This is a genomic window from Paenibacillus filicis (assembly GCF_038070315.1).
Taxonomy (GTDB): Bacteria; Bacillota; Bacilli; order Paenibacillales; family NBRC-103111; genus Paenibacillus_G; species Paenibacillus_G filicis.
Genome location: NZ_JBBPCC010000002.1, coordinates 115,343 through 559,468, shown reverse-complemented (window position 1 = coordinate 559,468; position 444,126 = coordinate 115,343). Strand labels below are relative to the sequence as shown.

Annotated in this window: 389 protein-coding genes, 1 tRNA gene, 4 pseudogenes, 2 riboswitches and 1 other annotated feature (1 of these 397 running past the window's edge); of the genes and pseudogenes, 328 read left to right on the top strand and 66 right to left on the bottom strand. The window is 54.2% G+C overall.

Annotated elements, in window-relative coordinates; translation table 11 throughout:
• The first annotated feature begins 6 nt into the window (after positions 1 to 6).
• The 18 genes from WMW72_RS06340 to spo0A all read left to right on the top strand — a co-directional run bounded on the left by WMW72_RS06340 (position 7) and on the right by spo0A (position 15,974).
• The gene (locus WMW72_RS06340; protein WP_341414600.1) at positions 7 to 90 is read left to right on the top strand and encodes an IS3 family transposase; all 84 of its coding nucleotides are present in this window, start codon (positions 7 to 9) and stop codon (positions 88 to 90) included.
• Between the two features lie 189 nt (positions 91 to 279).
• The gene (gene accB, locus WMW72_RS06335; protein ID WP_341414573.1) at positions 280 to 771 is read left to right on the top strand and encodes an acetyl-CoA carboxylase biotin carboxyl carrier protein; all 492 of its coding nucleotides are present in this window, start codon (positions 280 to 282) and stop codon (positions 769 to 771) included.
• Between the two features lie 17 nt (positions 772 to 788).
• Positions 789 to 2,147, top strand: a complete 1,359-nt coding sequence (gene accC, locus WMW72_RS06330) for an acetyl-CoA carboxylase biotin carboxylase subunit (RefSeq protein WP_341414572.1) — start codon at positions 789 to 791, stop codon at positions 2,145 to 2,147.
• Positions 2,148 to 2,342: 195 nt separating this feature from the next.
• Positions 2,343 to 2,756 carry an Asp23/Gls24 family envelope stress response protein gene (locus tag WMW72_RS06325; protein ID WP_341414571.1) on the top strand — a complete coding sequence of 138 codons (414 nt, stop codon included), beginning with the start codon at positions 2,343 to 2,345 and terminating at the stop codon, positions 2,754 to 2,756.
• A 76-nt stretch (positions 2,757 to 2,832) separates the two neighbouring features.
• Positions 2,833 to 3,393 (top strand): alkaline shock response membrane anchor protein AmaP, encoded by a 561-nt coding sequence (amaP, locus tag WMW72_RS06320; protein WP_341414570.1) that lies wholly within the window; start codon positions 2,833 to 2,835, stop codon positions 3,391 to 3,393.
• A 16-nt stretch (positions 3,394 to 3,409) separates the two neighbouring features.
• Positions 3,410 to 3,649, top strand: coding sequence for a DUF2273 domain-containing protein (locus tag WMW72_RS06315; RefSeq protein WP_341414569.1), 240 nt, complete (start codon positions 3,410 to 3,412; stop codon positions 3,647 to 3,649).
• Positions 3,650 to 3,728: 79 nt separating this feature from the next.
• Positions 3,729 to 4,187 carry a transcription antitermination factor NusB gene (gene nusB, locus WMW72_RS06310; RefSeq protein ID WP_341414568.1) on the top strand — a complete coding sequence of 153 codons (459 nt, stop codon included), beginning with the start codon at positions 3,729 to 3,731 and terminating at the stop codon, positions 4,185 to 4,187.
• Between the two features lie 66 nt (positions 4,188 to 4,253).
• Entirely contained in the window at positions 4,254 to 5,120 is an 867-nt protein-coding gene (folD, locus tag WMW72_RS06305) for a bifunctional methylenetetrahydrofolate dehydrogenase/methenyltetrahydrofolate cyclohydrolase FolD (RefSeq protein ID WP_341414567.1), read from the top strand.
• Positions 5,121 to 5,124: 4 nt separating this feature from the next.
• Complete coding sequence (gene xseA / locus WMW72_RS06300; RefSeq protein ID WP_341414566.1) at positions 5,125 to 6,480, top strand: exodeoxyribonuclease VII large subunit; 1,356 nt, start codon at positions 5,125 to 5,127, stop codon at positions 6,478 to 6,480.
• Positions 6,477 to 6,737, top strand: a complete 261-nt coding sequence (xseB, locus tag WMW72_RS06295; protein WP_341414565.1) for an exodeoxyribonuclease VII small subunit — start codon at positions 6,477 to 6,479, stop codon at positions 6,735 to 6,737. Before xseA ends, xseB begins: the two co-directional genes overlap by 4 nt.
• Positions 6,734 to 7,639, top strand: a complete 906-nt coding sequence (locus tag WMW72_RS06290) for a polyprenyl synthetase family protein (protein ID WP_341414564.1) — start codon at positions 6,734 to 6,736, stop codon at positions 7,637 to 7,639. The genes xseB and WMW72_RS06290 overlap by 4 nt, the downstream gene beginning before the upstream one ends.
• A gap of 153 nt (positions 7,640 to 7,792) precedes the next feature.
• Positions 7,793 to 9,679 (top strand): 1-deoxy-D-xylulose-5-phosphate synthase, encoded by a 1,887-nt coding sequence (gene dxs / locus WMW72_RS06285; RefSeq protein WP_341414563.1) that lies wholly within the window; start codon positions 7,793 to 7,795, stop codon positions 9,677 to 9,679.
• Between the two features lie 28 nt (positions 9,680 to 9,707).
• Positions 9,708 to 10,568 (top strand): TlyA family RNA methyltransferase, encoded by an 861-nt coding sequence (locus WMW72_RS06280; protein WP_341414562.1) that lies wholly within the window; start codon positions 9,708 to 9,710, stop codon positions 10,566 to 10,568.
• Positions 10,569 to 10,582: 14 nt separating this feature from the next.
• Positions 10,583 to 11,128 carry a hypothetical protein gene (locus WMW72_RS06275; protein ID WP_341414561.1) on the top strand — a complete coding sequence of 182 codons (546 nt, stop codon included), beginning with the start codon at positions 10,583 to 10,585 and terminating at the stop codon, positions 11,126 to 11,128.
• A gap of 37 nt (positions 11,129 to 11,165) precedes the next feature.
• Positions 11,166 to 11,615 carry a transcriptional regulator AhrC/ArgR gene (gene ahrC / locus WMW72_RS06270; RefSeq protein ID WP_341414559.1) on the top strand — a complete coding sequence of 150 codons (450 nt, stop codon included), beginning with the start codon at positions 11,166 to 11,168 and terminating at the stop codon, positions 11,613 to 11,615.
• 17 nt (positions 11,616 to 11,632) lie between these two features.
• On the top strand, positions 11,633 to 13,333 hold the full coding sequence (gene recN, locus WMW72_RS06265) for a DNA repair protein RecN (protein ID WP_341414558.1): 1,701 nt from the start codon (positions 11,633 to 11,635) through the stop codon (positions 13,331 to 13,333).
• Positions 13,334 to 13,549: 216 nt separating this feature from the next.
• Positions 13,550 to 14,896, top strand: a complete 1,347-nt coding sequence (spoIVB, locus tag WMW72_RS06260; RefSeq protein WP_341414599.1) for a SpoIVB peptidase — start codon at positions 13,550 to 13,552, stop codon at positions 14,894 to 14,896.
• A 271-nt stretch (positions 14,897 to 15,167) separates the two neighbouring features.
• Complete coding sequence (gene spo0A / locus WMW72_RS06255) at positions 15,168 to 15,974, top strand: sporulation transcription factor Spo0A (protein WP_341414556.1); 807 nt, start codon at positions 15,168 to 15,170, stop codon at positions 15,972 to 15,974.
• Positions 15,975 to 16,177: 203 nt separating this feature from the next.
• On the opposite strand, the gene WMW72_RS06250 is transcribed toward spo0A, so the two are convergent.
• The 6 genes from WMW72_RS06250 to WMW72_RS06225 form a co-directional block, all read right to left on the bottom strand.
• Positions 16,178 to 16,636, bottom strand: a complete 459-nt coding sequence (locus WMW72_RS06250) for a hypothetical protein (protein ID WP_341414555.1) — start codon at positions 16,634 to 16,636, stop codon at positions 16,178 to 16,180.
• 216 nt (positions 16,637 to 16,852) lie between these two features.
• Positions 16,853 to 17,986 carry a GerAB/ArcD/ProY family transporter gene (locus WMW72_RS06245; RefSeq protein WP_341414554.1) on the bottom strand — a complete coding sequence of 378 codons (1,134 nt, stop codon included), beginning with the start codon at positions 17,984 to 17,986 and terminating at the stop codon, positions 16,853 to 16,855.
• Between the two features lie 30 nt (positions 17,987 to 18,016).
• On the bottom strand, positions 18,017 to 18,220 hold the full coding sequence (locus WMW72_RS06240; protein WP_341414553.1) for a hypothetical protein: 204 nt from the start codon (positions 18,218 to 18,220) through the stop codon (positions 18,017 to 18,019).
• Between the two features lie 16 nt (positions 18,221 to 18,236).
• Positions 18,237 to 19,433, bottom strand: coding sequence for a Ger(x)C family spore germination protein (locus WMW72_RS06235; RefSeq protein WP_341414552.1), 1,197 nt, complete (start codon positions 19,431 to 19,433; stop codon positions 18,237 to 18,239).
• Positions 19,426 to 20,994: a spore germination protein gene (locus WMW72_RS06230; protein WP_341414550.1), complete on the bottom strand. Its 1,569-nt coding sequence runs from the start codon at positions 20,992 to 20,994 to the stop codon at positions 19,426 to 19,428. The genes WMW72_RS06235 and WMW72_RS06230 overlap by 8 nt, the downstream gene beginning before the upstream one ends.
• Positions 20,995 to 21,164: 170 nt before the next feature.
• Positions 21,165 to 21,491, bottom strand: a complete 327-nt coding sequence (locus tag WMW72_RS06225) for a hypothetical protein (RefSeq protein WP_341414549.1) — start codon at positions 21,489 to 21,491, stop codon at positions 21,165 to 21,167.
• A 196-nt stretch (positions 21,492 to 21,687) separates the two neighbouring features.
• On the opposite strand from WMW72_RS06225, the gene WMW72_RS06220 reads away from it, so the two are divergent.
• From WMW72_RS06220 to WMW72_RS06205, 4 genes are read left to right on the top strand one after another with little or no spacing between them, the layout of a single operon-like run.
• Positions 21,688 to 22,044 (top strand): carboxymuconolactone decarboxylase family protein, encoded by a 357-nt coding sequence (locus WMW72_RS06220; protein WP_341414548.1) that lies wholly within the window; start codon positions 21,688 to 21,690, stop codon positions 22,042 to 22,044.
• Positions 22,045 to 22,073: 29 nt separating this feature from the next.
• A complete protein-coding gene (gene steA / locus WMW72_RS06215; protein WP_341414547.1) occupies positions 22,074 to 23,171 on the top strand; it encodes a putative cytokinetic ring protein SteA in 1,098 nt (365 codons plus the stop codon).
• 24 nt (positions 23,172 to 23,195) lie between these two features.
• Positions 23,196 to 23,912: a glycosyltransferase family 2 protein gene (locus WMW72_RS06210; RefSeq protein WP_341414546.1), complete on the top strand. Its 717-nt coding sequence runs from the start codon at positions 23,196 to 23,198 to the stop codon at positions 23,910 to 23,912.
• A complete protein-coding gene (locus tag WMW72_RS06205; RefSeq protein WP_341414545.1) occupies positions 23,888 to 24,814 on the top strand; it encodes a hypothetical protein in 927 nt (308 codons plus the stop codon). Before WMW72_RS06210 ends, WMW72_RS06205 begins: the two co-directional genes overlap by 25 nt.
• Positions 24,815 to 24,918: 104 nt before the next feature.
• On the opposite strand, the gene WMW72_RS06200 is transcribed toward WMW72_RS06205, so the two are convergent.
• A complete protein-coding gene (locus tag WMW72_RS06200) occupies positions 24,919 to 25,188 on the bottom strand; it encodes a DUF2627 family protein (RefSeq protein WP_341414544.1) in 270 nt (89 codons plus the stop codon).
• A gap of 164 nt (positions 25,189 to 25,352) precedes the next feature.
• On the opposite strand from WMW72_RS06200, the gene lpdA reads away from it, so the two are divergent.
• From lpdA to WMW72_RS06180, 4 genes are all read left to right on the top strand, one after another.
• The gene (gene lpdA / locus WMW72_RS06195; RefSeq protein ID WP_341414543.1) at positions 25,353 to 26,774 is read left to right on the top strand and encodes a dihydrolipoyl dehydrogenase; all 1,422 of its coding nucleotides are present in this window, start codon (positions 25,353 to 25,355) and stop codon (positions 26,772 to 26,774) included.
• A 185-nt stretch (positions 26,775 to 26,959) separates the two neighbouring features.
• Entirely contained in the window at positions 26,960 to 27,973 is a 1,014-nt protein-coding gene (locus WMW72_RS06190; protein WP_341414542.1) for a thiamine pyrophosphate-dependent dehydrogenase E1 component subunit alpha, read from the top strand.
• Positions 27,973 to 28,956, top strand: coding sequence for an alpha-ketoacid dehydrogenase subunit beta (locus tag WMW72_RS06185; protein WP_341414541.1), 984 nt, complete (start codon positions 27,973 to 27,975; stop codon positions 28,954 to 28,956). The genes WMW72_RS06190 and WMW72_RS06185 overlap by 1 nt, the downstream gene beginning before the upstream one ends.
• Before the next feature lie 95 nt (positions 28,957 to 29,051).
• Positions 29,052 to 30,431 (top strand): dihydrolipoamide acetyltransferase family protein, encoded by a 1,380-nt coding sequence (locus WMW72_RS06180; protein ID WP_341414540.1) that lies wholly within the window; start codon positions 29,052 to 29,054, stop codon positions 30,429 to 30,431.
• 106 nt (positions 30,432 to 30,537) lie between these two features.
• On the opposite strand, the gene prli42 is transcribed toward WMW72_RS06180, so the two are convergent.
• Entirely contained in the window at positions 30,538 to 30,633 is a 96-nt protein-coding gene (gene prli42 / locus WMW72_RS06175) for a stressosome-associated protein Prli42 (protein WP_341414539.1), read from the bottom strand.
• A gap of 70 nt (positions 30,634 to 30,703) precedes the next feature.
• Between prli42 and WMW72_RS06170 the strand changes: the two genes are divergently transcribed.
• A complete protein-coding gene (locus tag WMW72_RS06170) occupies positions 30,704 to 31,846 on the top strand; it encodes a M20/M25/M40 family metallo-hydrolase (protein ID WP_341414538.1) in 1,143 nt (380 codons plus the stop codon).
• 280 nt (positions 31,847 to 32,126) lie between these two features.
• Positions 32,127 to 33,443 (top strand): DUF3866 family protein, encoded by a 1,317-nt coding sequence (locus WMW72_RS06165; protein ID WP_341414537.1) that lies wholly within the window; start codon positions 32,127 to 32,129, stop codon positions 33,441 to 33,443.
• On the opposite strand, the gene mciZ is transcribed toward WMW72_RS06165, so the two are convergent.
• Complete coding sequence (gene mciZ, locus WMW72_RS06160) at positions 33,407 to 33,628, bottom strand: Z-ring formation inhibitor MciZ (RefSeq protein ID WP_341414536.1); 222 nt, start codon at positions 33,626 to 33,628, stop codon at positions 33,407 to 33,409. The two genes, WMW72_RS06165 and mciZ, sit on opposite strands and share 37 nt — an antisense overlap.
• A 146-nt stretch (positions 33,629 to 33,774) precedes the next feature.
• On the opposite strand from mciZ, the gene WMW72_RS06155 reads away from it, so the two are divergent.
• The 26 genes and pseudogenes from WMW72_RS06155 (at position 33,775) to sigF (ending at position 55,949) form a co-directional block, all read left to right on the top strand.
• Positions 33,775 to 34,344, top strand: coding sequence for an NUDIX hydrolase (locus WMW72_RS06155; RefSeq protein ID WP_341414598.1), 570 nt, complete (start codon positions 33,775 to 33,777; stop codon positions 34,342 to 34,344).
• A gap of 1 nt (position 34,345) precedes the next feature.
• Positions 34,346 to 35,533, top strand: a complete 1,188-nt coding sequence (locus WMW72_RS06150; protein WP_341414535.1) for an endonuclease Q family protein — start codon at positions 34,346 to 34,348, stop codon at positions 35,531 to 35,533.
• Positions 35,534 to 35,603: 70 nt separating this feature from the next.
• The gene (spoIIM, locus tag WMW72_RS06145; RefSeq protein WP_341414534.1) at positions 35,604 to 36,251 is read left to right on the top strand and encodes a stage II sporulation protein M; all 648 of its coding nucleotides are present in this window, start codon (positions 35,604 to 35,606) and stop codon (positions 36,249 to 36,251) included.
• 117 nt (positions 36,252 to 36,368) lie between these two features.
• Positions 36,369 to 36,821 (top strand): ferric iron uptake transcriptional regulator, encoded by a 453-nt coding sequence (gene fur, locus WMW72_RS06140; RefSeq protein WP_341414533.1) that lies wholly within the window; start codon positions 36,369 to 36,371, stop codon positions 36,819 to 36,821.
• A 124-nt stretch (positions 36,822 to 36,945) separates the two neighbouring features.
• Complete coding sequence (ald, locus tag WMW72_RS06135; RefSeq protein WP_341414532.1) at positions 36,946 to 38,070, top strand: alanine dehydrogenase; 1,125 nt, start codon at positions 36,946 to 36,948, stop codon at positions 38,068 to 38,070.
• 210 nt (positions 38,071 to 38,280) lie between these two features.
• Positions 38,281 to 38,523 (top strand): DUF4227 family protein, encoded by a 243-nt coding sequence (locus tag WMW72_RS06130; protein WP_341414531.1) that lies wholly within the window; start codon positions 38,281 to 38,283, stop codon positions 38,521 to 38,523.
• A 134-nt stretch (positions 38,524 to 38,657) separates the two neighbouring features.
• Complete coding sequence (gene xerD, locus WMW72_RS06125) at positions 38,658 to 39,557, top strand: site-specific tyrosine recombinase XerD (protein WP_341414530.1); 900 nt, start codon at positions 38,658 to 38,660, stop codon at positions 39,555 to 39,557.
• Between the two features lie 122 nt (positions 39,558 to 39,679).
• Complete coding sequence (gene deoB, locus WMW72_RS06120) at positions 39,680 to 40,855, top strand: phosphopentomutase (RefSeq protein WP_341414529.1); 1,176 nt, start codon at positions 39,680 to 39,682, stop codon at positions 40,853 to 40,855.
• Positions 40,856 to 40,894: 39 nt separating this feature from the next.
• Complete coding sequence (locus WMW72_RS06115) at positions 40,895 to 41,722, top strand: purine-nucleoside phosphorylase (protein ID WP_341414528.1); 828 nt, start codon at positions 40,895 to 40,897, stop codon at positions 41,720 to 41,722.
• A 53-nt stretch (positions 41,723 to 41,775) separates the two neighbouring features.
• Positions 41,776 to 42,627, top strand: a complete 852-nt coding sequence (locus WMW72_RS06110; protein ID WP_341414597.1) for a purine-nucleoside phosphorylase — start codon at positions 41,776 to 41,778, stop codon at positions 42,625 to 42,627.
• 476 nt (positions 42,628 to 43,103) lie between these two features.
• Positions 43,104 to 43,355, top strand: coding sequence for a hypothetical protein (locus WMW72_RS06105; protein WP_341414527.1), 252 nt, complete (start codon positions 43,104 to 43,106; stop codon positions 43,353 to 43,355).
• Positions 43,356 to 43,558: 203 nt separating this feature from the next.
• Positions 43,559 to 43,720 carry a hypothetical protein gene (locus WMW72_RS06100; protein ID WP_341414526.1) on the top strand — a complete coding sequence of 54 codons (162 nt, stop codon included), beginning with the start codon at positions 43,559 to 43,561 and terminating at the stop codon, positions 43,718 to 43,720.
• A gap of 50 nt (positions 43,721 to 43,770) precedes the next feature.
• Positions 43,771 to 44,189 (top strand): annotated as a pseudogene (locus WMW72_RS35520) (contact-dependent growth inhibition system immunity protein).
• A gap of 333 nt (positions 44,190 to 44,522) precedes the next feature.
• A complete protein-coding gene (locus WMW72_RS06090) occupies positions 44,523 to 44,954 on the top strand; it encodes a GyrI-like domain-containing protein (RefSeq protein ID WP_341414524.1) in 432 nt (143 codons plus the stop codon).
• 72 nt (positions 44,955 to 45,026) lie between these two features.
• Positions 45,027 to 45,410, top strand: coding sequence for a VOC family protein (locus WMW72_RS06085; protein ID WP_341414523.1), 384 nt, complete (start codon positions 45,027 to 45,029; stop codon positions 45,408 to 45,410).
• A 178-nt stretch (positions 45,411 to 45,588) separates the two neighbouring features.
• Positions 45,589 to 46,374: an acyltransferase family protein gene (locus WMW72_RS06080; RefSeq protein ID WP_341414522.1), complete on the top strand. Its 786-nt coding sequence runs from the start codon at positions 45,589 to 45,591 to the stop codon at positions 46,372 to 46,374.
• A 166-nt stretch (positions 46,375 to 46,540) separates the two neighbouring features.
• Complete coding sequence (locus WMW72_RS06075; RefSeq protein WP_341414521.1) at positions 46,541 to 47,695, top strand: acyltransferase family protein; 1,155 nt, start codon at positions 46,541 to 46,543, stop codon at positions 47,693 to 47,695.
• A 397-nt stretch (positions 47,696 to 48,092) separates the two neighbouring features.
• Positions 48,093 to 48,503 (top strand): flagellar protein, encoded by a 411-nt coding sequence (locus WMW72_RS06070; protein WP_341414520.1) that lies wholly within the window; start codon positions 48,093 to 48,095, stop codon positions 48,501 to 48,503.
• Positions 48,504 to 48,725: 222 nt separating this feature from the next.
• On the top strand, positions 48,726 to 49,103 hold the full coding sequence (locus WMW72_RS06065) for a cupredoxin domain-containing protein (RefSeq protein WP_341414519.1): 378 nt from the start codon (positions 48,726 to 48,728) through the stop codon (positions 49,101 to 49,103).
• A 122-nt stretch (positions 49,104 to 49,225) separates the two neighbouring features.
• Positions 49,226 to 50,557, top strand: a complete 1,332-nt coding sequence (locus WMW72_RS06060; RefSeq protein WP_341414518.1) for a pyrimidine-nucleoside phosphorylase — start codon at positions 49,226 to 49,228, stop codon at positions 50,555 to 50,557.
• Positions 50,558 to 50,675: 118 nt separating this feature from the next.
• A complete protein-coding gene (locus WMW72_RS06055) occupies positions 50,676 to 51,197 on the top strand; it encodes an RNA polymerase sigma factor (protein WP_341414517.1) in 522 nt (173 codons plus the stop codon).
• Positions 51,190 to 52,851, top strand: coding sequence for a DUF4179 domain-containing protein (locus WMW72_RS06050; RefSeq protein WP_341414516.1), 1,662 nt, complete (start codon positions 51,190 to 51,192; stop codon positions 52,849 to 52,851). Before WMW72_RS06055 ends, WMW72_RS06050 begins: the two co-directional genes overlap by 8 nt.
• A gap of 191 nt (positions 52,852 to 53,042) precedes the next feature.
• Entirely contained in the window at positions 53,043 to 54,179 is a 1,137-nt protein-coding gene (locus WMW72_RS06045; RefSeq protein WP_341414596.1) for a D-alanyl-D-alanine carboxypeptidase family protein, read from the top strand.
• Between the two features lie 206 nt (positions 54,180 to 54,385).
• On the top strand, positions 54,386 to 54,739 hold the full coding sequence (gene spoIIAA / locus WMW72_RS06040; protein WP_341414515.1) for an anti-sigma F factor antagonist: 354 nt from the start codon (positions 54,386 to 54,388) through the stop codon (positions 54,737 to 54,739).
• Positions 54,736 to 55,182 (top strand): anti-sigma F factor, encoded by a 447-nt coding sequence (gene spoIIAB / locus WMW72_RS06035; protein ID WP_341414514.1) that lies wholly within the window; start codon positions 54,736 to 54,738, stop codon positions 55,180 to 55,182. The genes spoIIAA and spoIIAB overlap by 4 nt, the downstream gene beginning before the upstream one ends.
• 11 nt (positions 55,183 to 55,193) lie before the next feature.
• Positions 55,194 to 55,949: an RNA polymerase sporulation sigma factor SigF gene (gene sigF / locus WMW72_RS06030; protein ID WP_341414513.1), complete on the top strand. Its 756-nt coding sequence runs from the start codon at positions 55,194 to 55,196 to the stop codon at positions 55,947 to 55,949.
• A 72-nt stretch (positions 55,950 to 56,021) separates the two neighbouring features.
• Here the strand turns inward: sigF and WMW72_RS06025 are convergent, their stop codons facing one another.
• Positions 56,022 to 56,234, bottom strand: a complete 213-nt coding sequence (locus WMW72_RS06025; RefSeq protein WP_341414512.1) for a DUF378 domain-containing protein — start codon at positions 56,232 to 56,234, stop codon at positions 56,022 to 56,024.
• A gap of 183 nt (positions 56,235 to 56,417) precedes the next feature.
• On the opposite strand from WMW72_RS06025, the gene WMW72_RS06020 reads away from it, so the two are divergent.
• From WMW72_RS06020 to WMW72_RS06000, 5 genes are all read left to right on the top strand, one after another.
• Entirely contained in the window at positions 56,418 to 57,074 is a 657-nt protein-coding gene (locus tag WMW72_RS06020; RefSeq protein ID WP_341414511.1) for a stage V sporulation protein AA, read from the top strand.
• Positions 57,074 to 57,496 carry a stage V sporulation protein AB gene (locus tag WMW72_RS06015; RefSeq protein WP_423227519.1) on the top strand — a complete coding sequence of 141 codons (423 nt, stop codon included), beginning with the start codon at positions 57,074 to 57,076 and terminating at the stop codon, positions 57,494 to 57,496. Before WMW72_RS06020 ends, WMW72_RS06015 begins: the two co-directional genes overlap by 1 nt.
• Before the next feature lie 74 nt (positions 57,497 to 57,570).
• Entirely contained in the window at positions 57,571 to 59,706 is a 2,136-nt protein-coding gene (locus WMW72_RS06010) for a spore germination protein (RefSeq protein WP_341414509.1), read from the top strand.
• A gap of 149 nt (positions 59,707 to 59,855) precedes the next feature.
• The gene (gene lysA, locus WMW72_RS06005) at positions 59,856 to 61,187 is read left to right on the top strand and encodes a diaminopimelate decarboxylase (RefSeq protein ID WP_341414508.1); all 1,332 of its coding nucleotides are present in this window, start codon (positions 59,856 to 59,858) and stop codon (positions 61,185 to 61,187) included.
• A 245-nt stretch (positions 61,188 to 61,432) separates the two neighbouring features.
• Positions 61,433 to 61,870: a peptidylprolyl isomerase gene (locus tag WMW72_RS06000; protein ID WP_341414506.1), complete on the top strand. Its 438-nt coding sequence runs from the start codon at positions 61,433 to 61,435 to the stop codon at positions 61,868 to 61,870.
• Between the two features lie 255 nt (positions 61,871 to 62,125).
• Here the strand turns inward: WMW72_RS06000 and WMW72_RS05995 are convergent, their stop codons facing one another.
• The 4 genes from WMW72_RS05995 to WMW72_RS35515 form a co-directional block, all read right to left on the bottom strand.
• Positions 62,126 to 62,446, bottom strand: a complete 321-nt coding sequence (locus WMW72_RS05995) for a hypothetical protein (protein WP_341414505.1) — start codon at positions 62,444 to 62,446, stop codon at positions 62,126 to 62,128.
• Between the two features lie 141 nt (positions 62,447 to 62,587).
• Positions 62,588 to 63,094 carry a hypothetical protein gene (locus WMW72_RS05990; protein WP_341414504.1) on the bottom strand — a complete coding sequence of 169 codons (507 nt, stop codon included), beginning with the start codon at positions 63,092 to 63,094 and terminating at the stop codon, positions 62,588 to 62,590.
• Positions 63,095 to 63,161: 67 nt separating this feature from the next.
• On the bottom strand, positions 63,162 to 63,284 hold the full coding sequence (locus tag WMW72_RS05985; protein WP_341414503.1) for a hypothetical protein: 123 nt from the start codon (positions 63,282 to 63,284) through the stop codon (positions 63,162 to 63,164).
• Between the two features lie 687 nt (positions 63,285 to 63,971).
• Positions 63,972 to 64,505 carry an accessory gene regulator B family protein gene (locus WMW72_RS35515; protein WP_423227516.1) on the bottom strand — a complete coding sequence of 178 codons (534 nt, stop codon included), beginning with the start codon at positions 64,503 to 64,505 and terminating at the stop codon, positions 63,972 to 63,974.
• A gap of 155 nt (positions 64,506 to 64,660) precedes the next feature.
• Here WMW72_RS35515 and WMW72_RS05980 point away from each other — a divergent pair, with 155 nt between their 5' ends.
• Positions 64,661 to 65,095 (top strand): Rrf2 family transcriptional regulator, encoded by a 435-nt coding sequence (locus WMW72_RS05980; protein ID WP_341414502.1) that lies wholly within the window; start codon positions 64,661 to 64,663, stop codon positions 65,093 to 65,095.
• Between the two features lie 46 nt (positions 65,096 to 65,141).
• Here the strand turns inward: WMW72_RS05980 and WMW72_RS05975 are convergent, their stop codons facing one another.
• On the bottom strand, positions 65,142 to 65,504 hold the full coding sequence (locus tag WMW72_RS05975; RefSeq protein ID WP_341414500.1) for a VOC family protein: 363 nt from the start codon (positions 65,502 to 65,504) through the stop codon (positions 65,142 to 65,144).
• 277 nt (positions 65,505 to 65,781) lie between these two features.
• Positions 65,782 to 65,957: riboswitch (FMN riboswitch) on the top strand.
• 400 nt (positions 65,958 to 66,357) lie between these two features.
• On the opposite strand from WMW72_RS05975, the gene ribD reads away from it, so the two are divergent.
• The 19 genes from ribD (at position 66,358) to WMW72_RS05880 (ending at position 84,371) form a co-directional block, all read left to right on the top strand.
• The gene (ribD, locus tag WMW72_RS05970) at positions 66,358 to 67,488 is read left to right on the top strand and encodes a bifunctional diaminohydroxyphosphoribosylaminopyrimidine deaminase/5-amino-6-(5-phosphoribosylamino)uracil reductase RibD (RefSeq protein WP_341414595.1); all 1,131 of its coding nucleotides are present in this window, start codon (positions 66,358 to 66,360) and stop codon (positions 67,486 to 67,488) included.
• Between the two features lie 3 nt (positions 67,489 to 67,491).
• Positions 67,492 to 68,157 carry a riboflavin synthase gene (ribE, locus tag WMW72_RS05965; protein ID WP_341414499.1) on the top strand — a complete coding sequence of 222 codons (666 nt, stop codon included), beginning with the start codon at positions 67,492 to 67,494 and terminating at the stop codon, positions 68,155 to 68,157.
• A 50-nt stretch (positions 68,158 to 68,207) separates the two neighbouring features.
• Positions 68,208 to 69,422: a bifunctional 3,4-dihydroxy-2-butanone-4-phosphate synthase/GTP cyclohydrolase II gene (locus WMW72_RS05960; protein WP_341414498.1), complete on the top strand. Its 1,215-nt coding sequence runs from the start codon at positions 68,208 to 68,210 to the stop codon at positions 69,420 to 69,422.
• 51 nt (positions 69,423 to 69,473) lie between these two features.
• Positions 69,474 to 69,944, top strand: a complete 471-nt coding sequence (gene ribH / locus WMW72_RS05955) for a 6,7-dimethyl-8-ribityllumazine synthase (protein WP_341414497.1) — start codon at positions 69,474 to 69,476, stop codon at positions 69,942 to 69,944.
• 68 nt (positions 69,945 to 70,012) lie between these two features.
• Positions 70,013 to 70,798, top strand: coding sequence for a segregation and condensation protein A (locus WMW72_RS05950; RefSeq protein ID WP_341414496.1), 786 nt, complete (start codon positions 70,013 to 70,015; stop codon positions 70,796 to 70,798).
• A complete protein-coding gene (gene scpB / locus WMW72_RS05945) occupies positions 70,767 to 71,381 on the top strand; it encodes an SMC-Scp complex subunit ScpB (RefSeq protein ID WP_341414495.1) in 615 nt (204 codons plus the stop codon). Before WMW72_RS05950 ends, scpB begins: the two co-directional genes overlap by 32 nt.
• Positions 71,382 to 71,523: 142 nt before the next feature.
• Positions 71,524 to 72,213, top strand: a complete 690-nt coding sequence (locus tag WMW72_RS05940) for a DUF2953 domain-containing protein (RefSeq protein ID WP_341414494.1) — start codon at positions 71,524 to 71,526, stop codon at positions 72,211 to 72,213.
• A gap of 83 nt (positions 72,214 to 72,296) precedes the next feature.
• Positions 72,297 to 72,809, top strand: a complete 513-nt coding sequence (ytfJ, locus tag WMW72_RS05935; RefSeq protein ID WP_341414493.1) for a GerW family sporulation protein — start codon at positions 72,297 to 72,299, stop codon at positions 72,807 to 72,809.
• A 179-nt stretch (positions 72,810 to 72,988) separates the two neighbouring features.
• Positions 72,989 to 74,077: an HD-GYP domain-containing protein gene (locus WMW72_RS05930; protein ID WP_341414492.1), complete on the top strand. Its 1,089-nt coding sequence runs from the start codon at positions 72,989 to 72,991 to the stop codon at positions 74,075 to 74,077.
• A gap of 276 nt (positions 74,078 to 74,353) precedes the next feature.
• Positions 74,354 to 75,529, top strand: coding sequence for a D-alanyl-D-alanine carboxypeptidase family protein (locus tag WMW72_RS05925; protein ID WP_341414491.1), 1,176 nt, complete (start codon positions 74,354 to 74,356; stop codon positions 75,527 to 75,529).
• 22 nt (positions 75,530 to 75,551) lie between these two features.
• A complete protein-coding gene (locus WMW72_RS05920) occupies positions 75,552 to 76,151 on the top strand; it encodes a nucleoside recognition domain-containing protein (protein WP_341414490.1) in 600 nt (199 codons plus the stop codon).
• 7 nt (positions 76,152 to 76,158) lie between these two features.
• Positions 76,159 to 76,695: a spore maturation protein gene (locus tag WMW72_RS05915; protein WP_341414489.1), complete on the top strand. Its 537-nt coding sequence runs from the start codon at positions 76,159 to 76,161 to the stop codon at positions 76,693 to 76,695.
• 109 nt (positions 76,696 to 76,804) lie between these two features.
• A complete protein-coding gene (locus tag WMW72_RS05910) occupies positions 76,805 to 77,125 on the top strand; it encodes a hypothetical protein (RefSeq protein WP_341414488.1) in 321 nt (106 codons plus the stop codon).
• A gap of 20 nt (positions 77,126 to 77,145) precedes the next feature.
• Positions 77,146 to 77,916, top strand: coding sequence for a pseudouridine synthase (locus WMW72_RS05905; RefSeq protein WP_341414487.1), 771 nt, complete (start codon positions 77,146 to 77,148; stop codon positions 77,914 to 77,916).
• 139 nt (positions 77,917 to 78,055) lie between these two features.
• Positions 78,056 to 78,589: a thiol-disulfide oxidoreductase ResA gene (gene resA / locus WMW72_RS05900; protein WP_341414486.1), complete on the top strand. Its 534-nt coding sequence runs from the start codon at positions 78,056 to 78,058 to the stop codon at positions 78,587 to 78,589.
• 250 nt (positions 78,590 to 78,839) lie between these two features.
• Positions 78,840 to 80,513, top strand: a complete 1,674-nt coding sequence (gene resB, locus WMW72_RS05895; RefSeq protein ID WP_341414485.1) for a cytochrome c biogenesis protein ResB — start codon at positions 78,840 to 78,842, stop codon at positions 80,511 to 80,513.
• Positions 80,510 to 81,757: a cytochrome c biogenesis protein CcsA gene (gene ccsA, locus WMW72_RS05890; protein ID WP_341414484.1), complete on the top strand. Its 1,248-nt coding sequence runs from the start codon at positions 80,510 to 80,512 to the stop codon at positions 81,755 to 81,757. The genes resB and ccsA overlap by 4 nt, the downstream gene beginning before the upstream one ends.
• A gap of 45 nt (positions 81,758 to 81,802) precedes the next feature.
• Positions 81,803 to 82,519: a response regulator transcription factor gene (locus WMW72_RS05885; protein WP_341414483.1), complete on the top strand. Its 717-nt coding sequence runs from the start codon at positions 81,803 to 81,805 to the stop codon at positions 82,517 to 82,519.
• The gene (locus tag WMW72_RS05880) at positions 82,503 to 84,371 is read left to right on the top strand and encodes an ATP-binding protein (RefSeq protein ID WP_341414482.1); all 1,869 of its coding nucleotides are present in this window, start codon (positions 82,503 to 82,505) and stop codon (positions 84,369 to 84,371) included. Before WMW72_RS05885 ends, WMW72_RS05880 begins: the two co-directional genes overlap by 17 nt.
• Before the next feature lie 102 nt (positions 84,372 to 84,473).
• On the opposite strand, the gene serA is transcribed toward WMW72_RS05880, so the two are convergent.
• Entirely contained in the window at positions 84,474 to 86,057 is a 1,584-nt protein-coding gene (serA, locus tag WMW72_RS05875; RefSeq protein ID WP_341414481.1) for a phosphoglycerate dehydrogenase, read from the bottom strand.
• Positions 86,058 to 86,126: 69 nt separating this feature from the next.
• Positions 86,127 to 86,364: a binding site (T-box leader), on the bottom strand.
• Between the two features lie 839 nt (positions 86,365 to 87,203).
• Here serA and WMW72_RS05870 point away from each other — a divergent pair.
• A complete protein-coding gene (locus tag WMW72_RS05870; protein WP_341414480.1) occupies positions 87,204 to 87,527 on the top strand; it encodes a rhodanese-like domain-containing protein in 324 nt (107 codons plus the stop codon).
• Between the two features lie 61 nt (positions 87,528 to 87,588).
• On the opposite strand, the gene WMW72_RS05865 is transcribed toward WMW72_RS05870, so the two are convergent.
• On the bottom strand, positions 87,589 to 88,500 hold the full coding sequence (locus tag WMW72_RS05865; protein ID WP_341414479.1) for a hypothetical protein: 912 nt from the start codon (positions 88,498 to 88,500) through the stop codon (positions 87,589 to 87,591).
• A gap of 67 nt (positions 88,501 to 88,567) precedes the next feature.
• Here WMW72_RS05865 and WMW72_RS05860 point away from each other — a divergent pair, with 67 nt between their 5' ends.
• Together WMW72_RS05860 and WMW72_RS05855 are read left to right on the top strand one after the other, a co-directional pair.
• Entirely contained in the window at positions 88,568 to 89,161 is a 594-nt protein-coding gene (locus WMW72_RS05860) for a CPBP family glutamic-type intramembrane protease (protein WP_341414478.1), read from the top strand.
• Positions 89,162 to 89,389, top strand: a complete 228-nt coding sequence (locus WMW72_RS05855; protein WP_341414477.1) for a hypothetical protein — start codon at positions 89,162 to 89,164, stop codon at positions 89,387 to 89,389.
• Here the strand turns inward: WMW72_RS05855 and WMW72_RS05850 are convergent.
• Complete coding sequence (locus WMW72_RS05850; protein ID WP_341414475.1) at positions 89,346 to 90,236, bottom strand: polysaccharide deacetylase family protein; 891 nt, start codon at positions 90,234 to 90,236, stop codon at positions 89,346 to 89,348. The two genes, WMW72_RS05855 and WMW72_RS05850, sit on opposite strands and share 44 nt — an antisense overlap.
• Positions 90,237 to 90,400: 164 nt before the next feature.
• Between WMW72_RS05850 and WMW72_RS05845 the strand changes: the two genes are divergently transcribed.
• The 50 genes from WMW72_RS05845 to WMW72_RS05600 all read left to right on the top strand — a co-directional run bounded on the left by WMW72_RS05845 (position 90,401) and on the right by WMW72_RS05600 (position 137,202).
• Positions 90,401 to 90,769, top strand: a complete 369-nt coding sequence (locus WMW72_RS05845) for a hypothetical protein (protein ID WP_341414474.1) — start codon at positions 90,401 to 90,403, stop codon at positions 90,767 to 90,769.
• 310 nt (positions 90,770 to 91,079) lie between these two features.
• On the top strand, positions 91,080 to 91,685 hold the full coding sequence (locus WMW72_RS05840) for a genetic competence negative regulator (protein ID WP_341414473.1): 606 nt from the start codon (positions 91,080 to 91,082) through the stop codon (positions 91,683 to 91,685).
• Positions 91,686 to 91,796: 111 nt separating this feature from the next.
• Positions 91,797 to 93,338, top strand: a complete 1,542-nt coding sequence (locus tag WMW72_RS05835; protein WP_341414472.1) for a DnaB-like helicase C-terminal domain-containing protein — start codon at positions 91,797 to 91,799, stop codon at positions 93,336 to 93,338.
• A gap of 86 nt (positions 93,339 to 93,424) precedes the next feature.
• Positions 93,425 to 94,117, top strand: a complete 693-nt coding sequence (gene prsW, locus WMW72_RS05830; RefSeq protein WP_341414594.1) for a glutamic-type intramembrane protease PrsW — start codon at positions 93,425 to 93,427, stop codon at positions 94,115 to 94,117.
• An 82-nt stretch (positions 94,118 to 94,199) separates the two neighbouring features.
• Positions 94,200 to 94,337, top strand: coding sequence for a hypothetical protein (locus tag WMW72_RS05825; protein ID WP_341414601.1), 138 nt, complete (start codon positions 94,200 to 94,202; stop codon positions 94,335 to 94,337).
• 192 nt (positions 94,338 to 94,529) lie between these two features.
• The gene (gene ypeB, locus WMW72_RS05820) at positions 94,530 to 95,888 is read left to right on the top strand and encodes a germination protein YpeB (protein ID WP_341414471.1); all 1,359 of its coding nucleotides are present in this window, start codon (positions 94,530 to 94,532) and stop codon (positions 95,886 to 95,888) included.
• Positions 95,889 to 96,107: 219 nt separating this feature from the next.
• Positions 96,108 to 96,761 (top strand): flagellar brake protein, encoded by a 654-nt coding sequence (locus WMW72_RS05815; protein ID WP_341414470.1) that lies wholly within the window; start codon positions 96,108 to 96,110, stop codon positions 96,759 to 96,761.
• 133 nt (positions 96,762 to 96,894) lie between these two features.
• Positions 96,895 to 97,044 carry a hypothetical protein gene (locus WMW72_RS05810; protein ID WP_341414469.1) on the top strand — a complete coding sequence of 50 codons (150 nt, stop codon included), beginning with the start codon at positions 96,895 to 96,897 and terminating at the stop codon, positions 97,042 to 97,044.
• Between the two features lie 156 nt (positions 97,045 to 97,200).
• The gene (gene cmk, locus WMW72_RS05805; protein ID WP_341414468.1) at positions 97,201 to 97,881 is read left to right on the top strand and encodes a (d)CMP kinase; all 681 of its coding nucleotides are present in this window, start codon (positions 97,201 to 97,203) and stop codon (positions 97,879 to 97,881) included.
• Positions 97,882 to 97,884: 3 nt separating this feature from the next.
• Positions 97,885 to 98,469 carry a lysophospholipid acyltransferase family protein gene (locus tag WMW72_RS05800; RefSeq protein ID WP_341414467.1) on the top strand — a complete coding sequence of 195 codons (585 nt, stop codon included), beginning with the start codon at positions 97,885 to 97,887 and terminating at the stop codon, positions 98,467 to 98,469.
• Positions 98,470 to 98,561: 92 nt separating this feature from the next.
• Entirely contained in the window at positions 98,562 to 99,794 is a 1,233-nt protein-coding gene (gene rpsA, locus WMW72_RS05795; protein ID WP_341414466.1) for a 30S ribosomal protein S1, read from the top strand.
• A 46-nt stretch (positions 99,795 to 99,840) separates the two neighbouring features.
• Positions 99,841 to 100,908, top strand: coding sequence for a type 2 isopentenyl-diphosphate Delta-isomerase (fni, locus tag WMW72_RS05790; RefSeq protein ID WP_341414593.1), 1,068 nt, complete (start codon positions 99,841 to 99,843; stop codon positions 100,906 to 100,908).
• A gap of 69 nt (positions 100,909 to 100,977) precedes the next feature.
• On the top strand, positions 100,978 to 101,601 hold the full coding sequence (locus WMW72_RS05785; RefSeq protein WP_423227515.1) for a YphA family membrane protein: 624 nt from the start codon (positions 100,978 to 100,980) through the stop codon (positions 101,599 to 101,601).
• Between the two features lie 36 nt (positions 101,602 to 101,637).
• Positions 101,638 to 102,555 (top strand): YIEGIA family protein, encoded by a 918-nt coding sequence (locus WMW72_RS05780; protein WP_341414463.1) that lies wholly within the window; start codon positions 101,638 to 101,640, stop codon positions 102,553 to 102,555.
• Between the two features lies 1 nt (position 102,556).
• Positions 102,557 to 102,745: a capping complex subunit for YIEGIA gene (locus tag WMW72_RS05775; RefSeq protein WP_341414462.1), complete on the top strand. Its 189-nt coding sequence runs from the start codon at positions 102,557 to 102,559 to the stop codon at positions 102,743 to 102,745.
• A gap of 161 nt (positions 102,746 to 102,906) precedes the next feature.
• Positions 102,907 to 104,229: a ribosome biogenesis GTPase Der gene (gene der / locus WMW72_RS05770; RefSeq protein ID WP_341414592.1), complete on the top strand. Its 1,323-nt coding sequence runs from the start codon at positions 102,907 to 102,909 to the stop codon at positions 104,227 to 104,229.
• 14 nt (positions 104,230 to 104,243) lie between these two features.
• Positions 104,244 to 104,843: a glycerol-3-phosphate 1-O-acyltransferase PlsY gene (gene plsY, locus WMW72_RS05765; protein ID WP_341414461.1), complete on the top strand. Its 600-nt coding sequence runs from the start codon at positions 104,244 to 104,246 to the stop codon at positions 104,841 to 104,843.
• 31 nt (positions 104,844 to 104,874) lie between these two features.
• Complete coding sequence (locus tag WMW72_RS05760) at positions 104,875 to 105,924, top strand: NAD(P)H-dependent glycerol-3-phosphate dehydrogenase (protein ID WP_341414460.1); 1,050 nt, start codon at positions 104,875 to 104,877, stop codon at positions 105,922 to 105,924.
• Positions 105,925 to 106,048: 124 nt separating this feature from the next.
• Positions 106,049 to 106,312 (top strand): stage VI sporulation protein F, encoded by a 264-nt coding sequence (locus tag WMW72_RS05755; protein WP_341414591.1) that lies wholly within the window; start codon positions 106,049 to 106,051, stop codon positions 106,310 to 106,312.
• Positions 106,313 to 106,362: 50 nt separating this feature from the next.
• Positions 106,363 to 106,611 (top strand): hypothetical protein, encoded by a 249-nt coding sequence (locus WMW72_RS05750; RefSeq protein WP_423227514.1) that lies wholly within the window; start codon positions 106,363 to 106,365, stop codon positions 106,609 to 106,611.
• Between the two features lie 21 nt (positions 106,612 to 106,632).
• Positions 106,633 to 106,926 (top strand): 2Fe-2S iron-sulfur cluster-binding protein, encoded by a 294-nt coding sequence (locus WMW72_RS05745; RefSeq protein WP_341414458.1) that lies wholly within the window; start codon positions 106,633 to 106,635, stop codon positions 106,924 to 106,926.
• A gap of 59 nt (positions 106,927 to 106,985) precedes the next feature.
• The gene (locus WMW72_RS05740; RefSeq protein ID WP_341414457.1) at positions 106,986 to 107,591 is read left to right on the top strand and encodes a nucleotidyltransferase domain-containing protein; all 606 of its coding nucleotides are present in this window, start codon (positions 106,986 to 106,988) and stop codon (positions 107,589 to 107,591) included.
• Positions 107,592 to 107,605: 14 nt separating this feature from the next.
• Positions 107,606 to 107,959, top strand: a complete 354-nt coding sequence (locus WMW72_RS05735; protein WP_341414456.1) for a 2Fe-2S iron-sulfur cluster-binding protein — start codon at positions 107,606 to 107,608, stop codon at positions 107,957 to 107,959.
• Entirely contained in the window at positions 107,956 to 108,678 is a 723-nt protein-coding gene (locus WMW72_RS05730; RefSeq protein ID WP_341414455.1) for a hypothetical protein, read from the top strand. The genes WMW72_RS05735 and WMW72_RS05730 overlap by 4 nt, the downstream gene beginning before the upstream one ends.
• A gap of 276 nt (positions 108,679 to 108,954) precedes the next feature.
• Positions 108,955 to 110,433: a stage IV sporulation protein A gene (spoIVA, locus tag WMW72_RS05725; protein WP_341414454.1), complete on the top strand. Its 1,479-nt coding sequence runs from the start codon at positions 108,955 to 108,957 to the stop codon at positions 110,431 to 110,433.
• 191 nt (positions 110,434 to 110,624) lie between these two features.
• Positions 110,625 to 110,897: an HU family DNA-binding protein gene (locus WMW72_RS05720; RefSeq protein ID WP_072327675.1), complete on the top strand. Its 273-nt coding sequence runs from the start codon at positions 110,625 to 110,627 to the stop codon at positions 110,895 to 110,897.
• 307 nt (positions 110,898 to 111,204) lie between these two features.
• A tRNA-Pro gene (locus WMW72_RS05715) sits at positions 111,205 to 111,278 on the top strand.
• A 138-nt stretch (positions 111,279 to 111,416) separates the two neighbouring features.
• Positions 111,417 to 111,638, top strand: coding sequence for a trp RNA-binding attenuation protein MtrB (mtrB, locus tag WMW72_RS05710; protein ID WP_341414453.1), 222 nt, complete (start codon positions 111,417 to 111,419; stop codon positions 111,636 to 111,638).
• A 170-nt stretch (positions 111,639 to 111,808) separates the two neighbouring features.
• Positions 111,809 to 112,339 (top strand): hypothetical protein, encoded by a 531-nt coding sequence (locus WMW72_RS05705; protein WP_341414452.1) that lies wholly within the window; start codon positions 111,809 to 111,811, stop codon positions 112,337 to 112,339.
• Between the two features lie 101 nt (positions 112,340 to 112,440).
• A complete protein-coding gene (locus WMW72_RS05700; RefSeq protein WP_341414451.1) occupies positions 112,441 to 113,319 on the top strand; it encodes a heptaprenyl diphosphate synthase component 1 in 879 nt (292 codons plus the stop codon).
• Between the two features lie 10 nt (positions 113,320 to 113,329).
• A complete protein-coding gene (locus WMW72_RS05695) occupies positions 113,330 to 114,064 on the top strand; it encodes a demethylmenaquinone methyltransferase (protein ID WP_341414590.1) in 735 nt (244 codons plus the stop codon).
• A gap of 5 nt (positions 114,065 to 114,069) precedes the next feature.
• Positions 114,070 to 114,942 (top strand): UbiA-like polyprenyltransferase, encoded by an 873-nt coding sequence (locus tag WMW72_RS05690; protein WP_341414450.1) that lies wholly within the window; start codon positions 114,070 to 114,072, stop codon positions 114,940 to 114,942.
• Complete coding sequence (locus WMW72_RS05685; protein ID WP_341414449.1) at positions 114,939 to 115,571, top strand: UbiX family flavin prenyltransferase; 633 nt, start codon at positions 114,939 to 114,941, stop codon at positions 115,569 to 115,571. Before WMW72_RS05690 ends, WMW72_RS05685 begins: the two co-directional genes overlap by 4 nt.
• Positions 115,531 to 116,394 (top strand): menaquinone biosynthesis protein, encoded by an 864-nt coding sequence (locus WMW72_RS05680; protein ID WP_341414448.1) that lies wholly within the window; start codon positions 115,531 to 115,533, stop codon positions 116,392 to 116,394. Before WMW72_RS05685 ends, WMW72_RS05680 begins: the two co-directional genes overlap by 41 nt.
• Complete coding sequence (locus WMW72_RS05675; RefSeq protein WP_341414447.1) at positions 116,391 to 117,365, top strand: polyprenyl synthetase family protein; 975 nt, start codon at positions 116,391 to 116,393, stop codon at positions 117,363 to 117,365. The genes WMW72_RS05680 and WMW72_RS05675 overlap by 4 nt, the downstream gene beginning before the upstream one ends.
• A gap of 56 nt (positions 117,366 to 117,421) precedes the next feature.
• Positions 117,422 to 117,865 (top strand): nucleoside-diphosphate kinase, encoded by a 444-nt coding sequence (ndk, locus tag WMW72_RS05670; RefSeq protein WP_341414446.1) that lies wholly within the window; start codon positions 117,422 to 117,424, stop codon positions 117,863 to 117,865.
• 29 nt (positions 117,866 to 117,894) lie between these two features.
• Positions 117,895 to 118,671 carry a CheR family methyltransferase gene (locus WMW72_RS05665; protein WP_341414445.1) on the top strand — a complete coding sequence of 259 codons (777 nt, stop codon included), beginning with the start codon at positions 117,895 to 117,897 and terminating at the stop codon, positions 118,669 to 118,671.
• Positions 118,672 to 118,760: 89 nt separating this feature from the next.
• Entirely contained in the window at positions 118,761 to 118,925 is a 165-nt protein-coding gene (locus tag WMW72_RS05660; RefSeq protein WP_341414444.1) for a hypothetical protein, read from the top strand.
• 222 nt (positions 118,926 to 119,147) lie between these two features.
• On the top strand, positions 119,148 to 120,311 hold the full coding sequence (aroC, locus tag WMW72_RS05655; RefSeq protein WP_341414443.1) for a chorismate synthase: 1,164 nt from the start codon (positions 119,148 to 119,150) through the stop codon (positions 120,309 to 120,311).
• 21 nt (positions 120,312 to 120,332) lie between these two features.
• A complete protein-coding gene (gene aroB / locus WMW72_RS05650; protein WP_341414442.1) occupies positions 120,333 to 121,430 on the top strand; it encodes a 3-dehydroquinate synthase in 1,098 nt (365 codons plus the stop codon).
• 3 nt (positions 121,431 to 121,433) lie between these two features.
• On the top strand, positions 121,434 to 121,811 hold the full coding sequence (gene aroH, locus WMW72_RS05645; RefSeq protein ID WP_341414441.1) for a chorismate mutase: 378 nt from the start codon (positions 121,434 to 121,436) through the stop codon (positions 121,809 to 121,811).
• Between the two features lie 329 nt (positions 121,812 to 122,140).
• Complete coding sequence (gene trpE / locus WMW72_RS05640; protein WP_341414440.1) at positions 122,141 to 123,682, top strand: anthranilate synthase component I; 1,542 nt, start codon at positions 122,141 to 122,143, stop codon at positions 123,680 to 123,682.
• A 37-nt stretch (positions 123,683 to 123,719) separates the two neighbouring features.
• Positions 123,720 to 124,766: an anthranilate phosphoribosyltransferase gene (gene trpD, locus WMW72_RS05635; protein WP_341414439.1), complete on the top strand. Its 1,047-nt coding sequence runs from the start codon at positions 123,720 to 123,722 to the stop codon at positions 124,764 to 124,766.
• Complete coding sequence (trpC, locus tag WMW72_RS05630) at positions 124,756 to 125,571, top strand: indole-3-glycerol phosphate synthase TrpC (RefSeq protein WP_341414438.1); 816 nt, start codon at positions 124,756 to 124,758, stop codon at positions 125,569 to 125,571. Before trpD ends, trpC begins: the two co-directional genes overlap by 11 nt.
• Position 125,572: 1 nt before the next feature.
• Positions 125,573 to 126,343: a phosphoribosylanthranilate isomerase gene (locus WMW72_RS05625; protein WP_341414437.1), complete on the top strand. Its 771-nt coding sequence runs from the start codon at positions 125,573 to 125,575 to the stop codon at positions 126,341 to 126,343.
• Positions 126,336 to 127,541, top strand: coding sequence for a tryptophan synthase subunit beta (gene trpB, locus WMW72_RS05620; RefSeq protein ID WP_341414436.1), 1,206 nt, complete (start codon positions 126,336 to 126,338; stop codon positions 127,539 to 127,541). The genes WMW72_RS05625 and trpB overlap by 8 nt, the downstream gene beginning before the upstream one ends.
• Positions 127,528 to 128,337: a tryptophan synthase subunit alpha gene (trpA, locus tag WMW72_RS05615; RefSeq protein ID WP_341414435.1), complete on the top strand. Its 810-nt coding sequence runs from the start codon at positions 127,528 to 127,530 to the stop codon at positions 128,335 to 128,337. Before trpB ends, trpA begins: the two co-directional genes overlap by 14 nt.
• Positions 128,338 to 128,552: 215 nt before the next feature.
• Positions 128,553 to 129,653: a histidinol-phosphate transaminase gene (hisC, locus tag WMW72_RS05610; protein ID WP_341414434.1), complete on the top strand. Its 1,101-nt coding sequence runs from the start codon at positions 128,553 to 128,555 to the stop codon at positions 129,651 to 129,653.
• Positions 129,650 to 130,738 (top strand): prephenate dehydrogenase, encoded by a 1,089-nt coding sequence (locus WMW72_RS05605; protein ID WP_341414433.1) that lies wholly within the window; start codon positions 129,650 to 129,652, stop codon positions 130,736 to 130,738. Before hisC ends, WMW72_RS05605 begins: the two co-directional genes overlap by 4 nt.
• 218 nt (positions 130,739 to 130,956) lie before the next feature.
• Positions 130,957 to 137,202, top strand: a complete 6,246-nt coding sequence (locus WMW72_RS05600) for a glycoside hydrolase family 3 C-terminal domain-containing protein (protein WP_341414432.1) — start codon at positions 130,957 to 130,959, stop codon at positions 137,200 to 137,202.
• A 227-nt stretch (positions 137,203 to 137,429) separates the two neighbouring features.
• Here the strand turns inward: WMW72_RS05600 and WMW72_RS05595 are convergent.
• Positions 137,430 to 137,603 (bottom strand): annotated as a pseudogene (locus tag WMW72_RS05595) (LysR substrate-binding domain-containing protein); the annotation flags it as partial.
• A 74-nt stretch (positions 137,604 to 137,677) separates the two neighbouring features.
• Here WMW72_RS05595 and WMW72_RS05590 point away from each other — a divergent pair.
• From WMW72_RS05590 to WMW72_RS05530, 13 genes are all read left to right on the top strand, one after another.
• Entirely contained in the window at positions 137,678 to 137,968 is a 291-nt protein-coding gene (locus WMW72_RS05590) for an S-layer homology domain-containing protein (protein ID WP_341414431.1), read from the top strand.
• A gap of 295 nt (positions 137,969 to 138,263) precedes the next feature.
• Positions 138,264 to 138,857, top strand: coding sequence for an RNA polymerase sigma factor (locus WMW72_RS05585; protein WP_341414430.1), 594 nt, complete (start codon positions 138,264 to 138,266; stop codon positions 138,855 to 138,857).
• Entirely contained in the window at positions 138,854 to 139,480 is a 627-nt protein-coding gene (locus tag WMW72_RS05580; RefSeq protein WP_341414429.1) for an anti-sigma factor family protein, read from the top strand. Before WMW72_RS05585 ends, WMW72_RS05580 begins: the two co-directional genes overlap by 4 nt.
• Before the next feature lie 121 nt (positions 139,481 to 139,601).
• Positions 139,602 to 140,201: a histidine phosphatase family protein gene (locus WMW72_RS05575; protein WP_341414428.1), complete on the top strand. Its 600-nt coding sequence runs from the start codon at positions 139,602 to 139,604 to the stop codon at positions 140,199 to 140,201.
• Positions 140,202 to 140,365: 164 nt separating this feature from the next.
• Positions 140,366 to 141,493 carry a hypothetical protein gene (locus WMW72_RS05570; protein WP_341414427.1) on the top strand — a complete coding sequence of 376 codons (1,128 nt, stop codon included), beginning with the start codon at positions 140,366 to 140,368 and terminating at the stop codon, positions 141,491 to 141,493.
• Positions 141,494 to 141,541: 48 nt separating this feature from the next.
• The gene (locus WMW72_RS05565) at positions 141,542 to 142,054 is read left to right on the top strand and encodes a gamma carbonic anhydrase family protein (protein ID WP_341414426.1); all 513 of its coding nucleotides are present in this window, start codon (positions 141,542 to 141,544) and stop codon (positions 142,052 to 142,054) included.
• A 55-nt stretch (positions 142,055 to 142,109) separates the two neighbouring features.
• Entirely contained in the window at positions 142,110 to 142,301 is a 192-nt protein-coding gene (locus WMW72_RS05560; RefSeq protein WP_341414425.1) for an IDEAL domain-containing protein, read from the top strand.
• Between the two features lie 127 nt (positions 142,302 to 142,428).
• Positions 142,429 to 142,887, top strand: a complete 459-nt coding sequence (locus WMW72_RS05555) for a DUF2487 family protein (RefSeq protein ID WP_341414424.1) — start codon at positions 142,429 to 142,431, stop codon at positions 142,885 to 142,887.
• Between the two features lie 240 nt (positions 142,888 to 143,127).
• On the top strand, positions 143,128 to 143,673 hold the full coding sequence (locus WMW72_RS05550) for a QcrA and Rieske domain-containing protein (RefSeq protein WP_341414423.1): 546 nt from the start codon (positions 143,128 to 143,130) through the stop codon (positions 143,671 to 143,673).
• 19 nt (positions 143,674 to 143,692) lie between these two features.
• Positions 143,693 to 144,364: a menaquinol-cytochrome c reductase cytochrome b subunit gene (gene qcrB, locus WMW72_RS05545; protein WP_072327644.1), complete on the top strand. Its 672-nt coding sequence runs from the start codon at positions 143,693 to 143,695 to the stop codon at positions 144,362 to 144,364.
• Positions 144,365 to 144,429: 65 nt separating this feature from the next.
• On the top strand, positions 144,430 to 145,311 hold the full coding sequence (locus WMW72_RS05540; RefSeq protein WP_341414422.1) for a c-type cytochrome: 882 nt from the start codon (positions 144,430 to 144,432) through the stop codon (positions 145,309 to 145,311).
• Between the two features lie 77 nt (positions 145,312 to 145,388).
• On the top strand, positions 145,389 to 146,057 hold the full coding sequence (locus WMW72_RS05535) for a DUF1405 domain-containing protein (RefSeq protein ID WP_341414421.1): 669 nt from the start codon (positions 145,389 to 145,391) through the stop codon (positions 146,055 to 146,057).
• Between the two features lie 65 nt (positions 146,058 to 146,122).
• A complete protein-coding gene (locus WMW72_RS05530) occupies positions 146,123 to 147,016 on the top strand; it encodes a sporulation protein YpjB (RefSeq protein WP_341414420.1) in 894 nt (297 codons plus the stop codon).
• A gap of 3 nt (positions 147,017 to 147,019) precedes the next feature.
• Here WMW72_RS05530 and WMW72_RS05525 read toward each other — a convergent pair whose 3' ends face one another.
• Entirely contained in the window at positions 147,020 to 147,868 is an 849-nt protein-coding gene (locus WMW72_RS05525) for a YitT family protein (RefSeq protein WP_341414589.1), read from the bottom strand.
• A 209-nt stretch (positions 147,869 to 148,077) separates the two neighbouring features.
• On the opposite strand from WMW72_RS05525, the gene WMW72_RS05520 reads away from it, so the two are divergent.
• From WMW72_RS05520 to WMW72_RS05455, 14 genes are all read left to right on the top strand, one after another.
• On the top strand, positions 148,078 to 148,416 hold the full coding sequence (locus tag WMW72_RS05520) for a nucleotide pyrophosphohydrolase (protein WP_341414419.1): 339 nt from the start codon (positions 148,078 to 148,080) through the stop codon (positions 148,414 to 148,416).
• Positions 148,417 to 148,509: 93 nt separating this feature from the next.
• Positions 148,510 to 149,082: a tetratricopeptide repeat protein gene (locus WMW72_RS05515; protein ID WP_341414418.1), complete on the top strand. Its 573-nt coding sequence runs from the start codon at positions 148,510 to 148,512 to the stop codon at positions 149,080 to 149,082.
• A complete protein-coding gene (dapB, locus tag WMW72_RS05510) occupies positions 149,063 to 149,869 on the top strand; it encodes a 4-hydroxy-tetrahydrodipicolinate reductase (RefSeq protein WP_341414417.1) in 807 nt (268 codons plus the stop codon). The genes WMW72_RS05515 and dapB overlap by 20 nt, the downstream gene beginning before the upstream one ends.
• A 112-nt stretch (positions 149,870 to 149,981) precedes the next feature.
• Positions 149,982 to 150,407, top strand: a complete 426-nt coding sequence (mgsA, locus tag WMW72_RS05505) for a methylglyoxal synthase (protein WP_341414416.1) — start codon at positions 149,982 to 149,984, stop codon at positions 150,405 to 150,407.
• Entirely contained in the window at positions 150,404 to 151,099 is a 696-nt protein-coding gene (gene bshB1 / locus WMW72_RS05500; RefSeq protein ID WP_341414415.1) for a bacillithiol biosynthesis deacetylase BshB1, read from the top strand. Before mgsA ends, bshB1 begins: the two co-directional genes overlap by 4 nt.
• Before the next feature lie 32 nt (positions 151,100 to 151,131).
• Complete coding sequence (gene bshA, locus WMW72_RS05495) at positions 151,132 to 152,298, top strand: N-acetyl-alpha-D-glucosaminyl L-malate synthase BshA (protein WP_341414414.1); 1,167 nt, start codon at positions 151,132 to 151,134, stop codon at positions 152,296 to 152,298.
• The gene (locus WMW72_RS05490; RefSeq protein WP_341414413.1) at positions 152,292 to 153,761 is read left to right on the top strand and encodes a CCA tRNA nucleotidyltransferase; all 1,470 of its coding nucleotides are present in this window, start codon (positions 152,292 to 152,294) and stop codon (positions 153,759 to 153,761) included. The genes bshA and WMW72_RS05490 overlap by 7 nt, the downstream gene beginning before the upstream one ends.
• Positions 153,758 to 154,729, top strand: coding sequence for a biotin--[acetyl-CoA-carboxylase] ligase (locus WMW72_RS05485; protein ID WP_341414412.1), 972 nt, complete (start codon positions 153,758 to 153,760; stop codon positions 154,727 to 154,729). The genes WMW72_RS05490 and WMW72_RS05485 overlap by 4 nt, the downstream gene beginning before the upstream one ends.
• A 346-nt stretch (positions 154,730 to 155,075) precedes the next feature.
• Complete coding sequence (gene panB / locus WMW72_RS05480; protein WP_341414411.1) at positions 155,076 to 155,930, top strand: 3-methyl-2-oxobutanoate hydroxymethyltransferase; 855 nt, start codon at positions 155,076 to 155,078, stop codon at positions 155,928 to 155,930.
• A gap of 2 nt (positions 155,931 to 155,932) precedes the next feature.
• Positions 155,933 to 156,796 (top strand): pantoate--beta-alanine ligase, encoded by an 864-nt coding sequence (panC, locus tag WMW72_RS05475; RefSeq protein WP_341414410.1) that lies wholly within the window; start codon positions 155,933 to 155,935, stop codon positions 156,794 to 156,796.
• Between the two features lie 19 nt (positions 156,797 to 156,815).
• Positions 156,816 to 157,199 (top strand): aspartate 1-decarboxylase, encoded by a 384-nt coding sequence (gene panD / locus WMW72_RS05470; protein WP_341414409.1) that lies wholly within the window; start codon positions 156,816 to 156,818, stop codon positions 157,197 to 157,199.
• A 73-nt stretch (positions 157,200 to 157,272) separates the two neighbouring features.
• On the top strand, positions 157,273 to 157,929 hold the full coding sequence (locus WMW72_RS05465; protein ID WP_341414408.1) for a tetratricopeptide repeat protein: 657 nt from the start codon (positions 157,273 to 157,275) through the stop codon (positions 157,927 to 157,929).
• Between the two features lie 101 nt (positions 157,930 to 158,030).
• Complete coding sequence (gene dinG / locus WMW72_RS05460) at positions 158,031 to 160,895, top strand: ATP-dependent DNA helicase DinG (protein WP_341414407.1); 2,865 nt, start codon at positions 158,031 to 158,033, stop codon at positions 160,893 to 160,895.
• A complete protein-coding gene (locus tag WMW72_RS05455) occupies positions 160,892 to 161,512 on the top strand; it encodes a redox-sensing transcriptional repressor Rex (RefSeq protein ID WP_341414406.1) in 621 nt (206 codons plus the stop codon). The genes dinG and WMW72_RS05455 overlap by 4 nt, the downstream gene beginning before the upstream one ends.
• Positions 161,513 to 161,660: 148 nt before the next feature.
• Here WMW72_RS05455 and WMW72_RS05450 read toward each other — a convergent pair whose 3' ends face one another.
• Complete coding sequence (locus WMW72_RS05450; protein ID WP_341414405.1) at positions 161,661 to 162,662, bottom strand: inorganic phosphate transporter; 1,002 nt, start codon at positions 162,660 to 162,662, stop codon at positions 161,661 to 161,663.
• A gap of 57 nt (positions 162,663 to 162,719) precedes the next feature.
• On the bottom strand, positions 162,720 to 163,340 hold the full coding sequence (locus WMW72_RS05445; protein WP_341414404.1) for a DUF47 domain-containing protein: 621 nt from the start codon (positions 163,338 to 163,340) through the stop codon (positions 162,720 to 162,722).
• Positions 163,341 to 163,610: 270 nt separating this feature from the next.
• Between WMW72_RS05445 and WMW72_RS05440 the strand changes: the two genes are divergently transcribed.
• From WMW72_RS05440 to gyrA, 19 genes are all read left to right on the top strand, one after another.
• Positions 163,611 to 164,909 (top strand): amidohydrolase, encoded by a 1,299-nt coding sequence (locus WMW72_RS05440; RefSeq protein WP_341414403.1) that lies wholly within the window; start codon positions 163,611 to 163,613, stop codon positions 164,907 to 164,909.
• Between the two features lie 10 nt (positions 164,910 to 164,919).
• The gene (locus WMW72_RS05435; RefSeq protein ID WP_341414402.1) at positions 164,920 to 165,429 is read left to right on the top strand and encodes a cell wall elongation regulator TseB-like domain-containing protein; all 510 of its coding nucleotides are present in this window, start codon (positions 164,920 to 164,922) and stop codon (positions 165,427 to 165,429) included.
• 193 nt (positions 165,430 to 165,622) lie between these two features.
• Positions 165,623 to 166,162 carry a hypothetical protein gene (locus WMW72_RS05430; RefSeq protein ID WP_341414401.1) on the top strand — a complete coding sequence of 180 codons (540 nt, stop codon included), beginning with the start codon at positions 165,623 to 165,625 and terminating at the stop codon, positions 166,160 to 166,162.
• Positions 166,155 to 167,654 (top strand): AAA family ATPase, encoded by a 1,500-nt coding sequence (locus tag WMW72_RS05425; RefSeq protein ID WP_341414400.1) that lies wholly within the window; start codon positions 166,155 to 166,157, stop codon positions 167,652 to 167,654. Before WMW72_RS05430 ends, WMW72_RS05425 begins: the two co-directional genes overlap by 8 nt.
• 183 nt (positions 167,655 to 167,837) lie before the next feature.
• Positions 167,838 to 169,466, top strand: a complete 1,629-nt coding sequence (locus WMW72_RS05420; RefSeq protein WP_341414399.1) for an N-acetylmuramoyl-L-alanine amidase family protein — start codon at positions 167,838 to 167,840, stop codon at positions 169,464 to 169,466.
• Positions 169,467 to 169,478: 12 nt separating this feature from the next.
• Positions 169,479 to 170,060, top strand: coding sequence for a GerMN domain-containing protein (locus WMW72_RS05415; RefSeq protein ID WP_341414398.1), 582 nt, complete (start codon positions 169,479 to 169,481; stop codon positions 170,058 to 170,060).
• Positions 170,061 to 170,203: 143 nt separating this feature from the next.
• Positions 170,204 to 172,978: an S-layer homology domain-containing protein gene (locus WMW72_RS05410; protein WP_341414397.1), complete on the top strand. Its 2,775-nt coding sequence runs from the start codon at positions 170,204 to 170,206 to the stop codon at positions 172,976 to 172,978.
• 189 nt (positions 172,979 to 173,167) lie between these two features.
• On the top strand, positions 173,168 to 173,887 hold the full coding sequence (gene nth, locus WMW72_RS05405) for an endonuclease III (protein ID WP_341414396.1): 720 nt from the start codon (positions 173,168 to 173,170) through the stop codon (positions 173,885 to 173,887).
• Position 173,888: 1 nt separating this feature from the next.
• Entirely contained in the window at positions 173,889 to 174,161 is a 273-nt protein-coding gene (locus tag WMW72_RS05400; protein WP_341414395.1) for an NAD/NADP transhydrogenase alpha subunit, read from the top strand.
• A gap of 72 nt (positions 174,162 to 174,233) precedes the next feature.
• Positions 174,234 to 177,926: a dynamin family protein gene (locus WMW72_RS05395; protein WP_341414394.1), complete on the top strand. Its 3,693-nt coding sequence runs from the start codon at positions 174,234 to 174,236 to the stop codon at positions 177,924 to 177,926.
• A gap of 735 nt (positions 177,927 to 178,661) precedes the next feature.
• On the top strand, positions 178,662 to 180,548 hold the full coding sequence (locus WMW72_RS05390) for an ABC transporter ATP-binding protein (protein ID WP_341414393.1): 1,887 nt from the start codon (positions 178,662 to 178,664) through the stop codon (positions 180,546 to 180,548).
• The gene (locus WMW72_RS05385; protein WP_341414392.1) at positions 180,545 to 182,389 is read left to right on the top strand and encodes an ABC transporter ATP-binding protein; all 1,845 of its coding nucleotides are present in this window, start codon (positions 180,545 to 180,547) and stop codon (positions 182,387 to 182,389) included. The genes WMW72_RS05390 and WMW72_RS05385 overlap by 4 nt, the downstream gene beginning before the upstream one ends.
• Before the next feature lie 190 nt (positions 182,390 to 182,579).
• A complete protein-coding gene (locus WMW72_RS05380; protein WP_341414588.1) occupies positions 182,580 to 184,040 on the top strand; it encodes a peptidoglycan DD-metalloendopeptidase family protein in 1,461 nt (486 codons plus the stop codon).
• A gap of 1 nt (position 184,041) precedes the next feature.
• Entirely contained in the window at positions 184,042 to 184,335 is a 294-nt protein-coding gene (locus tag WMW72_RS05375) for a hypothetical protein (protein WP_341414391.1), read from the top strand.
• 290 nt (positions 184,336 to 184,625) lie between these two features.
• Positions 184,626 to 185,606, top strand: coding sequence for a GDSL-type esterase/lipase family protein (locus tag WMW72_RS05370; RefSeq protein WP_341414390.1), 981 nt, complete (start codon positions 184,626 to 184,628; stop codon positions 185,604 to 185,606).
• Positions 185,607 to 185,632: 26 nt separating this feature from the next.
• Positions 185,633 to 186,610 (top strand): ABC transporter ATP-binding protein, encoded by a 978-nt coding sequence (locus WMW72_RS05365; protein ID WP_341414389.1) that lies wholly within the window; start codon positions 185,633 to 185,635, stop codon positions 186,608 to 186,610.
• Complete coding sequence (locus tag WMW72_RS05360) at positions 186,603 to 187,595, top strand: ABC transporter permease (RefSeq protein WP_341414388.1); 993 nt, start codon at positions 186,603 to 186,605, stop codon at positions 187,593 to 187,595. The genes WMW72_RS05365 and WMW72_RS05360 overlap by 8 nt, the downstream gene beginning before the upstream one ends.
• Positions 187,596 to 187,660: 65 nt before the next feature.
• Positions 187,661 to 189,634 carry a DNA topoisomerase IV subunit B gene (gene parE / locus WMW72_RS05355; protein WP_341414387.1) on the top strand — a complete coding sequence of 658 codons (1,974 nt, stop codon included), beginning with the start codon at positions 187,661 to 187,663 and terminating at the stop codon, positions 189,632 to 189,634.
• Positions 189,635 to 189,648: 14 nt separating this feature from the next.
• Positions 189,649 to 192,087, top strand: coding sequence for a DNA gyrase subunit A (gene gyrA, locus WMW72_RS05350; RefSeq protein ID WP_341414386.1), 2,439 nt, complete (start codon positions 189,649 to 189,651; stop codon positions 192,085 to 192,087).
• On the opposite strand, the gene WMW72_RS05345 is transcribed toward gyrA, so the two are convergent.
• Entirely contained in the window at positions 192,084 to 192,251 is a 168-nt protein-coding gene (locus WMW72_RS05345) for a hypothetical protein (protein ID WP_341414385.1), read from the bottom strand. The two genes, gyrA and WMW72_RS05345, sit on opposite strands and share 4 nt — an antisense overlap.
• A 196-nt stretch (positions 192,252 to 192,447) precedes the next feature.
• Here WMW72_RS05345 and WMW72_RS05340 point away from each other — a divergent pair, with 196 nt between their 5' ends.
• Entirely contained in the window at positions 192,448 to 192,861 is a 414-nt protein-coding gene (locus tag WMW72_RS05340; RefSeq protein ID WP_341414384.1) for a MarR family winged helix-turn-helix transcriptional regulator, read from the top strand.
• Positions 192,862 to 192,940: 79 nt separating this feature from the next.
• On the opposite strand, the gene WMW72_RS05335 is transcribed toward WMW72_RS05340, so the two are convergent.
• The 3 genes from WMW72_RS05335 to WMW72_RS05325 form a co-directional block, all read right to left on the bottom strand.
• Positions 192,941 to 193,636, bottom strand: a complete 696-nt coding sequence (locus WMW72_RS05335) for an RluA family pseudouridine synthase (protein WP_341414383.1) — start codon at positions 193,634 to 193,636, stop codon at positions 192,941 to 192,943.
• Between the two features lie 3 nt (positions 193,637 to 193,639).
• Positions 193,640 to 194,503 carry a class I SAM-dependent methyltransferase gene (locus tag WMW72_RS05330; RefSeq protein ID WP_341414587.1) on the bottom strand — a complete coding sequence of 288 codons (864 nt, stop codon included), beginning with the start codon at positions 194,501 to 194,503 and terminating at the stop codon, positions 193,640 to 193,642.
• A gap of 223 nt (positions 194,504 to 194,726) precedes the next feature.
• Entirely contained in the window at positions 194,727 to 195,869 is a 1,143-nt protein-coding gene (locus WMW72_RS05325) for a peptidylprolyl isomerase (protein ID WP_341414382.1), read from the bottom strand.
• Between the two features lie 212 nt (positions 195,870 to 196,081).
• Here WMW72_RS05325 and glgB point away from each other — a divergent pair, with 212 nt between their 5' ends.
• The 5 genes from glgB (at position 196,082) to WMW72_RS05300 (ending at position 203,634) form a co-directional block, all read left to right on the top strand.
• Complete coding sequence (gene glgB, locus WMW72_RS05320; protein ID WP_341414586.1) at positions 196,082 to 198,025, top strand: 1,4-alpha-glucan branching protein GlgB; 1,944 nt, start codon at positions 196,082 to 196,084, stop codon at positions 198,023 to 198,025.
• A complete protein-coding gene (locus tag WMW72_RS05315) occupies positions 198,018 to 199,187 on the top strand; it encodes a glucose-1-phosphate adenylyltransferase (RefSeq protein ID WP_341414381.1) in 1,170 nt (389 codons plus the stop codon). The genes glgB and WMW72_RS05315 overlap by 8 nt, the downstream gene beginning before the upstream one ends.
• A gap of 7 nt (positions 199,188 to 199,194) precedes the next feature.
• Positions 199,195 to 200,304: a glucose-1-phosphate adenylyltransferase subunit GlgD gene (gene glgD / locus WMW72_RS05310; RefSeq protein WP_341414380.1), complete on the top strand. Its 1,110-nt coding sequence runs from the start codon at positions 199,195 to 199,197 to the stop codon at positions 200,302 to 200,304.
• A gap of 54 nt (positions 200,305 to 200,358) precedes the next feature.
• On the top strand, positions 200,359 to 201,795 hold the full coding sequence (glgA, locus tag WMW72_RS05305) for a glycogen synthase GlgA (protein ID WP_341414379.1): 1,437 nt from the start codon (positions 200,359 to 200,361) through the stop codon (positions 201,793 to 201,795).
• 258 nt (positions 201,796 to 202,053) lie between these two features.
• On the top strand, positions 202,054 to 203,634 hold the full coding sequence (locus tag WMW72_RS05300; RefSeq protein WP_341414378.1) for an ATP-binding protein: 1,581 nt from the start codon (positions 202,054 to 202,056) through the stop codon (positions 203,632 to 203,634).
• Here WMW72_RS05300 and WMW72_RS05295 read toward each other — a convergent pair.
• Entirely contained in the window at positions 203,597 to 203,848 is a 252-nt protein-coding gene (locus WMW72_RS05295; RefSeq protein ID WP_341414377.1) for a hypothetical protein, read from the bottom strand. The genes WMW72_RS05300 and WMW72_RS05295 overlap by 38 nt on opposite strands.
• A 296-nt stretch (positions 203,849 to 204,144) precedes the next feature.
• On the opposite strand from WMW72_RS05295, the gene WMW72_RS05290 reads away from it, so the two are divergent.
• The 8 genes from WMW72_RS05290 (at position 204,145) to WMW72_RS05255 (ending at position 223,547) form a co-directional block, all read left to right on the top strand.
• Positions 204,145 to 206,550 carry an AraC family transcriptional regulator gene (locus WMW72_RS05290; protein WP_341414376.1) on the top strand — a complete coding sequence of 802 codons (2,406 nt, stop codon included), beginning with the start codon at positions 204,145 to 204,147 and terminating at the stop codon, positions 206,548 to 206,550.
• A 251-nt stretch (positions 206,551 to 206,801) separates the two neighbouring features.
• Positions 206,802 to 207,779, top strand: a complete 978-nt coding sequence (locus WMW72_RS05285) for an ABC transporter permease (protein ID WP_341414375.1) — start codon at positions 206,802 to 206,804, stop codon at positions 207,777 to 207,779.
• A gap of 65 nt (positions 207,780 to 207,844) precedes the next feature.
• On the top strand, positions 207,845 to 208,714 hold the full coding sequence (locus WMW72_RS05280) for a carbohydrate ABC transporter permease (RefSeq protein ID WP_341414374.1): 870 nt from the start codon (positions 207,845 to 207,847) through the stop codon (positions 208,712 to 208,714).
• A gap of 60 nt (positions 208,715 to 208,774) precedes the next feature.
• Complete coding sequence (locus WMW72_RS05275) at positions 208,775 to 210,412, top strand: extracellular solute-binding protein (protein WP_341414585.1); 1,638 nt, start codon at positions 208,775 to 208,777, stop codon at positions 210,410 to 210,412.
• Positions 210,413 to 211,001: 589 nt separating this feature from the next.
• Complete coding sequence (locus WMW72_RS05270) at positions 211,002 to 215,771, top strand: Ig-like domain-containing protein (RefSeq protein WP_341414373.1); 4,770 nt, start codon at positions 211,002 to 211,004, stop codon at positions 215,769 to 215,771.
• 185 nt (positions 215,772 to 215,956) lie between these two features.
• Positions 215,957 to 217,051: a glycoside hydrolase family 88 protein gene (locus tag WMW72_RS05265; protein ID WP_341414372.1), complete on the top strand. Its 1,095-nt coding sequence runs from the start codon at positions 215,957 to 215,959 to the stop codon at positions 217,049 to 217,051.
• Positions 217,052 to 223,219 carry a sugar-binding protein gene (locus WMW72_RS05260; protein ID WP_341414371.1) on the top strand — a complete coding sequence of 2,056 codons (6,168 nt, stop codon included), beginning with the start codon at positions 217,052 to 217,054 and terminating at the stop codon, positions 223,217 to 223,219.
• A 79-nt stretch (positions 223,220 to 223,298) separates the two neighbouring features.
• Complete coding sequence (locus tag WMW72_RS05255; protein WP_341414370.1) at positions 223,299 to 223,547, top strand: helix-hairpin-helix domain-containing protein; 249 nt, start codon at positions 223,299 to 223,301, stop codon at positions 223,545 to 223,547.
• A 135-nt stretch (positions 223,548 to 223,682) separates the two neighbouring features.
• Here the strand turns inward: WMW72_RS05255 and WMW72_RS05250 are convergent, their stop codons facing one another.
• Entirely contained in the window at positions 223,683 to 223,862 is a 180-nt protein-coding gene (locus WMW72_RS05250) for a DUF3973 domain-containing protein (protein WP_341414369.1), read from the bottom strand.
• A 584-nt stretch (positions 223,863 to 224,446) separates the two neighbouring features.
• Between WMW72_RS05250 and fur (WMW72_RS05245) the strand changes: the two genes are divergently transcribed.
• From fur (WMW72_RS05245) to WMW72_RS05190, 12 genes are all read left to right on the top strand, one after another.
• The gene (gene fur, locus WMW72_RS05245; RefSeq protein WP_341414368.1) at positions 224,447 to 224,929 is read left to right on the top strand and encodes a ferric iron uptake transcriptional regulator; all 483 of its coding nucleotides are present in this window, start codon (positions 224,447 to 224,449) and stop codon (positions 224,927 to 224,929) included.
• 106 nt (positions 224,930 to 225,035) lie between these two features.
• Positions 225,036 to 228,380, top strand: a complete 3,345-nt coding sequence (locus WMW72_RS05240) for a DEAD/DEAH box helicase (protein WP_341414367.1) — start codon at positions 225,036 to 225,038, stop codon at positions 228,378 to 228,380.
• A gap of 99 nt (positions 228,381 to 228,479) precedes the next feature.
• Positions 228,480 to 229,493, top strand: coding sequence for an Rpn family recombination-promoting nuclease/putative transposase (locus WMW72_RS05235; RefSeq protein WP_341414366.1), 1,014 nt, complete (start codon positions 228,480 to 228,482; stop codon positions 229,491 to 229,493).
• A 118-nt stretch (positions 229,494 to 229,611) separates the two neighbouring features.
• Entirely contained in the window at positions 229,612 to 229,968 is a 357-nt protein-coding gene (locus tag WMW72_RS05230) for a (2Fe-2S) ferredoxin domain-containing protein (RefSeq protein WP_341414365.1), read from the top strand.
• Between the two features lie 197 nt (positions 229,969 to 230,165).
• Positions 230,166 to 231,593 (top strand): S8 family peptidase, encoded by a 1,428-nt coding sequence (locus WMW72_RS05225; RefSeq protein ID WP_341414364.1) that lies wholly within the window; start codon positions 230,166 to 230,168, stop codon positions 231,591 to 231,593.
• A 243-nt stretch (positions 231,594 to 231,836) separates the two neighbouring features.
• A complete protein-coding gene (locus WMW72_RS05220; RefSeq protein WP_341414363.1) occupies positions 231,837 to 233,465 on the top strand; it encodes an AraC family transcriptional regulator in 1,629 nt (542 codons plus the stop codon).
• 160 nt (positions 233,466 to 233,625) lie between these two features.
• Positions 233,626 to 234,645, top strand: coding sequence for an ABC transporter substrate-binding protein (locus WMW72_RS05215; RefSeq protein ID WP_341414362.1), 1,020 nt, complete (start codon positions 233,626 to 233,628; stop codon positions 234,643 to 234,645).
• Between the two features lie 15 nt (positions 234,646 to 234,660).
• On the top strand, positions 234,661 to 235,680 hold the full coding sequence (locus tag WMW72_RS05210; protein ID WP_341414361.1) for a FecCD family ABC transporter permease: 1,020 nt from the start codon (positions 234,661 to 234,663) through the stop codon (positions 235,678 to 235,680).
• Complete coding sequence (locus tag WMW72_RS05205) at positions 235,681 to 236,658, top strand: FecCD family ABC transporter permease (RefSeq protein ID WP_341414360.1); 978 nt, start codon at positions 235,681 to 235,683, stop codon at positions 236,656 to 236,658.
• A gap of 115 nt (positions 236,659 to 236,773) precedes the next feature.
• Complete coding sequence (locus tag WMW72_RS05200) at positions 236,774 to 238,489, top strand: M3 family oligoendopeptidase (RefSeq protein WP_341414359.1); 1,716 nt, start codon at positions 236,774 to 236,776, stop codon at positions 238,487 to 238,489.
• A gap of 9 nt (positions 238,490 to 238,498) precedes the next feature.
• Positions 238,499 to 238,747, top strand: a complete 249-nt coding sequence (locus WMW72_RS05195; protein WP_341414584.1) for an immunoglobulin-like domain-containing protein — start codon at positions 238,499 to 238,501, stop codon at positions 238,745 to 238,747.
• A 100-nt stretch (positions 238,748 to 238,847) separates the two neighbouring features.
• Positions 238,848 to 239,972 carry a polysaccharide deacetylase family protein gene (locus tag WMW72_RS05190; protein ID WP_341414358.1) on the top strand — a complete coding sequence of 375 codons (1,125 nt, stop codon included), beginning with the start codon at positions 238,848 to 238,850 and terminating at the stop codon, positions 239,970 to 239,972.
• Between the two features lie 92 nt (positions 239,973 to 240,064).
• On the opposite strand, the gene WMW72_RS05185 is transcribed toward WMW72_RS05190, so the two are convergent.
• On the bottom strand, positions 240,065 to 240,223 hold the full coding sequence (locus WMW72_RS05185) for a DUF1540 domain-containing protein (RefSeq protein WP_341414357.1): 159 nt from the start codon (positions 240,221 to 240,223) through the stop codon (positions 240,065 to 240,067).
• A 221-nt stretch (positions 240,224 to 240,444) separates the two neighbouring features.
• Entirely contained in the window at positions 240,445 to 241,368 is a 924-nt protein-coding gene (locus tag WMW72_RS05180; protein ID WP_341414356.1) for a DMT family transporter, read from the bottom strand.
• Between the two features lie 97 nt (positions 241,369 to 241,465).
• On the opposite strand from WMW72_RS05180, the gene WMW72_RS05175 reads away from it, so the two are divergent.
• Positions 241,466 to 242,368, top strand: a complete 903-nt coding sequence (locus WMW72_RS05175; RefSeq protein ID WP_341414355.1) for a LysR family transcriptional regulator — start codon at positions 241,466 to 241,468, stop codon at positions 242,366 to 242,368.
• A gap of 78 nt (positions 242,369 to 242,446) precedes the next feature.
• On the opposite strand, the gene WMW72_RS05170 is transcribed toward WMW72_RS05175, so the two are convergent.
• The gene (locus tag WMW72_RS05170; protein ID WP_341414354.1) at positions 242,447 to 243,394 is read right to left on the bottom strand and encodes a diacylglycerol kinase catalytic domain-containing protein; all 948 of its coding nucleotides are present in this window, start codon (positions 243,392 to 243,394) and stop codon (positions 242,447 to 242,449) included.
• Positions 243,391 to 244,443 (bottom strand): SPFH domain-containing protein, encoded by a 1,053-nt coding sequence (locus WMW72_RS05165; protein WP_341414353.1) that lies wholly within the window; start codon positions 244,441 to 244,443, stop codon positions 243,391 to 243,393. Before WMW72_RS05165 ends, WMW72_RS05170 begins: the two co-directional genes overlap by 4 nt.
• A 154-nt stretch (positions 244,444 to 244,597) precedes the next feature.
• Between WMW72_RS05165 and WMW72_RS05160 the strand changes: the two genes are divergently transcribed.
• The 3 genes from WMW72_RS05160 (at position 244,598) to WMW72_RS05150 (ending at position 246,939) form a co-directional block, all read left to right on the top strand.
• On the top strand, positions 244,598 to 244,957 hold the full coding sequence (locus WMW72_RS05160) for a phasin family protein (protein WP_341414352.1): 360 nt from the start codon (positions 244,598 to 244,600) through the stop codon (positions 244,955 to 244,957).
• A 30-nt stretch (positions 244,958 to 244,987) separates the two neighbouring features.
• Complete coding sequence (locus WMW72_RS05155) at positions 244,988 to 246,661, top strand: ABC1 kinase family protein (protein WP_341414351.1); 1,674 nt, start codon at positions 244,988 to 244,990, stop codon at positions 246,659 to 246,661.
• Between the two features lie 125 nt (positions 246,662 to 246,786).
• Entirely contained in the window at positions 246,787 to 246,939 is a 153-nt protein-coding gene (locus WMW72_RS05150) for a hypothetical protein (RefSeq protein WP_341414350.1), read from the top strand.
• 550 nt (positions 246,940 to 247,489) lie between these two features.
• On the opposite strand, the gene WMW72_RS05145 is transcribed toward WMW72_RS05150, so the two are convergent.
• Entirely contained in the window at positions 247,490 to 248,314 is an 825-nt protein-coding gene (locus WMW72_RS05145; RefSeq protein WP_341414349.1) for an SDR family oxidoreductase, read from the bottom strand.
• Between the two features lie 142 nt (positions 248,315 to 248,456).
• Positions 248,457 to 249,215: an SDR family oxidoreductase gene (locus WMW72_RS05140; protein WP_341414348.1), complete on the bottom strand. Its 759-nt coding sequence runs from the start codon at positions 249,213 to 249,215 to the stop codon at positions 248,457 to 248,459.
• Between the two features lie 188 nt (positions 249,216 to 249,403).
• Between WMW72_RS05140 and WMW72_RS05135 the strand changes: the two genes are divergently transcribed.
• The 5 genes from WMW72_RS05135 to WMW72_RS05115 all read left to right on the top strand — a co-directional run bounded on the left by WMW72_RS05135 (position 249,404) and on the right by WMW72_RS05115 (position 252,185).
• Positions 249,404 to 250,045, top strand: coding sequence for a TetR/AcrR family transcriptional regulator (locus WMW72_RS05135; protein WP_341414347.1), 642 nt, complete (start codon positions 249,404 to 249,406; stop codon positions 250,043 to 250,045).
• 759 nt (positions 250,046 to 250,804) lie between these two features.
• Positions 250,805 to 251,080 (top strand): hypothetical protein, encoded by a 276-nt coding sequence (locus WMW72_RS05130; RefSeq protein ID WP_341414346.1) that lies wholly within the window; start codon positions 250,805 to 250,807, stop codon positions 251,078 to 251,080.
• Positions 251,081 to 251,112: 32 nt separating this feature from the next.
• Positions 251,113 to 251,298 carry a hypothetical protein gene (locus WMW72_RS05125; RefSeq protein WP_341414345.1) on the top strand — a complete coding sequence of 62 codons (186 nt, stop codon included), beginning with the start codon at positions 251,113 to 251,115 and terminating at the stop codon, positions 251,296 to 251,298.
• Between the two features lie 40 nt (positions 251,299 to 251,338).
• Complete coding sequence (locus WMW72_RS05120) at positions 251,339 to 251,701, top strand: DUF1304 domain-containing protein (protein WP_341414344.1); 363 nt, start codon at positions 251,339 to 251,341, stop codon at positions 251,699 to 251,701.
• Positions 251,702 to 251,735: 34 nt separating this feature from the next.
• A complete protein-coding gene (locus WMW72_RS05115; protein WP_341414343.1) occupies positions 251,736 to 252,185 on the top strand; it encodes a macro domain-containing protein in 450 nt (149 codons plus the stop codon).
• 109 nt (positions 252,186 to 252,294) lie between these two features.
• Here WMW72_RS05115 and WMW72_RS05110 read toward each other — a convergent pair whose 3' ends face one another.
• Positions 252,295 to 252,699 (bottom strand): CBS domain-containing protein, encoded by a 405-nt coding sequence (locus WMW72_RS05110; RefSeq protein ID WP_341414342.1) that lies wholly within the window; start codon positions 252,697 to 252,699, stop codon positions 252,295 to 252,297.
• Between the two features lie 211 nt (positions 252,700 to 252,910).
• Here WMW72_RS05110 and WMW72_RS05105 point away from each other — a divergent pair, with 211 nt between their 5' ends.
• The 4 genes from WMW72_RS05105 (at position 252,911) to WMW72_RS05090 (ending at position 258,068) form a co-directional block, all read left to right on the top strand.
• Positions 252,911 to 254,392 (top strand): amidase family protein, encoded by a 1,482-nt coding sequence (locus WMW72_RS05105; RefSeq protein WP_341414341.1) that lies wholly within the window; start codon positions 252,911 to 252,913, stop codon positions 254,390 to 254,392.
• Positions 254,393 to 254,592: 200 nt separating this feature from the next.
• The gene (locus WMW72_RS05100; RefSeq protein ID WP_341414340.1) at positions 254,593 to 255,174 is read left to right on the top strand and encodes a YhcN/YlaJ family sporulation lipoprotein; all 582 of its coding nucleotides are present in this window, start codon (positions 254,593 to 254,595) and stop codon (positions 255,172 to 255,174) included.
• 155 nt (positions 255,175 to 255,329) lie between these two features.
• Positions 255,330 to 256,994, top strand: coding sequence for a helix-turn-helix domain-containing protein (locus tag WMW72_RS05095; protein ID WP_341414339.1), 1,665 nt, complete (start codon positions 255,330 to 255,332; stop codon positions 256,992 to 256,994).
• Between the two features lie 117 nt (positions 256,995 to 257,111).
• A complete protein-coding gene (locus WMW72_RS05090; RefSeq protein ID WP_341414338.1) occupies positions 257,112 to 258,068 on the top strand; it encodes an ABC transporter substrate-binding protein in 957 nt (318 codons plus the stop codon).
• Positions 258,069 to 258,139: 71 nt separating this feature from the next.
• On the opposite strand, the gene WMW72_RS05085 is transcribed toward WMW72_RS05090, so the two are convergent.
• Entirely contained in the window at positions 258,140 to 259,477 is a 1,338-nt protein-coding gene (locus WMW72_RS05085; RefSeq protein ID WP_341414337.1) for a glycoside hydrolase family 30 protein, read from the bottom strand.
• A gap of 129 nt (positions 259,478 to 259,606) precedes the next feature.
• Between WMW72_RS05085 and WMW72_RS05080 the strand changes: the two genes are divergently transcribed.
• Positions 259,607 to 260,413: a helix-turn-helix transcriptional regulator gene (locus tag WMW72_RS05080; protein ID WP_341414336.1), complete on the top strand. Its 807-nt coding sequence runs from the start codon at positions 259,607 to 259,609 to the stop codon at positions 260,411 to 260,413.
• A gap of 106 nt (positions 260,414 to 260,519) precedes the next feature.
• On the opposite strand, the gene WMW72_RS05075 is transcribed toward WMW72_RS05080, so the two are convergent.
• Complete coding sequence (locus WMW72_RS05075) at positions 260,520 to 261,503, bottom strand: ABC transporter substrate-binding protein (RefSeq protein ID WP_341414335.1); 984 nt, start codon at positions 261,501 to 261,503, stop codon at positions 260,520 to 260,522.
• A 225-nt stretch (positions 261,504 to 261,728) separates the two neighbouring features.
• On the opposite strand from WMW72_RS05075, the gene WMW72_RS05070 reads away from it, so the two are divergent.
• Positions 261,729 to 262,295, top strand: coding sequence for a TetR/AcrR family transcriptional regulator (locus tag WMW72_RS05070; RefSeq protein WP_341414334.1), 567 nt, complete (start codon positions 261,729 to 261,731; stop codon positions 262,293 to 262,295).
• A 118-nt stretch (positions 262,296 to 262,413) separates the two neighbouring features.
• On the opposite strand, the gene WMW72_RS05065 is transcribed toward WMW72_RS05070, so the two are convergent.
• Entirely contained in the window at positions 262,414 to 264,921 is a 2,508-nt protein-coding gene (locus WMW72_RS05065) for a cellulase family glycosylhydrolase (RefSeq protein ID WP_341414333.1), read from the bottom strand.
• Between the two features lie 560 nt (positions 264,922 to 265,481).
• Here WMW72_RS05065 and WMW72_RS05060 point away from each other — a divergent pair.
• The gene (locus tag WMW72_RS05060) at positions 265,482 to 265,763 is read left to right on the top strand and encodes a DUF2277 domain-containing protein (RefSeq protein ID WP_341414332.1); all 282 of its coding nucleotides are present in this window, start codon (positions 265,482 to 265,484) and stop codon (positions 265,761 to 265,763) included.
• A gap of 47 nt (positions 265,764 to 265,810) precedes the next feature.
• A complete protein-coding gene (locus tag WMW72_RS05055; RefSeq protein ID WP_341414331.1) occupies positions 265,811 to 266,227 on the top strand; it encodes a DUF2203 domain-containing protein in 417 nt (138 codons plus the stop codon).
• 159 nt (positions 266,228 to 266,386) lie between these two features.
• Here WMW72_RS05055 and WMW72_RS05050 read toward each other — a convergent pair whose 3' ends face one another.
• The 6 genes from WMW72_RS05050 to WMW72_RS05025 form a co-directional block, all read right to left on the bottom strand.
• Positions 266,387 to 267,565, bottom strand: a complete 1,179-nt coding sequence (locus WMW72_RS05050) for a DUF418 domain-containing protein (protein ID WP_341414330.1) — start codon at positions 267,563 to 267,565, stop codon at positions 266,387 to 266,389.
• Positions 267,562 to 269,478, bottom strand: a complete 1,917-nt coding sequence (locus tag WMW72_RS05045; RefSeq protein ID WP_341414329.1) for an ABC transporter permease — start codon at positions 269,476 to 269,478, stop codon at positions 267,562 to 267,564. The genes WMW72_RS05050 and WMW72_RS05045 overlap by 4 nt, the downstream gene beginning before the upstream one ends.
• Positions 269,453 to 270,238 (bottom strand): ABC transporter ATP-binding protein, encoded by a 786-nt coding sequence (locus WMW72_RS05040; protein WP_341414328.1) that lies wholly within the window; start codon positions 270,236 to 270,238, stop codon positions 269,453 to 269,455. Before WMW72_RS05040 ends, WMW72_RS05045 begins: the two co-directional genes overlap by 26 nt.
• 130 nt (positions 270,239 to 270,368) lie before the next feature.
• On the bottom strand, positions 270,369 to 271,439 hold the full coding sequence (locus tag WMW72_RS05035) for a sensor histidine kinase (RefSeq protein ID WP_341414327.1): 1,071 nt from the start codon (positions 271,437 to 271,439) through the stop codon (positions 270,369 to 270,371).
• The gene (locus tag WMW72_RS05030) at positions 271,436 to 272,146 is read right to left on the bottom strand and encodes a response regulator (protein ID WP_341414326.1); all 711 of its coding nucleotides are present in this window, start codon (positions 272,144 to 272,146) and stop codon (positions 271,436 to 271,438) included. Before WMW72_RS05030 ends, WMW72_RS05035 begins: the two co-directional genes overlap by 4 nt.
• 180 nt (positions 272,147 to 272,326) lie before the next feature.
• Positions 272,327 to 272,992 (bottom strand): stalk domain-containing protein, encoded by a 666-nt coding sequence (locus tag WMW72_RS05025; protein WP_341414325.1) that lies wholly within the window; start codon positions 272,990 to 272,992, stop codon positions 272,327 to 272,329.
• Positions 272,993 to 273,295: 303 nt separating this feature from the next.
• Between WMW72_RS05025 and WMW72_RS05020 the strand changes: the two genes are divergently transcribed.
• Positions 273,296 to 275,149, top strand: coding sequence for an assimilatory sulfite reductase (NADPH) flavoprotein subunit (locus WMW72_RS05020; RefSeq protein WP_341414324.1), 1,854 nt, complete (start codon positions 273,296 to 273,298; stop codon positions 275,147 to 275,149).
• A 37-nt stretch (positions 275,150 to 275,186) separates the two neighbouring features.
• Positions 275,187 to 276,908, top strand: coding sequence for an assimilatory sulfite reductase (NADPH) hemoprotein subunit (gene cysI / locus WMW72_RS05015; protein WP_341414323.1), 1,722 nt, complete (start codon positions 275,187 to 275,189; stop codon positions 276,906 to 276,908).
• Positions 276,909 to 277,018: 110 nt separating this feature from the next.
• On the opposite strand, the gene WMW72_RS05010 is transcribed toward cysI, so the two are convergent.
• Both WMW72_RS05010 and WMW72_RS05005 read right to left on the bottom strand, forming a co-directional pair.
• Entirely contained in the window at positions 277,019 to 278,644 is a 1,626-nt protein-coding gene (locus tag WMW72_RS05010) for a response regulator (protein ID WP_341414322.1), read from the bottom strand.
• On the bottom strand, positions 278,641 to 280,440 hold the full coding sequence (locus tag WMW72_RS05005; RefSeq protein ID WP_341414321.1) for a cache domain-containing sensor histidine kinase: 1,800 nt from the start codon (positions 280,438 to 280,440) through the stop codon (positions 278,641 to 278,643). The genes WMW72_RS05010 and WMW72_RS05005 overlap by 4 nt, the downstream gene beginning before the upstream one ends.
• 255 nt (positions 280,441 to 280,695) lie before the next feature.
• Between WMW72_RS05005 and WMW72_RS05000 the strand changes: the two genes are divergently transcribed.
• The 5 genes from WMW72_RS05000 (at position 280,696) to ybaK (ending at position 287,205) form a co-directional block, all read left to right on the top strand.
• Positions 280,696 to 282,243 (top strand): extracellular solute-binding protein, encoded by a 1,548-nt coding sequence (locus WMW72_RS05000; RefSeq protein ID WP_341414320.1) that lies wholly within the window; start codon positions 280,696 to 280,698, stop codon positions 282,241 to 282,243.
• Between the two features lie 84 nt (positions 282,244 to 282,327).
• Positions 282,328 to 283,236 (top strand): ABC transporter permease, encoded by a 909-nt coding sequence (locus tag WMW72_RS04995; protein ID WP_341414319.1) that lies wholly within the window; start codon positions 282,328 to 282,330, stop codon positions 283,234 to 283,236.
• An 18-nt stretch (positions 283,237 to 283,254) separates the two neighbouring features.
• Positions 283,255 to 284,124, top strand: a complete 870-nt coding sequence (locus tag WMW72_RS04990) for a carbohydrate ABC transporter permease (RefSeq protein WP_341414318.1) — start codon at positions 283,255 to 283,257, stop codon at positions 284,122 to 284,124.
• A gap of 57 nt (positions 284,125 to 284,181) precedes the next feature.
• Complete coding sequence (locus WMW72_RS04985; RefSeq protein WP_341414317.1) at positions 284,182 to 286,386, top strand: alginate lyase family protein; 2,205 nt, start codon at positions 284,182 to 284,184, stop codon at positions 286,384 to 286,386.
• Positions 286,387 to 286,401: 15 nt separating this feature from the next.
• A complete protein-coding gene (ybaK, locus tag WMW72_RS04980) occupies positions 286,402 to 287,205 on the top strand; it encodes a Cys-tRNA(Pro) deacylase (RefSeq protein ID WP_341414316.1) in 804 nt (267 codons plus the stop codon).
• Here the strand turns inward: ybaK and WMW72_RS04975 are convergent.
• A complete protein-coding gene (locus WMW72_RS04975) occupies positions 287,116 to 287,400 on the bottom strand; it encodes a hypothetical protein (RefSeq protein WP_341414315.1) in 285 nt (94 codons plus the stop codon). The genes ybaK and WMW72_RS04975 overlap by 90 nt on opposite strands.
• 351 nt (positions 287,401 to 287,751) lie before the next feature.
• On the opposite strand from WMW72_RS04975, the gene WMW72_RS04970 reads away from it, so the two are divergent.
• Together WMW72_RS04970 and WMW72_RS04965 are read left to right on the top strand one after the other, a co-directional pair.
• Positions 287,752 to 287,919 (top strand): hypothetical protein, encoded by a 168-nt coding sequence (locus WMW72_RS04970; protein ID WP_341414314.1) that lies wholly within the window; start codon positions 287,752 to 287,754, stop codon positions 287,917 to 287,919.
• A gap of 328 nt (positions 287,920 to 288,247) precedes the next feature.
• Positions 288,248 to 288,946, top strand: coding sequence for a DUF7002 family protein (locus WMW72_RS04965; RefSeq protein ID WP_341414313.1), 699 nt, complete (start codon positions 288,248 to 288,250; stop codon positions 288,944 to 288,946).
• A 140-nt stretch (positions 288,947 to 289,086) separates the two neighbouring features.
• Here WMW72_RS04965 and WMW72_RS04960 read toward each other — a convergent pair whose 3' ends face one another.
• Together WMW72_RS04960 and WMW72_RS04955 are read right to left on the bottom strand one after the other, a co-directional pair.
• Positions 289,087 to 290,019, bottom strand: coding sequence for an ABC transporter substrate-binding protein (locus WMW72_RS04960; protein WP_341414312.1), 933 nt, complete (start codon positions 290,017 to 290,019; stop codon positions 289,087 to 289,089).
• Positions 290,020 to 290,185: 166 nt separating this feature from the next.
• Positions 290,186 to 291,814 (bottom strand): helix-turn-helix domain-containing protein, encoded by a 1,629-nt coding sequence (locus WMW72_RS04955; protein ID WP_341414311.1) that lies wholly within the window; start codon positions 291,812 to 291,814, stop codon positions 290,186 to 290,188.
• Positions 291,815 to 291,963: 149 nt separating this feature from the next.
• Between WMW72_RS04955 and WMW72_RS04950 the strand changes: the two genes are divergently transcribed.
• The gene (locus tag WMW72_RS04950) at positions 291,964 to 292,242 is read left to right on the top strand and encodes a hypothetical protein (RefSeq protein WP_341414310.1); all 279 of its coding nucleotides are present in this window, start codon (positions 291,964 to 291,966) and stop codon (positions 292,240 to 292,242) included.
• A 206-nt stretch (positions 292,243 to 292,448) separates the two neighbouring features.
• On the opposite strand, the gene WMW72_RS04945 is transcribed toward WMW72_RS04950, so the two are convergent.
• Genes WMW72_RS04945 through WMW72_RS04935 form a run of 3 tightly spaced genes read right to left on the bottom strand, consistent with a single transcriptional unit; the run spans position 292,449 to position 295,608 of the window.
• Complete coding sequence (locus WMW72_RS04945; RefSeq protein WP_341414309.1) at positions 292,449 to 293,384, bottom strand: ferrochelatase; 936 nt, start codon at positions 293,382 to 293,384, stop codon at positions 292,449 to 292,451.
• A gap of 51 nt (positions 293,385 to 293,435) precedes the next feature.
• A complete protein-coding gene (locus WMW72_RS04940; RefSeq protein WP_341414308.1) occupies positions 293,436 to 294,464 on the bottom strand; it encodes an ABC transporter substrate-binding protein in 1,029 nt (342 codons plus the stop codon).
• A gap of 49 nt (positions 294,465 to 294,513) precedes the next feature.
• Entirely contained in the window at positions 294,514 to 295,608 is a 1,095-nt protein-coding gene (locus WMW72_RS04935) for a FecCD family ABC transporter permease (RefSeq protein WP_341414307.1), read from the bottom strand.
• A 459-nt stretch (positions 295,609 to 296,067) separates the two neighbouring features.
• On the opposite strand from WMW72_RS04935, the gene WMW72_RS04930 reads away from it, so the two are divergent.
• The 10 genes from WMW72_RS04930 (at position 296,068) to WMW72_RS04885 (ending at position 307,354) form a co-directional block, all read left to right on the top strand.
• A complete protein-coding gene (locus tag WMW72_RS04930; protein ID WP_341414306.1) occupies positions 296,068 to 296,748 on the top strand; it encodes a helix-turn-helix transcriptional regulator in 681 nt (226 codons plus the stop codon).
• Positions 296,717 to 297,454 carry a J domain-containing protein gene (locus WMW72_RS04925; protein WP_341414305.1) on the top strand — a complete coding sequence of 246 codons (738 nt, stop codon included), beginning with the start codon at positions 296,717 to 296,719 and terminating at the stop codon, positions 297,452 to 297,454. Before WMW72_RS04930 ends, WMW72_RS04925 begins: the two co-directional genes overlap by 32 nt.
• A gap of 207 nt (positions 297,455 to 297,661) precedes the next feature.
• Positions 297,662 to 299,113 (top strand): PTS mannitol transporter subunit IIBC, encoded by a 1,452-nt coding sequence (locus tag WMW72_RS04920; protein WP_341414304.1) that lies wholly within the window; start codon positions 297,662 to 297,664, stop codon positions 299,111 to 299,113.
• Between the two features lie 69 nt (positions 299,114 to 299,182).
• Positions 299,183 to 301,258 (top strand): BglG family transcription antiterminator, encoded by a 2,076-nt coding sequence (locus WMW72_RS04915; protein ID WP_341414303.1) that lies wholly within the window; start codon positions 299,183 to 299,185, stop codon positions 301,256 to 301,258.
• The gene (locus WMW72_RS04910) at positions 301,255 to 301,689 is read left to right on the top strand and encodes a PTS mannitol transporter subunit IIA (protein WP_341414302.1); all 435 of its coding nucleotides are present in this window, start codon (positions 301,255 to 301,257) and stop codon (positions 301,687 to 301,689) included. Before WMW72_RS04915 ends, WMW72_RS04910 begins: the two co-directional genes overlap by 4 nt.
• Complete coding sequence (locus tag WMW72_RS04905) at positions 301,686 to 302,846, top strand: mannitol-1-phosphate 5-dehydrogenase (RefSeq protein ID WP_341414301.1); 1,161 nt, start codon at positions 301,686 to 301,688, stop codon at positions 302,844 to 302,846. Before WMW72_RS04910 ends, WMW72_RS04905 begins: the two co-directional genes overlap by 4 nt.
• 14 nt (positions 302,847 to 302,860) lie before the next feature.
• Positions 302,861 to 304,606, top strand: coding sequence for a phosphoenolpyruvate--protein phosphotransferase (gene ptsP / locus WMW72_RS04900; protein ID WP_341414300.1), 1,746 nt, complete (start codon positions 302,861 to 302,863; stop codon positions 304,604 to 304,606).
• Positions 304,587 to 304,847, top strand: a complete 261-nt coding sequence (locus tag WMW72_RS04895) for an HPr family phosphocarrier protein (RefSeq protein ID WP_341414299.1) — start codon at positions 304,587 to 304,589, stop codon at positions 304,845 to 304,847. The genes ptsP and WMW72_RS04895 overlap by 20 nt, the downstream gene beginning before the upstream one ends.
• 376 nt (positions 304,848 to 305,223) lie before the next feature.
• Entirely contained in the window at positions 305,224 to 306,681 is a 1,458-nt protein-coding gene (locus WMW72_RS04890) for a DHA2 family efflux MFS transporter permease subunit (RefSeq protein ID WP_341414298.1), read from the top strand.
• Between the two features lie 127 nt (positions 306,682 to 306,808).
• Positions 306,809 to 307,354, top strand: a complete 546-nt coding sequence (locus tag WMW72_RS04885) for a MarR family transcriptional regulator (protein ID WP_341414297.1) — start codon at positions 306,809 to 306,811, stop codon at positions 307,352 to 307,354.
• Between the two features lie 83 nt (positions 307,355 to 307,437).
• On the opposite strand, the pseudogene WMW72_RS04880 reads toward WMW72_RS04885, so the two are convergent.
• Positions 307,438 to 308,763: pseudogene (locus WMW72_RS04880) on the bottom strand (family 8 glycosyl hydrolase).
• Positions 308,764 to 309,159: 396 nt separating this feature from the next.
• Positions 309,160 to 309,327, top strand: a riboswitch (M-box (ykoK) riboswitch).
• Between the two features lie 226 nt (positions 309,328 to 309,553).
• Between WMW72_RS04880 and WMW72_RS04875 the strand changes: the two are divergent.
• From WMW72_RS04875 to WMW72_RS04705, 35 genes are all read left to right on the top strand, one after another.
• Positions 309,554 to 310,258, top strand: a complete 705-nt coding sequence (locus WMW72_RS04875; RefSeq protein WP_341414296.1) for a response regulator transcription factor — start codon at positions 309,554 to 309,556, stop codon at positions 310,256 to 310,258.
• 4 nt (positions 310,259 to 310,262) lie between these two features.
• Positions 310,263 to 311,645 (top strand): sensor histidine kinase, encoded by a 1,383-nt coding sequence (locus tag WMW72_RS04870; protein WP_341414295.1) that lies wholly within the window; start codon positions 310,263 to 310,265, stop codon positions 311,643 to 311,645.
• Between the two features lie 96 nt (positions 311,646 to 311,741).
• On the top strand, positions 311,742 to 312,302 hold the full coding sequence (locus WMW72_RS04865) for a hypothetical protein (protein ID WP_341414294.1): 561 nt from the start codon (positions 311,742 to 311,744) through the stop codon (positions 312,300 to 312,302).
• 5 nt (positions 312,303 to 312,307) lie between these two features.
• Positions 312,308 to 313,462, top strand: a complete 1,155-nt coding sequence (gene ftsW, locus WMW72_RS04860) for a putative lipid II flippase FtsW (RefSeq protein ID WP_341414293.1) — start codon at positions 312,308 to 312,310, stop codon at positions 313,460 to 313,462.
• A gap of 41 nt (positions 313,463 to 313,503) precedes the next feature.
• Positions 313,504 to 314,577: an FtsW/RodA/SpoVE family cell cycle protein gene (locus WMW72_RS04855; protein WP_341414292.1), complete on the top strand. Its 1,074-nt coding sequence runs from the start codon at positions 313,504 to 313,506 to the stop codon at positions 314,575 to 314,577.
• A gap of 29 nt (positions 314,578 to 314,606) precedes the next feature.
• A complete protein-coding gene (locus WMW72_RS04850; RefSeq protein ID WP_341414291.1) occupies positions 314,607 to 315,308 on the top strand; it encodes a phosphatase PAP2 family protein in 702 nt (233 codons plus the stop codon).
• Between the two features lie 432 nt (positions 315,309 to 315,740).
• Positions 315,741 to 316,127 carry an RDD family protein gene (locus tag WMW72_RS04845; RefSeq protein WP_341414290.1) on the top strand — a complete coding sequence of 129 codons (387 nt, stop codon included), beginning with the start codon at positions 315,741 to 315,743 and terminating at the stop codon, positions 316,125 to 316,127.
• A 30-nt stretch (positions 316,128 to 316,157) separates the two neighbouring features.
• Entirely contained in the window at positions 316,158 to 317,081 is a 924-nt protein-coding gene (locus WMW72_RS04840; protein WP_341414289.1) for an ABC transporter ATP-binding protein, read from the top strand.
• Positions 317,081 to 317,845 carry an ABC transporter permease gene (locus tag WMW72_RS04835; RefSeq protein WP_341414288.1) on the top strand — a complete coding sequence of 255 codons (765 nt, stop codon included), beginning with the start codon at positions 317,081 to 317,083 and terminating at the stop codon, positions 317,843 to 317,845. Before WMW72_RS04840 ends, WMW72_RS04835 begins: the two co-directional genes overlap by 1 nt.
• A gap of 34 nt (positions 317,846 to 317,879) precedes the next feature.
• Positions 317,880 to 318,584 carry a response regulator transcription factor gene (locus WMW72_RS04830; RefSeq protein WP_341414287.1) on the top strand — a complete coding sequence of 235 codons (705 nt, stop codon included), beginning with the start codon at positions 317,880 to 317,882 and terminating at the stop codon, positions 318,582 to 318,584.
• Positions 318,562 to 319,992, top strand: coding sequence for a sensor histidine kinase (locus WMW72_RS04825; protein ID WP_341414286.1), 1,431 nt, complete (start codon positions 318,562 to 318,564; stop codon positions 319,990 to 319,992). The genes WMW72_RS04830 and WMW72_RS04825 overlap by 23 nt, the downstream gene beginning before the upstream one ends.
• A 210-nt stretch (positions 319,993 to 320,202) precedes the next feature.
• Positions 320,203 to 320,868, top strand: a complete 666-nt coding sequence (locus WMW72_RS04820) for an MBL fold metallo-hydrolase (protein ID WP_341414285.1) — start codon at positions 320,203 to 320,205, stop codon at positions 320,866 to 320,868.
• Complete coding sequence (locus tag WMW72_RS04815; RefSeq protein ID WP_341414284.1) at positions 320,869 to 320,991, top strand: hypothetical protein; 123 nt, start codon at positions 320,869 to 320,871, stop codon at positions 320,989 to 320,991.
• Positions 320,992 to 321,135: 144 nt separating this feature from the next.
• Positions 321,136 to 322,092, top strand: a complete 957-nt coding sequence (locus tag WMW72_RS04810) for a class I SAM-dependent methyltransferase (protein ID WP_341414283.1) — start codon at positions 321,136 to 321,138, stop codon at positions 322,090 to 322,092.
• A gap of 282 nt (positions 322,093 to 322,374) precedes the next feature.
• The gene (locus WMW72_RS04805) at positions 322,375 to 323,721 is read left to right on the top strand and encodes an LLM class flavin-dependent oxidoreductase (RefSeq protein ID WP_341414282.1); all 1,347 of its coding nucleotides are present in this window, start codon (positions 322,375 to 322,377) and stop codon (positions 323,719 to 323,721) included.
• An 87-nt stretch (positions 323,722 to 323,808) separates the two neighbouring features.
• Positions 323,809 to 324,327, top strand: coding sequence for a GNAT family N-acetyltransferase (locus tag WMW72_RS04800; protein ID WP_341414583.1), 519 nt, complete (start codon positions 323,809 to 323,811; stop codon positions 324,325 to 324,327).
• Between the two features lie 262 nt (positions 324,328 to 324,589).
• Entirely contained in the window at positions 324,590 to 326,434 is a 1,845-nt protein-coding gene (locus WMW72_RS04795; RefSeq protein ID WP_341414281.1) for a sensor histidine kinase, read from the top strand.
• Complete coding sequence (locus WMW72_RS04790) at positions 326,412 to 327,983, top strand: response regulator (RefSeq protein WP_341414280.1); 1,572 nt, start codon at positions 326,412 to 326,414, stop codon at positions 327,981 to 327,983. Before WMW72_RS04795 ends, WMW72_RS04790 begins: the two co-directional genes overlap by 23 nt.
• A 98-nt stretch (positions 327,984 to 328,081) precedes the next feature.
• Positions 328,082 to 329,422 carry an ABC transporter substrate-binding protein gene (locus WMW72_RS04785; protein ID WP_341414279.1) on the top strand — a complete coding sequence of 447 codons (1,341 nt, stop codon included), beginning with the start codon at positions 328,082 to 328,084 and terminating at the stop codon, positions 329,420 to 329,422.
• Positions 329,423 to 329,589: 167 nt separating this feature from the next.
• Entirely contained in the window at positions 329,590 to 330,492 is a 903-nt protein-coding gene (locus tag WMW72_RS04780; protein ID WP_341414278.1) for a carbohydrate ABC transporter permease, read from the top strand.
• Positions 330,493 to 330,520: 28 nt separating this feature from the next.
• Positions 330,521 to 331,411, top strand: coding sequence for a carbohydrate ABC transporter permease (locus WMW72_RS04775; protein WP_341414277.1), 891 nt, complete (start codon positions 330,521 to 330,523; stop codon positions 331,409 to 331,411).
• 54 nt (positions 331,412 to 331,465) lie between these two features.
• Positions 331,466 to 332,821, top strand: coding sequence for an FAD-dependent oxidoreductase (locus WMW72_RS04770; protein ID WP_341414276.1), 1,356 nt, complete (start codon positions 331,466 to 331,468; stop codon positions 332,819 to 332,821).
• An 89-nt stretch (positions 332,822 to 332,910) separates the two neighbouring features.
• Complete coding sequence (locus WMW72_RS04765; protein WP_341414275.1) at positions 332,911 to 335,940, top strand: golvesin C-terminal-like domain-containing protein; 3,030 nt, start codon at positions 332,911 to 332,913, stop codon at positions 335,938 to 335,940.
• A 331-nt stretch (positions 335,941 to 336,271) separates the two neighbouring features.
• Positions 336,272 to 340,795: an amino acid adenylation domain-containing protein gene (locus WMW72_RS04760; protein ID WP_341414274.1), complete on the top strand. Its 4,524-nt coding sequence runs from the start codon at positions 336,272 to 336,274 to the stop codon at positions 340,793 to 340,795.
• A gap of 74 nt (positions 340,796 to 340,869) precedes the next feature.
• The gene (locus WMW72_RS04755; RefSeq protein WP_341414582.1) at positions 340,870 to 344,013 is read left to right on the top strand and encodes a cyclic peptide export ABC transporter; all 3,144 of its coding nucleotides are present in this window, start codon (positions 340,870 to 340,872) and stop codon (positions 344,011 to 344,013) included.
• Positions 344,014 to 344,044: 31 nt separating this feature from the next.
• Positions 344,045 to 345,070: an aspartate--ammonia ligase gene (gene asnA / locus WMW72_RS04750; RefSeq protein WP_341414273.1), complete on the top strand. Its 1,026-nt coding sequence runs from the start codon at positions 344,045 to 344,047 to the stop codon at positions 345,068 to 345,070.
• Positions 345,067 to 345,801 carry a thioesterase II family protein gene (locus WMW72_RS04745; RefSeq protein ID WP_341414272.1) on the top strand — a complete coding sequence of 245 codons (735 nt, stop codon included), beginning with the start codon at positions 345,067 to 345,069 and terminating at the stop codon, positions 345,799 to 345,801. Before asnA ends, WMW72_RS04745 begins: the two co-directional genes overlap by 4 nt.
• Positions 345,798 to 349,616, top strand: coding sequence for an amino acid adenylation domain-containing protein (locus WMW72_RS04740; RefSeq protein ID WP_341414271.1), 3,819 nt, complete (start codon positions 345,798 to 345,800; stop codon positions 349,614 to 349,616). Before WMW72_RS04745 ends, WMW72_RS04740 begins: the two co-directional genes overlap by 4 nt.
• Entirely contained in the window at positions 349,609 to 350,922 is a 1,314-nt protein-coding gene (fabD, locus tag WMW72_RS04735) for an ACP S-malonyltransferase (RefSeq protein WP_341414270.1), read from the top strand. Before WMW72_RS04740 ends, fabD begins: the two co-directional genes overlap by 8 nt.
• On the top strand, positions 350,915 to 355,825 hold the full coding sequence (locus WMW72_RS04730) for an SDR family NAD(P)-dependent oxidoreductase (RefSeq protein WP_341414269.1): 4,911 nt from the start codon (positions 350,915 to 350,917) through the stop codon (positions 355,823 to 355,825). The genes fabD and WMW72_RS04730 overlap by 8 nt, the downstream gene beginning before the upstream one ends.
• A gap of 1 nt (position 355,826) precedes the next feature.
• The gene (locus WMW72_RS04725; RefSeq protein WP_341414268.1) at positions 355,827 to 358,589 is read left to right on the top strand and encodes a type I polyketide synthase; all 2,763 of its coding nucleotides are present in this window, start codon (positions 355,827 to 355,829) and stop codon (positions 358,587 to 358,589) included.
• 17 nt (positions 358,590 to 358,606) lie between these two features.
• On the top strand, positions 358,607 to 361,780 hold the full coding sequence (locus tag WMW72_RS04720) for an amino acid adenylation domain-containing protein (protein ID WP_341414267.1): 3,174 nt from the start codon (positions 358,607 to 358,609) through the stop codon (positions 361,778 to 361,780).
• Between the two features lie 19 nt (positions 361,781 to 361,799).
• Positions 361,800 to 365,288 (top strand): SDR family oxidoreductase, encoded by a 3,489-nt coding sequence (locus tag WMW72_RS04715; RefSeq protein ID WP_341414266.1) that lies wholly within the window; start codon positions 361,800 to 361,802, stop codon positions 365,286 to 365,288.
• A gap of 153 nt (positions 365,289 to 365,441) precedes the next feature.
• Positions 365,442 to 366,527 (top strand): cysteine peptidase family C39 domain-containing protein, encoded by a 1,086-nt coding sequence (locus WMW72_RS04710; protein ID WP_341414265.1) that lies wholly within the window; start codon positions 365,442 to 365,444, stop codon positions 366,525 to 366,527.
• Positions 366,528 to 366,706: 179 nt separating this feature from the next.
• Positions 366,707 to 367,624, top strand: a complete 918-nt coding sequence (locus WMW72_RS04705) for a PadR family transcriptional regulator (protein WP_341414264.1) — start codon at positions 366,707 to 366,709, stop codon at positions 367,622 to 367,624.
• A 151-nt stretch (positions 367,625 to 367,775) separates the two neighbouring features.
• Here WMW72_RS04705 and WMW72_RS04700 read toward each other — a convergent pair whose 3' ends face one another.
• A complete protein-coding gene (locus tag WMW72_RS04700; protein WP_341414263.1) occupies positions 367,776 to 368,576 on the bottom strand; it encodes a hypothetical protein in 801 nt (266 codons plus the stop codon).
• A 161-nt stretch (positions 368,577 to 368,737) separates the two neighbouring features.
• Between WMW72_RS04700 and WMW72_RS04695 the strand changes: the two genes are divergently transcribed.
• From WMW72_RS04695 to WMW72_RS04655, 9 genes are all read left to right on the top strand, one after another.
• Positions 368,738 to 369,478 carry a response regulator transcription factor gene (locus WMW72_RS04695; RefSeq protein WP_341414262.1) on the top strand — a complete coding sequence of 247 codons (741 nt, stop codon included), beginning with the start codon at positions 368,738 to 368,740 and terminating at the stop codon, positions 369,476 to 369,478.
• Entirely contained in the window at positions 369,456 to 370,835 is a 1,380-nt protein-coding gene (locus WMW72_RS04690) for a sensor histidine kinase (RefSeq protein WP_341414261.1), read from the top strand. Before WMW72_RS04695 ends, WMW72_RS04690 begins: the two co-directional genes overlap by 23 nt.
• A gap of 404 nt (positions 370,836 to 371,239) precedes the next feature.
• A complete protein-coding gene (locus tag WMW72_RS04685) occupies positions 371,240 to 372,148 on the top strand; it encodes an ABC transporter permease (protein ID WP_341414260.1) in 909 nt (302 codons plus the stop codon).
• Between the two features lie 69 nt (positions 372,149 to 372,217).
• Positions 372,218 to 373,048, top strand: coding sequence for a carbohydrate ABC transporter permease (locus tag WMW72_RS04680; RefSeq protein WP_341414581.1), 831 nt, complete (start codon positions 372,218 to 372,220; stop codon positions 373,046 to 373,048).
• A 17-nt stretch (positions 373,049 to 373,065) separates the two neighbouring features.
• Entirely contained in the window at positions 373,066 to 374,664 is a 1,599-nt protein-coding gene (locus WMW72_RS04675) for a type 2 periplasmic-binding domain-containing protein (protein ID WP_341414259.1), read from the top strand.
• 18 nt (positions 374,665 to 374,682) lie between these two features.
• Complete coding sequence (locus WMW72_RS04670) at positions 374,683 to 375,756, top strand: sialidase family protein (protein WP_341414258.1); 1,074 nt, start codon at positions 374,683 to 374,685, stop codon at positions 375,754 to 375,756.
• A 29-nt stretch (positions 375,757 to 375,785) separates the two neighbouring features.
• Positions 375,786 to 378,131, top strand: a complete 2,346-nt coding sequence (locus WMW72_RS04665) for a helix-turn-helix domain-containing protein (protein WP_341414257.1) — start codon at positions 375,786 to 375,788, stop codon at positions 378,129 to 378,131.
• A gap of 88 nt (positions 378,132 to 378,219) precedes the next feature.
• Entirely contained in the window at positions 378,220 to 381,204 is a 2,985-nt protein-coding gene (locus WMW72_RS04660; protein WP_341414256.1) for an S-layer homology domain-containing protein, read from the top strand.
• A 20-nt stretch (positions 381,205 to 381,224) separates the two neighbouring features.
• The gene (locus WMW72_RS04655) at positions 381,225 to 381,857 is read left to right on the top strand and encodes a bifunctional 4-hydroxy-2-oxoglutarate aldolase/2-dehydro-3-deoxy-phosphogluconate aldolase (protein WP_341414255.1); all 633 of its coding nucleotides are present in this window, start codon (positions 381,225 to 381,227) and stop codon (positions 381,855 to 381,857) included.
• Between the two features lie 204 nt (positions 381,858 to 382,061).
• Here WMW72_RS04655 and WMW72_RS04650 read toward each other — a convergent pair whose 3' ends face one another.
• The 5 genes and pseudogenes from WMW72_RS04650 to WMW72_RS04630 all read right to left on the bottom strand — a co-directional run bounded on the left by WMW72_RS04650 (position 382,062) and on the right by WMW72_RS04630 (position 387,749).
• Positions 382,062 to 383,153 carry a GerAB/ArcD/ProY family transporter gene (locus WMW72_RS04650; protein ID WP_341414254.1) on the bottom strand — a complete coding sequence of 364 codons (1,092 nt, stop codon included), beginning with the start codon at positions 383,151 to 383,153 and terminating at the stop codon, positions 382,062 to 382,064.
• A gap of 22 nt (positions 383,154 to 383,175) precedes the next feature.
• A complete protein-coding gene (locus WMW72_RS04645) occupies positions 383,176 to 384,372 on the bottom strand; it encodes a Ger(x)C family spore germination protein (protein WP_341414253.1) in 1,197 nt (398 codons plus the stop codon).
• A 13-nt stretch (positions 384,373 to 384,385) separates the two neighbouring features.
• Positions 384,386 to 385,954 carry a spore germination protein gene (locus tag WMW72_RS04640; protein WP_341414252.1) on the bottom strand — a complete coding sequence of 523 codons (1,569 nt, stop codon included), beginning with the start codon at positions 385,952 to 385,954 and terminating at the stop codon, positions 384,386 to 384,388.
• Positions 385,955 to 386,157: 203 nt separating this feature from the next.
• Positions 386,158 to 386,866 (bottom strand): annotated as a pseudogene (locus WMW72_RS04635) (carbohydrate ABC transporter permease); the annotation flags it as partial.
• A gap of 163 nt (positions 386,867 to 387,029) precedes the next feature.
• Positions 387,030 to 387,749 (bottom strand): DUF6199 family natural product biosynthesis protein, encoded by a 720-nt coding sequence (locus tag WMW72_RS04630; protein ID WP_341414251.1) that lies wholly within the window; start codon positions 387,747 to 387,749, stop codon positions 387,030 to 387,032.
• 148 nt (positions 387,750 to 387,897) lie between these two features.
• Between WMW72_RS04630 and WMW72_RS04625 the strand changes: the two genes are divergently transcribed.
• The 6 genes from WMW72_RS04625 to WMW72_RS04600 all read left to right on the top strand — a co-directional run bounded on the left by WMW72_RS04625 (position 387,898) and on the right by WMW72_RS04600 (position 392,615).
• Positions 387,898 to 388,542: a TetR/AcrR family transcriptional regulator gene (locus WMW72_RS04625; RefSeq protein WP_341414250.1), complete on the top strand. Its 645-nt coding sequence runs from the start codon at positions 387,898 to 387,900 to the stop codon at positions 388,540 to 388,542.
• A 107-nt stretch (positions 388,543 to 388,649) separates the two neighbouring features.
• A complete protein-coding gene (locus WMW72_RS04620) occupies positions 388,650 to 389,930 on the top strand; it encodes an MFS transporter (protein ID WP_341414249.1) in 1,281 nt (426 codons plus the stop codon).
• Positions 389,931 to 390,056: 126 nt separating this feature from the next.
• Positions 390,057 to 390,530, top strand: coding sequence for a small multi-drug export protein (locus WMW72_RS04615; RefSeq protein WP_341414248.1), 474 nt, complete (start codon positions 390,057 to 390,059; stop codon positions 390,528 to 390,530).
• Positions 390,531 to 390,544: 14 nt separating this feature from the next.
• Complete coding sequence (locus WMW72_RS04610) at positions 390,545 to 391,294, top strand: hypothetical protein (RefSeq protein ID WP_341414247.1); 750 nt, start codon at positions 390,545 to 390,547, stop codon at positions 391,292 to 391,294.
• A 121-nt stretch (positions 391,295 to 391,415) separates the two neighbouring features.
• Positions 391,416 to 391,715, top strand: coding sequence for a GntR family transcriptional regulator (locus WMW72_RS04605; RefSeq protein ID WP_423227513.1), 300 nt, complete (start codon positions 391,416 to 391,418; stop codon positions 391,713 to 391,715).
• 3 nt (positions 391,716 to 391,718) lie between these two features.
• Positions 391,719 to 392,615: an ATP-binding cassette domain-containing protein gene (locus tag WMW72_RS04600; RefSeq protein WP_341414246.1), complete on the top strand. Its 897-nt coding sequence runs from the start codon at positions 391,719 to 391,721 to the stop codon at positions 392,613 to 392,615.
• 109 nt (positions 392,616 to 392,724) lie between these two features.
• On the opposite strand, the gene WMW72_RS04595 is transcribed toward WMW72_RS04600, so the two are convergent.
• From WMW72_RS04595 to WMW72_RS04580, 4 genes are read right to left on the bottom strand one after another with little or no spacing between them, the layout of a single operon-like run.
• Complete coding sequence (locus WMW72_RS04595) at positions 392,725 to 393,834, bottom strand: GerAB/ArcD/ProY family transporter (RefSeq protein WP_341414245.1); 1,110 nt, start codon at positions 393,832 to 393,834, stop codon at positions 392,725 to 392,727.
• 20 nt (positions 393,835 to 393,854) lie between these two features.
• Positions 393,855 to 394,097, bottom strand: a complete 243-nt coding sequence (locus tag WMW72_RS04590; RefSeq protein ID WP_341414244.1) for a hypothetical protein — start codon at positions 394,095 to 394,097, stop codon at positions 393,855 to 393,857.
• 2 nt (positions 394,098 to 394,099) lie between these two features.
• Complete coding sequence (locus WMW72_RS04585) at positions 394,100 to 395,269, bottom strand: Ger(x)C family spore germination protein (protein ID WP_341414243.1); 1,170 nt, start codon at positions 395,267 to 395,269, stop codon at positions 394,100 to 394,102.
• Complete coding sequence (locus WMW72_RS04580; RefSeq protein ID WP_341414242.1) at positions 395,266 to 396,849, bottom strand: spore germination protein; 1,584 nt, start codon at positions 396,847 to 396,849, stop codon at positions 395,266 to 395,268. Before WMW72_RS04580 ends, WMW72_RS04585 begins: the two co-directional genes overlap by 4 nt.
• A gap of 220 nt (positions 396,850 to 397,069) precedes the next feature.
• Between WMW72_RS04580 and WMW72_RS04575 the strand changes: the two genes are divergently transcribed.
• Together WMW72_RS04575 and WMW72_RS04570 are read left to right on the top strand one after the other, a co-directional pair.
• Positions 397,070 to 398,095: an NADH:flavin oxidoreductase/NADH oxidase gene (locus WMW72_RS04575; protein WP_341414241.1), complete on the top strand. Its 1,026-nt coding sequence runs from the start codon at positions 397,070 to 397,072 to the stop codon at positions 398,093 to 398,095.
• A gap of 119 nt (positions 398,096 to 398,214) precedes the next feature.
• Positions 398,215 to 398,649 carry a MarR family winged helix-turn-helix transcriptional regulator gene (locus WMW72_RS04570; RefSeq protein ID WP_341414240.1) on the top strand — a complete coding sequence of 145 codons (435 nt, stop codon included), beginning with the start codon at positions 398,215 to 398,217 and terminating at the stop codon, positions 398,647 to 398,649.
• Positions 398,650 to 398,758: 109 nt separating this feature from the next.
• Here WMW72_RS04570 and WMW72_RS04565 read toward each other — a convergent pair whose 3' ends face one another.
• Positions 398,759 to 399,550: a VOC family protein gene (locus tag WMW72_RS04565; protein ID WP_341414239.1), complete on the bottom strand. Its 792-nt coding sequence runs from the start codon at positions 399,548 to 399,550 to the stop codon at positions 398,759 to 398,761.
• A 244-nt stretch (positions 399,551 to 399,794) separates the two neighbouring features.
• On the opposite strand from WMW72_RS04565, the gene WMW72_RS04560 reads away from it, so the two are divergent.
• The 13 genes from WMW72_RS04560 to WMW72_RS04500 all read left to right on the top strand — a co-directional run bounded on the left by WMW72_RS04560 (position 399,795) and on the right by WMW72_RS04500 (position 414,890).
• Positions 399,795 to 400,571 carry a FadR/GntR family transcriptional regulator gene (locus WMW72_RS04560; protein WP_341414238.1) on the top strand — a complete coding sequence of 259 codons (777 nt, stop codon included), beginning with the start codon at positions 399,795 to 399,797 and terminating at the stop codon, positions 400,569 to 400,571.
• Positions 400,568 to 402,613 (top strand): hydantoinase/oxoprolinase family protein, encoded by a 2,046-nt coding sequence (locus tag WMW72_RS04555; RefSeq protein WP_341414237.1) that lies wholly within the window; start codon positions 400,568 to 400,570, stop codon positions 402,611 to 402,613. Before WMW72_RS04560 ends, WMW72_RS04555 begins: the two co-directional genes overlap by 4 nt.
• 4 nt (positions 402,614 to 402,617) lie before the next feature.
• Complete coding sequence (locus WMW72_RS04550; RefSeq protein WP_341414236.1) at positions 402,618 to 404,594, top strand: hydantoinase B/oxoprolinase family protein; 1,977 nt, start codon at positions 402,618 to 402,620, stop codon at positions 404,592 to 404,594.
• Positions 404,595 to 404,623: 29 nt separating this feature from the next.
• The gene (locus tag WMW72_RS04545; RefSeq protein WP_341414235.1) at positions 404,624 to 405,766 is read left to right on the top strand and encodes an ABC transporter substrate-binding protein; all 1,143 of its coding nucleotides are present in this window, start codon (positions 404,624 to 404,626) and stop codon (positions 405,764 to 405,766) included.
• A gap of 120 nt (positions 405,767 to 405,886) precedes the next feature.
• Complete coding sequence (locus WMW72_RS04540) at positions 405,887 to 407,023, top strand: ABC transporter ATP-binding protein (protein WP_341414234.1); 1,137 nt, start codon at positions 405,887 to 405,889, stop codon at positions 407,021 to 407,023.
• Positions 407,020 to 407,940 carry an ABC transporter permease gene (locus WMW72_RS04535; RefSeq protein WP_341414233.1) on the top strand — a complete coding sequence of 307 codons (921 nt, stop codon included), beginning with the start codon at positions 407,020 to 407,022 and terminating at the stop codon, positions 407,938 to 407,940. The genes WMW72_RS04540 and WMW72_RS04535 overlap by 4 nt, the downstream gene beginning before the upstream one ends.
• Positions 407,930 to 408,748, top strand: a complete 819-nt coding sequence (locus WMW72_RS04530) for an ABC transporter permease (protein ID WP_341414232.1) — start codon at positions 407,930 to 407,932, stop codon at positions 408,746 to 408,748. The genes WMW72_RS04535 and WMW72_RS04530 overlap by 11 nt, the downstream gene beginning before the upstream one ends.
• 74 nt (positions 408,749 to 408,822) lie before the next feature.
• Complete coding sequence (locus WMW72_RS04525; RefSeq protein ID WP_341414231.1) at positions 408,823 to 410,055, top strand: M24 family metallopeptidase; 1,233 nt, start codon at positions 408,823 to 408,825, stop codon at positions 410,053 to 410,055.
• Between the two features lie 195 nt (positions 410,056 to 410,250).
• Positions 410,251 to 411,441, top strand: coding sequence for an MFS transporter (locus tag WMW72_RS04520; protein ID WP_341414230.1), 1,191 nt, complete (start codon positions 410,251 to 410,253; stop codon positions 411,439 to 411,441).
• A gap of 256 nt (positions 411,442 to 411,697) precedes the next feature.
• Positions 411,698 to 412,696 carry a right-handed parallel beta-helix repeat-containing protein gene (locus tag WMW72_RS04515; RefSeq protein WP_341414229.1) on the top strand — a complete coding sequence of 333 codons (999 nt, stop codon included), beginning with the start codon at positions 411,698 to 411,700 and terminating at the stop codon, positions 412,694 to 412,696.
• Positions 412,697 to 412,883: 187 nt separating this feature from the next.
• Positions 412,884 to 413,231 carry a VOC family protein gene (locus WMW72_RS04510; RefSeq protein ID WP_341414228.1) on the top strand — a complete coding sequence of 116 codons (348 nt, stop codon included), beginning with the start codon at positions 412,884 to 412,886 and terminating at the stop codon, positions 413,229 to 413,231.
• Positions 413,232 to 413,584: 353 nt separating this feature from the next.
• The gene (locus WMW72_RS04505; protein WP_341414227.1) at positions 413,585 to 414,388 is read left to right on the top strand and encodes an HAD family hydrolase; all 804 of its coding nucleotides are present in this window, start codon (positions 413,585 to 413,587) and stop codon (positions 414,386 to 414,388) included.
• A gap of 91 nt (positions 414,389 to 414,479) precedes the next feature.
• Positions 414,480 to 414,890: a GNAT family N-acetyltransferase gene (locus WMW72_RS04500; protein WP_341414226.1), complete on the top strand. Its 411-nt coding sequence runs from the start codon at positions 414,480 to 414,482 to the stop codon at positions 414,888 to 414,890.
• 113 nt (positions 414,891 to 415,003) lie between these two features.
• Here the strand turns inward: WMW72_RS04500 and WMW72_RS04495 are convergent, their stop codons facing one another.
• On the bottom strand, positions 415,004 to 415,915 hold the full coding sequence (locus tag WMW72_RS04495) for a helix-turn-helix domain-containing protein (RefSeq protein WP_341414225.1): 912 nt from the start codon (positions 415,913 to 415,915) through the stop codon (positions 415,004 to 415,006).
• A gap of 261 nt (positions 415,916 to 416,176) precedes the next feature.
• On the opposite strand from WMW72_RS04495, the gene WMW72_RS04490 reads away from it, so the two are divergent.
• The 6 genes from WMW72_RS04490 to WMW72_RS04465 all read left to right on the top strand — a co-directional run bounded on the left by WMW72_RS04490 (position 416,177) and on the right by WMW72_RS04465 (position 423,693).
• On the top strand, positions 416,177 to 417,136 hold the full coding sequence (locus WMW72_RS04490) for a carbohydrate ABC transporter permease (protein ID WP_341414224.1): 960 nt from the start codon (positions 416,177 to 416,179) through the stop codon (positions 417,134 to 417,136).
• The gene (locus tag WMW72_RS04485; RefSeq protein WP_341414223.1) at positions 417,133 to 417,978 is read left to right on the top strand and encodes a carbohydrate ABC transporter permease; all 846 of its coding nucleotides are present in this window, start codon (positions 417,133 to 417,135) and stop codon (positions 417,976 to 417,978) included. The genes WMW72_RS04490 and WMW72_RS04485 overlap by 4 nt, the downstream gene beginning before the upstream one ends.
• A gap of 95 nt (positions 417,979 to 418,073) precedes the next feature.
• The gene (locus WMW72_RS04480; protein WP_341414222.1) at positions 418,074 to 419,831 is read left to right on the top strand and encodes a cache domain-containing sensor histidine kinase; all 1,758 of its coding nucleotides are present in this window, start codon (positions 418,074 to 418,076) and stop codon (positions 419,829 to 419,831) included.
• A complete protein-coding gene (locus WMW72_RS04475) occupies positions 419,809 to 421,413 on the top strand; it encodes a response regulator transcription factor (RefSeq protein ID WP_341414221.1) in 1,605 nt (534 codons plus the stop codon). Before WMW72_RS04480 ends, WMW72_RS04475 begins: the two co-directional genes overlap by 23 nt.
• 129 nt (positions 421,414 to 421,542) lie before the next feature.
• Complete coding sequence (locus tag WMW72_RS04470) at positions 421,543 to 422,841, top strand: ABC transporter substrate-binding protein (RefSeq protein WP_341414220.1); 1,299 nt, start codon at positions 421,543 to 421,545, stop codon at positions 422,839 to 422,841.
• A 24-nt stretch (positions 422,842 to 422,865) separates the two neighbouring features.
• Positions 422,866 to 423,693: a sugar phosphate isomerase/epimerase family protein gene (locus WMW72_RS04465; RefSeq protein WP_341414219.1), complete on the top strand. Its 828-nt coding sequence runs from the start codon at positions 422,866 to 422,868 to the stop codon at positions 423,691 to 423,693.
• Positions 423,694 to 423,755: 62 nt separating this feature from the next.
• Here WMW72_RS04465 and WMW72_RS04460 read toward each other — a convergent pair whose 3' ends face one another.
• Positions 423,756 to 424,199 carry an aminoacyl-tRNA deacylase gene (locus WMW72_RS04460; protein WP_341414218.1) on the bottom strand — a complete coding sequence of 148 codons (444 nt, stop codon included), beginning with the start codon at positions 424,197 to 424,199 and terminating at the stop codon, positions 423,756 to 423,758.
• Positions 424,200 to 424,478: 279 nt separating this feature from the next.
• Between WMW72_RS04460 and WMW72_RS04455 the strand changes: the two genes are divergently transcribed.
• The 16 genes from WMW72_RS04455 to WMW72_RS04380 all read left to right on the top strand — a co-directional run.
• A complete protein-coding gene (locus tag WMW72_RS04455; RefSeq protein ID WP_341414217.1) occupies positions 424,479 to 424,847 on the top strand; it encodes a shikimate kinase in 369 nt (122 codons plus the stop codon).
• Positions 424,848 to 425,207: 360 nt separating this feature from the next.
• Complete coding sequence (locus tag WMW72_RS04450; protein ID WP_341414216.1) at positions 425,208 to 426,605, top strand: glycoside hydrolase family 30 protein; 1,398 nt, start codon at positions 425,208 to 425,210, stop codon at positions 426,603 to 426,605.
• A 104-nt stretch (positions 426,606 to 426,709) separates the two neighbouring features.
• Positions 426,710 to 429,049: a helix-turn-helix domain-containing protein gene (locus WMW72_RS04445; RefSeq protein WP_341414215.1), complete on the top strand. Its 2,340-nt coding sequence runs from the start codon at positions 426,710 to 426,712 to the stop codon at positions 429,047 to 429,049.
• A 206-nt stretch (positions 429,050 to 429,255) separates the two neighbouring features.
• Positions 429,256 to 430,194, top strand: coding sequence for an ABC transporter permease (locus tag WMW72_RS04440; protein ID WP_341414214.1), 939 nt, complete (start codon positions 429,256 to 429,258; stop codon positions 430,192 to 430,194).
• Between the two features lie 14 nt (positions 430,195 to 430,208).
• On the top strand, positions 430,209 to 431,093 hold the full coding sequence (locus tag WMW72_RS04435; protein ID WP_341414213.1) for a carbohydrate ABC transporter permease: 885 nt from the start codon (positions 430,209 to 430,211) through the stop codon (positions 431,091 to 431,093).
• 30 nt (positions 431,094 to 431,123) lie between these two features.
• The gene (locus WMW72_RS04430) at positions 431,124 to 432,656 is read left to right on the top strand and encodes an ABC transporter substrate-binding protein (protein ID WP_341414212.1); all 1,533 of its coding nucleotides are present in this window, start codon (positions 431,124 to 431,126) and stop codon (positions 432,654 to 432,656) included.
• A 49-nt stretch (positions 432,657 to 432,705) separates the two neighbouring features.
• Positions 432,706 to 434,973 carry a carbohydrate-binding protein gene (locus WMW72_RS04425; RefSeq protein WP_341414211.1) on the top strand — a complete coding sequence of 756 codons (2,268 nt, stop codon included), beginning with the start codon at positions 432,706 to 432,708 and terminating at the stop codon, positions 434,971 to 434,973.
• A 172-nt stretch (positions 434,974 to 435,145) separates the two neighbouring features.
• Positions 435,146 to 435,826 (top strand): PspA/IM30 family protein, encoded by a 681-nt coding sequence (locus WMW72_RS04420; RefSeq protein WP_341414210.1) that lies wholly within the window; start codon positions 435,146 to 435,148, stop codon positions 435,824 to 435,826.
• A gap of 26 nt (positions 435,827 to 435,852) precedes the next feature.
• Positions 435,853 to 436,884, top strand: coding sequence for a TFIIB-type zinc ribbon-containing protein (locus WMW72_RS04415; RefSeq protein WP_341414209.1), 1,032 nt, complete (start codon positions 435,853 to 435,855; stop codon positions 436,882 to 436,884).
• Positions 436,885 to 436,910: 26 nt separating this feature from the next.
• Positions 436,911 to 437,684: a TPM domain-containing protein gene (locus WMW72_RS04410; RefSeq protein WP_423227518.1), complete on the top strand. Its 774-nt coding sequence runs from the start codon at positions 436,911 to 436,913 to the stop codon at positions 437,682 to 437,684.
• 19 nt (positions 437,685 to 437,703) lie between these two features.
• Positions 437,704 to 438,681, top strand: coding sequence for an SPFH domain-containing protein (locus WMW72_RS04405; RefSeq protein ID WP_341414207.1), 978 nt, complete (start codon positions 437,704 to 437,706; stop codon positions 438,679 to 438,681).
• A gap of 135 nt (positions 438,682 to 438,816) precedes the next feature.
• Positions 438,817 to 440,364, top strand: a complete 1,548-nt coding sequence (locus WMW72_RS04400; protein WP_341414206.1) for a spore germination protein — start codon at positions 438,817 to 438,819, stop codon at positions 440,362 to 440,364.
• A 15-nt stretch (positions 440,365 to 440,379) separates the two neighbouring features.
• Positions 440,380 to 441,579, top strand: coding sequence for a Ger(x)C family spore germination protein (locus tag WMW72_RS04395; RefSeq protein WP_341414205.1), 1,200 nt, complete (start codon positions 440,380 to 440,382; stop codon positions 441,577 to 441,579).
• Positions 441,580 to 441,615: 36 nt separating this feature from the next.
• Complete coding sequence (locus WMW72_RS04390; protein ID WP_341414204.1) at positions 441,616 to 442,734, top strand: GerAB/ArcD/ProY family transporter; 1,119 nt, start codon at positions 441,616 to 441,618, stop codon at positions 442,732 to 442,734.
• A gap of 200 nt (positions 442,735 to 442,934) precedes the next feature.
• Positions 442,935 to 443,294 carry a phage holin family protein gene (locus WMW72_RS04385; RefSeq protein ID WP_341414203.1) on the top strand — a complete coding sequence of 120 codons (360 nt, stop codon included), beginning with the start codon at positions 442,935 to 442,937 and terminating at the stop codon, positions 443,292 to 443,294.
• Between the two features lie 154 nt (positions 443,295 to 443,448).
• Positions 443,449 to 444,126 carry the 5' portion of an aspartate/glutamate racemase family protein gene (locus tag WMW72_RS04380; RefSeq protein WP_341414202.1) on the top strand. The gene runs 15 nt beyond the window's last position, so the window shows 678 of its 693 coding nt (coding positions 1–678); it begins with the start codon at positions 443,449 to 443,451; its stop codon lies off the right edge, out of view.

Here is a 444,126-nt window from a genome sequence, read left to right as displayed (position 1 = left end):
GAATTTATTCATTTTTATAACCACAACAGAGCACAACGAAAATTAAACAAGCTGACGCCGGTTGAATACCGACGCCAGCTTGCAGCCTAGGGCTTTTTTCAATGTCCATTAGATGGGGTCTTGACCACCCGCCGCAAGCGGGCTCTTTTTCACATGCAGCAGCCCCAGGGGACGGCGAAACAGGCTGGAAGCGGGATGCGACTCTGCAAGAAACTCTTCCCTTCAAACTAGATTGTGATATAATAACAACGTCAGAAAGCCCAAAGGAGTGGATTTCCTGTGTTTAAGCTGAGCGAAATCAAAGAATTGGTCAAGTTGGTGGACCAAAGCTCATTGCAAGAACTTGAGATTGAAAGCGAAGGCACGCGCCTCTCTATTCGTAAACCCAATAAAACCGAACAGGTGGTCGTCGCCGCCGCACCGAGCGCGCACCAGTTTGCACCTGCCATCGCACAAGCCCCCGCGCCTGTAGCGGCTGTACAAGCCCCTGCGGCCCAAGCGCCAGCGGCAACAGCGGCGTCTGATGCAGGTCTACATACAATCGTATCCCCGATGGTCGGTACCTTCTATTCAGCTCCTTCGCCTGGAGCGGCTGACTTTGTATCCAAAGGCAGCGTCGTGAAAGAAAAAACGGTTGTTTGCATTATCGAGGCGATGAAGCTGATGAATGAAATCGAAGCCGAAGTGAAGGGCGAGATCGTCCAAGTGCTGGCAGAGAACGGACAACTCGTCGAATACGGACAGCCGTTGTTTCTGGTGAAGCCGGAGTAAGTGGGAGGAGAAACCCTTTGAAGTTTCAGAAAATACTGATCGCGAACCGTGGAGAAATCGCGGTTCGCATTATCCGCGCATGCCGGGAGCTCGGCATCACATCGGTGGCCGTCTATTCCGAGGCTGACCGTGACGCGCTGCACGTCCGTCTGGCGGACGAGGCCTATTGCATCGGGCCGACGCTGTCCAAGGACAGCTATTTGAATTATACCAACCTCATGAGCGTCGCAACACTGACGGAGACCGACGCGATCCATCCGGGCTACGGCTTCCTGGCGGAGAATGCGGACTTCGCGGAAATTTGCGAAAGCTGCAATGTTACGTTCATCGGTCCCTCTCCGGAAGCAATCAGCAAGATGGGCGACAAGTCCGTCGCCAAGCAGACGATGAAGGAAGCGGGCGTGCCCGTCATCCCAGGCTCCGACGGTCTCGTCGAGCATATGGAGGATGCGATCCGCCTCGGTCGCGAGATCGGCTATCCTATCATTATCAAAGCAACAGCCGGCGGCGGAGGCAAGGGCATCCGGATTGCCGAAGACGAGGACATGCTCGTTCAGCAGATTACAACGGCCCAGCAGGAGGCCCAGAAGGCTTTCGGCAACGCCGGGGTTTACCTGGAGAAATACCTGACTGGCATGAAGCACGTAGAGATTCAGATTCTGGCGGACAAGCATGGCAATGTCGTGCACTTGGGCGAGCGTGACTGCTCCGTTCAGCGGCGCAGACAGAAGCTCGTCGAGGAAGCACCTTGCCCGGTGCTGACGCCTGACATTCGCAGCCGGATGGGTGAAGCTGCCGTTCGTGCCGCACAGGCTGTGAACTATTCCGGTGCGGGTACGCTCGAATTTTTGCTCGGTCAAGACGGGCAGTTTTACTTCATGGAGATGAACACAAGGATTCAGGTGGAGCATCCGGTTACCGAGATGATCACCGGAGTCGATATCATAAAGGAAATGATCCGCGTGGCGGAAGGCGAGCCGCTTTCCTTCACCCAGGACGATGTGAAAATCAACGGCTGGGCCATCGAATGCCGGATCAATGCCGAGGACTCCGAGCGCAACTTCATGCCTTCGGCCGGGCAGATCAAGTTTTACCTGCCTCCGGGCGGCTTCGGCGTACGGGTGGACAGTGCGGCGTATCCGGGCTACACGATTTCCCCGCATTATGATTCGATGATCGCCAAGCTGATCGTCTGGGGACATGACCGGGACGAAGCGGTAGAGCGGATGAAGCGGGCATTGTCGGAATTTGCCGTTGAAGGCATTCATACGACGATTCCTTTTCACTTGAAGCTGCTCGAGCACAAGAAGTTTTTGAGCGGGGATTTTGACATCAAATTCCTCGAGGAGCATGATGTGAACGATCCAGAATCCTGATCAGGAATAGATCTCACGTTCACTTCGTTGTCATATTTTTGTCCAAATGGTATAGTATACAATAAAGACAAGGTTTGGGCTGATGCCAGAACCAGTCACCAGTTTCGGGCAAAATAGCCGGACTAGCGATAGCACGCTAACCATTCCAGCTCACGAAGTCGTTTTGCTCCGCAAAAATTTGAAGGAGGACCTACCATGAGCTTACTTGCTGCCGATTATGAGAAGACCGATATGGGAACAATTCAGATTGCGCCTGAGGTCATAGAGATTATCGCCGGCATGGCGACCATCGAGGTGCCGGGAGTAGCCGGCATGAGCGGGGGATTTGCCGGTGGTATCGCCGAGCTGCTGGGCCGCAAGAACTTGTCCAAGGGCGTGAAGGTCGAGGTTGGCCAGCGCGAAGCGGCTATCGACGTATCCGTCGTGATCGAGTTCGGGACCCGAATACCGGAGGTTGCAAGCGGCGTTCAGCAGAACGTGAAGCATGCCATCGAATCGATGACAGGACTTAGCGTCATCCAGGTGAACGTACACATCCATGATGTGATCTTCAAAGGCGCGGAGAAGCCGGCAGAAGAGCCGGAAGTCCCCTCCCAGCGCGTGAAATAAACCGACTATAGTCAGGAGGAGCCCCCTTACGTTCACGTCTGGGGGTTCCTCTATATTGCGGAAGGAGTCCAAGCCCGTGGCCAAAGTTCTCGATAAATTTCTACTGTTCCTCTTTAGCCTCGTCGTTCTCATAGCAGCTCTCGTTGCCCTGTTCGCGGCGTTTGGATGGATTTCCCTCGAAACCACGATGCTGTTTACCGAGCATGTATACCGTAATTTCGACATCGCGATTCCGTTTATTGCTATTGCTGCGGTCACCGGCCTGCTGGCCTTGCGTTTTCTGTACGTATCGGTACGTCGTGGGAAATCCTCCGTGCCGTCGATTGATCAGCGCACGGAGTTCGGAGATATCCGGATTTCGCTGGATACGGTCGAGAATCTGGCGCTCAAGGCGGCTTCCCGCTCCCGTGGCGTCCGCGACCTGCGCGCACGCGTGAAGGTGAACCAGTCGGGGCTGGAGATCGTGATTCGGGCGATTGTAGACGGAGAGTCTCCAATCCCGGGATTGACGGAAGAGATGCAAGCCAATGTGAAAGGGCATATCGAGGATATTACCGGCATTCCTGTTGCGTTCGTGTCTGTATTTATTGCGAACATTCAACAATCTGCCCCGACGTTCAAAAGCCGCGTAGAGTAGGAAGGGGTGCCCGAGAATGTGGAGGCAAACATGGGATCGGCTTCTGGAGAAGCACAGAAGCGCGACGCTCTGCACCCTCGCCGCAGGCGTGCTTGGCATCATTTATTTGTTCTTCGGCTTCTTTCATATGTTAATCTTTGCCTTGATCGTATATACTGGTTATTATATAGGGAATAAGATGGACCGGAATGAGCCGGTGTTTCCCGCAGAAGACGTTTGGCGCCGGCTTATGGACAAATGGAGAATGTTCCGCTAAAATCCTTGGGAGACGCCCAAGGATTTTTTGTCGGGCCAACGTGAAGCCGGATTTGAACCAACAGGAGGATTTTCATTCAATGAGACGAAGACTGGCAAGGGAGCTTGCCCTGCAAAGCTTGTACCAAATGGCAATGAACGAAGTCACGACGACGGATGCAATCGGGCATGTCGTCGAAGAAGCGAGAGGCGAGGATGAGGCCCAGCTGACGCGTGAGAAGGACCAGATTTCCGAGCTGGACGTGAAGGAATTGGTCGATGGAACGCTGCGCCACAAATCGCAGATCGATCATCTGCTGGTGGATTACTTGAAGGGCTGGCAGATGGACAGGCTCTCCAAGGTTGACCGCGAAATTTTGCGTCTGGCCACTTATGAGATGATCTATTGCGACGACGTGCCGCCGAAGGTTGTCGTGAACGAAGCGATCGAGATGTCGAAAAATTTCGGAACGGATGAGTCCGGAAAATTCGTTAACGGTGTGCTAGGGAAGATGATCAAGGATCTGGAGTCGCTGCGCGGACAAGCTCCGCAGGAATAAGCCCAGGCTCTAGTCAGGAAAAGCGAAACGATCCATAGGGATACGACGAAAGGGGAACGTAAGCGAATGTCTGCACATGTCATCAATGGGAAGGAACTTGTCGGCGCCTACCGTGCCGAAATCAAGCAGCAGGTTGAGCGTCTGGCTGCTCAGGGGGTCAAGCCCGGTCTGGCGGTCGTGATCGTAGGGGATGACCCGGCGTCGCATGTATACGTGCGCAATAAAAACAAAGCCTGCGAGGAAGCAGGCATTCATTCGGAAGTGTACAAGCTGGCGGAGGAAACGCAGGAGAGCGAACTGCTGGCGCTGATCGCCAAGCTGAACGCCGACGAAGCGATCCACGGTATTCTCGTCCAATCGCCGCTGCCTGGACATATTAACGAGGAGCGCGTCGTGGAAGCCATCGCGGTCGAAAAGGATGTCGACTGCTTCCATCCGATGAATGTCGGCAATCTGATGATCGGCAAGCCTGGGCCTTCTCCTTGTACGCCTGCGGGCGTCATCGAAATCCTGAAGAAGGTCGGCGTGGAGATTGCTGGCAAGCATGCGGTCGTGATCGGACGCAGCAATATCGTTGGCAAGCCGATGGGTATTCTGCTACTGAGAGAGAATGCGACCGTGACGGTATGTCATTCGCGGACCAAGGACCTGGCGGTTATCACGAGCCAAGCGGATATTCTCGTCGCAGCTATCGGCAAGCCGAAGGTGATCAAGCGCGAGCATGTGAAGCCAGGAGCCGTGGTGATCGATGTCGGGGTGAACCGGCTTGACACCGGCAAGCTGTCCGGCGATGTGGATTTCGACGACGTGGTCGACACGGCCGGTATTATTACGCCGGTACCGGGCGTCGTAGGACCGATGACGATTACAATTCTGCTGCGCAATACGCTGGAAGCGGCCGAACGGGCGGCAGGCGTCCGCGCTTCGTCCTAAGGCTATGAGCCAGAAGCAAATTCTCTCGGTCAAAGAGCTGAACCGCTTCATCAAGCTGAAGCTGGAGAACGAGGACGCGCTCCAGAACGTCTGGGTGCGCGGAGAGATTTCAAATTTTACCCATCATTCGAGCGGACATATGTATTTCACGTTAAAGGATGCGGACAGCCGGTTAAAAAGCATCATGTTCGCCTCTCATAATCAACGGCTGGCGTTTATTCCGCGGGAGGGCACCAAGGTGCTCGCCTGCGGCAATATCTCCGTATACGAGCGGGACGGGCAGTACCAGTTCTATGCGACGCAGATGCAGCCGGATGGTATAGGCAGTCTCTACCTGGCCTTCGAGCAGCTCAAGAGAAAGCTGGAGAGCGAGGGCTTGTTTGCGCCTGAGCGGAAAAGAGCAATCCCGGCCTTTCCCCGCAGCATTGGTGTGATCACATCGCCGACGGGAGCAGCGGTCCGGGATATCATCATCACGCTGCAGCGCCGATACCCTTCCGTGCCGGTCCTGCTTTATCCGGTGCTGGTCCAAGGCAAGCAGGCGGGGCCTTCCATCGTGAAGGCGATCGAAGAGATGAACCGTTTGAACGAGGTCGACGTATTAATCGTTGGCCGAGGCGGCGGCTCGCTCGAGGAGCTGTGGGCGTTCAACGAGGAAGCGGTTGCTAGAGCGATCCATCGCTCTCTGCTGCCGGTTATTTCGGCGGTCGGTCATGAAACGGATTTCACCATTGCGGATTTCGTCGCGGACCTGCGGGCGGCGACGCCGACAGCGGCTGCCGAGCTGGCGGTTCCCCATCATCTGGAGCTGGCACAGCGGGTTGCCCACCTGAAGCAGCGGCTGTATGGAGGGCTGACCTCCAGGCTCGATCAGAGCCGGGAGAGGCTGAAGCGCTCGGAGCGCTCCCCGTATCTGACGAACCCCCGCAGACAGCTGATGCTGCAGCCTGCAGAGCGGTTAGACCGCGTACGGGAGCAGCTCGTATACAAGATGCGGGAGCGGCTGGGCAGGTCGCAGGAAAAGCTGATGAGGAAGGACCGCCAGCTTGCCGCCTTCAATCCGAAAGAGCAGATTGTCTACTCCCGCAAGCGGCTGGATGGGGCAAGCCGACTGCTGCGTCAATCGATGCAGGCCGCGCTCAAGGGCAAGCAGCGCGATTGGCTCTCGTCTGTTCGCCAGCTGGATGCATTAAGCCCGCTCAAGGTCATGCAGCGGGGCTATAGTCTTGTTTACGATGAGAAAGAGAAGCAGTTGATCAAGTCCGTTCAGCAGGTGCAGCTCGGCGATGTGCTGAAGCTTCAGCTGTCCGACGGCAAGGTTGACTGTCATGTCTGGTCAATGGAGGAGAAACCAAAATGACGAGTCAGGAACAAAGTACACCCAGCTTCGAGCAGGCTATCGAACAGCTGGAACGGATCGTAGCCAGGCTGGAAAGCGGCGATGTCCCGCTGGAGCAGGCCATTGAGCTGTTCCAGGACGGCATGAAGCTGTCACAGCTATGCGGGCAGAAGCTGGAGCAGGTGGAACGCAAGATCGAGGTGCTGCTGGAGCAGGAAGGCAGTCTGGTGAAGAAGCCGTTCCAGCCGGCAGAGGCGGATAAAGGAGAATGGAAATGAATTCAGGTGCCGGCATCGTAGATTACATCAAGGGACAGGCTGCATGGATCGAACGCGAGCTGGAGCGGTCCATCCCGGCCGAGTGGAGCATGCCGTCTGCCCTGCGCGAGGCCATGCTCTACTCGCTCATGGCCGGAGGCAAGCGGCTGAGGCCGATTCTGGTTCTCGCTTCAGCAGAGGCGCTGGGCGGTAACAGCGAGGACGCGCTTCCCGTCGCGCTCGCGGTCGAGATGATTCATACGTATTCGCTGATCCATGATGACCTGCCTGCGATGGATAATGACGATTTCCGCCGGGGTAAGCCGACCAGTCACAAGGTATTCGGCGAGGCGATGGCCATTCTGGCCGGTGATGCGTTGCTGACCCATGCGTTCTATTCGGTCGTTCAGTCTGCCCGCCAGCGGGACGTAGCCGGCGATATCATCGCCGATATTGTCGAGGAGCTGGCCCGTCTGTCCGGGGCTCCCGGCATGGTAGGGGGACAAGCTGCCGATATGCAAGGGGAGCAGGGCGTGACGAAGCTGGAGGAGCTGGAGTATATCCACCTTCACAAGACCAGTGACCTGGTTGTTTTCTCCGTCAAGGCAGGAGGCCGCATCGCCGGCGCAAGCCGCGAGCAGCTCGCCGCGCTGGAGCGTTTCGGCACATGCCTGGGACTCGCCTTCCAGATTCAGGACGATATTCTGGATCTGACCGGGGATGAAGTCAAGCTGGGCAAGCCGGTGCAGAGCGATGTGAAGCAGCAGAAGGTAACGTATCCGTACTTCATCGGCCTGGAAGCTTCGCAAGCCAAGGTGGAGGAACTGACCCGGGAGGCTCGCGAAGCCATCGAGACGGCTGGATTTCCGGCACCGGAGAGGCTGCTGGAGCTGGCCGATTACTTGATGAAGCGGGACCATTAAGCCTGCTGGATAGCGGGTGGACAAGCGATTTGATACACAATATCGGGCCAAGCAGACGTAGTTTCGTTTGAGTGGGCCGATATGCCGTGATATAATAGCCATGATACATAGCTCGACACTACCATTCTAATGCGGAAAGCGAGGGGAACAAGCATGCTGCTCGAACACATTCAACAGCCTGAAGATTTGAAGCGTCTGACGCTCGAACAGCTCGAACCGTTGGCAGCTGAAATCCGCCAGTTTCTGGTCGAGAATCTGTCGGTGACCGGCGGCCACCTCGCGCCGAACCTTGGTGTTGTCGAATTAACGTTAGCTCTGCATTACTTGTTTGATAGTCCCCAGGATAAGTTTATATTCGATGTCGGACATCAATCCTATGTGCACAAAATGTTGACAGGGCGTATGGGGAAATTCAATACGCTTCGTAAATATAAAGGGCTTTGCGGGTTCGTCAAGCGGTCGGAAAGCGAGCATGACGTGTGGGAGGCCGGACATAGCAGCACATCATTGTCTGCGGCGATGGGTATGGCTGTCGCGCGCGATCTGAGCGGAGGCTCGAATCGCGTTATCGCCCTGATCGGCGACGGTGCTTTGACGGGCGGGATGGCGCTGGAAGCGCTCAACCATATCGGTCACGAGCAGCGCAAGCTGATGGTTGTGCTCAACGATAATGAGATGTCGATTGCGCCGAATGTTGGCGCGCTCAGCAATTATCTGGCCCGTATCCGGTCGGACCGTCACTATGTGAAGGCCAAGGAAGAAGTCGAGCATCTGATCAAGAAGATCCCGGCCATCGGCGGGACACTGGCCAAGACGGCGGAGCGTGTGAAAGATTCCTTCAAGTATCTCGTCGTGCCCGGCGTCTGGTTCGAGGAGCTAGGGTTTACTTATTTCGGTCCGGTCGACGGGCATAATATTCAGCTGCTGATGGAAACACTCCGCCAGGCGGACAAAGTGAACGGACCTGTCGTGGTGCATGTCATCACACGCAAAGGCAAGGGATACTCTCACGCGGAGGCGGATTCCCATAAATGGCATGGGGCCAGCGCCTACAAGATCGAGTCCGGCCAGATGCTGAAGTCCGTCGGTCCTCCGATGTACACGGAAGTGTTCGGCAGTACGCTGATCGAGCTAGCCAAGCAAGATAAGCGCATCGTCGCCGTGACGCCGGCCATGCCGGGAGGCTCTGGATTGACGGGCTTCGCCAAGGCTTATCCGGACCGCATGTTCGACGTCGGCATCGCCGAGCAGCACGCGGCCACGTTCTGTGCGGGGTTGGCAGCGGAAGGGCTCAAGCCTATTTACGCCGTGTATTCGACCTTCATGCAGCGGGCCTACGATCAGATCGTACATGATATTTGCCGCGCGAACCTTAATGTGACGTTTGCCATCGACCGGGCAGGCTTTGTCGGTCCTGACGGTGAAACCCATCATGGCGTATTCGATATCGCCTACCTGCGCAGCATCCCTAACATCGTCGTGATGATGCCGAAGGATGAGAACGAGCTGCGTCACATGATGAAGACTGCGCTCGACTATAATGAGGGACCGATCGCTTATCGTTATCCGCGGATCAACGGACTTGGGGTACCGCTCGATGAGACGCTTGAGGCAATCCCGATCGGAACTTGGGAAGTGGTACGGCCAGGCGCCGATGCGGCTATTCTGGCGGTCGGGCCCATGATCCCGGTAGCGCTAGAAGCTGCGGAGGCATTGGCCAAGGAAGGCGTTCAGGTGCGGGTGGTCAACGCCCGCTTTATCAAGCCTATGGACGAAGCGATGCTGGTCCAGCTTGCCAAAGAAGACATCCCGGTCGTTACGCTGGAAGAAGGGGCGGCGATGGGCGGCTTCGGAAGCGGCGTGCTGGAGTTTTACTCACTGCAAAGTATTTATGGAATGAGAATCAAGGTGATCGGCGTACCTGATTATTTCGTCGAGCACGGCTCGGTGAAGGAGCAGTACGAAGAGGTCGGGTTGACGGCGGAGCGCGTCATCACGGACATTAACGCACTGGTGCCGCGCCGCAGACAACGGGCTTGATGCAAGCCGCCATACAGAGGAGCCAGACATGAATCCGGATAAAACAGCAAAAGAACGGCTGGACGTACTTCTGGTCGAACAAGGTTTCTTCGAAACCAGAGAGAAGGCCAAGGCCGCCATTATGGCAAATCTGGTTTCGGTCGGAGGCGAGCCTGTCGATAAGGCCGGTACCAAGATTCCGGTGACGGCTGCGATTACCGTCAAGGGCGCACTTCATCCTTATGTCAGCCGGGGCGGACTTAAGCTGGAGAAAGCCTTGAAGACCTTTGCCTTGGATTTACAAGGGGTTACGATGATCGATATCGGCGCTTCCACAGGAGGCTTCACGGACTGCGCGCTGCAGAACGGGGCTTCCCAGGTATACGCCGTCGATGTCGGCTACAACCAACTGGACTGGTCGCTGCGCAAGGACCCGCGTGTGCATGTCATGGAGCGGACGAACTTCCGCTTCATGCAGCCGGGCGATCTCAAGGGCCCTGCGCCGACCTTTGCCTCCATTGATGTTTCCTTCATCTCGCTGAAGCTGATTCTCCCTCCGCTGTTCCAGCTGCTGGCCGCGGGCGGGTCCGTCGTCGCTCTAATCAAGCCGCAGTTCGAGGCGGGACGTGAGAAGGTGCCGAAGACCGGCGTCGTGAAGGAGCCTGCGGTTCATCGCGAGGTGCTGGAGACCGTGCTTTCCTTTGCCCAGGAGACAGGCTTCCGTCTAGGCGGTCTAACCTTCTCCCCGATCAAGGGCGGAGAGGGCAATATTGAATTTTTGGCTTACCTGCTCAAGCCGGACGAACATTCCGGTGAGGGTGAACTGAATATCGAACGAGCGAGGCTGGATTCGCTGATCCGTGAGATCGTTCAGGAGTCGCAAGGCATGCAGAACTCATCCGTGGGCTAGTTACGTCCGCAGCGGTGAGTTTTTTGCTGCAGGTGGAGGAAATCTTGTCAGTGTTCCCGAATATTACTGACGAGGTGATGCCCATGCAAAGCGGAGACGGGTTAATCGTACTGCTGCTAGTCGTTGCACTCGGAACATGGATTTACCTGGCCGTACAAGGAAAAATGCGCAAGACGGTGGAGAATGCTCCCCCCCTCGACTGGCTGCTTCAGAATGAAGAAGTGCCTGAGGATGAAGCGACGCGCCTGCTCGGCGAGCATGGCTATCGGGTGGTGGCGGGCAAACGCCGCATCCCGGTGACCATCGAGGCGAATGGTGCGGAGAAGCTGCACAGCCGGTTGTTCATCGATTATATGGCTGAGCAGGACGGCAGCTATTACGCCGTGAAGCTGGCCAAGGAACGTAAGCCGCTGGAACATACCGGGAGTTCGCTGCGCGATCGCCTGCTGGTGTATCAGCTTCTGGACGAGCATACGGACGGGGTGCTGTATGTAAGACTGGCCGAGAGGCAGGTCGTGCTATACCGCTTCAGTCTGCAGGAATCGGATAGCGAAGAATAGATGGACCTATCTTCAAACGAATCACTAGGAGGAGCTTATGAAAGGCCAACGCCATGTGAAAATTAGGGAAATCATTACGAATAACGAAATTGAAACGCAGGATGATTTGGTGGAGCAGCTCGGTCTTGCGGGTTTCCACGTGACTCAAGCAACCATCTCGCGGGATATTAAGGAAATGCATCTGATCAAAGTGCCGCTCGACGACGGACGGTACAAATACTCCATGCCGGCGGATCAGCGCTACAATCCGCTGCAGCGGCTGCGCCGCGCGTTGAATGATCACTTTGTACATATTGATTACTCGGAAAACCTGGTTGTGCTCAAAAGCTTGCCGGGAACAGCCAATGCGATCGGCGCGCTGATCGACAGCCTCGAATGGAATGAAATTATGGGCACCATCTGCGGGGACGATACGATCCTGATTATTTGCCGGACGAAGGAACATAGCGTTCATGTGGTTAATCAAGTGATGGGGATGTTAAGCTGACATAAAGAGGTGCGCGTATGCTGTTGGAATTATCGATTCGTCATTTGGCGGTCATTGAGCATGTCGAGCTTCATTGTAAATCAGGCTTTCATGTATTGACGGGCGAGACGGGTGCCGGTAAGTCGATTATCATCGATGCGCTTGGCCTGATCGCGGGAGGGCGGAGCTCGTCGGATCTGGTTCGCTATGGCAGCGATAAAGCCTCGATCGAGGCTTCTTTTCTAGTGGCCTCCGATCATCCGGTCTGGGCCGCTTTGTCGCGGCTGGGCATTGAAGGCGAGCCGGACGAGGCGCTGATTATCAGGCGCGAGATTTCATCCCAGGGCAAAAGCACAAGCCGTGTCAATGGCCAGCTCGTCAATCTGGCGATGCTGAAGGAAATCGGCGAGTGTCTGGTCAATATCCATGGCCAGCACGAGCATCAGTCTCTGTTTCATTCTGAAGGGCATATTCGCTTCCTTGATGCGTTCGGCGAGCCTGTCATCGGACAGGTCAAGCGCGAATATCAAAGCGCTTTCGCTGCTTACCAAGGCATCCGCAAGCAGGTTCGCGAGCTTCAGGAAACGAGCCAGCAGGCCTTGCAGATGGCCGATCTGTACAAGTTCCAGGTCGAGGAGATCCGTTCGGTGAAGCTGAAGGCCGGCGAGGACGAGACGCTCCAGGAGGAGCGGAGAAAGCTATCCAATGCAGAGCGGTTGTATCAAAGCGCAGCCGACGCCTATGAGCTGCTGTACGGCAATGGCAAGGGGCTGGATGTAATCGGGCGGGCTGTGCATAAGCTGCAGGATATCGCGTCCTACGATACGTCCAAGCTGCAGCCGCTGGCCGAGCAAGTACAATCCGCCTTCTACCAATTGGAGGATGCCGCGTATCAAATCCGCGATTACCGCGATGGCATCGAGTTTAATCCTTCGCGTCTGGATTTTATTGAGCAAAGGCTGGATACAATCTCCTCACTTCGGAGAAAATATGGAGACAGCGTGAAAGATATTATCGCATACGCCGATAAGATTGAGGCTGAGCTCAGTCTCATTGAACATAAGGATGAACGGCTGCAGGAGCTTCAGCGGGAGGAAAGCATCGCTTTCGAGCGGATGTCCCGGCTTGCATCGGATCTGACGCTCAAGCGGATGGCTGTGGCAGAGCGACTCGCTGCCGAGATTGTAACGGAGCTCCGAGAGCTGCATATGGAGCGTACGCAGTTCAAGGTGCAGGTGGAATCCGAAGGGGAACCGAAGTTTACCGTGGATGGGGCGGATCAGGTTGAGTTTCTGATCTCCGCCAATCCCGGCGAGCCTCTGCGGTCCTTAAGCAAAATCGCATCAGGGGGGGAAATCTCCCGGATCATGCTGGCGATGAAGTCCATCTTCGCACGCGTAGACCGCATACCTGTGCTGGTCTTCGATGAAGTCGATACGGGAGTCAGCGGCCGTGCCGCGCAGGCGATCGCAGAGCGGATGTCCAGGCTGTCGCGGGACTGCCAGGTATTCTCCATTACTCACCTGCCTCAGGTGGCTTGCATGGCCGATGTGCATTATCTGATCCGCAAGACGACGGACAACGACCGGACCTTTACCAATATCGATGATTTGCATGGTGCCGAACGGGTTCATGAACTGGCCCGAATGCTGGGCGGTGTTGAGGTAACGGACAAGACGCTGGAGCATGCCGGGGAGATGATTAACTTGGCTGAGGCCAAGAAACTGAAGATGGCATAGCCTCTATTCTGGTCGAAATGGGCTTTCCGGCCTGATTTTTGACGGTTGTGGGAGCATTTTGGAGTTATAAAAGCAGGGGCAGGGGGTTACCTTAAGGGTACACAAACGGCGGCGCTGCACAAGAGATTCCGCGGCGCAGGTGTGACGCCAAGCGCTTTTCTTTCCTCAGAAGAGCAGGGCGCCGCTAAGCAAAGGAAGCAAGGGAGCGTGAGCGAATTGAGTTCCAACCAGAGAAAAAGATTGATTGGATTAGTGCTCGTCCTCTTCGTTTGTTTGGGTAGCTTAACGACCCCTTTCCGCAGCTTTGCCTCATTCCCCGAGGAGCTCCGATTGTTCACCGGCCAGCAGACCCATCTCAAGCTCGCTGTACCGGTCAGTGCCCAGATCACGGTCAATCATCCGGAAATCCTGAAAGTAAATGGTTCGACCGAGCACTCCTTCCGAGTCGATCTTCATCATCCGATCTCATTGGAATCGTATCAGGCAGGTAAAGCCGAGATGAAATTGAAGCTGTTCGGCGCCATCCCCTTCAAGACGGTCAAGGTCAATGTGGTGCCCGATCTCAAGGTTGTTCCAGGCGGGCAAACTATCGGCGTGAAGTTGAAGTCCGCCGGTATCATGGTCGTTGGCCATCACCTGGTGGCCGTATCGGATGAGAAGAAATCCTCGCCGGGCGAGGAGGCCAAGGTGCTGCTTGGTGATCTCATCGTCAAAATGAACGGCAAACCGATTCAGGATGTCAGCAAGGTCGCCGAGGTTGTGAAGGAAGCGGGAGAGGCCAAGAAGCCGATCAGCCTGACCATTGTCCGTAATCATGAAACGCTGGAAATCGCCATTGTCCCCGCTTATGATATTGTAGATAAAGCTTACCGGCTAGGTCTGTACATTCGTGACTCCGCAGCAGGGGTAGGGACCTTGACCTTCTACGCTCCCGATCAGGGAGTCTACGGGGCACTGGGACATGTCATTACCGATATGGATACCCAATCTCCGATTGTCGTCGGAGGCGGAGACATCGTCCATTCGAATGTCACATCGATCTCGAAAAGCCAGAATGGCGAACCGGGAGAGAAACGGGCGCAGTTTTCCAGAGAAAGCAAATCCATCGGCAATATCGAGAAAAACACGCAATTCGGCATCTTCGGTAAGATGGGAGATTCTCCCGATCACGGCTTCAGCGATAAAGCTCTGCCCGTGGCATTTGCCGAGGAAGTGAAGGAAGGTCCGGCCCATATCTATACGGTGGTTAACGGACAGAAGGTCGAGAAATTCGCCATCGATATTATTCATGTTGCGAAGCAGGAGTATCCGCAAACCAAGGGCATGGTCATCAAGATTACCGATCCCAAGCTGATCGATAAGACGGGCGGCATCGTGCAGGGCATGAGCGGCAGTCCGATCATCCAGAACGGCAAAGTCGTCGGGGCGGTCACTCATGTATTCGTGAACGATCCTACAAGCGGCTATGGCTGCTTTATCGAGTGGATGCTGCAGGATGCGGGCATCATGCTCCGGCCAAGCGGAACAGAAAGCAATCCTGCTGAAGAGAGGAAGGCCGGCTAAACGGCCTTCCTTTCTTCAAGCAAAATGGAAATGAGTCAGCTGCGCAACAATAAACGCCCAGCAGCCGTTATATAGGGGATGCTTGACTGATTCACACACCATTTGTCGATTCATGTATATTCATGAATCAAATTTTCCATTATAATAGAAAACTGAAAAAAAATCCAGAAAAATAATATTCGACAGAAGGAATTTCAAAGGGGATGTCGAAATCATAAATAAGGTAAATAATGCTAAAGTTAATTGCCGCAAATGAAGGGAGAGCTTGCCGTTGCAAACCATTGAAGTTCTTTTAGCAGATGATAACCGTGAATTCACGAACTTGTTGTCCGAATTCATCGATGAGCAAGAAGATATGCGCGTTACCGGTGTGGCCTACAACGGAAATGATGTACTTCGACTGATCGAGCAAAGCGGCCGGGTTCCCGATGTGTTAATTCTCGATATTATCATGCCTCATCTGGACGGACTCGGTGTGCTCGAAAAATTGCGTGAAATGGATTTGAGTCCTCAGCCCAAAATTATTATGCTGACGGCTTTCGGCCAGGAAAACATTACGCAGAAGGCTGTGCAGCTCGGTGCTTCTTACTATATACTCAAGCCTTTCGATATGGAAATCCTAACCAATCGTATTCGCCAGCTCGTTAACACTTCACAATCGTCCATGCCGATGCTGAATTCGCAAATTTCCATGAAAGCGAATGTCGTGCAGCTTCCCAAGGGCAAGAACCTCGATGCGAATATCACAACGATCATCCATGAGATCGGCGTTCCCGCGCATATCAAGGGTTATCAATACTTGCGCGAAGCCATCACGATGGTTTACAACAATATCGAGATTTTGGGCGCCATTACGAAAACACTCTATCCGGCTATCGCCGAAAAATACAAAACCACTCCGAGTCGTGTGGAGCGAGCCATCCGTCACGCAATCGAAGTGGCTTGGACACGCGGCAACATTGACAGCATCAGTCATTTATTCGGGTATACGATTAATATCAGTAAATCCAAACCTACTAACTCGGAATTTATTGCGATGGTGGCTGACAAGCTGAGAATTGAGCATAAGGTGTCTTGAAAGCGAGAAGAATAAGGTGTAGCTTTGGGAGCGGCATCCAGATAGACACAAAAGCCAACTAATAGCTTTGATAAGTTATTGGTTAACCGACAAATACCTCTTATTCATTGGGTTGCATTCAACCCATTGAATAAGAGGCATTTGTTATTTATGACAGAAAATAGGGATGAAATGTGATCTAGTGCTTAAGATGTTTTTTAAAATTACTCCAATTTAATAATAAAACCTTTGTCTCCTTTTTGATTTTGTTGCTCATGAGTAATAAGTATGACCCACGTAAAGGTTTCGTCAAATACATAAAAATCTTGTGGAAAAGCACTTGTATTATTAATTAGAAATTTTTTTGGACAACAAAATAACTCATTTCGTCCTAAATCCATAATTTCCTTATAAATATAGTGGTCCCAGAACAACAGTACATTGTCGGTATTGATATGATCCAGAACACTCCCCAATTCACTTACAGAGAATGTAGAAACTTTTCCTTGATGCTTAAAACAGCACCACAGATAATATCCCAATTCGCCATTTACATTATTGATGTATTTTTCATAATAATCCGTTTTGGTATCTATAAATGTATTAATAAATTGATTTTTTAAGTTGTCTTTTTTATGTTCTGTAACTTTCTGAAGTTGATTTAGTAATATTTCTTTATCCATAGCTGCTCCTTCTTTGACAATGAAGAAGGCATAGATAATCCATGCCCTCTTCTTCGCTATTTATGTTAATTATATTCTTTGGAGTCGGGATATGGAATTTATATGTAGCATTCGATAAGGGAGGACTTCCTTACGGCTATGAGAAGCGCCTCCATTACGGATTGCCTTGACCGTAAACGGTGTTTTTTTTGTTTAAGCTAGATCAGTCCTCGGGCATTAAGGCTTATTCGGCCGCGAGCCTGCCATACTGCTCGGCTTCCGCCGTGCAAAGACCGTCAACGCCGTCAAGAACAGCAGAGGCAAAGCCACACAGAACACAATATCGAACCAAGGATAATAGTAGATCAAGATTTGGTTATATTCCGTAATACTTGGCGTACTGATAATCGTGCATACCGTCAAAATCATGCCGAGCGGTATCGTCATCATCCCGCTTTCCTTAAGGCGGAGCAGTTGAGAAATGCCGGTCGTCAGGCCATAGTACAACATGGTCGTTTTGAAGAAAACGGAGATAATCCAGAGGAAAGTGAGTACCATCTCGAGTCGCTCCAAAAACTTGCCGATCGTAATTTTTTGCGCCAGCACGAAGGTCGGGTAATACTTGGTGACCATGAGATTAGGGCCGAGAACCAGCACACACATGATGATTAAGATGAAGAGGATGAGTCCGCCGATCGCATAGCCTGTCACAATCGGCTTCGTCAGCTTGGTGCCAGATTTGACATATGGCGTCAGCATGAGCAGGATGACCATCTCCGTGAAGCCCTGCACGTATGCACGGAGCACCCCCTGGGCGATAGGTCCCATCCCCTCCACCATAAATGGCTTCAGATTGGAAGTCTCAACCTGTGGCAGTAGAAAAATCACCAGGAACAGAAATAAAGCAAGAAAAACCGGAAACAGCAGCTCTCCCATTCGGGCGAAAGCCTCGATTCCGTACCGGTAGGCGACGATCACCACGAAAACAAAGAGTACGAGCACCGCATTGAGCGGTGTTTCCGGCATCATCTGCGTCGTCAAAAACTGGCCGACTTCACTAATCAGAGTAATGGAGCAATAGAAAACCTCCATGAGAAAGAGGGCGGCGATGACTGTGCCCATGACAAAACCAAGCTTGCTTTGGGCCGTCTCCACGAAGCTTTTTCTCCCCATCCTGCTGGCGATGAACGCATACAGCCATCCCGTCCCGACGCCGAGCAAGCCGGCGATCAGCATCGAGATCCAGGCATCCTGTTTGGCGAAGGAAGCAATAACGGTGGGCAGTACCAAGATCGAATCGCCGATGACTCCGAGTATGATCAGTATCGTGAACTGTCGTACTGATATTTGACCATTGGCGCTTGTCCGCATCGCTTCCCTCTTTCTCCGGTCAATCCGGCTTTACGACTTGGAGCCCAGCTTCAACAGCTGAAGCGGATTGGGTAGATGAACTTCCAGTACCAACGCGATGTATAAAGCCGTCCCCGTCAGCAGCAGCACGAGGAAAACGACAATCTCCCGCCTTCGTTTTCGGCGGAGCAGGCCCGGCATTTCCAGTCCGAAGGCCGCCGCCGCCAAAGCGAGCACCCCGATCACAGATGCCATGCTCCGCCTCCTTTGCTTAGAATTTCACGGTCGAATTGCCGGTCGTTCCGGTTTGGCGAATAAAGGTTTGGATCTTGTAGTTGACTTTTGTTTGGGGGAAATGCTTCTCGTCCCAATTTTCTTTCACTTTCTCCCAGTAGTCGGGATGATCCTTGGATAATTTATTTCCGAATCCCAGGATATCGGATTTCATCGATTTGGCTCGTTTGACAGCTGCCTCCGCATTGCCGTGAACAATCTCGGCCGTCTGGGCCTCCAGCTCTTTGATCGTGCTGGGACGCAGCAGATCGATGTGAGAGCAAGTCCGTTCATTGACGCTTCCTTCGGAGCGGATGTTGATCGTTACTTCCGCCGTATCTCCGACCACCTTCGTATCCAGCTTGGAATGGGAGGAGGTAATTTCGATAGCCGTATAGGAGGAAGGGGAGCATGGAATAGCGATCGTCGTGCTTTGCAGCTTATTCCAAATGTCCGTATATCCTTTGCTTTCGGCCTCATTGAGCCAGCCGATCAGCTTGTCCTTCTTAAACGCCGCTATGCCGTTGTAACGGTAGCGGCTGCGGGCCAAAAAGGTCTCGACATTCGTTTTTTGCTCCGCTTCCTCCACACTGCCGAGCAATCTGATTCCCGTCAACGCCAGATTGTTACCCTCGCTAGATAGCTTATTCAGCACATCGTCCATGGTAATGGAGACGGTAGGAGCCCAATTCTTCTCCGATGTTTCCAGGGAATGCAGCATGCTGTAGGTCGGCAGCTTCTCCAGCGGCGTATAGATCTTCAGAATGTTTTCCGACCTGGTGCCCCGTGCGATCACGACGTTAAAATCCATACGGTGCTCATTGTCACGGAGAGCGTTATCGATGAACTGATGGAGCCCGCGCTTCGCGAGCTCCTCGCTGACGACATAGAGCTGCAGATGTCCCATGTATACCTTCCGTGGGGCCTCAGCCGTCAAGGAGCGGGCTGCTTCCTGCATCGTTCTGCCCCGGCCTTGGTACAAGGTCGTAGGGGGGCGATCACCGCTTTTTTTCTGCGCGGAGATTTCACTGGGATTGACAACCTGGAAGGAAACGAGATATTGTCCGTCCTGCCAATCGAACCCGATTCCCAGCACGATCAGCAGATCGTTCAGCTCGCGCCTGCTCCAGCAGCCGGTAAGTGTAAGCAGACAGAGTGCCACAATCGCTGTTTTCACCAGCTTGCCTTTAAGCACGATTATGCCCCCTTTTCTTGCCACTTCCCATGGAGGAGTCTGGACGCTTAAACAGCATCCAACGCGGCAGCCTGAGCAAGGAGTCCTGCATGTCCGTTGCCTTGAATGGAGAAATGGGCGACATATAGGCTTCTCCAAATGACCGCAGTGCGCACAGATGAAGCAGCAGCACGAAGATCCCCATGAAGATCCCGAGCAGGCCGAAGCTGGCGGCTGCCATCATAAAGGCAAAGCGAAGGATACGGATCGGAATCGACATGCTGTAAGCGGGTACGGTAAAAGTCGAAATCGCCGTAATGGCAACCACGATCACCATGGCGGCGGAGACAATGCCGGCTTCGACGGCCGCTTGCCCGATGACGAGTGTCCCGACGACGGAAACCGCTTGTCCGATCGCCTTCGGCATCCGAAGCCCCGCTTCTCGTAAAATCTCGAAGGTTACTTCCATCACAAAGGCTTCAACAAAGGCTGGAAATGGAACGCCCTCGCGCTGCGCCGCTAGACTGATCAGAAGCGAGGTCGGAAGCATTTCACGGTGAAAGGTCGTAATGGCAATATAGAGGGACGGAAACAGCAAGGAAATGAAGAAACTGATAAACCGGAGGATCCGAAGCAGACTGGAATACACCGATCGCTGGTAATAATCCTCGGCAGATTGAAAGAAGGTCACCATCTGGGTAGGGACTAGCAGTGCGTTAGGCGTGCCGTCAACCAAAATTACGACCTTCCCCTCCAGCAGCTGTGAGGCGACGCTATCGGGAAGCTCCGTATTGTAGACGGTCGGGAACAGTGAATATTTACCGTCTTCGATCATTTCCTCAATATAGCTGCTATCGAGCACGCTATCGATCTTAATGGACTTGAGCCGTTCACGGACCATGTCGATCACGGACGGCTTGGCAATTTCGTGAATATACATCATCGTCACATCGGTTTTGGTCATGGACCCGATCGCATAGGTTTCGAGCCATAGCCGAGGATCTTTAATCCGTCTGCGAACCAGGGAGGTGCTGGTGCGGAGAGTCTCGTTGAAGCTCTCCCGAGGCCCGCGAATTGAAGTCTGGTTGGTAGACTCGCTGATATCCCGGCCTTTCCACTGGCGGATGTCGGCGCAATACGCGAGTTCACTGTCATCCAGCACGATGACGGCCTCTCCGGCCAGCAAGCAGCTGTATAACGAGCTGAACTCCGACACTTCCCGAATTGATCCGATTCCGATCAGCAGCTCTTTGGCCAGCAAGGCCGGACAGTCGGTCTCCGGGGCGGAAGACTCGTATCGGCTCAGACTGATCCCTCTCAGATTACCGATCAGGATATCCATGATGTACTGATTGACGATGGCCGTATCCACGATGCCGTCAATATAGATCACCGCCGCGGCAGCTTTCTCCGTATGCTCGTAATTGACCTGCCGAATCACCACGTCGTCGCTTTCACCCATATCGCGGAGAATGCGCTCCGCATTGGCCCTAATCTCCCGATGAACCGGAATATTCACATAATCGGGCATGAACTGAGACTCGCCCTTATGCTGCAGGTAGGCGGATGACTTTCGACGCATAAGCAAACCCTTCTCTCCGTGTTTTCCTATTATGACCCACACAAAAAAAGCCTATTCATAGAGGATAGAGGGGAGTAGGTTGAGAGCGTAAGAGTTGGTTTGACGATGTCCACCTACAAAAAATAACCTAGCGAAAGTCGCTAGGTTATTTTCTTGTAGGAAGAAGGGGGTTAATTTCGGAGCTTGATGCCTGCCGCTGCGGCTTCCGCCTCTGCGGTTTCTTCATCTTCCCGGTATGAGGCATGAGCCCACTCGATCCACCCTTCTGGAAGTCTGTTGCTTATATAGGATCTGAACTCAACGCTTGCGCAGGCCATGTCGTAAATTAATTTTTCATAGGTTTGCAGCATTCCATCGAAATCCAGACCGACATCATCCATGAGTAGTTCTTTCATAGCTCGTTCATTGTCCTGGAATTCCCTGTAGATCAAGCCATCATAAATTTCCGTAATCAGACCGTTCTGAACACGAACAATTTTTTGACATATTTTTTGCATTGAATCTACTCCTTGCACTGGAATAGAACCTATTATACCATACAAATTTACGTGAAAGTTGTAGAATTTTGTAAGTGCTTACTTGAAATTTTAATTTTATTTACTTGCATACGCGTCCACAGGCCTGGGTATTTTAACAAAAGCTGGACGATGATTGGATCCTATCTCGTTAACCATCAATGGAAGGAGTTTTGCTATGCAATCAACGGAATTGGACCGGAAGGTCGACGCCTATAAGCTCGGGGTCGGCCACATGAAAGAGCTTATGCCGACCATGGTGGAAGCATACCATCAATTTACGGGAAGCTGTATGGAGGCGGGGGTTCTGGACGCGAAGCAGAAACAGCTGATTGCACTTGGAATCAGTCTGTATGCCAATAATGAGGTGTGCACGTATTATCATGTCCAGGAGGCGTCTGCGCAAGGAGCGACGAAGCAGGAAATTCTGGAAGCCTCCGCCGTCGCGGCAGCTGTAGGCAGCGGACATATCCTGTCACAGGGAGCAACCCGGGTACAGCAGGCGCTGGATGCTTTTGCCGCAGGTATGCAGTAGCCTTTCCCTTAAAGAGGCAGGTGCTTGTTATGAAGTCAGTTCTCGACGATCAGCCGATCTGGATTCGGGGAAGAATCCAGGCGGACCGAAGTACCAAACGGTTGATACACCGGCTGAAGGCCGGGTCCATCGCCGTCATCGCCCATGATAATCTGGATGATCTGGCGGTAGAAGGGCTGATTGCAGCCAGAGCGGCGGCAGTTGTAAATGCCGGAGTGACGATGACCGGGGAGTTCCCGACGGCCGCGCCGCTGAAATTGCTGGATGCCGGAATACCGCTTGTCGAGACGGTCCCCGAAGCGTTCGGGCTCTTGGACGGGGGAGGGATGGCCAGAGTGTCGGGGCAGGGCATCGATCTTGGGACGAGCTGGGTGCCCTGCAGAAGATTTACCCGGGGCAACTGGCAGGCTAAGAACCGTCTGGCCATCGATGGGGAGGCTACGAGGCTTTCACGGTTTATAGAGAATACGCTGGATTATGCAAGTTCGGAGAAGGAGATTTGGCTGAAGCCTGTCCAGGTGGATCGCCTGGTTTTCCATACGAATTTAGCAGGCAGGTCTGTTGTGATTGTAGCCAGAGGACCCGGGTACCGGGATGACTTGCAGGCGCTGAAGCCCTATATAAAGCGGCAGCGTCCTGTGCTGATCGGTGTAGACGGAGGGGCGGACGCCTTGCTGGAGACGGGGTGGATGCCCGATCTTATTGTCGGAGACATGGACAGTGTATCCGACAGGGCGCTCGCTTGCGGAGCCCGGTTGATCGTACATGGCTATCGCAACGGCCAGGCGCCAGGGCTTGCCCGTCTGCAAGCGCTTGACGTTGCGGCAGAGACCGAAGTGCTGTATGCGGGCGGAACGAGTGAAGATGCCGCGCTGCTGCTGGCCTATGACGGAGGGTGTGAGTCGATCGTTGGGGTGGGGTTGCATTCTCACATGCAGGATTATCTGGAGAAAGGAAGACCGGGGATGGGCAGCTCCTGGCTTGTCAGGATGAAGGTCGGAAGCAGGCTGGTAGACGCCAGAGGAATCAGCAGGCTGCTTTCGGGCCCGCATCCGGCCGGGCCCGGGAAATCAGGCTGGCCAGGACGGGCCATAGCAGTATGGAAGGCGCTTCGTTACTTTCATTAAGCGAGCGAGGGAAGGGAAAGCAAAATGACAAAAGCCACGGTTTCGATTATTATACCGGCCTGGAATGAAGCTCAGCGGCTGCCGGTTACCCTGAAGGCGATCCGTAAGGAGATGTCCCGCAGCAGGGCTCTGCCGGATTTTGCTGCACTGGCGTATGAAGTGATCGTGGTGGATGATGGGTCCTGGGACCAGACAGCAGAATCGGCTGTTTCCTGGGCAGACAAGGTCGTCAGGCATTCTCGGAGAATGGGCAAGGGAGCTGCGCTGGAGTCCGGCTGGCGAGTGGCCGCCGGAGATACGCTGCTCTTCCTCGATGCCGATCTCGGACTGTCGGCCAAACATTACCCGCATCTGCTGGCTCCCGTTCTTAGGAGAGAGGCGGATATGGTCATTGCAAGATGGTCGTCCTCGCCGGGATCGGGCGGCTTCGGTTTTGTTCGGGGCTTGGCAGCCCGAGGGGTGCGGCTGCTGACAGGCTGTGAACCAGTGTCTCCGTTATCCGGACAACGGGCAGTTCGCAGAGATGCCTTGCAGGCGCTGAAGCGGCATTATGGAGGATTCGGGGTCGAGGTAGGGATGCTGGTCGATCTGCTTAAGCTGGGCTTTTCCGTCATGGAAACGGAGGTCCCGTTCATGCATAGAGAGACGAAGCGCAACTGGTCAGGCTGGCTGCACCGGGGAAGGCAGTTCTGGTCGGTCGGACGTGTGCTGTGGCAATGCTGGAGAAAGCCGGTATGCTGAGCTTGACCGCCGGTGCGGGAGGCGGGATCTGGATGTTCACGTCTATACTCGCCGTGTCCGGAGCTCTTACCGAGCTGTGGGCTGTACCGGTATTCCTCCGTTTCGCCCGTCAGCATGACTTGACCGATGTGAACTACAAGGGCGAGCCCGTTCCGACGGCAGCGGGCCTGGTGCTGTGGGGGCTGATGGTTGCAGGTTATGCAGCCGGGCGTAGCCTGCTCTCTGCACAGGAATTGGGTCAGGCTGCGGATTTCGTGGTGGCGGCCTCAGCTGTCGCTGCGGCAGGCCTGCTGGACGACTTGATCGGCCAACGGCATATCAAGGGTCTGACCGCACATCTCGGCGGATGGCTCCGCTCCCGCAGTCTGACAACAGGCCTATGCAAGATTGCCGCTGCGGGTGGCGGAGCGCTGCTGCTTCTGCTGCCCCAAGCGGTAGGCGGCTCCCGGCCGCTACTGCTGATCCCCATGCAGGCGCTGCTAATCATGCTGGCGACCAATGCGGTCAACCTGCTGGATGTGCGCCCGGGACGGGCAGGCAAATCGTTCCTGTTGCTGATCCTCGCTTCTGCCGTGGCCTATGCCGCCAAGGGAGGGGCTGGGATTCAGGAGAACGGGCTATGGCTCGCAGGCCTATGGCCTGTCACCATCGGGGCCGGTGTACTGCTGCTCCCCGATCTGCGCCGCCGGCTAATGCTCGGAGATACCGGAGCCAACCTGCTCGGCTTCACGGCAGGGACCGCCGTCACCCTGGCAGCGTCCCCGTTGTACCAAGGGCTCTTCTGTCTCGTCTTGCTGCTGCTTCATCTGTACACGCTGCGTTACTCGCTGACGGCGGTCATTGAGCGCAACCGGCTGCTGAACTGGCTGGACGAGTTCGGACGCCCGAGAGAACGGGCTTGACTAAAGTGGCAGCAAGCGGGTATCAGACCGCAAGACCCAAAAGGCACTCCCAGCCGGAGCGCCTCTTTGTCTTGGATTCCATGTTCGACGGCAGCTCCTGATGTTCAGGCCTTCCTTTTTTTGGGTTTCTTGCGGAAGCGTGGAGCGACATAATTGCGCTTGCGGTCGCGGAAAAACGTCCAGCCCCCGATAAACGCTACGCCCAGTCCGAATAGGACGAATCCGAGCAGCAGCTTCCCCCAGAGGATGCTTCCGCCGGCTGTCTCGAATTGGGCGAACCAGGCGTCCTTCATGGACAAGAACCCGTAGGTGGCCATCAGGCCGGGAATCACGAGCAGCAGCATCGCGATGAATCGTTGTATGACGGGTTTCATGAGCAGCTCCTTCAGAACGGCGAATGCTAGTTTTGCTTCTTACGTTATCATATTCCGGGCAGGAATTCATGCCATTTCACAAAATGGACTATATTTCCGCGGGTCAATAGGGTTACAATATAGGAATCATCAAAATTAGGAAGTAGAAGCAGGGAGGGTTCGCGTTGTCACAAACATTTGATACGATCGTACTGGGGGGCGGAATTGGCGGATATTCAGCCGCTATCCGGGCTTCCCAGCTTGGCAGGACCGTTGCTATTGTGGAGCAGGACAAGCTAGGAGGAACATGTCTACATCGCGGATGTATTCCGAGCAAGGCTTTGCTGCGCAGCGCGGAGCTGTTCGCCGTGATGAAAGAAAGCGAGCGGTTCGGCATCGAGACGGATTCCGTCCGCGTCGATTACAAGAAGGTCTCAACCCGCAAACAGGCTATCGTCGAGCAATTGTATCAAGGTGTACAATACTTGATGAAGAAAAATAAAATTACTGTATTCCACGGCAAGGGCAGAATTATCGGTCCCTCTATCTTTTCCCCGCGCAGCGGAACCGTATCGGTCGAGCAGGAGGACGGCGAGATTCTGAGTCTTGTGCCAGACAAGCTGATCATTGCGACAGGCTCGCGTCCGCGGTCTCTACCGGGACTTGAGACAGATGGCATCACAGTATTGAACAGCGACGAAGCGCTCCGGATGGAGCAATTGCCCGAGTCGGCCATCATTATCGGCGGCGGGGTGATCGGCGTCGAGTGGGCTTCTTTGTTGAACGATTTCGGCGTTCAGGTTACGATCGTGGAATTCGCTCAGCGTCTGCTGCCTGCCGAGGACGAGGAAGTGTCCCGTGAACTGGAGCGTCTGCTGAAGAAGCGCGGAGTAACGATCCGTACCGGTGCCGCCGTTCAGACGGATTCGGTTGTACGGGAATCGGGCAGTATCCGGCTTACGGTGAAACGGCGGGAGGAGCTCGAGGAGCTGACTGCGCAGGTTGCGCTCGTCTGCGTCGGCCGGCAAGCCAATATCGAGGACATTGGTCTGCACGCCACGGATGTCAAGGTGGAGGCCGGATTCATTAAGGTCAATACGAACATGCAGACGGCCGAGTCACATATTTATGCCGTCGGCGACTGCATCGGAGGCTTGCAGCTCGCTCATGCGGCCGCTCATGAAGGGATTGCGGCAGCGGAGCATGGCAGCGGACAGACGCCCCATCATACAGAGGCCCATCAGGTACCGCGGTGCGTCTACTCGAGGCCGGAGATTGCAAGCATCGGCTTCACCGAAGGACAAGCCAAGGATCAAGGGCGCAAGGTGAAGACGGCCAAGCTGTCCTTTCAAGGATTGGGCAAAGCCCAGGTGCTGGGGGAAACGGACGGCTTCGTGAAGGTAGTCGCCGATGAAGAGAGCGGGGACATCCTGGGCGTGCATATGATCGGTGCGCATGTGACCGATTATATCTCCGAAGCGGCTCTGGCTCAGCTCCTGCAAGCCACTCCATGGGAGGTCGGACAAACGATCCACCCGCATCCGACGTTGTCGGAGCTTCTGGGGGAAGCGATGCTGGCGGTCGACGGCAAATCGATCAATTTTTAAATAAAATCCGCGGCATGACCCCAAGTAAAAATTGTGTTCATAACCGAATCCGATTATAATATACATATAGCGTCAAGTATTAGCACCAGGTAATAAGAATAGCTGCTATATACAGTGCTTGACGCTGTAGAAGATTCGGCTCTGCTGATTAGAGCAATCGACATCATCAAGGAGGCGGTTGCCCCATGTCCATCGGACAAAGACTCAAGCATCAACAGCTCGGGCTGACAGATCAACAAGTCATCGAGATGTATACATACATGCTGAAGGCGCGCATGTTCGACGAGCGTTGTTTCCTGTTGCAGCGGTCCGGCAAGATTGCATTTCACGTTTCGGGTATCGGCCAGGAGACGGCACAAGTTGCAGCAGCCTTCGCGCTGGAGAAGGGGAAGGATTATTTCCTTCCCTACTACCGCGACTACGGCTTCGTCCTCAGCGTAGGGATGACGCTGCGCGAGCTGCTGCTGTCCGTATTCCTCAAGGCTGAGGACCCGAACAGCGGCGGCCGTCAGCTTCCCGGCCACTTCGGCGCCAAGCGACTGAACATCGTGACGGGCTCCAGCCCGGTTACGACGCAGGTGCCGCATGCTGTCGGATTCGCACTCGGTGCGAAGATGAAGCGGAAGGACTTTGTATCGTTCGTGACCTTCGGCGACGGGTCCAGTAACCAGGGAGATTTTCATGAGGGCTGCAACTTTGCGGGCGTCCACAAGCTGCCGGTTATTTTCATGTGCGAGAACAACCAGTATGCCATCTCGGTTCCGTTGTCCAAGCAGACGGCCGGAAGTATTGCCGAGCGGGCGCTGGGTTATGGCTTCCCCGGCGTCAAGGTAGATGGACGGGATGCGCTGGAGGTGTACCGCGTAGTGAAGGAAGCCAGAGAGCGCGCGCTGCGCGGCGAGGGTCCTACGCTGATTGAGGCTGTCATGTACCGTGTGCCTCCGCACTCGACGTCCGACAACGATCTGTTGTACCGGACCAAGGAGGAAGTGGAAGAGAACCGGGGACTCGACGGAATTCCCCGCTTCCGCAGCTACCTCATCGATAACGGCATCTGGTCGGAGGAGCAGGATGCCGAGCTCGCCGCACAGATCAAGCAGGAATTGACGGAAGCGACGGATTACGCGGAGAAAGCGCCGCATCCTGCACCCGAGGATACGCTGCTTCATGTATACGGTGATCAGGGAGGTCTGGCGTAATGGCGGTTATTACGTATCTCGAAGCAATTCGGACGGCAATGAAGGAAGAGATGGAGCGCGATGAGCATGTGTTCGTGCTGGGTGAGGATGTCGGCAAGAAGGGCGGCGTGCTGAATGCGACCAAGGGACTGTATGACCAGTTCGGCGAGGAGCGGGTGATGGACACTCCGTTGGCGGAATCCGCGATAGCGGGTGTCGCGATCGGCGCAGCCATGTACGGGATGCGGCCGGTAGCTGAGATGCAGTATGCAGATTTCATGTTCCCGGCAACCAATCAGATCATCAGCGAGGCTGCCTTGATCCGGTACCGCTCCAACAACGACTGGAACTGTCCGATCGTAATCCGGGCACCGTACGGAGCTACCGGGGGCGGAGCTTTGTATCATTCCCAATGCCCGGAAGGCGTGTTTTTCGGGATTCCAGGCTTGAAGATTGTCGCTCCCTCGAATCCCTATGATGCGAAGGGGCTGCTGAAGGCAGCGATTCGCGATGAAGATCCGGTCTTATACTTTGAACATAAAAAATGTTACCTCAGCATCACCGGCGAAGTGCCGGACGAGGATTATATCGTACCGATCGGTAAAGCCGAGGTGAAGCGTGAAGGTACAGATATTACGGTGATCTCCTATGGCATTACCGTACAGTATGCCCTGCAGGCAGCCGAGCAGCTGACAGCCGAGGGGATCAGCGCGCATATTCTCGATCTGCGGACGATTCAGCCGCTGGACAAGGAAGCCGTGCTCGAGGCCGCAGCCAAGACGGGCAAGGTGCTTGTCGTCCATGAAGCCAATAAAACAGGAGGCGTGGGCGGGGAGATTTCCGCTCTGATCGCGGAGGAGATGCTGTTCGATCTCGACGCTCCGATCATGCGTCTATGCGGACCGGATACGCCAGCGGTTGGGATGAACCCGGTTATGGAGAAGTTTTACCTGCTGAACACCGACAAAATCAAGGAAGCGATGCGCAAGCTCGCTTTATTCTAGATCAATAGCATTGCGGCTAGAGGGCCGCTTATAGGGCGGCTTGGCTTTGTACCTAACAAAGCCTGAGCCGCCGATGCTTTGGGAGGAGAAGTCAAATGGGTGACAGAACGATAGGGACTGAGGTCAAGGTTCCGCATTTGGCCGAAAGTCTGGTCTCGGCGACCATCGGCAAGTGGCTGAAGAAGCCGGGAGATTATATCGAGCAGTACGATGTGCTGTGCGAGCTTATTACTGAGAAAATCACGGTAGAAATGCCGTCTCCGATAGAAGGGACACTGGTTGAACTGCTCGTCCCGGATGGAGCGACGGCAGCAGTCGGCGAGGCCATCTGCATCATCCAGGAACGCGGAACGGCCGCAGGCCAGGAACCGCAAGATGCAAGCCTGCAGCAGGGAGCGGGCGGCTATGCGCAGGCGCCTGCAGCGGTTGCTGCCACCGGCGGAGCTGCGATGAGCGGACGCTACTCGCCGGCGGTGCTGAAGCTGGCCGCCGAGCACCGCATCGATCTCGAGCAGGTGCCGGGCACCGGTCTGGGCGGGCGGATTACCCGCAAGGACGTGGAGGCTTACGCGGCAAGCGGCGGGACGCGACCTAGCGCGCCGGCGCAAGCGCCGTCCGCATCTGTGGCGGATACCAACCGGGCTGTGGCGCAGGCCGCTGCGGACGAGGGCGTCTTTATCCCGAATCCGCCGAAGATGCCGGTCCGCTCCAGCGGTCTGCATCTATCGGAAAGCCCTCCGCTGCCTAACATCGAGGTTGAGGGCCAGCAGTTCGGACGCGGCGAATATCTCGTGGACGTAACGCCGATCCGCAACGCCATCGCAAGCAAGATGAAGCAAAGTAAATCGGAGATCCCGCATGCCTGGACGATGATTGAGGTAGACGTCACGAATCTGGTTATGCTGCGTAACAAGCTCAAGGGCGAGTTCATGCGCGAGGAAGGCATCAACCTGACTTATCTAGCGTTCCTGCTGAAGGCGGTCGTGAATGCGATCAAGGATTATCCGATCATGAATTCCGTCTGGGCGACCGACAAAATTATCGTGAAGCGGGACATTAACATCTCGCTGGCGGTCGGCACGGAGGATTTCCTCGTGACACCGGTGATCAAGAAGGCCGATCAGCTCAATATTGCGGGACTTGCGCGGGAAATCGACGGCTTGACGAAGCGGGCGCGGACCGGCAAGCTGACGCTGGACGAGATGCAGGGGGGCACCTTCACGGTGAACAATACCGGCTCGTTCGGATCGATCCTGTCTTATCCGGTCATTAACTATCCGCAGGCGGCTATTCTGTCCTTCGAATCGATCGTGAAGCGGCCAGTCGTCATCCAGGATATGATCGCGGTCCGCTCGATGGTCAATCTCTGCCTGTCGCTGGACCACCGGATTCTGGACGGTATCGTGTGCGGCCGTTTCCTGCAGCGGGTGAAGGAGAACCTCGAGAGCTTCAACCAGGAGACCAAGCTGTACTAAGCGTTTAACAGAGGTAAGCTGCAGTCGATCCGCTTGCTGTCACTTCAGGGAGGCGGATCGGTGCGGCCAATTCTGACGGCAAAAAAAGAAGCCACCCGGGGGCGGCTTACAGAAGACTGCTGACGGTCAGGAGCACGGTTGACAACACCATGACGATAAGGGTAACATAAACGACGATTTTAAAAATGACTTTGTTCTGCAAGTGATTCAGCTCCTTTTCTGGGCATACTCATAACACTATATTAACTCAATTCGTACATAGGAGGAAAGTCATGATCCAGCAAAATCGATTAGTCGCTGAATTTTTGGAACTGGTACAGATCGATAGCGAGACCAAATACGAACAGGAAATTAGCAAGGTGTTGAAGCAAAAATTCACCTCCTACGGTTTAACAGTCGAAGAGGATGATTCAGCGGCCAAGACAGGACACGGCTCCAACAACCTGTTCTTTACCTTACCAGCTACGTCCAAATCAGGCAAGCCGCTGCCCAAGCTGTTCTTCACCTCGCACATGGATACGGTAACACCGGGCAAGGGGATCAAGCCTCAGATCGGAGAGGATGGCTACATCCGAAGCGACGGGACGACTATTCTAGGCAGCGACGACAAGGCAGGACTTGCCGCGATGCTAGAAGCGATCCGGGTGCTTCAGGAGACCGGCACGGAGTATGGACAGATTCAATTCGCCATCACGGCGGGCGAGGAATCGGGCCTCAAGGGATCGCGGGCGATGGATGCGTCCAAGCTGGATGCAGACTTCGGCTACGCGCTTGATTCGAACGGAACGATCGGGGATATCGCGGTCGCAGCTCCGACCCAATCCAAAATTAACATTACGTTCTGGGGCCGCTCGGCACATGCCGGTGTCAATCCGGAGGATGGCGTGAGCGCGATTACGGTGGCTAGCAAGGCCATCTCGCGTATGAAGCTCGGCCGTATCGACAAGGAAACGACCGCCAACATCGGCCGGTTCGAGGGCGGTGTCGAGGGTGCTACGAACATCGTAGTCGAACGGGTTAAGCTGGAAGCGGAAGCCCGCAGTCTGACGCAAAAACGGATGGATGAGCAGGTGGAGAGCATGCGCGAGGCTTGCCAAAGCGCGGCGGATGAAATGGGAGCCAAGCTGGATTTCCAAAGCGAAATCATCTACCCGGCCTATATGTACGATGAAACGGCGCCGGTCGTCAAGCTGGCGATGAAGGCGCTGGAGAGTGTCGGCTGCACGCCTCGGACCTTCCATTCCGGCGGGGGCAGTGACGCCAATGTGTTCAACGGCTTCGGCATTCCGACCGTTAACCTGGCCGTCGGATACCTGGACATTCATACAACGAAAGAACGCATTGCCATCTCCGATCTGGTGAAGACAACGGAAGCTGTCGTCGCCATCGTCAAGCAGGTTGCCCAAGAGGCTTAATACAAGTCTTTAGTCCTGCCAGGGATAATCCGGATGTCGTCCGCATACCTCTAGAGAGAAGCGGACGGCATGCGGGTGAAGTTAGACGGAGGGTCGCCGCATACTTAGGTATGGGGCGTTTTTTTGTTTTTCGGCCTGCAGGAGAAATAGTTGCAGCAACGCACCTATACGGAGGCTTTCGCATCGGAAAGCTAGCAGGACCGAGCTTACATATCAAAGGCAGGGTGTCATGAATAGCAGATTGGACGAAGACGAAAGCCGGAGCAGAGGGGGCCTAGCGATGGCAATTCACAGACAGTGGGGGATCGTCGTGCAGCTTGCGGGCAGCACGGGCGGCATGCAGGAGGTCCTCGTACAGCTCTCAGAGGGTGAAGAGCAGGGTCAGGCGCTTGCTTGGCATGATCTGTCCAGCCTCCCGCCTCTGATGCTGCAGGACCGCGTGCTGCTGAATACGACGGCTGTCCGGCTTGGTCTCGGTACGGGAGGGTATCACTTCGTGCTGGCTGTATGGCCCGCCCATGCTCTGGATGAATTTGACGCAGTCATGAGGGTGGCGTCCATGCCGGGCCCCGGGCATGTCATGAAGCTGCGCTATACGGCGGTTCAACGGGCTGTTCTGGCTGCGGAGGAAGCGGATAGTCCTCATCACGAGGCTCTGCGGGAAGCCGGGTCGCTGGAAGGCATGCCGGTGCTGATCGGGGAGCTGCACAGCATGCTGCCGGTTGCTGCTGCCTGGCTGCAGCATGTGCAGACGGTGGGCAGTGCCGAGCATGAGCGTTCGCGAGTGACTCGAGAAGGTGCGACGTGCAAAGATCAACTGAAAGCAGACCGTGCCGCCGGAGATGAACATGCAAAAAAAGCACTCCCCTGCCATGCGGAAGGCTTGTATAAGGGAGCCGAGAGCTCAGCTCTGCCTCTGCGGCTGATCTACGTGATGAGCGACGGAGGAGCCCTGCCGCTCGGCATTAGCCGCCACGTCGCCCGATTGCGCGAGCTTGGCTGGCTTCATGGCAGCGTGACGTTCGGTCACGCTTATGGCGGAGAGCTGGAAGCGGTGAATAAATACACCGCTCTCTTGGCGGCTCGGCATGCGCTGGGCGCCGAGCTGATCCTAGCTGCGATGGGTCCGGGCATGGCCGGCACCGGCACGGTGTATGGCTTCAGCGGGATGGAAGCCGCTGAGCTGATCAATGCTGTGCATGCGCTGGGCGGCGTGCCGGTGCTGGTGCCGCGGATCGGCTTCGCCGACGCGCGGGAACGTCACCGCGGGATCAGCGCGCACACGCTTGCTGTCCTGGGCCCGGCTGCGCTGGCGCGTGCCGTCGTGCCGCTGCCGCTGCTGGAGGGCAGCGAAGCCCTCTGCATGCTGCAGGCTCAGGCCGCTGAGGCGGGGCTTGGGCTGCGGCATGATGTGCGCTGGCTAAAGCCACCCGATATGGGTGATATTGAGCAGGCGTTGTCCGCATATGGGAAGCCCATCACGACGATGGGCCGGGATCTGCATGAGGAGCCTGCTTTCTTCCAGGCTGTATGTACGGCGGTCTCGCTTGTGGTTGACCGTTATCTTACCCGGCGCGCAAGACCCAGGGACGAATAAAGCCTGGCCCAGCGTTTGACGGATTTTTGCCTGCGTGTCCGGGTCGGCTTGATCATATGGTCCATCAGGTAATCAGTCAGCCTCGTTTGCGAGTCAGCCTGCCCTGCCATCTTCTGCAAGTAGCGGCGGATTTCCCATCCCTTTCCCACTAAGCGTAACTGACGATCGGCTGCATAAACCTTCATTTGGCGTCACCCGGCTTTCATAGTTTTATAGTACAAGCTATGCAAGGTTCCCGGCGATTATGACTGGCTGCTTTTGACCCCGATGGTCGTCTTGGGGTACAGTGGAGGTATAGCAACTATTACCCTTGCCCGGAAGAGAGGAATCTATCTTGTCATCCCAGTCCCACAAAAAATTCGAAGAAGTGACTTTGTCCACTCAGCCTATATTTGAAGGAAAAATCATCAGCCTGCAAGTGGATACGGTCCGGCTGCCTGACGGAGGCGAAGCGACCCGTGAAATCGTCAAGCATCCCGGGGCAGTCGCTGTGCTCGCGTTAACGGTGGATCATAAGATGATCGTCGTGGAGCAGTACCGCAAGCCGCTGGAGAAAAGCCAGATCGAAATTCCCGCAGGTAAGCTGGATAGCGGCGAGGACCCGCTAGAGGCCGCCCGCCGGGAGCTTCAGGAGGAGACCGGCTATACGGCCGGCTCGATTCGTCACGTGGCGTCATTCTATACATCGCCGGGCTTTGCCGACGAGCTGCTTCATCTGTATGTGGCCGAGGAACTGAACGGAGGAGAAGCTAGGCCCGACGAGGACGAGTTCCTGGAAGTGTGGGGCATCACGCTGGACGAAGCCAAGGCCCTGATCCGTGAGCAGCGGATCAGCGATGCGAAGACGATCTTAGCTGTGTATGCCTGGAATCTATACGGGCTGACCGGGTCCTTCGAATAAGATGAGCCTGCATGCCTACTATGCTGATCTGCATATTCATATCGGACGTACAGAGGCGGGAGAAGCCGTCAAGATCAGCTCTGCAAACAATCTGACCTTCTATAATATCGCCCGTGAAGCCTCTCAGCGCAAAGGCATGGATATCGTCGGCATCATCGACTGCCATTCTCCAGGTGTACAGCGCGAGATGCTTCACTATCTCGATACCGGAGAGATGGAGGAGCTGGCAGGGGGCGGTATCCGCTACGGCCAGACGACCGTGCTGCTCGGCTGCGAGCTGGAAGTGCGGGATCCAGGCTTACGCCCCGCCCATCTGATCGCTTATCTGCCCGGCCTGGACGATATGCGTGCGTTCACAGATTGGCTGCGCAAGCATATGAAGAATGTGCAGCTCAGCTCGCAGCGGCTCTACGTGACGGCTCGCGAGCTGCAGCAGGAGGTGCTTGCTCGGGGAGGGCTGCTCATCCCCGCCCATATTTTTACCCCACACAAGAGCATCTACGGCAGCAGCTGTGCGCGTATGTCCGAGATGCTCGACCTAGAGGGCATCGCAGCAGTCGAGCTCGGGCTTAGCGCAGATTCCGAGATGGCCGGTCTGATCTCAGAGCTGGACCGCTATACCTTCCTAACCAATTCCGATGCCCATTCGCTGCCCAAGATCGGCAGGGAGTACAATAAGCTTCAGCTGGCTGAGCCAACCTTTGCAGAGCTCCAGCGCGCACTGGCAGGAGAGGACGGCCGGAAGGTGCTGGCCAACTATGGGCTGAATCCCCGGCTCGGCAAGTACCACCGCACCTATTGTGCGGCATGCGAGTCGATCTTGGATGAGCAGGACGCTTCCGTCGTCGAGCGCTGTCTGTATTGCGGCAGCCCCAAGATTGTCCGCGGGGTCATGGACCGCATCCTGTCTATTGCTGACCGCGAGCAGCCTGTTGTCCCCGCGAGCAGGCCACCTTATGTGTACCAGGTGCCCCTGGAGTTTATCCCCGGACTCGGGCCGAAGCTGCTGAACCGTCTGCTGGACCGCTTCGGCACCGAGATGGACCTGCTGCACGGTGCACCCTTCGAGGCGCTCACTGAGGCCGCGGGAGAGACCATTGCCGGGTATCTGCTGGCTGCCCGCCAAGGCACACTGGAACTGCAGACGGGCGGCGGCGGGAAATACGGCAAGGTGGACCGGAACGTCTGAGCCACGAGAAGTCATAACTTCTCTCTTGTCCGCATAGGTTGTACTAACCGGACAAGGGGGGCTTGGCAGCATGGCGCATAACCGATCGCTTGAGCAGTACTGGAAGGAACATCTGCCGCTGTATGTGTTCATCGGCGTCATTTTCGTAACGGGAGTCGTGTTCGGCGCGGTGATGGTAGGTGCACTGTCGCTGGAGCAGAAGCAGGAGATTACCCGGTATTTAAGCAATTTCTTCTCCATCGTAGATCAGGGGGCGCTTTCGGGTGATGTATCTGCCTCATTCCGTGATACGCTGGCTCTCCATATGAAGTGGGTGCTGATCATTTGGCTGCTTGGCATATCGGTGATTGGACTTCCGCTTATTTTGATTCTCGATTTTCTGAAGGGTGTGCTCATCGGATTTTCAGTGGGATACATGGTCGGTACGATGTCGTGGAAGGGACTGCTGTTCTCGCTCGTCTCGATCGTGCCGCAGAATCTGATCGTCATTCCTGTGTTTATCATCTGCAGTGTCACAGCCGTCTCCTTTACGCTGCATTTGGTGAAAAACCGGTTTATCCAAAAAAAAGGCGAGCTCTTCGAGCCGCTGATGCGCTTATCCGGCGTAACGCTGGCCTCCGGCGTGCTGCTGGTCGGAGTGGCTCTATTCGAAGCTTATATGTCGCCTGCGATGATGAAGTGGGTGACTCCGATGCTCGTGACGCTTGGAGCGGCGTAAAACGTTTGACTTTCTTCCATTTTCTCTCCTATAATGGTACCATGACGTTACTTTTCGCGAATCCGCGCCATGAACAGGCAGCCTAAGCGGATTGATGGCAGCCGTAGGGGGAGGAGCATGGAATCTCGCATTGAAAAAATCAAACAACAACTGCAGTCGCAGGGTTACAAGCTTACACCCCAACGCGAAGCAACTGTACGTGTTCTTTTGGAGAACGAAGAAGATCATTTGAGTGCTGAGGATGTCTTTATGCTGGTCAAGGACAAAGCGCCCGAGATCGGACTTGCTACCGTATACCGGACCTTGGAACTGCTAAGTGAGCTGCATGTGGTGGAGAAGATGAATTTCGGCGACGGCGTTGCCCGTTACGATCTTCGCAGTGACAACAGTCACCACCATCATCATCACTTGATCTGCGTGCAGTGCGGGACTGTAGATGAGATCATGGAGGATTGGCTCGGCGAGCTCGAAGAGCGGCTTGAGCGCGAGTACGGGTTCCACGTGTTGGATCACCGGCTGGACTTCCAGGGCATCTGCCACCGTTGCAGGGAAAAAAACAACAAATCGTAAATGAGGAAACCTTCGGCTTTGCCACTTGGCGAGTAGGAGGTTTTTTGCATTCCTTCTCATGAATTCAGGCGATTCGGCTAAACCTAAAGCAAATAAACAGTTTACGTGCAGGAGGCGAACCTTGATGATTATTGGAGTGCCCAAGGAAATCAAAAACAATGAAAACCGGATTGCTCTAACGCCCGGAGGTACTGCGATGCTGACGGCTGCCGGGCATGAGATTCTGATCGAGAAGGGAGCCGGCGCAGGGAGCGGCTTCTTGGATGATGAATACGCTAAGGAAGGTGCCACCTTGATCGACGATGCAGCAGAGGTCTGGGCTAGAGCCGAGATGGTCATGAAGGTAAAGGAGCCGCTGGAAGCCGAGTACGTCTACTTCCGCGAAGGGCTTACGCTGTTCACCTACCTGCACCTCGCAGCGGAAACGAAGCTAACTGAGGCGCTCGTCCGCAGCCGGGTGACCTCAATCGCCTATGAGACGATCCAGCTTCCCAGCGGCGGCTTGCCGCTGCTAACGCCGATGAGCGAGGTAGCCGGACGCATGTCCGTACAGGTCGGGGCACAATTCCTGGAGCAATTTTATGGCGGGCGGGGGATTTTGCTTGGGGGCGTTCCCGGCGTTCCGCCGGCGGATGTGATTATTCTGGGCGGGGGCATCGTAGGTACCAATGCAGCCAAGATCGCACTCGGGATGGGCGCCAATGTGGTAGTGATCGAACGGAATGCCGAACGGCTCCGCTATCTGGACGATGTGTTCCACGGACGGCTCCGCACGCTGATGTCCAACCCCTACAACATCGCCAATGCGGTGCAGAAGGCAGATTTGCTGATCGGTGCCGTCCTGATTCCCGGAGCTAAGGCCCCCAAGCTTGTGACCGAGGGTATGGTTAAGACCATGAAGCCTGGGGCCGTGATCGTAGATGTAGCGGTAGATCAAGGAGGCTCGATTGAGACGGTAGACCGGGTCACAACCCATAGCGAGCCGACCTATCAAAAGTATGGGGTTATTCATTATGCGGTTGCCAATATGCCTGGTGCGGTGCCCCGCACTTCGACGCTGGCCCTGACGAATGTGACCATTACGTACGCTATGGAGCTGGCGGGCAAGGGAGTGACGCGTGCGCTGTACGGCAACCTTCCGCTCAAGCTTGGTGTCAATACTTACCAGGGCCATGTCACCCATGCAGCTGTGGCCGAAGCCGTAGGGCTTCCATACACGGGGCTTGATTCCCTGCTGCCGATTAGCTAGAGACAGCAAGACAGACAACTTGTCAACATATTTGGCGTGCCCGGCTCATAGTCTACTCTTAGGAGCGAAGCCCTGTTTTCTTGAAGAAACAGCGGCTCTGGTTCCCCGAATCAGGGGCAGGTAATGCTGGTGAGGGTCACCCTGCTTCTCCTTGTCCGAGAAGAGGAAGTGGGACCCCGGCAAGAACCTCCCGGGAGGAGTGAGACTGCAATGATCATCCATATCCGTGCCGGAAAATGGCTGGCCCGCCTCCGGTTTGTGCTGCTGTTCGCCGTGTGTACATTTGCGCTGTATCACCTGCTGATCGTTGTTGCATCGTTTCTGGAGCCTGTACAGCGGCATAAGGTGCCGAACGGAAGGGCTGTCAAGGTGTTCCAGAGTGAATCGGCCATCGTGGCCAATCCGCAGGGCATGGGGGACCGGCTAAGGCTGTTTTACTGGATCGGCGAATAACCGCCGTTACATGACTTTTCCATGATGGTTTCCGAATAATTCCCGAATCGGGAGTCTGTTCGGCAGGAATACGGCCCCTTGATGTGGAACTATGACAAAGGCCGCTTTTGTCACAACTTAAAGGGGATTCGTTCATGAGAGAGGACTTGCAGGCATTTAAAACATTTTTGACTGAGGAGCGCGGATTGTCTCCCAATACGCTCGATTCGTACGAGCGCGATATCCTGCAGTATCTGGACTATCTGGAGCAATCGGGTGTGGTCGCCTGGAGCGAGACGGGCAAAGCCAGCATTACCGGCTATTTACTCAGTCTCAAGCAGAAGGGCCGTGCTACCGCCACGGTGACCCGCACAGTGATTTCGATCCGGCGTTTTTATCAATTCATGGTTCGCGTGCGGCGGATTGACCACGATCCGTCTATACATATGGAAACCCCCAAGCTGGAGAAACGGATTCCGCAGGTGTTGTCCGTACAGGAGGTTGGCAAGCTGCTGGATGCGCCACTGGCCTCATCAACAGGCGGCTTCCGGGATAAGGTGATGCTGGAGATGCTCTATGCCACGGGAATTCGGGTATCCGAGCTGATCTCGCTCGATGTGGAGAGCGTGAATCCGGGCCTTGGCTTTATACGCTGTATGGGCAAGGGCAAGGAGCGGGTCGTGCCGCTCGGGCAGATTGCTTCCGGGCTGGCTCAGACTTATATAGACTCCGTACGCCCTGGTCTTCTGAAGCAGGACAAGCAGGAGAACGCTTTGTTCCTCAGCCATCTGGGCACCCGGATGACCCGGCAGGGGTTCTGGAAAATCATGAAGCGCTACGCCCGCGAGGCGGGGATCAATCAGGAGATCACGCCGCATACGCTGCGCCATTCCTTCGCGGCGCATCTGATCGAGAACGGAGCGGACCTGCGCTCCGTACAGGAAATGCTCGGTCATGCGGATATTTCGTCGACCCAGATCTACACGCAGCTGACCCGAAGCAAGATGAAGGATGTATACGATCGGTCGCATCCGCGCGCCCGGATTGAATCTTGACGCTACTTGCCCGTTCCCGGACCAGGGGGAACGGGTTTCTTGTCGGTCATTGCGCTTTGCAAAAGCGCCCCTGTTTTGCGATAATAGCCGTAGGCTTGAGAGAAGGTTAGGAGGTCCAACCCATGAACTACAAACGAATCAGTCTGATCGTACTTGACAGCGTAGGCATCGGAGAGCTTCCGGACGCCCCGCGCTTCGGCGATGCCGGAGCACATACGCTGGGACATATTGCGGAGCGTGTACCCGCACTCCATCTGCCGCATCTGCAGCAGCTGGGCCTGGGCAATATTGCCCAGCTTACCGGGATTGCTCCGGCGGATAAGCCTGAGGGCTACTTCGGCAAGATGGCCGAGGTGTCGGTAGGCAAGGATACGATGACCGGCCATTGGGAGATCATGGGCCTGAAGGTCGACATTCCGTTCAACGTATTTCCCGATGGCTTCCCGCCTGAGCTAATCGAGCGCTTCGAGCAAGAGACTGGCCGCAAGGTTATCGGCAATAAGCCGGCCTCCGGCACGGAAATTCTCGATGAGCTGGGCGAGGAGCAGATGAAGACCGGTGCTTGGATCGTATACACATCGGCCGACAGCGTGTTCCAGCTAGCTGCTCATGAAGAGATCATTCCGCTGGACGAGCTGTATCGTGCGTGTGAAATCGCCCGTCGGCTGACGCTGGAGGATCCGTATGCCGTCGGCCGTGTCATTGCCCGTCCTTATGTGGGACAGCCGGGAGCATTCAAGCGGACCCCAAACCGCCACGATTATGCGGTGAAACCGCCGGCTGAGACGGTGATGAACAAGCTGAAGAACACTGGCCTCGACAGCATCGCGATCGGCAAGATCAACGATATTTTTGACGGAGAGGGCGTCACCCATAGTACGCCGACCAAGAGCAATCTGGATGGCATCGAGCGCACGATTGAGGCGCTGAAGCAGCCTTTCAAGGGCATGGTGTTCACCAACCTGGTCGATTTCGATTCCTTATACGGGCATCGCCGCGATCCGGCTGGTTACGCATCTGCGTTGAACGAGTTCGACGAATGGCTCCCCCGGATCATGGCCGAGATCGGCGACGACGATCTGCTGATTCTGACGGCGGATCATGGTAATGACCCGATTCATCACGGCACGGATCATACCCGCGAATATGTGCCGCTGCTGGTGTATAGTCCGTCTTTGAAGCAGCCTGGCTCGCTCGGGATTCGCGGCACGTTCGCGGATATCGGGGCTACGGTGGCTGAGAATTTCGGCGTAGCATCTACGGGGAACGGACAGAGCTTTTTGGCGCAGCTGCGCTAAGGGATTAACGCTTTATAGTAGGAAGGGAGACGAGAACAGATGGAACAAGCATCCGTATTGGCAAACATTAAGAAAGCCGCAGCCTTTATCAAAGGGAAATACCCCGCAAAACCGGAAATCGCCTTGATCCTGGGCTCCGGTCTCGGTATTCTGGCCGATCTCGTGGAGAATGCGGTCACGATTCCTTATGAAGACATTCCGAACTTCCCAGTGTCCACGGTAGAAGGACATGCAGGAGAGCTATTGCTCGGAACGGTCGGTGGCCGCCATGTGCTGCTGATGAAGGGCCGCTTCCATATATACGAGGGCTACGGTGTGGATACGGTATCGTTCCCGGTCCGCGTAATGAAAGAACTCGGTGTTGAGAAGCTGCTGGTGACCAATGCCGCAGGTGGCGTCAATACCGAGTATAAACCGGGCGATCTGATGGTCATCCGTGATCATATTAACTTCACGTTCCGTAACCCGCTGATCGGGCCTAACCTGAGCGAGCTGGGTGTTCGCTTCCCGGATATGTCCGAAGCGTACAGCCGTCGTTTGCGCGAGGTCGCGCACCGCGTGGCTGCAGAGCAGGGCTTGACCCTGCAGGAGGGTGTATATATCGGGCTGCTCGGTCCATCGTATGAGACACCAGCTGAAATCCGCATGGTACGTACCCTCGGCGCCGATGCTGTTGGTATGTCGACGGTATCCGAGGTGCTGGTGGCGCGTCATGCCGGTATCGAGGTGCTGGGCTTCTCCTGCATCAGCAATATGGCGGCAGGCATCCTGGATCAACCGCTCTCGCATGAAGAAGTCATGGAAACCACGGATCGGGTCAAACAGACCTTCTTGAAGCTGATCCTCGGCATTATTCCTCAGATGTAATCTGGAGGAAATCCACAGATCATTAGATTGAGAAGGGAGCTACATAGATGAGCCTGGAACTTAATTACGTTCAACATATTCAAGAAGCCGCTCAATGGATTAGTGACCAGATCGGCCGGCGCCCGCTGCAAATCGGGCTGGTGCTTGGTTCGGGACTGGGGGATTTGGCACATCAAGTCGAGAACCCGATTACGATCCCTTATGACCGGGTACCGCATTTCCCGGTATCGACGGTGGAAGGGCATGCCGGGCAATTCGTTATTGGCGAGCTGGAAGGCAAGTCTGTCATCGTGATGCAAGGGCGCTTTCATTATTACGAAGGCTATTCGATGAAAAAAGTCGTTTTCCCGATCTATGTGATGAAGCAGTTAGGCGTACAGGCGCTGGTCATCACGAACGCAGCGGGAGGCATGAACCGGAGCTTTGCCGCTGGCGATCTGATGCTGATCGAGGATCACCTCAACATGACGGGCGACAACCCGCTCATCGGTCTCCATCATCCGGAGCTGGGCGTTCGCTTCCCGGACATGTCGCAGGCCTATACGCGCAGCTACCGCGAGCTCGCCAAGTCCATCGCCGACCAGATGAGCGCAGAGCGCGGCGAATCCGTCCGCGTGCAGTCCGGCGTCTATGCCGGCATCACGGGGCCGAATTACTTGCCGCCAGCTGAGCTGACAATGCTCGCCAAGCTGGGCGGCGACGCCATCGGCATGTCCACCGTCGGCGAAGTGGTCGCCGCGAGCCACGCCGGTCTCAAGGTGCTCGGCATGTCGTGTATCACCGACATGGCGATCGGCGAGGAGCTCGAACCGCTGACGCATGAGCAGGTTGTAGCTGTTGCTAACCGCACCAAGCCGGTGTTTATCGAGCTGGTGAAGCGGTTCGTGGGGCAGGTTGAGGTGTAGAGTAAAGGCGTTGTAGCTAAAAATGGATCATCCATCACGACTACTTTCCAGGTTTATATAAACCGATGGGAAGTGGTCTTTTTGTTGTTAAAATTCGCAATTAAGGATTTTGGGGGAATATCAGAATGATTCTCAAACACAGTCCAAGGGAATCTTTAAAGTTCTAGGAGAGTTTCAAGAGCAGTGTGCCAAGCAGGAACTAATCAATGTTGAAGATGTAAATAATGTGAAATCATTCTTGAGTGCTGCGAAAATGAGCGAAATAATAATCTTACCAGCATAAATACTAAATTGCGCGTATTGCAAAGTTTTAAATTTCATTGCAAAGAGTGGGATGATTCAGGAGCAAAAACATTCTAAAAAGCACAAGAGCAGTGACTAGAATAATATCTCGAAAGATAAAATAAGTTTTAATGTAATTGGAAATGCATGGATGTTACAATTGGAGAGAAACTCGTTCAGGGAGGTTGTTTGAAATGGGTCGTATGGAGATAAAGACAATTTCAGAATACAATTATCGAAAAGGTCAAAAGAATGGGTACATCATCATCACTGACAAACCATTAAAGAGAGCAATCATTCATAGGACTACTTGCCCAAACCTAGAAGAAAGATATTTGAAGCAAAAGGTAATTGATAATAATAATAAATACGGCAACTATTTTTGGATCACAAATACCATTGAAGCAGATGAGTTACATGCTGAATGGTGTTTACATTGTAAGTAAAATAGCTGTTCGTATTATTGCGAAATATTGATAAAGTACAAAGGAGATTGGAAATATGGCTAACAAAGATAGATACGTTACAACATAGGCAGAAAAGAGATAAACTATTAGGTATCTCTGGTGATACGAATGTGAAACGGATAAAAATTTATATGCATGGTGGGATTAAGAGAGCAATTTTAATGAGAAATAGGTGATGTCATATGAAAATTTGCATTGACACAATAGAAAGAGAAGTTGATGAAGGATTCATTGTAAGATTTCATTCTATATATGGTAATGGTATTGCCGCTTATGTTGGAGAAAGGCCAATAGCGAATATGGAATACTTTGTGGAAATTGATGTTGAAGGTGTGGGCTTTTAAGATTGGGATAAAACTCTGGATTCTATAGAGAGATCAAGGAGCAAATCTGTGTGGGAAATCCTTTAGTAAATTTCGATACTACAAAGTCATTGCAGGAATTAGATGGTGGAGACTGGGGTAAACCTACATATACCTCGGATCTTGTTAAAAGAGTTCATCACCTTAGAATTGTACCTCTAAAGGATTTCACTAATGAAGACTTAAGATTAATGATTGGTCAAAATGTAGCCTAGAATTTCTTGTTCCCATTGCCCTTGAACGTTTAGTCGAAAATGAGTTTGTATCAGGGGAAAGGTATACAGGTGATTTGCTTTGTGCCATGTTAAACATAGGACAAGAGTTTTGGAAGGAAAAAGTTGATTTACATGGGGAGTTTAATTCGATCATTATTGGTGTAATTCATTGTCTTGAATTATTAAAACCATTGCTTGAACAGTACATTCCACCGAAAAGTGAGCAACCTAAATAAAATAGAAGTTCTAAGTTAGGCTACGCAAATTAATAGAATTCACAATGGGCTACAATTTAACTATGATTCTTGTGAAGACGCAGGCTGGCTGGCATTAATCACTTAAAGCTTTAGATCGTGATGATCTAATTAGAATAAAATTCAAGGAAATCCAATGGAATCATGATGGTGAAATTGTCACATACCATATAGCTAAAGAGCCTATTTGAAGTTAAATCAATGGTTCGTGAATAACATCATTCATTGCATTATATAGAATTAGTAATAATGATATATGATCCATTGGATAGTATCGGTCTAATTTCCAAGACACTATAACTCTGGAGGGGTTTTATGGTAAAATTTAGCGAAACTGTAGAAGCTCAAATTTGTAGGATTCATGCTGTTTCACTTATTGGTATTCAAGGGAAGAGCATGGATGAGGAAAAAGAGTTGTTCAGTCGGCTTAATGATAGAGTTGAAGAAATTGAGGCTAAAAAAAGTACCAATTGTCTATTAGTATCTGGAAGAGAGCCAACTCCTTTCGTAGCGGTGGAGGTGTCAGACACAGCAAATGTCCCAGAGGGAATGGTCGCTGTTACCATCCCTGAAGGAGAGTATGTAAAGTTTAAATTTAATAAAGAACATGTTGGTCTATTCTGGGCTAACGTATGTACTGATGAGAATCAGGCGAAGTATAAGCTTGACCTTTCTAAACCTAGATTTGAACTTTTTACTCCAGACATGCCTACAGATCTAATTGAGTGGTACCTCCCTGTCCGTTGAGTTGCTTAACTCTAAGTGTTCGAAACATCTGTCTATGAGATATAAATCCGAGGAAAGTGGTGAAGAATTCAAATGCATGTATTCAATATCTTAAATCGTATTTACCTCGAAGATGAAAGCTTGGATCGTGTAATTCCGTTTTACGAGCGTCTCATAGGTGAAAAATGCCGATTGCGGTTTACTCACTCTCAGTTAGGATTGGAGTTAGGACAAGTTGGAACTATTTTGCTAATTGCGGGGTCGAGAGAAAATCTTCAACCTGTTAGATCAACTCAGTTGACATTTTTGGTTGATTCCATCCATGATTTTAGAGATGCTCTCATTAAAGAGGGAGCACAAATTCTTAAAGAAGTGACTAAGGTTCCAACTGGCTTTAACATGGGCGTGAGACATCCAGATGGAACCATTGTTGAATACGTTGAATATATTCAGGTGAAGAACGCCGATAAACAGTAGTTTGATTAGAAAAATAGAGCCTATTTTGCAATTGGGAGCCTGATAGAAAGAGATATTTCCACCTTTTTCTCATAAAGGAAATTTTATATACTTTGCCTATTAAATATTCATCTCTTATGCTATATTTGATACGAAATGTATCAAATATTGTAGAAAGGAGTTGAAAACATGAAGCGTGTTGAATGAATTCAATTGGAGCACAACCTTCTCATGGAGCTTATTGGCGGATCATATGATTTTGCTGTCTGATTTTGATACCGGTGCTTATGATCAAGTGATTTGGTCGCTTATCCATGAAATGCGGATTTCACTCCTCTTTCCTTTTATTATGCTGGCGGTCATCCGTTACAATTGGAAATGGGTTGGGCTGGTTAGTCTTCTCGTCTCGGCACTTGTCTTAGTTCACTGGACCTGGTACAGTGTGACGCTGCACTACGTGTTCATGTTCGTAATCGGCGCGCTGCTGGCCAAGCACAGAGAATTCATCCTGCAACAATATGCCAAAACCTCCCGACTGACAAAGGGAGGATTTCTTGTAGCTGCTGTCCTGCTGTTCGGGTATTTTAAGCTTCCATCCTGGGTACTACCGTTTGGCAACCCGAGCTTAATCAAGTTTGCAACGGATTGGGGCAATTCATTGGGCGCGGCGATGCTGCTAATCGCGGCATTATCCGGCGGCTGGTTTTCTAAGCTTTTGCTGCTAAAACCTGTGCATTTCGTAGGAAAAGTATCGTACAGCATTTATTTGTATCATGTACTGGCTTTATTCGCATCGATCAACCTGCTGTACGGTGTTCTACCCCTTTGGCTGATTCTTGTTATTGCCTTTGTAGCTACGATAGGAGTTTCGACCTTATCGTATTACTGGATTGAGTTACCTTCGATCGCATGGGGGAAACAGATCGCTAGGAAGACACAGATATTTCTTGCCTCGAGAACGTCCCCACAAACCAAGGATGTATGATTTATACTACAGATGGATTCTCAAAACGTTAGCACGAGATTAATGCTATGTTCCAATTAAGGACTAACCTCATCATGTGAGACTATGTAAGCACCTTCATGAGAATGTGACCGTGACTATAATTTATATAAAATGTATCTATTAATTATATAACGGAGATGAAAGAATGAAGCGTTTCGAACAGTTGGACTCCATTAGAGGTGTTGCTTGCCTGATGGTCCTGCTTTATCATTTTCTACTATTATTTCCGCAGTTTGTCGAACCTATTATGAATGTGGATGGGTATTGGCTGATCAAGCTGATCCGCTACACGCCTTTGCGGGTGATTTGGGCCGGGTATGAGGCGGTCATGTTATTTTTTGTTTTGAGCGGCTTCGTTCTGGCACTGCCTTTTTTGACATCGAGACATACTCCGTATATTCCCTTCGCTATCAAACGCATTTTTCGAATTTATATCCCCTACATCGTAGCGATTTTAATAGCCATCACGTTAAGCTGGACAGCTAGAAGCGACATCAAGGAGTTAAGCAATTGGTTTAACGAATTCAATTGGAACACGCCTTTTTCGTGGAGCTTGCTCGGAGATCACCTGGTTTTGGTTGGAGAGTTTGACACCCACGCTTTTGTTCCTGTGGTCTGGTCCCTGGTTCATGAAATGAGGATCTCACTTATATTTCCATTCATCATGCTGGCGGTCATTCGCTTCAATTGGAAGTGGACAGTGCTCATCAGCTTCCTCTTGTCTTCGATCATCCTGGTGCATTGGTCCTGGTATAGCATAACCCTACATTACATGTTTATGTTTGTCATCGGTGCGTTGCTGGCCAAGCACCGAGAATTCCTGATCGAGCAGTTAAAGAAAACCTCACGGCGAACTCGTCTCATTTTCTTTGTAGCTGCGGTACTTCTCTTAGGTTTGAAAATTCCTGGCGGGATGCTTCCATTCGGCAATCCGAGTCTCATCAAATTCGTTAGCGAATGGGGCAACTCTATGGGGGCGGCCATGCTGGTGATTCTCGCTCTTTCGGGCGGCTGGTTCTCCAAGTTTTTGCTGCTCAAGCCTATTCATTTTATAGGAAAGTTATCTTACAGCATTTATTTGTATCATTTGATCGCCTTGGTTACCTTGATCAATCTGCTGTACGGCTTGTTGCCGTTCTGGTTGATGCTTGTTATTGCCTTTCTAGCTACAATTGGAGTTTCGGCCTTATCGTACTACTGGATCGAGCTGCCTTCCGTTGCTTGGGGAAAATATATGGCCAAGAAAGCGCAGGTATTTCTTAACCCCAGGACAGCCTCTTCACCGTCAAAAGATATATGAAGGATCATTAAAAATGACCATTCTAGGCAACTCAGGTTGCGTTTGAACGGTCATTTGTGTTTTACGGTTGTCCACTGTTACTTCGACTTCTTCGATCCTTGATCACCCGTACGGGTGGTTGTGTTCTGATTGCCATGGCCTTGCTGTTTGTTGGACATACGTGACACCTCCTTTGACTCGATATTCGTGCCGATAGGCAACAAGCCATAGTATACGTTGGTAGAGTGCGTTTATACGGGACGAATAAAAATGATTTTTTTAATGAAAAAGAAAAAAAGCATATATTCAGAAGTGAATAGGCCATGCTATAATTGGGTACAAGGAACTATTACCGGACTTTAGGTCTATGAATTTGAAGGGGCAACAAGAGTTCTCATCCCAGAAAGGTGTGGCTGACATGACCATGCTTAAAGTCGCCAATTGCCCGTCCTGCGGGAAAGTATATCAGAAGAACATCCGAAACCTATGCCATGACTGCCAGTTTGTTCTGGATTCAGATTACACGAGATGCGCCGATTTTCTGCGCCGATCTCATAAAGCAACCACGGCTGAGATGAGCGAGGCTACAGGGGTATCCCTTCGGCAGATTCATATCTTTATTAAGGAAAACAAGCTGCCGGTCACTTATTATCCAGGCTTGACCTACCCATGCAATAGCTGCGGCTCAGGCATTCGTCAGCATAACCTTTGCTTGAACTGCCGCATGCGCCTTGTCTCCGATATCCGGCATATGCGGGAGCAGGAGGAGAAGGTCAAGGAGCGGGGAGTGGGCTTCCAGATCCGGGACCGCGAGCGGATACGTTATTAGGCTTGTGGATAGAGCCAGTCCTTACAATTGAGGGGCTGGTTCTATTTTGTCGTTTACAGTGATTTATGCTAAAATGTTTTTGGTGCGAGGCAGCCGGAGAATTTTGGCGATTTTGTCACAAATCTTTCACGGGAATGCCTCAAATAGGCATGTGTAAAACGGCTAGTATTATGTACAATGAAGCTATGTGTCTAACGGTAAACAAGTAAGGGGGGAATATCTATGCAAAAGTGGATTATGTTTTCACTGTTCATCGTCGCCTGTCTCCTCGGTACGGGAGTGTTGTTCCAGAACATCTCGGCACGTCAAGCGGAAATGGCGAAAGAAAATTCGGCGGGCCCTACTTTGAAATTCGTAGCCTCGAACTTCAAGTTCGACCAAGCGGAATATAAAGTGAAAGCCGGAGAAAAATTGACCGTTTCCTTGCTGAACAAGGAAGGCTTGCACGCGATGGAAATCGTCGGAACAACGGTTAAGCTTGACAATAACACCAAATCGACGGAATTCACGTTCGACAAGCCGGGCGAGTATGAAGTCCATTGCACGCTGCCTTGCGGTCCAGGGCATGCGGAGATGAAAACAAAGCTGATCGTCGAGTAGTCAGCGCTTACTTTACCAAGGAAACGAGAAGGAGGTCTGCGCCTTGCGCCGGGCTTCCTTTTCTTTTTGCCCCTGCAGGCATATAATACTGGTGAGACGATACATAGAGAGGTTGAATGCCTATGCGTACAGTTGATCTTATACATAAAAAACGAAATGGTGGAGAGCTTTCCAACGAAGAAATCGGCTGGCTGATTGAGGGCTATGTGCAAGGCACGATCCCGGATTACCAGATCTCGGCCTGGGCGATGGCGATTTATTTCCAAGGCATGAGCGCCAGGGAAACGGCGGATTTGACGCTTGCGATGGCCGCTTCGGGCGATCAGGTCGATCTGAGCCCGATTCCGGGTATCAAGGTGGACAAGCACAGCACGGGAGGCGTAGGCGATACGACTACGCTCATTGTAGCACCCCTCGTCGCGGCAGCTGGCGTACCGGTAGCGAAGATGTCCGGGCGCGGTCTGGGCCACACAGGCGGAACGGTGGATAAGTTGGAAGCGATCCCAGGCTTTCAGGTTGAGCGGTCCACGGACCAATTTCTGCAGCAGGTGCGGGACATCGGAATCGCGGTGGTCGGCCAGTCCGGCAACCTGACACCGGCGGATAAGAAGCTGTACGGGCTGCGCGACGTGACGGCGACCGTCGATTCGATCCCTCTGATCGCTAGCTCGATCATGAGCAAGAAGATCGCTTCCGGTGCCGACCGGATCGTGCTGGACGTGAAGACGGGCAAGGGAGCCTTCATGAAGACGCTGGAAGACTCGGTTGCGCTTGCCCAGGCGATGGTAGCGATCGGGACGGAGGTCGGCCGCGAGACGGTGGCGGTCATCACGAACATGGACGAGCCGCTCGGCCCGTCGATCGGCAATGCGCTGGAGGTGCAGGAGGCGCTGGATACGCTGCGCGGCGAGGGACCGGCCGAGCTGACGCAGCTTTGTCTGGAGCTGGCGGCGCACATGGTGCTGCTCGGCGGCTTGGCTGCGACATACGAGCGTGCGCTGCAGCAGGTCACGGAGCTGCTGCACAGCGGTGCGGCACTGGCAAAGTTCAAGCAATTCATCGTCGCCCAGGAGGGAGACGGTGCTGTCGCAGACGAGCCGGGCCGGCTGCCTCAGGCGGCTTACCGGGTCGCTGTACCTGCTCCCCAGGACGGCTATATCGCGGCCATTGACGCGGAGTCGCTGGGCGTCACCGCGATGATGCTGGGTGCAGGCCGCGCGACCAAGGAGGATCAGATCGATCTGGCCGTCGGTCTGAAGTTGACCAAGCGGGTAGGCGATCGGGTCCGGGCAGGAGAGCCGCTGGCGGAGCTGTATACGAACCGCATCGATGCCGAAGAAACGGACCGGATCAAGGAACGTACAGTTTCTGCGTTCGGATTCTCCGAGCAGTTTGTAGAGCCGCTCAAGCTGATGTATGCCGTCGTTACCAAGGACGGGGTACAGTATTTATAACACAAAAAATCGCCCGAAGCGGAGAACTTGCCCCGCACGGGCGATTTTTTTTGACGCCATAACGAACCGAAACGCCGACTTCTTGGTCCTATTAACATCAGGAGGAGGTGAACCAAGCGTGAACGATGCAGAGTTGTTTCAAGCGTACCGCAAGGATGTGTACTATTTATGCTACTATCTGCTTCATCATGCAGCCGACGCCGAGGATGTATGCCAGGAGACCTTTATCCGGGCACTCCGGGCGGACCGTAGCGAGGTCAAGAGGCTCAAGCCCTGGCTGCTCCGTATCGCTGCGAATCTGTGCAGCAGTCATGGAGCGCGCCGGAAGACGGGAACGTGGAAGGAGTGGGCCTCCTTCCTGCTCCAACCCAGACAAAGTCACGAGTCTGCCGATGAATCCGTGCTGCGCAAGGAGGGCGAGCGGGATCTCGAACGATGGCTGAGCCGGCTGCCAGTCAAGCTGAGAAGCGTGTTGACGCTTAGGTATGTCAATGAGCTGTCGCTGCCGGAAATTGCAGAATGTCTGGATATTCCGCTTGGCACGGTCAAGTCAAGAATGAACAAGGGAATGCAACTGCTGCGCAGGCAGCTGAACAACGACCAGCAAGAGCCATGGAAAGGGGAGAAATGCCTTGAATAGTCAACAAGATCAATACCTGCGGGAACTGGCTCGCAAGGAGCGTCCGGAGCTCCCGGACTTCGATGCGATGTGGCAGCGAATACAGACGAACCTGGAGACACCGGAGAAGTTTCCTCGAAGCCAACGTGATCGGGAGGCCCGGAGCGGCCTGCGCCGCCGTACGACCCGCCTGCTGCCTGCTGCTGCGGCGATCTCGACATTGCTCGTCGCGGCTCCCGTGGTGGCCGGCATGACCTTGGGCTGGCCGGAGCTGATGGGACGGCTGGGCGTATCCACCGCATTCAACAACGGTTTCGGCAACCCGCTCGATATCACAGTCGGCTCAGAGGGTGTCGATGTGACCCTGCACGGAGTCGTGACGGACGCCAAGCGGCTGGATATCCTCTTCTCGGCCGTGGTGCCGGATATGCCAAGTTATGATTATGTGAAGTTCACCAAGGCCTCCTTGACCGACGGCAAAGGAAAGTCCGATGAACTAGTCAATCTCATTCCCACCAACGCATCCGGCGGCAAGCTTACCGGTCTGTTGGAAACGGACAATGGCTTGTCCTGGGGACGCAATAAGCTAAGCTTGACGCTGGAGGGGCTGACCTTTTTCAAATATACGGATACTCCGCTTCCTGCGCCTACGGCTCAGCTTCAAGCCGGCCAGATCATACCGACCGGGACGGATTACGGCGCTCTCTCGATCGTATCGGTCGAGCGCAACGGAGAAACGGTCAGCATCCGGTATGAAGTTCCCGTCAGCTCCGCTGAGGCTAGCCATGCTCATCCGCATCTGTTCCTGACATGGGGCGACAAGCGCATCTCCTCGGATTATGCGGCCGTCTTGCCCACGGACAAAGAGAACATTCAGCTCAGCCAAGCTAACTTTAAGCTGACAGCGAGGGAATGGGAGCAGGCATCGCTTCATTTCTCATATCTGGAGAAGATCCGGACCATCGGCGGCCATTGGTCGGCATCCTTCGACGTCGATGATTCGAAAGCAAGAATGGCGATCTACCGCCAGAAGCTGGAGGTGCCCGAAGCAGCCAATGATTCTTCCATGAAGTTTAAAGAGCTGAGCATTACGCCTCTCCAGATTAGAATTGATTATGACGATGTTCGTATGCTGCCCCATGACGCACAGTATGACTATGAGACTTACCAGCTGCAGGTTGGCGAGCGGGTGATTTCCGGCGGACGCTGGCATGACGACAAAACGCGTTGGTTCCTCCGCTTCGAATCGCCGGAGTGGTACAAGGACTGGTCGGGTGTACCGATGAAGCTGCTGCTGTCGGATCTCATTATCCGCAAGCGTTCCACAGACCAGTGGCAGCCACTGCAGCAGGTAACGGAGCAGCGCCAATCCTTCGAAACGACGCTGGACGGGTTCCAGGTAATCTTCCGCTACTACCGGCAGGGAGACGATCTGCTCGTGGAGTCGGAGTCCGCTGATGAACGATTTCTGGGCATCGGGCAGACCGCGATCAAGCAGGATGGCAAGTGGATTTACCCCGAGATGGACCCTATGCCTCCGGGAGGTAACGGCAGCAGCCGCCGGGTGAACAAGTATCCGGGCCTGCTGGCGAACAAGGGCAAGCTGGAGCTGAGTCCCGGCTTCTATAGCTACCGCGTACCGGGGCATACCCGGGAGATTTCAATCCATAACTAAATGTCCACGATGCAAACCGGGCCTTGACGCCCGGTTTTTTTGCGTCCGGACCGAATATTTACCTCCAAAAAGGTCAACAATGATTACCAGCACTCTCAATACTTTGCAATCCTTCAGGAGGGGTAGAACAGGTGAAAACCAGACCATGGTTCAAAATAGGGGTCAGCACGTTGCTGCTGCTCACGCTGGCGATGCCGACGGCATGGGCCGAGGAAAAGCCGGCTGCCGAGAAGCCGGCGGAGAATCAAGTGGACCTGGCGCCGGGCGCCACTTCCGCGGTCGTGATGGATGTCGATACAGGCACGATCATCGTCGATAAAAACAAGGACGCCAAGCTGCCGCCGGCGAGCATCACGAAGGTTATGACCATGCTATTGATCATGGAAGCGATCGATCAGGGTAAGCTGAAGATGGACGATAAAGTACGGACGAGCGAATACGCCGCTTCGATGGGCGGCTCGCAGATCTTCCTGGAGCCGGGCGAGGAGATGACCGTTCAGGATATGCTGAAAGGGATCGCGATGGCCTCCGGCAATGATGCTTCCGTCGCGATGGCGGAGAAGATCGGCGGAACGGAACAAGCCTTCGTCGCGATGATGAATGAACGGGCCAAGCAGCTCGGGATGAACAATACGCACTTTGTCAACCCGAACGGGCTTCCGGCGGACAATCATTATTCCTCGGCCTTCGATATCGCATTGATGAGCCAGGAGCTTCTGAAGCACGAGGAGATCACACAATTCACCGGACAGTACCAGGACTATCTCCGCAAGGACACGGCCAAGCCGTTCTGGCTTGTGAATACGAACAAGCTGGTGCGCTTCTATCAAGGCGCGGACGGCCTGAAGACCGGGTATACGAGCGAGGCAAAATTTTGCCTGACCGCTACGGCCAAGCGTGAGAATCTGAGGGTTATTTCGGTCGTGATGGGCGAGCCGGATACGAAAACCCGGAATGCCGAGGTCACCAAGCTGTTCGATTACGCTTTCTCCCAATATACGAATCTGCCGATCTACAAACCAGGCGACGCCATCGGCGAGATGAAGGTCAGCAAGGGAGAAACGCCAGTCATTCCGCTAACAGCAAAGCATTCGTATTCCCTACTGCTGAAGAAGGGGGATGCAGCAGAAGGCATCCGCCATGAGGTACAGCTTAATCAGGGGCTGAAGGCACCTGTAGCGGTCGGACAGCCGATCGGCAAAATCGTCGTGTACAAGGGCGACCAGGTGGTTAAGGAATTCACGCTGGAATCTCCAGTAGAGGTCACCAAGGCCGGCTGGTGGACCCTGACCAAGCGTACGGCCAAGCGATTGTTTTTCTTCGACTAACCCTTAGCACGGACATCCCAGAATCCCCGCAGCAGGAATCATTCCGCTCCGCGGGGATTTTGTGCAGGCATATAAGCCGAGTCAAGGCTGCATAATCTGTCGCTTTACTTCTAGTTCTGACGCATTTCTTCTAGTTTTGTCGGGGGGGAAGGAAAAGCTTTCCTGCGTGTAGAAACAGTGAGCATGAACGGGAGGGAGTGAACAGCGTGAGCTTACAAATCGAGTTGGAGCATTACCGCAATGCGCTTATCGTCAGGCTGCAGGGAGAGCTGGACCATCATACGGCGGATGCCGTCAAGACCCGGATGGAGGAAGCGATTCTCCGGGGGCACAGCACCCATATCATTCTGAGCCTGAAGCAGCTCAGCTTCATGGACAGCTCGGGTCTCGGCGTAATTCTCGGCCGCTACAAGCAGATCACCGGCCGCGGAGGCAAAATGGTCGTGTGCGATGTGAATCCGTCCGTATACCGTCTGTTCGAGATGTCGGGACTGTTCAAGATTTTATCGATTCGGGACACGGAGAGACAAGCGATTCAAAGTCTGGAGGTCGTATCATGAGTGAACGCAATTTTATGAAGCTGCAATTCGCCAGCCGCTCTGAGAATGAATCGTTTGCACGTGTGACGGTTGCCGCCTTCGTCTCCCAGCTTGATCCGACGCTTGACGAGCTGACCGATATCAAGACGGTCGTGTCCGAAGCGGTGACCAATTCGATTATTCACGGCTATGACAATAATCCCGAAGGCATCGTGACGATATCCGCTGAGATCGAAGGGGATACGGTGTTTATTTCCGTGCAGGACCAGGGCGGGGGCATCGAGGATCTGGAGCTTGCCAAGCAGCCGTTATATACATCCAAGCCGGAGCTGGAACGCTCGGGCATGGGCTTTACCATTATGGAGAATTTCATGGATGAAGTCGAAGTGCACAGTGAGCTTGGAGCCGGAACGTCGATCCGAATGAAGAAGCGAATCGAGTCAAAAAAAGCGTTATTTAACTAGGGGTTGAACCTATGGATGTGGACTTGAAGCATGCCTCGCATAGCTATCTGGACGATACCGAGGTCAAACGGCTGATCGCGCTAAGCCAATCCGGCGATGCGCTGGCGCGTGAAACGCTTGTCAATTGCAATATCCGGCTCGTATGGTCTGTGGTCCAACGCTTCTTGAACCGCGGCTATGAGGCTGAGGATCTGTTCCAGATCGGCTGCATCGGCTTGTTGAAATCGGTTGATAAATTCGATCTGTCCTATGACGTGAAGTTTTCCACCTACGCGGTTCCGATGATTATCGGCGAAATTCAGCGCTTTCTGCGGGATGACGGCACGCTCAAGGTGAGCCGGTCGCTGAAGGAGCTGGCCAATAAAATCCGCAAAACGAAGGATGAGTTGTCCAAGCGCAACGGCCGATTGCCCACGATCAAGGAAGTTGCCGAGGAGCTCGGCATCACCCCTGAGGATGTCGTATTCGCCCAGGAGGCGAACAAGCCGCTGTCCTCCATCCATGAGACGGTTTTTGAGAATGACGGTGACCCCATTACGTTGATGGATCAGATTGCGGATGACGGTCAGGACAAATGGTTCGACAAGCTTGCGCTTAATGAGGCCATCGGTTCCTTAAACGAACGAGAAAGGCTGATCGTCTACCTGCGGTATTTCCGCGATCAGACGCAATCCGAGGTCGCGAGCCGGCTGGGCATCTCGCAGGTGCAGGTGTCACGGCTGGAGAAGAAAATTCTGCAGTCGATCAAGAATCAGATTGCCCAATAGCTTGTCCCCATGACGAAAAGGGAGCGGCCTCAGAGCCATTCCCTTTTTGTCGTTATGCGCCATATAAAATTATTATCTAGCACGCGATACATCGTCCCGGAACAACAGTCCGATGCAGTACAAGCCGGCGAGGCCTACAATCGTATACACAACCCGGCTCAGGACCGAGGATACACGGTGAACCTCTCCTCCAAACAGTGCCGTTACCAGATCCCATTGGAACAGTCCGACCAACAGCCAATTCAGTGCTCCGATAATCACGAGGGTCAAAGCGGTTTTTCTCATCTATTCGCACCTTCCTTGTGATAAAAGTATGTTGCTGGTTGCTTTCTGCTAATAACTTTCCAAGTTCGTCCACTTGTTATACATAAGGAGATACATCAAGTTTTTCCATAGGATGAGATGATTACAAGCTACTGTTCCCATTCATACTACCCTTATATGGCAGAAGGGAGGTCACCTGGACCTATGGAATCCCGTACATCCGCATCACGCGTCTATATCCGCTTGCGCCGGACACTCAGGATCAGCCCGCAAGAACCTATAAGGCTCGGGACGGTCGCTCAAATTTTGTCTCCGCCGGAGGTGGAACAAGAGCTTCAGCAGCTGGAGCTGTACCGTCCTAAGGAATATGACGGCAATCTGGTGCTGGTGGATATGATGCTGATTGTCCGCAAGGTACAGGAGAAGTTTCCCGGCTTGCAGCTTGAGCTATTCGGAGAGCCGCATACGCTGGTAGAAGTGCAGGGAACGGTCAGACAACCGAATATGGTGCTGATCGTGCTGGTGTGGCTCCTTCTGTTCGTAGGCTCGGGTCTGGCGATCATGAACTTTCATGCCGATGTCAGCATGGCTCAGGTTCACCGGCATATATACAAGCTGTTGACTGGGAGGGAGCAGGCCCATCCGCTGCTGCTGCAAATTCCGTATTCGCTGGGCATTGGCATCGGCATGATCGTGTTTTTCAACCATTTATTTCAGAAAAAATTCAACGAGGAACCAAGCCCGCTTGAGGTTGAAATGTATATGTATCAGCAGAATGTCAATCAGTTCGTGATAACGGACGAATATGCGAAGCTTCACCGGAGAGCGGCAGAGGCGGAAGCCCCGGAGAAAGAACCATGATGGAATGGATGAGTGCGATCGGACTTATCTTTATCGGCTTGGCCGGCGGGATTGCGGTAGGAAGCGGGATGGTAGCCTTCCTGGTCGTGCTGGACATTATCCCCCGGCTTGCGCAAATCACGCGTTCGTACGCCCAGATCCGGCTTTATGAAGGCGCGGTGATCATCGGTGCGCTGTTCTTCACGTTCACGGATTTCTTCGAATGGAGCTACCGTCTGGCTCCCATGTCGGCTGTCGTGTATGGACTGCTGGCCGGCTGCTTTGTCGGGATGCTGGCGGCGGCACTAACAGAGGTCATCAATGTGCTGCCGATCATTGCCAAGCGGATCGGGCTGGAATCCTATATGATCTGGCTATTGATGGCGATGATTTTCGGCAAAGTATTCGGATCCATCATCGACTGGCTCGGTATCTTGGGGTAATGGTGACAGCTCGGCTTGGTCGGTGTGAGGGACTGAAGTGAGTGCGGGATGACAGAAATAGGAGGGACAGCAGGATGAAGAAGGAGTTCAAGCGAGCCAAATTGGTTACAGGCCATCCCCGGCTCAAGCATAACCACACGCAGGAGATGAGCGAGGAGCCGAACAAGGCTAACCGGGAGTGGGAAGACCCCGAGGAGTCTGGCAGCTCCAGAGAGTATAGAGGCCAATCGGATGGAGATGAGGCCAAGCTCCAAATTGATGAGCACGGCAATATTCTCGGTGAAGCTGCAGAGCTTACGGAGCATGCGGAGAGTAAAGTGTCGGCGAAGTCTGGGGACGGCACTCCTGTGCGGGCAGTGAAACGCTCCGGCCGGGGGGAGCATGAAGTCCATGATGATTCGGGTTCTGACCGGAATCCCGAAGGAAACAAGCAGAGCAAGATGGAGGCGGAAACCAATCTGACGGGGGAAGAACTGGAGCTCAAGCAGGACACCCGAATTTCGCCTTCCTTCGAACGCTTGAAGCACCAGCTTGAGGAACAGGTAGGGCTCAACAAGAGCTTTGACGTTGTATTTCGCGAGATGACCTTCGGCGGTCAGCTCACAGGCGTCTTTTATTATAATGGCTTCGCCAAAGATACGGTGCTGACTGATATTTTGACACGTCTCTCTTATGCCGATGAAGCGCATCGCGCAGATTCGGAGGCCCGAAGCTTTTACGGACAGCGGGAGGGTCGTGAGCGCTGGGATAGGGAGCGGACCCGGGAACTGGAGCAGGGGGAGCGCGAAGACGGGCACTGGCCGGGGGACGAAGGACGTAACCGCGACCAAGCTGCCCGAAGGGACACCGAATCCCTCGGCTCGGAGCATTCGTCTGAGGAAGATGGGGACCGTACGGAGTACCGCCGGGATGCGAAGGCGGAGCGTCAACAGAATCGGAAACCGGACAAGCTGAAGATAATCGAGCTGTTCGACCATGCTCTGATTCCGCATATTCAGGTCAAGAAGACCGACAAACTGAAAGAGGCCATCGATAACGTAGCGATGGGCTGTACAGCCTTCTTCTTCGAGGGCGAGCATGAGGCCGTGCTGGTGGATGCCAAGAACTTCCCTATGCGCACGACGGAGGAACCGGATCTCGAGCGCGTCGTGCGCGGCTCGCGCGACGGATTTGTGGAGACGCTGCTGACGAATGTGACGCTGGTTCGCCGCAGGCTGCGTGATCCGCGGCTTAAGCTGGAGATTACGCAAGTCGGCAAGCGGACGCAAACCGACGTGTGCATCGGGTACATTCAGGATATCTGCGATATGGAGATGGTCGAATCTGTTCGCGACAAGATCAAGCAGGTGAATGTGGACGGCCTGCCGCTGGCGGAGAAGCAGCTGGAGGAGGCTATCATCGGCAAGGGCTGGAATCCTTATCCGTCCGTCCGTTATTCCGAACGTCCGGATGTGGTTGCGGCCCATATGCTAGAAGGGCATGTGGCTGTCTTCGTCGATACCTCTCCGTCGGTCATGATCTTGCCGACGACTTTCTTTCACCATGTGCAGCATGCGGAGGAATACCGCCAGACACCGCTCGTCGGCTCTTATTTGCGCTGGGTGAGGTTTATGGGGATTGCAGCTTCACTGTTCCTGCTGCCGCTCTGGTTTCTGATCGTCACCTCGCCGGAGCTAAAGCCTGCCGGACTGGACTTTATCGGTCCGCAGAAGGATGGCAAGATTCCGATGATCCTGCAGTTTCTGATTGCCGAGCTCGGGATCGATCTGATGCGGATGGCGGCGATCCATACGCCGACGCCGCTAGCCACAGCGATGGGTCTCGTAGCGGCCATTCTGATCGGCGACGTGGCGGTCAAGACCGGGTTGTTTGTCAATGAAGTTATTTTGTATCTATCGGTTGCCGCTATAGGCACCTTTGCTACGCCGAGCTACGAGCTGAGTCTGGCCAACAGATTGTCAAGACTTGTGCTGCTAGTTGCCGCGGCGATCTTCAAGGTACCCGGACTAGTCATCGCTTCAACGGCTCTTGTCATTATGCTGGCGCTGCAGCGCTCGTACAACACGCCGTATTTGTGGCCGTTCCTGCCCTTCAATGCGAAGGCGATGCTGGATATTATGGTCCGGCGGCCTTTCCTGACGATGAAGACGCGCATGAGCCTGACCAAGCCGGTCGACGCGACCAGGCAGTCGCCGGAGCCCCCTTCTTGACTGGGCTTCCGCCCTTTTTCAAGCCTGCATCCCTCATACCTGAGGGGCAGGCTTGTTTTGCGGGTTGTCTAATAAGCGCGGATTATGATACCTTAGAGGTAATGTCTTTTAGAGGGATCAAGCCTTACAGGGAAGAGGGAGTATACGCGATGTATCTACACGGCACCAGTACTATTAATAGCCAAGGCCATCTGGAGATCGGGGGATGCGATACCGTGGAGCTGACGCAGCAGCACGGTACGCCGCTCTATGTGATGGATGAGACGCTGATTCGCCAGCGCTGCCGGGAATTTGTCGAGGCGTTCCGGCAATCGGGGCTGCCATTCCAGGTGGCTTACGCGAGCAAGGCATTCTGCGTGATGGCGATGTGCCGCATCGTCGAAGAAGAGGGCATGTCCTTGGACGTCGTCTCGGATGGCGAGCTATACACGGCGCTGCAGGCCGGTTTCCCGGCGGAACGCATTCACTTTCACGGCAACAACAAGACGCCTCAGGAGCTGGAGATGGCACTTGACGCAGGCATCGGCTGCTTTGTCGTCGATAATTTCATTGAGCTGCATATGCTGAACGCACTCGCCGGCGAGAAGCGCAAGAAGGCGAAGATTTTGCTGCGGATCGCGCCCGGCGTTGATGCGCATACGCATGAATACATCTCCACGGGGCAGACGGACTCTAAGTTCGGCTTTGACCTGGAGAATGGAGCTGCAAGACAGGCGGTTCTGGAATCATCCCAATTGCCTCATATCGAGCTTCTCGGCACGCATTCGCATATCGGGTCGCAGATTTTCGAGGTTGGCGGCTTCCAGCTGGCTGTGGAGAAGGAAATTACCTTCGCAGCAGCCGTCCGCGCCGAGCTGGGCGTAACCTTTAGCGTTCTGAACCTGGGCGGGGGCTTTGGTATCCGCTACATCGACGGCGACACGCCGCTGCATGTCTCAGAGTACGTCGCGGCGATTACCTCGACCGTGCGCGAGCAATTCGCCAAATACGACTACCCGCTGCCGGAGATTTGGACGGAGCCGGGCCGCAGCATCGTCGGCGACGCCGGTACAACGCTATATACGGTCGGAACGTTCAAGGACATTCCCGGTGTGCGCAAATATGTGGCTGTAGATGGCGGCATGACCGATAATCCGCGTCCGGCGCTATATCAGGCGCAGTATGAGGCGATGCTTGCTAACCGCGCCACCGAGCCGAATGAAGAGCTTGTATCGATCGCAGGCAAGTGCTGCGAGAGCGGAGATATGCTGATCTGGGATACCAAGCTGCCAAAGGCTCAGAATGGTGACGTGCTCGCTGTAGCCTGCACGGGCGCTTACAACTATTCGATGGCGAGCAATTACAACCGTCTCCGCCGTCCGGCCGTCGTATTCGTCAAGGAAGGCAAGGCCGATGTGGTGGTTGAGCGGGAAACCTATGCGGATCTGATTCGCAAGGATGTTGTGCCGGAGCGGATGAAGCCGGTGACCGAGGCTAGATAAGAATTCGCAAGAAGAGCGGGCAGGCTGCCTTGGGATAAAGTGGCGGTTTGCCCTGCTTCGATGCGGGATGATTTTCCTTTCGGCCAATGTTGTAGTAAAATAGGATGGAGCTTGGGCGGAGCAAGTCCAGGAGCGTACATAAAGCTAAACAAGCGGTGTTAACGGTAGAAATACGATCATTTGCTTGTTATAGCGGGCTATGCTAAACTCCCTTTAGCAAAAACATACTAAGGAGATGTATCCATATGGCAAAAAAAGGATCAATCGAGCTTGAAAACGGCGGAGTCATCCAACTAGATTTTTTCCCTGAAGAAGCTCCTAATACCGTTGCGAACTTTGAAAAATTAACAAACGAAGGCTTCTACAACGGTCTTTCGTTTCACCGCGTCATTCCGGGCTTCGTCGCTCAAGGCGGATGTCCAAAAGGAAACGGTACTGGCGGTCCTGGGTACACAATCGACTGCGAAACAAGCACGAACACGAGCAAGCACGAGCGTGGCACTTTAGCTATGGCCCATGCTGGCCGTAACACAGGTGGTAGCCAATTCTACATCTGCTATGCTCCACAGCCTCATCTGGACAAGCAGCACACCGTATTTGGCAAAGTAACCAGTGGCATGGAGCTGCTGGATAGCGTTAAGCAAGGCGATAAAATGAAAGAAGTTAAAGTTTGGGAAGAGTAGAACACAAAAGTGAGGAGAGGGAGTGAAGACTCCCTCTCCTCACTTTTTTTACAAATATCCCATGGTCTATTGTCTCAAGAATCTCCGCATAGACCAAATCATGGTTAAGAGCTTCGATCATCATCCCCAAGTTCATGTCTTGATCAATGGAATACCATAGTAGAAGCTCTATTTCTAACGGTTCTCTTATCGATATCGTATAAGCGAACCATAGTAAGTTCGTTGTTGTTGTGTGCTCATAGAAATGTGATGGGTCTAACAATCATCACGATATGTATTTGCATAATCTTCGTCATAACCCCGATCCTCAACCTTGTTCTCGAAGTCATCAAACAAATGCTCCATTTCAGACATTTTCATATTTCTTTTACTTTCCAGGATTTCCATATGGACAATTACGGATTCTCTTGCTAGGAAGAGAGCAGAAGGGATTCTGTTCAATTCATCTCTTAAAAAATCAACTTTTTTATCAATTTGATAAATATTGTGCTTAATTACCTCATATCTTGTTTTTGTTATTTCACAATGCATAGCTTTTTCAAACAAGTGGGGGGCGATGATTAGCACTTTAGACATGTCATGGGCTCCTTTGTAAATGTATTCATTTCCTATTATTTACAATAATAACATGTCATGAAGTGCTAAACATTAGTGGATTTGTGACAATCGTCATAAATTGGTAGTTTACAATGAGTGGAAAATATGCATGATTGTTATCTATTTATGGAGAATATTAGAAGATTCTAAAATGAGTAGGGGAGGGTTTAAATTTTTTTTCGGTGAATAGTCACTTTGATCATAGGTGTCTTTATCTTTTCCGCATACATTAATGATGATAGGAATACTACGTATGTCGATAGGCATCTCTAATCCAGTTTTAAAATAAATAATACCAAACCTACTGTTATAATTTGATATTAATGTTGAATTTACAAATAAAGTTGAAGACAGCTGCGTAAACAATTCGTTCGTTGTTAAATGGTCTAATATACCCTTTGCCGCGTATTCTTCCCCATCGATTAAAGTGATGACCGTTGATTTTTTTGATCGAATACAGAAAATTGTGGCTATATCCGTTATTCTGACCAGACAATGCTCATCGTTCTTATTGGTAAAAGCGATCGTTTTTTCGTATTCCTTTTTGAATTCATTTATTAATTGATCTTTTAAGTCATCATGAATAAGACTATTAGTGAGAACCTGTTCAACCCATTTTAACATCATAAATGTACCTCCTACTAGATAGTATATAGGCTAACACCTATGAGATGTTAGCCTAGTTCCAAACCAACTATAGATTGTTAAGTTCTTCAGGCTCATGCCATGCACCCAAACACGCTGGCTGCACAACAGCAATAAGCGACACAACAAGTACAGAAACCGATGTAATAGATCGAGCGATCAAAGTTTTCATGAACGAGCTCACCTCCTTTCGTGAAGTGTAGGTTGAAACTCAGCCTTATTTCTTTTGTTAGATAAAAGAATTAAGAGGAAAAAACCAACGATACAACTCAAAATTGAAAGAATAAAGTTAAATCCCAAATCGGAGCCGTAAAAAAATAAAGGGTATAAGAAGCCTATGGATATAAATACCACGGTTGAGCATAAAATATATAAATGAATAGTGGTATTATTCTTGTTTAACCTACTGTTAAAATTAAAAATGAAGCCTTCTCTGAATCGAATAAAATAGTAGCTAACTAGGAAAACAATGGAAGAAGAAGCTAATTGCAAGATTTGCCCTTTTGCACTAAATGGCTGCATATCTGCTCTCCCAATCAAATCATACAGCATGCAAATGGTAGATAAGACCCCTTGAACGGCCATCATGGCTGCGTAACCAACAATGGATATCCAGAATGAAAACCGACCGTTCTCATTGAACATATACCTGAATAGTAAAACGATTATAGGTAATTGAATAAAGATGTTAAATGTATGTAGACCATTAATGGTAATTAAAAGCGATACAAAGGCGAAGGCCATCGCAGTAACGATGATTTTTTTGTAAGCATATTTAACCGGGATACAAAAAACGGAGCAAATTAAGGTTAGGAGGGCGATGCATTCAATGGTACTTGAAAGGATAAACTTCAGGTATTCAAGCATCCCTGTTCTCCTTTTTTGTAAAAGGTACTAGTGATATCGATTGCAGCAATAGGATATTGGTTACAGCAGAAGAATCGAAAGCGAAATAAATAATAACTGAAATTAGAACACTTAAAAGTTTAAATCCATATTTTTTCTTAGGGCTTAGGTTTTTATTTCTTGCAGAAGAAGGTGAGAAGACAAGGATAAGTAGGATTGAAAAAATAAAAATGAATGTTTGATTGATGGGGAAGTTTATCAAAGGAAAGAGTATAAGAACAAACGATGAGAACAGGTAGCATTGCAGGTCATTCTTAAAATGCCATGAACTACCACTGAAGGTCCTGATTAAAACAAAGCTGAAAAAAGATAGTAACAACTCAGGTGCTCTGCCAAAAAACAAACCAAACATAAGTAAGGTTAAGAAGACAAGAAAATAATTTAAAAACAAATGAATGGTTAGCTTGATATGTGTTATAGGTACGTCTGGACGATTGTTGTGGCTAGTTATGTACATGGCTAGTCTATTAGCAACATAACCTATCAAAAGACCAGCTCCTCATATAAACTGCAATTTCAGATAAATAATACCATTTATTTGCATAAACAGTCAATTGAATGAGATACAATCATCAACCTAGTGTTTGTCGATTGACCTGTTCTTTAATTCGAACTATACTGTGTAGCTAAGAGGGTGAGTAGATGAAACAAATTAGCAGTCGTTTTTCGATGGCAGTCCATATTCTCTCGATGATCACGTTGGACCCGCTATATAGTACAGGCGATCGAATAGCACGAAGCATCAATAGTAACCCGGTTGTTATTAGACGAATCATGGCCCAGCTCAAAAAAGCAGGGTATATTGAAACAAAATCTGGAGTTGCGGGGGCATCCCTTCGAGTAGCTCCTGAACAACTAACCCTACTGGATATCTACCGGGCCGTAGAATCCGTGGAAGGAAACCAGCTGTTCAATTTTCATAAGGACCCCGACCCCAATTGCTCTGTAGGCATGCACATAGAATCGGTTCTAGTGCCTGAGCTCTCTCATGCGCAGATGGCAATGGAGCATGAACTGGCTTCCGTTACGCTAGCTCAAATTGTTGAGCAACTAAGGACAAAAGCAAATGCAAAATAAAGCTGCTCCCTTATGGTGGGGCAGCTTTATTTTGCATTTGCGCCAGTTAAACGGCAGCCGGTGTAGGTTCTACATATTCAATGAAAGTACCATCGGGATGTTGTACAAAAATGCTAGGACCAATAGGGCCATGCTGATCCCTTACTATGAGGGTATTTTGCTGTTTTAATTCGGCCTTCAATTCGTTCATGGAATCAACGTACACGACGGCACGGAGTGATCGAGCAGGCTCTAAGGCCTCCGGACTTCCGGATACGATAACGTAAGGATAAACGGTGGCTAAAGACAAACCAGCTTCGGGAATATCCCATCTTCGGTCCATAGCGCGGTTAGCAAGAGATTCATAATAAGCAATGGTTGTATCCAGGTGATGGGTAAAAACGGGAATAAAATGATCTGTGATTTTCATAGTTAACCTCCCAAAATTTGCGTTAGACCTATAACCATTATGGTTATAAAAAATACAGTTATATATTAATCTCTAGATCTTGTCAACCCTTATCGTTCTCCCTATATATAGTTCAATCACAAAAAGGAAAGTAGGTAATCCAGCAGGGTTGACAGGGGACGTTCCAGCTTTAAGTCCTGCGAAATCACGTGTTTAATTGTTCTCTTATGCTTCACTTATTATTTCTATGTAGACAAATGGGTCAACTAGAGGTATACTGACTTTTAAATTGCATAGCTTAACCTTTCGGGGCAGGGTGAAATTCCCTACCGGCGGTGTTGTGCGGCAGCTTCGGCTGCCGGCTCAGTCCGTGACCCGCGCTTTTGATCTTGCAACTGTTAGGCAAGTTCTGAAGCCGGTTGACTCGGTGCAAGTCCGAGACCGACAGTATAGTCTGGATGGGAGAAGGGTAAAGCGGGATCGTATCGTACGCGTGTGTCTTAGGCATGTGCTTGTTTTCACAGGTGTTGTCTATGGCTGTGTGTTGTTCAGCATGTCGCAAACGCAAAGGCTGGTCTGTAAGTCAAACTCATACTGTGGAAACAGATGGGTAGCTTCAGTGCAAGCAAAGGCTAGCGGGTTGTGCCTATTTAAGCACGCTTGCTTCAAGCTATTGTGACTCGATGTATCTTGAACGGCGCAGCACGTTGCACATTAGAAACTACGATTCCGGCAATCCGGTTTTGCATCGGATGCGACTTCTCTCAAGCCCTTTTTGCCCCCAGCGAAAAGCGGCTTTTTTTGTTGTATTTTTCTGGATTGCGATGCGGGCAGACTATAGACTGCCTGACAACTAAGGAAAGGAGTGGCAAGTATGCCTGAAGCCCATGCTGCTCTGAACGATGAATTTTACATGCGCCTTGCCCTCCAGCTGGCTTCCGCAGCTGCCGGACAGACGGGAATCAATCCCGTCGTCGGCTGTGTGCTGGTCAAGGATGGCCGCATCGTAGGAATGGGCGCACATCTGAAGCGGGGTGAGGCGCATGCCGAGATTCATGCGCTCAATATGGCCGGTGCCGAGGCTGAGGGCGCGACGGCTTACGTTACGCTGGAGCCCTGCAGCCATCACGGACGGACGCCGCCCTGCAGCGACCGGCTGATCCGTGAGAAGGTCAAGCGGGTCGTCGTCGCAGCGACGGACCCGAACCCGCTGGTGGCGGGAAGCGGCCTTGCCAAGCTGGCCGCGCAAGGGCTGGAGGTACGCTCCGCCGTACTAAACGCCGAGGCCGAGGCGCTGAATGAAGCGTTCAACAAGTATATCGTGACGCGACTGCCGTTCGTGACCGTCAAAAGCGCCAGCACGCTAGACGGCAAGATTGCCGCCCGCGGCGGCGACAGCAAGTGGATCACGGGCGAGGAGGCACGCGCCCATGTTCATCTGCTGCGTCACCGCCACCAGGCGATCATGGTGGGCATCGGCACGGTGCTTGCCGATGACCCGGCCCTGACGACCCGGCTGACGGTGCCGGGTCTGAACCCGATTCGCGTCGTCGTTGACTCGACGCTGAGGCTCCCGCCGGATGCACAGCTCGTGCGCGATGGGGCGGCGCCCACGGTCGTGCTGACGACCGGACAGGCGCCGCCTGAACGCCGCCGCGCGCTGGAAGCGCTGGGCGTCGAGGTCATCGACTGCGGCCCGGGGCCCGCAGTCGATCTGCGCACCGCTATGGTGCGGCTCGGCGAGCGCGAGATCGCTTCGCTGCTCGTCGAGGGCGGCGGCAAGCTGAGCGGAGCCCTGCTGGGCGCGGGGCTCGTCGATAAGCTGGCGCTGTTCCTCGCGCCGAAGATTATCGGCGGCGGGGCGCTCGCGCCGGGCAGCTTTGACTTCCCCGGCAGCGAGGCGATGAGCCGGGCGATCCGGATCGATCGAATGAATGTGGAGCGTTTCGGAGAGGATGTCTGCTTGACGGGGTATCCGCGGTATGTCAGCGAAAGCGAGGAATAAACCATGTTTACGGGAATTATAGAAGAAATCGGAACGATGAGGCGCATCGACAGGCAGGGGCAGGCGATGGTCCTGACGATCGGCGCCAGGAAGGTCCTAGAGGATGTCAAGCTGGGCGACAGCATCTCAGTCAACGGTGTATGCCTAACCGTCGTAGCTTTCAACGAGTCGGCTTTCTCTGTGGATGTTATGCCGGAGACGTTCAGGCGTTCGACGCTCCAGCGCCTGTCTGCTGGGTCCCAGGTGAACCTGGAGCGGGCGATGGCAGCGAATGGTCGCTTCGGCGGTCATATTGTGCAGGGCCATGTGGATACAACGGGACGCATCGCTGCCCGTACGCCGGAGGAAAATGCAGTCGTGTTCCGCATCGAGCCAGGTGATCCAGGGTTACTGAAATATATTATTCCCCACGGGTCGGTCACGATCGACGGCATCAGCTTGACGGTCGTCGAGACCGGTGAAGGGCATTTTACCGTATCGATCATCCCGCATACGCTCGCCGAGACCGTGCTTCAGCACAAGAAAGCCGGAGACGAAGTGAATCTGGAGGCAGATGTGCTGGGCAAGTACATCGAGCGTCTGCTCGGCTTCGGCGGCGGTACAGCCGGTGGACGCGGAGCTTCCTCGGGCAAGCTGACGGCGCTGCTGACGGAGCACGGGTTCATGTAAGCAGCTGACGTATTTAAAATAGACAGATGGGTTAAGGAGGCATGGAGAGCATGACCGTACCGATTCAATTTCATTCGATCGAAGAAGCGATTTACGATCTGATACGCGGTAAGGTGGTTATCGTCGTGGATGACGAGGACCGGGAGAACGAAGGCGATTTTATCGCGCTGGCGGAGAAGGCGACGCCAGAGGTCATTAACTTTATGATCAAGGAAGGCCGCGGTCTCGTCTGCGCGCCGATTACCGAGGAGCGGGCGCGTGAGCTCGATCTGCCGCCTATGGTGGCGCGCAATACCGATTTTCACGGCACGGCCTTCACGGTGTCTGTGGACCATGTGGACACGACAACCGGCATCTCGGCCTCTGAGCGGTCGTTGACAGTCAAGTCGCTGATGGACCCCAAGACGAAGCCAAGCGACTACCGCCGTCCGGGACATATTTTCCCGCTTATTGCCAAGAACGGCGGCGTTCTTCGGCGCAGCGGCCATACAGAAGCGGCTGTCGATCTGGCACGGCTGTGCGGAGCTTATCCGGCAGGTGTCATCTGCGAAGTGATCAAGGAAGACGGTGAGATGGCGCGGGTGCCGGAGCTGATGGAGATTGCGGCCAAGCATGATCTGAAAATCATCACGATTCAGGATCTGATTAAATACCGCAACTTCAAGGACAAGCTGGTCCGCCGAGAGGTTGAGGTGCGCATGCCGACGGATTTCGGTGTGTTCGCAGCGATTGCTTACACCAATGATGTCGATAACAAGGAGCATGTCGCCCTCGTCAAGGGTGAGATCGATCCCTCCAAGCCGACACTGGTCCGTGTTCACTCGGAATGCTTGACCGGAGATGTCTTCCACTCTCACCGCTGCGATTGCGGTCCTCAATTGGCTGCAGCGCTCAAGCAGATCGACGAAGCAGGCTCCGGCGTGCTGCTCTATATGAGGCAGGAGGGCCGGGGGATCGGCCTGACCAATAAGCTGAAGGCTTATAAGCTGCAGGAGCAGGGACTGGATACAGTAGATGCGAATCTACAGCTGGGCTTCGGCGCTGACCTGCGCGACTATGGGATCGGAGCGCAGATCCTGAAGGATCTGGGAGTCAGCCAGATTCGTCTGCTGACCAATAATCCCCGCAAAATCCGCGGCCTCCAGGGCTACGGGCTGGAGATCGTCGAGCGCGTCCCGATTCAGATGGAAGAAAACGAGGACAATACGAAATATTTACACACGAAGCAAGAAAAATTGGGTCATCTGCTTGACTTTTCCATTTAAGCCAGGCGTGTTGATAAAAAAATATTGAATTTGGAAGGAAGTTGTGAGATCATGGCGAAAGTATACGAAGGTCATTTAGTATCAAAAGGTTTGAAATACGGGATTGTAGCGGGTCGTTTCAATGAATTTATTACCGGCAAGCTTGTCAGCGGTGCGCTGGACGCGCTTAAGCGCCATGGCGTAGAAGAAAGCGAAATCGATCTGGCTTGGGTGCCAGGTGCCTTTGAAATTCCTTTGATTGCGCAGAAACTGGCAGAAAGCGGGCGCTATGATGCGGTCATCACGCTGGGTGCCGTTATTCGGGGGTCCACGCCTCATTTTGACTACGTCTGCAATGAAGCAGCGAAGGGCGTAGCGGCGATCGGATTGAAAACCGGTGTTCCGACGATCTTCGGTGTACTGACTACAGATTCCATCGAGCAGGCTGTCGAACGCGCTGGAACGAAAGCCGGCAATAAAGGCTGGGAAGCAGCGGTTACCGCTATCGAGATGGCTAATCTTACACGTGAATTGCAACAGTAATTTTACTATACATGACTAACGCCGTCCGGTTAGGACGGGGCTGTGCAGATAAAGGGGAGCAGACAGAAGTGAAAGTAACGGTTAAGCTGGAAACATTCGAGGGCCCCCTTGATTTGCTGCTCCATCTGATCGACCGGGCGGAAGTGGATATTTATGATATACCGATCAAGGAGATTACTGACCAATACCTAGAGTATCTGGATGCGATGCAGGAGCTGGAGCTGGAAGTGACGAGCGAATTTCTCGTCATGGCCGCGACGCTGCTCTCGATCAAGAGCAAGATGCTGCTGCCGAAGCCGCCGATCATCGAGCTGGACTTCGATGATTACATGATGGATGAGGATTACGATCCGCGTGCTGAGCTGGTTGCCAAGCTGGTCGAGTACCGCAAGTATAAGGCGATTGCCGATCATCTCCGCGACAAGGAGGTTGAGCGGAGCCTGATTTTTACCCGGGAGCCCGAGGATCTGACGCCATACGTGCCGGTCTTAACGGAGAACCCGGTGAAGGGATTGGGCGTAGCCGATCTGGTTGAAGCGTTCCGCAAGGCGATGAGACGCATGCAGAGCCGTCACGCGGTCGCCAGCATCCGCAAGGACGAAATCAGTGTCAGGGACCGCATGTCTCAGGTGGTCGAATCGCTGGAGCGCAGCGGCGGCAAGCTGCTGTTCTCCAGATTGATTGACCGGGAGCATACCCGGGACTCGATCGTTGTTACCTTTCTGGCTTTGCTGGAGCTTATGAAGGTGAAGCGGATCGTTTGTTTTCAGCATCAATTGTTCGATGAAATTGTGATTCAGGCACGGGAGGATGGAAAGGCAGATGGATTTTGGGCAGATGAAATCAGTTATTGAGGGCCTACTGTTCGTGGCGGGGGACGAAGGACTGGACGCCAGACAGCTTGCTGAGGTGCTGGAGCAGGAAACGGCTTTCATAACCGAGCTTGTGCTCGATCTGCAGGCAGATATGAAACGGGAGGGCCGAGGGCTCCAAATTGTACAAATGGCGGGAACCTTTCAGCTAACTACGGTTCCTGAGCATGCGGCATATTTCGAGCGGTTGGCTTATTCCCCGTCTCGTTCATCCTTGTCCCAGGCGGCTCTGGAGACACTGGCCATCGTCGCTTACCGCCAGCCGATCACAAGAGTCGAAATCGAGGAAATCCGCGGGGTGAAGGCGGACCGCGCGCTTCAAACGCTGGTAGCCAAGGACTTGATTCAAGAAGTAGACCGTGCCGACGCTCCGGGTCGTCCGATATTGTATGGAACAACGAAGCCTTTTCTGGATTATTTCGGACTGGCCACGCTTACGGATTTGCCGGAGACTTCCTTGTTCGAGAATGAAGATAACCTGGAGGAAGAGACGCGGTTGCTCTTTGAGAAGCTTGATGCCAAGCAACTGACGTTCGATGAAGTATCGGCGGACGAGGAGATGTAAGGATATACGATTACACCCCGCGCATGTTTTGGCAATGCAGGGCAATACTAACTCCTGAGGAAAAGAAGCGGCAAGCTTCCGGCCATCGGGAGTTTTTTGGTTTGTCCGGGAACGGGGCTGCTGTGCGGGGGGAGCTAAGGGCATGATCTGGATATGGCTGGCCACGGCGTTGGCGCTTGTTGTGGGCATACTGTTATCGCGCCCTGTTAGAATACGTCTGGCGTTCACGCATCAGGAAGAAAATGACGAGATTACCTTCGAGGTGAAGGCGCTGACGGGATTGGTCCATTTTCGGTATGAAGTGCCTGTCGTCCGCTTCAAGGGATGGGCAACAGGCGTGGAAGTGCATACCGAGAAGGTGAACGCCTCAGCAGGCAAACTGATGAAGGACGCCCGCGAGAAAATTGACGCGGAGAAAATCAGAAGCATCTTCGAGGATGCCCGTCTGCTTCTGCAGCATTGCTTTAAATTTAACGAATGGGTGTACGGCCTGCTGCGGCAGGTTCACTGCAAGGAACTGAATTGGAAAACATCCGTCGGGCTGGGGGATGCCCCCGCGACTGCGATGTTTGTCGGGTCTTTGTGGGCTCTCAAGTCCTCACTGCTGGGCTTTATCTTCCGCCTGATCCGCCTGGATACCCAGCCGCAGTTGATGGTGATGCCCGCCTTTAACCGGATGGCCTTTCTAACGGAAGGGACGGCGCTGTTCCAGATCCGTATCTGGTATATTCTCAGCGGAGGACTACGGCTGCTGCTGCGGATCAGGAAGACCGAAGGAGGGCTGGCTACCTGGCGGCGTATCATTGCCCGGAGAATGCCTCAGCCGCACTGATGCAAAACCTCTACATAGTCTGGGGGGCAGACGGTTAAGCTAACACTGTTCCTTACTCCGACTACAGACAGGGAGGTTCCACGATGACAGAGCATCCGATTCAAGGGTTAATGAAAACGGCAATGGAAAACATCAAGCAGATGGCTGACGTCAATACGATTGTAGGCGATCCTGTGGAAACGCCGGACGGCAGTGTGATCATGCCGATCAGTAAGGTAGGCTTCGGCTTTGCCGCGGGGGGCAGTGAATTTGCTTCCGATGATACGCATTCCGGAAGCAGCGGCAGCAGCGGAAGCAGCAATGCCAGCGGGAACGATGCGGAAAATGCTTCCGTGTCGCTGCCGTTTGGCGGCGGGAGCGGCGGCGGGGTGTCTATTACGCCAATCGCTTTTCTGGTCGTTGGCAAGCATGGTGTCAAGATTGTGCCGCTGGACAACCAGACGCATCTGCTGGAGCGGCTGATCGATTCTGCGCCGCATGTCGTCGACCGGATTCAATCGATGATCAAAAGCGGCAGCAAGTCCGCGGCGCCGGGCAGCGAAGGTGCTGGTGCGACCCAAGTCACCAATATCGAGAATCAAAACTTCATTGTATAGTCCCTTTATTCAAGCAAAAGCCGCCCATGGGCGGTTTTTTGTTTTTGTCGAACCCATATTTTGTTAGTTTTATTACAAAAATCGACTTGTTATCTTGCTCTTTGCAAAACCTTAGTCTATAGTATTTTTAGATTAAATTTTCTTTATAAAGGCAGATAGTCACAGGGAGAGGATCAGGTTTGCGGCTGCTTCCAACTAGCGCATGTCAAGCCGGCATGCGACTCGGTAAATGTATTTTTAGTGAAGAAGGTATTGTTCTGTTGAACGTGGGAGCGGAGCTGACAGAGCCGTTGATTCAGAGACTGCAGCAATTCGGCGTGGACTACTTGTATATCGCCGACCCCGCGACAGATGACGTTCAGGTGGAGGATGTCATTTCCGACGCAACGAAAACTCGTGCCATTCAGGAGATACGTACTCAGTTCCGTACATTCATGGAAAAGAACAGCGCTCCCAAGGTCTCCAAGGGACATGTGCTGGGCCGGGCTTTCGGCAATGTGATCAAGATGATCATCGATGATCTGAGCGAGAACAAGCCGGGTACGCTCATCATGCTGTCGAATATGAACGTCATGAACAATTACTTGTATCAGCACTCCTTGAATGTTTGCATATACGTCACGATGCTCGGCATGGTGAACGGCTATACCCGTGACGAGCTGACTACGATCGGTATGGGAGCATTGCTGCATGATATCGGGTTAACCAAGGTATCCCCCGACTTGCTGAATAAACCTGGAAAGCTGACCCCTCAGGAGTACGAGGAGATTAAGAAGCATCCCGAACTGGGCTTCAAGATCCTCAAGGATGAACCTAACATGCCGCTGCTCTCGGCCCACTGTGCGTTCCAGCATCATGAGCGAGAGAATGGGAGCGGATATCCTCGCGGAATCTTGGGCAAGGACATTCATGAATACGCCAAGTGGATTGCGGTTGCGGACAGCTACGATGCCATGACATCGCATCGGGCCTACCGGAAGGCGATGCTCCCGCATCAGGCGATGGAGGTCTTGTTTGCCGGCGTTGGCACGCTTTATGATCAGAAGAAGGTTGCGCTTTTCCGCGATAATGTGGCCATTTATCCGGTGGGTGTGACCGTAACGCTCAATAGTAAGGAAAAGGGCGTTGTGGTAGGGATTAATCCAGCCGTCCCCCAACGGCCGACGATTCGTGTGCTGGAAGATGCGGACGGACAGCGGCTGACCCAGCCTTACGAGGTGGATCTGAGCGAGAAGCTGACGCTGTTCATCGAGCATGTCGAGGTGTAGCTGCTAGGAGAATAAGGATAAACCGCTGGAGGCAAGCGCGCAAGTGCTGCTTCTGAGCGGTTTTTTTGGCAGGACAGGTTAGTCTGGCATTGCGGGCTGGCCTATTTGTATATGGTTTATGGGTTCCAGTCATCCGTTCATAACGGTTGTCCCCCCGGCATATACATGTACTAGAATTCCGAACTTGTCCCGGGCACCGTCTTGTCCGGCCCAGCTTGTCCGTCCCGGATGTGGCTCGTTCGGCAATCGTCAGCCTTAGCGTGTGGGAGGAACAAGATGAGAAGAGTATTGGGTTTGCTGCTGGTCGTCACCATTGCCATTACCAGTTCGGGTTATGTTCCATCCGCGCTGGCTGCGCCTCCGGGCATCAGCACGAGCGCTGAAGCGGCGGCACTGGTCGATGTGACGTCAGGCAGGCTGCTGTACAGTGCCAAGGGGGACAAACCGATGCGCATCGCCAGTCTGACGAAAATTATGACCGCGATTGTGGCGATTGAGCATGGCAAGCTGTCGGATATGGCCAAGGTGGGCAAAAATGCCTTTGGCAAGGAAGGCTCCTCCATTTATTTGAAGCTGAACGAAGAGATGAATTTGAAGGATTTGCTGTATGGCCTCATGCTGCGTTCCGGCAACGATGCGGCGATGACGATTGCCGAGCATGTCGGCGGCAGTGTGGAGGGGTTCGCTCATCTGATGAATGAGAAGGCTAGGATGATCGGCATGACGAACTCCAGCTTCAAGAATCCGTCCGGCCTTGATGAGGAAGGCCATTATTCCACGGCCAATGACATGGCCAAGCTGACCGCCTATGCGCTGCGCAATCCCGTCTTCCGGGAAATTGTGAAGACTAAGGTCAAGAAGGCCCCCAATCCTGGCGAATCCTGGGACTACACCTGGACCAACAAAAATAAGATGCTGTCGCTCTACGACGGAGCGGACGGCGTAAAGACCGGCTACACCAAGCTGGCCAAGCGCTGCCTCGTCTCCTCGGCGACGAGGGGCGGACAGCAAATAGCCGTCGTGACGCTGAACGATCCCAATGACTGGATCGATCATACCCGCCTGCTGGATTACGGGTTCCAGCATTATCCACTACAGACGCTGATAGGAGCTGGAGAAGCGGTAGACGGTACGGGCTTCGTAGCCGGAACGGGGCTGAGTTATCCAGCTACCGAGGAAGAAGCCGGCAAGTTTATCCGTGAGACAGTGCTGAATGATCCGGCCTCGACGGACTCCCGTCTGGGTGTGGCCGGACGGCTGGACTTCAAGCTGAATGGCCGGGCTGTCGGCTCCGTGCCACTCGTAGCTCCAGACAGCCCGAGGTTGTCTGCGCGGAGCGGCAAGTCGTTTGCCCTGGCGGTAGAAGGCAGGGCAGGGTGGAAGCAGTCGGACAAGTGGCTCTATATCCTGCAGTCGCTAACCCGCGTCATGTTCACGGGCAAGACGGAATAACGGGACGGAAGGAGTGCGCAGCATGGTCAATTGGATCTGGTTGTTTTTCATTGTAGCAGGCTTTATCGTCGCAGCTTTTCAAGGAAGGATCGATCTGGTCACGGAGGCCGTATTCGACGGTGCAAAGAGCGGGGTGACGGTATGCTTCGGCTTGATCAGCATCATGGTGTTCTGGCTCGGGATGATGCGCATCGCTGAGGATTCCGGCCTGCTGAACAAGCTGGCTCGCCTGCTGAGCCCGGTGGTGCGGTTTCTGTTCCCGGGCGTACCGAAGGATCACCCGGCGCTTGGCTATATCATGTCGAATATGAGCGCGAATATTTTCGGTCTGGGCAATGCGGCCACGCCCATGGGGATCAAGGCGATGCAGGAGCTGCAGAAGCTAAATCCGCGCAAGGATGCAGCAAGTCCCGCGATGGCGACTCTGCTTGCGCTGAACACAGCCAGCATCACCTTGATTCCTACGACTCTAATCGCGATACGCATGAGCTACAACTCCGTCAATCCCGCCGAGATTGTTGGGACGACGCTGATGGCGACCATCATCTCAACCTTAGCGGCGATACTGGTAGACCGCTGGTACCGCAAGCGTTACACAACGATCGGACCGGGGAAGGGGTGAAGGACGCATGCTCGATCTGGTGAATCTTATCTCCGCCTGGGCCATTCCGGTCATGATCGTCTTTATTCCGCTCTATGCCGCTTACCGCAAGGTTCCCGTCTACGAATCGTTCGTAGACGGGGCCAAGGACGGCTTTGATACGGCTATCCGGATTATTCCGCATCTGGTCGGGATGATGGTGGCGATCAGCGTCTTCCGGGCCTCCGGGGCGATGGATCTGTTTATCGGCTGGCTGAAACCGATCTGCGAGCAGCTCGGCGTGCCGAGCGAGATTATCCCGCTGGCCTTCTTACGTCCAATCACGGGAGCAGGGTCGCTGGCCTTTACGACGGATCTGATCTCGCAATTCGGGCCGGATTCGATGGTAGGCCGGATCGCCTCCACGATTCAAGGCAGCACCGACACGACGCTCTATGTCGTCACCGTTTACTTCGGCGCGATCGGCATCCGCAAAGCCGGTTATGCCCTGAAGGTCGGATTGATCTCCGACGCCGTGGGCTTTATCGCTTCGATCGTGATCTGCTATCTCGTCTTTGCCGGATAGCGTCTGCAAGCCTCCCCTCCTGTCAGCACCCCGTTAGACCTCTGCACATATACTGGAGCACGGAACCCCGTTAAGGAGGTGAACGGCTCTGAGTTATTGCGGTATTCTGATGCATCACTCCGCTTGTCCGGCTATCAACGGAAAAGGGTATGACCTGTTTATCACCACTAGCGGCGTCATTATCCCTTCTTCCGCACCAACGGACCCTTCCTATATTCATATCTGCCTCGAAGGCGATTATTCCGGCTCTCGCTCCGGTCTTACTGCCGGGGAGGAAGAGCAGTGGTTTATGCTCGGCAAGCTCATCCTGAGCCTGGCGAAGAAGCACGGATTTCCGCCTGAGGCGGTGTATCCGCATTCGGATTCATGTCCGGGCCAAGGTTTTCCATGGTCCCTGCTTGTGATTTCACCCAAGGATAGGTATCATTAGCTTTGAGGTGAATAGAAAAGATGGAACGTTTACAGAAAGTGCTGGCTGAAGCCGGCGTTGCATCACGAAGAAAATGCGAGGAGCTCATAACTGCAGGCCGCGTGCAGGTCAACGATGAGGTCGTGACTACTTTGGGGGTCAAGGTGGATGCGAGTAGCGATACGATCCGGGTGGACGGCAAGCTGATCCGCAAGCAGGCCAAGGTCTATGTGATATTTAATAAACCGAAGGGCGTTATTACGAGTGCTGAGGACCCGGAAGGCCGGAAGACGGTCACGGATTTCTTCCGGCATATGAAGGAACGCATTTATCCAGTCGGGCGGCTGGATTACGATACCGAGGGTCTGCTGCTGATGACCAATGACGGGGAGTTTGCTCATCTGCTGACGCATCCGAAGCATCACGTGCCCCGTACTTACCTGGCGACCGTGAAGGGAGTTCCCCACGGCAGCCTGCTGGACAAGCTCAGAGCAGGTATCCAGCTCGAGGACGGCATGACTTCTCCCGCTGAGTTAGAGTACAGCAACGTGCTTCCGGAGAAAAATGAATCCGTGATCAAGATTACGATCTACGAGGGCCGGAACCGGCAGGTGCGCCGGATGTTTGAAGCGATCCATCATCCGGTGATCAAGCTGAAGCGGGTGCAATTCGGACCTCTGCTGCTGTCTGGTCTGCCAAGAGGCAAGTTCCGTCTGATGTCTCCACAGGAAGTTAATGAATTGCGTGAGGCTGCGCTGGAAATGGAAAGCGGCCAGTCACATAAAATTCAAAAAGGCGAATCCGACTTGTGACATTTTTCGCTATAATAAAATGAGTAGCCGTTTAGATGAGGAACCGCGCCGACTCGCAGCCTTCGTCGGTCCATGCCGAGGTCGCGCTGCGGCCGGCGCTTCTTTACAATGGCGCAATACTTGGGTTTGAAGGTGTGAGATGATGGGAAAACATAGACAGTGGGTACAAATTTCCATTTTCGCCCTTGTGCTTCTAATTGGAGGCTGGACGCTGCTGAACAATTTGTTTCATGCGGACAAAAAGCCGACGACCGGATCGACGGCCCCGGACTTCAAGCTGGCCAGTCTGGATGGTCAGACACGAGAGCTATCCGACCTGAAGGGCAAGGTCGTCGTCGTCAACTTCTGGGGAACGTTCTGCGAGCCCTGTCGTAACGAGATGCCGGCGCTGGAGAAGCAGAAGGCGAAGTGGGCGGGCAAGAATGTGGAAATTCTGGGCCTTAATCTGGACGAGCCGAGAGTGGCGGTCGAGAGCTTTATCAGACAGTATAACGTCACGTTCCCGATTCTGTTCGACAAGAACGAGGAAACGCGCAAGCGCTACGGCGTCTCGCAGTATCCGACAACCTTCTTCGTCAAGCCGGACGGTAAAATCGGTGAAATCCGCATCGGGGAAATGGACGAGGCTTACATCGAGAGAACGATTACATCTTTATTACCACAACAACCTTAACGAGTACGAAGGCGGGGCAGGAGTTGTTGGTTTGGCTTGGCTTGGATCGATCAAGGTATAAGCGGTGTTAGAATGGGGCGGAGAGTTTACGTGCTGCCTTTGAAATCGGATTTCTACATAGTCATGTTTTATTATAATCCGAAAAATCCGATTTCAACAGCAGCCGGAACCGCATTCTAACAGGAGCGAACCGCCCTGTCGATCCGATCCGTGCTTGGCTACTTTCCGGCTCGGCCTTCGAGGAGGACCCATGATTCACAATACGAAATGCGAATGCGGACATCAGAATCCGATCGGCACCCTGCTCTGCGAGTCCTGTGGCAAGCCGCTGACGGATGATGAGGGTGCGGAGCCGCTCGAGATGAAGTATGACGGGATGGCCCGGCGCTCGCAGAGAGCAAACCCGGGCATCCTGGACCGGGTATGGAACTTTTTTTCCTCGGTCAAAATAGCCATTTATCTGATCATCATCACCTTGATCGGTTCGGCGCTCGGAACGATTTATCCGCAGGAGAGCACCTTCCTGAACTTCGATCCGTCCGTCTATTACGAGGAAACGTACGGGCTGTCCGGGTATATCTACTATATGCTGGGTTTGTCCCATACATTCGACTCGTGGTGGTTCATCACGCTGCTGTTCATGATCGGCACCTCGCTGGTCGTCTGCAGTCTTGACCGGGTGCTGCCTTTGTACCGCGCGCTCAGCAAGCAGCAGATCCGCAAGCATCTTCGCTTTATTACGCGGCAGAAGGTCACCTACAGCGGTACGCTTCCCGGCGGATCGAGTGAAGAAGCGGCGCTGGCGTGGAGCGAGCAAGCTGCCAAGGCGCTGTCCAAATCGCGCTACCGGGTACATACGGAAGGCAGTGCTTTGCTTGCTGAGAAGTACCGCTTTAGCCGCTGGGGGCCCTACATCAATCATATCGGACTTATCATCTTCCTGGGTGCGGTTCTGATGCGGAGCATTCCCGGCTGGCATATGGATCAGCATATCGCGTTCCCGGAGGGCAAGCTGGTCAAAATTCCGGAAACCTCGTATTATCTCAAAAACGAGAAGTTTACTCTGGATTTCTACACACAGGACGAAATGTCCTCCGACTTCCGCTCCAAGGGCATTGACGTGCCGAAGGTATTCGAGACGCAGGCATCGCTCTATATGTGCAAGGCCGACTGTGACGATCCGGCTAAGGAGCCTGTGCTCGAGAAGGTTCACGAGCAAAATATTATCGTCAACAAGCCGCTTGAGTACAATGGACTGCTTGCTTACCAGTTTGACTTCAAGCCGTCTCCAACCTTAATTGCCGTCAAGCCAACGCTCAAGAACAAAGAAACCGGAGAAGCGTTCGGACAGTTCGACCTCTCCATGGACAATCCCAAGGAGCAGTACACTATCGGGCCGTATCAGCTTAAGCTGAGCGGCTACTTCCCGGATTTTGCCGTAGATGCCAAGGGACTCCCGATGACCAAGTCCAAGGACCCTAACGCACCGGCTTTCGTCTTTACGATTACGGGCCCAGGGCTTGCGTCGCAAGGGGAGCCTTACATGTACTTCCCAAGGCAAATCGACAAGGTCAACTTCCGGCAGGACGAAATTAATGGGGCGCTCGGACAAAAGCTTGAGCTGTCTGTCGGCTCGATGGAAAATGTCAAGATTTCCGAGTATATCAGCTATCTGAATATCCGCATAGACCGCGCCATGCCGTTTATCTGGGTCGGGGCGACCATCTCGATGATCGGCTTGATCATGGGCTTCTACTGGCATCACCGCCGGGTATGGCTGCGCATTGACGACGGCCAGCTGGCGCTTGGCGCACATACGAATAAAAACTGGTACGGGCTTCGCAAGGAAATTGCCCAGGTTCTCGGCAAGTCGGGAATCGAGGTTGATCCGAAAGCGCTCGAAAGAAGGGTGGAACAGAAGTGAGCAGTACGTTACTGCTGATAGCATTTATCGTTTACGCGGTGGCCCTCCTGGGCTTCGTAATTGGCATTACCGGCAATAAATCGGTGCGGGTGGAGGACCCTGCGGTCTTCGGACGCAGATGGGGACGGATCGGAATCGGACTGACGATTCTGGGCTTCCTCTGTCATGCGGGCTTCTTCTTCACCCGGTGGGCGGAAGCCGGTCATATTCCGACGAGCAATATGTACGAGTTCATGACTTTCCTGGGCATGATGATCGTACTGGCCTTCATCGTGGTGTATTTCCTGTATAAATCATCGGTGCTCGGTGTATTCGCGCTGCCTGTCGCGATTATCGTGATCGCATATGCATCGGTATTTCCACGCGAGGTACAGCCGCTGATTCCGGCTCTGCAGAGTTATTGGCTCAAAATTCACGTCACGACCGCGGCTCTAGGCGAAGCGTTCTTCGCCGTTGGTTTTGCAGCAGGTCTTATGTATCTGGTCCAGAACGTGAACTTCAAGGACCGCAGCAAGGCTGCACGCCGTGAGCAGCGGGGTGTGGAGTTTACGCTGTTCACGATGGCCGTAATCCTTGCTTTTGTGGTCTCGATTTTTACCTTCAACGGGATGGGCTACAAGGCGGTTTTCTCCAGCAATGTGGTGATGAAGGATGCCAGTAATGTCGAGCAAGTGATCCAGCAGGAGACGACCTATGTGCTGCCGCCGATCTTCGGTCCGCATGAAGGGCAGACGCTGCAGATGACGCCGATCTTTGGGATGACCGAGCCGCTGATGGAGGCTCCTTCGTGGATGAAGGGAGCGAACGCCGGACGCAAGCTGAACACGGTGGTCTGGTCGTTGATCGGAGGCATTGTGCTGTACGGCTTGCTGCGGCTCATCGCCCGGAAGCCACTCGGGGCTGCTCTTCATCCGCTGATGAAGGGTGTGGATGCGGATGATATCGATGAGATCGGTTACCGGTCTATTGCCATCGGTTATCCGGTGTTTACGCTCGGAGCGCTCATCTTCGCCATGATCTGGGCCCATGAGGCTTGGGGACGCTTCTGGGGCTGGGACCCCAAAGAAGTCTGGGCACTGATCGTATGGCTGTTCTATGCGGCTTACCTACATCTCCGCTTATCCCGCGGCTGGCAAGGCAAGCGATCTGCCTGGCTGTCGGTGATCGGCTTCCTGGTCGTCATGTTCACCCTGATCGGGGTCAACCTGGTGATTGCAGGACTGCATTCGTATTCCGGCACGTAATAGAGAGGTTTCGCCGTTCATTCTGATGTGAAAGAGGGTTAGGCCATGACGGATATTAAGATGAATATACTAGTGGTGGATGATGAGGAGCGGATCCGGCGCCTCTTGAGAATGTATCTGGAGAAGGAAAACTATCGCATCGACGAGGCGGAGGATGGGGAGACGGCGCTGCGCAAGGCGCTTGATGTGGATTATGACCTTATCCTGCTCGATGTGATGCTTCCTGGCATGGACGGGAATGAGGTATGCGCCCGGCTCCGCCAGGTGAAGTCCACTCCCGTCATTATGCTCACAGCCAAGGGAGAGGAGACGAACCGGGTGCAGGGCTTTGAATCGGGCGCCGACGATTATGTGGTGAAGCCGTTCAGCCCCCGGGAGGTTATCTACCGGGTGAAGGCGATTCTGCGCCGGTCTTCGGTCACGGCGTATTTGTCCAAGGAAGTCAATTCGAGCAACAATATCGTATTTCCGAATCTTGTCATCGAGCATGACGCTCACCGCGTGAGTGCTGGTGGACAGGAAGTCGCGCTGACGCCTAAGGAGTATGAGCTGCTGCATTACCTGGCTGTCTCGCCCGACAAGGTGTTCTCCCGGGAGGAACTGCTGAAGGACGTATGGAACTATGAGTTCTTCGGTGACCTGCGGACCGTGGATACGCATGTGAAGCGGCTGCGCGAGAAACTGAACAAAGTATCTCCGGATGCCGCCGCTATGATTACGACAGTCTGGGGAGTCGGGTACAAACTTGAGGTACCGAAGTAACGTGTTTATATTCAAAAGCATTGTCGGCAAGCTGTGGATCACCATCATCGGCCTGGTGGTGGTGGTGCTGTTGACCGTCGGCGCCTTCTTGTTCAAATTTATCGAAACATCCTTCCCCAAGTCGAAGGATCAGATCGAGACGCTGAGCCGTCTGGCGACCAAGGTAGCTACCGAGATTTCTCTGCACAAGGAAGAGAGGCGCTATCTGCAGGTCGTCAATGAGCTGCTGAATGCCCAGGGGGCCAGCGTACTGGTCGTGACCAAGGATTACGAGGAGGAAACGCCTCCGGTCGGCCAACCGGAGGACCGGCGTATCGGGTACGACGATTTTTTCTCGAAGGCCGAATTAGCCAAGGTATTCGCGGGCCAGGTGGCCGATAACCGCAACCCCGTGCTGGCGGCCGGCACGCCGCTCGGCAGGGCGTATACGGCGGTTGCCGTACCGTTCATGGACGAGAATCAGTCCGGGGTGGCGGGGGCGCTGATCATGTACCAGCTGACCCAGTCGTCCGAGGTTACGCAGGACTATGTGAAGAAGTTGTTTGTCGTCGTAGGCGTAGCCGGATTTCTGATGACGACGTTTTTCGCTTTCTTCCTGCTGACGCAGATTACCCAGCCGCTGCTGAATTTGAAGAAGGCGGCGGATCTGATCTCGGAAGGCGAGTACGGCAGCCGGGTTCCGATACAATCCACGGATGAGATCGGCGAGCTGGGCAAGACGTTCAATCATATGGGCGCGCAGCTGCAGGATACGATCAAGGCGCTCAGCCATGAGAAGGAGCATCTGTCCAGCGTACTGCGCAGTATGGCTGACGCCGTCGTGACCTTCGACCCCGAGGGCAGAGTCATTCTCGATAATCCCGAGGGTGAGCGGATCATTCGCGAGTGGAACGAACTGGAATGGCTGGAGGATGAGGGCGAGCCTGCCGGAGCGGATCGGGAAGCCTGGGATTGGAGACGCATTCCTGAGCCGTTGAAGCCTCTATTCGAAGAAGTCATCGAACGTCCGCAGGAAATGACGACCAAGCTGCATGTGAAAAGCGAGGTGTGGTCGATCGTGATGGCCCCGCTGTACGTGCAGGATCATGTCCGGGGTGTGGTTGCCGTGCTGCGGAATGTAACCGAGGAATACCGGCTGGAGAAGCTACGCAAGGACTTCGTCGCCAATGTCTCCCATGAGCTTAGGACGCCGTTGTCGATGCTGCAGGGCTATAGCGAAGCGCTGCTGGACGATATTGCGGCGACGCCGGAGGAGCGTCAGGAGCTGGCTCAGGTCATCTATGACGAATCGCTGAGGATGGGAAGGCTCGTTCATGATCTGCTGGATCTGGCCCGGATGGAAACGGGGCACATGCAGCTCAATCTGCGTGAGCTAGACGTAGACTCCTTCATCAGGCGTATTCACCGCAAGTTCGCAGCGCTCTCCAAGGAGAAAGGCATTGTGATGACCTACTCCCTACCGGATGAACCGCTGATGCTGGAGCAGGCGGACGAGGACCGGCTGGAGCAGGTGCTGACGAATCTGCTGGACAATGCGCTAAGGCACACGCCGGCGGAAGCGACGATTCATATTGGCGCTGAGGCTGCTCGGCTGCGCGGGGAGGAAGCTGTGCTGATCGAGGTATCGGATCAGGGATACGGCATCGGACCCGAGGATCTGCCTTATGTGTTCGAGCGTTTCTACAAGGCCGACAAGGCCCGTACGCGGGGCGCATCCGGCGGGACAGGTCTTGGCCTGTCCATCGTGAGAAACATCGTAGAGGCCCATCAGGGCACCGTACAAGCGAAAAGCCAGCCTGGCCAAGGAACGACATTCTCCATCGTTTTGCCGCGTCATAACGCGAAAAACTAACAAAACCCCCTCCGGTTCGCTGCCGGAAGGGGTTTTGTGTTTGTTTGCAATTGTAGAAAAAGATCAGCAAATCTTGTTGTTCGTGGAACAGAACCACTCTTCTTACAGGGAGAACTCGCGCACGTTCGTCAGCTCAGGCAATGCCGCAAGCTGCTCCAGCACGTTCTGAGGGGTATGCTTGTCGATCGTAAGCACCATGATCGCAGAGCCGCCGATGACTTTGCGTCCGACCTGCATGGTGGCGATGTTGACGTCATTGCTGCCGAGCAGCGTACCGACCTTACCGATGATGCCCGGCTTGTCGTTGTGGGAGATCAGCAGCAGATTGCCTTCCGGAGCGAAGTCGACCGGGTATTGATCGATCTGCACGATACGCTCGCCATAGCCGGACAGCAGCGTGCCCGCCAGTGTAAACTGCTCGTTCTTCGTCTTCAGTGTGACCGACACCAGGTTGGTGAACGTCTTGGAAGCCGAAGATTTTTGTACCACAATGTTCAGGTTACGCGACTTCGCCAAGTGCATCGCGTTGACTACGTTCACGCCTTCCAGCTGATGCTGGAGCACGCCCTTCACGATGTAGCGTGTGAGCGGGGACGTATCGACATCGGTCAGATCGCCGGAATAGTTCACTGTAATCTCGCTGACTGCAGTATCGACGGTCTGGCCCAGGAAATCGCCGAGCTTCTCGCCGAGGTTGAAGTAAGGCTGCAGGGCATTCAGGACGTTAGCCGGCACAGGAGGCATGTTGACGGCGTTCTTGAACGGCTCTTCGCGAAGAATGTGCAGCACTTCCTCCGATACGTCGATCGCTACGTTCTCTTGAGCCTCGATCGTCGATGCGCCCAGATGCGGGGTTACGATGATCCGCGGGTTGTTCAGGAACGGATGGTCGGCTGCAGGCGGCTCCGACTCGAATACGTCGAATGCAGCTCCGGCTACGATGCCGGCTTCGATCGCTTCGACAAGAGCCATCTCGTCGATGATACCGCCCCGTGCACAGTTCACAATACGGGCGCCTTTCTTCATCAGCTCGAATTGCGGACGGCTGATCATGTGCCGGGTTTCATTCGTCAGTGGCGTATGCACCGTAATGAAGTCGGCTTTGCTGCAAATATCGTTGACCGTTCCGAGCTTGACGCCCATTTGCTCGGCTCTCTCTTCCGTCAGGAACGGGTCATAGCCGAGAACTTCCATGCCGAACACTTTGGCGCGTTTGGCCACTTCGCTGCCGATCCGCCCCATGCCGAGGATACCGATCACCTTGTTGCGAAGCTCGACGCCGACGAAGGTCTTGCGATCCCATTCGCCGCCGACGGTTTTCTTGTACGCTTGAGGAATCATCCGCGCGGTGGACATGATCATAGCGAAGGTCAATTCGCAGGTGGCAATGGTGTTGCCGTCCGGTGCGTTGATGACGACGATGCCGCGCTTGGTAGCGGCTTCCAGATCGATATTGTCGACGCCTACGCCTGCACGGCCGACGACCTTCAGACGGTTACCTGCGCCCATAATGCGCTCAGTCACCTTGGTGGCACTGCGTACGAGAATCGCATCATAATCCGGAATAATAGCTACCAGTTCGTCTTCGGATAAACCATTCTTTTTGTCTACTTCGACATCTGCCGCATCATACAACAGTTGAATCCCCATGTCGCTGATTCCATCCATAACCAACACTTTAAACATTGCCATTTCCCTCCGTTATGCTTTTTCTAAAAAAACCAAAAACTCCTCATCCCGATACGTCTAGCGTATACAAGGGACGAGGAGCTGATTCTCGTGGTACCACCCTACTTCGCCGCATACTCGCGCACACAGCCTTAGCGGGTCTGTTGTTACAGACCGAGAGGGTTAACGGCTTCTAACCGGCTGCAACTACTAAAGTTCGAGGCAGCAACTCTGGAGTGCTCCGCATAGCGTCTACGTCCGGTTCGCACCTACCACCGGCTCTCTGAGCGTTCCGCATCATGCTTGGTTCCGTCATCGTTTGTCTGGAGTATGTCTGTTAAATTTTTCACTAGCTTATCATGTGGATTTTGAGCTTGTCAAGAGGGAAGGGGCGGCGATCCCCCTCTTTCCCCCTTCGCCAAGGGGGAGGACCAGGGCGCTCCGCCCCTGGACCCCGGAATGCCTGCGAGGGGCGGGACTGGACCGTCGTTGAAGCGGCTGTTGGAGATGGAGCGCTTGTCGTCCTGCGCTGCTGTGGTTGAATCAACCACAGAGAGGCTGCGGACCCGCTTACGGCGGAGTTCTTTCGGGGCGTAGGGTCTTGGCGCGTGCGGGGAGTCGTGGTGGAGGTTAGGGGCTCCAGGGGTGCTAGGAATCGCGCATGACGATGTCATGAGCTTACGGCTGAGCGGAAGGGCGGAAAGAGGTGATCGGCGCTTCGCTGGATCACGGTGGGCGTGTCCGCGGAAGGACGAAGAGAGGTGATCGCTGCTTCGCTGGACCACGGTGGGCGCGTGTGCGGAAGGACGAAAAGAGGTGATCGGGCGCTTCGCTGGACCACGGTGGGCGCGTCCGCGGAAGGGCGGAAAGAGGTGATCGGCGCTTCGCTGGACCACGGGGCACCTGCGTGTACGTGCAAGGAGAAATTCAAAATAATTGAACGCTGGTTATCTACTATTAATAGGTATAGATATCATTCTAGTATAGATATTATTCGATAATTGATAGGAAGGATGAAAAACCATGGTCAAAATGTATGGAATTAAATTGAATTATTTATTTTATCGGCTTCCTTTTTTATAGTTAAAGCATCGGATGGTTTGCCAAGGGGGCAAGCGAGCGTTAAAATGGACGAGAAGCTAGTCAAGTAAGGGGGAAATCAAGATGTCATATAACCGGATAGGGCCGGATGCCTATGCCAGAAAACTGGAGCAGGGTGAGCTTGAGGGAACATTGACCATCGATGTCCGGCAGCCGGAGGAGTGGGAGTATTATCACTGGGACGGTATGGAACTCATGCCGATGATGACGATTCCAGATAAGCTCACGGAGCTGCCTAAGGATAAAACGGTGTATGTGGTATGCGCGCACGGAGTGCGCAGCGAGAACGTTTGTCAATATTTAAGCGAGCAAGGATTCGAGAACACGGTAAACGTCGAGGGCGGCATGGCGGCGCTCGCAGCGGTCAGAGGAGTTCGCTACGACTGAGATTTCGGGGAGTCGAGAAGCGGCAAAGCCGCCATTCCTGAAGGGAACGGCGGCTTTGTTGTCAATTCGTGTAGAACGGCAGCTGTGGCAGCGTTTCGTTCGCATATAGCTTGTTCTTGACCCGGAGGAAGTCTCCCTCACGAACGGCGTCTGTCGCAACTAGCATCTCGGCGATGGCGTTGATGTCGGTCAGATTCATTTTCTTCGTCTGTCCCGAGACGATCATATCGTCTATGCGGCCGCTCAGATCCTGAGGAGTGAAGGCCTCGTACCGTCTAGTGCTCAGCAGCCAGTTCGTCAGGTAGGCGTTTTTCATATTGAGCGACAGCGGGCTCCAATCCTTAACAGCCAAAGGCTTGGTCACATCAACGGGCTTAAATTGCGGCACGGAGGTTTCGGCCCATTTGATGATCGCATCATAATATTCGTTCTCGGCTTTCAAAGCAAAGTTCCGGGCTTCACCCAGGTAGGCATCAGCCTGCAATTGGGCGACAAGGTCGCTTCCCGGTATCGCATTGGCTTTGGCGGCAAAACCCGGCAGAGCTTCGCTGAAAAGCTTCAGGCTCTTCATATAATCCTTCTGCGCTTCTTGTAGAAGCGGGGAAGAGGCCGGCGTGGATTTTTGAGCCAGATTGTCATAGACACTTTGGGCTTGCTTGGCAAGTTCTTTCAGCAATAGGGAAGAATCTGTCGCATGATTGGACTGGAGCTTGTCCATTTTGTCGAACCATGCTTTATGAAATTCCCTGTACGGCTGATAAATGGTATGATAGAACGAGACCAGGTATTGCTGATGATAGGCGGTAAAGCCGTCGTTCTGTTCCTTTTGCTTGAAAAGCTGTTCTTCGTATTTCTCGGTGGCGCGCTGTTGGCCGAGCTGCAGCCCGTAGAAAAAAGCGCCCATGGCCACAACAAGCATAAAGATGAATGTGATGGCGAAAAGATAGTCTGTCCGTGTTAAACGTTTCTCCATAATTCCAAGCACCTCAACTCTATTCTATGCAGCTAGTATAGGCGAATTTGTCGAAAAAGGGAATCTCATGAAAAAAATTAACTTTAAGCAATTTAAGCTCCAGCCGGTGAGCGCCGATCAATTGACAGACCGTCTTCTGATCATCAATCTGTATGTCACGCAAGCGGTCATCCTGCTGATAGCCGCAGTCATTCTATGGTTTCAAAAGCCGAACCTCCTGTCTATGTTCTCTCTGGCGTCTCCAGGGCATCTGGCGCTGTGGGGGGCCGTCTACGCCGCAGCCGTTCTCTTGGTCGATATGACCGTCTCCCGCTGGGTTCCGCCGGAGGTAACGGACGACGGAGGGATCAACGAGAAGCTGTTCGGCAACCGGCCGCTTTGGCATATCGCCGTGATGTCGCTCGTGGTCGCAATCTGCGAAGAGCTGTTGTTCCGCGGAGCCATCCAGGCTTCCTGGGGGCCTTATTGGACCAGCATCCTGTTCGCGGCCATTCACTTTCGCTATCTGCAGCACTGGCTGATGACCGGACTGGTCTTCAGCATCAGTTACGGCCTAGGCTGGATTTATATCCAGACCGGTTCAATCTGGACACCGATCCTTGCCCACTTTCTCATCGACTTCGTGATGGGTTGCATCTTACGATACAGGAGAGAGACCTAGATGAATGCCAAACGATTGCAGGAGGATCCGACGATCCTGCGGCAGACAGCGGACAAGACGGAAGCCGCCTTGTCCGAAGAATCGGATACTTATTTGCCTCCGCGCAGATCGGTGCATCCGACCGAGAGGGAGAGATGGCTACGTATCTTTTATCGGTCGCTGCTCTGGATTTTTATACTGCTTGTTATTGGGCTTTTGCTGTGGGGCTGGAAGCGGCTGAATCCGTAAGCTCGATCGACTCCGGTTTGACGAAGCCATAGCCCTTGTCTTCCAGCTGTGTGAGCAGCTTGTCGAGCGCTTCAACGGTCCAAGGCAGCTCATGCATCAGAATATTGCTGCCGGCATGGAGCTGATCCAGCACATTGGCGATAACCTGATCGGAGCTGTGCTTCTTGGTCGTCATCTCCCAGTCCTTGGACCCGTTTGACCAGGTCATATAGAGCATATGCTCTTCCAACGCCTTGGCACGGACGATGTCGCTGCCCGAACCGAAGGGCGGGCGGAAGAACGCTGGCGCCTTGCCGGTAATTTCCTTGACTGCCTTCTGAACGTCGGCCAATTGCTGGTCGACTTTTTCTTTGCCTTCCTTTTTCAAGTCGATATGATCCCAGGAATGGTTGCCGATCGTCTGGCCCCGCTCGTCCAGCAGCTTGACGATTTCGGGCTTTTGCTTGACCCTGTAGCCGTTCACGAAGAAGATCGCCTTCGCCTTATGCTTATCCAGCGTATCGAGCAGCGCCTTGTTCATATCGAGATCCTTCGGTCCGTCGTCGAACGTAAGCAGCACCACCTTCCTCGGATGCTTCTCCGGATCGATCGGAACGATATCATAGGTTTTCGGATTCATTCTATACGCTTTTGCAGCAGTCTGCTGCTCTTGGGGTACCGTAACCACTGGAGCGGAAGCCGGAGGCTTGGCCGGTGGCGTGACGGCCTCCGCTGGCTGGGTCGTGCCGGTGGCAGGTGTGGAAGCGGGAGTCTGTGCTTGCGACGTATCGACCGCCGCCGGCTTCCCGGATGAGGCCTGACAGCCTGTGACTGCCGCCGCCATCAGTACGGCCATAGATGTCATCATCCATCTGTTCATCTTCATGGGTTGAGTTAGGCTCCTTCTGTGCAAAGTTAATCGGACAAGACGGCCCTGGGGCGCGTCCTTTTCCTGATTTTATCATGTATGGCTGCCTTGGACCTAGCGGAAAATAGAAAACGAATACCAAGCAAGATGATGGAGGGATGACCATGAAAGTGGGGACGTTTTTGTTAGGCGGAATCGTCGGGGCGGCCGCGGCTGTCTATGTGACCCGAAAGGCCAAGCCGCTTCTATTCTCCGCATTTTCGAGCAGCGATGCCGCTTCCGGGGTATGGGCGAAAAACGGCCATGCCGCAAAGTCCGGCAAGCCGGGAGATTCCTCCCGATCCTTTCAGTCAGGCTCAGCTTCTTGGGACGGACAGAAGTCCTCTTCCGGACTGGGGAATGAAGCGGGAGGACTGGGGAAGGTTGAGGAAATCATTAAGCAGGACCCCAAGCTCAAGGAAGCGGTAGACGAGATTTTGGCCGGATCATCAGTCAAGGAGCAGCAGGAACAGCCGGACGCGACGGCGCATTAAGCCGGAATAAAGAGCGCAGAAGACGCAGAGAGCCTCCATGGAGGAGTGGATCTGCGTCTTTTTGTATCCTTCACGCGGAGGTAGCGGATTTTTTGATTATAAGCCTTTTTTCGGCCAGTAAATGTTCTTTTCTGGCCGGAATGTGATATAATAGTCGTAACATGGAATACAAGCTGTTTCATGGCCATGTTGCACTGCGTATCTAGCCGGTCCGGCCGGTCTAGCAGGCAGCTGCTGCAAGGGATGCGGGACACCTTTATAACCTAAACTTCATAAACTGTTAATACAGTCGGCAAGGGAGGAATCCAGTATGAAAATGGAGCGTTTAAGTCAGGACAAGATACGGATATTCCTCACATTCGATGACTTAACAGAGCGCGGCATCCAAAAGGATGACATGTGGAGAGAAATCCCCAAGGTTCATGAGCTGTTCAGCGAAATGATGGATCAGGCCTATATGGAGCTTGGTTTCGATGCCAGCGGACCGCTTGCTGTTGAAGTTCTGGCCATGCCGGCGCAAGGGATGATGGTGATTGTCACGCGCGGCAAGATGAACTTCAATTCCGGCGAAGATACCATGGAAGACGAACTTGAGGAGGAAGTGTACGAGCTGGAGCTGACTCTGGAGGAAACGGATCAGGTCACCTATGCGTTCAACGACTTCGAAGATTTGCTTCGTCTGGCCAAGGTTATGGCGCCGATGCTTACGGACGGCGGCACGCTGTATGCCTATAAGAACAAATGGATTTTGCTGCTGGATGCCGAAGCGATGGACGAGAAGAAGCTGCAAGCGGTTGTAGCTGTTTTGTCCGAATACGGGGAAGCCGCATCGGTTACACAAGCGGTGCTTGAAGAGTACGGCAAGACGGTCATTGCCGAGAACGCGATTGGAACGCTTTGCGCCAAATTTCAGTAAGCTTTACGGGTAAAGCCGTTCCGTGCATACGATATAGGGTAAAGCATTCGCAAAAACGATCTGTTTTTGAGGAATGCTTTTTTTGCGGAGAGGGGCATGGAGGTGACGGGTATGAACAGAAGCGCGGCGAAACCGTCGTTTGACCTGGAAGAGCTGGTCGCGCATTATCAGAAGCAGTTGACTGGAGATGCCTTGTACTATCTTCAGCGCAGGGGGATTGAGCCGGAGACCGCGGAGCAATACCGGATCGGCTTCGAGCCGGGGAAAATCGGATTTTATGTACAATCCGGCAAGCTGGGCGGGTACTTCCAGAACCGTGTCATCGTCCCGATCGTAGATAAAGACGGGCTGCCCATCGATCTGATCGGCCGCTCGATCGACAACAAGGACCCTAAGTACAAAGCGCTTGTCGGCGTGGAGGAGTACCTGTTCAATGAGTCGGTTCTGGCGCAGACGGAGGATGTTGTGCTGTGTGGCGGGTTGTTTGACGTGCTCAGTCTTGCCCAAGTCCGTCTGCCCGCAATCTGCACACCGGTCTGGATGACGTTCAAGGAAGCTTATGCGGAGAAGCTGAGTAACAAGCGCGTATTTATATGTCTGGGTAATGATGAGCTGGGCCGCCGCGAGAGCTCGCGCATCCAGGAATTGCTGCAAGGCGTGGCTAAGGATACGTTTATCGTGAATCTTCCTGAATCGATCAAGGATGTCAACGATTTTTTTGTGCGTGTTCAGAATCCGCAGGACACGTTCATTCAGCTTTTGAATGAGACGATGGAGGAGTCGCTCCTGCTGCCGATTTCCCCCGATGTGAAGCATATTACCGCCTATACGGAAGAATATATGAAGCGGTATCGCGGCCAATCAACCGGTCTCTCGACAGGACTATCGGCACTTGACCATGCCTTGTTCGGCGGGCTGCGGACCGGTCTGTACTTTATGACCGGCAGCGCTTCTTCGGGTAAGACAATGCTTATGAAGCAGATGGCCGACGAAATTGCCTCCAGGCAAGTTCCGGTGGTATATGTTTCATGGGACATGACTTCATTCGAGCTGTGGGCGCGCAGCATTGCGCGGCTGATCGGCACGGAGCCTCAGCTTGTCTTGAGTGGCAAGGCCTCTCCCGATGAGGTGGGTCGTGCCAATAAACAGTATGTGCAGATCAGCAAGTGGATATGGACGATCGAGTGCTCGCTGGAGACGACGATGGACCGGGTGTTCGCTACGATCGAACGCATAGCGGGCATAGCGGGCCGCACGCCAGTCGTATTCATTGACCATCTCAACCGGATTCCAACCGCAGGCATGCCGAGGCAGCCCCAGTCTGTGGCTGAGCATCAGACGATGCTTGCTTACGTGCTTAAGCAGTGGTCCCGGGAGAATGATACGCCGGTCTTCACAGCGATTCCGATCGATCTCGGCGTTGAGCGTCTCCCGGAAGGCGCAGAGGCAGCTGCCGACGTCGTACTGGCTCTGAGCCAGGCAGGAGAAGCGGAGAGCTCGGGTGCTGCCCACTGCCTGCTGCGGCTGACCAAGCATCGCAACGGACCGCTTGCCCAGGTGCCGCTGCGTTTTTTGCATCATCAGGCGCGTTTCGAGGGTAGGGAGTCAGCAGGGGAATCCGCGCAGCAGACTTCCGCATCCGAGGGGGCGTAAGGCCTTTCAAGGGTGGAATTTAACATGGCTTTACCTGTTGAAACTGCTATAATAAAGAATATAAACTTGGATAGGAGGGAAAGCACCTGAGCCTACTCTCTATATTAATTGCTGCCATTGCGCCGGGTGTTGCCCTGCTGTCCTATTTTTATTTGAAGGACCGGTATGATCCGGAGCCCATCTCGCTTGTACTGCGCCTATTTTTCTTCGGGGTGCTGATCGTGTTTCCCGTGATGATGCTGCAGCGGGCGTTTGTGCAGGGTTTTGGAGAAAATCCGTTTGTTTTCGCCTTCATTACCTCGTCGTTGCCCGAAGAATTTATGAAATGGTTTATCGTATTTTTCATCATATACAAGCATACGAACTTCGATGAGCCGTATGATGGCATTGTATATTCGGTTGCTGTGTCGCTTGGCTTCGCTACGCTGGAGAATGTGCTGTATGCGCTGCTCAACTCGATGGACTTTTCTACGCTGCTGCTCCGGGCATTCCTGCCCGTATCCGGTCATGCGATGTTCGGAGTCATGATGGGCTATCATTTCGGCCGGGCGAAGTTCGATCCGGACGGAGCCGCCAAGCATTTGGCGCTGGCGCTGCTGCTGCCGTTTTTCTGGCATGGGGTATTCGACTATACGCTGTACGCGGCCAAAGGCTACTGGATCTGGTTTATGGGACCGCTGATGGTATTCCTGTGGACCCGCAGCTTGTGGAAGGTGAAGCGTGCCAATGCCAAGTCGCCGCTGCGGATGGCTACTCGTGAGGACCGGGTTAAAATCTAGAGGGGCTGTCTATAATGGGGAATAACAGAACCTGTTAGGAACCGAAAGGAGCCCTATGAACGTCGTCCAATCTCGAGTCAAGGTGAGAATCCGCTGCAACAGATGCGGCGAGAAGTTTATTTTGAAGGGCCGTATGGAGAAAGGGAAAATCGATACGGGCTTCAAGCAGTGTGTATGCGACAATGATCAAGACTTCGAAATCGAAGCCAATGATGTTTAAATGCATGGCAGGAAAGCCGGCCCGGAGCCGGTTTTTTTGCGTGCCAATTTTTCGGCGTATCCGCCCAAAATCTGAAATCATGCCCCCGATTTGCTAGGGGATTTGGCTTTGCCCTCCGACAGGTGCATAAAGGGATTACCTTCAAGCGCAAACTAAGCCCAACATTGGCTGAAGAAGGGAGCTTTCTTGCATATGTATAAACGGCTGAGCATTGTCATGTTTCCGATTTTACTGATTGCACTGATCGGAACGGGTTTTTGGGGGTATATGGAGCATCAGGAGAAAAACTCAGTATTGATTAAGGCCGAGAACCAGTATCAGCGGGCTTTCCACGATCTGTCATTCCATGTGGATAAGCTGCATACGGAAATTGGCAATACGCTGGCGGTCAATTCGACCTCCCAGGATGCGTACAAGAAAGGACTGATTAATGTCTGGCGCATTACCAGCCAGGCGCAAAATGAAATCAGTCAGCTACCGCTAACCTTACTGCCTTTCAATAAAACAGAGGCGTTTCTGGCCAATATCTCGAACTTCGCTTACCGTGCGGCCGTTCGGGATTTGAGCAAGCAGCCGTTGTCTGAGGATGAGATGAAGACGCTCAGCACCCTCTATGATCACTCATCGCAGATTACCAAGGATTTGCGCGAAGTCCAATCCACGGTCATGCAGCAAAATCTTCGGTGGATGGATGTAGAACTCGCTCTGGCATCAGCGAAGGAGCCGCAGGATAACGCGATTATCGACGGCTTCACCACGGTGGACAAGAAGGTGGGCGAATACCCCGAGATTAACTGGAGTCCTGCCGTGATGAGCATGTACCAGAACCGAGAGATGAAGATGCTTTCCGGTACGGAGGTCACAGCGGATGAAATCAAAGCCAAGGCAGCACAATTCCTGGGGCTGGCTGACCCTAGCGCGGTCCAGGTAGTCGAAAACGGGACTGGAACCGAGCATCAATCATTCAGTGTGAGGGTGCCGAAGCAAGGAACGCAGGACGGCGCGCATCTCGATTACTCCAAGAAGGGCGGCCAGCTGCTGTGGTACAGCGCGGCCAGGGATGTGACGGTAAAGCAGCTCGATCTGCGCCAGGCTCGCGATATTTCGGCCCAGTTCCTCGATGAGCATGGTTATCCGGGGATGACCGCGGTTAGTTATGACGAGTACAGCAATGTAGCGAATATTACATTTGCGGCGCGTACGAATGACGTGATCAATTACTTGGAAAAAGTCGCGGTCAAGGTAGCGCTGGATAACGGAGAAATCACCGGTCTGGAAGCTACGGACTACGTTTTCGATAAGAAAGACCGCCAGCTCGCATCGCCCAAGCTGACGCAGGAGGAAGCAAGGAAAGCTCTGAATCCGAAATTCGAGGCGGATAGTGTACACCTGGCCTTGATCCGCAACGATATTGAGGAAGAGGTGCTGTGCTATCAGTTTATTGGCCGCGTGAACAACGGTCTTTACCGGATCTATGTCAATGCCGATAACGGCGTGGAGGAGAAAATCGATCAAATTCGCACCGAAGAGGCGGAAGTCGCCAAAACCTGAATCCAGCCGTGCGCAGCTTGCACATGACTATCCATGCATAGCTATACAGAGAGAAGAACCCGGAGCCCGGGTTCTTTTTTCTTCTACACTATCCGGTCAGCCGAATGAGACGTGCCGAAGCAACAAATTCATCTTCCCATATTCCGGACGCATGGTATAATGGGTACGTGCTTCTAGTTCCAAAGTTCCGGTAACGATTCAGTCAGGGGGTCGCCAAGCTTGCTTCCGAAGGTCAATCAAATCTTACATATACAGGTCAACTCCATTGACGAGGAGGAAGCCAGACAGGAGTATAAATCCCGCATTGCCGATATCAGCGACGGCCATATCAGCATGGAAATTCCGATCAATGAGGCGTCCGGCAGGCTCAAGCGGCTGTACCCGGGCGACGAGCTCTCCATTTATTTTTTGACGGATGGCGGCGTTAAAAATTATTTCAGCTCCTCCGTATTGGGCTTTAACGATGACGTGATCCGGCTGGTTCAGATTCGCAAGCCTGAGCCTGCGTCGATTACGAAGGTCCAGCGGCGCAACTTCCTCCGCGTGCCGGCAGAGCTGGACATCGCTATCCGGCTCAGCGATAACTACCAGTTCGTTGCCATGACCGACGATGTCGGCGGAGGCGGAATTTCGCTGCTTTGCGAGGGATTTATTCCAGTGCGCAACGGGCTGACGGTAGGTTCCTGGCTGCTGCTTCCGTTCAAGAACGGCACGATCGAGCATGTGCCTTTCAAAAGCGAGATTGTGCGGGTGAAGCCGCTGGAGACGGGCCGTCAGCAGGTTATGCTGCGCTTCGTAGAGATTGCAGAGAGCGACAGGCAGAAGGTTATCCGCTACTGCTTCGAGAGGCAGTTCGACTTCCGGAAAAAATAATCAGGGAATAATCTCCAAAAGTTCGGAGAAACTATCCGCAACCTGATTGCGGGAGTTGTTCGCCATGAGTCTTAAGGATCGAAAAACGAGAGATGATAGGTATATGGACCTATTCATAGTTTTTTCGAAACGCGTGGAGCATATACTGGCTGTGCTGCTTGTTTGTTTTCTTGTCGCACTCTTTATATCCCAAGCGCTGCTGCTTGTTCCGGGGCTTCGCCAGAGGATCGTGAAAGTGGAGCGGCTGGAGGGTCATCCCTACATGAATACAGCAGGTTCATAATGGATGAGGCGGGGGACGAGCTTAACGCCAGCTTCATAATAGGCATGCAGGCTTTTGCATTTTTCGAGAAACCTATGGTATAATTTTCTTCGTTCAAGGCCTCGGCCTTTTTTTTGAGATTGCTCGTCCTTTTTTACGGGATAAGGAGGCCGCAACTTGGAGAAGTTTAACATCGCAATCGACGGTCCGGCTGGTGCTGGCAAGAGCACAATCGCCCGTTTGGTGGCGGGGGCTCTCGGCTTCGTGTATGTGGATACCGGGGCCATGTACCGGGCAGTGACTTGGAGGATTCTAGAGGAAGGCCTTCGAGAGGATCAGACGGAGGAGATGATATCTCTGACCCGGCAGTCCAATATCCGTCTTGCGCCGGGTTCGAACGGACAAGCCGTATATGTGGATGGCCAGGATGTAACGGGGATGATTCGCTCTGCTGAAGTTACGGGTAATGTATCTCGAGTGTCTGCCATTTCAGAAATCCGGGACGTGCTGACCCGCAAGCAGAAGGAAATGGCTGCTGGCAAAGGCATTGTCATGGACGGTCGCGATATCGGAAGCCAAGTGCTGCCTGATGCGGAAGTCAAGGTATTTCTTACCGCAAGCGTCAGGATCCGTGCTGAGCGCCGCCTGAAGGAAATTTCCGACTCACAGCCTGAGGTTACGCTGGATCAGTTGATGACGGATATTGCCCGGCGCGATCGTATGGATGAACAACGCGAAGCTTCTCCGCTGGTCAGAGCTCCGGACGCAGTCCTGATCGATACGAGCGGATTGACCATTGACGAGGTCGTTCACCGTATCCTGGAACTGGCTGGCAGCCGCGTCGGTGGAGGGAAATAAGTTATGACGTATCGCTTTTTTCGCGGCTTATTCCGGCTGATGATTTCCTTTCTATTCCGTGTGCGCGCCGAAGGGCTGGAGCATATTCCTGCTCAAGGCGGTGTTGTTCTCTGCTCCAATCACATTAGCAACTGGGACCCGCTTACGCTCGGGTGCCCACTGGAGCGCAAGGTGAACTACATGGCCAAGGCGGAGCTGTTCAACTTTCCGGTGATGAAGCAGGTGCTGCCTCGGATCGGAGCGTTCCCAGTGAAGCGTGGCGGTGTCAGTAAGGAATCGATCCGCTTGTCCCTGCAGCTGCTGAGAAGCGGTGAGATCATCGGCATTTTTCCGGAAGGATCGCGCAGCAATGCAGGCGGCATGGGCAAGAAAGGTGCGGCTAGCCTCGCCGTCAAATCGGGAGCAACGGTGATCCCAGCGGCCATCATCGGCAATTATTCGTTATTCCGTCCGATGAAGATCGTCTATGGACCGCCGGTCGATCTGCAGGAATTTGCAGATGCAGGCTCCGAAGGTCTGGAGCAGGCCACCGATAAGATCATGAGCACTATTCGGCAGATGACCCACCAGCACGCATCGAACCTGTGAAATGGTGGCATACTGTAGAAAATGAGGAAACAAGCTTTTTTATTCAAATAAACCATTACCTGTCGTTTAGGTCGTTAAGGAGGAAATTAATCATGTCTGAAGAAATCAAAGAAGTACAAGAAGTTCAAGAGGATCAAGCTGCCGAGGTATCCCAAGAGGAGTCCATGGCTAACGTTAACATCCTGAAGAAGGGTGACGTCGTCAAGGGCAAGGTTATCAAAATCGAAGCGGATCAAGCTTTCGTAGACGTTGGCTACAAGTATGACGGCGTTGTGCCACTTCGCGAGCTGTCTTCCGTTTCCCTTGACAATGCAGGTGAAGGCGTTGAAATCGGTCAAGAAATCGAGTTGAAAGTATTGACGATCAACGATCACAAGGAAACGCTGGTTCTGTCCAAGCGTGCCGTTCAAGGCGAGAAAGCTTGGGATAAGCTTGCTGCAGATCTTGAAAACAAAACGATCCTTGAAGCGAAAGTAGCTGAAGTCGTCAAGGGCGGTCTTGTCGTTGACGTAGGTCTGCGCGGATTTGTTCCAGCTTCCATGGTTGAGCGTAACTTCGTTGAAGATTTCAGCGATTACAAAGGCCGTACGCTTCGTCTGCGCGTAAAGGAAATGGATAAAGAGAAAAACAAGGTTATCCTGTCCCAAAAAGACGTCCTGGACGAAGAGTTCGATGCCAAGAAGCAAGAAGTCCTTGGGCAACTGTCCGTAGGCCAAGAGCTGAGCGGCACGGTTCAACGTCTGACTCAATTCGGCGCCTTCGTAGATATCGGCGGCGTAGACGGTCTGGTTCATATCTCCGAGATGGCTTGGCACCATGTTGAGTCTCCATCCGAGGTTGTCAAAGAAGGCGACCAAGTGAAGGTACAAGTGTTGAAGGTTGATCCGGCTAACGAGCGTATCTCCCTCAGCATCAAGGCTACTCAGCCAGGTCCTTGGCAGCAAGTAGCTGGCAGCATCAACATCGGTGACATCGTGACCGGTACGGTAAAACGTCTGGTTCAATTCGGTGCGTTCATCGAAGTGGCACCTGGCGTAGAAGGTCTGGTTCATATCTCCCAAATCTCTCACCGTCATATCGGCACTCCTCATGAAGTGCTGAAGGAAGGTCAAGAGGTTCAAGTGAAGGTATTGGACGTAAACCCTAGCGAAAAACGCGTTTCCCTGAGCATCAAGGAAACCGAGGAAGCGCCTGCCCGCGAGCCTAAGCAAGAGCGCGAGCGTGCTCCAAGACGTGAAAGAGAGTCCGTCTCTCACGAAGAAATGCAAGGATTGAATCTGACGCTCGGCGAGCGCTTCGGAGACAAGCTGAGCAAATTTAAATAAGCAATCGTCGCGAAAAGAGGGAACCAGGGTGCGCATTCCACGGAAGATGGAGCATGTTCATCATGCTCTGCAGCTGGGTCAAAGCGGTCTTCATGGCTTCGATGACATCAAGCTTATTCCTAATTGCCTCCCGGGAACTTCGACGGAGCGAATCGTATTGGACACACAAATCGGCGAACTCTCCTTGAGTTCGCCGATTGTTATTAATGCGATGACCGGCGGAGCCCGGGAGACGGAGGAAATTAATCGGGAGCTGGCCGTGGCTGCTAGAGAAACTGGGCTTGCTATGGCGGTCGGCTCGCAAATGTCGGCTCTCAAAAACCCAGAGGTCGCTTCAAGCTACCGGGTTGTCCGGGAGACGAATCCTCACGGGATCGTCTTCGGCAATCTCGGAAGCGAAGCAACCGTCGAGCAGGCACAGCGGGCCGTTGAGATGATCCGGGCGGATGCGCTTCAGATTCATCTGAATGTGATGCAGGAGCTCATCATGCCGGAAGGCGATCGGGACTTTACAGGCATGCTGGAGCGGGTTCGGGGCATCGTAGAAGCCGTAGGGGTGCCGGTTATCGTGAAGGAAGTCGGATTCGGCATGGCTCGGGAGAGCGCAGAAGCCTTGCTGGACGCAGGCGTTACGATTCTCGATGTCGGGGGCTCAGGCGGAACGAATTTTGCAGCTATTGAGAATGCCCGGCGAGAAACGCCGCTGGATTGGTTGAATGACTGGGGAGCCAATACGTGCATCTCGCTGCTAGAGGTATTGGAGGCTGTCCAGGGCCGCGAAGCAGTACGAGGAAGCAGCCCGTCCGTTATCGCCACAGGAGGCATCCACCGCGCGCTGGATATTGCCAAGGCGTTGATACTGGGAGCCTCGGCAGTCGGGATGGCTGGAGCGATGCTTCGCGTTCAACGAATGGAAGGAACGGAGGCGCTTATTGCTTACATCGCTTCTCTGCATCACGACCTTCGCCTGGTTATGACGGCGCTCGGAGCGACCGGCTTGAAAGATCTTGTACAGGTCCCCGTTATTCTGGGTGGCGAGACAGCGGACTGGTGCACAGCACGAAGCATCGATATCCGCCCATTTGCTCAGCGGAACGGTTATGTCTATGTGTAAATAAAATTTCATACGGAAAGCCATACTAAGGAAAAAGAGAGGATCACGCTTTTTCCAAGGTGAACGCGAATGATGAATGCAGGATACTTATCCTTAGTGCTAGCAGTCATTGCTTTGATCTTATTCGCCAGCGGCTGGAAGGACTTCCTTATAAGAGGTATTACTCCTACGAGTCTACTTCTTTTTTTTATTTTTTGGATCGCGCTGCTTCGGATGCATGTAAGGTGGGGCGATATGGAGCTGAATGGACCGGCGTTTGTATTTGCCGGCATGGTGCTTTATATGCTGGCAAGAGCGAAGGGAGTGTTACTGCGCTTCCATCTGGGGTCCGTTACCCTTCTGCTTGGGGCGCTGTTTTTTCTCCTAAGTGAAATGCTTCATCTGATGCCCACGCTGATCATCGGAGACATAGGCTTCACGATTTCTTTGCTGATCGGCCTACTGACAGCCATGCTGCTGCGAACCCCAGCTATGCAGCTTGCGGCGCTGGCAGGAGGAATGCTCCTCGGAGAAGGCTTAGGGCTGTACATGCACCGCGGTTCGGGGGAACCGGCGCTTGGTTCGGCCGCGCTCGTGGACCTGTGGTGGCTAAGCGCCTTCATCACACGAGGGAGCTCCATCATGCTCGAACTGCTGCTGATCAGCTTGAGAAAGGCTCTTCGCGCGCTGAACGATGCCTGGCGGATCAGGTAGCAGGGGCTGCATCTCGATCAAAGGAGGAAAACGCATATGTGGAGCTGGATGATCACCCAACAGTTGACGGTGGGCATTGTACTGGGGGTCGTGTTCGGGCTTGGATCGCGCATCATGATGCTGAAAACCGATTACCGTCAATACCCGACCTACCCGCATGGCAAAATCATTCACCTGTCGCTTGGCGTGATTGCTGCAGGCCTTGGAGCGGTGGCCGTGCCGTCGCTGCTCGATAAAAACTATACCGCCATCACCTTTCTCGCGATGGCGGCGCAGCAGTTTCGAGATGTGCGCAATATGGAGCGCAACACGCTGAGCAAAATCGATAGCCTGGAGCTCGTCCCGCGCGGGGCGACTTATATCGAAGGGATCGCGATGGTTTTCGAAGGCCGCAACTACCTGGTTATTTTTACGGCGTTCACGACCGCTTTCTTCAGCATTGTGTTTGCCTGGTATTGGGGAATGGTGGCAGGAGCTGCCGCCATGGTGGTTACGAATTACTTCAAGACAGGCAAGAGCTTGGCTCATATCTCCGACGTGGCCATTGGAGAGGTACGTCTGGACGGCCCCAATCTGTTCGTTGACAACATCTACATCATGAACGTGGGTCTTACCGATACGCAGCAGGCGATTCGCGAGCACGCGATCGGGCTTGTATTTACGCCGAAAAACAAAAACGCAAGAGTGACCTTGGCTAATCCAGGCCAGCGCCAGGCGATCCTGCATGATGTCTCGACCATCATGGGCGTATATCGGGATGAAGGAGAGCCGTCGCTGATGCCCCTGGCGAAGCTGGACATGAAGGACGGGCGGCTAGCCGTCCTGCTCTTGCCGCAAGAGCATAACCCTGAGAAGGCCCGCCGTGTTGGACTGGGGTCACCGATTCTGGAAAGCGCCGTACGCATGCCGACGGAAGCCGACGAGCAGACAGCGGCGGGAAAGGCGGGGAATTGATATGACAAAAATCCGGGCTATCGTTACGCTGCACAGAGACCGGATAGCCGGTGGTGCGCCCATATTTATCGTCACTAGTGAGCAGGAGCGGCAGCAGACCGCATTCCGTCTGGAGAAAATTCTGGATGCAGCGGCCCACGATCTGGAGGACGGAACGATGATTATCGTCCAGCATGGCGGCGGGGAGTAAGGCAGCATGAAGAGATGGACGCTCGGGATGAACGGGCTATCCGGAAAACGGGTAACGCAAGTCATGAGTTTACTTGCGTTCTTTCGTTTGTTATAATGTGTTGTTGACATTACACCGAGAAATGTATGGATTTATGCGTTTTGGCGAAGGGAATGAAGTTCATGGCAAGGCCAACCGTGGCGATCGTCGGCCGACCGAACGTAGGTAAATCGACGATATTCAATCGGATTATCGGCGATAAGCTGGCAATCGTAGAAGATAAACCTGGAGTAACCCGTGATCGTTTGTATGGCCGTGGGGAATGGCTGGACCGCGAGTTCAACATTATTGATACCGGCGGCATCGAGATTGAGGGCGAAGACCAGATCATGCGCTCCGTGCGCATGCAGGCAGAACTAGCTATTGAAGAAGCCGATGTCATTGTATTCATGGTAGATGCGAAGGCAGGCATTACTCCGGCGGACAGCGAAGTAGCCGAGATGCTGTTCCGGGCGCAAAAGCCCGTTATCATTGCGGCTAACAAGGTCGATAATCTGGGCCGTGCCGATGATATTTATGAGTTTTATAGCCTCGGCTTCGGCGAGGTTGTCGGTATCTCGGGTTCGCATGGCACCGGGATCGGCGACTTGCTGGAGGCCGTGACCAACCACTTCCCGGATACGACTGAGGAAGAGTACGGCGATGATGTGATCAAAGTGGCGCTGATCGGGCGCCCGAATGTCGGCAAGTCCTCCCTGGTCAATGCGTTGCTGGGCGAAGAGCGAGTGATCGTCAGCGATGTGGCGGGTACGACGCGGGATGCGATCGATACTCCGTTCGAGAAGGACGGGCAGAAATATGTCATCATCGATACCGCCGGTATGCGCAAGCGGGGCAAGGTGTACGAGAATACCGAGAAATACAGCGTCATGCGCGCGATGAAGGCGATCGAGCGCGCGGATGTCGTGCTTGTCGTATTCAACGGCGAAGAAGGCATCATCGAACAGGATAAGCATATCGCGGGATATGCGCACGAAGCCGGTAAAGCGGCTATCTTTGTCGTGAACAAGTGGGATGTCGTGGAGAAGGACGACAAAACGATGCACCAGTTTACGCAAAAGATCCGTGATCACTTCCTCTTCATGACTTATGCGCCGGTGACTTATTTGTCGGCCAAGACGAAGGTGAAGATGCACAAACTGCTGCCGATGGTTAATCATGTTGCCGAGCAGCATGCCCTCCGCATTCCGACTCATGTGCTCAATGAGATTATTTCCGATGCGGTTGCGATCAATCCGCCACCTACGGATAAGGGCAGACGGATGCGCATTAATTATGCAACCCAGGTAACGGTCAAGCCTCCGACCATTGTATTGTTCGTGAATGATCCGGAGCTGATGCACTTCTCCTACGAGCGGTATCTGGATAATAAGATCCGGGCTGCGTTCAGCTTTGAAGGCACACCGTTACGTATATTCACCCGACGTAAATCAGAGGACGATTGACAGGAGTGGCGCTTGTGTGGGCATGGAGTTCACTTTTATTAGGTTATTTGCTCGGTTCGATCAGCTTCAGTTTTCTGGCCGGCAAGCTGCTGAAGGGCATTGACATCCGGCAGCACGGCAGCGGCAATGCCGGAGCTACCAACACACTGCGGGTCCTGGGCAAGGGACCCGGCATCACGGTGCTGGTACTGGACATGCTGAAGGGCGTTGCTGCTGTCTGGCTCGGATATCTGCTCAGCGGAGGGGACCCGCTGTTCCTCGTGTTAGCCGGCATCAGCGTAATTGTCGGCCATAACTGGCCGGTTTTCTTCGGCTTCCGCGGCGGCAAGGGGATTGCGACTACGATTGGCGTTATGGTATCGCTGGCCTTCCTTCCTGCCCTGCTGGCAGGGCTCGCCGCTATTCTCTCGATTGCCTGGACACGCTATGTTTCTCTGGGCTCGCTGCTGTTTACCGCACTCCTGCCTTTATTCATCTGGCTGATGGGGCGCCCCATGGAAATTTTCTGGCTGAGTTTATTGTTATTCGTCTTCGCCTGGTTCCGCCATCGCAGCAATATCGTGAAGCTGGTCAAGGGCCAGGAAAATAAGCTGGGCGCCAAGCGGCAAGCCTGATTTCAATATACCCGAAAGGTGGATCTCGCCTATGGCACATGCTTCGAAAACAGCCGTGCTGGTAGCCGGAAGCTGGGGAACCGCCATCGCCTCCGTATTGGCCGAGAACGGCCGGGAGGTAGCCTTATGGTCCAGGAATGCAGAACAGGTCCGGGAGATCAACGAGAATCACCGGAACAGCCGTTTTCTGGGCGATGCCGTGCTGCCACAGGCCATCTGGGCTACGGATCAATTGAAGGAAGCCGTGGACGGAGCCGAAGCCGTCGTCGTCGTGGCCCCCTCATCGGCTATGCGGTCCATTGCGGGCCAGCTGCGTCCGCATCTGGATGACAAAACTTTGCTTATTCATGCGACCAAAGGCTTCGAAGCCGGTACGCTCAAACGGATGAGCGAGGTACTGGCTGACGAGCTGCCCGGTTATGACTCGAACCGGCTGGTTGTCCTGTCCGGTCCCAGCCATGCGGAGGAGGTTATCCGCCAATGTCCGACGACAGTCGTCGTCGCTTCGCTGGATAAGGATGCAGCCGAGCAGGCGCAGGATTTGCTCATCAATAACAGCTTCCGTGTGTACACGAACCCCGATGTGGTGGGGGTGGAGGTCGGCGGAGCGCTCAAAAATATTATCGCGCTCGGCGCCGGATTGTCAGACGGGCTGGGCTTCGGTGATAACGCCAAGGCAGCGCTGCTGACGCGCGGGCTTGCGGAGATTGCCCGGCTAGGTACCGCCATGGGCGCCAACCCGCTGACGTTTGCCGGGCTTGCAGGCATCGGGGACCTGGTCGTCACCTGCACCAGCCAGCACAGCCGCAACTGGCGGGCAGGCTCCATGCTGGCTCAAGGGCTCAGTCTGGATGAGGTGCTGGCTCGTATGGGCATGGTGGTTGAGGGCGTCAAGACGACTCAGGCCGCTTTCAAGTTAGCCGAGCAATACAGCATCCCTATGCCCATCACGACCGAGCTGCATCATGTCTTGTTCGACGGCAAGACGCCCCGTGAGGCGGTAGAGGACCTGATGGGCCGCGGACGCACGCACGAGATCGAAGAAATCGCCGATTCCTCGCAAAAGGGTTGGTTCTATTAGGGCAGCCGCCTATACGGCATGCCGCTGCTGTACATATAATACCTCAGACCCTACGCTTAGTCCGGTAGACGGCTAAGTCGCATCCCCAGTCTGAGGAGGTTCTGACGTGCCCAACAACAAAAATATGTCCAAAGATGTGTTGAACGTCGTCAAAAAGAAAACCGGTAAAAACGTTTCCGAGAAGGACATCTATAAGCTGGCTAGCGGCGTGAAGCCTTCCACGATGCAAAGCGATGCTCAATTGAAGCAATTGATCAAGCAGGTGGCGGGGCTCGTGAACGTCCCCGTGTCGGAGCAGACGATGAATGAGTTGATATCGGCGATCAAGAGCAGCAAGATGAACACAGCCAATATGGAACAGCTCATGAAGATGATCATGAAAAAGTAACCGGTTGGTGGCACAGGCGTCCGATGCGGCGCTTGTGCTTTTTTTGTGTTATGATGGAAATTGGATTTAGCGTTGATGATGGAAAAGTGGAGGTTGATTCAAAGCATGTCACCCTTGGACAAGATGTGGGCATCGTTTGTGGCAATCGGGCTGATGATCGTAGCGTCGCTGCTGATTACATATGCCAGAACCAGGACAAAGGGAGTTACCCGGGTATTATTATCGCTCCTTGCGTTTATTTTGTTTATCCCGATTCTGATTTATATGATGGCTTCGATGCTATAGATTCGGTGCGATAGAAAGGCAGGCTGGCTGATCTCATGATTACATTGAAAGGCCGCAGCATCCAGAAGATAGTGGAGCCGGAGACCGGTCTCACGCTGCTGGATCTTGCGCTGAAGCATAAGGTGGACTGGAGTTTCTCCTGTACAAGAGGCACATGCTCGCGATGCCGCTGTGTCGTGACGGAAGGGGCTGAGTATCTGAACGCTCCGACCGATGCGGAGCTGGATAACTTGGAAGATGAGGAATTCGAGCAGGGCTTGCGACTCGGCTGTCAGGCTGTGGTCCGAACAGCAGGGCCGGTGACGGCAAAGCTGAAGCCGTTTTTCTGAGCACCTACAGGCGGGACGATATAAGGTTTCATGCGTAGATAGAACAGGATGAGGATGAGATGGTGAACACGGATAAGAGGATGGAGATGCCGAAGCGGGCTCAGGTCGCTCTCCGCTTCCTCGAAGAGACGCTCCGGCCGCTCGGGGCTGTTTGGGCTGTCGGCGGAAGCACGGGGCTGCTGCTACAGGGTGGAGTGCTCGCCGCTGAGCCCCGCGATTTGGATCTTTATGCGGATGAAGACGATGCCAGGGTGATTCATTGTGCCTTGGCCGCTTTCGCAACCGATGAACAGGAATGGAATGAAACCGAGATCTACCGATCCCTGCTGAGTCATTATGAGATAGAGGGAGTATCCGTCGAGCTGGTTGGTGCTTTCGAGGTCCGGGCGCAGGCGAGCGAATATGCGGTCCGTACCCGCTATATGACAGAGGCTTACCCGGCGACTTCGCAGCTCGACAATGGACGGGAGATCCGCCTGATGCCGCTGGTCCATGAGTTGATCTTCAATGTGCTGCGCGAGCGGCCGGACCGCTACGAAGCAGTTGCTGCCGTATGCAGGCGCTCGGGACGGCATACACATGCGGAGCTGTTGAACGAGCTGGCTAGGCGAAGCCGGTTCTCGCCTCCCGTGCGGCGCCGGCTGGACCAGCTGTTGGAACTGTAAGAGGGGGGAGAAGCATGTCTGCAGAGATTACGTTTTTGCCGGACGGCAAGTCGGTTCAGGCCAAAGTGGGCATGACGCTGCTGGAAGCATCCCGTCGGTCGAAAGTGCACATCCGGACCCGCTGCGGTGGAAAAGCGGCCTGTCTGATGTGCAAGGTCCAAGTCGCTCCGGAGGCCGCAGAGGGTCTGCAGCCCATGAATACGAATGAACGCCTTAAGCTGGGCTCTCTGGCGGAAGAGGGCTTCCGTCTGGCCTGTCAGGCCAAGGTGACAGGAAAGTCACCCGTTACCGCTACCGTGCCGGAGGACCCGCTCAAGAGCGCCATACGACGCCAACTGGAGCGTCAGCAGGAGGAGGATTGGCCATGACCAGATGGAGAGGACTCAGCATACTGCTTGTGCTGATGATGATGCTTGGCGGCTGTATGTATCCGAATGAGCTGCGCAAGGAGAATCAGCTGGCCAGCGGTGAATATGTGATGGTTGTCCAGCATGCAGTCGACCAGTTCAAGGAGAAAACCGGCGTACTTCCAATCAAAAACAGCGAGGAAACGACGCCGTTATACGAGAAATATCCCGTTGATTTCAAAAAACTCAAAGGTCAGTACTTAAGCTCTGTGCCGGCCAATGCCTTTGAAAGCGGTGGCACCGCGATCTACGTGCTGGTCGATGTCGAGACGAAGCCGGCCGTCAAGATGCTGGATCTGACCTCGTTCCAGCAGACGCTGGATTTGCAGCAGGCGGTCAATGAGTACCGGTCGAAGCAAGGCGTTCTGCCGGCCGGGGAGCCTGTCGTGCAGGGCTTCCATAAGATTGACTTTGCTAAGCTGAACCGCAAGCCGTCCGATGCGCGCAGCGTATACTCTCCGCAAGTCCGGCTGCCGTTTCTGCTGCATGATTCGGGTACGGTGACCATCGACTACGCACCTGAGATCATGCGGCTTATTGACAGGAAGAAGCTTCAGCCTAAGCTGACTCCGGATCAGGATTTACGGGCGCTGCTTGTCGAGGAGTCGTATTTTGTCCCCGCACGGTCCTTTGGCTACCGGTGGCGCAATGCCCAGCCTGAGCCGATCACAGAGCCTTAGAAGCGGTTTTACAGCCTTTAAGACCCCTATCAACCTGATGAACAGGAAGATAAGGGTCTTTCTTTTTTTCGGAATCCGAATAACCCTCCTCCGGGAGGCATATATTTGTCGAGGATGAGCAAGAGCCCGGGCTTTGCGGGCAGAAGGCCGGTTATACAGGAGTGATCTCAAATATTTTATGCGCCTGTCATCATATTTTTATCTGCCCTACATATATTTGTACTAGTCCGAAGCATGTACGAGTTTCGTTTTAACAACCTGTAGGAGGGATTCTCATTGGAAAAAGTGGATATCTTTAAGGACATTGCAGAGCGTACTGGCGGGGATATTTACCTGGGGGTCGTTGGAGCGGTCCGTACGGGAAAATCTACGTTCATCAAACGCTTTATGGAGTCGATCGTACTGCCCAACATTCAGAACGAAGCGGATCGGATTCGGGCTACCGACGAGCTGCCGCAGAGCGCAGCGGGACGTACGATTATGACGACAGAACCAAAATTCGTACCGAACAATGCCGTCCAGCTTCATGTGGCCGAAGGTCTCAATGTAAATGTGCGGCTGGTCGATTGCGTCGGATATGTGGTCGAAGGAGCCAAGGGCTATGAGGATGAAAGCGGCCCGCGGATGATCAATACGCCCTGGTTCGACGAAGCGATTCCGTTCCAGGAGGCTGCCGAAATCGGGACGCGCAAGGTCATTCAGGAGCATGCAACGCTGGGGGTTGTCATTACGACGGATGGGTCGATTGCCGAAATTCCGCGCGTATCGTACATTGACGCCGAGGACCGTATTATCAACGAATTGAAGGAAGTCGGCAAGCCGTTCATTGTCATCGTCAACTCGACCAAGCCGCAAAGCGATGCCGCCCAGGAACTGCGCAGCGAGCTGCAAGCGAAGCATGACGTGCCTGTCGTAACGGTCAGCGTCGCGAACATGGGTGAGGATGATTTCACTTCCGTACTGCGCGAGGTCTTGTATGAATTCCCGGTCCATGAAGTTAACGTGAATCTGCCAAGCTGGGTCATGGTTCTGCAAGAGAATCACTGGCTCCGCTCGAACTTTGAGAATTCCGTTCGTGATACGGTCCAGGATATTCGCCGTCTTCGCGATGTGGACCGGGTAGTCAGCAACTTCGAGGAGTATGAATTTATCGATAGAGCCGCTCTGGCCGGCATGAATATGGGGCAAGGTGTCGCGGAGATCGACCTGTATGCACCTGATGAGCTGTATGACGGCATCCTGCAGGAAGTCGTCGGCGTCGAGATTCGCGGCAAGGATCATCTGCTGCAATTGATGCAGGAGTTTACGCATGCAAAGCGGGAGTACGATCATTTTGCCGAAGCGCTGGAGATGGTCAAGACGACTGGTTATGGCATCGCGCCGCCAACGCTAGCGGAGATGGCGCTTGACGAGCCCGAGCTGATCCGTCAGGGCGCACGCTTCGGCGTCCGTCTGAAGGCGACCGCTCCATCGATTCATATGATCCGCGTCGATGTCGAGTCGGAATTCTCCCCGATTATCGGCACGGAGAAGCAAAGCGAGGAGCTTGTGCGCTACCTGATGCAGGACTTCGAAGACAACCCGCTCAAAATCTGGGATTCAGACATCTTCGGACGCTCGCTGCATTCCATCGTCAGGGAAGGCATTCAGGGAAAGCTGGCGATGATGCCGGACAACGCTCGCTACAAGCTGCAGGAAACGCTGGGACGGATTATCAACGAGGGCTCCGGTGGATTAATTGCCATTATCTTGTAGTGGCTGGTCAAATAATGACGAAAAATGTACCCTGCCGGGTGCATTTTTTGCATTTTGACTTGAAAAGTCCCGAGTCCTGTATTACTATAAGGTTGATTTGCTGAGGAAACTCACATGGCATGTATATTTTGACTGTAAACAGTGAACAAAGGAAATAAAGACATCTATCGTTGTGGGGGGAGGTGAATGGCATGAATAAATCCGATCTGATCAATAAAGTCGCTGAAACGAGCGAGCTGTCCAAAAAAGACGCAACCAAAGCCGTTGAAGCGGTTTTTGAGGCGATCTCCGAGGCGCTGCAAGGCGGTGACAAGGTGCAACTCGTAGGCTTCGGAAACTTCGAAGTTCGCGAACGTTCCGCCCGTAAAGGCCGTAACCCGCAAACCGGCGAAGAGATCGAAATCCCTTCGAGCAAAATCCCGGCCTTCAAGCCAGGAAAAGCGCTTCGCGACGGTATCCAATAGGTTGACCGGCATTCGTGTCTTCTACATAAGACGACCGTATTAAATAGCCACACATACCAACAAGCGCCTGAGTTGCTGTGACTCAGGCGTTTTTATACGCTGGGCTGCTGAGTTCGAGGTCCTGCCTTCAATAGGGGTGTGGGAGAAAGAGCGGACTGACGGAGACGTGAGCGTGGAAAAATATTGCACGCGAATACGCTTACGTGCTATAATAACCCATGCTGGAAGCAGGCGAATGCTTGCAGCTGCTGATCATGCGCCCGACGGGCGTTTGTTTTCGTAAGGTGACGGTTTTTTCGATGGATGTCGGGGTATGGCGCAGCCTGGTAGCGCGCACCCTTGGGGTGGGTGAGGTCGCACGTTCGAATCGTGTTACTCCGAGTTAGTTTTTTTCAAAAACCATAATTTTACGTGTATTAGGTAAAATTATGGTTTTTCTCTATGTTTCGAGTGTTGACATCCGTTTGTTTTTTCGTCATGATTAGGAATATCTAGTAGCAGGCTGGGGGTTAATGAGGGATGGATGCAAGCCAGAATGAGTATTTCATCATCAAGGCCAAAGAGAACGGGGTACAGGTGATCGGACTGACACGCGGGCAGGACACGCGCTTTCATCATACGGAAAAGCTGGACAAGGGAGAAATTATGATCGCTCAGTTTACCGATCATACCTCGGCGGTGAAAATACGCGGCAAGGCTGTGGTCATGACGAAATTCGGCACGGTAGAGACGCAGGAATAATTTTCTTTCGCAGAGGCAGGCATAGCCTGCTTTTTTTCGTTGTACAATGATAACAGACAGGCCATGGGCGAATCATGAAGCCCGGCCGCGGCTCAAGCAGCCTGCGGCTTCAGCCGGTCGCTTTTTTCCCTTGAGTGTGAACTATAAGGATCAAGGAGGAACGCGCCGCGATGAAATGGATTCCGCGTTTGTTGATCATGACGCTGCTCTCCGCCGCTGTAGCGATCGGACTCTCGCATGTTCTGAAGCTGGATGAAAGCGCAACGGTGTTCAGTATGAACAAGCCCGTAACGGTGACCGAGGCCAACATCGTTGATGTGGTGTCACGCATGCCCCTGCATCTGCGTATTCGCCGTGTAGAGGTCAGCCGCAGCTACGTGTCTATCGATCTGGTAGCTGTGACGACGACGGAGTCGCGGGATACGCTGCAGGATGTCTATGAAATTCCGAAATCGCTTTTTGCAGCCTCGACGAACATCAATCAGGTATTGGTCCGTGTGCTGGACGCTTCGCGGGGCCAGGACAGCGGTGCTCAGCTGCTGGTGGCTGCCGATGCTAGACGGGATCAGGCTTCGCAGGGAGAGGGCAGGCTGAAGCCCAGCGGGGAAGCTGAGCTGCAAACTTATCTGGATACGTACTACCGCATGACTTATACGGCAATATGGCGTGACCGCCATGGAGCGAAGGGCGAAAAACTGTAACAATTGGCTGTACAGCCTAACATGCGAAACGGAATAGTTTATGCTATAATGATTTGGATTGAAATTGCAGTATTTTTTGCAAGGTTCGGAGGCTTACATACATGGACACTTATCGGATTCCCGAAATGGCCAAACCCTATATCGAATACGACATGATACGGAAGCATACCGATCTGCCCGGCTTTCCGGAATTTCGTGCACGGCTGCTGCATGCTTTTCTCGGCAAGCACAGCACGCTCTCCGGCCATCGCGAGCTGTACACGCTTGTCACAAGTCTTGTACAGCTCGGTCTCGATACACATGATACCGTGAGTATTACCAATGACGATAAGGAAATGTCGGCGGCACGATCGAGACAGCTGAAGGTGCTGGCGGGGGATTATTTCAGCAGCCGGTTTTATTATCTCCTCGCTCATGCGGGACAGATCGAGCTGATCCGGAGTATTTCCGGCGCCATATGCGAAGCAAATCGGTTGAAGATGAATCTGTATCTGCTTACGAAGCAGTTCAAATTAACCGCCGATGACTACATCAGGCAATCGGTAGATATCAAGAATCGCTTGTTCCTGTCCTTCGACGGGATTATGGAGGAGCATGTCTATCCAGTCTGGTCGGAGCTGCTGGAGTTGTTCACACGTTGTGAAGTGCTGCTTCAAGAGATTGTGCGCTCCGAATCTTCCCAGCAGTATCGGGAGAGCTGGGGTTTTTGGCATGTGCTTCAATGGGGAACCAAGGAAGAGAAGAAGCTGCTTCAGCACGAAGAACACGATCAGGCCAAGCTCCGGTCGCTTTGGCTGAAGTATAAGGTAACGGCTCAGCTCTATCAGCTGCTGGAGTCCTGCATGAACGAGCTGCAGGCTAAGCTTCAGACGCTTGAGCCGGAGAGCTGGGGCATGGAGCTGTCTTCCATCGGCGAGCCCTTCCGCAGCTATTTGTCCGCTCGGCACCACACGGGAAGCCGGGCTATACAGGAAATTTGAGGTGACAGAGATGGATAGCAAGACCAAGGAACAATTCGTTCATTCCGTATTCGAGAGTATCGCTCCCAAATACGATATGATGAATGACATTATCAGCTTTCGCCGTCATAAGGCATGGCGGGAATTCACGATGCGCAAGATGAATGTCCAGCCTGGAGAAACAGCGATTGATCTATGCTGCGGTACCTGCGACTGGACGATCAGTCTGGCTCAGGCTAGCGAATCAGGACCGATGATCGGTCTTGATTTCAGCCAGAACATGCTGGATGTGGGTGCAGAGAAAATAAACAGGCTGGGGCTGGACAACCAGATCCGGCTAGTACGTGGCAATGCTATGGAGCTGCCGTTCGAGGACAATACCTTCGACTACGCAACCATCGGCTTTGCCCTGCGCAATGTGCCAGATCTGGTCAAGGTGATCGAAGAGATGCAGCGGGTCGTCAAGCCCGGCGGCATGGTCGTGTCGCTGGAAGCCTCAAAGCCGACCTGGCAGCCGTTCAAGGCGATTTATTATTTCTACTTTCAGAAAATACTTCCGCTGATGGGCAAGCTGATCGCCAAGAAGTACGACCAGTACAAGTGGCTCCCGCAATCGCTGATCAATTTCCCGGATTACAATCAGCTTGCGGATATTTTCAGATCGACTGGCTTGACGGACGTTCGTGTATATCCGTTTTTCAGCGGCGTCGCCGCCCTGCACATCGGAATAAAGCCGCCGGCCGCACATAAGCCTGAGGGAGACTGAACATCATGTGGAGAAAGACCAAAATTTTTATGGAAATGATCAAAATCGAGCATACGCTCTTCGCTCTTCCGTTTGCTTTCATGGGAGCGTTGATCGGTTCGGTCGTGACCGTTCACCATCTGCCGTCATGGGCGCAGATTGGCTGGATCTTGCTGGCTATGGTAGGGGCCCGGAGCGCAGCGATGGGCATCAACCGCATTGTGGACAAGGTATTCGATGCCAAGAACCCGCGTACCGCGATGCGTGCGATTCCTGCAGGACTTATTTCATCGAAAGAAGCTATTATATTCGTCATCATCTCATTTATCCTGCTATTCGTTGCCGCGGCTAACCTGAATCCCATTTGTGTGAAGCTGCTGCCGATCGCCGTGTTCTTTCTGGTGTTCTATTCCTACACCAAACGCTTCACCTGGGCATGCCATATTTTCCTGGGAGCGGCCATTGCGCTTGCTCCACTGGGCGGATGGGTGGCGGTCACCGGAGAGATTACATGGACGGCTATGGCGTTCTATGTAGGCATTGTGTTTTGGCTTGCAGGGTTTGATGTTATTTACGCATGCCAGGATGTGGATTTCGACCGCAAGGAGGGTTTGCATTCCATTCCTGCGCGCTTCGGCATTCCGAAGGCACTTAAGCTGGCCCGCCTGTTCCACGTGATTACGGCGGCAGGTCTGCTCAGCCTCTATTTCCTGACGGAGCTGACCTGGCTGTATCTGCTGGGAGTGCTGCTTTCGTTCGCGTTGCTATTCTATGAGCACTTTATTGTTAAGCCTAATGATCTCAGCCGTGTGAATACGGCGTTCTTCACGATGAACAGCACGCTTAGTGTCGGGATGTTCGTCTTTACGCTGATTGATTTGGTGGTGTTTGCGACATGAAAAAGCCATGGGTTATCGGCATAACGGGAGCCAGCGGAGCCGTCTACGGCGTCCGCTTATGCCGATTTTTGTTATCTCAGCAGGAAGATGTGCATCTCATCGTGACGGATGCGGGCTGGCGGGTACTGAAAGAAGAATTGGGCTGGGACGCGGCAAAGAGGCAGGATACGATCGCCCGACAATTCGGCGATCTGCCCGGCAAGCTCGAATATGTGCCTGTTCAGGATATCGGCGCCAAGACGGCCAGCGGCTCGTTCCTAACCAAGGGAATGGTCATCCTGCCCTGCTCGATGGGGACGTTGGCTAGTCTCGCCAGTGGCGCGTCTGATAACCTGCTGGAGCGTACTGCCGACGTCATGCTGAAGGAAGGGCGCAAGCTGATTCTGGTTCCGCGCGAAACGCCGCTGCATGCCATTCATCTGGAAAACATGCTAAAGCTTGCCCGTCTTGGCGTCCGGATGATTCCGGCGATGCCAGCCTTCTACCAAGGGCCGCAGTCGATGGACGATATGGTCGACTTTATCGTAGGCAAAGTGCTGGATGCTATGGAAATCGAACATCACTTGTACAAAAGATGGGGTATGCCACATGACACCGAACAATCCAACCATACGGATGGGTCGCATTGATTTTACGAATGTCTGGCCCTTGTTTTATTATTTCCCTTTTGAGTCGTTTGGGGACCAGCTGGAGGTATTCCAGCAGGTGCCTACGCAATTGAACAAGGCGATGGCGGAGGGACGAATCGATATCGGCCCAATCTCTTCCTTTGCTTATGCGGAGCATGCCGAAGATTATCTGCTGTTTCCTCATATGTCGGTGAGCGCCTTCCAGCATGTTCATTCGCTGCTGCTGTTCCATCGGAAGCCCCTCGCTGAGCTGGAGGGTTCGACGATTGCACTGCCGACGACCTCAGCCACGACGGTCAATCTGCTGAAGATCATCCTAGCCAAGTATTACCGTGTGAACGTTCATTACGTGTATGAGGAACCTAATTTGGACACGATGATGAACAAGGCCGATGCGGGTCTGTTAATCGGCGATCATGCGATTAAGGCCAGCTGGGAGGATCGCGGTTATCTGGTCACGGACCTTGGAGCGGAATGGACGAGGCTTACCGGACACTGGATGTCGTTCGCCGTTTGTACGATCCGCAAGCAGGTTGCCCGGGAGCAGCCGGAGCTTGTAGCGGATATCTACAAGGCTTTTCTGGAGAGCAAGCGCAAATCGCTCGCCGATCTAACCTCGCTCGTGAATGATGCACAGCGGCTGATCGGAGGGTCCCGTGAGTATTGGCATGATTATTTCTCCAATCTCTCTTATGAATTTGGTCCGAAGCAATGGGAGGGACTGCAGCTTTATTATCGGTATGCGGTCGAGCTCGGCTTCCTGAAGCATGAGGTTCAACTGCAAATCTGGCAAGACAATTCGGTAGCACAGGTGACGGAATGAAATTATTGGATTTGTATGCCAAACTAAAAAAAGATATCAACAGCATCGAGAAGGAACTGGAGCGCAGCATCGATGTGGATCATCCGCTGCTGCGCGATGCGTCCCTTCATTTGCTGAAAGCAGGGGGCAAGCGCATTCGTCCGGTATTTGTGCTGCTGGGAGGCAAGTTCGGCGATTACAATCTGGAGCGGATTAAGCATGTAGCGGTTCCGCTCGAGCTGATTCATATGGCTTCTCTCGTCCATGACGATGTGATTGACGATGCCAATACCCGCCGCGGGCAATTAACCGTACGCTCCAAGTGGGATAACCGGATTGCCATGTACACCGGGGACTATATTTTCGCGAAAGCGCTGAGTATCGTGACCCGGCTCGAAAATCCGGCGATTCACCGGATCATGTCCAAAGCCCTCGTTGAAATGAGCATCGGGGAAATGGAACAAATCCGGTTTTTCTATCATACGGAGCAGACGGTTCGGGATTATCTGCTGAGGATCAAGCGTAAGACGGCGCTGCTGCTGGCGATTAGCTGTCAGCTCGGCGCGATGGCGGCAGATGCTCCGGAGAAGACGGCCAGACTGCTGTACCGCTTCGGATACTTTGCCGGGATGGCATTCCAGGTCCGGGACGATCTGCTCGATCTCTGCGGAACCGAGAAAGAAATCGGCAAGCCGCCGGGCAGCGATATCAGGCAGGGCAATATCACGATTCCGGTGATCTTTGCGCTGGAAGAACCGCGGCTGCGGCCTGCGCTGCTGGAGGAGCTGACCCGGATCAAAGCTTGCGACGGACAAACAGATATTCACAGATTCCTGGAGATGATCCGCGGCAGCCAGGGAATTGCCCGGGCGGAAGCGCTTGCCTCCTTATATATCGATAAAGCGATCGCCGTCTTGCAGGAATTGCCGGATATTCAGGCGAAGAAAGACTTAACCGGCATCGCCCATTTCTTCGGTAACCGTTCCTATTAACCTAGGGCGGCAGACGGAGGTCAACGGGATGTCAGGAGAGAGAGGAGAGGAACAGCATGGAGAGAACTTTTTTGATGATCAAGCCGGATGCGATTGAGCGCGGGCTGATCGGGGAGATTGTCAAGCGCTTTGAACGTAAAGGTTTGCAGCTCACGGCTGCCAAGCTGCTGCAGGTCAGCCGCGAGCAAGCCGAGCGGCATTATGAGGAGCACGCAGGCAAAGACTTCTACGAGCCGCTTGTCGAGTTCGTCACGTCCGGTCCGGTATTCGCGATGGTGTGGCAAGGCGACCGTGCGATCGGCTTATCCCGCAGCCTAATCGGCAAAACGGATGCGCTGGAGGCGGCTCCGGGAACGATCCGTGCCGATTTTGCCGTACATACGAGATTGAACCTGATCCATGGCTCCGATTCTCCGGAAAGCGCGGAACGGGAAATTGCTAACTTTTTTACTCCGGAAGAAATGGTGAATTACACAAAATCGGTACAAAAGTGGATTTAATGCAGAGCTGACGAGGTGGGGACGACGGCATGGAGGATCAGGATTTCCTCGGATTTATTAAAAAAGTAAAGGATTATACGTCCATTGACTTGGCGCAGTACAAGGAAGCCCAGATGAAGCGCCGCCTCACCACGCTGCGGATGAAGAAGGGTTACAATACGTTTGCCGCCTTTTTCGATGCGATGACCAAGGATAAAGCGCTTTTCTATGAATTTCTCGATCGGATGACCATTAACGTATCCGAATTTTGGCGCAACCCGAACCGCTGGGAGGTGCTGGAGCAGCGCTTCCTGCCGGAGATGATCCGCAAATCCCGCAGGCTGAAATGCTGGAGCGCAGCTTGTTCGACGGGGGAGGAGCCATATACGCTGTCCATGATCCTAGCTGAGCTCGGCGTGCTGGGAGAGAGCTCCGTCACGGCGACGGACATTGACGATGGAGCACTCGAGAAGGCCAGGCATGCGGTGTATTCCGACCGCTCCATACGCGATGTGCCGGCTAAGTATCTGCAGAAGTATTACACGCAGGATAACATGACTTACAAAATCGCGGATTCGCTCAAGCGCTCGATCAAATTTCAGAAGGGCAACCTACTGACGGACCGGTTCGAGATCGGCTACGATCTGATCATATGCCGCAATGTCATGATATACTTCACGGAGGAAGCCAAGCATCTGCTGTACCAGAAGTTTGCGGGTGCACTGAGACCGGGCGGCATTCTCTTTGTCGGCAGTACGGAGCAGATCTTCAATCCGGGCCAATACGGGATGGAATCCGCAGAGACGTTCTTCTACAGGAAAATGTAAGCGGCGTATGAATAATCACTGCCAAACAATCCCATACTGAGTAGTATACGGGCATTCAAGCCACGGACAGCTACGGCAGGAGGAATCGAATGGACAAGCGTAAAGTTATTACGGCCTATCGCCGGGGATTTATCACGATGCAGGAATGTGCGCAAATCCTTGGTATCGATTCGTTGCAAATTATGGGTATGGTTGATGATCCGCATGGAAAGCAAACGGGAGGCAAACTGCGCAAGCTGCCGGTTAACGGCTAGCCTGACGGGCCAAAGCCCCCCGGAATACGCCGCACGTGGCTGTTTGGCCCCGCTGCTGGCGTATTTTTTTGTGTCTGCATTTCCTTGTCAAAGAAGCAAGCCTATACTATAATGATGCAAAGGGATCGATCAGTACATAAAAGCGCTAAAGCGTTTTTGATTTCCATTTTACAGATAATGATGTTCGGTTTGAGCGGTTTGGATGAAAGGGGATAATTTCTGGTGAGATATTTAACAGCAGGAGAAACGCACGGGCCGCAGCTGACGGCTATTATTGAGGGTTTTCCAAGTAATGTGAATGTAGATTTCGAAGCAGTGAACGAGCAGCTTGCCCGTCGTCAGAAAGGTTATGGCCGCGGTCGCCGCATGCAAATTGAGAAGGATACGGCACGGATCGTAGGCGGGGTACGCCACGGCAAGACAACTGGCGCTCCGATCGCCCTGGTGGTGGAGAATAACGACTGGAAGCACTGGACTTCCGTGATGAACATAGAGCCGATCGAAGGCAGCGACGAGACGAAGCGCCGGGTGAACCGTCCGCGTCCGGGTCATGCCGATCTCAATGGCGGACTGAAGTACAACCAGCGCGATCTGCGCAATATTCTGGAGCGCTCCAGCGCTCGTGAGACGACGATGCGTGTGGCTGTAGGCGGGATGGCTCGCGAGCTGCTGAAGGAATTCGGGATCAAGGTAGCAGGACAAGTCGTGCGTATCGGCGAAGTGGAAGTGAAGCGTCAGGAGCTGCCGATCGACGAGCTGATCCGCATCACGGAGGAGTCTCCGGTACGCGTGACCGATAAGGAAGCGGAGGAGCGCATCATCGCAGCCATCGATGCGGCCAAGCAGGATGGCGATACGCTGGGCGGCGTGATCGAATGTATTATCGAGGGCGTTCCTTCGGGTCTCGGAAGCCACGTGCAATGGGATCGCAAGCTGGACGGAAGAATTGCGCAAGCGGTGCTGTCCATCCAGGCCTTTAAGGGTGTAGAGTTCGGTATCGGCTTCGAGGCTGCGGAGCGCCGCGGTTCGGCTGTGCATGATGAGATTCTCCATGATGAAGGACGCGGATTCTACCGGGCGACGAATCGTGCGGGAGGCTTCGAAGGCGGAATGACGACGGGCGAGCCGATCGTGGTGCGTGCCGTAATGAAGCCGATCTCAACGCTGTACAAGGCACTGCAAAGCGTAGATATCGATACGAAGGAAGCGTTCACCGCTCAGGTAGAACGTTCGGATACGTGCGCCGTTCCGGCTGCGGGTGTTATTCTAGAGAATGTCGTAGCTTGGGAAGTGGCGAGCGCGTTCATGGAGAAATTCGGCGGCGATTCGATCGAGGAGATCCGCAATAACTACAATAGCTACTTGGAGCAGATCAAGAGCTACTAGAAAGAGCGGGTGACAAGACGGATGATCAAAGAGCTGACGGTTAATCTTGGCGAGCGGTCTTACCCGATTTATATCGGACAAGGATTGCTGGAGGAGGTCGGGGCTTACTTCGAGAAGCATGGCATCTCCAAAGCCTCCCCGCTGCTGATCGTGACGGACTCGCATGTGGCCGAACGCTATCTCCAGCCCGTGACGGATCGTCTGAAGGAGGCCGGCTTCCAGCCAGTCTCCCATACGGTACAAGCAGGCGAGAAGTCCAAGGCGCTTAGCGTGCTGGAAGAGGTCGTTACGACGTGTCTGGAAGCCGGGCTGGACCGGAAGTCCACGGTAGTTGCGCTGGGCGGAGGCGTCATAGGCGATCTCGCCGGCTTCGTGGCGGCCAGCTATATGCGGGGCGTGCGCTTCATTCAGATTCCGACGACGATCCTGGCGCATGACAGCAGTGTCGGCGGCAAGGTGGCGGTGAATCATCCGCTGGCCAAAAACATCATCGGCGCGTTCCATCAGCCAGAGTTCGTGCTGTACGATACGTCCACGCTGCTATCGCTGCCTGATCGGGAAGTACGGGCCGGTTTGTCGGAGATGATCAAACATGGCCTGATCTGGGATGCTGAGTTCACGACCTGGTGCGAGGACAACGCCGATCGTCTGACGGGACTGGATCCGGAAGCGCTGCAGTACGGGCTTTACAAGGGCTGTGGTGTGAAGGCGGCCGTTGTCTCGCAGGATGAGCGGGAGAACGACCTTCGGGCTATCCTGAACCTGGGCCATACGATCGGGCATGCACTGGAGGCTGTGGCCGGGTATGGTGAGCTGCTGCATGGCGAGGCGATTGCGATCGGTATGGTCGGTGCGGCGATGCTGTCCGTGCAGTTGGGCAATCCGGAGGAAATCCATACGGTGACCGAACGGATTTTCCGTAAATTCGGGCTGCCTGTGCGCATTCCGGCTCATTACGATACGGATGCGATTATGACCGCGATGATGCATGACAAGAAGTTCAAGGAAGGCCAGATGGTCTACATCGTCCCAACGGAGATCGGCAAGGTTGAGATCAATAAAAACGTGTCCGCAGCGCTCGTCAGAGATGTCGTGGAGCGGCTAAAACAGGAGGATTGACACATGTTCGTACGGGGAATTCGCGGTGCGATTACCGTGGAGCAGAACGAAGAGAAGCAAATTTTGGATGCCACGATCGAGCTGCTCAATCAGATCGTGCAGGAGAACAGAATCGTTCCGGAGGAGATCGCCCATGTGTTCGTCACCGTCACGCAGGACCTGACGGCTACGTTCCCGGCGCGTGCAATCCGGCAGATGGATGGTTGGGAGCTGGTTCCTCTGATGTGCTCGGTGGAAATTCCAGTAGAGGGCGGCTTGCCACGCTGTGTCCGTCTGATGGTCACCGTCAACACGGAGAAGAAACAGTCTGAAATTAATCACATATACCTCCGGGAAGCGATGCGTCTGCGTCCGGATTTATCGAATTTGACAAACGCATAACTGAGGTTGTATAGTGAAGCTTAAGCGAGCCTGTGAGAGTCACGGGCTGTGAGCAGAGTAGAGCCAGAGCAGAGAACAGTAGAGATGAGCAGAGTTTGGCAGACGGATGAACCGGCGAAGAACGATACAGAATCAGCTTGTGCGGGGTAAAGCGGCCTTATTATGATTATACGCGCGCAGCTCACTTGTATTCGGTCGCATACGGTTTTGATATCCTATGCCAATAAGTATTCATTCCCTGCTGGAACAGCGCCTCTACCTTGCGTAGAGGCTTTTTTTGTTATACGTGATTCGATAAGGTCCGCCTGAGGACGAGAGGAGAGATGAAGATGTACACACCGGAAGCCAAGGAAGTCATACGGCTGGCGCAAGAGTATAACCTGATCCCTGTGGTGCGCACGCTGATGGCGGATACGGAGACTCCGATCCGCGTATTCCAGCATTTTTACGAGGAGAAGCATTCCTTCCTGTTGGAGAGTGTTGAGGGTGGTGTCAAGTGGGCCCGTTATTCGTTTATCGGGACGGACCCGTTCATGATCTTCCGCGCCAAGCATGGCGAGACCGTGATTGAAGGGCCTGAGGGAACGAGTAAGGTCAGAGAAAAACCGCTCGAGGTATTGAAGGCGTACTTGCGCACGTATCGGAGTCCTTCGCTTCCGGGATTGCCCCGTTTCACAGGAGGAGCGGTCGGCTTCTTCGGATATGACCTGCTTCAATATTATGAGAAGCTGCCCGCCCACCGGAAAGATGACCTGCAGATGAACGACGTGGAGTTTATGTTCTGCGACCAGGTCATTGTGTTCGACCACTTCAAGCAGCAGCTCAAGGTCATCGCGAATGTGCATGTGCCCAAGCACGGGACGGATGCGGAGATCATAACGGCTTATGAAGCCACCTGCGCGAAGATCGAAGCGACTATCGAGCGCCTGAAGCGACCGCTTCCTACACTGTCCAACTCGCACCGGCCGATTCCGGACGATGTGCCGCTGGGTGATATCAAGTCTAACTTGACCAAGGAAGAGTACATGAGCAATGTCCAGAAGGCTCAGGAATACATCCGCTCCGGCGATATTTTCCAGGTGGTGCTTTCGCAGCGCTTCGAGATCAGCACGGACGTTTCCCCGCTGCATGTATACCGTATCCTGCGTACGATGAATCCTTCGCCCTATATGTATGTGCTGAAAATGGATGACGAGGTGATCGTCGGCACGTCTCCCGAGCTGCTGGTCCGGGTTGAGGACGAGAAGGTGGAAACGCGGCCGATCGCCGGTACCCGCCACCGGGGCAAGACACCGGAAGAGGATGCGGCGCTGGAGAAGGAACTGCTCGCCGATGAGAAGGAACGTGCGGAGCATCTGATGCTCGTCGATCTCGGTCGGAACGATATCGGTCGCGTGTCCGAATTCGGCACGGTGAAGTGCGATACGTTCATGGAGGTTGAGCGTTACTCGCATGTGATGCATATCGTCTCCAATGTATCCGGGAAGCTTGCACAGGATAAAGATTTTTATGATGCGTTCATCTCTTGCATGCCGGCGGGGACCGTATCCGGCGCTCCGAAGCTGAGAGCGATGGAGATCATCGCCGAGCTGGAGAATGAAGCGCGGGGCGCTTATGCGGGAGCTATCGGGTATCTGGGCTTCTCCGGTAATCTGGATACGTGCATCACGATCCGGACGATTATTTTCAAGCAAGGCAAGGCCTATGTGCAGGCAGGGGCCGGTATCGTCTGGGATTCGGTGCCGGAGAGCGAGTACCAGGAGACGGTTAATAAGTCCATGGGCATGCTGAAGGCGATTCGCGTAGCGGAAGCAGTATTTGCGCCCAAGGCGCGCGAGCTGGCGGTCACGAATCACGACTATTACGCCTAAGCGTTGTCATTCCAAGTGGGAGAGGGGATAGCAGGTCATGACGGAATCGGGAAAACGGACGGTCCAGCAAGCCGTCCAGCAGCTCATCGGCATGCAGCATCTGACCCGGGCGGAAGCCCGCGATGTGATGGACGTGATCATGGAGGGCAGAGCGACGCCGACGCAGATTGGCGCGCTGCTGACCGCTCTGCGGATGAAGGGCGAGACGATCGAGGAGATCGCAGGCTTCGCCGAAACGATGCGGGCCAAGTCCGACCGCGTGCTGACCGAGCAGTCCAGCTTGCTGGACACGTGCGGCACGGGCGGGGATGGAGCAGATACGTTCAACATCTCGACGACGGCGGCGATCGTAGCGGCGGCGGGCGGAATCCGGGTGGCGAAGCACGGCAACCGTGCGATGTCGAGCAAGAGCGGCAGCGCGGATGTGCTGGAGGCGCTGGGCGTCAACATCCAGCTTAACCACCAGCAGGCAGCCGTTTGTCTGGAGCAGGCAGGCATCTGCTTCATGTTCGCCCAGCTGTACCATCAGTCGATGAAGCATGTGGCGGCGTCCAGGCGCGAGCTGGGCTTCCGCACGGTATTCAATCTGCTCGGTCCGCTGACGAATCCGGCTGGAGCCGATCGTCAGGTGCTGGGTATATTCGACCGCGGCAAGACGGAGACAATCGCACATGTGATGCAGGCACTCGGAGTGAAGCGGGCGCTCGTCGTGGCCAGCCATGACGGCCTGGACGAGATCAGCATCTCCGATTCTACCCAGGTGACGGAGCTGAGAAACGGGGACATCCGCACAACGGAGATTACGCCGGAGGAACTCGGTCTGAAGCGCTATGCGCTGAAGGAAATCGTGGGTGGCGATGCGACGGTGAATGCCGCGATCATCCACGATATTTTCCGCGGGGCGCCTGGCGCCTGCCGGGATGTCGTGCTGGCCAATGCCGGCGCCTGCTTCTATGTCACCGGCAAAGCGGAGACGCTGCGCGAAGGTGTAGAGCTGGCAGCCGAGACGATAGACAGCGGCCGTGCGGCCGCCAAGCTGGAGCAATTAGTTCAATGTACGGGAGAGCTGAGCCATGTTTCTTGATCGAATTGTAGCAACGAAGCGACAGGAGGTCGCTTTGCTTCAGGAGTCGGTATCCATAGCCGAGCTGGAGCGCCGAATTGCGGGAATGCCGGCTTGCCTCGGCTTCGAACGCGCGCTGAGCGCCGGGCGCAAGCGCCCGATGGGGCTGATCGCCGAAGTGAAGAAGGCATCCCCATCCAAGGGGCTGATCCGTGAGGATTTCGAGCCGGTATCGCTGGCGGCGCAGTATGAGCTTGCTGGAGCCGATTGCATCTCGGTGCTGACGGACGTGCAGTATTTCCAAGGGGCCAATGAGTACTTGACCCGCATCCGGCAGGCCGTGAACGTGCCTCTGCTGCGCAAGGACTTTACGATAGATCCGCATCAGATTTATGAAGCACGCTCGATCGGAGCGGACGCGATCCTACTGATCGCGGCGATTCTGACAACTGCGCAGATGCGCGAGTTCCAGGATATCGCCCGCTCCATTGGGCTCGATGTGCTGATCGAGGTGCATGACCGTGAAGAGCTGGAGCGCGTCTTGGAGCTCGGGCCATCGATGGTTGGCATCAATAACCGCAACCTCAAAACCTTTGTCACGGATCTCAAGACGACGAAAGAGCTGGCTGCCTACATACCGTCCGGCGTGACAGTAGTCAGCGAAAGCGGCATCTCGCAGGCGGCGGAGATCGATTGGCTGAGGTCGGTCGGCTCCCAGGGGGTGCTCGTCGGCGAGCATTTCATGCGCCAGCCGGACGTAGCCGAAGCTGTACACGGGCTGCTGGGTCCGCTTAACGCAGCGACGGTCCAGGGACAGGGCCAATAAGATGGCACTGGTCAAAATATGCGGTCTGCGGACCACAGAACAGGCGGAGCAGGTCGGGAGGCTCCCGGTCGATTATATCGGGCTGGTCTTCGCGCGCAGCAAGCGGCAGGTCGGCCCTGCGCAGGCAGGAGCCATGATCGCCGCTATTCGCGAAGCTAGCCCGGGCCGGACGATCAAGGTGGCGGGCGTATTCGTCAACCCTGCCATGGAGGAGCTGGCCACGGTGCTGGCGGAGGCGCCGCTGGACGTGATCCAACTGCACGGGCAGGAAACGCCAGCCTTTTGCCGCGAGGTGAAGGCGCGTTTCTCCGATGTGGAAGTGCTCAAGGCGGTTTCCTTGAGCGCGAGGACGTCTAGCGCTGCTGTCGGACCAGACGGAGTGGATTCAGAAAAGCTTCAGGCGGAAGCGGGTCCAACCGCAGAGGAAGAAGTACAACGGGAGCGAGATAGACGGGAAGCGGCAGTCGCCGCTCAGCTTGACCCTTACCGGGAAGCCATTGACGGCGTGCTGCTCGATACCGTAGATCCGGTCTACGGAGGCGGCTCGGGTCATGCGTTCGATTGGAACGCCATTCCTCCTTATTCGGATTGGTGCCGTGAGGCAGGACTGCCTCTGCTGGTCGCTGGAGGCTTGAAGCCGGACAATGTCGGAGAGCTGCTGCGGGAGTTTGCACCGGGCGGCGTGGATGTCTCCAGCGGTGTGGAAACGGATGGGGTTAAGGATATCGTGAAAATAACGACGTTTGTCGAAAGGGTGAAATCCATTGTTTAACGGACCGGATGAGCATGGCCGCTTCGGCAAATTCGGCGGGCGCTATGTGCCTGAGACGCTGATGAATGCACTGATCGAGCTGGAGCATGCGTTCAAGACGTACAGCAAGGAAGAGAAATTCAAGGAAGAGCTTCATTACTGGCTTCACCGTTATTCCGGCCGTCCGACCTCACTGTATTACGCGGGAAGATTGACCGAGCATCTGGGCGGAGCGAAAATATATCTGAAGCGTGAGGATTTGAACCATACGGGCGCTCATAAGATCAACAACGCGCTGGCGCAGGGCTTACTCGCCAAGTGGATGGGTAAGAAAAAAATTATCGCCGAGACGGGCGCAGGCCAGCATGGCGTAGCGACGGCTACGGTGGCCGCTTTGTTCGGCTTCGAGTGTAAGGTGTTCATGGGCGAAGAGGATATCAAGCGCCAGCAGCTCAACGTATTCCGGATGAATCTGCTCGGTACCGAGGTCGTGCCGGTTACTTCCGGTACCCGCACGCTCAAGGACGCCTGCAATGAGACGCTCCGCTACTGGGTCAGCCATGTCGAGGATACGTATTACATCCTCGGCTCGGCGACAGGTCCGCATCCGTATCCGGTGATGGTACGTGACTTCCAGCGCATCATCGGCGACGAGTCGCGCAAGCAGATTCTGGAGCTCGAAGGGCGTCTGCCGGATGCGGTGATCGCAGCTGTCGGCGGCGGCAGCAATGCGATCGGTATGTTCTACCCGTTCGTGCAGGACGAAGGCGTCCGTCTGATCGGCGTCGAAGCGGCCGGCCACGGCGTGGATACGGAGAAGCATGCGGCCACGATGACGCGTGGCACGACTGGCGTCTTCCAGGGCTCGTACAGCTATCTGCTGCAGGACGAGTATGGTCAGGTTCAGGAGGCGCATTCGATCTCCGCCGGTCTGGACTATCCGGGGATCGGGCCGGAGCATTCGCATCTGAAGGATACGGGCCGGGCCGAGTATGTGCCGATCTCCGATAAGGAGGCGCTGGACGCGCTGCAGCTGCTTAGCCGCACGGAGGGCATCATTCCCGCGCTGGAGAGCGCGCATGCGATCGCCCAGACGATCAAGCAGGCTCCGCAGATGGGCAAAGACCAAGTGATTGTCGTCAGCCTGTCCGGTCGCGGCGACAAGGACGTGGAAGCGATCATGAACTATTTGGGAGGGTCCGCTCATGAATCGCATTGATCAGAAGTTCTCCGAGCTGCGCGAGAAGAAACAGCCGGCCTTCATTCCTTTCATCACCATCGGAGATCCTGACCTGCGGACTTCCATCGACATCATCCACACGCTGGAGGAAGCCGGAGCGGCCATGGTCGAGCTGGGCGTTCCTTATTCCGATCCGCTGGCGGACGGTCCGGTGATCCAGGCTTCGTCGATGCGGGCGCTGCGTAATAACCGCATCTCGATCCTGGACTGCATCGAGGTAGCCAAGCAAGCGCGCAGCGAAGGCTCGAAGCTGCCGTTTATCTTGTTCACTTACTTCAACCCGGTGCTGCAAACCGGGCTGGATCATGTGTTTCCGCTGCTGAAGGAAGCTGACATCAGCGGCCTGATCATCCCGGATCTGCCGATGGAGGAGGACGCGGAGCTGCGCGCCATAGCAGCCGATTATGGCATTCATCTGATCCCGCTGGTAGCCCCAACCTCCAAGGAGCGCGTTCAGCGCATCGCTTCCCGTGCAGGCGGCTTTGTGTATTGCGTCTCTTCGCTGGGCGTAACCGGGACGCGGACGGAATTTCATACAGGCATCGATGAATTTCTTGCCACAGTCAAGGCATCGACGGATTTGCCGATTGCGATCGGCTTCGGGATCTCGAACCGCGAGCAGTTCGTCCGCTTCTCCACCGTATGCGACGGCATCGTCGTGGGCAGTGCCCTGGTTCGCAAGATCGAGGAGGCCTTGCCGCAGCTTGCCGATCCGGCAACGAGGCCAGACGGCCTCCAATCGATCCGGGCGTATGTAGAGGCGCTGATCTCGTAATCTTAGGTTAAGTTCATAATCCCCGGAATCCTCGTGATCCGGGGATTTTTCCATGTCTGCGGCAGGATATAGTCGCCCTTCACCGCTTCACAGAAAAAAATTGCTGGAACGGCTCCTGTAAATGAGGTAAAATGATATCCGACTATTCCGCATTCGCATACATAGTCTTGCGAACGAATTTCCCTATGAATTAATTCCAATGAGGTGACCCTTACATGCAACCCAAGAAAAATATTGTTCACTTACCGGTCTATCAGCCAGGCAAACCGATCGATGAAGTTAAGCGCGAGCTTGGCCTGACTGAAGTGATTAAACTGGCCTCCAATGAGAACCCATTTGGCTGCTCGCCCAAAGCGAAGGAAGCGATTATCGCAGCTGTCGAACAAACCAGTATCTATCCCGATGGCGGCGCAGTTGAACTGACTCAGGCTGTAGCGGACGAGCTGGGCGTGCAAACTAACCAGATTATATTCGGAGCAGGCTCCGACGAAGTGATTCTAATGATCGCCCGGGCGTTTCTGACACCGGAGGATGAAACAATTACAGCTTTCCCGACATTCCCGCAGTACAAGCATAATGCTGAGGTGGAAGGGGCGAAGGTGATTGAGGTACCAGTAGACGCGAACGGCAAGCATGATCTGCAGGCGATGCTGGCCAAGGTAACGGACAAAACGAAGATTATCTGGATCTGCAACCCGAACAACCCGACAGGTACCGTGCTGGATGAGCATGAAATCACCGGTTTTCTGGACGCGGTGCCGGACAGCGTGATGGTCGTATTGGACGAGGCTTATGTGGAATATAATGTGACGGGCCAATTCCCGGACAGCATCAAGCTGCTGGACAAATACAAAAACATCGTCGTGCTGCGCACATTCTCCAAGATCTTCGGTCTGGCGTCCCTGCGCATCGGCTATGGCGTAGGCTCGGCTGAGCTGATCCGTTCTGTCAATCAAGTGCGTGAGCCGTTCAATACGACGACTTATGCGCAGAAAGCCGCTCTAGCTTCGGTTCGCGATACCGGCTTTATCGAATTCTGCCGTGAGGCCAACGCCAAGGGCATTCAGCAGCTGACGGCTGCTTTCGAGGAGCTGGGCCTGTCTTACTTTGAAGCACATGGCAACTTCGTCATGGTGGATGTCCAGCGTCCAGGTGGAGCCGTATTCCAAAGCCTGCTCCGTCAAGGCATCATCATCCGTCATGACCCAAGCTGGGGCTACCCGACGAAAATCCGGGTAACCGTTGGCAGCGAGGAACAAAATAATAAATTCCTGGCTGCGCTGAGACATACGCTTGGCGAAGTGACGGCTTCATGACGAAAATCGCGATTTTCGGAGTCGGGCTGATCGGCGGTTCACTGGCGCTTTCCTTCAAGGGAAAGCCGGACTTGTACATCGTAGGTCATTCGAATAATCCGGCTTCTGTGGAGAAATATATCAAGCGCGAGGTGGTCGATCATGCGACGACCTCGCTGGAAGAAGCGGCAGCAGATGCTGACTTTATTTTTCTGTGCGTACCCGTGGGGAACCTGGAGGAATACTTGCACAAGCTGGCAGCGCTGAAGCTGAAGCCCGGCTGCATCATCACCGATGTCGGCAGTACCAAGGCGGATGTCGCTGCAGCGGCCGCAGCGCTTGATTTTGGCCAGGCGGTCTTTATCGGCGGACATCCGATGGCGGGTAAGGAAAAGTCCGGCGTCGAGGCGGCAAGCTCGCTGTTGTACGAGAACGCGTTCTACGTGCTGACTCCGGCAGCAGGCACACCTCCGGAAGCCTATGATCGGCTCTCTGAGCTGCTGAAGCATACGCGTGCGCATCTGGTGAAGGTAGAGCCGGTGCTTCACGACGAGATCGTGGGGGCGATCAGCCACCTGCCGCATATTATCGCGGTTGCGCTTGTTAACCAGATTGCCCGGTATAATGAATCCAACGAGCTGTATCAGATTCTGGCTGCCGGCGGCTTCCGGGACATCACTCGGATTGCTTCCAGCGATCCGATTATCTGGCGCGATATTCTGCTTACGAACAAAGGCGCCCTGCTCAGGCTGTTGAAGGACTGGAATGAGGAGATTGCGGGCTTCGTCAAGCTGATCGAGCAGGGGGATGGCCCGGGGATCGAGAGAGAGTTTCAGCAGGCGGGTAAATTCCGCAGCGGACTTCCCGAACGCCGCAAGGGCGTTATGCAAGCCTTCTACGATGTATATGTCGATGTGGAGGATCATCCGGGCGTCATCGGTCAGATTACGACGCTGCTCGGCATCAACAAGGTCAACCTGAGCAACATCCAGGTTATCGAGAGCCGGGAGAACGTTCCCGGCGTGCTGAGGCTGTCTTTCCGTGAGGAAGGCGACATGGATAAGGCGATTGAGGTATTGAAGAAGGACTACGCGGTCTACGTGTAGTCTTTTTTTTTATGGTTTGCGAGGGAATCAGGACAAGACAAGCGGTTCGATATCAAGAGGGGATATGAAGGAAACATGTGATTATTTTGAAGGAAAATATGAGTATTTCCTATGTTTACCTATAACTGAAAATGATAGTATTAACGATGAGTTAGCGGACAACTCCTGCGTCCAAGTTGTTCACTCCAGAACACTAAGGGAAGGAATGGTAGTTAAGCATGAAGAGCTACAAGCAAGCAGATTCACAGAGTTACTTCAAATTTTTAATTGGCTTGATGATCGTCGTACTCTTATTCACACCCTTTGGCTACAGCCGCACGAATGCGCAAGCGCTTCCAGGGTTTCCGGACGTAGCCAGGCAAGCGGCGGCAGAAGGCATTGTACTGCTGCAAAATCCTGACTATAAAGTTGGGACAACTCCAGTCAATGCTATCGAGAAAGTATTGCCGATTCAAAAAAGTGAGCGGGTCTCCGTATTTGGCCGGATCCAAGCCACTTATTACAAATCCGGCACAGGCTCTGGCGGCGCCGTCAGAGTGGATTACGTTAATGGGATTTTAGAGGGCTTGCGTAACAATCCCAGCATTCGTCTGAATGAAGACCTGGTGAAAGTATACGCGGACTGGATTAAATTGAATCCATTCAACAACGGCGGCGGCGGTTGGGCAGCCGAGCCATGGTCCCAGGCTGAGATGCCATTGACGACGGCGATTCTGGATCAGGCTAAAGTACAGTCCGATACTGCGGTAGTTATTATCGGCCGTACCGCCGGGGAAGACAAGGATAACACGAACACCAAGGGCGCCTATCAATTGACTGACCTTGAGGTTGATATGCTGAATAAGGTGTATGCCAAGTTCGATCGCGTGTCCATCGTGCTCAACGTGGCCAATGTCATCGACATGTCCTGGGCCAAAAATTATCCCAAAGCGGCAATTGTATATGCTTGGCAGGGAGGCATGGAAGGCGGTAGTGCCGTAGCGGACGTATTGACCGGCGATGTGACGCCAAGCGGCAAGCTGAGCGATACGATTGCGGCGTCTCTTGCAGACTATCCGTCGACTGCTTATTTCGGAAGCAGCACGGAGAACAAGTATTTTGAAGATATTTATGTAGGTTACCGCTATTTTGAAACGTTTGCTCCGGATAAAGTGCTGTACCCGTTCGGATTCGGATTGTCCTATACGAACTTCCAAATCACGACCGACAAGGTCGAGATCAAGGAAGCTCAGCATGAGATCACGGTCCAGGCTACGGTGAAAAACACGGGTAAAGCAGAAGGCAAGGAAGTTGTCCAGGTGTATTTTGGTGCACCGCAGGGTCTTCTGGGCAAGCCGGCCAAGCAACTGATCGGTTTTGCCAAAACAGGCGTTCTGCAGCCTGGTGCGTCGCAGACGGTCTCCATTACCTTTGATATCAACGACATGGCTTCTTATGATGATAGCGGAATAACCGGGCATGATTCCTCCTATGTGCTGGAGGCCGGCAGCTATCAGATTTATGTCGGCAATAGCGTCAGAAGTGCGGATAAACAAGGAGAGTACAAACTCGCAGCATTAAAAGTGGTTAAGGAATTGCAGGAGGCGCTGGCCCCTACCCGGGATTTTAAGCGTCTGAAGACAGGTACACAAAATCCAGACGGCACCTTTACTCGGGCTGAAGAGGCGGTTCCTCAACGGAACACGAATCTGGCCAATCGCATCCAAGAACAGCTTCCCCCGGCTATCCCTCAGACTGGTAATAAGGGCTACAAACTGCTGGATGTTTACAACAAAACAATAACGATGGATCAATTCGTCGCTCAATTGTCCAATAATGACTTGGCAGCGCTTACGATGGGTGAAGGGATGTCCAGCCCCAAAGTAACGCCTGGTACTGCTGCTGCTTTCGGCGGCGTCACCAATAACTTACTGAACTTCGGAGTTCCTCTGGACAGCGCTGCCGACGGCCCTTCGGGCATCCGGATGGAAACGAATGCGCAGAAGGCAACCAGCATTCCCAATGGCACGATGCTCGCAAGCACATGGAACCTGGAAATTAACGAAAGGCTGTTTTACCTGCTAGGCAAGGAGATGCTGCTGAACAACATCGATACGGTTCTTGGGCCTGGCGTCAACATTCACCGCAATCCATTGAACGGAAGAAACTTTGAATACTTCTCGGAAGATCCTTTGCTGACCGGGATGATGGCCATTGCGCAGACGAGGGGCTTGCAGCACAACGGTGCGGCTCCGACAATCAAGCATTTTGTAGCCAATAACCAGGAAACGGCCAGGCATACCGCGAACGCCCTGGTATCCGAAAGAGCTCTTCGCGAAATTTACTTGAAGGGCTATGAAATGGCTGTGAAAAGCGGAAAGGCGCGTTCCATCATGACGTCCTACGGTCCGGTAAACGGAACATGGACATCCTCCAGCTATGACTTGAACACGACCATTCTTCGCAAAGAATGGGGCTTCGACGGGATCGTCATGACCGACTGGTGGGCCAGACTGAGCGAAGAGCAAGGGTACTATACGAACAATTCCAACGAAACCAACGGAAAAGCGATGATTCGCGCACAAAACGATCTCTATATGGTTATTCCCGACGGCTATGCGGAAACGATCAGAAACCGCGGCGGCAATACGATGAATATCCTTACCTCGCTTTCGAATCAAAGTTTGACTCTGGGAGAATTGCAGCGTTCCGCCAAGAACATTCTCGGCTTCCTGATCAAGTCTCCTGCTTTCGCAAGAACGGCGAAAATTCCTTACCAAGTGGACTACACGCCGGGCAAGGACTGGTTCAGAGTGGATACTGCCAAGCCGGGAGATCCGCAGCTGAGCGGAATCAAGGTAGGCGGCAAACGGATCAAATCCTTTAATCCGTTAGTGCTGGACTACAAGGCATACGGCAGTGCAGAAGTAAGCACCTATCCTGTTGTGCAAGGAGAAGCGGGCAACGGCGCAACGGTAACGGTCGTGCAGGCTACGCCGGAGAGACCGGCAGCAGTTATTACCGTAACGGCCGGCGGAGAGAAACGAATCTATAAAGTCATCTTCTCATCCGCGGAAGGACTGGAGCCGATCTTTGAAAATCCAACCTACGCCTACTTGAAATCGGTTAAGATTGACGGCGTACCGATCGAAGGATTTGCAGAAACGAGATTGAATTACGATGTCGGGCTGAACAGCATCACTACCTTGCCTAAGGTCACGTTTGAAAGCAACCCGGGCGTAACGGGTATTCTTACTGAGGATGCTGTCAACCGGAGAGTAACGATCAAAGCGGTTAGCTCGGATCAAGCGAATACGTATGTCGTGCAGTTCGGCAAACTGCCTCAATCAGATGAATTTAATACGGCAACCCTAAGTCCATTCTGGAAAATCAACACAGAAACATCGACTAATTCCGAGAATAAAGCGAACTGGTCGCTGGATCCTGCTCGTGGCACTCTCCGAATCATTGCGGAGAGAGGAGATTTCTGGAGAGATCATGCGGATCTGAAAAACTACTTCCAGCAGGAAGCGTTCGGCAACTGGGAAGCAACCGTCAAGGTCAATACGAATAAGCCTCCTAGCGAGAACTATAATGGCTTCGGAATCACGGCGTCGCAGGACAATAACAACTACATTTGGTTGAAGTATGAGTTCAGCTCCAACAAAATTATTGGGATGACCAAGGAAGTAAACGGAGCGGAGCCTGTGACGATCGGCCAGCTATCAGCCAGCCAAATCAACAGTCTGGTTGGCGATAAGACGGAAATCTATCTGCGACTGAAAAAACTGGGCAATGTGTACTCCGGCTATGTCAGTGTAGACGGTACGAACTATATCTCCGTAGGCAGCACGACGGCGAGCTATGCCAACCCTAAGTTCGGCCTGCTAGCATCCAACGGAAGCACAACGCTCACACAGCCATTTTATGCAGATTTCGACTATGTTCGTTTCCAAACGGATGTGAACGTAGCGACCAAGAATATCGGCATCAATACCAAATTAAAGGCAGCTGAAACCGAGGCTGCGGCGATTACACCGGCGATTGCCTCTGTAGCGTGCAACGATGTGGACGGAGGGCTATGCTACACGAATAACAACAAAGGCGAAGAAATCTCGTACAAGTTGAATGTCGAACAAGGCGGCAAGTACAAAATCACATCCCGCCTTCGCTCCAGCCAGTCGGAAGTCGCCCAAATGTCCTTTGGCGTCTACGACAACGGCAACCTGCTCGGAACCTTTGACTTGACGACAACCAAGGGTGAATGGAGAACCTTCTCGATCCCGGATGTCAACCTGACAGCAGGTCCGCATACGCTCAAAATCGTATTTGAAAGCTCTGGTATCGACTTGAACTGGCTGAAGTTCCAGTTGTATCAGGATCAGGTGGATGTATCAGCTCTGAGCGCGGCTATTCAAGCAGCGCAGGCCTTGGATTTGAATGCTTACACCGCCTATAAAAAGACGCAATTCAACGCGGTTCTGGACAGAATCAAACCGGTCCTGAACAATCCGATCAACCAGGAAGCCGTGGCCGAGTCGGTTACCGAACTGAATGCCGCGATCGCTGAACTGAAGCGCTCAACGATGCCGGTGAACATCCAGGCGACGTTCTCGGAAGATCAACCTGGCGTAAAGCGAATCTATCCGTACAACGCGCCATGGATCTTTACGTCCAACACGGGATTCAGATTCGAGACCGGTACGGATGCCATGAGCTATGTGAATTCGAACGATCTTGTTTATCTCGGCAAGCTGGACTTGAATAAACTCGTGGAGATCAAAGTCCGATACTCGCGTGAAGGCGGTCAGCCTTATTTCCTCTTCTTCACGGAAGCTGACAATACGGGAAGTCCGGTGAAACGCTCCACGACGCAAGGTAGAGCTTATAATGACGTGTACAGCGGCGGTTCCTTCATCATGGGCAAGGAGCTTGCGAGCATCAATCTTGCTCAGAAAGCGAGTTCCGGTTGGGCAGCCTACGGAGTAGCCAGCACGAAGCAAGTGGTAGGCGACAATACGAATATCGATCGTTACTTAGGCGATGCGACGAACTTCCTGGACCGCACGCAAGCGAAAGGCAGCAAAGATGTCTATATGCGCTTTAACGGCACCAATGCAAATCTTCAGTACATTGAGCTTGTTTATGACAATACGCTTCCGGATTATGTTGACGTTGCATTTAATCTGAATTACGCCGGTTCCCCGGCACCAAGCACGGTATCGGTCATCAAAGGCGCTGCACTTGCAGCGCAGCTCCCGGCTCCTCCGGTACGTGAAGGCTACACCTTCAACGGCTGGTTTGCTACTGCCGATGGCAACGGTGACGCGATCACCGCAGATACCGTCATTACCCAGAACCAAACGTTCTATGCCAAGTGGACGAAAAATTCGGCAGAGCGGACGATCAAATCCGTGGTGCAGCCACAGGCGGTAAGTGTTGATTGGGGAACTGCGTTCAACGCACTGCCACTGCCTTCCTCTGTCCAAGTTCAATTAGACAATGAAGAGGTTATTTCGTTGCCTGTAACTTGGAAGGGAGACAGCTACAACGGGCAAGTGGCCAAGACGTATGTCATCGAGGGTGTGCTGACCTTGCAGAACGGAATCGGCAATCCGAACGCACTGCAAGCATCCATCTCGGTCACGGTGCAGCCGGATCGACCTGTCCCCCCTAGTGTAACCTTGTCTGGCCCGGCCTCGGTAAAAGGAAACGAGCCGTTCGATCTTGTACTTGGGTTACAGAACGCATCGCAAAGCGTCTATGCGCAAGATTTGACCCTTACCTTTGATCCGCAGCAGGTGGAATTCGATGGAGCAGAGGAATTGATTGAAGGACTTAAAATCGTAGGTCAATCCAAAAAGGCCGGGCAGATTCGTCTGCTTACCGCCAACTTGGGTGCCGGTGATCTGAATGCTCCTCTGCTGAAGTTGAAGTGGAGAGCGGCATCCGCCAGTCAGCCGACAAGCACAGTCATTACATTGTCCCAAGCCATCATGGCGGATGGACACGGGGTAGAAACAGCGTCTCCAAGCGTGCAGCATCAGCTGCAAATTGCTGTGGCCACCGACAACAAGGTTTTGAAGCAACTGATCGATTCGGCGCTGGAGAAGCATCGGAATGCGACGGAGGGTACGAGCGCCGGCCAGTATCCGGTTGGTTCCAAGGCAGCCTTGTTAACGGCCATTCAGCTGGCCAAGGCGGTAGCCGATGACGCGTCAGCCACACAGGAGCAGATTAACCAGGCTGCAGTCGCTCTGCAGCAGGCACTATCTAAGTTCCTGGATAGCGTCATAACCCGCAACCCAGGCGATACGAACGGAGACGGGCGTTATTCGATTGGCGACCTCGCGATCGTGGCGGCTGCGTACGGCAAAACGTCCGCCGACCCGGATTGGGATCTAGTCAAGCATGCGGATGTAAATAACGACGGCAAGATTGATATTGAAGATCTGGCTATCGTCGCTCAGAAGATCCTGCAATAAATGTTGTCAAGAAGCACAGCAGGAACAGACCGCTTGGAGCGGGCTGTTCCTGCTGTTTGTTTCTTGTACAACGGTATTCTAAGGTGAAAATAGGTCATTCAGCGAAGAACCGATTTTTTGTTTTTTTACGTGCTGCCTGAGGAGCACTTCAGTCGTCCTCTGCTCTAGTCAAGCTGCTCTCGACGATTACCGGACAAGCTCGATAAATCGTTTTGCCGAGATACCCAGCCCCTCTTGGCGAACTCAATGAGCAGATCGACGCTTCTGACTTCGATGTCCGGCTTCAGCTGTAGTCCATAGTCTTGAAATATTTCGGTGATCGTCATTCTTGCCCGGCTGTTCCGGGAGAATAAGATAATAGGATGCTCCAGAAGCCTCGAAAGCGACAGCACCTCATGTCGCTCAGCAGCTGGGCATTATTCAGGGTAAGGAGGACGGGACCTTCGGAGTGGGCGACCGCATATCCAGACAGGATATGGCCGTTATCGCCCATCGAGTGGCGCGTTATCTTCACACGAAGCTGCCAGCTGGCACAAGCAGTGAGCCGTTCGCCGATCAGGCTGATATTGCAGGCTATGCGCTTGAAGTCGTGAAGACTTTGCAGCAAGCGGGCATCATAGATGGCGTGGAAGCGCAGCGCTTCGCTCCGTCGGAGACAGTCAGCAGAGCACAGGCCGCGACAATCATTGCAGCTGCAAAACTGCCTTGGTTTTTTCAAAGTCATTCTTTTTTCGGGAAAGGGAAACGTTTTCAAAAAAACCATTGACAATTTGTAAACGTATACATATAATAAAAGTACAGTATGGTTTCTCTCCACTCCTATCCGAAAACTTGCACACTGTGCACCCGCCTGATTGTCAGGCGGTCTTTTTTTTTGCAGGAAAAGGATAAACAGCTTTCGACAAAGCAGGATTTTGGCTGTCGTATCGCGAATACAAACAGATGCAGGGTACAAATCTAAAAAAATGTTAAGAAACACCGCAACTTTTTGCTCCCAATCCGGTACAATGGAGTGTCGTCACCGGGAGCAGGCGGGAATCACAAGGAGGGTCGCCTACGGCATGACCGATTCCCAGTTGATCCGAGAAATCAAAGACGGCAACGTTCAGATGTATGATGAACTGATGCGCCGCTATGAACGAAAAATACTAGCTTTTATTTATCATATGCTTAAAAGCTCACAGATGGAGTCGCTGGCCGAGGATCTCTGTAACGAAACGTTCTATAAGGCTTATCGCAGCCTGCATTCGTTCCGGGAAGTCGAGGCGACCTTCACCACGTGGCTGTATACGATTGCGCGCAATACGGTACTAAGCGAGCTGCGCAAGCACAAGAATGTGAAAATATCGCTGGAGCAAAGCGGCTATACGCCGCAGACCGCACTGGAGACCCAGCCGGAGCAGACTGCTCTGCGCAACGAGAAGGTCACCATGGTCCGCGAGGCTATCAATAACTTGCCTGAGAAGCAGCGCAGCGCGCTGATTCTGCGGGAGTACGACCAATTGGATTATCAGGAAATCGCCAATATTTTAGGACAGACAGTCAGTTCAGTTAAGTCTCTGCTGTTCAGGGCAAGAGCGAGCGTGAAGCTTCAGCTCGAACCATACTTACTTGAACCGATTTTTGAGGAGTATGAAGGGATGAATCAACGATGAAATGCGAAGAGATACAAGAACTGTTCGGCGTCTATTGGGATCTTCCGGAGGATGACCCTAAGCGGCTTCAGGTGGATGAGCATCTGGCCCATTGCGATGCTTGTGCAGAGGAGTTTGAGATGTGGAAGGAGAGCACGATGCTCATCCGGACAATTGCCGATACCGAGGGGATGGTCGTGCCGGAGCGGGGTGTATCCTCTTCCGTGATGAGCCGGATCTATCAGGATGAATCTTGGAGAGTGCCGGTAACGGACCGGTTGTACCGTTTCTCGGCCAAGCTCAGACGGAATATGACGGCTGTTATCGCTGTTTGTCTCCTGGCTTTTATGTTTACCTTCTGGCTTTCTGTCAATCACAAACAGCCCTATGAGTCGGCGATTCCCGAATCTCCTGTGTTCGGAAGAATCGGAGACCCTGTGGTGGCAGCCTACGGCAGTCAGGTGGAATCGCTGAATGTTCACTCCATGCCGACAGCTGTGGCGAGCCTTAAGGGCTTCAACAAGCCTTTTACGTATCAGGTGGGTCCGATTCACTCTGTCAGCGACTACTTGCTGTTCTTATCTTTACTTGGCCTGACCAGCACCTTGCTGATTATGAATTGGCTATCTAGAACGCGGCATTAGTCATTGACCCCATTATTAATAGAAGAAATGGTTGTTTTGGTATGGTCTGCGGCTCCTGAGGGGGCCGTTTTTCCATAACAAGCAGACGAAGCGCACTTGACGACTTGAGGAGGTAAATCAGATGACAACAATCGGATTCATTCGTCATGGTACGACAGAATGGAACCTGGCCGGACGCATGCAGGGCCAGATGGATACGCCGCTCGCTGAGGTCGGGAGGCTGCAGGCCGATAGACTGGCACGGCGCTTACTGGGAGGTCAATGGGATGGACTGATCGCCAGCGACCTGCAGAGGGCCAAGGAGACGGCGGAGCGTATAGCCGCGATCACCGGAATTCCATTGCTTGGAGTAGATGCCAGACTGCGCGAGAGATCTTTCGGATTAATCGAAGGTACGACGCTGGAGGAACGCCTCGCCCGCTGGGGAGAAGACTGGCGCGGAGCGGATGTCGGCATGGAGACCGATGAAGCGCTGCTGGAGCGATGGCAGTCCTTCTTGGACGATGCCGAGCGGGAATGGACAGGCCGCCGCGTGCTGATCGTCAGCCACGGGGGGTATATCGCGCCGGTGATCGAATCCATCCTGAATCAGGCGCTGGATACGCATCTCATGAATACCTCATTCTCGGTGATGCATCGGTCGGGTACCGGATGGGAGTTTCAATTGCTGAACTGCACAGCTCATCTGGAGCTGACAGACAAAGCGGAGCAAGGCGCGTAAAATCGGCATACAGCCGGCAAGCCTCCATCAACCTCAGAGTATGAGGGAGATGGAGGCTTTTTTTGCGGTACGGAGGTTTAAAACCGGAACAAATTCCCATAATGAATAGTAAGTTTGAAATGCCTCCTGAGTGCGCGAGGGAGTCTAGAAGGGAAGCGTCAAGCATGAATTTAGCCGATATGTTAAGCTACGCTGATATTCATGATCTGGGCCGGATTGCTGGCACGTACGCGTGTGAATGCAATGGCCATTCCAAGCATGAGCTGATTCAGTCCATTCTATCCCGCGTGGGACGACGGGACGTCCTGGATCAATTCGTGGAGGAGCTGTCGATCGAGGATATCCGATTTCTGAATTCCTTGTTGTTTGACCAGCGGGGATCGTTCAGTATAGAGGAATTGATCGCAAGAGTCAGGCAAAGCCGGTTCGTCCAGGACGAGCAACAGCCGGACTGGAACCCGCGGGACATGATCGCGCGATTCAAGCACCGGGGGTGGCTATTCAACGGATACTCCCAGCAAACCCGCTACTTGTTCGAGGTCCCGTCCGATCTCAAGCGAAAGTTCATCGCGGCGCTGAGCAAGCGGTTCGAGCAGACGCTCGTGCGCACTGGGGAACCGGCAGCTTACCGGGATGAGCAGAAGCTGCTCGCGGATGATATTCTGGGCTTCTTGCGGATCCTGCATGGACAAGAACTCATGCTGACTGGCGAGCTGGTCATGTACAAGCGCAATCTGCAGCAGATTCTGGAAAGTCTCGCGGTCCGGGAAGAGCCCGTCGGCAAAACAGCCTGGCGCTTCGGCTACGGGCGTATGTACAGGGACTACCCGAGCCGGTTTTCCTTCATCTATGACTATTGTTACTTCAATGATTATGTGACCGAACACCACCAGGTGCTGGCCTTGACAGAACGGGGCAGAGAGGTCGTGGAGGCGGGCCTCAAGGAAGATCCGGTCCAACTGTTCCGCTTCTGGTTAAGACTCTATAAAGGTCCGATACCCGGACTTCAATCGATCGTTCACTGGCTGAATACGCTGTCCTCGGGCTGGATGACGCTAGCGTCAGTAAAAAACACACTGGGCCCTCTGATCCGTCCCTTCTATTATGACACGCCGGACTCGATCCTCGAGCAGCGCATCCTGCAGATGATGATGCATCTCGGGCTCGTGCGCATCGGTGAAGACGAATTCGAAGGCTTGGTCATTCAGGTGACGCGGATGGGCTCCAGCATGATCGAAGGGACGTACGTGGCCGAGAACGACCGCATCGTGCTTCCAATTGACAAGCGGTAAGCAGCCTGCTACAATCTCTCCGACATTCACACGGAAGGAGCGATGATCATGCTGCACAGCTACAATGGCATATACCCGCAGGTTCATCCGAGCGTATTTCTGGCGGCGGGGGTACAAGTGATAGGAGATGTCGTTATCGAAGAAGGGGCCAGCATCTGGTACAATACGGTGCTCCGGGGGGACCTGGCGCCGATCCGGATCGGCAAGCGTACGAATATCCAGGACGGCTGCATCGGTCATGTAAATACAGATCAGCCGCTGATCGTGGAAGATGAGGTGTCAGTCGGACATGGAGCCATCATCCATGGCTGCCGTATAGGCAGAGGCACATTAATCGGTATGGGGGCTATTGTACTTAACGGTGCAGACATCGCTGAATATGCTTTAATAGGAGCGGGTTCGCTGATCACGGAAAATCGCTCGGTGCCGTCCTATAGTTTATGGCTCGGCTCCCCGGCCAAATCGGTCCGCCCGTTGGCGGAGTCCGATCTGGCCAGGATGAAGCGTACCATGGAGAGCTACTGTCTGAAGGCGGAGGAATATCGGACCGAGCAAGCGTGACTTCACCTGCCGGAGAGAAGACGATTCTTAGGACCCGGTTTGGAGGTTAGTACTCATGGGCAAAATGAATGTGACAAATGACACGATGCTAAGTTTGTTTGCTGAAATGGTGCTGGATGAAGCCGTACGTAACTTCAAAGAAAAGCGGCTGTATCAGGAAATCGATCATGCCTTGGCTTCGGGAGACGAATCTTCCTTTCTTGCCCTCACGACTGAACTCAACTTGCTGCGCTCCCAGGTCAAATGATCTCTTCATACACAAGGTATGGAACGACTTGCCAAAGAAAATCATGACTTTTTTTTGAAAGACATGTGAGAATTCTTCATATGTCTTTTTTTTATGTTAAAGTAAGAAGCGGAAAGAAGGTGAAACGGTGAAATTTAGTGAAATTGAAAAAGCAGACTGGCTCGGTCTGCAGCCTTACCTCGATACAGCTTTGCTGCCTGTCACAGGGCTCGACGGAGCGGAGTCTCCGGTGGAGGCCGCAGAGGCGCTGGAGAATTTGCGGGATTTGCTCGATCTGATCGAGATTCCCTTTAAGGGCAGGACGGTGACCTATCCGGCGATGCATTATGCCGGCGGGGGACAAGCGGCTGCTGCTTTCCGGACCTTGCTCGCGGATGCGTGCGCCAGACTCAAGCTTGCGGGCTTCCGCTATGTGGTATTGGTTTCGGCGGCTCCGAGAGAGGCGGTGGAGCTAGGCGGGTCGCAGACCGAAGCCGATCTGATTATACAGATGTCCCGAGAGGAGCTGAATGCCCAGGGAGCTGATGCCAAGCGGACGGTAGCGGAGCAGTTGACGAAACTTTGGATGACAAGGGAATCCGTGTGACCGATGTATGATCTGTGCCAAGGGTGTTAATTCTATGTAGGAGCAAGCTTTCGGAACACCGTGGCAGAGTTGTGACAATTATGTTAAAACTGCTTCGGACGCCTTGTTTTCCAAGGTGCGAAGTCTTGTCTCTATTCTTGACGCACCCAGTGGCGTAAGCTATTATTAGTTATGTCCTAGTATCTGGTGTAAAGTTATGTCGAACGACTGATATATGTTGCAAAAGGGGGTAGAACGAGAATGAACGATCATACGAATCATGATTCGCAGCATCATGGCGAGAAGCCGGTGAAACGTCGGGAAATGTCCAGACGCCAGTTTCTTTCCTACACCCTTGGCGGAGCGGGAGCTTTCATGGGAGCCGGGATGATAGTGCCGATGATTCGGTTTGCGGTTGATCCGGTCCTTCAGCCCAAGAAGCAAGCCGATTGGGTAAAGGTTGTGGAAGACTCCAAGATTACGAATGAGCCGAAAGTATTTAAATTCAAGGTTCAGCAAGTGGACGGCTGGTATGCGAGCGAACCGGAGCTTGAGGCTTGGATTTCCAAAGGCAAAGACGGTCAAGTATTCGCATTGAATCCGACCTGTAAGCATTTGGGCTGTACGGTAAACTGGAATTCGAATCCGGAATACAAGGATCAATACTATTGCCCTTGTCACGGAGCTCATTACACGGTTGATGGCAAGCAACTGGCCGTTGCGAATGCGCCGCTCGATCAGTACGAAGTGAAAGTAGAGCAAGGCTTCGTGTATCTCGGCCAGCTCGGTCCGAACAAACGGGTGTAGAAAGGAGGCGTAGCATCAGATGATTAAAAGTATTTATAACTGGATCGATGAACGCCTGGATATCACGCCGCTGTGGAGAGATGTCGCGGATCATGAAGTGCCCGAGCACGTTAACCCTGCGCATCATTTCTCTGCCTTTGTGTACTGTTTCGGCGGATTGACATTCTTCATCACAGTTATACAGATCCTGTCCGGGATGTTCTTGACGATGTACTATGTACCGGACATTATCAACGCTTATGCAAGCGTTGACTATTTGCAGCATAAAGTTGCGTTCGGTGTTATCGTTCGCGGCATGCACCACTGGGGTGCGAGTTTGGTTATCGTGATGATGTTCTTACATACGCTCCGCGTGTTCTTTACCGGCTCGTATAAAGCTCCACGCGAGATGAACTGGGTAGTCGGCATGCTGATTTTCTTCGTCATGCTGGGTCTCGGGCTGACAGGCTACCTGTTGCCTTGGGATAACAAAGCTTACTTTGCAACAAGCGTTACGCTAAAAATCGTAGAATCGGCGCCGTATATCGGACCGTACGCCAAGACGCTGCTGCAGGGCGGCGAGATCGTCGGGGCACAGACATTGACGAGATTCTTTGCCTTGCACGTGTTCTTCCTGCCGGGTGCGCTGCTTGCTTTGCTCGCCGGTCACTTTATCATGATCCGTAAGCAAGGGATTTCCGGGCCGCTCTAAGACTGAACGGACAAGTCCAAAGCTTCATACGAGGTTCATGAGAACAAAAGAAGGAGGGGCGATACGTGGCTCACGGTCATAAATCTGACGAAAAAATCGTTTATGTAGGCGATTCCCGCGTTCAAGCGAAAACGACGAGAATGATCCCGCAGGACTTCTCGGCCTATCCGGGTAAATCGGAAGTATTTATTCCGAACTTCCTGCTGAAGGAATGGATGGTAGGGGTCGTCGTATTGATGGGGATTCTGGTGCTGGTTATGTCTGAAGCCGCGCCGCTCGGATACCCGGCCGACCCGACGAACACCGAGATTATTCCAATGCCTGACTGGTACTTCCTGTTCATGTACCAGCTGCTCAAATATCCGTACACATCGGGAAGCTGGGTTGTACTCGGTACGGTAGGCGTTCCAGGCATCTTGTTCGGTGCATTGCTACTGGCTCCATTCCTGGATACCGGCAAAGAAAGACGCTTCTACAAGCGTCCGATCGCAAGTGCACTGATGTTCCTGAGCTTGATCGCTGTATCTTACCTGACGGTCTTCTCGTGGCAGCACTACACGCACGAGCTGAAGTCCAAGAACATCATTCCTGAGCATATCAAGCGTGAGCAAGAGATGCATGCAGGAGGCGGCGAAGGTGGGGGCGGAGCGAAGAAGCCGGCAGCGGCTCAAGCCGCTGCCATCGTGGCGCCTGATGATCCTGCAGCTTCGTTGTATCAGAAATCCACTTGCTTGCAGTGCCACGGCGGCGACTTGAAGGGTATGCCGTCTGCCAAGATTCCTGCGCTTCGCGGCGTGGGCGACAAGCATGACAAGACAGAAATTCTCGGCATTATCAAGAACGGGCAAGGTAACATGCCTGGTCAATACGATGCCAACATTGCCAAAGGCCTGTCTGCGGATGATATCGACAAGCTGGCTGACTGGCTCAGCAAACAAAAGAAATAATCAAGCTGCAACTCAAAAGCCTGACCGCCCGCAAGCGGTCAGGCTTTTGTATAGTCATCAAGAGAGGAGTCCTTGATTTGGGCGACTGGCGCTTGTCCTATTTTTTCAGCAATGCCTTCCTTGGCGGACGCTTCATGCTGTTCTGCCTGCTGGTTGTTAATGTGCCGGGCACCGTGTATGGCTATATCTGGTACGGAAAGCAGCTGGCCTATACGCTGGATACGTATGGCCCGGCTTTTTTGCCGTTCGTGCCAGACAGTCCGACAGCGAGTCTGTTCTTTTCGTTTTTTCTGCTTCTTCTGTTTAAGGACGTGAACAGGGAGCAGGGCTTTGCCTTACCGCCTGATAAGGTGAGCCTAGGCAGGGGGATTGTGGAGGCATTCGCCATGATCACTTCCTTCAAGTACGGAATCTGGGCGGTAGCGATGATCTGGGCGGGAGCCTGGCAGGGCGATCTTGTGAGCTGGCAGGATTGGATGCTGACGATTTCCCATCTGGGCATGGCAGCCGAGGCGCTGCTCTACGCACGGTTTTACCGCTTCTCGCTGGGAGCGGTGTTGATCGTAGGCGTATGGGCGCTCTGGAACGATCTGATGGATTACGGGGCAGGCGTATTTCCGTGGCTTCCAGAAGCTTTGATGGATGATCTGAATGTCATCCAATGGTTTACGGTCGGCTTAAGCCTGCTTGGCGTCGGCATCGCTCTGTTTCTATGGCGCCGGCGATTGAGCCAAATCAAAAGCTAAAGTCATCGGAATTCGGTCTAAAGCAACCCCCCTCTCCATAGGATTACCTTAGGAGGGGATGTCCAATGACCGGAAAGCATAACCGGCGGAGACTGCATATAGGAATGACAGTGATACTGCTGCTGCCCTTGTTGGGGGGCTGCGGGCTCATGAAGTCGCAGCATCAGCAGGCTAATCAATCCGTACATCAGCCAAGTGAGCAGCAGAGGCAGCAGGTGAAGCTGTTGAATGAAACAGCGGAGGAACTGTACCAGCGGATGCAAAAGGGCGATGTGGACGGAGGCCGGGTGGTGCTGCAGCAAATCAGCGACCAGGTGACTCAACTACCATTCGAAGGGGTTACCTCGGTAGAGGGCATGAACGCTTTTACAGAGACGATCTCACAGGCCAAGCGCGTCTTGACATCGGTGTCTGCGGATCCGGGAGCCGGACAAGTTGCAGCGGCCAAGATTCGGCTCGCAGCCGATGCGCTGACCCATACGAGCCAGCCGATGTGGCTGCAATTCTATAAGCAGCTGCAGGATGATGTAGATGCAGTCGAGCAGTCGGCCAAGACGGGCAATAGATCCGGCCTGCAGGATAAAGTACAGCATCTGGAGCAGCATTATAGTACGGTGCATCCGAGTCTCGTCATCAGCAGACCGGCAGAGGATGTCGAGAAGATGGACTCGCTGCTGACATTCGTCAAGTCCCAGTCCTTTGGCCAGCAGGCTCCATTCCGCAACGTGGCTAATGCCGTGCCTCCTATGCGGCAGATGCTGGATAAGCTGTTCATGAAGCGGGAGACGACTGCCTATCTGCCGTATCCAGAGCAGCAGAATCCGATCCTATGGACAATTGGCCTCGGTTCGTTCATTCTGGCTGCGCTCGGCTTCGCCGGCTGGCGTCTGTCCAAGAAGAACGGCGGCCTCGTGCCTGTACGGCGCGGTGACGAATCGGAATACAGACAGCGATCCTAGCTGTCAGGCAATGGGCTTGAAGCCTTCACCCACCACATCATGTACCTCCGTAATAATCACAAAGGCGCGGGGATCGATGGAGTGCACGAGGTCTTTGAGCCTTTTCATTTCGCTCATGGCGACCACGCAGTATACGATGTTCTTCGGTTGTCCCGAGAAAGCGCCGATGGCCGGGAAAAGCGTAACGCCTCTGTCCAGCTCGCGGGTAATGGCTTCGGCGACCGGGGTGGCCTGGTCCGAGATGATGGTGAAGGCTTTGGCTGCGTAAGCCCCTTCGATCAGTATATCGATCACTTTGGTCGATATAAAGACGACAACGAGCGTATACATAATTTTCTCCTTGGGCAGAAACAGCAGGGAAGCTCCCAGAACGACGGCATCCGTGACCAGAATGAGACGTCCGACGCTCCAGCCCTTCTTCCTATGCAGAATTCGGGCTACAATGTCCGATCCTCCCGTAGTCCCACCATAACGGAATACAAGCCCAAGTCCGACCCCAAGTGTGACCCCGGCGTAGGCGGACACCAGGAAATAATCGCTCTCCGTGCGAAACGGGACGATGCTTCCCGATCCAATCAAGACCTCCATCACCCACAGGAATAACGAAAGCAGCAGGGTACCGCTGACGGTATACAGCATCGGTGCTTTGCCCAGCATGCGCCAGCCCAGGATGAATAAGGGGACATTGACGATCAGCGTAGTCATCGAGGTCGGGAATCCTGTTATATAATTGATCAGCAGCGCCACACCGGTAATCCCGCCTTCCATCAGCCCGTTGGCTATGACGAAATAATGCAGTCCGAAAGCATAAACCGCAGTACCGATAGCAATAAAGATCAGGTTGCTGAGCATGCTCCAATGCCGGTTGATCACTCCGCATTCACCCCCTCGACGGCTCACCCCTCTGGGTTGCCTTGTGCTGTATTCCCCTATCTTCTCCCTTCCGAGCAAAAAAAATTTGTCATGATGCCTCCCTTTGCGTTAACATGGAGTTGACGTTTTCCCGAAATGTCCGGACAAATGTCAGAACTTGAACTCAAGGCTGGTGAACGATTCGTATTATGGAGAATGAACGCACGTTAAAGGACCTGCAGGACGAGGTTCATGCTTACATATCTCAGTTTAAAGAGGGTTATTTCAGTCCGCTGTCGATGCTGGCCCGGATGTCGGAAGAGGTGGGTGAGCTTGCCCGCGAAGTGAATCACCAATTCGGAGAAAAGCCGAAGAAGGCATCGGAGGCTGACAATTCCATCGAATTGGAATTGGGCGATATTTTGTTCATTACGATTTGTTTTGCGAATTCGCTCGGCATCGACCTGACGGAGGCGCATGACAAGGTGATGAGCAAGTTTCAGACCCGAGACGCTAACCGCTGGACCAAAATAAACACCGATTCGTAGTGAAAGGCATATACTGTACCATCACCCTTTTCCATACGGCCGCTTGAGACATGTCAGCATTCTCTCCATATGAAGCTGGGAGGGGATAAGGGAATGGACGGCGAATATGCCATCAAGAAAGCTTATGAATCGATTTTAAAGCATGATTTCGAACAGGCGATCCGCTGGTTCGAGCTGGCGATTGCGCTAAAGCCCGAGTGCGCTTCCTATCATTATAAGCTGTCCATCACATATGCCCGCAGCAACAAGCTGCAGAAAGCCATTCATCACGCCGGGCGGGCTTCAGCGCTTGACCCGCAGGATGAACACTACGTCCTGCACCTGCAGCATTTGCAGGCCAAGGGACTGCTGGTGGAAGCCGAGAAGCTGTTCGAGGAATCGGATGAGCGGCTATGGCTGGCTGTTTCGCTTGTTCAGCAAGCGGTAGAATTGGACCCGCTGTCCTTGGAAGCTTTCTTGCTGCTGGCGATCGCTTACGCAAGACTGGATGAGATGCATCTCGCAATTCGTGCCTTGAAAGAGTTGCTGAAGCTGGACCCCGCGCATGCGATCGGGATTCGGCTGCTCTCGGAATATGAGCTTACATGGAAACAAAAGATGCAGCGTACTTCAACATCGGGAGTGCAGAAAGAGAGGAAGCTGAAACATGAGTCAGGCGAGAATTAGAGTAGCGGTAGCCGGTGCAAGCGGCCGTATGGGGCGTGAGGTCGTCAAGATGGTCTTGGCTGATCCGGAGCTGGAGCTGGTGGCAGCCGTAGCCCGATCCACTTCAGGTATCGATGCGGGACGTATGGTCGGAGTGGAGGCTTGCGGCGTTGAAGTGACCCAAGATCTGGAGCTTGCGCTGGTGGAATCGAAGGCAGACGTCTTGGTGGACTTCACAGCGCCGCAATCCGCTGCGAGCAACACCCGATTGGCGATCCGGCATAAGGTTCGTCCGGTTATGGGAACGACCGGCTTTACTCCGCAAGATATTGAGGAGCTGGACAAGCTTTGCAAGGAGAATGGAATCGGCGGCTTGATCGCGCCAAACTTTTCGATTGGTGCTATTCTGATGATGAAATTCGCAGCTCAGGCTGCTAAATATATGCCTCATGTCGAGATCATCGAGTATCACGGGGATCAGAAGCTGGATGCGCCTTCGGGTACCTCGATCAAAACGGCCGAGCTGATCTCTCAGGTGCGCGGCGAGCTTCGCCAGGGCAACCCCAAAGAAGAAGAGACGATCGAGGGAGCACGCGGAGGCTATTACGACGGTTTCCGCATACATAGTGTCAGATTGCCGGGCGTCTTCGCTCAGCAGGAGGTTGTTTTCGGCGCCTTCGGCCAAACGCTCAAAATCCGCCACGATTCCTACGACCGGGCGGGCTACATGCCGGGCGTGGCTGTTGCAGTGAAAAAGGTTATGACCTACGAAGGCCTGGTGTACGGTTTCGAGCATATCATGGATTAAGGTTTCAGGCAGGGAAGAAGAGGACAGCTGGGAAACGGTTCGTAGAGGACGGTTTTCCGCGTCCTCGTTTTTCCATACAGAAAGCAGGATATCCTAAGGGGGAGCAGTTTCCATGACGATGAAAATTGCGCTAATCGCGCACGACCGCAAAAAAGACGAGATGGTGAATTTCGTCACGGCTTACGAGCATGTTTTTCAGCATCACACCCTGTATGCGACCGGAACGACCGGTACGCGCATTATGGAGAATACGAAGCTTCAAGTTCACCGCTTCATGTCGGGACCGCTAGGCGGGGACCAGCAGATCGGAGCGCTGGTCGCCACCAATGAGATGGATTTGATTATCTTCCTGCGCGATCCATTGATGGCGCAGCCGCACGAGCCGGATATCATTGCTTTGCTCCGGCTGTGCGACGTGCAGGGAATTCCTTGCGCGACGAATATCGCAACAGGCGAGATTCTGGTCAAGGCGCTGGATCGCGGCGACTTTGCCTGGCGGGAGCTTGTACACAAATACAAGCCGGGGGTAGAGGAATGACGTTGAAGCTCGACTTCCTCGTCTTTGGCGCACATGCGGACGATGCCGAGATCGGGATGGGTGGCACGATTGCCAAGCATGCCGAGGCGGGTCTTCGCATCGGGATCTGCGACCTGACGCTGGCAGAGATGTCCTCCAATGGTACCGTGGAAGGCAGACGCGCAGAAGCTGCTGAGGCTGCCAAGGTGCTTAAGCTGGCTTCCCGCAGCAATCTGGAGCTTCCTGACCGGGGCCTCACGGCAGATGCTGAATATATCCGGCGGATCGTCGCCGAAATCCGCCTGCACCGGCCGCGTATTGTGTTTGCTCCCTATTGGGAGGACAGGCACCCGGATCATATCGCCTGCAGCCGGCTCGTGCAGGAGGCGGTCTTCAATGCGAAGCTCCGCAAGTATATGCCCGAGGTGCCTGCGCATACGGTAGAAGAGACTTATTTTTATTTCATCAACGATACGGTGAACCCGGATGTGATGATTGACGTCACCCCGGTATACGGGATGAAGCAGGCGGCGCTCCGCGCCTATCGCTCGCAGTTCGAAACATCGGGCGAGGATGTCGTGCGTACGCCGCTCAATCAAGGCTATCTGGAGCGCGTGGAGGCACGTGATTCGCTGCTAGGGCAGAAACGCTCCGCGGTCTATGCGGAGGGCTTCATGACGAAGCTCCCCTACATGCCTTCCATGTTTGAGTAAATCAAGGTTTTTTTCGAAAGGAGGCAGTCCTCATGGAGCGTTTAAAAATCGGTATTACATGTTATCCGACACTCGGAGGCTCAGGCGTTGTAGCGACCGAGCTCGGTAAGCTATTGGCCGAAAAGGGACATCAAGTGCACTTTATAACGCACAGCATGCCTTTCCGTCTGGGTAAATTCGATAAAAACATTTTCTATCACGAAGTCGAGGTTAACGACTATTACGTGTTCAAATATCCGCCTTACGACCTGTCGCTGGCTAGCAAGCTGGCTCAGGTGGTCAAGCAGGAGCAGCTCGATCTGCTCCATGTTCACTACGCGATCCCACATGCGGTGTGCGCCCTGCTCGCGAAGCAGATGGTGGGACCCGATCTGAAGGTCGTCACGACGCTGCATGGCACGGATATCACCGTGCTGGCCCAGGATGAGTCGCTGAGTGATCTGATCCGCTACGCGATCAACGGAAGTGATGCAGTGACCGCTGTCTCGGAGGATTTGATCCGGGAGACGCGTCAGCTTCTGGGGATCGAGAAGCGCATCGAGCTTGCGTACAATTTTGTTGACAAGCGGGTGTATTACCCGCGTGATGTGGTCAGCCTGCGCAAGGAGTTCGCCCATCCGGATGAGAAGATTTTGATTCATATCTCCAACTTCCGGCCCGTGAAGCGGGTTACGGATGTTGTGGAAATCTTCGACCAGGTTCGTAAAGAGGTGCCAGCCCGCCTGCTGTTCGTCGGCGAAGGACCGGAGCTGTCCAAAGTGCTGTGCCAGGTGAAGGAACGGGGACTGCTCGACCGGGTTACGTTCTGTGGCAAGCAGGACGATGTGGCGCAGCTGCTTTCGCTGGCCGATCTGATGCTGCTGCCTTCGGAGAAGGAAAGCTTCGGGCTTGTGGCGCTGGAAGCTATGGCTTGCGGCGTTCCGACTATCGCCTCCAATGCAGGCGGCATTCCCGAGCTGATTACACACGGGGAGACGGGCTACTTGGCCGAAATCGGCGATGTGGACCTGATGTCCCAGCTCGCTATCGGTCTATTGAAGAACGAGCCTGCGTACCGGGCTATGCGGGAAGCGTGTCTGCATCGCGCCCGTTATACCTTCTGTAATGATGTCATCACCAGACAGTACGAAGCCCTCTATTATCAGGTCTTGGGCAAACCGATTCCACTTGAGCTTCAAGAAAAGCCGCTGGAATGCTGAACAACGATGACGCGAAGAAGGAATCCGGCCAGGTGACTCCACTCAGGGACAGTGCCTTGCAGATCATAGCCCGGCTGGCTGCAGCCGGGTATGAGGCGTATCTGGTCGGCGGTTGCGTCCGCGATCAGTGGCTGAGCCGGGCTGTGAAGGACTATGACATCGCGACCTCCGCGCTACCTGAGCGGGTCGAGGAGCTCTTCGAGCGAACCGTCCCGACCGGGCTTCAGCATGGCACGGTTACCGTGGTGATGGACCGTCAGCCGTTCGAGGTGACTACCTTCCGCCGGGAATCGGATTACGCGGATTTCCGGCGTCCTGAGGCTGTCGAATATATTCTGGAGCTGGACGAGGACCTGCGGCGCCGCGATTTCACAATGAATGCGATGGCGATGGACGGAGTGGGCCGCATCATCGACCCGTTCGGCGGGCGGGCGGATCTGGAGCGGGGCTTGCTGCGCTGCGTGGGTTCGGCTTCTGAGCGGTTCTCCGAGGATGCGCTGAGGATGCTGCGCTGTATCCGATTTGCAGCAGAGTACGGACTCGAGATCGAGAAGGAATCCTGGTCTTCATTGATCCAATCGGCGCCTCTGCTGACGCATATCGCGATGGAGCGGGTCCGGGCGGAGCTGGAGCGGATGCTGACTGGAAGCGATCCTAACCGGGCTTTGCGGCTTCTGGAGCAGAGCGGCCTGCTCAGTCATACGAAAGCACCGCTGCTATGGCGTTCTCTGCCAGCAAGCGTATCAGACTGGCCGGATCTACGCATGTTGCCTGAAGCAGGACTTCGCATCGCATACGTATACGGCTGCTTGAAGGCATCGCCGGCGGACTGTGCGGAAGACATGAGGAGGCTTACGTTCTCAGGCCAGCAGATCGGTGCTGTATCCGCGCTGCTGAATGCCCGCGTACAATTGGCGGAAGCCGTTATCGGCTGCGGCGGGGCAGGGAAGGCCGTAGGAGGCTTAAACGCGAGCAAGAGCCGAATGGCGTCTGTCACGCCTTCGCATGAGGCCGAAGCGTCTGAAGACGGGGCTGAGCGGTTTCAAGAAGGCAAGTCAAGCCTGGAGGGTCAGGCGGCTGAGCGAACGGCTTGGATCTTGGCGGCCGTGCAATACGGCAAGGATACGCTTCGTAGCCTGCTGCAGCTATACAGGCTGGATCCGGCTTGGGTGAGTAGGGGAACCGGGAGCTCTAACCATAGACTCGCAGACGCGATACAAGTGTGGCTTGACAACGGGGAGAACTGGCTGGCAGACATGCCAGTCGCCATGCTAAGCGAGCTGCACCTAACCGGACAGGATGTGTTGCAGCGGCTGCGGCTCCGGGGAGGGCCATGGACCGGCAAGCTGCTGCTGAGTCTGCTCCGGCAAACGGCACTGGGCCTGCTTCCCAATGAGAAAGAAGCCCTGCTGCTGGCGGCTGAGGGCCAATATGACGAATACCGGGAGACGGAAAAAAGATGAGTGAGCGTTTAATTGAGCTGTTCGAGCAATCGGACGGCGGTTTTGTCTCAGGAGAGCACCTCAGCGGGGTAATGGGGATAAGCCGTACGGCCATCTGGAAGCAGATCGAGCGGCTCAAGCAGCAAGGCTACTTGTTCGAGGCTGTTCCGCGCAAAGGCTACCGTCTGCTGTCAGCGCCGGAAAAGTTCCCAATAGCTGAGTTTCTGTCGGCGCTTCAGACAGAGCGCTTCGGCCGGCAGATAAAGTACTCCGAGGAAGTAGAATCTACGCAGCTCGTCATTCAGCAGCTCGTCCAGGCAGGAGCCGAAGAAGGCGCGCTGGCGCTCGCTGAGCTGCAGACGGCTGGCCGGGGCCGGCTAGGCCGAGTGTGGCATTCGCCGAAGGGAAAGGGGCTGTGGTTCAGCGTGCTGCTGAAGCCGGAGTGGCTGAATCTGGCGGATACCCCGCAGCTGACGCTGCTTACGGCTGTGGCCGTCTGCCGTGCGATCCGTGCTGTCACCTCTCTGGATGTCGGAATCAAGTGGCCGAACGATTTGCTCGTAGGCGGGAAGAAGATAGGCGGCATCCTGCTTGAGGCGAGCGTGGAGAACGGTTCCTTGCGTCATGTGATTGCAGGAATCGGCATCAGTGTCAACCTTGCGCCCGAGGATTATCCGGCAGAGCTGCTGGAGAAGGCGACATCCTTGTCCATAGCGGCAGGCACCAAGATAGACCGTGCTGCCCTGCTGAATCGGATTCTAACCGAGCTGGAGCAAGTATATGCTTTGTACCGGACTGAAGGCTTCGCACCGGTCAAGCTGCTGTGGGAGGCACTGACCGTTTCGCTGGGCAGACGGATTTCGAGCACGACTGCCCAAGGGCCGATCGAAGGCTTTGCGGAGCGAATCGACGATCATGGAGCGCTGAGCCTGCGAATGGACGACGGTTCCGTTCGCATCCTGTATTCGGGCGATATCGATTTTAGATGACAACTGTTGTCGATTTTGTTACAATAAATCATACTATTTCTGAGCTTTGAGGGCTTTCGATGACCGGGGCGGCATCCCATGTGGAGCTGCACCTGGAGCCCTCAATCAGGTTCGGGGTAGTGGACATGAGCTACAAGGTTGGAATTTATCAAGCATTATGCCGGATTCTGCTCTGAGCCTTTCAAGGACCGAGACAGAAGGGTCATAGGTTTAATTTGCCATGTGAACCTTTCAGCTCTCGCAGTTTCAGAGGGCAGGAAGGTTTTTTTGCATATTCGGGGGCAATCCGGCGAACAATCGCATTACCAGGATTTATCGATTAAATGGGGAAAGCAGGTGCTGTTCCATGGAAACACGCAAACCCGTAACAACCGCCAAACTGCGAAAAATGAAAGAGGATCGGAACCCGATCACCGTTGTCACAGCTTACGATTACACCTCGGCCATGCTCGCGGAGCAAGCAGGCGTCGAGGTATTGCTCGTCGGTGATTCGCTTGGCAACGTTGTGCTGGGCTATGAAACGACCGTGCCGGTTACGCTGAGCGATATGCTCCACCACACCAAGGCTGTGACCCGGGCAGCTCGGACGAGCTTTGTTGTGGCGGATCTTCCGTTCGCCACGTATCATGGCAGCTTGGATCAGACGCTGCGCAATGCGGCCTGTCTCATGCAGGAGGGGCTTGCCAAGGCGGTCAAACTGGAGGGCGGAGCCGAGATCGTTCCTGCCGTGCGGGCGCTTGTCCAGGCCGGTATTCCGGTTATGGCTCATCTTGGGCTCACTCCACAATCCATTCATCAGATCGGCGGCTTCAAGGTGCAGGGGAAAACGGATGAACAGGCCAAGCGGCTGCTCAGCGATGCTAAGCTGTTGGAAGAAGCCGGGGCGTTCGCTGTTGTCCTCGAGCTGGTCACGGATGAGTTGGCCCGCGAGGTTACGGATGCGCTGAGCATTCCGACGATAGGCATCGGAGCCGGAGCTTCCTGCGACGGCCAGGTGCTGGTGTTTCATGATCTGCTGGGGTATGCCGGAGAATCGCATCCCAAGCGGATGGTGAAAGAATACGCGGCTGTCGGCGATGTGATCCGGGGCGCGTTGCAGCATTATGTCCAGGATGTCAAAGCCCGCCAGTTTCCGGCGGAAGAGCATACCTTCCATAAGCCGGAGGAAGTGGCTAGCCATCTATACGGAGGTGTACATTAATCATGCAGGTCCTCTCCAGCATATCCGAGCTCAGAGCCGCTATCCGGGCAGCCAAAAGAGAGAATCCCGATGCGCAGGTCGGCTTCGTCCCTACGATGGGCTTTCTGCACGAAGGACACGCCTCTCTGTTGGAGGCGGCTCGCGCAGCCTGTGACGTGGTTGTACTGAGCATTTTCGTGAACCCGCTCCAATTCGGGCCCAATGAGGATTTTGAGCGGTATCCCCGCGATGAGGAAAGGGACCTGGCGCTGGCGGCCAAGGCGGGCACCGATATCGTATTCCTGCCGCAGGTGGAGGAGATGTATCCTGCTCCTACACGGACCATCGTATCGGTCAAGGAGGTCACCTCTCGGCTCTGCGGCGCTTCGCGGCCGGGACATTTCGACGGCGTAGCGACAGTGGTTAGCAAGCTGCTGCATATCGTACAGCCGGACCAGGCGTTCTTTGGCATGAAGGATGCGCAGCAGGTCGCGGTCATCGAGCAGATGGTACTGGATCTGAATATGCCGGTCCGGATCGTGCCCTGTCCGATCGTACGCGAGCCTGATGGCCTCGCCAAAAGCTCGCGCAATGTTTACTTAAGCCCGGAGGAGCGTGCGCAATCGGTTGTCTTGAGCCAGGCTTTGCAGAAAGCGCGGCTTAGGTTCGAAGCCGGAGCTGATGATACGACTCCAAGCGAAGTAACTCTCCTGGTGGAGACCAAGATCCGCCAGGCGCCGCTGGCTGTCATCGACTATGTGGAGGTACTGGAATTTCCGTCCTTGCAGCCGGTCAGTTCTTTTGCGGACAGCAATCGTGTGATCGTTGCCGTCGCCGTTAAATTCGGAAATACCCGGTTGATCGATAACGCCGTTATTTCTATCTAAACTTGAGGGGGATTTCCTTATGTTCCGTACCATGCTGAAAGCCAAAATTCACCGTGCCACCGTGACGGAAGCCAATCTGAATTATGTGGGCAGCATTACGATCGATCAGGATCTGCTGGATGCTATCGACATGCTGCCCAATGAAAAGGTTCAGATTGTGAACAACAACAACGGAGCACGCTTTGAAACCTACATTATTCCGGGGCCCCGCGGCTCCCGCGTGATCTGTTTGAATGGTGCCGCTGCTCGTATGGTTCAGCCAGGCGATAAGGTTATTATTATGTCTTATGCGATGATGACGGACGAAGCCGCGAGACAGCATGTTCCCAGCATTGCCATTATGGGGGATGATAACGAAATCGTCAGCGTGCTGAAGGAAGAAATTCATTCCACCGTACTGTAAACCGCATGAAACGAGGCGGGGCGACGCACAATGAAGATACCTCATACCAAGCCAGCAAAGGTGGGATGTGCGTATGTTCAAGCATCTGTTTGCCTCGATGAACGATATGCTCGATGAAGTGCTGTCGGAATACCCGTCCTCAACTGGCATGCAGCGCAAGCGGCTGATGGAAAAGCTGCAGTCTCTTAAGGCGATGAGCGATGAATGCATTGAGGATTGGCTGTTGTTTGAAGAAAAGCTCGGCCATACGCTGCAGGGTACAGGCATCGCCCAGCTTCCGAAGGAGGCGGAACTCCCGCATCCGGAGCTCACGGATAAGCGGTCGGATCAATTTGTAAAAGCACAGGGGTATTATAAACTTCATATGTATGGGGAGGCTGCCGAGCAGTTCTCCGAGCTGCTGCATGCACAGCCGGATTTCACGCTGGCCCGCCTGTATCTGGCCATGACTTATCTGCATCAGGGCCAGAGGGAAGATAGCTATGCGCACTTTCAGTTCCTGTCCCAGCTCACGGAGCATATGCAGCTCAAAGCGATCTCGCTCAATATTATGGGCTGCATTCAGGTTCAACAGAACAACATGGATAAAGCCTGCGAATTATTTGCAATGGCTTATCGAACCGACCCGTCAAGCGTCGAGCCATTGATCGATTTGGGCTTTTGCCGCATGGATCAGAGCGGCCTGCACTTTGAATCGAAGGGTATGCGTCCCGCTTGTCCGCCGCTGTAGAGCTATCTGCAGCGGCTTCCTTAGCTTGGCGGCTATTCCTTTTCCCCGCAGTATGGTATGCTAAAGGGAATCGTGTAACGAAGGGATTGAGCTTGGCACCGATGAAATTTGCGGTTTTGGACTTTGAGACGACGGGCAGTTCGGCGGCAGACCGGATTATCCAGGTCGGACTTTTCATCATAGAGGATATGCAAATCACGGGCAGGTATACTTCCCTCGTCAATCCGGGCATAAGTATACCTGCTTCGATTACATCGCTTACCGGCATCGATGACGATCAGGTGCGGGAAGCCCCGAGTATAGACACGGTAATAGCGGATATGGTACCGCTGCTACAGGATGCGGCTTTGGTCGCACATAATGTTGGCTTTGACCTTGCGTTTCTCCAGAGGGCTTTGGATGAGAACGGCTATTTTCCGTTCGACGGCCGGACGCTCGATACGATGGATCTGCTCCGTATCTTGTATCCTGGCTTATCGAGTCTTCAATTAACCATGGTTTGTCAGGCATTTGGCATCGAGCATGAGCGGCCGCATCAGGCCGATAGTGATGCCGAGGTGACGGCGCTGATCTGGCTGACCTGCCTCGAGCGTCTGCAATCGCTGCCGCTGCTGACCTTACAGCGTCTGGATATGATATTCGCAGATTCAACCAGCGATCTCGGATGGCTGCTGCATGAAGCGCTCGTATACCGCGAGCTCCATCAGCCTCTTGATCCCGACTCTGAGCGGTATTACCGCCAATTCGCCCTGAATGTTGGAGATTGGGGAGACGAGGAGCCCGTTCGCGAAGAGAAGGAAGTGCTTTCGCTGGACCCAACCTTCGAGGGCTTCTACGGACAACTGAGAAACGTCCTGAAGAATCGGTTCGAGGCGTATGAGGAACGCGAAGCCCAAGTCACGATGCTTAGCGAGGTCGAGAATGCGTTCGAGGCGGGACATCATCTGATGGTAGAGGCCGGGACGGGTACGGGCAAATCTCTCGCCTATCTGATTCCCTCTCTATATTACGGGCTCAAGCATGATAAGAAAGTAGTTGTCAGCACGCATACGATCAATCTCCAGGAGCAGCTTAGGGAGCGGGATATCCCCTTGCTTCATGATCTATTCCCGGTGGGATTTATGGCATCTGTGCTGAAGGGGCGGAGGCATTATTTGTGTCTGCGCAAGTTCGAGCATAAGCTGAATACCCAGGACTTCGAGTCGGGCAAGGAAGACCGTGTGACGGCAGGACAGATGCTCGTCTGGCTGGGCGAGACGAAGCATGGCGACCAAGAGGAGCTCTTCTTTCCGGGCAAAGGCAAGCAGTTCTGGCATTCCGTGGAGAGTGATACCGATTCCTGCCTGAACCGTGCCTGCCCTTGGTTCAAGAAATGCTTCTATCACCGTGCCCGTCATCAGGCGAATACGGCTGATGTGGTCATCACGAATCACTCGCTGTTATTTACAGATATGAAAGCTGAAAACCGGCTGTTGCCTGCTTATAAGCATCTGGTTATCGACGAGGCGCATCACTTCGAGGAAGTGGCCAGTAAGCATCTCGGCATCGAGCTGCATTATCAGACGCTGCTGAGCACGCTCCAGTGGCTGTACAAGGACAGCAGGTCCGGACAATTGTCGAATCTCCGTCTCAAGCTGCAGAAAGCGGGAGAGGACCCTCGGGTGGCGAACTGGAGTGCGGATATTGACCGGGCAGTTGAAAACCTGGTCGAGCTGAAGGAGGAATGGGATCAGCTCAATGAGCTGCTGTTCCAGCTGCTTTCGACAGCACGTATGAGTGAATCCGCCCAGCCCGAAGGCGGCTCGCTGGTGCTGCGCCTCAAGAAGGAATCGCTGCCGCGGGGCTGGGATAAGCTCGAGGTGCTGGAGGAAAACATGCAGCTTCATGCGGGAGAAGCACTGAAGCGCATGGATAAACTAGTATCGGAGCTCAAGGAAACGCAGGACGAGTTCGACGTACAGAGCCTGGTCACCGATCTGTCCGGCACGGTGAAGGAGCTGCATAGGCACAAGGACGACCTGCACTTCTTCATGATGATGCCCGATGATAACTATGTGTACTGGCTGGAGGGCGGACAGTTCGGCAAAAACCGTTCCTTGCAGCTCAGCGCCGTTCCAATCGACGTCAGCTCGATGCTGCGCCATCATTTCTTTGAGCCGAAGGACAGTGTGATTCTGACTTCCGCTACCTTGTCCGTTGGCAAATCCTTCGACTATACCTGCGAGCAGCTCGGATTACGCGAATCGGAGCCAGGGGGCCAGCTGAAGACGGTGCAGCTTCCCTCGCCCTTCAATTACCGGGAGCAGGCACTGGTTGCGATTCCGCGGGATTTCCCTACACTGCGCAGCGGACTCGGGGGCGAGAAGGAGTATGTAGACGCATTGATTCCTTCCCTAGCCGAGGTGGCGCTGGAGACAAGAGGACGCATGCTTGTGCTCTTCACCTCGAACCGGATGCTCAAGACGGTACATGCCGGGCTGAAGGACATGCTGGCTCCGTTCGGCGTCCATGTATTGGGCCAGGGTGTGGACAGCGGCAACCGCAGTAAGCTGACGCGGATGTTTCAGAGCAGCGCCGCTTGCGTATTGCTCGGCACCAGCAGCTTCTGGGAGGGCGTAGACATACCCGGTGAGGCATTGTCCGCGCTGGTGATCGTTCGTCTGCCCTTCCAGCCGCCGAATCATCCGATCGTCGAAGCCAAGACGGAGAAGCTCAAGCAGAGGAATATGAATGCGTTCATGAAGCTGTCGGTGCCGCAGGCTGTTATCCGCTTCAAGCAGGGGTTCGGCCGGCTGGTGCGGACGGCTTCGGATAAGGGGATCGTAATTATCTACGATACACGGGTCATCGATACGAACTATGGCAAGTATTTCCTGTATTCGCTGCCGGGTCCGAAGATCGAGCATATGAATGCGAGTCAATTGGTTCCGCGTATCAAGCAGTGGATGGAGGAGAAGAAAGCATGAAGACGATTAAAATTTCCGAGGCGGTCGTTCGCCGGCTGCCTATTTACTTACGATTTCTGAATGAGCTCAGCAAAAAAAATATATCGACCGTATCCTCCCAGGATCTCGGTCAAAAGCTGGACTTGAATCCGGCCCAAATCCGGAAGGATCTGGCCTACTTCGGAGAGTTCGGCAAGAAGGGGATCGGCTATGATGTCGATTATCTGATCGAGAAAATCCGGCAAATTCTAAAGCTGGACAAAGTTATTCCCGTTGCCCTCGTAGGGGCAGGCAATCTGGGACGCGCTCTATGCAATTATAACGCTTACTTAAGAGATAATATGAAGATTGTAGCCGTCTTCGATGCGCAGCCATCCAAGATCGGTGAGTCCATCAACAACCTGAAGGTAAAACCGATGGATGAATTGGTTGAGGCGATCCGATCCCTGCAGGTGCGCATTGGGATTATCACGGTTCCCGCTGTGGAGGCGCAGCAGGTAGCCGACCAGTTTGTTCACGCGGGCGTGGAGGCGATCCTGAACTTTGCTCCTGTGATTATTAGAGTTCCTGGAGACATCCGTGTTCATCACGCTGACTTTACGACCGAGCTGCAGAGTTTGGCTTATTATTTGGATTAGACAAAACAGAATGAAGTGAGCAGGTCCGTGCCGAGAGGTACGGACTTTTCGGCTTGACCTGGTTTAGCTGCCATAGTCTTCTTGATCATGTAGACCCGAAACGCAAAAAAACCGTCCCAAAGGACGGCCGCTCCAGCTTTGCAGGCTTTTATGCCACGAACATAAATACGATTTTGTAGATGATAAACGCGAGCACCATGCTGATTGGAATCGTGATGAACCACGTCATAATCATTCTTGTCACGGTGGCCCACTTTACATCATGGAAACGAAGCACGGATCCCGTACCGATGATGGACGAAGAAATGACTTGCGTCGTAGACAGCGGCATACCCATATGGGTCGATGTCTGAATGATGATTGATGAGTTCAGATCGGCTGCGAAACCATTGATCGGCTCGATCTTGAGCAGGTTGCGGCTCATCGTCTTGATGATCTTCCAACCCCCGATCGAGGTCCCAAGGCCCATCGCCGTTGCAGCGGACAGCTTGACCCACAGCGGAACATCCAGGTTATCCTGCACATTGAGTGTCACTAGTGCAAATACGATAATCCCCATCGCTTTTTGTGCGTCATTGCCCCCGTGAGAGAAGGAAAGCAGGCCGGCCGATAAGATTTGAAACGAACGGAACGTCCGGTTCATTTTGGAACGGGAATCGTTGCCGGTCGCAATAATGACTCTCTTGATGATCCACATGATCAGAAACCCGGAAGCGAAGGCGATAATGGGAGATAAAATCAGGATCAGGATGATCTCTCTAAAGCCCGACCAGTTCAATGCTCCGAACCCAGCACCCGCTATAACGGCACCGGCCAGCGAGCCGATCAACGTATGAGAGGAAGAGGAAGGAATTCCGTAATACCAGGTCAGCAAGTTCCAGAGTATCGCGGAGATTAACGCAGATATGACGATATAAATACCGTTCTCGATAGTTGCCGGATTGGCGACGCTGCCGCCTACGGTCTTGGCTACCTCGGACGAATAAATAGCTCCCAAAAAGTTCAGCACGGCCGCATAAAGAATAGCAAAACGGGGTGAAAGGGCCTTGGTCGAAATGGATGTGGCAATGGCATTGGCCGTATCGTGAAACCCGTTAATGAAGTCGAATATAAGTGCTAGAGCGACGACTATTATCAAGGTGATTAACATAAATTCCTCCTAAGTCATACCGTGCGGATTCCGCAAGCAGGGCGTTTCCCAATCGGCTTACGAATATCGCAGTACTACGCCTTCCAAAATGTTGGCAACGTCCTCACAGGCATCAGTCGTTTGCTCCAGACGTTCATAAAGCTCTTTCAGTTTAAAGTCATGGTAAGGCTCTTTCGGGTTGGTGAAGATTTCGCGGATGCCTTCGCGCATCAGACGGTCGGCTTCATTCTCGAGGCTGTTAATCTGCACAGTATGCTCGGTGAGCTGCATATATTTTTTCTTGGATAGCAATTTCATCGCATCCAGGATGTGCTGGCAGCTTGCGACAAGCACGGCAGAAAATTCCTTCATATATTTATCGGTAAAGGTAATGTTCAAATAGTCGAAGCGGGCAATGGAGGCTTCAATGCCGTCCAGCACGTCGTCCACCTTCGAGGCTAGCTCCATAATATCCTCGCGCTCGATAGGCGTAATGAACACCTTGTTTAATCCTTTGAAGATTTGGTGTGTGATTTGATCTCCGTTGTGCTCCAGGTCCCGAAGCTGGGGATAAAAGGTTGCGGGGGGTTCGTTCCCCATCATGGCCGTGCGGAATGTTTGCGCGGCCTGCAGGGTGTTTTCTGATGCTTTGATCAGCAGCAGCAGAAAATCAGTATCGTTCTTTTTGGTAAACAGCATGGCTTTCGCCTCCTAATATTATCTGTACTTTACAAAATCTTCATCTAATACGTAGAAATATGTAGAAAAACGGAGCAAATTCACACAAAATTAAAAATAACATAACCTAACACAGGAATGCAATGATAGTTTCGGCAAACTTATTTTATGTTGCCCGACTCGTTTCTATGTAGCTCTTGAATAGGCGCCGGAATGGGGAAAGCTTGATTTCTATGCGTTGAAATTGTACATTGGAAGCGGGACTGTATGTATAGGAAAGGAACGAAAACCGTGAAAAAAACGCTGATTGCGAACGGAACATTTATTACCCTGGACGGTACGCGTCCATGGCTTGAAGGACATATGGTCATCGAGGGAGACCGAATTGTCCGTGTAGTGGAGGGCAGTCCTGCGGAGGACGAGTCCTTCGATGAAGTCTTCGACGGACGCGGCAAGCTGTTTCTGCCTGGATTCGTCAACACGCACGGTCATGCGGCGATGTCGCTGCTGCGGGGCTACGGGGACGATATGGCGCTCCAATTATGGCTGCAGGAGAAAATGTGGCCGATGGAGGCCAAGTTTACCGCGGCGGATGTCGCGGCCGGAACCCGCTTATCTATTCTAGAGATGGTAAAGGGCGGCACGACGACCTTCGTGGATATGTACGACCATATGAACGAGGTGGCTCTCGCTGTCCAAGAGAGCGGGATCAGAGCTTCGCTTACGCGCGGCGTGATCGGGTTATGTCCGCGTGATGTACAGGATGCGAAGCTTGCGGAAGCGGTCAAATTCGCTACAGACTGGAACGGGAAAGCAGATGGCCGCATCACGACCATGCTTTCGCCGCATGCGCCTTATACCTGCCCTCCAGATTATATTGAGAGAATCGTCCAGGCCGCGCATGATCTTGATGTGCCGATTCATATCCATATGTCGGAGACGGCGCGCGAGGTACAGGATAATGTGGATCAATACGGCACAAGGCCTGTCGAGCATCTGGAGAAGCTGGGCGTGTTCGCCAGACCGACACTCGTGGCACACGGCGTTCATCTGACCGACGAGGAAATTGCCGTGCTCAAGAAATACGATGTCCGCGTATCGCATAATCCCGGCAGTAACCTGAAGCTTGCGAGCGGCTTCGCCCGCGTCCCCGAGCTGCTGAAGGCCGGTGTGCTTGTTTCTCTGGGAACCGACGGTCCGGCAAGCAATAACAATCTCGATATGCTGGAGGAAATCCGCCTGGCAGCCCTGATTCACAAGGGAGTTAGCGGCGATCCGGTCGCCGTCGCTGCGGAGGATGCTCTGCGTATGGGGACGTTGGATGGAGCCCGTTCGATCTGGCTGAACGATGTGGGGGCGCTAAAAGCAGGAATGAGAGCCGACTTTATCGCTCTGGACATGGATCAGCCTCATTATTACCCGCGTACGAACCTGATCTCGCATGTCGTGTATTCCGCCAATACGCGAGACGTTACGGATGTATGCGTGAACGGGAAATGGATTGTGAAGGCCGGTGCTTGCCTCACACTGGATGAGGAACGGATCAAGTTTGAAGCTCAGCAAAGCTTCGAGCGTTTGACGAGCTCCTAGGAGCGGAGAGGTGTCTGCCTTGCAAAAAAAATGGAAGTGGAGTCTGACTGCCGCGGCAGCGCTGATTCTGATCGCTGTCGGTTTGAACTGGATATACAACATGATATCCAGAGCGGAATGGACGGTCCAGCGGGCGGCGGTAGCGACTGCCTACGAGAAGACGGCGCTGACCAAAGTCAAGATCGTAGAGCCCTTCACCAGCGACAAATCTTATACGGTGATCACCGGAGAGGATAAGCTCGGGCAGCCTCTGTACGTATGGATTAGCAGTGAAGGTGAGCTGCGCTCGGAGCTTGCGGCGAATGGCGTAGCCGGCGAGGCAATGGCCGAGAAGGTGAAGGCGAGGCAGCCGACAGCGGAAATTCTGCGCGTCATTCCGGGAATTCAAAATGACAAGCCTATCTGGGAAGTATTTTATACATACACACCTGAGGGGCAGAAGCAGGAACAGCACTTTTACGACTACTATCAATTCAATGATGGGACGCTGATCGATACTTGGCGTCTGACCATTCAATAGACCAACGACGTCCCGTACGCGCGGCAACTCAGCGCTGCGGGGCGTTTTTTGGCGTGATTCTCAAAGATGCCACACATTACATGATCAATTCGTGTAGAAGATATGATATACTTTCTATACAGATTAATTGATATACTCATAGTTTGATTGCGATAGCAGCTATTTTTAATTCGGAGAGGGTGAAGTGTTAGAGATGAATATACGTCCTATGCCGGTTCTGCTCAGTTTAGTCATCAGTGCGGGGCTCTTGTTCGGAGGATATTTCGCTTATCAGAGCTATGCCATGGAAAGCCCGCTTCAGAAAGTTGTTTCCGGTATACAGGGTGTTGAGCTTGTATCTACGCATTTATCCGCTGAGGCCGTTGACGTTCAGGTCAAGCTGACAGCTGGAAAAAGCTTACGCGAGGTGTATCAGCAAGTTCAAAATGAAGGCCGTCAAGTGATCGGCAGCCGTGAGCTCCGTCTGAAGGTTGCCGGTGAGCCGTCGCCTAAGCTGAATGAATGGTGGTCTTCCACGCTGTTCGAGGTCGCCCAGGCGATGGATACGAAGCAGTATGCACAGATTCCTGTTACGCTCCAGGCCCGTACAGCGGCTGATCCGGCCTCCGGTATCCGTGCCGTGTCCGAGATGGATGATCGCTTTGTTTATATTACGATCACAGACGGACAGGCCAGCAAGTATGTGATGCTCTCCAGAACGCCTGTGAAGGTGGGGGTGTGGCCTAATGAGTAAGTATGGCAAGGAGATTTTGATTGGTGCGGCGCCAGTTGTACTGGCCTTCTTATATTTTGTGGGGATCAATATGATCCCCATCGTATTTATGACGGTTATTTTGGGTACCTTTTTCTATATGAATCGCGCCCGGAACGGTATGGGAGCGAGCTCGGAGCGGAAGTCCAGGGCGAAAGCTCCCGTCTTTATGACTTTCGACGATATCGGCGGTCAAGATCGTGCCAAGCGGGAGCTGCAGGAAGCGCTAGATTTCCTGATCCGCTATGAGGACATTAAGCGTCTCGGCATTCGCCCGTTGAAAGGGATTCTGCTCACAGGCCCTCCGGGAACAGGGAAAACGCTGATGGCCAAAGCCGCGGCGCATTATACGAATTCCGTATTTATGGCTGCAGCAGGCAGCGAGTTCGTCGAGATGTATGTCGGGGTTGGCGCTAGCCGTATCCGTGATCTGTTCAAGGAAGCGAAGGCGCGTGCGCTCAAGGAGAAGAAGGAGAGCGCGATTATTTTTATCGATGAGATTGACGTAATTGGCGGCCGGCGAGACGGAGGTCAGCACCGGGAGTATGATCAGACGCTGAACCAGCTGCTGACGGAGATGGATGGCATTCATACGAGCGAAAGCCCGCGCATCCTGATCATTGCAGCGACCAACCGCAAGGAGATGCTCGATAGCGCACTGCTTCGTCCGGGCCGGTTCGATCGCCATATCGATGTGGAGCTGCCTGATAAGAAGGGCCGGCTGCATATTCTTCATATTCATGCCAAGCAGCGTCCGCTGGCGGAAACCGTCGATTTGGATGCGATAGCGAAGGAAACCTTCCACTTCTCAGGCGCACAGCTGGAAAGTGTAATGAACGAAGCCGCCATCTACGCGATGCGGGAGGAATCAGCTACTATCAGCCAGCAGCATCTGTCGCTTGCCGTCGATAAGGTGATGCTCGGAGAGAAGACGGACCGCGAGTCGACCAAGGAGGAGCGCGACCGGGTTGCTCTTCATGAGCTCGGTCATGCCATTGTAGCGGAGCGGGTTCGTCCGGGTTCTGTATCCCAAGTATCGTTGAGTCCGAGAGGAAAAGCGCTTGGCTTTGTGCGGCACAATCCGCAGGCGGACCAATACTTGTACACCAAAGCCCAGATTGAGGAGCAGATCATGATTGCACTAGGCGGCTCGGTAGCTGAGGAAATGTTCTACGGTGGCCGCAGCACCGGCTCCCGCAATGATTTTGAGCAGGCCTTGCAAATGGTTGGCACGATGATGGACTCCGGTCTGACGCGACTCGGCATCATCGACAGGAACATGGTGACCAAGCAGGAGCTGATGAAGGAGAACACGGCGATTCTGGAGGAGCTTACCGAAGCGACCCGGAGCTTGCTGGAGAGCTACCGGCGGGTATTCGAGCAGTCGCTCGACATTCTTACCACCGAAGAGGTACTGTCTGGCGAGCAGTTCCGCGAGCTGCTGGAGCGTTTGGAGCAGCCGCAAATTGCATAATTCGAGCTATGAACTCAAAAGCGATCCATTCGGATTGCTTTTGAGTTTTTTTGTCTGAGCTCAAAAAAAATCGCAAATTCTGCAACTTTTTAGCGGCTAAATAGTCTAATAGAGTGATAGAATTTGTCAAATTTTTGAGTTTCGAGGTGTGAGATGAGGTTTATAACGGCTTGGTTCACATGTTTGTTACTTTCGCTGTTGTTGATTCCGGTCGCCTTTGCCGAAACGTCGTCGATCCAGTTATTTATGAACGGCAAACAGTTAGTGCCCGAAGTAACGCCGCAGAACGTAAAGGGCAATATCATCGTACCTGTACGCATTATCGCCGAAGCGGTGGGCTCCAAGGTGTCATGGGACCCTAAGCAGCGCAAGGTAAGCGTGGATCAAGGGGCAACGAGCATTCAATTGTTTATCGACAAAACGTCCGCCACTGTCAATGGGAAGGCTCAAAAGCTGGAAGCGGCGCCAGTCATTATCGACGGCAACACGATGCTGCCGCTGCGCTTTGTGGTTGAACAATTGAATACGAAGGTCGAATGGGATGGTCTGACCCAATCGGTATTTATGTACCAGCAGAAGGTTGAGCAGGAAACGGACAATGCTCCCGTTGGAAAAGCACCTGCAACCGGAGAGACGGCAGCCCCTCAGAAGGAAACCGATCTCAAACCCGGGGACAAGGGGACGGATAAACCAAACGGTACTAAGTCCGAGACTGGAACCGGCGACAAGAAGGACGGCAAGCCCGCTTCCGGAACGGACAAGCCAGCTGGCAGCGGCGACAAGCCAGCGGAAAACCAGCCTGGATCCACTCCGAACACCGGAAAGGACAAAGGAGATTCCGTGCCAGCAGGCGGCTCTTCAGGTTCGAACGGCAGTCCGTCCAAGGCAGGGGATGGAAGCGGCACGAAGAACCCCCTGCCGTTGCCAGATTCCCTATACTCCGTTACACTGGAGAAGAACGAGCTTGTCTTTAAGACGTCCCGCACGAACAAGCTGGAGCCCAAAGTATTCCGCCTGAGCAACCCGGAGAGGCTTGTCATCGATATTCCGGGAATCCAGCTGGACACTCCGCTCGCAGAGAAGGCAAATGGTCTCGCCGAGGGTACGTTGGAACTTTCCAATGAGAAGATCGCAAAAATCAGATACTCGCTATTTTCAAAAGAAGATTCTATCGTTAGAATAGTAGTAGATTTGGCGCAAAAAGCTCAATTCACCCTTGTTCCCGGAGAGAAGGCCGGACAATTCTCCCTGCGGGTCGCTCCGCCAAGATCGCAATATCTCGTATATATCGATCCCGGCCATGGAGGCAAGGATAGCGGCACGGTCTCCAAGCAGACAGGCCGTTACGAGAAAAATGTCGTTCTTCCGCTCGGCAAGAAAGTCGCGGCGCTGTTGGAGAAAGAAAAACAGATTCAGGTTGTGATGACTCGGTCCGACGATACGTTTATCGAGCTTGAGGATCGAGTTGCGCTGGCTAACAATGCGGATGCGGATCTCTTCGTTTCCATCCATGCCAACTCTGCGGACAAAGAATCCGTTCGCGGGACTGAGACCCATTACTACACCGATCAGAGCGCTGATTTCGCCAAAACGATGCATACGGCTTTGATGAAAGGGACCGGCTTCCAGGATCGTAAGGTGAAGAAAAGCTCGTTCCATGTCATTCGCAACACGACGATGCCTTCCGTGCTGCTTGAGATCGGTTTTATGAGCAACCGTGCGGAAGAAAGCCAACTGTTTCAAGAAGCTTTTCAAGACCAGGTAGCCGCATCTATCGTATCAGGCATCAAGACGCAGCTAAATCTGGAATAAGGAGTGTTTCTGATGCATACCCATTGGATCAAGATAACAGCGGCAGCCGTCGTCTTCGCGTTGATAGCATCCGGCTGCGGTCAGAAGCCGGCCGCTCAGCCGTTGACAAGTCCGCCTTCTGAACCGGTGAAGACCACGGAGCCGATCAAAACGGGCTCAAGCGATACGACCAGCCAGACACCTCCGCTTACCCAGCAGCCGCAGAAGCAATCTAAGGTTATCAAAGTATTTTACTCGGATGCCAACCTCGAGAACCTGGTGGAGAAGGAAGCCAAGATCGAATTTGGCGAAGAGAAGGACAAGTATGCGGCCGCGTTCAACGCATTGAAGAAGGCCCCAGACGATCAGACCGAATCGCTGGCCAAACATCTGATCTTTAAGAAGGCCGAACTGAAAGACGGCCAGCTCACGCTTGATTTGGTGATGCCTGACGCAGCGAGGCTTGGAGCAAGCGGGGAGGAAATGCTGCTGACAGCCCTCCAGAAAACAGCCTTTCAATTTGCCGAGGTCAAAACCCTAGAGGTATTGCTCGAAGGCAAGAAGGTCGATAGCTTGATGGGACACATGGAGCTGCAGCATCCTTTCAAACGCTAAACCGTATAAAGTCAGGCGGAAAGCCCGGCAGAAGCATTTGAGTCTTTGCGCAGTAGCGGCGGACTGACAAGTGCAATGCACAGTGGTTTGCTCCGCCTGACTTTTCAAGACATTTGAAGAGACCGAGAGGGGTAAGCGAATACATGAAGAGAAAGAACCATAGAAATGTTCGCAAGCTGACGGCTGCCGTACTGGCACTTACGCTTGCATTCAGCGGTGCAGCATATGCAGCAGACAAACCGGCATCTAACGATTCATCGTTGTCGTCCTCGGGGAGTCTCGTGCTTCGCTTCGCCGACGTTGACGGCGCACACTGGGCGATCAAGCATGTGACCAAGCTGGCGGCTCTCGGCATTATTCAAGGCTATGAGAAGAATGAATTCCGCCCGGACAATACGGTTTCCCAGCAGGACGTCATCGTCATGGCGATCCGCATGATGGGACTCGAATCGGAGGCGCTGGCTAATAAAGCGGAAACGGTGCTTCCCGTGGCTGTTAGTGATTATGCCAAACCTTATGTCGCCTATGCCTTCGACAAAGGTCTGATTACGGCTGCCGAGGAAGTCGAGAGTACATCATCCAAAAACGCTTGGGGTTCCCGTGATGCGACCCGGGAGTGGGTAGCCAAGTTGGTTATCCGGGCTATCGGGAAAAACTCGGTAGCGTCACAGCAGGCCGCTTCGGCGTCGAGTTTCAAGGATGCGGGCAGCTTCTCCAATTGGGCCAAAGGCTATATCAATGCTGCGGTTATGCTCGGCATCGTACAGGGCTTCGAGGACGATACCTTCAGGCCTTCGGGCAAAGTAACACGAGCTCAGATGGCGACATTCCTGAGCCGGGCGGACAAAGAGTTAACAACGCGCTCCAGCCGTGTAACCATTGGTTACGTGATGGAACTAAACGATAAGAAGATCAGTATTCTTAATGCCAAGGGTGATACCACTACATATAATCTCTCGGCAGATACGGTTATCTATAACGCCAAGGACGACAGCCGTATCCCGCTAAGCCAGATTAAGCTGACGAATGAAGTGTATCTGGTTCAGAATTTGAATAATGCACTGTATATCGAGCTGACGAACCCTGAAGAAAAGATGGAAGTGACGGAGGGAACGTTAAATGACGTATTCCTCGATGAGATGCGTGTATCCGTCCAAGTCGGAGGTACTCGCAAGCTTGTCGAAATTGCCGCCAATGTCTCCGTAACCGATAATGAAGGCCGCGGCCAAAGCATTGGCTCCATTCCGCTCGGCAGCGTCGTTCAGCTTAAGCGAAATACGCTGCTCAAGGAAACCAAGATTACGCATATCGTGGTCAAGCAAACACCGCTTAGCAAGACGGCTGACGGAACTGTACTCAGCATCGACTCGTCTCAGAAGCAGATCAGCTTCCTTGAATCGTCGAGTTCTCAGAATGAGACGTATTCTACGGCTGAAGCGGTTACTGTGAAGCTGCAGGATGGCACGACTTCGGATCTGTCCAAACTGCATATCGGTGATGCGGTCAGCTATGAAGTGAAGGCCAATAAGCTTGTGTCGGTTACCGTGAAGAAGCAGGCGGATGTCGTGACGACGGTGCAAGGTACGTTGTCAACCGAGATTAGCAAAGAGTCCCGTATTCTGACGATTACCCCTACCGGCGGAAGCGTTCTGTCGTCTTACTATGTAAATGATAATGCGTTAGTGTCCATCGGCGGAACATCGATGTCAAGCCTTTTTGATCTGGAAAAAGGAGACGAAGTGAGCCTGGACCTGTTAAACAATAAGGTTGTAAAGGTCACGGTCAATAACCGTCAGGTTGAGAACTACGAGTTCGCCAGCATAGTCAATTATGAATCAACCACGAAAGTTTTGACAGTCGCTAAGGACAATGGAGGCTTTGGCGCGTTCCAGCTCAGTGATTCGACGATTATCAAATATTTGGGGACGAGTATCCCACTGACTAATTTCCAGTCTACATTTATGGGTACTCAGGCGGGTACTACGATTACCGACCGCAATAAAAAGGTTAATATGAAGGTGTCCAAAGACCGGATCATCTCAATTGAAGTGACGCAAACTCTCGACGGCGTCGTGTCACAGATTAATACAACTTTAAGCGAAGTGACGCTCCGGACAACTAGCGGCAAGAGCCTAACGTTCAAAGCACCTGGAGCCTCGGTTGATCTACAGGGGAAAGCTAATGGCACGCTGGCGGACTTGAAGGCCGGAGACTTTGTCCGGGCAAGTCTGATTCCTACACAAGACATGTTCAGTGGTTTTTCAATTAAGAAGTCGGGCGTTTTCAAAATTCTAGTAGCCAATGCTTCGACGAAACAGGTGACCGTTAAGGAAGAAAATGGAACGGCTACATTTACCTTCACAATTGATACCTTGGATAAAATATTCAATCCGAATAAATCCGTACCGGCCTTCGAGGATCTACTCGTGGATGATTATGTGAAAGCCACCTTTACGGGCAGCAAGATGGATCTCGTCTCGATTGTGAATACGGTTCGAGGGAAGATCAATACCGTAGATGCAACGCTGGGAACCATCACGGTACAGGATTTCCAAGGCGGGGTAAATGTGCTGCCTCTGGGTCAAAACTTCTCCGTGAAGAAGCCGGACGGGACATTATCGTCCTCTCTGACAGATCTCAAAGCAGGAGACCGCGTAGAAATTATTAAGGATGCCAGCGAGAAAACGATCATTCATCAAGCGGCAACCTACAAGCGGACAATAGCGTCGTATGATACGATTCTCGGCCACTTGCTTCTGAAGCCGTCTGGGACGAACAGCAAGGACCGGTACGCATTATTTGGCAGAGCCTATGTTCATAAAGGCACCCAATCGGTTAATGCTTCGGCGCTGACAGAGAACAGTGAAGTGAACTTATATATCATTGATGATAAAATTTATGAAATCGAGCAGCTCTAATTGTCTATAGACGCAACTTTTCGTTCGTGAAAACCGTCTTAGTAGTGGCGCAGATTGCCGCTGGTGAGGCGGTTTTCACGATTGGCGAGGATTTCAGAAAAAATTCGCAAATTACAGACATATTTCATTGCGTCGGCTTCTCTGATTCGGTACACTATAGAGCATAAGCGTAAGAGAGGCGGGCTGCATGTGAACCGAGTTAAGGTTCGAACCATATTGGACACCATCGCGGGCATGTTTCCCGACGCTCACTGCGAGCTGAATCATTCCAACCCGTTTGAACTGACGATTGCCGTACTGCTATCGGCACAGTGTACGGATGAGACGGTCAATAAAGTTACCGCGACTTTGTTTCAGAAGTACAAACAACCGGAGGATTATTTGGCCGTTCCGCTTGAAGAATTGGAGCAGGATATACGCCGTATCGGGCTGTTTCGCAACAAGGCAAAAAACATTCAGGCCCTATGCGCTCTTTTGTTGGACAAGTTCGGAGGCGAAGTGCCCCGGGAGCACGAGAAACTGATCGAGTTGCCCGGCGTTGGTCGTAAGACGGCGAATGTTGTCATGTCGAACGCTTTCGGCGTTCCCGCTATCGCTGTCGATACTCATGTGGAGAGGGTATCTAAGCGGCTGGGATTGGCCGATGCCGACGATTCTGTGCTGGAGGTTGAGAAGAAGCTGATGAAGCGCGTTCCCCGCGACGAATGGACGGATACGCACCATCGCCTTATTTTCTTCGGACGATATCACTGCAAGGCGCAATCGCCCAAGTGTGAGATATGCCCGCTGATCGACTTATGCCGAGAAGGTAAAAAACGTATGAAAGCCGGCTCCAAAAGGAAACCTATACCAAAGAACGAAAAACCTAGATCCCTAGCGAAGGATTCAAGTGAAGAAAGGATAGGATGAGATGAAGTGCATATCAGTCTATACAAACGATTTTGAGGTGTTCTCGGACATTTATGAGAAAATCCTCGAAACTCCGCTTCAGGAGAACGAAGAAATGCAAGTGGAGGGCGTCGTTGTTTCCGAGTCAGGAAGCGTTCCGGAAAACTACTTGTCCCGGATGAAGCAGCGTCCTGAAGTTGTCGTGATGAAAGTCAAGGATAGGGACATCACGATTTTGCAGCATCGTGACGTGTTTGAAATATTTATCCCCGAGAAAGAAAATGTGGTACACTAAAAACCGAAGCAATTCGGTTTTTTTCTTTTTTATACGCAGGGATTAGATATAGAGGGCAGGTAGGGGAGAAGGATGAAGAGCATATTTACACCAACGATGGAGTCGCCGGAGCTGAGCGGCGAGCAGCAATTTTCTACGGAAGGATCCATCCGGGTATTACGGGAACGCATGCTGGAAGCAGGAGATGGTTCGCATGCGGAGAAAGTCGGTCAATTGCTGGAGAAGGCTGCGGGCGGACGATTGAATTTGGCTTTCTGTGGGCACTTCTCGGCAGGCAAGTCCAGTCTGATCAACCGGTTGTGCGGGCATCAGCTGCTCCCGTCCAGTCCGATTCCGACGAGTGCGAATATTGTAAGCATCGCGAGCGGGGAGCCCGGAGCTACGGTCTGGTATCACCGGAAATCAGAGGACGGGCTTAGCCGCTCAGAGCAGGTACCGCTTGAGGAATTGGCGGAGCATTGCCGGAACGGAGAAGCCGTTGAAACGATCGAGATTTCGTATCCGATTGCGCTGCTGCAGGAGCATGCCGCGCTGCTAGACACGCCAGGTATCGATTCAACGGATGATGCTCACCAGTTGGCAACGGAATCGGCCCTGCATCTAGCGGATGTAGTGTTTTATGTGATGGACTATAATCATGTACTGTCCGAGGTTAACCTGGGCTTTACGAAAAAAATGGCCGAATGGGGCAAGCCTCTGTATCTGATCGTGAATATGATCGATAAGCACCGGGAGCATGAAGTAGCGCTGGAGGCTTATCAAGCGGGAGTTCGGGAAGCATTCGCCAATTGGGGCGTACGTCCGGACGGTATCCTGTACACGTCCGTTAAGGCTCCCGATCATCCGGCGAGCGAATGGGGCAAGCTGGACTGGCTCATCGGCAGTCTGATCGACCGCCGGGAGGCTCTAGTCCAGCAAAGTCTGGAGAAGTCGGCGAGAGCCTTGGCTGCAGCTCATGCGGCCAAGCAGGCCGAGGCTCAAGAGCCTGCGAAGGAAGCGCTGCGTCTGCAGCTGGAGGCCGACGAGTCTTCAGGTACGGCACAGGCCGAGTTCGCCGAAGTTAGTAGAGAGCTTCGCCGCCTGGAGGAGCTTCCCGGGAAGCTTCTCGTTCAACTTCGCAGTGAACTGAGTGTGTTGGTGGACAACGCAAACATCACTCCCGCTGCGACTCGCGATCTTGCGCATTTGTACCTGGAGAGCCGGAGACCGGGCTTCAAGGTCGGCTGGCTCGGGGCAGCCGCCAAAACAGCCGCTGAGCGGGAGCAGCGGCTGGGGCTGCTGTTCAAGGAATTTTCCTCTCAGGTGCAGAATCAGATTGCCCGTCATGTGCAGCAGACGGTCAAGCAGCGGCTGGAAGGCATGGGCCTTCCGCTGGAGCGGGTCAACGAAGCATCGGTTAGCATCGTATGCGACCTGACGCCAGAATGGCTGGCGGCTCAAGTCAATGAAGCCGCGGTATTTGGTGGCGAGTATACGCTTATCTACTCGAAGCAGATTGCGACGGAGATCAAAGCAGCCTATCGTAAAAAAGCCGTGACCGTCGTCGAGGAGCTAACTGCTGAGCTAACCCAGGCGCTTGGAGGCAAGCGGGAAGCTCTGTCTGTTCAGCTTGCGGAGCTGGACAGCCGGCTTGGCGCCTTCCGCGAGCTGGAGCGGCTCGAGCAGGCGGACGCTGCTTACCGCGAAAGCTTGCTCGCCGCGCTGCCGCTTAGCGCAGCGCCTGAGCTTCCGTCGCCGGCTGCAGCGCCACAGAGCGCGGCAGCGAGCTCTGCCGCAGCGGCACAGCCTGCGGAGGCTGCAGCGCCAGCGCTGGCCTGGATCGCGGCAGATGCGGCCGCGGACGGCTCCACGCAGACGCTGGCTGCCGGCGGGCATCGGGAGCGGCTGCGCTCCACGGCAGCGCGGCTGGAGGCCGCTGCGGCCGAGCTGAGCGGGCTCAGCGCGCTTCAGTCGGTGCGCCGCTCCTTGCTGGAGAAGGCGGAGCGCCTGGGCGGCAACCGCTTCACGATAGCGCTGTTTGGCGCGTTCAGCGCGGGCAAGTCTTCGTTCGCCAACGCGCTCATCGGCGAACGGGTACTGCCGGTATCGCCGAATCCGACGACGGCGGCGATCAATAAGATCATGCCGCCGGAGCCGGAGGCCGGATGGCCGCACGGAACGGCCAAGGTGCGGATGAAGAGCCGCGAGCGGCTTGTCGCCGATGCGCTATACTCGCTGGAGACGCTGGGCGTCAAGGCAGAGACGATGGAGCAGGCGCTTCAGGCGATCGGTGGGCTCAAGGCGGACCGCATTCCCGGCAAGGGTAAGCCGCATTACGCTTTCTTGCGCGCTATCCAGCAGGGCTGGGACACGATGGGAGGCTTGCTTGGGCAGGATCTGCGGATCACGGCCGAGGAGTTCGGCACCTATGCGGCCGAAGAGGCGAAGTCCTGCTTTGTCGAGCTGATCGAGCTGTACTATACGAATCCGCTGACGGAGCAGGGGATTGTACTCGTCGATACGCCGGGAGCGGATTCGATTAATGCCCGGCATACCGGGGTTGCCTTCGATTACATCAAGAATGCCGATGCGATCCTGTTCGTGACGTACTATAACCATGCGTTTTCCCATGCCGACAAGCAGTTTTTGCTGCAGCTCGGCCGGGTGAAGGAGAGCTTTGAGCTCGATAAAATGTTCTTTATCGTCAACGCCGCAGACTTGGCCTCCTCGGCCGAGGAGCTGGAGGGCGTCGTCGGCCACGTAGAAAGCAATCTGCTCCAGCATGGTATCCGCCATCCGCGAATTTATCCGCTATCCAGCTACTATGCGCTGGAAGGCAAGCTGCAGAAGGATGCAGCACTGACCGTGCAGTCCGGGGTCACAGTGTTCGAGCGGGATTTCGTCCGCTTTACCTTCGAGGAGCTGACGGAGATGGCCGTGCGCGCCGGGGAGTCCGACATCCGTCGGGCGGCCGAGACGCTGCAGCGCTGGACGGACAGCGCCAGATCGGACGCAGCTGTGCGCTCCCGCCAGAGCGAAGCTCTGCGCGCCGCCTTGCAGGCTGGGATTCAGCGCCTGGAGCTTGCCGCCGGAGAAGCGGATACGGGAGAGCTGTCCAAGGAGATCCAGGAGCTGCTATATTACGTGAAGCAGCGGACCACCTACCGGTTCGGCGATCTGTTCAACATAGCGTTCAATCCTTCGCTGTTCAACGATGATCCCCGTGACAGCAAAACCGTGCTCCAGTCCGCCTGGGAGGATTTGCGGAGGATGATTTCCTTTGACTTGTCTCAGGAGGTACTGGCGACTACGCTGCGGATCGAGAACAAAATCAACCGGATGGCGAAGCTGGCAGGCGAGGAATGGACGTCCAGATTGCGAGAAGGCATTCCTTCCTTCGAGCCCTCGGACTTCGAACCGTTCAAGCTTGCCACCCCGGAGCTGGATGATATGCTACAGGCCGAAGACATTCAGACCAAGTGGATCGCGTCGTATTTTAAGAATGCGAAGCAGTTCTTCGAGGGCGATGGCAAGCAGCAGCTCAGGCGCGATCTGGAGGTCAAGCTGACCGAGCCGATGACAAGGTTCACCGAAGCGCAGGCAGGACGGCTGGAGGTGGCTTACGCCGAGCAGCTACGGTCGGTTATTGCGACGCTGGCAGGAAAGTGGACGACGGACTTGCAAGAGCATGCAGCGGGGCAATTAGAGGCGCTGGAGATGAAGCTGGATCTTCAGGTCATGCAGGAGAAGCACGATCGCCTGCTGAAATTTTTGGCATCCTCCTGAGGCGGCATGATTTCGTTCAGAAAGGGAGCGCGGCGCTGGAACATAGTCCAGCGCCGGCGCTCCCTTTCTGTCCACTCAGGTGTTTCTTCCCGCATGAAATAAGCTTTCTGCAAAACACTGACTTATACTGTTAATTTCCGATGCGAATAATATGAATAAATATTCATTTCTAAGTATATGAGGTGGGCGCGGCAGCTATCTGCCTCACGAAAATAAAACGCTTTAATCGTAAAAAAACCTGATTTCGTGAAAAGGCTTTCATTGCTTCCAAACGGCATCATTTGGGCGAAAAAGATGGGTAGAGTTCCCTAAATCTCGCGAAATGGGGTTTTTCCCGGCCTCAAGCATCATTATGCAATTGGAAGCTGTTGCCGCTTGCTGGCGATGGTGGTAAACTCCTAACATTAACGCATAAAACTTACGATAATTGTCACATTTTTCGCTGGGGAGGAGCGGATGTCCGCGAAGTAGGCAGTCAGGGCTGCACAGGCGCCCGGGAGAAGGATTCCGGTCTGTACAGGCTATTCAAGCTGCAAGAGTCGCCCTTTACTTTATCGCTTCACCGCGACACTAGAATTGAAAGAGATTAAGAGCGGGAAAAGTCCCAGGTATTCCGGGATGATGATGACAAGCATGTGAAGGCAAGTGAAGGCGTTCAAAATTGACGGTTGCAAAGGACGGTCAGCCCTGTTTCCTGTACAGGCGGGCGGACGTCCGGGAGGGGGAACAAGCCAGATGTACGTATTTAAGCAGCTCCGAGAATATTATTGGTCCGAACGAAGGTATTTTGTCATCTCCATGCTTTGTTTGATGACGGTTACAGGACTGGGTCTCGTATATCCGAATCTTTTCCGCCATCTGATTGATAATGTCATTGCTAACGAACGGTATGACCAGGTCCCGCTGCTCGCATTCATGGTGCTTGGCGTCATGGCATTAAAGGCAGTCTTTCAATTCCTGCATGGTTCCTACAGCGCGAAGCTTGGTAATCAGACCGCTTACAACCTGCGTGAAGCGCTTTACCGTAAGCTGCAATTTCTGTCTTTCCAGTATTACGACAAGGCAAAGACAGGGGATCTGATGTCCAGACTAACGGCCGACCTGCAAGCTGTACGCGACTTTATCGGGTTTGGCTTCGTTCAAATCATCAACGTGTTTATGATGTTTACCTTCGGCATGATCATGATGCTGTCGATCAATTGGAAGCTGACGCTGATTACGCTGGCGGCTATGCCGTTCCTCGTCTTCACCGCGATCCGCTTCGAAGGACGCATCCATCCGGCATTCCGCCTGATCCGTAAGTCGATGAGTACGATGACGACGACGGTTCAGGAAAATATTACGGGCGTGCGCACGGTCAAGTCCTTTGCCCGGGAACCGCATGAAATCGAGAAGTTTGCGGAGCGCAATACCGATTACAAAGAAAATAACGTGATCACCTCTGGGATATGGGCCAAATTTTTTCCGCTGATGGAGCTGTTCGCCAATCTGAGCGTAGTCTTGCTGATCGGGGCAGGCGGCTGGATGGCAATTAACGGCAGCATTACGCTTGGCGAGCTGGTTGCTTTCTACAGCTTGATCGGCTATATCATTCAGCCCATGTGGGGAATCGGATTCCATATTAATAACTACACGCAGTCCAAGGCAGCCGGCGAACGGCTTCTGGAAGTGCTGCATCATTATGTTCATGTGAAAAATAAAGAAAATGCCCGGGTCCTGAATCCAGACAAGGTGCAAGGACATGTCCGCTTCGAAGGCGTGACCTTTGCCTACGGGGAATCACAGAAACCGGCGATTGCCGATTTTGATCTTGATGCGCCTGCAGGCTCCGTCATTGGTCTGCTTGGAGGAACCGGCTCAGGCAAATCGACGATCATTCAGCTGCTGTTCCGGGCTTATCAGGCCAAGGAGGGACGCATCACGCTGGATGGTCAGGATATCCGCGATGTTACGCTGGAAAGTCTGCGCAGCCAGATCGCTGTCGTGTTCCAGGAGACGTTCCTGTTTTCCTCGACGATCCGCAATAATATTGCTTATGGAGCCGGGGCTGTTACCCAAGAGCAGATCGAGCATGCTGCAAGGCTGGCCAAGGCTCATGACTTTATTATGGAGCTCCCGCTCGGCTATGACACGGTTGTCGGCGAACGCGGACTCGGCTTGTCTGGCGGCCAGAAGCAGCGGATTGCGATAGCCCGCGCGCTGCTGCTGAATCCGAAAATTCTGATCCTTGACGATGCGACCAGCGCGGTCGATATGGAGACCGAGCACGAAATTCAGCAAGGGTTCGAGGAAGTGATGAAAGACCGCACGACCTTTATCATCGCGCACCGGATTTCGTCGCTCAAGCATGCCGATGAAATTGTTGTTCTGGATAACGGGCGCGTCGTCCAGCGCGGCACGCACGAGCAGTTGTTGAAGATTCCTGGGCCGTATCAGGACACCTATAATATCCAATTCTCCGATCAGCCCGTACTCGAACTTGATACGGAGCCGGCTTCCATTGGAGTTGCGCCTGCTGATACAACAACCAGTGATCAGCACGCACAGTTAGAGGAGCAGCAGGCCTTGAAGGAATCCGCCGTCTCCAGCTCATACACGAAACGGAGGGGACTGGCAACGTGAGTGCGCAATCCAATAAAAAAACCGAGTCAGCAGAAGCTACGGAGCAAGTGAAATCCAGGTTCGTCTACCAGGACGATGAGGATATGGATAAAGGCTTCGACTGGGTTCAAGTCAAGCGGGTCGGCAAATATATGAGGCCCTATGCCAGGCAGATGGTGCCGATCATCCTCGTGATGATGGTGGTTGGCGCCATCACCAAGCTGCTGAATCCGATGCTGCTGGCCTATGCGATCGACCATGCCATCAAGGAGAAAGACAGTACCCAGCTTTTGTATATCGTAGCGGGTATGCTGGGACTGTATATTGTGCAGTGGCTGGCAAATAACTACCGCATCCGGTATACGAACCTGATCGGCCAGCGGGTCATCTACGACCTGCGTGATGATTTATTCAGTCATGTCCAGCAGTTGTCCTTCCGTTTTTTCGATAAGCGTCCGGCTGGGGCGATCCTGGTTCGGATCACGAACTATGTGAATTCCCTGCAGGATTTGCTGACGAACGGCGTCGTGAATCTGATGATCGATTGCGTGCAGCTCATCGGCATTATCGCCATTCTGCTGGTGTACAACTGGAAGCTGGGACTTGCGATCATGGTGACAGTGCCCATCATGTTCCTGGTCTCGACGAAGGTGCGTTTGCGCATACGCCGTGCCTGGCAGGTCGTGCAGGTGAGGACCTCGCGGATCAATTCCCATCTCAATGAATGTATTCAGGGAATCAAGGTCACCCAGGCCTACGCGCAGGAGCAGGCCAACATGGACTATTTCGAAGAGATGAACAAGGATAATCACAAGGCTTGGAACCGGGCCTCTACCTTGAACCAGACCTTCAACCCTATCATCGAGGTTACGGGAGCGATCGGTTATTTCATCCTGTTCCTGTTCGGCTCGTATCTGGTCATGCGCCAGGAGATTACGGTGGGTATTCTCGTCGCGTTCGGCGCTTACATCAGCCAGTTTTGGGAGCCGATCAACCGCCTGGGGCAGATGTACTCGCAGATGCTGATTGCGATGGCCTCGTCGGAGCGGATTTTCGAATTTATCGACGAGCAGCCGAATGTGGCGGAACGTCAGAGTGCCCGTCCATTGCCTGCCATTCAGGGCAACATCGAGTTTAAAGGGATTGAGTTCGAATACGAGCCAGGGCGCCATGCGCTCAAGCGGATTGATTTGAACGTCAAAGCGGGATCGTCCATTGCGCTGGTCGGGCACACCGGCTCGGGTAAGAGTACGATCATCAACCTGCTGTGCCGGTTCTATGACGTGACTGCAGGCAGTATCCGAATCGACGGGCATGATATCCGGGATGTTACGCTGCACAGTCTGCGCTCGCAGGTCGGTATCGTCCTGCAGGATACATTCATTTTCTCGGGTACGATTCGAGACAATATCCGGTTCGGGCGTTTGGATGCCACGGACGAGGAAGTAGAGGCCGCGGCCAAGGCGGTCCGTGCCCACGAGTTCATCGTCGATCTGCCACAAGGTTATGAGACGGAGGTTCAGGAACGGGGCAACGTTTTGTCGATGGGCCAACGACAGCTGCTGTCGTTCGCCCGGGCGCTGCTTGCTGATCCGCGCGTGCTGATCCTGGATGAGGCGACGGCTAGTATCGATACCGAGACGGAAGTCAAAATCCAGGAAGCGTTGCAGACGCTGCTCGCCGGGCGCACCTCGTTCATCATCGCTCACAGGCTCTCGACCATCCGGCATGCGGATGAGATCGTCGTACTGGATCACGGCGAGATCAAGGAGCAGGGCAATCATGAGGAATTGATTGCCAAGCAAGGAGTGTATCACGGCTTGATCCAGGCGCAGTACCGGTTTCTTCAGGAGACAGGTTAAGCGAAAATCCCTTATCGTTCAAGTGTTTCCCCCGGTTTGCCGCTCGTTCAGGGCTGGCCGGGGGGTTGTTTTTTGCTTTTTTTTGTCTTATCGGGCCCTTGGGCGTCATATACATGATGAGGTGCGAATAAGCTGCTGCGAGCAGGAGGCCATGCTAGACAATCACAATGAGGGGGTAGTAACGTTGAGGATGCCTTCAAGCAGGTGGAAGAAAACGTTAGGAACCATTCAATGGGTGGCGGCTTTTGCTGTCATCGCAGCTGTTGTGTTGTCGGGGCGTTGGTTTGTCAAAGCGCAGAGCATCAGCAGGTTCGATGTGTTTCTGGACGAACAATGGTTGGGTACGGTGACTGACCCCGATATCGTCAAACAATGGAGGAACGACAAATATCGGGAGATTGAACGCGAGCATGGGCATAGCCGGATCAGCTCCAATTTGGAGAAGCTTCATTTCGTGGACCAAAAGGGTTCCGGCGGCGTGATTGACAACGATGCGGTGCTGGCCATACTGAACCGTACCCTCGTCTACATGTTTTTCGCGACGGAAATACGTATTGACGGGGTCACGGCTGGTTATGTCAAGGATATGGGGACGGCAGCTGAGCTTCTGGAGCAGATCAAATCCCCTTATATACCTGCGGCGATGACAGATTCAGGTCAAGGGGAAGCGTTTGCCAGGGAAGGTACGAAGCGCAAAGATGCGCGAATCCTTTCCGCCGAAGGGGATGAAGCTCCTGCAATAAGAGATTCTGTAGAATTAACGGCTTCTTTCGTCCAGGATGTCAGCCTGGTCGAGACGGTTGTCCAACCGGGCAAGATCGAATCACCGTCGGCTATTCTGGAGCGGATCATAGCCGGACGGGAGCAGGCCCGCACGTATACGGTACTGGCCGGAGACTGCTTGTCCGTCATTGCCCGGAATCACGATATAGCGCTGGAGACGCTGCGTGCGAATAATCCACAGGTGAAAGGCGATCTTATCCGCATCGGCCAGAAGCTGCAGATTACCGTGCAGCAGCCGCTATTGACGGTAAGGACGGTCGAGCTGATCACCGAGCGGACGAAGGTGCCCAGCGGAGTCGTCTATCAGAAGGACGATACGCTGGCCTCCGGGGTCATTCAGATTGTAGCTCAGGGGAAGTCCGGCCTGAAGAACGTGACGATCCAGTCCGTAAAAGTCAACGGTGTGCTCATGGAGGAAAAAGCTGTGGCTGAAGAGCTGCTGGAAGAGCCTGTGCAAACGATAGTTAAGCAAGGCACAAAGAAAATGTCCGGCTCCGGCACAGGTAAATTCGCTATGCCCGTGCTGCGCGGGGAAGTCACGAGCGATTTCGGCTTGCGTTGGGGCAAAACGCATAATGGCACTGACTTTGTATCCGAACAGCGCAGCATCATGGCGTCGGATGGAGGCTCCGTTTCCTTCGCCGGGTGGAAAAGCGGCTATGGAAACTGCATTATCATCGATCATAAAAACGGCTATGAAACGTTATACGGACACTTGAGCAAGCTTCACGTCAAAGAAGGGGACGCCGTTTCCAAAGGCGAGAAAATTGGCATCATGGGCAGTACTGGCAACTCGACAGGTGTTCATCTTCACTTCGAAATTATCCGCGACGGCGCTCAGCAGAATCCCTTGAAGTACTTGAGTTAAAGTGTGGTTGGATTGGCATCCGCAGCCGGAGGGGCATAACAAAAAAGAAGAGCGCGAAGTACGAATGACTTGTTTTCGGATGCTGCTTCGTCTAAGCAAAAAGCTGGACGAAGCCAGGTTAGCCCGGGTTATGTCTATAGCAGTTATGTATGTTGAACTCGATAAAGATGAGGAACAAGCGATGCTGCAGGAGTTTCGAGAACAATTCCCGGAGGAAGGTGAAGAGTTTATGGAGCTAAGACCGGTATGGCAAAAATGGGCGTACGAGGAAGGCATGGAGAAGGGGATAGAGTGAATGCTGCAAAAAGGCTTCACGCCAGAGGAAGTCGCCGAAACGTTCGAACTGCCTACGAACAAGGTCCGCAGGATGGCTGCAAGAAAAAATGGACATGGATGGCCCGTACCGGGGATATCGGATTTGGGCTTACAATTTATAGGACATGCCGGGTCAAGCTCCCGACATGTCCTTTTTGCGTAGGCTGGCGGCCTGAACGGCTATGAATTTGCAAATCCTACCCTGAAACGCTACTCTAAAATGTATAGCAAATACTGAGAAGTGCAGACAACAGGATAGGGGGACGGGAAATGAGCTCTACGCGCTGGATGTGGCGTACGGTTGGATTGGGCGCTTTGGCATCGACACTTATCTGTGCGGGAGGCTTCGCCTATGCGGTGAACCGGATTATGTATCCCCCGGCAGGCTCCTTCAATAACGGCGTTGTGACGCCGGCTCCGGGTGAGCCAGCACCGGTCGAAACCGAGCCGGGCAGCGGTGCAGCAGGTCTCGATTGGACATCGAAGTCCCAGATCCGTATTGTGGCCTGGGGAGATTCACTCACGGCAGGTACAGGTGATCTGACGGGAAAAGGCTACGTCCGCGGAGTCCGGGACAGGTTGGAGAAGCAGTTGGACAAGCCGGTATTCGTGTATAATAATTTCGCAATTCCCGGTTATCGGACAAGCGATCTGCTTAAGGACTGGGAGGCTAAGGCGGACATCGCCAAGTCGATGGGTGAAGCCGACCTGATCCTGCTGACGGCCGGAGGAAACGACTTGTTTTTGGGCGGACAAGGCTTATTTACCCAAGGACAGACAGCGGCAGGACAGTCGCAAGCAAGCGGACAAACAGACGGAGCAGGTCAGCCTGCGCAAGTGGAGGCCGGGACCGGCAAGCAGGGCGGGCAAAGTCCGCAGGCTTCGGGAGGCATCGAATTCGGCGAGGGCTTCAATCCTCAGGCGGCGGCAGACCGGATTCCGGAAGCAGCCAAGCGGCTGGAGGAGCTGTTCGATAAAGTCAGCAAGGCGAATCCGAAGGCTCGTGTTCTATATATCGGCTTGTACCATCCTTTCCTTGACCTGGATCCGGACCGGACCGGTGCGCCGATTGTGCAGCGCTGGAATACGGCAGCCTTCGAGATCGCCAGCCGCTATCCGAACATTACCGTCGTCCCTACGTACGACTTGTTCGAGCTGCAGGGGACGAGATTTTTGTACACGGATCACTTTCATCCGAATCAGCAGGGCTATGAGCGGATTGCAGACCGGATTGCACAAATTTTGCAATGACAGCTGGAGAGAAGGGGGAGAGCGGCATGGAGCAAGCGGAAAGGAAAGGAAGAGACGCTGACATCGTGCTGTCGGTCCAGGGCTTGAAGAAACGGATCGGCAAGCGCCAGATTATCCAGGGGATTACGTTCGACGTGCGCGCAGGCGAGATTTTCGGCTTCCTGGGTCCCAACGGCGCAGGGAAAACGACGACGATACGCATGCTTGTCGGACTCATCGCGCCGACAGAGGGCTCGATACACGTCTGCGGGTACGACGTATTCAAGCAGCATGAACAGGCGCTGCAATATGTTGGCTGTATTGTCGAAAACCCCGAGCTTTATCCTTACTTGACCGGATGGGAGAACCTGGAGCAATTCGCCCGCATGCTGCCGGGGGTCGGTCAGCGCAGAATCCATGAGGTCGTGGAGATCGTCGGGATGGATGCCCGGATTCATGACAAGGTGAAGACGTATTCACTTGGCATGCGGCAGCGTCTCGGCATCGCCCAGGCGCTGCTGAACGATCCGAAGCTGCTGATCCTCGATGAGCCGACCAACGGCCTCGATCCGCAGGGGATCAAGGAATTGAGGGAGTTTATCCGCAGGCTGTCCGAGACCGGACTCAGCCTGTTCGTATCCAGCCATCTGCTGAGCGAAATTCAGCAGCTATGCGACCGGGTGGCGATCATCAGCCGGGGCGAGGTCATACAGGTCGGGGAAGTGGAAGCTCTCGTCGACCAGAAGCAGACGACGGTGGTCTGGACGGTAAGTCCGCCGGAGACCGCGCTTCAGGTGCTTCAGGCATCACCTTATGCTGAGGGCCAGGGGATGTCTGTGGATGAGAGCCTTGCTGAAGCCGGAACCCCGGCGGCTCGGATCATCGTGCAGCTGCCGGATGAGGCTATTCCACTGCTCACCCGCCAGTTGGTGGAGGCCGGGGTGGAACTGCATGGCATCGAGCGGAAAAATCCGACCCTCGAAGATTTATTTTTGCTGCTGACGGAGGGTGAGCGAATTGGCTAGCATGTACAATCTGGTGATGAATGAAAGCATCAAAATGGTCAAGAAAAAACGGCTGCTCGTCGTTCTGCTTATCCTGGCGGCAATCATCCCGATGTTTACTTACGCGCAGATGAAAGTATCGCAAAATACGCTCAAGCAGTTCGGTACGACCGACTGGAGAGCGGAGCAGCGCCAGAAGATTACGGATTACACGCGGAGGATGAGCAGCGCCCGAATGCCGGAGGAATGGAAGCAGCGTGTGCAGGTTGAAGTCAAGATCGCACAGTACTATCTGGATAAAGATGTGAATCCCGCTTCGCCGAATGGGGTAACCTTTACAGTAGAATTCATGCAGAATGCCGTCGGCCTGTTCATTCCGCTGATGGTCATGGTGATCGCAGCCGATATGGTATCGGGCGAGCATACGGGCGGCACCATCAAGCTGCTCTTGACGAGGCCTGTTCCCCGGCGCAGAATATTGCTCAGCAAGCTGATCAGCCTCGTGCTTTTCACCTCCGTTATCGTGGCGGCTACTGCGCTGCTAAGCTATCTGATCTCCGGTCTATTCTTCGGCTACGGGGGATGGGATTTGCCGAAGCTGATGGGCTTCACCGTTGCGGGAGGCGACGTTGATTTCTCCCGGGTACATGTTGTCGATCAGTGGTTTTATCTGCTGCTGGTGCTGGGTCTGGTCTGGTTTGCAGCCGTCTCCGTGGCATTGATGACGCTGATGGTGTCGGTGCTCGTGCGGTCGACGGCAGCGGGTATGGGGGTTATGCTGGCCGTCCTGATTTCAGGCACGATCCTGACCAATATGGTATCCTCGTGGGAGACGGCCAAGTACTTGTTTATGGTCAATCTGGACCTGACCAAATACTTGACAGGGGCCCTTCCCCCGATCAAAGGAATGGATTTGCCGTTCTCGCTGACCGTCTTAACTGTCTGGGTCCTGGTGTCGGTCATCGTGTCTTTTACCGTATTTACGAAAAAAGATGTGTTGAACTAATCCGTTCAAATGTTATAATGCATCATAGTTGAATGGTTGACTTAACAGGTTTTAGGAGGCTTTCGATGACGGATCAACTCGATTTGGTTGAAAATACGACAGCGGCGGCAGCCGATTATGGAGCGGACGATATTCAGGTGCTTGAAGGGCTTGTCGCTGTACGCAAGCGGCCGGGGATGTATATCGGCAGCACCAGCTCGTCCGGCTTGCACCATCTTGTCTGGGAGATCGTGGATAATGCGGTGGATGAGCATCTCGCCAAGCATTGCTCGCAAATCGACGTAACGATTCATAAGGACAACGCCGTAACGGTTCAGGATAACGGACGCGGCATTCCGACAGGCATGCATAAGACTGGTGTCCCGACTCCGCAGGTTGTCTTTACGATGCTGCATGCAGGGGGCAAGTTCGGCGGCGGGGGATACAAGAAATCCGGAGGCCTTCATGGCGTCGGAGCTTCAGTCACCAATGCGCTGTCCGAATGGCTGGAGGTTGAAATTTACCGCGAGGGCAAGGTTCACCGCCAGCGGTTCGAATATTGGGTCGATGAAGCGGGCAAGGAACATGTGGGAGAGCCCGTGACCGGGTTGCAGGTCATTGGAAATACCCGCAAAACCGGCTCTAAAATTACGTTCAAGCCGGATAAACGCGTTTTCCAGGCCGGGACGACGATCAATTACGATACGCTTGCCGAACGGCTGCAGGAGATCGCATTTCTAAACTCTGGGCTGAAGGTGACGTTAACCGATCAGCGCAGCGATAAGCAAGATGCATTCGAGTATGCGGGCGGAGCCAGTCAGTTCGTTCAGTTCCTGAACGAGGACAAAAGCGTGCTGCATGACGTGATTCACTTCTCCTCGGACAAAGATGACATCGAGGTTGAAGTCGCGCTGCAGTACAATGACGGCTATACGGAAACGATCGTTTCATTCGTCAACTCGATTCCTACCCGTGGTGGCGGCACACACGAAACCGGATTCAAAACGGCGTATACGCGTGTGATGAATGAATACGCCCGGAAGACAGGGCTTCTCAAGGAAAAAGAAAAGAATCTGGACGGCCAGGATCTCCGCGAAGGACTGATGGCTGTCATCAACATCAAGATGGGCGAGGTCGAATTCGTCGGTCAGACGAAGGACCAACTCGGCAGCGCCTCAGCGCGCAGCGCGGTGGATTCGATTGTCTCCGACAAAATGGCCGTATTCCTGGAAGAAAATCCGCAGACGGCGCAGATGGTTATGAAGAAGGCGATCCAGTCGGCCAAAGCGCGCGAAGCTGCACGTAAAGCGCGGGAAGAGATCCGTAGCGGCAAGAAGGGCAAGAGCGAGAGCTCGAACCTGGGCGGCAAGCTGACGCCCGCCCAGTCCAAGGATTCCAGCCGCAACGAGCTGTTCATCGTGGAAGGTGATTCCGCCGGCGGCTCGGCCAAGCAGGGTCGGGACTCCAAGTACCAGGCGATATTGCCGCTCAAGGGCAAACCGATGAATCCGGAAAAGTCCAAGCTGCTCGACATCATGAAGAACGACGAGTACAAGGCGATTATTTCTGCCATAGGAGCGGGAGTAGGGCCGGAGTTCGAGGTTTCAGAGTGCAATTATGCCAAAATTATCATTATGACCGATGCCGATACGGACGGCGCTCATATCCAGGTTCTACTGCTTACCTTCTTTTACCGGTATATGAAGCCACTGATCGATACAGGGCGTATCTATATTGCCCAGCCGCCGCTCTTCAAGGTAACCAAGAAGGCCGGGAAGTCGAGCACCGTGAGTTATGCCTGGACCGACGAGCAGCTTCAGGAGTTGACCCGCAAGCTGGGTAAAAATCTAGAGCTCCAGCGCTACAAGGGACTGGGCGAGATGAATCCGGACCAGCTGTGGGAAACGACGATGGACCCGGCAACGCGGACCTTGCTGCAGGTGCAGATCGACGATGCTGCCAAGGCCGAGCGGCGTGTGTCGACGCTGATGGGCGATAAGGTCGATCCACGCAAGCGCTGGATCATCGAGAATGTAGACTTCACCGAATATGAAGAGTAAGCGGGGGGCCAAAAGTGAGTATAGATGAGAAATATTTGCCGGCCTTTCTGGAAGAGGTTGTAGGGGACCGTTTCGGCCGGTATTCCAAATACATTATTCAAGACCGCGCGATTCCCGATGTGCGCGACGGACTGAAGCCCGTGCAGCGGCGTATCCTCTACGCCATGTACGACGCGGGCAATACGCCGGATAAGCCGTACCGCAAGTCGGCGAAAACGGTCGGCGATGTGATGGGTAACTACCATCCGCATGGAGATGCTTCGATCTACGAGGGCATGGTGCGGATGGCTCAGCCCTGGAAGATGGGGCATCCGCTCGTCGACGGTCACGGCAACTGGGGCTCGATGGATGACGACCCGGCTGCCGCGATGCGGTATACCGAGGCACGCTTGTCCGAGATCGCACTCGAGCTGCTTCGTGACATCGAGAAACGGACCGTGCAGTTCAAAGACAATTTTGATAATACGACCAAGGAGCCGGTTGTGCTCCCGGCACGCTTCCCGAATCTGCTGGTGAACGGAGTCAGCGGGATCTCGTCCGGCTTTGCAACGGAAATTCCGCCTCATAATCTGCGCGAGGTCATCGATGCATGCATCGCTTTGATCGACCGTCCGGATAGCACGCTGGAAGAGATGATGACCGTTGTCAAAGGTCCTGATTTTCCGACGGGCGGTATTATCATGGGTTCGGAGGGCATCCGCGATGCTTATAGGACCGGGCGCGGGCGTATCTATTTGCGGTCCAAAACCGCGATCGAGGATATGCGCGGTGGCAGACAGCAGATTGTGATCACGGAAATTCCTTATCAGGTCGTCAAGTCGCGTCTGGTGACGGCGATGGAAAATATCCGCCTTGAGAAGAAGATCGAAGGGATCGCCGAGGTGCGAGACGAGAGCGGCCGTGAGGGGCTGCGCATCGTGATCGAGCTGAAGAAAGAGGCGGATGCACAGGGTGTACTTGCTTATCTGCTCAAGAAGACGGATTTGCAGGTGGCTTACAGCTTCAATATGGTTGCCATCGTCAATAAGGCTCCGAAGCAGCTCGGACTGCTGGATATGCTCCAGGCCTATATTGCCCACCAGAAGGAAGTCGTGACCTTCCGTTCGCGTTATGAGCTGGAGAAGGCGGAGGACCGGGCCCATGTGCTCGAGGGTCTGGTCAAGGCGCTTAATATTTTGGACGAAGTCATCGCCACGATTAAGGCTTCGAAGAACCGGCATGACGCCCAGAATAACCTGGTGGCCCAGTACGGCTTCACCGAGCGCCAGGCGGACGCGATTCTGACGCTCCAATTGTACCGTCTGACCAATCTGGAGATCCATTCGCTGGAGAAGGATCTCAAGGATATTCAGAAGACCATCGCCTATCTGCAAGGGATTTTGGGCAGCGAGAAGAAGCTGCTCGCCGTCATCAAGGACGAAATCTCGCAGATTCGAGATAAGTACGCGATTGCCCGCCGCTCCAGCATCCAGGATGAGATTGAGGAATTGAAGGTCAACCTCCAGGTGATGGTTACGGCGGAGGATGTCTTCGTCACGCTATCGAACGAAGGCTATATTAAGCGGACTGGTAAGCTGAGCTTCATCCGCTCCGGCGGAGAGATTGACAAGACCGGTCTGAAGGAAGGCGATTATCTGCGGCATCTGCTCGATGTCAACACGCTGGATAATCTGCTGATTTTCACGCAGAAGGGCCAATATTTCCTGCTGCCGGTGCATCAGATTCCAGAGTACAAGTGGAAGGACAACGGGACGGCGATCGTCAACGTGATCCCGATTCCGAAGGACGACCGGATCATCCATGTGATCCCGGTGAAGGACTTCGAGGAAGCCGGCAAGTCGCTGCTCTTCGTCACCCGTAAGGGTCAGGTGAAGCGTACAGATCTGAAGGAATATGCGACCAATCGCTCTAGCGGTATCGTCGCCTGCAAGGTAGGCGACCAGGATGCAGTCATGAACGTGCTGCTCAGCTCGGGCCAGTCGGATCTACTGCTTGTAACCAAGCAGGCGATGGCCATCCGCTTCAAGGAAGAGGAGGTCAATCCGATGGGACGTGCTGCAGCCGGCGTGCGCGGAATCGTGCTGAAGGATGACGACGAGGTCGTATCGGCTGAGCTGATCGAAGGCTATGAGGGCGAAGTCGTCGTCGTGACGGATCTCGGCTATGCCAAGCGCTCGCTCGTGGCGGATTATCCACTGCAGGGACGAGGCGGCAAAGGAATTATTACGTTCGAGTTTAAGGAAGGCAAGGGCGTGAAGCCGAACGGCGCATCATTGCGCGGCGCCTTTACGGTCAAGGAGCCGTTCGAGGTCACCGTAATTCTCAGCAATGGAGAGAAGGCGGCATTTTCGACGGAACTGACGCCTCTGGAGGACCGCAAGTCGAAAGGTAAGCTGCTCGTACCGGCTGCCAGCAAGACGAACGGCGTTGTCGATCTGTTGAAATTTACTTAATCGTAGCTCGTGTAGGACGGCTCCTGCCGTTCCATGAGCTCCAGCATCAGCTCCAACACGGCCCACATCGGCATCGGATCGTCCAGACGATCGAGCCAGTGTGGGTCTTTGATGATGCCTTTTTCCAGCGCGGTTTCCCCGATTTTTTGCTTCCAGTCCTCCACGTGATCCACCCCTTTTACACGAAATGACAAGCTGCGCCGCTAGGCGAATATCCCTGCCTGCAATATATGTTGAAGCTCGTCAAAAGGTACCTCATTTTATCGTTTGATGTCTTAAAATATTTATGTCATTAACCTTTAAATGGACAAGAAGGAATGCTATAATTAGGGAAACGATAGGATCCCGGGAGTGATGGCTATGGTAACTCAGGATTTCGCCAAACTGTGGTGGAAATTATCCAAGGACTTACGCACACATATGGAGACAGAGCTGTCGCCGGGGCTGACGGAAGGGCAGCTGACCGTATTGGAGCTATTGATGCGAGCGGACTCTCCCAGGATGAAGCCGTCGGACTTCATTGAATATTTGACGACGACGCCTGCGGCCATCACGACCTTGTTGGACCGGATGGAGAAGAACGGCCTGATCTCCCGGGAGCGGGACGCGAAGGACCGGCGCATTGTCTGGGTGCAGACTACCGAGCTGGGTCAATCCGAGTGCGCCAGAGGATTGGGAATCCGGGAGCAATTTTTACAGCAGTATTTGGGACGGATTTCCTCCCACAATCAGCAATTACTCGTTTACTTGCTCGGCAAGGTTGCCAACGCCTAGAAACGGGCACCTCCATAGCCCATGAGAAAGAGCCTGCGGTCCGAAGTACGGACTGCAGGCTCTTTCTCTCTCATGTAGATCAGCTATGCTTCTCCCACAGCAGCCACGGATAAGCCGCAGGGGGCTCGGAGTGGAAGCGCAGCAGCTCCTTGCTAACGGGATGCTCGAAGCTGAGCGAGGTTGACCAGAGGGCGATTTGCTGTCCAGGCACGGCCAGCGGGCCTCCGTAGCGCTGGTCGCCGACAAGCGGACAGCCGATGGTGGCGAATTGCACACGGATCTGGTGCGGCCGGCCGGTGTGCAGCTCCACCTCGACCAGAGACAAGCCTTCCTGTGAGGATAGGACACGGTAGTCCAGGATGGCTTCCTTGGCACCGGGGAGGTTTGCCTTCACCACGGCCACCATGTTCGTGCGCGCGTCCTTCAGCAAGTGATGTCGCAGGGTCCCGGAGGCCGGTGAAGGCTTGCCGTGGACGACAGCCCGATACTGCTTACCGATCGCGCGCGTGCGTACGGCATCGGACAGCCGGGAGGCGGCCTTCGACGTCTTGGCGAACACCATGACGCCGCCGACCGGCCGGTCCAGCCTGTGAACGAGACCGAGGAAGACATTGCCGGGCTTGCCGTGGCGGTGCTTCAGATCCGCCTTGATCAGCGTCAGCAGATCAGGGTCCCGCGAATCGTCTTCCTGGGTAGGGACATTGGGCGGCTTGACCACGACAATCACATGATTGTCCTCATACAGCACCGGTATGGACGGAACGCCTCCCGCCATAGGCTAGGCCTCCCAGCGGCCCAGGATACCGCATGGCAGCGTTAACTGCGAAGCCGTAATCGGCAGACCGATCTCACCGCATGTAATCGTGCCGCCATACGTGCGGCCAAGCGACAGCGACAGCACGTTCTTGAGCACAGTGGCGGAGATGCCGGTCGTGTAGGAGTTGATCAGCATGAACAGCGGCTTGTCCGTCATGATGCTCATGCAGGACTCGACGAACGGGTACAGATTCGTCTCCAGCTTCCAGGTTTCACCGTTCGGCCCGCGCCCGTAGGAAGGCGGGTCCATGATGATGGCGTCGTACTTGCTGCCCCGGCGCTGCTCGCGCTGTACAAATTTAAACACATCATCGGTAATTAAACGTACGGGCTTGTCGCCCAGGCCTGACAGCTGGAGATTTTCCTTTGCCCAGGTCACGACCCCCTTGGAGGCATCGACATGGCAGACCTCTGCGCCTGCATAGGCGCAAGCCACTGACGCGCCGCCTGTATATCCGAACAGATTCAACACGCGAATTTTGCGGCCCGCCCCTTGAATTTTATCGATCATCCAGCCCCAGTTGACCGCCTGCTCCGGGAACAAGCCCGTATGCTTGAAGCTGGTCGGCTTGATATGGAAGGAGAGATCCCGATAGCCGATCGTCCAGCGCTCAGGCAATTGCTGCTTGTACTCCCATTGCCCGCCGCCACTTGAGCTGCGGTGATAGTGGGCATCCGCTTTACGCCAATCTCCGTTTTCTTTGGCAATCGGCCAGATGATTTGCGGATCCGGCCTGCGCAGAATAATATTGCCCCAGCGCTCCAGCTTGTCCCCGTCGCCCGTATCCAGTAGTTCGTAATCTTTCCAATCGGTAGCTGCAAACATGCGTTCAGTCCATCCTTCTTCTGTTCTCTTATTCATGTACGTTGGGTCGAAGCCGGGTAAGGGCTGATCCAATCGTAGCCATTCTATCTATTTTACATGAATTCCGCTGCCGATTCCAGCCTTTTCCCCACAGCATATCCGGATCGGCATGACAAAAAACGCCGCGGATGGATACATCCGGACGTTCTTTGTTAGGCTTCACCCGGTCATGGACCGGCGGCCGTTACTCAGGCAGATCGATCTTCTGGATCAATCCCGGCAGCTCCTTGGAAATGAAGTTGCTATAAGCATCGCCAAGCGCCTCGGCCAGCAAGGTCTCTTTCTCCTGCTCGAAGCTCAGCACACCGCGTGATTCAACCCGGATGATATGGTAGCCGAAAGTCGTTTCCACAGGATCGGAGATGGCATCCAGGCTCAGCTCCTTGGTTGCTTTCTTGAATGGCTCCACCCACTGGTTGATCGGGGCATCCTTATACAGCCCTCCGTTGTCCTTGGAGCCTGGATCTTCCGATTCCTGCTTGGCAAGCTCGGCGAAATTCGCTCCGCTGCGGAGCTTGTTCGCGATTTGCTGGGCCTTAGCCTTCGCTTCCTCCTTGGTGCGCTCCTTACCCTGTGCGTCCTCGAAGCCGATCAGAATATGACGGACGGTAGCGATATGGAGATCACCACTGGCAGCCCGTTCGTCATAGCTTGCCTTTAGCTTTTCCTCGGGGATAGAGGCGGTGAGAGCTTTGCGGGCGAATACGAGCTGCTCCACGAAGGCATGGAAATCCTTCTCGCTTAAGCCTTGTTCGGCGAGTCTGGTATTCAGGTCTGCGGCTGTACGGCTTGAGCTGGCAAACTCCGTTTGGAAGAAGGCGATTTCCTTCTCAACGTCGGCGGCGGCAGCCGTTTTGCCCGCTTCATCGAGCCGGGACGACAGAACCCGCTGCACGATCATTTCCTCCAGCAGGTATTGCTGGTACTCGTGACTCTCGGCATGCTCTTCCGATGCATAGCCGAACGCACGGTCCAGCGCCATCCGGGTTTGGAGCTCGCCCTGCGTAATTTGTCCGTCCTTAAACAACGCGACCGGATGATTCATCTCTATGCGCTTGCCGACCCAGACTGTACCGGTGTCTTCGTCGAAGTTCACTTCCTTGCCGAGAGCTTCGCTGACGAACCGCAGCGGTACATACGTCGTGCCGTTATGGATGAATCCAGGACCGCCCTGATCGGCTGTAGGCGCTTTCTCAATACCATCAAACTTAAATTTCAAATCTCGGAAAAAGACCTCTATCTGTGTACCGCTGGCGTAAGCGACACTGCCGGTCAGCAAGGCGCCGAGCGATAGTCCGAGCACCAGACCTTTGAATTTGTCGTTCATTCTCATCATCCTTTCTTGGATACAGCCTGTTGCATTCGCCTACTCTATATTCCACGGAATGGCCTGAAATCCTGCCGGGCGGAGGCTTTATCTCTGCGAAAACAAAATTCAATAAGTTTTTACAGGAGCCGGAGAGGATTTTGCGTCGGTCGTGTAGTATTTGTGTAATAGTGGCAGAATACAAAAAAATAAAGGGGGATGTCTGCAACGTGATGAGTGTGATCCCCGGTCCCGAGGAGCTGTATTTGTTTCATGAGGGCAACCTGCACCGAAGCTACCGGATGCTGGGTGCGCATCCCGCGGAAGAAGAAGGCATCGCGGGCGTGCGTTTTGCGCTCTGGGCTCCGCACGCGAAGGAAGTTCGCGTAGTAGGTGATTTTAACGATTGGAACGGCAGCCGCCATCCTCTGCTTAAGCGGAGCGTATGGGGGGTCTGGTCCGTGTTTGTCCCTGGCGTGAGCACGGGAGAATACTACAAGTACGAAATCCTCACTCAAGACAACACCTTATTGTACAAAGCAGATCCTTATGCGTTCTGGTCCGAGCTCAAGCCTGGAACGGCTTCTCGGGTCTTCGAGCTGGAAGGCTTCGCCTGGTCCGATCAGGAATGGCGGGACAGCCAAGGATCTCGATCCGTGTACGAATCCCCACTAAACATTTATGAAGTTCATCTCGGAACGTGGAAGAAGAAGCCAGACGGCTCTTATCTGAGTTATCGGGAGCTTGCTGAGGAGCTTATTCCCTATGTCAAAGAGATGGGTTACACCCATCTGGAGCTGCTGCCCCTGGCCGAGCATCCGTATGACCGGTCGTGGGGGTATCAGGCCACCGGGTATTTTTCCGTAACCAGCCGTTTCGGAACGCCCCATGATTTTATGTACTTCGTCGATTGCTGCCATCGTGCAGGTCTCGGCGTCATTATGGACTGGGTACCAGGCCATTTCGTCAAGGACGAGCATGGCTTGCGCCGGTTTGATGGAAGAGCGCTGTATGAGCACGAGGACCCGAACCTGGCCGAAAAGCCGGAGTGGGGAACACTTTCCTTTGACTTCTCCAAACGGGAGGTCGTCAATTATCTCATCTCGAATGCTTTGTTTTGGATGGACGTTTATCATATCGACGGGCTGCGCGTGGATGCCGTAGCCAGTCTCTTATACTTGAATTTCGGCAAGCCCCGTGACATGTGGGTGAAGAACCGGTACGGCAATGAGGAGAACCTGGAAGCGATCGAACTCATCAAGAAGCTGAACCAGACGGTATTCAGCTATCATCCGGGTGCGCTCATGATGGCCGAGGATTCATCCGCTTGGCCGCTTGTGACCGCTCCGGTGCATGAGGGAGGGCTTGGGTTCAACTATAAGTGGAACATGGGCTGGATGAACGATATGCTGAAGTATATGGAGACCGATCCGTACTTCCGTGGCGGGAGCCATAGGCTGCTGACGTTCAGCTTCATGTACGCCTTCTCCGAGAATTATGTGCTGCCGCTTTCCCATGACGAGGTGGTGCATGGCAAGAAATCGCTGCTGAACAAGATGCCGGGTGATTACTGGCAGAAGTTCGCCAATCTCCGGGCGCTCTTCGGCTATATGATGGGGCATCCGGGAAAAAAACTGCTGTTCATGGGAGGAGAATTCGGGCAGTTTGACGAATGGAAGGATCTGGAGGATCTGGACTGGGAAATGCTCGAATATGACAGTCACCGCAGCATGCAGCGTTTTGTCCGTGAGTTGAACCAGCTGTATCTGAGAGAGCCGGCACTATGGGAGCTGGATCATCATCCTGGCGGCTTCGAGTGGATCGACCCGCATGATGCGGGCCAGAGCGTCACAAGCTTCCTGCGGCGTTCTAGCGATCCTGAGAACTTGCTAGTCATCGTGACGAATTTTACACCCGTGTATCATGAGCAATACCGGATCGGTGTTCCGTTCTCAGGAGAGTACGTCGAGCTGTTCAATGGAGATGCCGGTGAGTATGGAGGTTCGGGCAAGCTCAATGGAGGAAAGCTCAGGACCGAGGGGATCCCGTGGCATGAGCGCCCGGACAGCCTGCATGTGTCTCTGCCGCCGCTCGCGACGGTCATATTCAAACCGATTCAGATTGTCAAACCGAAGGCAACGATAGCGAAGCGAGGAAGGGGCAAAGCCGATGCGTAAAAAAGAGTGCGTCGCCATGCTGTTGGCGGGAGGCGAAGGAAGACGGTTAGGTGTACTGACCAAGCAATTGGCCAAGCCTGCGGTTCATTTTGGAGGCAAATACCGGATCATCGATTTTACACTCAGCAATTGCACCAATTCCGGCATTGACACGGTTGGGGTGCTGACCCAATATCAGCCGCTGGTGCTCAATACGTATATCGGCATCGGCACGCCATGGGATCTCGACCGCAAGCACGGCGGGGTTACCGTGCTCCCTCCCTATATGGAACAAAGCGGCGGGGACTGGTACAAAGGGACGGCCAATGCGATCTACCGCAACATTCCGTTCATCGACCAGTATGATCCGGAGTACGTGCTCGTCATCTCAGGCGACCATATCTACAAGATGGACTATGATCTGATGCTGGACTTCCACAAGAAAAATGATGCCGACGCCACCATCGCCGTCATTGAGGTCAAATGGGAGGAAGCGAGTCGCTTCGGCCTGATGAGCATCGACGAAGAGCGCCGGATCACGGAGTTTGCTGAGAAGCCCAAGGAGCCGAAGAGCAATCTGGCTTCGATGGGGATCTATATTTTCAACTGGAAGGCGCTCAAGGAATATTTGATCAAGGACGAGGAAGATCCAGCTTCCAGCAAGGACTTCGGCAAAGACCTGATCCCGCATATGCTGCGCGACGACCGGAAGATGTTCGCCTACCCGTTCAAGGGCTACTGGAAGGATGTCGGAACGATCGAAAGCTTGTGGGAAGCGAATATGGATTTGCTGGAGGATGAGCCCGAGTTCGATCTCAATGACCGCGAATGGCGAATGTACTCGGTCACCCCGTTCCAGCCTGGACAATATATCGCGCCGACTGCACAGGTCAAGCGCTCGCTCGTCAATGAGGGCTGCGCGGTGTTCGGAGAAGTCGATCATTCGGTGCTGTTCTACGGCGTTCAGGTCGGCGAGGGCAGTGTGGTACGCGATTCCGTCATTATGCCCAATGTACGGATAGGCAATCACGTTACGATCCATAAAGCGATTATCGGGGACGGCACTGTCATCGAGGATGGCAGTGTCATCGGCAGCCCGGACGGAGACGGCGATCAGGAAATCATTCTGATCGGCAGCAATGAGCATATCAGCACGGCCAATACGTCTTCGGTGAAAGGGTGAGCCGCTTATGAAACGTCTGATGGGTGTCATTAATCTCGTGAACGAGCCGGATGATTTGGAGGAACTGACGTATTCCCGCTGCGTCGCATCGGTTCCGTTCGGCTCCAGGTACCGCCTGATCGACTTTACGTTATCCAGCATGGTCAACTCGGGCATAGGCAATGTGGCCGTGTTCACCCAGCATAAATTCCGGTCCCTGATGGACCATCTCGGCTCCGGCAAGGAATGGGACCTCGACCGCAAGCGGGGCGGCCTGTTCCTGCTGCCGGCCGTGCTGCAGGAGACGACGGGTATGGCGCGCGGCGATCTGTTCCAGTTCTACAGCCACCGCGATTACTTCTACCGCGGCCGCGAGGAGTACGTACTGATTACCCGTTCTCATATGGTCTGCAACATCGATTACAAAGCGGTGCTGGATTTTCATCTGGAGCGGAACGCCGATATTACGGTCGTGTACAAGAAGGCGGATGACGCTGAGTACGCCAAGTTTCGCCGTCTAGCCGTCAAGGAAGACGGTCAGGTAACGCTGATGGAGGATCACTCAGGACGTCTGCGCACCGATAACATCTCGATGGAGATGTACATCATGAGTAAGGAGCTGCTGCTTGATATGGTCGAGTCCTGCCTCGCGCAAGGCTACGATCATCTGGTCCGGGACGGCATTATGAAAAACATCGATAAGCTCGGTGTGTACGGCTACCTGCACGAAGGGTATACGGGCATCGTGAATACGGTGCAGAGCTACTACAAGCACAGCATGCAGCTGCTGAATCCGAAGGTGTGGCGAGAGCTGTTCTTCGATAAAAACCTGATCTATACGAAAGTCAAGGACGAGCCGCCCGCCCGCTACGCGGAAACCGCCCATGCCCGCAATTCCCTGATTGCCAACGGCTGCGTGATCGAAGGCAAGGTCGAGAACAGCGTGCTGTTCCGCGGGGTCAAAATCCGCAAGGGGGCGTACGTCAAGAATAGCATCATCCTGCAAAACTGCGAGATCGAGGAAAATGTCATCATCGAGAATGCGATTTTGGATAAAGACGTATTCATCAACCGGGGTCGAGTACTGACCGGGGACAAACAAGCACCGTTTATCGCTTCCAAGACGAAGGTCATCTAATGATCAGGCGCCGTGCCGTCTGCGGCGTTATATAAAAAGGAGTGGTAGGAAGCCATGAAAGTGTTATTTGCCGCCTCAGAAGCCGTACCTTTTATCAAAACGGGAGGTCTTGCCGACGTCATCGGCTCTCTGCCGAAGGCGCTTGTGAAGCAGGGCCTGGATGTGAGGGTGATCCTCCCTAAGTACGCGCAAATCCCTGCCTCTCTAACGGACAGGATGGAGGTAGTGGCCGTCTTTGACCTGCAAATGGGCTGGAGAACGCTGTATTGCGGGATTTACAAGCTGGAGCACGAAGGCATCATCTTTTATTTTGTGGATAATGAATACTACTTCGCTCGCCACGGCTGCTACGGCTACGGCGACGATGCAGAGCGTTTCGCGTTCTTCAGCCGGGCTGTGCTGGATGCGCTCCAGCCGATCGACTTCATCCCGGATGTAATTCACTGCCACGATTGGCAGGCGGGCATGATACCGGTGTTATACCGGGCTCACTTCAGCTACCAGCCGGAGTACGCCCATATCCGTACGATCCTGACCATTCACAATCTGAAATATCAGGGCGTTTTCGGCCAGGAGGAGTTCAAGGATTACTTCACGCTCGGCGATGAGCATTTCCATGGGTATGCGCTGGAGCTGCATGGGGGGGCCAGCTTCCTGAAGGGAGGATTGCTCTATTCCGATGCGATTACGACGGTCAGCCCGACGTATGCGGAAGAAATTCAGACGCCGTACTACGGGGAAAGCCTGGATGGACTGCTGCGCAGCCAAAGCCACCGGCTCCATGGCATCCTGAACGGATTGGACTATGAGGAGTTCGATCCGATGAACGATAAGTTCGTCGAATTCCATTATCGGGACTCTCTGGCGAAGAAGCAGCTCAACAAGCTGAAGCTGCAGGAGAGGGTCGGGCTGCCCGCCCGTAAGGATGTGCCGTTGATCGCGCTGGTGACCCGGCTGGTCGACCAGAAGGGGCTGGATCTGATGGATCGCGTCATCGGGGAGCTGTTGAACCTGGATGCGCAGTGGATCATTGTCGGTACGGGGGAGCCGAGATTCGAGCAGCTGTTCCGCTGGGCGGCGGATGCTTTCCCTGACAAGGTTTCGGCGAACATCTTGTTCGACGAGTCGCTGGCCCGCCAGGTGTACGCCGCCTCCGATCTGTTCCTGATGCCTTCCCTGTTCGAGCCGTGCGGGATCGGCCAACTAATCGCGATGCGCTACCGGAGCGTGCCGATTGTGCGGGAGACCGGGGGGCTGAAGGATACGGTCACTCCGTATAACGAGGAGACAGGAGAGGGGACAGGCTTTACCTTCGCCAATTACAATGCACATGACATGCTGTTCACGATCGAACGCGCTGTCCGCTTGTACCGCGAGCCCGCGGTGTGGGCCAATCTGATGGCCAATACCAAGAAGAAGGATTTCAGCTGGAAGAAATCCGCCCAGCAGTATAAAGATTTGTACGAGACGCTAGTGCCTGTCCGCGTGTAGAGCGTGTAGAAGGCACCTGCGATCACCAGATAAGCCAGCTTGCGGATCGTCCGCGGCTGGCTTTTTTGCATGGAAATCAGGAGAAACGGGAAGTGCGGGACCGTAGTAAGGAAAATTGTTCCTGTGATGAAGGAACGTACCGCTGGGCGTCGAATGTAGTAATCCAAACCGGCTTCATTCCATATCCCCGAGAGAGCGAGTGAACTATTCGTGCCGACTTCCATCTTCTTTTCTTCTGCCGATGATGAGCGGGAACGTTTGCTTGAATTGCAAGAACTGGATCTGATGGGGACGCCCTCCGAGCCATCGCTTGACCGGATTACGAAGCTTGTGGCCGGTTTGTTCGGCATGCCGTATTGCCTGATTACCTTGATAACAGCGGAACGACAGTTATTTAAGTCCGGAAATAACCTGCCTCAGGAGCGACTGGAGATCCCCTCGACGGAGCGTGGACTATCCATCTGTCAACATGTCGTGATCGGTAAGAAAAGTCTTCACGTAAGGGATACGCAGGAGGATGTCCGCTTTGCAGACAATCCGCTGATCCGGGATTCGGGCATCCGCTTCTATGCAGGTGCGCCGTTGATGACATCGAGGGGGCACATTCTCGGGTCCCTCTGCGTATTCGATATGGAGCTTCGCTCCTTCGATGATGCCGATATGAGCAGGCTGGAGGATTTTAGCCGGTGGGCCGTAACCGAGATGGAGCTTCGGCGGGATGTGCGCGAGAAGCAGTGGCTGGCCGACCGGCTGAGCCGGGAGACGGAGAATAGCCGGCTGCAGGAGCTGCTCGTGCGCCAGGCATTTGAATCGGGAGTAGAAGGGAAGCTGCTTTGCGACGGCAGCGGACATATTTTGTTATATAATCAGCGTTTGACGCATATATTCGGGGAGTCTCCGGCGTCCTATACCGATGTGAGAGCCTATCTGCATGCCTTGCTGGAGCATAGAGGGCAGTTTGCCCCCATGCTGCTGGACGGATTGGGGCAGCTCATCAGCGGGGGCAGCGAAGAGTTTGCCGGGAGGCTGGAGGAGATGTCCGGGGACGGTCAGCTGCGCAGCTATGAGCTGGCAGGCTGCACGATGACTACAAGCGGCTCGGCAGAACGGCATCTTTACCTGACCTTCCGGGATTGTACGGATGAAGCGCTGCTGGAGCGGATGAAGCAGGAGTTTCTCAGCTCGGTTTCGCATGAGCTGCGTACGCCGCTTACCAGTATTACAGGCTTCGCCGAGATCATGGTCGAGCGTCCGCTGGATGATGATAAGCGCCGGCGCTACGCGGTTACGATCCATAGGGAAGCCCAGAAGCTGTCCGTGCTGTTGAACCAATTGCTGGATCTGCAGAAGATGGAAGCCGGCGAGCAGTCGTACCGGATGGCCCCGGAAGATTTGCAGCAGCTGGTTGCCCGCGAAACGGCAATTTGGGCCAAAGGCGAGTGCCGGGAGCTCGAGCTGATAGCAAGCCCTGTGCCTCTGCCTGTCATGGCTGACGGGATGCGGATTCGTCAGGCGCTGCGGAATTTGATCAGCAATGCACTCAAGTATTCCCCGGAACCGAGCCCGATCACGATCCGGCTCTATGCGTCGGATGGATGGGCACATGCTGCTGTGGAAGACCGGGGAATCGGCATTGAGGAAGAAGCGAGGGACAAGCTGTTTGCAAGGTTTTACCGGATAGATAACTCGAATAAACGTAAGGTGGGCGGAACCGGCTCTGGCCTCGCGGTTGTCAAGCATATCGTTTCTGCCCATGGCGGACATATCCGGTGCGAGTCGGAGCCCAGTCGGGGTTCTGTCTTTACGATATCGCTGAAGCTCCAGCCGCAGCCTGACTGAACAGTGAGGGGGACCCTTGTGCCGGGGTACGGCCAGTATCCTGGTTGTGCGGGGCTTCAAGATTGAAGGAGCGGTTGATGGTCAGCAGCGTATGCAGCAGCTCGAACATCTCGGATTGCGTCAGCTCCAGGCCAGCCTGGAGGCCTGAAGCCGGTCCGTTATCCCATATACGGAGGCGGACTGCTTTGCTGCCCGTATCCATCTGAATTTCCATTTGCTTTTGTTTCAACATATTTTCCCACATGCTGATCACCTGGCCCTTATTCGATTAGTTATTGGCACTTTGTTGTTAGCGCCGAATCCTAATGTATGCAGGACTGAATGCGGATATGCCGATAGTCTCGTCACGTACGATGGGGAGGGAGCATATTGACAAGAAAGGCCTATGTCACCTGGCATAGGCCTTTTGTTCTTTTATTGGTTCTTATACCCTATTCTTATAATAATGGCTGGACTTCCCAAATTCATCGATGATATGCTTGCGGTAAGTTGACGATCCGGGAGGACGATATGCTCCGCACATGGTTACGTCTGAGGCTTTACTGGCGAAGAAATGCGCTGTTGATGAAAATTCTGCTTTCGTATGTTGTAACCGGATCGATTCTGCTCAGCGTGCTCTCCTATGTGCTTTATGTCCAATTTTCCCGCAGCATGCTTTCACAGATTCATGAGCAATCTGAGCAGATGCTGGAGCAATCGTATAAAGTGGTAGAAACGTACTGGTCATCCACTCTGCTGTATTTGAGCCAATTTCACGTCTATTATGGCGTCCCTACAAGCCTGAACGACAGCGTTAATGCGTATAGTCCGATCTTCAAGGCTTTGTTTGCCGACGCTTATGAGTCCATCGAGATGGGCGACATCTCCCAGAAGCTGACGGAGATCGTCAACTCCAACCCGCTGATCGAATCGGTCTACATTTACAATGCCAAGGCCGACCGCGTATTCTCCAATGTGACGGTGGCGCAGTCCGTGTCCGAGTTTTTCGACCGCAGTGTGATCGGCTGGATCGAGGGGATGGCTCCGGGAGCGGAGCGGGCCGTTATTCCCCGCAGGGTCAGCTACTCGCTGGCTGGCAAGGACGAGGATTATCACGCAATCTCGGTGCTATTCGTGGAGGACGAGTTGCAGGGCAAGCCACAGGCTGTGCTGGTCTTCAATCTGAAGCAGAGTGCGCTGCAGCAATTGGTCAAGTCCCGTACCGGAGATGAGCCGGACCGGCTGTTCATTATCGATCGGGACGGGACGGCTATCTCGCACCCGAAGCTGGAGAAGGTGAATACCCCGCTGGCGGAGAAGGAGAACTACATCAGGAAGGTACTGGACGGGGAACCAAGCGGCTCCTTCACGGATGAGGTTGATGGACGGCGGTCTCTGATTACTTACCGCAAGTCGGATACGACCTTCGGCTGGATTTACGTCAGTGTAGGCGACTATGAGGAGCTGCTCTGGAATTTCTCTAAGCTGACTCGTGTTATGGCGCTGATGACCCTTGCCTTGATCGGAGTCAGCATGCTGATTGCGACCTTATTTACCCGCAATATGTACACTCCCTTGCTTCGCCTGCTGCGCAAAGCAAGAACTTCGGGCCAGTCCCCTGCGGGACCCGATGAACTGAGCGAGTATGACTATCTGAACCGGACCTTCGATTCTCTGGTTAGCAACGTGCATGAGCTCCAGGCCTCTGTTCGAAGCGGGCTGCCTGCGATGAGAGCCGGGATGCTGAAACAACTGCTGCAAGGCGAACTGACCGACGAGGACAAAGTGGGGGACAATGTTGCGAGACTGCGAATCCGGCTGGACGGGAAGCGATATGCCGTATCTGTTCTCCGGCTCTGTGCTTACCGGCAGTTGGGCGCCGGACGGTCCGTCCGGGATCTGTCTCTGCTCCGCTTCGCCTTGATGAATATTGCAGCAGAGACCTTGGAGCCTGACTGGGTAGTGGAGGTCGTGGATGGCGAGACGGATCATGTAGCAGTCATCATCAATCTGCCGGAGGAGGACGATTCCGATACGCAAGGGATGGAGAAGCTCCGTGGGCGGCTTGCGGACGTGCAGAGCCATGCGGAGCATTATCTAAGGGTGACTCTGACGGCTGCCGTCGGGCATCCAGTCGAGCTCCGCAAGCAGCTTCACCTTTCCTACGGCAGTGCGCTGAATAGCTCCGAATACCGGTTGATCTACGGGAAGTCGGCGATATTGCTGTACAGCGATCTCGCCGAAGTACCTCGTGTGGCGTACGCCTATCCGTTCGAGCTGGAGAAGAAGCTTGTGGAAGCACTCCGCTCGGGGGATAGGGAGAAGGCCGCTGAACTGCTCGAAGAGGTGCTTGAGGAGATTCGCCGATTTACGTACGATGAAATTCTGCTGTCGCTGACACAGCTCGCGCTCGCCCTGAGCGAACTGGCTTCCAGTCCATCCGAAGACGGGGAGGATGATCTGCCTCTGTCCTTCAAGTCCATTATGCAGGAATTGGCCGGATGCGATGATCTTGAGGACGTCCGCCTCTGGTTCTCCCAGCTCAACGATCGATTAGCCGGGCTGTTCAAGGAGCGCCGCGAGAACAAGAGCAAGGAGCTCGTCCAGCGTATCAAGTGCTTCATCGAGGCTCATTTCCGTGATTCCGGATTAAATGTAGAGGGCGTGTCCGAGCATGTGGCGCTGTCTCCCAACTATGTTAGAACCTTGTTCAAAGCAAGCACCGGTCAGTCTCTCAGCGCGTACATCAGCGAGCTGAGATTCACCGAGGCGAAGCGTATGCTGGTGGAAACGGAGCTGCATGCGAACCGGATCGCCGAGCTTTCGGGATTCGGCAGCGGCAAATACTTTTACTCCGCGTTCAAGAAGGCGACGGGCCAGACGCCCGATGAATACAGGAAATCCGGCAAATCGCGACGCCCTGATTCCCATGACTGATACGAGCCCCGACGCCTGCTGCGTCGGGGTACTTTTTTTAACAATCCGCTCGATTGTTGCGATTCAAGACAGGGCGTTTTTTTATCACAATCCCGTTTCTATAACATTCGGCCTTTTATCTGTGAGCTGCTTCCTTGTACGATGAAGTCATGGATAGTAGCAGTGAGCGATTCTCGCACGGAGCCACAGCCTCCTCCCGAATCGGTACTGCATCTCCACCAAGACAACGGGAATAAGGAGTGAACTGCCGCATGGAGCCTGCTGCCGCAAGACCCCGCAGCCTGGAAGCTTCCCGCCGGCAGGAAGCCGCCTTCGGACGGTCTTTCTTCAGGGAGCTGTATAAGAACAAGTATTTGTATCTGCTGGCGCTGCCGGCGCTTCTGTACTTTATCTTGTTCGCGTATATGCCGATGTTCGGCATGGTGATTGCCTTTCAGGATTACAACCCGATCAAGGGGATATTCGGCAGCGAATTTGTCGGGTTGAAAAACTTTGACTTCTTCTTCACCAGCAACGACTGGCTGCTAGTGACGCTGAACACCCTCTATTTGAACGCCATGTTCATTACCATCGGTCTGGCGGTTCAGATTGTGTTTGCCGTGATGATCTCCGAGATCGGCTGGAGGCCGTTCAAGCGGGTGACCCAGTCGCTGATGCTGCTGCCGTACTTTATTTCATGGCCGATTGTCTCTATGTTCGCGGTATCCTTGTTTGCCACGGATGGCGGATTGATCAACAGGCTGCTGGCCGTGCTGCATCTTGATCCGATTGCGTTCTACCAGAATCCGGAGGTTTGGCCTGCGACGCTCGTGCTGCTCAAGGTATGGAAGGCCACGGGCTATGGGGTCATCATCTACCTGGCGACGATTACGTCGATCGATACGGACATCTATGAGGCGGCCCGGATCGACGGGGCAAGCCGGCTGCAGGCCATCCGCTACATCACCGTCCCGCTACTAGGCAACACGACGATTCTGCTGCTGCTGCTGGCCGTCGGCCATATCTTCTACGGTGATTTCGGGATGATCTATGCGTTGATCGGCGATAATGCGCTGTTGTATCCGACCACTGACGTCATCGATACGTTCGTATTTCGCGCCCTCCGCCAATATAGTGACATGTCCATGTCATCGGCGATCGGCATGTACCAGTCCGTTGTAGGCTTCCTGCTCGTACTCGGCTGCAACACGATCGTGCGCCGGTTGAATAAGGATGCGGCTTTATTCTAAATCCCAGGCCGCATCCGTCCGTCACAGGAGCCCACGTATTCTAGCTGAGAAGGAGAGACATAGGGATGAAAGTAAGGACGTCTGGGGAAAGAGTGCTGCTGACTGGATTTTATATCGCTTGCGCCGTCTTTGCGGCGGTGTGCCTGCTGCCGTTTCTCATCGTGCTGGGCAGCTCGCTGACCGATGAGACGGCACTGCTGCAGGCGGGATACCGCATCGTGCCGCAGCCGTTCTCATGGGATGCGTACAGTGCGATCTTCGCGAACGATGTGATTTACAACGCTTATTCCGTGACGCTGTTCGTCACGATCGTCGGAACGGCGCTCAGCCTGCTGATCACCAGCGCCGTATCGTATGCGGTCTCCGTGAAGAGTCTGAAATATCGCAATTCGATCCTCTTCTTCATCTGGTTCACGATGCTGTTTAACGGAGGACTGGTGCCGTGGTATATCCTGATCTCCAAGTATCTGCACTTAAGCAACAGCATCTGGGTCATGATTCTGCCAGCCTTGGTCAATCCCTGGTTTATGTTCCTACTGCGCAATTTCTTCATGACGCTGCCCGACTCGCTCGCAGAATCCGCGAAGATCGACGGCGCTAATGATATCTATATTTTATTCCGGATTGTGCTGCCGCTATCGCTGCCTGCGCTGGCGACCATCTCGCTGTTCTATGCGCTTGATTACTGGAACGAATGGTTCCGGGCCATCCTGTTCATTGACGATCCGGGCAAGTATCCGCTGCAATCTCTGATCATCCGCATTGTCAGCAGTATGAACTTTACCAATCAGCTCTATACGGGTGCCGTTAATCTTCCTTCCTATACGATCCGGATGGCAACCGTGATCGTAACGATCGGTCCGATCGTGCTGCTGTATCCGTTTATTCAGAAGTATTTTGTGCAGGGCCTGACGGTCGGAGCGGTGAAAGGTTGAATCCGGCCACAGGCCGGTTCACATAGAGTGTAAGCTATAAGGAGGGTACGAGATTTGAACATGAAAACGCTTAAGTACGTCACGGTGGCGACTGCGATGTCGCTCCTATTCGCCGGCTGCACCTCCCCGCAGGAGCAACCGTCCGACAAGCCGGAGGAGAAGAAGCAAACCCCAAGCACAGGAACGGACGCGCCGGCACCGCCCAAGAAAGTGCCGGACCCCGTTACGCTGCACTTCTACTTCCCCGGCGACCCGCCGAAGGACCAGCAGGCCGTGCTGGATGAATTCTACAACCGTACCAAGGATACGCTGAATACGAAGCTCGTCTTCAACTGGGTGCCCTGGGACCAGCTGAAGGAGAAGATCGGACTTAAGCTCGCTTCAGGGGAACAGGTCGATGCGGTATTCGACGCGCAGTGGAACACGATGCCGCAGATGATTTCCAAGGGTACGTATATCCAGCTCGATTCCTACTTTAACAATGACAAGTATCCCGGATTGAAGAAGGCGTTCCCTCCTACGTACATCAATAACAACAAGTTTATTGATGCCAAGAACGAGGAGCATATCTACGGAGTTCCATTCACCCGCAATTACGGGGCTGCCAATACGCTGATCATCCGCAAAGACCTCCGGGTCAAATACGGGCTGCCGGACATCAAGTCGGTCGCCGATCTGGAGACCTTCTTCGACGCTGTGCTGAAAAATGAAAAGGGTATGATCCCATTTGGAGTCAAAGGCTCGCTAGCCTCGCTGGGCAACTGGCTGGAGCCCTATACGAAGCCAAGCGATTATGCGGCTATATTGGCCGGCGATTTGCTGACCAAATTCGCCATTCATGACGGGAAAGTAGATGTGGTCTTCCACGGCGAAGATATTTCCAAGCTGCCGCCGCCTCTCAACGACAAGCAGAGCGCCTACGTTCATGAAATTACAGCCCGCAAGTGGCAGCAGAAGGGCTACATGGAGAAGGATGTGATCAGCCAGAAGGATGACAGCGGCTTCTTCAAATCAGGAAAATTCGCCGTCATCGGAGGGGATACAGGCAGCGGCACACTTCACCGCGAGCTCAGGCAGGCGATTCCCGGAGCGGAGCTGGAGTACGTCAGCCTGATACCGGGCGTTACCGAGGGCAAGCCAGGCGCACTGACGACCGACTTCAAAGCGTGGAACTTCTCCAGCATTCCGGTCACGTCCAAAAATGCGGACCGGGTCATGGCGTTTATGGATTGGCTGTATGCAGATCCTCAAAACCATGATTTGTTCGAATATGGAATCGAGGGGCGGCACTGGGAAGCGGTCGGCAGTGACAAATTCAAAATTCCTGCCGGTGCTGATGCCTCCAAGGCCTACAGCTTCCCCGGGTATGTGCTGACCTGGAATCCTGCGTTCGTCAGGTACCCGGATGATTTCCCGGAGAGCGGCCTGAAGATCGAGCAGTATACGAGCAAGCAGGAATCCTTCACCAAATCGCCGATTGCAGGCTTCACGCTCAACGCCGAGCCGATCAAGAGCGAGCTGGCCAAGGTCGGTCCGGAGTTCAAGAAGGCTCGTACGATCGCGATGCTGGGGCTGACAGATAACTATGAAGGGGTGTACAACGAAGCTCTGGAGAAAATGAAGAAGATGGGTCTGGAAAAAATCCGCACCGAGATCAAGAAGCAGTTGGAGGACTATTTGGCCGCGCAAAAAAAATAGACGATAGACCTACGGCATCCGGTCGGAGCAGCAGCTTCCGGCCGGTTACGTGTCCTCATTCTCCCTGTCCGGAAGGCAGCGGTCTTGAAGAATTAAGCAACCTGTCCGGTGAAGTGATAGCGTTTACTTGAATATCATACTAAACATGTCCCTGCCGGTGAGGAGGTGATAGGGCGAAATAAGCTCCTGGGCGAACGCCCGCATGGGTTCAGACATCCAAGATTCGACATCAGCTGCTCGCATTGCTTCACATGCTTGGAAAAGTCGGAAATTGCATTGTCGAAAGGAGCGAATAGCTGCATCATGTTGTGTCCGTTCGAGATGATCGCATGCAGAACTGTGTTTGGGTGTAGTCGCTACGTATGCATCAAGCCGTTAATCCATGCAAAGCAACTCAGCGAGTCAGTCCCTGGCGGGCATAAGTCCGAAATGGCCTTAACTTAATCAGGAGCTACGGCCATTTCCGTGTTGAGGGACGGTTCGTCAAGCTGCTGCTGCGGGTTAACCGGTAATCGAGCCAACAAAGTTGCTGCCCGGGATTAGAAGGAGACTCTACGGTCGACTATCTACTCGTAAAGGAGCCAATTTTATGTCGCGATTAAAAAAACGGTTTCTCAGCACGGCATTGGCGTTCACTATGCTGCTTGGAGAATTATGGGGCCTGGCCCCGCCCGGTTTGCAAGACATTCAGCACGTTGCTGCTCAGTCGCTTGCCGCAGATAGCCGCGAACCGATTATGGGCATTCCGACAGGGACGAATATCGAAGGGGGGCCTTCTGCCGATCTTTCGGATGGGGCGGTTTTCTCAGATGTTGCCGAAGCCGTCTATGAGCCGTCTCCGGTGACTGTAGTGCCTGCCGTCTACGGCGGGACCCGCTCAGTGGGGGCGGCCGTGTATACACCGCAATTGCCGGGATTGATTGCTTATTGGGATTTTGAAGAGATGACGGACGGCACGGTTCCCGATCTATCAGGGAACCATCATACGGCAACCGTTTACAACGCGACCCAGACCAATCTAGGCCGCAGCTCCAAGGGCATGTACTTTAATGGCACCAATGCCTTTCTGAGCGGAGGTCCGGCATTGGATTACGATCTGCGCAGCGGATTTACGATGGCTATGTGGGTACAGCCGGAGGTGCAGAGCACAGGTATCCACAAGTTTATCTCTTGGGATGACGGCTTTAGAGCCGGTGGCAATGGTATGGAGATGGGCATGGCTGTCAGCGGGAGCCGCTTCACCTTCCTGCTCAAGAATGATGTGACCCGCGAGGTGGTCAATACGTATTCTCCGATTACGACGATGTTTGGCCGCTGGAAGCATGTTGCGATGACCTGGGACCAGGCGAGCAAGTCGATGAAGATTTACCAGGATGGACAATTTGTCGGTCAGGCTACATTTGCCGGTCCGCTGCTGTATCCGAACCGCGATCTGTGGATCGGGAAAAATAACGAGAACTATTTCCACAAAGGCATAATGGATGAGGTCAAAATTTATAATCGGGCGCTTAGCGCATCGGAAATCATGGAAGTTTATCAGGACCTGCCGAATATCCCCGTAACGGGCATAACTTTAAACCAATCGAGCTTGGAGCTGCCTGTTGGGGCTACGAATTCCCTGTCGTATATGGTTCAGCCTTACCATGCCAAGGAGCAGAGCGTCACCTGGCTGAACAGCAATCCGGCGGTCGCTACCGTTGACGAGTACGGCAATGTGAAGGCCATCAGCGAAGGGACGACGGTATTGTCTGTCCGAACGGTAGACGGCGGTTATACGGCGCAGTGTACCGTCAGGGTGGTGATCCAGCATGCGACCGGCGTCTCCTTGAATAAGACGAATACGACGATCGAAGCGGGTAAGACGGAACGGCTCTACACGACGGTGAGGCCGTCCAATGCCTCCGATCAATCGGTGCTATGGAGCTCCAGCCAGCCGTCCGTCGCCACGGTGGATGAGGTTGGGATTGTCAGAGGCCTGGTGCCGGGCCAGACTACGATAACGGCAACGACGGTGGATGGAGGGTTTACGGCGAGCGCGCTAGTCACCGTGACGAAGACGGCGATCACCGGACTGACCTTGAATAAAACGGCGTTGACGCTTGCAGCCGGAGGAACGGAGAAGCTGACGGCGACGGTGGCTCCGGCCAATGCCACCTTCAGGGACCAGCTGAGCTGGAGTTCAAGCGACGAAACGGTTGCGACGGTCGATGCCGTCGGTATCATCATCGCCCGCAGTCCGGGTCAGGCAGTCATTACGGTCAAGGCGGATGACGGCGGCCGGACAGCTACCAGCACCGTAACTGTGTCTGCCTTCGGTAAGGGAATCTGGAACCGGGTATTCGTGCTCAGGGACTACTTGAACATTTATGATTTCCCTGAGGAGCTAATCCAGTACCCGCTTACTTTCCCCGCGGGAACGGTGAGAAAGAACGGGCTCAAGCTGACGACGTTCTCAGGCCAGGAGACCGCTTATGAGTTGTTTGATATTCAAGAGGATCATTCAGGCTATCTGAGCAGCGCCACGATCCGCTTCCGCTCGAATTTGCCGAAAGGCGCCATTAAGTCGTTCCTCTTGGACTACGATCCGAATTATGATTATATGGCTGTCTTCCCTCCGGGGTTCACGATCCAGCAGCAATCGGATGACAGCGTGATTCTTTCGGCAAATCAACAGCAAATTCGTGTGCCCGGCGGAGTGGCCACGTACCCGGATGGGCTTCCATTATCTGATACCCCGGCTCCCATTCTCGCGATTTCCCGTGACGGCCAGAGCTGGGCAGGGGCAGGCTCCTTCTATGGGCCCGCCTTATTGAAAACGACTTCGGTCAGCGGAGAGGTAGTCGAGCAAGGCCTGCTCTCTCTGAGCTATGAGATCACGTACACGTTCACCGGCAACCGGACGTACAAGGTCATGTTAACGATGCGCCATGATGACAAGCATGTTACCGTGGATGAAATATTGAGCGGCTTTGAGCCTGGAGACGAAACGTACTTCAAGTTTTCGATGCAGAACGGCATAGACCCGAACGGTCGGCTCGTTATGAGCAATGGCGGGTATATTTCGAATTATTCCGGTCCGTTCGACGATAAGCTGGGGCCAGGAGGCAAGCTGCCCTATGAGCTAGGTCTGTATGCGGTTAACAATTACGGGGTGATGCGTTCCACGGTGTTCTGGAAGGACAGCGGTAAGAATGCCCTGATATTCAGCCTATACCGCAACCGGGATTGGAAATCTTCGCAGCGGTTCTTCTACCAGTCGCCGGGACCGCAGAATCTGAATTTTTACAACTCCGGCGGAGATAAGTATATGCAGACCCGCTTGGAGGGGACGGAGAGGCATTGGGCCATCAGCCTTATTCCCCGCAGCGAAGTAACAGTAACCAGCCGGATCGGGACGACCGCCGGGCGGACATGGCTGGCGAATTCATCGATGCAGGATTACGACAATAGGTGGGGTTCAGGTCCTGAGGTTCGTCTGTGGCAGAAGCTGTCGGATTTCAGTCTGGACCGCGTCAAGGATCTGGTGCTTGACTGGAACGAAAATCCGAATTTGGCGCTTCGTCTGCCTGGAAGTGATCGGAACATGTCCGGCAATGAGACGGTTACCTCGAGCAGCTGGCTCGCGTTTCAGATCAATTATAAGTACAATCCGCTTGTAGAGCGGTATCTGGACGCCTCGCTCCCTCAGCGTAATGACCGAGTCATGCTGGAGGAATATGCGAATAGCCGATGGAGCTGGACGCCCGCGCAGCGTCAGCAGGCCAGGGCACTCAACGCCTTCAATGCCTATAATTCGGCTGAAGACACGAATTTCCCCCATACGTCGATGATTGCTGGGCATGCTAATTTCTCGATCGACGGCAAGCAGGCGCTTGGCATTACGGTAGGCATGTTTCCCGAGCATCCGGCTGCGCCGATGTGGAAGAACGAATTCATGACCTATTACAATGAGTGGCTCAGCGTCTTCGTACGCAGGCCGAGAGCGGAGCTGAACGCCAAGGGAGGACGCTGGTACGAGAATCCGGCTACCTACAGTCTGGCTTCGCTGCGGCCGTCACTGATGGCTTTCTGGGGGCTCAAGCAGTATGACGGGACCGATCTGTTCGATCATTCCAAGTTCCGGGATTGGATGCGCTGGAATCTTAACATCCTGGTTCCAGCGGAAGGAGGCGTCCGCATGATACCGCCGCAAGGTGCTCATGCGGGGAACAGTGAACTGCCCGGCGGCGAGTTTTCCAACGTTCTGGAAGCGACGGTCGCTGCGCTCAAGAGCAGCTCCAATCCGGTTAACGTTACCTTAGGCAAAAATTTGGAATGGAGCATCAGTAAGGGAACGCGCGGTGCGAAGCCGAATCTCGAGTCTATCCTGTACAACGACTATGGAGCGGTCATGCGCTACGATTTCGGGGGACCACGGGAAGCCTATCTGAACATTCAGCAGCTGTATGGGCGCGCCTACCGCTGGTCCACTGTTTCCAACGGCAATCTGATCTATTCAGCCAAGGGCAAGCGTCAAAGCTGGAATGCTGCGGAAACGAACGGAGACAGCATCAATCTTCAGCTGTTGTCGGACTTCGTACCGGCGGGGTCCTCCATGTCGCTGGGAGACCGTCCGGTTGAGCAGGTGCTCTACGACTTCGACTTCGCGCAGTATTACAGAGCCGACGGCAAGTCAGCCCCTTATATCGGCCGGGGCGTCATGATGGTCCGCGACGACTACCTGTCGATCTACGATGATGTCGAGGGCTATGCCGACGGGACCTTCTATTGGAATAACGCCGGATACAATCATCTGGGTGAGCTGCCTTACATTTATCCGGTCAAGGAAGGTCCGGGAGCTCAGATGCATATTGTCGCTCCGAAGGGTGTCTCTTCAGGCTCCGTCACGGGAAGCACGTATGGTCAGGGACCTCTTACCGTCTCAGGCTCGGTATACGGAGCGATGATTAATGGCAACGAATATGTGTTCATGAGCGGTAAAAATGCTTCTCAAATCGATGTAACCGGCGAAAACTTCCTATTCATCGGCAACGTCGGCTATGCGAGCTGGCAGGCCATGGCACTGTTCGAAGGCAAAAAGATTGGACTCGGCGGCTTTATTCTGGAGCGGCTGAGCGGTGACTTCGGCTTCAGCGCCCAGAAGGTGAGCCGTACGGAGATGAAGGGCCGGATCGCCGGCAAGAGCGGCGGGTCGCTGAGGATTTCCCTCCCGGCAGATTTCTATCTGAACGGGATGACGGTTACGATCGATGGAGTTTCCGTTCCGTTTACGACCAGCGGCCGCAATGTTTACTTTGATGCCAGTATCACCCAGGCGGATGGCTACAAGTCCTATGTCATTACGTCACAAGCGAATTAAAGCTCGTCCGTTGAAATCCGGCTGCGCCGGTTAAAGAGTCATGACCGTACGAGGAGGTCCGCTTGGGTTGCGGACCTCTTCCTTCTGGATCGGCGGCTTATACCTGAGGAAAGCCGCAGCGGCTGGTCATGCTACCAAGATTCGTGCAGAGGTAAGTTTGAACATCGATGGAAAGGGGAGATTTCATGGATCCAGCGCTACGCGGGCGGATTGACCGCATGGTCCGGCGCATCACCGATAGGCCGTCTGACGGAAAGGGGGCGCTTTGTCCTATGCATTGGAATGGACCGACGGGAGTCCGTCTGTACGGTATTTACCGTGCATGGGCTTCTATGCGAGAGCCGTCATATGTCCGCGGTTTGACGACTTGGGTGGATGAACATCTGCCGGAATCCTATGTGAGCCGCAGCATCCAGGGGACAGCTCCAATGCTCACGGTCGCCGAGTTGTACGGGGATACCGAGATTGAGCGCTACGGCGCAGCCTGCCGCAGAACGGCGGATTGGCTGCTGCACATAGCTGCGCGTACCCCAGAGGGGACACTCAAGTATACAACCGGCCCGAACAGTCCGCGGTTTGCCAGACAGGTGCGGGGGGATACGCTCTGGATGTCCTGTCTATTTCTGGCCAAATGGGCAGCGCTCTCAGGCAACAGGGCCTATGCGGACGAAGCGGCTTTCCAGTTATGCGTTCATCTGAAGCTGCTGCGCGACCAGGGAACTGCCTTGTATAGGCATAGCTGGAGCAGTGAGCGTCCGGACCGGAGGTCCGGCATGCTCTGGGGCAGGGCAAATAGCTGGATGCTTATGGGTGCAGTCGAGTTGATGGAGGTGCTGGGGTCCCGCTGGACCGGCAGAAGTGAGGTTCTGGCGAGTCTAGTCGGCTTGGCTGACACCCTGGCTGCGGTACAGCGGGAGGACGGCTTGTTCGGAATACGGCTGGATCATTCCTTAGCTCCGGCCGATGTATCCGCCACCGCGGGTATGGCTTACGGTCTGCGGCGCGGGGTACGCAGTGGCTTGCTCCCCGCTCGGCTGCTGGCCTCTGCCAAGCGGGCAGAGGAGGCCGTGATCGCGTTGATCAACGAGAGTGGGGATCGGTTGCTGCCGGTTCTGGATGCTGGACTCAAGGGCCAGCAAGTGCCGTCCAGCCAGCTGTCGCCGCTTGGCTGGTCTGGCTGTGGGGAAGGCCTGACGTTATTGATGCTGTGTGAGCGGCAGGCTCATGTCGGGCTGAAGGACCGTCAGTCCGGACAATGCATGGAGCGAGGAGGGATATGAATGGCAGTACGATGGTTCGGGAGAATGACCCGGCAGCGGATCGGCTTGCTGCTGACCGTCTGCTTGCTGGGTGCGATGATGCCTGTACCGGGCGCGAGGATGGCTGCTGCGCTGCAGACGGGCAACCCGCTTTTTCAGGAGAATTTTGAGAGCACCGTAAACCGTTGGGATGGTTCAGGCTGGACCCGGCAACTGGAACCGGGTACCGGCTCGCAGGTAGGCGTGCTATCCTCCACAGGGGGACAGTATCCGACGGTTCGAGCGCGGAGCAGCGCCTGGGACCGCTATGAATCGACCAATGCCGACTATACGTATACGTTCCGGGCACGGACGGCCGAGGCAGCTTCCGGCACACCCAAGCTGTTCAGAACGCTGTTCCGCTATGACCTGTCATCGGGCAGTATGCCTAATTATTATTATTTCGAGGTACGGCCCGCTTCGAAGGCAGTCTACTTCGGTAAGTACGACACAGGAGCAGATGTGCGACTGGGAGGGCCTTATTCGATCGCCGACAAGCTGAGCGGATTCAGCGATCAGACGTGGTATGCCTATAAGGTCGAAGTAGCCGGCGACCGCTTCCGTCTATCTATCGAAGGCGTGACGATTGCCGAGGGGTCCGACGCTTCGTTCGGACGGGGCACGATCGGCTTTGCCGTCAAGAATACGGCCGTCCGTGTTGATGATGTGCAGGTTATGCCGCCTCCTGAGCCGTCGGGCCCTCTGATCGTGCATACTCCCCCTGCGAAGGTCCGGTCTGGTGAGCCGCTATCCGTTGCGGCCTCCATCTATGACTCGTCCTCGATTCCATCCACCGTCTACGGTTCCGATACGGTTACCGCTCATGTCTATTACCGCTATGGTGCGGATGGCACAGAACAGTCGCTGGCTATGACCCCGCTTGGAGAGCATAGGTACAACGCGGTCATTCCCGGAGCGTCTACAGGCCCGATCCGTTATTGGCTGAGCGCCGTCGGCAGCGGAGGCATCCCGGCTATAAGTCCGGCGTCCGGGGCATATGAGGTGCCGGTTGAGCCAGCCCGACTGACGATCACGCATACGCCGATTGCGACGCTTCCGTACAATACGGAGGGAATCGGTACGTTCACGGTGACCGGCCAGTCGGCAGGGGCTACGGTGACCGCTGCCGTCTACTACCGCTATGGCGAGGAAGCTGCGACAGGCAGCGTAGAAGCCGTGCGGGCTGGAGAGGGTTTCGCTTTTACAATACCCGCGACCAACCAGTACGCGAGCGTTCATTATGATGTGGAGGTCCGAGGCACGGATGGAGCGGTGGGACGCTCGCCTGAGACGGGAGAGCATACTTATGCGGTGAGGCCGTTCGTCCGGTATTTCACGGATTTTCAGCAGGATGCGGTGGGCAGCATGCCTCTCAACTGGGCGCTGCGTGGCAATCAGACGAATGTAGGGGTAGTTGAAGAAGAGAATGGCAACAAAGTGCTGAAATTTGCCAATACGAAGGATGGCGATAGCGCTTCCGCCAAGTTCGTTCATTCGCTGTATCGGAATATCGATAATTTCAAGGTTAAGTTCCGGGCGAAATATGTGAACCGCAATCCGAATCCCAGTACGCTTTACAATTTGTGGAGACTGCGCTACAGGGCCTCCGAGGGACAGCTCTACAATACGATGGAATGGTCCACCCATAACACGAAATACATCATGTTCCGGCGTACGCCTCAAGGCGGCTATACCAACGGAAGCTTCTACCGGTCCGCACCGGACGAGTGGCATACGTATGAGATCGAAGCTTCTGGCATTCATCACCGGCTGCTGATCGACGGTGAGCAGGTGATGGAGTTCGATGATGTTGCTGGCGATGCGCCGCAAAAGGGCTTTCTTCAATTGGATACGGTTAACGGTCTGGAGCTGCTGATCGACGATTTGGAAATTACTCCGCTGCCGCTTCCCTACACCTACTACGTGCAGCCGGCCTCAGACTATGCCGGAATCTTCGGTCCAGGAGAGACTCCTGGCATGGATGTGACGCTCGGTGCAGGTCCGGCTCGGCAAGTCTTCCATATCAACTACACGGTCTCTCGCGCAGACGGCGACCGGTCTCAGGTCACCTCCGGCAGCCGGGCGTTCACGCTGGAGGCCCATGCCTCTCTATCCGACACCATCCGCTTTGGCTCCGGTCCGCTGCCTGTTGGCACGTACGATATCCGCGCGGAGCTGAAGCTGAATGGAGTTCCTGTGCCAGAGAAGACCCGGGATATCCGGGTGGCAGTCGTCGCCCGAATCGCACAGCCGGGGCTGCTGGATCTGGACCAGGCGAGCAAGTTCGGCTTCAATACCGGCTATGATCTAACCTGGCATGCCGATCAGCTCGACAGTGTTCGGAAGATGGGCGTCCGGCATGCCCGGCAAGAATTCGACTGGGCCGCCATCGAGCGGAGCCGGGGTGTGTATGATTTCGCAGCCTACGATGCGGTGGTCGAGCAGATGCGACAGCGCGGCATCGCGGTTACGCCGATTATGGGCATCGCGACGAACGGTATCTACGACGGCTCCAGCGTGGTAGATACGCCCGAAGGGCTGGAGGCGCTGGGCACATTCACGCGGGCGCTGGTGAATCATTACAAGGGCAGTATACGCCGCTGGGAGATGCCCAACGAACCGGAGCTGGCTTTCAGGCCGTATATTCCGCAAGAGCTGATTCAGGTGCAGAAGACCTTTTACACGAATATGAAAAAGGCCGACCTCGACGCGGTGCTGCTGGCAGGCGATCACACATCCGGCGTCCTGGGGGTATTGCCAGCCGAGCTGGAGCTCGGCTCCTACGCTTACGCCGACGCCTTCTCTTATCACCGATATACGTATGGGGTCATGCCGGACGGCTTCATCCAGCAGCAGACTAGCGGCGTCCAGGCGCTGGTGAATGAACTAGGCGGCTGGAAGGACCTGTACGTGACCGAATCCGGATGGCCGACTGCATTGTCCGGTTACCCCAACGTCTCGCAGGAAGCGCAGCGGGATTATGCCGTCCGCGGGTTCCTGATCGACATGATCTCGGACCGCACGGGAGGGCTATACCATTTTACCTGGAAAAATGCGGGCTTCGATGATAACTTCTACAATACCAGCTTTGGGGTCACCGATGGCAACGGCAGGCCCAAGCTGGCTTATGCTTCCTTGAACACCTTGATGACGACGTTGGATCAGGCCCAATATGCAGGGAAGCTGGATGTCGGAGATGCGACGGTGGAAGCCCATGTTTTCCTGAACCGGGGGGAGCCGGTCGTTGTGTTGTGGAAGAAGGTCAATTACGGGGAACAACCGGTCGAGAGCGCGCCTGTGTCGACCGTGACGCTGGCGGCCTATGGGGCTGCTCCGCAGCTCACGAAGATAGATGTTAAGGGTCAGGGAAGCACGCTTGAGGCAGTCAGCGGCGTTTATACGCTTCAGGCAGGGGGATCTCCAGTTTATCTGAAGGGGTTCGGACCGCAGATCCTGTACCAGGCCTCTGAAAGGCTGCTTACCGCGAAGCTGCAGGATATCCAGAGCAAGCTTCAAGCCGCCGCGGGAGAGACTGGCGCCTCCGATGCAGCGGCGGCAATCGCCGAAGCAGGCCGGATCCACGACGTCGCCGTACAGGCGTTACAGAGTGTCGATCCCACAGCTCGTGCAGCAGGGCTCGAGCAAGCGATTCGGGAGGTATACGCCTTGATGGGAGCATCCGCCGATCTGGCGGGCGATGGCTCGATGGACCGCATCCGCACGTATGTCGCATTGGAGGCGATGTATGCATATGCCGAGCGGGCAGGGGTGGCGCTGGCAGCCGCTCAGCGTCAGCTGGGGATTGGCAGTGTCACGCTGGATTATTCGGTGACGGTTGGCAGTGAAGGAACGACCGACAGCGGAACCGCCCGCTACGCGTATGACAGGCGGATAGGCGATCATGGGCTTATGCCGGTATCCACCTCGGCGATGATGCGGGCGAACCGCTACGGCAGACTGGCGGAGCAGGCCCGGACGGCCGGAGACTATGCCATCGCGTACGCCTACAATATGCTAGCCCGCGAGTTTGCCGTTGCCGTCCGGCATATCGTCGCATCGGAGCCCGTATTGCCGGGCGAGGTGACGATGTCCGCGGAGTCCGTCTACGGCGACATTGAAGCCGGAGGCAGTAAATCGGCCGGTATTACGCTGACAAACCGGACAGCTGTGTCTAAGACAGCTGCGCTGAAGCTGACGGTGCCGGCCGGATGGGAGAGCGCCCAAACCGAAGCGGGAGAGGTCACGATTCCGATTGCCGGAGGCGGAAGCAGGCTGCATACCTTCACCGTGCATGCTCCTGCCGATGCCGTGCGAGGCATCTACTATGCCACCGTGGTGCTGATGCTGGACGGCAAGCAGGCTGATCAGGTTAAGATCAGGCTGCAGGTGATCGATGCGATCGGCGCGAGATTGATGCCGGTCACGGTACCGGCACCGGAGCTGAAGGAGATTACCGTCCGGCTGACCGGTACGTCTAGCAGCGCCAGAAGCGGGCGGGTTGTGCTCAAAGGGCCGGATGGCACAGTACTGGCGCCATCCACGCCAGGTGGGGAGCTATTCCGCGTGGAGCCGGGTCAGACGGTCGACCTGAAGTTCCGCTGGACCGACCCTACGGACCGCCCGTACCGTGAATACTTGTGCAGTTTGTCCGTTATCGATACGACGGACGGCAGACTGATCTTCAACGATGACGAGACTCCGCTCGATTTTCTGCTGATCCAGAAGGCTTCGTCAGCTCTGGTCATCGACGGGGATTTGAGCGATTGGTCGGATGCTTTCCCGATCCATCTGCGGGGGGCGGAGCGCAACGCGACAGGCGTGTATGATAAGGAGGATCTGGATGCGACCGTATATCTGAAGTGGGATGAGCAGAACCTATACCTGGCTGCTCGGGTTACCGACGATATCCACAAGGCATCCGAGCCGCCTTCCGGCATATGGAAGAATGATTCGATTCAGGTCGCCATCGACCCGCTGAATGACAAGGGCGGCACTTACCGCTCGGATGATATAGACTTTGGCCTTGCTCTAAACGATTTCCGTGAGCTGCTCGGCTATGTGTTTGCCGCTTCGCCGCCAAACCGGACCGGAGATATCTCAACTGCCATTCCGTTTCAGATCAAGCGTGACGACGTGACCCGCCAGACGGTGTACGAAGTGCAGATTCCCGGTAACTCGATCGTTCAAGACCTTGAATCACGCTTATTCCTTGGCAGCAAGATTGGCTTTAATATCGTGGTCGGGGACGCGGACTTTCAGGAAGGACGCCAAAATTATGTCGGCTGGACAAAAGGAATCGCTGACAGCAAGAACCCGGGGCTGTATGACAGCTTCATCATGACAGATGCTCCGTTTACCGGACCCGGGCCCAATACCGGGCCGCCACAATCCCGTGTCTCCGTCCAGGGCGATCAAACGGGAGACTGGTATACCTCCGATGTGAAGGTCTATTTAGCTATAGCTGATCCGGGTTCAGAGGGAACCGCGATCCGTTACAGCTTGGATCAAGGCAGCACATGGAGTCTGTATAGGGGGCCGATCTCGTTCACGGCGGAAGGGACTCATCACGTCGCCTACTTTGCCGAGAATGCAGCTGGACAGCGCGAAGCCAGCAAGACCTTGACGATTCCGCTGGACCGGTCCGGTCCGCAGATAGGGGAGCTGCCTCGCACGGCCTTTCGCCAGACGGAAGCCATCGAGCTCATGGTGACGGTAGAGGATATGCTGAGCGGCGTATCCTCGGTGGAGCTTCGCCTGGATGGCCATCCGATAGCTGGTCTTCCCGCGAGCTTCCCGGCCGGAACGATGGCTCCGGGTTACCACACCCTGGACATACGAGCTGCCGACAGGGCAGGACATGACATGCGCCGAACTTACCGGCTCGAGATCGGAGTATCGGCTGCCGAGCTTGGAGATGTAATTGTGCAGGGAAGGGCGGATGGACGTATCCGAAGTCAGGCTCTGGCGAGCAGTCTGCTGGCCAAGGCAAGGCTGGCAGGCTGGCTGCCGCCGGATTCCTGGCTGCGCGCCTTTACTCTGCTGGGGCTGAGTCTGGAGATCCAGGCGCATGCCGGAGGCGATCTCTCGAAGTCTTTCGCAGAGCTGCTGTTGCAGGATATTAGCTATATAAGAAACAATCCATCTGCTTAACTGTTATACTGTACACGGAGCGGCTTGATCATTCCCCGCTTACCATCAAATAGAATGCAAAGGCAAAGGAGAGCTTCCCATGACAAACGGCAGAGAGATGAAATCATCCGAGTCCGCTATGCCCGTAGACGCTGAAACAGATCTGCCGGATGAGCTGAGCCAGCCTGCGCGGCGCGCTCTGCTGGGGGCAGGATACTCGCGGCTGGAGCAGCTGGCGGGGCTCAAGGAAGCCGACATTTTGCGGCTTCATGGGATGGGACCCAAAGGAATCAAGCAGCTTCGCCAAGCCTTGGCTGCGCGGGGCCAATCCTTCGCAGACGGTACTTGAAGTGGGCGAAGGCTGGCCTGGAGTTGCATGGATAGCAAGAGAAACACCAAGTAAGCCTGACTTGCCCCATGGCGGTCAGGCTTACTTGGTGTTATCGGGTGTACGGTGACGTCCGCAATGCTCGAAGAACTGCGGCTAGCTAGCGGCTAGCTCCTGACCATTCCGGCCCTCGGCCGGGGACAGCTCAGCAAGCGGGAAGCACATGCCTGCCTTGTACAGAATTTCTTCCGTATAGCGGAAGCCGGAGCTGTATATAATCTCAGCGGATGAGTAACCCGTCTGATGAAGTTGTTGACAGCATAAGCAAAAATACATGATTCGACTCCTTCCAGCATGTTCTACCCATGTATGTATTGGACATGATTCGTCAGGTTGAAACAGCAGTTGTCGGAATATGAGAATTTTTTTCGAAAGAAAATAAAAAAGGACGATCGCGTACGGTCGTCCCTTCTGGTAAGCAGCATGCTGCAGCTTTTATCCGAGCTTTTATCCAAACATTTCCACAATGCTTTTAACGAGGAGAATGGGCAGCGCGGCGAAACCAAATAATCCGAATATCATGCCTTTCACAACCGCTTTGATGTTTTCCATGAGATTCATCTCCAACCTATCGAATGTTTTTGTCTAATATGTGAACAGTGTAATGAAAACCAAAGTATTTGTCAATACTAAATATTTTAGAACTAAACAATATGTTAGCTGCATGACAGATACGAAACCTGTGTGCTAAAATAGAATTATGCTTCATGTTGTAATTAGGAGCCGTTTAAGTTTATAAACGTAAAATTTACAAAAAAATTTAATCCGAGGCCAACACGAAATGCCGGAAGTCGGGTAGTCCGATGAAGGACTCGGTTTAAATATTGCTTTCGGGCATAAGAAAGTGGAGGTGTCGTCTGATGATGAGCATCGTAGACGAAATTGACAAAATCAAGCAGCAGCTCATGCTGAAGGGCTTTAAGCTGACTCCTCAGCGGGAGGTTACCCTCAGGGTTCTGCTCGAGAATGAACAGGATCATCTCAGCGCTGAGGATGTGTTTATGCTGGTCAGGGAGCGGTTCCCTGAGATCGGGCTGGCTACGGTATACCGTACCCTTGAGCTTCTGGCGGAGCTTCATGTTGTGGAGAAGATGAATTTTGGCGATGGTGTGGCCCGCTTCGATCTTCGCAGTGAGGATCACGAGCATATGCATCATCATCTGGTCTGCCATGTATGCGGGGCCTTGAAAGAAATCAAAGATGACTGGCTGCTTGAGCTGGAAGAACGTCTGCAGCATGAATATGGTTTCAAGGTGACGGACCATCGTCTCGATTTCATCGGAACGTATGACTCCTGTAGCCGCGGGGACTGCAAAAGAAAAGACAGCAAGGCGGTTTCCTGACTCTGCTGGTGCAGTCTCCGTTAATGTCTTGCCTGCGGCTTCGCCTCCATGCGACTGCAGGCAAGATTTTTTCATTTTATCGGGGAAGTAAGGAAGTGTCCGATCTATGAGTTTTCAGTTGACTGAAAGAATCATCAAGCTGCTGTGTGGTCCGATTGCCTTTCAGCGTGGAGCTGTCTATGTTCAGGAAGGGCGGGTGACGCTCAGAGATCGCGAATCGGAGGAGTCGGTCTATGAAGCTGTCGTACGTGGAAAAGACAGCTTTCACGTGTCTGTTGCCATCGGCCCGAACGGAGACGTGGATGCGGGCTGCTCGTGTCCTGCATTCCATGAAGATGACAACTACTGCATGCATGTAGCCGCGGTGCTGCTGCAGCTCCAGCATCTGGAGAACGAGGGACTACCGCCCGTTCAAGACCGTTCATTCGCTTCCAGCCTGCATCTGGAGGAGGAGGGGGGAGATAGCTCCCGGCAGCGTTCCGGACGGGGCTTTGCTTCGCCGGGTCTGGGCAGACCTGTCGCAGACCCTCAGCTGGCCCAAGCCGTGCTAGGGGTATTTGCCGGGAAACCGGTGAGAAGGAGCGGCTCCGGGGTGCTGCGTGACACGCGAACGGTGCTGGATGTCCAGTTTACGCTACGTCCATTTCCTTACGGCAAAGGCAAGCACATGATCGGCCTGGAACTGAAGCTGGGGCCGGCACGGCTGTACACCGTCCCGAAGCTGAGAGAGCTGCTGGAGAAGATCAGCCGCCTGGAGGCTTATGCAGTGTCCAAGCATTTCACATATGATCCCCGTCTGCATAGCTTTCGAGGGGAGGACGATGGGGTCATCCAGCAGCTGATTCAGATTTTGCGCAATGAGCAGCTGTACCGGGAGACCTTGAGCCGCTACCCGTCCTTGGATACAGGCAGGAGCGGAGAAAAGCTGCTGCTGATCCCCCCGGCCTCCTGGAGCTCTCTGCTTAATCTGTTATTAAAGGCTCCTAAGGTTAGGCTGGAGCAGCCGGGAAATGCCGCATGTGAGCTGGAGGTGTCCACTGAGCCGGTACCGCTGGTATTTGAATTCGCTGAGGATGAGCGGAGCGTGCTGCCCGGAGGCTACCAGCTAACAGTTCAAGGGTTGGACGCCGTGATCCCGATGGAAGCCTATGCAGTGGTTTGGGCCAAGGGCAAGCTGCTGAGCCTGCCTGAAGAGGCATGCCGCAGGCTGACTGAGCTCAAATCGGCCCTGACCGCCTCGAGCGGGGGAATGGTTCCGATTCCTGCAGCGCAGATGGAGTCCTTCATGGACCAGGTCGTACCCGGCTTGATGAAGATCGGGAGCGTTCGCATTGCGAAAGCCATCTCCGACCGCGTGCTGCAAGTGGCTTTGAAGGCCAGGCTTTATCTGGACCGGGTCAAGGATAGGCTGCTGGCAGGCTTGGAGTTCCAGTACGGGGATATCGTCATCAATCCGCTGGGCGGGGAAGGCGGACAGCGCGGCGCTGACCGTATTCTGATGCGGGACGGCGAGCAGGAGCACCGGATTTTGGAGCTGATGGAGCTGGCTGCTTTCTCCCAGACGGAGAGCGGATATATCCTGAATGACGAAGAAGCGGAGTATGAGTTTTTGGTTCATATTCTGCCGCAGCTAGAGAAACTGCTTGAGGTGTATGCGACCTCGGCTGTGAAGGTCAGAGTCCTGGCTCCCCCGGTGCCTCCAGGGATCAGGGTAGATGTCGACGAACGGACAGACTGGCTGGAATGCAAGTTTGAGATGGAAGGAATCCCCGAATCGGAAATTCGGGAGCTGCTGCTGTCACTTGAGGACAAGCGCAAATATTATAAGCTGCCGAGTGGCTCTCTGCTGCCGCTGGAAACGGCTGAATTTCAGGAAATCATCCGCTTCATGAATGCGGCCGGCGTAAGAAAAGGGGATATATCAGGGCATCTGATACGCCTTCCGGTGGTCCGTGGCCTCCTATTATCGGATTCCAGAGAGCAGGGACATACAGTTACCCTGGGCAAGTCGTTCCGGCTGCTGCTGGAGCATATGCAGAACCCCGACCACTTGGATTTCCCCGTACCGGACAGCTTGAAGGGCGTCCTTCGCGATTACCAGGCCTATGGCTATCAATGGATGAGGACGCTGGCTCGTTACAGGTTCGGCGGCATTTTGGCCGATGATATGGGACTTGGGAAAACATTGCAGAGCATAGCATTTCTTGTCTCTATGCTCCCGGAGATAAGGTCTCAGGGTATTCCTGCGGTCATCGTATCCCCGGCATCACTTCTCTATAACTGGCAGAGCGAGCTGAAGAAATTTGCTCCGGAGCTGCGGGTTGTCATTGCCGATGGGTATCCGGAGGAGCGGAGTACAGCCTGGAATCAGGCGGCACAGGTCGATGTGTTGATCACTTCTTATCCCCTCCTGCGTCAAGACATGAAGCTGTATGCCAAGCAGACGTTCCATACCTTGATTTTGGACGAAGCCCAGGCATTCAAAAATCATGCTACTCAAACGGCTCACGCTGTCAAGGCGATTCAGGCGGGCTATCGGTTTGCGCTCACCGGAACTCCGATTGAGAATGGACTGGAGGAGTTGTGGTCGATCTTCAGTGCGGTATTCCCTGCATTATTCCCAAGCAAGCAAGAGTTCAGCGAGCTGCCACGCGATACGGTCGCCAGACGTATCCGTCCGTTCCTGCTGCGCCGTCTGAAGACGGACGTGCTGAAGGAGCTGCCGGAGAAGATCGAATCGGTGCAGGCCACCGAGCTGCTGACAGAGCAGAAGAAGCTGTACACGGCCTATCTGGCCAAGCTGCAGAAAGAGGCGTTGAAGCATCTGAGCGATGACGGCTTCCAGAAAAACAGAATCCGCATATTGGCCGGTCTTACCCGGCTGCGCCAGATCTGCTGCCATCCTGCCTTGTTCGTCGAGGGATACGAGGGAAGCTCGGCTAAGTTCGAGCAGCTGCTGGAGATCCTGGAGGAATGCCGCAGTGCCGGCAAACGGCCGCTTATTTTCTCGCAATTCACGGAGATGCTGGGGTTGATTCGCAGAGAGCTGGGCTATCGGGGGATGACGTTTTTTTACCTGGATGGATCCACGCCGGCGGCGGAGCGTGTCGAGCTATGCAACAGATTCAATGGAGGAGAGCGTGATCTGTTCCTGATCTCGCTGAAGGCGGGAGGCACAGGGCTGAATTTACCCGGAGCGGATACGGTCATCCTGTATGATTTGTGGTGGAACCCCGCCGTGGAGCAGCAGGCCGCCGACCGTGCACACCGGATGGGGCAGAAAAATGTGGTGCAGGTGATCCGTCTGGTGACACAGGGGACGGTTGAGGATAAGATGTACGAGCTTCAGCAGCGCAAGAAGCATCTGATCGACGAGGTGATCCAGCCGGGCCAGGAAGCCTTGTCTTCACTGACGGAGCAGGAGCTGCGTGAGATTTTGATGATCGGTTGAGGCTCGAGCTATAAGCAGAACATCTGTTTCATTTTGGTCAGCCATCGCGTATAATGGAGAAGAAAGTTCTGTTTATTTTGGAGTGATGATGTGGAAGATGTGACTCAAGAACAACCGGATAGCATCCATCATAAGCATGATAAGGCCTTCAAACTATTATTGTCGAGTAAACGAGTGTTTGTGGAGTTGATCCAAAGCTTTGTGGATCAGGGATGGGTCACACAAGTTGACGAGAAGCATCTGACCAAAATGGATAAGTCTTATATTTTGCAGGACTTTCGTGAAAAAGAAGCTGATCTTGTGTATCAGTTGCAGCTACAGGACAGCAAGGTCATCTTCTACGTATTGCTGGAGATGCAATCCAAGGTGGACTTCCAGATGCCTTACCGGCTTCTGCAATATATGATGGAGATATGGCGTGATTTCCTCAAAAATACGGATAGACGGGAGGCGGCCCGCAAAGATTTTAGGCTGCCGTCCATCGTTCCAATGGTGATGTACAATGGAGATTCAGCTTGGACGGCATGCCGCAGTTTTCGAGAGACATTGGACGGTCAGGAGTGGTTTGGAGACGAACTGTTGGATTTTCGGTATATTTTGATTGATATCCACAATTATAACGAAGATCAGTTGCTGAAGCTGTCCAATTTCATCGGAGCGATTTTTTTGCTGGAGCGCAAGCCGGATATCTATGCCTTCATGGAACAGATGGAGCAATTGACGAATGTACTCGAGCAGATGCATGCTGATTTATTTCCTGTCTTTCAGGCCTGGATTAAACTTGTTACGCATCAGGGCTTGTCGGAAGCAAGCCGAAAAAGAGTGAGTGACATTATCGATCAATATGAGCAGCCGGGGGAGGTTCGGGCGATGATATCCAAATTCGAGAAAGCATTTGAGGGTTTTGAGTTCAAGGCCATGCAGAAGGGAATTGAGCAAGGCATAGAGCGAGGGATTGAGCGAGGCATAGAGCAAGGAATTCTGAAGGGCCAGCAGCACGCCAAGGAGGAGATCGCTCTAAATCTCCTGAAAAAAGGATTGGACATCGCCACCATTGCCGAAGCAACGGGCTTTACCCCAGCCGAGGTTGAAGCGATCCAAAAAAGATTGTAAGCAGATCAAGCGACAACAGAGGATGGAGCGGCTGCGCCTGGTGAAAGCCCGGGTCAGTCGCTTTTTCGTTCTTTGAGCTGCCCTGCGTGAGAAAATAAGAAGGGACTCATCCAATTCTATGACAACCTGGAATTTGCAAGATACCCACTGCCATCTGCTGATTTGCAATGGCGGCAGCTGCACGAAGCGACAGGCCGAAGAGGTCACGGTCGCGATCAGGGAAGAAATAACCCGCCTCGGCGCAGACCGCCGGATACATACGACACGCACGCGCTGCAACGGCAGATGCACGGATGCTTGTGTCGTCATCGCTTACCCGGAGGGGATCTGGTACCGGGAGATGACGCCGGAGCTCGGCAAGCAGCTCGTGCAGAAGCATCTGCGCGGAGAGCGGCTTAACGAGCAAGTGCTCTATACCTTTGACGGAACTCTTGCCCCTTCGGGAAAAGGCATCGAAGGCCAAGGCAAGCCTTAAACGGCATGGCGAGAAGGAACGATCATGAATGCTAGGAAGCGAACGCTGAAAAAAGTGGCTCTCCCGTCACCTGAGATGAGATGACGGGGAGAGCTTCTTTGTGAGGGGCAAGTATCCTGTTAGAGTTGGAGAGAGGGCAACTCATCATTTCATCGGCGGTGCATATAATGCTCTCGAAAGAGGTGAGCATTTCACAGATGAACAGACCGGCCGGTATTCATCACAAGACGGGGAGCAGGACTCCTTCACCAAGCGGACGGCTTCGCAGGCCCCCGCTCCTTAAGGGAAGAAGGCTGATTCCGATTATCGTCCAGTTTAAGCGGAGGATAAAGCCTGCTGATCTTCACGCCCTACGGAAGCATGTGTTCCCGCATACGCTAACGGTCCACCGGCATCTGCGGGTGATTAACGGGATGGCTGCGCGCGTGTCAAGCCGCTGCTTGAACCGGATTAGCGAATGGAAGGGAGTCAGCAGCGTTTATCCTGACAGGATGAAACGAACGACTCTCCATATAGCAACTCCGGCGATCGGGGCCGTGAAGGTGCGTAAGAAGCTAGGATTGACGGGCAAAGGGGTCAATATTGCCTTTCTGGATACAGGAGTATACCGGCATCCCGATCTGACTTCGCCCCGCAACCGTATCGTAGCCTTTAAGGATCTTATCAACGGCCGCAAACATCCCTATGATGACAACGGACACGGGACGCATGTGGCGGGAGATGCAGCGGGAAATGGGATATTAAGCAAAGGAAAGTACAGCGGGCCCGCCCCGGAGGCCGGAGTTGTAGCCGTCAAGGTATTGAATCAAGCGGGCAACGGAAGAGACTCTACGATTATTAAGGGAATCGAATGGTGCATAGCCAACCGGAAGCGTTTGGGTCTTCGGATTCTGTCACTTTCTCTGGGCGGACCGGTGGTCGCTCCCTGTCGGAAGGACCCGCTCTGTCAAAGTCTGGAGAAGGCCGTACGAGCGGGTCTGGTCGTGGTGGTGGCTGCCGGCAACAGCGGTCCGCGCAAGGGCTCCGTGGAGTCGCCAGGCAACAGTCCGTCGGCTCTGACAGTGGGCGCAGTCGATGACCGGCGAACCGTAACCCAGTCCGACGATGTCATTACCTGGTATTCCAGTAGGGGACCTGTTCCGGGCGGGGGAAGGAAGCCGGATCTGGCAGCCCCGGGAGAGGGCGTTGTTTCGCTGCGCGCGCCGGGGTCTCTGCTGGATACGGGCTATCCGCAGCTTCGCGTTGGCCGAGGGTATTTTACCTTGTCGGGAACGAGCATGTCGACGCCGCTGGTCGCGGGCGCGGCTGCAGTGCTGCTTGAGAAGAATCCGTCGCTTACACCGGCTCAGGTGAAGAAAGTATTGAAGCGGCATGCATTTCCATTGCATCTTGGAGCTGACACGGCTGGAAGCGGCGAGATTAATTTGCGCTTTATGGCCAGGCGGAGGCGCAGGCATCGTAAAGCAAGCGGATTCGGATGTTGTTGCCATAGCCCGAGAAGTCGGCGGAGCCAGCGGGGCTGCGGCTGTGGGGCAAAGTCTAAGTCCTCTGTCCGTGTCCCGTTGCAAAAGCGTCCATGGCTCAGATCAGCAGGACTGCGTACGGTAAGAAAAACATCCAGATGAAAAGGATGATCAGACAAAGGAGAAGTCTGTTTCCTAAAGGCTTTCTTTACGGAGAAGGCTTCTTTTTTTCGTCGGCTTCCCTTATGATAAGGAGATCATACTGATAACCGTTATCATCGGAGGACAAGTGACAGTGCAGTAGAAGGATAACCTGTCAGCTATAATCTGGTTACGCTGGACAAGCACCTGGAGGCTGTGGCGGCTTGACGGAACGAGACTTACCGTACGGAGGCTGAAGATAGAATGAAGGAATCGAGAGATATATTTGACCGCTTGAATGATGTGAAGGCATACGTAACCGGCGTGCAGACTATCCGGTGTCAGGAAGGCTGGACATGGCCTGAGACGATAGCGGATACGTGCGCGCTGATTTTTATTTATCAAGGCCGGGGGACCTTCCGGGTTCATGATCGGGAGGTTCCTGTCGGAACGGGTCACGTCCTGTTGTGGACCAGGGGGCAGCGGGTGAGCGCCTGGAAGGAGCCGAATGAGGCGCTGAGTATGTATGTGATCCAGTTTTCCTTTCAATCCCTGACGAAGAAAACCGGACACAGCTCCGTCTATCGGGAGGAGGGGGCGGTGTTTCCGATCGAGGGGGATGTCTGTCTGAGCCGTCATCTGCAGGCGCTGCAGCTCTGTCAGCAGCTCGAGACGGCAGCACTTGAGCTGCAAGGCAGCCGCCTTCAGTACAGGCAAACGGGCCTGCTGCATGAGCTATTGTATCTGATCGGCTCCGAGCTGGAGGACGATGACCATGAGCAGCATTCCGGTGTCGCACGGACAGTGGATTATCTGCACGAGCATTACAGCTCGAGCTTCTCGCTGGAGGAGCTGGCGAGTATGGCCGGCTTCAGTCCGAGCTACTACTCACGCCTGTTCAAGAAACTGAAGGGCATTAGCCCATCCGGGTATATGACCAGGCTACGGATTAACCGCGCCAAGGAGCTGCTGCTGCTGGGAAACGAGTCTTTTAGCGATATCGCTCTTCATGTAGGGTACAGTGAGGAGGCTTATTTCAGCAGGATGTTCAAGAAGGAGACCGGCTATTCCCCTGCTCAGTTCGTGAAGCTTGGCCGCTCTCATGTGGCTATTATGCGTTATACCTTCAACGGAGATTTACTCGCCCTGGGTCTTACGCCTCACGCTTCGGTGAAGCTGACTGATGCGGAGGAGGGGAGCGAACCGGGGTTCCGGGCGAACCGGAGCAAGCCGATCGTGATCCGCTCGGAGAAAGAGGCGTGCATCGCCGATCTGATCCGGCTCAAGCCCTCGGTCATCGTCTGCGATCCAGAGTGGGCGGAGGACTATGCCCCGATGTCGCGTCACATCGCCCCAATGGTCATCATCCCTTACTGGGAGATGCCCTGGCGTGAGCGGCTTCAGCGGATCGCCGAGCTCGTGGGGAGGAAGCGGGAGGCTGAAGCTTGGCTGCAGCAGTATGACCGTAAAGCCAGGCTGGCCAGCCGGCAGCTGCGCGAAGCTATCGGGGATCGGACGGTTATCGTGCTGCGGGTCATCGGGGGCAAGCTGCGGGTGTACGGGATGCAGCGCAATATCGGGAGTGTGCTCTACCAGGACTTGCAGCTCGTTCCTCCCGAACGGGTACGCGCGGTGAAGTGGAGAAAAACGGTGACGCTGCAGCAGTTGCCCGACTACGAGGCCGACTATATCCTGCTGATGGCCTCCCCGCGCAAGGAGGATCGCAAGATGCTCCACCAGCTGCTGCACAGTCCGCAGTGGCAAGCCTTGTCAGCCGTACGCAACGGGACCTGGCATGAAATCGACAAGTATCCATGGATTGACTATTCAGCCTGGAGCCATGATCAGGTCATCGACCAGACGGTCAGCTTGCTGGCGGGCAGGAGCGGGTAGTCAAGATCGTCCAAAAGATAGGACAAAAATGTGCATAGCATAATAAGAATCCCCTCTATATACTTGGGATTGGCAGATGGGTCACAGCTCTTCGTTGAGAATGATATTCATTTTCTGTTATGGGAGCCTGTGGAAAGCATAATAGGGGAGGAAACAAGTTGTGTCCAGTTTGAAAAGAAAGTCAATGATTCAGGGGATCACGATGCTGGTAGCCAGTGCAGTGCTATTGTCAGCTTGCGGTACGGCTAAACCAAGCGAGGTTAAACCGGGTGCATCGGCAGCTGATCCGGCTAAAAGCAATGGGAATGCGTCATCCGGAGCAGGCCAGATAGCTGCGGCAACGGCTGAGAAAACAATCAAGCACGCTTGGGGCGAAACGAAATTCAAAGCCGTTCCCCAGAAAGTCGTAGCGCTTGATTTCTCATATATCGATATGCTGACAGCCCTGGATGTAGCTCCGGTGGCATCGGTTGGCATCGGAGAGTCCGGCTTCCCGGATTATCTGAAGGAGAAATTCAAGCCGCAGAACGTAGCCAATGCCGGGCAAGCGAAGCAGCCGAATCTCGAGGTTCTGAAGTCCGTGAAGCCGGATCTGATCATCGCGAGCCCCAACCGTCATGAGATGATCAAGGCACAGCTTGCCGAGATCGCTCCGACGGTGGCTCTTGATGACGGCAGTTATCAGGCGGTGCTCGGGAACTTCAGCCAGCTCGCCGATGTGCTGGGCAAGAAGGAAGTGGCTGACAAGGTGAAGCAATCGATCGACAGTAAGCTGAAAGCGGGCAAGGAGAAGCTGACAAGTAAGCCTGGCGTGCTGGTTGTTGGAGCATTTGAAGATGACTCTACGGTGTGGCTGAAGACATCCTTTGTCGGATCCTTGCTGACGGAGCTGGGTACGAACTATTTGTATGAGGGCAAGAAGGATCTTTCGGCTGCCGAAAGTAAAACCGATATTGCCAAGCTTAGCCTGGAACGGCTGGGCGAGTACAATCCCGACTTCGTATTCCTCTACGGCGAACCTAAGAAGTGGGCGAATAACCCCCTTTATAAAAATCTCAAGTCGGTGAAGGAACAGAAGGCATTCGAGGTGAGCCGCGATCTGTGGTCCAAGGGCCGTGGTCCGCTGGCTGCCGATCTGATCCTGGACCAAGCCGTACAGATGATGACCGGAAGCAAATAAGAGGAGGTTATCGAGGTGAATCGGCTGCTGTCAGGCAGGCAGGGGCAGACCCAGTCTGCCCTTTTTTTATGTATCGGGCTCTTAGGACTGATGATCGTACTGGGAACCGTAGGACTTCTCGCGGGTGTGAAGAATATGAGCTGGAGCCGGCTGCCGGAGCTGCTCAGTCTGGATACGACGAACCTGCTCGTCTATAAGGTGTGGTACGTCCGCATGCCGCGCGTGGTATTGGCTCTCTTGATCGGCGCAGCTCTATCACTGGCGGGCTGCATGTTACAGGGCATCACCCGAAACCCGTTGGCCGATCCTGAGATTGTCGGGATCAATCAGGGCGCTTCATTCTTCGTGGTGCTTTCTCTGACTCTATTCGGACTGAAGGAAGTGACGGCCCAGATTCTGATCGCAGCGTTCCTGGGAGCAGCGGTCGGCGGCAGCATCGTATATACCCTGTCGCAGATGGCAGGGTACACGGCAGTCCGTCTCCTGCTGGCCGGCGTGGCGGTATCGCTGTTTATGGGCGGGCTGACGACCGGTCTGATTATCCTTCACGACGAGAAGCTGTCGGAGATTTTGTACTGGATGGCCGGTAAGCTGTCCGGGACGAACTGGACGGACGTGCAGCTAGGCCTGATCAGCATCGTGCCTGCCGCACTCGCCAGTTTACTGCTGGCCCAGTCATTCAATGTGCTTGCCTTAGGTGAGGAGGCGGCCCAAGGACTGGGGCAGCAGGTGTCCCGTGTCCGCCGCATAGCCTTCGTGCTCGTGATGATCCAGGTCGGCGGAGCCGTCGCTCTGGCTGGTCCGATCGGCTTTGTCGGTCTGATCGTCCCGCATATGATGCGCTTGTGGACAGGCACCGACTACCGCATCCTGATGCCGGTATCGGCGCTGGCGGGAGCGAATCTGCTGCTGCTTGCCGATATCGCAGGGCAGTGGGTGCTGTACCCGACGGATACGCCGGTCGGTATCCTGACGGCCGTGCTGGGAACGCCGTTTTTCTTATACCTGATGCGACGGAAACTGGGGGGAAGCTGAGTGCAAAGCACAAAACGGCGATTTATCGCAGTGATGGCCGCTGGCGTTGTCCTGCTGCTGGTTGCTTCGGCGCTCAGCTTGCGTCTGGGCGCTGTCCCAACCCCGCTGAGCCAGATGTTTGAGGAGATCGCGCTGCGCGATGGAGTCGTCTATGATTACCGGCTCCCACGCCTGGTGATCGCCATCCTGGTCGGGATCAATATGGCGTTAGCGGGGACGGTTCTTCAAGGCGTAACGCGCAATCCGCTGGCTGCTCCCGATCTGATGGGCATTACGGCCGGCGGAGGCCTGGTGACCGTCCTTTTTATATTAGCTGTTCCGGGCTACTCGGCCGCCTGGCTGCCTTGGTTTGCTTTCGCCGGGGCGGCCGCTACGAGTCTGCTCATCTATATCCTGGCGTACAGCCGGGGAGTCAAGCCTCAGCGGCTCATCCTGACGGGTATTGCCATCTCCGGTGGTCTGCATGCGCTGGTTGCCCTGCTTGTTGTCAAATACGCGCCCTCGGCTGCTCAGGCGCTGGTGTGGCTCAAGGGCAGCCTCTATGCACGGTCCTGGGAGCATGCGGGGATCATCTGGCCCTGGACGGCGGGGGGAGCAGTCCTCGCGATGCTAAGCTGGAAGCATCTGAATACGCTGCATCTCCATGAGGACAGCATCCGCAGTTTGGGCATGCGTATCGACCGCACGCGGCTGTTCTTGCTCGCAGTATCCGTAGGCTTGGCCGGGAGCGTCGTGGCCGTGGCCGGCGGGATCGGCTTCGTCGGTCTGGTCATCCCGCATCTGGCAAGACTGTTAGTCGGTCCGAACCATCGCTTTCTGCTGCCATCGTCGGCACTGCTGGGAGCGGTCCTGGTGACCGCAGCCGATATGGGGGGCAGAATCGTGATGCCGCCCGTCGAGGTACCCGTCGGAATCATGATCTCCTGCATCGGCGCCCCTTACTTCCTGTACCTGCTGCTCCGGCGCAGAATGGGATAAGCTTGCCAGTTAACGAACGTCCGGCATTTGGCCGCCGGGCGTTTTTGTCGTTGACAAGAAAAGCCGGTTGCCGCTAAGTTATAACCATTGGTTAAAAACAAGGAGGCAGCAAGCCATGCATCTAAAATTTGAAGATTTTCCCTACGAACGTCCGGATATGGAACAGGTCTCCAGACAAGCGGAGGAGCTGCTAGCAGCCTTCTCACAAGCGGGGAGTGCGGAGCTTCAGCTCGTTATTCTGGAGGACATCAATCGTCTGCGAAGCTCCTTCGAGTCGATGGCGGCCATTGCCCGCATCCGGCATACAATCAACACGGCAGATGCTTTTTACAAAGCAGAGCAGGAATTTTTCGACCGGAGCACGCCTGTCTATCAGGGACTGGTGTCCCGCTATTACGAAGCCCTGATCATGACGCCATTCCGTCCTGAGCTGGAGGAGCGCTGGGGCGCGCAGCTGTTCCGCATCGCGGAGCTAACGGTGAAGACCTTCAACCCGGCCATCATCGAGGATCTGCGTCTGGAGAACAAGCTGTCCTCCGACTACACGAAGCTAACGGCTTCGGCCGTAATCCGCTTCGGCGGCCAGGAGCTGAACCTGTCACAGCTCGCTCCGTACATACTCTCCAAGGACCGGGCGACGCGCAAGCAGGCGCAGGATGCTGTGTATGCTTTCTTTGCGGAGCATGAGGAGGAGCTGGATCAGCTTTACGACCAATTGGTTCAAGTGCGGACCAACATCGCTCGCAAGCTGGGGTATTCGAGCTTTGTCGAGCTTGGCTATGCGCGGATGAAGCGGTCGGATTATTCCGCAGCCGATGTTGCGGTATTTCGGGAACAAGTGCGCACGCATCTGGTGCCATTGGCATCGCGTATCCGCCGTCAGCAGCGGGAGCTGCTCGGGGTGGATCGACTGGCCTACTACGATGCCGGCTACCGGTTTCCCTCCGGCAATCCTACGCCCAAGGGCGATGCGGATTGGATTATCGGGCACGGACGGCGAATGTACGCGGAGCTTTCGCCTGAAACAGATGAATTTTTCCGGATGATGACGGACCGGGGACTGATGGATCTGGTCAGCAAGACGGGTAAAGCGGTCGGCGGTTACTGCTCCTATATTAAGACAGAGCAGGTTCCCTTCATCTTTTCCAACTTTAACGGGACGAGCGGGGATATCGATGTTTTGACGCATGAAGCGGGTCATGCTTTTCAGAAATACATGAGCCGTCATCATGAGGTGCCCGAATATTTGCATCCGACGCTGGAGGCCTGCGAGATTCATTCGATGAGCATGGAGTTTTTCGCCTGGCCCTGGATGGAGCTGTTCTTCGAGGAGGACACGGAGAAGTACAAGTACGAGCATCTCAGCTCAGCTATCCTGTTCATCCCTTACGGGACGGCTGTGGATGAATTTCAGCATTTCGTCTATGAGCATCCGGAGGCAACGCCTGCCGAGCGCAAGGCCAAGTGGCGCGAGCTCGAGCGCATCTACCGGCCAGACCTGGCTTTGGAGGAAAATGATCTGCTGAACCGGGGCGGCTACTGGTTCCAGCAGCGGCATATTTTCCGCTCCCCGTTCTATTATATCGACTATACGCTGGCGCAGATTTGCGCGCTGCAGTTCTGGGCGCACGCGCAGGCGGACCCTGAGCAGGCCTGGTCCGATTACGTCCGGCTATGCCGGGAAGGCGGCAGCCGCTCATTCAGCGAGCTCGTCGAGGTAGCGGGACTACGTTCGCCATTTGCCCCGGGGACGGTCGAAGCAGTCATCGCCCCGGTCCGTGACTGGCTGGAAGGCGTGGATGTTCATGCGCTGGATGGCGGCAAAGCTTGAGTTGTGACGATGGTAGGCGTTATCGCTAGGCCTGGATTACGAGTTCGAGCGCGGGAGGGCGAGAATTGGGTCAAGACGGGAACGGGCAGGATGGAGGCTATCGTGTCCATTGGCTATGTGCTGTCTCCCGGGGGCCAATGGGAGCAAAGCATCACGTTCAGCGAGCTGGCTTCAGGCAGCTACCGTGTGGGTAAGAAGATTGAAGGAGTCGGTACGCCGATCCGGAAAATGGTGTATGCCGAATTTCGTATCGAGTAGTGTGCAGGATTTTTACCGCTGTGCCTCGAATTACTATCGGCATCCTATACCCATGGATCTCAGGCTGCACGTATGACCCAGAGATCGGAAAGGTGTCTTGATGCGCTATTCTTCCTGTCGAATTCTGTTTTACGCTTTGATTTTGTTTCTGCTCTGGCCTGCGGCGCCCAAGGCGGTGCAGGCTCAAGTCTTGCAGCCGGATTTGTATATCGGCGTGAATGAGGAGCGGCTGGATTTCGGGGGAGTGACTCCCGAGGTGCATGACGAGGTAGCTTTTGCCCCGGTTCGGGTGCTGGCTGAGGCGATGCATGTCGAACTGGTGGAGGAGGAGCCCGAGATCCGCCTGTCCAAGGCCGGGCATACGCTTGTGCTGCGCTATCACGAGAATTTGGCGGTGAATGACAAAGGGAAGTCCTTCGTGATGTGGCAGTTTGTCCGTGAAGGCAAGCTGCTGGTGCCGGTCTCCTATCTGGCCGGTTATTTCGGCTATGAGGTGACGAGCTTACCGGATATCCCGATGCTTCGGCTGAAAAACAGCGAGGCGACCCGAAGCGACAAGCAGTTCGAAGAGGAGCAGAAAGCGGCGATTGAGGAGGAGCTTGAGGCCCGTAAGCCTCCGATCTATCTAACCTTCGATGACGGTCCTTCCAAGAGCACGCTGGAGCTGCTCGATCATCTGAAGTCTTACCGGGCGAAAGCGACGTTTTTTATGCTCGGCAATCATATATCCACTTATCCGGATGCGGTCAAACGCATGGTCAAGGAAGGGCATCAGCCCGGCTTGCATGGGATGACACATGTCAATGAAAAGTTCTACAAATCTCCTCAATCGGCGCTGGACGAGATGAATCAGGCTAACAAACGATTGCTCCAGGCGGCTGAGGTGAAGACCAGTCTGATCCGCACGCCTTATGGAAGCAAGCCGCTCTTTACCGGGGCTTACCGGGATGCGACTGCCGGGGCAGGCTACCGGCTATGGGACTGGAATGTGGATTCCAACGATTGGAAGTATACGCAGGATCCTGATAAGCTGTATGAAGGGGTACTGGCAGATATCCGCCACTTGAAAAGCAAGCATGTGACGCCTGTCGTCCTGTTCCATGACGAGGCTTCCACCGTAGCGGTGCTTCCCCGTATTTTGGAGGCGCTCCGTGAGGAAGGGTATCGGTTCGCTCCGCTGAACAAGGAGATGGAGCCGGTTAACTTCTGGCATGATCTAAGATAGTTTTACCAGCTAGCAGCCGGATTGGTGCAAGACGGTAATTTACAGATAGATGCCCACAAGAAAAGAGGCCGTGATGGCCTCTTTTTCCATGCTTAGATGCGCGATTCAAACGTCTTGCAGTCTGTTTCTTCCGAATTGCGGGCGTTGGTGCCGTTGTGGTGGCTGACGACATAGATGGAGGACGCGCTGCATTTATTTTCCGCGGCCCAGTATTTACAGGAATTCACTTCGCAGAGTACATCTTTTGCCATGAGAGTTCACCTCCTTTTCCTTATCAGGATCGGCCAAATCGGCAAGGGTTTATACCTGCGCTCTATCGAGATGCCTTCTCTCCATAGATTTCTTTGGGGGCATGACAGCGGATGTGAGCAGGAAGGGACGCAGGATATTGGGAATGAATGGGGCGAAGGAATTTGGCGGGTCAGTCCACAACCCGTTCAGGGCTGTAAAAGGAGAAAAACCTAGCGGTAGGCTAGGTTTTTCTAAGTCTTGAGACAGCAGACAGAGGAGCCTCTGCCGAAGATGGCTTGCGCTTGAAGTTCACCAGCACGATGCTCAGGAGGATGAGTACAAATCCGGCGACCAGATTCAGAGTCACGGACTCCCCGAGAAAAAGTACGCTGCAGGTAATGGCGATGAGCGGGATAAGAAACGTAAAGGCTCCCACCTTGCTCGCCTCCCCGGAGCCTACCAGCTTGAAGTAGGCCAGCCAGCCCAGGGCAATGACAAAGACAGAGATAAACAATAAGTTGAAGATAAATGACAGGTTCCACGAGATAGCCGACCAGCTCTCCACCGCTGAGCCCGTACCAAGCAGGACGATACCGCCGATCATAACCTGCAGGGCGACGACCCAAATGATATCCACCTGGTCTGACGTTTTCTTCATATAGACGGTGCCGAGCGCCCAGCTTACCGCACTGCCTAGAGCGAGCAGCACACCGGTCAGGGAGATATGCCCCGCCAGTCCGCCGATGCTGATGGTGCCGACCCCGACGAATCCGAGGATCAGCCCGGTCAGCTTGAGCCCGGACATAGCCTCGCCCAGCCATAGCCAGGAAAAGAGACCCAGCAGCACCGGTTGCAGGAATACAATGGAGGAGAATAGACCCGCCGGCATATAATTCAGTCCGATTGTCTGCAGTCCGTAGTAGAGCATAATATTCAGAAGCGACGACAGCAGGTAAACCGGCCATGTCGATCTGAGGCGAAGCTTCTTGTAGCCAGGCAGGGCGAATATTATTAGGATCAAGCCACCCAGGCACGTGCGCAGCCCCGCAAAAAGCAAAGGTGGGGCGTGAAGCAGCGCCTGCTTGGTTAACGGCCAATTGATCCCCCAGACGAGGACCAGGAAGGCGAGGTAGAGGGCTGTCTGCTTACGTGATAGAGACGGCATATAAGATCACTCCTTGTTGCTGAATGATTCCCATGATACAATACCCACGGCCATTAATGAAATGAATGTTACTCATAGGGGGCATACCGGATCTGTTATGACATTCCTGCAACTCAAGCTGTTCGTCAAGATTGCCGAGACCGGAAGCTTTACCAAAGCCGGGCTGGAGCTGAATATGACCCAGCCGGCAGTCAGCCGGGCCATCTCCTCGCTGGAGCATGAGCTGGATGTTACCTTGCTGATCCGCGACCGCCGGACGGGTATTCTATTAACCGAATTAGGCAAGCGAATGCTCGTCCATTTTCGTGATATTTTACAGGGCTATGAGAAGGTCGAGCAGGAGGCCGCTGCGGAAAAAGGGTTTGAGGTCGGTACGATCCGGATCGGCTCGTTTCCCACTGCCTCAGCCTACTTTCTGCCGAAAATATTCCGGGTGATCGGGGAGAAATATCCCCGTCTGAAGTTCGATCTGCTCGAGGGTTCCATCGATGAGATCCGGGAGTGGCTGGCAGCCAGAATCGTAGATGTGGGCTGGCTGATTCCTCCTACGGAGGAGTTCGAGACGGTGACAATGCTGAGAGAAGAGATGGTGGCCTATCTGAGGGATGATCATCCGCTCCAGAGCCGGGAGGTCATACGCATCGAAGACTTGAGCGGAATCCCGCTTATTATTTGTAAGGGAGGCTATGAAATCCCCATCTATGAGCAGTTCCAGAGAAGAGGGGCACTTCCCAACACCAAGTACGCGGTCCACAACGTAAGTACGGCACTCAATATGGTGCAGGAGGGGCTGGGCTTTGCCATCATATCCGGCAGCTCCGTCTCGTTGTCCGTGCTGCCGCCTAACGTTCGGCCCCGGATGCTGGAGCCGAAGCCGTACCGGGAGATTCATCTTGCCGTCCCCTCTATGGAGGAGTCGTCAATTGCGGTCAAGCTGTTTGTGCAAACGGCCAGGGAGCTTTTCCTGAAGACAACGGAGACGAGTGGAGCTGCCGACTAAATGTCCTCTGGTCACCTGCTCCTCCTTGGGAAGGGATAGGGTTCATCCAGGATGTTCGGCAGAAGCCTAGCTCGTCTGCTATACGGCCAGCAGCCCTTTCTGCTCCGCAACAGAGATAACCGCCTCTACGCCAGCGTTGAATTCCAGAAAGTCGCTCTCGATGCCGTCGCTGAAGATGACGCCATGCTCGGGCATCTGGGAGGTAATCCGCAGCTGCTGGCCACTTGCGATTTGTCCGAATACCAGCTCCGCGGAGGTATTCCGGCTCGGAAAGGGCTCTCTGACCGCGAAATACAGCCGGTCTGCATCCCAGGACAGCGCCTGTTCCCGGATGCCGGCATGTGGCAGAGGCTCTTGCATGACAGAGCTGACGATGCCCGCGGCTCCGGCCCAGACGCTGCTTAGCCAGCCGGTAGAGCCCATGCCGGTCGACACGATGACACCGCTCGACGACTGCTGCTCGGACTGCTGGCCGAGTCTGAGCTGGTAGCGGGCAGAGACATGAGTTTTGCGTCCGATGAACAGATCATTGACCCCATACAGGCACTGCCCGTCGTTTAGCTCAGCTTTGGCTAGTGTAACTTCCCGGAGCGGACGGCGTCCGAGCAGGACATCGGGCACAATATGCCGCAAATCCCCGATCGTGAAGGGAAGCAGGATGCCGTCCCAGCGCTGCGGATCGGGATTGACCCCGATGAGCGGCAGTCCGGTCACATACTTGAGCGTGTTGGCGACAAGGCCGTCCTGCCCGAGGACGACTACGGTATCGGACGGACCGAACAAATAATTCGGCACCTGCTCCCGGTCCAGCAGTTGAAGCCGGCCCAGTGTCTCCAACTGGGTTGCCGCTTCCGCAACCGCCTGCCTATAGCGGGCATCCTCCTCCCGATAATCTTCGAAATCCGCTCCGAGCCGCTCGATGTAGAATTGCGCCTGCTGAACCGTATTATAGCGGACAACGAGCTCCTCCAGCCGCGTCTTGCGCTTGATCAGTACGATCTTATTCTCCGTCATCCGTTCCGTCATCGCGCACCTCCGCCTTTAGCAGCCGGCCCGCCGGTAGCTGGACCCGTCAACAAGCCTTGGAGCAGATCCGGTGTAATCGTAAGCTGTCCGATCTTCTCGGCTTTACCGGCCAGCTCCTGGAAGGCGATGGCGATGAGTTTATCCGGCTTCATATCCATATTCGCCATCGTCTGGAGCACCGAGGGGGCGATTCCCTCCAGCGACTTCATCACAGCGGCAAGCTCGTAGGCCTTGGCATCCGCCTCGGCTTTCTTATTGGCGGTCGTCAGCCCGATCCATTCCCGCTTCTTCGCCTCCAGCTCTGTATTGAAACGCAGCTGCTCAGCTTCGATCTCGTTTTTCTTCTGCTTCATCACGCGTTCAGCCTCCAGTTGGGCTTCCCGGATCTGCTTTTTCTTGGCTTCTACCGCGAGCTCGGTGTTCAGCTCGTTTTCCTTGACCCGTCGCTCCTGGTCAATGGAGGCATTGCGGCGGATATACAGGGCGTCATCTGCCTGACGGAGAATTTCCTCGCGTGCCTGCGCCTCCAGAGCTCTCATCGTTTCCTTATTGGGCAGGATAGCCAGAATGGACAGCCCCATCAGCTCGATTCCGAGCTTCTCCAGCTCCGGATGCTCAGCGACCTCCCGGGTAATCCGCTGGGCCAGCTGCTCGCTGGATTGGACCGCTTCCTTCAAGGGCATCTTCTCCAGAGGCTTCTTGGTCTGAACCTTGACGATGTGAATGACGCGCTGCGAGAGCTTGCCGGGATCGTCCGAGTGATAGCTGTTTGTCCTTAGGTTATAGGTATAGTTCAAGATTTGTGTCGTCTTGTGATAATCGACAATCCGGTAGGTAACCTGACCCTGCACGGTCACGGTTTGAAAGTCATTCGTCATTTCCTCGAACATAAACGGAACATCTATGGATGACACCGGCACGACGACCACCGAAGTGGTGGGAGCATAGTAATAAAAGGAGAGACCGACGCCTTCCTTGACAATCCGGCCGTTCTTGACCTGCATGACATAATCGCTCGGCTGAAATTTGACGAAATGGAATCCGAACATGGTAGATCTCCACCTTCCATATTGTTAAATTGATAGTATCAATAAGATAGCACAATTTATTCTTAATATCAATATGTTATTAACAAATTAGTTATAACAAAGTCGAGGTTTTTTTTCCGTCGGGTATTCAGGATCGGTCAGGGTGGTAATATAAATGAGGGAAGACACTGGAAGTAATGAGAATCCGAAGGAGATGAACACGATGAGGGACTTCCTGAATCGGGCCATAGCGCTGGGCCTCGGTGTGGCGGTGGAGAGCAAGGAGCAGATCGAGAAGGCTGTCGAGGAGTTGGTCAAGAAGGGTGAGGTCAGCCGGAGTGAATCATCGGAGCTCGTGGAGGAGCTCGTCCGCAAGGGAGAGGCTGCACGGGCGAGCATGGAATCTGCTGTTAGCGAGCGCGTCCAGGCGGTAATCGGCGATAAGAAATGGGCGACCAAAGCAGAATTGGAGCAACTGACGCAGCGAGTGGATCAATTGGAGCGGCTGATCAAGGGCAGGCTGGAGGCCGAATAGCGCGTAGCCGGTGCCGGGGAGGATGCTATCATGATAGTCAGGAGAAGAATACGTCATCTTCAGCGGTACCGGACGATTGCCGCGGCGCTGGTCCGCAATGGCTTCGGCTTCATCGTTCACGAGCTTGGCTTTTCGGAGACTGTTACGTTTTTCCGTGGCGGGTCGAGGGACGATATTCATAAGAAAACGGTCGGTGAGCGGGTTCGTCTGATTCTGGAAGAGCTGGGTCCGACGTTCGTCAAGCTTGGACAAATCGCCAGCACGCGCCCTGATCTGCTTCCGGCCGAGATGATTGCGGAGCTGGAGCAGCTTCAGGACCATGTGCCGCCTTTTTCCTATGAAGAATCGGTCCGGATCGTGGAAGAAGAGCTCGGGGACACCATCGGTGAGCTGTTCCGGGAGTTCGATCCGGTACCGGTGGCATCTGCTTCGATCGGCCAGGTTCACCGGGCTAGGCTCCCGGATGGAACAGTCGTCGCTGTGAAGGTGCAGCGGCCGAAGATTGCCGCCGTGATCGAAGCGGATCTGGACATTCTTGCCGAGTTGTCCCGGCTTGCAGAGAACCGGCTGGACTGGGCCCGAAACTACAGGCTCCGCGAAGTCGTCGAGGAACTGACCAAGTCGCTTCGTGCCGAGCTGGACTATGCGGCGGAAGCGCGTAATGGAGAGAAATTCGCGCAGCAAAGCGAGCGGATGAGCCACGTCCGGGTCCCCCGGCTGTTCTGGGACTACTGTACGCGCAAAGTGCTGACGATGGAATTCATGACGGGGATCAAGCTATCCGAGCATATGCAGCTCGACCGGGACGGACATGACCGCAAGATCATCGCCAGGCGGCTGGCCTCGCTCATCTTTCATCAGATTCTGGTCGAGGGCTTATTTCACGGAGATCCGCACCCGGGCAATGTGATGGTTCTCCCGGACGGCAGCCTGGGGCTGATCGATTTTGGGATGGTTGGAAGGCTGTCTCCGGAGATGAAAAAGCATTTTGCTTCCCTCGTAATCGCACTGCGTAATCAGAGCACCAAGGGTATCCTACGGGCGATCACCAGGATGGGCATCGTGCCGGACGATGTGGATGCCGCTGCGCTGCGTGCGGACGTGGACCTGCTGCGGGATAAGTACTACAAGGTTCCTTTCAGCCAGATCAGCATGGGTGAGGCGGTCAATGACTTATTCGGCGTGGCCTTCAGACACCGCGTCCGCATCCCTGCGGAGATGACTCTGCTCGGCAAGACGCTGCTGACGATGGAAGGCGTCGTCACGGCGCTCGATCCGGAGTTCAGCGTGTTTGATGTGGCCGAGCCTTATGGCAAGCGGATGTTCCGCGAGCAATTCGATCTGGGGAAATTGGCGAAAAAATGGCTGGAGGACATCCCCGATTACATGGATCTGGTCACAGAGGTCCCGCTCAGCCTGAAGAGCCTAAGCACCTTCGTCCAGAAGGGGAAGCTGCGGGTGGAAATCACAACGCCTGAGCTGAAGGACGTGCTGAATAAAATGGACCGCATCACCAACAAAATGTCATTCAGCATCGTGCTGCTGTCCCTTAGCATCATGATGGCCGGACTGATCGTAGGCTCGTCTATGGGGCATCAGGATTCGATGCTTTGGAAGTTTCCGGTCATTGAGCTCGGGCTGGGTCTCGCCGGAATACTCGGGCTGTGGCTGGTCTATGCTATCTTCAAGTCCGGCCGTTTCTAGGGAACAAAGTTCTTTAATCTTGAGGACAGGGGGGCTATAATAGCTTCAATAGGAAAAACGGGAAGTTCGACATCGAACTTCATATCCGAAAGGTGGCTTGTCCGATGATAAAATGCCCGTATTGCTTGCGTCAGACCGAACTGCAGATGAGCCGCTGCTCTCATTGCGGGAAACCGCTCCAATATACGGTTGCGGAGAAATTCGACATGCTGGCCGAGTCGGTAGAGCAGGAATTGCGCAAAGAACTTGCAGCGCGCAAACTGAGAAAGTTACACTAGGATTATGGGGTGGAACAGGCGGGACAGGGCAATGTCATTAAGTTAAGGCGCATGGCCAAATATCAAGAACAAGAGCAGGTTATCGAAAAGATAGCCTGCTCTTGTTTTTGCAAGAAAAAGAGAAAAAAAGGACTTGACAAGCAGTTGGAAAAGTGCGGCGAAGCCCCTTGAAAAAGTTTACGGGGTGAGCTGCTTGAGGGAAAACCTCACGAGCAGTTCTTATGGGAAGATGAACCCCCGCCCGATGTTGGAGCACTGATTCGCAAAACATTTTGCCGATTCGACACATTCGCCAAGGGCAGAAGAATACACGCAAAATCCGCCACAAATCAGCTGCTAGCTTCGTCTACACGGAAAAGAAGATTGAATGCCTATTGAAAACGTGTCGGAGGAACAAGGACATAAATAGTTAATGAACAAGAAATTACACGCACTACTGTCCCTACACATCTGCAATAATAGGCGAGTTAGCACAGTGGAAGCTGCCGATTGTTGTCGGCAGCTTCAAAGTATAGTTTCACGCCTCGACACCGAGAGAGTCGATGAGCGTTCAGCCGTTGAAATAGTGACCCTGTTCAAGATCCGCGATTAGCCCGGGATGCACAGGCCGCCATCCCAAGAGTTCCTGAGTCTGTACGCTCGACCTCGGGATGTCAAGCACCGCCAAGCGGCCGAGAAAACCGAAGTGGGCTTCTGCCTCTTCGCGAGAAATACTGACCACCGGCATGTTCAGGTGTTTACCGATGACGCCGGCGATGTCGTGGAATGGCACGCCTTCGTCTCCGACCCCGTCAAGCCGTGACCCCGCCGGGGCGGCTTCCAGCGCCAAGCGGAACAAGCGCGCCGCATCGAGGCGATGTACGGCCGGCCAGCGGTTGGACCCGTCACCGATGTAGGCCGAGACGCCTTTGTCACGAGCAATGTCGATCAACATTGAGACGAAGCCAGCTTTTGTCTCGTCGTGCACGGACGGTGCGAGATTGACGACCGATGTTCGCACTCCAGCCAGCGCGAACGCCGCGTTCTCCGATGCCATCCCATTCATGTGAGCGGTGATCACGAACGGCTTGCCGGAGCCCTCGAGCACCGCCCCCATTGTCTCGACGGCGCGCAGATCGGTTGTGAGCGATCCGGCGAAGTCCGAGAAGTCGTGCTTAAACGCCAGGTGAATGACGCCGTCCGCAGCGGCGGCGCCACTGCGAAGTCTATCGAGGTCGTCAAGGGCACCGCGGTGCACCTCGGCCCCTGCTTCCTTCAGTACCGCGGCGCCATTGTTTGAGCGGGTAAGGCCAATGACCTTATGACCCGCATCAATAAGTTCGCGGACGACGGCGGAACCGATGTAGCCTGTTGCTCCTGTGACAAAAATACGCATAATAAAATCCTCCTTATAATGGTGGGCTGTAGCCTCAATGGGCCCACGTACTCTCGCTGCAGCTCGAAGGGGTTAATCTGATGCCACACAAGTGGAAGATGTTGCAACGTAGGAACAGGTGATGAACGGTTATCACCGTAACTTAGATCTGAGACCCGCCTCCGTCCACAGGGAACTCAGCCCCGGTGGTGTAAGTGGCGTCGAACGCAAGAAATGCGACTGCTTTGGCAACCTCAAGGGGGTCGCCTACTCGCAGCATCGGATTCTCCTGGCTCATCTGCGCCTTAGTTTGTTCGGCTGCATCCTTCGGCATCGACTTCTCCAAGATGCCTGTGTCGATGGGGCCAGGGCTGACTGCGTTGACGCGAATCTTCCGCGGCAACAGCTCGCGGGCCATACTGCGAGTCATAGAGCGCAGCGCTGCTTTACTGGCCGCGTATGCACTGATCATCGGGATCCCCAACACGTTGACGACAGAGGTGGTGAGCACCACGCCGCTTCCTTCGCTCAGCAACGGGGCGAGTTTCTGCACGGTGAAGTACGGACCCTTGGCGTTGATTGTTAGTAGCTCATCGTACACATCCTCCGTCACCGCCTCAAAAGGCGCGAAGCGCGTGACACCAGCGTTAACGAACAGGGCATCGAACGTGCCGAACTCTGCTTTCACCCGGTCGGCCAACGCGTAGATATCCTTGAGTGACGCGGCATCGCTTAGCACTGCGACCGCGTTGTTGCCAAGTTGTTCACGAGCTGAGTCGAGCGTAGCTTGGGTACGCCCAGTGATCAGAACGCACGCACCTTCATCCGCCAGCAACTTCGCCGTTGTGAAGCCGAACCCGCTGCTACCTCCCGTGATCACGACTTTCTTACCAGCGTACTTTCCCTTGCTGGAATTTTCCATTTTAATCTTGCCTCCTCTGTATAATCCGTAATTTGGATATTAGTTACAGGATCGATTATACAACAAGGGGATAAATAAATAAACTAATTTTATTAAAATAGTTAATTTAATATTTTTTATTATTATCGTTTGTGATAACAATGATTATATTATAATATTAGTGATGAGCATCAAAGGAGGCTTCAATCGTGAGAAAACCCGTGAGCGCAGAACATTATATTAATAAAATCAAACCTGTAATTAGAAAAACCAGATTCAGCCAATTGAAAATAGACGATATCGCCAAACATATGGATATTAGCAAAGTGACGCTTTATAAGCATTTTTCATCGAAAGATGAAATCATCGAGCAGGTTGTAGAGCATGGAATTAACTATTTGCAGCAGGCTGATGCCGTTGTAAATGATGATTCCGTCTCTTTTATTGAGCGTTATCAAAAAACGTTTCTGCAATCGTTGATATGTGTTATATATTTATCCGATTTGTTCCTTCAAGACCTCAAGGAATACTATCCGCGGCTTTTTGAAACTCTTGTCATTGCCCAAACAAATCGGAATAAAAATTTACAAACATTTTTTGAAAGCGGGATGGATAAGAAGATTTTCAACAGAATACACGCTATGCTGTCTTTAGTTCAAGATGATGCTACGCTGCGGCGCATCTTGGAACCGACATTTAGTATTCAGTGGTATGATCTCACCTTGAAACAAGCAGTTGTGGAATTTTATAAAATGAAACGGTATCAAGTGATTAGACCTGAATATCTGGATTCTGTTGACGATTCCGATATTGAAAATGAGATCGTTCGTATTCTACAATCCATTTCATGAATATTATTCGCGCTCTCGGTCTGCTCTTATTGATGCAGGCAACAGAGCAGATTCCGGTGGCCGATAATGATGCTGTGCTGGACCCGCCTTAACAGTCTCAAGCGATCAGAGTTTTATCCGAGTCACTCTAAAATTCCACGACACGTTAGCCAATAAAAGCAGCGAAAGTCTAGGTCTTTCGAATTCCTAGTCCGTCACTGCTTCTTTATGAGTCAGTCTAATTCAGTTTGTCGGGTGACCAAGCTAAGAGAAAGGAAAGGAAACGCCAAGTCAGACGCGATTCAGGGCTTAAGTATATTTTCGTTAGAATGTTGGCGGTACCCCTAAGTATGTTCCGGCATCTTGTCACAATCATAATTAAAACATTTCAACCGGATTTTAATTTTCTAGTAGACTATACTTGTACCGTACATTCAATTCCTCCTTCTTGTCCCGTTTTTTAGAATTTACCATTTCATGGTTAATGTGGATCATTGACATCGTTCATTCAACCACAAAATCCGAATACCTCCAAAAAAAGAAACGGCACTGGGCTTTTTCCCATGCCGTTTTTGGATTCCATTTTTATTCCCGGTCTTGTCTTTGAGTTAACTAAATGACATTGCGGAGCAGGGGCCTGTTTTTTTGTCGCGGAGGAATACCGGAGCTCGAAGAAAGAACGCTGGCAGGAAGGATTTCTGCGTATTGTTTCCGTATATATAACATGATATGATCATGGGATGTAAATAATTGATTCTAAGCCACTGGAGGCATACGGACATGACCCTCAAAAAGAAAACCATCACTGACACTTCGGATAAACTGAATCACTCGACGAAAGTGCTGTTAAAAAGATGGGCAGGCCTGAGCGGGCTATTGCGCTATAAGGATTTGGAGCTGGAGGAAGTCGTCGCCTTGTTCGACAGCAACGGATGGAGCGTCCGTATTGACGACTCGGCAAGTCCGAACCGCATCGTGGAATTGTACAAGGAAGAGACGCGCGTACGCCGGGAAAAGTTCGTCGTAGACGAAGCCGGCCGCGTTCGGATGGTCTAAGCATTCCGATTACCCATGAAGGGGGACGCTTTGTGGACGGTTCGGAGGAGAGAGAGCAGCTGCGCCTCAAACTGCTGGCTGCCGAGAAGCAGCTACAGGCAGCGGAAGAGGACTATCAGCTTTTTTTAGAGCAATTGGAGACGTACCGGAGAACAATTGAAGAGCAGAAGAACGTGATCTCAGCCATCAGGCTCCGCATGCACGGACCTATCCAATAATGCGTTTATAGGGAAGTAGATTTGGAGGAAGAGGAGCTGAATGAGTATTCTTAGTTTAATTTTGGTTGGTCTTGTTGCTCTCGAGCATATTTATATCTTATTCCTAGAAATGTTCATGTGGGCAACCCCCAAGGGGATGAAAACCTTCGGGACAACGCGCGAGTTCGCGGAGGCATCCAAGTCTTTGGCTGCAAACCAAGGGTTGTACAACGGATTTCTGGCCGCAGGCTTGATCTGGGGGTTGTTATATCCCGATGCGGTCGTGGCCGGGCAGATTCAGCTCTTTTTCCTCATATGCGTCCTGGTCGCGGCTATTTTCGGAGGCCTGACAGCCAAAAGGTCTATTATGCTGGTACAGGGCGGACCCGCACTGCTTGCGATACTCGCCGTCTTGTTGACGTAAGTTCATTACTTATTCAAGCAGGAGGGTGATTCGGATGGGTGTGCGTGTTATCCAGGGTAATTTGCTGGAGGCTGCTGAAGATCTGATTGGGCATCAGGTCAACTGTCAGTCCGTGATGGGTTCAGGCGTAGCCCGAAGCTTGAAGGAACAGTATCCTACATTGTTTAATGCTTTTCTTGAATTTTGTCAGGGCAAGACGCCCGAGTCACTGCTCGGCCAGGTTCAAACCGTGGAGACGGGCGGCAAGGTGATTGCGAACTTATTCGGGCAGCTGCATTACGGTCGTTCCAAGAAGGTATATACCGACTACCGTGCGCTCGGCCAAGCTCTCTCGACGTTAAAGACCTATGCCCAAGAACGCAGTCTTTCGGTTGCTCTGCCTTACTATATTGGCTGCGGGCTAGCCAATGGAGATTGGACGATCGTGAGCAAGCTGATCGACGATGCTTTCTCCGATTATGAGGTCGTGCTTTACAAGCTATAAGCGCATAACGTTAGCATGAAACCCAAAACCCAAAAGCAAAAAGCAAGATGTTCCCTTCTAGTGGGAGGCATCTTGCTTTTTTTGTCATAAGCGTCTAATTCACCGGTCGTTAGTCGGTAATATTCTTCGTATAATATTCAATAATATCCTTGCGGCGGATAATGCCCAGAAACACACGGTTTTCGTCCACAACGGGGACGAAGTTCTGATCCGCTGCGAGCGCCAGCATATCTTCCATTTGGGCGTTGATACACACACATTCATTATAAACACGGTTTTTGATGTCTTTGACCGGTACTTGATCCATATTGTCAAAGCCCAGCCCTGGGGTGTTTTTTAGCTTCCACAGCAGATCGCCCTCGGACAAGGTGCCGATATACTTTCCTTCATTGTCTATGATCGGAATCGCTGTGTAATGGTGGGATTCCAGTTTCTCCATAGCATCCTTCATCGTAACGGAAGAGGTGATAAAAGCCACTTCCTCCTTGGGTAACAGAAAAGAACTTACGCGCATCGTCAGAACTCCCTTCCTCTGCATGTTCCTACTTCAGAATAGGTTATCTTATTATTAAAACATATTTTAGAGGGAAAACGCATTGAAAAATTTGCCGGAAGACATTTTACCGCCGTAAATTCGGTTATATAGGAACTTTCCATATCCTCCAGATGACGTGCTGTGATAGGTTAATACCCATAGAGATTAAGGCTAAGAGGAGTTTTTGACAATGGACAGTTCTTTGCAGGAATGGATCATCGAGGCTGATATTACCCGGTTACAGGCAGTTATGGAAGAGGGAGCTGTAACTTCAGAGGAGCTTGTGCAGGCTTACTTGGAGCGGATCGCCCGTTATGACATCAAGATCAACTCGATTTTGGAAATCAATCCGGATGCTCTAGAGACGGCCAGGGCTCTGGACCGGGAACGTCAGGAACGGGGAAGCCGTGGGAAACTGCACGGGATCCCACTGGTGCTGAAGGACAATATCGATACAAAAGATAGGATGCCAACCACTGCGGGTTCGATCGCATTGGCCGGTTCATTTGCTGCGGCAGATGCAGGCATTGCGGCTAAGCTGCGCTCCGCAGGCGCTGTATTTCTCGGTAAAGCGAATATGACCGAGTGGTCCAATTTTATGTCAAGCCGGATGCCGGCAGGATATAGCTCGCATGGCGGGTATGTGTTGAATCCGTATGGTCCGGGTGAATTATTCGTGAGCGGCTCCAGCTCGGGGCCGGCTGCCGCAGCAGCAGCCAATCTGGCCGCCGCTGCGATCGGAACGGAAACGGCAGGGTCCATTGTCGGTCCGGCGAGCCAGCATTTGCTGGTCGGGATCAAGCCTACAGTCGGATTAGCCAGCCGGTCCGGTATCATCCCGATATCGGGCAGCCAAGATACGCCAGGCCCCTTGGCCCGCACTGTGACGGATGCGGCGATTATCCTCAGCGTCATTGCCGGCAGAGATGATCGGGACGAAGCTACCTGGGCCGCAGGAGAAACCGGGACGCACCGGGATTATACCGATTTCCTAGATGCTTCATTCTTGCGACAGGCGAGAATCGGGATACCGCGGCATTATTACAACCATCTGGATCAGGATAGACGGCTGATTATGGAGCAAGCTATCGCAGCTCTCATCCGAGAAGGCGCAACCCTGATAGACCCTGTAGAACTTCATCTGGAGGAACAGAGCTGGAACAATGATCTGATTTGCTATGAGTTCAAACGTGATCTCAATGGTTACCTGTCGCAGTTGGCAGATTTGGTGCCGGTTCATTCGTTGAAGGAATTGATTGACTTCAATGAGCAGCATGCCGAGACCGCCCTGCGCTTCGGCCAGGACAATCTGATCCGGGCAGAGGCCTGTCAGCTGGATGAGGAAGGCTACCGGGAGCAGAGACAAGCCAGTATGAGGCTTTCCTTGGAAAAAGGAATTGATGCTGTCCTGGACACCTACAGCCTGGATGCTCTGCTGCTGCCCGGAGACGTGGACGGCATGTACATCGCAGCCCGGCTTGGTTACCCGCTGATTGCCGTTCCGGCTGGCTATGCCGCTGAAGGCATCATCGACGCGGATGGAGATTCGACCAAGGGACCGTTCGGTGTCGTATTCTCGGGGAGAGCGTTCAGCGAGCCAACCTTGCTGCGGATCGCTTACGGCTTCGAGCAGGCGACCCGGCACCGGTTTCCTCCGACGTTGGTTGAGTAGTAGTAGCATGAATAAGCCGCAGAGTTCGGTTAGAGACTAGTATGCCAAGCTCTAGACAGAACTATGATACCACCTCCCGGTGAGGCTGACTTCATGGCTTCCCAGCACTTGCTGCTTCAAGAAAAGGATGCACCGCGAAGCAAATGGACATGGTAAGAAGGTTCGCGTGTTCCAACACTTGAAGACAGGAGCTGAGACGATTGGCGAAGAACATCATCGGGGTGGCGGTTCTTGCTTCCATGCTCGCGTTGACGGCGTCGGGATGTACCGCTGCCCGGTATAACCAGCAGGACACCCACAACTACCGTTCGCTCCAGCACGGGGCGGACCCTATAGCTAGTCCGCAGCAGCCCGGCATCAAGGGCGGGATGTATGCCAACCGAACGCATGCAAGCAACTTGCACAATAATACGAAGCTGGAGGCTGCCCAGGACATCGCCAGCCGCCTGACCTCCGTAGAGCCTGTCAAGTCGGCCAATGTCTTGCTTACGGACCATAATGCTTATGTGGCCGTGTCCACCCGCAATGGCGAGGATGTGGAGGGCAATAACGAAGTGAAGGCGCGGATCGCGCAAACGGTGAAGAGCATGCATCCCGGCATCGAGCATGTCTATGTGTCAGCCAGTCCGGATTTCGTCAGTAGAGTCAATGGATACATGCAGGACCTTCAGGCTGGCAAGCCCGTATCCGGACTGCTGCAGGAATTCAATACGATGGTGCAGCGGCTGTTTCCAACCGATGCGGCTCCAGCTCAGGCCCCTGCAGGCACAGCGGCTCCATAGATCTTTGAAGGCTTATTAGACGGGCAACCGTGTATGAATCAGGCTTCCCTTTCCGAAGGGAGGCTTTTTTGTATGAACATTTATCGCTACTAATGGCTTACTGCTGGTATAATCTAATTTAATGATAATTATTCTCATACAAGGGGGCCGTGATAATGAATGACTCAACAAGACAACCCTCTATGAAGAGGCGGTCCGCCCCCTCCGCAGCCCGTTGGCCGCTGGAACAGCAGCTAGTCCAGTTTGTGCACATTGACTTTGTAAGGCTGGATAGTTGTGAGCGGGTGAACCTTCCGCACAGCGGAGGCGGTTTGAACAGGCTGATTCTGACTGCTGACGGGATGGGGAGGCTAGAGATTGCAGGAAGCTGCCTCGAGGCTGAACGCGGCACCTGCTGTTTAGCCGCTTCGGATGTCCCTTTAGCCATTGTATCGAATGGGGAGACGGGAATGACGTTCTACGTAATCAGCTTCCAGGCGGGGGCCATTGCGGGTCTGTCTTCAGACAAGCATGATGAGGATGAGCAGGCTGCCAGGGAATCTATATGGTGCGCGCAATTATCCGATCGCGCCGTTCCACCGCTTCTGGATTGGGCCAAGCGGCTGTATACAGACCGCAGCGGCGCCAGTACCCTGGAACGATTCCGCTTGAATATGACCTTCCAAGAGCTGGTGTACGGGATCATGAAGGACAGAAGCGGCAGGCAAGCGGACAACGCACGGGAAGCCGTATGGACGACGGTTCAGTATATGGAGAGGCATTACATGGACCCGATCTCTCGGGTCATGCTGGCGGGCATGGCTGGGATGAGCCAGGAATATTATTCCCGGGTATTTAAGAGAGAGACGGGCAAGACACCCTCGGGTTATTTGACGGATATCCGAATGAGCCATGCGAGGCGTGAGCTCGTCCGCGGCCAATCGTCCGTCGGAGATATCGCGGAGGATGTGGGGTATGAGGATTTGTACTACTTTAGCCGCAAATTCAAGCAGGCTGTCGGTGTTCCTCCCACGGCATATATACAACGCAAGCGGCACAACAAGGTAGCCTGCCTCTACTTTCCCTACCTCGATCATATGCTCGCTGTAGGGCATAGCCCCGCAGCGACGATGATCGATAAGTCGCATCCGCTCGCAGAAAGGGTCCGTGCCACTGTCGATTTAGGCAGCGATGAGCCGGAGTTTGGCGAACGGCATGCCAGGCTGCTGTCGGAGAATGAGCCTGACTTGATTCTATGCAGTACCTACATAAGCCCAGATCAGGAGCAGCTGCTCCGCCGGATTGCCCCGGCGATTCAGCTGCCTTATGACCGGGATTGGAGGCTGGCTTTGCGCGATGTTGCCGGATTCCTGGACCGCGATCAGGAAGCGGAGGAGGCGATAGCCCGTTACGAGAATCAGGTTGAGGAAGCGGGAGAGCGGATCAGACGAAGGCTGGGCTCCCAGACGGTAGCCTTGCTTCGCGTACATGCGGAGGGTCTCCGTCTATACGGGGGGCCGATGGGGGGATATGCCGGGCCGGTCCTCTACGGGGACCTACAGCTTTCAGCACCGCGGCTGGTGCGGACCCGAGCCTGGGAAAGCAAAGCCATCCTGTTGACTCTCGAAAGTCTGCCTGAGCTGGATGTGGACCGGCTGCTCCTCGTGGTAGACCCTAATGCGTTACACCAGGCGGCTGAACTGGTGAGCCATCCAGGCTGGCTTGAGATCCCGGCCGTCAGGAACGGACATGTGCATGAGGTTGGTTATTTTACCTGGATGAGCAAGGGACTGGAAATGAACAAGCTTAAGATCGACGAGGCACTGGGTGTGCTGGTGTAGAGCTGTAAAAGTCACAAAAGTCCAAACGATTCTCCGTTTTTGTCCTTGGCAGCTATTTTGGGAACACACTATAATTGATAATGGTTCTCAACAAACACCAAGGAGTGAATGTACTTTATGAGAAAGGCCCGGTTTAGTTTAAGTGTGGCATCGGCTGTACTCGTAATGCTTGTCCTGGGGTGCGGCGCCCAGCCTGCTGCCCAACCGAACGCTTCGGCCCCTGCCCCTGCGAACCAAGTAATGGAGGCTCCGAAGGAGCGGAAGGTCAAGGATGAGATCGGTCATGAGATCACGATTCCGGCCGAGCCCAAGCGTATTATCGGCATCTATCTGGAGGACGAGCTTACCTCGCTAGGCATCACGCCGATCCGCCAAGCCAGGATCGGCAGCTGGAGCGGGCAGCAATACCTCGGATTGTCCGTTCCCGATATAGACATTGACGGCAGTGTCGAAGCATTCCTGGACGCGGGGCCCGATCTGATCTTGATCAATGTCCACAATGACAAGAAATATGAGCAATTCTCGAAGGTTGCCCCGATGTATGCGTTCAAGGATGCACGGGCAGACTGGCGCGCGACCATCCGCACGCTCGGCGATCTGCTGAACAAGAAAGATAAGGCCGAGGGTGTCATTCAAGCCTATGATCAGAAGGCGAAGTCAGCGGCCGAACGCATCAAGCAGTCTGTAGGCGAGCAAAGTGTCGCTATCCTCCGCGTCCACGCCAAGGAACTACGTCTCTACGGGGGACCGGGGTATGCCGGACCGGTTGTGCACGGGGAGCTGGGGCTCAAGCCGCATAAGCTCGTGCAGGAGATGGTTCTTGATCAGAAGCTGGGGGTAACGAAGCTCTCGATGGAGAAGATTCCAGAGCTGACAGCCGATCATATCTTCATCACCACCGATACGGGAGCAGAGGACAAGACCAAGGAACTGCTGGATAATCCGCTGTGGAAATCATTGCCTGCCGTGAAAAACGGTCATGTGTACGAGATCAATTTCGAGACGTGGATGAAGAGCGGACCGATTGCGGACAGCAAGAAAATCGATGATGTGGTTAAAGCCCTTGTGAAATAGTAAGGGGAAGCTGAGAAATGACAAAGACCCGGGCGAATGTCGCCGGGTCTTATTTTTATCGAGGAAGGATCTTAGAAAATCAGGGTTTGGATAGCATGCGCAGGAATCTCCGTATCCGCCAGCTGATCTTGGTAGCGCAGCGCATACGGCAGCGCCTTGTCCGTGCGGTTCATCACGACGACGGCGATGGAGCCGTCCTGATTTTTGAAGGCCGTCGTTTCGAGCTGATCCGTATATTTGCTGGAAGCGATGCGCTTAGCTCCCGGCTTGATGAACTTGCTGAATTGTCCGATGTAGTAATAGGAGCTTTCGTAGATCACTTCGTTGTTTACCGTGTCTGCAATGATCGGAGCGTCGCAATAGTTGCCGACGTGGTTAGGTCCGCCTTGCTCGTCCAGCACGACGTTCCAATCCGTCCAGGCCGACATCCAGTTGTTCAGGTTGCCCATGATGTCATGGCCGTAGCGCTCGCCTGTCTTCCAGGAGCCCAGGTGCACGCCACCTTCCTGACATCCTTCGGTAAATACGAGCGCTTTGTCGGGGAACCGGTCATGAACCGCAGTCAACGCCTCGAAGTGGTCGCCGGAATACCAGTGGAAGCCGATGCCCCAGATGTATTTGGAAGCGGCCGCATCCTCAAAGGCGACTTTGGCCCGGTCATAAACGCGTTCCTTGTTGTGGTCCCAAATCATGACTTTGACATGGCCCAGTCCGTTTTGCTCAAGAGCTGGTCCCAGGTAATCGCGAACGAAGTTCTTCTCCTCTTCCGCCGTGTAGATGCACGAATCCCAGATTTGCTTAGCCTTGGCTTCGTTCTGCACGCTAAGTCCCCAGATTGGGATGCCTTCGGCTTCGTACGCCTGGATATACTTCACGAAATATTGCGCCCAAGCCTCCTGATATTCCGGCTTAAGCTTGCCGCCGTTGTTCATCTCGCCGTTCGTTTTCATCCAGGCCGGAGGGCTCCAAGGGGAGGAAAACAGCTTGAACTCGGCGCCTGCGGTTTGGGCAGCCTTGCTGATCAGCGGCATGATGGCTTCGCGGTCCCGCGAAATATCGAAGTTCTCCAGGGTAGGGTCTTCCTCCTCCACATAAGCGTAATTGCCCAAGGAGAAGTCGCAGCTGTTGATATGGGAGCGACAGAAAGTATAGCCGATCCCTGATTCCTTGTCAAAGTAAGCCTGGAGAATCTCATTTTGCTTGTCTTCGCTCAGCTTGGCGATGGATACAGCCGATGCTTCGGTCAAAGCTCCGCCAAATCCGATGAATTCCTGGTATTCCACATCGTCATATACATTGATCAGCTGATTTTCGCGACCATCCTGGTCCGGTACGAAGGTCAGCGCGGCTTTCTCCGTCAGTCGGTCATCCGTGCCTTGAGCGGTTTGAATCACGCGAACGTTGCTCATAGTGTTCCCAGCTCCTTATGGTTTGATATGGCTTTATTATAAGAAGGCTAAGCCTAAAAAAGTAGAAACAATATACGTACAAACCTGAACAATATGATAATATTTGAAGGAAGAGCGAGGTGAGAATCCGTGGAAGATGGGCTTGAAGTTATCTTATGCGACTATTCGGTACACAAGCATTTGTTTCAGACGAACAAGAACAGGGATATCGCATGCTATATTTTTCGCTTCCAAGCGGAAGGGACTAGCCAGGTCGTGCTGGCGTCAGGCACATATGCCATGAAGCCCGGCGATTTGCTGCTGCTGCGTCCGGGAGACCTGTACGATTTGCGTATTGATCTAGATAATAACACCGCGGGCTTCAGTGCGGATTACTATGTCTTTTGCGATGGAGCATGGCTGGACGACTGGTGGGGAGAGAGGATGCGGCCGCAAATCTCGCGTGTATCGGACGAGGGCAGGCTGCGCGAAGTATGGCATCAATTGATTCTGGAGAAACGGCGGCTGGACGGCGGATCGATGCTGTTGAAAAATACGCTGCTCAAGGCACTCTGCTATATGATAGACAGGGCGTTAGCCGAAGGGGCGGAGCCTTCCTCGATCTCCGCTTATCATGCCTTGCGGATCCGGCATTATCTGGAGTCGTATGCGACCAGCCATACGGAGCTGGAGCAGGTGGCGAGGCATGTAGGTCTGAGCGTATCGCGGGCTATGGGGGTATTTAAGCAAGAGTACGGGATGTCCATTCTGCAGTATGTGCATAAATTACGATTGGCCCATGCGCTGGATCTGATGAAATCAAGCTCGATGACGCTGGAGCAGATCGCGGATGTGGCGGGTTTTGGCAGCTACACGTATTTTAACCGGATTTTCCGTGCCAATTACTCCGTTTCGCCGGGGAGCTATAGGAAGCGATTCAAGGACGGGGGGACTTGATGGGGGCCTTGCGAATCTTGGATGAAAAACAGGGCATTCGCGGCTCTGCCCCTTGCGCGGCAGCCGTACATGCCCTGTTTGCCCAGAGAATCATCCTGGGTTGAGCCTACAGGCTCAGCTTCTGGAAACGGGTCTGAATGTCTTCGATCAGCAGCTTCGCGGCGATGATGCCACCTGATGTATTCCAGATCGGCTCGTTTACCTTGAAGGTCCGCTGTTTCTTCACGACGTTCAGATTTTGGCCGAGAGGGCTGTTCAGCCATTCCTCGGCGGTTTTGGAGGCACCGTTCTCGCCTTCGCGGTCGGAGGTGAAGTAGAAGAATACATCGCCATCCAGGACGGCAATTTGTTCCAATGGCGTATCGGCGGAGAACTCATTCTTATTCTGTGCATCCGGACGTGCGAAGCCTAGTTGTTCGAGGATCACGCCAGCAAAGTTATTTTTGTAATAAACGCGCACTTTTCCAGCCTGGAACCGTGCCAAGGAAACCTGCATCTTCGTTTTATCCCCAAGCGCCGCTTTCGTTTGCTCAATCGCTTTGGCATAGCTGTCCAGAACGGCTTTGCCCTCCGTCTCTTTATTCAAAGCCTGCGCGTACAGCTTGAAGTTGTCGATCATGCTGTCGCCAAGATTTTCGGTAAAGACCGTAGGCGCGATTTGGGAGAGTTGAGAGTAAATCTTCTCCTGTCTGACCTTCGTTCCAAGAATCAGATCAGGCTTCAGACTCGCGATTACCTCCAAATTCGGCTGCGTCTCGTCGCCGACGACCTGCACGCCGGTCATGCGATCCTTGATATGATCGAACCACGGATCGCCAATCCACGATTTTACAGCCGCCACCGGCTTGATGCCCAGCTCCAGCAACGATTCCGTGCCTTGATTCGTCAATACGACAATGCGCTGAGGCGTGCCGGTTATTGGCGTTTCCCCCATAGCATGCTTGATAGTGCGGACAGAAGCTTCTTGAGTCTTCGGCTGCTCGGCAGGCTGTATAGCTTGTTGTGCTGCTTGTGGATTGCCGCAAGCGGCTGCAAGCAGAGCTATCAGGACCAGCAGAGTCACCGGGAGCCATTGTTTTGTTCTTGCCATTGATTTTTCTCCTTCCTTCTCCTGCAAAGTTGATAATGAATATCATTATCAACTAAAATTTAACAGAGAAACCCCTTGTTCAGCCCAAAGCGGCATTCTCTGCACCATACTGTTACATCTGTAACATGTGGTATACTCGTATACATTAATATAAATCAATTTTTCATGCAATGCTTGCCGCTGTGATTTTCATGAAAATGGACAGAAGAGAGGATGTGTCACACTTTGGGGGAGCAGCCAGGCAAGCTAGCTCTGCGTTCGCAGGAATGGATTCAAACGGCGTTATTTCAGTTAATGGAGAAGAAGGAATATTCCCAGATCTCGATCACGGAGATCGTAGACCGGGCCGGACTTGCGCGGCAAACCTTCTATCGGAATTTCCAAGACAAGGACGAGATTCTGCTCGGGTATCTGGACCGGCTGCTGCAGGGGATGTGGCAGGATGCGGATGAAACGCCTGTTTTCCGCGAAGAATTGTTCATCCGCCTGTTCGGCAACTGGGCCGCCAATGCGCCCTCTGCTCTGATCTATAGCATCAAGACGAAGGACCGCAAGATCCGGCAGCTTATATTTAAAAGCATCTGTGATTTTTTCGACGGATTATTCGCCTCAGCCCCGCAGGAGCCTGGCGGAAGCCCGGAGGAGACCCGCCGGTTCTATGCGCATAAATCCTTATCCTCAATTGTTCACTTGATGCTGGTCGAGTGGACGCTGAATGATTTTCATCTCACACCGGAAGAAATCGGCCGGTTGGTCAGCGACATGACCGGTTCGATCCGGTCGTATCTGTAAATTCACTGGGGAAGGGGTGCTTGTATGAGCCAGCGGACTTAGGAAAACGGAAGTCCGAGCAACGAGAAGAGCAGTCTGCCGAGAAGCAAGAAGCAGACTGCTCTTTCCACATTTTGATTTATTCCAGAATCGCCCTTGCTACGATAGCAAGATCCGTAATGTCTACCTTGCCGTCATTGTTGACATCCGCCAGCTTGTAGCGATCCCAATCTGGATCTGCGGACGTTTTACCGTAAGCAGCCGCAACGATTCCCAGGTCACCGATGCTGACAGTGCCGTCTCCTGTCGTATCCCCAGGTATGGACTTAACCACAGAGGCGATGAAGGTCTGGATGGCCGCATTCAAATCGGTGACTGCTTTTGAGACATCTGCTTGAGTGGCCGCCGGATTGTTCAGAACGGCAACCGCGGCTTCAATTGCAGCAGCAAAGGCTGTTTTCGCTTCTGCCGGATATTCTCCCGGACGGGTTCCTACGACAGCCGCATCATGCTTGCTCTTCGCATCTGCAATCAAGCTGCTCAGCGCCGTTTTGTCTACGGCTTTGATCTTGATGTTGTGCGTGGTGCCGCTGAGCTTGGTTTCCACACCCAGCGCGTCGGCATACACCACTTCCGATACGGATACGGCCGTGCTGGCCGATGGAGTAGATTTAGCTCGGAATTTCAGCTTCAACCAGTCTCCATTTGCCCCGTGATCCGCTCCGATATTAGCCAGGATCAAGCGAACCTGCCCGCTTGATTCCTTTTTACCGACAATCGTGGCTCCGTCTTTCGCCGGACTTGCTTCCACATATTCCAGTGATTGCGGATCGTAGGTTACCGTGACATCTTGTGCCAAAGCAGGCTGATTGATATTCTTCAAGCCGTACGTCAAGTCGAACTCTTGGCCCGGAACAGCTTCCTCCGTTCCTGACAGTATGGTTCCCGGAGTCGTATCTGCGGGGCCAGGGTCGGAGTCCGAGAAGGACTGACCAAAGAACAGATTGTCAAAATAATAGGTCCCGGCAGAGCCCAGGGCCAGGCGGACTTCCTTGATCGCGCTAAGGTCCGCATTCCCTCCCAGGCTGCTGAGGAGCAAAGCAGTCTTGGACCACTGATTAGACAGCAGCGTTGTGTTAGCCTGTGTTTGTACCGTGGATGACAAATTGCCATTTTTATCAACCAGCGTGACATAGACCGGTTTGGTCGTCGCCGTTTCATTATATCCGTTGATCACCAGATATTTGGCAAAGCGGGCATCGAATGTGTCTCCGCCTTCTGGACGAATGCTGACATACTGCTGAGTTCCGGTTGGCGTCGCGTTCCCCGTTACCGTCAGCTTGACGGATTTCCCTTCGCCAAGCTTCTTGACGGAGTCAAGGACGGCTGTAGCGTTCGCGCCTGCACTAACGACAGTATCACCGTCGAATTTTTGATACCATTTTCTCGCGCTGGCGCTTCGTTTAACGGGATCGGCAAACGAGCCGATGGTGTCGGCATAATAATGATTTTTCGAGAAATTCCGGTTTGTATCCACATTGCTCCATTTGGACAGGATGGTCTCATAGGAATCGTTGTAGATGTTGACCTTGCTTGGATTTCCGTTGTACAAACCCCAGCTGCCCTGGTTGACGGTCTTATAGGACCAGGTCGTCCACATCCATCCTTGTTCCTCGAACAGGTTCAAGGCGTACTCCCAGCTCTGTAGGTTGCTGAACAAGGAGAACTCCCCTACAAATAACGGCACATTGTAGTTGGTTTGTTCGTTCACCATCGGCACTTTGGAGTCAATGAATTTTTTCTGCTCGATGGAGCTGCCCGTATTATTCCACCCGTAGAAGTGGTAAGAGTAGATCATGTTCTCCCAACCGTATAAAGTAGGAGACGGGAGGTGATACGGCTCCCATATCGCTTCGATCGTGATGGTGTGATCCGGGTCTACCGCGCGTATGGCTTTATACAGCCTGTCGTAGAAGTCCCATTGCTCCTTGCCGAGCGCCCCGCCAGGCTCGTTCAGCAGATCGTAAGTTGCGATCGTAGCATTCCCTTTATAGCGCGCTGCGATCTGCTCCCACAGGTAGACCGTCTTGGCCATGTTGGCTTCATTCTTGAACATATTGCCCACTTTCGGATACGTAATATCCCCCGAGTGGTCCATCCCATTCTGCGATCCGGGAGCCGCATGCATATCGAGGATGACATACAGCCCTCTCTTCGCGCTTTCACTCACAAACCAGTCCATCCTGTCAAAGGCGGTGGGTCTCAGCGTTCCGTCTTCGTTCAGCATCTCAAAGTGACCGAAAGGAAGACGAATCGTATTCATACCCAATGCTTTTACGTTGTCAAAATCTTGCTCGGTCCACCAGGCATCTTCGTAGGCCTTAATCAGCTCGAGCGCCTTGGCTTGCCCGAAACGGCTGGTCAGCGTGTTGATCATCGTTTTCTGGTCCGGCGCGTTCGTAGCGCCCATCCAGCTTTCCTGCACGAGCCAGGATCCGGCGTTGGTTCCGCGCAGCACGACTTGATTACCCGTGCCGTGGTTGTCGCGCAATATTTTCCCGTCCGTCTTCAGGAAAGCGCTGCTGGGCAATTCCGTCTGGGCGGCACGGGCTTGATCCGGCCTGGAGAATGCAAAAATCGAACACATCAGAAATAGGGCGCATAGCGAAAGGAAGATTCTCTTCAATTTTTCATACTCCTTCACGGTTAGATTTGGCAAGGCCTTGATCATGTTGAGCAGCAGGAACTCGCATCTTTAATGATACAATTTGTATCATTTATCACGCATCTCTGCCCATTCCTGTTCAATGAGGTACATCACTCCTTTCAAGGTAAAAATTGTATGAATCATGTTAGCGGTTTCATTATGACATCAAATGGCTTATTTGCCTATATGCAAAATCACGATTTAGATGGATAAAATAAACCTTCACAAGGTCGAATCAGCTGTGCAGCGGGCTTGAGGCAGCTCTTCAGATCCTTGTACGCGCGTCACTCGGAGAGAATAGCATTTACCTTAGGAACAAAGTAAGGTATTCTGTCCATAAGTGTCATCGATATCCCAAGGGGACAGATAGTGGATACGCGGCGCTTTAGGATAGAGGATCATGTGGCAAAAATGCATAAAAGTCGGAAAAGGATAGTTGAAGAGGACTCTCATGCAGGCAAGCGGCATTCAGCAGAAAACAGCCGGAGGGGATCAGCCCGATGTGCAGAAATATCAAAACACTATTCAACTTCGAGCCGCCAGCTACGGAAGACGAGATTCATGCGGCCTCGCTGCAGTTCGTCCGCAAGCTGACAGGCTTTAACCAGCCGTCCAAGGCCAATGAACAAGCGTTCCATCTGGCCGTGCAGGAAGTGGCGGAAACGGCCCGCAAACTGATGGACTCGCTGGTCACCCAGGCGGAGCCGCGCAATCGCGAGGTTGAAGCCGAGCGGGCCCGGGCCCGTAATGCCAAGAGATTCGGCACCGGGTCCTTGGAATAGAGACGGTCATAGCAGACTGAAAACGGGAAACCAGAGGTGGAACAACGATGAGCGACAAACTATTCACTATTGAAGAGGCCAACGAGTTACTGCCTGAGCTTATGCAGGATTTGCACCAGCTTCAGGAGATGACGGGCAGTTTCGAAGAGTTATATACCGAGCTGCAGAAAAACAAGGCTAAATGGAAGAGAGCCGCAACTCCGGCGAAGGAGATGGAGGACGATCCGTTCTTCGAGGCTGAGAGCCGGCTTGAATTCATGCGGATGGAAGTCGAGCTGTTCCTGCAGAACTTCGGCCGCAAGGGCGTGCTGCTGAAGATGATCAATCCCGGCTTGATCGACTTTCCGGCTGTGGTGGACGGGGAGGATGTACTGCTCTGCTGGAAACAGGGAGAAGAGCGCGTCACGCATTATCACAGCTTGTACGAGGGCTTCGTAGGCCGAAAATTGCATCCGGACGCGTAGAATCGGGTCGAACAAGCTGCTGCGCTTTTGTGTCCCTTGGATGAGCCGGCAGCCACCACGTTCAGATAGTCAAAAAAGCAAGCTGCGCAGCGTTTACGATCACGCTGGCAGCTTGCTTTTTTGGACTGTGCGGGTTTGGGAGAGGATTCCTGGACAACGTTAAGCCGATGTGCCTCTCGGTTCAGCTGTCAAGGGCGAGCGGTGATGCTTGCCATAGGTGAGCGCCCGCCATATCCTCTCCAGCGGCCCCATCCGGAATCTCTGTAGCCAGAGGCGGCTGAGCAGCATCTGAACGGCGAAGATGCCTAGAGATAGGAGGAGGCCTGTCGCATGCCCGACCTGACCATGCAGACCCAGACCGTAGCTGTAGAAGATCAGGGTCCCGATCACGGACTGCAGGATATAGTTGGTGAAGGCCATACGCCCTACCGAGCCGAACGGACGAAGCCAGATCTGACCGCGCTTCGTCTGCAGCAGCAGGGCGAGAGCGGTCAGCGAGAAGACGGCGCCGAGGGGCCAGCTTGCGATCATCGCCAGGTCCGCCCATTTCTGGACGGGCAGGAACGTCAGCGCGCTAAGGATGGCAAAGGCACCGCCTATCCAGACGCAGAGCCTGCGGAGCACGGCCCGGTTGCCGGGAATATCGTGCAGCAGCCTGCGCTTGGCAAAATAGCTGCCCAGCAGGAACATGCCGAGCAGATGGGGATAGAAGGTGAGCTGATTGAAGAAGCTGCCTACCCAGTCGTTGACTCTTTGCATCGCCAGCAGCGAATAAGGAGCTTCGCCGTATAAGTAGCTATGGTTGGTGATGATTGTCTCCAGCTCCGGAGTTACCGGGAAAGGTCCCGGGGAGTTCGTCAGCAGCAGCAGGCACGGCACCAATGCTACCAGAATCATCGAACAGACAAGCAGCGTTTTCGGCTTGCGCCCGGCCAGCGGGATCAGCAGTAGGCCGAGCAGCGCATAGTGAAATAAAATATCTCCGTACCAGATCAGCAGGCCGTGAAGAAGCCCGAATGCCATCAGCGCCAGCAGCCTTCTCGTCAAGCTTCCCTTGAAGGGGAGCCCCTGTGCCAGCGCGTTGTCCCTCATCATCACAACGCCAAAGCCGAACAGGAAGGAGAAGATGCTGATGAACTTGCCGGCTACCAGCAGCTCTACGGCCTTTTTCACCACGCGGTCCGCCGTACTGGTCCACGGATCGATATGCAGAGCAATGGCTAGCGACGAGGTGTTGAAAAATCTCATATTCGCGATCAGCACCCCGAGCAAAGCGACGCCCCGGATGATATCTATCGCTTCCAAACGAGGCTTTGTCGAATTCACAGGACTACTCATAGCGGTTGAACCACCTTCTTGAAATAGGATTGCTTGGCTAGCCAAAAATACCCCGTCTGCAGCACGAGATAGACCAGCAGCACGACCCCTCCGTACAGCCACACCTCAGCGCGAAACAAGTTGCTCAGCGCCTTCATGGCGAACGCCGTGTGGACCGCTCCCACCACGCAGGGCAGGTAAAACAGCGTGGCAATCTGCCACGAGACGATTCGGTTGATCTCACCGTGCGTCAAGCCGATGCGTCGCAGCGCCTGTAGCTGCGTCCGGTCCTCATCTACCTCCGTGAACAGCTTGAAGAAGATCAGGCTGCCGGAGGCGACGAAGAACAGTACGCTGATGAACATGCCGATGAAGAAGGAGAGCGAGCCCACCTGCTTGAAGGACAGGTAGTCGGCTGTCCGGGCGTTCAGACTGAATGCTTTGCCGCTAGGCACGAGCTGCGCGATCCGCTCGACAGACGGACCGGCTTCCTCCCAATTCTTGAGCTCGAAGCCGTAGGCGACAGGCTTGAGCTCATCGGGCACGGTGGAAGCCAGCTCGGCGTACTGGCGGTCATTCAGGACGAAGAGAAAGGGCGTCTTGGCGATTTCTCCGTATTTCTGACCGTTCATCGTAAGCTGCAGTGAAGCTCCGTTGACTTGAAAGTCCAGCACCTGCCCGGGTTGAACGAACTGCTTCTTCATTTCGAAGTAAGGGTAGAAAAACCAGGCATGCCCGTAGTCGGCCTCCAGCGGCTTCATATGGGGTAAGCGGGCCGCCAGCGCGTTGTAGTCGCTCACCGAGATCGCCATCGCTTTCACCGTACGCTGCATCTCCGGGATCGGCCCCTCCAGCGGCAGTCCGATCAGCTTGATCTCATACTCGAGCTGGACGCCATCCTCTTGGAGAATGCGCCGGATATCTTCCGGGTCCGCGATCGTATGGGCATCCACACCCGTTTCGTGGAAGCCGATGGTTTGCGGGTGGCGCTCCATCAGCTGCCCCTTCATCCCGTACAGCAGCGTGTTCAGAGCGCCGGAGGCGGTCAGGATCACGGCGCACAATACGGAAACCGTAGCCAGGATGCGGGCGTTATCCTTCAGCTTGTACGCCAATTGCGAGATTAGAATCAGATGAGTGCTCCGGTAATAGACGGCTTTGTTGGCCTGCAGACCCGTCAGCAGCGCTACGCTGGATTGGGTGAACAGGTAGTGCGTACCGAGCACGACAAGCCCGATCACTGGAAGCATCCACAGCAGGATCGTGGACGCGCTGACCTGGTAGGCCAGCGTATACCCGGTGCCGAGACATAGCGCGGAGAGCAGCACCAGCCACAGCGAGAAGCGGGGGAACGGCTTGGGCTTGCGCGAAGCGACCATCAGCTCGCTGATCTCCAGCCGGGTGGCGTGGCGCATGGATATCAGCGTGATGAGCAGGAAAATCACGAGGTAGCCGCCGGCTGTCAGCAGCGCCGCCATCGTCGGGATGTAGAAGCGCAGCGGCTGCTCCATCTGCAGCATATCGGAGATGAGCATGTAGAACAGCCGGTTGAACAGCAGGCCCAGCCCGATCCCCGTTCCCATCGACAGCAGGGCAATAGCCAGGTTCTCATAGATTACGATCCGGCGAATCTGGGAATTCGTGAAGCCGAACAGCTTGAGCAGTCCGAATTCCTTCTGTCTGGACTTCAGGAAGGCAGAGCAGGAATACAGCACGAAGAAGAAGGCGAAGATCGCGATGATGATTTCGCAGGCTATCATGGCAATCAAGATCATCTGTCCGCCCCAGATCCGACCGCTGCGGACCTCGGGATGAAGCAGGAAGGCCGCATACACGAAAAAGATCATAACGGCGAAGACGCTGCTGAAGAAGAAGGCGCTGTACCGGTGACGGTTGCCCTTCATTTGACTAAGAGCGAACTGGCGAAATGTCATTGAAGTTCCCTCCCAGCACGCTGAGCGCATCCAGAATCTGCTGAAAAAACGCTTGCCGGTTCGCGCCCCGGCGGATTTCCGAGAACAATCGGCCGTCCCGGATGAACAGGATGCGCCGGCAATAGCTCGCTGCGAACGGATCGTGGGTGACCATCAGGATGGTCGATCCCCGCTCGGCATTCAGCCGCTCCAGCGATTCCATCACATCCTTGGCCGCCTTGGAGTCCAGGCTGCCAGTGAGCTCGTCGGCGAGCAGCAGCGATGGACGGTGAATCATCGCCCGCGCGATCGCGGTCCGCTGCTTCTGCCCGCCGGACAGCTCGTAGGTGCGCTTGGTCAGCAGATCCCCGATCCCGAGCAGTGCGGCGCTGTCCGCCAGCCGCTGCTCCATGTCACGGAGCGGCATATTCTCGAGCACCAGCGGCAGCAGGATGTTCTCCCGGATCGACAGCGTGTCGAGCAGGTTGAAGTCCTGGAAGATAAACCCGAGCTCCCGCCGGCGGAACAGTGCCAGCTGCTTTTCCGGCAGAGATGCGGGATCGGTTCCTTGGATATCGAGTCTTCCGGAGGTCGGCTTGTCGATGGTGGCGAGCAGATTCAGCAGCGTCGTCTTGCCGCTGCCCGAAGGACCCATGATGCCGACGAACTCACCTTGCTCGACCTGCAGATCGATGCCGTTCAGCGCTTTATACAGCGGCCCGGTCTTCCCTCCGTATATTTTGGTCAAGGCTTCCGCTTTGACAACGTAAGATGATGGCATGGCTTTTTCCCTCCCATTGAACTTGGAACCCCTTTATCGTACCCGATCCGTACCTACGCTCCCATCGATTTAGCTTGCAGCCGGCAGAAAGTTCCTTACAAGATTGTCACCTAAGCAAAAAACAAAGCACTCACATGCAGTGAATGCCTTGTCCGGTGAAGAGAATCGTAACCGTCGTGCCGGCTCCGGCCGTGGACTCGACTGACAGCGGGTGTCCAAGCTTGCTGCACACCTGATGGGCCAGATACAGCCCCATGCCGGTGGATTCTCCCGTCTTCCTGCCGTTTTCTCCAGTGAAGAAGGGCTCTAGGACGCGGGGGAGATCCTGCTCGGGGATGCCGATCCCCTCGTCGGAGATGGAGAGCCGAGTTTCGTACGGACTCTGGGAAATATGGAGGCGGAGCTGCTTGCTGCCTGACCGGAGCCGGGAATACTTGACTGCGTTGGATAGAATCTGATTGAGAACGAAGATCAGCCACTTCTCATCCGTGACGACGACGGCCTCATCTCCGGTCAGGGACGGGTACAGCTCGGCGCGGATAAACGACGTTTTGTGCCTGTTCACCACGCTGCGCAGCAGCGGAAAGAGAGCTACGCGTCCTACATGCACATCGTGCTCGAACTGCTCCAGCCGCGCATCATGGAGGACGAGCTCCAGATACCCCTTGATCCGCTCATTCTCCTCGCGGATGCTCGGCAGCCGGTCAGAGAGCCCCGGCTCTTCTTCAGATAGGCGGTTATCCTGGGTCAGCAGATCGATCACGGAGACCGGGGTCTTGATCTGATGCACCCATTGGTCGGTGAACAGGCGCCGCCGCTCACCGACCGTTCGGTACTGTTCCAATAAATCCATGGTCCTCCGATGCTGCCGTTCCAGCGCTTGCACGACTAACTGCTGCTCCCGGGTGATGCCCGGCGCGAGGGCGGACAGGGCATCGACCGACTCTGTCTCGAGCCGCTGCTCCAGCATGCGGTAGAATTCGGCTTGACGCCTGTAGTCGATCACCAGCGCAGCCAGCAGGAAGAACAGCATGAGCAGGAACAGGTAGCCCATGCTCGCTGTGCGGTAGCTTCCCTGTTGGGGAACGATGCCCAGCAGCGCAATGGCAATGACGCAGGCCGAGCAGGCGAGGAAGAGCAGCACATAGACCAGCCGGTCTCTTGCGAACTGGGCGAAGCGGTAGGCTCGTCCGTGCCTCATGGCTGTCTGCCCGCCCAGGAAGGATTCAGCCGGTAGCCGCTGCCTCTGACCGTCTCGACGGCTTCTACGATGCCAAGCTGCTCGAGCTTCTTGCGCAGCCGGGTTACATTGACGGTAAGCGTATTATCGTCAACAAAGTGCACATCGTCCCATAAAGCTTCGAGGAGCTGCTCCCGGGACACAATATGCCCAAGCCGGCGGGCCATCGTATCGTACAGCAAGCATTCCTTGTGCGTCAGCTCTACCTGAGAGTCTTGCCAGATGAGCGTATTCCGTGTCCGGTCCAGCGTCAGACCATGCAGCTCCAGCAGGTCCCGGTGCTCGGCGGGCACGGAATACTCGCCGTAAGCCCGGCGCAGCGCTCCCTTGATCTTCGCCAGCACCACCTCGAGGTGGAAGGGCTTGGCGATATAGTCGTCTCCGCCGTGCTCGATCGCCATCACCTGATCCATCTCGCCGGTCCGCGCCGAGATGAACAGAATCGGTACGTTGGACACGAGGCGGATTTGGCGGCACCAGTAGAAGCCGTCGAAGCGGGGCAAATTGATGTCCAGTAGCACGAGGTCGGGCTTGTGCTGGATGAATTGCTCCTTGATCGCCGAAAAGTCCAGCACCCGAATTGTCTCATAGCCGTAGCGCTCGACGAAGTCGGCGAGTATGCCGGCAATTTTATCGTCATCCTCGATGATCATAATCCGGTAGTTCATGCAGCGGAAGACTCCTTTCTGCGGATCGTCTTGTTCCTGGTATAACGATAGCATGATTGGGCCGCAGAAACAAAACAAGCCGGCGCCGGATGACCCGGCGTCGGCTTGTGATCAGGCTGCCTGCTCTAAAGTTGGCGGCTCGTGCCACTCTCGTTACACGGATAAGCAGCCAGCCGCTTATTACTTGTAGCTGGAGGACGTCAGCGGAACGAAGAAGCCGCCGCCTTTTTGGGTCGTGATATTAATGTAGAGGCTTTCGGCGCCTGCAATGTCAACCTCGATCGTTTTCAGCCCGTCGTTGATGGAAACCGTATCTTTTTTTAGCAAAGCGAACGAATCGCTGTCCTTGATTTGAATCTCTTCAATGTCGCTGCCGAGCGCAGCTACCTGCAGGTATAGCTTCGTAAACTTTTTCTTCGGATATAGCGTGAAGCTGCCGTTGCTGTCTTTGTTGATCAGGACCTCTTGATAATCCTTACCTTTATAAGTCGTATCATTTTTGTCCTTGGACAAGTACACGTTATCGAAGCTCTCTGACGATACGGCGACGCCGTCGGCCTTGACGCCGAGCAGCACGGTGCTGGAAGCCGCATCGTAATCTACGCCTACACCCAGGGCGTTGGCGATCGCGCGTACCGGCAGATAGGTATTGCCTTCATAAGTGATAGGTTCCACGACTTTACCTTGCTCATCTTGAAGCTGAACCGGCTTTCCGTCAACTTTGACCTTCAGATCGTGGTTCAGATAAGCTTTGATTTCTTCCAGGTTAGTGGCGGCCAGCGCCAAAGCGCCTGCGTTCAGCAGCAAGGAGGCTCCCAGAATAGACGCGACAACTTTTTTCTTCATTGGCTGTGATCACTCCATGTCCAGTTTCTTGTAATTATACATGCAGAATTGTACAAGCCAAGGGACCAAAGACATAATTTGCATAAAATGTTGGATGCAAAGCGGGCGGCGTATCCTGGAAAAGCGGCTGTGCACGAAGGGATTCGACATCATTTGACGTTTTATCAGAAAGTCTGATGAAAGTCATAAGATTACTCTAATTGACCTATGCATCCCTGGATGGTAGGGTTTATAGTAAGATGAAAGAAGCATGTACCCCAATGGGTACATTATTATTGCATGCCATGCGAGGTGGGTTATTCGGTGGAATTACACGTAACGAACAGTCCTTTTACACAAGAACAAGCAGAGCTGCTTAATCGCCTTCTGCCTACATTAACAGAAGGACAACGGGTCTGGCTGGGCGGCTATCTGGCGGCACAGTCATTCGCAGCGTCCTCCGCGCCAGCGGCCGCGCCGGTTGCTGCGGCACCTGCACCGTCAGCCGTTCAGGCTGAGGTACCGGCCCTACCGGTATCCCGGGAAGTAACGGTGCTTTTCGGCTCACAGACCGGCAACTGCAGCGGATTGGCGAAGAAGCTTTCGAAGAAGCTTGGGGAGCAAGGCTTCCAGGTTTCCTTGTCCTCTATGGGGGATTTCAAGACGAACGGACTAAAGAAGATTGAAAACCTTCTCATTCTCGTCAGTACGCATGGCGAAGGCGAGCCGCCGGACAATGCGATTTCCTTCCATGAATTCCTGCACAGCAAGCGGGCCCCCCGTCTGGAGGGCTTGTCGTATTCCGTACTTAGCTTGGGCGATACGTCCTATGAATTTTTCTGCCAGACGGGTAAGGATTTCGACAAGCGTCTGGAGGAGCTGGGCGGCAAGCGCCTGACGGATCGTGTGGATTGCGATGTCGATTACGACGAGCCTGCCGGACAATGGACGGAGAAGGTGCTTCAAGCTCTGCAGGGGGCCTCAGCGTCAGCGCCTGTAACGGCATCTACAGCTGCATCCGGACAGTCTTCGCTGAGCGCAGCGGAGTCGGAATATTCCAGATCCAACCCCTTCCAGGCAGAGGTGCTGGAAAATCTGAATTTGAACGGCCGAGGCTCCGACCGGGAGACCCGTCATCTGGAGATCTCGCTGGAGGGCTCGAATCTTCAATATGAGCCGGGAGACAGCATCGGGATTTACCCGGAAAACCATCCCCGTCTGGTCGATGAGCTGATTGAGGCTATGGGCTGGAGCGCGTCTGAGCAAGTGTCCGCCCCGAAGAGCGGCGAGAAGCTTGCCTTGCGCGAAGCGCTGCTCCGTCATTATGAGATTACCGTTCTAACCAAGCCGCTTGTCGAGCAGCTCGCGAAGCTGACTTCCAATGAAGCGCTGGCCGGGCTGCTGGGAGCGGGGCGTGAGCAGGAGCTGCGGGCCTACCTGAACGAGCGGGACTTGCTGGATCTGGTGCAAGATTTTGCTCTCAAGGGCGTACCTGCGGCAGAGTTTGTCGCAGTGCTGCGGAAGCTTCCGGCCCGTCTGTACTCGATTGCGAGCAGCCCCAAGGCGACTCCGGACGAGGTGCATGTCACCGTTCGCGCCGTGCGCTATGAAGCCCGCGGGCGCGAGAGATACGGCGTATGCTCCGTGCATCTGGCAGAGCGTGCGGAATCCGGTTCGGCGCTGCCGGTATTCGTGCAGCAGAATCCGAACTTCAAGCTGCCTGACAATCCGGATGCGCCGATCATTATGATCGGGCCGGGCACGGGCGTCGCTCCATTCAGAGCCTTCCTCGCCGATCGTGAAGAAACGGGAGCTCGGGGCAAGTCCTGGCTGTTCTACGGTGACCAGCACTTTGCTACCGATTTCCTCTATCAATTGGAATGGCAGCGTTGGCTGAAGGACGGTGTGCTGACGCATATGGACGTGGCTTTCTCCCGCGATACCGATCAGAAGGTGTATGTGCAGCACCGGATGCTGGAGAAGAGCAAGGAGCTCTACCAGTGGCTGCAGGAAGGTGCGAGCGTCTACGTGTGCGGCGATGAGAAGAAGATGGCTCATGACGTGCACGCAGCCTTGGCTGCGATCCTCCAGCAGGAGGGCGGTCTGAGTGCAGAAGCGGCCGCAGATTATCTGGCCCGGCTGCAGCAGGAGAAACGCTACCAGCGTGATGTTTATTAATCGCTGGATATAGAACGAGAGGAGTGGGATACCCACCATGGCTACTAACTTAATTTCCGGTTCCAATCCGGCTACCCATAGCGATGTTGAAGAGTTGAAGCGCCGGAGCAACTATCTCCGGGGCAGCTTGGTTGAGACGCTGCAGGACCGGATCACCGGTTCCATTCCCGAGCTGGACAATCGGCTGATGAAGTTCCACGGCAGCTATATGCAGGATGACCGGGACTTGCGCAACGAGCGCAATAAGCAGAAGCTGGAGCCTGCTTTCCAATTCATGCTGCGCGTACGTGCGGCCGGAGGTGTTGTCACCCCCGAGCAGTGGCTGATGATGGACCGGGTCGCCCAGAAATATGCGAACGGCACGATTCGCCTGACGACACGGCAATCCTTCCAGCTTCATGGTGTGATTAAGTGGAATCTGAAAAGCACGATCCGCGAGGTCAATGACTCGCTGCTGAGCACGCTGGCCGCCTGTGGCGACGTGAACCGCAACGTGATGTGCAACCCGAACCCGTTCCAATCCGAGGTTCATGCCGAAGTGTATGAGTGGTCCAGCCGGATCAGCAGCCATCTCGACCCGCATACCCGGGCCTATCATGAGATTTGGCTCGATGGAGAGAAGATCGTGGACAGCCAGGAAGGAGCCGAGCAGGAGCCAATCTACGGACCGGTCTATCTGCCTCGTAAGTTCAAGATCGGGGTAGCCGTTCCACCGTCCAATGATGTGGACGTATTCTCGCAGGATCTGGGCTTCATCGCGATCGTTGAGGACGGACGTCTGAAGGGCTTCAATGTCGCGGTAGGCGGTGGCATGGGGATGACGCATGGCGATACGGCGACCTATCCGCAGGTATCCAAAGTCATCGGCTTCTGCACGCCGGAGCAGGTTATTGACGTGGCGGAGAAGACGGTTACGATCCAACGCGATTACGGCGACCGCGCCGTCCGCAAGCATGCGCGCTTCAAGTACACGATCGATGACCGGGGACTTCAATGGTTTGTCGATGAGCTGACATCCCGCCTGGGCTGGCAGCTGGAGGATGCTCGTCCTTATCACTTCGAGCATCACGGCGACCGTTACGGCTGGGTGAAAGGAAGCAACGGCAAGTGGCATTTCACGCTATTCATCGAGAATGGACGCGTGAAGGATGAAGGGGACTACCAGCTCATGACCGGGCTGCGTGAGATCGCCAAGATCCACACGGGAGATTTCCGGCTGACCGCCAACCAGAACCTGATTATCGGCAACGTTCCGGCGGCCAAGAAGAAAAGAGTCGAGAAGCTGATCGATCTCTATCAGCTGGATGACGGAGCGCATCATTCCGCTTTGCGCCGGAACGCGATGGCCTGCGTGGCATTGCCGACCTGTGGGATGGCGATGGCGGAGGCGGAGCGCTATCTGCCTGAGCTGCTGACCAAGCTCGATCTGCTGCTGGATGAGAACGGCTTGCGCCAGGAGGAGATCGTCATCCGGATGACCGGCTGCCCGAACGGCTGCGCGCGTCCGATGCTGGCGGAGGTCTCCTTCATCGGCAAGGCGCCCGGCAAGTACAACCTGTACCTGGGCGGCGGCTTCTCCGGCAACCGGCTGAACAAGCTGTACAAGGAGAACATCGGCGAAGCTGAGATCCTTGACACCTTGGGAGCGCTCTTCGCTCAGTATGCGAAGGAACGGAAGGAAGGGGAGCACTTCGGCGACTTCACGATCCGTGCGGGGTATGTGAAGGAAGTGCTGGATGGAACGGATTTCCATGCGTAAGCATGGACTGAAGCGTATATGAAGCGGAACCGCCCGGAGTGATTCGGGCGGTTATTTGTATGCTCGGCTAAGGCTAAGCTGTATGTGCCGGCACATGACCTTTTTGCAGGTTACAGCGTCTCCGCCACGGCACTCATTCTGCGGTAATCAGAGGGCGTGATGCCGGTTTCTTTCTTGAAAATCCGGTTGAAGGAACGGTAGTTTTCGAAGCCGATCGCTTCGGCGATCTCGAAGGTTTTCTGGTCCGTGGTCAGCAGCAGGAGCTTGGCCTTCTCGATCCGCTGGCGGGTCAAATACTGAATGAAGCTCACGCCGGCCGTTTTCTTGAACATGCTGCTGAAGTAAGGGACGCTATAGTTGATCGAGGCCGCCAAATCCTCGAGCTTATAGGGATAACTCAGATCCTCATGCATGCGTCCGATGATGCGGGCGATCGAGGCATCGATTTTGTTCCCGTCCCCCTGAAGCTGCTGCAGCTTGCGGAAATACGCAAACGTCGACTGATGAACGGAGGCAAAGGTCTGGCACTGCTCCAGCTTCTTGCGGAAGGCCGCCTTCAGGTCCGCTCCGCCCTCCGCATCCGGCGTAAAGTGGCTGATGTCAAGGAAGACCCTTAGATACAGGGATTTGATCTGCTCCGGGTCCCATCCATGCTCCATAGCCTGCCGGTAGAAGGAGGTTCGTTCCTGCTCCAGCGTGGCCGCACTGCGGTGAGGCTCCAGCAGCGCTTGCTTAAGCACCTTCATCCAGAAACGGCTAAGGGACTCGGGGATGTGTTGGAACTGGTTCAGACTCTCCCAGTCGCTGATGCTTACGCTCGACACGTTGTGATAGAAGAATGGGTACGGCGCAGAGGCCAGCTTCTTCACGTATTCGGATCGGCTGCCGTCTCCTTGGTCGAAGCTGCATTCCACGGCGAAGCTGTTCATTTTCAGATACAGGGCAAAGGACTGCTGCACTTGCTCCGGCAGCGGATGGGTGTCCGTCGCCCGTTCCTCCGCGTAGAACGCGAAGAAGCGCCCCTTGTCCAGCGCAATAACCTTATGCCGCGCACCGAGGTCGTCCAGCAATTCTCTCAGCACATTCACCCCGGCAAATTGCCACAGCTTCAGCTCCTCCACCTGATCGATGGAAAAGCGCAGCGAGCTGCGGTCCAGCTCCAGCAGCAGCAGCCTAAACCTCCCGCCGGTTACCGGAATACGGACCTGCTCCAGGCTCTCGAGCCACCTGGCCTCCGCAGCAGGCGTGCGCAGCATGTCCAGAAACAGGCTCTGCTCGATGCCGATTTCGTTATACCGCACCTTCTGCTCCAGCTCCAGCTGCTTCACCCGGGTCACGTCCTGGGATTCCAGCTTAGAGGTCAGCTCCGTCAGTGTCCTAGCCAGCAGGCCGGGATCGGTTAGGCAGTCATCCTTGAGCAGGTAGGCGGCCGCTTTTAACTGAATAGCCTGCTGGGCGTAATGAAAATCCTGATGGCAGGTCAGAATGACAATTTGCGGCTGGGGCAGACCGCTTTGTTCAATTTCTTGGAGCATCTCCAAGCCGCTCATCCCCGGCATCGTAATATCCGTAACCAGGAACTGGGGCTTGTGCAGGAGAAACAGCTCCAGCCCGTCGCGCCCGTCTTCCGCTTCGCCGACGAGCGATAGCAGATCGGAGCGCTGCTCGATCATCTGGCGAAAAATTGTTCTCGCTGGAATTTCATCCTCCACGAGGATCACGTTGTAGGTAGTCATGGGGCTTCCTCCTTGATCTGGATCGCATCGGATGGGAGCAGGAAGCGGATGCGCAGCCCTCCGTAGAGCCCGGTGTCCAGCTCAATCCGCGTCGACTTCCCGAACAGAAGCCGCATGCGCATCCACACATTCTGCAGGCCGATATTTTCGCTGGATTCCTCGTGCAGCAGATGCACCTTGAGCTTCTCCAGTCCCGCTTCTTCGATGCCGATGCCATCATCCTCAATCTCCATCAGGATATCCGCGCGATCTTCGCTTCGCCTTACCCGGAGCCGGATATGCCCCTCGTCCGCCTTGCGTGGGAGGATGCCATGGAAGACAGCATTCTCGATCAGTGGCTGCAGACTCAGCTTCGGAATCCGCATGCGGCGCAGGGGCTCCTCCAGCTCCAGGTGCAGCACGATCTGGCACTTGTATCGCATATTCAGCAGCCCAACATAATCCTCAAGATAATCCAGCTCCTGCTGCAGGAGTACCGTCTGCTCGTAGTTTTCCATGGAATAGCGGAGCAAGGCCACAAGTCTTCCCATGATCGTATTGATTTTCTCATAATCCTTCATCATGGCGAACATTCTAATGGTATTCAGCGTGTTGTACATAAAGTGGGGATTGATTTGCGACTGCAGAGCCCGGATCTCGAGCCTTCGCTTCAGATCCTCCGATTCCTGCAGGTCAACGAGCAGATCCTGAATACGGACGGCCATCGTATTGAGCATACGGCCGAGCTCCCCGATCTCATTGTTGGCAAAATGGGTGACGCGGGCATCGAACCGGCCCATCTTGATCGCGTCAACCTGACGTTTAACGGCCTGGAGCGGGCGATACAGCTGGTAGCCGAAGAAGACGACCGACAGAGCGCCTAATGCGATCAGCACCGCGAGGAAATAAAGGACCGTCTTACGTATCATATCCGTGCTCTGTGTGAGCTCCCGCGATGGAATCTCTGAGAGGATGATCCACTTGTCGTAGGTGGCGGTCTGCTTCACTGAGATAATCGAGCCGCTCATCCCGAACTGATCGGGTCGGCCCAGCTCTGCCCAGCGCTGCAGGATTGTCCGAATGCGTTGGGTATCCTCCTGACGATCCAGCTTGCTGGTCGTGGCCACCGTATTCCCGTTCTCCGTGAGGAGGGAAATGGAGCCTTTGGAGCCGAGCTGAATATTCTCGATCTGGCTTTGATACTGGGCATTGCTCATGGAAATCAGCAGGACACCCTTCAATTCCTCGTAAGGCTCATAAGGGATCCGCCCGATATAATAGGTGGACGTCTGCAGCAGCCGCAGCTCGGGAAGCGAGTGCTTGTCCAGAAACAGGCCGGACTGGCCTGAGGCCAGAAAATGTTCGATCAGCGGCTTGAACATGGAGCTCTCTAACGGTGCCGGAGCCTCGGTGGAGGACAATACCTCTCCTGTGATCGAGGAGTAAACCTGCAGTCCCTCCACATTGCCGATGACCGCGGAAGCGGTGCTGAGTACGGAGATCAGATCCTTCTTGCGGACGACCTCTTCGAAGTACGGCTCGATGGGCGGCACCAGCGCGCTCTGGATCGAGGAGATCCGGGAATACTGCTCGCTCAGCTCCCGGAAGCGCGACATGGTGAGCTCAATCCGGTCGACGACCTGATTCACCAGCTGCGCGTTTAGCCGGTTGACCTGCTGTTCTACCGTCGTGCTGGATACGGATAGGGAGATATTGGAAAGGACAATCAGCGGGATGATGGAGACTGCCAGCATCACGAGGATCATCCTAACATAGAAGCTGCGGGTCAGAAACCCGAAGAACGGTGACCTCATCATCAACACTTCCGTCTGTTAGGTTGTAAGCCTCCGGATTTCTCCGCAAGCGTTTACCTGATTATAGTACAACGCCAGGCGCTAAGGATATACACAGGGCATGGAATCGTAAAAATGGTTACACTTTCACTGGAATCCGACATGTTCATCCTGGCTCCTTTTCTTCTATAATCCAAAGTGTAAGCAAGGAACGCACAACGATTGATGAACAGAAATGGGGGAAGAAATATGCAAGTAAAGAAAGCGCTTTTACCCGTAATGGCAGCATCCGTACTCATGTCGTCCGCACTCGCCGGATGCTCCGGCAAAAATGGGTCAGCAGAGGAGTCCGGGGGAAATGGCTCCAATCCGCCCGCTTCATCCGGTGCGACAGGGGAATCTGTGTCACCTACCGATATCAAAGCGATGACGATTCTGTTCGGGAATCCGCCGGCGGCCAAGGACAATAAAGCGAAGGAGGATATGGAGAAGCGGGGAAATGTCAAACTCGATATGACCTTCGTTCCTTCCGAAGCCTACAAAGACAAGCTGTCCATAGCTGTATCGGCAGGCAATGCTTATGATCTGCTGCTGCTCGATGGCGGGAAGGATGATAAATTTACGAATCTGGTCAAGATGGGCGCCTTCCACGACCTGACGCCCTATCTGAAAAATGCGAAAAACATTAATCAGATCGAGGAAGCCGTATGGAACAATACCAAGGTGCAGGGCAAGGTATACGGGATTCCAAGACCACGCGGACTATATGGCGGCGGAGAAGCCAGCATCCTGATTCGCAAGGATTGGCTGGATAAGTATCAGCTTCCGCTTCCGAAAACGTTAGAGGAGCTGACGCACGCCTTAATGGTCTTCAAGGAGAAGGATCCGGCGGGTGGCGGCAAGACCATTCCGTATACGATCTTCGGCGTGGATGGCATTGGCTCTCCCGGCCCGTTCTCGGGCGTGCTCCCGGTTCAGTTCGCATTCGGGGTGCCCAACACTTGGAAGCTGGATAACGGCAAGCCTGTCCGCGACTTCCAGACGCCGGAGTTCAAGGCATTCCTCGACTGGCAAAAGGATGCCTGGAGCAAGGGCTTGATCGACAAGGACGCGCCGGTGCTCAAGAACCAGCAGCAAGCTCGAAGTAAGTTCCTGGCCGGCGTCGCCGGTGCGTTCGCGGGCAATACCAGCGACATAGCCGAAACGAATGTCGACAAGCTGAAGCAGACAGATCCGAATGCGGAGATTGCCATCATCGATATGCTAGAGGGCGCCTCCGGCAACAAGGGAGTAGCCGTCATCGGCGGTTACTATGGACTGTGGGCCATTCCTAGCTCCGTGCCGAAGGAAAAGGTGCAGAAAATCGTGGACTTCCTGGACTTCAGCGCCTCTGAGGAAAATGCGGCGTTCTCGAAAACAGGCGTCATCGGGGTTCATGCCACCGAGCTGAAAAATGGAATCGCGGTGCAGACCGAGGAGCAGAAGAAGCAGGCGGACCTGGATAAGCCCTCCCAATTCGTGCTGGAAAACCGGGTGGACCCGTATGTCTACGCCACATCCAAAAATCCCGAAATTCTGAAGGTGCAAAAGGCATCTCTCGATACAATCAGCAAGTTCGGCATTCCTAACCCGTTCCTCAGCTACAATTCCCAGGCTGCGAGCAAAAATCCGGACAGCTACAAGAAGATGAGCGCTGTCATGACGAAATACGTACTGGGTGAAGCCAAGTGGGAGGATGTCCAGAAGGAAATCGATGCCTGGAGCAACGGCGTAGGTGCACAAATCACGAAGGAACTGCTGGAGCAGTACAACGAAGACCATAAATAAGCTTCACTACAACCTATAAAGACAAGAAGACAGGGGTCTTCCGGGTACCCCTGTTTCCTGTCCGCGGAAAAGGAGGGCCAGGCTTTGGAGAGAACGATACGATTCAACAGATTCAAGCAGCTATGGCCTTTTTATTTGCTGGCCGCGCCGGGCGTTATTTATTTCATTGTCTTTCACTACGTCCCGATGTGGGGGTTGCTGCTGGCGTTCAAGGAGTACAGCCCCTTCATCGGGATCTGGGAAAGCCCATGGGTAGGCTTCGAGCATTTCAAGGAATTTTTCAGCACCTCCGATTTTTTTATTTTGCTTAAGAACACGCTGCTGATCAGCTTATTCAATCTGATTATCTATTTTCCTTTTACCATTTTGCTCTCGATCATGCTTAACGAGTTGAGGTTGAAGCTGTACAAGCGAATCTCGCAGACTATCGTGTACCTGCCCCATTTCTTATCCTGGGTTGTCATCTACGGCATCACCATCTCGTTCTTCGGCCCATCGGGTGTCATCAATTACTATCTGGATCAATGGTTCGGCACGAATGTCTTGTTCCTGGTCAGCAACGACTGGTTTCGGCCGCTGATCGTGCTGCAATCGATCTGGAAGGATGCGGGCTGGGGGACGATTATATTCCTGGCTGCGCTGGCGGGGGTTAACCCTGAGCTGTATGAGGCTGCCAAGGTTGACGGGGCGAACCGCTTCCATAATATCTGGCATATTACATTGCCGAGCATCAAGAGTACGATTGTGATTTTGCTACTGCTCCGGCTAGGCTCCTCTCTGGACTCCAATTTCATGCAAATATTCCTGATGACCAATAGCCTGAATCTGGAGGTGTCCAATGTATTCGACTTGTTCGTCTATCATATCGGTCTGGAGCAGTTCAATTACAGCTTCGCGATCACAGTAGGCATGTTCAAATCGGTAGCCAGTCTGATCCTGGTGGTGACAGCCAACTATGTGGCTAAGCTGCTTGGAGAAGAAGGTATCTTCTAAACGGGAGGAGGTCTTACGATGAAAGCACGCATCACCTGGTTCGACAGTGTGCTGGCACTGATTATCCTGCTGATCAGCATGCTGGTCATTCTTCCATTCCTATACATTATCGCGGTGTCCTTCAGCCCGCCGACCGATTCCATGGCAGGTCATTTCTTCATCTGGCCGAAGACGTGGACCTTGGATGCCTACAGTTACTTGTTCCATGCTCAAACCTTCATGACTTCGATTCTAAATTCCGTCTATATTACCGTCATGGGAACATGCCTGAGTCTGGTTGTCTCGATCACGCTGGCCTATTCTCTGTCCAAGAAGTTTGTGCCCGGGCGCCGGTTCCTGCTGCTGATGATTTTCTTCACGATGATCTTCCACGGGGGGATGATTCCGAGCTATCTAGTGGTCAAAAATCTCGGGCTGATCGACTCTTATTGGGCGGTCGTTTTGCCTGCGGCAAGCAGTGCCTTTAACATCATGGTCATCCGCTCCTTCTTCCAGAGCCTGCCCGAAAGTCTCGATGAAGCCGCGAGGATTGACGGCGCTGGGGAGTTCCGGATTTTGTTTCTGGTCGTCATTCCACTGTCCAAGCCGATCATTGCGACCTTTACGCTGTTCTTCATGGTCCAATTCTGGAACGAGTTCTTCTCCGCCGTCATCTATCTGAACGATACGACTCGCTGGCCGATTCAGCCGCTGCTTAGGCAGATGGTGGCGATCAGCGCGTCCAACATCTCGGCGGATGCCGCGATTGACGCGCAACTGGCTGTTAATCTCGGCCCCAATGTGCAGAATGCTGCGATCCTGCTCGCGATGCTTCCGATCGTAGCCGTGTACCCATTCCTGCAAAAATATTTTGCGCAGGGCGCTATGCTCGGTTCGATCAAGGAATAGATGGCTGGAAAATGATGCAGTAAATGATCGATTACAAGATAGAAAGGTGTGCATCCTATGATACCCACAGGATACAAGGAGCTGCGGAACGACCCCAGATATACCGGTCCGCTGTTGACGGACGATGCGTTTATCCGCGGGGAGCTGGATCTAGGCAGGCCGGCTATGAAGCTTGTCCGTAATCTCATTGCGGAGGGGGATGCGGCAGGAGCCAGAGATGCCTACCTGCGGATTGTAGGCGAGGACAGTGCGGGCCGATATTATTTCGGTGCGGACGATGTGCCAGCTATGATGACTATTGCCCGGGAGCTAAGCCATGGCGGGGAAGAGGCCAGGGAGGCGATCGAGGAGGCCGACCGGATTGTAGCGGGCGACATCCCGCTGTTCAAGGGCCGGAGAGCCGTCTTCCCGGAAGGGGACTATGATTGGAACAGCTGGCTGCATGACAGCTCTCAATATCAGCTGCATCTCACCCGGTTCGGGTATTTGAAATACTTATCCAGAGCTTACTGTCTCACCTCCGATGAGAAGTATGCGGCATGCTTTAACGGGATGATGAAGCATTTTATCCTGGATTGTCCGATGCCGGTGGACGATACCTTCCGCTCGCAGCACTGCACCTGGGACCCATTGTCCGTAGGGGTACGGATGTTTAATCTGCCCGAGGCCTTCATGACTTTCTACCGGTCTCCTTCCTTCGAACCTGAGGTCAAGATGATGATGATCAAGTCGTTCCAGGAGCATGCCCGGTATGTACGACGGTACCATGCGAGCCATGGCAACCATGCTTGCATGCAGCTGCGGGGGTTGATTCAGGTGGCGCTGCTGCTGCCCGAGCTGAAGGAAGCGGCGGAATGGCTGGAATACGGACTGAGTGAGATGCCGGCCTATATCCGGCAAAATGTGTACGAGGACGGCGTTCAATTCGAGGGCAGTCCGAACTATCATCTCGTCGTGATGCGGGACGTGTACGAGCTGTATTCTTTGTTCCAGGGACTGGGGATGGAGGCGGCTGTATACCGCGAGGTGCTGGAGCGGATGTTCGAGGTATTCAAGCATCTGCTTACTCCAGACGGCGGGGTGGTCAGGTTCGGAGATACCGATGTGCACGCAGTGGGCGAGCTTCGTACCATACTGAGCCTGGGGGCCTATCTGCTGAACCGGGGAGATCTGAAATTCTTAGGCCAGGAACGCCTTCCGTTCTCGCTGCTCTGGAGACTGGGGCCGGACGCGGTCGAGCGATACGACCGTCTGCAGGCTCAGCCTCCGGCAGATACGACGGCTTGCTTCCCTATCGGAGGCTATCTGGTAGCGAGACAGGCCTGGGAGCGGACGGCTATGCATATGGCGATGAGGGCTGGGATCGGTATCGCCGGGCATGCACATTCCGATGCGCTGAGCTTTATTGCTTATTCGGGCGGCCGGGAGCTGGTGGCGGATGCCGGGATGGGCTTGTTCGAATGGAACAAGGAACGCAAATATGTCGTATCGACCCGGGCGCATAATACGGTTGTCGTGGACGGGCAGGACCAGCATGTCCGCGGCATGCATTGGAGTACCCCGCCGACAGCAACTTGCAAAATCTGGGATTTCCGCAGTGAAACGGCTTATGACTACTGGTTCGCGAGCCATTATGGCTATACCCGTTACGAAGACCCTGTCGTCCACTCCCGTAAGGTTCTGTTTGTTAAAAACCGCTACTGGCTGATCGTGGATCTGTTCGAAGCCAAAGGGCGGCATGAATATGAGCAGTACTACCACCTGCCGACGGGAGAGGCGGTGGCGGACTGGAGGGGGCGGAGTGTCCGTACGGTTCATCCCGATGCGAACGTGCTGCTGGCTTTCCCGGGAGGGGAGCAGGAGGACCGGCTGTCGCTGGAATCCGGGCTGATCTTCATGAAGGGGCAGTATGATCCTAATCCGGTAGTCAAGCGTGCGATGTCTGCAACCGGGCGGGCCGCTTGGGAAACGGTCATTCTCCCTTATGGGACGAAGGAGGCGTCCCGGATTGCCATCGAACGTTTGCCTGTCCGCAAGGAAGGAATCGAGCTGGCTTCCTGGCAAGCGACCGGACTGCGGATTACGGGCCAAGGCTGGAGCGATGACATCTGCCTGTACCATGATCATGTGGATGTTACGGCATACCTGGATCATACGGGCAATCCGGTGTCCCCCGCGCTGCTTCCCAAGCCCGCAGAGACCGGGATGCTGGAATTTGCCGGGGAGCGGCATAGCCGCGATGTGATGATGATTTCCAAGTAAGCCTGACAAATATGTATGAGAAGCCCGTTCTTGGTTGAACGGGTTTTCGTCCGGGTTCAGCAGAATGCCTGGGGCTGCGCCGGGCTGCCGCAGGGAATGGACAAGCGAGGCTTCGCGTTCTATAGTGGATACCAGGTCAATAACTGTGCGTGGGATCAACTATTGACGGAAACGGAGCTAATACGGATGTCAGAGGTTAAAACCAATGCGATGCGGATGCTGGACAAGGCTAAAGTATCCTATAGCATCTTGACGTATGACCATGAGGACGGCACCGTTCACGGGGCTGCGGTCGCCGAGCGAATCTGCCGACCTCCAGAGCGTGTGTTTAAAACGCTGGTGGCTCATCAGGGAAAGCAGCTGTTTGTATTTGTCATTCCGGTAGCGGAGGAGCTGGATTTGAAGGTGGCAGCCAAGGCAGCGGGGGTGAAGAAGGTAGAGCTGCTGCCGCTCAAGGAATTGCTGCCCTCTACGGGCTATATCCGGGGCGGCTGCTCACCCGTCGGCATGAAGAAGCTATACCCGACCTTCATCGACAGCAGCGCCCAGACGCTGGATGTGATGGCCGTAAGCGCTGGCCGGATCGGCTTCCAGATGGAGCTGGAGCCAGAACGTCTTGCTGCTCAGGTGGAGGCTGTCTTCGCGCCTCTCGTCCGCAAAGAAATAGAAGAACAGAAAAAAACTATAACCTTTAGCATGTGTAAGGTTAGAGGCAGGAATAAGCCAATGCTAGAAATCAGACGTAGCGATCTGAATCGTTCCGAAGGTTCCGACAGGTCCAGTCAGCAGAGCGGCAACAAGCAGCCGGGCAACGGCTAAGGTCAGGCTTGAAGAGGCAGGGATCGTGTACGTAATGACAGGAGCATTGACGCGCGTGAGGACGAGGTCGATCGGTGCCGGACCGTTGTTATTTACGGTCACAGTCGCGTTAATTCCACCGTTCAAGTTTTCATAGTAGGACTTGCCGATATTGGGACCGATGGAGAAGGTTTGTTGCGGCAGTACGATTGCCATTTGGAATCACCCCCTTATGCTATTAACATATGCGGGGCAATCTCTCAGAGTGAGGGCTACCATAGAGTATTAACACATTTTAATAGGGACTCCGGTACCGCGAACGGCTGGCAGACGGGGCATGGGACGAGCTGTTTGGAACGGCTCTGTTTCTATGTCATGGACAGGAGCCATATCGTTTTCAGCGAAATTGCGTATGTATCCGCTAATCATTATTAGAATAAAAGCATTAATGAGCCGATGGAGCAGCCGCATACATTACTATGCGTGACCAAATCCAATGGAATGCGAGTGATACCCATGGCGATGTCATTTTGTGCGCATTGTAACGAGAGGATTCCGGATGGCTCCATGGCCTGCAAGTATTGCGGGACGTTTGTCAATCAGGCCGGCGGAGGGACCGCAGCTGCATCGGTGGCAAGCGAAGCTCCCAGCAAATCCAGTGCCAAGCTGTGGATAACGAGCATCGTTATTATCGTTGTGATTGCTGCGATTATCCTGCTGCTGGTAGCTTCCTGATACTCTGACGCCCTGGCGTCCGCTGCCTGCACGGTAAACCAAGCCAGTTCATGATGCCCGCTGAGGGCGGATGGATTGGCTTTTTTCCTTGGGAATTTATGCTTATAACGGGGCTGGCTTCAAGAAATGGCTTGTCTACCGCAATTTGAACAATGAGCAACTCAGTTGTGAGTAAAAACTTCCTCTAAAGCGTCACAGCCCTTCGGACATTTCTTGACAACCCCTTATTATCCATTTTTACATGAAATGGAGCTTTGCTAGACTAGAAACAGCCGAATAAGGGGAAAGCTACTGATCTTAACTGTCTTGAGGAAGGTGAGACTACCGGATGAACCTCGATGTCCTAATTGCCGCGATCACCAAATCCAAAAACCGAAAGTTTCTATATCATTTCACGAGAGCTGCGAATTTACCGGCTATTGCTCATTTTGACGCACTGTGGTCAAGTGGAGTTTTGTATCCTGAAGGGGCAGGAGAGCGCCGCACGGGGGCCAGGCAGGTGAGGTATCGTGACTACGTGATGACGATCAATGCGCATCTGCGGATACTGGACAGTATGCTCGATGACTCGACCACCCAGGAACAGTTTCGTTCAACTCTGGACCAGCATGTGTTTCTGTGGCCGACACTTCGGGATTGCCGGAAAATGATGGAGACCTATGCACGGCGTGAGCCAGAGGAGGCCTTTGCCGTGCTGGAATTCGATGCGTTTACGCTGCTTGCTGAGCATGCTTCCCACGTCAAGCTATCCAAATACGATTCAGGAAGCTCCCCCCGGTTTCCGAAGCTTTGTATGTACAAGAAGAGCCCGGACATGTTCTTACCATTGAGTGAGTTTAAGACGGTCCTTCGTCAAGCGGTTCCGGCGAAGGCGTCCGAGGTTCGGGAGGTTCTGATCGAGGGTCAGGTCAGGCAGCTATCCAGGCATCTGCGTTCGGTGTACGTCCAATCCGGAACAGACATACCCGAGCGCTGGATGGGGCTGGCTAAGTCATGGTCGGAGTTAATGAGGGAGCCTTCATCATGATGGAGGCTTAGGCCGATACGCCAGTATAGATGAAAATAAAACATCCCCGCACGACTTCAGCAATCGGGCCCGCGGAAGACATGCGGGGAGGGGAGAACGGCGGTTTGCAGCTTGATGCACAACGATAACAGATATGCTTCTTATTTCACGATCGCTTTCAGCACGTCATCGACCTTCATTGTATTGGAGAGGGCTCCGCTCGCCATCCAGTAGTTGCTCGGCATGTCATAGACATGGCCGTTTTTTACGGCGTGGAGGTTCTGCCATAGGGGACTGGTTTGAAACTCCTGCATGAGCGGCCTGGAGGCTTCCCCTTGCACCAGGACGAAAATATAATCTGCATCCAGCTCCGGCAGCTTCTCTAGTGACAGAGACTGCGCCCGGCTCCAGCTCCATTCCTTCACCAGCTTGTGCGGTGTCAATCCGAGATCGGAATAAAGCACGAGTCCGCTATAAAAGGAACCATCCATCAGTTGAATTTCCTTCGGCTTCGCACGGATGACCGCAAAGGTTTTATTGGCCACATAAGGCTGCAGCTTGGCCTTCGCATCCGTGACTTTATCCTCGTAAGCCTGGATAGCCTTGTCGGCTTTGTCAGTCGTGCCGGTCATGGAGCCTACCACCTTGAGCGTTTGCCTCCAGTCTACAGTGGCATCCTTGAATACATAGGTCGGCGAGATTTGGGTGAATGGCTCGTAAGCTTCCTTCTCCATCATATTCGTCGTGTACAGGACGGTCAGATCGGGGGCGAAGGCAAGCAGCGCTTCCTTGTTCAGGCCGGCGGTGAAGTCCAGCTTGGGTACATCTTGAAGATAAGGCTCCAGGTAGTCCTGCACCAGAGGGCCGTAAGACCATTTGGCTACAGGCTTGATGCCGAGTGTAATCAGGGCGTCCTCCAGGTAGGGAGCGACGATCCGGTTGGGGGCCGAAGTCAGATTAACTGTGCCGTACATATGCTTGAACTCGTGCTCTTGCAGGGCTGACGATGAAGCAGCCGGAGGCGGAGCTTGATCCGGAACTGAGGCCTCGGAAGCGGGTTTCGGGGTGCCGCATCCGCTGAGCAATATCAGCATGGAGCAGGCAGTCCAGAGCCATCGTTTATGTGTTCGAGAGTTGTAGCGCATAGGGCCTCCTTGGGTCGGCATAGATTCTCGCAGTCAATGGGTTCCATTCTATCATTCCGCGGGGGCCTGGCCCAGAGAGGATTGTGCGGAATTTAGAAGGCGGATTGTGCGATGATCAGCAGTCCCCGGCGAAGAGCCTCCGGGCCTCCTCTAGAACCAGGTCATGGGCAAATGGAGAATACTCAAGCCAGGGCGCTTCTGGAATCAGCTTCACCCGGCCATTGCGTACGGCCTGAACAGCCATCCAGGCGTCCTCTTGCTGCAGCTTCTCCCAAGCCATCAGCGAGGCGGGGTCCTGATCGACAACGATCAGCACATAATCAGCGTCGAATCTGACAAGCTCGGCCCTCGGAAGAACGCGAAATACGGAGATACTATCCGTCTCGTAGGCCGGCCTGAGGCGCAGATCTTCGAACAAGACGGCCCCTCCGTTGCGCTTGCCGTAGACAAGTAATTCCCCGAGCATGATATGCATCAGCGCTACGGTCTGCTCTCCGATGCAGCGCCTTATAGCCGTCCCCGCTTCGTCTGCTCTACGATCGTATTCGGCGATCCAGTGTTCGACCTCCTTCTGCTTGCCGACAATCGCGGCGATTTGCCGGAAGTGCCCGCGCCAGCGATCGCCCATCCATGGAACTACGGCGATCGGGGCGATTTTTCGGAGCTGCTCATCGATCTCGCTCGTGAGCAGCTCGTCGCACACGATCATCTCCGGCTTTGCGCGGGCGAGGCTTTGAATGTTGCTTCGCCAGAGCTCGGCAGGCATCCGCTTGCGCCGCAGCATGTGAACCTGGATCAGATCATGGTAGTCGCTGCGGTGCTGCTCGCGTTCCCTGTGGACGGGAGCGGCATAAGGTACAATGCCTAGAGCCAGCAGATGAGCGGCATAGTGGTAGCTGACGGTGGCGACCTTCTCGGGCTTGCGGCTGGCGAATGCGGAGGGCGAGAGACCGACCGACTCTCTGAATTTGCGCCGGAAGTGAGAGTCGTCGCCGAACCCGACCTGAATCGCGACATCTCTCGGCCCTAGGCCTCTGCGGAGCAGCTCCTTGGCCCGTCTCAGCCGGATGTCGGCCAGATAGCGGTGAGGACTGAGTCCGGTCATCGACTTGAACAGATGGGAATAATGCCAGGGGCTCATGCCCGCGATCCCGGCCAGCTCGTCGCGGGACAGCGGTTCTCCGTAGCGGCTCTCCATCGCCTGTATCGTCCGCCGGATCGCGGACCAGGAGTCAGGGTCGCCTTGTTCCGGAACAATGTCCGTTAGCTGATACACCAGCTTATAGAAAAATAGCTGATCCCGGTGGCGGCGCTGCTCGGCCGGGAGCTTGCAGCTCTCCATTAGCGGCAGGGCCAGATGGTGTAATTCCCGGAACCATGCCTTCGGAATGTCCACGCCGCAATCGAATACATTGCCGGCCGCTTGGAAAATCCGCTCGCCTCCAGTCTGGCCTTGCTGCCGCAAGGCTTCGAACCTGAGCTGGTAACCTTCGAGGGGCTCATATTCATCGGCCTCCACGAGCATGCCGGGTGAAAGCAGCAAGCACTTGTCCGGTTCCATCGTATGGACTTGTCCGTCGGCAGTCAGCGAGCCGCGGCCGCCGGTCAGGAGAAGAAGAGTATACGTCTCTATAAACGCAGGGCGGGTCAACTCGTCAGTGCCATCGCCAAGCTCGCTGATGTCGAGAAATTGAAAAAGCGGAGTATCCTTATCGTCTCGATCTGTAGGAGGGGGGATGGGCATGGTTCATCACCTAACTTCAATATTGATAATCATTCTCATTTATTATAAAGGAAAGCCGATATGGCGGCAAATGGAAGAATAAGAATAAAGCCAATCCGAATGGTCAAACCTACGGGTGAAGTTGATGAAGAAAGGCAGGGGCTATTTCAATGAAGGATTTTCACAGTTTTATTGAAGAACTGCTCGGACGCAACAAGAAACTGTTTACAGAAGCTGACTTTAGCGATTGCCAGAAGGCGGCTGCCAATATGGACGAGCTTGTCCATAATCTCGAAGCGACGGAGGTCAAATTCCGCCGGAAGCTGACCGAGACGGCAGCCCAGGTCCCTCAGGACAAGGATAAGATCGTATACTTGCAGGGCGTCTGCGACGGGATGAACCTGGTTCTCGGTCCCTTGAAGAAGCATGGAGAGCCAAGCAATCATTAGAAGAATCACGTCCGGATTCGAAGTGATGTTCCACTATCATGTACATGGATGCCCAGGTTTTCAGCAAAGCCTCTTGCAGATAAAGCCTGGAGCAGGATGGACATGGGGCTGCCATAAAACATGCATTTGTACATACACACAGGTAACCCCGCTGCTTCTTCTCTGTATACGATACAGAGAAGAAGCAGCGGGGTGTTTGTTGTTGATTACATCGGGTAAACGGAATCCGTCTGCTCGATCCGCTCGCGGATCAGCGCGGTCAGCGCATCGATATAGTCGGCGGCGTCATTGAGAAACTCGGCAGCGACGAATTCAAGGCCGCAGGCTTCGGCCTTGAGCCGGCAGTTGATCTTGCCGTCGAAGACGGCCTCGACATTCTCTGTCAAGGAGAGCAGGTCGCATAGAATGACTGCCTTGCCGCCTTCCAGCGCGACCGTTTCGATCATCTGCAGCACGTCGGGACCGAGCCACTTCTGGGTTGCCGGACCCGCGCTCCGGTAAGCGAGCAGCCAGCGGCGGCAGTCCGCTTGGCCGGCGACAGCTTGGGCGAGCTCGAAGAAGGCTTGGATAAACTCCTTATTAGCCTCCGGGAGCCCAGGCTGGCTGTGCGCCGTGAAGATCACCGTAGCCTGATCGCGGCTTGCTGAGGAGAGCCACTGTACAGCGGTGCGCAGCCGGAGGGCAATGGCGTCCGAAATGCCCGGGAACCGATGCCAGTGATTGACTTCTACGACAGGAAGTGTCACGCCGTTCGCGGCTAGCGCCTTTCTCACGCGCTGATGATAGGCGGCGGTTCCGGTTCTCGAATACAGCGGGGAGGCAGGTAAGATAAACAGCCGGGTCGCACCGTCCACGATGATCTGTCTGATCGTGTCCTCGATGAAGGGAGGCGTATGCTTGGTCGCCTGATAGACGCGGATGTTATTCCCTGTCCAGGCATTCAGCCGTTTCTCCAGAGCGGCGGCTTGACGGCCGGTCACCGAGCCGAGCGGATCGGCTGTACCGATGGAGCGGAAGCGAATGACAGCCTCCTGCAAAATCTCCGGGAGAGGCGTCTGTCCGTGGAACAGATGCGTATAGAAGCCGGGTAAGTCATCAATCGAATTCAACGAGGCATAGGACAGCATGAGAACGGCTTTCATGGCAGTCGGTCAGCTCCTTTCGGTTCAGGTGTAGCTGGATATGAGTTCGGGTCAAAACTTGTCCGGATGCAGCCGTTTGGCGATTTCCTGCAGCGTATCAGCATTGTAGCGGTTGGGGTTCAGCAGCTTCCTGGCCGGCATGCGCAGCACGCGGTCATGCTGCACCGCCTGCAGAGTGGACCAGCCCGGTGTCTGCAGCATTTCCTCGATGTCGCCAAGCTTGCCTTCCTGCCACTCTACGAGCAAGAGGTAGTCGGGGTCGGCTTTGATGATCTGTTCCATGGTAGCCTTCGTGGTTCGCTTCAAGCCGAGGCTGTCTGCGGCATGATTGCCCCCTGCGAGACGAACTAGATCATAGGAGATGTTGGACGGGCCGATCAGATAAGGTCCGGTTCCCGGCCCGAGTGGAGAAATTACAAGTACGGTGGGCTTGACGGCCCCTTCGACGGCTTTCGTTACCTGATCCTGCTTCCGTCTCATTTCATCTGTGATCGACTTCGCTTTGTCATCCTCTCCCAGGGACTTGCCGATGACGCCGATATTGTTCATGACAGCATGCAGGGTGCTCCAGGATTCCAGCGAGATGATGGGGATGCCTGACTTAAGCAGAAGTTCATTGGCTTCCCTTTCCTTGTCGTGAAGCTTGGTCATCAATAGCAGATCCGCCTGGTAGGCCAGGATCTGTTCAGGATCGAGTGAAGTCGCACCGGCAATTTTGCCGGGTACCTGAGCGCCCTCTGCCGTCCTGTAGGCAAGCGAGGGGTCTCCGATGCTTTTCGGTACCACGGCCATCCGGCCGGGATCGACCAGCTCCAGTGCAGCCTCCGCTGCATCCAGCGAGAGTGCGGCGATCCGCTGCGGCTTGCTCGGGATCATGATCGCTTGGCCTTCCATGTCGATAGTGCGGGGAAAAAGCTCCGCTTGAGGAGAACTGCCGGACAAAGGTTGCAGCACCGTCGTCGCGGCATTGCCCGGATCTTTGGCAGTGCCGCATCCGGAGGCCAAGGCTGCGGAGAGCAGGAGCACGGTCCCGAGTGCGCAGGATGTTTTCATGATTCGTGCGGATGAAGACTTGGACATGAGGGATCACTCCTATACAGGTTAGTAAGTTAAGGTCTGGAAGTTGCATTCAGCGGTGCGACCGCAGAATCAGCCCGATAAATAACGGCGCGCCAACACAGGCGCAGACGACGCCGACCTGGAGCGTCACCGGCTGGAGCACCATGCGCGAGACGACGTCCGCCAGCACGAGGAAGAGGGCGCCTCCGAGTGCGCTGGCTGGCAGCAGAAACCGGTGATCCGGCCCCGCCAAGAGACGGATGAGGTGGGGAACGAGCAGGCCGACAAACCCGATGATGCCGCTGACGGCTACCGCTGATCCGGTCATCAGCGAAGCGAGTGCAAGCAGCGTATAGCGGGTCCTGCGGACATTTACGCCGCAGCTTGCCGCTTGATCGTCGCCCAGCATCAGCATGTTTAGATGCCGTCCGAAAGAGATCGTCAGCAGACAGGCAGCGATAATGGGAAGTCCAATCAACCGGACATGGTCCCAGGTGCGAGCCTCCAATCCTCCCTGCAGCCAGAACACGATGCTGCGCAGCTCCTGTTCGTTATTGGAGCTGGCTACCAGGACGCTGATCATCGCGGACAACAGGGCGTTGATTCCGATGCCGAGCAGGAGGAGGGTGGCTATGGAACGGCTGCGGCTGCTTCGCCAGACGGAGACAATCGTCAGCACGGCCAGAGCGGCGCCGATGAATGCCGATAGAGGCAATGCCCACCTGCTGAGTCCGGCCCAGCCGAAGAACAGAGCGCACACGGCGCCTGCGGCTGCGCCGCTGGACACGCCGATGTACCCTGGCTCCACTAGCGGATTACGGAACACCCCCTGCATAGCTGCTCCCGAGACGCCTAACGCCGCTCCAATCAAGGCCCCGACAAGCACGCGGGGGAAGCGGATCTGCCAGACGACCAGCAGTTCTCTATCCGATATGCTGCTGACGCTGCCGGTAAGCGCTGCGAGATGCAGCTTTTCCAGAAGAATAGCGGCCGTTCGTTCGAATGGGATCGGAACAGGTCCGACTGAGCTGGCGAAAACGATAGCAGCCAGCAGAGCTGCCAGTAATCCGATGATGCCGAGCAGGGAGCGATGCAGTACTGGTTTCCCTTTGGTTTCCTGGATAAGCTTACTTGCGCGATTGCTGGTACCGAGGGATGAATGCATACCGAATATCCTTTCTGCAGGCTAATGGTTTTGAGTTTAAATTTTACCTAAGGAAATAAACTTTATAATAAACAAAAATTTTTACCTTAGGCAAAAATATGGATTTGAAAGCTATTCTACATCAGCTTGCTGGTTCTAGGCAAGATGGATTTTTCAGAATTATTCCTTGTATCAATAGGACTACAAGACGTAAAGTTTACCTAAGGAAAAATATTTGGTTATATACAAAATTTATGCAATCAGGTACACTGGGGGTGCACAAACGCGAAAATGGAGAAGAGGGGGTTGGAACAAGCTGGATACTCGGAACTCATATCTTCCTGGTGGAAGGTTATCAATTGGGATGAAGTGAACCGCCGTTACAGCGAAGCGGTCCGTTAATGAAATACCGCGTAGCCTGCCAGAGGCGGAACACCGCCTCTGGCAGGCACACACTCGAACCGGAAGGGATGAAGAAGCATGAACATGCAGGCAAGCCTAATGCGCGAGTCCTCAACGAAGCGGGAGCTGTTGATTCTGCTTAAAACGAGTCAGCCTTTGACAGTCCAGGACATATCGGAGCGGCTGGGAATCTCCGGCATGGCCGTGCGGCGTCATCTTCATGACCTGCAGAAGGACAGGTACGTGGAGATCGCCTTCCAGCGGCGGAATGCCCGCAAGCCGGTCTTCGTATACCGCCTATCACAGCGTGCGGAGTTTTTTTTTCCGAACGGGTATGACGAGCTGGCGAAGGAGCTGCTGGATGGCATTCAGGATACGTTCGGCGATAAGCTGGTCAACAAGCTGCTGGACAGACGTAAGAGCAAGCTGTCTTCTATACACCGTCCCTTCATGACAGGACGCAGCTTGGACAGGCGGGTTGCCATGTTGGCCCAGCTTCAGGACCGGCAAGGCTACATGGTCAGGCTGGAGAGGCGGGCAGACGGCTCATATATGCTGGAGGAAGCCAATTGCCCCGTTGCGCTGATAGCATCCTTGTATCCGCAGGTATGCAGCTGCGAGCAGGCTTTGTTCGCGGAGCTGCTTGAGGCACATGTAGAGCGGACGGCCTGCATGGCCGAGGGCGGTGCAAAGTGCCGCTATCTGATCTCGGAAAGGAGCGGGGACTGTGAAGAAGAGCGGGAGGAAGCGACCCGATGAAGCACTTGATTTTATCGTGGTGGAAGATGAGTATCTCATCGGGATTGTGAAGGCGCTCACGAATCTGACTCCCGGCTGGTCCGTCAAGCTCAAGCAGGGAGGTTTGAAGCTTCACATGGCCGTTCAGCTTGGCAGCAGGCTGACCTCTGAGCAGCAGCTTCAATATATGGAGTTCCACTCCGATCACCCTATTCCCGAGATCTATATGGGAAAAATACTGTATGCCTTTGCAAGGGATATGCCGGAGTGGGCCATCCATTCCGTGCTGCGCATCTACAGGCTGGCCGCTGCGACAAAAGCTTCGATGATACGTTTTAACGATCTCATGGATGAATACGAGAAGCTCGTTCAACAATTCGAATACGCATATCTGGAGGCGGAGCTGCCCACGGACGACGAAGGGCTGGAACAGGCACTGGTCGACGTGGAAGCCCGTCTTCGGCATTTATATAACCAGGTGCCTGCCCGCGAGCAGATGGACTACAATCAGTCTTACAGCGACAGCTCATCGGCTTCGGGGCCGAAGAATCCGAGCCGGAGCGGGAGCTCGTTCCAGACACTTATCGGTGCGGAGGAGCATGCCTCGCCCGATGAAATCCGGAGGCAGAGCCGTCGCTTGCTTAAGAAGCTTCACCCGGACCGGGGAGGAAGCGCGTACCTGTTCCAGTGGGTCAAACAAGCCTATGATGCCTATCTGCACAAATGATGATCTCTTTAGAAGAACGCATAGATTTCTCGCCCCCTGCACAAGCTATGACCATCGGGGGATCGTGGACCTAAGATTTTGTCAACAGCCTTCATGACGAAAGCTGGTTTTCCTTTCATTGATCTTGTAAACGTTTTCCCTTTATTATAGATCCAGAACCCAGATAGATGATCAGCATTGTGAACATAATAGAGGAGGAAGGTATATATGAGTCAAGCGGGGCAAACGGTTCAGGCTTCCGAAGGCGGCGCCAAGGTCGGGATTCAACGTTTCGGGCGTTTCCTCAGCGGGATGGTTATGCCGAATATCGGTGCTTTTATCGCATGGGGGATTATTACGGCGCTCTTTATCCCCACAGGCTGGCTGCCCAATGAGAAGCTAGCCACCCTGGTCGGTCCCATGATTACTTACCTGCTGCCGCTTCTGATCGGATACACAGGCGGAAGCATGGTACACGGCACGCGGGGCGGCGTCATCGGGGCGGTCGGTACGATGGGGGTCGTCGTCGGATCGAACATTCCGATGTTCCTCGGCGCCATGATCATGGGGCCGCTGGCTGCATGGATCCTGAAGAAGTTCGACAAGTCGGTGGAAGGCAAGATCCGCTCCGGCTTCGAGATGCTGGTGAACAACTTCTCGTCCGGAATCATCGGGGGCGCTCTGGCTCTTGCAGCGTATAAAGCGGTCGGCCCGGCTGTCGAAGCCATTAGCAAGGGTTTGGCAGCCGGTGTAGAGTTTCTAGTGAATCATCATTTGATTTCCCTGGTCAATATTCTGATCGAGCCGGCCAAGGTTCTGTTCCTGAACAACGCAATTAACCACGGGGTTCTGGGGCCAATCGCTCTCGAGCAATCGTCCCACGTCGGCAAGTCGCTGCTGTTCCTGCTGGAATCCAACCCCGGACCGGGGCTCGGCATTCTGCTGGCTTACTGGATCTTCGGACGCGGCAGCGTCAAGCAATCCGCACCGGGGGCAGCCATTATTCATTTCGTGGGCGGGATTCATGAGATTTACTTCCCGTACATTCTGATGAACCCGCGCCTTATCCTGGCCGCTATCGGCGGTGGGGTAGTAGGCACCTTGACCTTCGCGGTTACAGGAGCGGGACTTGTGGCGAGCCCTTCGCCAGGTAGTATCGTGGCATTGATGCTGATGACGCCACGGGGCGAAGCATTGCCCGTGCTGCTTGGTGTCATCACGGCAACGGCTGCATCCTTCGTGCTCGGTTCGATCCTGCTTAAGACGAGCAAGCAGACGGAGGAAGCCGATCTGGGCGCCGCTTCTGCGAAGATGCAGCAGATGAAAGCCGAAGCCAAAGGCACGGTTGCACCTGCGGCTTCCGGGGTAAGTGTAGTTAAAGCCAAATCAGAAGTGAACAAGATCGTGTTCGCTTGTGATGCCGGCATGGGCTCGAGCGCGATGGGTGCGTCGATTCTCCGCAAGAAAATCAACAAAGCGCAAATCCCGGTGACGGTTACGAATACGGCTATCAGCGATATTCCTGCAGATGCCGATATTATTATCACACACAGAACCTTAACCGATCGGGCCAAGATCAAGGCACCGGACGCCGAACACATCTCGATCGAGGACTTCCTCAAGGCAGGGGAATACGATGTGCTCGTGAAGCGTCTCGGGGATTCAGAAACGAATAGCTAAGTTTCGGGACGCAGCGCTGACGGATCGACGTCGGCGTTTGCGTCCATTTCACGGAAGGGGAACACGGTTATGATCGTCTCCAATCGACAGCGCCGCATCTTGGAAGCCCTGCTCAAACGGCAAGGGGAAATAACCGCAGGGGAGATTGCGGAGGAGCAGCAGATCAGCACGAGAACCGTTCACCGTGAAATGCAAGAGCTCGAGCCGCTGCTCGCGGAAAACCGATTGTCGCTTATCCGTAAGTCGGGCATCGGCATCTCGATTCAAGGTCATGAGGAGGATGTGGCCCGGTTCAGGAGCCTGCTTAGCGGCTCTATCAGCGTTACCTTTTCAGCGGGGGAGCGAAAAGCCATGATCCTGTGCCGGCTGCTGACGGAGGCTGAGCCGGTCAAGCTGTATGCGCTGGCTCACGCGCTGAATGCGGCAATCCCGACGGTCACCCGCGATCTGGATGAACTGGAGCCTCTATTGCGCAAGCAAGAGCTGGAGTTAATCCGCCGGCGGGGATATGGGGTGGAGCTTGCAGGCGATGAGCCTGCCAAGCGAAGCCTGATCGCGAGCATGGCCCAGCATTATCTGGATGAATCCGATCTGTTCGGAGCATTATCCGAGTCTTCATCTTCGGGCCCGGTAACTCGGGAATTACTCCGGCTTGTAGGGAAAGATCATGTTCTGGCCATCGAGCAGCTGCTGTGGCAGATGGAGGAGGACTGGCCGAACCGGCTGTCCGAGACCCTCTATACCCGGCTGCTGCTACAGTTGTCGGTGGCCGTTACGCGGATGCGAGAGCAGCATTGGGTCCATTCGCCTCCAGAGGAGGACGCAGAGGCTGAGGCTTCCGCGTATTCCCCTAAGCTGCGGCGCTTCGCGGAGACATTCGGCTTAGACTGGCCGGAAGCAGAGAAGGCTTACGCCCAGCGGTTGCTGGACGATGCCAAGGCTGAGGCATTCGCGGATTCCGCCACGCTTCTGGATAAGTACGGCGTGACCCTCGCGGAAGAAGCCGTCAGCCTAATCCGGGGGGTCGGGGAGCGAATGGACATTCCCTTCCACAAGGACAGATCATTACTTGACGGGCTAATCCGGCATTTGGGTCCTGCGCTGGAGCGGCTGCGCTCCGGTGAGCTTCCGCGCAATCCGCTGCTGCCGCAGCTTAAGAAGGATTACGCCCCATTGTTCGCGGCGGTTCGCGTAGCGGTAGACGAGGCTGGATTGGATATGGACGTACCGGACGAAGAGATCGGGTATCTGGTCATGCATTTTGGAGCGTCTGTAGAGCGCTGGAAGCTGTTCCCGAGAAGCCTCCGCGCACTGCTGGTGTGTACGAGCGGCATCGGCTCCTCGAAGCTGCTCGCGGTGCGTATCAATAAGGAAATTCCGCAGATCGAGCTGATTGGTCATTACTCGTGGTATGAGGCGGCAAGAATTCCGCAGGACCGGTACGATCTGATCATTTCCACGGTCGATCTGCCGGTAGAGCCGGAGCGCTATATCAAGCTGAGCCCTCTGCTTACCCGCGAAGAGACGGAGAAACTGCGCGCCTATATTACGAAAATCTCGGCGTCCAGCCACGCGCCTCCCTCTGTAGCGCTGGGCCAGTCCGGGCCGCTGGAGCGGCTCAAGCGGGTGAGTGCCTATACCTCAGCAATTGTTCAGGTGCTGGACCCGTTCGAGGTGCATACCCTCGATCTGGGGAACAGGAGCCGTCATCTGCGTGCTGTCCTGACAGCCATCTTGGATCAGGTTTCATCAAAGGGAAACGTGCAGAATAGCGAGCCTGTGCTGGAGCAGCTTATCCAGCGGGAAATGCAAGGCAGTCAGTTGATCGCAGATACGAAGCTGGCGTTGTTTCACACCCGGAGCGAATGGGTCGAGAAGCCGTTCCTGTCGCTATTCCGGCTGACTCGGCCTCTGCTGCTCGGGGAAGAAGGCACCTCCGAGGTCCGGCAGATTCTGCTGATGCTGGCTCCGCGAAGTCTGGCCCGGCCCGGGCTGGAGGTACTGAGCGAGATCAGCGCGCTGCTGCTGCTTCCTGAGATGATCCGGCTGATGGAACAGGCGGATGCGGAAGCGATCAAGGCTTTTATTTCACAGGAGCTGGAAGACTTCATCAAAACTAAAGAGAATGGGGAGAACCCGATATGAGTATTTTGTCCAAGGAAAAAGTAAGATTGAACGTCAAAGTGAATGACCGCTACGAAGCGATTCGTCTGGCCGGCCAACTGCTGGTGGATGCCGGGCATGTGCCTGCCGCGTATGTCGACAAGATGGTCGAGCGGGAGGGTGTTTCCTCCACCTATATCGGCGGAGGGCTCGCGATGCCGCACGGAACCAATGACTCCAAGGCTCTGATCCAATCGACGGGCATGTCCGTGCTGATCGTGCCGGAAGGCGTTGACTTCGGCGAGGAGAAGGCATATCTGGTCATCGGTCTGGCCGCAGTGGGCGAGGAGCATCTGGAGGTGCTCTCCAGCGTGGCGGTGATGGTCGCGGATGAAGACGATATGCAGCGCATCCTGCAAGCATCCTCCGAGGAAGAGCTGATCGCTCTGTTCGAAGAGGGGATGAACGCATGAAGGCCGTTCATTTCGGTGCAGGGAATATCGGGCTAGGGTTTATCGGCCTCTTGCTGTCAGGCTCTGGCTACGAGGTTCAATTCGTCGATGTCAATGAGGAGCGGGTAGCCCTGCTCAATGAACGAGGGAGCTATAAGGTTACGCTGGCCAATGAACAGGCGGACACTACGATCGTCCACGGCGTATCAGCCATCAACGGAAAGGACACGGACCGGGTCGCTCAGGCCATCGCCGAAGCGGATCTGGTTACGACGGCCGTTGGTCTTACCATTCTGCCTTACATCGCGGAGAACATCGCCCGCGGCATCGAGCGCCGCATTCAATCTGGCACGGGACCGGTCGCCGTGATCGCTTGTGAGAATGCGATAGGCGGCAGTACGGAGCTGAAAAAGCATGTGTACAGCCATTTGTCTGCGGGGCTTCAAGAGCAAGCCGCGGCGGTGGCTGTTTTCCCTGACGCGGCGGTAGACCGGATCGTGCCGCTGCAGCAGCATGAGGATAAGCTTCAGGTGACTGTGGAGCCGTTCTACGAATGGGTAGTCGACCGTTCGGCTCTGCCGGAAGGCTATCCGCTCATCGAAGGCGTGCATTACGTGGATCAGCTAGGTCCGTATATCGAGCGCAAGCTGTTTACGGTGAACACGGGTCACTGCTGTGCCGCTTATCACGGCTATCTGAAGGGGTACGCGACGATCCAGCAAACCATGCTCGATGAAGAGATCGTAGAGTCGATCCGGGGCGTTCTGAAGGAAACGGGTGCCGTGCTGACCCGGCTGTACGGCTTCGATGAGGCGGAGCATGCTCGTTACATCGAGAAGATTATCGGGCGCTTCCGCAACCCGTATCTAACCGATGAGGTCGAGCGTGTGGGCCGTTCACCGATCCGCAAGCTGTCGCCGAACGACCGGCTGGTCAGGCCGGCGCTGCAGGCGTATGAGCTGGGCCTGGGCACATCACAACTGACACGGGCCATGGCGGCGGCGCTGCGATTCGACCCGGCGGGAGATACGGAAGCGGCCGAGCTGCAAGCGAAGCTGCAAACGGATGGCATCAGCCAAACGATTACCCACTATACGGGAATTGCCGCAGGCCATCCGCTGCATGATGCCATCATCGCCGCATTTGAATCGACAGGGTCCAAGCAGCAGGAATTGTAAGGAGGGGAAGCATCATGACACAACAACTACAAGGCATTGCCGCATCGCCAGGACTTGCGATTGCTCAGGCGGTTGTATTGAAAACGGAAACCTATGTGCCGGTCCGGAGCTCGGTGGAGCAGCCGGAAGAGGAAGTTCGGCGGTTTCAACAAGCGGTCGGGCAGGCGCAGGCGGAGATTGAGCGCATCCGGGCAGCGACGGAGGAGAAGCTCGGCGCGGAGAAGGCGGCGATCTTCGAGGGGCATCTACTGATCCTGGAAGACCCGGACCTGATCGACACGGTCACCGAGCAGATTCGGCAAGAAGGCGTCCAAGCGGAATACGCGCTGCATGAAGTGTCCCAGACCTTCATCGAAGCGCTCAGCCAGCTGGATGATGAGATGCTGCGAGAGCGTGCGGCTGACGTGCGGGATGTCAGCGGGCGCGTCCTGAATCTATTGCGCGGCGTGCAGGGCGGGGACTTATCCCAGCTAACGGAGGCTTGTATTATTATAGCGGAGGATCTGTCGCCGTCCGATACGGCACAGCTAAACCTGGATGCGGTGAAGGGCTTCGTGACGGAGATCGGCAGCCGTACCTCGCATTCGGCGATTATGGCGCGTTCTCTGGATATTCCGGCCATTGTCGGCGTCGGCAGCCGAATCGGCGATATTTGGTCCGGAGTCACGGTAATTATGGATGCCTCCGAAGGCATCCTGCTGGTCGATCCGAGTCAGGAGGAGCTGGCGCTGTATCAGGAGAAGAAGGCGGAGTATGATAAGCGCAAGGCGGAGCTGCGTCAGTGGGTAAGCCGTCCGACGCTCTCGTCCGATGGACATCGGGTTGAGCTCGCGGCGAATATCGGCAAGCTGGAGGATGTCCAGAAGGCACTCGATAACGGTGCGGAAGCGATCGGTTTGTTCCGCACGGAGTTCCTGTATATGGGCCGCAGCGAGCTGCCGACGGAAGACGAGCAGTTCGCAAGCTACAAATACGTACTTGAGAAAATGGAAGGCAAGCCTGTCGTCATCCGGACGCTGGATATCGGCGGAGACAAAGAGCTGCCTTATCTCGATCTCCCGAAGGAGAGCAATCCGTTCCTCGGCCAGCGGGCACTTCGTCTTTGTCTGGAGCGGCCGGATGTATTCCGTACCCAATTGCGCGCGCTGCTGCGGGCCAGCGCTTACGGCAATCTGAAGATTATGTTCCCGATGGTCGCGGTCGTCGAGGAGCTGGAAGAAGCGAAGCGAATGCTCGAGGATGAGAAGCGGCAGCTTGTGGCTTCAGGTGCGCCGGTAGCTGACACCATCGAGGTAGGCATGATGATCGAGGTGCCTTCGGCTGCGATTGCGGCAGATATCTTTGCCAGGGAAGTCGATTTCTTCAGTATCGGTACGAACGATCTGATTCAATATACGATGGCGGCAGACCGGATGAACGAGACGGTGTCTTACCTGTACCAGCCCAGCCATCCGTCGATTCTGCGCTTGATTCGCCATGTGATCGATTCAGCGCGCGAGCAGGGCAAGTGGGTCGGCGTCTGCGGAGAGATGGCGGGCGACCTGACGGCCATCCCGCTGTTGCTCGGCCTGGGCCTGCATGAGTTTAGCATGAGCGCAGGCTCCATCCTGCCAGCGCGCGAGCGGATCGCCGCTCTGTCCCATGCGGAGTGGAAGACCGGAGCGCAGCAGGCATTGAAGCTGCGCAGTCATCAGGACGTGCAAGCCTTCGTTCAGGACCAATTGAAAGGGGAACCTCATCATGATCATTCAATCGTTTAAAATTATGAACCCTACCGGGCTCCATGTGCGCCCGATCAAAGCCTTCGTACAGGCGGCTAGCCAATTCCCATGCAAAATCAATGTGAGCAGCAAGGGGAAGAAGGTAAACGGCAAAAGCTCCCTGAGCATGCTGACACTCGGCGTGGCCTTCCAGGACGAAGTGACGCTGGAGATCGACGGCGAGCAGGAGCAGGAAGCGATGAAGGCGCTGGGCGAGCTGTTGGTTGAGATTCACGATTAGAAGCTGGACCTGCTGAGCGGGGAGGGCGACAGGCGGTGCGGATTTCTCATGATGAGGAGTCCGCACCGTCTTTTTTATTCCATAACGAGGATGCGAACTCGGGACATTGGAGGGTTCATGGATGCGCGGAAAGCGCAGCTTCACAGACTCATGATGCCGAAAATAAATTTGAACGCGTTTCGCTGCTTCGATTCGCAGGACAGAGGTCATCCCTATAAGGATTGACAATGATAACACTTATCAATTATCATGATTATTGTTTAGTAGTAAACAATAATCATAGAGAAAGGGATGCATTATCGTTAATTATTTTAAATATTTTGTTTACTAGTTAACAAAAATGGTAACAGGAAAGGTTGATTGGCTTATGACAAACATGCCAGCTCAGACGGTAAGGTTTGTTCCGATTATTGTGGCGATATTTCTCGGAACCTTCCTTTCTCTGCTTAATACCAACACGATCAATATCGCACTCCCTGTTCTGCAGAAAGAGTTCGGGACCGGTCTTGATATCGTACAATGGACCTTAACCGGCTTCTTATTGGCACTCGGTACTGCCGCTCCAGTTACGGGCTATTTAGGTGAACGTTTCAGCTATAAGCACTTGTATGTGGCTTCATTGCTTGGAGTAACATTATCTTCTGTGTTATGTGCACTATCGTGGAACGCCCCGATGCTCATTACGTTCCGAATTGTACAAGGAGCATTCTGCGGTTTCATGGTACCTGTAGCTATGGCTATGATCTTCCAGATCATTCCGTCCAAGCAGCAGCCGATTGCGATGAGCGTTTGGATTGCGGCTTCCACGCTAGCACCGGCGATTGGCCCGACTTATGCAGGCTGGCTGCTTCAGCACGGGTCTTGGCAATGGCTGTTTTGGGCCAACCTTCCCTTGGGCCTATTGTCCATGATCTTCGCGATGATCTATATTCCTTATTACAGAATGACAATCCCGAAGAAGTTCGACATATGGGGACTGCTGACCGTAATCGTCGCGAGCTCGGCCTTGCTTATGGGGTTGTCCCAGGGACATGCGTGGGGCTGGTTGTCTTCCCGGACACTTCTCTTCCTCGGGTCCGGCCTTCTGTCACTGGGGCTTTTCGTCTGGCGGGAGCTTTCGACCGATTCGCCGCTGCTGAATCTGAGGGTGCTGCTGAATCTAAGGTTCACGTTAACGGCCATTCTACTTAGTATCGTGATGGTCAGCTTTTATTCGGGTACGCTGCTGATTCCCATTTTTCTGCAAAGCGTGCAGCAGCTTTCTCCGTTAGATACCGGCATCATTCTGCTTCCGTCTTCCGCGGCGATGGCCTTGCTTACCTTGTTCGTCGGGAGGCTCTACAAGAAAACAGGGCCTATGCCTTTGATGGTGACAGGAACTATTCTGCTCGCGGGTGGCAGCCTTCCTCTCAGTTGGCTGGGCGTCCACAGTTCTGCAGGTTATACGCTGGTATGGATGATCGTTCGTTACCTGGGACTGGCGCTGATCATGATGCCCGCCGCTACGGCAGGCATGGAACAGATTTCCCGGGAGCTTACTGGCCACGCTTCCTCGCTCCAGAACTGGATGCGCAATGTCGTTGGTTCGTTCGGTATTGCGATCTTTACCTCGCTGCTAGCTGCAAGATCAGCCAGCCACACGGCGGAATTGACCTTGCAGAATACGACTGATCCGCTGCTTATACCGCCGTTGTCACTGACGATGAGTATTAACGATTTGAATTTCATTGCAACTTGGATCTCGTTACTAGCGATTCCGGTAGCCTTCGCCATTCGTCCCAGCAAGGATTCCATCCGTGAGGAAACGAAGGAAAGGTCAAGTAAGGCAAGTTAAGGTCTACTCGTTGACTTCCATCGTTACTTTCGACTATTATGTTTACAAGTAAACAATATATCGAGCCTTCCTATTATATAAGGAACTTAGTGCATGGGAAGTGGGGGAACGGGTGGAATACAAATCCTTGAACAAGCAGATGCTGTATGATCATTACATCAGGTATTTGCATATCCAAGAGCGGTTATCCGAATCGGAAATCAAGCTTTTCTTTAGTCTGATTGAAGAAGCGAAGATGGAGGATAGTCCCCAGAGCATCACGGCGGTCCATGTGGTGGAATGCATCGGCAAGTATCATCCGATTAACAGCACATCCATTGCGGAGAAAATGGGGCTCTCCAAAGCAAGTATAACGAAGATCGGCAATAAACTGCTTCTAGACGGTTATGTCAAACGAACTCAACTGACCGAGAATAAGAAGGAAGTCTACTTCCGTCTAACCCCAAAGGGCAAGAAAATTTTCGAATTGCATGAAAAGCTGCATGAGCTGGAGGAACAACGGTTTTACCGATTCCTGGATAAGTATTCAGACGAAGAAATAACGGTCATTCGGCGATTTTTGCAAGATTACAGCCTTGATATGGAATCGCGATTATCCAGAGGAATAACGTTAGAAGATCGCGGGTATACAGACGAAGATCTCGGAAATTCCTTAGAAGAAGAGAAGTCGTAGGTATTATGAAGGCATGAACGGAGTGGATAGGAGAGGAGATAAGCCCAAGGAAGGATTCCAATGGGCTTATTCCTGCATTTCATTTATTTACTCTGACTAGTCGTCACCTCTTCAACTGGCTGCTGTTCAGGCTGAACAGCTCCGGCTTCGGGCAGCACAAGATTTGCGGGAGCTTCCGACTCAGCTGCCGACGGGTTACCGTTGAAGGTTGGCTTCCACCAGTTCCCGGACAGATAGAGCATGTTCAACAGGTTGTAGGAGTCGCTGAAGTAGGATTCCTTCTTGTTCTTCATCCAGTCCCAGCCGGAGTTCACCCAGGCTTGGTGGGAGCTGTTCGTGGTAGCGGCGGAGATGAACGGGGAGACGAACACCGCTGTGGCATAGCTGCCGATCGCCGTACCGTTCAATTTGTAGCCGTCCTTGATGCTTCCGGGGCTCCCGTTGGTCTTGCCTTTAATCCATACGGCCATTTTGTTGGCGATATCCCGGCCCCGGGTATCGCCATACATCGCGTAGTCCATGACGATTCTCAGCGGAACGCGGCTGGCATTGTAGAAATATTCGTTGGTTTCCGGGAATTCATCCAGGTAATTGGGCGGAGCGGGCTTCGGCGGATTGGCTACGACGAAGTCGGAAATCAACCCGGTGCTGGACGAGTAGGAAGCGGAGAATTGGCTATACACGTTGTACAGGTTGTTGATGACATTCAGCCAGGTCTGATCTCCCGTTACCTCGTGGAACGCCCGGAGATGAGACAGCATCCAGTCGGAAGGACGCGTATTCAAGGCGCTTTTGGCATCCCAATCGCCCAAGTTCAGACGGTTGTTGGTGGTGACATTGCTCGCTTTGATGCCTTGCGTGATCATTTTCTTGGCTTCCTGCAGATAATTGATCGTCCCGGAGGAGCCCCATTGCCGGTCGGCTAGAATCAAGGAGTAGGCGATATCTAGATCGCCATCCGTGGCGGAAGAAAAGTGGCCTTGAGCGCTTGCGCTATCGGCTACGACCCAGCCCATCAGGTTGGAATTGCTGGAGCTCGTGAAGGCGCGAGCTGTCTTGAAGAGGCCGTCGTAGATCGTCTTAGCGTTGGCGTCATAGCCTGCCATCAGGACGGTGATGACCATGCCGTAGCCTTGGCCTTCGGAGGTACCCAGCGGAGCGTAGCCGTCGGCGTCGCCTGTAATTTCGCCTTTGACATAATAACCGCCTGGCAGGGAGGACAGGTTGTTTTTCAGATACTTGGATTTCCAATAGTCCTAATAGCTGGACACTGAGTTGTTCAGGGACGCCTGGCTGACATGATTGGGCTTGATGATGCCGGGATAGGTGACTTGCTGGGGAAAAGGTTTTTGCTCGCCGGCGGCATGCGCCTTGGCAGACCAGGAAGCAGGCGCTGCTGAGGTAACCAGCAGAGCTACGGTGAGAAACAGGAACGTAAGCGGTTTCGATTTCGGCTTGCTGATCGTGAACATGGACATGATCATTCCTCCTCTAAGATAGGTTGGAACCAACAAAGCGGGTAGTCGTTCAGCCCTCCCTTCCATGCAGCTGCATAGCCAGAAAGTTAAAACGCTTAAACTTTAACCATAAGTATAAGCGCTTTAACTTTCGAAGCGATGTCTTAGCTCAATCTATCACAATTTCCTTGGATTTGTATAGATAAAATTCATGATTTTGTATAATATTTTTTATCCCATAAGGAGGTTATGTTGATACCTTTCCTTTCTATTGTCAAGCAGCAATTTCTGCTGGCGAGGAAAGATTGACAAAGGAGAATTCGGTCACTTATGATGGGGATAATTCAATACGAACCTCGTTAGGTGAGGCTCCTGTATGGAGAAATGCTGCTGCCCAGAAACGTCGACAGACGCCAATGGGTCAACAGAAACCATCGACATAAGGTGGTTTTTAACGTAGCTGGACGTAAGCTCCTATGCCATACAGTGCTAAAACTCAACGATTGGAGGTCACTTGATAGATGTGATTTCGCGTGCGCCCTCTTATGTTGTTGAGGGTGCTTTTTGATATGCAGTTCGCTGCTGCAAGGCCGGAGCGGTTACTTTCGGCTTGAGGGAGAGAGTATTAAAGCGAAGAGAGACGAGCCCGGGTGAACAAGCTAACGGGATTGCAGACAGATTTGATGGGAGCAAGCGCCCCACAGTTACTTATCCGGTCAAGACAGCTAAGGGGGGACATCGTGTGGAAACTACATACCGCAATCAGGTGCTTATCGTGGAGGATGACGACCATATCAGACGGTTTGTCGCTATTAATCTGGAACGGAACGGCTTCAAGGTGACCGAAGCTGCTCTGGGCGAGACGGCCTTGACCAGCATCGCGGCCCATCGTCCGGATGTCGTCGTGCTGGACATTATGCTTCCCGATATGGATGGGACCGAGCTGTGCAGAAAGCTAAGGGAAACGGACCTGCATATCGTGATTATTTTTCTGACGGCACGCGGGCAGGATTTGGACAAAATCAAGGGACTGGAGCTTGGAGCCGACGATTACATGGTCAAGCCGTTCAATCCGCTGGAGCTCGTCGCCAGAATCAGGACCGTGCTGCGCCGGACCGGGCATGCGATGGAACCGCCCAAAACCATCCTTCAATCCGGTTCGATCCGGCTGGATTTGGATGCCAAGCAGGTATCTAAGCACGATGGCTTGATCGACCTGACTCCCAAAGAGTACCAGATGGTTAAAGTGTTCCTGGAAAACCCGGATAAAGCTCTGTCCAGGCATCAGCTGTTGAACCTCGTATGGGGCGAGGATTTTGTAGGTGAGGTCAAGACGGTCGATGTCCATGTCCGGAGGCTAAGGGAAAAGCTGGAGGATGACTGCTCCAAGCCGCAGATGATCGAGACGGTATGGGGACTGGGCTACCGCTGGAGAAGGGAAGGCTGATGGATTGAGCATCCAAAAAAGGCTGGTGGGCAGCTATCTCGTTGTCATTATAGTGACGGTACTGATCCTTGAAGTATTCCTTACGGTTTTTGTAAGGGCTTATTTTTATCACAATATAGAGCGGACTCTGATGAATCAGGCGGGGATATCCGCTTCTTTTTTTCAGCAATATTTTGCCGGAGAAGATTTGGAGAAGATATCGGGGCGATTACTGAGCGGTTTTGCCCACAATATCACGGCTCAGGTTCAGATTATCGACGCAGAGGGAAAGCTGCTGCAGGACTCCAACGGACTGCAGGCCGGAGAGTTCATGAGCGATTATCCGGATGTCCAAGAGGCACGCCGAGGAACTGCAGGAACATGGAGGGGACGGGAGCCATCGACGAATGAACCGGTACTCGCGGTCGCTTATCCGCTGCAAGCCGGGAATATCACAGTGGGAGTTGTCCGATTCGTCACTTCCTTAACGGAAACGATGGAGATTATCAGGCATATCTTGATGATTTTCATGGCGATAGGTCTTATGGTACTAGGCATTGTCGCTTTACTCAGCGTCTTCTTGTCAAGAACCATTACAGGGTCGATTAAGGAGCTCAAGTCCGCGGCCGAACAAATGGCTGAAGGAGATTTCTCGGCTAGAGCCAACAAACGCTATCAGGATGAGCTGGGCAAGCTGGCGGACACGCTGAATACGATGGCGGCGAAGATCCAGCGGAACGAACAGCTCAAAAACGAATTTACTTCCGCGATCTCCCACGAGCTGCGGACGCCATTAACGTCGATTAAAGGCTGGGTCGTTACCTTGAAAGCGGACCCGGGAGAAGGAGAGTTTTTGCTGAGGGACGGACTTGATATTATCGAGACCGAAGCCGACCGGTTAACACGTCTCGTGGATGAATTGCTTGACTTCTCCAAGCTGGATAATGGCCAGATACGGTTAGAATGCGCTCCACTTAATCTGTCCGTGTTGCTGCAGCATGTGGGCAAGCAGCTGGCTCCTCGAGCAGCCCGGCAGGGAGTATCGCTTGACGTGCAGATCGATAATAGGTTCCCGGCCATTCATGCGGACAGCAACCGGCTGAAGCAGGTGCTCATCAATCTGCTGGACAATTCGCTTAAATTCACGGGTCCTGGCGGAAGCATCACGGTGATTGCTCGGCAGACGGAGAGAGAGGTTGTGATTTCCATTCAGGATACGGGATCGGGAATCGGGGAGCAGGATCTGGCCCATGTCTTCCAAAGGTTTTATAAGGGCGACGGACATGCGGCTGGAAGCGGGCTGGGGCTGTCCATATCCCGGCAAATCATCGATCTGCATCAAGGGAAGCTGCTTATCCATAGCCAGCTTGGAGAGGGGACCCAGGTTGAAATCTATCTTCCCAAGTAACTATGAAGGAAATTTTAACTTTTTCATAACCTTTTACCGTGATGGAGCATGTACAATAAAGCTGAGAACGGCGGCGGGCAGGGGGAAGACGTTGGCATGTTAACGAGGATGTTGGTTACCGGAATCACCGCTTCGGCGCTGCTGTGGCTGAGCGGATGTGGAATGCCTGCGTCTCCGATGGATTCGATTAAACCTCCGGTGTATGAAGGGGCGAGCCGGGATGATAAGTTCCATGCTGCGCTGCATGCCTTACTGCCTCAAGGCGCCCGGATTCTGGTCTCAGATCGGGAAGCAGGAGGCCAGGGTATTCTCTACGAAGATGTCGATGGAGACGGTTCAGATGAGGCACTCATTGTGTATGAACAGAGCGCGCTGAAGGACAAGGAGCTCAAGGCAGCCTTACTGAAGCAGAGGAACGAAGACTGGCGGATCGTCTGGGATACCAAGGGCTTCGGGTATGGCTTGGATTACGCAGGATTTAGCGATGTGAATGAAGACGGCATTCCTGAGATTGTTCTGGGCTGGTCGCTTGGCGAAGCGGGAAACGGCATGGATATCTATGAGTGGAAGAATAACACCTTGCAGCTATGGGCGACAAAAGAGTATAGCGACAGTTTGAGCTTGGATAACCTTCTTACAAGCTATAAGTTCAAATAAAAGAGGTGTTTGGCGAGTTGGAAAGTCAAGGAAGGGGCCGGCCGGATTTTCTGCTCTTATTTTTAACTTTTATGCTGGTCGGCATTGGCTTGGTTATGGTATTTAGCGCCAGCTCGCCGAAGGCTTACTTCTATCATGCAAGCTCTTGGTATTACATCAGCAAGCAGGCCTTATTTGCGATAGTTGGACTAGGTTTCATGTTATTTTTCATGGGTATTCCTTTTCAAACCTGGAGAAGGGCAGCGCCCTTTCTTCTTTTTTTTTCATTATTTCTTCTAATTTTTGTTCTAATTGGAGGAAAAAGTGTAAACGGAGCCAAGCGATGGTTTGTCGTAGCGGGTCTCACCTTTCAACCGTCTGAGTTTACCAAGCTATCGATCATTGTGTACTTATCCGCATTGATCAGCAAAAAAGGGGAGCATATCCAAGTATTCAAGAAAGGATTGCTTCCCATTCTGATTGTGATAGGCCTCATTCTGCTGCTGGTGATGGGTCAGCCTGATTTTGGAACGGTTCTCATCCTGGTGATGATTTCGGCTGTGATCACCGTCATCGGCGGCGTACAAGTGCGGCATATCTTCATGGTGAGTCTGGGACTGATCCCCCTGCTCATCTATCTGGCGGTCAGTCAAAGCTACCGGTTTAAGCGAATTACATCCTTCCTGCATCCACTCGATCAACCCTCCGATTCGGGCTATCAGCTCACCCAGTCGTTGTATGCTTTCGGGCATGGAGGGGTTACCGGCGCGGGACTTGGACAAAGCATCCAGAAGCTTTTTTACTTACCGGAAGCCCATACGGATTTTATTTTCGCCGTGATCGGAGAGGAATTGGGGTTTGTCGGTACATCCTTGCTTTGTTTGATATTCCTTCTGTTCTTTTGGCGCGGGTTTAGGGCGGCTATGCTAAGTGATGAGCTTTTCGGGGTATTGCTCGGCATGGGCATCGTCACGATGATCTTTATTCAATTTCTATTGAACCTGGGGGCTGTAAGCGGAACCCTGCCGATTACCGGAGTACCGCTTCCCTTTATCAGCTACGGCGGCTCCTCTTTGATCCTGTGTATGGCCTGCACGGGCATCTTATTGAGTATTTCACGGGATAACAACAGAAGGCGTCAGGAACAAACGAAGGTTTCGGCGATTGAGGTTGTGCGATGATTTTTATCAGCAAGCTAAAGAAAATGGATAGAGCTACCTTCGTGATTTTGATTGTTCTCATCATCATTGGTACGGTGGCCGTATACGGAGCAACGTCAGGCACTAAATTGAACGGCTTGCATACCAGTAACTGGATTCAATTCGTTGTGTTTCTGATCCCCATGCTAGTTATCGCGATGCTGGATTATCGAGTATTTACAGGAAAGCTGTCCTTTCTCTTCTATATGATTGGCATTGCTATGCTTGTTCTGGTTCAGCTGATCGGAAGCCATATTAATGGAGCGGTCCGCTGGTTGAATTTCGGTTCCTTTCAAGTACAGCCATCGGAACTCGTCAAGGTATTTACGATTTTATTAGCCGCTCATCTGCTGCATAAGCGAGCCGGTGAGAAGCTTCGGCTCTTTCAGGACATCGTTCCGCTATGCGTTGTTTTTTTGATTCCAACCGTCCTCATTATGAAGCAGCCGGATTTGGGCACATCGCTGGTTTTTGTCGGGATTTTTCTCAGCATGCTGTGGATAGGGAATATGCGAACGCTGTATATGCTGTTGTGCCTTGGTCTCGTCGGACTTGCTGTCGGGGCTATATTATGGCTATATTATGCAGATTATGAGTTGCTCTCGCAAATTGTTAAGCCTCATCAGATGGCGAGAATACAGACATTTCTAGATCCCACCCATGATCCCGACAAGTCGTGGCATGTCCAGAATGCGATCCGAGCGATAGGCTCAGGAGGCATGGGGGGCGACAATCAGTTTTATTTGCAGAATGGGTATATCCCTTATGCGTATTCCGATTCGATCTACGTCGTGATTGGCGAGAAATATGGATTTCTGGGCTCCTCCGTGCTGCTGATTTGTTATTTTATACTGATCTACCGCTTGGTCATCGTAGCGATGAACAGCAGGGAGCTGATCGGCTCTTATGTGGTGATCGGAATTACGGGCATGCTGGTCTTTCAGATTTTCATTAATATCGGAATGCATATTGGACTTGTGCCCTTAACGGGAATTTCATTGCCGTTCATCAGCTATGGGGGCAGCTCGCTGCTGACCAATATGATTGCGATTGGGCTGGTTATGAGTGTGAGCATCCATCATGATTCATCCATCTAATAACTAGGAAAGAAAGAGGAACTGTCACTTTGGAACAAACACGATTCAATTACAACGGCATGCTTTTCGGATTTATTTTATTTATAGGCTTTGGCGCTTTGGCCCTGGCTCTTATCCTTCATCCTTCGAACCCGTTTGATGTGCAAATAGCCGCCTTCGTGCAAGGCTTCGAGCATCCAAGTGTAACCAAAGTCATGGAGCTCTTTACATTCATAGGCTCGGCCAAGGGGACCTTGCTTACGGCTGCACTGATTATGGTGATTCTGTTCGTGGGGCTTCGGCACCGCATGGAATTGATGTTCATGATGTGCGTCATAGGCGGATCTGCGGTTTTGAACCAGCTGTTAAAAATGGTATTTCACCGCGAGCGGCCCTTCGTTCACCGGTTGATCGAAGAGACGGGCTACAGTTTTCCAAGCGGTCATGCGATGGGAGCCCTGGCCTTGTATGGGGCACTGGCATTCGTGCTGTGGCGCCACACATCGACACGTCTGGGTCGCGGTCTGCTGCTGGCAGCGTGCTGCGCGATGATTTTCCTGATTGGATTGAGCCGAGTCTACCTGGGTGTGCATTATCCCAGCGATATTATAGGTGCGTTACTGGCAAGCGGCTTCTGGCTGGCCCTGATGATAGGAGCCTTCCAACGGACATGGAGCCGTTCAAAGAGCCGGAGCCGAAGCCGGACCGCGCCGGCTGTGGAGAACCATGCGGGCCACCAGTTGAGCAAGTAACGCTGAAGGAAAACATATATTGCGATAAGTCTGCCTTTACGGCTTTGGTTGCCTATGTCTGCTTATCCGGGTACGAAATGTTCCCCCAATTGAACTCCCCTTGGCGTTATCTTATTGGAAGGACTTTATCAGAATCACGTGCCCCAGATGACCTGGGTACCCTCATAGTATCCGTCGTGGCGATTATCGCCAATCAGCTGCTGCTTGTGCTCGAGCGTAAGTTTGCGCTTCGTACCAGGGGTGAGGTCGTTTCCTAATCCCGTTCCGTTCTATGCTTCCCGCCGGTTTCCGGCGGGATTTTTTATTTGAAGGGGCTGGGCAGTCGGTCCCCATCTTAAGACAATCTTATGATTACCCTCAGGTTCTTTGAAGGCAGTCTCTTTTATACTAAACAAGCAACAACTTATCACAATTTGCCGGGAGGAATCATTCATGAAACAGCAAACCGAATACGCGGGCTTCTGGATTCGGGCAGTCGCTTTCGTTATCGACTTGGCTCTATTATCACTGATCTCATATTTGTACGGGAAGCTGGGGCTCCAACCTCTGCCCGTTATCGCTAACTTGGGACTGAGCCTGTACTTTCTGCTGCTGACAGGGTTGTTCGGTCAGACCCTCGGCAAGCGGATTGTCGGTATTCGGGTCGTGCGGGCTGATGGAACCGTACCGTCCTGGGGCGCTGCTCTGATTCGCGAAACGATCGGAAAATGGCTCTCCATACTGCTGCTCGGCATCGGCTTCCTGATGGCCGGGATGGATGCCAACAAGCGTGCCTTGCATGATCAGCTGTCTAGAACGTATGTCGTTCGGACCCGATAACATATTTTCTTAGAAAGGAGTGTAATCGCCATGTCAGAATACGCAGTCGAAGTCAGCCATGTCAGTAAAAGGATCGGTACGAAGTCCATTATTCAAGACTTGTCATTCACGGTCAGTCCGGGAGAAATCTATGGATTTCTCGGTCCTAACGGAGCAGGCAAGACGACCACCATCCGCATGATGGTCGGCCTGATCTCCATGTCATCGGGAGATATCCGCATAGGAGGCCGAAGCATCCGTTCCGACCGCAAGGGCGCTTTGTCACAAGTCGGCGCTATCGTCGAGAACCCGGAGCTGTACCGGTACATGACCGGCAGGCAAAATTTGCTTCAATTCGCCAGGATGAGTATGCAAGCACCCGATAAAAGTGAAATCGAGCGGATCATACAGCTTGTTGATCTACAGGAATCGATTGACCGTAGAGTTAGGAACTATTCGCTCGGCATGCGGCAGAGGCTTGGTATCGCACAAGCGCTGCTGCATCGCCCCTCCGTTCTGATTCTGGATGAGCCGACCAACGGACTGGATCCGGCTGGCATCCGGCAATTGAGGGACTACCTGCGCGAGCTGGCGCGGCAGGAAGGAATGGCTATTATCATCTCCAGCCATCTGCTGGCCGAGATCGAGCTTATCTGCGACCGGGTTATTATTATCCAGCAGGGCCGGGTTGTGGCAGAGCAGCCGCTCAAGCAGGAAGACGCGGACGGTCAAGTGACCGTCGACCTTGAGGTGGAGGATGCGGCAGAGCTGGAGAAGGCAGCGAGCCTGCTTCGGGGCAGAGGGCATATGTGCCACACGGATCGGGCAACCATAACGCTGGACACGAACAGGAATGAAATTCCTAGAATCGTTGAATACTTGGTACATCATCAGGTCGGCCTTCTCCAGGTCTTCATGAGGAAAAACAGACTCGAAGAGCTGTATCTTAAGTTAACCGGGGAGGCGCAATCCTGATGTTTATCCGCTTGGTACACAACGAGCTGCTCAAGTTCCATTATCGTAAGCTTCTGTACGGCTTCGCCCTGTTCCTGATCGCAGCCATAGGGATTATCGGGCTGGTCAACCGGTTTATGCTGGGATGGACCGACTCCACCCAGAGCGGGGCGGGGTTTGCTCACACCTGCTTCAGCGTACTCGGTCTGTTCATCATGGTGTTCTCGGCCGCGCTTAGCGCGCAGACCATCGCAGACGAGTTCAAGGAAGGCACGATCAAGCAATTGCTGATCCGTCCACCCGGCCGCAGCATGATTCTGCTGTCCAAATATGCGGCTGTCATTATCGTGATGTTATCCTTACTGATTGTGACGCTCTTGATTAGCGCAGCACTGGGTGCTATCCTGTTTCGGGGGCATAGCGATTTTTCGTGGCTGGCTGTCGTCAAGGTGTACGCTTACCGGATACCCGAATATTTGTTTTTTATTACGCTATCCTTACTGACAGGGACGCTGGTCCGCAGCCCCGTGCTGGCCATTACGCTGGCTATTGTGACGAATTTTATGGGGCAGACGCTAACGGCCGCTTTATCCAAGTATTCCTGGTCCAAGCTGCTGATCTTCGGGAATTTGAGCTTGCAATCCTATGACAGCGATCCGTTGATCCGTGGCTTGGGGACAACGCCATTTACCGGCATCCTGCCGTCGGCTGCGATCATTCTGATTTATATGGCCCTGTTGCTCTATACCGCGGCAGCTGTCTTCAGAAAAACAGACATTAACTAACCATAAATCCAAGCGGGAAGGGAGCTGAGGAAGCATGAGCTACAATCTGCTGATTGTGGAGGACGAGCCGGAAATTATCGAACTATTAACCGTTTATTTGGATCAGGAATACCGGGTTTTCCACGCGCATGATGCTCAGTCGGCGCTGGAGCAGATCCGGCAGCAGCATATCGATCTGGCCATTCTGGATATCATGATGCCCGGTATGGATGGATTCCAGCTCGTCAAAAAAATACGGGAAACCCATGAATTTCCCGTCCTGTTCCTCTCGGCGCTAAGTCAGGATCACGATAAAATTCTAGGACTGAGTCTGGGCGGAGACGATTACCTGACGAAGCCCTTCAACCCGCTGGAGGTCGTTGCGCGGGTACAGGCGCTGCTGCGCAGAGCCTACCGGTTCGAAGCCTCGGACAGCCACGCCAAGGAGAAGCAGCTCGTCATCGGCGAGCTGCTTCTCGATCCGCTGGCCTGCGTGCTCTACCGCAGCGGCAGAGCGGTTCCTCTAACTTCCACCGAGTACAAGCTGATGCTGCTGTTCATGGAGCATCCGGGTCGTGTCTTAACGAAAAAAAGGATCTACGAGACCGTATGGGACGATCAGTACGCGTATGACGACAATACGATTATGGTGCATATCAGTAATCTGAGAGATAAGATCGAGGAGGACACCCGGAAGCCGGAGTATATCAAAACGATCAGAGGGCTGGGATACAAACTTGAGACACCTGTGGCATATTAGAAAGAAGCGGCGGCTGTACACGTCGCTTATTTTCGATTTTCTTTTCATCCATATCCTGTTTTTGTTGTTTATGCTAGTGATGATCGTGCTTTTTATTGTGTACCTGTTCAACAGCGCTCATTCGAGCGAGTCCATCTCTCTGGACGCGCATAGCTATGTACAGGGCAGTCAAACGGAGGAGGCGCTTGCCCGGCTAGAGCGTGCAGGTGGCTGGCTGGAAGTGATCGACAAAGAGGGACGTGTACTGCAGGTTAAGGGAACCCAAAGGGACGGCATCCGTCAGTACACCTCGCAGGAACTGCTCACGTGGCTGGGTAATGCGGTGGACCAGCCTTATTATTATGCCATCGCAGAAATGCCTTCGCCCGGCGATTCACAGTTTCTTCTGCTCAAGATAGCTCGGGATCAAGTATCCGTGGAGAACAGGGTTCTGAACCCGGCAACCGTGGAGTTGCCCGCCGCAAGCACGGGGCAACGGTCGCTTGATCTTTATTTTTATTCGCTGCTCGCTGTGATGGCCTTGATGGTTGTGCTGTACAGCTACTGGGTGGCGCGTCGTATTAAGAAGCCGCTGGATAAGCTGATGAAGGGACTCGTTCGTATCAGCAACGGCGATTACGCGTTCCGCGTCGAATTCGAAGCGGAGAGGGAATTCAATCAGATTCGCGACATGTTTAACACGATGGCTGCGGTTATCGAGCGAACGACACGGGAGAAGCAGCTGGCGGAGGAGAGCAAGCAGAGGCTGATCGTCGATCTCTCCCATGACTTGAAAACGCCTGTCACCAGTATCCGGGGCTTCGCCCAGTTATTGAGTGCAGGCACGGTTGCAGATGAAGAACAACGGAGGAAGTACGCCGATTATATTTACCGCAAATCCATACGGGTGACCGATATGATTCAAAGCATGCTGGAGCTGCTGAAGCTGGATTCGCCGGATTATCAGATCGATGTGGCCGCTCATGACGCCGGTGCCTTTCTGCGTGAGATGGCAGCCGATCTGTATGGGGACATCGAACAGCGCCAGTTCGCCTTACAGCTCGATATTCCCGAGCATCCGATCCAGGCCCTGTTTCATTCGGATCAACTGGCCCGCGCCGTCTCCAATCTGATAGGGAATGCGCTGCAATACAATCCGCCGGGAACCCGGCTTCGCCTTGCTGTGTCAGAAGAGCCAGCGGGCATTGTCATTCAGGTCGCGGACACAGGTATCGGCATTCCTGAGGAGATGCAGTCTCGCATCTTTGATCCGTTCGTGAGGGGAGATAAGTCCAGGAGAGGGGACGGGGGATCGGGACTTGGGTTATCCATCGCGAAGCGGATCGTCGAGAAAATGAACGGGACCCTGGTGCTCGGCCGAAGCAAGGAAGAGGCGACGATATTTACAATCCGGCTGCCTAAGGCTTGAATGGGGAAGCAGCCGAGATAGGGTTCCATAGGAAGGACGTAGCCCAAGCGAACGCGTGGGAGCGTTCTTTTTTGACTGATGGTCGGGTTGAATGAAAGTCATTTCTTGACAAGCCAATAAATATCTTAATAATATATTTTTACGTACAAAAATATATTTACGTTTATGAAATATATACGGCGATGTTAATCGCGATAAGGAGCTGAAAACGTGGAAATTTCGGAAGGAGTTCACATGCTTGAACTCGACTTTCACGGGAACATCATTCACCCAACTCTTTTGTGGGATCAAGAAATGGCCGTATTAATAGACACTGGATTCCCAGGGCAAATAGAAGATTTGAGAATGGCTATGAAAAAGGCAGGGGTGTCCCTAGACAAGGTAAAAATGGTGATTTTGACCCATCAGGATATCGATCATATAGGGAGTCTACCTGAGATTTTGCGGGAGTGTGGCAGTGACGTCCAGGTATACGCACACGAGCTGGATCAACCTTATATTCAAGGAGAGCTGCCTCTTCTGAAAGACGGACAAATCATAAATCCTCCCAAGGGCAGGGTGGACCATACCGTCATAGACGGCCAGGAACTTGTGGTTTGCGGAGGAATTCAGGTCATCCATTCTCCTGGACATACTCCCGGTCATATCAGCTTATATGTGAGAAGAAGCAAAACTCTCATTGCCGGAGATTCGATGTATAGTGTAAATGGCACGCTTGGAGGAATTCATGAGCCAACAACACCCGATATAGAGGAAGCTCGACTCTCGTTGAAAAAATATCTGGATCATGACCTTGAATCCGTCATCTGCTATCATGGAGGACTAAGCAAGGGGAACATTCATGATCAAATTCGAAGAAAAATAGATGAAATATGATTGATCCATCCTCTGTCAGTTACACTTGACCGGCCCATTCACGGTGTCAAGCTGCTGTTCGAGCGGATCGATCCCAGCCGGATCAGGGAGGAAGTGAGTATATTGGAGCAGCGGAGAGTGTAGAGTGCCAGAGAAGGGGCCATCCGGGAGGGTGGCCTTGGAATGGTCATATTTCTATCAATTGAGGTCACGTTAGATGTGGCTACCTAATTTGTAAGCGCTATAATCAGAAGAGTAGGTGGAATCCAATATATGGGAGGGTAAGTTATGGTGGGTGAGCGAGAACTGCAGATCAAGCTGCAGCTCCATCAGATTGTGAGCAAGCTAGATGAAGAGAATAAGCGAATTTATGAGGATTACCTGTATATGAGAGGTCATCTGGACCGCCTGATCCATATGGTGGATACAGTCTTGCCTTACTGTAGGCCGGACACGCATCTGGTAGATCTGGGCAGCAACGTTGTGTTCCCGTATCTGATCAAGTCGCTGGCGAAGGTCCAGGCCTGCGACGGCCTGTCCAGGTCGTATCATCACGGGGAAATCGTCGTGATCCGCGAAGACTACTCGATTGCGTATGAGCCTCTGAACGACTTTCCTTATGACATAAGTCGTATAGAGTCTACAAGCATCGCGATACCGATGGTCCATTGCGATCTGTCCAAAGACCGTCTGCCGTATAGAAACGGTACAATTGATCTGATTACATGTTTCGAGACGATCGAGCATCTCCGGAGCGATCCCATGAATCTGTTGGCCGAGGCCAACCGTATTATCCGGGATGACGGTATATTTGTGCTGACGACGCCCAATGCCAACTCTTTGTCCAATATGAAAAGAATGCTGCGTTACGAATCGCCGAACTTTTACCCTCCGTTCATTCGAGATCTGGATATGATTGAGCACGTGAAGGAATATTCGATTCAGGAAATGAGGCTGATGTTTGAAAGCGCAGGCTTTGAGATCATAGACTTGGATACGTTCGATCATGTGAATTCGCAAACCTTCAATCATTATGAAGCCTACCAGATCGGCTATGCGAGAGCCGATGAGGCCCAGCGGGAGCAGCTGCGCAGACAGGATGAGGTAGTAGGCAGGCACATGGCCAACTTGTTCGCCAAATTTGACGGACTGGACCGTTATAGAGGCGATTACATGCAGGTCACGGCGAGGAAAGCTTCGGGCGTGAAGGACCGGTATTGCTTCCCGCTCTACGAGCAGGAGTAAAGCTCTTCTCATACTTGAACAGTCAAGCATTCCTGACAGCACTCATCATTACAACACATCCGTGTGTAAACCGATGGGCTGGAGGGGGTGCTTATTGTTGATGCCAGAAACACTAATAGATTTTATAAATGTTAAATAGAAGAAATCAATTGGACGACAGGAAGGAAGGTGGGTTAAAGTTTTTGATCATGGGTATATGTTTGTTCTAAAACCGATAAAATCAATGTGTTTAATTGAGTATTGTTTTTCACTTATGTTAAATGACACGGAGGAGAGAAGACGATGAGCCGAAAGAAGCAAATCAAGCTGGGCGCATTCCTTCAAGGGGTTGGAGGCAGCATCTCCGGCTGGAGACATCCGGATGCGATCACCGATGCGAGCGTGAACTTTGAGCTATACAAGCATTGGACGCAGAAGGCGGAGAGCGGCAAGTTCGATTTCGCTTTTATCGCGGATGGCCTGTATATTACGGAAAAGTCGATTCCGCATTACCTGAACCGGTTCGAGCCGATTACGATCCTGAGTGCGCTGGCCGCGGTAAGCTCCAAGATCGGGCTGGTGGGTACGCTATCCACCTCCTACAGCGAGCCGTTCACGGTCGCACGCCAGTTCGCTTCTCTCGATACGATCAGCGGCGGCCGTGCAGGCTGGAATGTCGTGACTTCACCGCTGGAGGGCTCTGCGCTGAACTTCGGCAAGACCGAGCAGCAGCATCCGTCGCACCCCGAGCGTTATCGTATTGCGAACGAATACTTGGAGGTCACGAACGGGCTGTGGGATTCGTGGGAAGATGATGCGTTCGTGCGCGACAAAGCATCCGGGGTTTTCTTCGATCCTTCCAAGCTGCATACGCTGGATCATAAGGGGAATTACTTCTCGGTCAAGGGTCCGCTAAATATCGCTCGCTCCAAGCAGGGCCAGCCTGTTATTTTCCAGGCTGGGTCGTCTGAGGACGGGAGGAACTTCGCGGCCAAGGTAGCCAATGCCATCTTCACCAGTCAAGAGACGATCGAGGAAGCCAAGCTGTACTATGACGATGTCAAGGGGCGCGCGAAGGCACTGGGCCGTCATCCGGATGAAATTGTTATCCTGCCCGGCATTGGGCCGATCATCGGCTCGACGCATGAGGAGGCGGAGCGCAAATATGAGGAAGCCGCGAGTCTCGTCTCTATCGACAAGGCGCTCGACTTCTTGGGCCGTTTCTTCGAGCATCACGACTTCTCGCAGTATCCGCTGGACGAGCCATTCCCGGACCTGGGCGATCTGGGCCGGAACAGCTTCCGGAGCACGACCGACAAGATCAAGAACAGCGCTAAGGAAGAGGGACTGACCTTGCGCCAGGCTGCGCAGCGCGCGGCGACTCCGAAGCCGACGTTCATCGGTACGCCGGAGGAGGTTGCCGACAAGCTGCAGGCCTGGTTTGAAGCCGGAGCCGCCGATGGCTTTATCATCGCGTCCTCCATACCGAGCGGGTTGGAGGAGTTCGTCGATCATGTCGTGCCGATCCTGCAGAAGCGCGGATTGTTCCGCGATGAATACGAAGCCGACACCCTGCGCGGCAACCTGGGCGTCCCGGTTCCTGAGAACCGATACACGGTGGAGCGTCAGCAGGCCGTGTCGCAAGGCTAGCTGTAACATGGAAGGCGAGTCAAAGACAAGGTACAGGGGGCAAGCCGATATTCGAACTTGCCAGATCAAAGGGCTGAGGTGAAGACGATGAGTGAAGTATACCGGCTGGCTACAGCGGACGATGCGGAGAGGCTGCTGTATGTGATATACGAAGCGTATGTCACCATACGCGACCTGGAGCTGCATTGGCCAGCTGCCAATGCCGATTTGGCGCTGATCCAGGACAATATTGAAAACCATGAATGCTATGTACTGGAGGTGGACGGACAGATCGCGGCAACCCTCACACTGTCTAAAGGTCTACATCCAAGGTGGGTGTCCGAATGGCCATTCGTCAAGTGGTTCGCCGTGGACCCAGCCTATCAGGGCCAAGGCATCGGCTCCAAGCTTCTGACGTGGATGGAAGAGGCGATCATACGCGACAAGCTCGGCGCACCGGCGGTTACGCTGGCAACCGCGGAGAAGCATCCATGGCTTCTGCCGATGTACGAGCGGAGAGGCTATGAGCGTATCCAATCGGCGGATCCCGGTAATGGGGACGGAACCATGCATCTCTTGAGGAAGGTTGTGAACGCGGCGTTGTTCGAAGCGCAGCACGCGCGGTAACCGATTAGCAACACAGCCTATGAAACGGAGGACAGCTTCTCCATGGCTGCGGCATACATGTACATTCAGCTCCCTTGATCCCAAGGGGGCTTTTACCTGTGACGAAGGTTCCTCGTGTTGAATGCCCTGTGTTTGGGGACCCAGCACAAATTAGTCCAGAAAAAGCACAAAACTCACCTGTATGTTTATGCAGGGCTTTAGTGTATCATATACTGATTACAAAGGTATGCGGAGGAAAGCCTTTGTCGGCAGGAGACTCTTGATGGCAGCTGTTACGCAGTTGCTATTTTTATATAGTAAGGATGATGAACAGGTGAAATGGAAAATCCCTAGGCTTCTGTTTAGTATTCGCGATAAGCTGCTGCTCTCCTTCGTTATTTTTATTATGCTGCCCATCTTGATTACGGTGATGGTTTACTACGAAGCTTCCAAGGAGCTCTTGGTCCATGAGATCAATCAGACGAATGCCGAGGTTCTTGGGAAAATAACGGATAGAATGAACACCACGGCAGAGCGTATCGTAAAAGCCTCGCATCTGATCGTCAATGATCCCGATATTGTGGATTTGATCCGGAACGACCGCGATATAGAAATTAATGATTACTCCACCTTGCAGAAGTTTATGGGGGTGAACAGGAAAATAACGAACATCCGTGATTTTCTGTTGGAAAGCGAGGCGTATGTGGCCGTATTCGATTTCAAAGGCCATATGTATGCCACCTGGACAAGCCGGAATGCTGCCCGATCCTATCAGGAATTTCAGAAGGAATTCTGGTTTCAGCAGGCCCAGACAGCGCAAGGCACTCCCAACTGGCAGGTTGCTTATACCAACAGCATCGAAAATGATTATGTCCCCCAGCGCACCCAACTGCTGGTGATGACCAGGCTGATCAAAAGCGATGCCGGCACAGGCCAGGGCATCGTGTTTATCGGTGTGCCTATTCAAGCCGTGCTGCCGGAATTCTCGGCTCGTGAGGACAGGACGGATCCGGCCCCAGCCGCCTCCAGCCAGCTGTTCCTTCAGCTGGACGGCAGCTTGATGCTCGGCAGCAAGGACGTGTTCGATCATTTGTCCTTGGACGCTCTGGATCAGAATACGACAGAGAAAGCCGGCTATCTCATCAATAAGAGCGTAGTTAAGCAGCTGGGCTGGGAGCTGATCCGGGCAACGCCGCAGCAGCCATTTACGGGTCAGCTCCAGGCGCTGAGGAACAAATCGATCCTCTGGCTTACCCTGCTGTGTTTATTCTTCTGCGTGGTGTTTATTCTGGTTATGCTTAAGCTCATTCAGCCGATCAAAATTTTGCACCGCTCGATGGTCAAGGTGGGCAATGGGGATTTCACTTCCATCGCCGATATCAGAGGGAACGACGAGATCGCGATGCTCGGCCATAAATTCAATGCGATGGTTCTTAATCTGCGCAAGCTGATTGAGCGGCTTTCGGAGGAGCAGCGAAGAAAAGAGGAGGCGCGGTTTCAGGCGCTGCAAGCCCAAGTGAAGCCGCATTTCCTGTTCAATACACTGAATTCGATTAAATGGACGGCCCGTCTGTCGGGAGCCGAGCATGTGAGCCAGATGATTACATCGCTGGGCAAGCTGCTCAGCTATGCCATGAATCATGATAGGGAAGTCACGATATTGAAGGAAGAGCTGGATTTTCTGCAAAGCTATGTGAACTTGCAAAACGTTCGTTTTAACAATGAGGTTTCTTTGGACATCCGAGTTCCTGAGGAGCTGCTTGCGTCTTCTTTTCTGAAGTTTACATTACAGCCGCTTGTTGAGAACAGCATCATCCATGGACATCGGTCACCGCTGAGGATTACGATCGAAGCGTATACAGAGCGCGGGGACTTGCTGATCGTCGTGAAGGACAATGGGATAGGCAGCCCCCAGAGGCCGCCGTCAGAACCGGTAGAGGACCAGCGGCTGACCTCGTCCAAATTTAGTGGAATCGGCTTGAACAATATTAACGATCGACTGAAGATGCATTTTGGCGAAGCCTACGGCTTAACGTTCGAACGTGGAGAGACGGAAGGTGTGGCTGTAACGGTGCGGATACCTTGCTTGAGAGGGGATAGTCAACATGATAAGGGTACTGATCGTTGATGACGAGTTTTTGGTAAGGGTGGGACTGAAGACATTTGTTTCCTGGGAGGAGCAAGGCTTTGAATTAATCGGAGAAGCAAGCAACGGGCGTGAAGCTATGCAGATCTTGGATGGTAATCCCTGCGACATCATCCTGACGGATATTTGTATGCCTGAGATGGACGGCTTGACCTTGCTTCAACAGGTCAAGGATAAGTATCCTCATATCCGCAGCTTTATTTTATCCAATCACAATGACTTCGAATACGTGCGTAAGGCGCTTCAGATCGGAGCCCTTGATTATGTGTTAAAGCTGACGATGGAGCCCCAGGAGTTGATCGATAAGCTGTTGACCGTGAAGCAGCAGTTGGATCAGGAGCGGCAAATCCATACGAAGCTGAATGTCTTCAAGAAGGAAGCCAGGGAAAAAAGATTTCGCGAGATTATTACCAAGCAGTGCTCCTATAAAGAAATTGAGGAGGTTGTTCAGGAGTTCGGCTACCGGCTGCAGGGCGGCTTTCAGATCGTAAATATTCAAATTAATCAATACGAGCAGGTCTTGGAGGAGAACAAATTCAAAAGCGAAAAGCTGCTCAGCTATTCAGTGGCCAATATCGTGCTGGAGTTGTTGAAGAATGAGGCCGAAGGGGAGTTTATCGAGCTTGAGAACGGGAAGTTCACCTTGTTTTTGCACCGTTACTCCGAATCCATTCTCGATGAAATCAAGCAATGCATCTATAAATATTTAAAGCTGTCGGTCTGTTGCGGAGTTTCCGATCCGTTCGAAGAGGTGGTTCAGATTCATGCCGCTTATCTGGAGGCCGATCAAGCTCTGCAGTATTACTTCTACACGGGGCTTGGACAGACTGTTCATTACCGGCAAGCCCAATATACGCGAGGTACGGAGATTCCGGCCATCATTCCCAACGAGGAATGGATACGGATGATCGAGCAGCGCAACGAGGAAGCATTGCTAGGCGCTGTGAAGCAGCTGTATGCGTGGATGGACCGGGAGCGACGCTGGCATCCGGACGATGTGAAGGAGCAATGGATCAGGCTGATCCATCTGTTTTCGCAGTCGCTGCAGGAGCTTGGCGGAGATATTTACTCGGTGCCGCCTTATCGGGGCAGGTATCCTTTTCACGTCATACGAGCGGTTGAAACACTGGATGATATGTACCAATGGTTTGTCGGCTGGGTTCCGATGTACGTTCAGTATATGAAGGAATGCTCGAATCAGCAGTGGAGGCCGGAGATACAGGCTGTGGTCAAGATCATTCAAGAGCAGTATACATCAACCATCAAGCTGTCCGAGCTGGCCAAAGTGATCGGATTTACGGAAGCGTATTTGAGCGTATTGTTCAAAAAAGAAACAGGCGAGACGTTAATGGACTTTATCATTCGTCATCGGATGAAGAAGGCCAGGGAGCTGCTCAGAGACCCGTCCATGAAAATATATGAGGTTTCGGAGGCAATCGGATACACAGATCCCAATTATTTTGGGAAGCTGTTTAAGAAGGTAGAGGGGATTTATCCGCAGGAGTACAAACGGAAGTATTTCAATAAATAAAAATAAGCCGGATTTATACAGAAATCCACTCTTTAGATCAAGCCCTCCGATTGCTACGATGTAAACAGTTTCAGACATAATGAGTTGGAGGGGTTTACATGAAACCAATTAGAAAAGGCTTACCGCTTGCAGCGCTGGCTGCATGCCTTGCCTTCACCGGATGTGCCAGCAACACCGGAAATGGCTCAGAGAAGGCGGCCGGCACTCCGAATACCGAGACCAAGAAGGGACTGGTCAAATTGACGATGTGGGGGGGCGTACCCGAAGAGAGCGGACCGAAGGATGTCGTGGCTGCCTGGAATAAAGCCAACCCGGATCTTCAAGTCGAATACATCCGTTATGTGAATGACGACAGCGGCAATACCAAGCTGGATACGGCATTGATCAGCAAGACCGATGCCCCCGACATCTTCATCAGCTACGGCGAAACCTATTACAACCGCAGAATGAATGCCGGAATGGCCGCTCCGCTGGATGAGCTGATTGCCAAGAGCGGGTTCAAGGTGGATGAAATTATCGGCAACGGCAACATCATCAAGTCCAATCATACGACCTACTATTTGCCGGCCATGAAGCAGCTTTCTATGGTGCTGATCAATCAGACCACCCTGACGGCTGCGGGTGACAAGCTGCCTGAACAGTGGACCTGGGATGAATACATCACATTGGCAGGGAAGCTGACCAAGGGGGAGGCGAAGGGCAGCTTTATCCAGGCTCCGGGAGAAATTTTGCCCAAGATTGCTTTAACCCTGGCTAAGCCCAAGGATTCGTACTACAACGACAAGGGATTATCGAACTTCGACAGCCCGGCGCTGAAGAAGGGACTTGAGCTTCAGAAGCAGCTGTATGACAAAGGAAATATGGTCACCTGGGCGGAAACCGTATCCAATAAGCTTGCCACCCACAGCGAATTATTTACTGGTAAAGCCAACATGATTCTGGGTGGAACGCACTTGCTTCGCTATGTAAAGGACACCAAAAACTTCCCGCGTGAATTCAAAGTCGCCTTTGCCCCCAATCCTCAACTCGAAGCGGGCGGGAAAGTCAATATAGCCGGCTTCAACGATCTCATGTCGATTAACAGCAAGAGCACACATAAAGAAGAAGCGATGAAATTCATCGCGTGGTACCTGAGCGAAGGCAATACGGCCATGATAGCCGGGGGGAGAATTCCGACGAATAAGAAGGCCGATACCGATAAAGTGGCAGAGCTGCTTGTAGGCGATGCGGCTGCGCTCATGGATGTCGACTCTCTGAAGAAAATCCTGAAGACGGACTATGTATTCCCGGCCCAAGTGGAATCTGCGGCTTATACGGAGTTAACGAAGATTTTGACGGAAGAGTCGGAGAAGTACTTCATGAATGTGCAGCCGATTGATAAAACGATGCAAAGCCTCAAAGCAAGGGCCGATCAAGCGATCCAGGCTGCCAAAAAATAAGGCTGACAACACCTGCTTTCCAACCTGGAAGGCAGGTGTTTTTTTGACCTATTTCAGGATAGATCATGTGTAAAAATGCACCTGACTTTGCCATAAATACTCCGTTTTTATTTACCTGAAGAGCCTTTAATATCTATGTTAAACAACAGATGAAGAGGTGACAGAATTTGAAGTCGAAGATAGGAAGTCAGGCTCTGCGGGAGAATGCGGCCGGATATTTGTTTATTTTGCCTAATTTCCTGGGAGTGGCCGTGTTTATCGTGCTCCCGCTTGTATTCAGCTTTTTTCTGATCTTTACGGACTGGGATTATTTGAAGGGCTTGGCGGGCTTATCCTTCGCCGGTATGAGCAACATCGTGAAGATGTGGGGAGACGAGTACCTGATTGCCTCGCTTAAAAACAACGTTATATTTACAGCGCTCACGGTTCCTGCTTCGATGGCGGTTGGCTTGGCGGTGGCTGTGGTCTTGAACCAATATGTCTATTTGAAGAGTCTGCTGAGAACCTTGTTTTTTCTGCCGTATGTCAGCAGCCTCGTCGTAATTTCGATCGTATGGAGTGTGCTTTACAATCCGGGCAAGGGCCCGATTAACAGCTTCCTGCGCACGCTGGGAATCGAGCATCCGCCAGGCTGGCTGACGAGTCCGGATTGGGCGCTGATCTCCATCATTATACTGGTCGCCTGGACGTATATAGGATATACCCTGGTGCTCTATATGGCGGGCCTGCAGGGAATATCCAAGGATCTGTTCGAGGCTTCGGCCATCGATGGCGCCAATAGAATTGTCCAGTTTCGGAAAATAACCATTCCCATGCTCAGGCCAACCAGTTTTCTGATCGCCATCACACTGATTATTTCTACGTTCCAGGTGTTTGCCGTCGTCAATGTGATGACCCACGGCGGACCGCTGAATTCTACGATGGTCCTTTCGTATCACATCTATTTACAAGCCTTCCAATATTACAAAATGGGGTATGCGGCTGCGCTCTCCTGGCTCTTGTTCATCCTTATTTTTGTCGTCACGCTGATTCAGTGGAGAGGTCAGAAAAAATGGCAGCAGCATTTTTAAAATTGTTGGTAAAGGAGCACACCGTATAATGAGCAAGCAAACCGAGCAATTAACGACTCTATCCGGCAGGACGGCAAGTCACAGCAGCAAAACGCTCGTTCAGCAAACCATCAAGCTCAGTGTCACGATAGGGATGCTGGCGCTGGCCGTCGTGATCGTCCTGCCCTTTCTATGGATGCTTTCGGCATCCTTCAAAATTCCGGCGGATATTTTCAAAACCCCGATCGAGTGGATTCCGCGCAGCTGGAATCTGGACAACTATGCGAACGTATGGGGCGGCAGCTACAATTTCCTTTTGTATTACTGGAATACGGCCAAGATTACGTTTCTGACGGTAGCCGGATCTTTAATTACCAGCTCATTGGCGGGGTTTGCCTTCGCTAAGCTGAATTTCAAAGGCCGGGACCAGCTGTTCCTGCTGTATCTGGCGACCATGATTATTCCATCCCAGGTTTTGCTGGTTCCGCGGTTCATTGTCTTCGATCAGCTCGGCTTGGTCAATACGCATTTGTCCATCATTTTGCCCGGGATGTTTACAGTGTTCGGTACGTTTTTGATGCGCCAGTTTTTCATTACCGTTCCCGGCGAGCTTCTGGAGGCGGCCAAAGTGGACGGTGCGGGTTACTGGCGGATGTATTGGCAAATCTGCCTGCCTCTGGCCAAGCCGGCGATGGTTGCTTTGCTGATCTTAACCTTCACCTGGCATTGGAATGATTACGAAAATCCGCTGATCTTCCTTCGTGACAAGGATCTCTACACGCTGCCTATCGGACTTACGAATTTTGTGGATGAGAACGGGACGGATTATACCCTGATGATGGCAGCTTCCGTTTCCGCTTTGATCCCTTTAATCGCCGTGGTTGCTTTTTTCCAGAAATGGTTTGTAGAGGGTATCGCAAATACGGGCCTGAAGGGCTGATACGCCGGATGCCGGATCATGACTTAACAAACTTAACCAAAGGAGAGGAACAACATGCATCTATTAATTCCCCAGCATCAAGTCGAGGTTATCCGTGAGGTCGATGTCGTCGTGGCAGGCGGCGGGCCTTCCGGCTTTGCGGCTGCCTTGGCGGCAGCCAGGAGCGGAGCCTCCACGCTGCTGATCGAACGCTACGGATTTCTTGGAGGCGTGGGTACGAATAGCTTGGTTGCAGGCTTTGCCAGCGGGTTTCATGATGGTGAACGACTGATCATCGGGGGGATTTATCAGGAGCTAAGAGAGGCGCTGTACCTGAAGGGAGCCCTGCTCAAGACGGATAATTACGAGCCGTTCGATCCCGATGCGCTGGCGTTTTATTATATGAAGACCCTGCTGGATGCAGGGGTCGAGCTGAGGCTGCACACCCTGGTCACGGACGTAGTCATGCAGGGAGACCGGGTGGAAGCCATCCTGGTGGAAAGCAAATCCGGCCGTCAGGCCATTCGGGCCAAAATGTTCGTGGATGCGACCGGAGACGGGGATGTCAGCGCACGTGCAGGCGTTTCCTATGAAATCGGAAGACCTCGCGATGGCCTCATGCAGCCGGTATCGCTAATGTTCGCCCTGGGCGGTGTGGATGCGGATGAATTGGTCAAGGAAATCCAGCCTATCGAGGGAGGGCCGTTCAACCGCCACATCAGCGGCATGAGCCACATGATCTTCGAAAGCCAGGAGGAGCGGGTGTCCAAGGCCAAGGCGGAAGGTTATTTATTCAATGTGCCGCGCAAGGATATTGCCATCGGGTGGATGCTTCCGGGCAGACCGGATGTTGTTTATTTGAACATGGCGAGGATTCAGCAGGTGAATGGAACCCGTGTGGAGGATCTGACGCGCGCCGAGATCGAAGGCAGGTATCAGATCGAGGAGTCGCTGCGGTTTTTCAGAGACTGCATGCCGGGCTTCCAAAACAGCTACCTGCAGCGCATAGCCTGCCAAGCAGGAGTGAGAGAAAGCCGCCGGATCAAAGGAGCCTATACGCTGACTGAGCAGGATGTGCTCGGGTTAAAGCAATTCGACGATGTTGTAGCCCAGGCCCACTATATGATCGACATTCATGATCCGCAGGGGCATGGTACTCATATCGTCCATCTGAACAAAGGGACCTCCTACGATATTCCGTACCGCTGCCTGCTGCCGGAGCAAGTATCCAATCTGCTGGTTGCGGGCAGATGCATCTCCGCGACTCACGAAGCGTTCAGCTCCCTTCGAGTGATGTCGATTTCTATAGCGTTGGGTGAAGCGGCCGGGACGGCGGCGGCGCTCTCGGTGAAGCTGGGTCTGGCACCCGGAGAGCTCCAGGTGACAACCCTGCAAAATGAGCTATTGGCTTATGGTGCCATCTTACATTAAATGCAGTTCGGGCTGCGAAAGGGGGGATGCCGGCTTTTCGCCACAGGTGTACAGAAATATCCAAATCAACGAGAGAAAGGAAGAATGACATGTCAAATGGCCGGCTTACTAGCACGTTAGCCACACTCATGGCGGCGTGCCTGCTGGTGGTTTTTGCAGGCACGGGATTTACGGCGGGAGGGACTACAGCCTACGCCGCTTCTTCTTTGAACATTTTGCAAACGGTTACAGGAAATATTTTTTATGAAACGGATACCAAAAGCTTCGACATTCAGACAGATGGCGATGAAATCGATTGGGCGTATACGGATTATTGGGGAGCTACCGTGGCAAGCGGCAGCCAGGCAGTGGTGAATGGAGAAACGAAGCTGACGGTGAACCCTCTTCGGTACGGCTGGTTTAAGCTGGTGGTCTCAGCCAAGCAACATGGCGTTGTCACCTCCAGCAAGGAGACCTCGTTTGCGGTCGTCTCCAATTATGACCTGAGCCAGATTGAGGATTCGAAGTTTTCGATTCAGACACATGCCGCACGGACGGATATCATAGCTCAGGATTCGGCGGCTCTTCTGCCTATTTCCGCCAAGCTGGGAGTCAAGTATATTAGAGATTCCTTGAGATGGGAGGATATTGAGGATACGTCGAAGGGTCTCTACAGCTTCAAGTCCTTTCATGATGATTTCATGGACAGGCTGGCTGCGAACCATCTCAAGCCTTACATGACGCTTGCGCTGTACAATTCCTTGTATGACGGAGGACTGGTTCCTGCCAGCACGGAGGCGAGGATGGCGTTTGCCGAGTATGGGAAGCAGGTGCTGAGCAGATATCCCGAGATTGGTCAGGTGGAAATCTGGAACGAGCCGGATATTCCTTCATTCGGGAAGGGATTGACTACAGAGGAACAGAAGGCGGACTTTTATTTTAATCTGCTGAAAACTTCCTATGAGCAGCTGCATCCTGTCTTTCCCGACGTGAAAATAACCGGTTTCGTGTTCGGGGAGCTGGGCTCGGACGCTTTCTTGGAATCGCTTTATCAAAAAGGCGCCTTGCAGTATATGGATGAGTATTCGTTTCACTCCTATACGCGGAACCCGGAAGAGATTGTCAAGGATATCGACAGGCACAAAAGAATCATGAAAGCGTATAACCATAATCAACTGATCCCGATCAATCTCTCCGAAACAGGCTTTACAAATTTTAATTTTGATGAGCATGTGCAAGCGAATTACACAGTCCGAAGAATAGTAACGGCGCTCACCCAGGACATCCAGAAGATCAATATTTATAATCTGCAAAATAAAACGACCGTTCCCAATGAATATGAAGGGACGTTCGGATTGATCCGAAATCCGAATGATGAGAAGGGCGCCTATGTTCCCAAGCCAGCTTACGCGGCGTATGCTGCATTGACACGTCAATTAACGGGTGCGCAATTCCAGCAGACCGAGGAGATCTCTCCCGGATTGGTCTATGTGCATAAGTTTACCCAAGGAAACGATACGCTCCGGGTGATGTACGCTCCGGCGGGTGCCGAGCTCAAACTTCACACGACGGCTGGCCTCCTGGTAACGGATATGATGGGCAATAGCCGTATGCTGCCGCCGGTGGACGGGGTTGTACGCGTCCAGCTTACGAAAGACCCGATCTATGTGAAAGGATCGATCGCAGAGATCGAAGATGTCATCCCCGTACCTACCGGACCTATTGCTTTGTATAACAGCTATGGGGTTAACGGCGGCTACTCGGAAGTGAACGGAACGATAGGGACCGCGACGAACAAGTGGGTGACCTCCTCCGTGGCCAAAGGGTATGACGGAGGAGGTTCCAGGGCAATCACAGATCCGACAGGAGCTTCGGCCAAGTGGACGCCGATCATCCAAGCTCCGGGCCATTACCGGATCACGGTGTACGTGCCCGGACAGTCGAGTGCTCCGGCCAATACCACCCGCAGCGCCTCATACTCCATTTATGTGAACGGAATTCAAACTGAGGTGAAGACCGTCAACCAATGGGACAATCAAGGCAAATGGGTGGAGCTAGGCGTTTATCCCCTGTCAAGAGGCGTCAATAATTACGTCATTGTCGAGGATAGCAGCAGCGAGCCGACCAAACGTCCTCTTCGGGCGGATGTCGCCAAGTTCGAATGGATTCCGCCAACGGGAATAGCTCTGAGCCAAGCGTCCGTTGCTCTAGGAGTGGGGCAATCGTATGCGTTGACGGCGACGGCTGTCCCAGCCGATGCCACGGAGAGAGAACTGGTTTGGAGCAGCTCCGACTCTGCCGTCGCGACGGTCAATGAACAAGGACAAGTGTCAGCAGTGGGCGTGGGCACCGCTGTGATTCGCGCTACGAACCCGTTCGCGTCGCTCTACGCGGAAGCCTCCGTTCATGTGGGCCTGCTGCCTATCATCCAACCGGTCGCCATCTATAGCAGCTATGGGGTTAACGGGGGCTACACGGAGATTAACGGCACTCTGGGGATCGCTACGAATAAATGGGTAACCTCTACTGTACTCCAAGGCTACAACGGAGGAATTTCGAGGGCGATAACAAATCCGACCGGAGCTTCCGCCACATGGTCGCCGGCCATTTCCCAGCCAGGCCGGTACCAGATATCTGTGTATTTGCCTGGAACGCCTGCGACGCCGGTGTATACCACGAGAGCAGCCCAATATTCCATCTATGTGGACGGAGTTCTGACGGATTCCAAGATCCTCGATACATCCGCCCTGCAAGGCACATGGCAGGCACTGGGCTTCTATGATCTGCCCCAAGGCTCCAACACCTACGTCACCGTGAAGGATGCGAATCCAGCCCATGACAGACCGCTTCGCGCGGATGCTGCGAAGTTCGAGCTGATCCCCGTAACCGGTATTAGTCTCGGTACGGCATCGCTTGACTTACAGGTGGGGGATTCACACCGGTTCACGGTCTCCATAGCACCGAATGATGCAACGGATCAAACGCTCATCTGGACCAGCTCGAACAACAGCGTGGCAGCTCTGGATGCCCAAGGACAGCTTCAGGCGCTGGCAGCGGGCAGCACGGTGATCCGCGCGACCAATCCGCTAACGTCTCTCTATGCAGAAGTCCAAGTGACCGTGCAGGAGCTTGCGCCTTAGGTAAGTCTAGATTGCACCTGAAGCTGTGACCCACAGGAAAATGAAGGCCCGGTATGTCCGGGAGAAACGCATACACTTTAAGATGGAATGGCTGCAGCTTGCTTAGGCGCTGCAGTCTTTTTTGTATCGCTGGATAAGGGTTAAATTACCTTATTCATTCTTATTTCCCATAAAAAAAAACAAATACCTTATTTGTCACATTCATATCAAATGAAGTCATAATATGTGTAGTTGAAGATTTTTCCAGAGCTATAATGAAGGTAACGGAGTAATGGAAAGTAAACCCGAAACTACCATGTTCATCCGTGCACGAAGGGAGCTAGGGAAGCGAATGAGCAGAGAGCATGCCACCTATCCGTTGACGCATCCGCAGAAAAGGATATGGTTCGTCGAGAACATCCATCAACATACCCCGATTCATCATTTGATCGCCTCCTCCTTCAAGCTGGGGGCTATCGATTTCAATGATCTGGAAGCATCGCTTCATCGCTTCATCCAAGAGAATGCCGGTGTTCGTCTGAGGCTGATCCGGGAGCAGGGTGAAGTCAGGCAGTATGTAGGAGAATGGCCTAGGACACCCATTCCGCTCAAAGATTTCAGTTCGTTCCCCGATCCGGAGGAAGCTTTCTCCAGATGGATTCATGAAGAAGCGCAGAGGCCATTTGATGGGATGAGCGAGTTTTTATTCGCCTTCTACAACATTCGGCTGCATGAACATAAAGCAGGTTATGTATTTATTTTCCATCATCTGATTGCGGATGGCTGGTCGCTGACCCGGATGATGAACCGGATCTGGGAGCTGTATGCTTCCTGGCCCGAGCCGGACAAGCTTCCTCCGCCAGAGGAGTACCCCTCTTATCTGGACTATCTGGAGACGGAAGCGTCCTATATGGCGTCATCCCGCTTTGCGAAGCATGAGGCGTTCTGGAACACGCGGTTCGAGACGCTTCCCGAGGGGCTGACGGTACGGGATTCCACCGATACGGCAGGCAAGCGGAAGTCCTTCCTGCTGGAAGCGGGACTCAGCGAGACGTTGAAGCAATTTGCCGCCGAGCAGGGCTGCTCCGTGAACACCTTCTTCGTGCTGCTAATGCTTCTGAGTGTGCAGCGGACGACCGGCCAACACGACCTGATTATAGGGACTCCGGTGCTTAACCGTTCCGGCCGGAAGGAAAAGGACACGTTCGGGATGTTCACTTCGACGGTTCCTTTCCGCTATAGGGTGGATGACAGGCAGACGCTGCACAGTCTGCTGCAGTCGGTACAGGAGGAGCTGCAGAGCTGCTACTTCAACCAGAAGTATCCGTATGATCTGCTCGTGCAGAACCTTCAGCTGCAGAAAAAGGGGTATAGCGCGCTATTCGATCTATGTGTGAATTATTACAATACCCGGATGCTGGCCGAGCTGGACGGTGATCCGATTGAGACGACAGAGATTTACAGCGGTCATCAGATGTACGCCCTGCAGATGGTAATCAAGGATTGGAGAGCGGACGGAAGGCTGTTGATCAGCTTCGACTACAAGATCTCCGAATATACCGATACAGATATCGAGAGCATGTGGGAGCAGCTGCACCAGATGATGCTCACTTGTCTGGAGCAGCCCTCTCTGCGGGCCGATGAGCTGGAGCTGGTCACGCCTGCGGCGAAGCGAAGGCTGCTGACGGATTGGAACCGGACTGAGGCGGAGTATCCCAGAGATCGGCTTGTGCATCAGCTCTTCGAGGAGCAGGCAGCGAGAGCACCGGATCGTGTAGCTCTGTACAAAGGCTTAGACAGAGCGATGTCGTACGGTGAGTTAAATGCTCAAGCGAATAGGCTTGCGGCTGCTCTAAGAGGGCGTGGTATAGGCCGGGATCATGTCGTCGGCTTGATGGCCGTCCATTCTCCCGAGACGATCGTGGCGATCCTGGCGGTGTTGAAGGCCGGAGGTGCCTATGTCCCGATCGACCCGGGATATCCGGCGGAGCGTATCCGGTATCTGATGGAGGATTCGCAGGCGGCGCTGCTACTGACGAATGTGGCGGATAGCCTGAGGGAGCTGGATTACCAGGGAGACCTCATCGATCTGCTGGACCCGGATGTGTACTCCGGTGATGGCGTTAATCTGGAGGTGGTTAACGAACCCCAGGACCTTGCCTACATCATCTATACGTCCGGGTCAACTGGCCGTCCGAAGGGCGTGATGATCTCGCACCGCTCGCTTGTGAATTACAGCTGGTGGGCCAAGAAGCATTATCTGGCCGATCCGTCCGAGTCTTTCGCCTTCTACTCCTCGATTTCCTTCGATTTGACGGTGACGAGCCTGTTCGCTCCGCTGATCAATGGGAACCCCATACGCGTTTATGCGGACGATGATGGGACGGATTCCGTGTTGAACCGGATTGTGAGAGATAACGCGACCCATGTGATTAAGCTGACTCCGGCACATCTGTCCTTGTTAAAGGACGGAGTTTATAGGCACAGCATCATACGTCGCTTTATCGTCGGAGGGGAGGATTTGAAAACAAGCATGCTTCGCAGCGTGTGTGAAGCGTTCGGCGGGCATGTGGAGGTTTACAATGAATACGGGCCGACAGAAACGACCGTAGGGTGCATGATTCACCGCTTCGATGAGCTGGTCGATGACGGCGCTTCGGTCCCCATCGGCCGCCCTGCGGACAATGTGAAGCTGTATATCCTGGATGCCCAGCTCAGGCTGCTCCCGGTCGGGAGTATTGGGGAGCTGTATGTTTCCGGCGACGGCGTAGCCCGGGGGTACTTCAACCGGAATGACCTGACGCAGGAGCGCTTTGTGCCCAACCCGTTCGTGTCCGGTGCGGTCATGTACAAAACCGGAGATCTGGCCAGATACCGGCCGGACGGCGTGATGGAATATCTGGGACGGATCGATCATCAGGTGAAGATCAGAGGCTACCGGATCGAGCTGAGCGAGATCGAAAGCCGCCTGCTGGAGCATCCTCTGGTGAAGGATGCTGCTGTTCTTGACCGGACAGGCCCGGACGGCGCGGTCCATCTATGCGTTTACTATGTATCGCCGGGGAAAGTGTATGAGGAGGAGTTGCGTTCCAGTTTGCTCGGTAAGCTTCCTCATTATATGGTTCCGTCCTTATACGGACGGCTGGAGAGTCTGCCTCTGACGCCGAACGGCAAGGTGGACCGAGCGGCTTTACCGCCAATCGCTTTTCCGTCTAGCGATGGAGAGGAGCCGGTATTCACCAGCGAGCTGGAGCAGAAGGTGTGGCACCGGTACCGGGAGGTGCTGCAGGTGGAACGGCTGGGCCGCAGGGATCATTTCTATCAGTTGGGCGGCGACTCCATCAAGGCCATTCAGATCGCAGGCAAATTGCATGAGGATGGGATTCGAGTCAAGGTGAAGGATATTTTGTCACAGCCGTATTTTGCTGAGGTTGCAGCCAGCGCCGAGCAGATGTCAGAGACAGAGGCAGGTCAAGGGCCCGCCCAGGGCGAGATTTTGCCGACGCCGATTACGGAGTGGTTTTTCAGCCGGAAGTTCGCTAACGAGCACTACTGGAATCAGTCTGTACTGCTCCGCATGAAGCAGCAGGTGAAGCTGGAGGAGGTGCGTATCATCCTGCAGGCGATCGTGCAGCATCATGATGCGCTGCGCCTTTCGTACAACCGCCAATCCGGGCGGCTGTTCTACAACCCTGAGCTGATGCGGAAGGAAATCGACGTGCAAAAGGCTGATTTATCGTCAGTTCCGATCGAGACGGTTCCCGCTCGTCTGCGGGAGATAGGTACCCGGTTGAAATCGGGCTTGCGGCTGGATCAGGGGCTTCCACTGGCAGCTTGTCTGTTTCAGACGGACGCGAATGGCTCCCAGATGCTGCTGTTGACCGCGCATCATCTGGTTATCGACGTAGTGTCCTGGGGGATTGTGCTGGATGATTTCGCAAGCCTGCTGGATCAGATCAGGCGGGGGGAGAGACTGCGCTTGCCTCGCAAGACGCATGCCTACGGGCAATGGGCTGAGAGGCTGCATCAATACGCCAGGCACATCCCGGAGGAGCGGGAGCTGTACTGGAAAGGCGTGCAGCACGACGCCGCAGGCTGCGAGGGCTGGCCCATGACGGAAGAGGAAGCGTCCTTGCAGCCGGAGCTGATTGCGGATAGCGTGCACAGCCGGACGGAGCTGACGGAGGAGGAAACGGCGCAGCTGACAGGACCGGCCAACGCTGCATACCGGACGGAAACGAAGGATTTGCTGCTGCTGGCGCTGGCCTTGACGGTTCGCGAATACACGCATCGGGATACCGTTCTTATTGAAGTCGAGACTCATGGGAGGGAAGAGTTGTTCGAGGATTTGGATCTTACACGAACGGTGGGATGGTTTACGAGTATGTATCCTTGCTGTCTTAAGCTGGAGGGCGGGGAACCGGGAGAATTGATCAAGCAAGCGAAGGAACAACTGCGGGCGGTTCCAGCCCAAGGCATCGATTATGGCGTGCTGCGTTATCTGAAACGCAGTGTGGAGATTAGCAGCAGGGAGACCGTGAGATTTAATTACGTCGGAGATTTGGATACCGGGTTCGGCAATGATCTATTTGAGTATGCACTGCTGGATTCAGGCGCGGAGCATGATTCGGGCAACGAACTGACCTGCTTCGTTGACATCGTAGCCGCTATCGTGAATAAACGGCTGACTCTATCCACCGTCTATGGCCGTCAGAGCGGGGAGGCGGCTAGGCTGCATAGCTTGACCGAACGAATGGCTGAGCATCTTCGCTGGCTTGTGCAGCATGGCTGTTCTACAGACAGCCCGCAGTTTACACCGTCGGACTTTGCTGCTGCGGGGCTTTCGCAGTCTCAATTGGATATGCTGTTCGGTTAGTCTCAGCCTGTCTGAGATCAGCTTGATCAGGGAGCTCAAAATACGGCCTGGGAGAGTCGGAAAATGTGCAATCGATGAAAGCTCATGGAACGAGATGGTATAGAAGCTTGGGACTATGGCTGATGCTTGCTGCGATCGTTGCCTGCCTGCTGCCGCCGGCTGTTGTATGGAGAAGCCCGGCTGCGCCTGCATGGTCCGGCCAGGATACGGAAGCGGTGGAGCGGATCATTGCCAAGAGCTTCGAAGGAAGCGAGATCCCAGGGCTCTCCGTAGTCATCGTCAAAGGCCGGGATACCGTCTATAACAAAGGATTCGGCTTCGCCGACAAGGCGGCGCGCATTCCCATGACGACGGATAGGCTGTTCGAGCTGGGCTCAATGAGCAAGGCGTTCACAGCGATGGCGGTGCTGAAGCTGAGCCGGGAGGGGCTGCTGAAGCTGGACGAGCCGGTTACGGCCTATCTGCCCTGGCTAACCTTCACGTACAAGCATCAGCCTGCCGTTGTCACACTCAGACAACTGCTGCATCATACGAGCGGGATCGCCCCGTCCACGATCGGGGAGCTGCCGGAGCTGCAGGGGGAGGATGCGCTGGAGAAGTCCATGCGCGTCCTGGCAGGCAGCAAGCTGCTGTATAAGCCAGGTAATCAATTTGTATATGCCACGGTCAATTATGACATTCTGGGCCTGATTATGCAGCAGGCGACCGGCGTGCCCTACGCGTCTTACATCCGGCAGCATATCTTGCAGCCTCTCGGGATGAATCATACGTATGTAGGCCGGGAGGGAGTCCCGGAAGGACAGATGTCGCGGGGCTATAAGCAGTGGTTTACGCAAGCAAAGGCTTACGACGCCCCGTATTACGGGGGCAATGTGCCGGCTGCGTATGTTGTGACGAGCAGCGAGGATTACGCCCAGTGGATCAAGCTGCAGCTTGGTACGGCTGAAGCATCGGGCGACTTGCGGCGTTTGGCGCTGGAGACACAGCAGGCGAACCGCACGGTACCGCCGTTCGGAGACGGCTCCTCCTACGCGATGGGCTGGAATGTGCTCCAGCTGGGCGGCGGTCAGCTCTTCCATGACGGCAACAATCCTAACTTCTTCTCGTCGGTCATCCTGCGTCCGGAGGAACAGCTTGGCGTAGCCGTCTTCTCCAATCTGGAGACGTATCTGCCGCAGAAAATAGCTAATGACATCGTCAATCACTTCACCGGCAGGGAAGAGGCCTTCTCTTACTTCGACAATTACGCCCGGCTGGACAAGGTGGGCGCGATGATCCTCATCGGCTGCGTTCCGTTCATAGGCGTGCTGCTCTACCTGAACGGCGCATCGCTGGCCGGTATTGTCCGGAGAAGACGGAAATTCGCCGGCCTCAGCCTTGCACGGACTGGAAGCGTCCTGCTTCTAAGCGCTGTAACCGCTGTGTTCTTCTACTGCCTGACGTATGTACCGCGGGTGTACCTGAATGGCAGCACCTGGAGCGCGATGGTCGTGTACACCCCGGATACGCTGCACCTCGGCATGTACGCCATCGGAGGGGCTGCAGCACTGTTCTACCTGTACTACGTGCTACAGCTGCTATTCCCGCAGGCGGGCAAAACCTCATACTTCCTGATGAGTGTGCTGAGTCTGGCGAGCGGCTTCGGCAATGCACTGATCGTATTCACGGTGAACGACGCGGTGAGTACGCGGGCGAAGATCGGCTTTCAGCAGCCTATACAGACAGCCAACAATCTGCTGCTCTACTTCCTGTTCGGGATCGTGCTGTATGTGGTTGGGCAAAGGGTGCTGAGGCCAATCCTCATCCGGTTGGCCAATGATCTGATCTATAGCAAGCGTACGGAGATCGTCGCCAAGCTGCTGAGGATCTCTTATCAGGACATGGAGAAAATCAAGCGCGAACGGATCGAGTCCACGCTAAATAATGATACCGAAGCGATCAGCAACATCGTGAATCTGATCGTATCCGGCCTCACCAGCATGATCACGCTCGTGTTCTGCTTCATCTATCTGGGGCTGATCAATGCGCTGGGGCTGCTGATCTCGATGGGTGTGCTGCTTCTGGCAGCAGTGATGTATTACTTCGTCGGCAAAAAAGCGAACGCGCTGTGGGAGCAGACGCGGGATATTCAAAATACGTTTTTCCGGTACATCAACGATCTGGTCCGGGGATTCAAGGAGCTGGCGCTGAACCGGGGCAAGCGCCGTGATTTCCAGGCGGACTTCAATGAAAGCTGTGAGGAATACCGCCTCAAGCGCGCGCAAGGCGACATCAACTTCGCGATGGTATTCATCATCGGAGAGCTGCTGTTCGTGATGGTGCTCGGGGTGATCGGCTTCCTGTTCCCGCTGCTCTTCGACAATGCGTTCTCCTTCGTTCGTGACTATGTCTTCGTCTTCATCTATATGGTCGGGCCGATCAATATGATTCTGGCCTCCATCCCGCAGTTCGCGATGGTACGCATTAGCTGGAGACGTATCCAGGCGCTGAATGCTGAGCTGGATGAGGTATTGTCCGGGATCGGGAGCGATGCAGCCGCCGGACAGCTGGCGTCGGTCGAGCTTACGGCCGATGCGGTCGAGTTTGAGTACGAAACCTCCGACGGTCATGTATTTGCGGTCGGGCCGTTGTCTGCGACCTTCCGCTCCGGTCAGATCACGTTCATCACGGGAGGGAATGGCAGCGGCAAGTCCACCTTCGCCAAGCTGCTGACAGGCTTGTATCAACCAAGCAGAGGGCAGATGCTGCTGAACGGCCGGCCAGCAGGTCCTGGTGAATTGAATGAGCTGTTTTCCGCGATATTCAGCGACGTTCACTTGTTCAGCCGTCTGTACGGGATTGATTGGACGACCAAGGAGGAGGACATCCGGCACTATCTGAAGGTGCTGCAACTGGAAGACAAAGTAACGCTCAAGGAAGGCCGCTTCAGCCACATCGAGCTGTCCACCGGACAGCGGAAACGTCTCGCCCTGCTGATCAGCTATCTCGAAGAGCGTCCGGTTTACTTGTTGGATGAATGGGCGGCGGACCAGGATCCGGAATACAGAAAGTTTTTCTACCACACCTTGCTGCCTGAGCTGCGAGCGCGGGGGACCTGCATCATCGCGATTACCCATGATGATATGTATTTCCATCTGGCGGATCAGCTGATCAAGCTGGATTTTGGACAGATCGTGCAGCAGCCGGGGCAGCTGCAGGTGGCTGCCGCCTACGAATGAAGTCTTAACACCCCGATAAGGAGCCATGTGGATGAAGGGATTATGGAAAGAACAAGTGGTTGTACGGGATTATCGCTCCTTACTCAATGCCAAGGAAACGCAAAAGGCGATCCAGAAGGCCGGGACGTTCTTCGAGAATCGGCTGGCCAGCGAGCTGAATCTGACGCAGGTGACGGCTCCCTTGTTTCTCAGGTCAGGCACAGGCGTCAACGATAACCTGAACGGGGAGGAGCGTCCGGTTACCTTTACCGCCCGGGCGTTGCCAGATTTGGAGCTCGAGATCGTGCACTCGTTGGCCAAGTGGAAGCGGACGGCGCTGGCTTACTACGGGTTCGACCGCGGAGAAGGCATCTTCACCCGGATGAACGCGATCCGCCGGGACGAGGAGCTGGACCCTCTTCATTCCCTCTACGTCGATCAATGGGATTGGGAGCGGGTCATCGGGAAGGAAGAACGGAACGAGGAGACGCTCAAATCCATCGTCCGCACGATCTATGGAGCCATCCGGGCTGCGGAGCAGCATCTGTACGAGTCTTATCCGCAGATTGCGCCGATCCTGCCGGAGACGATCGCGTTTGTGACCTCGCAGGAGCTGGAGGATGCGTACCCGTCCCTTTCTGCAAGCGAGCGAGAGTCTGAGATTGCAGAGAAATACGGAGCTGTGTTCGTGATGCAAATCGGAGGTCGGCTGCGCTCCGGCATCCCCCATGACGGCAGGTCGCCGGATTATGACGATTGGACGCTGAATGGGGACATGATCCTGTGGAATCCGGTGATCGGTCAGGCGTTCGAGGTGTCGTCCATGGGCATCCGCGTAGATGAAGCGGCCTTGGTGAGGCAGCTGGAGCTTGCCTCCTGCGAAGAAAGAGGGGAGCTGGATTTCCACCGTGCGCTGCTGGAGGGCCGGCTGCCGTATTCGGTTGGCGGAGGTATCGGCCAATCCCGTCTGTTCATGTTCTTACTCCGCAAAGCGCATATCGCCGAGGTGCAGACTTCGGTCTGGCCGGAGACTGCCGAAGAGCCGTTCAGCCGGGCGAATGTGCATTTCCTCCGATGACGGCGGGTGCAATGAAGCTGTTCTGCCTGCCTTACGCAGGCGCATCTGCGGCCATCTATGGCAGGTGGCGCAAACGGCTCCTGCCGGTCGCGGATGTCCATCCGCTGGAGCTGGCAGGCCGGGGGGCGAGGATGAATGAGCCTTTGCCGGACCGTGTAGAGGACGCCGTGGACGATTTATTCCAGCGTATAGAGCCGTACCTAGACGGTTCGCCTTACGCCTTATTCGGACATAGCATGGGCAGTCTGCTGGCCTTCGAGCTGGTGCACCGCATCCAGCAGGCCGCACTTCCGGGGCCTGACCCTGTGATCGTGTCAGGCCGTTCGGCTCCGCATGTGCCTGCTGGGAATCGGTATGTACACCTGATGTCCGACTCGGAATTTCGTCAGGAGCTGCTATCGATCGGGGGGACGCCGCAGGAGCTCTTCGATACACCGTCCGTGTATCCGATGTTCGAGAGAATCATACGGTCCGACTATCGGATGCTGGAGACTTACCGCTATGCCGAGAAGACCGAGGGCATACGCGCTAACCTGATCGTGCTTGGCGGAACCGAAGACAGCACGATACAGGGGCCTCTGGAGGAGTGGCGGCGTCATGCGGCAGCCGGGTACCGGATCATTCGGTTTCGCGGAGGGCACTTTTTCATCCATGAGGATGAGGCAGAAGTAGTAGAGCTACTGAAGAAAGAGCTGGGCTTCCGAATGCTGAAAGGAGCTGGAACATCTTGAACGGTACGCAAGCGGATAAAATCGACCGGCGCGAGGTAGAGGACGTATGGGCACTGTCTCCGATGCAGGAGGGGCTGCTTTTTCACTACGTGATGGAACCGGAGAGCGCGCAATATTTGGAGCAGCTCGTGCTTCGTCTGCTGGGCGATATCGACCCGGATTGCTTCCGGCAAAGCTGGCAGGCTGTGATGAACGCCAACGAAATACTGCGGACCGTGTACCGGTGGGAGAAGCTGGACAAGCCCGTTCAAATTATACGCAAGCACCGGGAACCCTCTATTTCCTTTGTCGATCTGTCTGAGCTGGACGAGCTGGGCCGGGAAGCGGCTCTGGCCGTGCTGCAGGAGCGCGACAAGGCCGAGGGCATCGATCTGCGGCGGGAACCTTTCCGGCTCGCGCTCTGCCGCCTGGGCCGGAGCACCTACGCTCTAATCCTCACCTACCATCACATCTTGCTCGATGGCTGGAGCACGGGCATCTTGCTGAAGGAGTTTATGTCTGCGTATCAGGCGCTGTCCGGCAATAGGCCATGGGTACCCCCGGTCAAGCCATCCTATAAAACCTTCCTGATCTATATACAGTCCCAAGACGCTCAGAAGCGGGAAAGCTTCTGGCGGAGCTATTTATCCGGCTTCGAGACGAAAACACCTCTGCCTATCGACAAGCGGAAGAAAGAGCGGGTGACCGTCACGCACCACGAGAATCTCCTGCTGGCCGGGGATGCCTGGGACCGGCTGCATGCTTGCGCCGCACGGGAGGAACTGACAGTAGCGGATATCCTGTACAGCGCCTGGGGATTGCTGCTGCATCGATACGGCAACACTGGCGACATCGTGTTCGGGACGACCGTCTCCGGACGGCCACCCGAGCTGCGTGGGGCGGACGGAATGGTCGGTTTGCTGATTCATACACTACCTCTGCGTGTGCGCATCACCGGGGACTTGACCGTGTCCGGGCTGCTGGCTCAAGTCAGTGCATCCAGCAGGGAGCGGGAGGAGCATCAGGCGGTTCCTCTGGCAGACTTGAAGCAATATGCAAGCTTTACCGGTACGGAAAGCTTGTTCGATTCGATTGTGGTGATTGAGAATTACCCGCTCGATCAGGCGGTCCGCGGATCAGGCGGCCCGCTTACACTGACCGGGCATGCGATGCTGGAGTCGACTAATTTCCCGTTGGCGCTCACTGTAACTTCCCTGAACCCTCTGCAGGTTCAATTGCAATACAACGCAGAGCTGTTCAAGCTGGAGACCGTTCAAGCACTGGGCAGGCATTTCGTCCGGCTGCTGGATGCGCTGACGAGAGAGGGAAATGTGAGGCTTGCGTCCATCCGGATGCTGGATGAGGCTGAGGTAACGAAGCTGACGCAGAGCTTCCGGGATACGGCTGTCGCCTACCCTGAGCATCGGTCGGTGCATGAGCTGTTCGAGGAGCAGGCGGCCAAGCAGCCCGATGCGGTAGCCCTGCAATTTCTGGACCAAACGATGACCTATGGACAGCTCAACGCGCAGGCGAACCGGGTGGCCCGGTTTGTCCGCAACCTGGGCATCGGCGAGAACGACGTCATAGGCTTGATGGCCGAGCGGTCCTTGGACATGATCGTCGGCATATTCGGCATCTTGAAAGCCGGTGCCGCTTATGTGCCCATCGACCCGGATTATCCGCAGGAGAGAATCGCCTACCTGCTGGGACATTCGCGAACCGAGGTGCTGTTGACGGCAGGGCGGCGGGCTAGGGCTGCCGCCTACGGCGCGAATACCCGAGTATTCGCCGTCTCCGAGATCGTGAGCGACGAGAGCTGGGATGATCGCAATCTCAATCTGTCGCTCGACCCCGACAGGCTGATCTATGTGCTCTATACGTCAGGCTCGACCGGAAACCCGAAGGGCGTCATGATCCGCACGCGGGCGTTCGTCAATCTGCTGCACTGGTTTACGACCGAGTTCCGTATCGGTGCGGATGATCATGTGCTGCTGATCGCTCCGTCGAGCTTCGATCTCGCGCAGAAAAACTTTTACTGCACGCTGGTGACGGGCGGGAAGCTGACCTTGTTCGATCCCGGTCCGTATGATTACAACCGGATGTCCGACGTGATTCACTCCCATCGGATTACGCTGCTGAACTGCTCGCCGAGCGCGTTCTATCCGCTGATCGATTTCAACGAGACGACAGACTTTATCCGTCTGTCGCCGCTCCGGGAGGTGTTTCTCGGAGGGGAGCCGATTCATGTCAACCGGTTGTCAGCCTGGCTGCGGTCCCCCCGTTTCCGGGCCGAAATCGTCAATACCTATGGTCCGACGGAATGCACGGATATCGCGGCCTTTTACCGGATGAAGCCATCGGAAACGGGACAAGCTCCCACCATTCCGATCGGCCAATCTATTTATAATACACAGCTGTATGTGCTGGATGCGTCGCTTCAACTGCTCCCGGACGGCAGGATCGGCGAGCTGTATATTGGAGGGGCAGGACTTGCCAAGGGCTACTACCAGGCGCCGGAGCTGACAGAGGAGCGGTTCGTTCCTCATCCGTTCGTGGAAGGCGAGCGCCTCTACCGGACGGGGGATCTGGTTCGCTGGCTGCCGGACGGCCAGCTGGATTATATCGGCCGAACCGATTACCAGGTGAAAATCCGGGGTATGCGGATCGAGCTGGCCGAGATCGAGGCCGTGCTGCTCAGACACGAAGCGGTGGAAGAAGTCGTTGTGATCGACTGGCAGAGCGCCGGCGATGCCAAGTATCTGTGCGCTTATCTGCTCTGCGTGACGGAGGCCGGAGTTGATGCTATCCGCGATTATGCGGCATCTAGGCTGCCCGACTATATGGTGCCGTCGTACTTCATCCCGCTGGAATATATGCCGCTGACCCCCAACGGGAAAATCGACAAAAAAGCTTTGCCCGAGCCCCGGGTGTCCCGTCAGGCGGACCCCTCAGCCTGGGACGGCGGAAGCGAGACGGAATTAAAGCTGGCCGCTATCTGGCAGCAGATTCTTGGGCACGGACAGGTCGGACGGGAAGATCCGTTTTTCGAGATTGGAGGCAATTCGATCCTGCTGTTCAAGCTGCATAGCGAGATTGAGCGCAGCTACCCAAACAAGGTTAAGATCACCGATTTGTTTACGTATCCGACGATTGCCAAGCTGGCCCGAGTTATCGAGGCAGACCTGCAGCCGAAGCGCCCTGCGTATGAGCCGCAGTACGTTTTCCTCGAACAGAACGTCACGGAAGACCTTGAAGAGAGTAGGGAAAGCAAGTCAGTCATGTTTGACCTGCCAGCCAGCTCGTACAGGGATCTTGTCCGGGCCGGCCAGGATGTGGGGGCGACGGAGGAGGATGCTTGCCTGGCTATGCTCCTCTACCTGCTGCTGTCGGCATTCTCGTCCTCGGAGGAGGTAGAGGTTCTACGGGCTCACCCTCGTTATGAAGGAGAGTGGCAGCCGATCGCTGCGTCACTCAGCGGATTGGATGGCTTCGGTGATCTCTTCCGGTTGGTGCACGAGCAGCGGACGCAGGAATCCCCTCGCATGTATACAGGACAGGAAGTGGTGTCCGGCACTCAGGCAGGACCATCTGAGCGGGGGATCCTCCCTGCCTTTGTATGGGATCACGGAAATTCCCACAGCGGAGCAGCCGATGATTTGGCAGGCCTCGATCTGATATGGCGCATGACGGTTCGCGGGCAGTCGGTGCAAGGGTCATGCACATTCAACCCGCAGAAGATACGCCGGGACACGGTGCTTGAGATGACGGAAGGCTATGCGGAGCTGATCCGGATGTTTGCCGAACAAAGGGAAAAGGCGGTTACAGCCCATGAATAACTATGCATTCCTGTTCCCCGGACAAGGCTCCCAATATGTGGGCATGGGGAAAAAATGGCTCGGCTCGCATGCGGCGGTCCGGCACACGTTCGACGAAGCGAGCAGCGTGCTCGGCTATGATCTTGCTAAACTATGCCTGGAGGGGCCTGCCGATACACTGATGCAGACCGAGTATGCTCAGCCAGCCATCTTGACGGTAAGCAAGGCTGCTTATGATGTCTTCGTCGAGGAGAGCGGCATTGTGCCTGTCGTCATGGCCGGACATAGTCTGGGCGAGTTTTCGGCCCTCGTATGTGCCGGAGCTATTGCTTTTGCCGATGCGGTGCAGCTTGTCAGGCAGCGGGGCCGCTTCATGCAGGAAGCGGTAGGGCTTGGCGCGGGCGCCATGTCAGCGATAACCGGCGCTTCGGAGGAAGCGGTACAGACGGTATGCCGGCAGATCAGCGGTCAAGGTAAAGGCGGCTCTGTGGTGATCTCCAATTACAATTCGCCGGATCAGCTCGTCATTTCCGGTCACAAAGCCGCCGTGGTCCAGGCCGGAGAAGAGCTCGCACGAATCGGGGCCACGGTCATTACGTTGAAGGTCAGCGCTCCCTTCCATAGCCCGCTCATGGAGCCGGCTGCGGTCCGGCTGCGGAAAGAGCTGGGAACGTATACGTACTTTCCGCTGCGATGTCCGGTTATCTCCAATGTGACCGCCCGGGTCTACTCCAGCCATACGGATATTGCCGCCACGCTGTCCGCCCAGATGACGCATCCCGTCAGGTGGGTGGAATCGATGAGGGCAGCTGCCGATTATGGGATAACGGCAGCCGTAGAGCTGGGACCGCAAGCGGTGCTGCGTAACTTCATGCGGAGGCTTGCTCCCGAGGTTCAAGCCTCCGCCTATGACAAGGAAGAGGACGCGGAGGTGCTGCGACTCCGGGTCAGATCAGATATGCAGGGGGCATCTAGCAGCAGGTCGGCCGGAAGTCATGAGGATCTTCTGTCCCGATGTCTGACCGTGGCCGTCTCGACGAAGAACCGAAACGATGATCACGAGGAGTACGAGACAGGCGTCGTGATGCCTTACCGGAAGGCGATGAAGCTCCATGACGAGCTGCAGCAGGTGAATGCACCGGTGCTCGATGAGCATGAGAAGCAGGGACTGCTTATGCTGCATACGGTCTTCGAAGCCAAAAGAACGCCGCAGCCGGAAAGGGCGGCCCGCTACCGGCAGCTTCTGAACGAAACGGGTCAAGCCCCCAAGTGGAATGACTATGTAAGCGAATTGCTGCAGCTGGAAGGATGGTTCCGGCATGGTTAATTTCAAAGATGTGACCTTGAACCGCCGTGCCGGGGAGGCCAATCGGCCTTCTGTGCCGCCGCAGCCCGAACCGCGCGCAGCCCGGGAGATTGCCATTATCGGCATCGGAATGGACATGCCGCAGGCTTCGCATCCGGAAGCATACTGGCGCATGATCCGCAGCGGCACCGATTGTATCGGCCCGCTGCCCGAAGAGCGGCTCAAGGACGTAGAGCCCATGCTTCCGCTGCTGGGGCTATCTCGGAAAGCGGCTGTATTTCCGGAAGCGGCTTACCTGACGGAGATCGATAAATTCGATTACGCGTTCTTCCGCCTGTCGCCCAAGGAAGCATCGCTTATGGACCCGAATCAGCGCCTGTTTCTGGAGACGGCTTGGAAGGCCATCGAAGATGCGGGCTACGGGGGCCAGCAGCTCGTAGGGAGCCGGACGGGCGTATTTGTCGGCTACGGCTCGGAGACCGATTACAAGCGCTGGGTATCCGCCGTGGACCCGAAGCTGCTGTCTGTCGCGCTGGCTGGCAATACGAGGCCAATTATCGCAAGCCGGTTGTCCTATCTGCTGGATCTGCGCGGACCGAGCCTGATCGTGGACACGACCTGCTCGTCGTCCTTGCTGGCGCTCCATCTGGCCTGCCGCAGCATCCGGGAAGGGGAGTGCGGGATGGCGATTGCCGGCGGGGTTCAGCTTCATCTGCTCCCGGTCCGGCAGACGAATATCGGTGTGGAAGCAAGCAGCTTCCGGTCCAAGAGCTTTGACGAAAGCGCGGATGGCACCGGCACGGGCGAAGGGGTAGCTGCGGTTCTGCTCAAGCCGCTGGATCAGGCGCTGAAGGACGGAGATTCCATCTATGCAGTGGTCAAAGGGAGTGCAGCCAATCATGATGGCACTTCCATCGGACTGACAGCGCCCAATGCCGCTGCGCAGGAGGATGTGATCGTCAGCGCCTGGAAGGATGCGGGGGTGAAGGCGGAGTCCATCTCCTACATCGAAGCGCATGGAACCGGTACGAAGCTGGGCGATCCCATCGAGGTCGAGGGGATGCAGCGCGCGTTCGGGCGGTACACGAAGCGGAAGCGGTTCTGTGCGATCGGCTCCGTCAAGACGAATATCGGGCATCTGGACAACAGTGCCGGGATTGCAGGCCTGATCAAGTCCGTGCTCGCGCTGCGTCATCGGGAAATCCCGCCATCGCTGCATTTCCATGAGCCGAACCGGAAGATCGACTTTACCGATTCCCCGGTGTTTGTAAATGACCGGCTTATTCCGTGGGAGTCCGGGCCTACGCCGAGACGCTGCGGGGTCAGCTCCTTCGGACTGAGCGGTACGAATTGCCACGTTATCCTGGAGGAAGCTCCGCAGCCCTATGCTGGGACTGGAAGCCTGGAGCAGCCCGCAAACGGCTCTGACGGCGAATATCATCTACTGGCCGTGTCCGCCCGAAGCGTCAACGGTCTCCGGCAGCTTCTGGAGGCGTACCGGACAAGGCTGACCGACGAACCGCAGCTTCGCTTGCAGGATATCTGTTACACGGCTAATACCGGGCGCGGTCATTATGCCTATCGGGCGGCTATTCTCTCCCGGACCTGCGAGGAGCTGAGTGAGCGGCTGGAGCTATTGGCCGGGCAGCTCGGCAGCGGCTCCGTTCATGGAGATGAGGATGTGTATTACGGCAGTCACCAGATCGTATCGGCGAATCAGCCAAATCGAACAAGCGGCGAGTTGACCGAGCATGAGATTCGATTCATGACGCAGCTTGCTGAGCAGAAGCTCGGCGAATATATACCGGGAGCCGGGACGGCAAGGGAGACGCTGACCGACCTCGCCGCCATGTATGTAGAGGGGGCGACTCCCGACTGGAGCAAGCTGTACAAGGGACGGCAGCTCCGCAGGCTGCATCTGCCGACGTATCCGTTCGAGCGTACCCGCTGCTGGCTGGAGCGGGTTCCTGCCCAGAACGATGGAGCCGAGGCTTCCTCTTTGGGCCATCAAGGGTTGGCCCCGCTGCTGGACCGCCGACAGGCAGAAGCATTGGATGTGGAGGTGTACACCAAGCGGTTCGACAGCAGGCAGTGGCTGCTCGCCGAGCACAGAATCATGAACGAGAGTGTGCTCGTCGGAACGGCTTATTTGGAAATGGTGCTGGAGGTATGCGGAGGCCGGTTTCCCGGCAGACAGGTACAGCTTACGAACGTGATGTTCCAGGCGCCGATGGTGGTCAGAGACGAAGAGCCGGTCGACGCGGTGCTCGTCGTCAAGGGCTCAGGTGAGCTCTATGAATTCACCGTGGAGAGCCGGCGGGCCGGGACCCGGGAGGAGCAGGCAAAGCAGTCGTTCATCCGTCATGTATCAGGGAGTTTACGCCTGCTGCCTGCACGGGATCATCTAGAAGCCAAAGATCACTATCCGCTGCCAGTCCTCATCGAGCGGCTGCAAGCCGGCTACATGATTCCGGATTTGCAGAAGTACAATGACACCTCGGTCTTCGAGTTCGGACCCCGATGGAATAATCTCCAGGGGATGTATGTGGGCGAGACGGAGCTGCTGTCGGTGATCCGGACGCCGGATGCCTTCGTATCCGAGCTGGCTGCCTACACCTTACATCCATCCCTTATGGATAACGCACTGACGACGATGCCGTTGATCGATCAGGCCATATCGGTTAATTCGATCAAGGACGACAGCATCTTTCTGCCTTTTGCCTACGGCAAGCTTACGATTCACAGCTCTCTGCCAGCGGAGTTCTACAGCTATGTGAGGCTGAAGGACACCATCACGCCGCAGACGGAGCTGATCCGCTATGATATTGCCTTGCTGGACCGCTCCGGCAAGCCGCTTGTCGAGATCGAAGATTATGCGTTGAAGAAAGCACGGAAAAAGGCTCTTCAGCCGGAAAAGGATGGCCGTGCCTCCTTTTATCAGATGGCGTGGGTACCCGAGTTTGCGGCAGAGACTCCGGATATAAGTGCCGGAGGGCTTCAGGGACCGATTCTGGTCATCGGTCGGCGAACGGACCGGACTGAGCGTCTGGTCGAGCTGCTCAGACAGCGGCATGCGGAGGTATATGTGGAAGCGGCCTCCAGATCCGGTAGTGACCCTGATGGCGCCGATGAGCAGGCTGGCTTGCTGGCAGCGCTGGTAAAGGAGAAGGGCGTTTGTCATATCGTGCATGCGGACGCCTATGCCGGGGAGCCAGAGATTCAGGAGGAGCTGGGCTCCAGAACATCGGTTCAGCTAGCTGCTGTGACCCGGTTGTTCAACCTGCTGCAAGCCTTGCTGCAAAGTCATCTGAAGCACACGCTGCACCTGCATCTGCTGTCCTGCTGCGCCTACCGGGTCACGGGCGAAGAACAGGCTCTCTATCCCGTACATGCCGCGATGCATGGGCTGGGCAAGGTGGTCGGCAGCGAGTATGCGAATATCCGGTGCAGAAGCATCGATGCCGATCTGGAGACAACGGTAGAAGCCGTTGTGCAGGAGCTGGAGGCAGAGCCTAATCGAACAGGGCCAGCCGCTTACCGCAGAGGGGTTCGTTATATCGAGGAGCTGCGTGAGCAGGAGCTCCCGGAGCCGGTTGCTCCAGCTCCAGCTCCGGCTCGCATCCAGGCTGGCGGTACGTATGTCATTACCGGGGGGGCCGGGGGAATCGGACTGGAGATTGCCAAATTCATGGCAACAGAGCATCGCGTCAACCTGGTGCTGATCGGCCGAACCGCCGTACCGGACAGGGAGCAGTGGGAAGCGATCCGAGCACAGCCTGATCTGCATGCGGCCAAGACGGTCCGCGCGATCCGGGCGGTGCAGGAGCTGGAGGCTTCCGGCTCGCAGGTGCTGTGGCTGGCGGCGGATGTGGCCGACCGTGCCGGACTGTCTGCCGCCATCACGGAGACGCGGAGGCGGTTTGGCCGGATCAGCGGAATCGTGCATGCTGCCGGTAATCCCGGAGACGGGTTCTTGATACGCAAGGACCGGGAGGCCTTCCGGTCCGTGTTCGAATCCAAGGCTGGCGGCGCACTGCTGCTGGACGAATTGACCCAGGAGGATCGGCCGGACTTCTTTGTACTATTTTCCTCGAATAATACGCTGGTCGGCATGCCGGGACAATCCGATTATACGGCAGCTAACAGTTATCTGGATGGCTTTGCGGCGTCCCGGAATTTACGGGCAACGGGTACGGTGACGATTAACTGGCCGGCCTGGAAGGAAACGGGGATGGCTGCGGATTATGGGACGAACACCGATAATCTGCTCAAGACGATCTCTACGGAGCAGGCGTTGGCTGCCTTCCAGACTATTCTGCATGCGGACGCGGAACGGGTGATCGTCGGGGAGATCCATGCCAAGGGCGAGATCCGCGGGCTTACGTGGGATCAGGTGCCGATCAGACTGAGCGACAGACTGCGCCGGCTGGTCATGGGCGCGGGACGTATGCCTTCAACTGCAACTGCAGCAGCAGCGAAACCGAATGGCAGGAATGACTGTTCGATCCGCTCCCCATCACAAGCGGCTTCGCCCTTCCGAACACCGGAAACGATTGAGACGGCTGTCACGTCGATCTGGCGGGAAACGCTCGGATTTGATGAGCTGAACAGCTATGATAACTTCTTCGAAATCGGCGGCGATTCGATCCTGATTACGCGGGTCCATAGCCTGCTGGACGAGGCTTTTCCCGGTCAGCTGACCGTCGCGGATCTGTTTACGTATACCTCGATTTCGGCGATTACAGAGCAGTTGGGCGCACTGACGATCCAGGCTGCGGATCATCAAGAGGCTGCTCCCAGTCTGGAGGCCGCCGACGGTGACTCGGACCTTGGCGCCGGCATCGACAGTCTGCTCGATGCCTTCATTCGGGGCGAGATCGATGCGGACCAGGCAGCTGCCTTGTTTCACAAACTGGGGGGATAACATGAGCGACAAACTGGTTCATGCGATATTGAGGCAGATTGGGGCTGGTCAGCTCGACAAGAAGTCCGGCGCTGAGCTGCTGCATCTATTGAAATCCGAGGGGCATGCACTGCCTCGCAAGGACAGTTTCGCCATCATCGGGATGGACGTACGGCTGCCTGACGCCGATGATCCGGAGCAGTTCTGGGAGAATCTTCGCCAGGGTAAGGACAGCATCGGCCCGTTCCCGGAATCACGGTGGCAGGATGTGGACGGTCTGAAGCAGTTTACGTACATGAAGGATCTGGACACGTCCTACAGCCAGGCAGGCTACTTGAAGCGAATCGACGCGTTCGATCACCGGTTTTTCGGCATTTCTCCGAAGGAAGCCAGCCTGATGGACCCCAACCAGCGGCTGTTTCTCGAGGTGGCCTGGCATACGCTGGAGGATGCGGGGTATGGGGGCAAGGCGCTGGCTGGATCGCGTACCGGTCTATATATCGGATATAGCGGCTGGCCGATGTACGGGCAGTTCGTGTCCTATACCGAGCCGGAATCACTGGACATGTCCGTAGCGGGCAATATCTCCGCGATCATAGCCAGCCGAATTCCTTATTATCTGGATCTGAAGGGGCCAAGCATGCTCGTCGATACCGCCTGCTCTTCCTCATTGGTTGCGCTGCATCTGGCTTGCAAGGCTATGCAAGCTGGCGAATGCGATCAGGCGCTTGTCGGCGGCTTGCGGCTGACGCTGATGCCGCTGGACGGCTATGTGAAATACGGTATCGAGGCTTCGGATGCCAGAGCCAAGGCTTTCGATGACCGGGCGGACGGGACGGCGCTGAGCGAAGGGGTGACGGCAATCCTGATCAAGCCGCTCGATAAGGCGCTGGAGGACGGGGACAGCATCTACGCCGTAATCAAGGGGAGCGCGATCAATCAGGACGGCAACTCTATCAATATCACGGCGCCCAATGCGCAGGCGCAGGAGGATGTCATTGTCCGGTCCTGGAAGGATGCGGGCATTGATCCCGCGACGATCTCGTATTGGGAAGCTCATGGAACCGGAACGAAGCTGGGTGATCCTATCGAAATTGACGGGATTCAGCGTGCCTTCCGGCGCTACACGAAGAAAAAGCAGTTTTGTGCCATCGGCTCTCTGAAGTCGAATATTGGCCATACCGATGCCGCAGCCGGGCTGGCCAGCGTGGTGAAGGCTGCGCTCGCCTTGCAGCATCAGGAGCTTCCGCCGACGCTGCATGTTCAGTTTCCCAACCGGCAGATCAGCTTCGAGCAGTCCCCCGTGTATCTTAACGATCGGCTGGCTCCCTGGGAGTCCGAGAACTCCCCTCGCCGCTGCGGGGTCAGCTCGTTTGGCTTCAGCGGCACGAACTGTCATGTCGTGATGGAGGAAGCCCCAGGCCGGGCAGCGTCAAGTAAGCCAGTTGCAGAGAGGGAGCATCGGCTCTTCGCCTTATCCGCGAAAAGCGAAACCGCGATGGAGCAGCTGATTGCGCGCTACGTCGGGCACTTGGAGAAGCGCCCGGATCTGGATCTGGCCGATGTCTGCTATACGGCAGGTACGGGCCGAGGGCACTATGCGTACAGACTGGCGGTCGTGACCGAAAGTACGACGGATCTGCTAACTGTGCTGCGCAGGATGAAGCCTCAGCCGTCTTCCGCTTCTCCGGATGACGGGGTTTACTACGGATTTCATAAAGTTAAAGTCGCGGCCGCAGGCCGGGCACCCAAATCGGAAGCCGAGCTAACGGAAAGCCGCATCCGGGAGTTGACCCGGCAGTCGGGCTCCGTGCTGGACGATCTGTACAGCGGTAAGGAAGAGCAGGTGCCGGAGCGCTTGCGGGAGTTGGCCCATCTGTATGTGCAGGGTGCGGATATCCGCTGGGAACGCTTGTACTTGGGCCAAGCCCGAAGGAAAGTGCGCCTGCCGGTCTACCCGTTCGATCCGATCAGATGCTGGCTGAAGGTTCCCGAGCTTCCGGCGAGGCAGGCAGCTCCCGCAGCAGAAACAGAGCAGCCGAAGGTTCCTTTTGCCGAGAGCCGCTACGCCCGCCAAGTGTTTGGGGAACCCGTAGCCCGCTTAGGGCTGTCCGGCTGGGAGGAAGTCGCAGTGAGCGTAGAGCCCAGAACCCGGCAGCAGGTAGCGTTTCAAGCGGACGTCAATCTCACCAAAGCGTTAAAGAAGGTTGCCGAGAGCTGCCGTACAAGCCCGGCCATCCTCCTGCTTGCGGCCTATCAGATTCTGTTGTCCAAATACAGCGGACAGCCTGATGTCAGCGTCGGCATTCAACTGCCCGCTGTTGGAAGACATCTGAGCCTGGAGCCGTCCGGCTGCTTGAGCGCTGTACGAAATAAAGCCGAGGGCTATAAAACATTCGCTTTCTTTGCAGAAGAAGTGGAGGCCGTAGTCCAAGAAGCAGGGATTTATGCGAATGAGTCCAGACCCGCTGCCGAAGGTCTGAAGCTTGAAGCCGGCTTTGCGTTCCGTAGCAGTGAAGCCGCCGGGTGGGGCCTGACAGCTGTGCAATACACGCTGCACAGCATGAACAAGGGCGATGAGCTGCATTTTGAGCTTGCGTATACGGCCCAAAGCTTAACGGAAGAGGTCGCCAAGCGGTTTGCGGGAGATTATTTGCATCTTCTGTCGCTCCTCGCGGAAGACGGGAACATCCTGATCCGTGATCTGTCCCTGCCTGTTGCTGGCTCTGTTAGCGGAGACCTGCCGGCGACGCCGTCTTTTTCGATTGATTTTATGGAATTTTGAAGGAGGATACAGAGCCTGTGAACGGTGATATATCGATGGTGATGGAACCCTCCGCTACGATCCATGGACGATTTGCCGAGCAGGTGGATCGGACGCCGGATCGGCCGGCCGTCTATGCGGACGGTACGGAGTACACGTACAGGATGCTGAATCATAGCGCCAATGGGATTGCCGCTGTGCTGTCAGCGGGGGACATAAGGCCGGATCAGGCTGTGGGACTGTTGACCGACCGCAGCTTCGGCATGGTGGCAGGCATCTTCGGGATTCTGAAAGCCGGAGCGGCTTATATGCCGATCGATCCGAAAGCGCCTGCGGAGCGAATCCGCTATATGCTGTCGGATAGCGCAGCGCGTGGTGTGCTGGTTCAGCAAAAGTACCAAGAGCTCCTGGATGGCTATCCGGGCACTGTCTGGGTCTTGGAGGAGATCGGCAGCGAAGAAGAGCAACCGGAAGCGCTGACCCTCGTCTCTGCCGGGGCGCTCAGTTATCTGCTGTACACCTCCGGCACGACCGGTACGCCCAAAGGCGTGATGATCGAGCATCGGAATGTACTGAATCTGATGGCCGGGCTGTACAGGCAAATCTATAGCCGCTATGGCGAGGGGCTGCGAATTTCGCTGGTTGCGCCATACTATTTCGACGCATCGGTGCAGCAGATCTTCGGTGCCTTGTTGAACGGACATACCCTGTACGTCGTTCCGGAGCAGTTGCGTATCGACGGGCGCGGGCTGGCCGCTTACCTTCATGAGCATGCCATTGATATCTCCGATGGAACACCGGCTCATCTGAGCATGCTCACGTATGCCATCGATGCTTTGGGGAAAGCAATCGGGGTGAAGGAGCTGATTATCGGCGGCGAAGAGCTGACGTGGGCTGCAGTGAACGGCTTTTTGGGCTCCATGCGGGAGCATATGCCCGTGGTGACCAATATTTATGGACCGACAGAATGCTGCGTCGATTCGCTTGCCTATACGATTCTGCCCGCCCAGGTACAGCGGGAAGGGGCTGTGCCGATCGGACGGCCTTTATCCGGTCAGGGTGTGTATGTGCTCAATGAGCGGGGAGAGCCTGCAGCGGACGGAGAAGCGGGCGAGTTATATATTTACGGCCAGGGGGTTGGCCGGGGCTATCTGAGTCAGGCGGAGCTCACCAGGCAGTCCTTCCTCCCGGACCCGTTTGCCAAGAACGGCAGGATGTACAAAACCGGCGATCTCGTCCGCAGGCGGGAAGACGGCGAGCTCGTCTTCCTTGGCCGCCTCGATCATCAGGTGAAGATCCGAGGGTACCGCATCGAGCTGGGCGAGATCCGCTCCCGTCTGCTGGCGTATCCGGCGGTGCAGGCTGCGGAAGTGATCGTTCTACGCGACCCGCGGGATGATGTGGAGCTGTGCGCTTATATCGTGGGCGAAGAGGAGAGGCTTGAGGAAGAGGCGCTGGCAGCCTTCCTGGAGCAATCGCTCCCGGCCTATATGATTCCGGCACGCTTCATACTGCTGGACCGGCTGCCGCTGACGTCCAATGGCAAAGTCGACCGTAAGGCGCTTTCGCAGCCTGCTCGCCTAAGTCAAGCAAGGGGCGGTGGCCATGTGCCCCATACCGCTGCCGAGCAGCTTCTGCTTCCAATCTGGCGGGAAGCGCTGAATCAGCATGACATCGGCATAGACGACCATTTCTTCGAGTGGGGAGGCCACTCGCTGAAGGCCAATTGGCTGGTCTCCCGGATCCGCCAAGCGCTCGGAGTCGAGCTTCCCTTGCTTGAGGTATTCGATCATCCGACGGTGAGACGTCTGGCTGTCCGCATCGAAGCGGCTGGGCGGCAAGCCTCACATCCGATCGCTCCGGTGGAGCGGAGGGAGACCTATCCGTTATCCGCATCCCAGAGGTGGATGTATATCCTGAGCGTGATGGATGCTCGGAAGACTGCTTGGAACATGCCGGGGGCATTCCTGATCGAGGGAAGTCTGCACACGGGCCGGCTAGAGGAAGCGGCGCAGGTGCTGGTGCAGCGTTACGATGTCTTTCGGACATCCTTCGAGTGGAACGGAGACGAGCCCGCACAACGAATAGCGGAGCGGGTGGACCTCCATCTTCCGGTTACGGCTGCGGAGGAGCATGAGGTGGAGGCGGCGATCCGGGAGTTCGTCCGGCCCTTCGATTTGGGCTCTGCTCCGCTGCTTCGCCTTGAGCTGTTGAAGCTGAGAGAGAGCAGGCATCTGCTGCTCTTCGATGCTCACCATCTGATTTTCGATGGTGCCTCCATCGAGCCGGTGCTGAGAGAGCTGGCCCTCTTGTACGAGGGCGCCAAGCTTGAAAAGCCGAAGCTGCAGTATAAGGACTACGCAGTCTGGCAGCAAGGCTTTCTCGATGAGGGGAGGCTTGACAAGCTGGACCGGTTTTGGAGTGGGGTATTCGAAGGCGAGGTGGCCGTGCTGAATCTGCCCACGGATCGCCCCCGGCCCTCGCGATTGAGCGGACAGGGCGGGACGCTGTGGTCCGTACTGGACGAGGACTTGGTGCAATCGGTGAATCGGCTGGCCGTGCAGTCCGGCTCCTCCGCCTATATGATTCTGCTTGCGGCTTTCAACGTTCTGCTGCACTTGTATACCGGCCAGTCCGACCTTGTCGTCGGATCGCTCAGCGCGGGCCGGGGCTCGGCGGAGCTGGAGCGTATGCCGGGGATGTTCGCCCAGACGCTTGCGCTCCGCAGCTTCCCGGCCGGGGGCAAAACGTTCTTGGCCTTCCTGAGGGAAGTCCGGGAACGCGTGCTCCAGTGCTACGCGCATGAGGACTATCCGGCCGACCGCTTCGAGGAAGTGGTCGTGAAGGCCAAGCGCAGCAAGCGCCAGCCGCTGTTCCAGGTGATGTTCAGCTATTTGAACTTCGAGGAGCAGGAGCTGTACCTGCCAGGCTGCCGCATTACTCCTTATCCGATTGAGCTGCATCTGGCCCGGTTTGAGCTTGTTGTGGAGGCGAAGCGTACGGGGAGCGAATTCCAGCTGCATTGGAATTACAGCTTGGACTTGTTCGAGGAGGATACGGCAAGGAAGATGGCTGCTCATTATGAGGAGCTGCTTGGCGAACTGCTCCGCTCTCCGGAGACTCCGATCCGGGAGCTGTCCTGGCAGCAGGCAAACACAGCAGTGACAAAGAGTGCAGCGGCGGAAACTGGCGCTATCGATTTTTTCTTTTAGCAGAGGAGGATATGTAGCGATGACGATAGATATGCTGCAGCGAAATATTTGGCTGAACAGCGGCAAGCTGGACGAGTCCAAGGCTTACTGGCTGCGAAAGCTGGAAGGACGATTCCGTTTAAGCCGCTTTCCAGCGGACCGGTCCTTGCCGGCCTTCTCCCCAGTGGAACGGGGAGAATTGGTATTGGACCTGTCGGAGTCCGTGGCGAATCGAATGCTATCCGTTGCGGGCGGATCGGATTCCGCCGTGTATGTGATTCTGCTCGCCGGCATTCAGTACCTGCTGTCCGCTTACACGGATCAGCGAGATGCTGCCATCGGTATGCCGGCCTTCCGAGCTCAGCATCAGGGCTCGATCGTGCTGAACACAGCCGTTCCACTATGGCAAGCCATCGATCCGGGTCGTTCGTTCAAGGAACTGCTCGGAGCTTCCAAGCAGACGGTGACCGAAGCCGTCACCCATCAGAACTACCCGATCGAACTGCTGGCCGAGCGGTTCGGGCTTCCGGTCCATGCAGAGGGCTTTCCCATGCTGCCAGTCTTTGTCGTGTATGACGAGGTTCATCTGACGGCATATCTGTCGTCTGTGCAGGCAGATTTGGTCTTCCGTTTCGGGCGGGAAGGGTCGCGTTTGTCACTCACCCTGTCCTATCCTGAGCTAATGTACAGCAGGCAAACGGCTGAGCAGCTCGCAGAGCGTCTGCTGGCAATATACGAGCAGGGACTTCAACAGCCAAACGTGCCGCTGGAGCAGTTGTCCATATGGACGGCAAGCGAACGGGAAGACATGTCCCGGCGGGCTAAGCTGGATGCGGGCGACATCGCAGGTTCTGCCGGACGGACGGGGGCTGCCAGACCGTTTCACCCGCTTATGCGCAGATTCGTGGAGAAGTCAGCACAGCGGTGGATCCTGGAGACGGAAGTCAGCGTAGAGGATTGCTGGGAACTGGAGGAGCATCGCATTCAGGGGCATTATCTGCTGCCGGGCACCTCGTTCCTGGACATGGCGGCGTTTGCTGCGCGGGCGTATGGAGAAGATGCGACTGTAGAGCTGCGGGATGTTCGGTTCCACGCTCCCTTGCTTCTGGGTCCGGAGACAGTACGGCGACTTCGTACCGTCATCGATATCGACAGCGGGGTTCTGCGGATTCGCAGCGAGAGCTGCAGGAGCCAGGCGGGTGCGGACGCGGACTGGACGGTTCATGCGACTTGCCTGGCCACCAGCCGGGGGGATAGTCGCCCCCCGATGGCCGATCTGTTGGAGCTGCGCCGTAATTGCAGCCAGCGCTCTGTCACGATCGAGCAAGGGGGGGCCAATCCCCGGACAGCCGGGTTCGGGTTGCGCTGGCAAGGCATCGAGAGCTACGCATATGGCCACGGAGAATCGCTGATCAGCCTCGAGCTCGACGAGCGATTCCATGGCGACCTCGCCACGTACACACTGCATCCAGCACTGCTGGAGCTGTGTACGTCCTCTTACGTAGAGGACGAGCATGTATATCTTCCTCTCTCCTACAAGCGGGTGCAGGTGTATGCTCCGCTGAGCGGCAGGCTGTACAGTCATCTGAGCCGCAAGCCGGAAGGCCACGAAGCGAGCGGTACGGTGGGATATGATATCAAGATCTTGAGTGCCGGTGGAGAAGTGCTGGTGGAGATTGAGGATTTCACGCTCAAGCGGGTCCAGGATTTGACGGTGATCGTCAAAGCGCTGAATCTTGACCACAACCGCCTGCATCGGGTTGTGTGGGTGCCTTGGGGGGAGGAGACTGTCGGATGGCAGGCGCGTCCGGTCGCAGGCACGGTGCTGCTGTTTGGCGGAGCACATACGGTCGAGCTGGCCCGCCTGTACCGGGAACGGGGTTGGCAGCTGATCGAGGTGGAGTCTGGGTCCCGCTTTGAAGCCAAGGGAACGGATCATTATACCGTAGGCGATAGCGCTGAAGATTACAGGAAGCTGGCGGAGGTTGTGAGCCGTAATCCGCTTTCCCATATCGTGCACCACTTGACGCCGCCTTCAGCCTCGCCTTCCACCACACCGGAAGAGCTGGAGGCCGCCCAGAACCAAGGAGTCTGGAGTGTGTACCATCTGGTACGGGCTCTGGATGCGATCAAGCTCAGGCATACGGCGGACCTATACATCGTAACGAGCCGGGCTTATCCTGTAGCGGAGGATGATCGGCCGCTTCCTGAACAGGCCGCACTATCGGGGCTGGGCAAGGTGATCGGAGAAGAGCACTTGCAGCTTCGGACCTATGGCATCGATCTGGATGAGGCCATGTCCCCGGAGCATTTGTATGATCAGTTGATGCGCACAGAGAGACCTTCCGTAACGGCCTACCGCAACGGGCAGGCTTATATCGAGATGCTGGATGTCCTGGAACTGCCCGCCGAAGAGGAGAGCAGTGCCTATCCAATCAAGCCGGGGGGAACGTATCTGATCACCGGCGGGACGGGAGGACTAGGGATTGAATTGGCCCGTTTCCTCGGCAGGGAGCATCCGGTTCAGCTCGCACTCGTCAGCAGGAAGACAGTTCCAGACCGGAGCGAGTGGGCTGCTATCGTGGCTGAGGGAACAGGCAAGCATGTGAACCTCATTCGGACGATACAGCATCTGGAGCAGCATGGTTCGCGAGTGGCTCTCTTTGCGGCGGACACGGCTGATTGGATGCAAATGCAAGGCGTAGTATCGGAGATCCGGGCGCTCTTCGGCCCAATTGATGGCGTCATACATGCGGCGGGCGTAGCTGGGGACGGTTTTCTTGCCCGCAGGGAGGCCCACCTATTCCGGGAGGTGCTGCAGCCTAAGGTGACCGGGACGTGGGTGCTTGATCAAGTTACGGCAGAGGAGCCGCTTTCCTTCTTTGTGCTGTTCTCCTCGATCGCCACATTCGGAGGAGCTGCGGGACAAGCCGATTATACGGCTGGGAACAGTTATCTGGACGCCTTCGCTGCCTACCGGAGAAGCAGGGGCAAGACGGCTCTCAGCGTGAATTGGACCAGCTGGAAGGAAACCGGGATGGCCGTGGATTACGGTGCGGCCGCTACCTTCTTCCAAGCCATCGGCACGAAGGACGCGCTGGATATGCTCAGTTCGGCCCTGCAAAGCGGTCAGTCGCGGGTTGTCATCGGGGAATTGAATGCCGGTCATGCGGCGTACGACCAGTTGGAGCGCCTGCCAATCCGGTTCTCGGAGGTTGTGCTTCAGCAGCTCCAGTTGGCCAGGTCGGCCGTTATGGCAGCTGCAAGTGTAGGTCAACCGGCTGTAGAGGCTTTCCGGGTGAAGGGGGCTTCGACGAGCTTGGAGTCGCAGGTGGGGCAGGCTGTGTGCACACTGCTGGGCATCGATGAGGTGCATGTCGAGGATGACTTCTTCGAAATAGGGGGTCATTCCATTCTGGCGATCAAGCTGATCGTCGAGCTGGAGAAGCAGGGACTCCCGGCGTCAGGGCTGGATGTGTATGAGGACAGCACCATTCAGGCGATGGCGGCCTTTCTGGAGCTTGGATAATGGCTGCGCCAGCCTTTGGCAAGAACTATCCAGACTATCCAAACTATCGGCTTAAGCCACAGCTTGGAGAAGCTTCCATGCCCGAATAGGCGGCTGGCCCCGCACTACACAAATCGATGTCATATAGGTTAGACCCAAGGAGGAGCGTACCCTATGAAATTGCCGATTGAAAAGCCTTTGTTTTCCACTTTCGCCCATCACACAGCCATCTTGGCTACCCTCGCACCCCGTTCCGGCTGGAAGCCCTGGTTTTTCCGCAATTATCTGCAGTTGATGGGATTTATGAACGCGGACGGTTACATGACGATGGATACGTATAGCTGCATTTATACGCTGTCCTCTTGCCCTTGGGTGACCCTAGACAGCATATCCAGGCCTCAGATCAAGCAGCAGGGAGAACTGATCGGCATGCTCCAGGAGCATGTCGATCAGGGAAACTATATATATGTTGGCATCGACGGGTATTTCATCTCGGCTTATTCCGCATACGGGAACTTCCATATGCCGCATCCGATTTTGATCTACGGCTATGATGCCGAGAAGCAAATCTTCTATGCGGCGGACTTTTTTACGGACATGGGCTTCTCGTTCGCGGAGGTCGGCTGGGGGGAGCTGCAGCTGGCGTTTAACCGACTCGGTGACGAAGAGCCTTTCGGATACACGATCAATGTGCTGTCCATGAAGGAGCATGCCGAAGCGTATACGGATTCCAGCACGGAGCTTCGTGAGATCTCACAGATTCTACGCGATTACGTCAGCGCCCGGATTACGGCCGACTACAAGCTCAATGTCCAGATCCCTCTCAATTCCTCGAGTTCGATGACAACCGGGGAGCATTGGATCAATAGCCACCCGGATGAGGTATGGTTCGGCATGGACGTATACGACCGGTTTCTGAGGGATCTTCAATGGTTCCAGGAAGGGCTCCGGTATATCGATTACCGCAATTTCTCTACGCTGCTGCATCATAAGAAGCTGCTCTCGGCACTGTATCAGCATCTTCACGAGGAACGTTTCATCGAACAAGACCTTGATGTGACCAGTCAGCTGAAGCAGATCGAGAAGCACGCGCTGCTGGCGCGTAATGCGATCATCAAGTACGTCATCGGCGGTACGACGGAGAAGCCGTTGATTACACAAGCCACCGGTCATCTGCGGGAGCTTGCGGCGCAGGAGAAGACTCTGCTTCCGAGACTGGTTCATCAGTTGGATCACAGCCTGTATGCCAATAAAAATTGAATAGATAAGTGTAACAAACAAGCCGAGGCGCAGATCGATGCGTTCGGCTTGTTTGTTAGGTGTCAGATGAGATTGATCGGACGTGATCTGTGAGATAGCCTGAGCCATAACAACCTTGAATCATCTAAGTACTATATGTTACTTTTAACCTATGGTACTAAAATGAAGGAGGATCACGCATGTCCATCAAGCTTGCAATTCTGGGGATGCTAAGCTGGATACCCGCCACGGGGTATGATCTCAAGAAAATGATTGAGGAATCATCTGCGATGTACTGGTCCGGAAATAATAATCAAATCTACAAATCCTTGGTTCAGCTCCTTGATGAAGGACTGGTTACGAATGAGGTTCAGCATCAGGAAAGCTCTCCCTCCAAGAAAATCTATACGATCACTGGTAAGGGACAGGAGGAGCTGAAGCGTTGGGTGCTTTCGGCTCCTGAGCTTCCGGAACTCAAGAAGGGCTTCCTGACCCAACTGGCATGGGCAGACTCTTTGAGCTCCGTCGAGCTTGATGATCTGTTGTCCCGCTATGAGCAAGAAGTTAGCCTTCAGCTTGCTTTAGAAGAAGAAAAAAAGCGAAGAGCCCTGTTCTCCCCGAGTCGAAGCTCCCGTGAAGCCTATTTATGGGAGATGATCGATGAGAACATCGTAGCGTCGTACCGGCATGAACTCAGCTGGGTTCGGCAGCTCAGGGAAGGGCTGCTTGTTCATCATAACCAGGATGTCAACGGAATGGATTATCAGGTCGTGAGAAAACAAAACAGGCTGTATATCGAGTACATCTCAGCAGAGCCGCCGGTCTGCACGGATCAGGACATACTGGCTCTAATAGCCGTCTGCATGGAGCAGAACGCAGAGCTTCTGATGCTTCACAGTGAAGTGCTTTCAAAGGATTTTTTCGAGCTCCGTACAGGTGTGGCTGGGCATATCATTCAGAAACTCACGAATTACCGGATCAGGACGGCGCTCATCGCAGGGGAAGAGAGTCAGGAGGGCAGGTTCAAAGAACTTGCGGCCGAAATGAATAGAGGCCATCAGTTCAGGGTATTCAGCAGTGCAACGGATGCCGAACAGTGGCTGCTTAACGGCAAGTGAACGGAATGAAAAGAGCCGTCTCTTTCTAGATGGGCGGGAATAGCCCTGCAAACCCCAAAAAAGACAATCCCGCAAGCGAAAACGCCGGGGATTGTCTTTTTTCACACCTCTTGAATGCTCCTCATGCTGCTTATTTCTCTAGTTGGTTGGTTTACTTACCACTTGGATTAGTGACCGTTTGTGGAAGGGAACCGATTTCTGTAGCTGTTTCGGTCTTGACAACTTCAGCCGGTAGCGAATCGCCTGTAGCATTTTGCAGCGCGGTGATCTGCTGCTTGTATTGCTTCAGACTTTGGGCGAGTGATGCACGGATGGCTCCTGCATCTTCGCTATCGGCCGCTTTGGCCAATTCGATCTCGGCTTGGATGAAGGCTGCAAATTCACCGGAAGCTTGCGTTGCCACGGCTTGGACAGCTTCCAAACGGTTTTCTGCCGGACCTGTGCCCTCTTTAAGCTCGGCAACATTCGTGCGCTGGGAAGCCTCGATGCGGGAGGTCACTTTATCCAGCGTTGCCTCTTTCGCTGGAACTGCGGCAACCACGGAAGCAGATTTCAGGTCGTATGTTTTGAACTTATCGAGGGAGATGGACTCCTGGCTGATCGTCAGGGCTGGTACGGTTCCATCCGTAGTTTTCTCTTCGGAGGATCGTGTAACGATAGGGGCACGGCCCTCGATGGAATAACCAGTGACCTTTTTATATTGGTCCAACGTGTTCTTCCAATCGCTTACGGTTTCCGGCGCATATTTCTTGGCCAGCTCAAGCGGGTCCGTTTTGATCAACGCTGCGCTAGGGGCATTCAATGCTTGCACGGCTTGACCCGCTACTGACGTTAGCTTGGCGTTTGCTTGCGTATGGCTGCCATCATTCGCACTTGCTACAGCAGGGACGGCGATTGCGGTAAGCAGCAGGGCGGACAGGGCGACGTTTTTGAAGGATGGATTATGTTTCATGATTTGGAACACTCCTTGTTAGTTGGTTTGTCTTACAGGTATCAATGTACCGAAAGAATATGGCACAATGTTGGTGGATTTGTGGAAAAACAATGGCACGGCTCTCAGGAGGCCGCCGGCTCTGATATACTGGGGTAGAGAATAAACGGGAGGTACGCTTAATGAACAACAATGATCTCATCGCGGTTGTCGATGATGACGAGAATATACGCAATCTGATCGAAGCCTATCTGCACAAGGAGCGCTACCGGACTATCGCGCTCGGGTCCGCTGAGGAAGCATGGGAATTGTGGAGAACCAGCCCCCCAAGCATGTGGGTGATGGATATCATGCTCCCCGGTATGGACGGTTACGAATTATGCAGGCGCATCCGGGCTGAAGCCGAGGTACCGATCATCATGATCTCGGCGAAGGACAGCGAGGTGGACAAAATTCTCGGCCTGGAGCTGGGCAGCGATGATTACTTGGTTAAGCCCTTCAGCCCACGAGAGCTGGTGGCCCGTGTCAAGCGCCAGCTGGAACGCTGGAAGAAGACGGCTCTTATTGAAGAGAGGCCGAGCCTGAGTGAGTCCTCCTCACCCCGGATCGATATTGGCGATCTCCGGCTGATGCTGGAGGAGCGGCGCGCTTTCTGGCGTGAAGAGGAAGTTGATCTGACCAGCAAGGAGTTTCTGATGCTCAAAGTGCTGTCCGAGCATCCGAACCGGGCTTTTACGAGGGACGAGCTGCTGACCTTCGTCTGGGGCGACGATTATTATGGGAGCGACCGTGCCGTCGACCATCTGATTAAACGAATACGTAAAAAAATCGATCAGCTGCCTGTGGAATCCGTATGGGGACATGGGTATCGGATGAGAACAGACAGGAGTGTGCCGGATCATGAAGCTCGTACACCAAATTAATCTGGCGTTCGGATTGTCGTTGGCGCTGATATTGTCCATTACGGCCGTTATTATTCATTACGTGCTGCTGGATCACTTCATCGGCACGCAGAAGAATGATCTGCGTACGCTGGGAGCGGCGATGTCGGCGACCTTGCAGGAGAGCGGCTATGCTCCTGCCGATGCCATGTCGAATCAGAACTTGCCTGTCGCCTCCTTGGTGCCCGCTGCGTATGCCGGTGTCGAGGCTATCGTCTCCGACAGACAGGGGAATGTTGTGTCGGGCACCTTGCCTGCGAGCTTCAATCAAGTGGCTCAGATTACAAATATAGAGCCTATGCATGAACTGACTGCATCCGCTTCGAATTTACAAAATATTTGGAGCGGCAAGGACGGGAGGTTTGTCGCGGAGGTGAGTCCCTTAGCCGAGGGCACATTAACGCTGCTGACGCCGATGAGCAAAATCCAGGAAATTGAGCGGACCCTCATGGGGCGCTTGATTCTGGTATTTGTCCTGGTCGGAGGCTTGATGTTCCTGCTCAGTCTGTTTATTACGAAAAAACTGATCCAGCCGCTGATGCATCTGCGGGAGGAACTGAAGAAGGTGAAGAACCGTCAGTTCACCGATGTGAAGCTGATTCAGGCCGGGGGCGAGATCGGTGCCGTCGCACAAACGGTTCATGAAATGGCCGGGGAGCTGAACCGGTTCAATCAGGTCCAGAAGCAGTTTTTCCAAAATGCCTCCCATGAGCTGAAGACGCCGCTGATGTCGATCTCGGGTTACGCGGAAGGGATCCGTGACGGAGTGTTCGAGGGCGAAGGCATTCGCAAGGGACTGGATGTGATTCTTGGAGAAAGCGGGAGATTGGGGAAAATCATCACAGAAATGACGCTGCTCGCCAAGCTGGACAGCGAGGAGGATATTTTCAAGCCTGCTCAGGTATCACTTAGAGAGCTGCTGACGGAAACCTCCGAACGTATCAACCCGCTGCTGATGAAGAAAGGCCTTCAATTGCATATCAATTGCCCTGTGGGAGAAGACTTGGTCGTGCTCGCTGACCCAGACAAGCTGCTGCAGGCGCTGCTGAACATTGTGACCAATGCGGTTCGGTATGCGCACCAGAACATCCACATTCGAGTGAGCACGAATGAGGGACAGATTATGCTGACCGTCTCGGACGATGGACCGGGGATTCCGCAGGAGCTGCTGCCTACATTGTTCCACCGGTTTGTAAAGGGCAAGGACGGAGAGTCCGGCCTTGGCCTTGCTATTGCCCGGGCTATCGTAGAGCGCTGCGGCGGCCTGATCCGGGCCGGCAACCACAAGGAAGGCGGGGCCGTCATTTCCCTGGGCTTCCCCGCTGCGGGAGGCGCGTGACCGGCGGCATTATGCCAGCCGCTGAGCGAGGCCCCCGGCAAGTCTCTCATCACTAAAAGCCGCGAATTTTCGCTGACTCAGGAGCCATGGCCTCTGTACCTTTCAGGTACAGGGGTCTTTTTTTGTTAGGGGTAGTTCGGCACTCCGGTTAGCTGGCGCGGCCCCTATACGATCCTGAATGTCAACAAAATCCTATCCCTGCAACAAGAAAACCCGCGTGGCACGGGCGATTGTAAACAATGAACGATGCAGGTCAACAGACTTCTATATACAGTTTTTTTGTGCTGCGCCTATGATTGGGGTAAGTCGCAGCCAGAGGGGAAGATGCAGATGGGCCGTATGTGAAGGAGAAGGCATGGACAGAGAGAAAGGATGCTAGGCAAGGGGAGGAGGGCAGCAGAGCCGTGAACCGAATATCGTTGAAGGTGTTCAAACGAAACTGGGATTTATATTTGTTGATTCTGCCGGCATTGGCTTATGTCATTGTGTTTGACTATATTCCGATGTATGGCGTTCAGATTGCTTTCAAGGATTTTAATGCGGTACAGGGAGTTTGGGGAAGCCCATGGGTAGGCTTTCAGCATTTCGAGCGCTTCTTTCAGGGATATTATTTCGAGAGACTGTTAACCAATACAGTCCTGATCAGTGTGTACTATTTAATCGTGAGCTTTCCGTTATCGATCGTATTCGCTCTGCTGATTAATGAAATCAGGCTGGTCCTATTCAAGAAGACAGTTCAGCTCGTCACCTATGCACCCCACTTTATTTCGACGGTAGTCCTGGTCGGCATGATGGCGATTTTCCTCTCGCCGAAGACCGGACTGGTGAATCAATTCATCGTATGGTCAGGGGGCAGCCCCATTGATTTTATGGCCGAGCCGTCTTGGTTCAAGAGCTTGTATGTGTTTTCCGGCGTCTGGCAGAATATCGGCTGGAATTCGATTCTGTTCATCGCGGCACTGGCCGGCGTTGATCCGCAGCAGCATGAGTCGGCTACCCTCGAAGGGGCTAGCAAGCTGCAGCGGATCTGGCATATTAATCTGCCGGGCATTATGCCGACGGTGATGATCCTGTTCATTCTGCAATGCGGACAGATTATGGCCGTTGGCTTCGAGAAGGTATTCCTGATGCAGAATGATGTGAATATCAGCGCCTCCGATATTATATCGACGTATGTGTACCGGTCCGGCGTCCTGGGCGCACAATACAGCTTCTCGGCAGCGGTTGGATTGTTTAATTCCGTCATTAACTTCATGCTGCTGATCATGGTTAATCGTATTTCCAGAAGGCTAACGGATACAAGTCTATGGTAAGGAGGGGGGAAGAAAGTGGGCAGACTTGCGCAAACCAGAGGCGATAATCTATTCGATATTGTCAATTACATGCTATTAGGTATGATCACGATACTGGTGCTTTATCCGCTTGTCTTTGTGCTCAGCGCTTCGCTAAGCAGCCCGGCCGCTGTCGTCGAGGGCCAGGTATGGCTGTTTCCGAAGCAGATCAACCTGCAGTCGTACATCCGTGTATTTCAGGATGATGGGATTATGCGAGGCTATGCAAACACGTTGATCTATACCGTCGCAGGCACAGCGATTAATATTCTGCTGTCCATCGGTGCCGCGTATCCGCTCTCCCGGAAGGATTTTGCAGGACGTCATGTATTGACCATGATCTTCGCCTTCACGATGTTTTTCAGCGGCGGGCTGATTCCGACCTACCTGCTGGTCAAAAACCTCGGATTGATCAATACGATCTGGGCGCTGATCATACCGGGCGCCGTCTCGATGTGGAACATTATTATCATGAGAACCTTTTTCCAGGGGATACCCTTTGAGATTCAGGAGTCGGCTCAGATCGACGGATGCTCGAACCTGCGGATGCTGTGGAGCATCATCCTGCCCTTGTCTATGCCGGTCATTGCCGTTATGCTGTTATTTTACGGGATCGGCCACTGGAACGCATTTTTCAATGCGCTGATTTACTTGTCGGATTCTCAGAAATACCCGCTTCAGCTGGTGCTTAGACAAATTCTGCTGCAAAACCAAATGGGGAACATGGTGGGGGAATCGGAAGCTTCGGTGGATCAGATCATGCTGACGGAGGGCTTGAAGTACGCCGTCATTATCGTATCGAGTCTGCCTGTCCTGATCCTGTATCCGTTTCTCCAGAGATACTTCGTTAAGGGTGTCATGATTGGAGCTATTAAAGGCTAAATTAGGGGGTCCAACCGATGAATCATATGAAATCCGTAAAAACAGGAATGGCTGTGCTGATGGCGACTAGCGTTCTGGCCGCGTGTACAAGTAAAGAGCAAGCGCAGCCGGCCGAAGCGCCCAAAAAAGAGAATAAGCTTCTCAATGAAACCGGTCTTCCGATCGTGAAGGAGCCGATTACGCTCAAGATGATGGCGGGCCAATCGCCACTCCAGGGAGAGTGGAAGGATAAGCTGCTCTGGAAGGAAGCCGAGAAGCGGACCGGCGTGCACGTCGACTGGAATCTGGTGCCGCAATCGAGCCTGGAGGAGAAGAAGAACCTGCTGCTCGCAGCCAACGATATTCCGGATGCCTTCTACGGCGGGGGCATCAATGCTCAGGATATGATCACTTACGGGCAGCAGGGCGTCTTTATTCCGCTCAATGATCTGATTGACAAGTACGCACCGAATTTCAGCAAAATCCTGCAGAAGCATCCTGAAGTGTTGAAGGGGATCACCGCTCCGGACGGAAAGATCTATGCGCTTCCGAAGATGTCCTCGAATATCACGCACCGGATCAGCTCCAAGCTGTTCATCCAACAAAAATGGCTGGATGAGGCCGGGTTAAAAATGCCCGGGACGACAGAAGAGCTGTATGAGGTTTTGAAAGCGTTTAAAGCCAAGGATGCGGAACGTATCCCTATGAGCAGCACAGATATCGGGAGTGTCATCCGGACCTTATCCGGAGCATGGGGACTTTACAGCCGCGGCAACGCCAACGCTTTCGTCGATTATGACGATAAAGCCGGAGCCATGCGGTTCATGCAGACAGATCCGAAATACAAGGAACTACTGATGTATCTGAACAAGCTGTATTCGGAGGGCTTGCTGGATAAAGAAATCTTCACGAACAATGCAACGATCCTGACTGCCAAGATTGCCAAGGGACAGGTCGGCGGTTTCACCAATATTAACCTAGTGCCTGCCGGTCAGCTCAAGTCGAATTATGCCGGGCTGGGCGCAGCACTGAAGGGGCCGTCCGGTGACCAGAACTGGGGTGGCATCAGTCCGGTTCTCCAAAACCAGGGAGCCTTCGTCATTACCAAAAACAACAAAAACCCGGAAGCTACGATGCGCTGGGCTGACTATTTCCTCGACGGGGAAGGCGCCGTTCTATACTGGATGGGCGTAGAAGGCAAAACCTTCGAGATGAAGGATAACAAGTACCGCTTCGTACAGGATATTTCGAATAATAAGGATGGCTTGACACTGGATCAGATGATTTCCCGCGAGCTGGTATCGCCATTCTCCGTACATCCGATTGTCCGCGAGGAACGGTTCGCCTGGGATACGGGAGAGGGAGCGCCGGAGGTTATCCAGGCTGCGAAAAATCTCGAGCCCTTTACACCTAAGGAAATATGGCCTTTGTTCTTATTTACCAAAGAAGAGAATGACCGTCTGAGAGCGTTGAGCAATGATATCCAAACGTATGTGAATGAGATGCAGACCCAATTCATCATGGGAAAAGTGCCGTTCTCCAAGTGGGATGAGTATGTCGCGACGATCAAGAAGATGGGGCTGGACGATTACATGAAAATCCATCAAGTCGCTTATGACCGCTACAAAGGCAAATAAGCGGGAAGGAGGAGTTCGATGAGACCCGATTATGATCTGGCGCTGGAGGCTGCGGCGATTCAGCGGGTGACCGGGGATACCTACTCGGTTCGCCAGTGGCAAGGCATCCCTGGTGTGGAGTGCTCGCCCGATGGCACGTTATGGGCGGCTTTCTACAGCGGAGGCCGAGGGGAGGGCGTGGATAATTACGTTGCGCTCGTCCGGAGCGGGGACCGGGGACGTACCTGGTCCGATCTGCAGTACGTGATTGATCCTCCGGGGCAGGTGAGAGCCTTTGACCCGTGTCTGTGGAGCGACCCCGCCGGCCGCCTGTGGGTATTCTGGTCCCAAAGCTTCAGCTGGTACGACGGACGCTGCGGGGTATGGGCATCGGTCTGCACCGATCCAGACGCCGCCGCAACGGAGTGGTCTAGTCCTAGACGCATCGCGGATGGTATTATGATGAATAAACCGACCGTACTGAACAATGGGGAGTGGCTGCTTCCCATCGCGGTGTGGGTCTGCCACGATTCGCCTCTGAACGAGCTGCCGGAGCTAACCTTCTCCAATGTGTACGTCTCGGCGGACCAGGGGGAAACCTTCGGACTGAGGGGATCGGCAGACATCCCGAACCGTCACTTTGATGAGCATATGCTTGTCGAGCGGGGGGACGGCAGCTTGTGGATGCTGGTGCGAACCTTCTACGGCATCGGGGAGAGCGTCTCTCTGGACGGCGGACGCACCTGGTCCCCAGGCAAGCCGACGACGCTGGGCGGTCCCAGCTCCCGCTTCTTCATCCGCCGTCTGCACTCTGGGCGTCTGCTGCTGGTCAATCATTACGGATTCAAGGGCAGAAGCCATCTGACGGCAATGCTGTCCGAGGACGACGGCCTCAGCTGGCAGGGCGGGCTGATCCTGGATGAGCGAGCGGATGTCTCGTATCCGGACGGCGTTCAGGACAACGACGGGCAGATCTACGTGATCTATGACCGGGAGCGGGACAAAGCCAAGGAAATTCTGCTGGCCGTGTTCACGGAAGAGGATATCCGGGCAGGGACCTGCGTGTCAAAGGGCGCTGCGTTGAAGCAAATCGTAAATAAGGCTCGCAACTAAACGGGGCTCATAAAGGGGAAAGACGACAGATGAACATAGGCAGAAAAAAGAGAACACGACAGGTTTCACGGCTGATGACTTACTTTTTCTCCTTTTTGTTCCTCGTCGTCTTTCTGCTGGCTTCGATCGGAGGCTTCGTGTATACGAAGTTTTTCGATACGCTGACGGGCATTGTCGAGCAATCCAATATCACCTCCTTGAAGCAAATCCGCGATCAGATCGATCAGCGGTTTAATGAGCTGCGGCAAATGTCGCTGCAAATCTCCAGCAACAACAAGCTGATGCGGTATACGTTCTCCGAAGGGGGCTACGAGGCAAAGCAGGGTGTGCAGGAGCTCAGGTCCTACGGCTCTACGCATTCCTATCTGCTGGATATCGGCCTGTACTTCAACGGGCTGGAGGAGAACAAGATCTATGCGGCCAGCGGGATCTACGATCTGGATACATTCTTGGAGAAGGTGTATCCGTTCGCAAGTCTGAACCATGATGATTTCGAGAAGCTGGCCGCCGGCTTGAAGGAGCCGTATTTCCTGCCGGTCCAGTCGATTAATATGCATGGAGCCAATAACCTGGATGCGGCCGTCTACATGGTTCCTCTGCCAGGCAATGGGGTGAGGCCGACACAAGTGATTCTGTATGTGATCAACGGGGCCGAGATGAAGCGGGCCATCGGCGGCGGGATCAAGGAGTTTGAAGGCGAGGCCTTTATCTTGGATCAAGAAGGCCGGATGATCGTATCGGCTTCCAGCCGGGAGAGCGGGGATGGCAAGGGGCAGGACCCTGCCAGACTGCTTCCCTGGCTGCCCAAGGAACGAAGCGAATCCTCCGTCATCAGTCTGAACTTGCCGGAAGGTCCGCATTCGGCGGTGCAGCTCCAATCCGGATTCATGCCCTGGTCCTATTATGTGGTGGTGCCGACGGGCCAGTTCTTCAATGTCGTCCGGCAAACACAGACCTTGTTCTACATGATCGTAGCTTCGGTGCTGCTGCTCGGGATCGGCTTGTCACTGTTCCTGGCCCGGCGCCAATACAAACCGATCAAGCGGCTATTGGATTCAGTCCGGGAAAATCCTTCTTCAGAGGCCCACCGGCAGCATAATGAGCTCGATTGGCTCAGCGAAGCCTTCGAGCATATGAATCTGGAGAATAACGACCTGCGGTCGCATCTGAGGACCAAGTCGGCTGCCTTGAAGGAGAAGGTGCTGACGGATCTGATCAAGGGGAAGGTGGGCTCCCGCGCGGAGCTGGACGAATGGTCGAGTGAAGCGGGCATGCACCTTGCCTATGACCGATTTGCCGTATTGCTGATTCAAATCGATGATTACCGTCACTTTGAAAAGACCAACACCCCGATTATCCAGAACGTACTGAAATACAGCATTATGAACGTAGCGGAAGAAATCTCGATGGAGCTGGGTCATGGCTATGGCATCGATCTGACGGAGAACCGGGGCGTTGCTCTGCTGGCAGGTATCCAGGCCGGGGATCAGGCAGAGGGCGAGGCCAGGATTCAAGCGGCAGCGGAGAAGATCCGCGATTTCTTCGAGCGGCTGTTTCCTTTTACCGTGACCATCGGCATCAGCGAGCTGTTTCCTCAGGTACTCGATATGCCGGTTTATTACCGGCAGGCGGTGCAAACCTCCCAGCGCAGGTTCCTGGAGGGGCATAATACGGTCCTCGTGTATCAGGAAGCAGCCGACGAGGCAGGCTCCCTGTATGAGCATCTGGACGAGGCCGCATCCAATCTGATCAAGGCGATCAAGCTGGGAGACCGGGAGCTGGCAGGCGCGGTAATAGCGGATGAGATCGGCGAGATCCGAGGCGGCGAGCTGATGCCCGGAGCGGCGCAGGCGCTATGCCAAGGACTGACGATGGCGGTGTTCAAGCTGGCCAAGGAGCTGTCCCGGGAAGAGCAGGACAGCAGTTCCGAAGAGGCATTGAAGGCATCCGCTTTCGAAACGCTGGATGAGTTCGAACGCGTCTTTGTCCGTTACTGTATGCGGTTCGCCGATGAGATGGGCGGCAAGAAGGAAAGCCGGAATTTTGAACTGCGCGATAAAATCGTGGACTACGTGTCGCAGCACTACGGAGACGTAACCCTGAACTCCAACAAGCTGGCCGATACCTTCGGTGTATCTCCTTCTTACTTGTCGCGGTTTTTCAAAAACCAGACGGGGACGACGCTCAGCGATTATGTCGAGGAGACCCGGATGAACCAGGCCAAGGAGATGCTGCAAGCCCAGTCCGTAACGGTCAAGGAAGTAGCGGAGCGTGTCGGGTATACCGACCAGTCCCACTTTATCCGCAAGTTCAAGAAGAGAGAAGGCGTCACGCCTCATCAGTATAAGATGTTGTTCTCCGATTCGAAAGAGTAGCGGTTATGCGCCTGCTGCTCTTGACCACCACAACAAAATGAAAGCGTTCTATTCATTTGCATTCACCACCCAATCAGGAGGATGAAGAATGAAATATGGCGTAAAACAGATGTCTTTACTGTTGGTGTTCGCGTTATTGTTCAGCTTGATCAGCGGAGTACCCTCCCGTGTATCCGCGCAAGGCTCCGGAAATTCGGATATCGATCAGCTGCCGGGCTCGTGGCCTGTTGTCTTCGAGGATACGTTCGCCACGCCGACTTCGCGATGGGATGCTCCTCCAGGCAGCTATATGAACTACCAGTATGAGAATGGCCGCTTTGTCGCCAAGGATGCCAATTCGAACTCCAGAGCCAGGATCAAAGGGAAATCATGGGCGAAGTTTCTGTTAACGTTCAACGTGGTCATTCCCGATGTATCGGCCGCCGGAGCTTTCTTGCGTGTGGATCTGGGGGACACCCAGAGCAGCAATTACGATTCTCTGCTGATCAAGAAGAATAAAGTATCGCTCTACAAGTCGGGTGTCGTCGGTGAAACCAAGCTGGCCGACTATACACTGGACTCAAGCGTACAGTATGACTTCAAGGTACTGGTTCAAGGGAACTCGGTCGCGGTTCAAGTCAAGAAGCAGACGGAGAGCGCCTATCAAACCCTGGGCACGTATACCGGCTTATTTCAGGCGGTGAAACGAACGGTCTCCTTCGGTCATAACCTGCTGAAGCCCAGCCTCGATGACGTGAGGGTCTACGCACTTGCAGCCGATAATCCGTATACAGGTCCTGTGCTAACCAGTCTGCAATTCTACAAGACTGCGATGAGCCTGAAGGTCGGGGATACGGAAAATCTGAGGGTGATCTACGAACCCAAGCAGGTCGAATTGGACGATGACAGCCTCATATGGAGCAGCAGTAACGAGCAAGTGGCAAAGTTAACGGGCAGCGCAGCCAAAGCGAGGGCTGTTACAGCCGTATCGCCGGGGACAGCCGTGATCCAGGCGGTTACGCCGGATAACAACCTCATCGTCACGAGTCAAGTCACGGTAACGCCAGCCCCGCCTCTGGAACATGATAGCGCCGAATTTGCATGGAATGGTCCCAAACAGAAGATTCCCGCTGACCTGTACGGTGTGAACTATCAGAAGCTGAACGATCTCGGCAGGGTCCGTACCTGGTACAGCAAGCGGGACATTACGCTGATGAAGGAACTAGGGGTGTCCCTGCTCCGGGTTCCTGACGGAACGGCGGCCAATTACTACCGTTATAAGGAAGGCTCGCTGATCAACGCCAATGATCCGCGGTATCCGAATCACAAAACCGGGTTCGAATACACCTCGGTCAACGGGATCAATAACGGTTTGCCTGGGATTTTCCTGGAGGATATCTATAGGGCTCCCAACGAGCTTCAGCGGCCAAGCACCTTTGTGCTCAACGTTGCCTACCAGAGCATCGATGAGATCAAGGAACAGGTTGCGGAGATCAAACGTCTGTCCCAGCAGCCGATCCGTATCGAGATGGGGAATGAGTTCTATCTGAATCACTATGGAACCGAATTTCCGTCGGTCACCAATTATGTCTACAAAGCCCGCCAGGTCTACCAGGCGATCAAGCAGATCGATCCGGCGATTAAAGTGGGGATCGTTATTCTGGATAAGTGGCAGGAGACGATCATCGTTGGCAACCCCGCTGCGCATCAGCCCAATGACCCGCTGGATTTGCCGGATACCTCCAATAACCGGTACCTGAGATGGGAAGAGTGGAACCGGACGATCGCAGCCAATCCCGATATCTACGATGCGGTCGTTCCTCATGAATACACGGGTGTTCATTCCATCGATGATCTGACTCAGCATACATTCATGGACTTTCTGGCCGTAAATAACGAAAACCGGTATCAGCTGATCAAAGAACAGGCGCTGCAGTTCCCGGGCAAGGAGTTCTGGATTACGGAATATGGCGGCATCAGCGGACTGATTTTCGGCGGGGAAACGAATCTCACCGAAAAAGGAAGAATCCACTTGGGCAAAACACCGGCGTACGCGATGCACTACATGGAAAGATTCTTGAACTTTATCAAATCCGGGAATGTGCAGGTGTCGGCCTATCATTGTCTAATCGACAATCAGTTCTTCGGTATCATCCAAGACCGGTTCGATACCACCAACAAAGCAGGCATGGTTGCGCTCCCACCGTATTACATCTTCCGGGAACTCGGGAAATTGCTGCAGGAGCATGACTATTACTACGATATGAACATGACAAGCGGCGGCTTCCGGATGATGAATAATGCAACGCCTGCCGATTATGTGTACGGCAAGGATCTAAGAGTTGACGATGTAGGAGCCTGGGGGTTAGGTGATGAAAACGGGGCCCGTGCGGTCGTCTTCAACAACCGGACGAATAAGGAAATCCAGGTTTCGATCCCGAACCAGCAGATGATGCCGGTCTGGCAATACGGAGGCGATCCGGTTCCAGATTTTCTGGTCAATGATTATACGATCTGGAGACAAGAGCCCAAGACCAATCCGCTTCCGGTCGTTCCCGTGGATGGGTTCTCCGCACAGGTTACGTTAAAGCCCTATACGATGATGGTCGTCAAGCTGCAGGGCAAGACCTTCAGCGATGTAGGCGCCACGCACTGGGCGAAGGTGTATATCGACTCCTTGGCTTCCAAGGGGATTGCGGCTGCCAAGCAAGCTGGGAATTACTTGCCGGAGGAGCCGGTGAGCAGAGCGGATTTCACCGTGATGCTGGACAAAGCGCTTCAAATTTCCCATGACTACTCGGATGCTCCGGCCGTCTTCCAGGATGTGTACGAAACCCATCCGGCTCACGGGGCCATAACGGCGATCGCAGGGAAAGGGATCGTGCTGGGCGATCAGACCGGACAATTCCATCCCAATCAGCCGATTACCAAGCCGGATTTGATGGCGATGACGGAAAGAGCGGCTGCTGTGCTGGGGAAAGACGCCAATCAGCTGCTATCTTATTACAGCTTTGGCGGCACTAATTCGCTATCTGCCCATGCGACACGTGCGGAAGCTGCGAGGATGATTTACGCCTTGCTGGCAATCTATTGAAACGAAGGAGCGAACGAACATTGGGTACATTATCCGCCATTCTGGACAGCAAGCTCATAGCCATCATTCGGGGGGCGAAGCCGGAAGATGTCTTGGGGATCGCCAAAGCCCTGCATACAGGCGGAGTAAACGTGCTTGAAATCACGATGAACTCGGCGAAAGCCTTATCTGTCATTGAAGAAGTATCCCACGAGCTGCGGGGGCAAGTGCTAGTAGGCGCCGGCACCGTGCTGGATGCAGAAACAGCCGGTGCTGCGGTCTCGGCCGGTGCTGCATTTATCTTATCTCCCAACCTGGATCCGGGTACGATCCGAATGACTAAAAGCTGCGGAGCCATCAGCATTCCCGCGGCCTTCACACCTACGGAGATCGTCTCCGCCTACAAGCATGGCGGTGACCTGATCAAAGTATTCCCGGCCACCTTGGGCCCAAGCTTCATCAAGGATATACGGGCTCCGCTCCCGCATATCCCGCTGCTCCCGACGGGCGGTGTAGATCTGAGCAATATCCGGGAGTTTATGAGAGCGGGCGCTGTTGGCTGCGGGATCGGCAGCGCTCTGGTGAATACCTCACTTGAGGTGACGGATGAGTACTTGGCCGGGCTGACGGAGAAAGCCAGACAATTCGTAGGCGCACTCCAGGCTGGGGGCTAAAGCCTGTAGCCTGTATAGCGAGTAGAGTTCCGGCGGACGATAGGATGTTCGCCGGATTCCTGTCTGTCTAGGGGCTCCAACAGCGCTATTTCCTCCTGTACCAGGAAAGCAGCGATAGCAGCATCGCAAGCCCCACAAAGGTAACCGATAGGACCCAAGGGTGCTTGATTATCACATGAGATTGCCACGGCCATAAGTATTCTTTCATGACGGGACCCCCTTCTGCTTGATCCAAGTCACCATAAGCAGAATGCCCGGAATGACGAGAAACAGCGGAATCCACAGATAATAAGGGAGCAGCTTGACTCCGACAAAAATATGATCCGACACATTTTGGGCCATATGGCTGCCAATCCATAACGTAATGGCCGATACGCACAGTATCGGAATACGGGTATTGGAGGTATTCAATAATTTCTGGATGCACAGCACCGAGGTCGTCATGTGCAGAGTGAGCTTCAAGAAGATGGTGATCATAAAGTACATCACGCCGAGCGCATCGAGATTATCCAGAAAATCGCTGACGCTTAGCTGCTTGAGCAGCACCAATAAGGGATAGATATTCCGTTGGAAAATACCTTCGCCGAGTACCATAATAGCGAACATATCGAATACCGAGATGGTCAGGCCCGAGGCCAATACGGCCCATACATTGATGCGGAGCAGTTGGCCGGGTTTTTTCAAAAAGGTCCACAGCATGGCGAATTCGATGCTCTCGCCGAAGGTTTGCAGGATGCCGAAGGGCCAGACGGCTTTCCAGACCCGCGTCCAGCCCTCCCCGAGCATCGGCTGAAGATTGGACCAGTTCACATTCCTGGAGCTCAGCAGCAAGACGATCTCTAGAACAAAGAAGAAGAACACGAGCGGCAGAAATAGGCTGGCAAGCCGGAAAATCACCTCCACACCACTGAATAGCGCGTAGGTAATCACGAGTATTAAAGCGCCGAGAATGATCCAGCTAGGGGTCCCCGGAAGCAAGGTCAGCGGGATGAGCTCCTGGAGGTCGCTGACACCTCGGCCCGCATCATAAATAAAAAGCAACGGGTACAGCCAGGCAATGGGAAGGCCTAACCACGGACCCAGTTGCTTGGGAAACCACTCCACAAGGGTTAAACCTGGCATCATGCGAGAGATGGCCGTATAGCCCATGATGACCACCAACCCGAGGAAGGAGGAGAGCAGCATCGCAAGCCATGCATCGCGTCCAGCCTCTGCGGCGAAGCCGAAGATAACCGTGGTTCCAAGCTGGAACAGTACCGTAGCTGCAAAAAGCTGATACCCTGAAACTCTGCTCATGCGATTCCTTCCTTTCCCCCCGTTAGTCCACCGTGATGGGCTTTCCTACTAAGCCAACTTGTCTGACAATAAGATGAGGCGTAATTCGGATGTCCAGGTCAGGGAATTGTTCGTCCCATCTATGGGCATACGTAGTTCTCCATTCCTTGGGGAGGTGACGGTATACATGGCGTCCGAATCCTAAGATATCCGTTTGAAGCTGATGCTGCGCCTTGTCGCAGATAAGTCTGATTCTCTCCCGGATATCGTCTGCAACCAAGCCGTGTACGTAGTTCACGTCGGAGGGTTTGCTTAGATCCAGCTCGGAGCTGTTCTCGAAAATGAGAACATCCGCGTAAGCATCTACCTGCATCATGATCTGGTTATTCGCAATGTGCGGCTTGATACTTGTACTTGTATGTTGAATCTGCGAGCTGATTTTGCCTCCGCCCTTGTCTTTAGGAACCTCGATCGTGGTAACCGCTTCATTCATTTGGCCTTTCAACCAAAGAACGCCTCTCGTTTCCTTCTCGTTGAGCCAGCCAATCAGCTTATCCTTCTTGAAAATAGCGGCCCCCTTAAGGGCCAGGCCTTCTGTATCTGCATTGGGGGTCGAGCGGTTCTTACTGCCTACCTCCGCCTGTGTCAATTCGACCTGAGCAGCGATCGGACAATCGCCATCCGACATCAGCATATCAATAAAATTCAGCACCCTGGTGCTCAGGCTGATTTGGGATTTGGCTTCTTCTCTTATAATTTCGGAAGAAAGCTTCTCAAATTTAGGCATAAATTTGAGAATATCTACGGCTTTGCCTTGGGTGAACAAAAGATGACTACGGATCTGCGATTGCTTGTACCGTTCGAAGAAATCCAATACAGGTAAAATACCGCTGCGTGCGAGCTTCTCTCCGATCACAATTACCTTGCTGTGATAAAAAACGATTTTTCGAGGGAGCTTTTGTTGGATAAACCTATAGGCTTCCATAATTGTATTTCCTTCCGCCGATACAATCCATCCCGCCGTCGTTTCCAGCTTTTCGCCGCTCGTCTGATTGGTAACTCCAAGCATTCTTGGGATAGCAAGCTCCAAGGAAAGCAACAGTTTTCCTTTATCCGTCTGGTCCAGTCCCACTGCAGTGACAATCCCGACGTCATTGACCTCCATCTTGCTCCAGCAGCCGGTGAGAAGCGAAAGAAGCAGACAGCATGTTAGGAGTAGGAGCAGGGGTCTGGTCTTCATGTTCTTCCACCTCTTAATCCTGTTGTTCTGGGGGCTGAGGCTTCAAATGACGCCGCATCCGCTGCAGATTGCCTGGTTGGGCTTCATGGACGGGACGCTTGATCATATTCCACCAGGGAGCCCGGACGAGCGAATCCTTGAGACCGCTGAAGGAAAAGGGGGCCAGGGGCGCCAGGTAAGGCACGCCAAAGGAACGCAGCTTAAGCAGATGGATGCAAATGACCAGCAGCCCGAGAAAAATACCGTAGAGTCCCAGGTTGCCTGCGAGAAGCATGAGCGGAAAACGCAGCAGCCGTGCGGCAATTCCCAAGCTGTAGGTTGGAAATATAAAGGATGCGATGCCCGTGAACGAAACGATAATGACGAGCGTCGCCGAGACAATGCCGGCCTGGACGGCCGCCTGACCGATGACGAGGGCGCCCACGATGCTTACGGCTTGACCGACGGGGCGGGGCATCCGGATGCCGGCTTCCCGCAGCCCTTCGAAAGCCAGCTCCATCAGGAAAGCCTCGATAATAGCGGGGAAGGGGACAGCCTCCCGCGAAGCGGCGATGCTTAGCAGCAGATTGGTCGGGACCATCTCCTGGTGAAACGTCGTCACGGCGATGTAGATGGAGGGAAAGGTTAACGCAATAATCGCCAGCCAGTAGCGCAGCCAGCGCGTAGCCGTCGATATCATATACCGCTGATAATAATCCTCCGGCGACTGCAGCAATCCCATGAAGGTGATAGGCACGATAAGGGCGAATGGCGTATTATCGATCATAATCCCAATCTTGCCCTCCAGAATGGCCGCCGCTACACGGTCCGGGCGTTCTGTGCTGAGGGTTTGCGGAAAGACGGAGTAAGGATTGTCCTCGATCAATTCTTCAATATATCCGCTCTCAAGAACGGCATCGATCCGGATACGTCCGAGTCGTTCCCTTAGCTCGGTCAGCATGCTTTCCTCCACGATCCCGTCCACATATACCATGACGATATCGGTATTGGATATTTCCCCAATCTTGAGTGCCTCTATCTTAAGCTTGGAGCTTTGCAGCCTTCGGCGGATCATGCTCGTATTCGTCCGCAAATTCTCGGTAAAGCCCTCCCGCGGACCGCGAATAACCGGTTCCGAGGGGGACTCTTCGACTGACCGTGATCCCTTTTTCCTGATGCTGATTAGCAAAGCATCTGTCGAGCCTTCTAGAATAAAGACAGTATCGCCGGATGCAATGGCTTCGGTTAGTTGCTTTAATTCCCCCTCAAGCTTGGTTTGAGAGGCGGAAATGATGTTTTTCTGAATGAAGTTCAGGACATTCCTGTCGTACTCATCGGAGGAGTATCCCTCATTCAACGGGCTGCCGCTCTTAAGTAAAGGCAATATGACATCTTCGTCAATGATCGAAGCATCGACTAATCCGTCTATAAAGATAATGAGGCCTTGATACATATCGCAGACGAGCAGCTCTTTGAACACGATGTCCGTGGACCGGTCGAAGGTCGTTTTGAAAAATTGAGCATCCGCCTCGAAGGCGCCGCTTAGTCTTGAACCGGAAGGCCCCTTCTGGATGGACGGACCCGTAGGGTGATTCTCATTCATAAGTTTTCCTCTACGCGGTTTGACTTGATACTTCTGGCTTATTATGCACGATTTGCATGGAATATAATCGGGTTGAGTAGAGGGAGGGGAAGCGGAGTCATAGAATCCATACCATCCATGCACAGTAAAAAGGAGCCCCGGGTGATTGATTCGGGGCTCCTCTTTACTGTGCATGGTAATGTGTATACATGACCCGTTCCCGTTTATTTGCCTCCGGTGAACGTAACGCCTTTGATGAAAAAGCGGTTGAACAGCGCATAGATCAGCAGCGCAGGGAGTGTGAATACCATGGAGGCTGCCATGATATAGTTCCAGTTGCTGATGTACTGACCCTTGAACGTATTCAGTCCGAGCGTCAGAGTGAACAGGTTCGCATCGGAGATGAACATGAGCGGCTTCAGGAACTCGTTCCACGCGCCCATGAAGACGAAGATCGTCTGCGCCGCGAGGGCAAGGCAGAGCCAGCGGGAGGGCGATTCGGAAGAAGATGCCGAACCGGTTCAAGCCGTCAATCTGGGCTGCTTCCTCTAGCTCCTTCGGAAAGCCGACGAAAAACTGCCGCATCATAAAGATAAAGGTGGCATTAGCCATCATAGGCAGTGTCAACGAACCATACGTATTGAGCAAGTTCAGATTCTTGATGATCAGATAGGCAGGCACGATCGTGAGCTGCGCCGGGATCATTTGAACGGCCAGAATAAGCAGGAACATGACTTTATTGCCTGGAAACTCGATACGCGCCAGCGAGTAGCCTGCCATCGAGTTGAACAAGATGTTGCAGACTGTCACCGTGACAGCCACGATAGCGCTGTTCAGCATCCACCGCGTAAACAGCGGTTCCTTGACGAAGATATCGTAATAATTTTGCAAGGTGAAGTTTTTCGGAATGAAATTGATGCTTCCGGAGACGATTCATATTGTGCTGAGCACGGAGCTGGTTAAGCGCGAGAGTGTCCGCGTGTGGAAGGAAGAGGAGAACGCATAAAGCAGAGGAGAGGGAAAGAAAGCTGCTTCTTGCCTGCGAGCCGCAAGCATCCGCCGGACGGACCTTGCGGCTCTTCTTCCAGTCCCCGTTCTACAGCGAGGATAGCATGAGCACAACAGCACCGATCATGGTGAGCACTCCGGTTATCTTACACATGAGGTAGTAAAAGTCACTAGGTTCAGGGTCATTCACCCAAACCCAGCGCAGGGAGATAAGGAACAGGAAGTTCTGGAATTTGAGATACCGGTAACCGCACCATCCGTAGATCAGCAAGAGGAAGGCAAGGACAAACAGGACAGGATTGCCGGGATGATCATGGTATTCGGGGTAGGCTGCGATCACCAGCGAACTGGGAAAGTAATCCAGATCCCCGAGAGACCGGAATCTTTGATTGTTGCTGTACATAGCGAGTTCCGATACCCAGCCCTGGTTCTCATCGTAGCTCAGGAAAGAACCGGATTGCTCATAGACCTTGTAAGTTTGCTTGTCAGGATAAGTCACCAAGAAAGTAGTCTCGCGGCCGGTGCTTGTATCCCTGTAAACGGAGTACCTTTGTTCGTTAATGATCACATCCCGGTTGGGATCATGGATCTGCACGTAGATGGGCGGAGCTGCCGCACTTCGATAATTCACCTGACCCTCTTGTATCTCCGCCTGCCGGTAGGTATGATCGTTCATATCAAATACGGATTGCGAGAAATGTGATTTGGCCAAAATAGCGATGACAACGATCGAGATGACTACGCCTAACCGGATAAGAATCAGAGATGCCCGATTTCGCTTGGAAGCGGATGCATTCGGCATCATCATAGAAAATTCCTCCGTACCGTGTTCCTGGTAAATGCACTGTATCTTGGTAGTACGCTGGAAGGAAACAAAAGTTGCATGCTTGCGGCGGCTTGGCATATAATAAACATAAACCGACCGACCGCCAGTCTACGAAAACAGGAGACGAACCATGAGAGTGATCAAAGACCCCGATGAGCGCAAAAGCGAAATTCTGGATACGGCTGAAGCGCTCTTTACCACTAAAGGCTATTCCAAAACGACTATCCTGGATATTTTGAATGCAATAGGCATTGCGAAAGGCACCTTTTACTACCACTTTAAGTCCAAAGAAGAAGTGATGGACGCCATCATCAAGCGGATTGTGGATGCGGATGTAGCCGCGGCAAGAAGCATTGCCGCAAATCCCGACATTCCTGTACGCGACAAGCTGTTCCGGATTCTCATGGCCCAGATGCCGGTAGCAGGCGGCAGCAAAGCCAAGCTGCTGGAGCAATTCCATCAGCCGAGCAATGCCGAGATGCACCAGAAGAGTCTGGCCCAGGCGATTCTTCATCTAACCCCTGTGTTGGCCGATGTGATCAAGCAGGGAATCAGAGAGAACATCTTCGCCACCGACTACCCGCGGGAGACGGTGGAGTTTCTGGTTGCTGGCGCTCAAGTCATCTTCGATAAAGGGCTGTTTCATTGGGAGCCTCATGAAGAGCTGCAAAAAGCGAGAGCGTTTATCCATATGACGGAAACGACGCTCGGTGCCGGCAAGGGCAGCTTCGATCCTATTCTCGATCTATTGACAGGAGGGCCAGTTGAAGGCTGATCGCGATATGTAAACTCTCTCTTTCATAGCTACAGGGCGAAAAGGGAGTTTTTTAATCTAATATAGACCGACGGTCAGTCTACGGAATATGAAAGGGGTTTTGTCGGATGCTATCGAACAGCAAGCCTGCGCGGAAAGATTTTAGTCTGTTGGTGCTCGGGCAGGTCGTGTCCGTACTCGGATCGTCTCTGCTGAGATTTGCCCTGTCTTTGTATGCACTGGACTTGACGGGCCGGGCCGATATCTATGCGACCTTATTTGCCGTCTCCAGTATTCCTCTACTGTTGTCACCGCTGGGCGGAGCGATCGCCGACAGGTTCAACCGCCGCAATCTGATGGTGATCTATGATCTGGCGAGCAGTGCTGTCGTGGGCGGCTTGATGGTTCTGTTATGGGCCGGACAGTCATCGGTGATCCTGATCGGCGTGGTGATGGTGCTCCTCGGCCTGATCAGCGCCCTGTATTCGCCGGTTGTGATGGCCAGCATCCCGCTGCTGGTCCAGGAGAACAAGCTGGAGCAGGCCAATGGCATCGTGAGTGGGGTGCAGGCTTTGTCCGGTGTAGCGGCACCGGTCTTGGGAGGCATTCTCTATGGCGCTGTAGGGGTAGAAGCGCTGATCGGAATGAGCTGTATCGTCTTCTTCCTGTCTGCGATCATGGAGCTGTTTATTCGGATTCCGTTTGTCAGACGGGCTTCCGATGGGCATCTCGTACCCATGCTGGTGCAAGATCTGAGGGCCGGTTTTACCTACGTCGTCAGCCAGTCTTATATCCGAAAGTCAATGATTCTGGCGGCTTTACTCAACCTCTTACTAACCCCTCTGTTCGTAGTCGGCGGACCGATCATCTTACGGGTCACGATGCAAAGCAGCGACACGACGTATGGGCTCGGGATGGGTCTTATCGAGTTCGCTGCGATTGTGGGCGCATTATTGGCTGGGCTGTTTGCAGGCAGGATGAGGATGCATACCCTATACCGCTGGCTTCTTCTCATGGCGTTCTTGATCTTGCCGCTGGCGATCTCGACTACACCCATGATGCTGAGGATGGGCCATTATCCGTCTCTGGTTCTCTTTCTGCTGTGTGCCTCGCTGATCGCGTTGATGATGACGATCCTCTCCATATTCGTTATCAGCATCGTTCAGAAGCAAACACCCAATGAACAGCTCGGGAAAGTGATGGCCATGATTATGGCGGTATCACAATGCGCTGCGCCGGCGGGCCAGCTGATCTACGGCGTGTTGTTCGAAGCCTTCAGTGTCAGCGTCTACATCCCTGTATTGCTCGTAGGTGCCGCGATGCTCCTCATGTCAGTGATTACCCAGAGGATGCTGCATGGGGAGAAAGAGACGGCTCAGCAGCATGAGAACCGCGCGGCCCCTTTGTGATGCGCAGCTTTTTGTCTGTCTAAGCCTGAATATCCCCCAGTCCCGTGAATCTTGACAGGGACTTTTTTTTGATCTACTGTATATATACATATAAACAGTTATACACTTGAGAGGAGAGAGTTCATCATGTTAGTTGAATACTTACAAGAATGGTCTTATCTTGCGGTATTTATTTTGTCCGCGCTGCCTTCGCTGGAATCGGCGGTGATCGTCGTGCTTGGCGTAGCCTTCGGCTTGAATCCGATCGGCGTCACGATTGCCGCTTTGCTGGGGAATTGGCTCGTATTGATGCTGGTCGTCTTCGCCTTCGACCGCTTTCAGAAGTGGCTCGGCAAGCGTCGGGGAGCAGCCAAGCAGAGTGTGATGCGTGAGCGTGCCCACCGCATCTTCGTGCGCTACGGTCTTCCAGGTCTGGCTGTGGTGGCTCCGCTAGTCATCGGGACGGAGATCGCGGCGGCCTTTGCCATGTCGTTTAAGGCCCCCCGGGGTCCGGTGACTTTCTGGATGACGCTCGGCATGGTCGCATGGACAGTGGTCGCGGCTGTCGGGTCCTACTACGGCTTCGATGCAATCGGCTGGATTCGCAAGGATATGTTCTAGGGAGAGTGATGAATGTGCGTTATGCGTTACGCATGGCGTGGAGCGAGCTGCTTCATAAGCCGGTTGCTGTGTTGCTGACGGCATTGTTTTCCGGCTTCATGGGCTATGCTTGCGGCTTGTCGGCAGCGGTGTCTCTGGGGGGGAAGTTCCCTGGGTTTAATTCCGAGCGGATCTTTCATCTGGGCTTGTTTTATCCGGACTTCCTGCTGCTTGCCGTCCTGCCTGCGCTCGGAACGTTAACTTTTTCCAAGGAATATTGGTCCTGGACGATGTTTAACGACGAGCCTTTTCTGAAAAGACTGCAATTTTATCGGATGTGGGCGATACCGGTCAAGGTCATTGCTTGGAGCCGGATGCTGCATATGCTGCTTTGTTTGGGTGCCGCGCTCCTATGTTTTCTCAGCCTGTTTATCTGGGGCAGCTGGCCTGTGTTATCGAGTCAAATTTCGATCTTGGAGTACACGGCCTACCTCTTCGTCTGGGTCTGTTACGCGGTGGCGTTGAACGGAATCAATCCGTTTATGGAATTTGGAAGCAATGGAAAAATCGTGACGATAGCGAGCTTAGTGGCGCTGCCCGTCGTCTTTATCGTCATCAATGGGGCTCACTTGATGATGGGCATGCCGCTGTATGTCTGGCTGATGGACGTAGTTCGTGCCCACCTGTTCGGGTCGATAGCGGTTGCTTTAGCCGGAAGCTGCCTCGGACTGTGGCTGTTCCAGCAAGCTCTGGTTTACAAGTTGAGCAGACGGAATCTGCCATAGAGAGGGGGAGGCGGTCATTCAATTACCCATTCAATTATCCGAACATAGCCGGGAGCCTATTTATCATCAGATTGAGCAGCAGCTCGTTTCATTTATCGTTAGCGGCCGCCTTAAACCGGGGATGCCGCTGCCATCCATCCGATCACTCGCGAGCGACTTGAGCTGCAGCGTGATCACGGTGAACCGCGCTTATCAGAATTTGGAGCAGCGTCATTTTATCCAGACGATTCAGGGCAAAGGGACCTTCGTGGCCGATGTGAAGGCCGATGAGAAACAGCAGGTGGCGGACGCCAGCCTCCAACAAGCCTTCCGGACGGCGGTAGAGATGAGTTTCCGGCTGCAGAATGATCCGGAGAAGACGCGGGCCATGTTCGAGCAAGTGCTGGCCGAGGTGCTGCAGGAAAAGAGAAAGGAGACATGACCGATGAGCGGTGTTAGTCCTCTGCATATCGAACAATTGACTACGGAGGCCGGAGGCTTCCGGCTCGGCCCCGTCAATCTGAGGCTGGAGCCGGGTCTGATCTATGCGCTCGTAGGTCCCAACGGCTCGGGAAAAAGCATGCTGCTGAAATGCTGCATGAACCTGATCAAGACTTATACCGGGCACGTGAGCCTTTTTGGCTTATCGAGCGGCCGGGAGGAGCCGTCCGTCTGCGAGCGGGTGGCATTTTCCCCGGACCCGCTGGAGGGCTGCGAGCCCTTCACGCTGCTTCAGATGGAAAGCTTCATTGCCCCCTGGTATGCCGCTTGGGATCATCGCGATTTCCTGCGCAGGGCGGAGCAGTTCCGGCTTCCGCTCAAGAAGCGTTACGGACTGCTCTCCCAAGGTGAGCGGAAGAAGATCGCCCTGACGCTGGCCCTAAGCACCCGAGCTCCGCTCTTGCTGCTGGATGAGCCAACCGATGGTTTGGATATTGCAAGCCGCAGCCGCTTCAAGCAAATGCTCGTCGAGGATGCGGATACACTGGAGCGCACCATATTGCTGACGACCCATTCCGTGGAGGATATCCGGAAGTTGGCCGATTATATCGTACTGTTGAAGAACGGACAAATCGAGGGGCCTTATGAAAAGGACGCCTTGACCGAGTCCTGGCGCCGATTCTGGCTGAGCGGCGAGGCGCTGCCGGACATCGCCGGAATTCCCGGCGTTGTGGAATACAGTCAGTCGGCGTTCCCCCAGCTCGTGACGCGGGATGGGGCGGCGACGATGGCCTATCTGACCGGCCATGGTATCGAAATCACCAAGGATCAGCCGCTGTCACTGGATGAGCTGCTGGAGCGCCTGCTCCATGAGCAGACACCAATGGAATGGAAGGGATGAGTAAGCCGCATAACAGGATGCAGGTAGAATAGAAGCAAGCCGGACTCCATAAGATGGAATCCGGCTTGCTTCTGCTTCTGGCGATCACGCCTGAAGTGACGAGCCTCGGTCACACCTGCTGCTGTTTATTTCGCTTGCTGCGGAAGAACGTTACAACGATAATCAACAGAAGCGGCAAGCTGTAAGCCATATTGTTGAGCAGCGGCCAGGTGATATTGACGACTTCTTCCAGCTCTGATTCCTTGGTGTAGGTAGTAAGAGACAACAGCAGGCATATGAATGCGACCGGAAAGGCCAGCAGCTTCTCATTTTTCAGTCTTAGCATATCCTTCAGGACACGGATCAGGATCAGCAGCAGGATGGACGCCTTGAAATAAAAGCCGATAATGAGCGAAAACCCGATGACGGACTCAATCCGTTCGATAATTTCCTGGATAAAGATTAGCCTGGCGAGCTGGTACAACGAATATTTCAGGTCTCCGGACAACGGTCCGAGCACCATGATGCTGCAGATAACGGAAGCCACTAGCGTCATGGCATTGACCACCAGAGCCACATACATATGCTTCCCCAGCCTGGAGGTATCCTCGCTGCGAACGAATGGCAGAATGATCGAAAACACCACAAGCTCTGAGAATGGGAAGCCATAAACAACGTAGGCTGCATGGAGGATAGGGCCGATCCCGTCCGGCATGACAGGTAGGAGGTATTCCGGGTGATACAGATTCGCGACCAGCACCCAGACCAGGACGATGAATGTGAACATCAGAGCCAGCAGAATAGTCGCCATGCGCGCCATCACCTCGATCCCGGCCATAGCCGTTAAGGCGATCGTCACGAAAAACAGCGTGTTGACAGCGTAAGTCGGCGTCTCCTTCAGCATCGTGCTCTTGAAGAAGGTTCCGATCTCAATGACGATCCCGGCCACGTTCCAGAACATGACACAAGTGAAAGGAATCAGCAGCACGAAGGTGGCGCCATGGCCCAGCACCAGGTGGCCTTGTTCCACCAGTGACAGCTTGGGATACTGCCTGTACAAGTAAAGAACCCCTGCTAGCAGGAGCATGCCCAGAGCCAGGGCCATCAGCAGAGAAATCCATGCTCCATTGCCAGCAAGATTGGTCAGTGGGGCAGGAACGATCACGATCGAAGAACCGGTCATAAAGAAGAGGAACAGCAGGGTCATCTGGACAGAGCTAATGCGTTCTTGTTTATTCATGCGTTCCTCTCCTTTCCCGTTCATGAGCTTGCAGGATCAAGCCAATGAACAATCAGCTTGGCCGGACCTTGAAGCAGATTGAAGAGTGTGTCTAGATTGGGCCAAGGCTTGGCCGTAATGAACACGAAGCCCAGATACGCGAGCGGCGCCAGCATGACTATATACGCAAGCCGGTCGCGGGGTGCGGCCTCTTTGAGTTTGGGGATATCGCGGATCAGCATGGCGGCAGCCAGCAGCAGGAAACAAGTCAGCTTTCCATACATGCCTATTTCTCCTTTATCCCGAACGGTGTGCCTACATTCATGCCGGTGCTCAGGACTCTGATTGTCACGGTGACCTGAAATTGACTTTGGGCAAGCCGTTTTTTCCAAGTGGGCTCGAGGCGTTTCCACAGCTTCGGATCATTCCGGTAAATTTGATTGCCGATGCCGATGGGATCGGCCTCCTGACGCTTGAAGGTCGCGATCGCGTGCTCAATCTGCTGCTTCACCTTGTCCTGGATGCTCTTCTCAAAGCGCTCAATGTCTTGTTTGGATTTCAGTTGAGAGCATCGCAGCTCTCCGACCGTTCCCTCCATCTCTACCTGTGCGCTGACCGATACGGTATCCTCCTTGACAGTCGGCGTCACTTTGCTGTGGAAGGTCAGAACCTCAAAGGATTCCTTGTTTGATTTTTCCTTCTCCGTATTATTGAGACAAGGGAACTCCAGTATCCCGCTATTATATCGGCCGGTTAGCATCATGAGCGCCTCAGTATCCGGCTCGTTAAGCAACCCGGTCATCTTGCCGTCCTGGATGAGCGCTACGCCTGATACCATCGCTTTATTCTGCGAATAATGCTTATGAAGATAGGGGAGGGCAGCGGTTTTGGAAGGGCTTTTCAACTGGATGGCTAGCTCGTACAGCGGGATATCGGAACTATCTGCTGAATAGAGGGAACCGTTGGTCTCCATCTTCTTATACTGCTGGCCAATGGTTTGCTCGATAAAAGGCTTAATGCTCAGAAAATCTCCGGCTGTTTTCTCGGCAATCATCGGAAGCACCGTACCCCGGGGTTCATGGTCCCTAGAGAAGAAATCCAGCACCTCCCGGATGTTCTCGGTTCTGGCCAGCGTCTCCCCCAGCAATATCACGCGCATATGATCCCACTTGGCTTTGCGTCCAAACTCCGTAGGGATGTCTCTCACCGCTTCGAAAAAGGTTTTCCCGGTCGTCTGAATATTGATGCCCTTCTGTGGAGATTTTGCGCCTTCACCCATCTCCGTTTTGCTGGAAGGGTTGTAGAAATGGGTTGTCACTAGAATCAGTCCATCAGCAGAACGGTCGATCGATACCGCCTGGACGTATCCGTACTCGTCCAGTTCATTATTGTCCCAGCATCCCGTGGTCAGTCCAAGCATCAGCCAGACAACGAGCAGGGAAGCAAGCCGCTTCACGGCACCTTCTTCCTTTCCGGAGCTTTTTTGCGCAGATGGCCGCTTCGCGGCGAATGGACCATCAGCCGCCTGGGCATCACGATAATCGCATCGCGCAGTCTGCCGACGTCGATCGGAGACAGCGATGCCAGGTAGGGCTGACCGAGCGAGCGCAGTGTAGCCAGGTGAAGGAAGATCAGGATAAAGCCGACCATGATGCCGAGCCCTCCGAAGGTAGCGGCGAGAAACATGAGCGGGAAGCGCAGAATCCGGATCGCAATCGCCATATGGTATTGGGGCAGCGCGAAGGAAGCGATACCGGTCAGAGCGACGACAATGACCATGACCGGCGAAGCGATCTGGGATTGAATGGCCGCCTGCCCAATGACCAGAGCCCCGACGATGCTGACGGCCGAGCCGATCGGCCGAGGCAGACGAATGCCGGCTTCCCGCAGCAGCTCGAAGAAAAATTCCATAATCAGCGCCTCCATCATAGCCGGAAAGGGGATGCCTTCCCGCGTATTCAGGATCGCCAGCAGCAATACGGTCGGGATGAGCTCGGAATGGAACGTGGATAAAGCAATATATGTACTTGGCAAGAGCAGCGCTATGCTGAACGCCGCTACCCGGATCAACCGGATCAAGGACGAGAAGATGGTCCGGTAATAATAATCCTCGCTGGTCATAAAAAATTCCATGAAGGTCCCCGGGCAGATGAGCGCAGAAGGACTCCCGTTCACCATCGCGATAATCTTGCCGTCCAGCAGGGCGGCAACGACCGTATCCGGCCGTTCCGTATATCTCACCAGCGGGAACGGCGAGTAGCGCGAATCCCCAATCCACTCTTCGAGATAGGAAACCTCGAGAATTTCTTCCTTGTCGATGCAGGCTATACGCTGCTTGAATTCAGCCAAAATATCCGGCTTTACCGCACCCTCCAGATAACCGAAGCACACCGTTCGCCGGCTTTCCTCACCCGGAGTAAAAAACTCGAATTTGAGCTTGGGTGATTTGAGCAAGCTTCGGATGACGCCGATATTGCGGCTCAAGGCTTCAATAAAGCTAACATGAGGCCCTTGAACCGTCGGCTCGGTAATCGGCTCGGAGGCCTGTCGCTGCTCGACATCCAGCGCGATGTAAGCGATAGCTTTCTGCCATCCGCTGAAAAAGATAACCACTTTACCATCTAGTATGCCTGATACTGCTTGATCAAGGTCATCTATCAGTTCTGCAGAGGGTGAGGCCACGCCGTGGCTGTCAAAAAACGCCTTCACATCCTCTACGGTGACCGTCCTGGCAGGCCCAAGGTCGTGGGCGACGAGATTTTGCAGCGCTTCCCGAAGAGGATTGACCGGAGCGATCTTGGTTAACGTATCAAAGTAAACGGAAAAAGCCGTCTGCTCCAGCTCCGGCCCGTAATTCCAATGAAGAATCGTCAAGTCCTTGCAATCCGCAAAGGAGCCCTCGATAGCCCGCAAATTGTCTTCCAGGCAAGCAGAAATGGCAGGAGATGCCATAGCTTCGGAGGACGCCCCGGCTTTCGACGATGACGGGAAGGGTTGAGGAGGCGAAAGGTTCTTGTCGGTAGGCGATCTCCGCATACGGTTCTCCTTACTGGAAAAAGACGTTAAAAAGTATTTACATCATGTCCCCAAAAGAGGGATTATATGCACGGATCTAGAAGAAGTAGGAGTAATCCGCCAGGAAATGACGACTTGATGGAATATTAGAACGAGCTCTGTTGACAACGAGAGCTTCGTCCAGTAAATTATATGCATACGCATGCATTTAAATAACTGCATATACAGAGGAGAGAAAACCATGAACCAATTATTCAGCTCATTCGAGCTTAAAAATCTGCAATTAAAAAATCGAATCGTGATGCCTCCGATGTGCCAGTATTCTGTTGTGAATAAAGATGGCATTGCTACGGATTGGCATTATCATCACTATGTCAGCCGGGCCGTAGGCGGAGCCGGATTGATCATCATTGAGATGACGGATGTGGATCCTGATGGACGCATCACGGATCATGATCTCGGCATATGGAGCGATGAGCATATCCCTCAGCTTGCCCGTATTGTAGAGGCTGTTCATGCTAATGGCGCCAAGATCGGCATCCAGATCGCCCACGCCGGACGCAAGGCCCAGGATGCGGCAGTACCCGTCGCGCCTTCGGCTATTCCGTTCAGCTCCGAATTCAAGACACCGAAGGAGATGACAACGGACGAGGTGGAAGCGATGGTCGAGAAGTTCCGCCTGGGCGTCCGGCGCGCGGTGCAGGCCGGCGTGGATGTCATTGAGCTTCATGGCGCCCATGGCTACCTCATCCATCAGTTTCATTCGCCGTTAACGAATCGCAGAACAGACCGCTACGGACAAGATTTGAGCTTATTCGGACAAGAAGTGATTCGCGCGGCCAAGGGGGAAATGCCGGAGGGTATGCCGCTGATCCTGCGGATCTCGGCCAAGGAATACGTGGAGGGCGGATATGGCTTGCAGGAGAGCCTAGCCTTTAGCAAAGCGTATAAAGAAGCGGGGGTGGACATGTTCCACATTAGCTCGGGCGGTGAAGGTGCGATACCGTCGGGTATGAATCCGACCGAACACGCCGCTTATCAAGTATCGCTAGCCAGAGAGATCAAGCAGGCACTTGAAGTGCCGGTGATTGCCGTAGGCAGATTGGAAGAACCGGCCCTCGCGAACGCGGTCATCGCCAATGACGACGCGGATCTGGTTGCCGTAGGGAGAGGCATGCTGAGAGATCCCTATTGGGCACTACATGCCGCGGATCAGCTTCATGTGGAGACGAGTATTCCCAAGCCGTACGCACGGGCCTTTCGATAATGTCTGCATGCTTGTGTAGAGGGAGGTTTTGCATCTGTGCGTCATTAGCTCATCCAGGATGTTTTCTGATAAGATAGGAGAGATGATGCGCAGCAAGACCTCGGGAAAGGAAGTATAAGATGGCAACAGGAACTCATGATAATCTTATGACGAGCTGGATCTCCTTTACACAAATTCAAATGCATATTGCGAATAAATTAGAAGCAAGGCTGCTGGAGAAGCATAATTATTCCCTCAATGAATTTTATATGCTGACGTTTATCTCGCAAGCACCTGGAAAAAAGCTTAGATTGCAGCAGCTGGAATCGATGATCGGACTGAGTCAAAGCGCTGTGTCCAGGCTGGTGAGCCGATTCGAAGCGCGCGGCTGCGGGGCGCTGGAACGCGTGGTGTGTGATGAGGACCGACGTAGCATATATACCTGCTTGACGGAGCTCGGCCAGTCCAAGCTTGATCAGGCCACGAGCACGTTTAATGAAGCGCTGGCCGAACTTTTTCCGAGCGAGAAGCTCGCTCAGCTTATGAAGCACATCTTACCGGAGCGGAAGCTGTGAATTCGCTCTGAACAGAAGAGGCAGATACTCTTATTTGAATGTTAAATAAGGAGCATCTGCTTCTTTTGTGTATACAGGAGAGGGTAGGCGGACTTGCTGCCTTCCTTGGTTAGCGGGACAGAGGCAAGTTCAGCAGCTTGGGAATGCCATCGTCAAAATCGGTGATCTTCAAGCAGAAATCGAAGCCGTTGAGTGTAAAATATAGCTGATCTTCTTGAAAGTCATAAGAAATTCCTTCGCTCTTCAAGTTATTCATCACGGTTTCCATACATTCAAGCCGGGATATGCCCAGAGTCACCTGTAAGGAAGGCGGCAGCGCAGCCATCGCGATCGGAATCCAACGCCGTTGCTTGGAAACGATCACGAAATGGGCCGTTCCTCCTATAGCAAAGGTAAAGTCATCTTCTAATCGGTCAAGCTTCAGACTGAATAGACGCACGAGCGTTTCTCTGAACTGGACGACACTCTCGACCGGAAGGCCGACTTCTCGGAGGTAAAGAATGTTTAACTCACCGCTAGGCTGGAGGATGCCTTCGGTGATATAGGAATGGGTGATGATTTCCAATAAATGACCGTCGCCGTCCCGAAAATACACATTTTTTCTTCCGCCGAAATCATCCACGGTTCGTCCATCTGGCCAGGCGAGAAGCGGGATGTGACTCCGCTGAATCCGGTCAATGACATGGTCGAACTGCGAGTAAGGGACTTCGAATGCCAGATGTGCCGGGCGCAAGGGCTCTAAGGCTTCTCTAAAGGATAAAGTAAGATGAGGTGCCGGCTGAAACCGAATTTCAGTATCTGTTTGGGCAATCACGGGAAAGTGAAGCAGGTCATGATAAAATTGCCTGACGCCTGGCAGTGAGACGGTAGTTAGCTGGAGCTGCGAGAAGTGAGTAATCATCCTTGTCACATCCTTTCTTTATGGAAGGAATAACTTGGTAAACTTATTATATGATTATGTATGTAAATTATCAACCCTGAATTCGATTACATCTATAAAATCCTGAATGGACACGGAAGTAGGGTCTTGCCATCAATCCCAAGTTAGTGGGTAAGAATAATTGACAAGTGACCAGGGATTAGCTATAATCACGTTAATCATCAATGAGTATCAACGAAGAAAAAATAGAGGAAGGATGTGCTCAATGACGAACAGCTTGCAGGCATCCAGACTGGAATATGCAGTTCTGTCTTATTTGTCCCAATCCGACATCCCGGTCGGAGCGACGACGCTGGTGCTCGTCGTCGGTAAGAAATTCGGTCTTAGCCAGGCTACGCTCGGCCGGAAATTAATGCAATTTGACGATGAAGGGTATACCAATCTTCAAGGAAGAAAAGGCCGTGTGCTGACCGGAGCCGGGCGAGAGCGCCTGGAGGAGCTGGAGCGCGAGCTGCGTCAGCAAAGTCATCATTCGCGGCTGCTGCAGGCGCTGAATACCGATAGTCATGAAGCGCTGCTCGACGTGCTGATTGTCAGGCGAGCGTTGGAGTACGAAGCTGCTGCGCTCGCTGCTGAGAAGGCGACGCCGGAAGACGTGGAGCTGCTGCGCGAGTCGATCCGGCTGCAGCGCGAGGTGCTGGCGGATAACCGGATTCCGTATGAAGAGGACCGTGCCTTTCACCTGCTGATCGCCAAAACCTCGCGTAACCAGGTGCTGCTGCATGCGCTGCAGCTGGTCTGGCAGGAGAGCCTGGATCTGCCAGCGACGGCCTCGATCCGGCGGTCGGTCGGCAGTGAGCTGGTCGTCGACCACGAACGGATTGCATCGGCTATCGCCGAGCGTTCTCCATGCCGGGCGGGACAGGAAATGGTGCGGCATATCAATCAGATTATCGGCGATGTCGAACAGTATTTTATCAGGAAGCATGAAGACGAGGAACCTGTGGACGTGAGCACATTCATTGGAGGTAAGGAACAGTGAAGCAACAGAGCTATCGACTGGGCATCGACATCGGAGGTACGTTCACCGACGCGATAGTGGCTGACAACAACGGACATGTGGTGGCGACTCTCAAGACGCCGTCTGTCCCTGCAGCTCCCGAGCAGGCGATCTTTGACGCCCTGAAGCAGCTGCGGGAGAATGCGTTACCGATCGAGGATATCGGATTGTTCGTTCACGGAACGACACTTGGCGTCAATACGCTGATCGAGCGCAATGGTGCAGCGGTCGGCTTGCTGGTTACGGAGGGCTTCCGCGATATATTGGAAATCCGCCGACTGCGGCTGGAGAATACGACAGATTTGTACGGGGACAAGACCGAGCCGCTCGTACCGCGCCATCGGGTGAAGGAGATCGCCGAGCGCTGTCTCGCCGACGGCAGCATTCACCGGCCGATCGGACGCGAACAACTGCTTCACGCTGTGGAGGAGCTGGTGAGTGAGGGAACGACAGCGATCGCCGTCTGCTTCCTCCATGCGTACAAAAATCCTCAGCATGAGCAGTTGGCCTACGATTGGATTCGCGAGGCATATCCTGATCTGTTCGTCTGTACAAGCAGTCAGGTTTGGCCTCAGCAGAGGGAATACGAGCGCTGTCTGGCGACGGTCATGAACGCTTATGTCGGCTCGCGGATGGGTGAGTATTTCCGCCGTCTGAAGACAGGGGCGGCCGAGTACGGGCTGAAGGCCAAGGTGCTGTCCACGATGTCTAATGGCGGCATCATGACCGCAGATCGCGCCGCGGAGGAGCCGGTCAAGACGCTGCTGTCCGGCCCGGCCTCCGGTGTGATTGGAGCAACGCATGTGGCCCGGATGGCGGGCATCCGCCAGGTCATCACCTTCGACATGGGCGGGACAAGCGTCGATGTTGCGCTGATCGATGGCGAACCGGCCTACTCCACGGAAAATCAGGTCGGCGATTTCCCGGTCATCATCCCGGCGGTCGATGTGACGGCGGTCGGCGCAGGCGGCGGCTCGCTTGCCTGGGTGGACTCGGCCGGCGTGCTGAAGGTCGGCCCGCGCAGCGCGGGAGCCGATCCGGGTCCGGCCTGCTATGGCCGGGGCGGCACGCAGCCGACGACGACGGACGCTTACCTGCATCTCGGCATTTTGCAGGCGGATCGCTTTCTTGGCGGCAGCATGACGCTGAGGCCGGAGCTGTCGGCTCAGGCGCTGGAGGAGCTGGGCGGCAAGCTCGGGCTCAGCTCCAGGGAGACGGCTCAGGCAATTCTCGATGTGGCGACCGCCAATATGTACGCCCAGTTCACGCCGCTGATGGCGCGCAAGGGTGTAGATCCGCGGGACTTCGCGCTGCTCGCTTACGGAGGAGCTGGACCGATGCATGCCTTCCTGCTGGCGCGGGAGGTTGGCATTCGCAAAGTGCTGGTACCGCCTTCGCCGGGAACCCTGTGCGCGATGGGCTGCGTCGTGGCGGATCTGCGCAATGACTTCGTCCACTCGCTGAACCGCAACCGGCATCAACTCGTCAGCGGCGAGCTGGAGAGGCAGTACCGCGAGCTGGAGGAGCGCGGCAGGGAATGGCTGAAGGAAGAAACCAAGGGCGGGCTTAGCTTGGAATCCACCTATATGATCTATAGCGCGGATATGCGATATGAGGGGCAGTCATTCGAAATCGAGGTTCCTCTCACAGCGGAACGGATCGGGGATCCGGATGACGCCGTGAGACTGTTCCATGAGCGTTATGACAGCATCTTCGGCGTCAATCAGCCGGACTCTCCAGTGACGTTCGTGAATCTGCGTGCGACCATCGTCGGGGTCACCGGCAAGGTAGACACGATTCGCATCCCTGCGCCGGTTCAGTCGCAGCGCGCGACGGAGACGAGAATGATCTTTTTCGACGGGCGGGAGCTGGAGGCTCAGGTCGTGAGCCGCGAGCTGCTCGGGAGCGGAGAGCCGCTGCAAGGCCCGGTTATCATCGTGGAATACGATACGACCGTCTTCGTGCCGCCCGGATTCCGGGTATCGAGAGATGCTTTCGGGAATATCGTCGGGGAGGCTGAATGAAGATATGAGAACGGATCAAGTATTCTTGGAAATTTTCAAAAATCGGGTGCAGGCGATCGTGGAGGAAATGGCGGGCGTTGTGCTGCGAACAGGCTTTACCGCCTTCGTGAAGGAAACCGGGGACTTCGGCACCTACCTGTTGTCCCCGAAGGGAGAAACATTCGGCTCGCCGCTCGATACCGGATATAGTCTCTCGCTGGGCATCCCGGCCGCCGATGTGATCGGAGCCTTCGAGGAGTGGCATGAAGGCGACATCGTCATCTGCAATGACCCGTACACGACAGGCGGCATGGCGACCCATCTTCCAGATGTGCATCTACTTAAGCCCTTCTTCCATGAAGGCAAGGTGATCGCATTCGGTCTTTGCTTCGTGCATTCTTCCGATGTGGGGGGCAAGGTGCCGGGCAGCGTGTCGCCGACCGCTTATGATATTCACCAGGAAGGGCTGAGGCTCGCGCCGGTCAAGCTGTATGATCAGGGCCGGCTGAATGACCAGGTGCTGCGCATCTTCCTCGACAACTGCCGGATACCCGAGCAGAACTGGGGCGATCTGCGGGCGCTGATGGCCGGTCTGAACCGCGGGGAACAGCGGCTGGCCGAGCTGATCGCCCGGTATGGCAGCGAGCAGGTCGAGCGGGGCATCGAGAGCCTGCTCGATTATGCCGAGCGGAAGGTACGCCTGCTGATACGGGACATTCCGGACGGGGAGTATGACTTCTGGGATTACCTGGAGGATGGTCCTGGGGGCTACCCGATCCGCCTCCGCTGCCGGATGGTTGTATCGGGGGAGGAGATCTTCCTGGACTTCGACGGCACAGACCCTCAGGTGAGGGCTTCTTTCAATATCGCCACCTGCAACAAACAGGGGCATTACATGCTCGTGCCTGCGCTCATCCGGTACTTCCGGACGCTCGACCCGACGGTCCCGTGGAACTCGGGGATGATCCGAATGATCCGCAATGACGCGCCCCCGGCGACGATTCTGAATCCGGAGCCGATGGCGGCCGTAGGTGCGCGGGCCGCTACGTTCATCCGTGTGATGGATGTGCTGACTGGTGCGCTCAGCCGGGCCCAGGCGGACAAGCTGCCGGCTGCGGGAGCAGGGCAGGCCTGCATCGTCATGCTGTCGATGACCGATCCGGCGACGGGAACCAAGAAGGTCGGCGTCATTCAGCCGGTCTGCGGCGGCTCTGGAGCCAGGCCGATGAAGGACGGGATCGACGGGATGGATTTCGCCGTCGGCCACCTGCGTAACATTCCGACGGAGACGGCCGAGGCGGAGATGCCCATCCTGATCGAGCGTTACGGCCTGCGGCCGGACTCGGCGGGAGCGGGCTTGTATCGTGGCGGCAGCGGCATTGACCTGCGGGTCAAGATTCTGAGCCCGGACACCGTGATGACCGCCCGCAATATGGAACGGATGCAGTTCCAGCCGTGGGGACGGCTGGGTGGCGGAGCCGGGACGCATGGTGAGGCGGTCAAGAACGAGGGAACCGATGAGGAGCAGCGGCTGGGCCGGATCGATGAGCTGCTGCTGCAGCCGGGCGATACCGTCTCCTTCCTTTCGCAAGGTGGAGGAGGTTACGGCGATCCGTATCGGCGGGAGCCGGAAGCGGTGGCCCGCGACGTGCGGAGCGGCCTGCTGTCTGAAGCCGAGGCGCGGACGCAATATGGCGTAGCGCTCACCGCAGACGGCGGCATCGACGAGTCCGCCACGCAGGAGCTGAGAGGCGGACAGCGTTCGCAGCCGCAGGACTTCAGCTTCGGCGCCGCACGAGACAGCTTCGAGCGGTCATGGCCCGACGAGCTTCAGCTCGCGGTCGGTCATGCGCTGCGGAGCTATCCGCTCGCGCTGCGTGATTATTTGAAGCGGCGGACAATGGCCGAAGCGGAGAAGCGGATGGAGAGAGGGGAGAAGGTAGGACCGGAGGAAATTGGAGGTTTCATGGAATCGCTGCGCCGCAGCATCGGGGTCGTCTGATCCCAACACCAACCAAGAGGAGAATGAAGATGTCTACAACTAAGAGATTTCGCAATCAAACGCTGTCCGTCGTGACGGCCCTGTCCCTCGTGTTTCTGTCGGCTTGCGGAGGTGCGAACTCCAATTCAGGCGCGAGCCCGAGCCCGGAAGCTGGGGGAGGAGCGGCCACAGGCGGCGAGAAGGTCAAGCTGTCGATGTTTATCTGGGCCGGATCTAACCAGGATGTCGTGCCGAAGCAGGTTGTCGCCGACTACATGAAGAAGCATCCGAATGTGGAAGTCACCTTCCAGGAATCGTCCAATGGCGTCATGTATCCGAAGATGCTGGCCGGCAAGCAGGCCGATCCTAACAACCCGGTCGTGAACTTCGGCTACTTCAACGCCGATGCGTCGGCCAAGGGCATCAACGACGATATGTGGGAGCCGCTGGACCCGTCCATCGTCACCAACATGAAGGATATTCCAGATAATTTCCATCGGAAGGACAACAAGGGCATCGTCTGGGGCGTATCCAGCTTCGGGCTTGTCTACAATAAGGACCTGGTGAAGACGGCGCCGACGAGCTGGAACGACCTATGGGACAATCCCGAATTTAAGAAGAAAGCCGTCATCTGGGATTATCTGCTCTATTCCTCCATCTCTCCCGTCATCGGTGTCAAGGGCAAAGAAATCGGCGCTACCTACGAGAATCCGGAGCCCGCATTCAAGTTCTGGGGCGATCACAGCGGGCAGATCGAATCGCTGGTGACTTCTAACGATCAGCTCAAAAATCTGCTCGTGTCCGGCGATGCGCTCATCGCGCCGTTCAGCGCGCAGGTGGCCCAGACCTGGATTGACCAAGGTGCGCCCCTGGCTGTCGCTTATCCGAAGGAAGGGGCGATCTCATTCCCTTATTCGCTTCAGGTGGTTAAGGGATCGACTCCAGCCCAGCAGAAGGTAGCCAATGAGATTATTAACGAGCTGCTCAGCCCTGACGCGCTGACCCGCTATGCAGATGCGACCGGCACTCCAGTGACGAGCAAGACGGCTAAGGTACCGGACAAGTATAAAAATGATCCGTCGTTCTCCGTCGAAACTCAGTCCAAGGGCATCAACCCAGACTGGGAGATTATGGCCAAGAACGCCTCGCAGTGGAAAGAATATTGGGATCGACTGGTGAAAACGAAGCTATAAGCCAGGCTGCAGCCGCATGGCGAATTCTCCCGTTCGGAGCATGCCCCTGTCTCACTGTAAGCCGGGGGCATTAGGGGCGGGGGGTGACGTCCCGGAAGCTGAAAGGAAAGGAAGAGAACCATGACCGAAATTCGGGAAGAAACCGCCATCGAGGCTCGCGGGGTGGTCAAGCGGTTCGGCGGGAAGGCCGCGGTCGATCATGTATCGCTGCAGGTGAAGCGCGGCGAATTCATATCGCTGCTCGGACCGAGCGGCTGCGGGAAGACGACGCTGCTGCGCATGCTTGGCGGGCTAGAGCATCCCGATCAGGGAGTCATCCTGCTCGGGGGCCAGGATGTGTCCGCGATCCCGGCGTACGGGAGAAACACGAATATGATTTTCCAGCAGCTGGCGCTGTTTCCTCATATGGACGTATTCAACAATATCGCCTACGGGCTCAAGGTTAAGAAGGTGCCGAGGGCTGAGATTCAGAGGCGTGTCGCCGAGGTGCTGGAGCTTGTGCAGCTTCCCGAGTATGGCAGCCGGGCGATTACCCAGCTCTCCGGGGGCCAAGCGCAGCGGATAGCCATCGCCCGGGCCCTGGTTAACAAGCCGGATGTGCTGCTGCTGGACGAGCCGCTGTCTGCACTCGATATGCAGCTGAGGCTGGATATGCAGCGCGAGCTGAAGCGGATTCAGCGGGAGTCCGGCGGCACCTTTATCTTCGTCACCCATGATCAGGGCGAAGCGCTCAACATGTCCGACCGGATCGGCGTCATGCGCTCCGGGTCGCTGCTGCAATATGGCACACCGGACGAAATTTACGAGCGTCCCGCCGACAGCTTCGTTGCCAAGTTTATCGGAGAAACGAATCTGCTGCCGGTCCGCGTGCTCGGCGCCGAAAGCGGCAGACTGCACGTGGAGTGGCATGGACATCGCCTCCAAGTCGCAGCTCCGCAGTCCGGCCCCGCGGCTGCAGCAGGAGAACAGGGCCAATTGTCGATCCGCTTCGAATATATTCGGGTCGGAGAGGAAGCGGCCGAGCTGCCAAACCGGACGAAAGCCCGGGTCGTGGATACCGTCTACGGCGGTACGATGATGCGCTATAGACTGGTTAGTGATGACGGCATAGAGCTGACGGCGCATCGGCTGCATCAGCCGGGTGGTCTACGCTATGGCATCGGGGATATCGTAGATATCGGCTGGAGGTCGGAGGATGCGATCTACGTGCGCGACCACGACAGCATGGAGCGCGATAGGGAGGGGCGTCCCGCATGACGAAGGTTTCCGCCCGCGTGGTTAACTGGTTCGCACCCGGGCGAAGCTCGTGGCTGACACCGCTGCTTCTGCTGCTGCCCGCTTTGCTGCTTATGGGCATCATCTATCTGAGCGGGCTGCTGATCTTCGGCCGTTACAGCTTCGACAGCTTTACGGGCGGCACGCTGAAAACCGCCTGGCAGCTCGATGCGTATCGTACGTTTTTGTACGATCCCTACTATTGGAAGGTGATCCGGACGACGTTCGGCCTGGCGGTGAAGGTCACACTCTGGAGCGTGCTGCTGGCATATCCGCTCGCCTATTGCATCGCCCGGATACGCAGCGCCGGCTGGCGCCAAACCCTGCTGCTGCTCACGTTCATGCCGCTGCTTGTCAGCGCGGTCGTGCGTTCGTACGGCTGGATGATCCTGCTGTCGCGGCAGGGCTTCGTCAACTGGCTGTTGATCAAGCTGGGCATCACCGAAACCGGCTTCTCGCTGGCTCATAATGAGACCGGCGTCGTCATCGCGCTTGTTCATATTTTCCTCCCGTTTATGGTGATGCCTATCTTAAGCGTGCTGGTACAGCAGGACCCGGTACTAAAGAGCGCCGCACATGATCTGGGAGCAGGGCAGATCCGTACGTTCGCCACCGTTACGTTTCCGCTGTCCGCGAGAGGGATTGCCGCTGGTGTTCAGATCGTCTTTACGCTCTGTTTGACCGCCTTTACGACGCCGCAGCTGATCGGCGGGGGCAGCGTGATGACGCTGCCAGTATTTATCTACCAGCGGACGCTGGACACGAACTGGCCGATGGCAGCCGTTGCGAGCCTCTTCCTGTTCGTATCGTCGATCGTCGTGTCGCTGCTGGTGAACCGTGCGGCCGACTGGCTCATATTCAGACGCTCGAGTTCGGGAGGCGCAGCCCATGCCAAGTAAGAATCGCTTGATCGTTGTGCTTCTCTATGTGTTCACCGCGGCCGTATGCATCTACCTGCTGGCTCCGCTCGTCATGATCGTGCTGACATCGCTCAGTACCGTATCGTACGGCAAGTTTCCGCCGCAAGGGCTATCGCTGAAGTGGTATGCACATCTCGGTACGCAAACCCAGTTTGCCCAGGCGCTGTGGAATAGTATCATCGCATCGGCCGGGGCTACGCTGCTGGCTCTCGTGACAGGCACGCTGGCGGCGCTGGCGATTCAGCGTTATTCCTTCCCGGGGAGCAACCTGCTGCGGTCGTTCTTCATGTCGCCAATGGTCGTACCCAAAATTACGCTCGGCGTCGCCTACCTCATCCTGTTCTCCAAGATGAAGATCGCCGGAGGCTTATTCGCTCTTATTCTCGGAGAAGCGGTGACGGTGCTTCCGTTCGTCCTGTCCATCGTCGGCAGTACACTTGCCAATGTGAAGCGGGTGCATGAGGAAGCGGCGGCGGATTTGGGTGCCGGCCCATTGAGGGTGTTTTTCACCGTAACCTTGCCCCAGATGAAGCTCGGCTTGATCATGAGTGCCGCGATCTCGTTCGTCTTTACTTTCGACCAGGTGGAGACCGCGCTGCTCATCCTGCGTCAGGACAGCTACACGCTGCCGATTCAATTGTTCTTATATATGGAAAAATGGCAGGACCCGACGATTGCCGTCGTGTCGGTCGTCTTCATCGTGTTGGCGCTCGCTGTCTTCTTCGGACTAAAGCTGGTGCTTCGATCTGCTCCCGGCATGAGTCGCATCTTCGGCGGCAAGGAATAGCTTGTTTTTCACGTTGAAGCTGATGCTGCTGTTGCTATAGCTTCGCGATCATTCTCAGAGGAGGCTTGAGGCCGATGTTAGCATTTGAAGCAGGAACGGGAAAGACAGGCGGGGATGGAGTCACAGTAAACCGTCCTCGCGCTTCGGCCATTATGGAACGGGAAGGGCTGACGGCACTCGTCGCGACCACGCCAGAGAACGTCGCTTACCTGGTCGGGTCGCCGCTGCGTGCGACCAACTGGACGATGCAGATCTACGGGGTGCTGCCCAAGGACCCGAATGCCCGTCCGGCCCTCGTCATTCCGACCAACCGTCTGGGCGTTATCGCGCAGATTGGGGTACCGGAGGCGGACTTGTATCTGTACAGCGATTTCTTCCTGGAAGGCTCTCCCGAAGGAAAACCATCGACGCCAGATATTGACCTCTTCTATCAGCTGCTTGGCAGCGTCTCGACCTATCCCGGCCCGCTTGAAGCGCTGCAGGCTGTGCTAGCCGACCGGGGAGCCGGAGGGCAGCCAGTCGGCGTGGACGAGATGCGGATTGCGCCGGAATGGTACTCGCGCCTGGCGAGCAGTCTGCCTGACGGCTTCGTCAAGCCTGCGTACAAGCTGTTCCGCGAAATCCGCCAAGTCAAGACGTCTGCCGAGCTATCGCGGCTGCGCAAAGCGGCTCAGCTCAATGAGCGGGCAGAGCAGCAGCTGATCGACCTGATCGCGGCGGGCGTGCATGAGGAGGAGCTGGCGAATCATTACCGGTATGCGGTGATGAAGGAAGGCGCCGTGCCCGCGATGGTGGCGGTCGGGGCCGGACCGCGAAGCGCGCTGCCGCTGATCGAACGGTACTTCCACCGGATCGAGCCGGGCGATCTGATCCGCTTCGACTTGTGCTGCCAGCTCGACGGCTACTGGGCGGATACGGGCCGTACGGCGGTGCTGGGCGAGCCGACGGAGTGGCATAACCGCCACTATCAGGCTACGCTGCGCGGCTGGGAGCGGGCACTGGAGCTGATCCGGCCGGGCGTCAAGGCGTCCACCGTATTCGAGGAGGCCGTCGCGGCCGTCCAGCGGGAAGGCATCCCGCATTACCGGCGACAGCACGTCGGCCATGCGATCGGATTGGAGTTGTACGATGACATTACGCTCGCTCCCGGTGATCACCGGACGCTGGAGAAGGGGATGACTCTCTGCGTGGAAATTCCGTATTATGAGCTCGGTGCCGGAGGGTTCCAGGTCGAAGATACGATTGTGGTGACAGAGAGTGGCTTCGAATTCCTCACAGGCATGGAGCGCAGGCTGTACTGTAAGTAACCCGAGAGCGTGCTGCTGCTTAAGAGAAAGGCATCAGCCCGAGCAGCAGCCGTGACAGAAGCAGCCGAGTAAGACATCGCTTCCTATAGAAACAAGCTTTGCGCTGCCCAACCGCGGTCGGCGGCAACCTGCCGCCCGCGAGAATGGCGTCCGATTCTGTGAGGAAAGGACGCCCCCCAAAGAGGTTTGATTGACATGCATATCCAGCAAGGCACGACCGCCTTCCGCCGAATGAGCCTCGCTTTATTCGCGGGAGGTTTCAGCACGTTTGCTATTCTTTATTGTCTCCAGCCGCTTATGCCGGAGTTTACCCGGGATTTCGGCGTAGCTCCGGCTGTGGCGAGCCTATCCCTGTCGATGACAACAATCGCCATGTCGGTTGCGATGCTGTTCGTCGGCTCGCTGTCCGATGCCTGGGGACGCAAGTCGATCATGGCACTCTCGCTGCTGGCGGCATCGGTAATGGCTGTTGTTATCGCCTTCAGCCCGGAGTTTCACACACTGCTCGGCTTGCGCATCCTGCAGGGGATCGTCCTCGCGGGTCTCCCTGCGATTGCGATGACGTACTTGACCGAGGAGATGGAGCCACTCAGTCTCGGCTATGCGATGGGTCTATACATCAGCGGCAATTCGATCGGCGGGATGGCCGGGCGGATCGTGACCGGCCTGTTGACCGACTGGTTCGACTGGCGCGTCGCGGTCGCGGTACTTGGCTGCCTCAGCGTGGCTGCCGCCGTAATCTTCTATGTAATGCTGCCACCGTCGCAGCATTTCCGCCAGCGGAAGCTGGAGATCGGCAAGGTCATCCCGCTGCTCTGGGCACAATGCCGGAATCCCCGGCTGCTGTGTCTGTACGGACTGGGTTTTCTGCTAATGGGCAGCTTCGTCACGCTGTTTAACTATATCGGCTATGAGCTGCTCGCCGCTCCGTACTATCTAAGCCAGTCGCTTGTAGGTAGTATTTTCGTCGTCTATCTGATGGGAACGGTCAGCTCGACCTGGATGGGGCGGTTGTCCGACCGCTTCGGCCGCGGCGGGGTGATGCGGGCCGCGCTGTGCATCGTGCTGGCTGGAGCGCTATTGACGCTCGGCGGGAGCCTGGCTCTGAAAATCATCGGGATGGCGATATTCACCTTCGGCTTCTTCGGCGCCCATTCCATCGCGAGCAGCTGGGTCGGCATCGTGGCCCAGGCCGATAAGGCGCAGGCTTCGGCGCTGTACCTTTTCTTCTATTATATAGGCTCCAGCGTCAGCGGTACGAGCGGGGGACTGGTGTTTACCCGCTACGGCTGGGACGGCGTTATCGGGATGATCGCGATCTACTTCGTCCTCGCGATGCTGCTGAGCACGGTATTAAACCGTCGTTCCTTGGATGCTCAGACCTGAGCGGTTCATCGGACGGACGCTGGATATCCCATCACAATGGGTTGGGAGGAGAGAGGTTTACCGGTACACGGTGAGCCTCTTTGCCGAGCCGAGCCGGCCCGGCCTACAAGCTCTTCCAGATCGAAGGCTCCCGCTTCATCATCCAACATCATAGAGCAGCAACAATGAATCGTAGCAGCAGCAAAATGCAAGCGGAGCATAGGTGTTATAATCGAAACTGTAAGCGCTTTAAATAATGAATAGAGGAGCGATGATCATGATTCAATGGGTACGAGAAGCATCCGGCAGCAAGCTGAGACGTTCACTGGTTGCTTGCGGGCTTGCGGGAGCCATGCTGGTTGCGGCTATCCCAGCAAGTGCTGCTACGCGCACGATTACTTGCAGCAACGTGACTTGCCTGAAAAACGCCTTGTCCGATGCACAGCCTGGCGACGATATCGTGCTGGCGAGCGGAGTCACCTTTAACGGCAAATTTGTAGCGGCAGCGAACGGCACGTCCGGCAATAAAATCAAGCTGCGCAGTGCAAGCGCCGGCAACCGGGCGACCTTGGACGGCGGGGGCACCGGCAGCGGCTATGCGCTGCATATCACTGGGGACAACTGGGAGGTCAAGGATCTGAAGGTGACGAATGCCCAGAAGGGCATTATGCTGGATCATTCCAACAACACGGTCATCGACAATGCGGAGGTGTATAATGTCGGGCAGGAGGCGGTTCATTTCCGGGATGGAAGCTCTAATAACACGATTAAAAATTCATCGATTCATGATACAGGACTGGTGGATCCAGGCTTCGGGGAGGGAGTTTACGTAGGCTCGGATAAGGGGAAATGGGGAACTTATGCGAAGGAGGCCAATAATAACCGGATTACTAATGTCACCTTCGGTCCGAATGTCCGGGCGGAGCATGTGGATATCAAGGAAGGAACGACGGGGACGATCGTCGAGTACAGCACCTTCAATGGGACCGGTATCAGCGGGGCGAATTATGCCGACAGCTTTATCGATATCAAGGGCAATAACGTCATCATCCGCAACAACACCGGCAATCGCAACAATAACAGCAACATTGTGGATGCCTTCCAGGTTCATCAGCAGGTCGCGGGCTGGGGGCTGAATGCACAGATTCTCAATAATACCTTGAACCTGAACACAGCGGCTCCATATATCGTCAACGCTTCCAGCGGCACCTCTGCCACAGCCAGCGGCAATACGCGTACGCCGTCCGGCAATATGTACAAAGGCAACGTCAACTAACCAAGCCCCGTTTGCATAGTGAAGACCTCTGGAACTGCTGCTCTCAGCGGAACTGGAGGTTTTTTAACTAGTGCTTATTTATTAAACGATGGGGCAGTATAGTTGAAAAAGGAATGCAGATTTGAAGCTCGAATATCTAATGGAATGGGGCAGCTAAAAATTTGATGATAGATAGGAGTTCGATACGATGATCAAAGGTATTGGAGGAATATTTTGGAGAACCAAAAATCTTGAAGTTATAAAAAAATGGTACAGTGAAGTGTTGCAGATTGAAATCGAAAATTGGAATGGGACTGTGATAAAACCCCAATCAGGAAATGAGACTATCTTTTCTTTCTTTACCGAGAATGACAGCTATTTTCCAACCGAACAACAAGTGATGTTAAATTTCCAAGTACATAATCTAGACGAAACTATTCAGCATCTCGAACATTTGGGTGTACCTCTTGCAAAGAAAAAAGAGAGTAGTGAATTTGGAGCTTTTATTTGGATTGAAGATCCTGAAGGTCGACTGATCGAGCTTTGGGAGAAATAACTAGTTGTAATTTATTTGCTAATGAACTAACAGAGACGATAACTGAATCACATACTGCCTGGGCCGCCGATTACTTCGGTGGCCTTCTGTGTATAGTAAAAGTTCTTGAATTAAGCTTTTTTTAATGTAATGAGCGGCAATTTTCGGCAATCCTGTGTCGCAGAAAGCTCCATCGCATTTTTCACCGATAGACCCGTTAAGCTGAACCGTATCACAAATAGTGGTAAAGTGGAGCGTTGAATTAATGGTCAGTTTGAATAGCCAATAACGGTCAGTGTAATTCAATATTGATTCTATCTTCTATACTAAGATTAGGTTATATTTGGAAGAATTACTTATGAGGAGAGATGTAGATGTCGGACATACAGGCAATTGTATTAGACTTGGACGGAACATTGCTCGGCAGTGACAAATCCATATCACTTAGAAATTATCAGGCTGTTAGAAAATGTTTTGATTCTGGTGTTCATATTATTGTTGCCACGGCTCGACCGCCTAGAGCGGCTAATCAATTTGTAGAGAATTTTCCTTTTGTAGACTACTTTGTTTATTACAATGGTGCTCTAATAACATGTAGGTCTAAGCAAACTCAGCTGCACATTAGTATCCCAAATGAGATTAGCCAACAGATTGGCAAATTCATCGAGTTACATGCTCCTCAATCGTTAATTTCATACGAGGTTAATGATTCATGGTATGCGTGTACACCTGTTCCCGACTCACAGCGTGCTCAATTCGGTCTCCGTTCGAATGATCCGAAACCCCAGGTTATTGACAACGATTTTGTTAGTTCACTCTCCCCAACCAAAATATTGGTTCAAGGTTATAGCACATGGAGAGATATCATAGAGCATTTCGGCGACCATGTGAACGTAATCGCCACCGATGGAGGAGGATTGGTGCAAGTCATGCAAAAATCAGCATCAAAGGAAGAAGCCGTGCAGGGGGTTCTTCATGATATCGGGGTGAAGTCAGAAAATGTAATGGTATTTGGGGATGACTTTAACGATTTAGGACTATTCCAAATGTGCGGATTTCCAATCGCAATGGAGAACGCGATAATTGAGCTAAAAAATTGCGCAGCCCACGTAACCGATTCAAATGATAACGATGGTGTTGCTGTTGCCATTGAGAGGTTTATGGGTTTGGCAGTATAGTTTAATTAAAGATGTTATTTATTGTCTGCGCTTCATTGAGTTCTGTTAGTATATCATTAGATTTCTAATGTGGCTTAAAGGGGGAATAAAGTTGAGGATCGTCTTTGCAACTGACTCAGACTATGAATACATACGAAATCTTGACCATCATATTTCTGAGAGCTTAATACTGAAAAAAATAAAGGATAATGAGATATTCATTCTGCGAAATCAGGAAGAAAGAAATATCGGGTGGATGAGGTATGGATACTTTTGGGACAACACCCCTTTCATGAACATGATTTGGATCGATGAACCATATAGAGACCAAGGGACAGGAAAGCAAGTTGTCCTCTTCTGGGAAGAACAAATGAAACAAAAGGGCTTCAATCTGATGATGACATCCACTCAGGCTGATGAAGGAGCCCAACATTTTTTTAGAAAACTAGGCTACAAAGATGCAGGATGCTTAATACTTGATACACAACCTTTGGAAATACTCCTCACAAAAAAATTAAACTAACGGGAACGTCAGTTGAACCAGAATGGGGAACTTCGACAAAGGATGGGGCCCAAATAACCAGCGGCAGTCTAGGACTTATTTTCAGTCCAAGATTGCCGCTGGTTTTGTGTGTGTTAGTCTCCGATCAGCTCGCTGCGCAGACCAGCATTTGCACCAGACTGGGAGCGGTAAGCGGAAGGCGTCACGCCGAATTTTTCCTTGAACACCTTGCAGAAGTAGGAGAAGTTATCGAAGCCGGTGTCCAGCCCGATCTCCCGGATCGGCTGATCGGTCGTCTGGAGCAGGAGGCCCGCATGCTGGAGCCTTCTGGCGGATAAGTACTCGGTGATCGAGGTGCCTGTTTCCTTATGGAACTGGTAGGATAAATGATTGGGGGAGAGATGGACGAGCGCGGCCATGCTTTTCAGCTCGCATTTTTCCGTGTAATGCCGGTCGATCCAGCTGAGCAGCTGCTTCACCGCAGCGGAGATGGTCTGTCTCGGAGAGGCGGGCAGTATGGAAGAAGCCTGACTGCGATGGAATACATCTCGCAGAAAGTGAAGCAGCTGGAGCAGCAGCAGGGCGTTTTCTTCCATGCGGTAAGGGGCAGTAGAAGGAGCGCCGTACCGGGCCGCTACACGGGACAAATAGTCGTTGATCTCTCCTGGGTTCGCTACGCGCACCACCTGAGGAACTTGGCGGCTTTTCCACAGTGTCTCCAGGAAGCTGACCAACGAATCGAAGGGCTGGAAATAACTCCATAGCAGAGAGGGCTCGAATAAAAACATGGAGCGGATATAAGGTTGGCTGCCGTCAGTATCCATCTGAACCTGGTGCCGTTGAAAGGGCTTGTAGTAGATCAGAGTCCCCGCTTCGATGCTGTGCCTGCATTCATCCAGAATGACGTTGCCCCGTCCCTCGTGAACATAGATGATCTCGAGTCCCGGGTGAGCGTGGTTCACGTTGCGGAAGCTGGCCGTGCGGTCCAGCGTCAGCGAGATCTGGGCAGGGAAGGCGGACAGGTTCAAATAATTGTCTATATGCATAGGGTTTCATCCTTTCTCTCAACGTGCATCGGAAAGAAAGCCTTGTGTACCGGAAGCGAAATGATAACGATTACATCAAGCATCATACCAACGAAGGATAAGGCGATACTTGTGTAAAATTTGGGTACATTTGTATTTTTTCTAGTCACGGACAGCTCAGGTTTATTGTTCGATTGTGAAAAAGAAGTGTTCATTCCCCTCATTTTAGAGAGCAGCCCCTTCTTTTATACTTGGAGATAAGAAAAGCAAAGGTGGGCTACTATGAAGACTCAGACAACCTCAATCTCCTCCAAGGCCGCCCGCAAACGGACTGCTGCGTTCCGGCTGAAAGACCGCTGGGAATCTCCGATTGCCGGATACCTGTTCATCTCACCATGGCTGCTGGGCTTTCTGCTCCTGACGATGTGGCCGATGCTTCAATCGGTGTACTACTCCCTCACCAAATTCACGCTGCTGGACCCGCCTGATTGGGTGGGCCTTAGAAATTACGAGCGAATATTCGCCACCGACGATACGTTCCGCCAGTCGCTGAAGGTCACGCTCTGGTTCGTCGTCCTCTCGGTTCCGCTGAAGCTGATCACGGCGCTGCTGGTTGCTATCGCGCTCAACAAGAAGATCAAAGGAATTTCCTTGTATAGAACGCTGATCTACTTGCCTTCATTGATCGGGAGCAGTATCGCGGTGGCGGTATTGTGGAAGAACATGTTTGGCATCGATGGCTTTATCAATAAGCTGTTAAGCTTTGTAGGCATTCAAGGGATCAGTTGGATCAGCAGTCCAGGCACGGCGCTGGGTACCCTCATTATTCTGGTCGCGTGGCAGTTCGGCTCGTCGATGGTCATTTTCCTTGCGGGTTTGAAGCAGATTCCCGCCGAGTTATATGAAGCCTCGTCGGTAGACGGAGCGTCCAAGGTCAGACAGTTTGTCCAGATTACACTGCCGATGCTGTCTCCGGTGCTGCTGTTTAATCTGGTGCTGCAAACCATCGGCTCGTTCCAGATGTTCACGCAGGCCTTTATCATTACCAAGGGCGGACCTGTGAATTCCACGTATATGTATGCGCTATACTTGTACGATCGGGCTTTCTCGCGCTACGACATGGGCTACGCCTCCGCCTTGGCCTGGATTCTCCTCATCATTATAGGTATCGCCACGGCTATGATTTTCGCTTCGTCCAAATACTGGGTGTTCTATGAGACAGAAGGGAAGGGAAAGAAATGAATACAACAATGCGCAGGTCGATCGGGTCACATATGCTGCTAACCTTGTTCAGTCTGGTCATGATCTATCCAGTCTTGTGGTGGGTCGGTGCGGCCTTCAAGTCCAATGAGGAGATGAGCTCGCCTTCGCTGTTCCCGACAAATTGGTTATGGAGCAATTTCACGGAAGGGTGGGTGGCGATTCCGAAATATACGTTCACCCATTTCTACATCAATACCTTCGAATTGATAGCAGGCGTGCTGATTACTTCGGTGCTCTCCTGCAGTCTGGTAGCTTTCGGGTTCGCACGGCTGGATTTTCCATTGAAAAATTTCTGGTTTTCGATTCTAATGGTAACGTTAATGCTGCCGACTCAGGTAACGCTGGTACCTCAATATATTATGTTTAACGCCTGGGGCTGGGTGAACTCGTATCTGCCTTTCTACGTGCCTCACCTGTTGGCCGGCGGAGTCGGAGGCCCGTTCTTCATCTTTCTCCTGGTGCAATTTATTCGCGGCTTGCCCAAGGAACTGGATGAATCGGCCAAAATGGACGGCTGCACCTGGTTCGGCATTTACTGGCGCATCGTGCTGCCGCTGACCAAGCCGGCGCTGGTTACCGTTATGATCTACTGCTTTCTGTGGAATTGGGATGACTTCTTCGGTCACTTGCTGTACATTAATTCCATTGATAAATACACGGTGGGTCTCGCATTGAAGCTATTCGTGGACAGCCAGTCCGCGCTGCCTTGGGGTCAACTGCTTGCGATGTCGCTGGTTTCCGTGATTCCGTCGCTCCTCATCTTTTTCCTGGCCCAGCGGCACTTTGTAGACGGCATTGCTTCAGGTGCGGTGAAAGGGTAAAATGAGGCTACAATCCGACCATTGCAGGGGAAAGCTGCGCCTTAGGGCAGCTTTTTTCTGTTGATATCAGGAATCATGAAGGAGGGGGAGCGGTGTTGAGCCTGTTCAAGAGGGTGCGAATCGATCGTCTATTTTTCGGCAGCTTTGCCCTATTTATTGCTGCACTGCTGCTTATTTTCACATGGATCAGCTACAGCATCACTTCCCACGAGCTCGCGGACACGACCTCCTACTACCAGCGGGACTTGCTGGGCGAGCTCAACAAGCAGCTCGACATCCAGCTGCGGTCGATCGAGCAGATGTCGCTGGCGGCGGCGCGCAATATCGATACGGTTGGCTACGATCCGCTGGAGAAAGACTCCTTCGAACGCCTGCGCCGCAAAAAGGATCTGCTCAATATGCTTGCCAACATTACTTACAGCACGACGATGGTGCAGTCGATTCATCTATACATGGAAAATCCGGATCTGACGGATTCACAGGCGCCGGTGAAATTTCTCGATATTCATCAGGTGAGGTCAGAGAGCTGGTTCCCCGAGGTTCAGAACAATGATTTCAGCTGGATCCGGGAACGTACGCTGGAGACGAATACGGGGCCGCAGTCCTTTATCGGATTCGCGCGCAAGGTGTACAACAACTCCGGCAAATATTACGGGCTGCTGGTGCTCAACCTCAAGTCATCGGCGATTGAATATCTCGTTCAGGGGGAGTCGGAAGGGAGAAAACGGATTCTGCTTGACGGCGGGGGCAAGACGATATCGTCTATCGGCAATCTGGCCTTGCCGGAGCCGGTGCTGAGCGGCATCCGAGCATCGAAGGACAGGTCGGGCAGTGTCAGGCTTCCGGCTGTGGCAGACAGCGAGGATGTACTGATCGTGTGGAACAAGTCCCAATCAGACTGGATTCTGATTGAGGCGACGCCATGGAACAGCATCGTACACGGTAGCCTCCGGCTCGCCTATACGCTCATCGCTGTAGGCTTGGCGGCTATTTTCATCGCTTCTTTCTTTACCTTGTTTCTCTCCAGGCAGTTTACCAAGCCGATTCGCCAGCTGTTATCGATCATGGGGCGTGTACCGGCGAATTCCGCCATGGATCACCTGCCGACCGATTATACGAATGAGTTCGGCCATATGTTTCAGGGTTACCGCCGGCAGATGGAGCGAATTGAGGAGCTGCTGCATTCCCTGAAGGCCCAGCACAAACGGCAGCGAGAGGCGGAGATACTGGCCTTGCAGGCAATGATCAACCCGCATTTTCTATACAATACGCTGGATCAGCTGAATTGGCTGGCTATCGAAGCGGGGCAGGAGAAGATCAGCCGGATTTTGTCCTTGATGGGCAAGATGTTCCGGATCGGCTTGTCCAACGGAGAGACGATGATCCTCATCAAGGATGAGCTCGTTCATGTGGAATCGTATCTACACATTCAGAAAATACGCTGGGGCGACCGGTTAACCTATTCCATGGACATAGACGAAGCCCTGAAGGAGATGTACATCCCCAGGCTGACCCTTCAACCGTTCGTCGAAAACGCTATCATTCATGGCTTTCACGGACGCCGGTCAGGAGATATCTGTATTGAAGCGGGTATACGCGATCACGATATTGAATTCCTAATCTATGATAACGGTGTCGGAATACGCCCAGATTGGCATGAGAAGAAGCGGAAGACAGGCGGATACGGCATCCGAAATGTCAAGGAGCGCATAGACGCGTATCTGGGGACGCCGTACGGTGTGGCCTTGCACAACAGAGATGGGCAAGGGACGCTGGTAACGATCGTGCTGCCCGTCATTTCGAACAAACAAGAGGCGGAGGAGAGATTCCATGTGGCGAATCCTCATTATTGACGATGATTTTCAAGTGCTGGATGGCATGCGCAAGTCGATTCCGTGGGAACAGCTGGGAGCGGAGTGGGTTGGGGAGGCTATGGACGGCGAAGAAGGTCTGGCAGTTATCCGGGAGACGAAGCCCGATATCGTGATCACAGACATCTATATGCCGGTGATGAATGGCCTGGACATGATCGAGCAGTTGAGAGGCGAGCAGTTCGCGGGCGAGGTGATTATCTTAAGCGGTTATTCGGATTTTCAATATGCCCGTCAGGCGCTCCGACTGCAGGTCAGTGACTATTTGTCCAAGCCGGTAACGATGGAAGAGCTGCGAACGGTGCTTGAGCGCGTAATTCAGGAACTGGAAGCCCGGGAGCTCAAGCAGCTGGAGCAGGAGGAAGTCAGGCGGAGACTGATGATGTATGAGCCGTTCGTGCAGAAGGAATGGCTGAAATCCGTGTTTACCGGTACCTTTGAGCGGTCTGTAGCCGATGAGAGCTTGAAGTTGTCTGGCCGGGCCTACTGGAGGGAGAGAAATCATCTGGTAATGGGGATCGAGCTGATGAGCACGGTTCGTATATCCAAGGTGTCGCTGACCGACTGGAACCTGTTCCGGTTTGCGCTCGCCAATGTCGTCCGCGAACTGTTGGCGGACCATTGGCCGGAAGCTGAGTTCGTCGAGCTGCACAGCCATCATGCGGCGATTATTTTCCATCTGAACCGGGATAGGTCCTGGAATGATGCCATCCGAGACATACGGCGTATGTCCGAGCGGATCACGGATTGTGTCCAGATGTATCTGAAGCTGGAAATCCGAACGGGATTCGGAAGCGTCACAGAGGATTGGAAGGAAATTTCGAATTCCACGGAGGAAGCATTCCTCGATCTGCTGCAGCAGACCATGGTGTTCGAGCCCGGTCATGCGGGCGCTCTTCCTGCAGGCAGCAAGGTGGCGATACGTCCGATCAAGTTTTATCAGGAGCTGGCTGAAGCGATCGTGTACTCCAAGGGGCAGACAACGGATGCGCTTATTGATGGCTATGTGAGCCAACTGAGTGAGATGCCGTCCATCACTCCTGCTTATTTGCAATATTTATGTACGGAGCTGTGGACGATATTGGCTTATTCGCTGTACAGTACAGGGATCGTGCTGGATGAGTTGTTTCCAGACAATGCGGTTCCCCAGGAAATCAGTCGGATGACGACGCCCGCCGAGCTGGAGCAATGGCTGAAGGAGAAAATTCGGATCATCGCGACGAGCCGGGGCTGGAGTGAAAATTCCCGGCACAAGGATGCGGTGGAATTCATGATTCAATATGCCCACAGCCATTATCCGGAGGAGATTAGTCTGGAGGATCTATCCAAGCACTTGTACTTATCGCGCAATTATTTGAACCAAATTTTCAAAAAAGCAACGGGGGAAACGTTCACGAACTATGTCATCCGCGTCAGAATGGAGAAAGCGAAAGCGCTGATGCTCGAAGGCAAGCATATGATTTATGAAATCGCCGAGAAGGTAGGCTATAAGAACGTTCCTTATTTCAGCTCGAACTTCAAAAAATATTATGGGGTGAATCCAAGCGAGCTCGCGAAAAAATAGGTTGTGATCGATAGTGACAGAAATGTGTTCATTACTCTCATTCTTCTTGTAGCCGGTCTTACTTATAATAAAGCTTGTTAGAATAACCTGCTGAACCAGGAAGGGGATAGGAAGAGGATGAACAGGCAGATGCGTACTTGGGGGTTACTTTCCTTGACGGCTTTGGTCGCTGCGAGCTTGGCAGGCTGCGTATCGAATACCGAGAGCAAGCCGGGCGCAAGCAATGGGGGAAATTCCACGGGCAACACAGAGAATAAGCCGGTCAAGCTGCGGATCATGTGGTGGGGCTCGCAGGCCCGGCATGACGCAACGCTCAAAGCGCTGGACGCTTATACGAAGAAACATCCTCATGTGACCTTCGAGCCGGAATTCTCCGGGTTTGACGGGTACGCGGATAAACTGGCGACGCAAGCGGCGGCCAAACATGCGCCGGACCTTATCCAGATGAACCCGCCGTGGCTGTCTGAATACGCTGGTCGCAACCAACTGGCCGACTTGTCCAAGGGCATTCGGCTCGAAGATGTGGACAAGTCGCTGATTGATTCGGGCACATACAAAGATAAACTGTATGCGATTCCACTGGGCAATAATGCGACAGGCATGATTTACAACAAAGATGCGATCGACAAGCTCGGTCTTGCGCTTCCGGCGAGCGGCTGGACCTGGGAGCAGTATTATGAGTTCGGACGTCAGGCCAAGGCCAAGCTGGGCAAGGGCAACTACGTGCTGATGGACGCCACCGGGGATTACACGCTGTACTCCGCCTATCAGCTCAGTCAAGGGAAAGGTTACCCGATCACGGAGGACGGCAAGTTCAACATCGATAAGGCGACTTGGCTCGCCTACGTCCAAACCTATGCAGAGCTGCGCAAGGATGGCGTCGTGCCTCCGGCAGATATCGCAAGCACCGATAAGGAATCGGATGCCAAGCTCGATCTGTTGAACAATGGTACGGTCTTGATGAGACGCTCCCTCGCTGCCTTGTACCCCGGCTATGATGGCGTCAAGCCGGGTGCCTATACGCTCGCGGTGCAGCCCAAGGGGGTGCAGTCCAGCAGCTGGCTCAAGCCTTCGATGTTCTGGTCGGTCAGTGCCGACTCCAAGCATATCGAGGAATCCAAGAAATTCATCGAGTGGTTTATTAATGATCCCGAAGCGGCTGACATTCTCGGAACGACCCGGGGCGTACCTGTATCCAAGAAAGTATTGGATGACTTGACGCCGAAGCTCACGCCCTCCGATAAGCTGCAGATCGAGCTAATCAAGAGTGTGTCGCTTGATGCTCAGCCGTTCAACCCGGGAGCCAAGGGCTGGAGCAATTACACGGACAAGGATTTCAAGGACATCGGGGAAAAGGTCATGTTCGGCAAGATAACGCCGGAAGCTGGTTATGCGGAGCTGGTGAAGAAGGCCGAAGATTATAAATAACAAAAGGACAGGGAGTGCAGTCAGGTGATTACATTAACTGGATTTGCCGATGAAATTTCACAGGACTTGGAGGTCCAGCTCGATGTGCTGCAGTCCGAGGGCATCAGCCATCTTGAGCTGCGGAACGTATGGGGCAAAAATGTGCTGGAGCTGACGGATGAGGAAGCGGCCCGGCTGAAGCAGCGATTGCAGGAGCGGGGGTTCAAGCTGTCCTCCATCGGGTCGCCGATCGGCAAAATCCGGATTACCGATCCATTCGAGCCGCATCTGAAGTCATTTTCCCGGGCCATTGAGCTGGCTCGTTATCTGGAAGCCCCATACATCCGTATCTTCTCGTTCTTTATACCGGAGGGAGAGGAAGCAGGGAAGTACGAGGGAGAAGTACTGAGCCGGATGAAGCTATTAACAGAGATTGCAGAGCGGGAAGATGTCCGGTTGCTGCATGAGAATGAGAAGCATGTCTACGGCGATACGGGGGAGCGCTGTCTCGGCATCCTGCAAGCCTGCGATTCCCCGCAGCTGCGAGCCGCCTTCGATCCCGCGAACTTCGTACAATGCGGCGTTCGTCCGATGACGGACGCGTACCCGCTTATTGCGCCCTACGTCACGTATATTCATATCAAGGATGCGCTGATGGAGAGCGGGCAGGTAGTGCCAGCCGGTCAGGGTGACGGGGAGCTGCCGCAGCTTGTGCAGGAATTGAAACGTAGACAGTATACGGGCTTCATGTCGCTGGAGCCGCACTTATCTGCTGCGGAGACGTTCCAGGGCTACAGCAGACCGGATTTGTTCGTAGTAGCGGTCAGAGCCTTGAAGAAGCTGCTGGCGGATCAGCAGATGGATTGGAATTAAAGTGGTAACTCTTGTGAAGGACGTGTCCCAAGCGAAGGCTCGGGAGCGTCCTTTTTTATTCATCAATCCCAAAAAGCGACAACCTGATTTAGTTTTTCCAAATCAGTTGGGGCAATCTTCAAGGTCGATCCTGGTTCTCCTGTACCTCCATAAACAAAAGGATATTGCAAAAGTCGTCTATCTACGATACAAGGCAAAGAAAGTGCTAAGGAGACATTACCCACCGTGTATCCAGTGATTTGCTGGACTTCTTTTGGGGTTGCTATTTTCAATTGGCTACATCCTAAGCTGCTTGATATTTCTTCTAAATCTAATCGACCTCGATTTCCAGAAACAATCATTGCAACATATCCTTTTTCTGATTTAAGAACTAAAGTGGGAGCTGTTTGACCTAGTTCAATTCCCAAATAATCGGCACCTTCCTGTGCGGTACGGATCTGTTTTTCGTGATGAATAATCTCATAGTGAATTCCTCTTTCTTGTAAGATCGCTTTTAAATGATCCATAAATAGGCGGTCCTCCCCTTCTAATCATTCGAGACGGCTATGAAGTTCATAATTATGCTGACGGGTTCACTCCTCCAAAACCAAAAATATATCCTGTATTTGTCTGTTTGTTCTGCCCAACTACCATATTTTCCTTATTCGCCATTGTGTTCTCATATTCCTTGCAGTCTATAAATCGAACCCAAGGATGAAGTCTTTGCGTGGGTTTAGAGGATATCTTTGGAAAACGCCGAATCATTCAACGAGCCGTATACTATATTCACAAAAGTGAGGAAGAATATGAATATCGTTCTGATAGGTATGTCTGGAGCAGGTAAAAGCACGTTAGGCGCGTTACTTGCCCAAGCTTTAGGAATGGATTATGTAGATACCGATAGGGTTATCCAGCAGCAGGAAGGCAGGTTACTGCAAGATATCTTGGATCATGATGGGATCGATAGATTTATGGATATCGAAGAAAACACGGTGTCTGGATTGCAGCTAAATCATTGCATCATATCTACAGGAGGAAGCGTTGTATATTCGGAAAAAGCTATGCATGCCCTTAAACAGGGCGGACGGGTGATTTATCTACACGTCCCTTATGAGGAAATTAAACAGAGACTAACCAACGACAACCAGGGGTATCGTGATGAAGAAAGGAAATAGCCTCAAGGACGTTTACGAGGAAAGAGTTCCACTATACATGAAGTACAGTGATATAACTGTTGATTGCTCAAAGAAGGATATCGAACAATGTGTGAATGAAATGATTGAAATCATAAAGGCCTAAGAGAAAGCTTTATCGATGTGCTTGCCCCATGTATGGCTTCCTGAATAGAGATTAATTTCATTAAGAAAGCGTTTTTATTCAGTAATAGGTGTGGGATGGAGTGCTTTAGTGGAGAAATCTACAGATTGAGGAGTGGCAAGTTGCCCTTCGATTTGTCATGCTAACGGGAGAACCGTCAGTTTAGGCAAGCATGGCAAGCTGCGCGTTACTTCGATTAAAGCCCAAAGGAGAATAACATGACCCAGCATCCGAATCATGACAAACGCAATCAGGTAGACGTATGGTGGAGCTCTGAGAAGGAACCGAGAAACAGGTCCTGGTTCTATGAGTCTTTCGCAATTGATCATACATGGGAGGCCAGGCCGCTAGCCAAGCTGACGGCGCCGAGCGCCGTTCACGCTGAGACGATCGCGGTGTTTCCGGACATCGCCTACCAGGAGATCCTCGGCATAGGCACCTCGATGGAGGAGAGCACGGTCTATAATCTGTCCCAGATGTCGGCTTCCAAGCAGAATGAAGTCTTGACCCAACTGCTCGATTCCGATCAAGGTGCGGGCTTTGACCTCATCCGCATCGCGCTAGGCACCTCGGACTTTACCGCACAGACCTTCTATACCTATAACGATCTGGAGGAAGGGGAGACGGATTTCTCCCTCGAGAGGTTCTCGATTCAGAAGGATATTGACCTGGGCATTGTCGGCACGCTCAAGCGGATGCAGGAGATTTCGCCGGATCTGCGGTTCTTTGCCTCCCCTTGGTCACCGCCGGCGTGGATGAAAACCTCCGGCAGCTTGAAGAAGGGCGAGCTGAAGTCCGGCTACGCGTATATTGACGTGCTCGCCCGGTATTACCGCAAGGCCATTCAAGCCTACAAGGAACAGGGTATCGAGCTGTATGCGATCACCGTACAGAACGAGCCTCTGCTCGAAATCGACTATCCGAGCTGCTATATGAGCCCTGAGCGCCAGCGGGAGCTCGTGATAGCCCTGAGGCGAGAGCTGGAGGCGCACGGGCTGACGACGAAGATCTGGATCTTCGATCATAATTTCAGCGACAGCTGGGCGTACGTTTGTCCCATCCTGAGCGACGAGGCTGGCCATGCAGCCACAAGCGGGATTGCCTTCCATGATTATGAGGGCGAACCAACGGTCATGACCGAGCTGAAGTCCGCCTATCCTGACAAAACGATCCATATGACCGAGCGGTCGATCTGGGGCGTGTCGGCGGCTGACCGGATTGCGCAATACTTCCGGAACTGGGCCTCCAGCTACAATGCCTGGGTCACGATGCTCGACAGCACGATCGGTAAGCACCAGTGGGTCGGGACCCCGGACCCGACGCTGCTCGTCCAGAATGCTGCGAACCGGGAGGAATACTGGATGACGCCGGAGTTTTACCTGACCGGGCAATTCTCGAAGTTTATCCAGACAGGTGCCCACCGTATCGAGAGCAATTACGGATCGGCTGCGACCGTCACCAATGTCGCGTTCCTGAATCCCGATCAAACGATCGTGGTCGTGGTCATCAATCAGACAGAGGACGAGCAGCAGTTCCGCGTGGTGTGTGAGGGCCGGCAATTGCTGGAGAGCCTTCCGGCCAAAAGCGTGGCTACGTACCGCTGGCTGCGCGTGTAGCATGCTTCCATAGCAATCGATAGCAAGATAGGGCTGTCCCGATGTACGGGATAGCCCTGCCTTCGTCATAAGCCTGCCAAGGACATAAGGTAAGGAGGAGCCGGATGCTGGCCAGATTCCGTTCCCGCAAATATTTGCGGCGCATGTTGCTTTCTCTCATCGTATTCGTCGTAATGGTTCTGTGCGTATTCGCCTCAACACTCTATTGGAATATGAAGAACGCTGCACTGCATATTCAGACGGAAGCGAATCGCAAGGTACTCGCCCAGGTGAAATACAATGTCGAGTACATGGATGAAATTCTCAAGAACCTGATGATGTCTCTGTACTTCGACAATGAAGTGATTCCTATTCTGTACAGTAAAACGTTCAGCTACGAGGATATCGCCACAAAGCTGGCCAAGCTCGACAAAGTCGCGGATTCCTCGACTTATTTGCACTCCATCATCTTGTACAACCGTTACACCCATACGTATTTGTCCACCAATCGCAAGTTCCAGGACAATCTGCATGCGGAGATTGACCGCTTCGAGCGGCAAATCGCGGAGAAGCAGCCCATCGAGAAGATGAAGCTGATCCCGGTTAAGATTACGGATAACTCACTGCCTGCTGCCGTCGATTTTTTCTCTTATTTCATGTATGACAAGCAGGAGGACATCGCCGGGCAGAGCAAGCTGATTCTGAATGTGAAGCCGGAATGGATCTTGAACAACATCAAGGTCATCAACGATCTGGCTTATGATAAAAGCAGCTCGGTTCTGCTGATGGACGGAGCGGGATCGCTCTACACCAATGAAAATAAAGCTGCGGATTTTCTGCCTGCCGCCATCGGGCAGCGCATTCAAGCCAGTACGGCAGACTTCGAATCGTTCACATACGGAGAAGGCCAGGACAAGTCTATCGTTACGGTCCTGTCGCTGGGCGTTTATAATTGGAAGGCCGTGACCATTCAGTCGTATGATTACGCCTTCCGAGAGCTGAACGGCATTCGCAATATGCTTCTCATCGTGACTGCGCTGTTCCTGCTGCTGTCGGCTATCATCGCCTATATCATCTCGGCGCGCCTGTACCGGCCGGTAGAAACGATGATGATGCAGGTCCGAGACTCCGCACCTAGGGAGGGGAAGCCGGGCAAGCAGACGGACGAGTGGTCGTTTTTATCCGATAGCTACGCCTCGATGATGGACAAAGCCAATAGCGCTGAGCAGCATCATGCCCGCAACCGCAAGATCGTCGAACAATTCCACGTCCGGGGCTTGCTGACGAGAAGCGCAGCCCTGGATAGAGATAAGTTCCGCCAGCTGCTGGACGAGCAAGGCTTGCAGATCGACGTGGACGGACCGTTTATTGTAGGTGTTTGCAAAATTGACAGGTTTGATCAGAAGATGATGCAGGCCAGCCCCAATGAACAGAAAATTTACCGGTTCGCACTTGGGAATATTGCCGAGGAGCTGCTTGCCAGGTGGTGCAAGCCCGTCTGGATCGAGATGGGGGAGAATCATTTCGTCTTCCTCGCCTCGCTGCTCAGCCGGGAGTCGTTCTCGGGAGAGGCTTTCGAAGCATCCATCAAGGAAATGCAGCAAGTCATCCAGCGCTACTATCAGCTGTCGACGACGATCTCCCTCGTGGAGCCTTTCGCGGATTACCGGGATATTGCAGAAGCATACACGGAGGCGCAGCATCTGATCCTGTACCGGATGCTGCTCGGCAGCTCGATGATCATTACATCCAAGCTGGTCGGGGAAAGCGAGCGCCACGAAAACATTCATCAGGCGACCCAGATCGAGAAGCAGATCATCGAGCACCTGCGGGTGGGGAACAGCGAGGAGCTGAGCCATGACTTCCGCTATTTCTTCCAGTATGCGTCGGGCCTGACGTATACCCAATTCATGAATGCGGTCCTGCATATGACCGTTACGGTAACGAAGACGATTAGCGAAATCAATGAAAACCGGCTGCGGCCGATTGCGATAAATGTCAGGCAGTTCTACCAAGAGGTGCTGGAGCAGGAAACGGCGGAGCAGATGGAGTCTCTGTTCCACTCGCTCGCAGTCCAGCTCTCCGATCAAGCCAGTGCGGGGGAGAACGAGAAGACGGAAATCTTATGCCGGACGATCAAGGATATGATTGCGGAGAACAGCATGGACCCGGATTTCAGTCTGCAATCGATCGCTCAGCTGCTGAAGATGTCCTCGGCGTATGTCGGAAGGCAGTTCAAGCAAAGTACAGGCCTGTCCGTGACGGAGTACATGAATGATATTCGTCTCGAGAGGTCCCTGGAGCTGCTGGAGACGAAGGATATTACGATTAATGAAGTCATGGAGCTTGCCGGGTACCGGTCGCAAAGTTATTTTTTCAAGCTGTTCAAAGTCAAATACGGCACTTCTCCGAAAAATTACCGGCTTAGAAAGGTGATAGCTCCGGACAAACCAGGAATCCAATGAATGCAAGGCCTTGAATGATCAACACATGTTGACCTTCAAGGCCTTATTCCTGAGCAGGCGGCTGCACAGAGAGAAAAGTGCGGAAAGTGAACGCCGAGAAAGAGAAAAGTACGATTTGTTCAGTGGAAGAACCCCGGCTGATCTGACATGATAGGCCCATGAAAGCTGCGTCCAACAATCCGGCAGCCGGGGGAGGTGAGTGCAACATGAAAAGTCAGATCGTCCGAGGGAGTACGCTTAAGCACGAGGGACATTTCAAAAAAAATCGGGATCTGTTCATTCTCAGTCTGCCGGCTTTGCTGTTCAAGCTCGTATTCAGCTATCTGCCGCTGATCGGATTGATCGTCGCGTTCAAGAAATTTCGTTTCGATAAGGGCATCTTCGGAAGCGAATGGAACGGCTTCGATAACTTCAGGTTTTTCTTCGTCTCAGATAATGCGTGGAGAATTACGCGGAACACGGTGCTGTATAATTTCGGCTTCATACTCCTTACGATGGTGTGCGCGCTGCTGCTGGCTGTGCTGCTCAGCGAGATGTCGGGCAGAGCGGTGAAGGTGTACCAGACGGCGCTGTTCCTGCCATACTTCCTTTCCTGGGTCGTCGTCGGCTACATCGTGCTGGCCTTCCTGGAGCAGGAGAGGGGCTTGCTCGAGCATCTGTGGTCCTGGCTGGGCCTGAAGCCGGTGAGCTGGTACCAGGAGGCGAGCCGCTGGCCTTATATCTTGAACGCCGTGAATCTGTGGAAGACCGTCGGCTTCTCGACGCTGGTCTATTATGCGGGCATCATCGGCATCAATCCTTCCTATTACGAGGCGGCCCGTATCGACGGGGCGAGCAAGGCGCAGATGGTACGCCGCATCACGCTTCCGTTATTGACGCCGCTTATTGTCGTGCTGTTCATTGTAGCGATCGGCGGGATGTTCCGCGCAGACTTCGGGCTATTTTACTTCATCCCGAACAATTCCAGCTTTCTGTACGCTACGACGGATGTGATCGACACCTATGTCTTCCGGGCTTTGCGGACCGTCGGGGATGTCGGGATGTCTGCTGCAGTAGGCCTGTACCAGTCGGTCGTCGGCTTTATCTTGGTTGTGGCGACCAACGGAATCATCAAGAAGTTCAATTCGGAGCATGCATTATGGTAAGGGGCGTTCCAACTATGAAGAAGAATTCAGGGTCCATGGCCCCGATGGTGAACCATGCTTTGTTCGGGCTTGTGACGATCGCCATGATATTTCCGCTCCTGCTGGTTATCGCGGTATCCCTGTCAGGGGAAGGAGCGGTCGTCAGGGACGGGTACCGCATCATTCCACAGCAATTCAGTCTGGCCGGCTACCGGGCGGTGTTTACCAATCCCGGCGTGCTGCTGGATGCGTACAGTGTTACCATCCTAGTCACGGTTCTAGGCACTGCGGCGGGACTGCTATTCACGGCGATGATCGCCTATGTGATGTCGCGCAAGGATTACCGGTTCCGCAAGGCAACCACGCTGATCGTGGTGTTCACGATGCTGTTCAACGGTGGACTCGTTCCATTCTACATCCTTATCGTCAAATATCTGCATATGAAGGACACGCTGTGGGCGCTGATCATTCCTTATCTGATCAATCCGTTCTATGTCCTCATTATGAAGGGATTTCTCGACCGGATGCCTGCGGAAATTATCGAATCGGCCCATATTGACGGCGCTGGCGAATACCGTTCATTTTTCTCGATCGTCCTGCCGCTTTCCACACCGGCTCTGGCTACCGTGGGACTGTTCATCTCCTTCGTCTACTGGAACGACTGGTGGCTGGGGCTGCTGTTCATCGATCAGGGCAAGCTGGTTCCGTTGCAGCTACTGCTGTACCGGACGATGAATTCGATCGAGTTCTTCGCCGCCAACGCCCAGTATGTGCAGGGAACGATCGATGCCTCGAAGTTTCCCAGTCTGACGACGCGCATGGCGCTCGCTGTGCTGGGAGCGGGGCCGATGCTTGTGGTGTTTCCTTTCTTCCAGCGTTATTTCGTCAAAGGGCTTACCGTAGGCTCGCTCAAGGAGTAAGCTTACCGATTCCAGAGGAGGTCAAGGCATATGGTCACGAAGAAAAACAAAGCGATGCGGGCAGGTCTCTCCGTCCTGCTAGGCTGCACACTGGCGTTATCCGCTTGCAGCGGAGACAACAGCCCCAAGGGAAGCAAGGGAGAACCGGCAGCAGGGAAGACAGGCGAGGGCGGCGAGAAGCCGGTCGAGCTGACCTGGTATTATCCGCAATGGGTCACGTATCCGGACCTGAAAAATGTGGAAGCGGAGATCAACAAGATCACCACCGCCAAGCTGAATACGACGATCAAGCTCATGCCGACGGATGGAGGCAGCTATGAGCAGAAGCTGAATACGATGGTTGCCGCTGGTGAGCAGTTCGATATTGCCTGGACCTCGTTCTGGATGTTCAACTATGCCCAGAATGCACGGCGCGGAGCGTTTCTGGAGCTCGGGCCTATGCTCGATAATACCGCCCCCGAGCTGAAGAAGACGTTCCCGGACATCGTCTGGGAGGCGCTGAAGGTCGACGGCAAAATCTACGGCATCCTGAACTACCAGACGATTACGAACAAGGAAGGCTTCGTGATCCAGAAGCGGTTTGCAGACAAGTACGGCCTGGACCCCAAGACGATCAACACCATCAAGGATATCGAGCCGTTCCTGATGAAGATCAAGGAAAACGAGCCGGACATCATCCCATTCGCCATGACGCGGGCCGGCAACTTCGAGAACATGAAGACGACCTACAACAATGTCGAGTATATCTCGAATGAGGCGATCGTCGGTATCTATCGGGACGATGCGCAGACCAAGGTGTTCGACGTCATTCAATCGCCGGGCTACAAGGAATATCTCACCCTGATGAGTGACTGGTATAAGAAAGGCTTGATCAACAAGGACGCTCCGACCGTAAAAGCGCTGGATGACCGGAAGAAAACCGGACAGCTTGCCGTTACGTTTCATAACGTACTGAAGCCTGGGAAGGAGGTGGAAGAGAAAATCGCATCCGGTGGACAGGATATTGTGATCGTGCCGACCACTGAGCCTTTTGTCGGGACCAACACGATCATTCAATCGATGCAATCGATCAGCAAAACCTCGAGAAATCCGGAGCGCGCGTTGAAGTTTTTGAACCTGCTCAACACGGATAAAGAGCTGCTCAACCTGATCTGCTACGGGATCGAAGGCAAGCATTACAACCGCGTCTCGAGCAATACGGTCAAGCTGATCGAGAACAGCGGGTACAGTCCGAACCAAACCTGGGTCTTCGGCAACGGCTTCCTTGCTGACCTGCAGGAAGGACAGAGTCAGGCGGTCCGCGACCAGACGCTGAAGGAAAACCGCGAGGCCAAGCCATCGCCGATTCTGGGCTTTACCTTTGACCCGGAGCCTGTCCAGACGGAGATTGCGAACATTCAGGCGGTCAACGACGAATTCGGCCCTCCGCTCAATACGGGGGCGGCAAGCGTGGACCAGAAGCTGGCGGAGTATATCGAGAAACGAAAGAAGGCAGGGATCGACAAAGTCGTAGCGGAAGTGCAGAAGCAGCTGAATGCCTGGAAGCAGAAGACAGGCAAATGACAGGGGCGGCCTATTGGCCGCTTCCCCCCAAAAAAAAGGAGGCCATTTAATGTCCAAATCATGGTTTAAGCGTATGACTGCCGTTGCGCTAAGCACGGCGCTGCTGACCACGCCCGTTGTGTTGTTCAAGCCGAGTCCGGCTGCCGCAGCGGGAGAAACCGTCAATGTATGGCGCACCAATGAAACACTGATCGAGAAGCTGGCTCCGCAAAGCAATATCAGCTTCTCGCCTTACCGCAACTCGGACCAGAATACGATCTATGTGGATGAGAATGTGACGTTCCAGACCGTAGACGGATTCGGAGCGTCGATCACGGATTCGTCCGGGTATCTGATGAATCAGAAGATTAGTGCCAGCACCCGCAACACGCTGATGAACAACCTGTTCAGTCCGACGAATGGCATCGGCATCAGCTGGCTGCGCCAGACGATCGGTGCCTCGGATTTCTCCCATATCGGCAATTACAACTATAAGAACTCGCCGACGGCTCCGTTCTCCATCGCTGCGGATGAGGTCGATATCATCCCGCTGCTGCAGCAGGCGCGAAGCCTGAACCCGAATCTCAAGATCGTCGCCAGCCCTTGGAGCCCTCCCGGCTGGATGAAGGAAAACAACTCGATGCTGGGCGGAGATACCGCCAAGCTGAAGCTCGCCAACTACGGCGATCTGGCCACGTACTTCGTGAACTTTATCGACGCGTATGCCGCCAAGGGCGTGCCGATCTATGCCGTGACTCCGCAGAACGAGCCGAGATGGGCCTCGACCGGATATCCGGGGATGTACATGACGCCGCAGGAATCGGCGAATTTCGTCAAGAACAATCTGGGCCCTGCGCTCAGCAGCAAGAATGTCAAAATTTTCGCTTTCGATCATAACTGGGATATCGATTTTGTCCCTGCGTATTATAGTGACTCGGCTGCGGCGGCATACACCGCGGGTACTGCATGGCACTGCTACGGTGGAGAAGCGACGATCATGTCCACGATGCATTATTTGTTCCCGAACAAGGACACCTACGAGACGGAATGTACGGGCGGCATCTGGACGGATACGACGACCGGCCAATTCGATGTGGACATGAAGAACCTGACCAAGACAATCCGTCACTGGTCCAAGAACTTCATCGCCTGGAACCTGGCGCTGGATACGAACAACGGCCCGACCAATGGCGGCTGCACGACATGCACCGGTCTGATCGCGATCGACCAAGCCACAGGCAATGTGACCTATGGCGCTTCGTATTACTCCATGGGTCATCTGAGCAAGTTCGCGGTGCCGGGTGCGGTCCGGATTGCTTCGACGGGCTATGCGGGCGGCATTCACAACGTCGCGCTCAAGAACCCGGACGGCAGCAAGGTTCTGGTTGCTTATAATGAAACGACGTCCAATAACACGTTCAAAGTCAAATGGGGCGACCAAGCATTTACGTATACGCTTCCATCCAAGTCGGCTGTGACATTCAAGTGGTCAGGTGCGCAATCTACAGCCAATACCGTCATCCCAAGCGACAATGCGCTGAAGGCATCGGCTTATAACGAAGCCTTCTCAATCCGCCCTGAAACCACGACCGATGTCGGCGGCGGTCTGGATATCGGCAATGCGACCAATGGCAGCTGGATCATGTATAAGAACGTCAATCTTAGCGGAGTGAACGGCATTCAAGCGCGTGTAGCCAACGGCTTCTCGACGGCTACCTCCATTGAGGTCCGGACCGACAGCCCAACAGGAGCCTTGCTCGGTACGATTGGCGTGAACGGAACCGGCGGCTGGCAAACCTGGGTGACGAATAGTGCCGCTCTGAGCGGTGCGAATGGTGTCAAGGACGTGTACCTCGTATACCGGGGAGCCGTGAACCTGAACGGCATCCAGTTCACTGCGGCCAATCTGCTGGCTAATCCTGGTTTTGAGACCGGGAATACCGGAAGCTGGAGCGATTGGCATCCAACCGGGCAGGCAACCGCACATAGCGTGGACAATAATACGCCTCGCACCGGCACGTACAAGCTGACTCACTTCGCGGCTACGCCTTACCAGCAAACGACGTTCCAAGCAGTCTCTGTCCCGAATGGCAGCTATAAGGCATCCGTCTGGGTCCGCTCCAGCGGCACTCAGAACGCGGTTCGTCTGGAAGCGAGCAACTACGGCGGATCGACGCTGACTCACGATCTGGGAGGCGAGAGCACGCAGAGCACATGGGTGCAGCTCGTCATCGACAATATCAATGTGACGACAGGCACGATCACCATCGGCGTGCATTCCAACGCGCAAGGAAGCAACTGGGCGGCGTTCGATGATTTTGTCCTGGTAAGAAAATAATAGGCTAACGGTGGCAGAGCCCGGGGCTTCTCGAGAGAGAGGCTTCGGGCTTTATTGTGCTTGGCAGGATATGGAATTAAAATGGATGTGGACGAAAATGAATCTTTTTAAGCCCATACTAAGTATTATGGAGTATGATTAGGCTAAGCACTTCATTCGCGGGGAGGTCCTTATGGGAATCTTAGCAAGGTTTAGAGAGATTATGGCGAGCAATATCCATGCCTTACTGGATAAAACGGAAGACCCGGAGAGGACGATCGATGACTTCATGCGCGGACTGAACCGCGACCTGGGTCAGGTGAAGGCCGAGACGGCCTCGGTACTGGCGGACGAGCGAAGGACGAAGAGGGCGCTCGACGACTGTCAGGCCGAGATTGCCAAGCTGCAGCGCTATGCGGAGAAGGCGGTCGAGGCGGGCAACGATGGGGAGGCCCGAAAGTTCCTGGAGAGGAAGGTGCCTCTCGCAGAGAAAGAAGCCTCACTGCAAGCGGCCTATGACCTGGCCGCCTCGAATGCCGCCAGCATGAAGCGCATCCAGGATAAGCTGATATCGGATATCGGCCAATTGGAAGCGCGCCAGGCTGAGCTGAAGGGCAAGCTCGCAGCTACCCGAGTGCAGCAAAGGATCAATGCTGCCGGCTCATCGGTCGGCGGTCAGGATGCTGCGTTCCAAGCGGCGGAGGAGAAGGTGAACAGCGCCTATGAGGAAGCCATGGCCCTCGCTGAGCTCAGAGGGGGGCAGAAGGACGATCTGGATGAGCTGCTGGCCCAATATGATCGGGATACGGATAAGGGGACGGATACCGGAGACGAATTGGCCGCAATCAAGGAGAAATTGAAGAAGAAGGAATAACGTCTCTTCGATCATGAGGTGAACCGATGCAGGTTATCGAGTACAAATGTCCAAATTGCGGCAGCGGCATGGTGTTCGACAGTACATCCGGGATGTTGTCCTGTCACAGCTGCGGAAGAAATGACAATATCGAAGATATGCCGGATCTTCTTACGAAGCAGGCTTTTACAGAAGACGAGGCCAAGGAATATCATTGCACCAGCTGCGGCGCCATCATCATGACGGAGGCGGAGACGACGGCGACGGTATGCAGCTTCTGCGGCTCCGGTGTCGTGCTCGGCGACCGGCTGACCGGGAAGCTGGCTCCGGCCAAGGTGATCCCGTTCTCCATCAGCAAGGAAGAGGCGATGCGGGCCTTCCGGAAATGGTGCCGCAATGGCCGTCTGACTCCAGCTGGCTTCATGACGGCGGACCGGGTCAAGGGCATAACCGGGATGTATGTTCCCTTCTGGCTATATGAGCTCCATAATCGGGTAGAGGTTCAAGGACACGGTACGAAAGTCAGAACCTATACGCAGGGCGACTATCAGATTACGGAAACGCAGCATTTCGAACTATACCGGAAGATCCGTCTGAACTATACGAAGGTTCCCATTGACGCCTCGGAGAAAATGAACGACGAGCTGATGGATAAGCTGGAGCCGTTCCCGTATGCTCAGCTGAAAAGCTTCAAAACGCCTTATCTTGCCGGCTACATCGCGGAGAAGTACAGCTACACCGATCAAGAGCTGCTTCCCCGGGCGAAGCATAAGATCAGTGAATACATCGAAGCGGCGATCCGAACTTCTACCTCCGGGTACACAACGGTGAATTATACGAACAAGCAGATCGATACTCAGTTAAAGCATGCAGACTATGTGCTGCTTCCGGTATGGGTCGTCCACTATGACTTCAATAAACTGGAGTATACGTTCGCCATGAACGGCCAGACGGGCAAGGTGGTCGGCAAGCCTCCGATCAGCAAGGCCAAGGTGGCTGCATGGTTTGCGAGTATCTTCGGGGCTTCTTTCCTCTCTCTGAAGCTAATCTCCTGGATGATGGGAGGTGGACTGTGGTGATCAGAACGAGGAGGATACTGGCCGTAATGTTTCTGGTCTCTGTAATCCTGGCGGTACCGATGCAACTGTTCATGTCCGAAGCTACCGCGGCAGAGAATAAGAAACTGGTCTATGACGATGCAGGACTGCTGAGCCAGGAAGATTACGAGGCGCTGAATGTCATGGCCAATCAATACGGGGCCAAGAGACAAACGGACTTCATCATTGTGACCTCCAAGGATACCGGGAATGTCGATGTAGTGAAAATGACAGACGATTTCTACGATAAACAGGCTCCCGGCTACGACAAGCCTCATGGCAATGCGGCCATCCTGATGCTGGATATGAAGAATCGCGAGGTGTACTTGGCGGGATTCTATAAAGGAAAGCAGTATTTGGATGACAAAAGATTGGATCAGCTACGTGCCAAGATCACCCCTAAGCTCACGAGCGGTCAGTATAGGCAGGCGTTTGAGACCTATATTCAGACGGCCTACAAGTACATGGGCGTCCGCCCGGGCGTGAACCCGGACAATATTCTGTTCAACCTGTGGTTTCAGTTGGGGGCTTCCCTCGTCTTGGGCGGCGCAGTGGTCGGGACGATGGCCTACCATTCCGGCGGCCGGGTGACCGTGCAGCGGCAAACGTATGAGGATGCGAGCACCTCAGGTGTCCTGGACCATCAGGATCAATATCTGCGTACCACCACCTCGAGACGGAAAATCGAGAAGAACAACAACGGCGGCGGCTCGGGAGGCGGTGGTGGCGGAGGGACGACAGGCGGCGGCCATTCGCATAGCGGCAGCAGAGGATCATTTTAATAGAAGGGATGGATAAGGCATGTTTTTCAAAAATCAGTTTGCGAATGTAGTAGAGTGGGAAGAGTTTAGAGAGGATATGATTTTCTGGAAGTGGAGCAACCGGGAGATCAAGAAGGGCAGTAAGCTCATCATCCGCCCTGGTCAGGATGCGATCTTCGTCAATAACGGCAAGATCGAAGGGATTTTCGAGGACGATGGAGAGTATAACATTGAATCTCAGATCATTCCGTTCTTATCTACGCTCAAGGGATTCAAGTTCGGCTTCAATAGCGGGATGCGGGTAGAGGTGCTGTTCGTCAATACGAAGGAATTTACCGTCAAGTGGGGAACGCAGAATCCGATTTTGATCCCGACTCCACAGCTTCCCGGCGGGATGCCGATCCGCGCCAACGGTACGTTCAACTTCAGAGTGAATGATTACGTCACGCTGATCGACAAGATCGCCGGAGTCAAGGACAGCTACCTGGTGGAGGACGTGAAGCTGAGGATCACCTCGGTGCTGGACCAGCTGCTGATGAAGTGGATCAGCCGCGAAGGGAAGGACATGTTCAATCTGCAAGCCAATGCCTCCGATATTGCCCAGGGGATCCGCGAGGATCTGGATATGCAGGTGTTGGATAACGGGATGACGATTACGGGCTTTAACGTCATGAGCTTCAACTATCCGCCGGAAATTCAAGCTATGATTACGAAGACGGCTTCTCATGAGATGATCGGCAATCTCCAGAAGTATCAGCAGGTCAGCATGACCGACGGCATCGCCTCCGGCAAGGTGCAGGGCGGCGGAGCCGCATCCGACATGGCGGGCATGATGATGGGGATGAATATAGCTAATGAAATGATGAAAAATATCAATAAAGCCCCGGAGACTCCAGCTGCTGCCCAGCCGACATCTTCTCCATCCGGTGGCGGCACCAAGCCGAACTTCTGCCCGAACTGTGGCACGAAGACGGAAGGGGCCAATTTTTGTCCGAACTGCGGCCAAAAGCTCGGCTAACGCTACCTGACAATTAAACACGTATTCCACCATAATCCTTCACGCCGGTGAAGGATTATTTGCGTAATTGTATATTATGGAAAGGCGATGTTCATATTAATAAAACCAGTTAGCCAAATAAAGGAATGAAGAGGGATGGCACAAAACGTGCAACCGGATAGAACTGCCGGCGGTTACACGCTGTGTGGAGCTGTGAATGAAGATGTATTGAAGTTCCAGACGGTTTTTAACAAATGTGCAGATATCCATTACCGTAATGTCGAGATGAATGGCGGTAAAAAGGGCGCGCTTATTTTTTTATGCGGACTGGTAGACATCAAGTCGGTCGACTTGAACATCATGAGACAGTTAACCGAGTGCCGTGACGATTTTTTGGAGCAGCCGGGACCCTTCACCGCTGATATGAAAACCAAGATTCAAAATCAATTGATTTATGCTTCGCAAGCAGGCTGGGTCGGGACGTTTGACGAAACCGTCGAACATATATTAGCCGGAGATGTCGCATTGCTCCTGGATGGATTGCCTGAAGTATTGGTGATTCATGAGCGGCATTGGGAGAAAAGATCGATTGAAGAACCGGCGACAGAAGCAGTGATTCGCGGTCCGAGAGAAGGCTTCCAAGAAAGTCTCGGTACGAATATAAGTTTAATTCGCAGAAGACTGAAAACTCCTTCCCTCAAAATGGAAGAAGTAAAAGTAGGACGGTTATCCAATACTGAGATTGCGATTGTATACTTGGAGGGCATTGCCGATAAAGCCTTGGTCCGAGAAGTGAAAGAAAGAATCGGACGTATCAAAATCGACGCTATTCTGGAAAGCGGTTATATCGAAGAACTTATCGAAGATCATGCCTTGTCACCGTTCCCGCAAGTATTAGTCACAGAACGGCCGGACAGGGTGGTCGGCAATCTTCTGGAGGGCAAGGTCGCCATTATCATTGACAACACCCCGTTTGTTCTTCTGGTACCGGGGACATTCTTCGAACTGCTGCAGTCGCCGGAAGACTATTATCAACGGTATTTCATTGCTTCTTCCATTCGTATGTTGAGGTTGCTGGCCGTTATTTCTTCGCTTCTCCTTCCATCCCTTTATATTGCTTTAACGACCTTTCATCATGAGATGATACCCACCATGCTATTAATCAGCATCGCCTCTGCCCGGGAGACGGTTCCCTTTCCTGCCTTTGTGGAGGCCCTTCTGATGGAGGTTGCCTTCGAAGGCTTGAGAGAAGCGGGTGTACGTCTTCCTCGTCCGGTCGGCCAAGCGGTCAGTATAGTAGGGGCCTTGGTGATCGGTCAGGCTGCGGTAGCCGCAGGCATCGTGTCGTCGCCCCTCGTCATCATCGTCTCTATGACGGGTATTGCTTCTTTTATCTTCCCGAGCTTCCAGCTGGGACTTGCGTTCCGCTTGCTTCGTTTCCCTATGATGATCGCGGCAGCTGCATTAGGTCTCTACGGCATCCTGATGCTGCTGTTAATGTTATTGCTTCATATGCTGCATCTGCGTTCTTTCGGTGTGCCGTACATGACTCCATTGGCCCCTCTGCGCATGGAGGAGCTCCAGGATGTCATCATTCGGGCCAACTGGCCCAACATGATGAAACATATCGCGGACACGAAGGAGAAGCGTTCCGGGCGGATATCCAATCCCTTTGCTTTGCATCGGCAGAGATCCCAAAAATAAAGCAAATCAGAGGTCATGATGAGAAAACCAATGATCCTGCTATTACTTATAGTTATGGTTATTTCTCTCGCCGGATGCTGGAGCCGGGTGGAATTAAACGATGTGGCTATTGTTACCGCTACAGCTGTAGATCTGACCAAGGATCATAAAATCCAGCTAAGTCTGCAAGTGATGAAGATTAAGATGACCAAGGGCACCATAGAAAATGGAGCTTCCAGCGGTAACGCGACTCTTTTGTTCTCAGAAAAGGGGGAGACCATCATGGATGCTTATCGCGTCCTTCGGAAAAAAGTCTCTCGTGAGCTTATTTTCTCGCACAATCGAGTTATTATCATCGGCGATGACTTGGCAAGATCGGGCTTATCCGCCATTCTGGACTTCTTCTCGAGACATCGGGAAGCCCGGGGGAATACATACATGATGACAACCAAGGGGGAAGCCCGGGATTTGTTGAAAGCAGCCCCGATCTTCGAAAGCTTCTCAGCAGAAGATGTGAGAGAAGAGGAGAAGGCCAGGCCCATCGAGACTGCCAGCATTCGAGATTATGTATATCGGCTGCTTGAAGCTGGAATAGAACCGGTCATGTCACAGATTCAAATCATGCCTCTAAGTGATCAGCAGGTTCAAGAATCGAAGGTCAGCGGGGGATTTCTGGGTCTCGTTGGATTAGGTGTCTTCCACCGCGACCGGTTGGTCGGCTGGCTGAATGGGCAAGAGGCCGAGTGTGTACTATGGCTCAGCAATAAGATGAAGAGCTCGATCGTTACCGCGCGATTCCCTGATCCCAAATCATCCGGGAAAGTAAGCATGCAAGTCGCCAAATCAAAAGCCAACTTCCAATCCAAGGTCGATGGGGATCGCATACGGTTCGATGTCGACATTCATATGGAAGGTGAATTGTTCGAAAACACAACAAAATGGAGCGTCAAGGACGTACATAATTTAAAAAAATTTGAACAGTCCTTCGGAAAAGAAGTCGAAAAAAGAGTTCTGCAAACCGTGGAAAAATTAAAAAAACAGTACAAGTCGGATATCGTTGGTTTTGGAAGTATCCTCCATCGGCAGCATAAAGAGCTATGGAATGATAAATGGGCCGATCAGTGGGATCAAGAGTTTCCGAATATTGAGGTAAGCGTAAAAGCGGATGTTAAGCTGTCTGGAACGGGTCGTGTGAATGACTCTATGTTTTGGAAGGAAAATGAATTGAAAAAATAAAGCATGTAAACCACAAACAAGGACTAGGTATAAGGTATGGACACCATTTCCCGGCATCAACTGCTCGCAATCTCGATTATTTATCAGATCGGGACCACCATCATATTTGGTTTCGCGGCAGGGGCAGGGAGGGATTCCTGGCTTGCTGTTCTAATCTCGATGCTTCTCGGGACAGCCTTGGTCTGGGTCTATGCAAGTATAACGGAATTAAACCCCGGGCTAACGTACATCGAATGTTACCCGCAGCAATTCGGGAAGTGGATAGGTACGCCTATCGCTTGGCTCCATCCCCTCTTGTTTCTGTATATCGCCGGCAGAATCGTCGCGGATATCAAGGATTTGGTGCCTTCAACCATTTTACCCGGTACGCCTTCATGGGTCATTCTTGTTGTGTTTATTGGTGTCATCGCTTATGGCCTTGTGCTGGGTATTTCGGTCATGGGCAAGCTTGCGGAAATCATTTTGCCGCTTCTTTTCTTCATCTACCTGATTGAGGTTATTTTGATTATCAGTTCAGGGGTTGTAGAACTGGGTAATTTATTTCCCTTACTGGATAAAGGCTGGGGGCGCATATGGAAGGTGGTGTGGCCGTTAGGAATCATCCAATCCTATGGAGAGTCGCTGGCTCTGGCCTTAGTATGGACTTCAGTCAAACCCAGGCAGCGTATTAGAAAAACCATGGTTGTTTCTACCATGATTGCCGGAACCTTCATCGCCTTCACCGATGCGATGGCGGTTGCCGTCTTCGGAGAGGAAATCTTCAAACGGGCCACTTATCCGATGTATGCGTTAATACAAGCCATATCTGTAGCCGATTTTATCGCTCAGCTTGACGCTACAGGCGTTCTTTACTTTTGTTTTATGGCTTTCGTCAAGACCTTCATTTATCTATTTGCTACGATCCGATGCATTCAGAAGCTAACCCGCATACGCAGCAATCGCGTGTTTATTGTGCCTGTCGTGATCATCGCTTTCTTGTTAGGCATCAGCATGGCCCCCAATGTCGTCGTGCATATTGCCGTAGTGGAAGAGGTCATTCCACATGATCCGATTTATTTATCCCTCATGTTCGTTTTGCCTATGTTATTGTTGCTGGTATCATGGATGCGAAGGAAAAGAAAGGCTAAATCTGCGGATGAGGAGAAACTTGCATGACAAACCTCCTATGGCCCTGGCAAGCTCATGTGATGCTGGAATATCCATGGGCACAGCCGTTGTTTTTTGTGATCGTGGCGATTATGCTGTCGTGCCTAACATGGATAAGAAAACCGAGGCATCAGCAGAGAGAGGATTCGGAGGAATGAAGTCGAATACATGGATCAAGCCTTTTTAGTAGGAATAAGGGGGAGGTTATCATGAAAAATGTGCTTAATTTTATTGTAACTGTACTTGTCTTCTGGATCGGCAAGGAATATTTCTCGGAATACGTGTCCATCACGGACACGAAAACTCTGCTTATAGCCTCGGTTCTTATGTTTGTTATTAGCTTCTTATACGGCCTCGCGATGGTGTTCTCTCTGCTGTTAATTCCTGTCGGAATCGGATGTCTGACCACCCCGGCGCTTATGCTGGCCTCTCTGATTCTAACCCCTATCAAGCTGTGGCTGCTGAATCAATATTTGGGTGGATTCGCTATTCATGGATTTTGGACCTATGTCGTCATCACGATTGTGCTGAGTATGTTTACGGTGAAAGTAAAATCCAAGCATGATTGAGAGAAGGTCGCAGCTTCTGGCGAGAGAAGCTGCGGCTTTTTGATGAGGATCAGCTGAGCGATGGAGCCCGGATGGGTAAGAAAACCCGTTCATGATTTGTTGTACTTTGAAATAAGCACTATAATAAAGGAACGTTATTAAGCAGGAGGACTTTATGAAAACGATTGGACTTATTGGAGGGATGAGTTGGGAATCATCCATTGAATATTATCGGATTGTCAACACGGAGGTGAAGATCAGGTTAGGGGGGCTGCATTCGGCCAAGTGCCTTCTATACAGCGTGGATTTTGCCGAGATCGCGCGGCATCAGGCAGAGGGGAATTGGAGGAAAGCTGGCGAGTTATTGGGAGAGGTTGCTTTGTCTTTGGAAAAAGCCGGGGCGGACTTTATCGTGATTTGCACGAATACGATGCATAAAGTGATCGATTCCATCCAGGAGCATATTCGGATTCCGATTCTGCACATCGCGGATGCGACCGCTGCAGCGATCAACAAGCAAGGTGTACGGACCGTCGGTTTACTGGGGACCCGATACACGATGGAGCAGGATTTCTATAAGTCCCGGATAGCCGAGAGCGGCATCCAGGTTATCATTCCGAGCGAAGAGGACCGCGAGCTTATCAATAAAGTGATTTACGAGGAGTTATGCCTGGGCCAAGTAACCGCACAATCCAAAGAATACTACAAGCAAGTGATCAAGCGACTGATCGGGCAGGGCGCAGAAGGCGTCATTCTCGGATGTACCGAGATCGGACTGTTAATCAAGGCAGAGGACGCCCATGTTCCTTTATTTGATACGACGTATATCCATGCTGTGGAAGCTGTAACCCGA

Bases quoted from the DNA above. Each gene is read 5' to 3' on its own strand.
- WMW72_RS06325 (WP_341414571.1), top strand. From the start codon at position 2,343: ATGAGCTTACTTGCTGCCGATTATGAGAAGACCGATATGGGAACAATT.
- WMW72_RS06315 (WP_341414569.1), top strand. From the start codon at position 3,410: ATGTGGAGGCAAACATGGGATCGGCTTCTGGAGAAGCACAGAAGCGCG.
- nusB (WP_341414568.1), top strand. From the start codon at position 3,729: ATGAGACGAAGACTGGCAAGGGAGCTTGCCCTGCAAAGCTTGTACCAA.
- folD (WP_341414567.1), top strand. From the start codon at position 4,254: ATGTCTGCACATGTCATCAATGGGAAGGAACTTGTCGGCGCCTACCGT.
- xseA (WP_341414566.1), top strand. From the start codon at position 5,125: ATGAGCCAGAAGCAAATTCTCTCGGTCAAAGAGCTGAACCGCTTCATC.
- xseB (WP_341414565.1), top strand. From the start codon at position 6,477: ATGACGAGTCAGGAACAAAGTACACCCAGCTTCGAGCAGGCTATCGAA.
- WMW72_RS06290 (WP_341414564.1), top strand. From the start codon at position 6,734: ATGAATTCAGGTGCCGGCATCGTAGATTACATCAAGGGACAGGCTGCA.
- dxs (WP_341414563.1), top strand. From the start codon at position 7,793: ATGCTGCTCGAACACATTCAACAGCCTGAAGATTTGAAGCGTCTGACG.
- WMW72_RS06280 (WP_341414562.1), top strand. From the start codon at position 9,708: ATGAATCCGGATAAAACAGCAAAAGAACGGCTGGACGTACTTCTGGTC.
- ahrC (WP_341414559.1), top strand. From the start codon at position 11,166: ATGAAAGGCCAACGCCATGTGAAAATTAGGGAAATCATTACGAATAAC.
- recN (WP_341414558.1), top strand. From the start codon at position 11,633: ATGCTGTTGGAATTATCGATTCGTCATTTGGCGGTCATTGAGCATGTC.
- WMW72_RS06250 (WP_341414555.1), bottom strand. From the start codon at position 16,636: ATGGATAAAGAAATATTACTAAATCAACTTCAGAAAGTTACAGAACAT.
- WMW72_RS06245 (WP_341414554.1), bottom strand. From the start codon at position 17,986: ATGCGGACAAGCGCCAATGGTCAAATATCAGTACGACAGTTCACGATA.
- WMW72_RS06240 (WP_341414553.1), bottom strand. From the start codon at position 18,220: ATGGCATCTGTGATCGGGGTGCTCGCTTTGGCGGCGGCGGCCTTCGGA.
- WMW72_RS06230 (WP_341414550.1), bottom strand. From the start codon at position 20,994: ATGCGTCGAAAGTCATCCGCCTACCTGCAGCATAAGGGCGAGTCTCAG.
- WMW72_RS06225 (WP_341414549.1), bottom strand. From the start codon at position 21,491: ATGCAAAAAATATGTCAAAAAATTGTTCGTGTTCAGAACGGTCTGATT.
- WMW72_RS06220 (WP_341414548.1), top strand. From the start codon at position 21,688: ATGCAATCAACGGAATTGGACCGGAAGGTCGACGCCTATAAGCTCGGG.
- steA (WP_341414547.1), top strand. From the start codon at position 22,074: ATGAAGTCAGTTCTCGACGATCAGCCGATCTGGATTCGGGGAAGAATC.
- WMW72_RS06210 (WP_341414546.1), top strand. From the start codon at position 23,196: ATGACAAAAGCCACGGTTTCGATTATTATACCGGCCTGGAATGAAGCT.
- WMW72_RS06205 (WP_341414545.1), top strand. From the start codon at position 23,888: ATGCTGGAGAAAGCCGGTATGCTGAGCTTGACCGCCGGTGCGGGAGGC.
- WMW72_RS06200 (WP_341414544.1), bottom strand. From the start codon at position 25,188: ATGAAACCCGTCATACAACGATTCATCGCGATGCTGCTGCTCGTGATT.
- WMW72_RS06190 (WP_341414542.1), top strand. From the start codon at position 26,960: ATGTCCATCGGACAAAGACTCAAGCATCAACAGCTCGGGCTGACAGAT.
- WMW72_RS06185 (WP_341414541.1), top strand. From the start codon at position 27,973: ATGGCGGTTATTACGTATCTCGAAGCAATTCGGACGGCAATGAAGGAA.
- WMW72_RS06180 (WP_341414540.1), top strand. From the start codon at position 29,052: ATGGGTGACAGAACGATAGGGACTGAGGTCAAGGTTCCGCATTTGGCC.
- WMW72_RS06170 (WP_341414538.1), top strand. From the start codon at position 30,704: ATGATCCAGCAAAATCGATTAGTCGCTGAATTTTTGGAACTGGTACAG.
- WMW72_RS06165 (WP_341414537.1), top strand. From the start codon at position 32,127: ATGGCAATTCACAGACAGTGGGGGATCGTCGTGCAGCTTGCGGGCAGC.
- mciZ (WP_341414536.1), bottom strand. From the start codon at position 33,628: ATGAAGGTTTATGCAGCCGATCGTCAGTTACGCTTAGTGGGAAAGGGA.
- WMW72_RS06150 (WP_341414535.1), top strand. From the start codon at position 34,346: ATGAGCCTGCATGCCTACTATGCTGATCTGCATATTCATATCGGACGT.
- spoIIM (WP_341414534.1), top strand. From the start codon at position 35,604: ATGGCGCATAACCGATCGCTTGAGCAGTACTGGAAGGAACATCTGCCG.
- fur (WP_341414533.1), top strand. From the start codon at position 36,369: ATGGAATCTCGCATTGAAAAAATCAAACAACAACTGCAGTCGCAGGGT.
- ald (WP_341414532.1), top strand. From the start codon at position 36,946: ATGATTATTGGAGTGCCCAAGGAAATCAAAAACAATGAAAACCGGATT.
- WMW72_RS06130 (WP_341414531.1), top strand. From the start codon at position 38,281: ATGATCATCCATATCCGTGCCGGAAAATGGCTGGCCCGCCTCCGGTTT.
- xerD (WP_341414530.1), top strand. From the start codon at position 38,658: ATGAGAGAGGACTTGCAGGCATTTAAAACATTTTTGACTGAGGAGCGC.
- deoB (WP_341414529.1), top strand. From the start codon at position 39,680: ATGAACTACAAACGAATCAGTCTGATCGTACTTGACAGCGTAGGCATC.
- WMW72_RS06115 (WP_341414528.1), top strand. From the start codon at position 40,895: ATGGAACAAGCATCCGTATTGGCAAACATTAAGAAAGCCGCAGCCTTT.
- WMW72_RS06105 (WP_341414527.1), top strand. From the start codon at position 43,104: ATGGGTCGTATGGAGATAAAGACAATTTCAGAATACAATTATCGAAAA.
- WMW72_RS06100 (WP_341414526.1), top strand. From the start codon at position 43,559: ATGAAAATTTGCATTGACACAATAGAAAGAGAAGTTGATGAAGGATTC.
- WMW72_RS06090 (WP_341414524.1), top strand. From the start codon at position 44,523: ATGGTAAAATTTAGCGAAACTGTAGAAGCTCAAATTTGTAGGATTCAT.
- WMW72_RS06085 (WP_341414523.1), top strand. From the start codon at position 45,027: ATGCATGTATTCAATATCTTAAATCGTATTTACCTCGAAGATGAAAGC.
- WMW72_RS06075 (WP_341414521.1), top strand. From the start codon at position 46,541: ATGAAGCGTTTCGAACAGTTGGACTCCATTAGAGGTGTTGCTTGCCTG.
- WMW72_RS06070 (WP_341414520.1), top strand. From the start codon at position 48,093: ATGACCATGCTTAAAGTCGCCAATTGCCCGTCCTGCGGGAAAGTATAT.
- WMW72_RS06065 (WP_341414519.1), top strand. From the start codon at position 48,726: ATGCAAAAGTGGATTATGTTTTCACTGTTCATCGTCGCCTGTCTCCTC.
- WMW72_RS06060 (WP_341414518.1), top strand. From the start codon at position 49,226: ATGCGTACAGTTGATCTTATACATAAAAAACGAAATGGTGGAGAGCTT.
- WMW72_RS06045 (WP_341414596.1), top strand. From the start codon at position 53,043: ATGCCGACGGCATGGGCCGAGGAAAAGCCGGCTGCCGAGAAGCCGGCG.
- spoIIAB (WP_341414514.1), top strand. From the start codon at position 54,736: ATGAGTGAACGCAATTTTATGAAGCTGCAATTCGCCAGCCGCTCTGAG.
- sigF (WP_341414513.1), top strand. From the start codon at position 55,194: ATGGATGTGGACTTGAAGCATGCCTCGCATAGCTATCTGGACGATACC.
- WMW72_RS06025 (WP_341414512.1), bottom strand. From the start codon at position 56,234: ATGAGAAAAACCGCTTTGACCCTCGTGATTATCGGAGCACTGAATTGG.
- WMW72_RS06020 (WP_341414511.1), top strand. From the start codon at position 56,418: ATGGAATCCCGTACATCCGCATCACGCGTCTATATCCGCTTGCGCCGG.
- WMW72_RS06015 (WP_423227519.1), top strand. From the start codon at position 57,074: ATGGAATGGATGAGTGCGATCGGACTTATCTTTATCGGCTTGGCCGGC.
- WMW72_RS06010 (WP_341414509.1), top strand. From the start codon at position 57,571: ATGAAGAAGGAGTTCAAGCGAGCCAAATTGGTTACAGGCCATCCCCGG.
- lysA (WP_341414508.1), top strand. From the start codon at position 59,856: ATGTATCTACACGGCACCAGTACTATTAATAGCCAAGGCCATCTGGAG.
- WMW72_RS06000 (WP_341414506.1), top strand. From the start codon at position 61,433: ATGGCAAAAAAAGGATCAATCGAGCTTGAAAACGGCGGAGTCATCCAA.
- WMW72_RS05995 (WP_341414505.1), bottom strand. From the start codon at position 62,446: ATGTCTAAAGTGCTAATCATCGCCCCCCACTTGTTTGAAAAAGCTATG.
- WMW72_RS05990 (WP_341414504.1), bottom strand. From the start codon at position 63,094: ATGATGTTAAAATGGGTTGAACAGGTTCTCACTAATAGTCTTATTCAT.
- WMW72_RS05985 (WP_341414503.1), bottom strand. From the start codon at position 63,284: ATGAAAACTTTGATCGCTCGATCTATTACATCGGTTTCTGTACTTGTT.
- WMW72_RS05980 (WP_341414502.1), top strand. From the start codon at position 64,661: ATGAAACAAATTAGCAGTCGTTTTTCGATGGCAGTCCATATTCTCTCG.
- WMW72_RS05975 (WP_341414500.1), bottom strand. From the start codon at position 65,504: ATGAAAATCACAGATCATTTTATTCCCGTTTTTACCCATCACCTGGAT.
- ribD (WP_341414595.1), top strand. From the start codon at position 66,358: ATGCCTGAAGCCCATGCTGCTCTGAACGATGAATTTTACATGCGCCTT.
- ribE (WP_341414499.1), top strand. From the start codon at position 67,492: ATGTTTACGGGAATTATAGAAGAAATCGGAACGATGAGGCGCATCGAC.
- WMW72_RS05960 (WP_341414498.1), top strand. From the start codon at position 68,208: ATGACCGTACCGATTCAATTTCATTCGATCGAAGAAGCGATTTACGAT.
- ribH (WP_341414497.1), top strand. From the start codon at position 69,474: ATGGCGAAAGTATACGAAGGTCATTTAGTATCAAAAGGTTTGAAATAC.
- scpB (WP_341414495.1), top strand. From the start codon at position 70,767: ATGGATTTTGGGCAGATGAAATCAGTTATTGAGGGCCTACTGTTCGTG.
- WMW72_RS05940 (WP_341414494.1), top strand. From the start codon at position 71,524: ATGATCTGGATATGGCTGGCCACGGCGTTGGCGCTTGTTGTGGGCATA.
- ytfJ (WP_341414493.1), top strand. From the start codon at position 72,297: ATGACAGAGCATCCGATTCAAGGGTTAATGAAAACGGCAATGGAAAAC.
- WMW72_RS05925 (WP_341414491.1), top strand. From the start codon at position 74,354: ATGAGAAGAGTATTGGGTTTGCTGCTGGTCGTCACCATTGCCATTACC.
- WMW72_RS05920 (WP_341414490.1), top strand. From the start codon at position 75,552: ATGGTCAATTGGATCTGGTTGTTTTTCATTGTAGCAGGCTTTATCGTC.
- WMW72_RS05915 (WP_341414489.1), top strand. From the start codon at position 76,159: ATGCTCGATCTGGTGAATCTTATCTCCGCCTGGGCCATTCCGGTCATG.
- WMW72_RS05910 (WP_341414488.1), top strand. From the start codon at position 76,805: ATGCATCACTCCGCTTGTCCGGCTATCAACGGAAAAGGGTATGACCTG.
- WMW72_RS05905 (WP_341414487.1), top strand. From the start codon at position 77,146: ATGGAACGTTTACAGAAAGTGCTGGCTGAAGCCGGCGTTGCATCACGA.
- resA (WP_341414486.1), top strand. From the start codon at position 78,056: ATGATGGGAAAACATAGACAGTGGGTACAAATTTCCATTTTCGCCCTT.
- resB (WP_341414485.1), top strand. From the start codon at position 78,840: ATGATTCACAATACGAAATGCGAATGCGGACATCAGAATCCGATCGGC.
- WMW72_RS05885 (WP_341414483.1), top strand. From the start codon at position 81,803: ATGACGGATATTAAGATGAATATACTAGTGGTGGATGATGAGGAGCGG.
- serA (WP_341414481.1), bottom strand. From the start codon at position 86,057: ATGTTTAAAGTGTTGGTTATGGATGGAATCAGCGACATGGGGATTCAA.
- WMW72_RS05870 (WP_341414480.1), top strand. From the start codon at position 87,204: ATGTCATATAACCGGATAGGGCCGGATGCCTATGCCAGAAAACTGGAG.
- WMW72_RS05865 (WP_341414479.1), bottom strand. From the start codon at position 88,500: ATGGAGAAACGTTTAACACGGACAGACTATCTTTTCGCCATCACATTC.
- WMW72_RS05860 (WP_341414478.1), top strand. From the start codon at position 88,568: ATGAAAAAAATTAACTTTAAGCAATTTAAGCTCCAGCCGGTGAGCGCC.
- WMW72_RS05855 (WP_341414477.1), top strand. From the start codon at position 89,162: ATGAATGCCAAACGATTGCAGGAGGATCCGACGATCCTGCGGCAGACA.
- WMW72_RS05850 (WP_341414475.1), bottom strand. From the start codon at position 90,236: ATGATGACATCTATGGCCGTACTGATGGCGGCGGCAGTCACAGGCTGT.
- WMW72_RS05845 (WP_341414474.1), top strand. From the start codon at position 90,401: ATGAAAGTGGGGACGTTTTTGTTAGGCGGAATCGTCGGGGCGGCCGCG.
- WMW72_RS05840 (WP_341414473.1), top strand. From the start codon at position 91,080: ATGAAAATGGAGCGTTTAAGTCAGGACAAGATACGGATATTCCTCACA.
- WMW72_RS05835 (WP_341414472.1), top strand. From the start codon at position 91,797: ATGAACAGAAGCGCGGCGAAACCGTCGTTTGACCTGGAAGAGCTGGTC.
- ypeB (WP_341414471.1), top strand. From the start codon at position 94,530: ATGTATAAACGGCTGAGCATTGTCATGTTTCCGATTTTACTGATTGCA.
- WMW72_RS05800 (WP_341414467.1), top strand. From the start codon at position 97,885: ATGACGTATCGCTTTTTTCGCGGCTTATTCCGGCTGATGATTTCCTTT.
- rpsA (WP_341414466.1), top strand. From the start codon at position 98,562: ATGTCTGAAGAAATCAAAGAAGTACAAGAAGTTCAAGAGGATCAAGCT.
- fni (WP_341414593.1), top strand. From the start codon at position 99,841: ATGGAGCATGTTCATCATGCTCTGCAGCTGGGTCAAAGCGGTCTTCAT.
- WMW72_RS05785 (WP_423227515.1), top strand. From the start codon at position 100,978: ATGATGAATGCAGGATACTTATCCTTAGTGCTAGCAGTCATTGCTTTG.
- WMW72_RS05780 (WP_341414463.1), top strand. From the start codon at position 101,638: ATGTGGAGCTGGATGATCACCCAACAGTTGACGGTGGGCATTGTACTG.
- WMW72_RS05775 (WP_341414462.1), top strand. From the start codon at position 102,557: ATGACAAAAATCCGGGCTATCGTTACGCTGCACAGAGACCGGATAGCC.
- der (WP_341414592.1), top strand. From the start codon at position 102,907: ATGGCAAGGCCAACCGTGGCGATCGTCGGCCGACCGAACGTAGGTAAA.
- WMW72_RS05760 (WP_341414460.1), top strand. From the start codon at position 104,875: ATGGCACATGCTTCGAAAACAGCCGTGCTGGTAGCCGGAAGCTGGGGA.
- WMW72_RS05755 (WP_341414591.1), top strand. From the start codon at position 106,049: ATGTCCAAAGATGTGTTGAACGTCGTCAAAAAGAAAACCGGTAAAAAC.
- WMW72_RS05750 (WP_423227514.1), top strand. From the start codon at position 106,363: ATGATGGAAATTGGATTTAGCGTTGATGATGGAAAAGTGGAGGTTGAT.
- WMW72_RS05745 (WP_341414458.1), top strand. From the start codon at position 106,633: ATGATTACATTGAAAGGCCGCAGCATCCAGAAGATAGTGGAGCCGGAG.
- WMW72_RS05740 (WP_341414457.1), top strand. From the start codon at position 106,986: ATGGTGAACACGGATAAGAGGATGGAGATGCCGAAGCGGGCTCAGGTC.
- WMW72_RS05735 (WP_341414456.1), top strand. From the start codon at position 107,606: ATGTCTGCAGAGATTACGTTTTTGCCGGACGGCAAGTCGGTTCAGGCC.
- WMW72_RS05730 (WP_341414455.1), top strand. From the start codon at position 107,956: ATGACCAGATGGAGAGGACTCAGCATACTGCTTGTGCTGATGATGATG.
- WMW72_RS05720 (WP_072327675.1), top strand. From the start codon at position 110,625: ATGAATAAATCCGATCTGATCAATAAAGTCGCTGAAACGAGCGAGCTG.
- mtrB (WP_341414453.1), top strand. From the start codon at position 111,417: ATGGATGCAAGCCAGAATGAGTATTTCATCATCAAGGCCAAAGAGAAC.
- WMW72_RS05705 (WP_341414452.1), top strand. From the start codon at position 111,809: ATGAAATGGATTCCGCGTTTGTTGATCATGACGCTGCTCTCCGCCGCT.
- WMW72_RS05700 (WP_341414451.1), top strand. From the start codon at position 112,441: ATGGACACTTATCGGATTCCCGAAATGGCCAAACCCTATATCGAATAC.
- WMW72_RS05695 (WP_341414590.1), top strand. From the start codon at position 113,330: ATGGATAGCAAGACCAAGGAACAATTCGTTCATTCCGTATTCGAGAGT.
- WMW72_RS05690 (WP_341414450.1), top strand. From the start codon at position 114,070: ATGTGGAGAAAGACCAAAATTTTTATGGAAATGATCAAAATCGAGCAT.
- WMW72_RS05685 (WP_341414449.1), top strand. From the start codon at position 114,939: ATGAAAAAGCCATGGGTTATCGGCATAACGGGAGCCAGCGGAGCCGTC.
- WMW72_RS05680 (WP_341414448.1), top strand. From the start codon at position 115,531: ATGACACCGAACAATCCAACCATACGGATGGGTCGCATTGATTTTACG.
- WMW72_RS05675 (WP_341414447.1), top strand. From the start codon at position 116,391: ATGAAATTATTGGATTTGTATGCCAAACTAAAAAAAGATATCAACAGC.
- ndk (WP_341414446.1), top strand. From the start codon at position 117,422: ATGGAGAGAACTTTTTTGATGATCAAGCCGGATGCGATTGAGCGCGGG.
- WMW72_RS05665 (WP_341414445.1), top strand. From the start codon at position 117,895: ATGGAGGATCAGGATTTCCTCGGATTTATTAAAAAAGTAAAGGATTAT.
- WMW72_RS05660 (WP_341414444.1), top strand. From the start codon at position 118,761: ATGGACAAGCGTAAAGTTATTACGGCCTATCGCCGGGGATTTATCACG.
- aroB (WP_341414442.1), top strand. From the start codon at position 120,333: ATGATCAAAGAGCTGACGGTTAATCTTGGCGAGCGGTCTTACCCGATT.
- aroH (WP_341414441.1), top strand. From the start codon at position 121,434: ATGTTCGTACGGGGAATTCGCGGTGCGATTACCGTGGAGCAGAACGAA.
- trpE (WP_341414440.1), top strand. From the start codon at position 122,141: ATGTACACACCGGAAGCCAAGGAAGTCATACGGCTGGCGCAAGAGTAT.
- trpD (WP_341414439.1), top strand. From the start codon at position 123,720: ATGACGGAATCGGGAAAACGGACGGTCCAGCAAGCCGTCCAGCAGCTC.
- trpC (WP_341414438.1), top strand. From the start codon at position 124,756: ATGTTTCTTGATCGAATTGTAGCAACGAAGCGACAGGAGGTCGCTTTG.
- WMW72_RS05625 (WP_341414437.1), top strand. From the start codon at position 125,573: ATGGCACTGGTCAAAATATGCGGTCTGCGGACCACAGAACAGGCGGAG.
- trpA (WP_341414435.1), top strand. From the start codon at position 127,528: ATGAATCGCATTGATCAGAAGTTCTCCGAGCTGCGCGAGAAGAAACAG.
- hisC (WP_341414434.1), top strand. From the start codon at position 128,553: ATGCAACCCAAGAAAAATATTGTTCACTTACCGGTCTATCAGCCAGGC.
- WMW72_RS05605 (WP_341414433.1), top strand. From the start codon at position 129,650: ATGACGAAAATCGCGATTTTCGGAGTCGGGCTGATCGGCGGTTCACTG.
- WMW72_RS05600 (WP_341414432.1), top strand. From the start codon at position 130,957: ATGAAGAGCTACAAGCAAGCAGATTCACAGAGTTACTTCAAATTTTTA.
- WMW72_RS05590 (WP_341414431.1), top strand. From the start codon at position 137,678: ATGGCCGTTATCGCCCATCGAGTGGCGCGTTATCTTCACACGAAGCTG.
- WMW72_RS05585 (WP_341414430.1), top strand. From the start codon at position 138,264: ATGACCGATTCCCAGTTGATCCGAGAAATCAAAGACGGCAACGTTCAG.
- WMW72_RS05580 (WP_341414429.1), top strand. From the start codon at position 138,854: ATGAAATGCGAAGAGATACAAGAACTGTTCGGCGTCTATTGGGATCTT.
- WMW72_RS05575 (WP_341414428.1), top strand. From the start codon at position 139,602: ATGACAACAATCGGATTCATTCGTCATGGTACGACAGAATGGAACCTG.
- WMW72_RS05570 (WP_341414427.1), top strand. From the start codon at position 140,366: ATGAATTTAGCCGATATGTTAAGCTACGCTGATATTCATGATCTGGGC.
- WMW72_RS05565 (WP_341414426.1), top strand. From the start codon at position 141,542: ATGCTGCACAGCTACAATGGCATATACCCGCAGGTTCATCCGAGCGTA.
- WMW72_RS05560 (WP_341414425.1), top strand. From the start codon at position 142,110: ATGGGCAAAATGAATGTGACAAATGACACGATGCTAAGTTTGTTTGCT.
- WMW72_RS05550 (WP_341414423.1), top strand. From the start codon at position 143,128: ATGAACGATCATACGAATCATGATTCGCAGCATCATGGCGAGAAGCCG.
- qcrB (WP_072327644.1), top strand. From the start codon at position 143,693: ATGATTAAAAGTATTTATAACTGGATCGATGAACGCCTGGATATCACG.
- WMW72_RS05530 (WP_341414420.1), top strand. From the start codon at position 146,123: ATGACCGGAAAGCATAACCGGCGGAGACTGCATATAGGAATGACAGTG.
- WMW72_RS05525 (WP_341414589.1), bottom strand. From the start codon at position 147,868: ATGCTCAGCAACCTGATCTTTATTGCTATCGGTACTGCGGTTTATGCT.
- WMW72_RS05520 (WP_341414419.1), top strand. From the start codon at position 148,078: ATGGAGAATGAACGCACGTTAAAGGACCTGCAGGACGAGGTTCATGCT.
- WMW72_RS05515 (WP_341414418.1), top strand. From the start codon at position 148,510: ATGGACGGCGAATATGCCATCAAGAAAGCTTATGAATCGATTTTAAAG.
- dapB (WP_341414417.1), top strand. From the start codon at position 149,063: ATGAGTCAGGCGAGAATTAGAGTAGCGGTAGCCGGTGCAAGCGGCCGT.
- mgsA (WP_341414416.1), top strand. From the start codon at position 149,982: ATGACGATGAAAATTGCGCTAATCGCGCACGACCGCAAAAAAGACGAG.
- bshB1 (WP_341414415.1), top strand. From the start codon at position 150,404: ATGACGTTGAAGCTCGACTTCCTCGTCTTTGGCGCACATGCGGACGAT.
- bshA (WP_341414414.1), top strand. From the start codon at position 151,132: ATGGAGCGTTTAAAAATCGGTATTACATGTTATCCGACACTCGGAGGC.
- WMW72_RS05490 (WP_341414413.1), top strand. From the start codon at position 152,292: ATGCTGAACAACGATGACGCGAAGAAGGAATCCGGCCAGGTGACTCCA.
- WMW72_RS05485 (WP_341414412.1), top strand. From the start codon at position 153,758: ATGAGTGAGCGTTTAATTGAGCTGTTCGAGCAATCGGACGGCGGTTTT.
- panB (WP_341414411.1), top strand. From the start codon at position 155,076: ATGGAAACACGCAAACCCGTAACAACCGCCAAACTGCGAAAAATGAAA.
- panC (WP_341414410.1), top strand. From the start codon at position 155,933: ATGCAGGTCCTCTCCAGCATATCCGAGCTCAGAGCCGCTATCCGGGCA.
- panD (WP_341414409.1), top strand. From the start codon at position 156,816: ATGTTCCGTACCATGCTGAAAGCCAAAATTCACCGTGCCACCGTGACG.
- WMW72_RS05465 (WP_341414408.1), top strand. From the start codon at position 157,273: ATGTTCAAGCATCTGTTTGCCTCGATGAACGATATGCTCGATGAAGTG.
- dinG (WP_341414407.1), top strand. From the start codon at position 158,031: ATGAAATTTGCGGTTTTGGACTTTGAGACGACGGGCAGTTCGGCGGCA.
- WMW72_RS05455 (WP_341414406.1), top strand. From the start codon at position 160,892: ATGAAGACGATTAAAATTTCCGAGGCGGTCGTTCGCCGGCTGCCTATT.
- WMW72_RS05450 (WP_341414405.1), bottom strand. From the start codon at position 162,662: ATGTTAATCACCTTGATAATAGTCGTCGCTCTAGCACTTATATTCGAC.
- WMW72_RS05445 (WP_341414404.1), bottom strand. From the start codon at position 163,340: ATGCTGTTTACCAAAAAGAACGATACTGATTTTCTGCTGCTGCTGATC.
- WMW72_RS05430 (WP_341414401.1), top strand. From the start codon at position 165,623: ATGAATATACGTCCTATGCCGGTTCTGCTCAGTTTAGTCATCAGTGCG.
- WMW72_RS05425 (WP_341414400.1), top strand. From the start codon at position 166,155: ATGAGTAAGTATGGCAAGGAGATTTTGATTGGTGCGGCGCCAGTTGTA.
- WMW72_RS05415 (WP_341414398.1), top strand. From the start codon at position 169,479: ATGCATACCCATTGGATCAAGATAACAGCGGCAGCCGTCGTCTTCGCG.
- WMW72_RS05410 (WP_341414397.1), top strand. From the start codon at position 170,204: ATGAAGAGAAAGAACCATAGAAATGTTCGCAAGCTGACGGCTGCCGTA.
- WMW72_RS05400 (WP_341414395.1), top strand. From the start codon at position 173,889: ATGAAGTGCATATCAGTCTATACAAACGATTTTGAGGTGTTCTCGGAC.
- WMW72_RS05395 (WP_341414394.1), top strand. From the start codon at position 174,234: ATGAAGAGCATATTTACACCAACGATGGAGTCGCCGGAGCTGAGCGGC.
- WMW72_RS05390 (WP_341414393.1), top strand. From the start codon at position 178,662: ATGTACGTATTTAAGCAGCTCCGAGAATATTATTGGTCCGAACGAAGG.
- WMW72_RS05380 (WP_341414588.1), top strand. From the start codon at position 182,580: ATGCCTTCAAGCAGGTGGAAGAAAACGTTAGGAACCATTCAATGGGTG.
- WMW72_RS05370 (WP_341414390.1), top strand. From the start codon at position 184,626: ATGAGCTCTACGCGCTGGATGTGGCGTACGGTTGGATTGGGCGCTTTG.
- WMW72_RS05365 (WP_341414389.1), top strand. From the start codon at position 185,633: ATGGAGCAAGCGGAAAGGAAAGGAAGAGACGCTGACATCGTGCTGTCG.
- parE (WP_341414387.1), top strand. From the start codon at position 187,661: ATGACGGATCAACTCGATTTGGTTGAAAATACGACAGCGGCGGCAGCC.
- WMW72_RS05340 (WP_341414384.1), top strand. From the start codon at position 192,448: ATGGTAACTCAGGATTTCGCCAAACTGTGGTGGAAATTATCCAAGGAC.
- WMW72_RS05335 (WP_341414383.1), bottom strand. From the start codon at position 193,636: ATGGCGGGAGGCGTTCCGTCCATACCGGTGCTGTATGAGGACAATCAT.
- WMW72_RS05330 (WP_341414587.1), bottom strand. From the start codon at position 194,503: ATGTTTGCAGCTACCGATTGGAAAGATTACGAACTACTGGATACGGGC.
- WMW72_RS05325 (WP_341414382.1), bottom strand. From the start codon at position 195,869: ATGAACGACAAATTCAAAGGTCTGGTGCTCGGACTATCGCTCGGCGCC.
- glgB (WP_341414586.1), top strand. From the start codon at position 196,082: ATGAGTGTGATCCCCGGTCCCGAGGAGCTGTATTTGTTTCATGAGGGC.
- WMW72_RS05315 (WP_341414381.1), top strand. From the start codon at position 198,018: ATGCGTAAAAAAGAGTGCGTCGCCATGCTGTTGGCGGGAGGCGAAGGA.
- glgD (WP_341414380.1), top strand. From the start codon at position 199,195: ATGAAACGTCTGATGGGTGTCATTAATCTCGTGAACGAGCCGGATGAT.
- glgA (WP_341414379.1), top strand. From the start codon at position 200,359: ATGAAAGTGTTATTTGCCGCCTCAGAAGCCGTACCTTTTATCAAAACG.
- WMW72_RS05295 (WP_341414377.1), bottom strand. From the start codon at position 203,848: ATGGAAATTCAGATGGATACGGGCAGCAAAGCAGTCCGCCTCCGTATA.
- WMW72_RS05290 (WP_341414376.1), top strand. From the start codon at position 204,145: ATGCTCCGCACATGGTTACGTCTGAGGCTTTACTGGCGAAGAAATGCG.
- WMW72_RS05285 (WP_341414375.1), top strand. From the start codon at position 206,802: ATGGAGCCTGCTGCCGCAAGACCCCGCAGCCTGGAAGCTTCCCGCCGG.
- WMW72_RS05280 (WP_341414374.1), top strand. From the start codon at position 207,845: ATGAAAGTAAGGACGTCTGGGGAAAGAGTGCTGCTGACTGGATTTTAT.
- WMW72_RS05275 (WP_341414585.1), top strand. From the start codon at position 208,775: ATGAAAACGCTTAAGTACGTCACGGTGGCGACTGCGATGTCGCTCCTA.
- WMW72_RS05270 (WP_341414373.1), top strand. From the start codon at position 211,002: ATGTCGCGATTAAAAAAACGGTTTCTCAGCACGGCATTGGCGTTCACT.
- WMW72_RS05265 (WP_341414372.1), top strand. From the start codon at position 215,957: ATGGATCCAGCGCTACGCGGGCGGATTGACCGCATGGTCCGGCGCATC.
- WMW72_RS05260 (WP_341414371.1), top strand. From the start codon at position 217,052: ATGGCAGTACGATGGTTCGGGAGAATGACCCGGCAGCGGATCGGCTTG.
- WMW72_RS05255 (WP_341414370.1), top strand. From the start codon at position 223,299: ATGACAAACGGCAGAGAGATGAAATCATCCGAGTCCGCTATGCCCGTA.
- WMW72_RS05250 (WP_341414369.1), bottom strand. From the start codon at position 223,862: ATGTATTTTTGCTTATGCTGTCAACAACTTCATCAGACGGGTTACTCA.
- fur (WP_341414368.1), top strand. From the start codon at position 224,447: ATGATGAGCATCGTAGACGAAATTGACAAAATCAAGCAGCAGCTCATG.
- WMW72_RS05240 (WP_341414367.1), top strand. From the start codon at position 225,036: ATGAGTTTTCAGTTGACTGAAAGAATCATCAAGCTGCTGTGTGGTCCG.
- WMW72_RS05230 (WP_341414365.1), top strand. From the start codon at position 229,612: ATGACAACCTGGAATTTGCAAGATACCCACTGCCATCTGCTGATTTGC.
- WMW72_RS05225 (WP_341414364.1), top strand. From the start codon at position 230,166: ATGAACAGACCGGCCGGTATTCATCACAAGACGGGGAGCAGGACTCCT.
- WMW72_RS05220 (WP_341414363.1), top strand. From the start codon at position 231,837: ATGAAGGAATCGAGAGATATATTTGACCGCTTGAATGATGTGAAGGCA.
- WMW72_RS05200 (WP_341414359.1), top strand. From the start codon at position 236,774: ATGCATCTAAAATTTGAAGATTTTCCCTACGAACGTCCGGATATGGAA.
- WMW72_RS05195 (WP_341414584.1), top strand. From the start codon at position 238,499: ATGGTAGGCGTTATCGCTAGGCCTGGATTACGAGTTCGAGCGCGGGAG.
- WMW72_RS05190 (WP_341414358.1), top strand. From the start codon at position 238,848: ATGCGCTATTCTTCCTGTCGAATTCTGTTTTACGCTTTGATTTTGTTT.
- WMW72_RS05185 (WP_341414357.1), bottom strand. From the start codon at position 240,223: ATGGCAAAAGATGTACTCTGCGAAGTGAATTCCTGTAAATACTGGGCC.
- WMW72_RS05180 (WP_341414356.1), bottom strand. From the start codon at position 241,368: ATGCCGTCTCTATCACGTAAGCAGACAGCCCTCTACCTCGCCTTCCTG.
- WMW72_RS05175 (WP_341414355.1), top strand. From the start codon at position 241,466: ATGACATTCCTGCAACTCAAGCTGTTCGTCAAGATTGCCGAGACCGGA.
- WMW72_RS05170 (WP_341414354.1), bottom strand. From the start codon at position 243,394: ATGACGGAACGGATGACGGAGAATAAGATCGTACTGATCAAGCGCAAG.
- WMW72_RS05165 (WP_341414353.1), bottom strand. From the start codon at position 244,443: ATGTTCGGATTCCATTTCGTCAAATTTCAGCCGAGCGATTATGTCATG.
- WMW72_RS05160 (WP_341414352.1), top strand. From the start codon at position 244,598: ATGAGGGAAGACACTGGAAGTAATGAGAATCCGAAGGAGATGAACACG.
- WMW72_RS05155 (WP_341414351.1), top strand. From the start codon at position 244,988: ATGATAGTCAGGAGAAGAATACGTCATCTTCAGCGGTACCGGACGATT.
- WMW72_RS05145 (WP_341414349.1), bottom strand. From the start codon at position 248,314: ATGCGTATTTTTGTCACAGGAGCAACAGGCTACATCGGTTCCGCCGTC.
- WMW72_RS05140 (WP_341414348.1), bottom strand. From the start codon at position 249,215: ATGGAAAATTCCAGCAAGGGAAAGTACGCTGGTAAGAAAGTCGTGATC.
- WMW72_RS05130 (WP_341414346.1), top strand. From the start codon at position 250,805: ATGACCCTCAAAAAGAAAACCATCACTGACACTTCGGATAAACTGAAT.
- WMW72_RS05120 (WP_341414344.1), top strand. From the start codon at position 251,339: ATGAGTATTCTTAGTTTAATTTTGGTTGGTCTTGTTGCTCTCGAGCAT.
- WMW72_RS05115 (WP_341414343.1), top strand. From the start codon at position 251,736: ATGGGTGTGCGTGTTATCCAGGGTAATTTGCTGGAGGCTGCTGAAGAT.
- WMW72_RS05110 (WP_341414342.1), bottom strand. From the start codon at position 252,699: ATGCGCGTAAGTTCTTTTCTGTTACCCAAGGAGGAAGTGGCTTTTATC.
- WMW72_RS05105 (WP_341414341.1), top strand. From the start codon at position 252,911: ATGGACAGTTCTTTGCAGGAATGGATCATCGAGGCTGATATTACCCGG.
- WMW72_RS05095 (WP_341414339.1), top strand. From the start codon at position 255,330: ATGAATGACTCAACAAGACAACCCTCTATGAAGAGGCGGTCCGCCCCC.
- WMW72_RS05090 (WP_341414338.1), top strand. From the start codon at position 257,112: ATGAGAAAGGCCCGGTTTAGTTTAAGTGTGGCATCGGCTGTACTCGTA.
- WMW72_RS05085 (WP_341414337.1), bottom strand. From the start codon at position 259,477: ATGAGCAACGTTCGCGTGATTCAAACCGCTCAAGGCACGGATGACCGA.
- WMW72_RS05075 (WP_341414335.1), bottom strand. From the start codon at position 261,503: ATGGCAAGAACAAAACAATGGCTCCCGGTGACTCTGCTGGTCCTGATA.
- WMW72_RS05065 (WP_341414333.1), bottom strand. From the start codon at position 264,921: ATGTGTTCGATTTTTGCATTCTCCAGGCCGGATCAAGCCCGTGCCGCC.
- WMW72_RS05060 (WP_341414332.1), top strand. From the start codon at position 265,482: ATGTGCAGAAATATCAAAACACTATTCAACTTCGAGCCGCCAGCTACG.
- WMW72_RS05055 (WP_341414331.1), top strand. From the start codon at position 265,811: ATGAGCGACAAACTATTCACTATTGAAGAGGCCAACGAGTTACTGCCT.
- WMW72_RS05050 (WP_341414330.1), bottom strand. From the start codon at position 267,565: ATGAGTAGTCCTGTGAATTCGACAAAGCCTCGTTTGGAAGCGATAGAT.
- WMW72_RS05045 (WP_341414329.1), bottom strand. From the start codon at position 269,478: ATGACATTTCGCCAGTTCGCTCTTAGTCAAATGAAGGGCAACCGTCAC.
- WMW72_RS05040 (WP_341414328.1), bottom strand. From the start codon at position 270,238: ATGCCATCATCTTACGTTGTCAAAGCGGAAGCCTTGACCAAAATATAC.
- WMW72_RS05035 (WP_341414327.1), bottom strand. From the start codon at position 271,439: ATGAGGCACGGACGAGCCTACCGCTTCGCCCAGTTCGCAAGAGACCGG.
- WMW72_RS05030 (WP_341414326.1), bottom strand. From the start codon at position 272,146: ATGAACTACCGGATTATGATCATCGAGGATGACGATAAAATTGCCGGC.
- WMW72_RS05025 (WP_341414325.1), bottom strand. From the start codon at position 272,992: ATGAAGAAAAAAGTTGTCGCGTCTATTCTGGGAGCCTCCTTGCTGCTG.
- cysI (WP_341414323.1), top strand. From the start codon at position 275,187: ATGGCTACTAACTTAATTTCCGGTTCCAATCCGGCTACCCATAGCGAT.
- WMW72_RS05010 (WP_341414322.1), bottom strand. From the start codon at position 278,644: ATGACTACCTACAACGTGATCCTCGTGGAGGATGAAATTCCAGCGAGA.
- WMW72_RS05005 (WP_341414321.1), bottom strand. From the start codon at position 280,440: ATGATGAGGTCACCGTTCTTCGGGTTTCTGACCCGCAGCTTCTATGTT.
- WMW72_RS05000 (WP_341414320.1), top strand. From the start codon at position 280,696: ATGGCAGCATCCGTACTCATGTCGTCCGCACTCGCCGGATGCTCCGGC.
- WMW72_RS04990 (WP_341414318.1), top strand. From the start codon at position 283,255: ATGAAAGCACGCATCACCTGGTTCGACAGTGTGCTGGCACTGATTATC.
- WMW72_RS04985 (WP_341414317.1), top strand. From the start codon at position 284,182: ATGATACCCACAGGATACAAGGAGCTGCGGAACGACCCCAGATATACC.
- ybaK (WP_341414316.1), top strand. From the start codon at position 286,402: ATGAGAAGCCCGTTCTTGGTTGAACGGGTTTTCGTCCGGGTTCAGCAG.
- WMW72_RS04975 (WP_341414315.1), bottom strand. From the start codon at position 287,400: ATGGCAATCGTACTGCCGCAACAAACCTTCTCCATCGGTCCCAATATC.
- WMW72_RS04970 (WP_341414314.1), top strand. From the start codon at position 287,752: ATGGCCTGCAAGTATTGCGGGACGTTTGTCAATCAGGCCGGCGGAGGG.
- WMW72_RS04965 (WP_341414313.1), top strand. From the start codon at position 288,248: ATGAACCTCGATGTCCTAATTGCCGCGATCACCAAATCCAAAAACCGA.
- WMW72_RS04960 (WP_341414312.1), bottom strand. From the start codon at position 290,019: ATGCTGATATTGCTCAGCGGATGCGGCACCCCGAAACCCGCTTCCGAG.
- WMW72_RS04955 (WP_341414311.1), bottom strand. From the start codon at position 291,814: ATGCCCATCCCCCCTCCTACAGATCGAGACGATAAGGATACTCCGCTT.
- WMW72_RS04950 (WP_341414310.1), top strand. From the start codon at position 291,964: ATGAAGGATTTTCACAGTTTTATTGAAGAACTGCTCGGACGCAACAAG.
- WMW72_RS04945 (WP_341414309.1), bottom strand. From the start codon at position 293,384: ATGAAAGCCGTTCTCATGCTGTCCTATGCCTCGTTGAATTCGATTGAT.
- WMW72_RS04940 (WP_341414308.1), bottom strand. From the start codon at position 294,464: ATGTCCAAGTCTTCATCCGCACGAATCATGAAAACATCCTGCGCACTC.
- WMW72_RS04935 (WP_341414307.1), bottom strand. From the start codon at position 295,608: ATGCATTCATCCCTCGGTACCAGCAATCGCGCAAGTAAGCTTATCCAG.
- WMW72_RS04930 (WP_341414306.1), top strand. From the start codon at position 296,068: ATGAACATGCAGGCAAGCCTAATGCGCGAGTCCTCAACGAAGCGGGAG.
- WMW72_RS04920 (WP_341414304.1), top strand. From the start codon at position 297,662: ATGAGTCAAGCGGGGCAAACGGTTCAGGCTTCCGAAGGCGGCGCCAAG.
- WMW72_RS04915 (WP_341414303.1), top strand. From the start codon at position 299,183: ATGATCGTCTCCAATCGACAGCGCCGCATCTTGGAAGCCCTGCTCAAA.
- WMW72_RS04910 (WP_341414302.1), top strand. From the start codon at position 301,255: ATGAGTATTTTGTCCAAGGAAAAAGTAAGATTGAACGTCAAAGTGAAT.
- WMW72_RS04905 (WP_341414301.1), top strand. From the start codon at position 301,686: ATGAAGGCCGTTCATTTCGGTGCAGGGAATATCGGGCTAGGGTTTATC.
- ptsP (WP_341414300.1), top strand. From the start codon at position 302,861: ATGACACAACAACTACAAGGCATTGCCGCATCGCCAGGACTTGCGATT.
- WMW72_RS04895 (WP_341414299.1), top strand. From the start codon at position 304,587: ATGATCATTCAATCGTTTAAAATTATGAACCCTACCGGGCTCCATGTG.
- WMW72_RS04890 (WP_341414298.1), top strand. From the start codon at position 305,224: ATGCCAGCTCAGACGGTAAGGTTTGTTCCGATTATTGTGGCGATATTT.
- WMW72_RS04865 (WP_341414294.1), top strand. From the start codon at position 311,742: ATGTTAACGAGGATGTTGGTTACCGGAATCACCGCTTCGGCGCTGCTG.
- WMW72_RS04845 (WP_341414290.1), top strand. From the start codon at position 315,741: ATGAAACAGCAAACCGAATACGCGGGCTTCTGGATTCGGGCAGTCGCT.
- WMW72_RS04840 (WP_341414289.1), top strand. From the start codon at position 316,158: ATGTCAGAATACGCAGTCGAAGTCAGCCATGTCAGTAAAAGGATCGGT.
- WMW72_RS04835 (WP_341414288.1), top strand. From the start codon at position 317,081: ATGTTTATCCGCTTGGTACACAACGAGCTGCTCAAGTTCCATTATCGT.
- WMW72_RS04830 (WP_341414287.1), top strand. From the start codon at position 317,880: ATGAGCTACAATCTGCTGATTGTGGAGGACGAGCCGGAAATTATCGAA.
- WMW72_RS04810 (WP_341414283.1), top strand. From the start codon at position 321,136: ATGGTGGGTGAGCGAGAACTGCAGATCAAGCTGCAGCTCCATCAGATT.
- WMW72_RS04805 (WP_341414282.1), top strand. From the start codon at position 322,375: ATGAGCCGAAAGAAGCAAATCAAGCTGGGCGCATTCCTTCAAGGGGTT.
- WMW72_RS04800 (WP_341414583.1), top strand. From the start codon at position 323,809: ATGAGTGAAGTATACCGGCTGGCTACAGCGGACGATGCGGAGAGGCTG.
- WMW72_RS04795 (WP_341414281.1), top strand. From the start codon at position 324,590: ATGGCAGCTGTTACGCAGTTGCTATTTTTATATAGTAAGGATGATGAA.
- WMW72_RS04790 (WP_341414280.1), top strand. From the start codon at position 326,412: ATGATAAGGGTACTGATCGTTGATGACGAGTTTTTGGTAAGGGTGGGA.
- WMW72_RS04785 (WP_341414279.1), top strand. From the start codon at position 328,082: ATGAAACCAATTAGAAAAGGCTTACCGCTTGCAGCGCTGGCTGCATGC.
- WMW72_RS04775 (WP_341414277.1), top strand. From the start codon at position 330,521: ATGAGCAAGCAAACCGAGCAATTAACGACTCTATCCGGCAGGACGGCA.
- WMW72_RS04770 (WP_341414276.1), top strand. From the start codon at position 331,466: ATGCATCTATTAATTCCCCAGCATCAAGTCGAGGTTATCCGTGAGGTC.
- WMW72_RS04765 (WP_341414275.1), top strand. From the start codon at position 332,911: ATGTCAAATGGCCGGCTTACTAGCACGTTAGCCACACTCATGGCGGCG.
- WMW72_RS04760 (WP_341414274.1), top strand. From the start codon at position 336,272: ATGAGCAGAGAGCATGCCACCTATCCGTTGACGCATCCGCAGAAAAGG.
- WMW72_RS04755 (WP_341414582.1), top strand. From the start codon at position 340,870: ATGAAAGCTCATGGAACGAGATGGTATAGAAGCTTGGGACTATGGCTG.
- asnA (WP_341414273.1), top strand. From the start codon at position 344,045: ATGAAGGGATTATGGAAAGAACAAGTGGTTGTACGGGATTATCGCTCC.
- WMW72_RS04745 (WP_341414272.1), top strand. From the start codon at position 345,067: ATGACGGCGGGTGCAATGAAGCTGTTCTGCCTGCCTTACGCAGGCGCA.
- fabD (WP_341414270.1), top strand. From the start codon at position 349,609: ATGAATAACTATGCATTCCTGTTCCCCGGACAAGGCTCCCAATATGTG.
- WMW72_RS04730 (WP_341414269.1), top strand. From the start codon at position 350,915: ATGGTTAATTTCAAAGATGTGACCTTGAACCGCCGTGCCGGGGAGGCC.
- WMW72_RS04725 (WP_341414268.1), top strand. From the start codon at position 355,827: ATGAGCGACAAACTGGTTCATGCGATATTGAGGCAGATTGGGGCTGGT.
- WMW72_RS04715 (WP_341414266.1), top strand. From the start codon at position 361,800: ATGACGATAGATATGCTGCAGCGAAATATTTGGCTGAACAGCGGCAAG.
- WMW72_RS04710 (WP_341414265.1), top strand. From the start codon at position 365,442: ATGAAATTGCCGATTGAAAAGCCTTTGTTTTCCACTTTCGCCCATCAC.
- WMW72_RS04705 (WP_341414264.1), top strand. From the start codon at position 366,707: ATGTCCATCAAGCTTGCAATTCTGGGGATGCTAAGCTGGATACCCGCC.
- WMW72_RS04700 (WP_341414263.1), bottom strand. From the start codon at position 368,576: ATGAAACATAATCCATCCTTCAAAAACGTCGCCCTGTCCGCCCTGCTG.
- WMW72_RS04695 (WP_341414262.1), top strand. From the start codon at position 368,738: ATGAACAACAATGATCTCATCGCGGTTGTCGATGATGACGAGAATATA.
- WMW72_RS04690 (WP_341414261.1), top strand. From the start codon at position 369,456: ATGAAGCTCGTACACCAAATTAATCTGGCGTTCGGATTGTCGTTGGCG.
- WMW72_RS04680 (WP_341414581.1), top strand. From the start codon at position 372,218: ATGCTATTAGGTATGATCACGATACTGGTGCTTTATCCGCTTGTCTTT.
- WMW72_RS04675 (WP_341414259.1), top strand. From the start codon at position 373,066: ATGAATCATATGAAATCCGTAAAAACAGGAATGGCTGTGCTGATGGCG.
- WMW72_RS04670 (WP_341414258.1), top strand. From the start codon at position 374,683: ATGAGACCCGATTATGATCTGGCGCTGGAGGCTGCGGCGATTCAGCGG.
- WMW72_RS04665 (WP_341414257.1), top strand. From the start codon at position 375,786: ATGAACATAGGCAGAAAAAAGAGAACACGACAGGTTTCACGGCTGATG.
- WMW72_RS04660 (WP_341414256.1), top strand. From the start codon at position 378,220: ATGAAATATGGCGTAAAACAGATGTCTTTACTGTTGGTGTTCGCGTTA.
- WMW72_RS04650 (WP_341414254.1), bottom strand. From the start codon at position 383,153: ATGAGCAGAGTTTCAGGGTATCAGCTTTTTGCAGCTACGGTACTGTTC.
- WMW72_RS04645 (WP_341414253.1), bottom strand. From the start codon at position 384,372: ATGAAGACCAGACCCCTGCTCCTACTCCTAACATGCTGTCTGCTTCTT.
- WMW72_RS04640 (WP_341414252.1), bottom strand. From the start codon at position 385,954: ATGAATGAGAATCACCCTACGGGTCCGTCCATCCAGAAGGGGCCTTCC.
- WMW72_RS04630 (WP_341414251.1), bottom strand. From the start codon at position 387,749: ATGATGATGCCGAATGCATCCGCTTCCAAGCGAAATCGGGCATCTCTG.
- WMW72_RS04625 (WP_341414250.1), top strand. From the start codon at position 387,898: ATGAGAGTGATCAAAGACCCCGATGAGCGCAAAAGCGAAATTCTGGAT.
- WMW72_RS04620 (WP_341414249.1), top strand. From the start codon at position 388,650: ATGCTATCGAACAGCAAGCCTGCGCGGAAAGATTTTAGTCTGTTGGTG.
- WMW72_RS04615 (WP_341414248.1), top strand. From the start codon at position 390,057: ATGTTAGTTGAATACTTACAAGAATGGTCTTATCTTGCGGTATTTATT.
- WMW72_RS04605 (WP_423227513.1), top strand. From the start codon at position 391,416: ATGCCGCTGCCATCCATCCGATCACTCGCGAGCGACTTGAGCTGCAGC.
- WMW72_RS04600 (WP_341414246.1), top strand. From the start codon at position 391,719: ATGAGCGGTGTTAGTCCTCTGCATATCGAACAATTGACTACGGAGGCC.
- WMW72_RS04595 (WP_341414245.1), bottom strand. From the start codon at position 393,834: ATGAATAAACAAGAACGCATTAGCTCTGTCCAGATGACCCTGCTGTTC.
- WMW72_RS04590 (WP_341414244.1), bottom strand. From the start codon at position 394,097: ATGTATGGAAAGCTGACTTGTTTCCTGCTGCTGGCTGCCGCCATGCTG.
- WMW72_RS04580 (WP_341414242.1), bottom strand. From the start codon at position 396,849: ATGCGGAGATCGCCTACCGACAAGAACCTTTCGCCTCCTCAACCCTTC.
- WMW72_RS04575 (WP_341414241.1), top strand. From the start codon at position 397,070: ATGAACCAATTATTCAGCTCATTCGAGCTTAAAAATCTGCAATTAAAA.
- WMW72_RS04570 (WP_341414240.1), top strand. From the start codon at position 398,215: ATGGCAACAGGAACTCATGATAATCTTATGACGAGCTGGATCTCCTTT.
- WMW72_RS04565 (WP_341414239.1), bottom strand. From the start codon at position 399,550: ATGATTACTCACTTCTCGCAGCTCCAGCTAACTACCGTCTCACTGCCA.
- WMW72_RS04560 (WP_341414238.1), top strand. From the start codon at position 399,795: ATGACGAACAGCTTGCAGGCATCCAGACTGGAATATGCAGTTCTGTCT.
- WMW72_RS04550 (WP_341414236.1), top strand. From the start codon at position 402,618: ATGAGAACGGATCAAGTATTCTTGGAAATTTTCAAAAATCGGGTGCAG.
- WMW72_RS04545 (WP_341414235.1), top strand. From the start codon at position 404,624: ATGTCTACAACTAAGAGATTTCGCAATCAAACGCTGTCCGTCGTGACG.
- WMW72_RS04540 (WP_341414234.1), top strand. From the start codon at position 405,887: ATGACCGAAATTCGGGAAGAAACCGCCATCGAGGCTCGCGGGGTGGTC.
- WMW72_RS04535 (WP_341414233.1), top strand. From the start codon at position 407,020: ATGACGAAGGTTTCCGCCCGCGTGGTTAACTGGTTCGCACCCGGGCGA.
- WMW72_RS04530 (WP_341414232.1), top strand. From the start codon at position 407,930: ATGCCAAGTAAGAATCGCTTGATCGTTGTGCTTCTCTATGTGTTCACC.
- WMW72_RS04525 (WP_341414231.1), top strand. From the start codon at position 408,823: ATGTTAGCATTTGAAGCAGGAACGGGAAAGACAGGCGGGGATGGAGTC.
- WMW72_RS04520 (WP_341414230.1), top strand. From the start codon at position 410,251: ATGCATATCCAGCAAGGCACGACCGCCTTCCGCCGAATGAGCCTCGCT.
- WMW72_RS04515 (WP_341414229.1), top strand. From the start codon at position 411,698: ATGATTCAATGGGTACGAGAAGCATCCGGCAGCAAGCTGAGACGTTCA.
- WMW72_RS04510 (WP_341414228.1), top strand. From the start codon at position 412,884: ATGATCAAAGGTATTGGAGGAATATTTTGGAGAACCAAAAATCTTGAA.
- WMW72_RS04505 (WP_341414227.1), top strand. From the start codon at position 413,585: ATGTCGGACATACAGGCAATTGTATTAGACTTGGACGGAACATTGCTC.
- WMW72_RS04495 (WP_341414225.1), bottom strand. From the start codon at position 415,915: ATGCATATAGACAATTATTTGAACCTGTCCGCCTTCCCTGCCCAGATC.
- WMW72_RS04490 (WP_341414224.1), top strand. From the start codon at position 416,177: ATGAAGACTCAGACAACCTCAATCTCCTCCAAGGCCGCCCGCAAACGG.
- WMW72_RS04485 (WP_341414223.1), top strand. From the start codon at position 417,133: ATGAATACAACAATGCGCAGGTCGATCGGGTCACATATGCTGCTAACC.
- WMW72_RS04475 (WP_341414221.1), top strand. From the start codon at position 419,809: ATGTGGCGAATCCTCATTATTGACGATGATTTTCAAGTGCTGGATGGC.
- WMW72_RS04470 (WP_341414220.1), top strand. From the start codon at position 421,543: ATGCGTACTTGGGGGTTACTTTCCTTGACGGCTTTGGTCGCTGCGAGC.
- WMW72_RS04460 (WP_341414218.1), bottom strand. From the start codon at position 424,199: ATGGATCATTTAAAAGCGATCTTACAAGAAAGAGGAATTCACTATGAG.
- WMW72_RS04455 (WP_341414217.1), top strand. From the start codon at position 424,479: ATGAATATCGTTCTGATAGGTATGTCTGGAGCAGGTAAAAGCACGTTA.
- WMW72_RS04450 (WP_341414216.1), top strand. From the start codon at position 425,208: ATGACCCAGCATCCGAATCATGACAAACGCAATCAGGTAGACGTATGG.
- WMW72_RS04445 (WP_341414215.1), top strand. From the start codon at position 426,710: ATGCTGGCCAGATTCCGTTCCCGCAAATATTTGCGGCGCATGTTGCTT.
- WMW72_RS04440 (WP_341414214.1), top strand. From the start codon at position 429,256: ATGAAAAGTCAGATCGTCCGAGGGAGTACGCTTAAGCACGAGGGACAT.
- WMW72_RS04435 (WP_341414213.1), top strand. From the start codon at position 430,209: ATGAAGAAGAATTCAGGGTCCATGGCCCCGATGGTGAACCATGCTTTG.
- WMW72_RS04430 (WP_341414212.1), top strand. From the start codon at position 431,124: ATGGTCACGAAGAAAAACAAAGCGATGCGGGCAGGTCTCTCCGTCCTG.
- WMW72_RS04425 (WP_341414211.1), top strand. From the start codon at position 432,706: ATGTCCAAATCATGGTTTAAGCGTATGACTGCCGTTGCGCTAAGCACG.
- WMW72_RS04420 (WP_341414210.1), top strand. From the start codon at position 435,146: ATGGGAATCTTAGCAAGGTTTAGAGAGATTATGGCGAGCAATATCCAT.
- WMW72_RS04415 (WP_341414209.1), top strand. From the start codon at position 435,853: ATGCAGGTTATCGAGTACAAATGTCCAAATTGCGGCAGCGGCATGGTG.
- WMW72_RS04410 (WP_423227518.1), top strand. From the start codon at position 436,911: ATGTTTCTGGTCTCTGTAATCCTGGCGGTACCGATGCAACTGTTCATG.
- WMW72_RS04405 (WP_341414207.1), top strand. From the start codon at position 437,704: ATGTTTTTCAAAAATCAGTTTGCGAATGTAGTAGAGTGGGAAGAGTTT.
- WMW72_RS04400 (WP_341414206.1), top strand. From the start codon at position 438,817: ATGGCACAAAACGTGCAACCGGATAGAACTGCCGGCGGTTACACGCTG.
- WMW72_RS04395 (WP_341414205.1), top strand. From the start codon at position 440,380: ATGATGAGAAAACCAATGATCCTGCTATTACTTATAGTTATGGTTATT.
- WMW72_RS04390 (WP_341414204.1), top strand. From the start codon at position 441,616: ATGGACACCATTTCCCGGCATCAACTGCTCGCAATCTCGATTATTTAT.
- WMW72_RS04385 (WP_341414203.1), top strand. From the start codon at position 442,935: ATGAAAAATGTGCTTAATTTTATTGTAACTGTACTTGTCTTCTGGATC.